Source organism: Gemmatimonas aurantiaca, assembly GCF_037190085.1.
In the GTDB taxonomy this organism is placed as follows: Bacteria; Gemmatimonadota; Gemmatimonadetes; order Gemmatimonadales; family Gemmatimonadaceae; genus Gemmatimonas; species Gemmatimonas aurantiaca_A.
Genome location: NZ_JBBCJO010000005.1, coordinates 634,387 through 1,048,040 on the forward strand (window position 1 = coordinate 634,387; position 413,654 = coordinate 1,048,040).

At 65.9% G+C, this 413,654-nt stretch carries 335 protein-coding genes, 5 tRNA genes and 1 other RNA gene (1 of these 341 running past the window's edge); 171 read left to right on the forward strand and 170 right to left on the reverse strand.

Going from position 1 to position 413,654, the window contains the following annotated elements; translation table 11 throughout:
* Positions 1 to 264: the 3' portion of a PH domain-containing protein gene (locus WG208_RS08560; RefSeq protein ID WP_337170919.1), read on the forward strand. The gene continues 228 nt to the left of window position 1, outside the view; the window shows 264 of its 492 coding nt (coding positions 229-492); its start codon lies beyond the left edge, outside the window; its stop codon occupies positions 262 to 264.
* An 84-nt stretch (positions 265 to 348) separates the two neighbouring features.
* Here WG208_RS08560 and WG208_RS08565 read toward each other — a convergent pair whose 3' ends face one another.
* Together WG208_RS08565 and WG208_RS08570 are read right to left on the reverse strand one after the other, a co-directional pair.
* On the reverse strand, positions 349 to 1,713 hold the full coding sequence (locus WG208_RS08565) for an ammonium transporter (protein ID WP_337170920.1): 1,365 nt from the start codon (positions 1,711 to 1,713) through the stop codon (positions 349 to 351).
* Positions 1,713 to 2,120 (reverse strand): P-II family nitrogen regulator, encoded by a 408-nt coding sequence (locus WG208_RS08570; RefSeq protein ID WP_337170921.1) that lies wholly within the window; start codon positions 2,118 to 2,120, stop codon positions 1,713 to 1,715. Before WG208_RS08570 ends, WG208_RS08565 begins: the two co-directional genes overlap by 1 nt.
* A gap of 341 nt (positions 2,121 to 2,461) precedes the next feature.
* Between WG208_RS08570 and WG208_RS08575 the strand changes: the two genes are divergently transcribed.
* Positions 2,462 to 3,745 (forward strand): hypothetical protein, encoded by a 1,284-nt coding sequence (locus tag WG208_RS08575; RefSeq protein WP_337170922.1) that lies wholly within the window; start codon positions 2,462 to 2,464, stop codon positions 3,743 to 3,745.
* Here WG208_RS08575 and WG208_RS08580 read toward each other — a convergent pair.
* Entirely contained in the window at positions 3,696 to 4,163 is a 468-nt protein-coding gene (locus WG208_RS08580) for an Rrf2 family transcriptional regulator (RefSeq protein WP_337170923.1), read from the reverse strand. The genes WG208_RS08575 and WG208_RS08580 overlap by 50 nt on opposite strands.
* Before the next feature lie 180 nt (positions 4,164 to 4,343).
* Here WG208_RS08580 and nosZ point away from each other — a divergent pair, with 180 nt between their 5' ends.
* The 7 genes from nosZ to WG208_RS08615 all read left to right on the forward strand — a co-directional run bounded on the left by nosZ (position 4,344) and on the right by WG208_RS08615 (position 11,269).
* Positions 4,344 to 6,431 (forward strand): Sec-dependent nitrous-oxide reductase, encoded by a 2,088-nt coding sequence (gene nosZ / locus WG208_RS08585; RefSeq protein WP_337170924.1) that lies wholly within the window; start codon positions 4,344 to 4,346, stop codon positions 6,429 to 6,431.
* A gap of 84 nt (positions 6,432 to 6,515) precedes the next feature.
* On the forward strand, positions 6,516 to 7,169 hold the full coding sequence (locus WG208_RS08590; RefSeq protein ID WP_337170925.1) for a hypothetical protein: 654 nt from the start codon (positions 6,516 to 6,518) through the stop codon (positions 7,167 to 7,169).
* Positions 7,166 to 7,663 carry a nitrous oxide reductase accessory protein NosL gene (locus WG208_RS08595; protein WP_337170926.1) on the forward strand — a complete coding sequence of 166 codons (498 nt, stop codon included), beginning with the start codon at positions 7,166 to 7,168 and terminating at the stop codon, positions 7,661 to 7,663. The genes WG208_RS08590 and WG208_RS08595 overlap by 4 nt, the downstream gene beginning before the upstream one ends.
* Positions 7,647 to 9,077: a nitrous oxide reductase family maturation protein NosD gene (locus tag WG208_RS08600; protein WP_337170927.1), complete on the forward strand. Its 1,431-nt coding sequence runs from the start codon at positions 7,647 to 7,649 to the stop codon at positions 9,075 to 9,077. The genes WG208_RS08595 and WG208_RS08600 overlap by 17 nt, the downstream gene beginning before the upstream one ends.
* Positions 9,074 to 9,856 (forward strand): ABC transporter ATP-binding protein, encoded by a 783-nt coding sequence (locus WG208_RS08605; RefSeq protein ID WP_337170928.1) that lies wholly within the window; start codon positions 9,074 to 9,076, stop codon positions 9,854 to 9,856. Before WG208_RS08600 ends, WG208_RS08605 begins: the two co-directional genes overlap by 4 nt.
* The gene (locus tag WG208_RS08610; RefSeq protein ID WP_337170929.1) at positions 9,853 to 10,710 is read left to right on the forward strand and encodes an ABC transporter permease subunit; all 858 of its coding nucleotides are present in this window, start codon (positions 9,853 to 9,855) and stop codon (positions 10,708 to 10,710) included. Before WG208_RS08605 ends, WG208_RS08610 begins: the two co-directional genes overlap by 4 nt.
* A 61-nt stretch (positions 10,711 to 10,771) precedes the next feature.
* Entirely contained in the window at positions 10,772 to 11,269 is a 498-nt protein-coding gene (locus WG208_RS08615) for a plastocyanin/azurin family copper-binding protein (protein WP_337170930.1), read from the forward strand.
* 105 nt (positions 11,270 to 11,374) lie between these two features.
* Here WG208_RS08615 and WG208_RS08620 read toward each other — a convergent pair whose 3' ends face one another.
* Complete coding sequence (locus WG208_RS08620; RefSeq protein WP_337170931.1) at positions 11,375 to 12,568, reverse strand: glycosyltransferase family 2 protein; 1,194 nt, start codon at positions 12,566 to 12,568, stop codon at positions 11,375 to 11,377.
* 145 nt (positions 12,569 to 12,713) lie between these two features.
* Between WG208_RS08620 and WG208_RS08625 the strand changes: the two genes are divergently transcribed.
* From WG208_RS08625 to ppsA, 5 genes are all read left to right on the forward strand, one after another.
* A complete protein-coding gene (locus tag WG208_RS08625) occupies positions 12,714 to 13,760 on the forward strand; it encodes a nitronate monooxygenase (RefSeq protein ID WP_337170932.1) in 1,047 nt (348 codons plus the stop codon).
* A 19-nt stretch (positions 13,761 to 13,779) separates the two neighbouring features.
* Complete coding sequence (locus WG208_RS08630; protein WP_337170933.1) at positions 13,780 to 16,263, forward strand: penicillin acylase family protein; 2,484 nt, start codon at positions 13,780 to 13,782, stop codon at positions 16,261 to 16,263.
* A 54-nt stretch (positions 16,264 to 16,317) separates the two neighbouring features.
* On the forward strand, positions 16,318 to 16,941 hold the full coding sequence (locus WG208_RS08635; protein ID WP_345786977.1) for a hypothetical protein: 624 nt from the start codon (positions 16,318 to 16,320) through the stop codon (positions 16,939 to 16,941).
* A 236-nt stretch (positions 16,942 to 17,177) separates the two neighbouring features.
* Complete coding sequence (locus WG208_RS08640; protein ID WP_337170935.1) at positions 17,178 to 17,942, forward strand: glucose 1-dehydrogenase; 765 nt, start codon at positions 17,178 to 17,180, stop codon at positions 17,940 to 17,942.
* Positions 17,939 to 20,344 (forward strand): phosphoenolpyruvate synthase, encoded by a 2,406-nt coding sequence (ppsA, locus tag WG208_RS08645; protein ID WP_337170936.1) that lies wholly within the window; start codon positions 17,939 to 17,941, stop codon positions 20,342 to 20,344. Before WG208_RS08640 ends, ppsA begins: the two co-directional genes overlap by 4 nt.
* 43 nt (positions 20,345 to 20,387) lie before the next feature.
* Here the strand turns inward: ppsA and WG208_RS08650 are convergent, their stop codons facing one another.
* The 3 genes from WG208_RS08650 to WG208_RS08660 form a co-directional block, all read right to left on the reverse strand.
* A complete protein-coding gene (locus WG208_RS08650; protein WP_337170937.1) occupies positions 20,388 to 22,649 on the reverse strand; it encodes a S9 family peptidase in 2,262 nt (753 codons plus the stop codon).
* Positions 22,650 to 23,231: 582 nt separating this feature from the next.
* Complete coding sequence (locus WG208_RS08655; protein WP_337170938.1) at positions 23,232 to 24,221, reverse strand: M20/M25/M40 family metallo-hydrolase; 990 nt, start codon at positions 24,219 to 24,221, stop codon at positions 23,232 to 23,234.
* Between the two features lie 248 nt (positions 24,222 to 24,469).
* Positions 24,470 to 25,756 carry a DUF4403 family protein gene (locus tag WG208_RS08660; protein WP_337170939.1) on the reverse strand — a complete coding sequence of 429 codons (1,287 nt, stop codon included), beginning with the start codon at positions 25,754 to 25,756 and terminating at the stop codon, positions 24,470 to 24,472.
* A 230-nt stretch (positions 25,757 to 25,986) separates the two neighbouring features.
* Between WG208_RS08660 and WG208_RS08665 the strand changes: the two genes are divergently transcribed.
* Positions 25,987 to 26,658 (forward strand): hypothetical protein, encoded by a 672-nt coding sequence (locus WG208_RS08665; protein WP_337170940.1) that lies wholly within the window; start codon positions 25,987 to 25,989, stop codon positions 26,656 to 26,658.
* Between the two features lie 30 nt (positions 26,659 to 26,688).
* Here WG208_RS08665 and WG208_RS08670 read toward each other — a convergent pair whose 3' ends face one another.
* The 3 genes from WG208_RS08670 to thrA are packed head-to-tail and all read right to left on the reverse strand — an operon-like array spanning position 26,689 to position 31,405.
* Positions 26,689 to 27,420 carry an SDR family NAD(P)-dependent oxidoreductase gene (locus WG208_RS08670; RefSeq protein ID WP_337170941.1) on the reverse strand — a complete coding sequence of 244 codons (732 nt, stop codon included), beginning with the start codon at positions 27,418 to 27,420 and terminating at the stop codon, positions 26,689 to 26,691.
* Complete coding sequence (gene thrC / locus WG208_RS08675) at positions 27,420 to 28,811, reverse strand: threonine synthase (RefSeq protein WP_337170942.1); 1,392 nt, start codon at positions 28,809 to 28,811, stop codon at positions 27,420 to 27,422. Before thrC ends, WG208_RS08670 begins: the two co-directional genes overlap by 1 nt.
* On the reverse strand, positions 28,808 to 31,405 hold the full coding sequence (thrA, locus tag WG208_RS08680) for a bifunctional aspartate kinase/homoserine dehydrogenase I (protein ID WP_337170943.1): 2,598 nt from the start codon (positions 31,403 to 31,405) through the stop codon (positions 28,808 to 28,810). Before thrA ends, thrC begins: the two co-directional genes overlap by 4 nt.
* 233 nt (positions 31,406 to 31,638) lie before the next feature.
* Here thrA and glgP point away from each other — a divergent pair, with 233 nt between their 5' ends.
* From glgP to WG208_RS08700, 4 genes are all read left to right on the forward strand, one after another.
* Positions 31,639 to 33,819, forward strand: coding sequence for an alpha-glucan family phosphorylase (gene glgP, locus WG208_RS08685; RefSeq protein WP_337170944.1), 2,181 nt, complete (start codon positions 31,639 to 31,641; stop codon positions 33,817 to 33,819).
* A 13-nt stretch (positions 33,820 to 33,832) separates the two neighbouring features.
* The gene (locus WG208_RS08690; protein ID WP_337170945.1) at positions 33,833 to 35,350 is read left to right on the forward strand and encodes a glycogen/starch synthase; all 1,518 of its coding nucleotides are present in this window, start codon (positions 33,833 to 33,835) and stop codon (positions 35,348 to 35,350) included.
* Positions 35,351 to 35,357: 7 nt separating this feature from the next.
* A complete protein-coding gene (locus WG208_RS08695) occupies positions 35,358 to 37,193 on the forward strand; it encodes a DUF3536 domain-containing protein (protein WP_337170946.1) in 1,836 nt (611 codons plus the stop codon).
* 85 nt (positions 37,194 to 37,278) lie between these two features.
* Positions 37,279 to 38,496, forward strand: coding sequence for a pyridoxal phosphate-dependent aminotransferase (locus WG208_RS08700; protein WP_345786978.1), 1,218 nt, complete (start codon positions 37,279 to 37,281; stop codon positions 38,494 to 38,496).
* 103 nt (positions 38,497 to 38,599) lie between these two features.
* Here the strand turns inward: WG208_RS08700 and WG208_RS08705 are convergent, their stop codons facing one another.
* The 4 genes from WG208_RS08705 to WG208_RS08720 are packed head-to-tail and all read right to left on the reverse strand — an operon-like array spanning position 38,600 to position 42,953.
* Complete coding sequence (locus WG208_RS08705) at positions 38,600 to 39,817, reverse strand: carboxylate-amine ligase (protein ID WP_337170948.1); 1,218 nt, start codon at positions 39,815 to 39,817, stop codon at positions 38,600 to 38,602.
* Positions 39,818 to 40,624 (reverse strand): gamma-glutamyl-gamma-aminobutyrate hydrolase family protein, encoded by an 807-nt coding sequence (locus WG208_RS08710; protein WP_337170949.1) that lies wholly within the window; start codon positions 40,622 to 40,624, stop codon positions 39,818 to 39,820.
* A complete protein-coding gene (locus tag WG208_RS08715; protein WP_337170950.1) occupies positions 40,624 to 41,988 on the reverse strand; it encodes a circularly permuted type 2 ATP-grasp protein in 1,365 nt (454 codons plus the stop codon). Before WG208_RS08715 ends, WG208_RS08710 begins: the two co-directional genes overlap by 1 nt.
* Positions 41,989 to 42,017: 29 nt before the next feature.
* Complete coding sequence (locus WG208_RS08720) at positions 42,018 to 42,953, reverse strand: hypothetical protein (RefSeq protein WP_337170951.1); 936 nt, start codon at positions 42,951 to 42,953, stop codon at positions 42,018 to 42,020.
* A gap of 473 nt (positions 42,954 to 43,426) precedes the next feature.
* Between WG208_RS08720 and WG208_RS08725 the strand changes: the two genes are divergently transcribed.
* On the forward strand, positions 43,427 to 43,819 hold the full coding sequence (locus tag WG208_RS08725) for a hypothetical protein (RefSeq protein ID WP_337170952.1): 393 nt from the start codon (positions 43,427 to 43,429) through the stop codon (positions 43,817 to 43,819).
* Here WG208_RS08725 and WG208_RS08730 read toward each other — a convergent pair.
* Positions 43,770 to 44,711 carry a hypothetical protein gene (locus WG208_RS08730; RefSeq protein ID WP_337170953.1) on the reverse strand — a complete coding sequence of 314 codons (942 nt, stop codon included), beginning with the start codon at positions 44,709 to 44,711 and terminating at the stop codon, positions 43,770 to 43,772. The two genes, WG208_RS08725 and WG208_RS08730, sit on opposite strands and share 50 nt — an antisense overlap.
* A 244-nt stretch (positions 44,712 to 44,955) precedes the next feature.
* Between WG208_RS08730 and WG208_RS08735 the strand changes: the two genes are divergently transcribed.
* Positions 44,956 to 45,363, forward strand: a complete 408-nt coding sequence (locus WG208_RS08735; RefSeq protein ID WP_337170954.1) for a hypothetical protein — start codon at positions 44,956 to 44,958, stop codon at positions 45,361 to 45,363.
* A gap of 7 nt (positions 45,364 to 45,370) precedes the next feature.
* Here WG208_RS08735 and WG208_RS08740 read toward each other — a convergent pair whose 3' ends face one another.
* Genes WG208_RS08740 through WG208_RS08750 form a run of 3 tightly spaced genes read right to left on the reverse strand, consistent with a single transcriptional unit; the run spans position 45,371 to position 51,939 of the window.
* Positions 45,371 to 47,665: a hypothetical protein gene (locus WG208_RS08740; protein WP_337170955.1), complete on the reverse strand. Its 2,295-nt coding sequence runs from the start codon at positions 47,663 to 47,665 to the stop codon at positions 45,371 to 45,373.
* Between the two features lie 45 nt (positions 47,666 to 47,710).
* Positions 47,711 to 49,627 (reverse strand): carboxypeptidase-like regulatory domain-containing protein, encoded by a 1,917-nt coding sequence (locus tag WG208_RS08745; RefSeq protein ID WP_337170956.1) that lies wholly within the window; start codon positions 49,625 to 49,627, stop codon positions 47,711 to 47,713.
* 20 nt (positions 49,628 to 49,647) lie between these two features.
* Positions 49,648 to 51,939: a S9 family peptidase gene (locus tag WG208_RS08750; protein WP_337170957.1), complete on the reverse strand. Its 2,292-nt coding sequence runs from the start codon at positions 51,937 to 51,939 to the stop codon at positions 49,648 to 49,650.
* Positions 51,940 to 52,043: 104 nt separating this feature from the next.
* Between WG208_RS08750 and WG208_RS08755 the strand changes: the two genes are divergently transcribed.
* A complete protein-coding gene (locus tag WG208_RS08755) occupies positions 52,044 to 53,222 on the forward strand; it encodes an alpha/beta hydrolase-fold protein (protein WP_337170958.1) in 1,179 nt (392 codons plus the stop codon).
* Here the strand turns inward: WG208_RS08755 and WG208_RS08760 are convergent.
* The 5 genes from WG208_RS08760 to WG208_RS08780 form a co-directional block, all read right to left on the reverse strand.
* Entirely contained in the window at positions 53,199 to 54,392 is a 1,194-nt protein-coding gene (locus tag WG208_RS08760; RefSeq protein WP_337170959.1) for a hypothetical protein, read from the reverse strand. The two genes, WG208_RS08755 and WG208_RS08760, sit on opposite strands and share 24 nt — an antisense overlap.
* Before the next feature lie 397 nt (positions 54,393 to 54,789).
* The gene (gene ilvD, locus WG208_RS08765) at positions 54,790 to 56,499 is read right to left on the reverse strand and encodes a dihydroxy-acid dehydratase (protein ID WP_337170960.1); all 1,710 of its coding nucleotides are present in this window, start codon (positions 56,497 to 56,499) and stop codon (positions 54,790 to 54,792) included.
* Between the two features lie 74 nt (positions 56,500 to 56,573).
* The gene (locus WG208_RS08770; RefSeq protein WP_337170961.1) at positions 56,574 to 57,233 is read right to left on the reverse strand and encodes a DUF1707 domain-containing protein; all 660 of its coding nucleotides are present in this window, start codon (positions 57,231 to 57,233) and stop codon (positions 56,574 to 56,576) included.
* 36 nt (positions 57,234 to 57,269) lie between these two features.
* Positions 57,270 to 59,111 (reverse strand): amidase, encoded by a 1,842-nt coding sequence (locus tag WG208_RS08775; RefSeq protein ID WP_337170962.1) that lies wholly within the window; start codon positions 59,109 to 59,111, stop codon positions 57,270 to 57,272.
* Positions 59,112 to 59,224: 113 nt separating this feature from the next.
* Complete coding sequence (locus tag WG208_RS08780; RefSeq protein WP_337170963.1) at positions 59,225 to 59,938, reverse strand: energy transducer TonB; 714 nt, start codon at positions 59,936 to 59,938, stop codon at positions 59,225 to 59,227.
* A gap of 222 nt (positions 59,939 to 60,160) precedes the next feature.
* On the opposite strand from WG208_RS08780, the gene WG208_RS08785 reads away from it, so the two are divergent.
* From WG208_RS08785 to WG208_RS08800, 4 genes are all read left to right on the forward strand, one after another.
* Positions 60,161 to 61,324, forward strand: coding sequence for a carboxypeptidase-like regulatory domain-containing protein (locus WG208_RS08785; RefSeq protein WP_337170964.1), 1,164 nt, complete (start codon positions 60,161 to 60,163; stop codon positions 61,322 to 61,324).
* Between the two features lie 145 nt (positions 61,325 to 61,469).
* Positions 61,470 to 63,128 carry a S8 family serine peptidase gene (locus WG208_RS08790; RefSeq protein WP_337170965.1) on the forward strand — a complete coding sequence of 553 codons (1,659 nt, stop codon included), beginning with the start codon at positions 61,470 to 61,472 and terminating at the stop codon, positions 63,126 to 63,128.
* Positions 63,129 to 63,173: 45 nt separating this feature from the next.
* Positions 63,174 to 64,409, forward strand: coding sequence for an NYN domain-containing protein (locus WG208_RS08795; RefSeq protein ID WP_337170966.1), 1,236 nt, complete (start codon positions 63,174 to 63,176; stop codon positions 64,407 to 64,409).
* A 236-nt stretch (positions 64,410 to 64,645) separates the two neighbouring features.
* The gene (locus tag WG208_RS08800; protein ID WP_337170967.1) at positions 64,646 to 65,116 is read left to right on the forward strand and encodes a hypothetical protein; all 471 of its coding nucleotides are present in this window, start codon (positions 64,646 to 64,648) and stop codon (positions 65,114 to 65,116) included.
* A gap of 76 nt (positions 65,117 to 65,192) precedes the next feature.
* Here the strand turns inward: WG208_RS08800 and WG208_RS08805 are convergent, their stop codons facing one another.
* Both WG208_RS08805 and WG208_RS08810 read right to left on the reverse strand, forming a co-directional pair.
* Positions 65,193 to 65,633 carry a cbb3-type cytochrome c oxidase subunit I gene (locus WG208_RS08805; protein WP_337170968.1) on the reverse strand — a complete coding sequence of 147 codons (441 nt, stop codon included), beginning with the start codon at positions 65,631 to 65,633 and terminating at the stop codon, positions 65,193 to 65,195.
* The gene (locus WG208_RS08810; protein ID WP_337170969.1) at positions 65,630 to 65,980 is read right to left on the reverse strand and encodes a DUF488 domain-containing protein; all 351 of its coding nucleotides are present in this window, start codon (positions 65,978 to 65,980) and stop codon (positions 65,630 to 65,632) included. The genes WG208_RS08805 and WG208_RS08810 overlap by 4 nt, the downstream gene beginning before the upstream one ends.
* A 227-nt stretch (positions 65,981 to 66,207) precedes the next feature.
* Here WG208_RS08810 and WG208_RS08815 point away from each other — a divergent pair, with 227 nt between their 5' ends.
* The 5 genes from WG208_RS08815 (at position 66,208) to WG208_RS08835 (ending at position 70,425) form a co-directional block, all read left to right on the forward strand.
* Positions 66,208 to 67,476, forward strand: a complete 1,269-nt coding sequence (locus WG208_RS08815) for a glycogen-binding domain-containing protein (RefSeq protein WP_337170970.1) — start codon at positions 66,208 to 66,210, stop codon at positions 67,474 to 67,476.
* Between the two features lie 69 nt (positions 67,477 to 67,545).
* Complete coding sequence (locus tag WG208_RS08820) at positions 67,546 to 68,088, forward strand: RNA polymerase sigma factor (protein WP_337170971.1); 543 nt, start codon at positions 67,546 to 67,548, stop codon at positions 68,086 to 68,088.
* Positions 68,072 to 68,662, forward strand: a complete 591-nt coding sequence (locus WG208_RS08825) for a hypothetical protein (protein WP_337170972.1) — start codon at positions 68,072 to 68,074, stop codon at positions 68,660 to 68,662. The genes WG208_RS08820 and WG208_RS08825 overlap by 17 nt, the downstream gene beginning before the upstream one ends.
* Positions 68,659 to 69,387: a hypothetical protein gene (locus WG208_RS08830; RefSeq protein WP_337170973.1), complete on the forward strand. Its 729-nt coding sequence runs from the start codon at positions 68,659 to 68,661 to the stop codon at positions 69,385 to 69,387. The genes WG208_RS08825 and WG208_RS08830 overlap by 4 nt, the downstream gene beginning before the upstream one ends.
* A 186-nt stretch (positions 69,388 to 69,573) precedes the next feature.
* A complete protein-coding gene (locus WG208_RS08835) occupies positions 69,574 to 70,425 on the forward strand; it encodes a hypothetical protein (protein ID WP_337170974.1) in 852 nt (283 codons plus the stop codon).
* Between the two features lie 84 nt (positions 70,426 to 70,509).
* On the opposite strand, the gene WG208_RS08840 is transcribed toward WG208_RS08835, so the two are convergent.
* Positions 70,510 to 70,989: a hypothetical protein gene (locus WG208_RS08840; RefSeq protein ID WP_337170975.1), complete on the reverse strand. Its 480-nt coding sequence runs from the start codon at positions 70,987 to 70,989 to the stop codon at positions 70,510 to 70,512.
* Between the two features lie 155 nt (positions 70,990 to 71,144).
* Here WG208_RS08840 and WG208_RS08845 point away from each other — a divergent pair, with 155 nt between their 5' ends.
* Positions 71,145 to 72,005, forward strand: a complete 861-nt coding sequence (locus WG208_RS08845) for an endonuclease (RefSeq protein WP_337170976.1) — start codon at positions 71,145 to 71,147, stop codon at positions 72,003 to 72,005.
* Between the two features lie 189 nt (positions 72,006 to 72,194).
* On the opposite strand, the gene WG208_RS08850 is transcribed toward WG208_RS08845, so the two are convergent.
* Genes WG208_RS08850 through WG208_RS08860 form a run of 3 tightly spaced genes read right to left on the reverse strand, consistent with a single transcriptional unit; the run spans position 72,195 to position 78,420 of the window.
* Complete coding sequence (locus WG208_RS08850) at positions 72,195 to 75,596, reverse strand: TonB-dependent receptor (RefSeq protein ID WP_337170977.1); 3,402 nt, start codon at positions 75,594 to 75,596, stop codon at positions 72,195 to 72,197.
* Positions 75,593 to 76,594, reverse strand: a complete 1,002-nt coding sequence (locus WG208_RS08855; RefSeq protein ID WP_337170978.1) for a hypothetical protein — start codon at positions 76,592 to 76,594, stop codon at positions 75,593 to 75,595. Before WG208_RS08855 ends, WG208_RS08850 begins: the two co-directional genes overlap by 4 nt.
* An 8-nt stretch (positions 76,595 to 76,602) precedes the next feature.
* The gene (locus WG208_RS08860; RefSeq protein ID WP_337170979.1) at positions 76,603 to 78,420 is read right to left on the reverse strand and encodes an SdrD B-like domain-containing protein; all 1,818 of its coding nucleotides are present in this window, start codon (positions 78,418 to 78,420) and stop codon (positions 76,603 to 76,605) included.
* 296 nt (positions 78,421 to 78,716) lie between these two features.
* Between WG208_RS08860 and WG208_RS08865 the strand changes: the two genes are divergently transcribed.
* Positions 78,717 to 81,179: a fused MFS/spermidine synthase gene (locus WG208_RS08865; protein WP_337170980.1), complete on the forward strand. Its 2,463-nt coding sequence runs from the start codon at positions 78,717 to 78,719 to the stop codon at positions 81,177 to 81,179.
* A gap of 75 nt (positions 81,180 to 81,254) precedes the next feature.
* On the opposite strand, the gene WG208_RS08870 is transcribed toward WG208_RS08865, so the two are convergent.
* The 18 genes from WG208_RS08870 to WG208_RS08955 all read right to left on the reverse strand — a co-directional run bounded on the left by WG208_RS08870 (position 81,255) and on the right by WG208_RS08955 (position 99,209).
* Positions 81,255 to 82,643, reverse strand: coding sequence for a serine hydrolase domain-containing protein (locus tag WG208_RS08870; RefSeq protein WP_337170981.1), 1,389 nt, complete (start codon positions 82,641 to 82,643; stop codon positions 81,255 to 81,257).
* A gap of 346 nt (positions 82,644 to 82,989) precedes the next feature.
* Positions 82,990 to 83,063: transfer RNA gene (locus tag WG208_RS08875), tRNA-Met, on the reverse strand.
* Positions 83,064 to 83,144: 81 nt separating this feature from the next.
* Positions 83,145 to 83,218: transfer RNA gene (locus tag WG208_RS08880), tRNA-Met, on the reverse strand.
* Positions 83,196 to 83,669: a septum formation initiator family protein gene (locus WG208_RS08885; RefSeq protein ID WP_337170982.1), complete on the reverse strand. Its 474-nt coding sequence runs from the start codon at positions 83,667 to 83,669 to the stop codon at positions 83,196 to 83,198. The genes WG208_RS08880 and WG208_RS08885 overlap by 23 nt, the downstream gene beginning before the upstream one ends.
* Positions 83,647 to 84,927 carry a phosphopyruvate hydratase gene (eno, locus tag WG208_RS08890; RefSeq protein ID WP_337170983.1) on the reverse strand — a complete coding sequence of 427 codons (1,281 nt, stop codon included), beginning with the start codon at positions 84,925 to 84,927 and terminating at the stop codon, positions 83,647 to 83,649. The genes WG208_RS08885 and eno overlap by 23 nt, the downstream gene beginning before the upstream one ends.
* Before the next feature lie 12 nt (positions 84,928 to 84,939).
* The gene (locus WG208_RS08895; RefSeq protein WP_337170984.1) at positions 84,940 to 85,728 is read right to left on the reverse strand and encodes a lysophospholipid acyltransferase family protein; all 789 of its coding nucleotides are present in this window, start codon (positions 85,726 to 85,728) and stop codon (positions 84,940 to 84,942) included.
* Between the two features lie 4 nt (positions 85,729 to 85,732).
* Positions 85,733 to 86,788 carry a thiamine-phosphate kinase gene (gene thiL / locus WG208_RS08900; RefSeq protein ID WP_337170985.1) on the reverse strand — a complete coding sequence of 352 codons (1,056 nt, stop codon included), beginning with the start codon at positions 86,786 to 86,788 and terminating at the stop codon, positions 85,733 to 85,735.
* On the reverse strand, positions 86,785 to 88,503 hold the full coding sequence (locus WG208_RS08905; RefSeq protein ID WP_337170986.1) for a hypothetical protein: 1,719 nt from the start codon (positions 88,501 to 88,503) through the stop codon (positions 86,785 to 86,787). Before WG208_RS08905 ends, thiL begins: the two co-directional genes overlap by 4 nt.
* A gap of 112 nt (positions 88,504 to 88,615) precedes the next feature.
* Positions 88,616 to 90,376: an NAD(P)H-hydrate dehydratase gene (locus tag WG208_RS08910; protein ID WP_337170987.1), complete on the reverse strand. Its 1,761-nt coding sequence runs from the start codon at positions 90,374 to 90,376 to the stop codon at positions 88,616 to 88,618.
* A 1-nt stretch (position 90,377) separates the two neighbouring features.
* Positions 90,378 to 90,761 (reverse strand): Minf_1886 family protein, encoded by a 384-nt coding sequence (locus tag WG208_RS08915; protein WP_337170988.1) that lies wholly within the window; start codon positions 90,759 to 90,761, stop codon positions 90,378 to 90,380.
* A gap of 141 nt (positions 90,762 to 90,902) precedes the next feature.
* The gene (gene glyA, locus WG208_RS08920; protein ID WP_337170989.1) at positions 90,903 to 92,201 is read right to left on the reverse strand and encodes a serine hydroxymethyltransferase; all 1,299 of its coding nucleotides are present in this window, start codon (positions 92,199 to 92,201) and stop codon (positions 90,903 to 90,905) included.
* Positions 92,198 to 92,689: a ribose 5-phosphate isomerase B gene (rpiB, locus tag WG208_RS08925; protein WP_345786979.1), complete on the reverse strand. Its 492-nt coding sequence runs from the start codon at positions 92,687 to 92,689 to the stop codon at positions 92,198 to 92,200. The genes glyA and rpiB overlap by 4 nt, the downstream gene beginning before the upstream one ends.
* A gap of 17 nt (positions 92,690 to 92,706) precedes the next feature.
* Positions 92,707 to 93,783 (reverse strand): Glu/Leu/Phe/Val dehydrogenase dimerization domain-containing protein, encoded by a 1,077-nt coding sequence (locus tag WG208_RS08930; RefSeq protein WP_337170991.1) that lies wholly within the window; start codon positions 93,781 to 93,783, stop codon positions 92,707 to 92,709.
* A 19-nt stretch (positions 93,784 to 93,802) separates the two neighbouring features.
* Positions 93,803 to 94,987 carry an acyl-CoA dehydrogenase gene (locus tag WG208_RS08935; protein ID WP_337170992.1) on the reverse strand — a complete coding sequence of 395 codons (1,185 nt, stop codon included), beginning with the start codon at positions 94,985 to 94,987 and terminating at the stop codon, positions 93,803 to 93,805.
* A gap of 68 nt (positions 94,988 to 95,055) precedes the next feature.
* A complete protein-coding gene (locus WG208_RS08940; RefSeq protein WP_337170993.1) occupies positions 95,056 to 95,934 on the reverse strand; it encodes a 3-hydroxybutyryl-CoA dehydrogenase in 879 nt (292 codons plus the stop codon).
* A gap of 6 nt (positions 95,935 to 95,940) precedes the next feature.
* Positions 95,941 to 96,933 (reverse strand): CPBP family intramembrane glutamic endopeptidase, encoded by a 993-nt coding sequence (locus WG208_RS08945; protein WP_337170994.1) that lies wholly within the window; start codon positions 96,931 to 96,933, stop codon positions 95,941 to 95,943.
* 7 nt (positions 96,934 to 96,940) lie between these two features.
* A complete protein-coding gene (locus WG208_RS08950; protein ID WP_337170995.1) occupies positions 96,941 to 98,152 on the reverse strand; it encodes an acetyl-CoA C-acetyltransferase in 1,212 nt (403 codons plus the stop codon).
* A gap of 190 nt (positions 98,153 to 98,342) precedes the next feature.
* Positions 98,343 to 99,209, reverse strand: coding sequence for a creatininase family protein (locus WG208_RS08955; protein WP_337170996.1), 867 nt, complete (start codon positions 99,207 to 99,209; stop codon positions 98,343 to 98,345).
* Positions 99,210 to 99,539: 330 nt separating this feature from the next.
* Here WG208_RS08955 and WG208_RS08960 point away from each other — a divergent pair, with 330 nt between their 5' ends.
* On the forward strand, positions 99,540 to 101,033 hold the full coding sequence (locus WG208_RS08960; protein ID WP_337170997.1) for a carboxypeptidase regulatory-like domain-containing protein: 1,494 nt from the start codon (positions 99,540 to 99,542) through the stop codon (positions 101,031 to 101,033).
* A 371-nt stretch (positions 101,034 to 101,404) separates the two neighbouring features.
* On the opposite strand, the gene WG208_RS08965 is transcribed toward WG208_RS08960, so the two are convergent.
* Positions 101,405 to 102,652 (reverse strand): sensor domain-containing diguanylate cyclase, encoded by a 1,248-nt coding sequence (locus WG208_RS08965; protein ID WP_337170998.1) that lies wholly within the window; start codon positions 102,650 to 102,652, stop codon positions 101,405 to 101,407.
* On the reverse strand, positions 102,649 to 104,679 hold the full coding sequence (gene thrS / locus WG208_RS08970) for a threonine--tRNA ligase (RefSeq protein WP_337171255.1): 2,031 nt from the start codon (positions 104,677 to 104,679) through the stop codon (positions 102,649 to 102,651). The genes WG208_RS08965 and thrS overlap by 4 nt, the downstream gene beginning before the upstream one ends.
* 198 nt (positions 104,680 to 104,877) lie before the next feature.
* Here thrS and WG208_RS08975 point away from each other — a divergent pair, with 198 nt between their 5' ends.
* The 8 genes from WG208_RS08975 (at position 104,878) to WG208_RS09010 (ending at position 115,559) form a co-directional block, all read left to right on the forward strand.
* A complete protein-coding gene (locus WG208_RS08975; protein WP_337170999.1) occupies positions 104,878 to 105,531 on the forward strand; it encodes a BON domain-containing protein in 654 nt (217 codons plus the stop codon).
* A 56-nt stretch (positions 105,532 to 105,587) separates the two neighbouring features.
* Positions 105,588 to 108,347 carry a valine--tRNA ligase gene (locus WG208_RS08980; RefSeq protein WP_337171000.1) on the forward strand — a complete coding sequence of 920 codons (2,760 nt, stop codon included), beginning with the start codon at positions 105,588 to 105,590 and terminating at the stop codon, positions 108,345 to 108,347.
* Positions 108,344 to 109,762: an Ig-like domain-containing protein gene (locus WG208_RS08985; RefSeq protein ID WP_337171001.1), complete on the forward strand. Its 1,419-nt coding sequence runs from the start codon at positions 108,344 to 108,346 to the stop codon at positions 109,760 to 109,762. The genes WG208_RS08980 and WG208_RS08985 overlap by 4 nt, the downstream gene beginning before the upstream one ends.
* 53 nt (positions 109,763 to 109,815) lie before the next feature.
* Complete coding sequence (locus tag WG208_RS08990; protein ID WP_337171002.1) at positions 109,816 to 110,406, forward strand: HAD-IIIA family hydrolase; 591 nt, start codon at positions 109,816 to 109,818, stop codon at positions 110,404 to 110,406.
* A gap of 30 nt (positions 110,407 to 110,436) precedes the next feature.
* Complete coding sequence (gene purN / locus WG208_RS08995) at positions 110,437 to 111,222, forward strand: phosphoribosylglycinamide formyltransferase (protein WP_337171003.1); 786 nt, start codon at positions 110,437 to 110,439, stop codon at positions 111,220 to 111,222.
* Positions 111,223 to 111,273: 51 nt separating this feature from the next.
* On the forward strand, positions 111,274 to 112,803 hold the full coding sequence (gene purH / locus WG208_RS09000; RefSeq protein ID WP_337171004.1) for a bifunctional phosphoribosylaminoimidazolecarboxamide formyltransferase/IMP cyclohydrolase: 1,530 nt from the start codon (positions 111,274 to 111,276) through the stop codon (positions 112,801 to 112,803).
* 78 nt (positions 112,804 to 112,881) lie between these two features.
* Complete coding sequence (locus tag WG208_RS09005) at positions 112,882 to 114,378, forward strand: serine/threonine-protein kinase (RefSeq protein WP_337171005.1); 1,497 nt, start codon at positions 112,882 to 112,884, stop codon at positions 114,376 to 114,378.
* Positions 114,379 to 114,380: 2 nt separating this feature from the next.
* A complete protein-coding gene (locus tag WG208_RS09010) occupies positions 114,381 to 115,559 on the forward strand; it encodes a hypothetical protein (RefSeq protein ID WP_337171006.1) in 1,179 nt (392 codons plus the stop codon).
* A gap of 18 nt (positions 115,560 to 115,577) precedes the next feature.
* Here WG208_RS09010 and WG208_RS09015 read toward each other — a convergent pair whose 3' ends face one another.
* Together WG208_RS09015 and WG208_RS09020 are read right to left on the reverse strand one after the other, a co-directional pair.
* Positions 115,578 to 115,994: a putative toxin-antitoxin system toxin component, PIN family gene (locus tag WG208_RS09015; RefSeq protein ID WP_337171007.1), complete on the reverse strand. Its 417-nt coding sequence runs from the start codon at positions 115,992 to 115,994 to the stop codon at positions 115,578 to 115,580.
* 14 nt (positions 115,995 to 116,008) lie between these two features.
* Complete coding sequence (locus WG208_RS09020; RefSeq protein ID WP_337171008.1) at positions 116,009 to 116,311, reverse strand: hypothetical protein; 303 nt, start codon at positions 116,309 to 116,311, stop codon at positions 116,009 to 116,011.
* A 227-nt stretch (positions 116,312 to 116,538) separates the two neighbouring features.
* Here WG208_RS09020 and WG208_RS09025 point away from each other — a divergent pair, with 227 nt between their 5' ends.
* The 3 genes from WG208_RS09025 to WG208_RS09035 are packed head-to-tail and all read left to right on the forward strand — an operon-like array spanning position 116,539 to position 121,269.
* Positions 116,539 to 118,875: a DUF2723 domain-containing protein gene (locus tag WG208_RS09025; protein ID WP_337171009.1), complete on the forward strand. Its 2,337-nt coding sequence runs from the start codon at positions 116,539 to 116,541 to the stop codon at positions 118,873 to 118,875.
* Positions 118,876 to 118,895: 20 nt separating this feature from the next.
* On the forward strand, positions 118,896 to 120,164 hold the full coding sequence (locus WG208_RS09030; protein WP_337171010.1) for an amidohydrolase family protein: 1,269 nt from the start codon (positions 118,896 to 118,898) through the stop codon (positions 120,162 to 120,164).
* A 4-nt stretch (positions 120,165 to 120,168) separates the two neighbouring features.
* Positions 120,169 to 121,269, forward strand: coding sequence for a 6-bladed beta-propeller (locus WG208_RS09035; RefSeq protein WP_337171011.1), 1,101 nt, complete (start codon positions 120,169 to 120,171; stop codon positions 121,267 to 121,269).
* Between the two features lie 60 nt (positions 121,270 to 121,329).
* Here the strand turns inward: WG208_RS09035 and WG208_RS09040 are convergent, their stop codons facing one another.
* Together WG208_RS09040 and WG208_RS09045 are read right to left on the reverse strand one after the other, a co-directional pair.
* The gene (locus tag WG208_RS09040; protein ID WP_337171012.1) at positions 121,330 to 122,094 is read right to left on the reverse strand and encodes a Bax inhibitor-1/YccA family protein; all 765 of its coding nucleotides are present in this window, start codon (positions 122,092 to 122,094) and stop codon (positions 121,330 to 121,332) included.
* Between the two features lie 50 nt (positions 122,095 to 122,144).
* Positions 122,145 to 123,152, reverse strand: a complete 1,008-nt coding sequence (locus WG208_RS09045) for a DUF1611 domain-containing protein (protein WP_337171013.1) — start codon at positions 123,150 to 123,152, stop codon at positions 122,145 to 122,147.
* A 61-nt stretch (positions 123,153 to 123,213) separates the two neighbouring features.
* Here WG208_RS09045 and WG208_RS09050 point away from each other — a divergent pair, with 61 nt between their 5' ends.
* Entirely contained in the window at positions 123,214 to 123,627 is a 414-nt protein-coding gene (locus WG208_RS09050) for a PaaI family thioesterase (protein WP_345786980.1), read from the forward strand.
* Between the two features lie 161 nt (positions 123,628 to 123,788).
* A tRNA-Ser gene (locus WG208_RS09055) sits at positions 123,789 to 123,875 on the forward strand.
* Positions 123,876 to 123,970: 95 nt separating this feature from the next.
* Here the strand turns inward: WG208_RS09055 and WG208_RS09060 are convergent.
* Positions 123,971 to 124,996, reverse strand: a complete 1,026-nt coding sequence (locus WG208_RS09060) for a pyridoxamine 5'-phosphate oxidase family protein (protein ID WP_337171015.1) — start codon at positions 124,994 to 124,996, stop codon at positions 123,971 to 123,973.
* 182 nt (positions 124,997 to 125,178) lie between these two features.
* Between WG208_RS09060 and WG208_RS09065 the strand changes: the two genes are divergently transcribed.
* From WG208_RS09065 to WG208_RS09075, 3 genes are all read left to right on the forward strand, one after another.
* Positions 125,179 to 126,663: a hypothetical protein gene (locus tag WG208_RS09065; protein WP_337171016.1), complete on the forward strand. Its 1,485-nt coding sequence runs from the start codon at positions 125,179 to 125,181 to the stop codon at positions 126,661 to 126,663.
* Between the two features lie 31 nt (positions 126,664 to 126,694).
* The gene (locus WG208_RS09070) at positions 126,695 to 127,807 is read left to right on the forward strand and encodes a hypothetical protein (protein WP_337171017.1); all 1,113 of its coding nucleotides are present in this window, start codon (positions 126,695 to 126,697) and stop codon (positions 127,805 to 127,807) included.
* A gap of 85 nt (positions 127,808 to 127,892) precedes the next feature.
* Complete coding sequence (locus tag WG208_RS09075; protein WP_337171018.1) at positions 127,893 to 129,632, forward strand: M28 family metallopeptidase; 1,740 nt, start codon at positions 127,893 to 127,895, stop codon at positions 129,630 to 129,632.
* Between the two features lie 84 nt (positions 129,633 to 129,716).
* Here the strand turns inward: WG208_RS09075 and dps are convergent, their stop codons facing one another.
* Entirely contained in the window at positions 129,717 to 130,223 is a 507-nt protein-coding gene (gene dps / locus WG208_RS09080) for a DNA starvation/stationary phase protection protein Dps (RefSeq protein WP_337171019.1), read from the reverse strand.
* Positions 130,224 to 130,389: 166 nt separating this feature from the next.
* Between dps and WG208_RS09085 the strand changes: the two genes are divergently transcribed.
* Together WG208_RS09085 and gltX are read left to right on the forward strand one after the other, a co-directional pair.
* Positions 130,390 to 130,479, forward strand: a tRNA-Ser gene (locus WG208_RS09085).
* A 78-nt stretch (positions 130,480 to 130,557) separates the two neighbouring features.
* The gene (gene gltX / locus WG208_RS09090) at positions 130,558 to 132,018 is read left to right on the forward strand and encodes a glutamate--tRNA ligase (RefSeq protein ID WP_337171020.1); all 1,461 of its coding nucleotides are present in this window, start codon (positions 130,558 to 130,560) and stop codon (positions 132,016 to 132,018) included.
* Positions 132,019 to 132,158: 140 nt separating this feature from the next.
* Here gltX and WG208_RS09095 read toward each other — a convergent pair whose 3' ends face one another.
* From WG208_RS09095 to trxA, 9 genes are all read right to left on the reverse strand, one after another.
* Positions 132,159 to 133,238 (reverse strand): hypothetical protein, encoded by a 1,080-nt coding sequence (locus WG208_RS09095; protein WP_337171021.1) that lies wholly within the window; start codon positions 133,236 to 133,238, stop codon positions 132,159 to 132,161.
* Between the two features lie 70 nt (positions 133,239 to 133,308).
* Positions 133,309 to 133,929, reverse strand: coding sequence for a fumarylacetoacetate hydrolase family protein (locus WG208_RS09100; RefSeq protein WP_337171022.1), 621 nt, complete (start codon positions 133,927 to 133,929; stop codon positions 133,309 to 133,311).
* 107 nt (positions 133,930 to 134,036) lie between these two features.
* Complete coding sequence (locus tag WG208_RS09105; RefSeq protein ID WP_337171023.1) at positions 134,037 to 136,520, reverse strand: helicase C-terminal domain-containing protein; 2,484 nt, start codon at positions 136,518 to 136,520, stop codon at positions 134,037 to 134,039.
* A 46-nt stretch (positions 136,521 to 136,566) separates the two neighbouring features.
* Positions 136,567 to 137,865 carry a hypothetical protein gene (locus tag WG208_RS09110; RefSeq protein WP_337171024.1) on the reverse strand — a complete coding sequence of 433 codons (1,299 nt, stop codon included), beginning with the start codon at positions 137,863 to 137,865 and terminating at the stop codon, positions 136,567 to 136,569.
* Positions 137,865 to 139,742, reverse strand: coding sequence for a hypothetical protein (locus tag WG208_RS09115; RefSeq protein WP_337171025.1), 1,878 nt, complete (start codon positions 139,740 to 139,742; stop codon positions 137,865 to 137,867). Before WG208_RS09115 ends, WG208_RS09110 begins: the two co-directional genes overlap by 1 nt.
* Positions 139,720 to 143,409 carry a hypothetical protein gene (locus tag WG208_RS09120; RefSeq protein WP_337171026.1) on the reverse strand — a complete coding sequence of 1,230 codons (3,690 nt, stop codon included), beginning with the start codon at positions 143,407 to 143,409 and terminating at the stop codon, positions 139,720 to 139,722. The genes WG208_RS09115 and WG208_RS09120 overlap by 23 nt, the downstream gene beginning before the upstream one ends.
* Complete coding sequence (locus WG208_RS09125; protein WP_337171027.1) at positions 143,406 to 144,098, reverse strand: DUF4159 domain-containing protein; 693 nt, start codon at positions 144,096 to 144,098, stop codon at positions 143,406 to 143,408. Before WG208_RS09125 ends, WG208_RS09120 begins: the two co-directional genes overlap by 4 nt.
* 11 nt (positions 144,099 to 144,109) lie before the next feature.
* Positions 144,110 to 144,955, reverse strand: a complete 846-nt coding sequence (gene rsmI, locus WG208_RS09130) for a 16S rRNA (cytidine(1402)-2'-O)-methyltransferase (protein ID WP_337171028.1) — start codon at positions 144,953 to 144,955, stop codon at positions 144,110 to 144,112.
* Between the two features lie 77 nt (positions 144,956 to 145,032).
* Positions 145,033 to 145,356, reverse strand: a complete 324-nt coding sequence (gene trxA / locus WG208_RS09135; protein ID WP_337171029.1) for a thioredoxin — start codon at positions 145,354 to 145,356, stop codon at positions 145,033 to 145,035.
* A gap of 114 nt (positions 145,357 to 145,470) precedes the next feature.
* Between trxA and mce the strand changes: the two genes are divergently transcribed.
* Complete coding sequence (mce, locus tag WG208_RS09140; RefSeq protein WP_337171030.1) at positions 145,471 to 145,881, forward strand: methylmalonyl-CoA epimerase; 411 nt, start codon at positions 145,471 to 145,473, stop codon at positions 145,879 to 145,881.
* A gap of 94 nt (positions 145,882 to 145,975) precedes the next feature.
* Here the strand turns inward: mce and WG208_RS09145 are convergent, their stop codons facing one another.
* The gene (locus WG208_RS09145) at positions 145,976 to 146,503 is read right to left on the reverse strand and encodes a hypothetical protein (RefSeq protein WP_337171031.1); all 528 of its coding nucleotides are present in this window, start codon (positions 146,501 to 146,503) and stop codon (positions 145,976 to 145,978) included.
* 121 nt (positions 146,504 to 146,624) lie between these two features.
* Here WG208_RS09145 and WG208_RS09150 point away from each other — a divergent pair, with 121 nt between their 5' ends.
* The 12 genes from WG208_RS09150 to WG208_RS09205 all read left to right on the forward strand — a co-directional run bounded on the left by WG208_RS09150 (position 146,625) and on the right by WG208_RS09205 (position 161,539).
* Complete coding sequence (locus WG208_RS09150) at positions 146,625 to 147,374, forward strand: pyridoxine 5'-phosphate synthase (RefSeq protein ID WP_337171032.1); 750 nt, start codon at positions 146,625 to 146,627, stop codon at positions 147,372 to 147,374.
* Between the two features lie 93 nt (positions 147,375 to 147,467).
* A complete protein-coding gene (locus WG208_RS09155; RefSeq protein ID WP_337171033.1) occupies positions 147,468 to 148,490 on the forward strand; it encodes a hypothetical protein in 1,023 nt (340 codons plus the stop codon).
* A gap of 22 nt (positions 148,491 to 148,512) precedes the next feature.
* On the forward strand, positions 148,513 to 149,532 hold the full coding sequence (locus WG208_RS09160; RefSeq protein WP_337171034.1) for a lysylphosphatidylglycerol synthase transmembrane domain-containing protein: 1,020 nt from the start codon (positions 148,513 to 148,515) through the stop codon (positions 149,530 to 149,532).
* Between the two features lie 38 nt (positions 149,533 to 149,570).
* The gene (locus WG208_RS09165; RefSeq protein ID WP_337171035.1) at positions 149,571 to 150,494 is read left to right on the forward strand and encodes a hypothetical protein; all 924 of its coding nucleotides are present in this window, start codon (positions 149,571 to 149,573) and stop codon (positions 150,492 to 150,494) included.
* Positions 150,495 to 150,596: 102 nt separating this feature from the next.
* On the forward strand, positions 150,597 to 151,589 hold the full coding sequence (locus tag WG208_RS09170; protein WP_337171036.1) for a threonine/serine dehydratase: 993 nt from the start codon (positions 150,597 to 150,599) through the stop codon (positions 151,587 to 151,589).
* Complete coding sequence (locus tag WG208_RS09175) at positions 151,589 to 152,464, forward strand: alpha/beta fold hydrolase (RefSeq protein WP_337171037.1); 876 nt, start codon at positions 151,589 to 151,591, stop codon at positions 152,462 to 152,464. The genes WG208_RS09170 and WG208_RS09175 overlap by 1 nt, the downstream gene beginning before the upstream one ends.
* Complete coding sequence (locus WG208_RS09180) at positions 152,461 to 153,366, forward strand: dienelactone hydrolase family protein (protein WP_337171038.1); 906 nt, start codon at positions 152,461 to 152,463, stop codon at positions 153,364 to 153,366. Before WG208_RS09175 ends, WG208_RS09180 begins: the two co-directional genes overlap by 4 nt.
* A gap of 17 nt (positions 153,367 to 153,383) precedes the next feature.
* Positions 153,384 to 155,033, forward strand: a complete 1,650-nt coding sequence (locus WG208_RS09185) for a TldD/PmbA family protein (RefSeq protein WP_337171039.1) — start codon at positions 153,384 to 153,386, stop codon at positions 155,031 to 155,033.
* Entirely contained in the window at positions 155,030 to 156,439 is a 1,410-nt protein-coding gene (locus WG208_RS09190; protein WP_337171040.1) for a TldD/PmbA family protein, read from the forward strand. Before WG208_RS09185 ends, WG208_RS09190 begins: the two co-directional genes overlap by 4 nt.
* Before the next feature lie 112 nt (positions 156,440 to 156,551).
* The gene (locus tag WG208_RS09195; RefSeq protein WP_337171041.1) at positions 156,552 to 156,977 is read left to right on the forward strand and encodes a hypothetical protein; all 426 of its coding nucleotides are present in this window, start codon (positions 156,552 to 156,554) and stop codon (positions 156,975 to 156,977) included.
* A 186-nt stretch (positions 156,978 to 157,163) separates the two neighbouring features.
* Positions 157,164 to 159,467: a TonB-dependent receptor gene (locus tag WG208_RS09200; protein ID WP_337171042.1), complete on the forward strand. Its 2,304-nt coding sequence runs from the start codon at positions 157,164 to 157,166 to the stop codon at positions 159,465 to 159,467.
* Between the two features lie 2 nt (positions 159,468 to 159,469).
* A complete protein-coding gene (locus tag WG208_RS09205) occupies positions 159,470 to 161,539 on the forward strand; it encodes a redoxin domain-containing protein (RefSeq protein WP_337171043.1) in 2,070 nt (689 codons plus the stop codon).
* A gap of 510 nt (positions 161,540 to 162,049) precedes the next feature.
* Here the strand turns inward: WG208_RS09205 and WG208_RS09210 are convergent.
* Positions 162,050 to 162,664, reverse strand: coding sequence for a YdeI/OmpD-associated family protein (locus tag WG208_RS09210; protein WP_337171044.1), 615 nt, complete (start codon positions 162,662 to 162,664; stop codon positions 162,050 to 162,052).
* A 35-nt stretch (positions 162,665 to 162,699) separates the two neighbouring features.
* Positions 162,700 to 163,554 carry an acyl-CoA thioesterase II gene (locus WG208_RS09215; protein ID WP_337171045.1) on the reverse strand — a complete coding sequence of 285 codons (855 nt, stop codon included), beginning with the start codon at positions 163,552 to 163,554 and terminating at the stop codon, positions 162,700 to 162,702.
* Positions 163,555 to 163,622: 68 nt separating this feature from the next.
* Here WG208_RS09215 and WG208_RS09220 point away from each other — a divergent pair, with 68 nt between their 5' ends.
* From WG208_RS09220 to WG208_RS09255, 8 genes are all read left to right on the forward strand, one after another.
* A complete protein-coding gene (locus WG208_RS09220) occupies positions 163,623 to 164,117 on the forward strand; it encodes a hypothetical protein (RefSeq protein WP_337171046.1) in 495 nt (164 codons plus the stop codon).
* Entirely contained in the window at positions 164,114 to 164,446 is a 333-nt protein-coding gene (locus tag WG208_RS09225) for a hypothetical protein (protein WP_337171047.1), read from the forward strand. The genes WG208_RS09220 and WG208_RS09225 overlap by 4 nt, the downstream gene beginning before the upstream one ends.
* Before the next feature lie 51 nt (positions 164,447 to 164,497).
* Complete coding sequence (locus WG208_RS09230; RefSeq protein ID WP_337171048.1) at positions 164,498 to 166,087, forward strand: SDR family oxidoreductase; 1,590 nt, start codon at positions 164,498 to 164,500, stop codon at positions 166,085 to 166,087.
* 166 nt (positions 166,088 to 166,253) lie between these two features.
* Positions 166,254 to 166,943: a hypothetical protein gene (locus WG208_RS09235; protein WP_337171049.1), complete on the forward strand. Its 690-nt coding sequence runs from the start codon at positions 166,254 to 166,256 to the stop codon at positions 166,941 to 166,943.
* A 117-nt stretch (positions 166,944 to 167,060) separates the two neighbouring features.
* Positions 167,061 to 169,802 (forward strand): prolyl oligopeptidase family serine peptidase, encoded by a 2,742-nt coding sequence (locus WG208_RS09240; protein ID WP_337171050.1) that lies wholly within the window; start codon positions 167,061 to 167,063, stop codon positions 169,800 to 169,802.
* Between the two features lie 81 nt (positions 169,803 to 169,883).
* Positions 169,884 to 170,477, forward strand: a complete 594-nt coding sequence (locus WG208_RS09245) for a YdeI/OmpD-associated family protein (protein WP_337171051.1) — start codon at positions 169,884 to 169,886, stop codon at positions 170,475 to 170,477.
* Positions 170,478 to 170,499: 22 nt separating this feature from the next.
* Positions 170,500 to 171,789, forward strand: a complete 1,290-nt coding sequence (locus WG208_RS09250; RefSeq protein WP_337171052.1) for a pyridoxal phosphate-dependent aminotransferase — start codon at positions 170,500 to 170,502, stop codon at positions 171,787 to 171,789.
* 135 nt (positions 171,790 to 171,924) lie between these two features.
* Positions 171,925 to 173,889: a TonB-dependent receptor gene (locus WG208_RS09255; RefSeq protein ID WP_337171053.1), complete on the forward strand. Its 1,965-nt coding sequence runs from the start codon at positions 171,925 to 171,927 to the stop codon at positions 173,887 to 173,889.
* Positions 173,890 to 173,911: 22 nt separating this feature from the next.
* Here WG208_RS09255 and WG208_RS09260 read toward each other — a convergent pair whose 3' ends face one another.
* Positions 173,912 to 174,340 carry a thioesterase family protein gene (locus WG208_RS09260; protein ID WP_337171054.1) on the reverse strand — a complete coding sequence of 143 codons (429 nt, stop codon included), beginning with the start codon at positions 174,338 to 174,340 and terminating at the stop codon, positions 173,912 to 173,914.
* Between the two features lie 98 nt (positions 174,341 to 174,438).
* Here WG208_RS09260 and WG208_RS09265 point away from each other — a divergent pair, with 98 nt between their 5' ends.
* Both WG208_RS09265 and WG208_RS09270 read left to right on the forward strand, forming a co-directional pair.
* Entirely contained in the window at positions 174,439 to 175,302 is an 864-nt protein-coding gene (locus WG208_RS09265; protein WP_337171055.1) for an ATPase, read from the forward strand.
* Between the two features lie 15 nt (positions 175,303 to 175,317).
* On the forward strand, positions 175,318 to 176,622 hold the full coding sequence (locus WG208_RS09270) for an MFS transporter (RefSeq protein WP_337171056.1): 1,305 nt from the start codon (positions 175,318 to 175,320) through the stop codon (positions 176,620 to 176,622).
* A 120-nt stretch (positions 176,623 to 176,742) separates the two neighbouring features.
* On the opposite strand, the gene WG208_RS09275 is transcribed toward WG208_RS09270, so the two are convergent.
* On the reverse strand, positions 176,743 to 178,269 hold the full coding sequence (locus tag WG208_RS09275) for a family 10 glycosylhydrolase (protein WP_337171057.1): 1,527 nt from the start codon (positions 178,267 to 178,269) through the stop codon (positions 176,743 to 176,745).
* A 94-nt stretch (positions 178,270 to 178,363) separates the two neighbouring features.
* Here WG208_RS09275 and WG208_RS09280 point away from each other — a divergent pair, with 94 nt between their 5' ends.
* The 5 genes from WG208_RS09280 to pth all read left to right on the forward strand — a co-directional run bounded on the left by WG208_RS09280 (position 178,364) and on the right by pth (position 182,085).
* On the forward strand, positions 178,364 to 179,269 hold the full coding sequence (locus WG208_RS09280; protein ID WP_337171058.1) for an ROK family protein: 906 nt from the start codon (positions 178,364 to 178,366) through the stop codon (positions 179,267 to 179,269).
* Positions 179,270 to 179,318: 49 nt separating this feature from the next.
* Positions 179,319 to 179,389: transfer RNA gene (locus WG208_RS09285), tRNA-Gln, on the forward strand.
* Positions 179,390 to 179,711: 322 nt separating this feature from the next.
* On the forward strand, positions 179,712 to 180,680 hold the full coding sequence (locus WG208_RS09290; protein ID WP_337171059.1) for a ribose-phosphate pyrophosphokinase: 969 nt from the start codon (positions 179,712 to 179,714) through the stop codon (positions 180,678 to 180,680).
* Positions 180,681 to 180,786: 106 nt separating this feature from the next.
* Entirely contained in the window at positions 180,787 to 181,419 is a 633-nt protein-coding gene (locus WG208_RS09295; protein WP_337171060.1) for a 50S ribosomal protein L25/general stress protein Ctc, read from the forward strand.
* Positions 181,420 to 181,461: 42 nt separating this feature from the next.
* Positions 181,462 to 182,085 carry an aminoacyl-tRNA hydrolase gene (pth, locus tag WG208_RS09300; RefSeq protein ID WP_337171061.1) on the forward strand — a complete coding sequence of 208 codons (624 nt, stop codon included), beginning with the start codon at positions 181,462 to 181,464 and terminating at the stop codon, positions 182,083 to 182,085.
* Between the two features lie 12 nt (positions 182,086 to 182,097).
* Here pth and WG208_RS09305 read toward each other — a convergent pair whose 3' ends face one another.
* The 4 genes from WG208_RS09305 to WG208_RS09320 all read right to left on the reverse strand — a co-directional run bounded on the left by WG208_RS09305 (position 182,098) and on the right by WG208_RS09320 (position 186,672).
* A complete protein-coding gene (locus tag WG208_RS09305) occupies positions 182,098 to 182,808 on the reverse strand; it encodes a hypothetical protein (RefSeq protein WP_337171062.1) in 711 nt (236 codons plus the stop codon).
* Between the two features lie 143 nt (positions 182,809 to 182,951).
* Positions 182,952 to 183,626, reverse strand: a complete 675-nt coding sequence (locus tag WG208_RS09310; RefSeq protein ID WP_337171063.1) for a MarR family transcriptional regulator — start codon at positions 183,624 to 183,626, stop codon at positions 182,952 to 182,954.
* Between the two features lie 91 nt (positions 183,627 to 183,717).
* Positions 183,718 to 184,827, reverse strand: a complete 1,110-nt coding sequence (locus WG208_RS09315) for a carboxypeptidase-like regulatory domain-containing protein (protein WP_337171064.1) — start codon at positions 184,825 to 184,827, stop codon at positions 183,718 to 183,720.
* 138 nt (positions 184,828 to 184,965) lie between these two features.
* On the reverse strand, positions 184,966 to 186,672 hold the full coding sequence (locus WG208_RS09320; protein WP_337171065.1) for a M20/M25/M40 family metallo-hydrolase: 1,707 nt from the start codon (positions 186,670 to 186,672) through the stop codon (positions 184,966 to 184,968).
* A gap of 48 nt (positions 186,673 to 186,720) precedes the next feature.
* Between WG208_RS09320 and WG208_RS09325 the strand changes: the two genes are divergently transcribed.
* The 10 genes from WG208_RS09325 (at position 186,721) to WG208_RS09370 (ending at position 198,601) form a co-directional block, all read left to right on the forward strand.
* Complete coding sequence (locus WG208_RS09325) at positions 186,721 to 187,992, forward strand: sialidase family protein (protein WP_337171066.1); 1,272 nt, start codon at positions 186,721 to 186,723, stop codon at positions 187,990 to 187,992.
* Positions 187,989 to 189,725 carry a M28 family peptidase gene (locus WG208_RS09330; RefSeq protein ID WP_337171067.1) on the forward strand — a complete coding sequence of 579 codons (1,737 nt, stop codon included), beginning with the start codon at positions 187,989 to 187,991 and terminating at the stop codon, positions 189,723 to 189,725. Before WG208_RS09325 ends, WG208_RS09330 begins: the two co-directional genes overlap by 4 nt.
* A 433-nt stretch (positions 189,726 to 190,158) precedes the next feature.
* Positions 190,159 to 191,259 carry a redox-regulated ATPase YchF gene (gene ychF / locus WG208_RS09335; protein ID WP_337171068.1) on the forward strand — a complete coding sequence of 367 codons (1,101 nt, stop codon included), beginning with the start codon at positions 190,159 to 190,161 and terminating at the stop codon, positions 191,257 to 191,259.
* A 128-nt stretch (positions 191,260 to 191,387) separates the two neighbouring features.
* Positions 191,388 to 192,182: a DUF3108 domain-containing protein gene (locus tag WG208_RS09340; RefSeq protein WP_337171069.1), complete on the forward strand. Its 795-nt coding sequence runs from the start codon at positions 191,388 to 191,390 to the stop codon at positions 192,180 to 192,182.
* A gap of 247 nt (positions 192,183 to 192,429) precedes the next feature.
* A complete protein-coding gene (gene rpsF, locus WG208_RS09345; protein ID WP_337171070.1) occupies positions 192,430 to 192,822 on the forward strand; it encodes a 30S ribosomal protein S6 in 393 nt (130 codons plus the stop codon).
* A gap of 3 nt (positions 192,823 to 192,825) precedes the next feature.
* Positions 192,826 to 193,047, forward strand: coding sequence for a 30S ribosomal protein S18 (gene rpsR / locus WG208_RS09350; protein WP_331048768.1), 222 nt, complete (start codon positions 192,826 to 192,828; stop codon positions 193,045 to 193,047).
* A gap of 2 nt (positions 193,048 to 193,049) precedes the next feature.
* On the forward strand, positions 193,050 to 194,201 hold the full coding sequence (locus WG208_RS09355) for a hypothetical protein (protein WP_337171071.1): 1,152 nt from the start codon (positions 193,050 to 193,052) through the stop codon (positions 194,199 to 194,201).
* A 57-nt stretch (positions 194,202 to 194,258) separates the two neighbouring features.
* Positions 194,259 to 194,702 (forward strand): 50S ribosomal protein L9, encoded by a 444-nt coding sequence (gene rplI / locus WG208_RS09360; protein WP_337171072.1) that lies wholly within the window; start codon positions 194,259 to 194,261, stop codon positions 194,700 to 194,702.
* A gap of 168 nt (positions 194,703 to 194,870) precedes the next feature.
* Positions 194,871 to 195,275, forward strand: a complete 405-nt coding sequence (rsfS, locus tag WG208_RS09365) for a ribosome silencing factor (protein ID WP_337171073.1) — start codon at positions 194,871 to 194,873, stop codon at positions 195,273 to 195,275.
* A 2-nt stretch (positions 195,276 to 195,277) separates the two neighbouring features.
* Positions 195,278 to 198,601 carry a DPP IV N-terminal domain-containing protein gene (locus WG208_RS09370; RefSeq protein WP_337171074.1) on the forward strand — a complete coding sequence of 1,108 codons (3,324 nt, stop codon included), beginning with the start codon at positions 195,278 to 195,280 and terminating at the stop codon, positions 198,599 to 198,601.
* A 54-nt stretch (positions 198,602 to 198,655) separates the two neighbouring features.
* Here WG208_RS09370 and WG208_RS09375 read toward each other — a convergent pair whose 3' ends face one another.
* Positions 198,656 to 201,325, reverse strand: a complete 2,670-nt coding sequence (locus WG208_RS09375) for a serine/threonine-protein kinase (protein WP_337171075.1) — start codon at positions 201,323 to 201,325, stop codon at positions 198,656 to 198,658.
* 201 nt (positions 201,326 to 201,526) lie between these two features.
* The gene (locus tag WG208_RS09380; RefSeq protein ID WP_337171076.1) at positions 201,527 to 202,105 is read right to left on the reverse strand and encodes a sigma-70 family RNA polymerase sigma factor; all 579 of its coding nucleotides are present in this window, start codon (positions 202,103 to 202,105) and stop codon (positions 201,527 to 201,529) included.
* A gap of 77 nt (positions 202,106 to 202,182) precedes the next feature.
* Between WG208_RS09380 and WG208_RS09385 the strand changes: the two genes are divergently transcribed.
* The 7 genes from WG208_RS09385 to WG208_RS09415 are packed head-to-tail and all read left to right on the forward strand — an operon-like array spanning position 202,183 to position 212,327.
* The gene (locus WG208_RS09385) at positions 202,183 to 203,709 is read left to right on the forward strand and encodes an SPOR domain-containing protein (protein ID WP_337171077.1); all 1,527 of its coding nucleotides are present in this window, start codon (positions 202,183 to 202,185) and stop codon (positions 203,707 to 203,709) included.
* Positions 203,706 to 205,103, forward strand: coding sequence for an SPOR domain-containing protein (locus WG208_RS09390; protein ID WP_337171078.1), 1,398 nt, complete (start codon positions 203,706 to 203,708; stop codon positions 205,101 to 205,103). The genes WG208_RS09385 and WG208_RS09390 overlap by 4 nt, the downstream gene beginning before the upstream one ends.
* Complete coding sequence (smc, locus tag WG208_RS09395; RefSeq protein WP_337171079.1) at positions 205,103 to 208,699, forward strand: chromosome segregation protein SMC; 3,597 nt, start codon at positions 205,103 to 205,105, stop codon at positions 208,697 to 208,699. The genes WG208_RS09390 and smc overlap by 1 nt, the downstream gene beginning before the upstream one ends.
* A complete protein-coding gene (locus WG208_RS09400) occupies positions 208,696 to 209,757 on the forward strand; it encodes a hypothetical protein (protein WP_337171080.1) in 1,062 nt (353 codons plus the stop codon). Before smc ends, WG208_RS09400 begins: the two co-directional genes overlap by 4 nt.
* Before the next feature lie 40 nt (positions 209,758 to 209,797).
* The gene (locus tag WG208_RS09405) at positions 209,798 to 210,556 is read left to right on the forward strand and encodes a ribonuclease Z (protein ID WP_337171081.1); all 759 of its coding nucleotides are present in this window, start codon (positions 209,798 to 209,800) and stop codon (positions 210,554 to 210,556) included.
* 9 nt (positions 210,557 to 210,565) lie between these two features.
* Positions 210,566 to 211,594 carry a 3-deoxy-7-phosphoheptulonate synthase gene (aroF, locus tag WG208_RS09410; RefSeq protein ID WP_337171082.1) on the forward strand — a complete coding sequence of 343 codons (1,029 nt, stop codon included), beginning with the start codon at positions 210,566 to 210,568 and terminating at the stop codon, positions 211,592 to 211,594.
* Between the two features lie 31 nt (positions 211,595 to 211,625).
* On the forward strand, positions 211,626 to 212,327 hold the full coding sequence (locus WG208_RS09415; protein ID WP_337171083.1) for an outer membrane lipoprotein carrier protein LolA: 702 nt from the start codon (positions 211,626 to 211,628) through the stop codon (positions 212,325 to 212,327).
* 6 nt (positions 212,328 to 212,333) lie between these two features.
* Here WG208_RS09415 and WG208_RS09420 read toward each other — a convergent pair whose 3' ends face one another.
* Entirely contained in the window at positions 212,334 to 213,185 is an 852-nt protein-coding gene (locus WG208_RS09420; RefSeq protein WP_337171084.1) for a carboxypeptidase regulatory-like domain-containing protein, read from the reverse strand.
* A gap of 396 nt (positions 213,186 to 213,581) precedes the next feature.
* Between WG208_RS09420 and WG208_RS09425 the strand changes: the two genes are divergently transcribed.
* A protein-coding gene (locus tag WG208_RS09425; RefSeq protein ID WP_337171085.1) for an IS3 family transposase occupies positions 213,582 to 214,693 on the forward strand; the annotation gives its coding sequence in 2 pieces (ribosomal slippage) (positions 213,582 to 213,843 and positions 213,843 to 214,693; 1,113 coding nt in all).
* Between the two features lie 38 nt (positions 214,694 to 214,731).
* Here the strand turns inward: WG208_RS09425 and WG208_RS09430 are convergent.
* From WG208_RS09430 to WG208_RS09445, 4 genes are all read right to left on the reverse strand, one after another.
* Positions 214,732 to 215,178: an IS3 family transposase gene (locus tag WG208_RS09430; protein ID WP_337171086.1), complete on the reverse strand. Its 447-nt coding sequence runs from the start codon at positions 215,176 to 215,178 to the stop codon at positions 214,732 to 214,734.
* On the reverse strand, positions 215,175 to 215,441 hold the full coding sequence (locus WG208_RS09435; RefSeq protein ID WP_337171087.1) for a transposase: 267 nt from the start codon (positions 215,439 to 215,441) through the stop codon (positions 215,175 to 215,177). Before WG208_RS09435 ends, WG208_RS09430 begins: the two co-directional genes overlap by 4 nt.
* A gap of 212 nt (positions 215,442 to 215,653) precedes the next feature.
* Positions 215,654 to 216,310, reverse strand: a complete 657-nt coding sequence (locus WG208_RS09440; protein ID WP_337171088.1) for a hypothetical protein — start codon at positions 216,308 to 216,310, stop codon at positions 215,654 to 215,656.
* Between the two features lie 123 nt (positions 216,311 to 216,433).
* Positions 216,434 to 217,507: a hypothetical protein gene (locus WG208_RS09445; protein WP_337171089.1), complete on the reverse strand. Its 1,074-nt coding sequence runs from the start codon at positions 217,505 to 217,507 to the stop codon at positions 216,434 to 216,436.
* A gap of 284 nt (positions 217,508 to 217,791) precedes the next feature.
* Here WG208_RS09445 and WG208_RS09450 point away from each other — a divergent pair, with 284 nt between their 5' ends.
* A complete protein-coding gene (locus WG208_RS09450) occupies positions 217,792 to 218,169 on the forward strand; it encodes a hypothetical protein (protein ID WP_337171090.1) in 378 nt (125 codons plus the stop codon).
* A gap of 438 nt (positions 218,170 to 218,607) precedes the next feature.
* Here WG208_RS09450 and WG208_RS09455 read toward each other — a convergent pair whose 3' ends face one another.
* The gene (locus tag WG208_RS09455; protein ID WP_337171091.1) at positions 218,608 to 219,015 is read right to left on the reverse strand and encodes a PIN domain-containing protein; all 408 of its coding nucleotides are present in this window, start codon (positions 219,013 to 219,015) and stop codon (positions 218,608 to 218,610) included.
* A gap of 68 nt (positions 219,016 to 219,083) precedes the next feature.
* Positions 219,084 to 219,383 carry a DUF6364 family protein gene (locus WG208_RS09460; protein ID WP_337171092.1) on the reverse strand — a complete coding sequence of 100 codons (300 nt, stop codon included), beginning with the start codon at positions 219,381 to 219,383 and terminating at the stop codon, positions 219,084 to 219,086.
* 138 nt (positions 219,384 to 219,521) lie between these two features.
* Here WG208_RS09460 and WG208_RS09465 point away from each other — a divergent pair, with 138 nt between their 5' ends.
* The gene (locus tag WG208_RS09465; protein WP_337171093.1) at positions 219,522 to 220,697 is read left to right on the forward strand and encodes a hypothetical protein; all 1,176 of its coding nucleotides are present in this window, start codon (positions 219,522 to 219,524) and stop codon (positions 220,695 to 220,697) included.
* A 373-nt stretch (positions 220,698 to 221,070) separates the two neighbouring features.
* Here the strand turns inward: WG208_RS09465 and WG208_RS09470 are convergent, their stop codons facing one another.
* The 6 genes from WG208_RS09470 to prfA form a co-directional block, all read right to left on the reverse strand.
* On the reverse strand, positions 221,071 to 222,672 hold the full coding sequence (locus WG208_RS09470; RefSeq protein WP_337171094.1) for a hypothetical protein: 1,602 nt from the start codon (positions 222,670 to 222,672) through the stop codon (positions 221,071 to 221,073).
* Positions 222,669 to 224,264, reverse strand: a complete 1,596-nt coding sequence (locus tag WG208_RS09475; protein ID WP_337171095.1) for a S41 family peptidase — start codon at positions 224,262 to 224,264, stop codon at positions 222,669 to 222,671. Before WG208_RS09475 ends, WG208_RS09470 begins: the two co-directional genes overlap by 4 nt.
* Positions 224,265 to 224,377: 113 nt before the next feature.
* The gene (gene tmk, locus WG208_RS09480) at positions 224,378 to 225,106 is read right to left on the reverse strand and encodes a dTMP kinase (RefSeq protein ID WP_337171096.1); all 729 of its coding nucleotides are present in this window, start codon (positions 225,104 to 225,106) and stop codon (positions 224,378 to 224,380) included.
* Positions 225,107 to 225,116: 10 nt separating this feature from the next.
* Entirely contained in the window at positions 225,117 to 225,467 is a 351-nt protein-coding gene (locus WG208_RS09485) for a YlbF family regulator (RefSeq protein WP_337171097.1), read from the reverse strand.
* 58 nt (positions 225,468 to 225,525) lie between these two features.
* Positions 225,526 to 226,479 (reverse strand): peptide chain release factor N(5)-glutamine methyltransferase, encoded by a 954-nt coding sequence (prmC, locus tag WG208_RS09490; RefSeq protein ID WP_337171098.1) that lies wholly within the window; start codon positions 226,477 to 226,479, stop codon positions 225,526 to 225,528.
* Positions 226,472 to 227,542: a peptide chain release factor 1 gene (gene prfA / locus WG208_RS09495; RefSeq protein WP_337171099.1), complete on the reverse strand. Its 1,071-nt coding sequence runs from the start codon at positions 227,540 to 227,542 to the stop codon at positions 226,472 to 226,474. The genes prmC and prfA overlap by 8 nt, the downstream gene beginning before the upstream one ends.
* 177 nt (positions 227,543 to 227,719) lie before the next feature.
* Between prfA and WG208_RS09500 the strand changes: the two genes are divergently transcribed.
* Together WG208_RS09500 and WG208_RS09505 are read left to right on the forward strand one after the other, a co-directional pair.
* Positions 227,720 to 228,424, forward strand: coding sequence for a Crp/Fnr family transcriptional regulator (locus tag WG208_RS09500; protein WP_337171100.1), 705 nt, complete (start codon positions 227,720 to 227,722; stop codon positions 228,422 to 228,424).
* Between the two features lie 80 nt (positions 228,425 to 228,504).
* Positions 228,505 to 229,452: an MBL fold metallo-hydrolase gene (locus WG208_RS09505; RefSeq protein ID WP_337171101.1), complete on the forward strand. Its 948-nt coding sequence runs from the start codon at positions 228,505 to 228,507 to the stop codon at positions 229,450 to 229,452.
* A gap of 84 nt (positions 229,453 to 229,536) precedes the next feature.
* Here WG208_RS09505 and WG208_RS09510 read toward each other — a convergent pair whose 3' ends face one another.
* The 20 genes from WG208_RS09510 to WG208_RS09605 all read right to left on the reverse strand — a co-directional run bounded on the left by WG208_RS09510 (position 229,537) and on the right by WG208_RS09605 (position 252,906).
* Complete coding sequence (locus WG208_RS09510) at positions 229,537 to 231,153, reverse strand: hydantoinase B/oxoprolinase family protein (RefSeq protein ID WP_337171102.1); 1,617 nt, start codon at positions 231,151 to 231,153, stop codon at positions 229,537 to 229,539.
* A complete protein-coding gene (locus WG208_RS09515) occupies positions 231,150 to 231,842 on the reverse strand; it encodes a uracil-DNA glycosylase family protein (protein WP_337171103.1) in 693 nt (230 codons plus the stop codon). Before WG208_RS09515 ends, WG208_RS09510 begins: the two co-directional genes overlap by 4 nt.
* Positions 231,839 to 233,827 carry a hydantoinase/oxoprolinase family protein gene (locus tag WG208_RS09520; protein WP_337171104.1) on the reverse strand — a complete coding sequence of 663 codons (1,989 nt, stop codon included), beginning with the start codon at positions 233,825 to 233,827 and terminating at the stop codon, positions 231,839 to 231,841. The genes WG208_RS09515 and WG208_RS09520 overlap by 4 nt, the downstream gene beginning before the upstream one ends.
* 4 nt (positions 233,828 to 233,831) lie before the next feature.
* On the reverse strand, positions 233,832 to 235,109 hold the full coding sequence (locus WG208_RS09525) for a DUF4105 domain-containing protein (RefSeq protein ID WP_337171105.1): 1,278 nt from the start codon (positions 235,107 to 235,109) through the stop codon (positions 233,832 to 233,834).
* Between the two features lie 5 nt (positions 235,110 to 235,114).
* Positions 235,115 to 236,119, reverse strand: a complete 1,005-nt coding sequence (locus tag WG208_RS09530) for a Gfo/Idh/MocA family oxidoreductase (protein ID WP_337171106.1) — start codon at positions 236,117 to 236,119, stop codon at positions 235,115 to 235,117.
* A 54-nt stretch (positions 236,120 to 236,173) separates the two neighbouring features.
* The gene (locus tag WG208_RS09535) at positions 236,174 to 237,577 is read right to left on the reverse strand and encodes a SpoIID/LytB domain-containing protein (protein WP_337171107.1); all 1,404 of its coding nucleotides are present in this window, start codon (positions 237,575 to 237,577) and stop codon (positions 236,174 to 236,176) included.
* Positions 237,578 to 237,585: 8 nt separating this feature from the next.
* Positions 237,586 to 239,001 (reverse strand): glutamate-1-semialdehyde 2,1-aminomutase, encoded by a 1,416-nt coding sequence (gene hemL, locus WG208_RS09540; RefSeq protein ID WP_337171108.1) that lies wholly within the window; start codon positions 238,999 to 239,001, stop codon positions 237,586 to 237,588.
* Positions 239,002 to 239,004: 3 nt separating this feature from the next.
* A complete protein-coding gene (rimO, locus tag WG208_RS09545; protein ID WP_337171109.1) occupies positions 239,005 to 240,426 on the reverse strand; it encodes a 30S ribosomal protein S12 methylthiotransferase RimO in 1,422 nt (473 codons plus the stop codon).
* 287 nt (positions 240,427 to 240,713) lie between these two features.
* Positions 240,714 to 241,049 carry a nuclear transport factor 2 family protein gene (locus WG208_RS09550; RefSeq protein WP_337171256.1) on the reverse strand — a complete coding sequence of 112 codons (336 nt, stop codon included), beginning with the start codon at positions 241,047 to 241,049 and terminating at the stop codon, positions 240,714 to 240,716.
* A gap of 53 nt (positions 241,050 to 241,102) precedes the next feature.
* On the reverse strand, positions 241,103 to 241,603 hold the full coding sequence (locus WG208_RS09555; RefSeq protein ID WP_337171110.1) for a YajQ family cyclic di-GMP-binding protein: 501 nt from the start codon (positions 241,601 to 241,603) through the stop codon (positions 241,103 to 241,105).
* A 9-nt stretch (positions 241,604 to 241,612) separates the two neighbouring features.
* A complete protein-coding gene (locus WG208_RS09560) occupies positions 241,613 to 242,473 on the reverse strand; it encodes an RNA polymerase sigma factor RpoD/SigA (protein WP_337171111.1) in 861 nt (286 codons plus the stop codon).
* A gap of 215 nt (positions 242,474 to 242,688) precedes the next feature.
* Positions 242,689 to 243,435, reverse strand: a complete 747-nt coding sequence (gene lepB / locus WG208_RS09565) for a signal peptidase I (protein WP_337171112.1) — start codon at positions 243,433 to 243,435, stop codon at positions 242,689 to 242,691.
* Between the two features lie 3 nt (positions 243,436 to 243,438).
* Positions 243,439 to 244,923 carry an aldehyde dehydrogenase family protein gene (locus WG208_RS09570; RefSeq protein WP_337171113.1) on the reverse strand — a complete coding sequence of 495 codons (1,485 nt, stop codon included), beginning with the start codon at positions 244,921 to 244,923 and terminating at the stop codon, positions 243,439 to 243,441.
* 167 nt (positions 244,924 to 245,090) lie between these two features.
* Positions 245,091 to 245,657 carry a hypothetical protein gene (locus tag WG208_RS09575; RefSeq protein ID WP_337171114.1) on the reverse strand — a complete coding sequence of 189 codons (567 nt, stop codon included), beginning with the start codon at positions 245,655 to 245,657 and terminating at the stop codon, positions 245,091 to 245,093.
* Positions 245,658 to 245,701: 44 nt separating this feature from the next.
* Positions 245,702 to 247,075, reverse strand: coding sequence for a sigma-54 dependent transcriptional regulator (locus tag WG208_RS09580; protein WP_337171115.1), 1,374 nt, complete (start codon positions 247,073 to 247,075; stop codon positions 245,702 to 245,704).
* The gene (locus WG208_RS09585; RefSeq protein WP_337171116.1) at positions 247,072 to 247,968 is read right to left on the reverse strand and encodes a hypothetical protein; all 897 of its coding nucleotides are present in this window, start codon (positions 247,966 to 247,968) and stop codon (positions 247,072 to 247,074) included. Before WG208_RS09585 ends, WG208_RS09580 begins: the two co-directional genes overlap by 4 nt.
* A 100-nt stretch (positions 247,969 to 248,068) precedes the next feature.
* Entirely contained in the window at positions 248,069 to 249,250 is a 1,182-nt protein-coding gene (locus tag WG208_RS09590; protein WP_337171117.1) for an ABC transporter permease, read from the reverse strand.
* Positions 249,247 to 250,491 carry an ABC transporter permease gene (locus WG208_RS09595; RefSeq protein ID WP_337171118.1) on the reverse strand — a complete coding sequence of 415 codons (1,245 nt, stop codon included), beginning with the start codon at positions 250,489 to 250,491 and terminating at the stop codon, positions 249,247 to 249,249. Before WG208_RS09595 ends, WG208_RS09590 begins: the two co-directional genes overlap by 4 nt.
* 31 nt (positions 250,492 to 250,522) lie before the next feature.
* On the reverse strand, positions 250,523 to 251,545 hold the full coding sequence (locus WG208_RS09600; RefSeq protein WP_337171119.1) for an efflux RND transporter periplasmic adaptor subunit: 1,023 nt from the start codon (positions 251,543 to 251,545) through the stop codon (positions 250,523 to 250,525).
* A complete protein-coding gene (locus WG208_RS09605; protein WP_337171120.1) occupies positions 251,542 to 252,906 on the reverse strand; it encodes a TolC family protein in 1,365 nt (454 codons plus the stop codon). Before WG208_RS09605 ends, WG208_RS09600 begins: the two co-directional genes overlap by 4 nt.
* Positions 252,907 to 253,232: 326 nt before the next feature.
* Between WG208_RS09605 and WG208_RS09610 the strand changes: the two genes are divergently transcribed.
* Positions 253,233 to 253,922 (forward strand): TetR/AcrR family transcriptional regulator, encoded by a 690-nt coding sequence (locus WG208_RS09610; protein WP_337171121.1) that lies wholly within the window; start codon positions 253,233 to 253,235, stop codon positions 253,920 to 253,922.
* A gap of 5 nt (positions 253,923 to 253,927) precedes the next feature.
* Here WG208_RS09610 and WG208_RS09615 read toward each other — a convergent pair whose 3' ends face one another.
* From WG208_RS09615 to WG208_RS09630, 4 genes are all read right to left on the reverse strand, one after another.
* Positions 253,928 to 255,505: a YifB family Mg chelatase-like AAA ATPase gene (locus WG208_RS09615; RefSeq protein ID WP_337171122.1), complete on the reverse strand. Its 1,578-nt coding sequence runs from the start codon at positions 255,503 to 255,505 to the stop codon at positions 253,928 to 253,930.
* A gap of 189 nt (positions 255,506 to 255,694) precedes the next feature.
* Positions 255,695 to 257,758: a S9 family peptidase gene (locus WG208_RS09620; protein WP_337171123.1), complete on the reverse strand. Its 2,064-nt coding sequence runs from the start codon at positions 257,756 to 257,758 to the stop codon at positions 255,695 to 255,697.
* Between the two features lie 199 nt (positions 257,759 to 257,957).
* Positions 257,958 to 259,607 carry a D-aminoacylase gene (locus WG208_RS09625; RefSeq protein ID WP_337171124.1) on the reverse strand — a complete coding sequence of 550 codons (1,650 nt, stop codon included), beginning with the start codon at positions 259,605 to 259,607 and terminating at the stop codon, positions 257,958 to 257,960.
* Positions 259,607 to 260,041 (reverse strand): FKBP-type peptidyl-prolyl cis-trans isomerase, encoded by a 435-nt coding sequence (locus WG208_RS09630; RefSeq protein ID WP_337171125.1) that lies wholly within the window; start codon positions 260,039 to 260,041, stop codon positions 259,607 to 259,609. Before WG208_RS09630 ends, WG208_RS09625 begins: the two co-directional genes overlap by 1 nt.
* A 313-nt stretch (positions 260,042 to 260,354) precedes the next feature.
* On the opposite strand from WG208_RS09630, the gene WG208_RS09635 reads away from it, so the two are divergent.
* The 3 genes from WG208_RS09635 (at position 260,355) to WG208_RS09645 (ending at position 263,227) form a co-directional block, all read left to right on the forward strand.
* Positions 260,355 to 261,647: a threonine/serine exporter family protein gene (locus WG208_RS09635; RefSeq protein WP_337171126.1), complete on the forward strand. Its 1,293-nt coding sequence runs from the start codon at positions 260,355 to 260,357 to the stop codon at positions 261,645 to 261,647.
* A gap of 84 nt (positions 261,648 to 261,731) precedes the next feature.
* Positions 261,732 to 262,553 carry a 4'-phosphopantetheinyl transferase superfamily protein gene (locus WG208_RS09640; RefSeq protein ID WP_337171127.1) on the forward strand — a complete coding sequence of 274 codons (822 nt, stop codon included), beginning with the start codon at positions 261,732 to 261,734 and terminating at the stop codon, positions 262,551 to 262,553.
* Between the two features lie 71 nt (positions 262,554 to 262,624).
* Positions 262,625 to 263,227, forward strand: a complete 603-nt coding sequence (locus WG208_RS09645; protein ID WP_337171128.1) for a hypothetical protein — start codon at positions 262,625 to 262,627, stop codon at positions 263,225 to 263,227.
* A 30-nt stretch (positions 263,228 to 263,257) separates the two neighbouring features.
* On the opposite strand, the gene WG208_RS09650 is transcribed toward WG208_RS09645, so the two are convergent.
* Positions 263,258 to 263,698: a vitamin K epoxide reductase family protein gene (locus WG208_RS09650; RefSeq protein ID WP_337171129.1), complete on the reverse strand. Its 441-nt coding sequence runs from the start codon at positions 263,696 to 263,698 to the stop codon at positions 263,258 to 263,260.
* A 187-nt stretch (positions 263,699 to 263,885) separates the two neighbouring features.
* On the opposite strand from WG208_RS09650, the gene WG208_RS09655 reads away from it, so the two are divergent.
* The 3 genes from WG208_RS09655 to WG208_RS09665 all read left to right on the forward strand — a co-directional run bounded on the left by WG208_RS09655 (position 263,886) and on the right by WG208_RS09665 (position 267,379).
* Positions 263,886 to 264,227 (forward strand): DUF485 domain-containing protein, encoded by a 342-nt coding sequence (locus tag WG208_RS09655; protein ID WP_337171130.1) that lies wholly within the window; start codon positions 263,886 to 263,888, stop codon positions 264,225 to 264,227.
* Positions 264,224 to 265,816 carry a sodium/solute symporter gene (locus WG208_RS09660; protein ID WP_337171131.1) on the forward strand — a complete coding sequence of 531 codons (1,593 nt, stop codon included), beginning with the start codon at positions 264,224 to 264,226 and terminating at the stop codon, positions 265,814 to 265,816. Before WG208_RS09655 ends, WG208_RS09660 begins: the two co-directional genes overlap by 4 nt.
* 315 nt (positions 265,817 to 266,131) lie before the next feature.
* Complete coding sequence (locus WG208_RS09665; RefSeq protein ID WP_337171132.1) at positions 266,132 to 267,379, forward strand: GGDEF domain-containing protein; 1,248 nt, start codon at positions 266,132 to 266,134, stop codon at positions 267,377 to 267,379.
* A 66-nt stretch (positions 267,380 to 267,445) separates the two neighbouring features.
* Here WG208_RS09665 and WG208_RS09670 read toward each other — a convergent pair whose 3' ends face one another.
* Together WG208_RS09670 and WG208_RS09675 are read right to left on the reverse strand one after the other, a co-directional pair.
* Positions 267,446 to 269,227: a serine/threonine-protein kinase gene (locus WG208_RS09670; RefSeq protein ID WP_337171133.1), complete on the reverse strand. Its 1,782-nt coding sequence runs from the start codon at positions 269,225 to 269,227 to the stop codon at positions 267,446 to 267,448.
* Between the two features lie 2 nt (positions 269,228 to 269,229).
* Positions 269,230 to 273,387 (reverse strand): ATP-binding protein, encoded by a 4,158-nt coding sequence (locus WG208_RS09675; RefSeq protein WP_337171134.1) that lies wholly within the window; start codon positions 273,385 to 273,387, stop codon positions 269,230 to 269,232.
* 71 nt (positions 273,388 to 273,458) lie between these two features.
* Between WG208_RS09675 and WG208_RS09680 the strand changes: the two genes are divergently transcribed.
* The 15 genes from WG208_RS09680 to WG208_RS09750 all read left to right on the forward strand — a co-directional run bounded on the left by WG208_RS09680 (position 273,459) and on the right by WG208_RS09750 (position 291,120).
* Positions 273,459 to 274,259: a hypothetical protein gene (locus WG208_RS09680; RefSeq protein WP_337171135.1), complete on the forward strand. Its 801-nt coding sequence runs from the start codon at positions 273,459 to 273,461 to the stop codon at positions 274,257 to 274,259.
* Positions 274,260 to 274,458: 199 nt separating this feature from the next.
* Positions 274,459 to 275,967 (forward strand): TolC family protein, encoded by a 1,509-nt coding sequence (locus WG208_RS09685; protein WP_337171136.1) that lies wholly within the window; start codon positions 274,459 to 274,461, stop codon positions 275,965 to 275,967.
* A gap of 12 nt (positions 275,968 to 275,979) precedes the next feature.
* Positions 275,980 to 277,266 carry an efflux RND transporter periplasmic adaptor subunit gene (locus WG208_RS09690; RefSeq protein ID WP_337171137.1) on the forward strand — a complete coding sequence of 429 codons (1,287 nt, stop codon included), beginning with the start codon at positions 275,980 to 275,982 and terminating at the stop codon, positions 277,264 to 277,266.
* Positions 277,267 to 277,388: 122 nt separating this feature from the next.
* Positions 277,389 to 278,066, forward strand: coding sequence for an ABC transporter ATP-binding protein (locus WG208_RS09695; RefSeq protein WP_345786981.1), 678 nt, complete (start codon positions 277,389 to 277,391; stop codon positions 278,064 to 278,066).
* Between the two features lie 37 nt (positions 278,067 to 278,103).
* Positions 278,104 to 279,351, forward strand: a complete 1,248-nt coding sequence (locus WG208_RS09700; protein WP_337171139.1) for an ABC transporter permease — start codon at positions 278,104 to 278,106, stop codon at positions 279,349 to 279,351.
* A 2-nt stretch (positions 279,352 to 279,353) separates the two neighbouring features.
* Entirely contained in the window at positions 279,354 to 280,607 is a 1,254-nt protein-coding gene (locus WG208_RS09705) for an ABC transporter permease (protein WP_337171140.1), read from the forward strand.
* A gap of 84 nt (positions 280,608 to 280,691) precedes the next feature.
* Positions 280,692 to 281,927, forward strand: a complete 1,236-nt coding sequence (locus WG208_RS09710) for an ABC transporter permease (RefSeq protein WP_337171141.1) — start codon at positions 280,692 to 280,694, stop codon at positions 281,925 to 281,927.
* A gap of 34 nt (positions 281,928 to 281,961) precedes the next feature.
* Positions 281,962 to 283,227, forward strand: a complete 1,266-nt coding sequence (locus WG208_RS09715) for an ABC transporter permease (RefSeq protein ID WP_337171142.1) — start codon at positions 281,962 to 281,964, stop codon at positions 283,225 to 283,227.
* A gap of 32 nt (positions 283,228 to 283,259) precedes the next feature.
* Entirely contained in the window at positions 283,260 to 284,504 is a 1,245-nt protein-coding gene (locus WG208_RS09720) for an ABC transporter permease (RefSeq protein ID WP_337171143.1), read from the forward strand.
* Complete coding sequence (locus tag WG208_RS09725; protein ID WP_337171144.1) at positions 284,501 to 285,727, forward strand: ABC transporter permease; 1,227 nt, start codon at positions 284,501 to 284,503, stop codon at positions 285,725 to 285,727. Before WG208_RS09720 ends, WG208_RS09725 begins: the two co-directional genes overlap by 4 nt.
* A 198-nt stretch (positions 285,728 to 285,925) precedes the next feature.
* A complete protein-coding gene (locus WG208_RS09730) occupies positions 285,926 to 287,434 on the forward strand; it encodes a methyl-accepting chemotaxis protein (protein WP_337171145.1) in 1,509 nt (502 codons plus the stop codon).
* Positions 287,435 to 287,615: 181 nt separating this feature from the next.
* A complete protein-coding gene (gene hemE / locus WG208_RS09735) occupies positions 287,616 to 288,671 on the forward strand; it encodes a uroporphyrinogen decarboxylase (RefSeq protein WP_337171146.1) in 1,056 nt (351 codons plus the stop codon).
* Complete coding sequence (gene hemF, locus WG208_RS09740) at positions 288,638 to 289,696, forward strand: oxygen-dependent coproporphyrinogen oxidase (protein WP_337171147.1); 1,059 nt, start codon at positions 288,638 to 288,640, stop codon at positions 289,694 to 289,696. Before hemE ends, hemF begins: the two co-directional genes overlap by 34 nt.
* Before the next feature lie 36 nt (positions 289,697 to 289,732).
* A complete protein-coding gene (bshB1, locus tag WG208_RS09745; RefSeq protein WP_337171148.1) occupies positions 289,733 to 290,464 on the forward strand; it encodes a bacillithiol biosynthesis deacetylase BshB1 in 732 nt (243 codons plus the stop codon).
* Between the two features lie 20 nt (positions 290,465 to 290,484).
* Positions 290,485 to 291,120 carry a cyclase family protein gene (locus WG208_RS09750; protein ID WP_337171149.1) on the forward strand — a complete coding sequence of 212 codons (636 nt, stop codon included), beginning with the start codon at positions 290,485 to 290,487 and terminating at the stop codon, positions 291,118 to 291,120.
* Between the two features lie 81 nt (positions 291,121 to 291,201).
* Here WG208_RS09750 and WG208_RS09755 read toward each other — a convergent pair whose 3' ends face one another.
* Entirely contained in the window at positions 291,202 to 292,317 is a 1,116-nt protein-coding gene (locus tag WG208_RS09755) for a hypothetical protein (protein ID WP_337171150.1), read from the reverse strand.
* Positions 292,318 to 292,382: 65 nt separating this feature from the next.
* Positions 292,383 to 293,438, reverse strand: a complete 1,056-nt coding sequence (locus WG208_RS09760) for a hypothetical protein (RefSeq protein WP_337171151.1) — start codon at positions 293,436 to 293,438, stop codon at positions 292,383 to 292,385.
* A gap of 105 nt (positions 293,439 to 293,543) precedes the next feature.
* Here WG208_RS09760 and WG208_RS09765 point away from each other — a divergent pair, with 105 nt between their 5' ends.
* Positions 293,544 to 294,737 (forward strand): cysteine desulfurase family protein, encoded by a 1,194-nt coding sequence (locus tag WG208_RS09765; protein WP_337171152.1) that lies wholly within the window; start codon positions 293,544 to 293,546, stop codon positions 294,735 to 294,737.
* A 2-nt stretch (positions 294,738 to 294,739) separates the two neighbouring features.
* Positions 294,740 to 295,891 (forward strand): tRNA 2-thiouridine(34) synthase MnmA, encoded by a 1,152-nt coding sequence (gene mnmA, locus WG208_RS09770; RefSeq protein ID WP_337171153.1) that lies wholly within the window; start codon positions 294,740 to 294,742, stop codon positions 295,889 to 295,891.
* Here the strand turns inward: mnmA and WG208_RS09775 are convergent.
* Positions 295,815 to 297,065: a dicarboxylate/amino acid:cation symporter gene (locus WG208_RS09775; RefSeq protein WP_337171154.1), complete on the reverse strand. Its 1,251-nt coding sequence runs from the start codon at positions 297,063 to 297,065 to the stop codon at positions 295,815 to 295,817. The genes mnmA and WG208_RS09775 overlap by 77 nt on opposite strands.
* A 514-nt stretch (positions 297,066 to 297,579) precedes the next feature.
* On the opposite strand from WG208_RS09775, the gene WG208_RS09780 reads away from it, so the two are divergent.
* The 7 genes from WG208_RS09780 to WG208_RS09810 all read left to right on the forward strand — a co-directional run bounded on the left by WG208_RS09780 (position 297,580) and on the right by WG208_RS09810 (position 308,961).
* Positions 297,580 to 298,980, forward strand: a complete 1,401-nt coding sequence (locus tag WG208_RS09780; RefSeq protein ID WP_337171155.1) for an efflux RND transporter periplasmic adaptor subunit — start codon at positions 297,580 to 297,582, stop codon at positions 298,978 to 298,980.
* Entirely contained in the window at positions 298,973 to 302,089 is a 3,117-nt protein-coding gene (locus tag WG208_RS09785) for a CusA/CzcA family heavy metal efflux RND transporter (protein ID WP_337171156.1), read from the forward strand. The genes WG208_RS09780 and WG208_RS09785 overlap by 8 nt, the downstream gene beginning before the upstream one ends.
* Complete coding sequence (locus WG208_RS09790) at positions 302,086 to 303,594, forward strand: efflux transporter outer membrane subunit (protein ID WP_337171157.1); 1,509 nt, start codon at positions 302,086 to 302,088, stop codon at positions 303,592 to 303,594. The genes WG208_RS09785 and WG208_RS09790 overlap by 4 nt, the downstream gene beginning before the upstream one ends.
* A 15-nt stretch (positions 303,595 to 303,609) precedes the next feature.
* Positions 303,610 to 306,384 (forward strand): magnesium-translocating P-type ATPase, encoded by a 2,775-nt coding sequence (gene mgtA / locus WG208_RS09795; protein WP_337171158.1) that lies wholly within the window; start codon positions 303,610 to 303,612, stop codon positions 306,382 to 306,384.
* 40 nt (positions 306,385 to 306,424) lie between these two features.
* Entirely contained in the window at positions 306,425 to 307,153 is a 729-nt protein-coding gene (locus WG208_RS09800; protein WP_337171159.1) for an MgtC/SapB family protein, read from the forward strand.
* 169 nt (positions 307,154 to 307,322) lie between these two features.
* Complete coding sequence (locus WG208_RS09805) at positions 307,323 to 308,321, forward strand: ATP-binding protein (protein WP_337171160.1); 999 nt, start codon at positions 307,323 to 307,325, stop codon at positions 308,319 to 308,321.
* Between the two features lie 13 nt (positions 308,322 to 308,334).
* A complete protein-coding gene (locus tag WG208_RS09810; RefSeq protein ID WP_345786982.1) occupies positions 308,335 to 308,961 on the forward strand; it encodes a response regulator transcription factor in 627 nt (208 codons plus the stop codon).
* A 14-nt stretch (positions 308,962 to 308,975) separates the two neighbouring features.
* On the opposite strand, the gene WG208_RS09815 is transcribed toward WG208_RS09810, so the two are convergent.
* The 4 genes from WG208_RS09815 to WG208_RS09830 form a co-directional block, all read right to left on the reverse strand.
* On the reverse strand, positions 308,976 to 309,503 hold the full coding sequence (locus WG208_RS09815) for a hypothetical protein (RefSeq protein ID WP_337171162.1): 528 nt from the start codon (positions 309,501 to 309,503) through the stop codon (positions 308,976 to 308,978).
* Between the two features lie 40 nt (positions 309,504 to 309,543).
* Positions 309,544 to 310,686, reverse strand: coding sequence for a J domain-containing protein (locus tag WG208_RS09820; protein ID WP_337171163.1), 1,143 nt, complete (start codon positions 310,684 to 310,686; stop codon positions 309,544 to 309,546).
* A 57-nt stretch (positions 310,687 to 310,743) separates the two neighbouring features.
* A complete protein-coding gene (locus tag WG208_RS09825; RefSeq protein WP_337171164.1) occupies positions 310,744 to 311,277 on the reverse strand; it encodes a nucleotide exchange factor GrpE in 534 nt (177 codons plus the stop codon).
* Positions 311,278 to 311,373: 96 nt separating this feature from the next.
* Positions 311,374 to 312,684 carry a competence/damage-inducible protein A gene (locus WG208_RS09830; RefSeq protein WP_337171165.1) on the reverse strand — a complete coding sequence of 437 codons (1,311 nt, stop codon included), beginning with the start codon at positions 312,682 to 312,684 and terminating at the stop codon, positions 311,374 to 311,376.
* Between the two features lie 250 nt (positions 312,685 to 312,934).
* Between WG208_RS09830 and WG208_RS09835 the strand changes: the two genes are divergently transcribed.
* Positions 312,935 to 315,121, forward strand: coding sequence for an EAL domain-containing protein (locus WG208_RS09835; protein WP_337171166.1), 2,187 nt, complete (start codon positions 312,935 to 312,937; stop codon positions 315,119 to 315,121).
* Positions 315,122 to 315,140: 19 nt separating this feature from the next.
* On the opposite strand, the gene WG208_RS09840 is transcribed toward WG208_RS09835, so the two are convergent.
* Both WG208_RS09840 and WG208_RS09845 read right to left on the reverse strand, forming a co-directional pair.
* Entirely contained in the window at positions 315,141 to 315,938 is a 798-nt protein-coding gene (locus WG208_RS09840) for a hypothetical protein (protein WP_337171167.1), read from the reverse strand.
* 96 nt (positions 315,939 to 316,034) lie between these two features.
* Entirely contained in the window at positions 316,035 to 316,514 is a 480-nt protein-coding gene (locus WG208_RS09845) for a MarR family transcriptional regulator (RefSeq protein WP_337171168.1), read from the reverse strand.
* A 163-nt stretch (positions 316,515 to 316,677) separates the two neighbouring features.
* On the opposite strand from WG208_RS09845, the gene WG208_RS09850 reads away from it, so the two are divergent.
* Positions 316,678 to 317,736, forward strand: coding sequence for a nitronate monooxygenase (locus WG208_RS09850; protein WP_337171169.1), 1,059 nt, complete (start codon positions 316,678 to 316,680; stop codon positions 317,734 to 317,736).
* A 24-nt stretch (positions 317,737 to 317,760) separates the two neighbouring features.
* On the opposite strand, the gene WG208_RS09855 is transcribed toward WG208_RS09850, so the two are convergent.
* From WG208_RS09855 to dnaX, 7 genes are all read right to left on the reverse strand, one after another.
* Complete coding sequence (locus WG208_RS09855) at positions 317,761 to 318,219, reverse strand: DUF6252 family protein (RefSeq protein WP_337171170.1); 459 nt, start codon at positions 318,217 to 318,219, stop codon at positions 317,761 to 317,763.
* 32 nt (positions 318,220 to 318,251) lie between these two features.
* Complete coding sequence (locus WG208_RS09860) at positions 318,252 to 318,941, reverse strand: CDP-alcohol phosphatidyltransferase family protein (RefSeq protein ID WP_337171171.1); 690 nt, start codon at positions 318,939 to 318,941, stop codon at positions 318,252 to 318,254.
* A gap of 83 nt (positions 318,942 to 319,024) precedes the next feature.
* Positions 319,025 to 319,702: an ADP-ribosylation factor-like protein gene (locus tag WG208_RS09865; RefSeq protein WP_337171172.1), complete on the reverse strand. Its 678-nt coding sequence runs from the start codon at positions 319,700 to 319,702 to the stop codon at positions 319,025 to 319,027.
* A 12-nt stretch (positions 319,703 to 319,714) separates the two neighbouring features.
* Entirely contained in the window at positions 319,715 to 320,203 is a 489-nt protein-coding gene (locus WG208_RS09870; protein WP_337171173.1) for a roadblock/LC7 domain-containing protein, read from the reverse strand.
* A 390-nt stretch (positions 320,204 to 320,593) separates the two neighbouring features.
* Entirely contained in the window at positions 320,594 to 321,205 is a 612-nt protein-coding gene (gene recR, locus WG208_RS09875) for a recombination mediator RecR (protein ID WP_337171174.1), read from the reverse strand.
* Positions 321,206 to 321,229: 24 nt separating this feature from the next.
* Positions 321,230 to 321,544 carry a YbaB/EbfC family nucleoid-associated protein gene (locus tag WG208_RS09880; protein ID WP_337171175.1) on the reverse strand — a complete coding sequence of 105 codons (315 nt, stop codon included), beginning with the start codon at positions 321,542 to 321,544 and terminating at the stop codon, positions 321,230 to 321,232.
* Between the two features lie 104 nt (positions 321,545 to 321,648).
* The gene (dnaX, locus tag WG208_RS09885) at positions 321,649 to 323,469 is read right to left on the reverse strand and encodes a DNA polymerase III subunit gamma/tau (protein ID WP_337171176.1); all 1,821 of its coding nucleotides are present in this window, start codon (positions 323,467 to 323,469) and stop codon (positions 321,649 to 321,651) included.
* A gap of 232 nt (positions 323,470 to 323,701) precedes the next feature.
* On the opposite strand from dnaX, the gene WG208_RS09890 reads away from it, so the two are divergent.
* Together WG208_RS09890 and WG208_RS09895 are read left to right on the forward strand one after the other, a co-directional pair.
* Complete coding sequence (locus WG208_RS09890) at positions 323,702 to 324,043, forward strand: hypothetical protein (protein ID WP_337171177.1); 342 nt, start codon at positions 323,702 to 323,704, stop codon at positions 324,041 to 324,043.
* Between the two features lie 116 nt (positions 324,044 to 324,159).
* Positions 324,160 to 324,384 (forward strand): hypothetical protein, encoded by a 225-nt coding sequence (locus WG208_RS09895; RefSeq protein ID WP_337171178.1) that lies wholly within the window; start codon positions 324,160 to 324,162, stop codon positions 324,382 to 324,384.
* Here the strand turns inward: WG208_RS09895 and WG208_RS09900 are convergent.
* The 11 genes from WG208_RS09900 to WG208_RS09950 all read right to left on the reverse strand — a co-directional run bounded on the left by WG208_RS09900 (position 324,376) and on the right by WG208_RS09950 (position 334,913).
* Positions 324,376 to 324,780 (reverse strand): hypothetical protein, encoded by a 405-nt coding sequence (locus tag WG208_RS09900; RefSeq protein WP_337171179.1) that lies wholly within the window; start codon positions 324,778 to 324,780, stop codon positions 324,376 to 324,378. The two genes, WG208_RS09895 and WG208_RS09900, sit on opposite strands and share 9 nt — an antisense overlap.
* Positions 324,781 to 324,894: 114 nt before the next feature.
* An RNA gene (gene ffs / locus WG208_RS09905) (signal recognition particle sRNA small type) lies at positions 324,895 to 324,991 on the reverse strand.
* Positions 324,992 to 325,421: 430 nt separating this feature from the next.
* A complete protein-coding gene (locus WG208_RS09910) occupies positions 325,422 to 326,456 on the reverse strand; it encodes a GntG family PLP-dependent aldolase (RefSeq protein ID WP_337171180.1) in 1,035 nt (344 codons plus the stop codon).
* A 34-nt stretch (positions 326,457 to 326,490) separates the two neighbouring features.
* On the reverse strand, positions 326,491 to 327,483 hold the full coding sequence (locus WG208_RS09915) for a YihY/virulence factor BrkB family protein (protein WP_337171181.1): 993 nt from the start codon (positions 327,481 to 327,483) through the stop codon (positions 326,491 to 326,493).
* Positions 327,431 to 327,925 (reverse strand): YtxH domain-containing protein, encoded by a 495-nt coding sequence (locus tag WG208_RS09920; protein WP_337171182.1) that lies wholly within the window; start codon positions 327,923 to 327,925, stop codon positions 327,431 to 327,433. The genes WG208_RS09915 and WG208_RS09920 overlap by 53 nt, the downstream gene beginning before the upstream one ends.
* A gap of 96 nt (positions 327,926 to 328,021) precedes the next feature.
* The gene (locus WG208_RS09925; protein WP_337171183.1) at positions 328,022 to 329,443 is read right to left on the reverse strand and encodes a class II fructose-bisphosphate aldolase; all 1,422 of its coding nucleotides are present in this window, start codon (positions 329,441 to 329,443) and stop codon (positions 328,022 to 328,024) included.
* Positions 329,444 to 329,599: 156 nt separating this feature from the next.
* Positions 329,600 to 330,988, reverse strand: coding sequence for a glucose-6-phosphate isomerase (locus WG208_RS09930; protein WP_337171184.1), 1,389 nt, complete (start codon positions 330,986 to 330,988; stop codon positions 329,600 to 329,602).
* Positions 330,985 to 331,824, reverse strand: a complete 840-nt coding sequence (locus tag WG208_RS09935) for an MBL fold metallo-hydrolase (protein ID WP_337171185.1) — start codon at positions 331,822 to 331,824, stop codon at positions 330,985 to 330,987. The genes WG208_RS09930 and WG208_RS09935 overlap by 4 nt, the downstream gene beginning before the upstream one ends.
* Before the next feature lie 14 nt (positions 331,825 to 331,838).
* Entirely contained in the window at positions 331,839 to 333,338 is a 1,500-nt protein-coding gene (gene pyk, locus WG208_RS09940) for a pyruvate kinase (RefSeq protein WP_337171186.1), read from the reverse strand.
* On the reverse strand, positions 333,338 to 334,462 hold the full coding sequence (gene tal, locus WG208_RS09945; protein ID WP_337171187.1) for a transaldolase: 1,125 nt from the start codon (positions 334,460 to 334,462) through the stop codon (positions 333,338 to 333,340). The genes pyk and tal overlap by 1 nt, the downstream gene beginning before the upstream one ends.
* A gap of 223 nt (positions 334,463 to 334,685) precedes the next feature.
* Entirely contained in the window at positions 334,686 to 334,913 is a 228-nt protein-coding gene (locus WG208_RS09950; RefSeq protein ID WP_337171188.1) for a hypothetical protein, read from the reverse strand.
* Between WG208_RS09950 and WG208_RS09955 the strand changes: the two genes are divergently transcribed.
* The 15 genes from WG208_RS09955 to WG208_RS10025 all read left to right on the forward strand — a co-directional run bounded on the left by WG208_RS09955 (position 334,897) and on the right by WG208_RS10025 (position 351,916).
* Positions 334,897 to 336,162 (forward strand): S41 family peptidase, encoded by a 1,266-nt coding sequence (locus WG208_RS09955; RefSeq protein WP_337171189.1) that lies wholly within the window; start codon positions 334,897 to 334,899, stop codon positions 336,160 to 336,162. The genes WG208_RS09950 and WG208_RS09955 overlap by 17 nt on opposite strands.
* 107 nt (positions 336,163 to 336,269) lie before the next feature.
* Positions 336,270 to 337,055: a hypothetical protein gene (locus WG208_RS09960; protein WP_337171190.1), complete on the forward strand. Its 786-nt coding sequence runs from the start codon at positions 336,270 to 336,272 to the stop codon at positions 337,053 to 337,055.
* A 129-nt stretch (positions 337,056 to 337,184) separates the two neighbouring features.
* Complete coding sequence (locus tag WG208_RS09965; RefSeq protein ID WP_337171191.1) at positions 337,185 to 337,757, forward strand: prepilin-type N-terminal cleavage/methylation domain-containing protein; 573 nt, start codon at positions 337,185 to 337,187, stop codon at positions 337,755 to 337,757.
* Complete coding sequence (locus WG208_RS09970) at positions 337,754 to 338,092, forward strand: hypothetical protein (RefSeq protein ID WP_337171192.1); 339 nt, start codon at positions 337,754 to 337,756, stop codon at positions 338,090 to 338,092. Before WG208_RS09965 ends, WG208_RS09970 begins: the two co-directional genes overlap by 4 nt.
* Complete coding sequence (locus WG208_RS09975; protein ID WP_337171193.1) at positions 338,089 to 338,751, forward strand: prepilin-type N-terminal cleavage/methylation domain-containing protein; 663 nt, start codon at positions 338,089 to 338,091, stop codon at positions 338,749 to 338,751. Before WG208_RS09970 ends, WG208_RS09975 begins: the two co-directional genes overlap by 4 nt.
* 7 nt (positions 338,752 to 338,758) lie before the next feature.
* Positions 338,759 to 339,550, forward strand: a complete 792-nt coding sequence (locus WG208_RS09980; protein WP_337171194.1) for a hypothetical protein — start codon at positions 338,759 to 338,761, stop codon at positions 339,548 to 339,550.
* Positions 339,547 to 340,749: a PilN domain-containing protein gene (locus WG208_RS09985; RefSeq protein WP_337171195.1), complete on the forward strand. Its 1,203-nt coding sequence runs from the start codon at positions 339,547 to 339,549 to the stop codon at positions 340,747 to 340,749. Before WG208_RS09980 ends, WG208_RS09985 begins: the two co-directional genes overlap by 4 nt.
* 11 nt (positions 340,750 to 340,760) lie before the next feature.
* Positions 340,761 to 341,318 carry a hypothetical protein gene (locus tag WG208_RS09990; protein WP_337171196.1) on the forward strand — a complete coding sequence of 186 codons (558 nt, stop codon included), beginning with the start codon at positions 340,761 to 340,763 and terminating at the stop codon, positions 341,316 to 341,318.
* Positions 341,318 to 341,905 (forward strand): hypothetical protein, encoded by a 588-nt coding sequence (locus WG208_RS09995; protein ID WP_337171197.1) that lies wholly within the window; start codon positions 341,318 to 341,320, stop codon positions 341,903 to 341,905. The genes WG208_RS09990 and WG208_RS09995 overlap by 1 nt, the downstream gene beginning before the upstream one ends.
* Positions 341,905 to 343,722, forward strand: coding sequence for a secretin N-terminal domain-containing protein (locus WG208_RS10000; protein ID WP_337171198.1), 1,818 nt, complete (start codon positions 341,905 to 341,907; stop codon positions 343,720 to 343,722). Before WG208_RS09995 ends, WG208_RS10000 begins: the two co-directional genes overlap by 1 nt.
* Positions 343,722 to 345,272, forward strand: coding sequence for a GspE/PulE family protein (locus WG208_RS10005; RefSeq protein WP_337171199.1), 1,551 nt, complete (start codon positions 343,722 to 343,724; stop codon positions 345,270 to 345,272). Before WG208_RS10000 ends, WG208_RS10005 begins: the two co-directional genes overlap by 1 nt.
* On the forward strand, positions 345,269 to 346,549 hold the full coding sequence (locus WG208_RS10010) for a type II secretion system F family protein (protein ID WP_337171200.1): 1,281 nt from the start codon (positions 345,269 to 345,271) through the stop codon (positions 346,547 to 346,549). The genes WG208_RS10005 and WG208_RS10010 overlap by 4 nt, the downstream gene beginning before the upstream one ends.
* Before the next feature lie 188 nt (positions 346,550 to 346,737).
* Entirely contained in the window at positions 346,738 to 348,342 is a 1,605-nt protein-coding gene (locus tag WG208_RS10015; protein WP_337171201.1) for a DUF1800 domain-containing protein, read from the forward strand.
* Positions 348,343 to 348,409: 67 nt separating this feature from the next.
* Entirely contained in the window at positions 348,410 to 349,720 is a 1,311-nt protein-coding gene (locus WG208_RS10020; RefSeq protein ID WP_337171202.1) for a DUF1501 domain-containing protein, read from the forward strand.
* A gap of 186 nt (positions 349,721 to 349,906) precedes the next feature.
* The gene (locus WG208_RS10025) at positions 349,907 to 351,916 is read left to right on the forward strand and encodes an Ig-like domain-containing protein (protein WP_337171203.1); all 2,010 of its coding nucleotides are present in this window, start codon (positions 349,907 to 349,909) and stop codon (positions 351,914 to 351,916) included.
* Between the two features lie 128 nt (positions 351,917 to 352,044).
* On the opposite strand, the gene WG208_RS10030 is transcribed toward WG208_RS10025, so the two are convergent.
* Positions 352,045 to 352,590 (reverse strand): YfiT family bacillithiol transferase, encoded by a 546-nt coding sequence (locus WG208_RS10030; RefSeq protein WP_337171204.1) that lies wholly within the window; start codon positions 352,588 to 352,590, stop codon positions 352,045 to 352,047.
* Between the two features lie 157 nt (positions 352,591 to 352,747).
* Between WG208_RS10030 and WG208_RS10035 the strand changes: the two genes are divergently transcribed.
* Genes WG208_RS10035 through WG208_RS10050 form a run of 4 tightly spaced genes read left to right on the forward strand, consistent with a single transcriptional unit; the run spans position 352,748 to position 357,113 of the window.
* Positions 352,748 to 353,515 (forward strand): DUF1080 domain-containing protein, encoded by a 768-nt coding sequence (locus WG208_RS10035; protein WP_337171205.1) that lies wholly within the window; start codon positions 352,748 to 352,750, stop codon positions 353,513 to 353,515.
* Complete coding sequence (locus WG208_RS10040) at positions 353,515 to 354,726, forward strand: nucleoside permease (RefSeq protein ID WP_337171206.1); 1,212 nt, start codon at positions 353,515 to 353,517, stop codon at positions 354,724 to 354,726. The genes WG208_RS10035 and WG208_RS10040 overlap by 1 nt, the downstream gene beginning before the upstream one ends.
* Before the next feature lie 42 nt (positions 354,727 to 354,768).
* The gene (locus WG208_RS10045; RefSeq protein ID WP_337171257.1) at positions 354,769 to 355,461 is read left to right on the forward strand and encodes a copper homeostasis protein CutC; all 693 of its coding nucleotides are present in this window, start codon (positions 354,769 to 354,771) and stop codon (positions 355,459 to 355,461) included.
* 5 nt (positions 355,462 to 355,466) lie between these two features.
* Positions 355,467 to 357,113 carry a beta-N-acetylhexosaminidase gene (locus tag WG208_RS10050; protein ID WP_337171207.1) on the forward strand — a complete coding sequence of 549 codons (1,647 nt, stop codon included), beginning with the start codon at positions 355,467 to 355,469 and terminating at the stop codon, positions 357,111 to 357,113.
* Positions 357,114 to 357,144: 31 nt separating this feature from the next.
* Here the strand turns inward: WG208_RS10050 and WG208_RS10055 are convergent, their stop codons facing one another.
* The 11 genes from WG208_RS10055 to WG208_RS10105 form a co-directional block, all read right to left on the reverse strand.
* On the reverse strand, positions 357,145 to 358,386 hold the full coding sequence (locus WG208_RS10055) for a Gfo/Idh/MocA family oxidoreductase (RefSeq protein WP_337171208.1): 1,242 nt from the start codon (positions 358,384 to 358,386) through the stop codon (positions 357,145 to 357,147).
* A 48-nt stretch (positions 358,387 to 358,434) separates the two neighbouring features.
* Positions 358,435 to 359,373 (reverse strand): MBL fold metallo-hydrolase, encoded by a 939-nt coding sequence (locus WG208_RS10060; RefSeq protein ID WP_337171209.1) that lies wholly within the window; start codon positions 359,371 to 359,373, stop codon positions 358,435 to 358,437.
* A 138-nt stretch (positions 359,374 to 359,511) separates the two neighbouring features.
* Entirely contained in the window at positions 359,512 to 360,876 is a 1,365-nt protein-coding gene (locus WG208_RS10065; RefSeq protein WP_337171210.1) for a M20/M25/M40 family metallo-hydrolase, read from the reverse strand.
* Between the two features lie 41 nt (positions 360,877 to 360,917).
* Positions 360,918 to 362,372: an amidohydrolase family protein gene (locus tag WG208_RS10070; protein WP_337171211.1), complete on the reverse strand. Its 1,455-nt coding sequence runs from the start codon at positions 362,370 to 362,372 to the stop codon at positions 360,918 to 360,920.
* Positions 362,369 to 362,968: a gluconate 2-dehydrogenase subunit 3 family protein gene (locus WG208_RS10075; RefSeq protein WP_337171212.1), complete on the reverse strand. Its 600-nt coding sequence runs from the start codon at positions 362,966 to 362,968 to the stop codon at positions 362,369 to 362,371. Before WG208_RS10075 ends, WG208_RS10070 begins: the two co-directional genes overlap by 4 nt.
* Positions 362,968 to 364,665, reverse strand: a complete 1,698-nt coding sequence (locus tag WG208_RS10080) for a GMC family oxidoreductase (protein WP_337171213.1) — start codon at positions 364,663 to 364,665, stop codon at positions 362,968 to 362,970. Before WG208_RS10080 ends, WG208_RS10075 begins: the two co-directional genes overlap by 1 nt.
* A 37-nt stretch (positions 364,666 to 364,702) precedes the next feature.
* A complete protein-coding gene (locus tag WG208_RS10085; RefSeq protein ID WP_337171214.1) occupies positions 364,703 to 365,614 on the reverse strand; it encodes a sugar phosphate isomerase/epimerase in 912 nt (303 codons plus the stop codon).
* A complete protein-coding gene (locus WG208_RS10090) occupies positions 365,611 to 366,108 on the reverse strand; it encodes a GNAT family N-acetyltransferase (protein ID WP_337171215.1) in 498 nt (165 codons plus the stop codon). The genes WG208_RS10085 and WG208_RS10090 overlap by 4 nt, the downstream gene beginning before the upstream one ends.
* Positions 366,105 to 367,247 (reverse strand): FAD-binding oxidoreductase, encoded by a 1,143-nt coding sequence (locus WG208_RS10095; RefSeq protein ID WP_337171216.1) that lies wholly within the window; start codon positions 367,245 to 367,247, stop codon positions 366,105 to 366,107. The genes WG208_RS10090 and WG208_RS10095 overlap by 4 nt, the downstream gene beginning before the upstream one ends.
* Before the next feature lie 46 nt (positions 367,248 to 367,293).
* Entirely contained in the window at positions 367,294 to 368,355 is a 1,062-nt protein-coding gene (locus WG208_RS10100; protein WP_337171217.1) for a S41 family peptidase, read from the reverse strand.
* A 191-nt stretch (positions 368,356 to 368,546) separates the two neighbouring features.
* Positions 368,547 to 369,047 (reverse strand): hypothetical protein, encoded by a 501-nt coding sequence (locus WG208_RS10105; RefSeq protein ID WP_337171218.1) that lies wholly within the window; start codon positions 369,045 to 369,047, stop codon positions 368,547 to 368,549.
* Between the two features lie 196 nt (positions 369,048 to 369,243).
* On the opposite strand from WG208_RS10105, the gene WG208_RS10110 reads away from it, so the two are divergent.
* Positions 369,244 to 371,949, forward strand: coding sequence for a prolyl oligopeptidase family serine peptidase (locus tag WG208_RS10110; RefSeq protein ID WP_337171219.1), 2,706 nt, complete (start codon positions 369,244 to 369,246; stop codon positions 371,947 to 371,949).
* Positions 371,950 to 372,056: 107 nt separating this feature from the next.
* Positions 372,057 to 372,623, forward strand: coding sequence for an acyloxyacyl hydrolase (locus WG208_RS10115; RefSeq protein WP_337171220.1), 567 nt, complete (start codon positions 372,057 to 372,059; stop codon positions 372,621 to 372,623).
* 230 nt (positions 372,624 to 372,853) lie between these two features.
* Here WG208_RS10115 and WG208_RS10120 read toward each other — a convergent pair whose 3' ends face one another.
* Positions 372,854 to 374,689, reverse strand: a complete 1,836-nt coding sequence (locus tag WG208_RS10120; protein WP_337171221.1) for a M28 family peptidase — start codon at positions 374,687 to 374,689, stop codon at positions 372,854 to 372,856.
* Positions 374,690 to 374,797: 108 nt separating this feature from the next.
* Between WG208_RS10120 and WG208_RS10125 the strand changes: the two genes are divergently transcribed.
* Together WG208_RS10125 and WG208_RS10130 are read left to right on the forward strand one after the other, a co-directional pair.
* Positions 374,798 to 376,750 (forward strand): peptidylprolyl isomerase, encoded by a 1,953-nt coding sequence (locus WG208_RS10125; RefSeq protein WP_337171222.1) that lies wholly within the window; start codon positions 374,798 to 374,800, stop codon positions 376,748 to 376,750.
* 104 nt (positions 376,751 to 376,854) lie between these two features.
* The gene (locus tag WG208_RS10130; RefSeq protein WP_337171223.1) at positions 376,855 to 379,740 is read left to right on the forward strand and encodes a gamma-glutamyltransferase; all 2,886 of its coding nucleotides are present in this window, start codon (positions 376,855 to 376,857) and stop codon (positions 379,738 to 379,740) included.
* Positions 379,741 to 379,872: 132 nt separating this feature from the next.
* On the opposite strand, the gene WG208_RS10135 is transcribed toward WG208_RS10130, so the two are convergent.
* On the reverse strand, positions 379,873 to 382,161 hold the full coding sequence (locus WG208_RS10135) for a prolyl oligopeptidase family serine peptidase (protein ID WP_337171224.1): 2,289 nt from the start codon (positions 382,159 to 382,161) through the stop codon (positions 379,873 to 379,875).
* 82 nt (positions 382,162 to 382,243) lie between these two features.
* Between WG208_RS10135 and WG208_RS10140 the strand changes: the two genes are divergently transcribed.
* Positions 382,244 to 383,395, forward strand: coding sequence for a hypothetical protein (locus WG208_RS10140; RefSeq protein ID WP_337171225.1), 1,152 nt, complete (start codon positions 382,244 to 382,246; stop codon positions 383,393 to 383,395).
* Positions 383,396 to 383,420: 25 nt separating this feature from the next.
* On the opposite strand, the gene WG208_RS10145 is transcribed toward WG208_RS10140, so the two are convergent.
* Entirely contained in the window at positions 383,421 to 385,259 is a 1,839-nt protein-coding gene (locus WG208_RS10145; RefSeq protein ID WP_337171226.1) for a CocE/NonD family hydrolase, read from the reverse strand.
* 60 nt (positions 385,260 to 385,319) lie between these two features.
* Entirely contained in the window at positions 385,320 to 386,249 is a 930-nt protein-coding gene (locus WG208_RS10150; RefSeq protein WP_337171227.1) for an endonuclease/exonuclease/phosphatase family protein, read from the reverse strand.
* A gap of 228 nt (positions 386,250 to 386,477) precedes the next feature.
* On the opposite strand from WG208_RS10150, the gene WG208_RS10155 reads away from it, so the two are divergent.
* From WG208_RS10155 to WG208_RS10165, 3 genes are read left to right on the forward strand one after another with little or no spacing between them, the layout of a single operon-like run.
* Positions 386,478 to 386,915 (forward strand): hypothetical protein, encoded by a 438-nt coding sequence (locus tag WG208_RS10155; protein ID WP_337171228.1) that lies wholly within the window; start codon positions 386,478 to 386,480, stop codon positions 386,913 to 386,915.
* A gap of 24 nt (positions 386,916 to 386,939) precedes the next feature.
* Positions 386,940 to 387,305: a VOC family protein gene (locus tag WG208_RS10160; RefSeq protein WP_337171229.1), complete on the forward strand. Its 366-nt coding sequence runs from the start codon at positions 386,940 to 386,942 to the stop codon at positions 387,303 to 387,305.
* A 56-nt stretch (positions 387,306 to 387,361) separates the two neighbouring features.
* Positions 387,362 to 387,847, forward strand: a complete 486-nt coding sequence (locus WG208_RS10165; RefSeq protein ID WP_337171230.1) for a VOC family protein — start codon at positions 387,362 to 387,364, stop codon at positions 387,845 to 387,847.
* A gap of 10 nt (positions 387,848 to 387,857) precedes the next feature.
* On the opposite strand, the gene WG208_RS10170 is transcribed toward WG208_RS10165, so the two are convergent.
* From WG208_RS10170 to paaG, 7 genes are read right to left on the reverse strand one after another with little or no spacing between them, the layout of a single operon-like run.
* The gene (locus WG208_RS10170) at positions 387,858 to 389,255 is read right to left on the reverse strand and encodes an MATE family efflux transporter (RefSeq protein WP_337171231.1); all 1,398 of its coding nucleotides are present in this window, start codon (positions 389,253 to 389,255) and stop codon (positions 387,858 to 387,860) included.
* A gap of 57 nt (positions 389,256 to 389,312) precedes the next feature.
* Positions 389,313 to 391,379, reverse strand: a complete 2,067-nt coding sequence (paaZ, locus tag WG208_RS10175; RefSeq protein ID WP_337171232.1) for a phenylacetic acid degradation bifunctional protein PaaZ — start codon at positions 391,377 to 391,379, stop codon at positions 389,313 to 389,315.
* Positions 391,379 to 391,990 carry a transferase hexapeptide repeat family protein gene (locus WG208_RS10180; protein WP_337171233.1) on the reverse strand — a complete coding sequence of 204 codons (612 nt, stop codon included), beginning with the start codon at positions 391,988 to 391,990 and terminating at the stop codon, positions 391,379 to 391,381. Before WG208_RS10180 ends, paaZ begins: the two co-directional genes overlap by 1 nt.
* Before the next feature lie 43 nt (positions 391,991 to 392,033).
* The gene (gene pcaF, locus WG208_RS10185; RefSeq protein ID WP_337171258.1) at positions 392,034 to 393,272 is read right to left on the reverse strand and encodes a 3-oxoadipyl-CoA thiolase; all 1,239 of its coding nucleotides are present in this window, start codon (positions 393,270 to 393,272) and stop codon (positions 392,034 to 392,036) included.
* Between the two features lie 32 nt (positions 393,273 to 393,304).
* Positions 393,305 to 393,784: a hotdog fold thioesterase gene (locus tag WG208_RS10190; protein ID WP_337171234.1), complete on the reverse strand. Its 480-nt coding sequence runs from the start codon at positions 393,782 to 393,784 to the stop codon at positions 393,305 to 393,307.
* Positions 393,781 to 394,992, reverse strand: a complete 1,212-nt coding sequence (locus WG208_RS10195) for a 3-hydroxyacyl-CoA dehydrogenase NAD-binding domain-containing protein (RefSeq protein WP_345786983.1) — start codon at positions 394,990 to 394,992, stop codon at positions 393,781 to 393,783. Before WG208_RS10195 ends, WG208_RS10190 begins: the two co-directional genes overlap by 4 nt.
* Before the next feature lie 15 nt (positions 394,993 to 395,007).
* Positions 395,008 to 395,805 carry a 2-(1,2-epoxy-1,2-dihydrophenyl)acetyl-CoA isomerase PaaG gene (gene paaG / locus WG208_RS10200; RefSeq protein ID WP_337171236.1) on the reverse strand — a complete coding sequence of 266 codons (798 nt, stop codon included), beginning with the start codon at positions 395,803 to 395,805 and terminating at the stop codon, positions 395,008 to 395,010.
* A gap of 215 nt (positions 395,806 to 396,020) precedes the next feature.
* Here paaG and WG208_RS10205 point away from each other — a divergent pair, with 215 nt between their 5' ends.
* Positions 396,021 to 398,156 carry a transketolase C-terminal domain-containing protein gene (locus WG208_RS10205; protein WP_337171237.1) on the forward strand — a complete coding sequence of 712 codons (2,136 nt, stop codon included), beginning with the start codon at positions 396,021 to 396,023 and terminating at the stop codon, positions 398,154 to 398,156.
* A gap of 256 nt (positions 398,157 to 398,412) precedes the next feature.
* The gene (locus WG208_RS10210) at positions 398,413 to 400,008 is read left to right on the forward strand and encodes an Ig-like domain-containing protein (RefSeq protein WP_337171238.1); all 1,596 of its coding nucleotides are present in this window, start codon (positions 398,413 to 398,415) and stop codon (positions 400,006 to 400,008) included.
* A 234-nt stretch (positions 400,009 to 400,242) separates the two neighbouring features.
* On the opposite strand, the gene WG208_RS10215 is transcribed toward WG208_RS10210, so the two are convergent.
* Positions 400,243 to 400,734 (reverse strand): polymorphic toxin type 46 domain-containing protein, encoded by a 492-nt coding sequence (locus WG208_RS10215; protein WP_337171239.1) that lies wholly within the window; start codon positions 400,732 to 400,734, stop codon positions 400,243 to 400,245.
* Positions 400,735 to 400,917: 183 nt separating this feature from the next.
* Between WG208_RS10215 and WG208_RS10220 the strand changes: the two genes are divergently transcribed.
* The 3 genes from WG208_RS10220 to WG208_RS10230 all read left to right on the forward strand — a co-directional run bounded on the left by WG208_RS10220 (position 400,918) and on the right by WG208_RS10230 (position 404,831).
* On the forward strand, positions 400,918 to 403,203 hold the full coding sequence (locus WG208_RS10220) for a protein kinase (protein ID WP_337171240.1): 2,286 nt from the start codon (positions 400,918 to 400,920) through the stop codon (positions 403,201 to 403,203).
* A 129-nt stretch (positions 403,204 to 403,332) separates the two neighbouring features.
* A complete protein-coding gene (locus WG208_RS10225) occupies positions 403,333 to 404,115 on the forward strand; it encodes an enoyl-CoA hydratase/isomerase family protein (protein WP_337171241.1) in 783 nt (260 codons plus the stop codon).
* A complete protein-coding gene (locus WG208_RS10230) occupies positions 404,115 to 404,831 on the forward strand; it encodes an alpha/beta hydrolase (RefSeq protein WP_337171242.1) in 717 nt (238 codons plus the stop codon). Before WG208_RS10225 ends, WG208_RS10230 begins: the two co-directional genes overlap by 1 nt.
* A gap of 25 nt (positions 404,832 to 404,856) precedes the next feature.
* Here WG208_RS10230 and WG208_RS10235 read toward each other — a convergent pair whose 3' ends face one another.
* Complete coding sequence (locus WG208_RS10235; RefSeq protein WP_337171243.1) at positions 404,857 to 405,882, reverse strand: putative sugar O-methyltransferase; 1,026 nt, start codon at positions 405,880 to 405,882, stop codon at positions 404,857 to 404,859.
* A 181-nt stretch (positions 405,883 to 406,063) separates the two neighbouring features.
* Between WG208_RS10235 and WG208_RS10240 the strand changes: the two genes are divergently transcribed.
* Positions 406,064 to 407,116: a zinc ribbon domain-containing protein gene (locus tag WG208_RS10240; RefSeq protein WP_337171244.1), complete on the forward strand. Its 1,053-nt coding sequence runs from the start codon at positions 406,064 to 406,066 to the stop codon at positions 407,114 to 407,116.
* A gap of 30 nt (positions 407,117 to 407,146) precedes the next feature.
* Here WG208_RS10240 and WG208_RS10245 read toward each other — a convergent pair whose 3' ends face one another.
* The 3 genes from WG208_RS10245 to WG208_RS10255 form a co-directional block, all read right to left on the reverse strand.
* A complete protein-coding gene (locus WG208_RS10245; protein ID WP_337171245.1) occupies positions 407,147 to 407,521 on the reverse strand; it encodes a hypothetical protein in 375 nt (124 codons plus the stop codon).
* Positions 407,522 to 407,587: 66 nt separating this feature from the next.
* Positions 407,588 to 409,498 (reverse strand): glycoside hydrolase family 3 N-terminal domain-containing protein, encoded by a 1,911-nt coding sequence (locus tag WG208_RS10250; RefSeq protein ID WP_337171246.1) that lies wholly within the window; start codon positions 409,496 to 409,498, stop codon positions 407,588 to 407,590.
* Between the two features lie 76 nt (positions 409,499 to 409,574).
* Entirely contained in the window at positions 409,575 to 411,509 is a 1,935-nt protein-coding gene (locus WG208_RS10255) for a Xaa-Pro dipeptidyl-peptidase (RefSeq protein WP_337171247.1), read from the reverse strand.
* A gap of 158 nt (positions 411,510 to 411,667) precedes the next feature.
* On the opposite strand from WG208_RS10255, the gene WG208_RS10260 reads away from it, so the two are divergent.
* A partial coding sequence (locus WG208_RS10260) for a sodium-translocating pyrophosphatase (protein WP_337171248.1) occupies positions 411,668 to 413,654 on the forward strand: 1,987 nt, incomplete at its 3' end.

Below are 413,654 nucleotides of genomic sequence, written 5' to 3' on the forward strand. Positions count from 1 at the left end.
GACATCGATTCCGTCGTACTCCGGCATGGGTTGAGCGGCCTGGGGAGGCGCCTCAATGGGGTCCAGACTGGCAATACCTACCTCGGGTGGTTCGAGATGGCGCCATTCGGGAAAGTGTCGTTGTTCGTGGACGCGCAACGCGAGCCTCTGGTGCAGGTGCACGCGAAGGATGGCGTGGTCGTGCTGTCGGCACCCGATAGTGCGAGTGCCGTTGCCTTGGCGCTTCGACTCCAAGGGGTCGCGAAAGTCGCGCCACTACAGTGATTGATGAGTGATGGATGAACAGAAGGCCGCGACGCCTGCCTTATCGGGCGACGCGGCCTCAGACACGAGGTGTTCACGAGACATTCACGCCGTGCGCGGCACCCGCGCCAGATCACTGGCCGTGATGACCACGCTGTCGCCGAGCGCCGTGCGCCGGCCCGTGAGATCACTGAGGTCACTGCCGTGATAGGCCTCCTCGCCGTGCTCGGCGATGTCGATGCCCTGCACTTCCGCTTCCACCGGTACCCGCAATGACATCACCATGCCGAGAACCTTGAGGATCACCACGCTCGCCACGGCCACGAATACGATCGTCGCCACGACGGCGAGCAACTGAATAGCCGCCAGCGACGGATTGCCCGCCAGCAGGCCATCCGCTCCATTCGGGTTGACGTCCTTCGAAGCGAAGACTCCCGTCAGCACGGCGCCCATGATGCCGGCCACGCCATGACAGGCAAATACGTCGAGCGTGTCGTCGATCCGCGTCTTCGGACGGAAGTGCAGTGCAAAAAACGAACATGGCGCCGCCAGCGCACCGATCGCGAGTCCGGCCAGAGGAGACACGAAACCGGCGGCCGGTGTGATGGCCACCAATCCCACCACCACACCGGTGGCGCCGCCCACGGCCGTGGCGCGGCCGCCGCGCAGGATTTCCAGCGCGATCCAGGTGATCAGTCCGGCCGCGGCCGCGGCATGGGTGCTCATGAGCGCGTTGGCGGCAATGCCATCGGCCGCGAGCGCCGAGCCGGCATTAAACCCGAACCAGCCGAACCACAGCATGCCGGCGCCGAGCAGTGCAAACGGCACATTGTGCGGCACCGTGGGCACACGCCGGAAATCGCGGCGCGGACCGAGCACGAGCGCCAGCACGACGGCAGTGACACCGGCGCTGATGTGTACCACCGTGCCGCCCGCAAAATCGAGCGCACCCAGCGACCGGAGCCAGCCTCCGTCGCCCCAGACCCAGTGCGCCAGCGGGTCGTAGATGCAGGTGGTCCAGATCACCCCGAACACCAGATACGCCACGAAGCGCATGCGATCGATCACGGCGCCGGAGAAGAGCGCCACCGTGATGCCGGCGAACATGCCCTGGAAGGCCGTGAAGAGGAGCTGCGGCAGTGCGGCGGCGTAGGTGGGATTGGGGGCCGCCGAGACACCGCGCAGACCGATCCATTCGAGACCGCCGATCCAGTGGGAACCGGGGCCGAATGCGAGGCTGTACCCGCAGAGCACCCACTGCACGGTCACCAGCGCCAGCGCCGCGAGACTCATGAGCATGGTGTTGAGCGCGCTCTTGCTGCGCACGAGTCCCCCGTAGAAGAACGCGAGTCCGGGCACCATGAAGGCCACCAGTGCGGTGCTCACCAGCACCCAGGCCGTATCGCCGGCCGAGATGGCCGGCACGGCCTCCCACACCAGGGGCAGGAGCGGCAGTGTGGAGAGCGGCATCAGCGGGCCTCTCCCGGCGTCCGCATCTCGAGCTGCGTCTGCCGCATGACTTCATCGGCGTTGACGGCGGTCAATGCGTCGTTGTCGCGTTCCCCCGTGCGGATGCGCACGGTCCGTTCGAGCGGCATCACGAAGATCTTGCCGTCGCCCACGTCGCCCGTGCGGGCCCCCGCGCAGATGGCCTCGATGGTGCGCTCGACGAACTCCTCCGAGCAGGCCATCTCGATGCGGACCTTCTCGTGAAATTCCAGGACCACGGATTCCCCGCGGTATTGCTGGACGACGTCCCGCTCACCGCCGTGTCCGCTCACACGGGAGAGCGTCATGCCGGTCACGCCCACCTGGAACAGGGCGCGTTTGACATCGGCCAGCTTTTCGGGGCGTATGACGGCGACGATCAGTTTCACGGGACGTGGGGGTTGTGCGCCTAAAGACGCGCATGTGCGGCACAAAGCACTAAGCGTTTTGCATATTTTCATTCATTTATCGCAAAAACAAGACTAATTAGTGCAAAACGAGCAGATATTTACGCACACTTCCTTGAGAATATTAGTTCTGCGAACATATACCGAACAAACACGGGACGCCACTCCGTCAGGATTTCTCCGACTACCTCATGCGCCTGTCGTTTCCATATTAGTGGAGTATTACATACCTCATTACATCCGACACACCGCGCGCCATGCACAGCCCCGGTCCCACTCCCCGTCCGCCGCTCCGACCACTGCCCCAGGCGGGAGGGCCGGCCATGGCGCCCCCGCTGGCACTGCCGGCGCTGCACTTTGCCGCCACACTCGGCTGGCTCGCCGTCGCCGCCCCGGTGCTGCTCATCGTCGGGCCCCGACTGGTGCGGGGCCTGGTGTTCGATCCGCTGGTCATCGTCTTCGTCCACATCGTCATGCTCGGCGCGATGGGGTCGGCCATCTTCGGCACCCTGCTCCAGTTCGTACCGGGAGGGCTCGGCGTCCCGCTCCGCAGCTTCCGCCTCGGCTATTGGGGCTTCTGGCTGTTTCAGATCGGCGTGCTGGCGCTGGTGACCGGCTTCTGGTGGTGGCAGGGCGCTCTGCAGGGCATCGGCTGGCTGTTCATCTTCGCGGCGGTCGGTGCTCATTCGCGCAACACACTCCGGGCGCGACGACACAGCGTCAACGGTCGCCTCGTGGCCACCTACGTCACCGTCGCCCATTCGGCCCTGGGATTCGGCATGGCCATCGCCGCGGCACGTATCGGCGAGACGCTGGGTTGGTGGCACGTCGATCGACTCTATCTGCTGGCTGCGCACGCGCTGTTGGGTGCCGTGGGATTCGGCACACTGTCCGCCATCGGCGTGGGCAGTCGGATGATCCCCACGTTTCTCTCGGCGCCGGGCGACGATCGCCGCCGGCTGGAGTGGCATCTCTGGCTCACCAGCATCGGACTCGCGGTATTCGCCCTGGGCGCGGTGCTCACCCAGCGTTGGTTGTTGCGGGCGGGCTCCGCCACGCTGCTCGTCAGCGGTGCGCTCGCCACATGGCTGCTGGCCTCATGGTTCCGGCGACGTCAGCGCTCCCTCGACGCACCACTGCGTCACGTGGCCCTGGCCGCCTGCGCCTTCGGGACGGCGGTGGTGATGGGCGTGATCATCTTCGTCGGCAGTCCGCTGTCGCTGCATCACTGGGCCGCGGCGCTGCTGGTACTGCTGCTGGGTTGGCTGATCATGCTGGTGATCGGCGTGATGTCGAAAATCCTGCCACACATCACCTTCCTGCACCTCGCGCCATCCCGGCCCCGTCTCAGGGCGATGGGATCGCCCAACAACCTGCTGCGCACCGATTGGCAGATCGTCGCCGCCAGCAGTCTGGCCGCCGGATGGATGCTGCTCGCGATGGGAGTGTGGATGCAGCAGCGGACGCTCGTCACCATCGGTGCCGCGTCGTGGAGCGTGGGCACCCTGGCCGTCGTGGCGAACTACCTGCGTCTGTTCGCTACGTGTCTTCCGCGGACTATGCCGGAGACGGCGGCGCCAGAGGCAGCGTCGGCATCGCGCGCATGAGCACCGTGAGCTGACGTCCCGGTCGCAGCGCATCGGCCAGCGAATACCCATCGAGCACGGCCAGAAACGCCGACAACGCCTCGTCGAGCATGCCGGCCAGGACGCAGGCCGGAGCAATGGGACAGGTGTTGTGCTCGGGGTCGAAACATTCCACCAGCGCGAGATTGTCCTCCATCCTGCGCACCAGGACTCCGAGCGCGATCGCCGTGGCCGGCATCGCGAGCCGTACGCCGCCATTGCGGCCCCGCACGGTTTCGACGTAGCCCAGTTCGGCGAGACGTTGCACGATCTTCACCAGATGCTCGTGCGACATGTTCATGCGCACGGCGATGGTGTGCACGGGAATGCATGCCTCCGGTTCGAGGCCCAGCACCATCAGGCACCGCAGCGCATTGTCGGTGAATCGCGTGAGTCGCATGAGAAAATGTACGGGGACGACAGAAACACGCCGTGTCAGGCAATCCCCTGAAATGTCCGGGAAATCACCGACTTCAATCTGGTATATGAAATCCGAGATTTTCCAGTGCACGGCCGGATCGATCATGACGGTCATCCGCGTTGTTCCGTGCCTCTCCATTACCTGCGGGGATCCGCACATATGTCTCTCTCTCACCGCACCGGATGGTTCGTCGCCACGGCAACCGTGGCCGCGACGCTCGCATACGGTTTCGCGTGCGCACCGGCCAGTCGTTCGACTGGCGCGATCGGCGCGGGTGACGCCGCCAGCAAGGTGTACGTCGCTCCCGGCTCTCACGACGAGTTCTACGCCTTCCTCTCCGGCGGCTTCAACGGACAGGTGGGTGTGTACGGCCTGCCCTCCGGCCGTCTGCTGAAGATCATCCCGGTCTTCTCGCAGTTCGCCGAGAATGGCTACGGCTACTCGGAAGAAACGAAGCCGATGCTGGAAACGACCTTCGGGAACATCCCGTGGGACGATCTGCACCATACCGCGCTGTCGCAGACCAACGGCGAAGACGACGGACGCTGGCTGTTCGTGAACGCCAACAACACGCCGCGTGTGGCGCGTGTGGATCTGACGACGTTCGAGACGTCCGAGATTCTGCAGATTCCGAACTCGGGTGGCAATCACGGCTCGCCGTTCATCACGTCGAACAGCGAATATGTGCTGGCCTCGACGCGTTTCTCGCTGCCCATCCCGCAGGCCGACGTACCGATCGCCGACTACGCGAAGAAGTTCAAGGGCACGATCTCCTTCGTGAAAGCCAACGAACCGGGCAAGATGGATGTGGCATTCCAGTTGCTCGTGCCGGGCTACAACTACGATCTCGCGCGCGCCGGCAAGGGCCCGTCGAAGGACTGGGTGTTCTTCACGTCGTACAACTCCGAGCAGGCGTACGAGAAGCTCGAAGTGAACGCCTCGAAGGCCGACAAGGACTTCATCGCGGCGATCAACTTCCGCACGCTCGAAGCCTGCGTGAAGAACGGCAAGGCCGAAACATGGCCGGCCGATTACATGCACAACGTGATGGACGACTTCTCGCGCATGGCGCAGGTGGAGCGCAAGCAGTCGGTGAAGGTGCTGACCCCCACGAGCTGCCCCGATGCGATCTACTTCCTGCCCACCCCGAAGTCGCCGCACGGCGCCGACGTGGATCCGACGGGTGAGTACATCGTGGCCGGTGGCAAGCTGGCGACGGTGATTCCGGTGCACTCGTTCACCAAGCTGCAGCAGGCGATCAAGGACAAGGCGTTCGAAACGACGATCGACGGCATTCCGGTGCTCAAGTACGAAGCCATCCTCGCCGGCGAGGTGAAGGATCCGGGTCTGGGCCCCCTGCACACGGAATTCGACGGCAAGGGCTATGCGTACACGTCGCTCTTCATCTCCAGCGAGATCGTGAAGTGGAAGCTGGGCACGTGGGAGATCGTCGACCGGGTGCCGACCTACTACTCGATCGGTCACCTCATGATTCCCGGTGGCGCGACCACCAAGCCCGCGGGCAAGTACGTCGTCGCGCTCAACAAGATCACGAAGGACCGCTATCTGCCGACGGGTCCGGAGCTCACGCAGTCCGCGCAGCTCTACGACATCTCGGGCGACAAGATGAAGTTGCTCCTCGACTTCCCGACCACGGGCGAACCGCACTACGGCAACGCCATCGAAGCGGCGAAGATCGAGAAGCAGCAGAAGAAGTTCTTCACGCTGGCCGAGAACCGGCATCCGCAGGTGACGAAGGCCGAGCGGGAAGCGGGTGTGAGCCGCAACGGCAAGGTGGTGCACGTGCGCATGGCGGCCATCCGCTCGCACTTCGCGCCCGACAACATCGAAGGCGTGCAGGTGGGTGACACGGTGCTCTTCCACGTCACCAACCTCGAGCAGGACTGGGATATCCCGCACGGCTTCGCGATCCAGGGGGCGACCACGTCCGAACTGCTGATCATGCCCGGTGAAACGCGCACGCTGCGCTGGGTGCCGAAGGCGATCGGCGTGTATCCGATGTACTGCACCGACTTCTGCTCGGCGCTGCATCAGGAGATGTCGGGCTACGTCCGCGTCTCGCCGGTGGGTTCGAGCGTGCCGCTCTCGGCGAACACGATCAAGGCCCAGGGTCAGGTTGCCCGTGCGGCGGCGCGTGGTGTGACGCTGCCGACCCCGCCGGGTGGTGTGGCTCCGGCTCCCGCGCCGGCGTCCGCCGGACACGCCCACGCGCCCAGCCCGCGCTGATCCTCTTCTCTGAACAAGCCTCGACGGGAGAACGGAGCCGGCGCTCCAGACACCGCGCTCCGTGCCTCCCCGGGGATTCCTCTCATGACTGCCTCACTTCGTGCCCGTTGGCTGCTGGTCGCATCCGCCGTGATGCTCGGCCTCGCTCTGCTCTTCCCGCTGTGGCGCATCTCCCTGATCGCGCCGCAGTACCCGGAAGGACTGGGCATGCACATCTGGGCACACACGGTTGCCGGTATCGGCCCGAATGATCTGCAAAACATCAACGGGCTCAATCACTACATCGGCATGAAGGTCATCGTCCCCGACAGCATTCCCGAACTGCGCATCATGCCCCCGGGCATCGTAGCGATGTGCGTGCTGGGTCTGCTGATCGCCTGGCGCGGCAGCCGCCGGCTGCTGCAACTGTGGGTGGTGGCCCTGGTGCTGGCGGCGCTGGTCGGACTCGCCGACTTCTACTGGTGGGAATACGACTACGGCCACAACCTCGATCTCGAGCACGCCCCGATCAAGGTGCCCGGGATGACCTATCAGCCTCCCCTCATCGGGAGCAAGAAGTTGCTCAACTTCACGGCCACGTCGTGGCCCGCGACCGGTGGTGTGCTCGCGATCGTCGCGGTGATGGCCGCGGTGGGCGCTGCGCTGATCACCGTGCGCGAGTCCCGGCCCGTGAACACGCAGGCCAGCAACGACGGGAACGCACGCGCCGACGCGTCGCTCCGCAAGGCGACGGTATGACCCGCCGTGACATGCTCACCCTTCTCGCGCTGGCGCTCGTCGCCGGCTGCAGCGATGACGCACCGCGCACACTCGTGCGCGGTGAGGACAGCTGCGCGTACTGTCGAATGACCATCGACGACGTTCGTTTCGGGGCCCTCGTGCTCACCGATCGGGGTCGGCTGCAGACCTTCGATTCGATCGAGTGTGCGGCGAGTTGGGTGGCCGCCCAGACACCCGCGCACGAACCGCGGGCCATCTGGGTGGCCAATTTCGCCGATCCCTCTCAATGGGTGGACGCCACACGGGCGGTCTACCTGCAGGGCAGCCGCCTGCGTTCTCCCATGGGCCGCGATCTCGTGGCGTTCGCGACCGACGCGGACCCCGAAGCATTGCAGCGCGCCCATGGAGGCACGGCAATCACCTGGCCCGGCATCCAGGCGCTGGTGGCGGTTCCGGCCAGTGCGCCGATCGGCACCTCCGGCAACGAGTCGCCCGATGCGCACTCACACTGAGATGCTGGGCGGTATGCGGGCCGAAGTGCGGCTCGATGCGCGAGGCCAGGTGCCACTCGGCGTGCCGTTGCTTGCCCGGGCCATCACGATGGCGCGTCAGCTGTTCATCATGATGCTGCTCGCATTGGGAGCCCTGTTCGTGCTCGCGCCGCATGTCGAGGCGCAGCAGGTTCGTGGCACCTCCGGCACCTCCGGCACCACGGGCACCATCGGCTCCATGGATACCGCGTGGGTGTCTCCTTCCCCGCGCCCCGGTGCTTTCACCCGCCTGGCCGACGCCGTTGCGCAGGTGCGTCGGTACGGCGTCGTGCGCGTGCTGCCGGGTGTCTATCGGGAACCCACCGTCGTGGTGCGCCAGCCGCTCACGTTGCTGGGGGACTCGGGTGCGGTGCTCGACGGTGAAGGAGAGCGGGAGTTGCTCGTGGTCGCGGCCGATTCGGTGACCGTGCGCGGGCTCACGTTCCGCAACACCGGGACCAGTCAGGCCACCGATCGCGCGGCCCTGCGCGTGGTGGAAGCCGCCGGATGTCTCATCGACGGCAATCGTTTCGAAGCCACGCTCTTCGGCATCTATCTGCAGCGGGCCAGCTACTGTCTCGTGCGCCGCAATCATCTGCGGGGACTCACCGGTTCACAGACGGTGACAGGCAACGGGTTGCACAGCTGGTCGAGTCACCATGTGGTCTTCGAGGAGAACGTCATCGAAGGCCATCGGGACGGCATCTACTTCGAATTCACCGTGGGCGGGGTGGCGCGGCGCAATGTGAGCGTGCACAGCCGCCGTTACGGTCTGCACTTCATGTTCTCCGATTCCTGCCTGTACGAAGGCAATGAATTCCGCGACAACGAGTCGGGGGTGGCGGTGATGTACGCCAAGGCGGTGCACATCAACGACAACCGCTTCGTGCACAACCGCGGCAGCGCGGCGTACGGGTTGCTGCTCAAGGAGATCAGCGACAGCGAGGTGCGGCGGAATCTCTTCATCGACAACTCGGTGGGCCTCCACATGGAGGGAGCCAACCGCAATCAGGTCACCGACAACGATTTCGTGCGGAATGGCTGGGCCGTGCGTGTGCTGGCCGACGCGCAGGACAATCTCCTCGAAGGCAACGGTTTCCAGGGGAATGTGTTCGACGTGGGCACCAACAGCCGCCGGAGCTACAGCACGTTTCGCGGCAACTGGTGGGACCGCTACCGCGGCTACGATCTGAACCGGGATGGCCGTGGCGATGTGCCGCACATGCCGGTCCGGCTCTTCGCCCTGCTGGTGGAGCAATCGCCGTCGGCACTGGTGCTCGTCCGTTCGCTGCTCGTCGATCTGCTCGATGTCGCCGAACGCGTGGTTCCCACGCTCACGCCGGCCGCGTTGCGTGACGAAGCGCCGCTCATGCACGCCCCCCGGAGACTGCCATGAACGGCAACGGTCTTTCACATTCGCCGTCTTCCTCGTCCACGCCGCTCGTTTCGGTGCGGGCGCTGCGCAAACAGTATGCGCGGCACACCGTGCTGCACGACATCACGCTCGATATCCATCGGGGCGCGGTGACAGCCGTCATCGGCCCCAACGGCGCGGGCAAGACCACCCTGAACAAGTCCATTCTCGGACTCGTGCGCCCCGACGGCGGCCACATCCTGTTCGATGGACAGGACACGGCCGGTCGCATCGATCACCGGGCGCGCATCGGCTACATGCCGCAACTCGCGCGGTACCCGGAGACGTTCACCGGTCGTGATGTCCTCGGCCTGCTCTCCGATCTGCGCGGCGATGCGACCGTGCGCGACACCGCGCTCGTCGACGCGTTCGAACTCGAACGGTTCCTCGATCAGCCGGCGCGGGCACTGAGCGGTGGCCAACGTCAGCGCATCAATGCGGCAGCGGCGTTTCTCTTCGCTCCCGATCTGCTGTTGCTGGACGAACCCACGGCGGGACTCGATCCGGTCGCCAGCGGCATTCTGAAGCGCGCCATCCGTCGCGCACGCGATGCCGGCCGCGCCGTCGTGATCACCTCGCACATCCTGAGTGAGCTGCAGGAGCTCGCCGATACGATCGTCTTCCTGCACGACGGCCGGGTGGCCTGGCACGGCGCCGTGTCGTCGCTGCTGGCGGACACCGGCGCGCCGTCACTCGAAGAAGCCATCGCCCATCTCATGCAGCGGGGAGCAGCACCCCTCGCCGAGCGAGTGTCCCCATGATTGCCGACCTGGTGCTCACCACATATCGCCCGACTTCCACCAGCGTGTCCGTCCCCCCGGCGCCCTCGGTCGTGTGGACCGTGCTGCGACAGGAATGGCGCAGCGTCCGCCGCAACCGCGGCGTCGTGCTCTTCACCATCGGCACGCTGCTCCTCACCGAAAGTGTCCTCCGGCTCACCGGGTCCGCCGAACGCGCGCTGGTCTCGCTGCTGAATCTGGTGCTGTTCGTCGTGCCGCTCGTCACGATGATGCTGGGCATCATCGGATGGCATGGCGCCCGCGAGTTCACCGAACTGCTGCTCACGCAGCCGGTGCGCCGCACGCGGCTCTTTCTCGCGTTGTATCTCGCGCAGGTGCTGCCACTCGCGGCCGGCTTTGCCGTGGGGGTGGCGTTCCCGCTGGTGTGGCATCGCACGCTCGACACGGCGGTGATGCCGCTGGCGCTGAGCACCATCGGCGGTGGCGTGGCCCTGACCTTCGTGTTCGGCGGTCTGGCCCTGCTGATCGGCATCCGCATCGACGACCGCCTGCGCAGCGTCGTGACCGGCCTGATGGTCTGGCTGCTGCTCAGCGTGGGATATGACGCGCTGGTCCTGCTGGTCTCCACCACCTTTGCCGACTACGCGCTGGAGCGTCCGATGCTCGCGCTGATGCTGGGCAATCCGGTGGATCTCGCCCGCTCCATCATCGTGCTGCACAGCGATACCGCTGCGCTCATGGGGTACACCGGCGCCGTCCTCAGCCGGTTCCTTGGCACGCCCCTGGGGACACTCTCGGCCGCGATCGGCCTGCTGCTCTGGATACTCATTCCGGCGCTGTTCGCCCGTCGCGCCTTCGACACCCGCGATTTCTGACGTCCGCTCCGCCGTTTCCACGACAGCGATTTCCATCAGATCCTTTCAGAGGCACTGCACCATGCGTCCGCTCCTTTCGACCTCCCCGCTCTCCATGACCCGCACCACGGTCCGCCGCGCCGGCGCTCTGCTCTTCACCTGTCTGTCGCTGGCCGCGTGCGGCGGCGACGGCGGCAACACCGCGGGCGGCAATGCCACGGGCGACGCCGGCACACCATCGGGCACGGCATCGGGCGCCACGTCTGCGCCCAAGCCGACCGGCAATTCGGTGACCATCGAGATGATCACCGACGACAGCGGCAACTACTTCAAGCCCAAGAGTGTCACGGTCAAGCCGGGCGATGTGCTCAAGTTCGTGCTGGTCACCGGCGTGCACAACGTACACTTCCTCCCCGACTCGAATGCCAACGCGGCCAACCTGCCGCCGATGTCGGCGTTCGCGCAGCTGCCCGGGCAGTCCATCGACATTCCCGTGACCATGGGCCCCGGCACGTACTACTTCCAGTGTGATCCGCATGCCATGCTCGGCATGGTGGGTCATGTGATCGTCGAGCCGTAAGCAGAACGCTGGCCGTGCCGATCGACGCAACGATCGGCACGGCCAGCGACAAATCGGACGACACATCGTCCGGCGTATCGACGGAGATCTCGATACGCCGGTCGATCACATCGTGACGTCGGAGGCCGGTGGATACCGACGTCCCCGCCAGGCCCTGGGCGTGCGCGCCATGCTCAGCGTGAGCCGATACGCCGCCGCGCCATCGGCCAGCCAGGAGCACCAATAGGCGATACCCCGTACCGCGTAGCTGCCACGCAGCGCGGACAGCATCGACAGCCGCACCAGCAGCGCCGTGCCATTGACCGTGAGGAGCGCGACCTGCAGCCAGTGGGGCATATCGGGCCAGGCGCTCGCGCCCCATGCATGTCCGCCGGTGCACAGGGCCATCAGCACGAGCACCGGCAATGGCAATGCCTGCACCAGCCACACGAGCAGCACGTCCATCCATCCACGGGTGCGCGACGTGGCGTCCTTGAGATCGAAGCTGCGCCCCCACTCGCGCCACATCTCACGCAGGCCGTCGTACGCGTGCACCTGGATGATGCGTGAGCCGTCCAGAAACCCCACCCGCGCGCCCTCCGCGGCAAGATGTCGCGCCAGCGTGACGTCGTCGCTGAACGAACCACGCGCGGCGGCATAGCCCCCATGCGCCTCGAGCACGGCACGGCGCACCAGAAAACACTGCCCGTTGGCGAGCACCCGGTCGGGAGGCTGCTCCGCACCGGCCGCGCCCGTGCGATACACCAGCGTCACCAGCATGGCCGGTTGCACGAAGCGTTCAGCCACGCGCTGTCCGGTGAATTGTGGGGAGAAGCTGGCGACATCGTAGCGTCCCTCTTCGGCCGCATCGATCACCGCACCCACGAGCCCGGGCGCGGGAATGGTGTCGGCGTCGATACCCAGGATCCAATCGCCCTGTGCGGCCCGCCGTCCCGTCTCGAGCGCCCACACCTTGCCCACCCACCCTGCCGGCAACGGATCGTCGGTGAGCAGTCGGATGCGGGCATCCCGACGTGCGGCCGCCTGCACCAGTTCACGTGTGCCGTCGTCGGACCGACTGTCCACCACCAGCACTTCGAGCAACGGACAGTCCTGCTGCATGAGTCCTTCGAGACAGGGCCCGATACGGCGCGCTTCATTGAGCGTGGCCACGATGACGCTGACGGTGGTGTCGATGCGCGGCATCGGACGCGGTGGCACCGGAGGCCGACGGTGCCGACCCGGTGCGAGGCGCGCCACCAGCACCATCAGCATCGCCGTCTGCACGATCATGAACACCACGGCCGCAGTCAGTATCACCGGCGACCCGGCAGAAGAGATCGGAGGCATGGCGGAAGGAGTGTCCGGAGCATGGTCGGAAGGTGGCGAGCCTGCGGATCCGGGGGTAGGCTCCTGCATGCGCCCACCTGCCCCTGCTTCCGCCTCCGCGGCCTGACGACGCCGGATGGATACCGCCCTCACGCGTCAGACGGGCATTCGTGTCCCGCTGATCTGCGGTCCGATGTATCCGTGCAGCAATCCGGAACTCGTGGCCGCCGTCAGCAAGGCCGGCGGGCTGGGCGTCGTGCAGCCCATCTCGCTCACCTACGTGCATGGGTGGGAATTCCGCGAAGGCCTGCGCCATATCCATGCGCTCAGCGGCGGTGCGCCCATCGGATTCAACGCGCTCATCGAGGCGTCCAGCAAGACCTATCACAACCGCATGGTGCGATGGGTGGAGACCGCGCTCGAAGAGGGCGTGCGGTTCTTCCTCACCTCTCTTGGCAACCCTCGCTGGGTGGCCGACCGGGTGCATGCGGCCGGCGGTGTGGTGTACCACGACATCACCGAGCGCAAATGGGCGCTCAAGGGACGTGATGGCGGCGTGGATGGCCTCGTCGCGGTGAACAATCGGGCCGGCGGACATGCGGGCTCGCGCGACCCACGCGCGCTGCTCGACGAGGTGGCCGATCTCGGCCTGCCCGTGGTGGCGGCCGGCGGTGTGGGTGAAGCGGCGCAGTTCTGTGCCCTGCTCGATATGGGCTACGTCGGCGTGCAACTCGGCACGCGTTTCATCGCCACGACCGAATGCAACGCCGATCCGCGCTACAAGCAGGCCATCGTGGATGCCTCGGCGCGAGATGTGGTGCTCACCGAGCGGTTGACCGGCGTGCCGGTGGCCGTTCTGCGCACGCCCTATGTCGAGAAGCTGGGCACCACGGTAGGTCCTCTTTCGCGGATGCTCTTCCGCGGTCGCCGTACGAAACACTGGATCCGCACCTGGTACGCATTACGATCGCTGCGTCAGCTCAAGCGATCGAGTATCGAAGGGGTGTCGCAGGACTACTGGCAGGCCGGTCGCAGTGTGGATGCCATTCACGACATCCGTCCGGCTGCCGAGATCGTCGATACGTTCGCCGCGGCCTGCAATGCACAGCATGCGACACAGCATGCGACACAGCATGCCGCGCAGCGTGCTGTGCCGCACAATGCACCGCACGCCGCTCCCTGACCTTTCTCCCCGTCTCACGATGCCGACTTCCCTCCCGCGGCGTCCCGCATTCCGTCTCGCGCTGACCACACTGCGTCTCGCGCTGGGTGTCGTGGCCGTATTGCCTGCATCGATCATGGCGCAGGCCACCGCCGCGGCCCCGCGGTCTGCTGCGCCGGCAAGAATGAACGCATCCCCGGGCTCACGCTTGACGCTGCGCGGACTTCGTGCCCCCGTCACGCTCACGCGCGACAGCGCCGGCATCGTACACATCGACGCGAAGAACGAACACGACCTGTTCTTCGCGCAAGGGTACAGCGCCGCCCGCGACCGCCTGTTCCAACTCGAGCTGTGGCGACGACAGGCCACGGGCACGATGGCCGAAGCACTGGGTCCGCGATGGGTCGCGCGTGATCGAGCGGCACGACTGCTCATGTACCGCGGCTCGATGGCCACCGAACTGGCGCACTATCATCCGCGTGGGGCGTCCATCATCCAGGCGTTCGTGGACGGTGTGAATGCGTACGTGGATCAGGTGCGACGTGACACCACGCTGATGCCTCCCGATCTCAAGGCGCTCGGCATCCAGCCGGGACGTTGGACTCCCGCCGTGGTGGTGTCGCGTCACAATGCTCTTGCCTCCAACGCCAAGGACGAACCCAGCAACGCGCGCGCCGTGCGTCTGCTCGGCGAGGAGGCCGTGCGCCGTCGCAAACGGTTCGAGCCGGAGAACGCACGGCTCGCGATCGACTCCGCGGTGGCGCGTCTGGTCGGTGCGGTGGCCGATGGTCCGATCTTCGCCGACTACGACGGTTCGCGCAGCACCCCATCGTTCCGCGCCGAGGAGGTGGCCACTTCATGGCGACGCAGCGGTCCGGCGGTCGAGACGCGCGACACCGAGGTGGAGCGGTGGGAGAGCAACAACTGGGTCATTGCCGGATCCCGTACGGCGAGCGGCAAACCCATCGTGGCCAACGATCCGCATCGCACCATTGCCGTGCCATCGCTGCGATACATGGTGCATCTCAAGGCCCCGGGCTGGGATGTCATCGGTGGCGGCGAACCGGCCATTCCGGGTGTGGCCATCGGGCACAACCGGCATGGCGCGTGGGGGCTCACCATCTTCGGCATCGACGCCGAGGATCTGTATGTGTACGAACTCGATCCGTCCAATGTGGGCGCGTACCGCTATGGCAACGGCTTCGAGCGCATGCGCACCATCGTGGATACCATCCGGGTACGCGGGGCCGCACCGGTGCCGGTGACGCTCGCATTCACGCGGCATGGACCGGTGTTGTACGTGGACAGTGTCCGACATCAGGCCGCGGCGTTGCGCGCGGCGTGGCTGGAACCGGGCAGTGCACCGTATCTGGCCAGTCTGCGTCTCGATCAGGCGCGCAACTGGACCGAAGCGCGTGCGGCGTTGTCCTACGCGCGCATGCCCGCGCTCAACTGGATCTGGGCCGACACCAGTGGCGCCATCGGCTGGCAGACGGCGGCCATCGCGCCCGTGCGTCCCAACTGGGACGGTCTCGTGCCGGTGCCGGGTGACGGACGTTTCGAATGGAAGGGATTCCTGCCCATTCCCGAGCTGCCGCACGAGAGTTCGCCGGCCCGTGGGTACGTGGGTACGGCCAATGCGTTCAACGTACCATCGTCGTATCCGCGTTTCGATGCGCTCGCGCGCACCTGGGCCGATCCGTTCCGGCGCGATCGTCTGCTCGAAGTGCTCGACACCACGCGCAAAGCCACCGTGGCCAGCAGTGGCGCGCTGCAGTACGACGAGATGTCCCTGCCCGCGCGGGCGCTCGTGCCTCTCCTGACGCCGCTCACGTTTGCCTCGCCCGCGGTGGCGGCGGCGCGTGACACGATGTTGCGGTGGAACCGGTTCATGAACGCCACCTCCCGCGGCGCGGCGCTCTACGCAGCCTGGGAACGGCGACTCTCGTCCATCACGGCCGAGGTGGCGGTGCCCCGTGCGGCCCGGTCTGTCATCCGCACGGTACCACTCGCCCGCACCGTGCAATGGCTCACACAGCCGGACTCACTGCTGGGCACCAATCCCGCCGCCACACGCGATTCCATTCTGCGGCATGCGTTCGAGGATGCCGTGTCCGACGTCACGCGGCGCTTCGGCACCGACATGACGACCTGGCGATACGGGGATCCAAAGTTCCACTTCGCGCGTATCAGTCACGTGCTCGATCCGCTCGTGCACGACTCGGTGCGTGCCCGGCTCTCTCCCGGGCCTCTGCCGCGCGGTGGGTATGCGAACACGCTGCACGCCACCGGTAACACCGACAATCAGGGGCATGGTGCGAGCCTGCGTGTGGTCATCGATCTGGCCGATTGGGACGCTGCCCGCGTCACCAATTCGCCGGGCCAGAGTGGTGATCCGCGCAGTCCGTTCTATGCCAACCTCTTTCCCCTGTGGGCCAGCGGGACGTTCGTGCCGCTGCCCTACAGTCCCGCCGCGATCGGCGCGTACACCGCCGAGGTCGTGCATCTCTCTCCGCAACGGTAGCCCCGAGGTTCAACCATGGTCCCGCTCCATCTTCCCATCGCCGTGCTTGGCGCCATGCTGTCCACCACGACGCCCGATCTGCCGGCGTTCCCCGCCCTGCAGCAGGACATGTCGTTCTTCATCACCAGTGTGGGCTCCGGTAACGGCGCCAATCTGGGTGGTATCGAAGGCGCCGACCGGCATTGCGCCACGCTCGCCGAAGCGGCGGGTGTGCGCGGCAAGACGTGGCACGCCTATCTGAGTCAGCAGGCCGTTGGTGGCAAGCCGGCCATCAATGCCCGCGATCGCATCGGCAAGGGGCCGTGGAAGAACGTGAAGGGTGTGGTGGTGGCAACGAGCGTGGATGATCTCCACAGCGACAACAACAAGTTGTCCAAGGAGAACAGCCTCACGGAAAAGGGCACCATGGTGAACGGACGGGGTGACACCCCCAACACGCACGACATCCTCACCGGTTCCACGCTGGATGGACGTGTCTCGACCGATGCCGGCGACAGCACATGCAGCAACTGGACGAGCAGCGCGGAGAGCGGCAGTGCTCTCCTGGGCCACCATGACCGACAGGGTGGTGGTGCGAATCCCACCTCGTGGAACTCGTCACATGCCTCACGCGGGTGTGGTCAGGAGAACCTGCGTGCGACGGGGGGAGCGGGACTGTTCTACTGTTTCGCGGTGTAGTGGGATGTCATCGGATGTAGTCACATGGCATAGCCACGGGACATTCACGGAGACCCGCGCGTAAGCACGCGCTTGCGTGGATCGTGTGCACGGCCTGGTGTCCAGCCTGCGCATTTGCCTGAGAAGCTGCAGTCGTATCGCCGCGGTACCGACAGGGAAATCCCGATGGTCGGTGCCGCGGCGGTTTCATATGCTGAAGTATGCTCTTGCCCCGAACATATCCTCTGGGAGGCGGAATGAGACTCGATGGAAAGGTCGTGGTCATCACCGGCGCGGCGTCCGGTATGGGACGTGCCATGGCGGAACGTTTCGCCCAGGAAGGGGCCCGGGTCATCGCGGGCGATCGCAATACCGAGCGGCTGCGCGAAGTGGCAGAGGCCGTACGCGCCACAGGCGGCCAGATCACCGCGGTCACCGGTGACATCGGTGATCGCGCCGATGCCGAGCGTCTCGTCGATACCGCCATCGTCGTGCATGGTCGCATCGACGTGCTCGTGAACAACGCCGGCATCATGGACTACATGGCGGGCGTGGGCGAACTCTCCGACGAGGTGTGGCAGCGCGTCTTGCGTGTGAATCTCGACGGGCCCATGTACACGAGCCGGCGCGCCGTGATCGCCATGCTCGCGCAGGGCGGTGGCTCCATCGTCAATCTCGCCTCGACGGCGGCATTGAGCGGGGGGGCGGCCGGTGCCGCCTACACCACCAGCAAACACGCGGTACTCGGGCTCACACGCAGCACGGCGTGGATGTACGCCATGCGCGGCATCCGCTGCAACGCCATCTGTCCCGGCGCCACAAAAACCAATATCGCCGAAAGCATGCCCGCCGATCGTCTCGAACCAACGGGCGCCGCGCGTGCCGGCGCGTTCGCGATGCTCATTCCGGCGCAGCTCGATGCCGCCGACATCGCCAACCTCGCGCTGTTCCTCGCGTCCGACGAGGCGCGCCATATCAACGGCGCCATCATCACCGCTGACGGCGGCTGGAAGGCGTTGTGACACCCCGCCCCGCTGACGAGCGACTGCTCGACTGGTTCGACGCGTTCACCCGCGATGATCTCGCGCTGGTCGGCGGAAAGAACGCTTCGCTCGGTGAGATGCTCGGTCACCTCGGCACGCTCGACATTCGCGTGCCCGACGGCTTTGCCATCACCACCGCCGCATTCCGGGCCTACGTCTCGTACAATGCGCTCGACGGGGTGCTTGCCGATCAGCTCGCGCATCTTGCCGGCGGAGCGCCGTTGGAGGACGTCGGTCAGCACATTCGCGATGCGTTCCTCGCTGGCAAACTTCCGGATGCACTCGCCGAAGACATTCGCGCATTCTATCGCGCACTGGCCGATCGCACCGGACAGTCGCTGCCCGCGGTGGCCGTGCGCAGTTCGGCCACCGCGGAAGATCTGCCCGATGCGAGTTTTGCCGGTCAGCAGGAGTCGTATCTCAACATCGTCGGAGAAGACGCGCTGCTCGACGCCGTGCGGCGCTGCTTCGCATCGCTGTACACCGATCGTGCCATCGCCTACCGCGAACACCACGGCATCGCTCATCGCGGCGTCGCACTGTCGGTTGGTGTGCAGCAGATGGTGCGCTCCGACATGGGTGCGGCCGGTGTGGCCTTCACGCTCGACACCGAAACGGGGTTTCCCTCGCTGGTACTCATCACCGGCGCGCTCGGACTCGGTGAGAACGTGGTGAAGGGGACGGTCAACCCCGACGAATGGCGCGTCTTCAAACCATTGCTCGACGACGAATCGCTCACGCCCATCCTCGATCGCACCATCGGGCTCAAACAGCTGCGCATGGTGTTCGCACCGGCGGGTGGCACGGTCAATGTGGAACCGCCGGCCGAGGAACGGGCACGTCCCTGTCTGAATGACGCGGACGTGCTGCAGTTGGCGCGTTGGTGCGTGCGCATCGAGCGGCACTACGCACGCCCCATGGACATCGAGTGGGCGCGTGATGGACTCACCGGCGAGTTGTACATCGTGCAGGCACGTCCGGAGACGGTGCGCGCGCGTGAACAGAGTGGCGATGTCAGCACCTTCACACTCGAAGGGACGGGTCCCGTGCTCGTGACCGGTGTGGCGGTGGGCAATCGTATCGCCAGTGGCCGGGTGTTCGTGCTGGACAGCATGCGCGACGCACACCGGTTCGAAGACGGCGGCATTCTCGTGGCACGGCAGACCGATCCCGACTGGGTGCCGGTCATGAAGCGTGCCGCGGCCATCGTCACCGACACCGGAGGACGCACCAGCCACGCGGCCATCGTGAGTCGTGAGCTGGGCATTGCCGCCATCGTGGGCGCGGCCGGCGCCACGCAGGCGCTCGATGGACACACCGTGACGGTGTCCTGCGCCGAGGGCCCCGAGGGCCGTGTGTACGATGGCGCCCTGCCCTTCCGCGAGACGCACACCGATCTCGCCGCCATGCCCGAGACGCGCACGGCCATCATGCTCAACGTGGCCGATCCGGCCATGGCCATGCGCTGGTGGCGCCTGCCGGTGCGTGGCATCGGACTGGCCCGTATCGAGTTCGTCATCGAACACATGGCCAGAGCGCATCCCATGGCGCTGCTCCACCCTGAACGTCTCTCGCCCGAAGAGCGCGCCGCCATTGCGCAACTCACGGCGGGCTACGACACGGCAGCCGATTTTTTCGTGGATCGTATGGCCGCGGGGATCGCCGGTATCGCCGCGTCGCAATGGCCGCATCCGGTCATCGTGCGTTTCAGCGATTTCAAGACCAACGAATACGCCGGACTGCTGGGCGGGCGCGTCTTCGAACCGCACGAAGAGAATCCGATGATCGGATTCCGGGGTGCGTCACGCTACTACGACGAACGGTATCGTGAGGGCTTCGGTCTCGAATGCCGGGCCATCCGCCGCGTGCGTGAACACATCGGCCTGCGCAACGTGGTGGTGATGATCCCCTTCTGCCGCACGCTCGAAGAGGCCGATCGGGTGCTCGCCGAGATGGCAGAGCATGGGCTGGTACGCGGTGAAGCGGGACTCGAGGTGTATGTGATGGCCGAGATTCCGAGCAACGTGCTGCTCGCGCGGGAATTCGGCGAACGGTTCGACGGATTCAGCATCGGCAGCAACGATCTGACGCAACTCACCCTGGGCGTGGACCGGGACAACGCGCTGCTGTCGCGATTGTTCGATGAGCGCAATCCCGCCGTGCTGCGCTCCATCACGCAGCTCATCGCCGACGCCCATGCCGTGGGCTGCAAGGTGGGCATCTGCGGTCAGGCGCCCAGCGATCATCCCGAATTCGCCGAACTGCTGGTCCGGGCCGGCATCGATTCGATCTCACTCAACCCCGACAGCGTGGTTCCGGTGCTGCATCGCGTGGCGGCGCTGGAAGCGGTACTGGAAAAGGAAGTGGCCGGCAGGGAGTGATTCCCCCGCCGGCCACATACCACATCAGTGAATCCCCGGTGCGTCAGTTCGCCATCGTGCCCGGCTGCACGCCCTGGAGCCAGTAGCCGAACCACTGCCGCAGACGACCGAGACGATCCACCAGCAGCCACGGCTCACCCGTGCGGCTCAGATCGTGATTGGAGCGCGGATACCGCACCAGCTCCACCGGCACCCCCTGCTTCTTGAGCGACATGAACCAGATCTCGGCGCTGCCCATCGGCGTGCGATGATCCTCTTCGCTCTGCACGATGAGCATCGGTGTCTTCACCTTGTTCACGTAGCGGATGGGCGAGAGGTCGTCGTACAGCTTCTGGTTGTCCCACGGCTTGCCGTAGAACTCGAACTCCGTCAGCCCCTGCGCATCGCTCGAACCGTACCAGTACGTCCAGTCGGTGATGGTGCGATCGGTTTCGATGGCTTTGAAGCGCGTGGTCTTGGTGGCCAGCCAGGTGGTCATAAAGCCGCCATAGGAACCACCGGTGGCACCCATCTTCGTGCTGTCCACGTCGGCGCGCACGGAGACGATGTCCACCGCCTTCATGAGATCCTGGTAGTCTTCCATGCCCCAGCGACCGCGCGTGCTGTACGTGAAGGCCGCGCCATACCCGCTCGATCCGCGCGGGTTCGTGAACAACACGAACATCCCCTGCGCCGCGAGGTTCTGGAATTCGTCGAACCAGCCTTCGCCGTACGACGAGTGCGGGCCGCCGTGGATGTAGATGACCATCGGATACTTCTTGCCCGACTCGTAGCCGTACGGCTTCATGAGCCAGCCTTCGATCTCCAGGTTGCCCACACTCTTGTAGGTGAAGCGTTCGGCATCGCTCCACACCACGTCGGCGTTGACGTCCTTGTTGAAGTTGGAGAGCTGACGCTCACCCGAGCCATCGGCGTTGGCGACGAACAGTTCGGTGGGCTTGTTCATCGACGTGGCCACGAAGGCCATGGTCTGTCCCTTGGCGTCGTAGCTCACGCCACGCAGCTGGCGACGGCCGCTCACCACTTCCGTGGGCGCCGCCTTACCGTTCATGTCGGCGCGCATCACCGCCGACCGTCCACCGATTTCGGCGGTGAACTGGATGCTGCCGTTCGGCAGCCAGTCGATGCTGCCGGGTTCGTACTGCCAGTTGCCCAGCAGCGCGCGCGGCGTGCCACCGGCCACGTCGACCACGTAGATGTTGGAGTTCTTCGTCCGCGCCGGACGGCCGATGAAGGCGATCTGCTTGCCATCGGGCGACCAGGTGATCTGCGACTCCGCGCCCATCCACTCGGTCAGCTTGCGCGGCGTGCCGCCGTTCGCGTCGATGATGTAGATGTCCGCATCGTTGCGCTCCGCTTCGTCGCGCACCTTGTTGTACGGCAGCTTGGCGATCGAATCACGCTCGAGATCGACCACCGAATCGGGACGCAGTCGCGCGTCGGCCGTGAACGCGATCCACTTGCCATCGGGCGAGACCACCGGGCCGCGATGCGAGTAGAACGTGCTGGTGATGACCTTCTTCGCCGTGTCGCCGAACGCCTGACGGGCGAGCTGCGTGGGACGCCAGGTGCGCGCCACCCGACGACCGGGCACGAAGCCCACGCCGTTGACCTTGTAGCTCATGTCCACGACATGACGGCCATCGAACCGCGCGGTGGCCGCCGGACGCGTGATGGCGTCGAACGGCGGACGCGCCATGGTCTGCATCTGCCCGAACGGATCGGGGCTGGGCGCCGTCGGAGCGGGCCGACCAGCATCGGTGAACACCGCGAACGCGGCGTTGTCGGGCAGGGACCCGTTCGGGTAGTCGCCCACCTGAATGGCTTCGCCGCTGGGCTGATCGAGACGGATGGCCCAGGTGTTGCCCGTGCCCCCGGCCCGCTGTGAGGTGAAGAACAGATACTTGCCGTCGGCCGACCAGCGGGGATTGCTGCTCTCGGTGCTGGGCGACGTCCACCGCTGGGGTTCTCCACCGGCCACGTCCACCACCCAGATTTCACTGTGCCGGCGGTTCTCGGCTTCGACCGGGCGTGTGACGGTCACCGCGACCCGCTTGCCGTCGGGAGACACGGCCGGCGTGCTGAGGGAGGCCACGCGATACCAGTCGCGCAGCATCATGGCGCGGGGGCCCTTGGGCAGCGGCGGCAGGGCATTGGCCGGGTTGGCCGGCGCCCCTCCACCACCGCCGGCGCCACCACCGCCACCTCCACGTCCGGGCGGTTGAGCGATCAGTGCGGCCGGGGCCACACAAGCCAGGAGGGCGAGCGCATACGGGGCGCGTCGCCAGTGGGCGGACACGTGCATAGGCAGATCCAGAAAAAGGTACAACGGGTGGGAGAAGCGTCCGGGCTACGCGACGGGAGTCCCCGACGTTGGGACCAGAGGCCGGAAGGGGGTCCCGGAAAGGTACCACCTGCGCAACCGTGTGACAGATCACGCTTTTGCTGCTTGCCCGGAGACGCGCTTCATCGTACCATATGCGCGATGCGGAGGAGCGTCCGCATTCCGTCGCGTAAGGCCGGGCTCGGCAGCCAGTCGAGGACTGTCCCCAAAGGGCGTGGAACGATCCGTCGGTACGGGACCCAAGACCTGTCGCCACGGCTGCTGTGCCCGTTGTTCAACCCTACATCGAGGAGGTGATCAATTGGCAGTCCCATCTGTCCAACCGGTCCGTTCACCAGGTGTCCGGGAAACCGCGACCTGAGAACAGCTTCTGATTCGTTGCAGATGTAGGGTCGGGGCCGAGGGTATGGCCCCATGCAACGGACCGTAAAAACAGACTTCCCCCGTACCGCTCGAGGGCCGAGCGTTGCGGGGGATCTGTGTTTCTGCAGGCTGATTTCCGGACCGACGGCAAACGAACGGGGCCTCGTCGGCAAGACGTCCTCAGTGGCGCCGCATCCCCGCAATCTGCTCCAGGGCGGCATCGGCGCGCTTCAGCAGACCGAACGCAAACTCCGTCGTCCCGCGGTAGAACGCCGGGTCCACCTTGTCGGCGTCATCGCCGGGTTTGTGATAGTCGGGGTGATCTTCGACGCCGAGATACAGGAACGGGATGCCCTTGGCGTGGAAGGCGGCGTGGTCGGAAGAGTTGGTCCAATCGTCGCCGGGCTTGAGATCGCGCGTGTCGTGCCCGAAGCGGATGGGCACGGCCGACGCCTTGGCGGCCGCGTCGGCCAGGGGCTTGAGACCGGGTGTATGGGACGTGCCCGAGACCCACAGGGCGCCGCCATCCTGCCGGGCCACCATGTCGAGATTGATGTTCAGCCCGATGCGATCGAGCGGAACCGGCGGCGCCGCCGCGAACGCTTTTGATCCCACCATCCCGCTCTCCTCGGCGTCAAAAAACGCCAGGATCACGTCGTGCTGCGGGCGCTCCTTCATCAACCGCTCGGCGATGGTCAGCAGCGCCACGCACCCGGACGCATCGTCGTCGGCGCCGTTGTAGATCTCGCCGTTGCGGACGCCCAGATGGTCGTAGTGCGCACTGAGCACGAGCACGGGGCCACTGCCCTTCGTGCCCGGAATACGCGCCACGATGTTGGCGCCCAGCGTATCGGGGCCTCCTCCGCGGGGGCGCAGGGCCACCGGCACCTCGTACGATGCGCCGGCGGGCTTCACGCCCATGGTGCTGAGTTCGGCGACGATCCACCGCCGGGCCTTGGCGGCCCCGGGCGATCCGGAGCGGCGGCCCTCCATGGAGTCGGCAGAGAGCGCCTGGAGGCGCTGCATCATGCGCGCGGTGGTCGGGTCGGCGAGGGGCTTGATTTGCGCGCCCGCTTCGCTGGCGGCGGGCCCTGTCAGTACGAACAGGAGGGCGCCGATCGCGCTGAGGCGGCCCAAACGGTTCTGAGAACTGCACCTGGGAAGTGTCATGACACGAATATTACGGGTGGGGTGTTTCACGTGGAAACATCAGGAAGCACAAGAAATGTGATTCCGAGAGTGCGGGATGGAGGCCGACTGGCGCGGTGCGGCTTCGGCTGAGGCTGGCGCGCGGGGACGCGACAGGGGGCAGGAGGGAGCTGGTCAGGGGGACGGAGACGGTCAGACTGACTGCCTGGGACCGGGTGCCCGGAACCCGGCTGCTCGCCCCCAAACCCACCCCCCATTACCCGAAACCCTCACTGCACCCACACCCCACTCTGCCCCGACAGAAACGCCTGCACGACGATGGCCGAGGGCGTGGTGCGGACGCTGAGAATCTGCACGTCGCGAACGCTGCTGCCCATCACCACGCCTGGTGCCAGCGTCCCGTTGAGCTTGAGCAGCAGTTCGGTCCGTACGGAATCGAGCTGCGCTCCCAGGGGCACCCGGCCGCCGCTCGTGGCCCGTCGGACGGCCCGGGCAACCAACGGGGTGGCCAGGGTGGCTTTGATCCGAGCCAGGCGGCCTCGGCTTTGCAACGTCCAATCGAGATCGTCGAGGCGAAGCTCGCGGGCGGCGGCATCCCAGCGGGGACGCGACACCAACGTCAGACGCCCGGTCAGCGCACCCGACACCGCGAGATCGACGAACAGGCTGTCCCCCGCCCCACGCAGCAGGACACTGTCCACTTTCACACTCTGGCGCGCGGTCTCCTCGGCCAGCTGCTCCAACGCCATGCGCTGGAGTTCGGCAAACGGCAGCTCCACCGACACCGGCACGCGGAAATCGGCAGCGCCTTCTCCCAGGGCGAGTACGGGAAGCGGTTTGTCGACGGTGGCGGGGCGGGCGCCGGCCAGGACCCGGGGGCGGGCGTAGAGCACCAGCGTGGTGGTGATGTTGCGTCCGGCGCCGACAAAAGGCGTGACCCGAACGGTCTGCGGATCGAGCAACAGCCACAGGGTGCCCGTGGAATCGAGCGGTGTGGGGGCCAGAAAGCTGCGCCAGAGGGAGTCGGCCAGGGGCCGGAAGTCGCCGGCCACGGGAATGGCGCTGTCGGCCTGGGCGGCAAAGGCGGCCAGCTGCTTGTCGATCACCGACTGCAGCGTGCGTGTGGCGTTGAGGCCAAGCGCCGTCACGAGACAGGGATCGCGCAGCGTGGCCACGAGACGCGTGTCCCGCGATCCGATCCGCCAGTCGCGCCGCCAGAAGAGTGCGGTGGTCATGTGCAGATCGGCACGCCGCATGGCTTCGGGTGCGTATCCACACCCGGCCACCCGGGCGCTGCCCAGTGTCCCCACGCGTGCGCGGTACGTGAGACGGGTGTCGATCTGCAGACGGTTCTCGGTGCCGCGGAGAATCAGCGAGTCCCGTCGGTACACGTACTGGTGACAGACCAGCCCCGCCGCGTTCGCGCAGCGCGCCTCGGAAAGGGAATCGCGCTCGGGAAACAGGGAGTCCAGCGAGGGACGCAGGGCCGAGAGCACGTACGTCACCCGCACCGGGATGACGGCCAGCGCGGCCGGGGGCGCTGGCGGTGAGGTCATGGACGATGCAGCCGACGAAGCACCGCGTGACGCGGTCGATGGCGTCGCCGGGGGCGAGGCGGTCGTGGGCACGGCCGCGGGCGTGGGGACGGGAGCGGCTGAAGGGTTTTTCGAGCAGGCGGCCATCAGCGCGACGATCATTGCGCGCGCTATGGCCGCCGCCGTGCTCAGACCGCTCCGCGCGTCCCGTCGCCCGCTCACGTCTCCCCTTCGCTCACTGAGTCGTCCCCATGTCCGCTCCTCTTCGGTGCCTGCGTCATCTGATGCTGGTACCCGTGTCCGCGTTGATGATCCTGACGATTCCCACGCAGGTCCAGGCCCAGATGGGGGGCGGCATGGGCGGTATGGGAGGCGGCGGTGGGATGGGAGGAGGCGGAATGGGCGGTGGTGGGATGGGGCGCGGCGGTCCGCCGGGTGGTGGGCGATCGGGCGGGAACCGCACCCCGGCCGCCATGGCCCGTGAGCGCATGAAGCAGACCGATCCGCTGGCCTTCCTGCTGGACAACAAGAAGGTGCTGGCGCTGACCAAAGCGCAGCAGGACACCTTCAAGCTCTACAAAAAGGAGCTGGAGGAGAAGCAGTCTCCGGTCTTCAAGGACCTGGAGAAGGTGACCGCCGACGAGACTGGTGCCGGCGGGGGCCGCAGTGGCTTCGGAGGTGGCGGTCGGGGGATGGGACGCGGGCGTGGTCAGATGCCATCGGACAGCACGGGGATGGAGGGCCGGGGCGGCCCCGGTGCATCGGACACGGTGCGGGCGCTCTTCTCACGTCTGGCCGATATCCAGGACGCCTATCGCGACCGGGCGCGGGCGAAGCTGGATTCGGTGCAGATCGTGCGCGCCGATTCCATCCAGAATGCGGCGCTGGAGAAGCAGCGGGAGAAGATGCGCGCGAGGGGTTGAGGGTTATGGAGGCCCAAAACCGCGCAGCTCTCACCACCCGCGTTCCGCGCCCGTCCAATCCACGAACGCTCCGCTCCGCTCCCGCGGCAGACGTTCGGCCTGCATGAGCAACCCGAGCGCCGCATCCTCGATGAGCACCGGCGCGCTCTCGTCGTCCGCCGACTCGGCGTAACGACCGGGATTGCCGAGGCACACCACGATGCGTTCTTCGCGCAGATCGTGCGCGAGGGCCCGGGTAAGCATGTGCAACGCGGCGGCACTGGCGCCGGTGGCGTAGTCGCCCCCGTCCCGCTTCGCCGACAACGATCCGCGTGTGGTGCTCACCACGAGCACACGCGCGCCGTCGCCATGGGCGAGCCAGGGCAAGAGCGTGCGGACCAGCAACAGCGGAGCCACCGCGTGGCGGCGGTAGTGCTCCACCAGACCCGTCCCCGACAACGTCGACAGTTCCTCGTCGCGGGCGAGTTGCGCTGAACGATCGTGCGCGCCCGGTTCGGCCGGCGCGACGACCAGCAGGTCGAGCGTTTCCGTCAGCCCCTCCAGCACCGGCACCGCATCTGCCACGCTCGAGGCATCGGCCGGATCGAGTGCGAGGAATTCGAGTCCGCCATACTGCGCGCGCAGATCGGCCAGCACCGGCACGCGGGCGGGATTGCGGCAGGCCGCATACACGGTGTCCCCGCGCATGAGACTCTGCCGCACCAGTTCGATGCCCAGCGGCCGGGATGCGCCGGTGATCAGTGTGCGCATCGGCTTGCGCATCAGTGTGCCGTCGACTGTCGCAGGATCGCTTCCACGGCCTGCACCGTCGGTTCGATCTCCACCGGCCGATTGGCGGCGGCAAAGTCCGTCCGTTCCTGATGTAGTTCGACGAGAATGCCGGGGTCCTTGAGCACATGGCCCGTGAGCACCGCCACCACGCGGTCGTGTGCACCGATCACGCCCTGCTGCACGAGCTGCCGCACCCCCGCCACGCTCGCCGCGCTCGCCGGCTCGCAGCCCACCCCCGACGCGTCGATCACGACCTTGGCGTCGATGATCTCGTCGTCGGTCACGGTGATCACCAGGCCATTCGTTTCGCGGATCGCGCGTACGGCGCGATCCCAGCTCGCCGGATCGCCGATACGGATGGCCGTCGCGATCGTCTCCGCCTGCACGGTGTGACGGGTCGCGAAGTGTTCGCGGAATCCCCACGCGAACGGAGCGGCACCAGCCGCCTGCACCGACACGATGCGTGGCAGCCGGGTGATGAGTCCCAGGGCATGGGCTTCGCGCAGCGCCTTGCCGAATGCGGCCGTGTTGCCAAGGTTGCCGGCGGGCAGCACGATGAAGTCGGGTGCGTTCCATTCGAGTTGCTGCAGCATCTCGAACACGATGGTCTTCTGCCCTTCCACCCGCCATGGATTGATGGAGTTGAGCAGATAGATCCCGAGTTCACGTGACGCCTGTTGCACGAGCCTGAGACAGGCGTCGAAATCGCCGCGCACGAGCAGGGTTCTGGCGCCGTAGGCCAGGGTCTGCGCCATCTTGCCCAGGGCCACCTTGCCGGCGGGCACGAACACCAACCCGGGAATGCCGGCCTGCGCCGCGTACGATGCCAGCGCCGCCGACGTGTTGCCGGTGGACGCACAGGCCACCGCCGTCGCGCCCGTGCGCACCGCCTGCGTGGTGCCCACCGTCATGCCGCGATCCTTGAACGAACCGGTGGGATTGTATCCCTCGTGCTTGATCAGCAAACCGTCGCAGCCCGTGAACGCATTCACACGTCCCCGCGCCATGAGCGGCGTGTTGCCTTCCGGGTGACTGGTGATCGCCGCACCCGCGCCGGGCATGACGAGCGATTCGAAACGCCACACACCCGACACATGCGTTCCGGATTGCGCACCGGGCGTGGCCGGTGAGAACAGTTGCGCGAGCGCCCCGCCCACGAGGGGCGCTCCCATCACATCCACCGGGACGCGGTGAATGATGGCCAGCAAACCGCCGCACTTGGGGCAGTCGGGCGCGGCATCGAGCGCCGGCAACTGATGCCCGCAGGCATCGCAGCGCTGCACGCTCTGCGCGCCGGCCGCCTCCGACGCGGACAGGAACACGGCATCATGGCCTTCAGCGGCCTCGTGACGGCCACCGGACGGATCGCGGTCGGGACTCATGCGGGTGTGAGCTGAAGGATGTCGTTGAGTACACCAGCCGCCGTGACCGCGGGTCCCGCACCAGGTCCGGTGATCACGAGCGGATGTTCCTTGTAACGCTTCGTGGTGAAGACGACCTGATTGTCGGTGCCGCGCAACCCCGCCAGCGGATGCGACGTGGGCACCGCCTGCAGTCCCACCGTCACCTTCGTGGGTGTGGCCCGCAACACGTAGCGCAGCACACGGTCCTGCTTCATCGCCGCGGCCTGACGAGCGGCCCACAGTTTGTCCTGGTCCGCCAGGGTGGCTTTGAACTTCGCCACCGGCAGGTGGCGATACGCGTCGGGCACCAGCGACTCCACCTTCACATCGGAAAGATCGCCCGTGAATCCGATCAGTCGCGCCAGAATGAGAGCCTTGCGCGCCACGTCCATGCCCGAGAGGTCGTCGCGCGGATCAGGCTCCGTGTACCCCCGTGCCATGGCATCACGCAGCGCCTCACTGAACGGTCGTCCCTTGCCGATCTCGGTGAGCAGGAACCCCAGCGTGCCCGAGGTGCAGCCTTCCACCCGCAGGACCTTGTCGCCGGTTTCCACGAGCTTGGCGTAACTGTCCATCACCGGCAGGCCCGCCCCCACCGTGGTCTCGTGCAGAATGCGCGTGCCATGCTTCCGCGCGAGTTCCCGCAACGCTTCCACTTCGGCGCGTGGTGCCGACAGCGGCTTCTTGTTGGCGAGCACGATGTCCATGTCGGCGCCGATCGCCTTGCGGATGGCGGCCAGCGTGTCGTCGGCGGTGACGTCCACCAGCACGGGCCTCGCGAGCGCATGCGCGGCGATCCATTGCACGGCATCGGGCGCCGAGGCACGACGGGCATGTTCCAGTGAGGTGAGCGGCTTGCCCGCCTCCTTGAGCGCGACCGCAGCGGCCAGTTGACGCGGAGACAGGCCGTCGGGTTCGAACACGAACCCGCTGCGATCGATGAGCCCCACGATGGTGGGCCGCACCCGACGCTTCGTGAGCGGCAGCATGCGCAGCAGTTCACGTCCGATCTGCCCCACACCCAGCAGCACCACATCGAGACGATCGTCGCGGCGTACACCGCCGCCACCGATCTTGTCGAGCTGGAATTCGTCGTGCACCGCGCGTGCGGCCGCTTCGGCATCCCGTTCGGCGATCACCACCGAGATGTTGAGCTCCGAGGAACCCTGCGCGATGGCCACGATGTTCACGCCGGCCTGCGACAGCGCCGTGAACATGCGCGACGCGATGCCGGGGGAACCGGCCATGCCAAGTCCCACGACGGCCAATGTGGCCATCTCGGTCTGCGCATCCATGCCTTCCAGTTCGCGTCGCGACAGCTCCACGGCGAAGGCCCGCTCGAGCGCGATCTTCGCGTCGTGTCCACGTTCGGAGGGCACGCACAGACAGATGGAGTGTTCCGACGACGCCTGCGAAATGAGCGTGACCGAGATGCCCGCCTGCTGCAGTGCGGCAAACGTGCGCGCGGCGATGCCCGGAACGCCCAGCATGCCATTGCCGGTCACCGTGATGAGCGCCTGCCCCCGCACGATGCTCAACGCCTTCACGGGATACCGTTGCAGCGTATGACGCACCGAGATTTCGGTGCCCGCCGCCTCGGGTTCGGCAAACGGGCGCACGAACACCGGCACGTGCACCCGCGTGAGCGGAATCAGCGCCCGCGGATGCAGCACCTTCGCACCGTAGTAGGCGAGTTCGGCGGCCTCCCGCACGTTGAGCTGCGGCACGATGCGCGCCGACGGCACCAGACGCGGATCGGTGGTCATGAGCCCGGGAACATCCTTCCAGAGCGTGATGCACTGCGCCTTGAGCGCGCGCCCCAGCACGGTGGCGGTCAGATCGCTGCCACCGCGGCCGAGGGTCACCAGCGCGCCTTCGTGACCACCACCCACGAAACCCGGCACCACCGGCACGATCCTGCGGCGCACCAGGGGCGTGAGCCGGGCCCGCACCAGCCGGTCGGTGGCGGAAAGATCAGGAAACGCGTTCCCGAACACGCCATCCGTCTGGATGATCTCGGCCGCCTCCACATACTGCGCCTTGCTCTTCCGCGCCAGCAGGCCGGCCACCACGATCCGGGCCGACAATTGTTCACCACGTGCCACGAGAAAATCGCGTGTGCGCGGCGTGAGTTCACGCAGACTGGCCACGCCGTGGGCGAGCGTGCGCAGTTCATCGAAAGCCGCGTCGAGCTCACGACCGAGTGCCGCCCGGGCGCGCTGATTGGGCAACACGCTGTCTCCCACCGCGCGATGCCGCGCGTGCAGGCGATCGATCGCCACATCCGCCGTCTTCACATCGCCATCACGCGCCGCCGCCGCAATCGCCAGCAGCGCATCGGTCACACCCGCCAGCGCCGACACGACGGTCACCACACGCGTCGGACGGGGCGTGAGAATCAGCGCGATCGCGTGCCGCACCGCCGCCGCGTCGGCCAGCGACGCCCCACCGAATTTGAAGACGTCGATGGCCGGTGAACGGCCGGGCGATCGACGGGACGACTGACGGGACGATGGACGACCGGATTGACGACCGGACTGACTGGCAGACCGGCTGGATGAACGTGCGGGCATGAGCAGGGGGTATCGGGCCACCGGCGACGCACATCGGCCGCATGACGTGGCCCGCGTGACGCTCGTCCGGGAAAGGGCATGTCCAAGCAGACACGCTCCATACTGTTTCGAGACTAGTTCGGACAGCTTCACCTGTCCACACCCACTGCCCACGGCATAACTTTCCTAGTGCATGCCCTGGTTCATGCCGATGACCATCGACGATGGCCTCCTGATCACCTGCCCCACCCGAGATGACCGTGCCCGTTGAAGGCTCCCAGAATCCGACTGTCCCCGCTCCGCTGCTCCTCCCCGTACGCCTGAACGGGCTCTCCCAGCTCGCGCAGAACCTCGCGTGGAGCTGGAATCGTGAAGCCCGGATGCTGTTCAAGGAGATCGACGACACCCTCTGGCAGGAGCTTCGGCACAATCCTCTTCTGTTGTTGCAACGGGTTCACCCGGAGCGGCTGGCCGCACTGGCCGAGGACACGCAGTTCTGCGCCCGGTACGACCGGGCCATGATGTGGCTGGGCGCCGAGCGCTCCGACGAACACACGTGGTACGCCCGCACGTTCCCCGAACTCCGCGGCCGTCCGGTGGCGTATTTCTGCGCCGAGTTCGGCATTCATAATTCGGTGCCGATCTATTCGGGCGGACTGGGCGTGCTGGCCGGCGACCATCTCAAGACGGCCTCCGACCTCGGGGTGCCGCTGGTGGCCGTGGGCATCCTGTATCGGAACGGGTACTTCGATCAGCACATCCGCGTGGATGGCTGGCAGGAAGACACCGACGCCCGCATCGATTTCAATTCGGTCCCCCTCACCCCGCTGCCCGGCCGCGACGGCGCGAAACACCTCGTCACGGTCAATACCTTCGGTCGGGATGTCCACATCCGGGTGTGGAAGATGCAGGTGGGCCGGGTACCGGTGTATCTGCTCGACTCGGATCTCGAGGAGAATCATCCGGACGACCGGCCCCTGTTGTCCAAGCTGTACTCGGGCGGCCCGGCGATGCGCCTGCGCCAGGAGTGGCTGCTGGGTGTGGGTGGCGTGCGGGCGCTTCGCGCGCTGGGCATCGCGCCGGCCGCATGGCATGCCAATGAAGGACATGCCGCGTTCATGATGGTCGAGCGGGTCCGTGAACTCTGTACCGAAGGGCTGGCCTACACCGACGCGGTCAAACGCGTACGCAACTGCAGCGTCTTCACCACGCACACGCCGGTGCCGGCAGGCCACGATCATTTTGCCACCCAGGACGTGTTGCGGTGCGCCGAGGGCGAGGCGACCTGGACGTCCATGGGCATCACGCCGGAAGCGTTTGCCCACATCGGCTATCACCCCGAATCGGGCAGCGGGGTGTTTCACATGACGTCGGCATCCATCCGTCTGTCGCGCCGGGTGAACGCCGTGTCGCGCCGTCACGGTATCGTGACACGCGAAATGAGTCGCTCGCTGTGGAACAACCGTCCGGCCGAACAGGTGCCCATTGGCCATGTCACCAACGGCGTGCATCTGGCCACGTGGATGGCCAATCCCGTCATGAAGCTGCTCGACAAGCACCTCGGGCTGGCATGGGGGTACAGCAACGATCCGGCATTGTGGGAACAGGTGCTGACACTGGAAGACGAAGAGCTGTGGTACACGCACACCCGTCTCAAGCACGCGCTGATGCGCCGCGTGCGCGAGGAAGCGCGCCGCGCGTTCGCGCAGGGGGGTCTCGAAGCCACACAGCTTGCGGGCGCCGGCACGCTACTCGATCCCCACGTGCTCACCATCGGCTTCGCGCGGCGTTTCGCGACCTACAAGCGCGCCGATCTCATCTTCCGCGATGTCGAGCGCCTGCGCGCACTGGTGACCAACTCGGCACGTCCGGTGCAGATCGTGTTCGCCGGCAAGGCGCATCCCGCCGACAATCCCGGCAAGCAGGTGCTGCAGAATGTCTACCACTTCACGCGCGACCCGCGCTTCGAAGGCCGCGTGGCGTTCATCGAAGACTACAGCATGCACCTCGCTCACCTCTTGGTGCAGGGTGTCGATCTGTGGCTCAATCTGCCGCGTGTCCCGCTCGAGGCCTCGGGAACCAGTGGCATGAAGGCCGCCCTCAACGGCGTGCCGCAACTCTCCACCATCGATGGGTGGTGGGAAGAGGGATACGAAGGCAGCAACGGCTGGGCCATCGAACCCGAAGTGGACAACGACGAAGGGTCGGGTACCGCGCGTCGCCTCTATGAGCTGCTCGAGCATGAAGTCGTGCCGCGTTTCTACGATCGAGACAAGAGCGAACTGCCGCGTCGCTGGTTGCTGATGATGAAACACGCCATCCGGGTCGCCGGACAGCAGTTCACGGCCCGTCGCATGGTGGAGCAGTACGCCCGCGGGTACTACGCACCGTCCATCCTCGGCGACGCGCTGCCGGACGATCCACCGACGGCATGAGGAGACCACGCTCATGAGCACCCGCGTCCATCTTCCCACGCCCGGCCTCGGCACGCCCATCGTTCTCGGCACCGGTCAGGCGAAACCCACCATCGTCCACCTCACCGCCGAATACAGTCCGTTCGCCCGGACCGGTGGACTGGCGGAAGCGGTCATGGGACTCGCGAACTTCCAGGTGCGCGCGGGGGCGGATGTGGTGGTGTTCATGCCGCTCTATCGCACCGTCCGCGATCATGCGCCCGATCTGGCACCGCTGGGCCGGGCCATCGGCGTGGATCTGGGCTTCCGCACCGAGGAGGTGCGCTTCTTCCGTGAAGTGCATCCGCCCAGAGGCCCCAAGGTGGTGTTCGTGGACATTCCGAGCGCGTTCGCGCGCGGAGGGATCTACGGCGAAGGCGGACGTGACTATGCGGACAATGCACGACGGTTCGCGTTGTTCTCGCGCGCCGTGCTCGATGCCATCCCACGACTGATCGTGGGACCGGTGCTGATTCATGCCCACGACTGGCACACGTCGCTGGCGCTGATGTACATGCGCAGCTACGAACACCTGCGTGAGCGGTATGCATCGACACCGACCGTGCTATCGGTGCACAACGCGGGATATCAGGGACACTTTCCGGCGTCGATGCTGAACGAATGCGGCATTCCGCCGGAGGTGTACGATTTCCACCACCTCGAGTGGTATGGTCGCATCAACTTCCTGAAGGGTGGTCTCACCTTCGCCGACATGGTGGTGACGGTGAGCCCGACGCACGCCCAGGAATTGCGGACGGCAGGCGGCGGGTTCGGCTTGCAGGATGTATTCCAGTGGCTGGGATCGCGTTTCACCGGCATCACCAACGGTATCGATCAATCGGTGTGGGATCCCTCCACCGACGACCAGATCACCGCGCGGTACACGATCGAGGATCCCGCCAACAAGGCCCGCTGCAAGGCCGCGCTGCAACGATCGTTCGGGCTGCCGCAGCGTCGGAAGACGCCGCTCTTCGGATTCACCGGACGCCTGGTGACGCAGAAGGGACTCGATCTGCTGCTCGGATCCCATCGTATCTGGACGCTCGACGCGCAGTTCGTGTTCCTCGGGGCGGGAGAGGCACGATACGAAAGAGCCCTGCTCGCGCTGGCGCAGGCCCGGCCGCGGCAGGTGGGTGTGCAACTCGATTTCACCGATCGGCTCGAACATCGCTTGATGGCCGGCGCCGACATCTTTCTCATGCCGTCGCAATACGAGCCCTGCGGTCTCACGCAGTTGCGCGCGCAGCGGTACGGCGCATTGCCGGTGGGGCGTCGGGTGGGTGGGATCGCCGACACCATCGAAGACGATGTCACGGGCCTCCTCTTCGACGAATTCACCACGGCGAGTTTCGACCACGGCATTTCGCGCGCGCTGGCCCGTTTCTCCGACCCTGCCGCATGGACGGCACGCATGCGAGCCGCGATGCGTCGCGATTTTGGATGGGAGCGCGCCGCCGAACGTTACGATGATGTCTATCGTCGGGCCACCGATCTCGCACGACGCCGCCGTTGAGGCACTCATGAACGCCTCGCCGAACGCACTCGCGAACACCCATTCGGTCATCGTGCATCAACACCTCTATCAGCCGCCGCGTGAGGATCCGTGGCTCGAGGTGATCGAGGCCGAACGATCGGCGGCCCCGGATCACGACTGGAACACCCGCATCACGCGCGAGTGTTATGCCCGACAGGCGCTGGCCGAAGCCTATCTGCTGGAGAGCGCGCGGGCGGCGCCGTCTCCGGCCGACCGTGATGCCAAAGTGGGACTCGCCCGTCTCGTGAATCTCTACGCGTGGTGCTCGTTCGATGTCGGCGCCACGTTGTGTGAATGGTTCGACAGCGAGGCGCCGCAGGTGCTTCAGGCCATGCAGGCGGGCGACGCGGCCAGCATCCGGCGGTGGGGATACGGCAACGCCATCGCCGCGCCGTATCATCATGTGATTCTCCCGCTCGCGTCCGCACGGGATCGCCGCACCGAGATCCGCTGGGGCATCCGCGATTTCACGCGACGCTTCGGCCGCGTCCCTGAGGGATTCTGGTTTCCCGAGTGCGCGGTGGACGAGGACACCCTCGATGCCGCCGCCGCCGAGGGCATCCGCTTCACCATTCTGGCGCCGTATCAGGTTCAGGGACACGATGGCAGCGGCATGCCGGTGCGCTGGCGTGGCGCGTCGGGGCGTGAGCTGATCATCGTCCCGTACGACGGAGCACTGGCGGGGGATGTGGCATTCGGTGGTCTGCTCGACGACGCACGCGCGCTGGCGTCCCGTCTCACGCCGCTTCAGGGCACCGAACTGTCCGATGCGCGCTGCACCACGCTGGCCACCGATGGTGAGACATTCGGTCATCATCATCGGGGCGGCGAGTCGACGCTGGCGGAAGCCATGTCGTTGATGGCGCGCCGCACCTCGTCGCACCTGACCAACGCTGCGTCGCTGGTGGCCGCGCAGGCGCCGCGACAGGACGTGACGCTGGTGTCTCCGTCAGCCTGGAGCTGCGCGCACGGGGTGGAGCGCTGGCGCAGCAACTGCGGATGCCGCATCGATGGCAGCCGGCCTCCCGCGCAGCAATGGCGTGGGCCGCTGCGGCGGGCCATGGAGCAGTTGGCAGAGCGTTGCCATGCGGTGTACGAGAGTGAAGGACAACTGCTGTTCCGCGACGATCCCTGGGACGTGCGCGATGCGTACGGCGAGATCGTGCCGTTCGACGGCGCGCCCATCACGGAGTTCGTGGACCGGGTCGTGCGCCCCGAAGCGTCCGAGGCCCAGCGTCAGCGCGCCCGCGAACTGCTCGAACTCACGCGGGCATCGCTGCGCACCTTCACGTCGTGTGCCTGGTTCTTCGACGACGTCGATCGGATCGAAGTGCGTCAGGTGCTGCGATATGCCGCACGCTGCGTCGAACTCTCGGGAGCCGCGGCGCGGCTCACCCCCGAGTTGCTGCACTGGCTCGGCGGCGCCACCAACGGCGCGCCCAATGCCGTCAGCGCCGCCGACGTGTTCGTTCGTGACGCCCTGCCCCACCGCGCCCCCACGCTGCGTGTGGGCGCCGCGCTGATCGCGCTTACCGCCGCCGGCGTCAAACGTGCCCGTTTCGGCGCGTTCGAAGGGGAGGTCGTGCCCGAACCCCACGACAGCTGGCGCATCCGGCTCACGCATCGACGCACGGGCAGCGCGATCACGTACGTGGGACAGATCTCGGGAACCGGCCCCGCGCTGGCCGTGACGATCGGCGAACCCGATGCCGATCCCGCCACCCACATGCGCCTGAAGATCCACGAGTTTCCCGAGCGCCTTGCCCATCTCCTGTTGCTCGACGATGCCACGGACGATGCGGCGCTGTTGAGCGAAGGATGACGTGTGGATGACTTGTGAATGACTTCACGAGACATTCCGCCGCATCACCACCATGCGGAACCAATTGAACCATGCGGACGGCACGATGCTGACGATCGACGAGAAATTCGCCCGGCTGGGCACCGACCACGCGCCGGGCCAGGAAGTGCGGCAGACGGCTGACGACTCCAACTTCCGCGGCGAGGTGCTGCCGGGAACGCCGGTCGATTTTTCTCATGGCGACGTGAACGACGACGCCTTTGCCCCGACACCCGGCGCGTTCGAGGAGTTCGTTGCCGGTGTGCATCGCGGCGGCTCCCAGGCGTACACGGAGTACCGGGGTGGCGGCGGGTTGCGCGAGATGGTCGCCGAACGCCTGACCGCGTTCACGGGCCATCCGGTGTCGGGAGCCGATGAACTGATCATCACACCGGGAACACAGGGCGCGCTGTTTCTCGCGCTCGGGGCTCTGGTCACGACGGGGGACCGCGTGGCCATCGTGCGTCCCGACTATTTCGCCAATCGCAAACTCGTCGAGTTTCTGGGTGGTGTCGTGGTGCCGGTGCGCATGGATCACCTCTCGTACACCGATCGCGCAGGCCTCGATCTCGGGCAGTTGGAAGACGCCTTCAAGTCCGGGGTGCGCACCTTCCTCTTCTCGAATCCCAACAATCCGGCGGGTGTGATCCATTCGCCCGACGAGATCGCCCGCATTGCCGCACTGGCCTCACAATACGGCGCCACGGTCATCGTCGACCAGTTGTATTCGCGCCTGCTGTACTCCGGCAACTCCTATACGCACCTGCGCGCGTCGTCCATCGATGCCGCGCAGGTGGTGACCATCATGGGGCCATCCAAGACGGAATCGTTGAGCGGATACCGGCTGGGTGTGGCCTTCGGTGCGTCACACCTCGTCGACCGGATGGAGAAGCTGCAGGCGATCGTGTCGCTCCGCGCGCCAGGGTATTCCCAGGCGGTGTTGCGCACCTGGTTCGCCGAGCCCGCCGGCTGGATGCAGGACCGCATCGTGAAGCACGAAGCGCTGCGAAACGAACTGCTGGCGGTGTTCGGCGCGGTTCCCGGTCTGCGCGTACGCACCCCGCAGGCGGGCAGCTATCTCTTTCCGCAGCTGCCCGCACTCGACATCCCGCTGCACGATTTTGTGCGGGCGCTCCGGGTGCAGGCCGGCGTCACCGTCACGCCGGGAACGGAATTCAGTCCGGATGCCACCAACAGCGTGCGACTCAATTTTTCGCAAAACCATCGGGCGGCCGTCGAAGCGGCCGGGCGTATCGGAGAGATGATCGCACGCTACCGGCGCTGACGCACGCGTAAGGCCTTCACGATAGATGCCGCGCTACAGGTGTGGACATCCTGACATCGGCGTCCACACCAAACGCGTCCCCCCCGAAACCCAATACCGTCGTTCAAGGTACCGTCTGCCCCCTCGCGGCCGACGACGGGATGGGGATTTCGGAGGACGGTGGCATCGCGCCGATGGGTGACGCGAAGCTTTCCAGCGGTGGTCCCAGCGTGGGCTCACAGACGCCTTCCGCCGTTTCGCGGATGAGCTGATCCACGACCGCCCGCAGGTCACCCGTGCGGGCATAGGTGGCCAGCTGTCGCTGCGCGCTCGACCCTTCCTCGAGAATGCGATAGGCGTATTCCACTTCCTTTCGCGTCCCCAGCTCGTCGAGCATGTCGTCGAGGAACCACTCGATCAGCTCGCGGATGAGCACCGACGTCGGCATCTCCTCCTTCTTGCCGAAGTCGATCAGCTTGCCGCCCAGGCCCCACCGCACCGCGCGCCACTTGTTCTCCTCGATGAGATCGGACGCGTACACCCGGAAGGTCATGTTGTCGCGGCGCAGTTTCCACATCTTCGCCACCACCGCCTGGAGGATGGCAGCGATGCACACCGCCTCGTCCACCCGGGTGTTCACATCGCACACGCGGAATTCGAGGGTGGGATAGAGATGGTGCGGGCGCACGTCCCACCACACCTTCGATCCGTCGGGGATGCTGCGGGTCTTCTGCAGCGTATCGACCAGGTCGGCGTAGTCACCCCAGCCATTGAGGATGCGGGGCACCCCCGTGCGGGGGAAATTCTTGAAGACGATACTGCGGTAGGAGTGCAGCCCCGTATTGCGGCCGAACCAGAACGGCGACGATGTGGACAGGCAGAGAATGTGAGGCAGGATGTATCGCACCGCGTTCAGACAGTCGATGCGGAACTCCTGATCTTCAATACCCACATGCACATGCGTGCCGAAGATGAGCAGGCGGTGCGCCAGGTCCTGCAGTTCGGCCTTCACGCCCAGGTATCGCTCCTTGGGCGTCATCTCCTGGTTCATCCAGTTGGAGAACGGATGCGTGCCCGCGGACGCGATGGTCAGTCCGTGCTGCCCGGCAGCCTTGATCACCAGTCCACGCAACTTCACCAACTCCGTGCGGAGTTCGGCGATGTTCCCGCACACCTTCGTGCCGATCTCCACCTGGCACTGGTGCAACTCCGCCTTGACGTCCGCCAACTGCGCATCATTCGACTGCACCAGGGCATCGAACCCCGGTGTCAGGTCACGCGTGACCGGATCGATGATCTGGTATTCTTCTTCGATCCCGACCGTCAGGCTCGGCGCTCGCATTCATCCCCCCACGCCCATGCGGGCCGTGTTGTTGGCGGTTGACCAGTCCACGGCAGCCTTGATGAAGCCCGCAAACAGATGACGGCTGTGCGGATCCGCCATCTCGAAGACCTCCGGATGCCACTGCACACCGACGAGGAATCCGTCCCCCGTCCCTTCGACTGCTTCGATCAGTCCATCGTCCGCGCGCGCCGACGCCACCAGATCACGACCGAGCTGCTTGATCCCCTGATGGTGCATACTATTCACGCCGCAGCGTGTGGATTCGAGCAATTGTGACAACCGTGTTTCCGGCACGACATCCACCTCGTGCGCGAGATGGTCACGCTCGAAACCCGCGGTGGGGAAATAATCGTGTTTGTTGAACGCGGAATTTTGTGATGCGAGATCCTGCCACATCGTGCCGCCCTGGGCCACGTTGATGATCTGCAGCCCCCGGCACAGCCCGAGCACCGGCTTGCCGTCTTCGATGGCCCAACGCACCAGTTGCAGCTCCACCCGGTCACGGGCCGGATCGAGATTGCCACATTCCGGCCGCACCGCCTCTCCATATTCGGCCGGATTGATGTCCACACCGCCTGGAATAAGCAGACCGTCGAGCCGTTCGTAGATCTCCCGCAACGTGGCCAGATCGTCGTCCAGCAGCGGAATCATCCACGGCACCGCGCCCACCATGGTCGCCGCCAGGAAGTAACGCTGGTTCATCACCCACGAGGACGGAAGCGCCGGCGGGATGCCGTCGATGGAATGCAGCGTCTGCGTGGTGAGCCCGATGGTCGGGCGGTAGGAACGGTACGACTGGGACATCAACGAGCCTCAACGAGAAAAGTCGGGACGTTCGAACCGCCGCCTGCCGTGACGTTGAGGAGCGGGTCCGTTGCGATGCGGGTGAGACATCCTGATACCACCGTCCCATTCGACAGGAACGGCGCGGTATCGAGCATCCGGTCACCGATATGTACCGCCCCGTCCACCATGGCCGGCCAGGGCTCACTCGGCACCTCCACCCGTTCCTGCACGATATACGGCTCTGCAAGTGCCGTTCGGATTGCCTGTTGCCAGGCGTCGTCATCGACGGTCCAGCCCAGCACGATGCCCTTGCCTCCGTATTCGTCGTTCGGCTTGAGCACCAGACGCTCCCGGTTCGCGGCGATGAAGGGCAGCAGATCGACGGCAGCCCCCGCATGCTCCGTGTGCCGCTCCTCCACCACCCGGGTCCACGGCACGTGACGCAGCACCGCCTCGCGTTCGGCCGCCGTGAGCAGCGTCGACTGTCGTTCATCACTTAAGACAGCAAGTGAGGCCTTCTTATGTAACAGCTTGCAACGGAACGGGTTGACCATGCACACCGCACCGTCTCTCACGGCCCGGACCACCGGCGACTCCAGCCCTTCCCGTGTCACCAGCTCGTCGATCAGCACCCGCTTGTAGATCATCGTGACGGGCCGACCGGCGACGGTCAGGCGCCCGTTGGCGTACTCCGCATCGCGGGGATCCCCGATGAACACGTCGATGCCCCGCGCCTGGAACTCCTGCTCGAACAGCACGAACTCGCTGTAGGTGGGGACGTCGCGCCAATCGAGAATCACCACCGAGGGTTTTTCCCGTTGCCCCCGCCACGCGTGGTAGGCCTCCAGCAGCGCGTCCACCACGCCCGCTCCGGCCGGGATCGGCAGCGGAATGTGCGTGCGGTTGAATGCCTGCATGACCGGCATCGCCAGAAAGGCCCGCGACAGCGCATCGTTGTACGCCGCGCCCGCCGGTGTCTCGGCGTTGTATTCCGTGAACTTGAGGCCTGCGCCGTCTTCACCGGCCGCAAAAAACGCATCGAGACGGGAGGTTGGGCTGGCCGCCGGAAAACCGGGATCGGCGTGGATGAGCTGCTCTTCCCAGGCCGTCAGTCCGAACTGCGCACGCAACGCCGAGTCGGCCATGGCCGCCGCCCGGACCTTGTCGAACGCGCTGCCGACCAACCCGCAGGCCCGGCAGATCAGCCGGTACTCTTCCAGCGTCAGGAATCTCGGCCGCAGCACGCTGCACAACGCCCGGTCGCCAAAAAACAGTCCCTGCTGCCTGAGCTGCTGTTCCAGCACGGCCGCCGACTCCTCGGCCAGCGCCGGCTGCCGGAGCAGATCGTGGTAGTGCTGATAGTGCGGCACAAATGTGGACATCTGCTCTCGCGAAGATTCGTGATTGGCCATCAGGGCGTGGGGGGCGCCGAGATGATCGGGCCGGCCGGCAGGGTGGGCCGCGGCGCGGTGGCCAGCTTGATCGCGAGATCGGCCATGTGCTCCACCACCCATTCGAAGTAGGAGGGAGTGAGCGAGTTGATATCCATGTCCGGTGCCGGATTCATGAAGTCGATGGCGTACGGGACACCGTCTTTCACGGCAAACTCCACCGTGTTCATGTCGTAACCCAGCGCCCGGCACAGGGTCAGCGCATCCTTCACGCAGCGCGCCTCGAGTTCGGCGCCCAGATACCCGGGATCGGGAATGTACCGGCGCTGGCGCGGATCGTAGGGCATGGGCAGGACATCCTCCCGCCCGAGCACCATGCAGCGCACATAGGCGTCCCACTGGATGAATTCCTGAACCACCATGGTCAGCAGGCCACTCTCGTTATAGTGGCGCAGCAACTCTTCCATGGACTCACAGACGTAGACATCCCGCCAGCCGCCGCCGTGCGCGTCCTTGAGGACGCAGGGGAATCCGATGTACTCGGCAACGCCCTTCCAGTCGAGCGGATAGGCGAGGTTGCGCAGCGATTCGGAGTGCGAGATGCCCGGGATGTAGTCCTTGTTGGGGAGCACCACCGTCTTGGGGTGCGCCACGCCATGCTGAATGGCCAGCGTGGCGTCGTAGAACTTGTCGTCCGCCGCCCACATGAAGGGATTGTTGACCACCGTGGTCCCCATCCGTGTGGCATGCTTGAGGAAGGTCCGATAGAAGCCGACCTCATGCGAAATGCGATCGATGATCAGGCTGTAGGGGACCTGCTGCGCCATGCGTGTGGCGTCGAGCTTGACATACTCGGCCGGCACGCCGGACTGGCGCTTGGCGACCGCATCGAGAAACGCAGGGGGGAAGGACCATTCCCGCCCGACCAGCAGGCCGATCCGTGGTTCGATGGACACGTCTCTACACCTCGCGTGAGTGGCTCGTGATGTCGGGAGAATGTGTTCATGTCACCGACTCCGCCATGGGCTCAGCGAACTATTTTCGCGCGCATGATCTGTCCCTGATCGTTCCATGATCCGTCACAGCCCAGGTCGCTTCTTCGAACCGGACAACCTGTGTCAGCAGACAAGCAAATATCAGTTTTGTGATAGACGTTGATGTGGACAACAGATGCCCTCACCCCCGCCTTATGCCGTCCATCACGAAGTAGGTTTTCAACATCACCATGGATCGCAGCCTGTGTCAGGATGGGCGGTTAGGCACTTATCCACATCGATTTCAACAGATATCTACAATACTGTCAATAACTTAGGATCAACCGGTCGTATTGCGTGGGCACGCGGATCGTCATAACATCCCCGCCCACTGATTTGTTGCCCCCTCTCCTGAAATCAGTGGCTCACATTCCTGGACCTCACGGAATTTTGCCATGAACGTGGTTGCCTGTGATGCACCGATCGGCATGATGGAGCCTGCACCCATCACAAGTCTTGCCATCCACATGGATTGGGACGGCCGTCGGTTGTCTGCGTTCTGGACCGCGGACGATGAGTATGTCGTGCGCGCGGAGCGGGATGCGGCGGTGAACTGGTACCGCATCGATGCGGAGATGCCGGCACCGGCGGGCGATGAAGAAAGCCGCCGGGCGCTGGGAGCGATGCTCGCCGACATCATTCCACTGGGTGGGGGACGCGTGGCGTTTCCGGTGGGCAGCACCGGTCGCCGGGTCTATCGCGTGTGGCGGTCGTCCAAAGGCGCGGGTGCCGGTCGGACTAGAATCCTGGGAGTTCGAGCTGCGCGGTCACGCCGCCTGCCAGCGTAACGCCGGCAGCCTGCAACCACGCCAGCAGCATATCCTGCCCATGATCGCCAGCCATGGCGGAGCGCGCCGCGCTCAGATGCAGCTTGAACTCAGCCGACACGTCGGGGAGCGTGCGTCGGAGCACCGCGACCGTGAGCAGCTCGGTGGCGTCCGCCAGATGACGAATGGCGAACTCCACCATGCGGGCGCGCAGCGCGGCCGCATTGAGGACCGGTCCGTCACCGGGCACATCGTGCTGGGCCCGGCGTTCGCGGAAGGCGGCCAGCCGGCTGCGGGTGGCCGTGAGCATGGGAAGCTCGTCCGTGGCGTGCTCGGGCAGGGCGGCCACGGGTGCGCCGAGCAGCCCCAGCCAGGCCATCCAGAGCATACCGCGGGCGTAAGGCTCCCACGGCTCGTGCTCGAGGCGGGCAGCGGTGCGCTTGACCACCTCGCTGACGTGGTGGCGAGCATCCCACCAGCGTACATAGCTCTCCGTCTGGCGGGAGATCAGTGCCAGCGCGCCCAGACGGAGCGCCCAGGTGACCGCCGACTCGCCGTCGTCGATGGGGGGACGGAGCGCGGCGGCACAACGGAAGGCCCGGGCCGCGCCCAGGGTCAGGACGGCCTGCGCCAGATCGCGTCCGGCACTGGGCACGGGCTGCAGCGCGGCTTCCAGCTGGCTCAGCGCGGCCAGTTCGTACGCGGTGCCGAGCAGGGCGAGCCCGTCGGAGATGGGCTCGCCCAGGCCGTCGCCGGGAAGCAGCGCGGCCGCGTCGGCTCGTTCGAGCAGCAGAGCCCGGCGTTCCGGGGGGATCGCGGCGACAGCCCAGTGCTCGTCGAGCGTGGTCCTGGCCAGTTCGGCCAGCTCGCGCGCCGCAAGGTCTCGGTCGGTCGCCGTAGTGAGGACGTGCATCCAGCCATCTCCAGTGGAGGGCTCGAACGGGGTCCCGCAGGAGGTCGTGCTGAGGATGACCCGGGCACTGCCGCGCCACCAACCTGGTCACCCCGACGAGGGCGATCGGTAAGCAGCACTACAGCTTGCGGTTAGCACGCGCCAACCGCATCCAGATCACTGTCGCATTTATGTAACATATCGGCATCTGTCAAGAGGACGGGCTTGGTCCCCTCTGCGGATGCCCGTTTCCGGAGAGTCAGGCGTGGGATTCGAGTCGTCGCAGATGGCGCGTCGCCGGTTGGCGGTACTGGCCGCCACCAACAGCAGGGTCCAGGAGGCGTTGGCCCCGTCGGGGTTCCCCGGCTTCGGTCCGTCGGAGGAAAAACCGCAGCCCACGCGCGGCGAACGCGACCGTGAGCGCACCACCGCGGCACCGTTTGCGTCGTCCGCGCTGGCCCGCCAGCTCGAGGATCTCGCGCGCGACATCGTCGCCACGCCCGGCGCCGGTGGTGCGCTCCTGGCGGCCTATGCGGCCCAGGCCCGCGCACTCACCATGGTGCTGGAAGCCGCGCGTCGTGCCAACGCCGAACCGCTGCCCGAAGCCGTCATGACGGCCGTGCAGGAGGCACTGGCTACGCCAACACCCATGCCGGGACTGCTGGCGGGCTGATCGGGAATCAGCGCTGCAGCGTCCAGATGGCAATCACCCCGCACCACAGATTCTCGCCCGTCGAGCCGAACTGCAGGGGAATGCGGGCGGGGCCGAGATAGACCTCCACGGCGTAGATGTCCGTGAGCGGGATCGCGTCCAGGCTCGTGTCGAGAGGTCGCAGCACATTGTCGACCATGACCCGGAGCACGCAGACCGTGCCCCCGGTCCCTTCCTGGAGCGAGGCGTTTCCTCCTCGACGCGAGACGGCCATCATGCCGCCGTCCCGTGACGTGACGTCGATGCCACGCACCGGACGCAGCAGGTCGGAGAGCAGCGAGGCGCGCTCCCGCTGGATATCGGCTCGCCGGATCGCGGCATTGGGAACGCCGCGGCGAATGCGCTCGTCGATCTCGGTCTGACGTGCTTCATTGCGGCGGGCCGTGGTCCGCAGCGTCTCGAGCATCCTGTTCGTGTTGCGGAGCTGCACGTCCACATCGTTCTCTCCTCCCGACAGCTGCAATCGACGGGAGACGGGTTCGAGACCGGCCTGTCGCACCAGGAGATCGACGGTGTCCGCCACCGTGGTCAGTCGCACGACGCCCTCCACGTCAGTCGTCATGAGCGTATCGCTCGTCGCGGTGGACAGAATCACCTCGGCGCCGTGGATGGGCGCGCCGGATCCATCGCGCACGCGCACCGCCAGCAGTGCCGACGAGGCGCCCCCGCCCCCCGCTGCTTCCGCCGCCGCGATCTCTACGGCCTGCTGAGCCTCGCGGGCGGCGCCGGCCAGCTGGCCGAGCGGCACGGTGAGCCGCACACTCTCATGCAGCGTCGATGGCGCAAGGCGCACCGTCGACATGATGCCGGTGCGACGCTCGATCACGGTGCCCACCTGCACCGGTGTTTCCAGGGGAATCGGACACAGCACGAATCGTCCGTCCACGGTGGTCCGGGTCTCGGCGCGGTCATCCCGGTATCCCAGGAGACTTCCGTCGGCCAGCACCACCCGCCAACTCGCGCGCACCGGCACACCGACCAGCGGTGCGCCGCTCGGACCGATGACGCGCCCGGAGATGGCGCCGCGTTCAGGAGCCCGCAGCCCGCCACAGCTGCCTTCGAGCAGACTCGACACCGCCTCGCGATCGGCCTGCTCCCGACTGGCCTGCTGCTGCTGGGCCCACAGACGTTCCGCCTCCTCGGCCCGCCGCGTCTCCGCGCTGTCCACGAACAGGACCGCCGAGGAGAGGCGTACATTCATCACCACGCCCCCGCTGACGTGCACCCGCTCGAGGCGCCGGAAACTCTGCTCCGGTGCCGCCTGCCGCGACAAGTCGGGACCGATGCGCGACTCGGAGGTCTGTGGCATGCGGATCTGCCAGTTGCGCACGAACCAGATCCCCGAGGTCGTCGTATCGAACGCCACAGTGCCGCCGATGCGTCCTTCCCGGTCTTCGGCGGTCGGTGGGTCGTAGTGGTAGACCACTTCGTGCAGCACCGTCGATCCCGGGCGCATCCAGATCGTGCCGCTGATATCGCGGACACGATCCCGCCGGATCACCGGGCGGAACTGGATGCCGAGTGCATCGGGGTGTGTGGAATCACCTTGAACCACCTGGAAGCAGTGCAGGTCGGAGAAATGCCGGGAAAGCAGGACATGGGCATCGGGCGCGTGATACGTGATGCTGTCACCTTCCGGCACGACGTAGCCGACACGGGCCAGCGAATCGATCGCGATGCTGACGAATGGGCTGGTGGACGCGCGGACTTCGATCGCGTTGGCTTCCACCCCGGCCTCACCTCCCTTCCGGTCTTCCAGGCGCCGGTATCGACGGTAGGTGGCTCTGGACTCGCCGTCAGGGGTCGTGGACACACTGGCCAGGAACGCCGTGCGAGCCTCCGCGAGCAGCTGCCCCACCAACGTCGTGCTGTCGGGCCGCCGGCGGCATCCACTCGACGCACGGACATCGAATCGGGCGAGTTGGATCGGCTGTTCGGAAACGACGATCGGTTCGGATATCGTCTCACCAGCCCCGATCCGGAAGGGCCCCCGCACGAGCGGACGCTGTCCCACCCGCAGGACGCGCACGCGATACACTCCGGCCCCGGGGGCCTGCAGCAGATAGTGTCCCGTCGCCGAGGTCGTACCACGGGCCAGAATCGTATCGCGGGACTCACCCAGCAGCAGCACGAGGGCACCGCCCACCGGAGCCCTGGAGCCTTCATGCGTGAGCGTGCCGCTCAGACGCTGCGCCTGCACGCCGGAGGCGAGAGACAGCAGGCACCCTGCGATCGACAGAGTCCGTACACGCCTGCCTGACATTGGCGAAAGGAGTCGTTGCATGGGAATGACCGATGGTGGCTCGCGTCAGTGCGAGCGTGTCCAGACAGCGATGAGACCGCACCAGAGATCATTGCGCATGCCGGCAAACTGCGGCGGAATGCGCCCGGGTGCGAACAATTCCACCGCGTAAACCTCCATCGGGGGAATGGCTTCGAGATCGTACTTCTCCGGCAGGAGGACATTGTCCAGCATCACGCGAAGAACACATTCCCGCAGGGGATCCAGCAGACTGGGCCGACTGCCGCGACTGGAGATCGGTACGTACGTGCCTTCCACGGTGGTGCCGATCGACACGCCCCGCATGCGCCGGATCATCTGCAGCAACGAGATCGGATTGACCTTGTCGATGTACTCGCGCCGCACGAAGTCGTTGGGCACGCCGTCGCGAATGCGCCTGTCGATCTCGGCCTCGCGCGCGCTCACCGGTCGCTCGGCCACGGTATGCACCCTGTCCAGCACGGTGCCCGTCGCCCGCATCTGCAGAGAGACCTCATTCTCTCCCGACGTCAGGAGCAGGAGATAGGTCTCGGCCTCGAACCCGACCTGGCGCACCTGCAGCTCGACCGTGTCCGGCGGCAGCGTCTCGAATCGCGCCGCGCCGAAAGCGTCCGTACGTCGCACGACTTCCGTGCCGCGGGTGAAGAGCGCCACTTCGGCATCGCGCGCGACACTGTCGTTGGCCGCGCGCACACGGACCGTCAGGCGCGCCATGGCAGCGGCGGCGGCCGTGCTGGTCGGCGCTGCGGTGCCGGCACCGAACGCCTGGATGGCTGCCTGACGGGCGGCCTGCACTTCCGTCTCGGCCTCGGCGAAGCGCAATGCCGCGCTGTCCACGAACAACGTCTGTCTCCCCACGCGCATGTCGAGCACATCACCGCCACTCACCACGATGCCGACCAATTCCTGGCTCACCCGCCCGGCCACCGGCCGGCGGCCCAGCACGGCGTTGAGGCGATGGAGCACCAGACGCGGCAGGCGCAGGGCGTAGGAACGCACGAACCAGGTGCCCGCCGAAGTGGTGGCAAATTCGACCATCCCGCCGATGCCGGCCTTCTCCTCGTCGCGGCTCACCGGGTCGTACTGGAATTCCACCACCCGCGGGACCGCGGAATCGGGACGCATCCAGATGGTGCCGCGGATGTCGACCACGCCACGTCTCCGCGCGATGGGCTTGAACGCGATCCCCATCGCGCCGGTGTTGCCACCCACACCTTCGACCACCTGGAAACAATGGGTCTCGAGGAAGTGCCTCGACAGCAGCACTTCCGCATCGGGGGCGCGGTACACCACGCTGTCGCCCTCGAGGACCACATAGCCCACGCGGGCCAGCGAATCGGGGGACAGGCTCATGAAGGGCCGGGCGCTGGCCCGTGTGACCGTGCTGCCCTGCTCTTCGCCAGCCGGTTCCCCGCGCAGATCCTCGGGACGCGTGTACAATCGATAGGAAGCACGTGGTTCACCGTCCGGAAGCGCCGACACGCTGGCCAGAAAGGCCGTACGGGCCTCAGTCAGCAGTTGCCCCGCCAGCGTGGCAGGGCCGGGATTGTTCCGGCAACGCGACTCGGCGCGCACATCGAATTGCGCCAGTTGCACGGGCATCTCGCTCACGACGATGCTCACATCGGTGGTCGTCATGGCGCCAACGGGCCATGGTCCCTGCACGATGGGGCGATGACCGATGCGCAGGACGCGAATCCGGTACGTGCCGGGAACCGGCGCCGTCAGCAGAAAGCGCCCACTGCCCGACGTCACCCCGCGCGCGAAGACGGAATCACCCGTCTCCTGCAGCAGCAGGACCACGGCGCCCGCGACAGGCGATCCCGAGACATCGCGGGTGACCGTGCCCGTGATACGCTGCGCACCGGCCGGCCGCGGGGCGACGAACGGCAGGACGCACGTCAGGACAAACAGCAGGACGCGCGCACGGGAGAGTGCACACACCCTGCGGCCCAGGCCGGCGCTCACGGTCCCTTGATCTCGACCTTCTGCTCGGACTTGGGATCCTCGAGCGTCTGCAGCACATCGCGCCAGGAAAACTTCTTGCCGGACCCCAACACCCAATAGTTCATCCATGCCATCTCCGCGGTGCTCTTGAGCAGACGGTTCCGCGCATCCGGAATGCCGTGTGATGCTCCGGGATACATGAACAGCTCGGTCGGCACCCCGACCCGCTTGAGTCCCATATGCAGTTCCACACTCTGCGGACTCGGTACGCGGGGATCCCCTTCCACGACATGGATCATCGTGGGGGTCTTCGCGTTGCGGATATAGCGGATCGGGGACTGCCGCCAGTACGCCTCGAAGTCGTCGTACGGCAACTTGTCTCCCAGATAATGCTGCCGGTTCCGCTGCATGTCACTCTGCGCGTACATCGAGATCCAGTTCGACGTGCCTGCACCGCTGGAGATGGCCTTGAAGCGATTGGTGTGGGTCAGGATCCAATTGCTCCAGTGCCCACCGGCGCTCCAGCCGAGCACCCCCATCCTGGTGCTGTCCACCAGGCCCTGTCCGATGAGCGCATCCACACCGGTCATGATGTCGTTGTAGCCCGGCGGGAAGTAGTTGCCCACGATGCCGACCTTGTGCGCCTCGCCGTAATTGGTGGAGCCCCGGTAGTTGGGCATCAGCACCACCCAGCCGGCGCCGGCGTACGTCTGCGCGCCATATCCTCCATTGAAGCTCAGCAGATCGGCTGCGGCCGGCCCGCCGTGGATAGCCACGAGCAGCGGATACTTCTTGCCCGCCTGGTATCCCACCGGCTTGATGAGCACACCGCCGACCTTCTTCCCATCCTTCGACGTCCAGGTGATCTCGCTGGTCTCGCCCAGCGCGATCTGCTCATGCACCCACGGATTCGCGTCCGTGAGCTGCACCCACGACGCACGGTTCCTGACCGCATCGAGCGAGGCCACGGTGAACAGCGCGGGCGGCGTGGTGGGATCCTGATAGTTGAGCAGGTACCGCTTGCTGTCTTCGTCGAACGACACATTGAGTACGCCATCCACATTCGTGAGCTGCGTGGTCTTCCCCGAAGCCACGTCGAGCGCGAAGAGCTGCGACGTCGCCTTGGCGCCCGTGCTGAAATAGATCGTGCGTCCATCGGGGGCCCAGAAGTTCACCGCATGATCGCCGTCGTAATCGCCGATCTTGCGGAACGGCTGTCCCCTGGCGCTCACGTCGCGGAGATAGACCCGACGGTTCTTCATGTTGAACCGCGTCATGTCGTCCGACGCCGAAAACGCGATCGTCTTCGAGTCGGGCGAGAAGCTCAGTGCGCTCTCGGCGTTCTCTTCGTTGTTGGTCAGACGTTCGACGCTGTTGTCCTGCGTGTCGAGCAGGTACACATCGGCGTAGATGCCTTCTTCGGTGACGTTCCGTTTGTAGCGGTCGTTCGGTGTGGCGTTGAAACCGATCCATCGTCCGTCGGGAGACACGGTGAAACCCGTGACCGCGAGATTCGGGTCTTTTGTCAGCCGGGTTTCCGAACGGGAGGCCAGATCGAAGGCCCAGAGTGAGGCCACCGGCATCTCCGCATTGCGCACGTCCACCGTGAACTTCTTGTCGCGGCGCGCCTTGTCATCGGCATCGACGCTGTCGGCCGTGCTGAAGTAGATGCGGCGCGAGTCCGGCGCGATGCGCCAGGTGCCGACACCCGTGGCGTGTTTCGTGAGCGGCGTGGGCGAGAGTGAATCGAGCGGTGCGCCCCCGGCGAGCGAAGCCACGGCCAGCGCATACAGCTGCTCCTCGTTGCTCTTGCCGCTGCGATAGATCAGCCACTGCCCGTCACGCGTGAACTCGAACGTGGACACGCCATCGCGGGCATTGGTGATACGACGCGCCTCGCCGCCGTCGGCCCGCATGAGGAAGAGCTGCTGCTGACTGGCCTGTCCCGTGGGCGCTTCCCGATTGGACAGGAAGACGAACCAGCCACCCGCCGGTGCCCAGCGCGGCTGCGATTCATTCTTCGCTGTCGTGAACGTGAGCTGCTTCGTGCTCGCCACGCCCCGGTCGGTTTCCACCAGGTAGATGTCACTCTGGCTGGTCGCCTCTTTCCAGTCTGGTGTGGACAGGGTGTACAACACCTGCCGACCATCCGGGGACACCTCGGCGCCCCCCACACTCCGGAGATACTGGGCATCCACCCAGGACATCGGACGCTTGCCCTGCGCCGACACGGTCGTGGCGCCAGCCAGCGCAGCCGCACACAGCAGAGTGCCCCAGGCTGCTGCGCGGGACAGGGGGGGTCGGGTCATCAGCTCGCCTCCGGTACGGGAAACATCATGAAACATTATTCTCTTTCCACCCTCCTTCACCCACAACCCGCGGCCCTCCCGTGAAGTCACTCCGGCTGCTGACGATGGTTCCGGTCGTAGCCCTGCTCGCGCTGTCGACGGCCCCGGCCCCCCTCGTGGCACAGTCGACCGCGCCCTCCTCCCGCATCCTGAAGATCTCCTCGGGGGCGCTGGGCGAGACACGTCTCGTGCACGTGCACCTGCCCGAAGGCTACGCCCTCGCGCATCAGCGCTATCCGGTCGTCGTACTGCTCGATGGACAGGTCCGGGCATTCAACGACATCACGCTCGCGTCCGCCGCCTACGATCTCACCGGCGAGCAGCATCCCATCGCCATGCGACCGCAGATCGTCGTGGCCGTGGAACAGGGCGACCGCGCCGACGATCTCGTCCGGCGACAGGACGCGTTTCTGCACTTTCTCACGGATGAGCTGCTGCCGCGCATCGACAGGGACTATCGCACGGTGCCCTTCCGCACGCTGATCGGGCATTCACTGGGCGGACGGTTTGCCCTGGGCGCACTGTGCCGCGCGCCGCGGGACTTCCCGGCCATCATCGCCATCAGCCCCTCGCTCGCGGATTCACTCGCCTCCGCCGTGGTCCGCTGTGTTCGTGAAGACACCGCGACCGCGCATCGCTTTCTGGCCTTGTCGGCCGGCACCCGCGAACCCCGTGCGCTCGCCAATGTCGAACGCCTGATCGCGGCGCTGCGCGACTCGATACCGCCGCACTGGCACATCACGCGCATCGACGCGCCGGGACTCGATCACACCGGCGCGCCACTGATCACCATCCCCCTGGGACTGCGCTTCATCTTCAGCGACAGCGCCTGGTTGTTTCCCGCAGCCATCGACGACAGCCTGTCGCGTCGACTCGGCGATGCCGACCGCCTGCTCGCGCGTAGCATTGCCGCACGCGATCGTGCGTTCGGCATGCCACGGGGCGCCAGTCTCGATGCGATGGCCACGGAATACGCCCGCGTCGTGCGCGCCTGGCTCTGGCATCGCAATGGTGAACGTGCGGTGGCCAGCGCCAGGCAACTCGTGGAACGTCACCCCGACACGATGCTCTCGCACACGTTGCTCATCGACGCGCTCGACGCCGCCGGTGATCAGACCGGCGCCCGCAAGGCCATCGAAAGTGCGCTCACCTGGTCCAACCGGGTCCCCTGGTTCGATGAGACACAGAAAGCGCGCTTTCAGGCGCAGATGCGGAAGGCCCTATCGGAGCGGATTCCCCGGTAACCTGGGTGTGGTCATGACGAGCGTGTCCACGGGATGCATATCAGCGAGTCGGACCGTACGCTGCGTCATGGTTCGATCGCCGTCGCCGACGGCGCGAATCATGACCGGTGTGTCGTACGGCAGCTCGCACAGTACGAACCGGCCATCACCCTGCGTCCTCGCCTCGCGCGCGCGATTCCGGAAGGTGAGCCGGTCGTCGGTACCCAGTCGGAAATCCGATCGCCATTCGGCGCGGATCAGCACATCGGCCAGCGCCGTTCCTTCCGCGTCGAGCAAACGACCTTCCACGACGCCGACCATCTGCACACTCAGATCGACCTGCGGTCCCGATATCGGTCCACACACCGGGTGTCGCACGGTGCGTCTGTTTGCCGCGCTCTCCCTCGTGGCCAACCTGCCCCGGTTCGCTTCACCGGCCAGTTGAGCGGTATCGGCAAAGAGCACCTCCCGACCCGCCACTTGCATGACCACGCCGCCGAAGACCTGCGTGCCGATCAGGTCGCGAACGATGCGTGCCGGTGCCGGCCTTCCAGAGAGGACAGGAGCCGTGCGGCGGATCCGGACGCGCGGCATGCGCAGCTCCCATTCCCTCACGAGCCATATACCGTCCGCCGTGCTCGCAAACCGCACCACGCCACCAACGCCCATCTGGCGCTCTTCGCGCGACGCCGGATCGAAGACGAATTCAACATCGTTGACCCGGAGATTGCCGGGGTCCATCCAGATCGTCCCGCTGATGTCCACCACGCCCGCAGGCCGATTCACCGGCCGGAACGCCACCCCCAGCATTCCCGACCGGGAGCCCGCGCCCTCGACCACGTGAAAGCAGTGACTTCGGGCAAACGACTCCGACAGCAGCACTTCTGCGTCGGGCCCGCGGTACGTGATGCTGTCCCCTTCGTCGACAACGTAGCCCACCTTCGCGATCGAATCAGGACTCAGGCTGGCAAACGGCCTGGCGGTTTGACGTTTCCGAAGCTCCGAGGTCGAGTCCCCTTCCAGCTGCCCACTGCGGTCGCGGTCATAGCGGAAGAACCGATATGTCGCCTGCCGCTCGCCATCCGCCGTGGAGGAGACACTCGACAGAAATGCGGTGCGGGCATCGCCAAGCAATTGTCCGGCCAGCGTGCGACTGTCCGGTTCCCGTCGACAGACGCCATCCGCACGCACATCGAAACGCGCCAGCGCACCGGTCGTGCGGGCAAGGCAATGCGAAGCACGCGGTGCTCCATCGCCTCCAGCGTGAAAGCGTCGACGACGTGTGGTTGCTGACCGATCTGCAGCACACGCACCAAGTACCGCCCGTTGCCGGGGGCGCGCAGCAGAAAGCGTCCGTCAGCCGACGTTCTCGCCCGAGCCACCACCTGTCCGGACGACTCGGCAATCAGCAGGGCGACCGCTCCCGCTATCCCCTTCCCATCCCTCTCGGCAACGACAGTACCGGCCACCGACTGTGCCATCACACGACCGAACGGTGCGCCAAGCCCCAGCAGCAAAACACACCACGCGCCTATCAGGCAACCGGACCGCTTCGACACGTGGGCCATCACCGCATCGCCGTTTGTGATCAGGTATCCGCGTACACGTGCGTTTCCGCCTGACCGCCGGGATGCACCACCGCGCCATACCGCGCCGGTCCCACCGTCTGCATGTAGCGCCACAAGGCACCACTCTGGAAGTCGTTCGTACGTGGTGTCCAGGCGGCGCGACGGGCCGCGAGTTCTTCGTCGCTGAGTCGCACCGACAACGTCCCCGCTCCGGCATCGATGTCGATGATGTCACCATCACGCAAGAGACCGATCGTGCCACCCACCGCGGCCTCGGGACCGACATGTCCGATGCACAACCCGCGCGTGGCACCCGAGAACCGTCCGTCGGTGATGAGAGCCACCGTCTCTCCCATCCCCTGTCCGTAGATCGCCGAGGTGGTGGACAGCATCTCGCGCATCCCCGGACCACCGGTCGGTCCTTCATAACGGATCACCAGTACGTCACCGGCCTCATAACGACGTTCCATCACGGCCGAGAAACAGGCCTCTTCGCTGTCGAAGACCCGGGCCGGCCCGCTGTGTTGCAGATGCTTGAGACCCGCCACTTTCACCACGGCGCCATCGGGCGCGAGGTTGCCCTGCAAACCCACCAGGCCGCCCGTGGGCGAGATTGCCTGCGATACCGGCATCACCACCTTCTGCCCGGTCGGGATCTCCACCTCGGCCAGATTCTCGGCCAGCGTCCGCCCCGTGACGGTGATGCAGTCGCCGTGCAGGAATCCACCATCGAGCAACGACTTGAGCACGACGCTCACCCCGCCGATATCGTGCACGTCCTTCGCGAGATACTTGCCGCCCGGCTTGAGATCGGCGATGAGGGGCGTGCGCTTGAAGACCTCCGCGACATCGAAGAGATCGAACGTGATGCCGGCCTCGTGCGCCAGCGCCGGCAGATGCAGCGTGGCATTGGTCGATCCTCCCGTGGCTGCCACCACAGCCGCGGCATTCTCCAGCGCCTTGCGCGTCACGATCTGCCGGGGCCGCAAGCCGCTGCGCAGCAGATCCATCACCACCATTCCCGCCCGCTCGGCAAACGCATCGCGCGATTCGTAGGTGGCCGGCGGGCTGGCCGATCCCGGCAATGCGAGACCGATGGCTTCGGAGACATAGGCCATGCTGTTGGCCGTGTACTGTCCACCGCACGCGCCGGCACCGGGACATGCGACCTTCTCCAGCGCGGTGAGCTCGTCGATGGAGATGCCGCCCGCCGCATAGGCGCCCACCGCTTCGAACACATCGAGCACCGTCACATCGCGCTCTTTGTAGCGCCCGGGCATGATCGAACCGCCGAAGAGAAACACCGACGGCACATCGAGACGCACCATCGCCAGCATGAGACCGGGCAGCGATTTGTCGCACCCCGCGATGCCCACCAGCGCGTCGTAACAATGCCCGCGCACGGTGAGCTCCACCGAATCGGCAATGATCTCGCGACTCACCAGTGAGGCCTTCATGCCCGCATGCCCCATGGCGATGCCGTCGGTCACGGTGATGGTGGTGAACTCACGCGGCGTGCCACCGCCGGCAATCACGCCGCGCTTCGCCACTTCAGCCTGTCGCTTGAGGGCGATGTTGCACGGCGCCGCTTCGTTCCAGCTCGATACCACTCCCACCAGCGGCCGCGCGATCTCCTCGGCGGTCAGTCCCATCGCGTAGTAGAAGGCCCGATGGGGTGCGCGTTCAGGACCGGATGTGGTATGACGACTGGGTAGCGAAGGAGTGGCCATCGGGGAGGGAACGGGAAGGGGGAAGGAGGGGAACGAAGCGCGGCGGTGGAGACGTGGAGAGGCGTGGTAGGACGTCAGCGCCCGTCACGCTTCCGGATACGTTCCGCACGCTCGAGCGCCTGCCGATAGCGCTTCTCACCCTTGCGACCACGATCCTTTCGACGGACGTCGACACCGGCCATGATGGCCAGTCCACTCACCCGCAACACCGGGGCATTCGGATCATCGGTGACACCGCCACCACGCACACTGAAGCCACCCATGAACGCCATGCCCACGATGTCTACGCGCACCCCATCGGGGACGATGATCTCCACCCCGCCCCAGAGCGAAAAAATCTCGATCTCCGTGATGCCGGGGCCCAGGCGCGCCTCGCGCAGATCGAGTTCTCCACCACCCAGCACGGCCATGACACGCAGGTGACGCGGAACGACCCACGGCCCCTGGCGCTGAAAGCCGCCCATGATCGCCATCGCGACGCCGCGCGCGGGCACCACGCCGGGCGACGCGACCCGCGTGGCGCCCGCCTCCATCGCCAGCGAACGCGTGGGATCGGCAGGGTCCACCAGCAACAGTTCCAGCTCCGCGATCGACTGCGCCCGGTACACCGAGGCGAGCCGATCGTCGAGCTGCTCCATCGTCAACCGATCGTTGGCGAATGCCGTGGACAGCAACTGCACCACCCGCTCACGGTGCGCATCCGGCACCGTGGCGGGCATATACGAATCGTACATGTCGTCCCGTGAGGGCGAAGTGATCGACGGAACCGGTCAGCCGAGTGCGGGCCGGCGGCGATGGAAGTCGGTGGCCTTCTGGAACTGGTGCGCCACCGAGAGGATGATGTCGTCGTTGTACAGATTGCCCGTGATCACCGCGCAGATGGGCTGCGGCTGATACGTCGGCGGCGGTGCGTTGTTGGCGTTGGCGCCGCCAGGACCACCGGGTCCACCGAAGCTGGGCACATCGAACTTGTACGGCAGCACCGCACACGGATGCCCCGTCTGCGCGTTGGGAGCGACGTCGGCCTGCGGGGCACCGATGAATCCATCGAGATCCTTCATGAACGCCCCCCATGCCTGCACCAGCAACAGACGCCGCCGCTGATTCTGCACGAACTCGAAACCGCGCGTGGTGCGTCCGCCTACGAAGCGCGGATTCCAGTCCGCCGCCGCCATCGGGTTGGGAGCATCGGGAGCGATCCCCGCCGGCCGGGCCGGTGGCGTATTGCCGAAAGGCGCGTTGTTGGACGTGCGCGCGGGCAGCGTGTCGAGATCGAGACCGAACTCCTTCGCCTTGCGCTGCACGAAGAAATCGAACGCCGCCGCATACTCCACATTGAGTCCCCCGCCCTGCATGCCGGCGACCGTTGGACGCGCCCCGATCTCACGCGGCACCATCCCCAGCGCCTTGAGCTGATCCACCAGTTCCTTCGGCGCGGCCGGGTCCACACCGATGCGCAACGTCGACAGCTTGATGGTGCGATCGAAATTGAACGGCGTGGTCACCGTCGATGAATCCTTCGGATCGACTCCATGCAGCACGTTGAACACCATCGCACAGTCCTCCGCCGTGCGGCACATCGGTCCCACGCGGTCCTGTGACCACGACAGCACCATGCCGCCATAGCGGCTCACGCGACCATACGTAGGGCGCAGTGCGCTCAGTCCATTGCGGATGGAAGGCGACACGATCGACCCCTGTGTCTCGGTGCCGATCGCAAAGGCCACGCAGCCCGCGGCCGTCGCCGAACCGGGGCCCGCCGACGAGCCGCTCGCGCCGATGTTGAGGTTCCACGGATTGTTGGTGCGACCGCCATACCACCAGTCGTTCTGCGCGTAGAGGCCCGTGGACAACTTGGCGAGCAACACCGCGCCGGCGTTGCGCAGACGCGTGACGATCTCCGCGTCGTAGTCGAACACCTGGTCCTTGAAGTCCGGCGATCCCCACGATGTGGGCACGCCCTTCGTCGCGAAGAGATCCTTGATGCCGTACGGCACACCGTGCAGCGGGCCACGATCCTTGCCGGCTTTGAGTTCGGCATCCATCGCGTCGGCCTCGGCGCGCGCCGAGGTCTCCATCAGCGTCACCACGCAATTGAGCTGCGGATTGAGACGCTTCAGGCGTTCGAGATAGATGTCGGTGATCTGCCGCGACGTGATGCGCCGCGCCTTGATGAGCGCGGAGATGCGATGGGCCGGCAGGAATGCGAGATCCTCGGGGCTGGTCGGGACCGTGCCCACCCAGCGCTCCACCGGGAACGTCGCGCGATTGAACACCGCCGCACCGCGCTGCCGGACCAGCTTCTCCATCAGCGCCCCGGTCCCCTCGGGATACGGCATGAACTGCAGGGCCGGCGCCTCCCCATTGCCAAGCGGCACGGGCGGCTGTTGCTGCACCGGCGGCTGGAACCCGGCCCAGAACGCACTCACATCGGCGAGCGCACCGCGGCCCTCGGCCGCTGCGACGGCAGGCGCACCGAAGGCACTGGCCGCAGCCGCGACCAGTGACCGGAACATGAACTGACGGCGATCGAGACCGGTCGTGGTCTCGTCATAGTCCATCGCCGCAAGTTCGGCTTCGGCCTGCGCCAGCACATCGAGAGGAGTATCCACGCGAAAGCTCCAACGGAGAGAGAACGGACGGGAACGCCAAGCGTTCCCAATATCTCCCGCTGTACACGATCGCGTGAGACGGCTGCCGATGCCGGCAGATGGTCAGTGCCGCGTCAATCCCCGCCGGGTGGGCGGATCCGGAAACCGAACGGCTGCTGCACGAGCTGGGAAACGCTGCGCCCACCCAGCGAGGCCGGCCGGTATTTCATGCGCGGCAGCGCGGTCTTCACGGCCATCACGAAATCGGGCTCGGCCGGCTCCAACAGCTTGAACGTGGTGGTGTCGGCGCGCCCCAGGCTGTCGACCACGAACTGCGCCAGCACCAGTCCCTCGATGTTCTTCTCGAGCATCCGCACGGGATAGTCCGGACCCGCCGCGCTGGGATCGAGCGCGGCCGCCGAATCGACTTCGATTTCAGTGAGCGGCCGCTCGGAAATCACTTCGGGCGCCGGCTCTTCCTCGAACCCGGCCTCTCCACCCATACTCGCGGCCACGGGCACCGAGCCATCGGGCTCGGGCACCTTGAATTCGCCAACCGACTGGATCGATTGCTGGCCCAGTCCCACATAGCTCAATCGCTCGGTGGACGGCGCCGGCGCGCTCTCCTTGGGGGGCGCGATGAACCGTGCCAGCGCATCGACGGCAGGCGGAGGCAATACCGTGGGCACCGCGGTCAGCACCGCAGTCAGGCCCACCAGGCCGGCGATCGATGCCACGCCCGCCAGTTGCCAGGGTTGCAGCAACCACGACGTGATACGACGCGCGGACTCGAGCAGAGTCAGTTTCACATGACGCCTGACGTGACGCCGTACCAGACGCGTGCGCATGCCATCCTCCAGGTCGCAAAGTCTGCGACAACAACACCGGTCGCGGCGCCCGGGTCACCATCCGCCACGATTTTTTCCTGTTGATCCTCTATCCCACTATCTCTGCATTCGGACGGCCGGAACGCAAGCTCGGCAACGCCACCCGTCCCAGAATTGCCGCGAATTGACCGTCGAGGATCCCGGGACTGGCGCAATTACTGGGAAACCAGTAGAAATGTCCCCATGATCCGCGCGATCCTCTGCCCTCTCCTGTGCCTCGCCAGCGTCGCCAGCGCTACCAGCATCCTGAGTGCACAGCAGGGTGCATCACAGGGCATTCTGCAGGGCACGCTGCAGGGCACCGTCCGCGCCGCCCCCACCGACGTGCCGCTGCCCTACGCCGTCATCACGATCCCTGCCCTCTCGATCGAACGGTTCTCGGGGGCCAATGGGCAGTTTCTCATCGGCAACATCGCGGCGGGCACGCACGAGGTGATCGTCCGCCGACTGGGCTTCGTCCCCGAACGGCGCACCGTCACCATCCTGCCGGCGCAGAGCACCGCACTCGACGTGCGCCTCGCGCAGGTGCCCGTCCGGCTGTCGCAAATGACCGTGCGCCCCGCCGAACCCTGCAGGAATCCGGGCATTCCCGACAGCGCGCGGTTCCCCGAAGTCGCCCAACTCGTGGGCCTGCTCCGTGAAAACGCCGATCGGTATCGGCTGCTCGTGAAGCAGTATCCCTTCACCTTCGTGCGGACGCGCGCGCTGGGTGTGCTGCGCGATCAGGAGTTTGTCATTCAGGAAGTGGAGAGCATGCAGGGGACCGGCGTGCCGCAGGGGGACTACCAGCCGGGTCGTGTGGTGAAATCGGAACGGCGACCGGGTGGCACCGACTACTCGATGTCGCTGCCCTCACTGCTCGATCTCGCCGACGAAGCCTTTGCGAAGAACCACTGTTTCCGGTATGCGGGGGCCTCGGTGCACGGGGACGAGACCTGGTTCCGTCTCGATGTCCGGGCCGCCGACCGCCTCTCGTCACCGGATGTGCACGGCGCGTTCTATCTCGACAGCGCCACGGCGCAACTGCGTCGCATGGAGGTCGAGATGAGTCGTCCCGACCGCCTACCCCGGTCCCTGCGCTCCATTCGCGGCGTGCAGGTGACCACGCGCTTCCTCGAAATCGCCCCCGGCGTGTCGCTCGTGGACAACGTGTGTGCGGTGAGCTGGCTCAAAGGCTCGGGACGCAATCTCCGGCACCCCATCGAACTGCAGCAGATCGTGCGATACGCGTTCTCGGCGCCGCCGCCCGACATCGAAGCCGCGGGCTCGCGGCCGGCGCCTCCCTGGAACGGAGTGGCCACCTTGCCGCGCGCGGAGTTGTCCTGCGTGGCCCCCGACGGGCTCTGACGCCGCGGGATTCGTCCCGGCATGCGCCACGGGATTCGCCACCGGCAGTGTCCATGGCTATCGTCCCTGAATAGTCAGTCGGTGGCTCCCAGCCCATGGGAGCCTTCTCCCGCGGACCTCGTCCCGGGACCATCCTTTGCATCCCATGCCGATGTCCCGTGCCATCATCGCGGCCATCGTGCTCAGCGCTTCGCTGAGCGCATGCGCCCGCTCTGCCACCTCCACGTCCCCCGCACCGCGTCCGGCGCCGAGTGGGCAGCCCACGCAGCCCGTGGTGCAGCCGCCCGTCACCGTGACACCCGAACCACCGGCCGCGGCGCAGGCGGACACTGCCCGTGCCGATTGGCACCGCCTCGACGCGGAGACGGACGGGGTGATCGGCGTGGGTTCGGAACGTGCCTTGCGCGAACTGCTCGCCGGCCGCACCCCGCAGCGCACCGTCGTCGTGGCCGTGATCGACGGCGGCGTGGACACCGTACATCGTTACCTCGCCCCGGTGCTCTGGAAGAACGAGCGGGAAGTGGCCGGCAATGGCCGCGACGACGACAACAACGGTTTTGTCGACGATGTGTTCGGATGGAATTTTCCGGTCACGGCCGATGGGGCACCCGTGCACCATGACACCTTCGAGGTGACACGACTGTACGCGGCGTGCGCTGGACGACCGGCGGGTGTCGGTCTGCAACGACCGGCGGCCGCGCGCTGCGATTCGGTGCGCACCGCGTATCGCGAACAGTCGCAGAAGGTGAACGGCACCCTCACGCAGATCCGGAACATCGAGCGGACGCTGACGCAGGTGAACGCCATCCTCGGCGAGGTGGCGGGTGCCGGGATGCTCACACGCGCACGCGTGGAAGCCATCAAGCCGGCCAACGCCATGCAGGAACAGGCCCGGAGCATCTGGCTGCAACTGGCCGACAACGGTCTCGATGCCGCCGCGATCGCCGAGGCCAAGGAAGCCTATGAATCCCAGGCGAAGTACGGACTCGACACCCTGTTCAATCCTCACGCGCCTGCCGGTGCGGCCGGCTCGCGTGATGTCATGGGTCCCGATGCCAAACACGGCACGCATGTCGCGGGCATCATCGGCGCCGTGCGAGGGGCGGGCAATCCCGTGCAGGGCATCGCGCCCGGTGTGCGTCTGATGACCGTGCGCGCCGTGCCCGATGGTGACGAGCGGGATGCCGATATCGCGCGCGCGGTGCGGTATGCCGTGGACAATGGGGCGCAGATCATCAACATGAGCTTCGGCAAATCGTGGTCGCCCCAGAAGGCCGCCGTGGACAGCGCCATGCGTTACGCCGCCGGCAAGGGCGTCCTGCTGGTGCATGCGGCGGGCAACGACGCCGAGAACAACGATGTGAGTCCCTCGTTCCCCACCAGTGTCGATCTCGCCGGCGCGCGCATTCCGACCTGGATCGAAGTGGGCGCGAGTTCCTGGAAAGGTCGGAACAAACTGGCCGCCGGTTTCTCCAACTACGGCAAGTCCCGCGTCGATCTGTTCGCGCCGGGCGAGGACATCCTGTCGACGGTGCCTGGCGGCGATGTGAAACGGGAGAGCGGAACCAGCATGGCCGCCCCGGTGGTATCGGGTGTGGCCGCGTTGCTGATGGCGCACTTCCCATCGCTCACGGCCTTGCAGGTGAAGGAGATTCTCCTGCAATCGGTGCGGACATTCCCGGGACAACTGGTGGACAAGCCCGGTGGTGATGGTCAGCGCGTTCCGTTCAGCGATCTGTCCGCCAGCGGCGGCATCGTCGACGCCTATGCCGCCGTGAAGCTGGCCCTGCAGCGCATTCAGTGAGAGCGATGCTGCGATACCCTATTGGAGGAGAGGCAGAGGAATTCGATGTCGACCAGAGCAATGCTGTTCATCGATGGAACGTGGCTGGCGGTCACCTCCAACCGCATGGCCGACCAGCGCGGGCTGCTGGGGCGGACCGGCGGACCGCTGGATTTCGGGGTGCTGCCTCGGCTGTGCGCCGCGCAGGTGGCGGCGCAGATGGAACCCGGCACCAGTCTCGATGTGGTCCGTACACACTATTTCGCATCGATCGCCACCAACTTCGATCCGATCGATGGCGACGCCGTGCAGCGCCGCAGCGATTTTTTCGACGCCCTTCGCCGGCATCACCGATATGAAGTGTACCGGTTCGAGACGGACTATCGCGGTGGACGGGTGCGCCGTGGGCCGCACGTGCCGGACTCGCCATTCGAGCCGCGCGAGAAGGCGGTCGATGTAGGGATGGCCACCGCGCTCCTCGAGATGGCGGCGTTGTCGGCCTACGACATCGCCATCGTGGTGTGTGGGGATCGTGATTTTGTTCCCGCGCTGCAGGCGGTGCGTCGACTCGGCAAGCGAGTGGCCATTCTGAGTGCCCACGGCAGTTGTGCCCGGGAATTCAGCGACGCGAACGACACTGCACACGTCCGGGATTTCGATACGCTGTGGCTCGATGAGCTCTGGCCGCAGCTGGTCTCACCATCGGCGCGCCCCGCCTTGCACATCGTGCCGGGCGCCGCGCCGCCAGCCGTTCGTGCCGAGCAGGCATCAGGCGCTGTGCCTCTGTCCGCACCTCTCTCCGCGCCGTTGCCCTTGTCGGAGACCGCCGACCAGGATGCCGATGCAGCCGTTTCAGGCGGAGATGTCGGGGCGGCAGTGACCGGACTCGATATCGCTGCCGAGCCGGTGCCGGAAGACGCCGGGACGCTGCCCACCGGTCTCGTGATCAAAGTGCACGAGCATGGATACGGGTTCATTCGTGGCGACGATGGCCTGGACTACTACTTCCGCGGCACCGACATGCGGGAACCCGGACAGTTTGCTCACCTCGAACGAAGGGGGACGCGGGTGCACTACACGGTGCACACGCCGGCCGATCGTGGCAGTGCCGGACGCGCCATCCATGTCGACGCCATCTCGGGGCTTTCGGAGCAGCCACTGCGCACGGTCCTGTCGGCCACACGTACCCGGCCGTCTCCCGTGATCGTCGAACAGCCCCCCTCCGCCCTGGATCTCCTGTGGGATCATGATCCCTGTGCGCCTCCGCCGTCGGCTGCGCGCACGGCGCTCGGCACGTACTGACCAGGCCCTTCCGCAGAATCTGAGGCGGGAACGAACTGCCGCACGGGCGGAAGCCTGTGCGGTAGCCAAGGGGCAGGAATGACCGCACGCCTGCCCCCTCGGGTGTGCGACAGATCGCCAACCTGCCGAAAATGTGTGTGCCAGCGCACCGGAATATCGGGCTGGACCTCGTACCTTCGATTGGTCTGCACCTTGCATTGACGTTGTCGGACCCTTCAGCCCGGACCGAGGCCCTCATGAAGATCAATTCGGGAAACACCTTCCCCTACGCCACCCGCTTGTCGGCATACAATGCGACCACCACCACCCGCGATGCCTCGTTCGCGAGTGCGCTGGCGTCCGCCGCCACCAGTACGCCCGATGTGTCATCTGTATCATCGGGCGACTTGCGGCGCGCCGATTTCACCGACATGACGCGGCAGGATCTGCGGGAGTGGGTCAATGCCCAGATCCGCAGCGGTCAGATGACCCTGGACGAGAGCACGCCGTTCGTGGGCATGACCATCGCGTTGCCGGTGAACGGCGACTTTGCTGCCGCCGAACGGGCGATGCGTGAGGATCGGGTGGATTTTCTCGCGCTGACGCGGGCTGGTATCGAAGGCGCATACTGGCGGCACGACGACCAGGCAGCCGCACGCCTCGAATCGGCGCTGCAGATCATGCAGCGGGCTCAGGGCAGGACCACCGGTATCGACACCCGCGTGTAACCGCGGTGCGCACGCGGGTGGCCCGGGCCGGGCGTGCTCCCTCCCCTTCCCGCGTGCTGCCGTCCGGTACGGACTTTCACGTGCGTCGTTCGCTCGCCGCGCCCGAGGAACGGATGCGCGTCCACATCGTGCCGAAAAAGAGCACCATCCCCAGCGCCTGCACCACGCCCGCGGCCACCAGCAGGCCGCGCCACATCACCGGCGCGTTGGCGGGCAATACCAGTTCCAACAGCACACGTGTGCCGGTGCCGAGCGCAATGGCCCACCAGGCGGCTGAGGCGAGTCCAGGACGGTAGACCTGATCGTCCTGCCGCGGCCGCGGAAACATCCACAGCGCCACGCCGGTGATCATGAGCATCACGAAACCCACCAGCAGCGCGTGCGTGTGCGCGCTGCGCACGCGTGGCGGCTGAAACGCGCCGAATTCACGCGCATACATCATCCAGATGCCGATCCCGAGGCCGATGATGAGAAAGGCGATCGCGGTACGGAGATAGCGGCGAACGAGCGGATTCATGCGGTGAGGAGGCGCTGCAGCACCACGGCTTGATTGTGCTCCGTGTCCTTTGCCCCGTACACCAGTGTCACGCTGTGTGTCGCGACCAGTTCACGCAATTCCTCGAGCGCGGGATTCTTGGCGAGTTCCGCCCGGTACCGTCGCTCGAATTCGCCCCATTTGGCCGGGTCGTGCGCAAACCACGTCCGCAGATCCGTCGACGGCGCCACGTCCTTGAGCCAGAGGTCGATGTGCGCCTCGGCCTTGCTGACCCCGCGCGGCCAGAGACGATCGACGAGCACCCGTTTGCCGTCTTCCGGCGACGGTGGGTCATACGCCCGTTTCAGCGCGACAGTATGCCTGGTCACGATGCACAATCCTTCCGGTGAGTGCCGGTCTGAAGGTATTCGCAAACTCGCCAGCGGCTCGGGAGATGTCGAGCGGCCCGGTGCCCCAATGGGGCCTCCCGGGCGGGCTCCCGACGCCCGGATGATCGACCGTGACCCGGCCCCGGAATCGGTGGGTATGAGGCCATGAGGTGGTCTGTCTCCGCGGTGCCTCTTCGAGTCGTCGCTTCCCTCCCTGAAACAACGTCATGCGAATTCTTCAGGTGACCTTCGTCGCCGGCATGCTGCCACTCGGCCTGTTGTCGTTTGGCCTGCCATCCGGTATCGCGGTGGCTCAACGCTCCCCGTTGTTCGGCACGACGGGACATTTCACCAGCGGCAACGGTCCCGCCTGTCATGCTCAATCCATGTTGACCACACAGGCACAATGGAGCGGGCTTTCGGCGACTGCCTTCTCCGCTCCCATTGCGCAGGCCACCCGATTCGGCACCACCACACCCATCGTCGCCCTGGCCGCACACTCCTCGGCGCAGCGGACATGGCAACTGGACGCGTCGGGTACCGTCGGACATGCGGAGAGCGACTGCCTGGCATTCTCCGGGCAGACCCGAGCCTTCGCCCGTCTGTCCCGCAGCCTGGGTCATGGCGGTATTGCCCTCTCCTATGGATACCGCAGCCTCTCGTCGCTCGATCCCTCGCGGGATCGCCAGGGACTCGGACTCGCCGTCTGGCAGCGTCTCCGTCGCGTGGGCATCTCCTTCGACATCCGTGCGCACGACCGCACCTCGTCGTTCAGTCGCGAAGTGGCCACGCCCATCATTGTCATCGACTCGTCGCCCGGCGGCAACCGGATCACCAGTGACACCACGTACCGGACCGTCACATCACAGATGATTCAGCGGGCCGTCGATCTGCGAACGGCCGTGCAGTTCCAGATCGGGCGCGTTCGTCTGGATCTTTCCGGCGGCGGTTCGACGAGTCGTCGCACACTTCCCGGTTCCGCTGTCGGTGGCGACACCATGCGGATGCAACCGGCCATTTCCCATTCTCGCCAGCTCTGGACACGCGCCAATGCGAGTGTGCCTCTCACGGGAGGACTGACCGTCACGGCCGGTGTCGCGGCGCTGCCCGCACAGCCCGCCCTGAACGCCTCGGTGCGCGGGGTCTATTCACTGGGCGTCAGTTTCTCCCGATGGCCGACCCATTCCGGTGATCGCACCCACACGCCGAACGACGCGACATCACTCGAGACGGTGCGTGACGACGCGACCCGGGTGCGCCTCCGGGTGAAGGTACCGCGGGCGTCGGAGGTGCGGGTCAGTGGCGAACCCACACGCTGGAGTCCCGTCTCCATGCAACGCGCGCCCGACGACTGGTGGGAAACGACACTGGCGGTCGGCCCCGGGCTCTATCGCATGAACATCAGCATCGATGGCGCCGCCTGGCGTCCGCCGCCGGATGTCCCCACGGCGCGCGACGAATTTGGCGGGCAGGTTGGACTGGTCACCGTGCGTTGACATCAGGATGATCACATGATGGAGTGGCGGTGACCTCGCTCGCGATCCGCGAGGTATAACGCATGACTCATGACCGACGCCGACCTCGCACGCAGCGCACTCGACGGGAATGCCCAGGCGTTCACGGAGCTGGCGCATCGGCATATGTCGGCGTGCCTGCGGTTTGCCACGCGCATGCTCGGCTCCCGCGAGGATGCGGAGGAAGCCACACAGGACACGCTGATCAGGGCCTATCGATCGCTGGCGGCGTTCGATGGGCGGACCGCTTTCCGCACCTGGATGTTCGCCATCCTCGTCAATCGCTGCCGCACGGCACTGCTCTCCCGCACGCGGCGCGCGCGCTGGGTGCAGACCGATCCGGACGTGGTGGACCGCACGGCCGTTCCATCGCACGGTCCGGACACCGAATTGCGCGTGGAGCTGGAGCGGGCACTCGAGACCCTGCCCGGCGAGCAACGGGAGGCCTTTCTGCTCAAGCACGTCGAACAACTGGAGTATGTCGAGATGGCGCGCATCACCGGCGTAGGCATCTCGGCGCTCAAGATGCGCGTGCAACGCGCGTGCACGAAGCTGCAGCAGCAACTCGAGGACTACGATGACACGGCCCGATAGCAACGAACACGATCCGCGGCTCCTGCAGGCCATCCGCGAGATGCAGCGGGAGGTGCCGGTGCGCGCCGAATGGCGCGAGGCGCTCGATCGTGAGTTGCTGCAACTCACCCCATCCGAGCCGACGCCACGGGGATGGAGTCGTCACTGGCAGATCCCGCGTCCGATGGCCATTGCCGCAGCTCTGGGCTTCATGATGGTTGGGGCGGTGTTGCGGGACGCGGCACACCTGTTCGGGCCTGCTCACCCCTACAGTGCGGAGCCCGTTGCGCGTGATGCCACGTCCCGCACGGTATCGCAGGTGTCCACGATCGGCGTGCGTTTTTCGGTCATGGCGCCTGGCGTGCAACGTGTCAGTCTGGTGGGAGACTTCAATGGCTGGAACGCCGATGCGACACCACTCGAAGTGGCCGCGGACGGCCAGACGTGGACCACCATGCTTCCACTTCCGGCAGGTCGTCACGCCTACGCGTTCGTGATCGATGGGCAGGTGGTCCGCGACCCGGCAGCGCCCGCCGAAGCCGAGGAGGATTTTGGTGTGCCCAACTCGCTGGTCCTGGTGAGCAGCAATCGATGACCCAATCGATGACCACGTTCATCCGGACCGGCGGACACTCGCGGAAATACCCGTATCGGTTCCTGCCACCTTCGCTTCGATACCTCACCGTGGCAATGGGACTCCTGGCAGGTGCGGTGCCGTTGCACGCCCAGGCGCGTCGGGATCCTCCGCCGGCCCCTTCATCGACGCAACCGTCTCCGCTCCTCAGACTGTCGCCGGCGACACGCACGGCGATCGATCTGCTCGTGGATTCGCTCACGGCCGAGCATCTGCCGGGTGATGTCCTGCGTGACAAGGTGGCCGAAGGTGTGCTCAAGGGCGCGGACGACGCCCGCATCCTGCTCGCGGTCCGATCGCTAGCGTCACGATTGCGTGATGGCCGGAGCCTCCTCGGTCCATCGGCAACGGAAGACGAACTGAAAGCCGCGGCCAGTGCGCTCTTCGTGGGCGTCGAGCCGCGGGACATCAGCCGGCTCGTCGAAGCACAACGCAAGCAGGGAACCGGCGAGTCTTCACTGACCATGTCGCTGACCATCGTGGCGGAACTCGCACTGCGACGAGTGCCGGCAGAACTCGCCGTGTCATCGATCGCATCACTGTTGCAGCGCGGCGCGCGCGATACGGATCTGCGTGCGTTCCGGATCACCATCGAGCGTGATCTGCAGCAGGGGAAACCGCCGCGCGATGCAATCACGTCGGGCGTGCGTGCGACATTGAACGGAATGGGTCGCACGCCGGAGTGAAGTGTCGGTGACCCGACGCGGTAACCGACAGGTATCACGCGCAGACGCCTCGAGGCGTGGATGTCCATGCACCGACATCCTCCGCGACATCCACAGCGCTGTCCGTCTGGCTCACCCGCTTCTCATTCGATCCTCGTCGGATCCCCACCCGGTCTTCCCGCGGTCTTCACGCGACAGGAGTCATTCATGTCCCGTTCTCTTCGCTGGTCCCTCTCACCTTCGCGCATGCCCGCGGTCGCGACCATTGCCGGCGCGATGATGACGTTGATGATGGTCTCGGCATGCTCGGACACGTCGCCAACGGCAAACGAGGAGACGCCGATGAACGTCGTGCTCTCCATCGACGACGTGAGCGGCCAATCCATCCTCGTCGATCCCCGCAACGCCACGTTGCAGGTCGGATACGGCGCCATCGTCGAAGCACGCATTCTCGATGCGGGTGGCAGTCCCATTCCGGGCGCGCGACCCGTATGGTCCACGTCCGACGCATCGATCGCGACGGTTTCCGCGCTGCCCGACTCCGGTTTGCGTCAGGACGGTTTGCGCGCGGCCGTGGCGGCCCGTGCCGCCGGCAGTGTGCTGATCATTGCATCACATGCGAACAAAGCCGACACCGCACGTTTCACGATCACATCCGTTCGCGTCGATTCCGGCAGTCAGGGTCCCGTCACACGCCCCGCACGATTCGATCTCGTCGCCCAGGTCCTGGGACGTGCCGCGACCTCGCCATCCTCACGGGATTCGTCGACCTGGACGCCCCCCGTCGTGGCCGGTGCCACGGTGCGGTTCGTGCAACTGCCGTCCATTGCGGGCGACACATTGCCCCCGACCGCACCGCCGGTCAGCGCGCCGACGCTGATCGCCACCGCGACGGCGGATGCCACGGGCATGGTCCACTTCAGCAACATGCCCGCGGCGCGCTTCCGCCTCGAAGTGGATCCGCCGAGCGCCAGTGCCTGGGCCGCACGTGTCGTCGAATACGGAGCACCGTATGCCAGTCCGCTGCGCCTCGATCTGCTGCTGTCCCCGAAGCCGTAGGCAAACGCAGCGAAGGTGAAAACGGATTCACACGGGCGGGCGATGCCATGCCTCCAGCATCCCGCCCGTGTCTCCCTGCGTGGCTCAACGAAACTGGTAATAGACAGACGTGACGGCCGGCGTCGGGCCGGGCGCGCGGACCCGCAGGAGGATCGTACCGCTGCTCCTGTACGCCGTGCGATACGATTCCTTGAGCGCAGTGAGATCGAATCGTTCCTGTGACCTCACCAGCATCCGACAGGCCTCTCCCCTGGCATCGTGAGCCAGTGAGAGCAGCACCTGCACCGGGAACGACTCCATGAACGGCCCTGTCTGCAGCAACGCCACCGCATGTGTGCCGCATCCGCCGTAGCTCAGGTGCAGATGCAGAATGTCGCCGACCACATAGGCACTGTCGATCGTGGCCGGATCGAAGCGATACCCACTCATCTCGCCACCGACCTGCACGGCGTTGATTCCGGTCTTGGGCTCATCGAATGTGGGCGCGCTGCACGCGGCGCTCAGCGCCAGGGCGACCAGAGAAACGCACGACGCTAGGGTCGGCAATCGCCAGGGATCACGCATGCTGCCTCCATCGGTCCGGGATCTGTCGAAACATACGACAACAGGCACGACAACAGATACAACCACAAATACAACAGCTGCCTGTGATGCGAGGTCACAGAAAATGTGATATGGAGCCTGTCACATCCAGCGTTCTTCGCTGCATCATTCCCGGCATGACACGGTCGATCCCCAATCGCACGCCGCGCGCCAGGATAGTCGTGGCGGGCAGCGTGGCACTGGCGCTCGTCGCCTGCGGCGGTGGCGGGAGCAGTACGACGGCACCACCGCCACCCAATACCTGCACCGCCACACCGCCCGCGGCGCAGATCAGCTACTACACGCCCGCGCAGGGCCGCTGCGGCACCGCCTTGCTCACCGCACTCCAGCAACTCGTGCGCGGTCAGCGCGTCCTGGGGTACACCTCGGCCCGCGATTCCCTCTACGCGTTCGTTGATCGGGGTTCACGCACGTGGATCGTCGACCTCTACACGGGACGTCAGGCCGCGGGCGTGACCACGCGGGCCACCGCCGCCCAGAACAGTATCAACACCGAACACACGTGGCCCCGCAGCCGCGGTGCCGAAGTCGACCCGGCACTCAGCGATCTGCATCATCTCTTCAGTTCCGACTCCGCCGCCAATGAGCGCCGTCAGAACTATCCCTACGGCCTCGTGCGTGGCACGGTGATCTGGACCGGCCCCGCCGCCGCCGGCGGTACCGAGACCAGCCGACTCGGTTACGCCAACGGATCGGGCGGACCGATCGTCTTCGAGCCCCGCGCCAGCGTGCGGGGTGATATCGCACGTGGGCTGCTGTACTTCTATCTGCGGTACAACACCGACCGCCCGAGTGGTTACAGTCTCCTCAACTTCGCGCAGGAGCGTGATCTGCTCATTGCCTGGGCCCGCGAAGATCCCGTCGATGCATGGGAACGTTCGCGCAACGACGCCGTGTTCCGGGCCCAGGGCAACCGCAATCCGTTCATCGACTGGCCGGAACTGCTCGATCTGCTGCCGACGTTGCCGCTGAGTTGAAGCACCGCAGCGGTCGTTCCGCCCCGTTGCATCCGCGTCCATCCGCGTCCATCCGCCCAATCCGCGTCTGCGGTTTTGCCGCTGTCGTCGTCCGTCCCGACGAACCCGCCGACACGCTGGGCTCCCAAAGAAAAAGGCGGGGCTCCAGAGGAGCCCCGCCCTTCCTACTTCGTCCATCACCAAGCGCCGTCAGAACGAGTACCGGACCCCCAGCTGCATGCTGAACTGCAGCAGCAGGTTCGTTCCGAGCGGCGTCTTGTTGCCGAAGAAATCGGTGAGGTTGTAGCGGATGGTCTCACCCGCCGTATCGTACGACGATGGCACCATCAGGTTGCGGCGGTTCGCCGACACCGACTGATACCGCCCCCACTTGGAGTTGAGGCCGTTCAGCACGTTGAAGAAGTCGACCGAGATTTCCGCGTTCTGACCCGCACGCGTGGGAATGCGGTTGCGCAACGACACATCGAGACGGTTGAACCAGGGCTGACGGCAGGTGTTGCGGGGAATGATCTGCCCCACATAGTCCCCCACACACTTGTTGTCGGCCAGATATCCACGATAGATCTCGCGCTGCGCCGCCACATACGTGGCCTGCTCCTGCGTTCCGGTGATGTTGGTCGGAATCGCCACCGGGAAATTCTCGGGCGCGAAGATGAACGGACGATCGTTGAACGTGACACCATCACCGTTCAGATCCCCGCCCTGCTCCGGGCCCCACGGCGTGCCGCTCTGCATGCGGAAGATGCCGCTCAGACGGAAGCCCAGCGGCAGCTTCGTGAAACCCGACAGGATGATCGTGTGATTGCGCACGAAACCCGACGGCCCCCATGCCTTGTCGGTGTCGCCGATACCGCCGATATCGTTCGGTCCCGACGCACCGATGCGCGTTTCCGTCCAGCCGGCAAACGACGTGCAGCACGAGAACGATCCGTTGTCCTCGGCCATGGTCCACGTGTAAGACGCCCGAATGGACGTTTCGCGCGCGAAACGATGATCGAGGTTGAACGTCAACGCCTGTGACCTGGCCCGACCATCGTAGTAGTTCTGGAACAGGTTGCCAAAATCGGTGTTGAGCAGGCGCTGATTGCCCGCCGCCGCTCCGGGCAGGAAGGACCCCGCCGGCACGTATACCGCCCGCCCACCCTCGTTCGCCAGCGCGAACAGCGGCTGGCGCAGGTTGGTGTTGCGGACCGTGTAGAGATTCGACGTGAGCGTGTAGAGGTAGTCGGCCGAGAAACGCGTCGCACGACCGAGTTCCCGCTCATAGCCGATGTTGGCGCGATACGTCTCCGGGATCTGGAAGTTCTGCGTCCAGAACGAGTATTCCGGAATGCCCCCGATGCCCGCGTTGCCCGCGCAGTTCATCGGATTGTTGTCGCCGCTGGCCGCCCAGTCGCGATAACCATTCACCGGCGGCGGCGCGTTGGCATCGCCCTCGGCCGCGCTGCCCGTGCAGGTGAGGTTCTGCAACGGGACGTCGGTGATGCCCACGTTCGAGCCGAGCACCGCCGGCAGACGCCCGTAGAAGAGACCGGCGCCTGCACGCCACACCTCACTCGCATCGCCCTTCCGGTCCCATGCCAGCGCCACACGCGGCGAGATGTTGTTCTTGTCGATCGGCGCGATACCGGTCTGGATCCCGAAGGCCCGTTCGGCGTCGATCACGCGACCCGGCGCATCACCGAAACGCGAGAGATCATAACGCAGACCGATCGTGGCGAGCAGACGCGACGTGACGCGCCACTGATCCTGCGCGTACACCGAGTATTCGTACGTGTCGAAGACGGCCCGTGGCACCTGTCCGTCGGAGCGCACGCTGCGCGTGTACTGCAATGGACGGTACTGCTCGAGTGCGGCGAGATTGTCGAACGTGTAGAAGCCGGAGCCCTGGTTCCAGAAATCGTTCTCGTAGTGCGAGAAGATGTTGTTGGTCCCGATCTTGAGCGTGTGCCGCCCGAGATCCAGCGTCGTGTTGTTCACGAGTTGGACCTTGTTTTCCACGAGGCTGTTGCGGAACGAGATGTTCTGTCCGCCCCAGGCATACGCGGTACCGGAGACCACGTTGTTCACGCGCAACTGCGGCTTGAGATCGTAGCCCACGCGCGGTCGGTCTTCGGCTGAATACTGGAAGCGGAAGACGTTCGACGCATGATCACCGAGCGCGCTGTTGAGTTCTCCCACCAGCGAGTTCGTGCGATTCTTGAACGCCTCCGTCTGCGAGAGGCCACCCTGGGCCGTGGCCGCGTAGGTCTCGTTGCTGTTGTCGTACCGGGACAGGTTGTTGCGCAACGACAGACGGTGCCGGTCGTTGATGTTCCAGTCGAGGCGGGCGAACAGCGTGAAGACATCGTTGCGGGTCGCGAACTCGTCGTACGCACCGGCCGGATTCTCGATGCCGTACCGATCACTCAGAATGCTGAAGAACCGTCCGAGCGAATCCGCGGTCAGGCGCGCCCGCTGCGCCTGGTTGCGCAGCGTGGCCGCCGCGCTCGTCGATCCGGCGGCGTCCGCCTGCGCGTCGAGGCTGGCGGCCTGACGCAACAGCGTGGCCGGACCGCTCGGCACGTATGGCTCACGACGACGCTGACCATCCGCCGACACCAGCCAGAACAGCTTGTCCTTCACCAGCGGACCTTCCGCCTGCAGCGCGAACTGCTGGACGTTGAAGTTGTTGACCTTCGTGCCATCGAAGTTCTTCGACGTCAGCGCATCGCCGCGATAGTTGGCATACGCCGTCGCCTTCCGGCGATTGGTGCCACCCTTGGAGATGATGTTGACGATACCGCCGGCATAGTTGCCGTACTCCACGTCGAAGCCGTTGGTGATGATCTGGAACTCCTTCACCGACTCGATCGAGAAGTTGAACGGGATACGACTGCCGCCCCGGTTTTCACCGAAAAAGCTGTTGTTCGCATCCACGCCGTCCATCTGCAGATTGGTCTGCGACGGACGAGCGCCGGCGATGGAGAACTGACCGCCGGTGGTCGTTTCCGGCGTGGGGCTCACGAGACCCGACAGATTGATGAAGTCGGTGAAATCGCGACCCAGGGTGGGCAGATTCTGAATCTCTTCCTGACCCACCGCCTGCTTCACCCCGCCATCCGCGACATCGACCTGCCGGGCGGCACTCACCTGCACCGCACCGAGCTGCGTGGCGGCATCGGTGAGCGAGAAGTTGAGCGCCGTGGCCGAGCCGACGGTCACCCGGATGTCGGTCTTCTCCTGCTGCTGGCTGCCGAGGCGGCGGACCATCACACGATACGTGCCCGATGGCAGCAGACGCACCACGTAGGCGCCGTCTTCGCCGGCCACGGCATTGCGTACCAGTCCCGTCTCCGTATTGGTGGCCGTGATCGTGGCCCCCGCCAGCGGCTTCCCGTCAGCACCCAGGACCGTGCCGCGGATGGAACCGGTGGTCTCCTGCGCCCCGAGCATGCCCGTCGCCGAAATGCCCCGCATCTCCGCGAACGCCGGCACGATGGACAGCACCGGTGCCACGGCACCGACGGCAACCGCAAGGACACCCATCCATGGCAGTGCGCGATGACTGAGGCGATGGCCGAAGCGATGATTGAATGAACCGAACTTCATGAACACGGAACCTCCGTCACATCGAACGCGCCACGCGGCTGGAGCTGCGTCGCATTGTTGAAGAAGCCCACGATACCGGTGATGTCGTAACAACGGCCGGTCACGAACCGGGTCGTCCCGATCGTCGTGGCCGCGTTGCCATCGAGGCGTACCTGCGCGGAGCCGCTGCCGTCATCCACGGGTGCATTGCCGCTGACGAAGGTCCCGACGCTCACCCGACGCACGGTCACCAGCCTGCCGACGTTGGCCGCCAGCGGATTGGTCGTGGCCGCCAGCTGCCCGGTCGTGACCTGCACCGGATCGGGCACGGGCGTGCCGCGCTTGATGTTGGGCGCGACGCGCGGGGTGGTGATCTGCAGCTGCGTGTTGAACGCGGCGACGATGCCCGTCACTTCGATACTGTCCCCTTCCTGCAATCCGAGGCTGGTCGGCACGCCGAACACCTGGATGCCAGTGGTGGCGTCCTGGATGAAGAGATTGTCGTTGGCCGCGCGATACCGACCTGGCTGCGCGGTGACCACACCGGCGACGGTGACGCTCGCGCCCACCGCCGCCTGCTTGGCGGCACTGATCCGGATCACGCATCCGAACTTGAGCGGCGTGGGCACGAACGTCGCCTCGTTGCGATACACACTCGGCGACGCGCCACACCAGACGAAGTTGCCGGCAATGATCGCCGAGCTGCGCACGACTTCGAGATCGTGCGTCCCCACGGGCACGACGAGTTCATAACGCCCGTTGGTGCCCGTGATCGCCGACCCGATCATCTGCGTGGTGCCACGCTGCAGCACCCGGATCGTCACTCCTGCCATGACCGAGTCGCCGGCCGTGGGGGTGTACACGTTGTTGTTGTCCCGGTCGAAGAAGAGGATTCCGGAAACGGTCCCCGTCGAGTCGAGCGGCGCCACCGGTTCCGGATCGTCGATGCAGGCCGCGAACGCGAGCGCGCCGGCACACACCGTCAGCATGCGGCGCAGGCGCGGGATGGTGAAAGACATGGGCGATTTCATGGTGTCACATCGCTGGCGAAGCGCGGCTTGATCTGCGCCGTGCCGTTGAATTGCGTGAGAATGCCGGTCACGGTGTACGTGGAACCGACCGTGAAGTTGGCGCGTGTCAGCCCCAGCAGCGGGCCACCCACGCGCACCTGCATCGGGGTCGTGCCCACCGTGCCGGTGACCGTGAACGCCGTGGCCGTGCCGGTTGCCACGCTGGTCACGGTGAAACCGGCCACGCGCACCAACTGTCCATCGCGTGCGAGAGACGCGGCTTCGGGACCGGTGAGTGTCACCGGCGCCACCACCGAACCGGTACCGGTGCGGGCAATGGCCGCGCTGCCCAGTTGCAACTGACCACTGAAGAGACTGCGGCTGCCCGTCACTTCCACCGTGTTGCCCAGCTTGAGCGTCGCACTGTCGGCGGTGGGCGCACTGAAGGCCGCGATGCCACCCGTGGCATCCTGCACCCAGATTTCCGAGTTGACGTTGTTGGTGCCGCTAGTGAACGCACCCGGTGGGGCGGTGATGCGTCCGGCGATCGTGTAGGTGGTGCCATTCACGCCCGACGCGCGCACCGTGCCGATGGGTGTGATCGCGGCGCCGAGTTCGAGATCGCCGGTATCACGGATCTTGAGTTGCGCCGTCGCGTTGAAGCGCGTGAGCACACCCGTGACGTTGTAGCGATTGCCGACGGTGAAGCTCTCACGGGAAAGTCCCGTCGCCACACCGGCAATACGCAATTGCAGCGTGTCGCCCGCGGCATCGGTGCCCAGCACGGTGAATGCCGCCCCGGTGCCGGTGGGCACCGAAACGATCGTGAGATTCGGCACCCGCACCAGCTGGCCGTCTCGCGTCAGCGCATTGGCCTGCGCCGCACTCTGCGCGACGGGCACCACCGGCGTTCCGGCACCGAGATTGCGCACGCGGGAGATGGTGATCTGCGACTGTGCACTGAACACACTGCGCGCACCCGTGATCTCCAGTCGATCGCCCAGGCGATACAGCGCGCTGTCGGCGTTGGGGATCGAAAACGCGGCGATACCGCCGGTGGCGTCCTGCACCCAGACTTCCGAATTGGCGCCAGACGCAAACGGACCGGGGCGTACCACGAGGTTACCCACCACGGCGACCGTGGTCCCCACGGCCCGTGCCCGCGCATCGGCAATCGGAATGATGAGCGCGCCGGTGAAGATGCCGTTCACCGTGGCGGTACCGCCCGCCGCCACCGTGACCTCACGCGACGCACCTGCCGCGTACGTGATGGTGGCCGGGTTCTCCAGCACCACCGTGTAGGCGCCCGGTGCGAGATACTGGAAGGCGAACAGCCCCTGCGCATCGGCCAGTACCGAATCGACACGCACGGCTCCCCGACGCAGCACCACCGCGAGTCCATCGCCCGGTGTATCGCCAGTGCCGAAAGACCCATTCCCGTCGTCGTCTCGGAAGATGCGTCCGCTGACCGTACCCGGAAGCCAGCCGTAACGGACATCCTCGGCGCGCACCTGCCCCGTGGCACTCACCGACACCCGCGGCGTGAGGGACGTCGTGAGAACGGTGCCAGCCGGAATTGCCGCCGACACCACCAGCGTGTACGCCCCCGGGGTCACCTGGGAGAATGTGGCCAGTCCACCGGCAGCCGATGTCGCCACCGCCGACGCGCCCTCGCCTGTGGTGGGGGCCAGCGTCAGTGCCACACCGGTCAGTCCGCTGTCGGCCGCCGTGTAGGTGCCGGAGTTGTCACGATCGATATAGACACGGATGGCCACGTCGGCGGCCTTGCCGGCCGGTGCGACCGCTTCGTCACAGGCAGTGATGCCGAGCGCCATGGCTCCGATGAGCGCCCAGGCACGGGGGATCCGTCGGGGTCCCTGGCAGCCGGAGGGATCTCCGGACCGGGACCGCGGACCTGCCAATGCGGGAGGAATGGGAACAGTCATACAGGGTGTGGAGAGAGCGACAAGGAACAACGTTTGAAACCACGCACGGGCAATATGCAGCAGGTTCCGCACGTTGGTACCGCTGGTTCTGTACCGAACAGTCATCAATCGGCCATCCTTCGAATGGCACCGATGGCTCGGCCGACCTCACTGTCCAGTGTGCTCTTCGTCCCACAATTTGCGGCATGACCGTTCCCACCGACTTCGATCGCCGCATCCGTCCGGCGCTTCCGTTCCTGCTGGTGCTCTTCGTTGGTAGTGGAGCGAGTGCCCTCATCTACGAAGTCGTCTGGTTCCAGCTCCTCGAGTTGGTGATCGGCTCCTCGGCCATCTCGCTGGGTGTGTTGCTCGCCACCTTCATGGGCGGCATGTGCCTGGGCAGTCTGGGATACCCCCGTCTCGCCGCAAGACTGGGCCGTCAGCACCCACTCCGGCGGTATGCCGCACTGGAAGTGGGCATCGGCGTCATCGGGCTGGCCGAACTGCTGCTGATTCCCACCATCGGCACGCTGTATTCCCCGGCGGTGGGCCATGGTGCGCTGGCGATCGCGTTGCGTGCCATCGTCGCCGGTCTCTGTCTGCTCCCGCCCACGATCCTCATGGGTGCCACGTTGCCCGCCATCGCGCGCTGGGTGGAGAGTTCGCCCCGCGGCATTGCCTGGCTGGGATTCTTCTACGGCGGCAACACGCTGGGCGCGGTGGTGGGTTCGCTGCTGGCCGGCTTCTATCTGCTGCGGCTGCACGATTCCACGGTGGCGACGTGGGTGGCGGCGGCCGGCAACCTGCTGGTCGCAGCGGTGGCAACGATGATCGCCGCGCGTACGCCGGGTGAACCATCGGCTGCGCGTTCCGCATCACCGGAGGTCGCGGACCGTTCGGATTCGGTGCCTGCCGCGCAGGACTTTGGCACCCGCAATTACATCTATGTCGCCATTGCGCTGAGCGGCGGTTGTGCGCTGGCCGCGGAAGTGGTGTGGACGCGTCTCCTGTCGCTGACGTTCGGCGCGAGCACGTACACGTTCTCCATGATCCTCGCCGTCATTCTCGCCGGCCTCGGACTCGGGAGTGCCGGAGGTGCGGCCCTCGCGGCACGCACCGATGCGGCGCAGGTCAATGCCCGAGCCCTGGCGCGTGTGCAGTTGCTCGCCGTACTCGGGATCGCCTGGGCTGCCGCAATCATCTATCTCGCATTGCCCAACTGGCCGGTGAATCCGAGTCTCGCCCCCAGTGCGTGGTACAACCTGCAATTCGATCTCTTCCGGTGCGCGGTGGCGGTCCTGCCCAGCGCCGTATTGTGGGGCGCGAGTTTTCCGCTGGCGCTGGCTGCCGTGGCCGTGCCCGGTGAAGACCCCGCCCGGCTGGTAGGACGGGTGTATGCGGCGAATACAGTCGGCGCGATTCTCGGCGCCGTCGTGTGCAGTCTGCTGCTGGTGCCCGGCATCGGGACCCGCAACACCCAGCGATTGCTCATGGCGCTTGCCGCGGTGGCCAGTGTGTTGGCCTATCTCACGGTGCGCGGGCGATCGTCATCACGCCCGGTTGGCCTGATCGTCGCACCGGTGCTGGCCGCGATACTCATCGTGCTCACACCGGCATTACCTGGCGAACTCGTGGCGCACGGTCGCTGGGCCGTCACCTGGCTAGGCAAATCCGAGATGCTCTATGTGGGAGAAGGCATGAACAGCTCGGTGGCCGTCACCCGACTGCTCAGCAACGACGCCATCCAGTTCCATGTGAGCGGCAAAGTGGAAGCATCGAGTCTCATGCAGGACATGCGCCTGCAGAAGATGCTGGCGCACATTCCGGCATTGGTGCACCCCAATCCGCAATCGGTGCTCGTGGTGGGGTTCGGTGCGGGGGTGACTGCCGGTTCGTTTCTCCCCTATCCCACGGTCACACGCCTGGTGGTGTGTGAACTCGAACCGCTCGTACCTCAGGTGGTCTCGACCTGGTTCACGAAGGAAAACAACAACGTGGTGAACGATCCGCGCACGCAGATCCATTTCGACGATGCGCGCAGCTTCGTGCTCACGGCCGATGAACAGTTCGACGTGATCACGAGCGATCCCATCAATCCATGGGTGAAAGGTGCGGCCACGCTGTACACACGGGAATACTTCCAGGCCGTGAAGAAGCTGCTCAAACCCGGCGGCGTGGTGACGCAGTGGGTGCCGTTGTACGAGAGCACGCCCGAAGCCGTGAAGAGCGAGATCGCGACCTTTTTCGAAGTGTTCCCGAACGGCACGATATGGGCCAACAACACGCCGGACGGCGGTTACGACCTCGTGTTGCTGGGCACGAGCGAACCCACCCGCATCGACCTCGGCGTCATGCAGATCCGCGCGGCGGATCCGGGATACGACCGCGTGCGGCAGTCGCTGGTGGAATCGAATTTCACGTCCCTAAGCAACCTGTTCTCCACCTATGCCGGCCGCGCGCAGGATCTGGCGCCCTATCTCGAGGGCGCGGAGATCAACACCGATCGCAGTCTGCGTCTGCAGTACCTTGCCGGATTGGCACTCAATCAGTACACCAACGTGGCCATCGCGCAGGAGCTGTTCCAGTTCCGGCGATTCCCCGACGGATTGTTCGGGGGCGACCCCATGTGGGAACAGCGGATGGCGTACGAGATGGGGTTGATGCGATAGGCCCGCGCTGTTTCTGCGCGGGGCTGTTGATTGTCGACGCGCTTCTGTCGATGACCGGTCGTGGTGTCGATCGCCTCAGGGCACCACGCGGGTGACCGTCGCGCTGTTGTTCCCCTGACGTCTCACGAAACTCGGCGCCGGTGTTCCCGGGGCGAACTCGTACTGTACCTCGTCGTTGTCGTCGCGGACGAAACGCTCGTTCCCGACGTGCTTGAGACCGAACGCCGGCTGTGGTCCCTGCCGCGCGCGCAGACGGCCGTTTTCCACGAAGATACGTGTGCGGCCGTTACCCGTGCCGTACTCTCCCACGAAACGCTCGAGCGCGGACGCCGCGATGGGAACGGTGGACAGATCCCTGATGCCCAGTGCCCGTCGCGCCACGAGACGCTCGACCTGAACCGCCGTGAGCGCGCTGGTGTTCGTCAGCACGACGGTGATCAGTGAATCGTCGGGATAGTGGTGCAGTTCGGAAATGAACCCGTTGATGCCGCCATTGTGGCTCACCTGGCGGTGTCCAGCCAGCACACCCATGCCCAGTCCGAAGCCATAGGTGATCGGCTTGCCGTCGTTCAGTGTTCCGGGCGTCGTCATCATCCGGTAGGAAGCCGCACTGACCACCTTGCCGCCCGCCAGCGCCTGGGTCCACGTCACGAGATCGCCTACCGTGGAGCACAACGAGCCCGCGGCATACGGCTGCGTCATGCTCAGCGGCTCGGCGTTGATGAACGACTTGCCATCGGGCGTCGGCACATATCCCTGCGCACGCCGCTTGATGAGCGGCGCCTGATCGCAGTACACCGTGTTCCGGAGCCCCAGCGGGGTGAAGAATTCGTCCTGCACATACTGGCCATACGACTTGCCACTCAGCTTCTCGATGATCGCGCCGAGCAGAAAGTAGCCCGAGTTGTTGTATCGATAGGCGTCACCGGGCTTGAAGTCGAACGGCTCGTTGGCGAACAGCGCCACCATCGTGTCCGGCGCCAGATCGAGACGCATCACACGCTCCCACCGGGGCCCCATGCTCGTGTAGTTCCGGATACCCGACGTGTGATTGAGGAGATGCCGCACCGTAACGCGGTTTCCCTGCGCCGGATATCCGGGCAGGAATTTCTGGATGGTGTCATCGAGTGTGAGCCGGCCCTGCTCCATCAGCCGCATGATGGCCGCACTCGTGAACTGCTTGGTGACCGAGCCGATGCGATAGACCGTCTGCGCCGTGGCCGGCACGTCATTCTCGAGATCCGCGAAGCCGTATCCTTTCAGAACGATCGGCTTGCCGTTCTTGACCACCGCCACCGAAACTCCCGCCGTGCGATGCTCGGCCACCGCCGCGTTGGCGACCGAGTCGGCATAGCGCACGATGGCCCGGGCATCCTGCGCGCCGGCGGCGGAAGGCGCGAATGCGGGCAGGACCAGCGCGCCAGCCAACAGCGCAATCACGGAGGCGTGACGCATGAGTCGCATGGGGATGGGGGTGGTTCGCAGTCTGAGGTGCCTGAAAATAATTGGATGCAGAATTGTATTCAATATTAGGTTTTTGCTTCACCCGCTAGTACGTCAGACGGAAGGAAATCCGCGATGCATGGAAACGCCATTTCGGCGGCTGAGGTCACTCACGTATCCCGCCACGGCTTCTGGCTGCTGTTGGTAGCGGTCCATTCGTGATCCGGCCGCCTTTCCTTTGATATCCGCCGAGCCGGACAATGCCTCTCCGGCATAGCGTCACATACAAAACGGCGGCGATCCTCGGGGATCGCCGCCGTTTTCATCTTCATACCGACCGTACCGTGAATACCACGACAACATGGCATAGCTGGGGAGAGACTCGAACTCTCGACCTCACGATTATGAGTCGTGCGCTCTAACCGGCTGAGCTACCCAGCCCCAGAACCCACACCGCACAAAACGTCCGCGCGGCTCTCCGGGACACAAACGGCCGGCCCTTGCGGACCGGCCGTTTGAACATGGCGGGGGCGGGATTTGAACCCGCGACCTTCGGGTTATGAGCCCGACGAGCTACCAGGCTGCTCCACCCCGCGGCAGTCTTGGGATATTAGCCACCGATCGCCCGGAGTCAACCCCGACGGGCTCATCCACACGCCCACGCCCGCCACGTGTGCTGTCGGTGCTGCGCACGCTGTCCGCACTCTTCAGGCGATAGAGGATCTCCTTCTCGCCCTTCACCATCCCGTACTCCTCGCGCGCCACCCGCTCGAGTCGCACCGGATCGGTGGTCATCGCCTTGAGCTCGGTCTTCAGCACGGCCACCGAATCGCGCAACTCTTCCAGTTCGGCTTCCAGTTCGGCTTTCCGATCTTTCTGCGTGAACAGATCGGAGGTGCCGTACTCACCCCCTTCCACGGCAAACGCGAGCACCGCGAGGGTGCCGACGCCCCACAGGAGGCGCCGGACCCACACGGAGCTCAACAACGACGACAGGCCACCGCCTTTCGTCGACCGGCCCGACTTAGATCCCGAAGATCGCGCCACCAGGATACTCCGCATAGCCTTCGAGCTGCTCTTCGATGCGCAGCAGCTGGTTGTACTTCGCGACACGATCACTGCGCGACGGCGCGCCGGTCTTGATCTGACCTGCCTGCGTGGCCACCGCGAGATCGGCGATGAACGTGTCTTCGGTCTCGCCGCTCCGATGCGAGATGATCGAGTTGTATCCCGCCGACTTCGCGAGTTCGATCGCTTCCAGTGTCTCCGTGAGCGTGCCGATCTGATTCACCTTGATCAGGATCGCATTCGCCACGTCGTTCTCGATGCCCTTGGCCAGAATCTCGCTGTTCGTGCAGAAGAGATCGTCGCCCACCAGCTGACAACGGTCGCCGATCTGCTCCGTCAGCAGCTTCCAGCCATCCCAGTCGTTCTCCGCCATGCCGTCTTCGATGGACACGATGGGATACTGCTCCAGCCACCCCCCATACAGTTCGGCCATGTCCTTCGCGCTGCGCGACGCCGCGCCGCTCTTCTTGAAGTGATACTGGCCGTTCTGGAACAGCTCACTGGCCGCCACATCCAGGGCGAGCGCGACGTCGTGACCGGGACGGAAGCCGGCCCCTTCGATGGCTTCGACGATGATCTTCAGCGCCTCTTCGTCGCTCGCGAGGTTGGGCGCAAAACCGCCTTCGTCGCCCACGCCGGTGGACAGCTTGCGCGCCACCAGCACCTTCTTGAGCTGATGAAACACCTGCGTGCCCATGCGCAGTCCTTCGGCAAACGAATCGGCACCCACCGGAATCACCATGAATTCCTGGAAGTCCACGGTGTTGGTTGCGTGCGCGCCGCCGTTGAGGATGTTCATCATGGGCACCGGCATCGTGCGGGCCATCGGGCCGCCCAGATACCGGTACACCGGCAGTCCCACCTCGAGCGCGGCTGCACGGGCCACCGCCATCGACACGCCCAGCATGGCGTTGGCGCCGAGACGTCCCTTGTTCTCGGTGCCGTCGAGGTCGAGCAGCGCACGATCCACCGCGATCTGGTCGGTGGCATCCATGCCTTCCAGCGCTTCGTTGATCTCGGTGTTGACGTTGTTCACGGCATTGAGCACGCCCTTGCCGAGGTATCGTGACGGATCACCATCACGCAGTTCCACGGCTTCACGCTCGCCGGTGCTCGCTCCGCTGGGCACCGCGGCCCGCCCGGCCGCTCCAGTCTCGAGAATGACGTCGACTTCCACCGTGGGGTTGCCGCGGGAGTCGAGAATTTCGCGGGCGGATACGGAAATGATGGGGGCCATGATGACGGGAAGTTATGAGTTCTGAGGACGGAGGGTATCGACTGCCGCGGACGTCGATCGTGCTTCGCGCGAAACGAGCGCGGGATTCACACCATACTGCTCGCGCAGGCACTCGGCCATGCGCTCACGCACACGCTCGCCGAGTGCGTCACGATCGTCGTAGGTGAGTCCCTCGGTGGGAATGGGTTCCAGCAGATGCACATGCACCGTCCCGGGCGACGCGCGGAACTCGCCACGGGGGTTCACTTCGATCGTGCCATGCACCACCACCGGCACGATCGGTGCACCCGATCCGATGGCGAGCACGAACGGCCCCTTCTTGAAAGGACGCAGGGCGTACGACACACCACGCGTCCCCTCGGGATACACCAGCACCGAACGTCCTTCGCGGATCTTCTGCGCGGCATCTTCATACGCACCGAACGCGGCCTTGCGGTTCTCGCGATCGATGTAGATGACCCCCACGGCGCGCGCCGCCGGCCCGAACAGCGGGATCTTCTCCAGTTCCCGCTTGGCAACGAATCCGTAGTGCGGCAGCACCTCGATCATCGCGGGAATGTCGAACCAGCTCACGTGATTCGCGATATACACGCGCGATCCGGACACCGGCCGATCCGCGCCATGCACCACGACCTTCACACCGGCCGCGCGCAACAGCCACCAGGCCCACCAACGCGGCGCCTTTTCGTAGACACTGTCCTTGCCCTGCGGCACACCCACCAGCCGCGCGAGCAGCACGATCGACCCGAACACGATCGTGCCGAGCAGCAGAGCCACGGTGGTGAGAGCAGTCCGGAACATTGTCTCAAAGTTCGCCCATCGGACGACCCTTTTCAACGACATCCACGACATCGACGAGCCCGTCGCCGAAATGATCATGTCCTCCGACGCGACCGTCGGTGCCGGCACCTTCCCCGTTCTCCCGCTCCGCCTCCACCCGCCCGATCACGGTGAGCGGAATACCACTCCGCTCGGGCCACACATGCTGCAACCGGTCCAGCGCCGCCGCGGGCAGCGTGACCAGCAGTTCGTATTCCTCGCCGCTCGCCAGCGCCTGCTCCGGCCGGATGCCTTCACCCAATGGCAGCAGCGTCGGATCGATGACGAGCCGTACACCGCTGGCCGCGGCAATGTGACGTGCGTCGGCCGCCAGGCCATCGGAGATGTCGAGCATGGCCGTGGCTCCGGCTTCGGCCAGCAGCATCCCCTCCACGAAACGTGGCTCGGGGTGCACAAAACGCCGATGTGCCCATTCCGATGGCGCCGTGCCCTGTAGCCATGACGTCAGCGCCTCGCCGGGGCCGCCCAGCGTTCCGGTGACGGCGATCAGATCGCCTGCCTGTGCTCCGGAACGGGGCACGGGGCGTGCCGCCGAACCGATGACGGTGAGTGTGATCCCGAATGCCGACCCGCGACTCAGATTGCCACCGACGATGCGGGCACCGGCCCGACGCACCTGGGTGCCGATGCCATCGGCCACGGCGCCCAGTGCCGCCCGCCAATCATCGGGCACCACGAACGCCACCAGGACATACTCGGCTCGCGCACCCATGGCCGCGAGATCGCTCAACGCCGCCGCCGCGGCACGGACGCCCACATCGAACGGGCTGAGCCATGCGCGACGGAAATGCACGCCTTCCACACACGCGTCGGTGGACACCACCCGCTGGCCATCGGTCGGTGCCAGCACCGCGGCATCATCGCCGATATCGGCGGCGAGATCACCCCATCGCGCCATCAGCATGCGAATGGTATCGAATTCGTGCCCTTCGCCCATGGCCTGATGCGATCGCATCGGCAGGAGTTCCTGCAACGGCACATGGGTCTCGCGATCTTCCGGCTGCGACATGTGGGTGTTCATGGCATCAATCCGTCGGACGTCCGTCGCAGTCGTACGAGGCCCTGCGGCGTGCCGAGCCACCACCACGATTCACCGGCCACGACATCCAACACCGGACCACTCACCTCGATCCCGCGCCGCAGCAAACGCGCGTGTCCGTCATGACGGGACACGAACAGCACGCCGTCGGCACCGGCCACCCACATGGTGCGTGCATCCACGCCGACACGCGTGACCGCACCCACCGGTCGCGGATCGAGTGCATCCAGCCGGAACGCCGCCCGCCCGCCACGTGGGGCGATCTGCAGCACCGCGTCGTCGGTGGCGGCCAGCAGCACGCTGTCACTCCACGCCAGTGCGCGCACGGGACGGCGCAGCGCCGGATCCCCATCGGCCGGACGCAGCAGCGTGCCCGCGGCCATCGGGTGTTCGACGGCCACGAGCCCGGCCTCGCTGCCAAGCCACAGGGTGTCACCCATCGACAGCAGCGCATGCACGGTCACGTTGTCGAGCCAGCGCGCTCCCACACCGCGGGATGGACCGGTCACCGAATCGGAGACGAACACCGCCCCGCGCGGTGTCCCGATCCATACGCCCTCATCGCGCGGCGCCACGGCGAGCACACGATTGTCCGGCAATCCATCGAACGTGGTCCACGCCCGCAGTTCATTGCGTCCATCGAGTTGCATGCGCACGAGTCCACGATCGGTGCCGATCCATGCCTTTGCGCCGCGGGTGGCCAGTGCGTGACTGCGCACACCAACCAGCGGCACATTGATGGTGCCATCGATCCAGCGGAACCGCTGCAGATCGTTGGCCACGAAACTCAGACCACCACGTGCACCGGCGCGATTGCCCGCGTTCATGGGAGAGAGCGTCTGCGTGGCGACACCGAGTCCCGCCGCCCACACCCCATCGGCCGCCGGCGCCAGCGCGCCCACGCCGGGGTCGATGAGCCCATACGGCAGTGCCGTGGCCTCGAGAAACGTGGGGTCGAACCGGAAGAGTCCCTCGCCGTCGGTGCCCAACCACAGTTCACTGCTGCGATCCGGTGACGCCGTTCCCGACAGCAGCGTCGCCGGCCGAAGGGCCCGGTCGGGCAGCTGATTGCGCAGGAAGATCTGCGGCTGCGTGCGCAACACCGGAAACTGACCGTACAGATCGGCCAGTTGTTTCGGCACGATCAGGGTCGACAGCGCCGGAGCACCCGAGAGTGGCGTCGTGATGCCCACCCGCGAGATGCGCAGGAACTGTCCACCACTGCGTACGATGACATCGCCGTTGCCACTGCGATCGAATGCGATGAAGTCGGGAACTCCCACCACCATCGTGCGCTGCAACTGTTCCGTGTCGGGACGATAGACCGACACCACCCCGGGTGCGCCGATCCACAGGGCATCCTCCGTGGGATCGCCGGCGAGCAATGTGATCTGCTGTTCGAAGAGGGCACCGTCGGGACCATCCCCCGGAGACAACGGCGGCAGCCAGCGATTGAACACCCGGTCGTAGACCGCCAATCCGCTCGTACCCGCGGCATACACATAGCGCCGGGAGACGGCCACCGCCGGAACCGATGTGAAGCTGCCCAGGCGCACCCGTTCATCACGCCGACCGTAGCCACCGAATGACGCGCCCGAGGTACCGTCGACACCACCGGCACCCCCTGTCGCGCAGGCGGCCATGGCGATCAGCAACGACGCATACGACGCATACGACGCATATGATGCCGTCTGCAAGACCGCATATGCTATCGCAGACCATGGCGCATGACGGATGGCATGGCGTGTCGCACGCACCACCGCGTGCCGTCGTCCTTCCCGCCTCATGAGATGCACTGACGTCCCCCCGTTACCGCAATGCCGGCGCCGGCAACTCCGCGATCACATATGGCGCCGTGACCGGAGGAATCGCCAGCGCGCGCCACACACCCGGAATGGCCGCCAGGAGATCGTCGAGCGTGCTCCCGCGCACGACACCGGCACGGGCGGTTGCCATTTCCGCCGCGCAACCATGCACCGACGCACCCACCACGGCCGCATCGTGCGCCGACATTCCCTGTGCGAGCAGTGTGGCAACGAGTCCGGTGAGACAGTCACCGCTGCCGCCCGTGGCCAGCAGAGCGGTGCCATGCGGGACCACCGTGGGCACGGACGTGTGCGGAGACGCCACGAGCGTGGGCGTGCCCTTGAGCAGGACGGTCACACCGGCGCGATGCACGAAGTCCTGCAGCAGCATCACGCGCTCATCCCAGGCGTCGGGCAGCGGTGCGCCCGTCAGGCGTGCGAACTCTCCAGGATGCGGCGTGCACACTGCCCGCGGCACATCGCGCAACCAGTGGGAAAGCAGAGTGGCCGAATCGATCCCCAGCGTCTGCGCCGCATCGGCGGCATGCCACAGGGCATCGGCGTCGAGCACCATCGGCCGCTCGCGGTGTCGTGCCAGCACGTGCTGCAGCACCAGCCCCGAGCGCCGCGAACGGCCGAGTCCCGGGCCGATCGCCACCGCATCCACCGTGATATCCTCGCGCATCGCACCCACCGGCGTGGCCTGATGCACCGCGCCTGACGCGGAAGACGGTCCATCGAGCGCGGGCCAGCGATGTGCCAGCGCGGCCTCACACAGTGCCTGCACGGCGCTCACACTCTGCGTATCCACCAGCGTGTGCACCACACCGGCTCCCGCCAGCAGCGCCGCGCGCGCGGCGAACACCACCGCACCGGCCATGCCCATCTCACCGCCCGCCACCAGCACCCGGCCGCGGCGCCCCTTGTGCGCGTTCCAATCGATGGGCGGCACACGGGCCGCAAGGTCGCTCACGCCAAGCCATCGCCAGGCCCGGTCGTCGTACGGGGCATCGTGCGTGGCATCGTGCGTTTCGTCGGACGCCCCGTCGTGCCCACTGGGGCGCTCGCCGCGGCCGACACGATCCGCATGCGCGCCCAGTCCGATATCCACCAGCACCACCCGCCCCGCGTGACCACGCTGCAACAGCACGCCGCGCTTGATCGTGCCATAACACACCGTGCAATCGGCTGGCACCGATCCGTCGGCAATGTCACCCGATGTGGCGTCGAGTCCGGTGGGAATATCGAGCGCGATTATCCGCGCGCCGTCGGCACGGAGACTGGCCATGACATCACAGGCGCCGCGCACGGATTCACGCAGGACACCCGCATGACCGGTGCCGAGCAGACCGTCCACCACCACACCCACACGGGCGGTGGCACGCATCGTCGGTGACGTCGATGCATCGCCCGTCATGCGTGCGGACAGGGAGACCGACATCAGAACCGTCATGGACACCACCCCGCGCTCCGGCACCAGCGCGGCCGCCCGACGGGCATCCCCCATGCGTGGGGGACCGTTCGCATACAGGCGCACGGCCACACCGGCCCGTGCCAGTTGAGCCGCCACCACGTAGGCATCGCCCCCGTTGTTGCCCACACCGGCAAAAATCGCCACGCCATCGGCGAGACGATCGGCGTACTCGCGCAGAATGAGCGACGCGGTGGCCGTACCGGCCTGCAGCATCAATCCAAAGGACGGCGTTCCGGCTTCGATGGCCGCACGATCGCGGGCCGCCGCTTCGGCGGCCGTGGTGACACGCAATTCAGACGTGCGCCGTACTCCAGGGATATTCGCGCTCGAACGATTCGGCAAAATCGAACACACCGAGAAAATCGTCGCGGGAGTCCTGCGGCTGACTGATGAGCAGTCCGAGATCGACCAGCGTGAAGACGATGTCACCGATATCGCTGGTGGAACGCACACCCCAGTGTTCAAGCACGAGACGGGCCATCACGCCGAAGCGCTGCATGGCCAGCTCCCGACAGGCGCAGGCGAGTTCCGGCCCGGTGATGTGCCGCCGCTCGGTGAGCCGCGTCTGACAGTGCTCGAGCGACGAGAGCACGAACAGATATGCACGTTCGTCGAACCGCTGCTCTCGCAGACGGATCTGGTCCATGATGCCTTCACGGAACGCCAGCTCGGTCACTCGGTCCTGCTCCCGGTATGAGGGTTGAGCCAGAAAATTTACCGATTCCGGGCGCGCACGGCTATACACCCATCAGCCGGCGCCCCCGGAAGCGTCAGAATCGTCATTTCCGACCGGCGATATCCGCCCCGCACACTCCCGTCAGACGGGCGAAACCGCCCGATACAGCGGGTAGCGGTCGGCCAGCGCCTTCACGTCGGCTTTCACTGCCGCGATCGTGGCGTCGTCCTCGGGCGCCGAAAGCACCCGGTCGATGAGTGCGGCAATCTGTCGCATGGCATCGGCGTCCATGCCGCGCGTCGTCACGGCCGGTGTGCCGATGCGGATACCACTCGTGACGAACGGCGACTGCGTTTCGCGCGGCACCGTGTTCTTGTTCACCGTGATGCCCGCGGCATCGAGCGCCTTCTCCGCCACCTTGCCCGTGAGCCCCTTGTTGCGAAGATCCACGAGCATGAGGTGATTGTCGGTGCCGCCGGACACGATGTGATATCCCCGCTCCACGAGGGCACCGGCCAGCACCTGCGCATTCGCCACCACCTGACGGCTGTAGTCGACGAATGCCGGGGTGAGCGCCTCGCCGAACGCGACCGCCTTGGCCGCGATCACATGCTCCAGCGGTCCGCCCTGCATGCCCGGGAACGTAGCCTTGTCGATGGCCTTCGCATGCTCCGCCTTGCAGAGAATGATGCCGCCACGCGGTCCGCGCAGCGTCTTGTGTGTCGTGCTCGTCACCACATCGGCGTACGGCACCGGCGACGGATACACCCCCGTGGCCGCAAGCCCCGCGAAGTGCGCCATGTCCACCATGAAGATCGCGCCCACTTCCTTCGCGATGTCGGCAAACGCCTGCCAGTCGATCACGCGGGAATACGCACTGTAGCCGGCAATGATCATCTTCGGCTTGTGCGCACGGGCCTGTGCCCGCATGTGATCGTAGTCGATCAGTCCTTCGTCGGTGACACCGTACGACACCGCATGATACAGCAGCCCCGAGAAGTTCACGGGCGAGCCGTGGGTGAGATGTCCACCCTGCGACAGATCCATGCCCAGAAACGTGTCCCCCGGCTTCAGGAACGCGAGGAAGACCGCCGCGTTGGCCGAGGCTCCGCTGTGCGCCTGCACATTGGCGTGCTCGGCGCCGAAGAGCTGCTTGAGCCGGTCGATCGCGAGTTGTTCGACTTTGTCGACCACTTCGCAGCCGCCGTAGTACCGCTTGCCCGGCAAGCCTTCGGCGTACTTGTTGGTCAACGGCGATCCCATCGCCTCCATCACCGCGGGCGATACGAAATTCTCGCTGGCAATCAGTTCGAGTCCATCGCTCTGCCGCTGGATTTCCTCCTCGATGAGGTGCGCGATCTCCGGATCAGCCGCGGTCAGCGCATCGCCTGGCGGCAGGCGATCCCACTGCGACCAGTGGGCGCTGGCTCCTGCACTCATGCCCCTCTCCCCGGGGAAGTCTCCCCGTGTTCGTTGGTCTGTTCGATCTTCGCCACCCGGCCTTCGTGACGGCCGCCTTCGAACGGCGTATCCAGCCAGGTGCGCAGAATCGCGATGGCATCTTCATCGGACACGAAACGGGCCGGCAGCACCAGCACGTTCGCATCGTTGTGTTTGCGTGCAAGCGCGGCGATCTCGGGACTCCACGAGACGGCCGCGCGCACACCCGGATACCGGTTGGCCACATAGGACATGCCCAATCCGGTGCCGCACAGCAGAACGCCACGCGCCACCACGCCGTCCGAAACCTGCTGTGACAGCGGGTGAGCATAGTCCGGATAGTCGGTGCTCGCCGTGCTGTGCGTGCCGATGTCGTCGACGGTGTAGCCCATCTCGGTCAGCACCGTGCGCAGGCGCTCCTTCAGCTCGAAACCGGCGTGATCGGACGCGATTGGAATGCGTTCACCCGGGTGTGCCACGTCCACCATAGTCGTCGATGCCCCGCTCAGGATTCCTTGTTGGGATACTGCGGCCATGTTCTGATCATACCGCGCACGGCTTGAATGCGCTGCTCCGCCACACGATCCGCCGCCTGATAGGTGGGGATGCTGGTGTCTTTCGCCATCCGGAAGACGCTGAGGACGGTCTCGTAGATCTCGTCGGCCTTGCGCAGCGCCCGGTCCCGGCTCCAGCCGGTCAGTTCGCTGTACACGTTGATCACCCCGCCGGCGTTGGCCACGTAGTCGGGCGCGTACAGGATGCCGCGCGCTTCGAGTTCGTCGCCATGACGATCCTCGAGCAACTGATTGTTGGCGGCCCCCGCCACGATCTCCACCTTGAGCTGCGGAATCGTGTCGTCGTTGATCACGCCACCCAGCGCACAGGGCGTGAAGATGTCCGCGTCGACGCCGTAGATATCGTTCAGCGCCACGGCCCGTGCACCGCACTCGTCCACCACACGCTGGATGCGCGCCGCGTCGATGTCCGTCACGACGAGCTGCGCGCCCGCGGCATGCAGTTCTTTGGACAGGTGGTATCCCACATGCCCCAGCCCCTGCAGCGCCACGGTGCGTCTTTCGAGCGAGTCGCTGCCCCAGCGCTGGAACGCCGAGGCTTCGATCGCCCGGAACACCCCATGCGCCGTCACACTCGACGGATCACCCGACTTGGAGCCGATACCGGCCACATGGGTGGTCTCCATGTGCACGAAGTCCATGTCCTCGACCGACGTGCCCACGTCCTCGGCGGTGACATACCGGCCACCGAGGGAATCGACGAAACGGCCGTGCGCGCGGAAGAGCATCTCCCGCTGCGGCGTCTTGTTGTCGCCGATGATCACCGCCTTGCCACCGCCCAGATTGAGGCCGGCAACGGCGTTCTTGTATGTCATGCCACGGGAAAGACGGAGCGCGTCGATGAACGCGGCTTCGTCGGTGGCATAGTTCCAGAAACGGGTCCCGCCGAGCGCAGGACCCAGAGTCGTGTCGTGAATGGCAATGATACCGCGGTACCCGGATGCCTTGTCATGGCAGAAGACGACCTGCTCATGACCCATCTCGGCGATGACTTCGAAATGATGCATAGGACCCACCTGCGGAGGATCAGTCTGGAAGTGATCCGTCGTTGGCAATGGCTGCAGCCAGGGTTTCACGCGCGATGACGACGCGCTGGATCTCCGAGGTGCCTTCGTAGATCTCGGTCACCTTCGCATCGCGCATGTGCCGCTCGACGGGGTAATCGGTCACGTAGCCGTAGCCGCCATGGATCTGCACGGCCTGGGTGGTGACCCACATGGCGGTCTCCGTTGCAAAGAGTTTCGCCATGCTGCTGAAGCGCGTGACTTTCTCGCCGCGCTCCTTCGCGGCCGCCGCCGTGTGCAACAGCGTGCGGGCAGCGGTGATGCGAGTCGCCATGTCCGCCAGCTTGAACTGGATGGCCTGGAACTCGCCGATATTCTTGCCGAACTGTTTGCGCTCGCCCACGTACCGGGTGCTGGCCTCGAGCGCCGCGCGGGCGATGCCGATGGCCTGCGACGCGATCCCGAGTCGTCCGTGATCGAGTGAACCGAGCGCATAGGTGAGCCCGCGACCGACCTCACCTACGAGCCGGTCGGCGGGCACACGACAGTTGTCGAGCACGATCTGCAGCGTCGGGGACGCGCGCAGGCCGAGCTTGTTCTCCTTCTTCGTGAGATGGAAGCCCGGCAGATCCGGCGTCAGGATGAACGTCGAGATCCCCTTGCTTCCCTTGCGGTCTTCGGGCGTATCGGTACGCGCCATGCAGAGCAGCACGCCGGCTTCGTTACCGTGCGACACCCACGCCTTGGTGCCATTGAGCACCCAGGCATCGCCGTCGCGCACCGCCTGCGTGCGCAGCGAGGCCGCGTCGGACCCCGCTTCGGGTTCGGAGAGACAGAACGCGCCGAGCAGTTCGCCCCGCGCCATCGGCGGCAGAAAGCGGGTACGCTGCTCCTCCGTGCCGAAGTTGAGGATCATCTGCGTGGGCAGCGAGTTGTGCACGCTGAGCAACACCGCCGCCGACGCATCACCCACCGCGATCTCTTCGAGCGCGAGCAGATAGCTCTGCGCATCGAGCCCCAGACCATCGTACTGCTCGGGGATCAGCATGCCGAAGAAACCCAGCGCCGCCATCTGCTCCACCATGCTGCGATCGAAGCGTGATTCACGATCGCGTTCGGCGGCCATGGGGACGAGTTCGCGCTGCGCATAGTCGCGCGCGAGGCGGCGGATTTCCTGCTGGGTTTCGTTGAAGTGGAGCAGCGACATGTTGAAGCTTGTTGAAGATTCCGGATGGATGCGGGAACTCGCGACAGACGAACGACTCTGTGCGGGACTCAGTACTGGTAGAAACCGCGGCCCGACTTGCGGCCGTACCAGCCGGCGGCGACGTACTTCCTGAGCAGCGGGCACGGACGGTACTTCGGATCGCCGAGTCCTTCGTGCAGCACTTCGAGAATCGCCAGACAGGTGTCGAGACCGATGAAGTCGGCCAGCGTGAGCGGCCCCATGGGATGGTTCATGCCGAGCTTCATCACCGTGTCGATGGCTTCGGGGGTGCCCACCCCTTCCATCACGCAGTAGATGGCCTCGTTGATCATGGGCATGAGAATGCGATTGGCCACGAAGCCCGGGAAGTCGTTCACCTCCACCGGCGTCTTGCCGAGCGCCTTCGACAGCGCCATGACCCGCTGCGTGGTGTCGTCACTCGTGGCCAGACCGCGGATCACTTCGACGAGCTGCATCACCGGCACCGGATTCATGAAGTGCATGCCGATGACGAGTTCCGGGCGCTTCGTGCGCGCGGCGATCTCGGTGATGGAGATGGAGCTGGTGTTGGTGGCGAGGATCGCACCGGCATCGGCCAGGCGATCGAGATCCTCGAAGATGCGGAACTTGAGATCGGTGCGTTCAGTGGCGGCTTCCACCACGATCTGCGCCCCCGCAACCGCATCGAGCGACGTGGCGGTCGCGACACGCCCCAGCGCGGCTTCCGCCAACGACGCTTCCAGCGCGCCCTTCTTCACCTGGCGATCGAGATTCTTCGCGATGGTATCGCGGCCGCGCGTCAGGGCATCGGCACTGACATCGATCATCGTGACCTGATGGCCACTCGTGGCAAAGACATGCGCGATGCCGTTGCCCATCTGACCCGCTCCGATCACCGCCGCGCGCTGCACGGCCCCCTGCTGGGATCCACCCGTCGACTCCGACATGCTGATTCAGCTCCTCACGAACGCAGATGATGTAGGTCCTGCCGCTGTAGGTCCTGCTGTAAGTCCTGCCGTCGTTCCTGCTGCAATTGTTTCCTCGTGGGCCCGGTGCGTCCCCCGCCTCCGCCACCCGAGCCAGGCACCACCGCCCAGCACGAGCGCGGCCATGAGGCCGCCCTCCGGTCCCCAACTTCCGCCGGACAACCATGCCGGTCCGTCCAGGACCGTCCGATACCCCGGCGCCGAAAACGGTTGTCCGCTGACGGCCACATGCAGCACGGCCGCCATGATCCAGTTCCACGCGAGATGCGCCAGCCATGCCGCCGGCACGCCCGCCTGTTCACGCAAACGCACCAGACACCAGCCGGCGAGCATCACGATCAGCGTCGTGCGCACGCCCGCACCGGGGTTCATGATATGCACCGCCCCGAACGCCACGCTCGATGCCCAGCGCGCCACCTGTGCGCCGGCCGCATCCCGCGCCACCGCATGCAGAAATCCGCGAAACGCCAGCTCCTCCCACAACGCAGCCGGCGCCAACAGCACCAGCAGCCGTACCGCCGCGCCTCCCCACGAATCGCCAACGGGGGCATCGGTCAACGCCGGCACCGCTTCGAAACGCAGCGCGCCCATCATCCAGAGTGGCACCACGGTGAGGCCAATGGCCGCCGTGCCCAGAGCAAGACCAAGCCCCAACCGTCGCCACTGCCATGTGGACGCGTCCAATCCCAGCCACGTCGCGATCCGGGGTTGCTCCCACGGCCTGACCCCGAACATCTCCGGCGTCCCGATCGGGGCGACGACATGGAAACCCGCCCAGCACCCACCCAGCACGCCGGCGAGCGTGGTCCAGGGATACAGTGGCACCGGTTCGCCGATCGTTCGCGACACCCACATCGCCAACGGCCCCGCGAGCGACTCCGTGATCCCCTGCACGAGGATCCAGCCCACGGCGAACGCCGCGAGTTGAACGAAGACGCGCGCGGGGCGCGATGTGGTCAACGATGACTCAGGAAACGCGTTCCACCGACAGCGCCACGGCATCACCGCCGCCGAGGCACAGTGTGGCGATGCCCGTGCGGGCATTCCGGTCGGCCAGCGCATGCAGCAGCGTGACGAGCACGCGTGTGCCGCTGGCGCCCAACGGATGTCCCAGTGCGATCGCGCCCCCATGCACGTTGACGCGGCTCGCGTCGACGCCGAGGCCGCGCGCATCGGCCAGCGACTGACTGGCGAACGCTTCGTTGGCTTCGATGAGATCGTAGTCGCCGATGGTGGTGCCCTGCTTGGCCATCAGATTCTTCACCGCCGTGATCGGGGCGAAGAACAAGTCGCGCGGATCGCCGGCGCCGGTGGCATAGCCGGTGATGCGGGCGAGGATCGGCAGGTTGTGTTCGCGGGCATACGCCTCGCTGGTCACGACCACCGCAGCGGCACCATCGTTGAGCGTGGAGGCATTGCCCGCCGTCACCGACAGCGCCGTGTTGTCGCCGCCCTTGCTCGGGAACGCCGGACGCAGCTTGCCCAGGGAATCGACCGTGGTGTCGGCGCGCGGTCCTTCGTCGGTGTCGACGATGGTCGGTCCCTTCTTGCCGGGAATTTCGACGGGGACGATTTCCGCCGTGAACTTGCCGGCCTGCTGCGCGGCGACGGCCTTCTGGTGGGATGCCGCCGCGAAGGCATCCTGATCCTCGCGCGAGATCTGGGCCTTGCTCGCCGTGTATTCGGCGTGGGTGCCCATGTGCACACCGTACGTGCCGCACCACAGGCCGTCCTTGATCATGCCGTCGACCATGGACTGATCGCCGATCTTCACCCCGCCGCGCATGCCGTACACGTAGTGCGGGGCGTTGCTCATGCTCTCCTGCCCCCCGGCGATGATGACCTGCGCGTCACCGGCCTTGATGGCCTGCGCGGCCAGCATCACGGCCTTGAGGCCGGAGCCGCACACCTTGTTCACCGTCAGCGCCGATGCCGTGGCGGGCACACCGGCTTTGAGCATGGCCTGACGCGCGGGCGCCTGTCCCGTGCCGCCCTGCAGCACGTGGCCCATGATCACTTCCTGCACGTCATTGGCGTCGACGCCGCTGCGTTGCAGAGCGGCCTTGATCGCGATGGCGCCGAGTTCGGGCGCGGACAGGGAGGCAAGGCCTCCAAGGTACCGTCCGACGGGGGTGCGGGCGGCACCAACGATCACAGGCTGACGGGAAAGGTCGGTCATGTCGGGGCTGGAGAAGTGGAACACCAGTGGGTCACCAGTGGAACAGCCTCAGAAATTAACTAATCGCGACGGCCGGGAGTGCCCGTGTCTCCCGCCGGCCCCGCTTCCGGCCGTGTCGCTTACAGAAACAGGGCGGTCATCGACCGCCCTGCTCCACTGGTCCCACTGCCTCCGTCCCCGACGTGGACGATCAGGAGCCCAGCAGGGCGCGGATCTGCCGGACGCCGTAGTCGACCTTCATGTCGAAGATCTTCTTGCCCAATTCCTTGGTGCTCTTCCGCGCGTCGCCGGTGATGCCGTTGTTCTTGCGCGGCACATTCGGATCGGGACGCTGGCCGCGCGGCAGAATGGGATCCCCTTCGGCGTTGGGCAGTTCCTTGAGCCGCACCCAGTCGGCGCCGCCAAGGTAGAGCATTTCCGATGTGTCGATGATGCTGGCGTGGCCGCCGCCGGAAAGTTTCTGCTCGTCGAGCCACTTGCTGAAGTCGTCGTTGGCCTTGCTGTACACTTCGTCGCAGTACACCACCTTGATGCCCTGGGCCGCGTACTTCTCGCTCAGCTTCTTCGCGACATCGACATAGGTGTTGGGCTGTCCGCCGCCATGGTCACCCATCAGCACGACGTTCCGGAAGCCCGTGGTGATGGCCTGCTCACTGATACGCTCGAGGATGGCCGCGAGCAGATCGGGGGTGAGCCCGATGGTCCCCGGCAGCGTGGCGCTGGCGTTGTTGGGCGTGTACGGAAGCACCGGCATCGCGATCGCATTCCCCAGCTTCAGCGCGATGGCCTTCACCGTGGCCTTGCCCATCAGATTGTGTCCGCCGTTCACGTTCTGCGGACCCCGCTGCTCGGTGCCGCCGGTGTAGAACAGCGCCGTCGTCTTGCCGCTGGCCAGGGCCTGCTTCACCTCGGGCCACGTCATCATCTCGAATTCGACGTTGGGTTCCTTCGACGCACGTTGGGCGTGCAACACCGCGGGCGTGCTCGTTACCGCAGTCGCCAGGACCGTGGAGAGGGCGAAGGCGTGACGGGCGAAGCGATGGGAGAGTTGGTGCATTGGATGATCGGGGCGCCTGGGTGGGAGAGGCGGGATCTGCGTGCCATACATGGCATGATCCAGTACGCACGAGCGGCGGGAGACCGTTGCGACCGATCTCCTTCTCCGCAATTCTTTGCCAGTCCGTGGCATGCGGAGCCGTTCCAGGGCGTGTCACGGGTGCCTGATGGCGGATCCGGGGCGTAAACTTCGGGTATGCGCCACCGTCGGTGTTTCCGGGTGGATCCGGCGAGAGGTTCGATCGCCGGCGCATCATTCGAGCTTCTCCGTCGAGTGTCTTGCACGGGTGCCATGCAGACGATCCAGATCAGACTTCTCCTCCGCGGCGCCGTGCGCGCCCTCATGACGGCCGCCCTGCTGACGCCGGTCGCCACGATCGACGCACAGGTGAAAAAACCGCCCGTTCCACCGAAAGAAACGCCGGTGGTGCCGCCCAAGCCGGTGATGCCGGCGCCGTCCGCCACCGCGCCACTCACGCGGGCCCTGGCCACGGTCAGTGGCCTGGTGTTCGACAGCCTCGCATTCGCGCCGCTGAGTGGGGCCACGGTGCAGTTCGTTTCGGCCAGCGATCCGTCCAGGATCCGTTCCGCCACCGCCGATTCGGCGGGCTATTACACCCTGGACTCCCTGCCGGTGGGGATCTATCTGGTGGGCCTCGTCCACAGTCAGATCGACCGTCTCGGGCTCGATGGTCTCGCCGTGCCGGTCAACATCGCGTCCAGCGGCAATGTGGAGCTGCCGCTCGGCCTCCCGTCGGCGCAGACCTACCGGGCCACCAAGTGCCGCGATCAGGGTCCGGGGATGCCGACGGGGCTGTTCGTCGGTCAGGTGCGTTCGGCGCGTGGCCAGTCGCTGGGCGGCCCGGCGCGGGTGCGCGTGCAGTACACGGAAACCAACGTGGGGCCCAGTGGCGTGGAACGCCGACGTCCATTGCGCACCACGGACGCGTCGCCCACCGGCGCCTTCGTCATCTGCGGACTGCCGCCCGACGCCATGCTCACCACCCGCGCCTACGCCGGCAACGATTCGAGCGGGGTGGTGGAACTGCAGGTGCCCACCAATGGTGTGCTGATCCGCGACATGTACATCGGTCAGGCGGAACGGGTGGTCGCCCGCAGCGGTGGCGCGTCGACCACGCTGCTGCGCGGTGACGGCAAACTGCGCGGCGTGGTGCGTGACACCGCCGGGCGGCCGCTCATGGGCGCCCGGCTATCGATGCCCGGCAATGGCGCGGAGGGTGCCGCCACCGGCGGTGGGCAATTCCAGCTCGACAGCCTGCCTGGCGGCACCTGGATGCTCGAGGCGCGCGCCGTCGGATTCCAGCCGCGCCGGGTAGCCGTGGACGTGGTCGACCACACGATCGCCATGACCGAAATCTCCCTCGACGCAGTCACACCCACGGTGGACACCGTGAAAGTGCAGGCCGACAAGTGGAGCGGTCAGATGGCGGCCTTCGAACAGCGCCGCAAACTCGGGTTCGGACACTTCTACGACGAGTCCTACCTCGAGCAGCGCAACGCGCGCACGATCGCCGATGTGCTGCGCTCCACCCCGGGCGTGAGCATCAACCCGGGTCAGAACAGCCGCGATCAGGTCACCATGCGCGGTACGACCGGCACGGGCAAGTGCATTCCCGCCCTGTTCGTGAACGGCGTGAACACGCCGGCCACCAACGGGGTGATCGACGACGTCGTGAACCAGACCGAAGTCCGCGCGATGGAAGTGTACACGGGCACCGGCAGCACCCCCATCGAATTCCAGACCCGCAACGGATGTGGGTCGATCGTGATCTGGACGGGAGCAAGGAGACAGCCGGCCAGATAGGTGGGGGCGGGGAACACGGGGGCTGGAACTACGGGGGCTGGACCTACGGGGGCTGGACCTACGGGAGCTGGACCCACGGGAGCTGGGGAAACGGGAGCTAGAAGAACGGAAGCTGGACCTACGGGACTGCGACCACGGGGGCTGGACCAACGGACTTGACGGAATTTCCCGTCGTCTGCCCGTGGTTCCAGCCCCCGTCGTACGGTGGTTCCCCGTAGGTCCAGCCCCCGTAGGTCCCAGCTCCCGTTTTTCCAGCTCCCGTAGGTCTAGCTCCCGTAGGTCTAGCTCCCGTTCTTCTAGCTCCCGTTCCCCCAGCCCCCGTAGTTCCAGCAACCGTAGTTCCTCCCAACCCGGCCCCCCACAGAGGACTCTCAGTCGTCGTACCCTACCACCAGGTTCCTTCCCGCTTGCCTCGCCCGTTCCACGGCCGTGCCGGCGGTGGACAGCAGACCATCCACGCTCGTGATCGATTCGGTCACGTCGGCCACGCCGATGGAGAGCGTCGCCCGCACGGCCTGGTAGTCGCCGCCGAACACATGACGCTGCATGCGTTCGCGGATACGCTCGGCCAGCACCAGACCGCCGCTCAGTTCCGTGCTCGGCAGCAGCACGGCAAACGCTTCGCCGCCCACACGACCCACCACGTCCGTGGTACGCGACTCCTGTCGTCCCACCCAGGCGATGGCGCGCAACCACTCGTTGCCGAACCCCTCGCCGTACTGCTCCACGAGTTCGCGGAAATGATCGGGGTCGATCAGCAGCATGGTGAGCGGCTGGCCGTAACGACGTGCGCGGGCCACTTCCGACTGCGCGACATCGAAGAAGGCCCGGCGCGCAAACACTCCCGTGAGGTAGTCGGTGTTGCTCGACGCGTCGTCGCGCAACTGCTCTTCGAGTTTGCGCCGCTCCGAGACATCGCGCGTGATCACCGAGAAGCCCACCGTCTCGCCGGACGCATCGCGCAGCGCCGTGACCACCGTGCTGGCCCAGAACGTCGTGCCGTCCTGACGCTGCCGGTGCCCCTCTTCTTCGCACCAGCCGTTGCGCGCCGCGAGTGAGAGCGTGTCGGTGAGGTACCCCTCGCCGGCCTGCTCCGGAGCCACCAGCGCCGTCATGCTCTGACCGATGATGCCCGACGCCGCCCACTGATGCACCCGTTCGGCGGCCACGCTCCAGCTGTCGATGAGCCCGTCACGATCGAGCGTGTAGAACGCATAGTCGTGCACCGCCTCTTCCACGGCGCGCTGCCGCTGCTCCAGACGCGACACCGCACCCCGTGCAGCGGCGAGCCCCGAGGCATCGGTGGCCACCGCGACGATCCGCCCGGTGGCCACTTTCACCAGCGACAGGAACACACCCAGCTGCTGGCCCGGCGCCAGCAGTTCCATGTTGTCCACCACCACACCGCGCGGGCCGTCGAATCCCCGCACCCGGGCCGCGAGATCCGGCGCCACGCCACTCAGCGCGGTGAACAGATCGTCGAGCGTCCCGGTGCGGGTGAAAGGCGTGAGCAACCGTCGCGCCGCCAGATTGGCCACCTCCACCGTACCGTCCTCGTCCACTTCGACGATGCCGACCGGTGAGAGCAGAAACAGATCGAGCAGCGCCTCCGGCGTCACGCCCCGGCCTCCGCCGTCGCACCGTTCGCGTCAGCCGTCGCGGCCGCATTCGCCGCGCCGCCCGACGCCGGCACGAGCGCCCGCGTGCGCACCTCGTCGAGCACCCGCGCGATGAACGCGTCCGTCGTGAGGATCTCCTGTTTCTTCCCCGCCCCGCGGGTGCGCAGCGCCACCGTGTTCTCGTCGGCTTCGCGCCGTCCGATGACACACATGTACGGGATCTTCTCCACTTCGCCTTCGCGCACCCGGTAGTTCAGCGTTTCGTTGCGCGCATCGAGCGTGGCCCGGATGCCCGCCGCCTTCATGCGATCCACCAGGGCCTGCGCGTGTGCGTTGAAGTCGATGGCGATCGGGATCACGCGCACCTGCTCCGGTGAGAGCCACACCGGAAACGCGCCCGCGAAGTGTTCGATCAGAATGGCGATGAACCGCTCGAACGATCCGCTCACCGCGCGGTGGATGACCACCGGACGATGCGGCGCGTTGTCCTCACCCGTGTAGGTGAGATCGAAACGCTCTGGTGCGTTGTAGTCCAGCTGGATCGTGCCGAGCTGCCAGGCGCGTCCGATGGAGTCGGTGACATCGAAGTCGATCTTGGGACCGTAGAACGCCCCGTCGCCCTCCTTCATCTCGTACGGACGCCCCGTGGCTTCGAGTGCGGCGCGCAATCCCGCCTCGGCACGATCCCACAACTCGTCACTGCCGATGCGCTGCTCCGGACGTGTGGCGAACTTGAGCTTCGCCGTGAGACCGAACGTGTCGTAGTGGCCGAGGATGAAGTCGAGAAGGAAGTGCACCTCGCTCGCGATCTGGTCTTCGCGCAGGAAGACATGGCAGTCGTCCTGGGAGAACTGACGCACGCGCGTGAGTCCCGACAACGCCCCAGAAATCTCGTTGCGGTGCAGCACATCGAACGTCACGTACCGCACCGGCAGTTCGCGGTACGAATGTTTGTGCGAGCCGAAGAGCACGTAGTGCGACGGGCAGTTCATCGGCTTGAGCGACATGTCGTGCTCCCCCGTCTCGTTGTCGAGCACGAGGAACATGTTCTCCTTGTACTTGCCCCAGTGCCCCGACTGCTCCCACAGCATCTTGTTGTACAGCAGGGGCGTCTTCACCTCCAGGAACGCCTCCTGCTGACGCTCGCGCACGAAGGCTTCGAGCGTGTTGTACAACGTCGTGCCCTTCGGCGTCCAGAACGCGGCGCCCGGCGCGTGCGGGAAGAGCTGGAACAGGCCCAGCGATTTCCCGAGCACCCGGTGATCGCGCTTCTTCGCCTCCTCGAGATTGTGCAGGTGCTGCTCGAGTTCGTCCTTCTTGAAGAAGGCCGTGGCGTAGATGCGCTGCAGCATCTGACGCTTCACGTCGCCGCGCCAGTACGCGCCCGCCGTGTTGAGCAGCTTGAAGTGCTTGAGATACGACGTGTCCGGCACGTGCGGACCGCGGCACAGATCGATGAACGGACCGTCGGTGTACGTGGAGATGATCTCGTCGGTGCCGTCGAAATCGGCCAGACGTTCCAGCTTGAGCGGATCGTCCACGAACAGCTTCTTCGCCTCTTCCACCGACACTTCCGCACGGACGAACGGATACTTCTCGGCCACGACCTTCTTCATCTCCGCCTCGAACGCCGCGAGATCCTCGGGCGTGAACGGCTTGTCGACTTCGAAGTCGTAGTAGAAGCCATCGTCGATGGCCGGACCGAACCCGATCTTCGCATCGGGGCGCAGGCGACGCACCGCCGTGGCCAGGATGTGCGCGCCCGAGTGGCGCAGCACGGCCAGCGCACGCGGGTCCTTGTCGGTGATGACCACGAACGCGCCCGACGTGCGCAGCGGCGTCATGAGGTCCTGCACCTCGCCATCCACGGCCACCGCCAGCGACGCCTGCAGCAGCCGGGTGCCGATCGTCGCCACCACGTCCCGCGCCAGGGTGCCGGCGGGCACCTCGCGCGTGGAACCATCGGGGAGCGTGAGGACAATCAGAGCGTTGTCGGCGGGCACTGCGGAGGACGGACCGGCGATCATCGGAACCAACGGAGTTGGGGACAGTGAGGGGGACAGCGAACATGCGGGCGCAGGGCGCGGATACCCGATCCGCCCACCCGGCGCGCTCCCTTCACGGGGACGCTGAAGTTATCCTTCGACAGCGAGTTACGCCAAGCTGGACACCGTCGTGCCAGACATGGACGAGACATGTGGCCGGAATCAGGAGACAGGTCCGAGATGCAGAATCGTCGCCGCCCCGAGCGGCAGGGAAAGACCGGCCGCATCGTGCTGGTCGCGCTGGGGGCCCTTGCCGGCCTCGCCATGGGCATGCTGCTCGCCGACAAGCTCGGTGGACTCGAGGCCATCGAGGGCAAACGCTCACGCCGCCGGCATCGCCAGAACGGCTGGCGCACCGATGGCCGGCGGTCCGAATCGTTCGATGAACTCCCCGACGACCATTCGGAACTCGCCCCCGAGTCCATCTCGCACCTGCATCTCACCGAGCACCTCGTCGACCAGGCGCCGCGGCGGGCGGAATCCCGGCGTGCCGGGTCCCGGCGCAGTGAATCCCGGAGCGGCCGGGGGCTCCGGAATTCGCTCTACCGCAGCACGCCGTATCTCTCGGAGACCGATGGGGCGCCGGATCCGGAATCGGCGCCGGTCGTGCCGCTCGACGAGCTCGAGGAGCGTGTGCTGGAGGCGTTCCAGAACGATCCCATGCTGGCGCACCGGGCCATCGACATCGGCGCCGTCTCGCCGGGAGAGATCGAGCTCACCGGCTGGGTCGCCGCACCGGCCGAGATCGACTACGCGCTCACCATTGCCCGTGGCGTGCCCGGCGTGGAGCAGGTGCTGAACTCCCTCACCGCCAACGCCGACGCCGTCGACTGAGTCGGCGACTCCCTCTCGACTGATCCGATCCCGTCGGGCGTGGTTATCTTTGATGGATGACCTCGCCCGACCCCAATTCGCTGCCCTCCACGTACGACGCGGCCTCCACCGAGGCCGCCTGGTACCCCCGCTGGACCGAGCACGGCGTCTTCACCGCCGACCCTGCCCGCGCCGCCACGCACGAGCCCTTCGTGATCGTGATTCCGCCGCCCAACGTGACGGCGGTGCTGCACATGGGGCACGGTCTCAACAACACCGTGCAGGATGTGCTCATCCGCTGGCGGCGCATGGCCGGCGACGAAGCGCTCTGGGTCCCCGGCACCGATCACGCCGGCATCGCCACCCAGAACGTCGTCGAGAAGCAGCTCGCGGCTGAAGGCCAGACCCGTTTCGATCTCGGACGCGACGCGTTCGTGCAGCGGGTGGCACAGTTCGTCGACAAGACCGGCGGCGAGATCCTCAATCAGCTCAAGTCCATCGGCGCCAGCGCCGACTGGACGCGCACGGCCTACACGTTCTCCCCCGAGCTCTCGCGCGCGGTGCGGGAAACGTTCGTGCGGCTGTTCGAAGACGGCCTGGTATACAAGGGTCATCGCGTGATCCACTGGTGCCCGCGCTGCGGCACCTCGCTGTCCGATGAAGAAGCCGAGTTCACCGAAACGAACGGCAAGCTCTATCACCTGCGGTATGCGCTGGCCGACGATCCCTCGCAGGGCATCGTCGTGGCCACTACGCGTCCCGAGACGATGCTGGGTGACGTGGCGGTGGCGGTCAATCCCGACGACGAACGCTATCAGGCGCTCATCGGCAAGGAAGTCGTGCTGCCGCTCAATGGCGTGCGCATCCCGATCATCGGCGACAGCTACACCGATCCGTCGTTCGGTTCGGGTGCGGTGAAGATCACACCGGCGCACGACCCCAACGACTTCGAAGTGGGCAAGCGCCACGGCCTCGCCATGCCGGTCATCATCGACGCCGAAGGCATCGTGCGTGAGGTGGACGGCGCCGCCGGCCGCGTGCCCGCCGAATTGAACGGCCTCGACCGGTTTGCCGCGCGCAAAGCCATCGTGGCGCTGCTCGAGGCGGCCGGTGCGCTGGTGAAGGTCGAGAACCATCAGCACAGTGTGCGTCACTGCTACCGCTGTGACACCGTCGTCGAACCGCGTCTCTCCGATCAGTGGTTCGTGCGCATGCAGCCGCTCGCCGACAAGGCCCTGGCCGCACTGCGCACCGGCGAGTTGCGCATTCTCCCCGAGCGATGGGAAGCGGTGTACGTCAACTGGCTGGAAGGCATTCGCGACTGGAACATCTCGCGTCAGATCTGGTGGGGACACCGCGTACCGGTGTGGTACTGCAACGCGGCCTGCGGACAGGGACCCATCGCTTCGCGCACCGATGTCACGGCCTGCCCGTCCTGTGGCGGCAGTGTGCGGCAGGACGAAGATGTGCTCGACACGTGGTTCTCGAGCTGGCTGTGGCCGTTCAGCACACTGGGCTGGCCCGACGACACGCCCGATCTGCGCGCGTTCTATCCGGGCGACGTGCTCGTCACCGCGCCCGAGATCCTGTTCTTCTGGGTCGCGCGCATGGTGATGAGCGGATGCTGGTTCATGGGCAAGGCCCCGTTCCACACGGTGTATCTGCACGGCACCGTGCGCGACATGCAGCACCGCAAGATGTCCAAGTCGCTGGGCAACGGCATCGATCCGCTCGACGTGGTCCGTCTCTATGGGGCCGATGCGCTGCGCTGGACCATGGTGGCCGGACTCGGACTCGGTGTGGACGTGATGCTGGACCCCACCGATCTCGAGAAGTCGTTCGCGCCCGGACGCAATTTCTGCACGAAGCTCTGGAACATCGGACGTTTCCTGCTCTCCCGCGTGGGCAGCGATCCGGTGGCATCGCTGACCACCCTCGATCCGGCCGTGCTCACGGCCGCCGATCACTGGATTCTGGAGCGGCTCGACGTGGCCATCGCCGACTGTGATGCCGCGCTCGGTCCGGCCCGTCCGGCCAATCTGACGACATGGACCGACGCCGAACGGTATCGCGGACTGCGGTTGTCGGAGTATGCCGAAGCCGCGCGCCGCTTCGTGTGGAACGAGCTCGCCGACTGGTATCTCGAGAGCATCAAGCCGCGCCTGGCGACACCGGGGCCCGATCGGGAAGTCGCCCGCGCCGTGCTGGCCCATGCGTTCGACGGCGCCCTGCGTCTCTTGCAACCCATCGTGCCGTTCATCACCGAAGAACTGTGGCAGAAATTGCCGCAGACACCGCCCAACGCCTTCATCGCGCAGGCGGCGTGGCCGGTGGCGCGCGGCCATGTCACCGGACAAGCCATTGGCAGTGGCGCGGTGTTCGAGCAGGCCCGCGAGGCCGTGCAGGCCATTCGCCAGGTGCGCGCCGAGTACAATGTGCAGCCCGGCGCCTGGGTGGACGTGGTGCTCGTCGCACCGGCCGCGGCGCAGGGCGGGCTGCGGGCGATGCTGGAGACCATCGGGTCGCTGGCGCGCGCCCGCGTCACCCTGGCCGATGTCAACCCGGGAGGCGCCTCGGCACAGGTGCTGCTCTCCGGGGGTATCGAAGTCGTCGTGCCGCTGGCCGGCATGATCGACCTCGACAAGGAGAAGCAGCGTTTGCAGACGGAGCTTTCGCAGTTGGAGAAGCAGCTCACGGCACTCGAAGGCCGACTGGCCAACGAAGGGTTCGTGGCCAAGGCCCCGCCGGCCGTGGTGGAAGCGGAACGGGCCAAGGCGGCCGATTGGCGCAGCCGCGCCGATCAGTTGCGCGGCAAGCTGCAGGCGCTGGGCGCGTGATCCGACGGTTATCCGCATTGGCGGTGGCGTTCGTGGCGGTGCTGGGCATCGGCGCCGCCTGCGCCAATCAGGCGGCGCCACCCGGCGGCCCGCCGGACAACGCCCCGCCACTCATCGTGCGCATCACACCCGACACCAATTCGGTGGGCGGTGTCCCCAAAACGGTGGAACTGCGTTTCGATGAAGTCATCGCCGAAGCACCACGGGGTGGTGGCACCAGTCTCGCGGACCTGGTCTTCATCAGTCCCAAGAGTGGCGATGCGCGGGTGAGCTGGGGACGGACCCGCATCACGATCCGGCCGTCGAAGGGGTGGAAACCCAACACGGTGTATTCGGTGCAGATCAAGCCGGGTATCCAGGATCTGCGCAACAACGGCATCGACTCCATCATCCGCATCGTGTTCTCCACGGGCGGCCCCATTCCCGACACGCGCATCAGCGGTGTGGCGTTCGACTGGTTCGCCGGCAAGGGCATGGCCAGCGCGGTGGTGGAAGCCGTGGCCAGCGACAGCACGGTGTATCAGGCCGTCTCCGATTCGGTGGGACGCTTCGAACTGCGCAACCTGCCGTCGGGGCCGTATCTGCTGCGTGCCTTTGCCGATCGCAACAACAACCGCGATCTCGATCCGCTCGAACTCTGGGACGCCACGCGCGTGACGCTCACCCGGGCCGCGAGCGCGGAGTTGTACGCGTTCACGCACGATACGGTGGGACTGCGCATCACCGAGGTGGCGGTGCAGGACACGAACCGCGTGCTCAAACTGGTCTTCGACAAGCCGTATCCCAACGACTTCCAGTTCGATCCCGAGATGATCGTCGTCACGCGCGCCGATTCCTCGCGTGTGCCGGTGCGAAGCGTGCAGACCGCCGTCCAGAAAGCGACGGCCGACTCCCTGGCGGCCAAACAGAAAGCCGACTCCATCGCCAGGGCCGCGGAAGCGAAGCTCGACACCAGTCAGGCGGCGCGCGCGAAGCGGGATTCCATCGCCCAGGAGCGTCGCCGCGACAGTGTGTTCGCGGCGCAGCGTGCCGCGCAGGAGCGCCAGCGTCAGGCGGCACAGACCGCGCGGGCGCGCGGCATCCGGCCGGCGCCCGTCGATACGACACCCCCACCCAAGATGTCGCGGCAGCGGGTGTACAACGAAATCTTCGTCACACTCGAGTCGCCTCTGCCCTGGCAATCGCAGTTCCGGGTGCAGACCGCCGAGGTGCGCAGTCTTTCGGGTACGGTGAAATCGCCGTCGCGCAACTTCGCCACACCACGGGCACCGCGCGTGGACAGCGCAGCCGCGAGACGGGATTCCGCGGCGCGTGATTCCGCTGCACGCAATTCCGGTGCGCGACGTGACAGTACCACACCACGTCCCCGGCCGGATACCGTGCAACATCTGCTGCCGCTCAGTCTGCGGCGATGAGCGGCACACAGAGAGGCACGCGAAGCGATACGCACAGCGATACGCATCACGATATGCACGGCGACACGCGCCCGGCGCTCTTCATCGACCGAGACGGTACGCTGATCGCCGACGCGCACTATCTGGCCGATGCGGAGCGCGTGGCCCTGCTCCCCGATGCCGTGGCCGCGGTGCGGCGCGCGAACGCCGCGGGGGTGCCGGTCGTGATCATCACCAATCAGTCGGGTATCGCCCGCGGACTCATCACCGAGGCCCAGTACGCGGCCGTGCGCGATCGCACGGTGACGCTGCTGGCCGCCGGTGGGGCCACGGTGCTGGCCACCTATCACTGCCCGCATGCCGCCACCACTCCGGCCTCGTGTGACTGCCGCAAGCCGGGACTTGGCATGTATCGACAGGCCGCGCGTGAACACCAGCTCGATCTCGCGCGGTCCGGTTATATCGGCGATCGCTGGCGAGACGTGCAGCCGGCGATCGCCGTCGGCGGTGTGGGCGTGCTCGTGCCGGGTATCGAAACGCCACCAGCCGATGTCGAAACCGCACGATCGTCATCCGAGCCGCGTGTATTCCTGGCCGACCGGTTGCTGGAAGCCATCACGATCGCGCTCGCGGCAATCGGACCCATTCCAGCGCGGCCCCTGTAGCAGACCCGTCGGAATCGATAGTTTGGGACCATGACCGCCGCCGCCGACTCCGCTTCGTCGACATTGTCTCCCCAGGAGTCCCCGCAGCGGTCGCCGACCCGCATCGCCGTACTCGCATCCGGCGGCGGCTCCAATCTGCAGGCGCTGATCGATCATTTTGCGGGCCCCGGCGCATCGGCGGGCACCATCGTCTACGTCGCCTCCGACAAGGCATCGGCGGGCGCGCTGGCCCGCGCCCGGCAGTCCGGCATCACCACCGGCGTGGTGCAGGTGCCCGCCGATGATGAAGCGCTCGTGGCGCAGTTGATGAATGCCGGCGCCGAACTGCTCGTCCTCGCGGGCTATCTCAAGCTCATTCCCGCCGCGGTCGTGCAGACGTTTCGCGGTCGTCTGCTCAACGTGCACCCGGCGCTGCTGCCCGCCTTCGGCGGTCCCGGCATGTATGGCCAGCGCATTCACGCGGCCGTGCTCGAACATGGCGCCACCGTGACCGGTGTGACCGTGCACTTCGTCGACGAGCACTACGATCGTGGTCCCATCGTCGCGCAGTGGCCCGTGCCCGTCCTGCCCGCCGATACGGTGGCGTCACTGGCCGCCCGTGTGCTGCGCATCGAACATCGTCTGCTGCCGCTCTGTGCCGCCGCCGTGGCATCGGGAGCGATCGTGCTCGGCGACGACAATCGTGTGCATGGACATCTGCCCGTGCCCGTGAACATGGCCACGCACGACTGGCGATTCAGCGTGGCCCCCGATGGAGCCGACGATGCATCCACGTCGGCCTTCGGAGCCGATCTGGCGCGACTCTTTCCGCGCTGATCGGCTCCCTATGTTTCGTTCCTTCTGAGATCTTCGACCGGATATTCATACATGCGCGCGCTGCTCTCCGTTTCCGACAAGTCGGGTCTGTTGCCCTTTGCCCAGGGTCTCGCGGCCCGGGGCGTGGAACTCGTGTCCACCGGGGGGACGGCGCGCATGCTGCGCGATGCCGGCCTCGCCGTGAAAGACGTGAGTGAACTCACCGGCTTCCCGGAAATGCTCGACGGACGCGTGAAGACGCTGCATCCCGTGGTGCATGGCGGTCTGCTCGCGCGTCGCGATCTCCCCGAGCACATGGACGCCATCGCCGCGCATGGTATCGGTCCGATCGATCTCGTGGTGGTGAATCTCTATCCGTTCCGCGAGACGGCCGCGAAGCCCGGTGTGCATCCGGACGAAGTCATCGAGAACATCGATATCGGCGGACCGTCGATGCTGCGTTCGGCCGCCAAGAACTTCACGTCCGTATGGGTGATCGTCGACCCGGCCGACTACGCCAGAGTGCTCGGTGTGATCGAAGCCGGCGGTGACGATCAGTCGCTGCGCAAACTGCTGGCCGAGAAAGTGTATGCGCACACGAGCGGATACGACGCGGCGATTGCGCAGTGGTTCGCGCAGCAGCGTGGTGAGCCGTTTCCCGATCGCTATCCGCTGGCGTTCGAGAAGCAGCAGACGCTGCGGTACGGCGAGAACCCGCAGCAGCGCGCGGCGTTCTACGTGGAGAAGCCCGGCACCGGACTCGGCGCGCTCGTGCAGAAGGGTGGCAAGGAGCTGTCGTTCAACAACCTGCTCGACCTCGAAGGCGCCCTGCTGGCCATCGAGCCGTTCGGCGATCAGCCCGCGTGTGCGATCATCAAACACACCACGCCATGCGGTCTCGCCACGGGCAACGATGCACTCGACGCGTATCGCAAGGCGCTGGCATGTGATCCGGTGAGTGCGTTCGGCAGCGTGATCGCCTTCTCGGTGCCGGTGGATATCGCCGCCGCGGAAGCCATCTCCAGTTTGTTCGTGGAGTGCATTGTAGCGCCCAAGTTCGCCGACGAAGCGGTGGAGATTCTCGGCCGCAAGAAGAATCTGCGGGTGCTCGAAGGCAAAGCCACCTGGCCGGCGGGGACGATGGATCTCAAGCGTGTGCGTGGTGGTCTGCTGGTGCAGGATCGCGCGCCCGCGCCATCGGAGCCCGCACAGTGGCAGGTGGTGTCGTCGCGCCAGCCCACGTTGCAGGAGCAGCGCGATCTGCTGTTCGCGTGGAAGTCGGTGGCCAGCGTGAAGTCCAACGCCATCGTGCTGGTGCGCGATGGTGCGACCATCGGCATCGGCGCCGGTCAGATGAGCCGGGTGGACGCGAGCTTCGTAGCCGTGCACAAAGCCACGACCATCGGCCACGCCACCGCCGGTTCCGCACTCGGCTCAGACGCCTTCTTCCCCTTCCGTGATGGCATCGATCAGGCCGCCGCCGCGGGTGTGACGGCCATCGTGCAGCCGGGCGGTTCCGTGCGCGACGCCGAGGTGATCGCCGCCGCGAACGAACATGGCATCGCGATGGTGTTCACGGGGGAGCGGTTGTTCCGGCATTGAGGCGGATACGCCATGAGATCGACTTCCCGTCGGTCATTCTCATGGCGCTCCTCCCCGCCAGCACGCACTTTCTCCGCCATGCCGCCCGCTGTCCCGCCCGCACCACCAATAGCCGACCCCCTGCGCGATTCCCTTGAACGCGCGGTCGCGGGCCGCTACACGGTGCTTCGCGAACTCGGTCGCGGCGGCATGGGTGCCGTGTACCTCGCGCAGGATCTCTCGCTCGACCGGCCCGTCGCCATCAAGGTGCTGCCGCCCGAACTGGCGGTGCAGCCCACCCTCCGCGAACGGTTCGTGCGCGAGGCGCGGCTGGCCGGATCGCTGTCGCATCCCAACATCATCCACGTGCATGCGGTCGAAGAGCGGGGCGATCTGCTCGCCATCGTCATGCAGTACGTGGACGGAGAAACGCTCGTCCAGCGCATCGCACGCACGGGACCGTACGATCCGCAGGACGTGGCCCGGCTCATGCAAGACATCGCCTGGGCGCTGGGTTATGCCCACGGCCGCGGTATCGTGCACCGCGACGTGAAGCCCGACAATCTCATCATCGAGCGCGGCACGGGACGCACGCTCATCATGGATTTTGGCATCGCGCGAAAGGAGCAGGCCACCTCGCTCACCGAAGTCGGCCAGTCCATCGGAACGCCCACGTACATGAGCCCCGAACAGGCCGCCGCCGAAGACGTGGATGGCCGGAGCGACGTGTATTCACTCGGCTGCGTGGGGTTCTTCGCCGCCACCGGTCGACCGCCGTTCGTGGCGCCGAGCGCACACAAGCTGCTCATGATGCACCTGACGGAGGCCGCGCCGTCCATCGGCTCCGTGCGCGCGGGATTCCCGGAGAAATTCGACGCCATTGTCTCGCGGTGCCTGGCCAAGGAGCGCGGCGAGCGGTTCACCACGGCGGAAGCCCTCGCCGAGGCCATCGGCGATCTGCAGTTGCGCACACGCGAAGTCGCCCCGTTGCTCCGGCTGTTCCATCAGCAAACCGCGCAGTCGCTGCAGGCGCTGCTGACGCTCGTCCTGCTGCTCGTCGCCTACTGGGCGGCCAGACCGCAGGCCGATCCTGCGCTGGATCTGCTCGTCAGCATCCTGTTTCTCACCGTGAGCATCACCGTGGTGATCCACGTGTTCGACCGGGTGCGTTATGCCGTGCGACGCGGGTTCACCGTGCAGGACGTGCAGACCGCGTTCACGGCCATCGGCGACGAGATCCGCACCGCGCGGGAACAGCTCATGAGCGATCCCGCGGAACGACGGCGCAATATCCGTCGCCGCTGGTTCGCCGCCATCGCCGGCTTCACCGGCGGCGCGAGCTGGCCGATCGCCCTGTGGTGGCTCAGTGAACAGGGGACCGGCGGTGTGCGGCGTTTCACGGGCACCGGCGCGCTCACGCTGATCCTGGGCACGGTCTGCGTGGGCATCTCGATCGCATTCTGGGCCACGCGGCCTGTGCGGGTGACCCTGGCGCAGCGGATCGAGGGGCACTTCTGGAGCAGCCGCCCTGGCCGCTGGATCTTTGCGCGGGCCGAGCGGCGATATGCACGGGAAGTATCGCGTCGGAAGGAATGACGATGCGCATTCGCCGTGCGTTCTTCGCCTGCTGGCCGGCGCTGTTGCTCATGGCCTGCCAGCGCGAGCGCACGTCATCGGAAACGGTTCGATCCACCATACCCACGTGGACGCTCGACACGCTCGCCGTTACCGACATCGATGCGCCGGCAGACAACTCCCCACATCCGATCGCGCACCTCGGTGGCATGGCGCGTCTGTCCGATGGACGGTTCGTGATCATGGACGTGGGAGCGAGCGAGGTGCGCATCGTCGATGTCGCGCGCCAGGTCACATCGATCACGGGTCGCCGTGGAGATGGTCCCGGCGAATTCCGATTTGCCCGAGACGTGGGCGTATGCACCGGCGATTCCATCGCGGTCTTTCAGGCAGGTCGTCTCTCCCTGCTCGATCCGAAAGGTGCATTCGCGCGAAGTGTCACGGTGCCACCTGCAGCGGGCACCAATGAAACGCCCATCGCGATCGACCGACAGGACTGTATGCGGTCGCTGTGGCTGCGCAGAAGTCCCCTGCCTCTCGATTCCACGGGTTGGCTTGGTCAGCAACACGAGTTGCTGTGGCGATCGGGAGCGGACACGCAACCGGTGGCGCGCTATGCAGGCCTCACGCGCTACCGTACGCAGGTGGACGGTCAACCGGCCATGCTCTCCATTCCGTGGTCGGGCAGTCCCGCGGTGGCCGTACACGATGGCGTCGTGGCTCTGAGTACGATGGGTGGAAGCACCGTGCGTTTCTTTGCAGGGACATCCGCGCCGCGCGACATCACATGGAATTTGCCATCCATGCACGTGACCACTGCCGATTTGCAACGGTACGACAGCACGCGCACGGCCTGGATCGCCGAAGAGCCACGATATGCCACGTCACTCGTGCCGTCGGTATCGCTGCCAGTCACTCCCACCGTGAAGCCGCCCATCGCCACCATGCTCATGGCGGAATCCGGGGACATCTGGGTGCGCGCCTACCCCACCGGCACCGATGGGCTCGATCAGGCTGCGCGCAGTCGCGGCCACACCGAACAGTGGCACGTCATGCGACCCGATACGGAGGCGCCCATCGCTGCGATCGCGATCCCGACGGCCTTCCGTCCGAAAATCGTCACCGCCGACACCGTCTTCGGCGTGTGGACCGACGACGATCGAGGGCAGATGGTGCGGGCGTTTCCGCTTCGGCATCGTTGAGTCATTCGGAAGTATTCGTCAGGGATACTTGGGCCGCCGCAAGCGATCCATGATCTGCCGGGGCGTCCGCGCCACTACTCCATACGGACGCGCGTCAATGAAATGTCTGATGTTGCCCGTGATGAGCACATCGGCACGCCCACTGATCGCGACCTCCACGAACGGAAGATCGTCGGGGTCCGGCAATGCGACGTGATGCGGCCGTGCGATCACAGGCTCGGCGATGGTATCGAGCACGTCCAACAGCATACGCCGTTCCTTCGCGTCAAATCCGAAAGAAGGTCGCGATGTGACCTCATCGTATTCCGCCATGATGCGGGAATCGATTAGCAGATGCAGATCGCCTCGAAGAATCGATTGCACCACTTCATCCGGAGCGCCACCGCCAGTCACCATGGCCGAGACGAGCACATTGGCGTCGAGCACCACACGCATGGATTGTCGCCGGTTCAGCGTTCCGTAGCCCGTCGCTCCTTTCGGGCGAGCGCGATTTCGGCATCGATCTGCGTGCGGCTCAGCCGGCTCGTTCCCTCGACACGGGACTTCGCCTGCAGACGCTGCAAGGCCAGCAGCGCCCGCCCCCGTTGCCATGCGGCCTTCACGGTCTCCACATCGCCATCGTCGACAGGAATGAGCAGTGCCTTCGCCTCGCCATCCGCGACGAGGGTGAGCGGTTCGCCCTCGGCGAGTCGCTCATAGACACGGCCGGGTGTGTTCCGGAGATCGCGATAGGTAACACTGCGAGAGGACATGGGACACATCGCTACATGATGGCTACAAAATGGCTACACAAGCAAAGATGGCGCCCCAGGACCCACCAGACAATCCCGCCGTTCTGTCCTCGATTCCCGAAGCGAGAACGACTGGCTGGGAAGGAGTCCGCTCCGGTTGTGCCCTCCCCTTCCCCCGGCGAACTTTCAGGATTGCCAAAGCCCGGGCCCGCCTCCGGTTCCGGGTGCCACACCCTCCGTCCTGGTTCATGAACGTCGCAGCCACCGCCACCCAGGCGACGGCCCGCACCACGAGCGCGCCGCGCTCCAGTGCCGCCGACCTCGACTACCGCCCGTCCTATCTGGCCGCCGCCATCGCGGGGCTGGTGACCTTCCTGCTCTACGTGGTCACCCTCGCCCCCACGACGTCCATGTGGGATACCAGCGAGTACATCGCCGCCGCCTACGTGCTCGGCCTGCCCCATCCTCCAGGCAATCCGTTCTTCGTGCTGATCGGCCGGGTGTTCAGCATCCTGCCCATCGCACCCACGGTGGCCATGCGCATCAACGTGCTGGCGGCGCTCTCCAGTGCCGTCTCGGCGGCGTTCTGGTTCCTCGTCACCGAACGCGTACTCGTGCAGTGGATGCCGCGCCGCTGGCAGCGCATCGTGGGTGGGTCGCTGGCCGTGCTCATCGGCGCCACGGCGTTCACGGTGTGGAACCAGTCCGTCGTCAATGAGAAGGTCTACACCGTCTCGCTCGTCGGCCTGGCCTTCATCTGCTGGCTCACCGTACGCTGGTGCGACGATCCCGAAGGCCCCGTGGCCGATCGTCTGCTGGTGCTGATCGCCTATCTCTGCGGCCTCGGATACACCAACCACATGGCCGGCATGCTGGCCGTGCCCGCCGTGGGTGTGGCGGTGCTCATCCGCCGTCCGCAGACGGTGCTCCGCTGGAAGCTGCTCGTGGCCTGCGCCGTGGCGCTCGGATTCGGCCTCACGCCGTTCGCCACGCAACCCATTCGCGCGGCGCATTTCCCCGCCATCAACGAAGGCGAACCCACGGGATGCGCCACCGAACTCAAGGCGGAGTGCACGTTCAGTCAGCTCACGTACGACCGCTTCATGTACAACTTCAATCGCGGTCAGTACGGCAAGCCCGAACTCGGTGAACGCCAGGCGCCGTTCACCGCGCAGCTCGGGATGTACTGGATGTACTTCAAGTGGCAGTGGCTGCGCGACGCCTACAACGAAAGCCCTGGCGCACAGAACGGTCTCGCCGTCTTCTACTTCATCCTCGTCCTGCTCGGTGGATGGATGCACTACAAGAAGGACCGACGAAGTTTCTGGTTCTTCGGCCCCCTGGTGTTCACGATGACCCTGGGGCTCATCTTCTATCTCAATTTCAAGTACGGGCATTCGCAGGCACCGGAGCTGGGGGACTCGGTCCCCCGTGAAGTGCGCGACCGTGACTACTTCTATCTCTGGAGTTTCTCGGCGCTCAGCGTGTGGGCCGCGTTGGGCATGTTCTATCTGTGGGAGACGGTCGCCACGCTTTTCGGCTCCGACGAAGTGCGTCTGGGCAAGGAGACCGTGCTGGAGCCGCGTCCGCGCAGCTTCGCTCTGGCCTCGCCGCTGCTCGCGGTGGCGTTCATCCCGCTCTTCGGCAACTGGACCCAGGCCTCGCGTGCCGGTCAGACCGACACAGGCGACTTCGCCCATGATCTGCTCAATTCGGTTGAGCCCTATGGCATCCTCATCACCGTGGGCGACAACGACACCTTCCCGCTGTGGTATGCGCAGGAAGTGGAAGGCATCCGCAAGGATGTCATCGTCGCCAACACCTCGCTGCTGAACACCGACTGGTACGTGAGACAGCTCATCCGTCGTCCGCCATCACCGTACGAAGCGGACAAGGGGCCGGCGCTCTATCGCAACATCACCGCGACGATGCCCACGGGTTCGCCGGTGAAGATGACGTTCGAAGAAGCCGACGCGCTGCCGCTGGCCATCCAGACGCCGCAGAACGCCGCGTTCGTCAAGGGGGAGATCGTCGCGCAACCGCGCACACCGCAGCTCATGAAGTCCGATCAGCTCGTCTACTTCATGATCCGTGACGCCTTCCCGCAGCGGCCCATCTACTTCAGCCGCACCGCGGGTGGCTACCCGTACGAACTCGGACTCGAACGGTATGTCGTCACGCAGGGCATGGCCAAGAAGCTCATGGACAAGCCCGTGGAGCCGTCACCGGACATCATGATGGTGCCGGGTGAAGGCATCATGGACGTGAAGCGCAGCTACGAGCTCTGGAACACGGTCTTCACCGCCAACAAGTCGCTCGCGAAGCGCAACGGGTGGGTGGACGATGCCTCGGTCGGCATTCCCGATCTCTACGTCATCAGCGGCATCACGCTGGCCGAAGCGCTCGCACAACTCGGACAGACGGCGCGCTCCGACTCGGTGTATCAGCAGTCCAAGGATATCGCCACGGCCATGCGCCGTGCACAGGTATTCGGCTTCGACCGTCAGCCTTCGCTTCCGGTGACACCGGGTGCGGACACGGCCGCGCAGCAGCTCCTGCTGCCGCCGGCCGGCGACAAGAAGTGACCCGGATCGGAGGAGTCTTCGTGCGTCGTTCACTGCCTTGCTCATTGCATCGCTCGCGTCCGCGTTCGCGTCCGCATTCGCTGCCTCGTTCACGCGACATCGTTGGTGGGGCGATGCTGACCGCCCTGGCGTTCCCGGCGCTGCTCGCCGCTCAGGGATTCCGTGGTGGCACGCAGATCAAACCGGGCGAGGAGTGCCCCGCCGGCATGACGGAAGTGCGCCCCCGTACCTGCCTCGCGCCCGAGAAACCGGCGCCGAGTATCGTGGACTATCGCCCCAAGTCCACGCTCAAGGTGCCGGGCGCGATGAACATGAAAGCGAAGTTTCCCGTGGTGGATTTTCACGGGCACCCGTCGGGGCAGCTGGGCAGTGTCGACGCCATCGAGCGCATGGGCCGGTCGCTCGACTCGCTCAACGTGCGCCTGATGATCGTCGCCAACAACGTGTCGGGTGAGCAGCTCACGCGTGGGGTGGAGCTGGTGAAGAACACGCCCACGATGAAGGACCGGGTGCGCTTCCTCACCGGTATCAACTTCAACGGGGTGGGCACGCCGGAGTGGGCGGCCAGAGCGGTGGCGCAGCTCGAAGCCGATGCGAAGGCGGGCGCCGTGGGGGTGGGTGAGATCAGCAAGAGCTTCGGACTCACGGTGAAAAAGGCCGATGGCTCGCGTCTCAAGCTCAACGACCCGGAACTCAAGCCGGTGTGGGAAGCCGCCGCGCGCCTCAAGCTGCCGGTGTTCGTGCACACGGCCGATCCACAGGAGTTCTTCCGCGAGGTCGACAACACCAACGAACGCTGGCTCGAGCTCTCGCTCTTTCCCGAACGCCGGTATCCGCAGGATCGGTATCCGAGCTTCGAGCAGCTCATGAATGAGCGGGACAGTCTCTTCCGCGCCAATCCGAAGACGACCTTCGTTACCGCGCATCTGGGCTGGCACGCCAACGATCTCGGTCGCCTGGGCAAGATGTTCGACGAGATGCCCAATCTGCTGGGCGAGATGGGCGCCGTGCTGTACGACATCGGTCGCCAGCCGCGCGCGGCGCACGACTTCTTCATCAAGTATCAGGATCGCCTGCTCTTCGGCAAGGACAGCTATCAGCCGGAAGAGTATCCGTACTACTGGCGGGTGTTCGAAACGCGGGATGACTATTTCGACTACTACCGCGACTACCACGCCTTCTGGAAGCTCTACGGCATCGACCTTCCCGATGAGGTGCTGAAGAAGATCTACTACAAGAACGCGTTGCGTATCATGCCGGCGATTCCAACGGCCGGGTGGCCGAAGTAAACGCATGAAACCGGCGTATCGAAGCATCACATCGCTCGCGGCGGCAGCGCTGCTGCTCGCCTGTGGAGCGGCGGAGGAGTCGGGAAGCACCACCGTGCGGAAGGGAGAGATCGTCCAGCTCCCGTCTCCCGTCGACATGCTGGATTCGGTGGTGCTCCGTGACAGCGCCAATGCGTTCATCGCCGAACCGGCGGGTGTGGCGATGAATGGCGCCGCGATCTACGTCACCGATGCCGGCTCCTCCAGCGTGTTGCAGTTCGATCGCGACGGCGGATTCGTCCGCCGCATCGGTCGGCGCGGACGGGGTCCCGGTGAGTTCTCGGCGCCCGGGGCCATGGCCACGATCGGCGACACGCTGCTGGTGGTCTCCGATGTGGGCACGGGGAGGATTTCCCTGTTCGACACCCGCACCGGTCAGCTCGTGCTGATCAAGCGGTTCCCCGGTGCGCCCTTCACGATCAGTGCCGTGGGTGACACGCTGCTGGGTGGCACATACGACGCCATGCAGATCAATTCGATGTTCCGGACCACGCTGAACGACAGCATCGGTCAGGTCATGGGGCCGGTGTCGCCCGACTACACGAATGGTCAGCGCGTCAGGTTTTCTTATCCGTTCTCCGCGGCCGCCCTGCATACCGGTGGTGCCATCGTGGCCATGGTCGGATCGCGCCGGATGTATCGCACGGATGCACAGGGTTCGGCCACGGATTCCATCGAGCTCGCATCACGGGTCAGGCGCGGGGTCCCGCAGGATCTCGAACGCGCATTGGCCGACGCCAGGGATCCGGCGAGTCAGATGCTGCTGGTCTCGATCCTCACGGCGCTGTCCCGCATCGATTCGTCGACGGCCATGGTGCATGTGGATTTCAGCCCGAGCGACCGGAGTGTGTCGGGCAAGGCGTATCTGTCGCTGGTCAACTGGCCGCTGCATGCGCAGTGTGTGGACGCGGAGATCCCGCTGGCGCCCGACACACGGCCGGTGTTTGCTTTCCGCAACGACACGCTGATCTCGGTGCAGAACGTGGTGACGGGCACGGATTCGCTCACGTCCTACACGCGCCTGCAACGGTTCCGGGTGCCGGCATGCGGGAGCGGTTCGCGCTGAGTGTTCCGGCGACCACGCCTGCACACAAACGACACGGCCTGCATCAGGGCATGACGCCCGTCAGTCGTTGTTGCGTCCCTGCAAACGCGAGAGCAGACGCAGCAGCTCGAGATAGAGCCAGATGAGCGTGACCAGCAGGCCGAACGCGCTGAACCACTCCATGGTCTTCGGCGCGCCCATGCGCACGCCCTCTTCGATGCGATCGAAGTCGAGCACGAGATTCAGCGCGGCCACACCGGCGATCACCAGATTGATCACGATGGCCAGGGTGCCATTGGACGTGAAGTACCCGATGTTCACACCGAAGAAGCCCAGCACCATCGAGCCCACATAGAAGAGCATGATGCCGACCATCGCACTGATCATCATGCGACGAAAACCGGCCGTGGCCCGGACCACCTTGAAGTGGTACAGCGCAAACACCCCGGCGGCCACGCCGATGGTGAGCAGCACCGCCTGCTGCGGCAGGCCGGCGAACCGGGCGTTGTACAGCGCCGAGATGGCGCCGAGCAGAATGCCTTCGAGTGCCGCGTAGATGGGCGCCGTATAAGGTGCCGTCTGCGGCTTGAACGTGGCGATGAGCGCCACGATGAATCCACCGATACCGCCCACCAGCATGGCCGGCATGACGAGATCGGTGCGCCCGGCCGCCACCTTCTGCCAGACCAGGGCCGCCGAGAAGCTGAGCACCGCCAGCAGGATGAGGGCTTTGGTGGCGGTCCCCGACACCGTCATGGTATCGGAGCGGGTACCGGCGATCGCGGAGTTGACGGTGGCACGGGTCGCATCGGCGAACCGGGCAAGCATCGGATTGTTGGAGCGCATGGCAGTGTTGAGAGGGACGGGACTGATGCGACCTCGGGGCCGCACCCAAATCATACACCAAGTAACCGGGAAACGATCAGATCCATGCCCCCGCGCAGGGGGTCGCAGACCGGGACGCCCATCTCCTGCTCCACCTGCGCCCGGTATCGCGCCCAGGCCCCGTCGTCCAGCGAGGAGGAATTGATACTCACCCCGGCCAGCCGCACGTTCCGGTTCGTCACGCGGGCGTTCACCAGGTACTGCTCGGCGGCCACGGGCAGTGGCGGAATGGGAAAGTCGGGGCGGTATTCGATGGTCTTGCGGGTGGGGTCATGGCACAGCACCAGAAAATCCGGCTGGGAGCCATGCAGCAGACCGAGCGTCACGCCGGCGTAGGCCGGGTGAAACAGCGACCCCTGCCCTTCGATCACATCCCAGTGATCGGGATCGTTGGCGGGCGACAACACTTCGGCCGCGCCGGCGATGAAATCGGCCACCACGGCGTCGATGGCGATGCCGCTGCCGGCGATCATGATGCCCGTCTGTCCGGTGGCGCGAAACGTGGCCTTCTGCCCCCGGGCCTCGAGGGCGCGGGTCAGGGCGAGGGCCGTGTACTTCTTGCCCAGCGCACAATCGGTCCCCACGGTGGCCACCCGCAGGCCCGGTCGCGGGAGGCCGGTGCCGGCGGGAAAGGTGGTATCGCTGTGACGGACATCGTGCAGCGTCACCCCATGGCGCGCCGCGGCCGCCACCAGCGAGGAAAACGACGTGAGCCGCGTATGCATGCCGCTCACGATATCCATGCCCGCCGCGATGGCGGCTTCGAGATCGGGCAACCAGCTGTCGGGGACCTTGCCCCCCACCGACGCGATGCCGATGACGAGACTGCCCGCGCCCTGCGCCGCCGCTTCGGCGGGCGAGCACCGCGGGAGTCCCACGCTCACCGCGGCGGTGGGAAGACTCCATTCGCCCACGACATCGGCGGGGCACCAGTCGCGCAGACCGCATGCGGTCTTGGCATCGGTGGGATGCTGCGCGTCCCCCAGATACAGCAGATACGGCTTGCGAAGTTGCGGCATGCCGAACGCTACGTCCCGACTGGGGATGCCGCCACCATCGGGCTCCGGATACTATCCGGACATGCCCGATCTCGCCGAACTGCAAGCCCGCGTCACGCGCGGACTTCCCGGTCTGCTCGGCATCCGCATCACGAAGCTGGTGCCGAATGCCCTGCACGCCGAACTCCCGTTGCGTCCCGATCTCATGGCCGTGAACGGCTATCTGCACGCCGGCACGGTGGTCTCGCTGGCCGATACGGCGGCGGGCTTCGGATGTGTCGCGCACTTGCCGGAGGGTGCCGAGAGTTTCACGACCATCGAACTCAAGACCAATCACATCGGCACCGCGCGTGACGGCACGGTGGCCTGCGTGGCGCGCCTCGTGCATGGCGGCCGCATGACGCAGGTGTGGGACGCCGAGGTGACCCATGTGGAGACCGGCAAGATCATCGCGCATTATCGGGCCACGCAGATGATTCTGTATCCGCGGGGATGACCGGAGGGTGAGGGCGCATCGATGTCCGATGCGCACGATGATGTGCGGGGACGTGCAGCGATGTACGGTATGTGCGGGATGTGCGGGCCACGGAAAGCGCTCCCGCTCCGGCCCGCGGCATTCTAGGTTTATCGGTATTGCCACCGACGGGTGGTGTATGAGGGGAGATGGTCGAGTGGTTTAAGGCTCCGGTCTTGAAAACCGGCGAACCGGCAACGGTTCCGTGGGTTCGAATCCCACTCTCCCCGCTTTCACGGACCCCTGATTCGCGAATCCCGCGGATCAGGGGTCTGTCACGTCATGGTTCGCTTCACCGCCTACATAGTTCCGGCGTACGTCGGTGTCAGTAGAGATTGTCCCGATAGTCCTTCTCGAGGCCCTTTCTGAAGAGAGCCTTCGCACCCGGCACGGCGAGCGCGGCACTCGCGAGTTTCGCCGCGAAACCACGCTCGCGATTCTGCTTGATGTGCTCCATGAACAACCTGGCCGGCTCGATCTCGTGCGTCTTGGTCGCAACCGGCCAGAGTCGGGCACGGGCGAGCGCGGCGCTGGTGTGCAGATCGAGGTGACTCGTCTCCACACGCACGGCGAGCAGCGGTGTCCGGTCCTGCACAACGAAGTGCGACCGCGCCGTTTCGTCGGTGGTGAGTTGCGCGATTCCCCGCAGAAACATCACCCGGTCGGAACCGGGAATCAGCACGGCGGCCGCGACATGCGGATGTGCGAGAATGTTGCGGAAGCTGTCGACGCGTCGATTGCCCGGCCGGTCCGCGAACCAGAAGGTGTCACCCTCGAGGCGAGCCATGCGGCCAGCGGGATCCCCTTTGGGACTCAGGTCCGCACGTCCTTCCGCATCGATCGTCGCCAGCGCGACGAAGCGGCTCGCGGCAATAAACGACGTTCGATCGACGGGTGCATCGACGATGGGAGCGGCCTCCCACCACTGCGAGCGGATGAGCGCCTTGGCACAATGGCCGTAACACTCATGAACGGCGACAACGATCTCATTCGCATCGGCACTCGTCACGCGACCGTTGACACGCAGTGTCTCCCCGAGACCGGGGATCAGAAACAGCGAACCGAATGCCATGCCGGCACGAATCGTGGCGGGACGATCGAGCAACGTCGCAGGCAGACACAATCGGTGTGCATCGGCACGTGCGAATCCGGCCGTACCGCCGCCGAGTGTCATATCGATACTCCATGCGTCCCCATAACCGGCGAACATCAACGGAGCCGCGGCGATCCAACGCAGGGCCCCTGCATCGAGATGATCGATGACCTTGAGGTGCATCGCGCCGGGCATCTTTCCAACGACCCGTTCCAGTGCCTCGACGTCGTCGATGCTGCTGCCGATCCTGTCCGTCATCGGAGTGTCCGCATGTCGTATAGCTTCCCGCCACGGCCCATGGGATCAAGTTGCGAGATGTACCTACGCTCACTTGCGGGTGCTGCACCGGTTGCATATTGGTAGAAATCGGATCCTTCACCCGGCGCATATCGGAAGCAGCTCCCGGCGCATCCGCACTCCCATTCTCCAATGAGTCCCGCATGACCCATTCCCCGCCATCGCACCGCTCCCGGTCTTCCCGGCGCGCCGCGCTTTTCATCGGCGCATTGCTGGCTGCCGCATCGGTGACGCCGTCGCTCAGCACACCGCTGGACGCACAATCGGCACCGGTCATCGAGACCTCCGTGCCGTTCGATTCGGCGGGGCGTATCACGACGATCACGCCCACACTGGCCGCCCGCCTCGGTCTTGCGGCGCCGGTGTGGCCCGTGACCGGCGCCTTCCGCGAAGCCCGCATCTACCGTGGCGACAACGGGACCATCGTGCTCGCCGTGCAGCGCATGGATGCCACCGTCGCACGTTTCACGCTCGACGAGACGGCCGTGAGCACCCTGCGTCGGGGCGTCGACGCAGGTCTGCTCGCCGTGGGGCGCAGTCAGGACCGGCTCGTGGGAGCGGCCACCGGTCTCGAGGTCTCGCAGCCGGCCGGCAACATCTTCGTGCGCAATCAGACGTTTCTCGGACTCGCGGCCTATGGGCCGGCGGCGGCCGCGATGCTCAGCGATCAGGGGGGTCCCTCGGCCGCCGGAGCGTACTTCCTGGCAGCGGGCGCCTCGTTTTTCGTGGCCGCGCGCACGGTCCGCAACCGCACGGTCACCCGCGCGCAGGCCCTGCGCTCGGCCCACGGCGGAACCCGCGGTGCCGTGGTGGGCCTGGGGATCGCTGCCATTGCCGACGCCGACGGAGCGCCGGCACGGGGCGCCGCCGTGCTCGCCGGCGCCATCGGCGGGACCGTGGCCGGTTATCTGCAGGCCCGTGGGCTCAGCGACGGTGAAGCCGCCAGTGCGGGGTTGTTCGCCGACCTCGGCGCCGTCACCACGGTCGGCATCGCGGCCGCGAGCGGCGTCTTCAAGGGCCGTACGGTGGAGGTTCGGGAGCAATATCCCGGTGGGGAGTACATCTACCAACGCACCGACAACAGCCTGCGGGGCCCAGGCAAAGCCGCGGTCGGCGCCGGCATCGGCGCGGGCATACTCGGATATGCGCTGGGTCCGCGGTATGCCCGGCTGGCGAGCTACAACGTCACCTCCGGCGATGCCAGTATGGTGATGACCACGGCGTTGCTCACGGCCGCCGGCTTCAGCGCCACGGCCAACAAGGGGAATGACCGGGCGGCCTACGGCGCGGCGACCGCCGGTCTCCTGGCCGGCGCGCTGCTGGCGGATCGCGTCTTCGTCCGTCAGGCCGACCGCAGCAATGCCGACGGCACACTGGCACAACTCGGCGGGCTGGCCGGCGGGCTCATGGGCGTGGGTGTGGCGGCCATGGCTGACGGCGAGCAGCGGGCCCTGCTCGGACTGGGAAGTGTGGGTGGTCTCCTGGGGCTGCTGGCCGCCGACCACCTCATCGCGCCTGCCGCCGACGCAGGACCATTGCGGGGGGTCCTGCAGCGTCAGTCGTCGGACGGCGATTCACGCTTCTCGCTGTCCGTGGGGCCGGTGACGTCGTTGCGCATCACGTTCTGACCGGACGGCCGCCACGGAGCTACCTTGGCGCATGATCACTGAAAAGGTCTCCGTTCGTCATCTCGCGTACACCCTGCGCGGCGTTGCCGGTCTCCTGCTGGCAGCCCTTCCGCTTCCCTTGCAGGCGCAGCGGGCCGCCGCTGGCAGCGCCCCCCGCATTACCGAGCAGCAGAGTGGCGTGACGCAGCTCATCCAGGCCGTCCACGCCACCAGCGCCAATGTGGTGTGGGCATCGGGCCCCGGCGGGACCGTGCTCCGCACGCTCGATGGCGGCGCGACGTGGCAACGCCGCATGACACCCGCCGGCGATTCGCTGCAGTTTCGGGACGTGCACGCGCTCAACGCCGATACGGCCTGGGTGCTGTCCATCGGCAACGGCCCCGCCTCGCGCATCTATCGCACCGTCGATGGGGGGACCACCTGGGCCCTGCAATTCATCAATCGCGACAGCACTGCGTTCTACGACTGCATGTCCTTCGGCACGCACGATCAGGGCATCGTCTTCGGTGATGCCACCGCCGATGGCACGCATATCCTGCGCACCACCAACGGGGGCAACACGTGGTCGCTGCTGTCACGTGATGTCGTCCCGGCGCCGCTGCCCAGTGAAGGTGCATTCGCTGCGAGCGGACTGTGCGTCATGCACGCCGATGCGCGCACCGTGTACATCGCCACAGGTGCCCCGGGAGCACGCCTCTTCAAGAGCACCGATGCCGGCGCGCATTGGACGGCCATGGAAACCCCGTTCGTGCGCGGCAAGGTGGCCGGATTGACCGGGCTGTCGTTCATCGGCACGCGCGGTGTGGCCGTGGCCGCGGACATCGATCGTCTGCGCACCGATACGTCCAGCAAGGTGGTGGGTCTCACCAATGACGGTGGACGCACCTGGTCACTCACCAATCGCCCGGCCCTGCCCGGCGCGCTCTCCGGCGTGACGCTCGTGCCCGGTGCGGACCGCGATGTCACCGACGTCATCGTGGCGGTGAGTTATGGCGGCGCTTCGTATACCACGTCAGCGGGTCGCGAATGGACCACCATCGCCAACGTGGTGACCACCGGCATCAGCGCTCACGACCGCACGGTGTGGATCGGCGGTGCCAACGGCCGGATCTGGCGACTCGATTTTCCCGCGCCGGCACGCTGATCACCCCACGCTGATCACCCCACGCTGATCGCCTCACGCTGCGCGCGTTTCCTGCTCCCGCCCTTCACACGAGCCCGCTCACACCATGTCTCCCGTTCGATCTCCGATGCGCTCGGCATGCGCTCCGTTGCTGCTGGGCATCGTCCTGAGCACCACACTCGCGGCGTGCGCCGGTGACTCCGGATCCGGTGCGTCCGCCAGCACCGATGCCCCATCCGATCCGGCGCTTGCCCCCGCCTACGCGGCGATCACGGTCGAGGGTCTGCTGGCGCACGTGAAAGCCCTCAGCGACGACTCGCTCGAAGGACGTGCACCGGCCACGCCCGGCGAAGAGAAGACGGTGCGCTACATCGAGCAGCAGTTCCGCGACCTCGGACTCACGGGCGGCATGCCCGATGGCTCGTTCATGCAGAACGTGACGCTGCTCGGCTTCACCGCACATCCGGAGATGTCGTTTCACATCGGATCGCGGGTGATTCCGTTCTCGTTCCCTTCCGACTACGTGGCCATCTCCCGACACGAACAACCGGTGGTCGATGTGAACGCCGAGATGGTGTTCGTGGGCTACGGGGTGGACGCGCCCGAATACGGATGGAACGACTACAAGAACGTCGACGTGAAGGGCAAGGTGCTCGTCATGCTGATCAACGATCCGGCCGTTCCGGACCCCGCGGACAGCACGAAGCTCGACAACGCCATGTTCAAGGGCAGCGCCATGACGTATTACGGGCGCTGGACCTACAAGTACGAAATCGCCTCGGCCAAGGGTGCGGCCGGTGCGATCATCATTCATGAGACGGGACCGGCCGGTTATCCGTACGAGGTGGTGAGCGGAAGCTGGTCGCGCGAGAACTTCGACATCAAAGCCCCTGATGGCAATGCGGGGCGCGTGAAGATCGAAGGCTGGATCACGCAACCGAAGGCCGAGGAGCTGTTCAAGGCGGTGGGCAAGGACTTCGCGACACTCAAAGCCGCCGCGCGTCGCAAGGACTTCACACCCGTTCCCCTCGGAGCGTCGGCGCGCATTCATCTGCGCAACGAAACGCGCACGGTACAGTCCCGCAACGTCGTGGCCACGCTGCCCGGTGCCGACGCGGCCCGACGTGACGAATACGTCATCTACTCGGCGCACTGGGATCACCTGGGACGCGACACCACGATTGCCGGCGACCAGATCTACAACGGTGCCCTCGATAACGCGTCGGGCATCGCGGAGCTGCTATCCATTGCGAAGGGCTTCACCGCGCTTGCCACGAAGCCTCCCCGTTCGGTGATGTTCGTGGCGCTCACGGCCGAAGAGAAAGGGCTGCTCGGTGCCCGCTACTTCGCCGCGCAGCCGCCGGTGCCACTCTCCAAGGTGCTCGCCAACATCAACATGGACGGGTTCAATCAGTGGGGACGCACGAAGGACCTCACGGTGATCGGCTATGGCAACAGCACACTCGATGACGTCCTCGCCGATGTCCTGCGTCCCGCGGGTCGCACCATTCAACCGGACCAGGAACCGGAGAAGGGTTTCTTCTATCGTTCCGATCATTTCGAGTTTGCCAAGCAGGGTGTGCCCGCGCTCTACACCGAGGCGGGCGTGCAATTCATCGGCAAGGACTCCACGTACGGCATGAGCAAACGCGAGGAGTACACGGCGCGTGACTATCACAAGCCCAGCGACGAGATCAAACCCGACTGGGATCTGAGCGGTGCGGTGGTGGATGCCCGGGCATTGCTCGACGTGGGCTATCGGGTACTGAACGCGTCGACCTGGCCCACCTGGAAGCCAGGCACCGAGTTCAAGGCCCGACGCGATTCTTCGTTGGCGGGGCACTGAGCGGCGACGCTCGCACCGTACGGTTGTTCCACAAACGACGACGGCCGCGCATCTGCGCGGCCGTCGTTTTTTCTGGTACCCGCTTCAGGACTGCTTCTCGAGATGCGCCTCGACGAACCAGAGCTGCTTGTCGGCTTCACCGGTGATGCGGGTGAGCAGGTCGGCGGTGATCGCGTCATCGGCATCGTCGGCGGCATTGATGTCTTCCCGCGCCGCGTTGGCGCAGGCCGCCAGTGCATCGGCCACGACCTGCACCCACTCCGTGGGCGTCTCGACATTCACCGGGCACTCCGGCAACTGGCTGCGTTCGGCGATCGTCTGCACCGAGCCCTCGGCCACACATCCCAGCTGCACCGCGCGCTCGGCGAGATCGTCGGACCATGTCACGGCCAGGGCGGCCACCTGATCGAACAACTCGTGCAACTGTTCGAAATGGATGCCCTTCACATTCCAGTGGGCATGCTTGGCCTGCCGTTCGAGATCGAGGAAATCGGCCAGGCGGTGGTTGAGCAATACCCCCATGGCGGACCGGGTCTCGACGGAAAGGTCGACGCGCGTGGGAAATGGGGGCTTCGATGCAGTCTTGGCCATGGGGACTCCGTATATGGTTCAGGGAAGGACGTGCGACCATTGCCTCGGTGGCATCTTGGTGACTACATTGCCGCTCCGGCGTTGTTCCACGGCCTCCGCGGGCGGTGTCGGCGAAGACTGCGTAACATGTTGTTCTGCAACGTGATAGGCGACTTCGTAGGGGTCTGGAGAGATGGCCGAGAGGCTGAAGGCACCGGTTTGCTAAACCGGCATACGGGGTCAACCTGTATCGCGGGTTCGAATCCCGCTCTCTCCGTTCCGCGGGCCCGCCGGATGACCGGCGGGCCCGCGTGTGTTTTATGGCACTTCCGACGACCACCGGTCGGTGACAGATATGGCGTCAGTGATTCCCGCATCGCGTCCGCGCGTCCGTTTCGCCCCCTCGCCCACGGGCTTCCTGCACGTCGGCGGAGCTCGCACAGCGCTCTTCAACTGGCTGTATGCGAAGAAGTTCGACGGCGACTTCCTCCTGCGCATCGAGGACACCGATCGTCAGCGCAGCACCGACGAGAGCACCCGCGCCATCTTCGAGGGGCTCGAATGGCTGGGGCTCACCTGGGACGAGGACGTCGTCTATCAGGGCGCGAACGTGCAGCGGCACCATGCCGACGCGCACCGGCTCCTGGAGTCGGGCGCGGCGTACCGCGACTTCACCCCCGCCGCGGAAATCGAGCGGCTGCGCGCCGAAGCCGAGGCGCGTGGTGAGGCCTTCCGTTTCGATCGGGCCCTGGCCGATCTGAGCGACGCGGAAATCGCCGAGCGGCTCGCCCGTCATGAGCCCTATGCGATCCGCTTTCGTGTGCCCGAGGGCACGACGGAGTGGGACGATCTCGTGCACGGGCGCATCGCGTTTCCGAACAAGGACATCGAAGATTTCGTGATCCTGCGCTCCGACGGCACGCCGGTGTATAACATGGCCGTCGTGTCCGACGACATCGCCATGGGGATCACGCTGGTCATGCGGGGCGACGATCACATCTCGAATACGCCCAAGCAGATCCTGCTGTACCGGGCGCTGAGCGCGACGGTGCCGCAGTTCGGGCATGTGCCGATGATTCATGGCACCGACGGCAAGAAGCTGTCGAAGCGTCATGGCGCGACGGCGGTTGGCGACTATCAGCATCAGGGATTGCTGCCGCAGGCGATGCTCAATTTCCTCGCGCTGCTGGGCTGGTCCACGGGCGACGATGTCGAAGTGATGACGCTGCCGCAGTTGATCGAAAAATTCCGCGTGGAAGGTCTGCAGAAGAAAGCCGCGGTGTTCGACACCAAGAAGCTGGAGTGGATGAACGGCCAGCATCTGGCGCTCATTCCCATCGACGAACTGGCGGCGCTGATGACGCCGCTGATGGAGAAGGCCGGCCTCGCCTCGGCGGACGATCTGCGGGCGCGTCACGAGTGGTTCTGCGGTGTGCTCGAACTGCTTCGCGTGCGCGCGCGGCTGCTCGACGAAATCGTGGATCAGGCGAAGCCGTTCTTCACGGAGTTCGTGGAGTACGACGCCGATGCCGTGAGCAAGCAGTGGCGCGACGCCGCGGCCACCGCGGATATCCTCGAGGCCACTCACGACCGCCTGGCCGCGGTCTCCACATGGGAGCCGGCCGCGATGGAGGAGGCGTTGCGCGCACTCGCCGAAGAGCGTGGAATCTCCGGCGGAAAGATCTTCCAGCCGCTGCGTGTGGCGCTGGTGGGGCTCACGGTGAGCCCGGGCATCTTCGACGTGCTGCAGTACGTCGGCCGGGAGCGCTCACTGGCGCGCATTGCCGCGGCGGTGCGGTATCTGAAGAACGGGTGATGGGTTTGGGGTTTGGGGTTGGGGGGTGAACAGCCGGGTCGTGGGTGACGGGTCGCGGGACCGCGTGCCGCGTCACCCGTGACCCACGACCCGGCTGTTCCACTCCAAACCCCAAACCCAGAACCCTGAACTGCGCAGCACTACCGATCGCTGCTCTTCTCCGAACTCTTGTCGGGTGTCTTCACCGGCGCGGCAATACTCGCACTCGGCGCGCGCAACCGTTCGCGCCGTTCGGTGTCACGACGCTTGTCCATCTCACGCACCACGCGTCGGAACTCGGCTTCACCCATCGTCCGTTCCGACATGCGCTGGATGTCTTCCCGCGATGCCGCGAGACGCCGATCGGCATCCATCCGCGACATGTTGCCGGACATGTTCGCGGCAGTGGCGGAATTGAGCGGCAGGAGCGCCAGCAAGGCGTTGGGGATCATGACCTTGCCCAGGCGGATGCCCTGCTGATCCCAGCCCCACTTGTTGCCGTCCTTGTCGGTTTTGGTCCAGTCACCGGGCGCCCGCCCGTAACGCCCCTGCGCACGGGCGAGTGAATCGAGCGAGTCGCGCGCGGCCATGATCGCGTTGGCCATGATGCTGTCCAGGCCATCGGCGCGATCGCCACGTGCCACGGCGCCGTTGCCCGCACCGCCGCTTCCACCGCCGCCGAATCCGCGCCATACCCGCGGATCCTCATACCCGGGGCGGACACCCCGGACATTGGGATCGAGCGCCCCGACGCCATTGCCCGGGGGCGCCCCACGCCCCGTGTCCCGCGGAGCCGAGGGTATCACGGGAATCGAGGGCGTACCGGCGGCCGGACCGGTGGGCTCCGGAGCCCGGGCCGGGGTCGGCGTGGCCGGCCGGGTGGTCGGCACCTGGGCGACAGGTCGGCGGGATTCGGGCGTCTCCACGTAGGTGAGCCGCTCTTCGCGCTGATCTTCCCGGTCGCCGAATTGCATCCACGACGGCAGACCATGACCGAAGGTGAGCCACTGCACGAGAACGGCCGCCACCAGCAGGTGGACACCGATCGCGATGGCCAACGCCTTGGGTGAACGTCGCTCCCGTTGCATACCTCCTGCCCGGGCCCGCGCGCTGATCCGTCCGGTTCTCTGCGCGCCTTCCTGCCCCTGCCTGGACGTACGCGCCTCCCCACCCGAGGGCACCGACTGGTGCGGCGGACCGCCACCATCGCGGGACGACTCAGGAGGGAGAGGCGGTGTCATCAAAGAAAGATACCCGGTTTTCCGCAGGGTGTGCCTGCGGAGAGCGGTGAGTCAGGAAATCGTGGAACGATCACGCGGTGCCGGCCACGACAGGGTTGGAGACCCGACTGATACCGACCAGCTCCACTTCGACCACGTCACCCGCGTTGATGCGCTTCGTCCCAGCAGGAGTGCCGGTGGCCACGAGATCACCCGCTTCGAGCGTGAGATACTGCGAGATGTACTGCAGCAGGAACGGGATCTTGAACACCATGTCCGAACCTCTGGCCCGCTGCGCCACCTCGCCGTTCACGCGGGTGATCAGTTCGATACTCTCGAGATCGTCGGGCACGGCGCCGGGCTCGCCCACGGGACAGAACGTGTCCATGCCCTTGGCCCGCGCCCATTGCCCGTCGCTTTTCTGCAGATCGCGCGCCGTGACGTCGTTGAGCGCCACGATGCCCCCGATGGCGGCACGCGCTTCCGCTTCCGATGTGGCCTTCGACAGCCGCGATCCCATCGCCACCGCGATCTCTCCCTCGAACTCGATGTGATCCGACACCGGATGCAGCACGATGGGTTGCCCCTCGCGGATGATCGACGACGGCGGCTTGAGGAAGAGCAAGGGCTGCTTGGGAACATCGTTGCCCATCTCACGGGCATGCTCCACGTAGTTGCGCCCTACGCAGACGATCTTGGTCGGAGCGGTCATGATTCCGGTGGACTCGGTTCGGAGGGGAATTCGTTTGTCGCGGGCGTTTGCGGGAAGTCCCGGATCCCGCAATGGCGATGCACGCCCGTGCGAATGTTACGCCAATTCTACCGCGCGCTCCGGTAGAACGCTGACACCTGAGCGCGAATGTCCCCCCATGCGCCGATCACGCGTTGTGCCGGTGGCAGGCCGTTGAGCAGCGCCCGCCCGTATCGTTTGGTCACCACGCGTGGATCGCTGAGTATCACGACGCCGGCATCGGTGGCCGTGCGAATGAGCCGGCCGAATCCCTGCTTGAGACGCAACGATGCGTGGGGCAGCATGTACTCCACGAAGGCGTTGCCACCACGCGCATCGATCGCCTCGCACTGTGCCGCCACCATGGGCTCCGTGGGCACCCGGAACGGCAGCTTTGCGATGAGCAGTCCGCGCAACGCATCACCCGGCACGTCGATGCCTTCCCAGAACGTGGCGGTGCCCAGCAGAATCGCACGCCCCGAGTCGCGGAACCGCTGCAGCAGCTGATCACGCGGCTCCTCGCCGTGCACCAGCAGCGGCCATCGTCCCGCGAGTCCGCGGCCACGCATCCATTCGGCCATGTCCCGCACATCCCGATGACTGGTGAACAGCGCGAAGATCCCACCGTCACTGGCCTGTGCCAGTTCGTGCAGATGGCGCGTGACGGCGGCAAAATGTTCTCGCGGCTGCTCGTTGGGGGCCGGCAGATCGGTGGGCACCACCAGCAACGCCTGTCGCGGATAGTCGAAGGGCGACGGAAAAATCGCGGAACGTACCGGCGCACTGCGCCCGGCCAGACCGAGCCGCCGCTCGAGAAACTGAAACCCTCCATCGGTGGAGAGCGTCGCACTGGTCACCACCGCGGTGTCCACGCGCCCGAACAGATCGTCGCGCAGCACCGGCGCGAGATCGAGCGGCACACAGTGCACGGCGAGATTGCGCTCGGTGACACCGGGCTTTCCCTGAAACTCCATCCACCGCACGACGGCCGGTCCGTCGGCTGGCGGTATGAGGCCTTTCATGAGTGCATCGCCCGCATTCTGCAGGCGACGCGTCACGCCACGGATCTCGCTGATCGTGGGACCGAGTTCCTCGGCGCGCGCCTGATCGCTCTCCAGGCGGAGTTGCACTTCGCCCAATCCCTGACTGATCGCGTCGATCTCGGTGAGCAACTCCTTGAGTGTGCCATCGATGCCATTGCGCCAGAGATCGTGTTCCTGGAAGGACTCGGTGAGTCGCATCACGGCACCGCCCTGCTGCTCCAGCACGGCCACGAGCAGTTCGAACAGCAACTGCGTGCGATCGCGCGCCGTCAGCACACTCGAGAACAGGCGCTCGCGCACCAGATCCATACTCGCCACGCTGAGCAGATCGTTCCGGCCCGACAACTTCGCCGCCAGCGTGGGCAACAATCCCTTGCCCCGTCGTTCGAGCCGATTGAAGAGACGCGCCAGCGCCCGTCGCGTGATGGAGCTGCCGAGGTGTGAACCCGCGGCTTCCTCGAGATGATGCCCTTCGTCGATCACGAGCCGTTTGTAGGCCGGCAACACGGCCGAGTCATCCCAGTTCTGCACCTGACGACGCACGGCCACATCGGAGAGCAAGAGGTGATGGTTCACCACCACCACGTCCGCGGCGGCGGCTTCCTTGCGCGCCTTGAACAGGAAGCAGTCGTTGTAGCGACTGCACTTGAGCCGTCCACACAGATCGGGTTCGGCGGACACCTCATCCCACACCTCGGCGCGCGGTGCGGTGGGGAGATCGGCCAGCGAACCGTCGGTGGTGCGTTTGGCCCACTCCACGATCGTCGTCACATCGTCGCTGACATTGTCATCGAAGAGTGCCGCGCCGGCACCCGTGGCCTGCTCGAGACGATGCAGGCACAGATAGTTTCGCCATCCCTTGAGCAGGGCGAACCGCACTTTCTGATCGGACAGCGCACGCTGCAGGAACGGCAGGTCCTTGGCCACGAGCTGCTCCTGCAACGTGATCGTCGCCGTGGACACCACCGTGCGTTCACCGTTGGCCTGCGCCCAGCGCAACGCGGGCACGAGATACCCCAGTGACTTGCCGACGCCCGTGCCGGCCTCGAGCAGCGCCACGCCGCCTTCGTTGAAGGTGGTGGTGACAGCCGTGGCCATCGCCCGTTGACTCGGGCGGTCTTCATATTCGCGCACACCGTACATGCCGCGCATGGCCTGCGCGACGAGACCATATGGTCCGAGCGTGACGTCGACGGCATCGGGGTCGACCGGGACTGGCTGTTTGCCACGCGGCACTTCCGTGACCACATAGACCCGCGTGGCCTGGTTATCGACGATGCCGAACCCCACGCCATTGCCGTGCAGGCGATACGCGACCTCCATGTCGGCATCGCTGGGCGTGAGTTCACCCGACGGATGGTTGTGCAACAGCAATTCACCGCGCGCCGCAACACCAGGCAGCGCCAGCACACTGCTCACGTCGCCCGCCGCCACCTTGCGGGCCGTATCGATATTGCCGTCGGCGTCCAGCGTGCAGACGAAGCAGACTTCGTTGCCGCCATGCAGACGGATGGTCGTGCGAATCGCCACGGCGACCTCCCGGGTCAACCGCGCTTCACCCATGGTCACGGCGGGATCACGTCTTGCGCGGCTTCTTCTTGGCGGCCGGGAAGAGGACGTTGTTGAGGATGAGACGATATCCCGGTGAATTGGGATGCAACGACAGATCCGTGGGCGCGCTGCCGATGGCATGCTGCGGGTCCTCGGGATCATGTCCGCCGAGGAACGTCCACGATCCCTTGCCGTAGTCGCCGTGCAGATACTTGGTCCACGGCGCCCCATCCTCCTGCGCGAGCACCGTCACGCCGGGCTTCACCACCGCGCGATTGAAGCTCGTGGTGACGCCGTAGAAGTCGGTGATGACCGTGCGATGATCCTGCACCAGCATCGTGGCCACCGGATCGAGCTTGGCACTGAACCCGAACAGCGAGAAGCTGCCCAGCGGTTGCCGGCGCGACGGCACGTTCACCTGATGTCCATCGATGTCGCTGAGTGCGTTCACGTACGGTGAAGGCTCGATGTGCGCCCCGGTGAAGGCCAGCGTGCGTGTCCAGTCGAGCTTCGCGTCGGCATCGGGCGCGATCGGGGTGCCGTCGGAAAACGGGCCGGCGATGTCCACCGCCCACGAGGCGATCGACAGATCGAGCGACTCGGTGGCGCCGCACATGGCGAAGAGAAAACCGCCACGATCGACGAAGCCGCGAATGCCGTCGGCCACGGCCTTCTTGAGTGCCGGCACATCGTTCTTGCCGAAACGACGACCGGTGGCGAGATCCTTCTCCCGCTGCGCGACGAACCAGGGCGCGTCGCGATAGGCGAGATAGAGCTTGTTGTACTGCCCCGTGAAATCTTCGTGATGCAGATGCACCCAGTCGTACTTGGAGAGTTCGCCCTTGAGCACATCGTCGTCCCACACCGAAGCGAAGTCGATGCCGGCGTACGTGAGGGCGAGCGTCACGGCATCGTCCCAGGGTGGCTGATCCACCGGGCGATAGATCGCGATGCGGGGCGCCCGTTCGAGCACCACCGCATCCATGTTGCCGCCGGCGATCTCCGCGCGCGCGGCCGCGACATCCGCATCCGTGAGGGGTTCGACCGTCACGCCATCGAGCGCCGCCCGTTTGCGCAGATCGGGTACGTCGGGCAGCAGGAACGCACCGCCGCGGTAGTTGAGCAACCACTCGGCTTTCTGGCCGTTCTTGAGCGCCTGATAGGTGACGCCGTAGGCCTTGAGGTGATTGCGCTGCCCGTCGTCCATGGGCACCAGCAGATGCTGCGCCCGCGCGTTGGACGTGCCGAGTACACTCAGCGTCAGTGCGAGCAGGAGATGTCCGGCCGCGCGCAGGGCGGCCCGACGGAACGAGAGCAACGACATCATGGAAATCTAGATGGAGAACGGGCAGGAATGGTCGTCGGAGCAGCCGCCTGTCCCGGCGGGACCTGTCCCTTCAAGCGTTCCAGTTCGCGACGTCCCTGCGGCGCCAGTGCACTGTCGGTGTAGTCCACGAGCATCTGTTCGAGCTTGGCGACGGCTCCCGCGCGATCGCCCGCGTCCCCCAGCGATCGTGCCCAGGCGAGCAACGCCTCCGGTGCTTCCGGACTCTTCGGATACTCCCGCACGATGCGGTCCCAGAGGGTCTGTGCGTTGCGAGGCGCCGACAGACGGGCCGCCTGCGCGAGCAGGGCGGGCGCCGCAGGTCCCACGGAGTCGGCCAGTTGCACGAATCCCCTGACCGCGGCCGCCGAATCCCGGCGGGCCATGGCCAGAAACGCCGACCCCAGGGCGGGAGATCGGTCCAGACGAATGCGGGCCAGGAGACCCAGAGCATCCACGAGTTCGGAGCGCTGCGAACCCGCACGCACCAACCGGCGCCGTGCTCCCGCGAGATCGCCTTCATACAGCGCGATCCAGCCCAGCATCTCGTCGTCCTCTTCGAGATCGGTGCCGGCCATCGCGGCGCGCGCACGCGGCAGATCGCCGGCGCGAAGCCATCCCATCACCAGCGGACGCGCCAACGCGGCCCGGGTGAGCGGATCGAGCGATTTACCCTGCCCGTCGAGCAGTTGCTGCGCATCGTGCATGCGCCCGAGCTCACCCAGGGCGGCAATCTCGAGACCAAGCAGGGCCTGCGCGCGGGTTTTGTCATCGGCCTTCGAGGGGCGCCGCACCAGCGCGAGGGCGCCGGCGGCATCCCCGCCGCGCAGCGCGGCGTCGACGGCGTGGCGCTGCGAGGCCAGGTCGCCGTTTCGCGCGAACAACGCGCTCCAGGCATCCCGCGCCACGAGCCACGAGCCGACCTGCTCCGCCCGTTCGGCAAATTCGCGCCAGGCAGCGGCGGTGGAGTCGTCGGGTGGCAGCGTGGCGAGCGCGGTCCAGGCGCGACGCGGCTCTCCCCATGCCGACTCGAGCGCGGCCAGCAGCCGCCGCGCCGGCAACAACGGAGGATCGGCAACGAGCACGGCGCGTACCGAATCGCGCGAAGCCGACGGCGTGCGCTGCAGGCCATAGAGTCCCGCCGTCTCGAGCCATGGCTGCGTGATCAGCGCATCACGATACGCCTGCGCCGCCGCTTCCCAGCGCCCCAGCGAGACATTGAGCTGCGCGGTCTCGCCGGTCAGCGCCGCATTGCGTCCCAGGAAACGCGTGGCGTCGGCCAGAACGGTGTCAGCCGCCAGCGAACGGCCGCGCTGCAACAGGAGCCGGGCGTACTCACGATACGGCGCCGGATCGCCGGGATTGGCCCGGCGCCACGCCAGAAAAGCGGCACGGGCTTCGTCGTCCCGCGCCAACCCCGACAACGTGCGAAGCTGCACCATGCGCGCGGTGGGATCGGTGGGACGGAACTGCAGAACACGCTCCACGACCGGCATGATGGAATCGAGTTGCCCCTGCTCCGCCATCACCCGCTCGAACCCGAGCATCGCCAATGCGATGCGATCCCCCTCGGTCGTGTTCACGGACAGTGCCTTCTGCAGCACCTCGCGATACCCGGCGGCGGCGCGCTTGAAGTCACCCTTGTCCTCGGCATCGAACGCGCGGGCCATGGCATCGGCGGTATCACCGGCGGTGAACGTGGTCGATGCCGTTCCCCCGCTCTGTGCGCGCAGCGGAGCCGCCGATATCGCCGGCTCCGCCATGCTGCAGCCCCCGATGATCAGGACGGCATGGACGAATGCGCTGATGCGCGGCGTGCGCGCCCGCACCTCTCCATGCCGGCCAGCCCCGACGTCATTGCGGTGCGCCACTGCCATTGAGCCGCCGGAAATATTCGATCACGATGCGCCGCTCCTCGGGGCCGAGTCCACGCAGCTCGTTCCAGGTGGGCGGTGCGAACTTGTTGGCCGCGCGTCCCGACTGCGGACCATCCACACGGCCGGACGATCCGTTGCCATTGGCGGCCTTCGCTTCACGCGGACCTTGATCGTCACGTTCGTCCTGTTCGAGGAACCGACCCGCGTCGAGCAGACGACGGTACAACTGCTGCTGCCGCGCGGCGACCGTCCCATCGAGACCGCTGCGTTCGAGCTGCTGCGCGAGGTTCTGCGCCTCCCTGGCCAGCGCATCCGTGCGACCGGTCTGATCGGCGTCCGCCACGTCCATGAGATCGCGGGCCACCGCGCGCTGCTGACGCGCGAGCACACGCGCCTGCTGCTGCGCCTGATCCCCCTTGGCGCCGCCCGGCATCATGTTGAGCCCCTGCATCTGACTGTTGAGCTGCCCCTGCTGCTGCGCGAGCTGCTTGAGCTGCTCCATCATCTCGGTGAATCCCGACGCCGACTGCGCGCCATTCACCCGCTCGCGATCACGCACGAGTGAACTGAGGGCCTGATTGAGCGCCTCCGACGCATCCTTCATGGCATTCTGCGTCTGCTCGTTGCCCCCCGGCTGGCCCTGCGATTGTTGCATGGATTGCGTGGCCTGCTGCACACGACGTTGCGCATCGCCCATGGCCTTCTGCGAACGTTGCGACAGCAGTGACGAGGTCCGCCCCGCCTGCTCGAGTCGCTCGGCGGCCTGCTGCACCCCCTGCTGCAACGCACTCTGTTCACCCTGCATTCCCTGTGCGCCCTGCGATCCGGCCTGCTGCATCCGCTGGGCGAGATCGGCCTGCTGACGCGCGAGTTGCATGGTCTCGTTGATGGACTGATCGAGCTGGTCGGAGAGTTGTCCCTTCCACTCGTTCACCTGCGCGTCACGGGCCGCCGCCAACTGCTGCGCCGCCTTGTCCATGGATTCGGCGGCCCGACGCGCCTGGTCGGCGGCGCCGGAATTGCCCTGCTGGCCGCCTTGCTGACCTTGCTGTCCCTGTTGGCCTTGTTGGCCCTGCTGTCCCTGCTGTTGCTGGCCCTGTTGACCGGCCTGGCCTTGCTGACCCTGTTGCCCTTGCTGCTGCTGGCCTTGTTGCCCCTGTTGTCCTTGTTGCTGTTGCCCCTGCTGCCCCTGTTGCTGCTGCCCCTGCTGTCGCTGTTGCTGCGCCTGCTGTTGCGCGGCCTTCTGCATCGCATCGGCCGCCTGGTTCACCATCGGCTGCGCCTCACGCGTCTTCGTTGCGCCCTCACGCGCGCCCGATTCCTGCAGCCGCTTGGCCAGCGACTCGACTTCCTTCTCGATCTCGCGCGTGCGATCGGCCAGCGCACGGGGATCCTGCGATTCACCGGCACGCGGTTCGCCACTGCGCTGTTCACCATTGCGCGGCTCGCCACTCTTCGGCTCACCACCCTTCTGCTCGCCGCTGCGCTGTTCTCCACCCTTCTGCTCACCGCTGCGCGGCTCACCGGCCCGCGGTTCTCCCTGCGGCCGCTTGCCGTCGAGCTGGTTGGCCAACTGCTGCTGGGCCTTGGCGAGATCGCGGGCATCGTCGCGCAGCGTCTGCATCGCCCCTTCCAGCGCCGCGCGCTTGAGCATCTCCGCGCTCTTCTCCAGCTGCTCGCGCATCTGCTTCTGCTGCTCCGAGAGCTGCTGCATGGACTGCTGCGCGTCGGTGCCGCTCAGACGATCGCTGCTGCGATTGAGCGCTTCGAGCTGCTTCTGCATCTCCGGCGTCATCGCATCACGCAGCATCTTCTGGATGTCGCGCATGCGTGACGCCAGCGCGGTGTCGAGCGCGTTGGCATTGCGCAGCCGCGACTCGAGTTCCTTGGCGTTCTGCCGCAGCGAATCCACCTTGGAGCCGAGCTGCTGCTGATCGCGCGCCAGTTGGCGGGCCTTCTCGGCCGCCGAGAAACTCATCGACTGGCTCTTCGCGCCATCGCTCTTCGAACCGCCGGACTGTTCACCCAGGTTGCCCTGCAGTTCGCGGCTGCGTGAAGCATCGTTCGTGTTCTGCTGCAGCCGGCGCTCCTGCTGGGCCAGTTGCTGGGCGCGCGCCGCCAGCGAATCGGCCAGTGCCCGCGCGATCGCCCGCTGTTCGGCGAGCGTGGGGACCCGCAGAATCACTTCCGCACTCTGGGCCTGCTGCCGCCACGGCGAATCGTCGATGGCCAAGGCGGTCACGTGCAGCTTGTCACCCGGTTCGAGCGCCCGGCCATCGAGCGTGATGGTGGCCCCGCCCTCGAACAGCGGCGATGCCGGCGAGGCGACATCGATGCGCTCGCGTGTCACGGCACCCGTGCCCGAGGCGGCTTCACGCCATACCTGCAACTGTACATGACCCACGCCGTGATCGTCGGACGCTTCCACGATCACCGGCACCGAACCGGTGGGTCCGATGGCGGTGTCGGTCACCGGCGCCACGATGCTCACCGCGGGCGCCATATCGGGGATCACAGTGAACGGCAGCGCATCGGGCAACTCGGGCGGCAACACCGCACCGTCGGCCCGTGGGGTGGCCGACGCGCCCCATGTCCACGGTCCATCACGATCGATGGGAAGGACGCCGCTGGCCGGCACGACACCATTGCCGGCATCGGCGGCGGCGCTGAGCCATACCGTGTCGCGCCCGTTGGTGAGAAACGCCTCGCGCGCACCGCCACGCAATCCCGCCTGCACATGCACACGCGTCCCGCGTGGCACCCGCAGTGGCGGTACCGGTTCCAGGGTTTCGTCGACGCGGCCGAGATAGGCCGGGTACTGCGCGCGCAACGCGACATCGCCGATCCAGCCGCGGTCTTCGACCACCAGCTGCGCCGACAGTTCGGGCGCACGTCCATCGTTCACGCGCACGAGCGTGCGTGCCCGCATCGGCCCCAGCGCGAGTGGCACGACACCCGACGCCGGCACCGACAGTGTCGTATCGCGCCACGCTTCCCCTTCGGCGCGTCGGGATACCGTGATCGCGCTGCGCCCCGACGCCACGATGCGCAACGTGACCGGCATGCCACGCGGCACGGAGGTGGGCAGGCGTTCGAACGACAAGGCCGGCAGCAGCGTGCCCGTCCAGGCCCGCACCGGATGCCGCACCGCGGCGAGACCGTCCGGCGCCACCCGCGAGGCCAGCAGCACCAGCAACATCGCCACGAGCGCCAGTCCACCGCCGATGAGCGCCTGCCGCGAGAACTGACGCGCCGCTCCGGGGGCCAGCGTGCCGGCCCTGAGGCGCGAGGCCACGTCCTGCGCCGCCCGCGCGCCCAGCGGGCCGCTGGCGGCCACTTCGAGCGCGCCACGCAACGACCCCGCGCGCAGCTGCTGTTCCTGCTCGATGGTGCCGGCCAGCGCTGGCACCGACAACGCCGATGCATGACGACGGCGGCGCCACTGCGCCAGCGCTCCCGCCCCACACAATGCAGCGAGCCAGCCCAGCACGGGCACGGCACGTGGCCACGTCATCCATCGGCCGTCACCAAGGGCCAGCACGAGCAGTGCCAGCACGGCCAGCAGCACCGCCACGGTGAGCAGCAGCACGCCGCTCGTGGCACGCCATTGCAGGGCGCGCTGCTCACCCGTCAGACGGGCATCGAGATTCAGAGCGGGCGCCGTCATGGCTGCACCCGGCTGGTGGTCGCATACGTGAACAGATTCACTCCCATGCGCAGCGCCTGTTCGTGCAGGGCGGGCGGATCGGGATACGTGCCGACATCCTCCCAGCCGTTCCCGAGATCGGCGGAGAAGGTGTAGTACACGGCCAGCCGGTTTCCGATGAAGATGCCGTAGCCCTTCGCGGGTTTGCCATCGTGCTCGTGCACCTTGGGCGGCCCGCTCGGGAAGTCGTACACGAGATGATAGATCGGGTGCGAATACGGCACCTCGACCAGCGGGCGATCGGGAAACACCCGCGCCATCTCGCGCCGGAACGTTTCGTCGAGTCCGTAGTTGTCGTCGGCGTGCAGGAAACCGCCGCGCGTGAGATACTCGCGCAGGCGTTTCACTTCGGTCTCGCTGAACTTCACGTCGCCGTGCCCCGTCATGTGCAGGAACGGGTAGTCGAACAGCGACGAATCGGTGAGCCGCACCCGCGCTTCCGTGCGCTCGATCGGCAACGAGGTGCGTTCGGCGATGGCCTGGATGAGATTCGGCAGACTGGACGGATTGCCGTACCAGTCCCCGCCACCCTCATACTGGAGACGGGCGATCGCCAGTCGACCCGGACCGCGCAGCGCCATCGTGCCCAGCGGCAGCAGCGCGCAGATCGCAAAGAGAGACCATCGGGCGAAGCGCTGCGTAGACCGCATGGGCGACCGGATCAGGTATCGTGAGCGAGACGGTAGGCGAGATTGCGACTGGCACCGTGTTCGTCCATGAGCATCCGCACGATGTCGCGAGGACGGAAGCCTTGCTCACGCAGGGCGCCGGCCACCGCGCGCAGTCCGTCTTCCGACGGTTCTGCCACTTCGGCACCGGCCAGGACCAACACGATTTCCCCACGTGGAGGAACCGCCTCGTAATACGCGGCGACCTCCGCGAGCGTTCCGCGGCGAATCTCTTCGAAATGTTTGGTCAGCTCCCGCGCAACCGCGACGTGACGCTGCCCACCGGTAATCTCCGCCACGGCACGCAACGTGTCCACCAAGCGATTCGGTGATTCGAACACCACGACGCTGTGCGGCAGACGTGCGGCCAGCGCCAGTTGATTCTCGCGATCCTTTCCTTTGCGGTCGAGAAAACCGAGCACCGTGAAGGGATGAGGCGCGAGTCCCGATGCCACGAGCGCGGCCAGTGTGGCCGAAGCGCCAGGCACGGGGACGATACGGATGCCGAGCGCCGCCGCGGTTTCCACCAGACGCGCACCGGGATCGGACACCAGCGGCGTGCCGGCATCACTGATCAGGGCCAGCGGTTCCCCGCCCTGCAGGCGCTCGATCAGGCGCGGGGTGACGCTGGCCTCGTTGTGCTCGTGCAGCGCCAGCGTGGGCGTACCGATGCCGTAGCGGTCGAGCAGCGGCCGCGCGTGGCGGGTGTCCTCACAGCAGATCGCGGCGGCCTGCTGCAGCACCGCAAGCGCCCGGAGGGTGATGTCCCCCAGATGACCAATGGGGGTGCTGACGATATGCAGCGCCCCCGGGATGACCGCCTCTGGCCAGAGCGCCACCGCCTGGGCGGTCAGGCCGGAGGCACGCTCGGATGGGCGTGTCTCCGACCCGACCACCTCGTCGGTGTGCGAACCGCTCAGACGTGCTCCTTGAACTTCGCTTCCAGGGCGGGACGCGGCACCGCGCCGACCACCTGGTCCACCAACTTGCCGTCCTTGAAGAACAGGATCGTGGGGATGGAGCGCACGTTGAAGCGCGCCGCCGTCCGCTGATTGTTGTCCACGTCGAGCTTGGCCACCTTGGCCTGACCGGCATAGTCCGTCGCGAGCTGCTCCACGATCGGGGCGATCATGCGGCAGGGCGCGCACCACGTCGCCCAGAAATCGACCACCGCGAGCCCCTGATGCTGCTCGATTTCGGTGGCAAAAGTATCGTCCTTCACTTCCACTGCGTTGGCCATCGTGTGCTCCATGAGGGTCACGGCGACCGACTCCCTCACCGGGGACCCGTTCCGCCCGCGCCCATCTGCAGGATTAGAATTCGGGACCTGTCATACCCGATCCCTCGACCGACCATGACCGAATCCGTTCGCCGCGGCACGCGCATCGCCCATATCGGCATTGCCGTCCGCGCTCTCGACGAGCTGCTTCCCTTCTACCGGGATGTGCTCGGCATGCCCGATGTACCCCTCGACGATGCCGACGGTGCCTCGATCGCGGGGCTGGCCGCCGGTGAATCCCTCGTGGAGTTGCTCGAAGCACAGTCCGAAGACACCCCGATCGGCAAGTACGTCGCCAAACGGGGGCCGGGCATTCATCACGTCTGTTTTGCGGTGGACGACCTCGACGGCACCCTTCAGAAATGCCGAGACGCCGGCCTCCGGCTCATCGACGAAACCCCGCGCATCGGCGCGGAAGGCAAGCGCATCGCCTTCCTGCATCCGAGTGCCACCGGGGGTGTGCTCGTCGAACTATCCGAATACTAGTCGGCGTGTCCAGCGGAGCCAGCCCGGTGGGTCCGGGCTGGCTGGCCGGCCGTCAGGAAATGGGGCCGGTCATTTCGTGGTCATTCAGGGTCTTTCAGCGACAGAAATCGCGCAGCTTGGCCACGTCCACGTCCTCCACCAGCCAGCGCCCGCCGGGCCCCTGCACCGTGGTGAACGTCGTACGCGCCCTGGTCTCGCCGCGTGCCAGTTCCAGCAGGTACTCCTGACGTCCGCCGGTCACCAGCCGCGGCCGGTCCTCGGCGTAGCTGTACCGGTCATGCTGGATGAGGCATTGCATGACGATGAGCCGCTTCTCCAGCTCGTCCCGCTTGAACTGATCGCGGGCCAACCCCTTGGCGTTACCCCACAGCGCCGACATCCCCTGCAGATCCTGGGCATTCACCGCCTTGAGGAAGGCATCGATCGCCCCCTTGCCGGTGGCGTTGCCGAACGTGGACGGATCGTCGCTGGTGACCACGGGTGTGGGCGCCGCACCGGGCAATGTCGTGCCGGATGAGACCACCTGCTTCGTGCAGGCGCCAAACAACAGCGTGGCGGCCACCGCACCGGAGCAGACACCATACCATGTGCTGCGCCAACCTTTCGATATCGGACCGGGCACCAGGGCCTCCTTTCGACCTGATGTAAGGCGTGAACGACTGCGTGCTGCTAACCTATTCGTACCACCGCAGGTGGTCACCTGAGGTGGTCACCCCACGGCGTTTCCGAGGCATACCCCACAGATGGCTCCACAGGCCCTTCGTTACCAGCGTCTCTACGTCAACATCGACCACGTGGCCACCGTGCGGCAGGCCCGCCGCGGCCAGGATCCCGATCCGGTGGCCGCCGCCCTGCTCTGCGAACAGGCCGGGGTCGATGGCATCACCGCCCACCTGCGGGAAGACCGTCGCCACATCCAGGACGACGACATCCACCGCCTGATGACGCAGGTGACCACGCTCCTCAACCTCGAGTGTGCCACTACTGACGACATGCTCTCGCTCGCCGAAACACTTCGGCCCGCGCAGGTGACACTGGTGCCCGAGCGCCGCGAGGAGATTACGACGGAGGGTGGACTGGACGTGGTCCGGCAGGAGGCCGTGTTGCGCGACGCCGTGGCACGGCTCCGGGCAGCCGGGATCCGCACCAGCCTGTTCATCGACCCCGATCACGATGCCGTCGCGGTGAGTGCGCGCATCGGAGCCGACGCCGTGGAACTGCACACCGGACAATACGCGCATGCCCCCCGGGACCCTGCCACGCTGCAGGCCCTGCGTCATGCCGCCGCGCAGGGTGCGGCGCTCGGCATCGCCGTGCACGCCGGCCATGGCCTGTCGGTGGCCAACGTGGGGCCGGTGGCGGCCATCCCCGAAATCGAAGAGCTCAACATCGGGCACGCCATCGTGGGACGCGCCATCTTTGTCGGCCTGGAAGCCGCGGTACGGGAAATCCGGAACGCCATGGACGAAGCGCGCGCCGCCGATCTCTTCTGAGCTCTTCCGACGACCGTCATTGCCACCCACGCTGGTGTTCTCTCTCCCGCGCCGACTTCCACCGACGCTGATCATTCCAGGAGTCCGTTCCGCATGAGTGCACCGCAGGCTCTCATCGAGTTCTTCCAGAAGGAAGCAACGGAGTATCTCGATCGGCTCGATCAACTCATGAGTGAGGCCGGTCAGGGTGCGGAGCACGCGCCCGATGCCGCGGCCCTGCTCGCGAGTGCCCGTGCGCTGCGGGGCAGCGCCACGATGACACGACTCGAAGGACTGCCCGATTTCACCTCCACGGTGGAACGCATCGCGACCGGCCTGCGCGACAACGAACTGCGCTGGGACCAGCGCCTGCATTTCGCGGTGCGCGGGGCGCTCGCCGAATTGCGGGCGTTGGTAGCCCGCGCGTCGCTCTGGAGCGATGCCGAGCAGCGGCGGTGTCGCACGCAGTCGGTGGCACTGGCCGCGGTCGCGGCGGGCTATCTGGCGACGAGCACCCCCGCCAACTCTCCGGCCTCGCAGGTGGTGCCCATTGCGCGGCTCTTCCCCGATGACGGGCAGCCGACGGTGCTGCAGCGCAATCCCAATCCGCCCATGACCCTGGCCCAGCGTTTCCGCGCGGATATCGCGGCCGCCGCCGATGGGGTGGCGCGCGAAGGCTCCGCGCTGTCGGCCAGCAACCCGGGCCCCTCTCAGCTCGCCCTCAGCGACGGTCTGCGTCGCACGTTGGTGGGGCTGGCCGATGTGGCCGAGAGTTATGGTGCGTCCAGTATCGCCACGCTGGCCACACGCATGGCGCGCGCACCGCTGGCCACCAACGCCGAGCGCGCGGGCGTGCAGTCCCTGGCGCAGTTGCTCATGAACCGCGAACTCACCGACCCGCAACTCGCGCAGCAGGTCAAGCAGGTGGGGCTCACCTGGGCAGGCTCACCGCCGCCGGAACCGGCCATCGTGCCCATCGAATCGCTGCTCTATCGTGGCCACTCGGCCGTCGCCCGGGCGCGTGAGGTGCGGGACCAGCTCGCGCGTCACTGGCAGCGGGGCACCACCGCCGTTCCCGAAGCCTATGCGCTGTTCGAGGAGCTCAGTGATCTGCTCGATCTGGCGGTGACCACGTGAGCCTGATGGGCCAGGTGTGCCGGTGAGCAGTTGGAAGACCTGGGTCGGGTTCGGCCTCAGCGCGTTGCTCCTGTGGTGGACGTTGCGTGGCGTGAACCTCGCCGACGTCTGGACGGTGCTCCGCACATCGAACGCTCTGCTGTTCGCGGCGTGCACGGTGGTCGCCACCTGCATCTTTCCGCTGCGCGCGCGTCGTTGGCGTCCCATTCTGGAACCGGTGGCGGGCCGCCTGCCCTTCGGGCCGCTGTGGCGCAGCACCGCCATCGGCATGATGATGAACAACGTCTTCCCCCTGCGGGCCGGCGAGTTCGGCCGTGCCTTCGCCCTCACCCGCGAAGTGCCACGTGTGGCACTCACCACCGCGCTGAGCTCCCTGGGTGTGGACCGGGTGTTCGATGCCCTGGTGTTGTTCGGCATGATGTTCGCCGCAATGCTCGATCCGCGATTCCCTGCCGGCGCGACCATCGCGGGGCAGTCCATTCCGCAGCTCGCGCGCGGCGGCCTCGTGTTCCTGCTGCTGCTGCTGGCGGTGTGTTATGCGGTGGTGCTGCAACCGGCGCGCATCGTGGCCTGGACCGGCGCCATTGCCCGCCGCGTCGTGCCCCGGTTCGCCGATGCCCTCGTGGGATTCGTGGAACTGGGCATCGGCGGACTGGCCGTGCTGCGCGACACGCGGCGTTTCCTGGCCGTCATGGCGTGGGCCATCGCACACTGGGCGGTGCACGCTCTCGGTCTGTATCTCGGGTTCATGGCTGTCGGCGTGGAGGTGCCCTTCAGTGCCGCCCTGTTCCTGCAGGGTGTGCTGGGCATCGGCGTGGCCATCCCGAGTTCACCGGGGTTCTTCGGCGTGTTCGAAGCTGCGGCCGTTGCCGGACTCGGTGTGTATGGCGTCCCCAAGGAACTCGCCATCAGTTGGGCACTGGGTTACCACCTGCTGAGTTTCATTCCCATCACGGTATTCGGGGCCGTGTACTTCGCGCGTCTTGGTCTCAGCTTCGGCAATGTGCGTCATGCGCAGGACACCGCCGCGGAGTCGGCGTGACAGGCATGACCGCCTCATGATTGCCGCATGATTGTCTCATGACGCCGGCGGCGCACACCGAACACGCCCACGCGAAGATCAATCTCCTGCTGCGCATCCTCGCGCGGGAGGCGAGCGGCTATCACGCCATCGAGACGCTGTTCCAGCGGCTCGCACTGCACGATGTGGTGCAGGTGTCGGTCAATCAGGGGCCGTCCACGCTGCACTGCGACGGGCCCGCCATGCCCATTGCCGGTCTCGGGGCCGCCACCGACAATCTGGCCTGGCGTGCAGCTGCGGCCTATGCGCGCACGGCGCCTTGGCTCGCATCGTGGCAGATCCACATCGAGAAACACATCCCGGTGGGCGGTGGGCTGGGCGGTGGCAGCGCCGACGCCGCGGCTGTGTTGCGTGCACTCGATGCACTGGCGCCCACACCGTTGGGTCTCGAACGTCTGCTCGACATTGCCGGCACCCTTGGCGCCGACGTGCCGTTTCTCACGGCCCCGGATGCGCTGGCGTGGGCCTGGGCGCGCGGGGATCGTCTGCTGGCGTTGCCGGCGCTCCCTCCAATGGCCGTGACGCTCGTGACATTTGCCCACGGGGTGAACACGGGAGCGGCGTACACCGCCGTGGCCGCCCAGCGCGCTAGCGGAGGGGCCGTGGCCACGACGGCGCCTCTCTCCGCTCGCCGCTATGGCGCATCGGCATTCATGTCATGGCAGGCAATCGCCGCCCTGACCGGAAACGACTTCGAGGACGTGGTGCCGGCGTTGCATGACGGGGTCGCGGCGGTGTTGCCCGCCGTGAAGCAGGTGGCGGAAGCGCTCCGCGCTGCCGGGCATCCCGCGGTGGGTCTGATGAGCGGCAGCGGTGCCACGTGTTTTGTGTTGCACCCTCCCGACGCGGAGATCACGATCCCGCTGCCCCCGGGGTCCCGGACCGTGCGCACGACGACCATTGCGGCGCCAACCGGCGACTGAAGGCTGCGGGGCGAAGAGAGGGCGGCACCTGAGTGCACTGGTGCGCTTCCCGGACATGACGCGGCGCTTGTCCCTCACCTGTCCGGAGAAGACATTCCACGAATGACATCGCCTGTGCTGGTTGCTCCCTCCATCGAGGACATTCGTGCGGCCGCCGCGCGAATCGCCCCCTATGCGGCCGTCACGCCGCTGCTCGAATCCCCGGCGCTCGACGCCGTCGCCGGTGGCCGGGTGCTGCTCAAGGCCGAAGTCCTGCAGCATACGGGATCCTTCAAACTGCGTGGCGCACTCAATCGACTGCTGCAACTCACGCCGGAAGAACGTACACGTGGCGTGGTGGCGTTTTCTTCCGGCAATCATGCCCAGGCCGTGGCCTACAGCGCGACCCTGCTCGGCATGACGTCGACCATCGTGATGCCGAAGGATGCCCCACCGCTCAAGATCGAACGCACCCGGGCGTTCGGTGCGGAGGTCGTGCTCTACGATCGCTACACCGAAGACCGCGTGGCCATCGGCGGTGCCATCGCCGCAAGAACCGGTGCCACCGTCGTTCCGCCATTCGAAGATCCGCACGTCGTGGCCGGCCAGGGCACGCTGGCGCTCGAAACGCTCGAGCAGGCGGCCGCGCGCGGAGCGACGCCCGATCGGCTGTATGTGAACTGTGGCGGTGGCGGCCTCACCGCCGGCTGCGCACTGGCCGCGGAGGCGCTCTCTCCGGAGACCGTCGTGCACCCGTGCGAACCGGAGGATTTCGACGATACCACCCGCTCGCTCGAACTCGGACATCGTGTAGCCAATGCACCGGGACACCGGTCCATCTGCGATGCCATCGTCACCGAAATCCCTGGGGAGTTCACCTTCTCCATCAATCAGCCGCGCGTGGGCGCGGGGTTGCGGGTCTCCGACGACGAAGTGCTGGCCGCCATCGCCTTCGCCGTGCGTGAACTCAAGCTGGTCGTGGAACCGGGCGGCGCGGCCGCACTGGCCGCTCTCCTTTCCGGTCGCCTCGACACCCGCGGGCGCACCACGCTCGTGGTGGTGACCGGTGGCAACATCGATCCTGCCATTCTCGCGCGCGCGATCGGAGTGGGATGATGGCGGTGTCCGTGCCCGGCGATTGGCCCTGGCCATCGAAGCAGCATGCGACAGCCGAGGGTGCGTTGCATTTCATCGACGTCGGCGTCGGTCCGCTGGTCGTCTTCGTGCACGGCACGCCCACCTGCAGCTACGAGTGGCGACATCAGATACAGGCCCTGCACGCGAGCCATCGCTGCGTGGCGATGGATCATCTGGGATTCGGCCGAAGTGAGCGGCCTTCCGGTGCGGCCTACACACCGGAAGCGCACGCGGTGCGTTTCCGGTCGTTCATGGACGCGCTGGCCCCCGCCGAACCGTTCACGCTCGTCGTGCACGACTTCGGCGGCCCCATCGCATTGGACTGGGCGCTCGATCATCCCGCGCGGATCGCCCGATTGATCGTCGTGAACAGCTGGATGTGGAGTTTCGAAGACGACCCGGTCATGTGGAAACGGGCACGCATGGCCGACGGGTGGCTGGTGCGCCAGCTGTACCGGCACGCCAATGCGTCGTTGCGGCTGTTGCTGCCGGCGGCCTATGGAGACAGACGCCGTATCGATCCCCACGCCCATCGGTACTACCAGTCGCTGTTTCCCGACGCCGAAAGTCGTGAGCAGGTACTCTTCACACTGGCGCGGTCTCTCACCCGCAGCAGCGCGTACTTTGCGCGGCTCTGGGATGGCCGGGCCCTGCTGCAGACCGTTCCCATGACCCTTCTCTGGGGAACGGCCGATCGCGCGTTCCCGGTGCCGGTGCTCGAACGTTGGCATGCGGCCTTCCCCCACGCGGATGTGCGCACATTCGAGGGGGTGGGCCACTGGCCGCACGAGGAGGCATCGGATGCCTTCACGACGTCGTTGCTGCACATTCTCCAACCGCGGATCCACGCATGAAGACCTTCCGCAACATTCTCCGCCTTCCCGCCGATCGGCTCGCAACCGCGACACCGTTCGCGGCTGCGCTGGCCTTCACGGCCTCGGCTCTGTTCTCCCTCACGCCGACCACCATGACCGCACAACAGCCCGACTATGCGGCCGCCATGCATGCGGCGCACGCGCACGAAACGCCGACCGCATCGGGCGCCGCGCTGATCGCGCCGCGTGTGCCCGTGACCGGTGACATGGTGCAATACGGCGTCGTCGATGGCGCGGCCGTGCGTGGATACCTCGCCCGTCCCAGTGGGGCGGCCAAGGCGGGACCGGCCATCGTCATGGTGCACGAATGGTGGGGCATCAACGACAACATCAAAGCTATGGCCGACCGGTATGCCGGCGAAGGCTACACCGTGCTCGCCGTCGATCTCTTCGGAGGACAGGTGGCCACCACCGCGGATGCCGCGATGAAGTTGTATCAGGCCGGCATGGCCGATATCGGAAAAGGCGAACGCAATGTCGCGGCCGCCGTCGACTATCTGCGCAAGAACGGCGCGACCTCGGTGGGCAGCGTGGGCTACTGCTTCGGCGGTCACTGGTCCCTGCGGACGGGGCTCGCGGGCGGCGCCAACGTCAACGCGGTGGTGATGTACTACGGCGCGCCGATCACCGACGCGCAGGGACTCTCACGCCTCCGGGCGCCGGTGCTTGGCCTCTTCGGCGGGAAGGACACCGGCATCCCGGTCGACAGCGTACGCGCCATGGAAGCACAGATGAAGAAGGCCGGCCGTACGGTGACGATTCACATCTACCCGAACGCCGGTCACGCCTTCGCGAATCCCTCGGGACAGTCGTACGACAAAGCCACGGCCGATGACGCGTGGACGCGCACGCTCGCGTTCTTCAAGGCCAACCTCAAGTAAGCCAGAGACGAACTGCCATGACCACACGTCGAGATTTCCTGCGCACCGGCGGCGTTGCCCTCGGTGGCCTGGCCCTCTCTCCCACGCTGCTGCCCGCACTGCCATCCACGCTGCCGGGCCATGCGTCGCTCTTTCCGCCCGCGGCGCCGCTTCCTCCGCTCTATACCGACCCGGCCACCCGCGAACTCATGATGGAAGCGCTCGACGCGGCCAAACGCGCCGGCGCATCCTGGGCCGATGTGCGCATCTCGCGCAATCGCAACAACAGCGTGCAGACACGCGAGAAGCAGGTCACCGACGTGGTGGATGTCGACACCATGGGCTGCGGCGTGCGGGTGCTCGTCGACGGGTGCTGGGGATTCGCCGCCACGCAGGAACTCACCAAGGCCGGTGTGGGTGGTGCCGCGCAGGAAGCCGTGGCGCTGGCCAAGGCCAATCGGATGGCCCGCGACCGTCGTGTCGAGCTGGCGCCCACGCCTGCCCACCCCGACGTGACCTGGCGATCGAGCTACACCATCGATCCGTTCACGATTGCCGTCGAGGAGAAGGCCGATCTCCTGCTGCGAGCCAACGCCGCCGCGCTCACGGTGACCAATGTGCGTTTCGTGAACTCCGGATTGTCGTTCGTGAAGGAAGAACGCAACTACGCCAACACCGAAGGCACCGTCACCACGCAGGACTATGTGCGCAGTTGGGTGACCATGAGTTGCACCGCCGTTGCGCCCGATCGCACGGGCACGGCCGTGCGCGGCCCGGAAGTGGTGCAGCCCGCCGGTCGCGGCTGGGAGTACGTGCTCGAAGCCGACATCGTGAACAATGCGAAGGTGTGGGCCGGGGAGGCCGCGGAGAAACTCACGGCCAGACCGGTCGAACCGGGACGTTACGATCTCATCCTGCATCCCTCGCAACTGTTCCTCACCATCCACGAGTCCATCGGGCACTCCACCGAACTCGATCGGGCCATGGGCTACGAAGCCAACTACGCGGGCACGAGTTTCATCTCGCCGCCGGAGAAGGTGCTGGGTTCACTCCGCCTCGGTCCGCCCATGATGAATGTCATCGGCAACCGCAGTGAGGTCGGCGCGCTGGCCACCATCGGCTACGACGACGACGGCGTGCAGCCGGAAGACTTCCACATCGTGAAGGACGGTGTGTTCGTCGACTACCAGACCACGCGCGAACAGGCACCCTGGCTGCGCAGTTGGTACGAGAAGAACGGCAAGCCGCTGCGCTCGCACGGCTGCGCCTACGCGCAGAGCTGGGCGGATGTCTCCTTCCAGCGCATGCCCAACGTGTCGCTCCAGCCCGGCGACAAGGACATCGGCTGGGACGATCTCATCGCCGCCACCGACAAGGGCATCGCCATGATCGGGCGCGCGTCGTACTCCATCGACCAGCAGCGTTACAACGCGCAGTTCGGCGCACAGCTCTGCTACGAAATCCGCAAGGGCAAGATCGTCGGGCAGGTGAAGGACGCGGCGTATCAGATGCGCACGCCCGATTTCTGGAACACGCTCGACATGCTCGGCGGCAAGAAGAGCTACATGCACGGCGGCACATTCAACGATGGCAAGGGACAGCCCGGTCAGGCGAATGCCGTCAGCCATGGCTGCCCACCTGCCCGCTTCCGCAACGCCAACATCATCAACACGGGACGCGACGTATGAGCCGCGGATTCGATATCGACGGCGCACCGAAGTCGCTCTTCGCGCCTGCCTCCTCCGAGAACCGTGCGCCCTCCGGCGTGCTCACGCGTGACGAGGCACAGGCGGTGGTGGAGCGCGCCGTCAAACTCTCCAAGGCCGACGCCGTGCGGGTTTCCGTGCAGAGCAGTCGCGAGACCAATCTGCGGTTCGCCGACAACCAGCTCTCCACCTCGGGCGTGACCACGAACACCACCATTCGCGTGCAGAGTGTCTTCGGCAAGCGGAAGGCCAGTGTCGTCACCAACGATCGCAGCGAGGAAGGCCTGCGTCGCGCCGTGCAACAGTCGGAAGCGCTGGCCAGACTCGCGCCGGAAGATCCCGAATACCTTGGCGAACTGCCGCCGCAGCAGTACACGACGATCAACGCGTGGTCCGATCGCACCGCCGATCTGACGGCCGAGGATCGCGCCAAGGCGGCGTTGTCCGCGCTGGCTCCGGCGCGCGCCGGCAAGGAACTCACTGTAGCCGGCTTCATCATCTGCAATGCCTCGGCTACGGCGATCGGTACCAACACCGGACTCTTTGCCTATCACCGCGGCACCAACGCCAACTACACGCTCACCGCGCGCACCAACGACGGCACCGGATCGGGGTGGGCGGGCGCCGAGGACAACGATTGGGCCCGCATCGACTATCAGGATGTGGCCAATCGCGCCATCGACAAAGCACGCCGTTCGCGCAATCCCGTCGCCATCGAACCGGGTCGGTACACCGTCATCTTCGAACCGGAAGCCGCGGCCAATCTCGTGGGACTGATGCGCAACGCCTTCCAGGCGCGCGCCGCCGACGAAGGTCGTTCGGCGTTCTCCAAGCCCGGCGGCACCAAGCTCGGGGAGAAGATCGTCGACGAGCGTATCACCATGTTCTCCGACCCCGCCGATCCACTCATGCTCGACTCCCCCTTCGACAACGAAGGGCTGCCGCGCTCGGCGCAGACCTGGATCAGGAACGGCGTGTTGAATCAGCTCGCCTACAATCGCTTCTGGGCCAACCGGCAGGGTAAGACTCCCACGGGCAATTCGGCCGGACTGCACATGGCCGACGGAACGGAAACGCTCGATTCGCTCATCGCCGGCACCACGCGCGGCGTGCTGGTGACGCGGCTCTTCTACCTGCGTCCGCTCGATCAGCGCACGCTGATGTACACGGGCCTCACGCGCGACGGCACCTTCCTCATCGAAAACGGCAAGGTCGTGCGCCCCATCAAGAACTTCCGTTTCAACGATTCGCCGCTGTTCATGCTCAACAATCTCGAAGGCATCGGGAAGAGCGTGCGCACCGCGGGCGGTGAAGGCGGTCCGGGCATCGTGATGCCTCCCATCAAGGTGCGCGACTTCAACTTCAGCAGCCTGTCGGACGCGGTATGAACCCGGAGCGGGACGTCCCATCCCTCGACGGACGAGTTGTGGGACGTCCCGCACACAGGCGAGGACCAGTGCCGATGGCACGGCGAGCGGAATTCCATTAGCCTGTATGGATATGCGGAAGTCGTCGATCGCCCGCTGGCTGGCGCTGTTCATGGGAGCATGGTTGTCGCTCGTGCAGAGCGACGCCGGGCTGTTCCATGCCTGCACCGTCGGGAGCAATCACGGCGCCCATGGTGCGATGCCGCAGGCGTCCCATCACCCGGCTTCACACGGAAACCAGGGTGGTCATGCAGATCACGGCAGCACCTCCAGGGGCGCGCCCCAGAGCAATGATCAGCAGAGCACGGATCAGGAGTGCCACTGCATCGGTCATTGCTGCGCCACCGTCGTTCCGTCATTGAACACGCCGGATGCCTATCCCATGGCATCCGTCATTCGTATTGCCGCCGTACTCCCCGGACGTGCATCGCATGACGTCATGGCGGAGTGGGTCGACTTCGTTCTTCCCTTTCCAACTGCCCCACCGGTTGTGGCCTGAGGATTCCGCTGTCCGCCCGTGATCATCGCGGGTGTGAGAGCCGTTCCTCACGCAGTGGCCACCAGGCAACGCCCATCCATCTGCTCACGGCAGATGCCCCCGCGTTGCCCTTCCATCAGCGCCGGTCTCGAGTCTGCTCTCCAGCGGATCACGGCGCGCGCGCTCCATACAACCGGTTCTCTACCCATGTTGCATTCGTCCACCCGGGCGAGGGCACTGTCCGGCGTCGTACTCGCTCTGACGCTCGTCACATCGCTGCCCACCCTGCTCCGCGCGCAACGCGCGGTGCCTGATTCCGCCGCGCAGGATTCCACCCGCAAGGCCCGCGCACTCAATCCGGTCGTCACCACGGCCACCCGCGATCAGCGGGAACTGCGCAAACTGCCGGTCTCCATCACGGTCATCGACACCAACACCCTGGGTCGCACCAGCACCGTCTCCCTGACCGAAGCGCTGCGCACCGTTCCCGGTGTCATCGCCGGCAATCTCTTCGGCGGCGACGATGTGCGTCTGTCCATTCGCGGCAGCGGCGCGCGCGGCGGCTTCGGCGTGCGCGGGGTCGGCCTGTTGCTCGACGGTGTCCCCATCACGGAGCCCGACGGCCAGACCCGTCTCGATCAGCTCGACCTGGGCGCGGCCCGGTCCATCGAGATCGTGCGAGGCCCCGGCAGCGCGATGTACGGTGGTGCGGCCTCGGGCGGTGTCGTGAACGTGATCACCCGCAGTGGCCGCGAGATGCAGGGGGTGTCGGTGCGCATGACGGGCGGCGGCTTCGGCTTCGACAGCGTCAACCTGCGCAAGGTCGACGTATCGGCCGGCGGCGCGCGCGGCGCATTCGATGGTTACCTGCAGGCCAGCAACACCGATCTCAAAGGCATGCGCGTGCAGAACAAGAACGACATGCAGCGCGCCAACGTCCGCCTGAACTGGACGCGGCAGGAGGATGGTCGCGCCGCTCCGGCCGCCACGGCCACGCGCATCGGTCTGGACGCGTCGTACAGCGACCTCGACATGCAGATTCCGGGATCGCTCACCGATGCGGGCTGGCGTGACGAACCCTGGACCGCCGATCCGCTCAACGTGACCGGTGCCTACGGACGGCGTGAACAGCGGTGGCGCTTCGGCGCCCGCGCCTCGCAGGGATTGGGCACACGCTTCGGCAGCCTCGACGCCTTCGCCTTCGGCACGGCCCGCACCATTCAGCATCCCATCTTCCGGTTCGTCGACCAGAACACGCATCGTGTGCAGGGCGGCGTGCGGCACGCCATCGGGTTCGGCTCCACCGATGCCGTCGCGGTGCGCCTCAACACCGGTCTCGACGTGGATCGCTGGTACGGCGACTCCCGTCAATGGACGAACGTGGCGGGCACGCAGGGTCGCGCCACACCATGCGTCAACGACCGGGTGGCCAACATCGTGCGCACCGAGTGCACGAACCAGTACGTGGTGCTGCCCAGCGTCGGGACGTACACCTCGGCCGACGTGACCCATGGCAAGCTCACCTTCACGGCCGGCGCACGTTACGACAAGGTCACCTTCGACATCGACGATCGGATCCGCCCCAACATGTCGGTGAAGCAGTCGTTCGATCAGGTGTCTCCGCGTGCGGCGGTGCGATATGACGTACGTCCGGGCGTGAGCGTGTACAGCAGTGTCGCCCGTGGCTTCGAAGTACCCACCAACAGTGAACTGACGGCGAGTCCCGACACGATTCGTGGTCTCAACACCGAGTTGCGTCCATCGTCGCTCGTGAACTACGAAGTGGGCGCCAAGGCACTGGTGGCCAGCCGCGTCCTGTTCGACGCCGCGATCTATCGCACCAACGTGACGGGTGAGTTCCTCTCGCGCACGGTGGTCATTCCCGGCGTGCAGTTCCCGCGCACGATCTACGAGAACGTGGGTCGCACGCGCCGCACGGGTCTCGAACTCAGCGCCACCACCCTCGTCGCACCGTGGATGGACGTGGTCACGTCGTACACGTACGCCCACTACGTGATGACGGAATTCCGCGGCACCGAGATCAACGCGCAGGGGCAGTCGGTCACCGTCGACTATGCCGGCAAGCTGATTCCCGGTGTCCCGCAGCATCGCGCGGCGGCTGAAGTGCGCCTGCGTCCGACCACGGCGCTCAATCTCACGGTGTGGGGCGAGGCACAGGGTGCGACGTACGTGGACAACGCCAACACGTCGCGTGGCACCATCTATACGCAGGTGACGCGGACGGGCGCCGCGCCACTCATCGTACCGGTGCCTTTCAGCGCCGTCCCGGGTTACGCCCTCGCGCACGCGACCATCTCCTGGCGTCTGCCCGAAGTGCACGGCGCGCGCACCGGCACGTCGCGCGCCGAGCTGTTCCTGAATGTCGAGAACCTGCTGGACAAGCGGTACGCGGCGGCACTGGCCACGAACTCGGGCAATGGCCGCTTCTACTATCCCGGCGCCGGTCGGTCGTTCAACGCCGGTGTCACGCTCAGCACCGGAGGACGCTGATCATGGATTCGCACATGCACTCGCTCCCGCATCCACGCCTGCGTTCGCAGCTGCATTCGAACCTGCGTTCGAACCTGCGTCGTCTGTCGTTCACGCTCATCCCCGCCGCGATGCTCGCGGCGGGGGCCTGCAGCGGTGATCGCTCCGCCAATGACACCGACGCGAAGGCCACCACCATCGCGTTCGACAGCGCGCACACCCTCTCGGCGGTGACGCAGGTCGGTGCCGCGCCCATTCTCGCGCTCGCGCCGGACGGGCGGCATGCCACGGCCTGGGTGTCGGCGCCCGGTGGTGGAACCGATGGCCGATTGCATGTGCTCGTGGCCCGCGATGGCGACACCACGCAGGTGCTGCGTGAACTCACCGATCCGCTTGGCCCCATCGAACCGCATGGCGAGGCCCCACCCAAACTGGCCTGGTCGTCGCGTGCCGGCGCATCGCCGACACTCGGCGCGCTGTACGTGGTCGGCAAGGTGGTGCCCGGCCGTCGGTTCCCGGCGAGTGCGCTGCGGTTCGTGCGCTCCGACGACGGCGGTGCCACCTGGAGCGCTCCCGTCACCGTGACCGACGATACCACGAAGGGCGTCGCAGACGGCGGGGACTTCGGGTCGCACAACTTTCACGCCCTGCACGCCGCGCCCGACGGCACGTTCTATGTGGCGTGGCTCGACGGCCGGGCCGGCAAGTCGGCCGTGTACATGACCCATTCCAGCGATGGCGGCGCTACATGGGCCACGAATGTGCGCGTGGTCCCGACGACATCGGCGCTCACCGAAGCATGCCCCTGCTGTCGCACCGCGATCGCCGCCGATGCGGATGGCACTGTGTATCTCTCGTGGCGCGCGGTGATCGCGGATACGTCGGCCGCTCCGGCTGCCGCCCCATCCGCCGGCGCGCCCTCCGCGACAGCGCCGGCAGGTGAAGCGCATATGCATGGCGCAGCGGCGACGACGCAGACCATTCGCGATATCGTGGTGGCGCGCAGCACGGATCACGGGGCCACCTGGAGTGAGCCCGTGCGTGTGCACGCCGACAACTGGATCTACGACGGCTGCCCGCATGCGGGTCCCTCGCTGGCAGTCGATGCATCGAAGCGTCTGCATGTGGCCTGGTGGACGGGCAAGCCCGGCGCGGCGGGCGTGTTCTACACACAATCCAGCGATCGTGGTGTGACGTTCGCGCCGGCCACCCCACTCGGTGTGGCCGAAGCATCGCAGCCGGCGCATGTGCAACTCGCCGTGGCCGGCACGAAGGCCAACACCACGGTGTTCGCGACATGGGACGATGGCACCAAACGGGTACCACAGGTGACGCTGCGTGTCTCACGCAATGGAGGAGCGTCCTTCGATTCCGCCACCACGGTGAGCGCGCCTGGTCGTTCGGCCACGTTCCCGGTGCTCATGGTCGATGACGCCGCGACGGCGCTCACGATTGCCTGGTCGGAACAGACGATGGAAGCCGCCTCCGCGGCGCCGGCCCGCCCGAACATGAAGGATCCCAACGCCACGATGCCGTTGCCCAGTGTGGGCAACACGCAGGTGATGGTGCGCCGGGCGAAGCTCGGTGGCACCGGCGCCGCGCAGACCGCATCGACCGACGATGCCTTCCGCCCGCTGCAGACCGGCGACCAGGCCCCGAGTTACGGTGTGCGCCTGGTGGCGGGTGCCCAGCAGGGCGATTCACTCCAGGTCGTCGAACCCGGACGGGTGACGCTGCTCAACGTGTGGGCCACCTGGTGCACGTCGTGCCGCGAGGAGATGGCGGACCTCGATGCGCTGTACTCCCGCTACCACGCGCAGGGACTGCGCGTGGTGGCCGTCAGCGTCGATCAGGGCGACGCCACCAAAGTGGTGCGCTTCACCACGCGCGAAAAACTCGCCATGTCCATCGGCCACGATCCCGCCGGCATCGTGCAGCGCACCTTCAGCGTGGTGGGCGTGCCTGAGACCTATCTGATCGACGGCAGCGGTCGCGTGCTCTGGAAGACTGCCGGCAACATCCATGGATCCCTCGATGGCGCGCGCACAGCCATCGAGCAGGCACTGGCCAGGCCGGTGGCGATGGTGCGGTGAAGAGGCCCAGATTGACACGGCTACGTGCAGATTCGTGTGGATTCCTTCTTACGAAACGAGGTGGCTATTGCGGTCGATAGAGCGTGTGGCGGGCATCTGCATGGGACTCCTGTTTCTGACTTCCATCACCGGGTGTGCTGCAGACTGTGTTGGCGTCAGTGTTCCGGGTTTCAATCTCGTGCTCGTCGATGCGACATCCAAACAGCCCATCACGGACAATGTGACGGCCACCGCTCGCTCCGGTGACAGGAGTTACCCCTTGGAGCTCTTCACAGGTGTCCAACCGCCGACGTTTTCTGGCGTGATCAGAGAAGGCGTATACCAGCTACATATCGAGGCAGAAGGATATCAGTCATTCGTGCGGGACAGCATGGAGTTGCGCCGCACCGGCCGCTGTCAGGAGCTCGAAAGAGTCTATCTGACAATTCCCCTTCAGCGACGCGCCTGACTCCGCATCATCCCAATCCATGATGGAAGTCTGGCGTGACGAGCAGTTCACTTGCATGATCGCTACGCCGGCCGCTTCTCGTACTTCCAGTTCTGGGACTTCCCCTCGGCGATCTGCTCCATCGCTTTCGCCAGTCGCCGTTCCCTCGTCTCCGGCTTCTTCGCCTCGGCGATCCACTCGCAGTACTCCCGCCGGTGCGATGGGCTCATGGCGTCGAACTTCGCCTTCACCGCGGGCTGACCGGACAGGGCTTTGCGCAATTCCGGCGGCACGGCGACGGCCGCACGCTGCGCTCCCTTTTTTGCCGCCGGACGGGCCATCTTCACGCCGGCTTCATTGAGCTGCATGGCCTTCCTGATGTAGCGCGTCAGCACAGTCTTGCTTGGCAGTTCTGCGATGCGCGTGACACGGCCGAACTGCCCCATGGCTTCATCGCTCATCTCGTCGCCGAGTACCTCACGCGCCAGCCAGAATCCGAAACTGCAATGCGCCTTGAATGACGCCATCGAACACAGGATGCCGCCGGCATAGTTGAAGTTCGGAAAGCCCCACTTGATCGACTCCTCCACGTCCGGGCACGCCGCATGCACGACGTCACGGATGTGCCGCAGAATCGGCTGCGCGAATTCGGCGGACTTTTTGATGTAGGCGTCGACTCGTGGATCGCGTGTACCCATGGAGCGCTCGTTGCGGAAGAGAGTGCGAAGATCGATCAGCGCAGCCGGAGCAGACCTTCCTGCGCGGTGGAAGCGACGAGCGTGCCGTCGCGCGAGAAGATCTGTCCACGCACAAAGCCGCGGGCGTTGGCGGCAGTCGGGCTGTCCATCACGTAGAGCAACCATTCGTCGGCCCGAAACGGACGATGCATCCACACCGTGTGGTCGAGCGACGCCACGAACACGCGCGGATCGCGATAGGCGATATCGTGCGGGGCGAGGGCCGTGGGGAGGAACCCGTAGTCGGATGCATACGCCAGAATGGCCTGATGCACGATCGGCTCGTCGGGCAGTCGTTCGACCACGCGGAACCAGAGAAAGCGATGCGGTTCCCGTGGACGGGTCCGTCCCGGGATGTGCGGTGAATCGGTCCGGATATCCAACGGCCGATCCTGAAGCAGCACCGCATGCAGTTCCGGCGAGAACGCATCCAACTGCGCGCGGATCAGATCCACCTCCGAGGGCATGTCTTCCGGCGGTGGCACATCGGGCATGGTGCTCTGATGATCCAGCCCCCGTTCCTCGGCATGAAAGGACGCCGAGAGATGGAAGATCGCCTCACCATGCTGAATGGCCGTGACACGCCGGCTGGTGAATGACCCGCCATCGCGGGGACGGTCCACGAAGAAGACGATGGGCGCTTTCAGATCGCCGGCGCGCAGGAAGTAGCCGTGTACCGAGTGCGCCTCGCGCGGCTCGTCGACCGTGCGGCGTGCGGCCATGAGGGCCTGGGCGAACACCTGTCCGCCATAGACGCGACCCGTACCGAGGTCCCGGTTCTGTCCGCGATAGATGTTCACCTCGAGCTTCTCGAGCTCGAGCAGGGCGAGAAAGTCTTTGACGACGCTCATGGCGGAAATATGTGTCAGGACCGGCCGGGGTGGTTGTGGGGGCCGCCCAACGGTCGTAGGCTCAGAGTATGCACCCTCGGCAACTGCGTCTCATTCTCGTCATCGTCGGCTGCGTCGCGGCGCTGCTCTGGTCGCAATTCCGCCCCCGCACCACCACCGGGCCGGCCGCGCCCGACGTATCCACGGCACCCGTCGTGGTACCGGAGCACGGGACACCGGCAACCGCCGCGCCCCCTGCCCGTGAAACACCGACTCCCAGCCGCTACGGAACGTACGGCTTCCGGTCTCCCGATCGTCTCGTGGACCATTTCGAAAAACACGGCGCCGAGTTCGGCGTCCGGTCCGCGGCCGACTACCTCGCGCTGGCGCAGGCCTTGCGCGATGCGCCTGTCAGCGATGACGTGCTGGAAGCCACACGGTCCTCCGACGGCGTGATTTCCCGCTATCGCCGCAGCACCGGCGCCTTCATCGCGTTCGATGCCGACGGCACCATTCGGACCTTCTTCAAACCCAACGACGGCGAGCGGTACTTCCGTCGACAGCTCACGAGGCGACCCCAATGACCTTGCCGTCGCCATCCCCCTCGCCCGTCGACGCGCGACTGACCCAATGGGGTCGCACGGTGGAAGACATCGAGCGCGGGTATCCGCTCACCTTCGACGACTATCTCAACGATCTCGATCTCCGGCGTACGCTCGACGAGGTAGAACTGACCGCGGAACAGGTCGGCCGATTGTCCGCATTCGACGATCGGTTCCGGCAGGCGAGTTATCCCGCAGGACGTTGCGTGTGGGGCGACGAGAACGCGCAGGCCGAAGGCTGGACGGCAGAGAGCCAGTGGTACTACTGGCGCCTGCCCACCACCCCCGGGCCGGCGTTCCTGGAGGACTGAGAACGGTCGGAGGGCTCATTGAGATGGCCGGCCCGGCTATATTGAAAGGCTATGGCTGAACGTGCCCCAACTCCGGAATTTTCTGACGCCACGCTGACCGCCCGGGTGGTGGCGGCGACGGAACTGCTCGAACAACTCGCCAACGATCGCGCGGGTCTGCTCGACATTCCGGATGAGGAACGCCGTCGGCTGCTCAAGGCCGCCGGTGAGGTCTCGCGCCCCGACGCGATTCTGCGCCGGCAGATGGTGAAGGCCACCAAGCGGCAGAAAAAAGCCGAGCGCACGCAGAAGATCCAGGACGCCGAAAGCCAGTTGCAGGAGACGGGCATCCGGCGCCTGCGTCGGCAGACGGTGTTCACCACGCCCAACTATCTGCCTCCCGGTTCCGACGCCCAGGAAACCGTGGAGGCCGACGGGTTCCGCGAGGCGCTCGAGCCGCAGCACTGTTACGTCTGCAAGCAGCAGTACACGGTCATTCATCACTTCTACGACCAGCTCTGCCCCTCGTGCGCGGAATTCAATTTCCGCAAACGCACCGAACTCGCCGATCTGTCCGGCCGGGTGGCCCTGCTCACCGGCGGTCGTGTGAAGATCGGCTATCAGGCAGGCATCAAGCTGCTGCGTGCCGGTGCACATCTCGTCGTCACCACGCGGTTTCCCCGCGATTCGGCGCAGCGTTACGCCGCCGAACCCGACTTCGAGCAGTGGGGGCACCGCCTCGAGATCTACGGCCTCGATCTGCGGCATACGCCCAGCGTGGAAGCGTTCTGTCATCACATGATGACCACGCACGACCGGCTCGACTTCATCGTGAACAATGCGTGTCAGACCGTCCGGCGTCCGCCCGACTTCTACAAGCACATGATGGATCTCGAGCGGGCCTCCCTGGGCGCGATGCCCGAGCAGGCACGCAAGCTGCTGGGCGCCTACGAGGGGGTGCGTGGGTATCACATGCTGCCCGAAGCCGGTGCCGCTGCGGAGGAGGAATCGCTGACCCCCGCCACGCTGCCCCGCGCCCTGGCCGAGGTGGCCGGTATCACACACGCCGCCGAGCTGTCGCAGGTGGCGCTGCTGGAGGAGGAGCATCGCAATCAGGCCCACCTGTTCCCTGAGGGCCGTCTGGATCAGGATCTGCAGCAGGTGGATCTGCGCGACCGCAATTCATGGCGGCTGCTCATGCACGAAGTGCCGAGTGTGGAACTGCTCGAAGTGCAGCTAGTGAACGCCATCGCCCCGTTCCTGCTCAATGCGCGTCTCAAGCCACTCATGATGCGCACCCCCGAGCGTGACAAGCACATCGTGAACGTGAGTGCGGTGGAAGGCCAGTTCTACCGCAAGTTCAAGACGACGCGGCACCCGCACACGAACATGGCCAAGGCCGCGCTCAACATGATGACGCGCACCTCGGCCGCCGACTACGTGAACGACGGCATCCACATGAATGCGGTGGACACCGGCTGGGTGACCGACGAGGATCCCGTGCACATTGCCGCGCGCAAGGTGGAAGAGCACCGGTTCCACCCCCCACTCGACATCGTGGACGGTGCCGCGCGCATCGTCGATCCGATCATCGACGGGATCAACACCGGCACGCATGTGTGGGGGAAGTTTCTCAAGGACTACACGCCGACGGACTGGTAGGGGTCCGTATCCTGAAAAACGTCAGGCCGGTCGGTTCGGCCGGTATACCCACACGATTGTCATTGTCTGCGATGCACTTCGATACGCCACGCCAGGGCCGTTCGTCCTGAGGTCGGGGAGGTGCCGGCTACGGTGCCGCTCCTCCCCCCAACCTCATATCACGACGATGTGGTATCTCCAGACGGCCGTTGAATCCCTGATCCTCCCCACCGATGCCGAGGGGCACACCACGTTGGCGGGGAACATCGCGCCATGGCACCATGTGGTGCGCTCGGGCAGTCATTCGGTGGAGGAACGGATCGCCATCGCTGCGGCGCCGGTACGCTGGACCATCTGGGCCTGGCAGCAGCGCGCACGACGGGTCCTGTTACCCGACGCTCTGGCCGCCAACCAGGCGTTGGCGCGCATGATGCGAGCGCAACCCTCGCGCGCCTGTGCATGGGCACACTTTCCGAAGCCGGGCAAGCGCAGATCCGACCAGACGATCGAAGTCGTCGTGGTCGTTCCACCCGATCATTTCAGCCGATACGAATCGCTGGTGCGGTTCGCGATGACGATGGCCAGTGGGTCTGTGGCGCTCACATTGCCGGTCCCCTCCGTGCCGGCTGTGTCAGGGAAAGAAGGCCACCCGACCCCCGACCCGCTCATCGGCCCCGCCAGCGAAGCCGTCATGGAGGGCATGGAGATGGTGGTGTCGCGTGCGAAGGGGCAGAAATTCGGTCGGGGAGACCTGCGCGCCGAACGACGGACGCCCGGGGAGGACACACGATCGCCCACCCTGTCGCCTGACGAAGACGACGACTGGCTGTTGTTTGCGGCCGCTCCTCCCGCGAAAGCGACACCGACGCCGGAATAGTCATGTGATCTGAGCGCCCTGCCAGCGCCGCTGGCCCCCGCGCCGCCGCCTTTGAACGCCATCCGGGACTCCGACGTAATTTCTTAGTCTGTTCCCCTCCCGTCCGGAGCCCCCTGCATGTCCGTGTTTTCCCCCAAGCTGACCGCACCGCTGGCCCTGCTGGCGGTGGCGCCGTTCGCGGCCGCCCCGCTCTCGGTGGCCACCGCCCAGAACGCCGCTCCCACCACCAGCGCCAGCCAGAGCGAAGCCGGCGGCTGGGATCCGCAGCGCGCCCTGCGCGCCGAGACGTACATCAAGCCACCCGCCAATATCGAGCGGATGGTGATGACGCCCCGCGTCGATATCTCGTTCACCAACCAGAGTCCCGACCGTCGCTGGTTCCTGCGCGCCACCGGCGCCGACCGCGGCGACATCAAAGCCTACGGCGCCCCGCATCTCTGGCTCGGCGGGCTCCAGGTGGACACCCGCGCCAATCGGGCGCGCAGTGTCACCACCAGCACCCGCACCGGGATCGACCTGGTCGACCCGCGCACCGGCACCACGCGCGCGCTGCAGGTTCCCGCCGGTGCCACGCTCAGTTCCCCGGTGTGGTCGCCCACCGGCACCCAGGTGGCATACATCGCCAACTTCCCCACGGCGAGCTACGCCTACATCGCCGATGTGGCCAGTGGCAAGTCCACACGACTGAGTGAACGTCCGCTGCTCGCCACGTTCGTCACCGATCTCGATTTTACCGGCGACGGCAAGTACGTCGTGGCCGTGCTCGCGCCCAGCCAGCGCGGGCCCGTGCCCACACATGGCGCGGATGGCGTCGAAGATGGTCCGCAGGTCCGTCTCACCGATTCCCGCGCCGTGCCGCAGCCTGTGCACTTCTCCCTGCTCAAGGACCCGCATGAGAAGGCCCAGCTCACCTACTACACCACCGGTCAGGTCGCGCTGATCGATGTACGCAGCAAGGCCGTGCGCAACATCGGCGCACCGACGACAGTACGCGACGTGAGCGCCTCACACGATGGGGCCTGGCTGCGCGTGACCCGCATGGTCGAGCCGTTCTCGTACCTCGTGCCCGTCAGCAACTTCGGCACGGTGCAGGAGCTGTGGGACGCGTCGGGCAAGGTGGTCTCGACGCTCACCCGCACGCCGCTGCGTGAAGCGCAGAACGCCGGTGGCTTCGGTGGCGGTGATGCGGTCGGCGCATCGGATACCACCAAGCGCAACCTGCAGTGGTATCCCATCGGCGCCGGCATTCTCTACATCAAGAACGTTCCCGGCGCCGCGGGCAGCACGCCGCCAGCCGGTGGACGGCCCGGCGGCCCCAACGCCGGTGGCGGTGGAGCGAATGGCGCCAATACCGACGGCCGTGGCCCCGGCATGGGAGCGAACGCACCCATTCGGGTGCAGGCCGCCAAGGGCGAGATCGTGCTGTGGCGCGCGCCGTTCGGACCGAACGACACCACCGTGCTCTATCAGGGTGGCCCGCAGCTCACCAACGTCGCGTTCAGCACCGACAGCAGCACGATGTTCGTGTCCGACAGTGGCGCGGTCATCGCGGTGCGTGTGAAGGATCCGGCGCAGCGCTACAATCTCGGCCGCAATGTACGTCTGCCTGCCGCGGGTGGCGGACCGTTCGGTGGCGGCGGCCCCGGTGGTGGCGCACAGAACACCGATTCCACGGCGGGTCAGCTCGTGGCCCGTCGGGTGGGTGGCACCAACTACGTCCTGCTTGGCAAGGACGGCAAGTCGGTGGCGCTCACCGGCACCCGTGCGCCGGGCGCCAACTGGTACAAGCAGGCGCCGCGCCCGTTCCTCGACCGCATGGACATCACCACGCGGTCGCGCACGCGGCTCATGGACAGCCCGACCGACGTGTTCGAGGACTTCGTCGCCGCGCTCGATGATGACGTGTCGCAGTTCATCGTGACCCGTGAATCGCGCACGACCATCCAGGATGCCTGGCTTCGCAGCGCCGGCAACACCGACGCGAAGCAGCTCACGAAGAACGTGGATGTGGGTCCCGAAGTGAGCGGCGCGATCACCAAGCGGTTCCAGGTCACGCGTCCGCGTGACGGCACGCGGTTCTGGGTCGACGTGCAGTTGCCGCGCGACTGGCGTCCGGGTCAGAAACTCCCTGGCATCATCTGGTTCTATCCGCGGGAGTATTCGAATCTCCAGGACTACGAGCGCTCGCGGTACAGCACCAACATCAACGCCTTCCCGGCCGTGCCGTCGGTGCGTCCACCGTCGGCCCAGTGGATGTTCGTGTCGCAGGGGTACGCGTACATCCAGCCCGACATTCCCATCTATGGGGATGCGGGGCGCATGAACGACAACTACACCCGCGATCTCAAGGAAGGACTCGATGCGGTGCTCGACGCCGTAGTGGACTCGGGCTTCGTCGACCGCGATCGCATGGGCATCGGTGGTCACAGCTACGGCGCCTTCAGCACGGTGAATGCGATGTCACTCATGCCGAACTTCAAGGCCGGCATCGCCGGCGACGGCATGTACAACCGGACGCTCACACCGTTCGGTTTCCAGAGCGAGCGCCGCAACTTCTACCAGGCGCAGGCCACGTACCTCGACATGTCGCCGTTCCTGCGCGCCGACAAGATCTCTGGCGCGCTGCTCCTGTATCACGCGATCGAAGACCAGAACACCGGCACCGATCCGATCAGCTCCACGCGCATGTTCGCGGCGCTGCAGGGCCTGGGCAAGAACGCCGCGCTCTACATGTATCCCTACGAGGATCACTCGGTGGCCACGTACGCCAGCGATCTCGACATGTGGGCACGGTGGATCGCGTGGATGGACACCTACGTGAAGAACGCCAAACCGGCGAGTGCGCCGATCGTTCCCTGAGTTCCTTCACAGACGGTTCCACGTGAACCTGGACACCACCGCAACGATGTCGCGAACGATTTCACGGACGATTTCACGAACGTGACCGCCAGGAAAACGACGAACAAACCTTCCCCAGCCGAGGCGATGTACTTCGCCTCGGCTGCGGAGTTTCGCCGGTGGCTGGAACGTCACCACGCCTCGAAGAGCGAATTGCTGGTGGGATTTCACAAGGTGGACAGCGGCCGACCCAGCATGTCGTGGACCGAATCGGTGCGCGAGGCCCTGTGTTTCGGCTGGATCGACGGGGTCCGCAAACGGGTCGACGAGCACCGCTACACGATCCGGTTTTCTCCCCGGAAACCGGGAAGCAGTTGGAGTGCGGTGAATCTGCGGCACATGGAAGAACTCATCGCCAGCGGCGCCGTGACCGAGGCGGGGTTGCGCGTCCATGCCACCCGGCGCGAAAACACGGTGGGGATCTACTCCTACGAGCAACGCCCTGCGGAGTTGCCCGAACCCTATGCCACGACCCTGCGTCGCGCGAAGAAGGCCCATGCGTTCTTTCACGCGCAACCACCGTCCTATCGGAAGGTGATGACGTGGTGGGTGATCAGCGCGAAGCGGGAAGAGACTCGCATCAAACGTCTGCAGACGCTCATCGCATCGTCGGCCCGGGGCGAACGCGTCCTCTGACGGCATTCGACTACATTGCGGAATGACTGACGCCACTGCATCGCTTGCTTCCGCACCAATCGCCCGCGTGCCGGGCTTCCGTCCCGTGCCGCGCACGGGTGTCATCTACGTCATGGATCGCGCGCGTGAACTCGGGTATGGCGCCGGTGCCGAAGGGTGGTGCAACCTGGGTCAGGGGCAACCCGAAACGGGGCCGTTGCCCGGTGCACCCTCCCGCCCGACCGACGTACGGATCGCGGCCGACGACTACGAGTATGCGCCGGTAGGCGGCATCGATGCACTGCGGCGTGCCGTCGCCAATCTGTACAACACCCGCTATCGGCAGGGGAAGGCATCGCAGTACGGCCCGGAAAACGTGTGCATCTGTGGCGGCGGCCGGTCTTCACTCACCCGCGTGGTCGCGTCGCTGGGCAATGTGAATCTCGGGCATGTTCTGCCCGACTACACGGCGTACGAAGAACTGCTGGAAATCTTCGGAACCTTCAGCGCGATTCCATTGCTGCTCGAGCCGGAGAGTGGTTATGCACTGTCCACGCGCGATCTGCGACGCGAGATCACCGGGCGCGGACTGGGGGCGCTGCTGTTGTCCAATCCCGCCAATCCCACGGGCCGTGTGCTGCGCGGCCGCGCACTCTCGGCGTGGGTGCAGGAAGCGCGCGATCTGCGCTGCACCCTCATTCTCGACGAATTCTATTCCCACTACCTGTGGGACGAGGGCCTGATAGAGGGAACGACCGTCAGCGCGGCCGAGTTCGTGGAGGACGTGAACAGCGATCCGGTGGTCATTCTCGACGGGCTCACCAAGGGATGGCGATGCCCGGGATGGCGGCTCAGCTGGATCGTCGGTCCGGCGGCAGTGATCGAGGCAGCGACGAGCGCCGGGAGTTTTCTGGATGGCGGCGGCAACCGTCCGCTGCAGGAAGCCGCCTGTGCGCTGGTCGATCCCGGGCATGCGCATCGCGAAGTGACGGCCATTCATCAGGCGTTTGCGCGCAAGCGGCGCATTCTGGTGGACGGCCTGCGTGCCGCGGGGCTCACGGTGGAGCACGAACCCGGAGGCGGTTTCTACGCCTGGGCGAGTGTCGCGTCCCTGCCGGCTCCGCTCAACGATGGCGAGACCTTTTTCGAAGCGGCACTCCGCGAGCGCGTGATCACGGTGCCCGGCATCTTCTTCGACATCAATCCCGGCAAACGGCGCGCCGATCATACATCGCGCTTCCGGCAGTACCTGCGGTTTTCGTTTGGCCCGGACGAAGTCTCGGTGAAGGAGGCGGTGGACCGACTGCAGCAGATGGTGAGCCGCCGGGCCTGAGAGGATCGGGAGAATGTCACGAAGGATCGCTGGATCGGGACGCCCCTCACGGGGCGTCTTTTTTGTCTACTTGCTTAAAATTTAGGCTTACCTAATATTAAATCTATGACAAAAACGATTCTCGTTTTCTCGACGATGTATGTCCCGAACCTGGCGTCGGCACAGCCTGCACGGCCGGACACGACGGGGCGTGATTCCACGGCCCGGGCGCTGCCCACCATGCAGGTCACGGCCTCGGCGGTGGCCACGGACGCGCGGCGGGTCGCACAACCCACGGCACAGCTGGGCGGGGCTGCCCTGCGACGCAGTCAGGGCGCCTCACTGGGAGAGACACTCGAACAGATTCCGGGAATCCGATCACTCTCCATGACCACGGGGATCGGCAAGCCCGTCATTCGTGGGCTCACCAACAACCGGGTGGTCACGCTGGCCAATGGGCAGCGCACGGAGACCCAGCAATGGGGGCACGATCACTCACCGAATGTGGAGAGTGCGGATGCCGAACGGCTGGAGATCGTGAAAGGTCCCGCGAGCGTGCTGTACGGCTCCGATGCGCTGGGTGGCGTGGTCAACGTGGTCAGGCGTGCGCTGCCGCGGGCCGAGGGAGAGGCCTGGCTGTTGCGTGGTCGTATGGCACTGGCCTGGAACTCGGCCAATCAGGCTCCTTCAGCCACCCTGGTGGGTGAAGGCGCGCGCGGAGCTTTTGGCTGGCGCCTGAGTGGCACCGGTCGACGGGCGCAGGACCTGCGCACACCAACGGGTCCCCTGTTCAACACCGGCAACGTCACGGGCTATCTCGAGGGCAATACCGGCTGGCATGGCACCGGGCGTGACATCGAGATCACCGGCTCGACGCGTGATGAAACCATCCGCATTGCCGACGATCCGGTCACGGCACCGGGCTATGACGGGCATCAACGCATCCGGACGCATCGCATCACGCTGGAAAGCAATCTCCGCGGCGACACGCAGCGCCTGCAACTGCAGGCGGGCTGGGAGGAAAACCGTCGCGCCGAGTTCGATGACGCCACCAGCGCCCAGGTGGCACTGGGGCTCGCGTCACGCACGTTCACGAGCTTCGCACACTGGCATCATGCGCCCTGGCAGGGCTTCACCGGCGTGGTGGGGACCGCGGCGCAACTCACGCAGTTCCGCACCTTCGGTCAGCACACGCTCATCCCCGACAGCCGGACGAGCGCCATCGGTCTCTACTTGCTCGAACAACGCACGATGGGAGACTGGTCGCTGTCCGCCGGCGCCCGGCACGACTGGCGCGCGCTGTCCACACCGGGCAATACCATTCTCGCGCTCGATCGCACCGCGCGGCAGTTCCGTGCCATGACCGGGACCGTGGGCGCGGTGTATCGCGCCGAGTCCCCACTGTCGCTGGCCCTGAACGTGGCGCGGGGCTTTCGCGCACCGAGTGCATCGGACCTGTTCGCCAACGGGTTTCACGAAGGCACACGCGCGTTCGAAATCGGCCGCTCCGACCTGCGTGTGGAATCGAGCCTCAACACCGACGTCGGACTGCGTTTGCGCACGAGCGCCGTCTCGGGTGAACTCACCGGTTACGTGAACCGCATCCGCGACTACATCTACCTGGCACCGGTGGGGCAACCCGGCCGCGCACTGGATTCGCTGCAGGTGCGTCAGGGGCATGCGCGTCTGGTGGGCGCCGAGGCCGCAGTGGCTGTGGCTATGGGCCGCAACGTCACGCTGCAGAGCACCGCCGATGCCGTTCACGCCAGCAACACCAGCGATGGCAGTGTCCTGCCCTTCGTCCCGCCCCTGCGTGTCACGTCGACCATGCGTTGGGAGGAGCGGACGCAAGGGCATATGCCTGGGCGCAGCCTGTCGCTGACAGCCGAATGGAACGCACGACAGACCCGGATCTTCCGCGACGATTTTGCCCCAGCGGCGTGGACGGCCGTGCACGCCAGCGCCGGCGTCAGCCGACTGACGCCGCGCGGGCTCCTCCACATCGATCTCAGCGTCCGGAATCTGCTCGACGCGCGCTACCGCGATTTCATGTCGCGCTACAAGGAGTTCGCCGACGCGGCCGGCCGAACGCTCGTGCTGCGCCTCTCGGCCGACCTCTGAGCAGCACGCTGGACCAGCACGCTCAGGCTGGATGCATGTACGCCTGAAAGAGCTCGATCATTTCAGGAGGGATACGTGTGATCCGACCCGTATCGCGCGACAGCAGGGTCCAGAGCGACCGGCCGCGGGCCAGTACGTGATCGTCGGTCACCCTGACGATTTCGGTATGACGTTCGAAGCGCCGCGAGTCGACCGCACCGATCCAGGTATGCGCGACGATGGTGTCGCCGAGCACCGCCTCGCGGCGATAGTCGATCTCGTGCCGTGTCGCCACCCAGCCATACTGCTGCTTCATCTCCGGGGAGGCGCTCACGTTCCAGTGCGCCAGGGCCACATCGAAGATCCAGCGCAGATACACCACGTTGTTGACATGGTCGTTGTCGTCGATATCGGCGGGAAGCACGGTGATCGGGATCTCGAAGACCTTCAGGCCATGCTTTGCAAAGGACATCGTGGTCTGACTGGGTGTGGCGGGGTGGCGGATCGGCCGGTGTGGCGGGACGGCACCGGGGGGTTGATGAGCGGTACGCGCCGACGGAATTTAGCACGATGCGATTCTCCTCGGGCCGCGCCTTCCTCGACCAACCGGCGCATGCGGTGACCTTCTTCGGCATGTCGGGGGTCGGCAAGACCACACTGGCCGGCCTGCTGCAGAAGCAGGACTGGTTCCAGTATTCGGTGGACTACCGGATCGGCACGCGCTACATGGGCGAGCACATCGTCGACAACTTCAAGCGCGAAGCGATGAAGGTGCCGTTCCTCCGGCAGCTCCTGCGATCGGATTCGATCTACATCCGCTCCAACATCTCGTTCGAGAATCTGAGCCCGCTGTCCACCTACCTCGGCAAGCCGGGCAACGAGACACTGGGCGGCATCCCGTACGAGGAGTACTGCCGGCGTCAGGCCCAGCATCGCCAGGCCGAGATCAGCGCGCTGCTCGACATCCCGGAGTTCGTCGAACGGGCCAGAGCCATCTACGGCTATACCCACTTCGTGTGTGATTCCGGTGGCAGTCTGTGCGAGGTGGTGGACGTGCACGATCCGCACGACCCGGTGCTGCAATGCCTCGCGCACAACACGGTGCTGGTGTATATCCGCGGCACCGCCGAGCATACACGCATGCTGGTGGACCGTTTCCGCCGGCACCCCAAGCCCATGTACTACAACCCGGTGTTCCTCGACACCAAGTGGCAGGAATACAAGACCCTGCGTGGCATCGACGACGACCGGACCGTCGATCCGGACGACTTTGCCGTGTGGGGATTCGAACAGTTGCTGGCCCACCGCACGCCGCTGTATGAAGCTATTGCCGAACGTCATGGTTACGTGATCGAGATGGAGGATGTCCCGTCACTGCGTACGGAGTCCGACATCCTCGGGCATCTTGCCCGCACGATCGACGCCGCCGCCTGAACCCTCCCCGCCCGTATGCACTCCACTCAGCGTCATGCGGGCGACCGGCGCCCGTCGCGTCTCCGATCCATCATCGGTGGTTCCATCGGCAATCTGGTGGAGTGGTACGATTGGTACGCCTACTCCGCGTTCTCGTTGTACTTCGCGAAGAGTTTCTTTCCGCCGGCCAATCAGACCGTCCAACTGCTCAATGCCGCGGCCGTGTTTGCCGTGGGGTTCTTCATGCGCCCCCTGGGCGGCTGGATCATGGGACGCTACGCCGATCGGCACGGACGGCGCGCCGCCCTGACCCTGTCGGTGCTGCTCATGTGCGGTGGATCGTTGCTCATCGCCGTCACACCCAGTTATGCGACCATCGGACTGCTCGCGCCAACCCTTCTGGTGCTGGCCCGCCTGCTGCAGGGACTCAGCGTGGGCGGCGAATACGGCGCGAGCGCGACGTATCTGAGCGAGATGGCGGGACAGCGCCATCGCGGATTCTGGTCGAGCTTTCAGTACGTGACGCTCATCGCGGGGCAACTGCTCGCACTCGCCGTGCTGCTGGTGTTGCAGCGCATGCTGACACCGGAACAGTTGCAGCAGTGGGGATGGCGCATTCCCTTCGTGATCGGCGCCATCTGTGCGGTGGTGGCCATCGGCATGCGCCGCTCGCTCGAGGAGACCGAGGACTACCAGCGTGATGCCGCCACCCGTACGCAGGGCTCGGCCGCCGCGACTCTCCGCGGTCTGCTGCAGCATCCACGCGCCGTGCTCACGGTGGTGGGACTCACCGCGGGTGGTACGGTGGCGTTCTACACCTTCACGACCTACGCCCAGAAGTTTCTGGTGAACACGGTGGGTTTCACGGCGCAGCAGGCCACGTTCATCAACGCGGTGACGCTGGCGGTCTATCTCTGCCTGCAGCCCATCGTGGGTGCCCTATCCGATCGGGTGGGCCGGCGGCCCGTGCTCACAAGCTTTGCCGTGGTGGGGACGCTGGGCACCGTGCCGCTCTTGCGGGCGCTCGAACACACGACATCCGTGTCGGGCGCGATCGGATTGCTGCTGCTCGCGCTCACCGCCGTGAGTGGGTACACGGCTATCAATGCGGTGGTGAAAGCCGAGCTCTTTCCGACGGGCATTCGCGCGCTCGGCGTGGGACTGCCATACGCGATCGCCGTCTCATTGTTCGGAGGGACCGCCGAGTATGTGGCGCTGTGGTTCAAGACCATCGGTCATGAACAGTGGTTCTACTGGTATGTGACGGCGTGTATCGCCGGGTCGCTCGTTGTGTATGTCACCATGCGGGAGAGCAGCAAGCTTGGGCACATGAGCGAGTGATGTTGTTCGTCTGACATCCTTCGTCGTTCTGACCAGCTTCTTCCTGCTTTCTATCATTCGGCCAGTGATAGGGAGCAGGAGGGAGCTGGTCAGGGGGACGGAGGATGTCAGACCAACCGCTCAAGGGCGCCAGGTGATGTCGCTGCTGGCAACACCAATCCGGTTGATGGCGGTCACGACGAGGCCTTCGACACCGGCAGCGGGAACATCCACCGATCGGGTCGATGCGGGCACCAGTCGTTGACGCCAGGTGCCGGAGGTGCGCCAGCGAACCAGCCACCAGTAGGCATCCGTGCCATTGGGTGTGATCGACACGGTCACCGCGCTGGTTCCCCGGGTCGCGGCAATGGCCGGCACCAGCGGCGCCGCGGCTTCGAGCCAGGTGGTGGCGGGTGGGATCGCGCCATTGGCATACAGTCCGCCTTTGAGCGACGTGACAAAGCCCCCACGGTCGTTCTTCACGCTGCTCGCGTTGTAGAGAATCGTACCGGTCGGGCCGCCGGCGGCGCTGGCCTGCTGTCTGGTGATGCCGATCTGTGTGGGGATCTCACTCGCGGCATAGGGCGCCGTGCTGCCATCGGCAATGCGATACGACGCCAGGCCGGGCCAGAGATGCCGGCGCATGATGTTCTGCTGTGTCCACCAGCCCAGCAGCGCGCCGTAGTTCTGGCCCACCGACGTGCTCGACCAGTACAACTGCGGCGCGAAATAGTCGGCCCATCCGCGCTGCATCCACAGCCGGGAATCGGCGTAGATGGACGCATACGCATCGAGCCCCGTGATACCGGCGGGATTGCCCGGGCGCCAGATACCGAAAGGGCTGATGCCCACACGAACCGTGCGTGAACGTTCGCGGACCGTGGTGTACAGGCGCTCCACGAAACGATTCACGTTGTCGCGTCGCCAGTCGCCGCGTGAAAGGGTCCCACCGCCGCTCTGATAGCGCGCGAACGCGACGCTGTCGGGGAAATCGCTGGTGCAGCCAGTCTCGGGATACGGATAGAAATAGTCGTCGATGTGCACCCCATCGATGTCGTAGCGCGTGAGCACATCCTGCACCACGGCGATGGCCTGATCGTGCGTCGCGGCCTCGCCCGGATCGAACCAGAGCTGCGAGCAGTACCGCCGCAGCAGGTCTGGACGCTTGCGACCAAAATGCGATTCGGCCAGCCGCGCCGTGTCGCTCGCGTTGCCCGCGCGGAAGGGATTGAACCAGGCATGCAGTTCGAGCCCACGGGCATGACTCTGTTCGACCGCGTACTGCAGGGGATCCCATCCCGGGTCCACTCCCTGGGTTCCACTGAAGGAGCGCATCCACGGCTCCAGCGACGACGGATAGAGTGCATCACCCGCCGCGCGGACATGGAGAATGACCGCATTGAGCCCCGCCTGCTGCGCGACGTCAAAAAGTGCCACCAGCTCCGCCTGCTGCTGCGGAATGGACAGCCCCGTGCGCGAGGGCCAGTCGATGTTGGCCACGGTCGCGATCCACATGCCGCGAAACTCGCGGCTGATGGCCGGCACGGTGAAGGGTGTGGTGGTCGTGGTATCCGGCGGATTGGGTGTCGGGGGCTTGGGTACCGGATCCGGCTGCGTGGGTGAGTCACCGCACGCGGCGGCGAACGCCGTGGCGAGCGCCAGCAACACCGTCGCGGCCCGGTGCGCGACGCCACGAGGAGAACCATGTGAAGACCGATGTGCCCCACTTGCTCCGGACGCGGCGGGGGGACAATGTCGCGGCATGCAGACGGACGTACGAATAGGCATTGACCTGGGCGGAACGAAGATCGAAGGGATCGTGCTGGGACCGGATGGCGCCGAACTCCTGCGGGAACGGGTCGCCACGCCCAGGAACTATCCGGAAACTCTGACCGCCGTCACATCACTTGTCCATCGACTCGAGGCCACGATTGTGCGCCGAGCCACGGTGGGCATCGGCATTCCCGGCGTCGTGATCCCCGGGACCGGACTGGTGAAGAACGCCAATTCCACCTGGCTCAACGGTCGTCCACTGGCCGCGGATCTGAGCACCGCCCTCGCGCGTCCCGTTCGCACGGAGAACGATGCGAACTGCTTTGCGCTGTCCGAAGCCGCCGATGGGGCGGCTGCCGGGGCCCGTGTGGTGTTCGGTGTGATCATGGGCACGGGCGTGGGCGGCGGCATCGTGATCGATGGACGGGTGCATGCGGGGCGCAATCTCATTGGCGGCGAATGGGGCCACAACGGACTGCCATGGACCACGGCCGACGAGGTGCCGGGACCAGAGTGCTACTGCGGCCGGCGCGGTTGCATCGAGAGCTGGATCTCGGGGCCGGCCATCGCCGCGGATCACGTGCGGGTGAGCGGTGAAACGCGGGACACGGCGGCGATCATGCAGGCCGCCGCTGCGGGTGACGTGCAGGCCGCCGCGACGCGCGCCCGGTGGATCGATCGCGCCGCACGCAGCCTCGCCACGGTCATCAATCTGCTCGACCCGGACGTGATCGTGCTGGGCGGCGGGTTGTCGAACGTGGAAGGCATGGTGGACGATATCGTCGCGCGTTTGCCGCAGTGGGTGTTCACGACGGAGCTGGCGACCCGCGTGGTGCGCCATCGGCATGGCGATTCGAGCGGCGTGCGCGGGGCGGCGTGGCTGTGGGGGAAGTGAGGGGTGGTTGTCCCTCTCGCTCTGTCGGACTAGGATTCCCCGCACTGCTGGCCCATCGTATAACGGCTATTACCCCGGCCTTTGGAGCCGGAGATCTTGGTTCGATTCCAAGTGGGCCTATCCGCCGTATCCACAAACACTTGTCCGCCCTTTCCGGTACCGGTCGGAGCGAACAGGCTGACAAAATGTGGCGCGAAATGTGGCATCGTCCACCTTCGCCGGTGCATCACACACAGTCGGGCCCGCCTGGTTGGAAACCGGGTCGGGCCCGATTATCTTGAAAGGCTGCCAACAATTGGGACGGAGACGCCGCGCCTGCACGGGTACCGGCGACACTCCGCCCCGTTTTTGGTGGTGTTGCAATGGCGTCCCCAGCGGCGCCCAGGTTCGTCGTCGATTCGTTGTTCGAGGCTCGTTTTCCCCCAACTCGCGTGAGACCCTCATGAGCGCCGCCACGGACGTTTCCGTCGCGTCCCCGAACCGGGGTTACAAGATCCTCTCCGGCACCGCCAATCAGCCGCTGGCCGAGGAGATTGCGCGCTCGCTCGGCACCGAGCTGTGCAAGGTCACCTGCACGCGGTTCGCCGATGGCGAAGTGTTCGTGCGCATCGACGAGAACATCCGCGGCCAGGATGTCTTCGTGGTGCAGCCCACGAATCCGCCCGGCGAGAACATGCTCGAACTGCTCCTGCTCATCGATGCCGCGCGTCGCGCGTCGGCCGCCCGCGTCACCGCGGTGCTGCCCTACACCGGCTATGCCCGCCAGGATCGCAAGGATCAGCCGCGCGTGGCGATCGGCGCCAAACTGATGGCCAATCTCATCGAGACCGCCGGCGCCAGTCGTGTGCTGGGTCTCGATTTTCATGCCCATCAGCTCCAGGGGTTCTTCGACGTTCCCGTCGACCACCTCTATGCGGCGCCGGTCTTCACGAACTACTTCCGCAGAAAGGGACTCAAGGACCTCGTGGTCGTCGCCCCCGACGTCGGCTCGGCCAAGATGGCGCGCGGTTTCGCCAAGCGACTCGATGCCACGTTCGCCATCATCGACAAGCGCCGTCCCAAGGCCAATGTCGCGGAAGTGATGAACGTCGTCGGTGAGGTGGAAGGTCGGGACTGTCTCGTCCCCGACGACATGATCGATACCGCGGGTACGGTCTCCGAGGCCGCGCGCGCGCTCAAGAATCTCGGCGCCAAGGACATCTACGTGTGTGCCACGCACGCCCTCTTCAGCGGCCCGGCCGTGGAGCGGTTGTCCAATGCGCCGATCAAGGAAGTGGTGGTCACCGATTCGATCAACCTGCCGCCGGAGCGCCGTTTCGACACGCTGCGCACACTGTCGGTGGGCGATCTGCTCGCGAAGGCCATCCGCTTCACCCACGCCGACCAGAGCGTGAGTGTGTTGTTCGAGTAGGTGCAGGTCAGTGCAATAGCAGGTGCAGGTGCAGGTGCAGGACGCAGTATCGGCCGGGACGACCAGATCCGGTTACTCCCGAACCACTTTCTTCCGAGGTAGTTCCATGGCAAACGTCACACTCAATGCATCTGCCCGTGCCGAAACCGGCAAGGGTGCGGCGCGCAAGATCCGTCAGGCCGGCAACATTCCGGCGGTCATCTATGGCCACGGCCGTGAGCCGCAGTCGCTCACGACCAACGCCCGCGAGACCGAACGTCTGATCAAGAGCATCGCCGTCAGCAGCACCGTCATCGAGCTCGTCATCGATGGCAAGACGTCGCGCACGCTGATCCGCGAGATCCAGCGCCACCCGTTCAAGCGCACCATCCTGCACATCGACTTCCAGGAGCTGGTGGCTGGTGAGACGGTGGCGGTGAAGTGCCCCATCGTGTACGTCGGCACGCCGGAAGGCGTGCGTCTCGAGGGCGGCATCCTCGATCAGATCATGCACGAGCTCTCCATCGAAGTGGATCCGGCCAACATCCCGAACCACATCGACGTGGACATCTCGGGCGTGAAGCTCGGCAAGTCGCTGCACGTGGCCGATCTCAAGCTGCCCGCCGGCATCAAGGTGCTGGACGACGCCGGCGCGACGGTGTGTGTGGTGCAGCCGCCCAAGGTGCACGAGGAAGCCCCGGCCGATGGCGCCGCCGAACCGGAGCTCATCCGCAAGCCGAAGCCGGAAGACACCAAGTAATTCCGGTCGCGTTTCATTCGCGGGGCGCGGAGTCCGTCCGGCATGGTCACCCCACGCTGGCGCATTCCGCGCCCCGCGCGTCTTCCTCTGCGTATGAAAGTCATCGTTGGACTGGGCAACCCGGGTCGTGAATACGAGGACACCCGCCACAATGTGGGATGGTGGCTGGTCGATCATCTCGCCGCCCACTGGCATTTCGATCCGTGGCGCAAGGACGGTGACGCCGTCTCCACGACCGGATTGGTGGGCACGAAGAAGGTCAAGCTGGTCAAGCCGCAGACGTACATGAATCTGAGCGGCGCCGTGTTGCGTCCCTATCTCAAACGCGAAGGGTGGACACCGGCGCAGGATCTGCTCGTGATCGTCGACGAAGTGGCCGTGCCCGTGGGCGAGTACCGTCTGCGCGCGGCGGGCAGCCCGGGCGGACACAATGGCCTCAAGAGCATCGAAGCACATCTCAAGACGGCCACCTATCCGCGATTGCGCATCGGCATCCGTCCTGTCGATGAACGGCGCCAGATCGGCGATCTGGCCGACTTCGTGCTGCGTGGCATGCCCCGCGACGAGCGGGAACTCGTCGATGCTCTGCTGCCGCGGCTCACGCAGGCCGTCGAGCTCTGGATCAGTGACGGCACCGAAAAGGCCGTGAGTACGATGGGGCGATAGTACCCCGGGCCGTCACCTGTCGGGACCGACCTTGCCCGGCAGTGACAGATTCCCCGATGCAACCTTGTAGACGTTGGTGACACACAGGAGCGGCGCATGCAGATTCGCATTGACGCGCAGCCCCGCCGTGACACCATCGAACGACGCCGTCGCGAGCGCGCCGATCTTTTCGAGCGGGATATGCACTTCGACGAGATCACCCGCGAGATCGGTCCGATAGTCGGGGCTGTCGATCAGCAACGGCACACCGGGCCATGTGTCCGGGAGCTTCGGCTTGGTCCCCTCGGGAATGTCCTTCACCTTGAGGCCACCCGGACATGCCGGATCTTCATTGAGCACCACCCAATGCGCATGCCAGCGATCACGGTTCGTGCCGCTGTTTGCCGCATCGTCGAAATCGGGGTGGAACGTCGCCGCCAGCGCGACAATGCCCTGATCGGGATCGAAGCCCGCATCGGACGAATTGAGCGATGTCGGCCATACGTACGCATACACCTCCGATCCCTCGAACTTGCCGGTGGCCCGCGGCGTCGTTTTGCCCGCGTCGGCGCGCACGCGTGTCCGGAAGATCGCATTCCCACCGCTGGTGACGATGCGCGTTTCGACGATATCGAACGACGCCAGAACGGTGTCGCTGCTGACGACCGTGATCCCGCGTGCGGTCGTGGTGTCTTTCGATGCCGTTTCCCGCATCGATGAATCGGCCGGTGCGCAGGCCGTCATGACCAGCATTCCTGCCAGAGCACTCCATGTGGAAGTGTTCCGGCGTACGTCCCGGCGGGTGATCGTGTGCATGTGAGTATGGGGCTCCCGGTGAGCGTTGATGTGAGCGTTCATGAGAAGGCCTCCTGATGTCCGCACGGATATCAGCGCAGAGGTTGGGCGTGGAGCATCGGCGATCGCTCCGCGAGCGACGTCCACGCGGTGTGTTGAACGACGGCATCGGCCGTCTCGTGTTCGCCGCAATCGAGCCGCAGATCGCGACTGCCGAAGGCGGCGTCCACGAACGCGCAGTGGTGGGGGTGGGCCGCGTCGGCATGGACGTGCGGGCGGAAATGACGGCAGGAGACACACATGCGCTGCACCGGAATGGCGCCCGAGGTCTGCAGTTGCCGGATGAGCGCGATCTGCGTGAGCAACAGCGCTTCCTGTGCGACCGATGGCAACGACGCGAGCGCGTCGCCGACCTGGGAGGCAGCGTGGGCGATCTCCTCGCCCACACGAACGCCCTCCGGCGTGGCCCGGATGATCACCGCGCGTTGATCGGCCGGATCGGCGGCGCGCCACACGAGACCTTTGCGGACGAGCGCATTCAGCGTATCGGTGATGCTCGCCGCCGAGATCGCGAGATGCGCGGCAATCTCTTTGGGTCGAAGTCCTGCTGGCCGGCCGGTCAGCAACGCCAGCACCTGCGCCTGCGTGGGATTCAGCCCCGCGTCACCCGAGGCCGCCCACAGATCGGCCCGTCCCACGAATGCGATACGGTCGAACCCCTCCCGGAGGCGGAGGAGAATCGGATCGGATTGTGACGCTGTGTCCATGGAGACATTATTTAGGAGTCCTAACTATTTGTCAAGAGTGAATCAATTGAGGGGGTCGCGCGAGGGACATAGGCGATGGTGCGGCCGGGTGCTATGTCCGGAGCCAGATCACGAGGCTCACGTAGCCACACTCGCGTGTGAATCCCAACTCATACCCCGTGGGCGTGAGAATCTGCCGATTGCCGCCGTTGGCGATGCTCGTCGGTCCGCGAGTACCGGGCCTGAACTTGACGTCCGGTCTCGACACTTCGACGAACTCGATGGCGCCGAGATCCACCGACACGAGTGGAACGGACCAGGTCCAGCCGTTGGCTTTCACCGTGACTTCACAGGCACCGGAGATTCCGGCGGTCTGCCACCGGCGGGCAAGTTGTGCCAGATCGGTGATCCCCATCTCATGCAATCCATCGCGGGTGTAGTACTGCGTGTTGATCGACTTGAGCCGGACCATACGCCGACCCAGTTCGAAGAGCTGCACAGCTTCGGCCGGATTGGGGGGAGCCTCGGCGGGCTCCATCCACACCGCGATCTGCCGGCCACTGTCCTTGGGCACAGTCACGCCGATGGCCTGACTGGCGAAGGAGTCCCGCTCGATCCGGATCATGTAGGCGGCGGCCTTGAGCGACAGATGGAAGCGTCCCTGCGCGTTGGTGGTCGTACGCTGGCCGCTGCCGACGACCATCACCCGGGCGCCGGCCAGCGGCCGGAGCGCCGTATCGGACACGACCCCCGAGAGGCCCCCACGCTCGGCCTGCGACACCACCGCGGCCAAGCGGGTCGTCACGGGCTCGAGCGGCAACGTGATCATGGACGTGAGAGGCGTGATCTGCACCCGCAGACTGGAAGGCAGATACCCGACACGACGCACGCCCAGGCCGTAGATGCCTACGGGCACCTGTTCCAGAAACGCCAGACCTGCGGCATTGGTGAGCAACCGACGCTCGAGCTCAACGACGAACACCTCCGCGTTGGCCAGCGGCTGATCCTGGTCATCGAGCACCTGGAAGATGACCCGCTCCACGATCGTGTCCTGCACCGGCGACACACCGCTCCTCACAATCGTGTCCTGCACGGGCGCGGCCGCGCGGTGGGCCTCTCCGTCAACGCCGTGCGCGGGCGCTGCCCGCAGACCTGCGGGCCACACCAACAGCATGGCCAGCAGGATCAGCGCGTATCGAACACACCAGGACAGTGCACACATGCAGAACGCCCTCCAATCGGGAGACATGCGGGCAAACATACCGCGGGCCTCGGATGGAGGGAGGATGAAGGGAGGCGCAGGTGGCCTGACGACAGCCGGACTCGCCTCCCACTCAGCCGAAACGCCCTGCTCGCTCCCCTACCGCAATCGCGGATTCGTCTGGCGCGGCGCCTTCTGACACGTGGGCCACGCGAATGCGCCACCACCACCAGGACCGGCACCCGCACCACCCTGCGGACGGATCTGTTCGGCGGTCGCCCGTTCCCGCGTGATGGTGCTCGCGTCGTTGGCCGCGAGATAGGCCAGCATCGCGGTCAACGTCGCATTGAAGCGCAGATCGTCGAACACGATCTTGTCGTACGTGTCGCGATTGGTGTGCCAGGTATAGCTGCCGTAGTCCCAGCTCACCCCACCCAGTCCGAACGCCGGCGCCCCATAGCAGGCGAAGCTGGCGTCATCACTGCCGCCACCGCTGGGTGAACCGGGAATGCGCGGCGTGATCGCTGCTGACATCTCGGTTGGCAATGCAGCCAGCCACTGACGCAGATGTTCGCCCGCGTTGGGCAGTCCACCGGCATTGACGCTCTGCACGCGTCCGGTGCCGTTGTCCTGATTGAACAGCGCCTGCAACCCCCGCACCACTTCCGGATGATCCTCGGTGAACGCGCGTGAGCCCACGAGGCCGTGCTCCTCGGCCGTCCAGTGTCCGATGAGAATGGTGCGCTTGGGCCTGGGATACACCGTCGACAGGATGCGCATGGCTTCCAGCATCGTGAGCGATCCGGTGCCGTTGTCGGTGGCCCCCGATCCGCCGTCGAACGAATCGAAATGTCCCGACAGCACCACGTATTCATCGGGCTTCTCGGTGCCGCGGATCATGCCGATGGTGTTGAAGATCGGCTGCTCACCCAGCAGATCGGCATCGAGATTGAGCCGCACCGTGGGCGCCTGCCGGTTCTCGGTGAGCCGGAAGACGAGTCCATAGTCTTCACAGGACAGACCGATGGCCGGCGCCTTCGTGTTGTAGCTCTCGAAGACATCGATGGTGCCCCACGCATTCTTCGGACGCGAAGTGATGACGCCCGCCACCCCACCTTCTTCGAGACGCATGCCCAGACTGCCGGTGCCCAGTGCGTTGGAATAGCCGGTGCCCCGCACACTGGTGCCGCCCCACTCGCGATTCACGTCGGCGCGCAGGCTGTCCATGCGCGCCTTCGAGGCCGGTGTGGCGTGCTGCTGCCAGTTGTCGGTGGGACGGCAGGTCGGCTGCGGCGCGGACACGAGCACGAACTTGCCCTTCGCCTGCGGCAACCATTTCACGAACTCGGTGCTGTCGGCAAAGCGGGGCAGGATCACCGTGGGTGCCGTGACATCCTTGCTCTTCGTGCCCGGGCTCCACGCCAGCATGGTGCCTTCGAGCGTGCGCTGACGCGGCGTGACGAGATCGATGTGCGAATGGCCACGACGCCAGCCGCGCCAGGTACCGATCTTTTCGTTGCGTCCCTCCACGCCCCACTGCTTGTAGAGCGACAGCAGCCAGTCGTTGGCCATCTTCTGGCGCGCGGTGCCCGTGAGACGCGGGCCGATGGAATCGAGCAGCACCTGCGCGAGACGCTGCACCTGCGAACTGTCCATTCCCTGTGCCCAGATGCGCCGGAGAGTGGCGTCGTTGGTGGGAAAGGTGGGGGTCTGCGCGCCGAGGGACGGGACGGCCGGGGCCTGGACCACGAGACCGAGGGCCAGGATCCCCAGCCAGGAACGCCTGATATGCCGGACACCGGGCGAGGAAGAACGCGATTTCATGAGGGAGAGCTTCAGGAAGCGCTGCAGGGAGGGAGGCGCCACGGTCGTGGCGGGTTGAGAACTGGCTGCCGGGAGCGGAGCTTTCGGATCATGACCCGCACACTCCGCCCCCCGCATCTCCTGATTCTACTGCCTGTCCTCCTCCTGTGCGCCCCGCTGGCGTGCACGTCGGGGAGCGATCAGGCAGGGACCGCCACCGCCACGTCGCTCGATCTCGGTGCGCCGGTCGACATGTCTTCACCCACGCTCGCCGGCAGCAACACGCCGCATCTCGCCGTCACGGCCGATCGCACACTGCTGCTGTCCTGGACCCAGCGCGGTGCGGATTCCACGACCTCCATCCGGATGGCCGCCTGGAAGGATTCCACCTGGGACTCCACGCGCACCATCGCCACCGCGCGTCCGTTCTTCGTGAACTGGGCCGACTTTCCCGTGATCACGGCGCTGGGCAATGGCGATGTCGCCGCGCACTGGCTGGAGCGGGAAGGTGGCAGCAAATACGCCTACGGCATCCGCGTGGTGCGTTCGAAGGACCAGGGACGGACCTGGGGCGCCGCGGTCACGCCGCACACCGACGGGCTGGCGGCGGAACATGGTTTCGTGTCGATGTGGGCTGAAGGAGCGGATCGCATCGGGCTGGTGTGGCTCGATGGTCGCAAGAGCGCCATGGCCGATTCGGCGCGAGAAATGACCATCCGGTCGGCGGCCATTGCGCCCGATGGCACACTCGAACGGGAATCGCTCATCGATGCACGAAGCTGCGACTGCTGCCAGACGGGGACCGCCCCCACCCGTGGCGGTCGCGTGATCGCCTACCGCGACCGCACGGCAGAAGAGATCCGCGACATCGTCGTGGTACGCGCCACCACAACGGGGTGGACGGAGCCGCAGAAGGTGCACGACGACGACTGGCACTATCCCGGATGTCCGGTGAACGGTCCACAGGTGGCGTCGCTGGGTGACACCGTGGCCGTCGCCTGGTACACCGCGGCACACGACACCGCGCGGGTCTATGTCGCCCGGTCGCTGGACGGTGGGGCAACGTTCGGGGCGCCCGTGCGGGTCGACGAAGGCAATCCGATCGGACGGGTCGACGTGTTGCTCGACGATCAGGCGCGCCCGGTGGTGGTGTGGCTCGAACAGCGGTCCCCCGAGCAGGCCGATGTCCTGGTCCGCCGCGTGGGACCCGACGGCACACGCGGGGTACCTCAGATCATCGCCAGCACCAGCGGCGCGCGGCAGAGCGGATTCCCGCGCATCGCGCGCCACGGTGATGCGCTCATTGCCGCGTACACGACGGTGACACCGACCATGACGGTGCGGATCGCGCGTGTTCCTCTTTCTCCAGCTTCCAAGCCATGATCCTGATCCGTTCCCGGGTCGCCGTTGCCCTGGGCCTTGCGCTCGGGTGTGCCCTGTTGGGTGTGGGGTCCGTGTTGCGGGCCCAGAGTCCTTCGGCCGGTGTGAACAGCACGCCCCTGCCGCTCAAGCACGATCCGAAGCCCACGTCGGCGGCCATCACGTCGCAGGATCTGATGACGCGTCTCTACATCTTCGCCGACGATTCGCTCGCCGGACGCGATGTGGGAACGGAAGGGCACGTGAAGGCCACCGACTACCTCGCACGCGAGGCCCAGCGCATCGGTCTCATGCCGGGCGGTGAGAACGGCACCTTCTTCCAGACGTTGCCGCTGAAAACGCGACGGGTCGATCGCATGTCGTCGTTCGTGGCCGGCGGCGCGTCGCTGGCCATCGGCTCCGAGTGGGCGATCGGTGGCAACAGCAGTCTCGATCTCGATGGCGTGGAGGTCATCTACGCGGGCGCCTTCGGTGAGACCAGCGCCGAATTGCCGGCCGACCAGGTGAAGGGTCGTGTGGTGGCCTATGCGCCCGAAGCGAGCAATGCGGCGCTGCTGCGGTCGCTCGAAGGTTCCGCGCTCACACCGGCCGGTGCCGCGGGTGTGCTGTTCCTGCTGCCACCACGCACGGCGGGCGTTCTGGCGTATGCGCTGCGTGGGGGTGCCCAACTCATCGATCCTTCGCTGCCGGCGGCGGAAGGCCGTCTGTTCGTCTCGGAGGCCGCGGCCGCGAAGCTGTTCCCCAAACCCGTGGCGCAGCTCGAACCCGGTGCACTCGGCGCCAAGCTCACGGTGAAGGCGCACGTGGACGTGTCGGATGCCACGTATCCGGCACGCAATGTCGTCGCGCTCCTGCCCGGCAGCGATGCGAAGCTGAAACAGCAGTATGTGGCGATCGGGGCACACAGCGATCACGTGGGCGTGGCCCCGCGCGCGGTCGATCACGACTCCCTGCTCATTTTCAATCGCCTCGTGCGCCCGGGTGGTGCGGAGGACGAAGGCAACATGGGCACACCGGCGCAGTTCGAGCAGATCAACGCGGAACTCGCCGACCTGCGCAAGACACGTCCCACCCGGCGCGATTCGATCTTCAATGGAGCCGACGACGATGGTTCGGGCTCGGTGGCCGTACTGGAGATCGCCGAATATCTCGCCTCCCTCAAGACAAAACCCAAGCGCAGCACGCTCTTCGTGTGGCACGCCGGCGAGGAAAAAGGCCTGTGGGGATCGGCCTACTTCACGGAGCATCCGACGGTGCCACGCGATTCCATCGTGGCGCAGCTCAACATGGACATGGTGGGTCGCGGGGCGGTCACCGATGTCACCGGCATGAGCAAGGACGGCCAGGAACTGCGCGGTGGTCCGGACTATCTGCAGCTCGTGGGTTCACGCCGGCTGTCGAGCGAACTCGGTGATCTGATCGAGCGCGTGAACAAGGATGGCAAGTACAACTTCGTGTTCGACTACGCGATGGATGCCAACGGACACCCGATGAACATCTACTGCCGCAGCGACCACTACGAATACGCCAAGTGGGGCATCCCGGTGACGTTCTTCACCACCGGCGGCCACTCGGCGTATCACCAGCTCACCGACGAGCCGCAGTACATCGACTACCCGCACATGCAGCGCGTGACCCGACTCGTGGCGGGCATCGCGCTCGAACTCGGCAATCTGCCCAATCGGCCGAAGGTGGACGGCGTGAGGATGGACCCGCACGGAGCGTGCGTGCAGTAGCGGATCAGATTTCCGGACGGGGTCAGAGGTGAGAGATCAGCCGGTCAGACCTGAGACGACGATCGAGTTGAGAGATCAGACAACAACGAAATCAGAAATCTGAGCGCTGGCGGTCGAGAGGGTCGTGTGCGCCACGGGCTTGCCGGCCCGGCGCCCGCAGGGTTCGGGGCGCGAAGCGCCCCGCAAAACGTCGAGGCCTCGCGTCCGTACCCACCCGCGGACGAAGTGCTCGGACCTCTGACCTCGTGGTTGTCTGATTTCTCAACTCGATCGCCGTCTCAGGTCTGACCGGCTGATCTCTGATTTCTGACCCCGTCTGAAGATCTGAGGCCAGAGGCCAGACCCCAGAGATCAGAGTCCAGCGCCTCCCCTGCTCCGATCCGCTAGATTCCTCCCGTTCGCATTTCTGATCTCTGCCTCAGCTCGCTCCTGGATGCTTCGCCTCGGTATCGTCGGCCTCCCGAATGTCGGCAAGTCGACCCTGTTCAACGCCCTCACCGCCGCCAAGGCGGAAGCGGCCAACTATCCATTCTGCACCGTCGAACCGAACGTTGGCATGGTGGAAGTGCCCGATCCGCGCATGGACCGCCTCGCGGAGATCGTGCAGCCGAAACGGACGGTGCCGGCCGTGGTGCAGTTCGTGGACATCGCCGGGCTGGTGAAGGGTGCGTCCCAGGGTGAAGGGCTGGGCAACAAGTTCCTGCAGAACATCCGCGAGACCGATGCGGTCGTGCATGTCATCCGCTGTTTCGCCGATGAAGACGTGACGCACGTCATGGGGCAGCCAGATCCCGCGCGCGACAAGGAAATCATCGAACTCGAGCTCGCACTGTCGGATCTCGCCACGGTGGAGAAGCGTCTCGACAAGGTGAAGCGCGCGGCCAAGGCGGCCGACAAGGAAGCGCTGGCCGAACTGCCGGCGCTCGAAGCCGCCAACGCGGCACTGTCGGAAGGCAAACCCCTCTGGCGCGCGGGACTCGACAAGGATGCGCTCGCAAAACTGTCGGGCATGCAGTTGCTGACGGCCAAGCCCGTGCTGTACGCCGCCAACGTCACCGACGAGGAGCTCTCGGGCGAAGAAGGCCCCTATCTCAAGGCGCTGCGGGCGGCCGTCGCGGAGAGCGGTGAACATGCGGAGATCGTCCCGTTCTCGGCCAAGATCGAGGCGGAGCTGGCCGAACTGCCCCCCGAGGAACGGGTGGAGTTCCTGGCGTCGCTGGGCATCGAGACGGCCGGCCTCGATCGACTCATCCGGGCCGGTTACCACCTGCTGGGCCTCGAGACGTACTTCACCGCGGGTGAGCAGGAAGTGCGGGCCTGGACCATCCACCGCGGCGACACCGCGCCGGTGGCGGCCGGCGTGATCCACACGGACTTCGAGAAGGGTTTCATTCGCGCCGAAACGGTGTCGTATCAGGACTTCTCCACGCTGGGCGGATGGAAGCCGGCGCGGGAAAAGGGCGCGGTCCGGTCGGAAGGCAAGGAGTACGTGGTGCAGGACGGCGACGTGTTGCTCTTCCGCTTCAACGTCTGATCCACGTCGGACTCACGTCGGCCTTACATCCGACCCACTGCGAGTTCACGTCCGACTCACCCCCAGCCGCGCGTCCCGCACCAGCACGTGCTTCGATCTTTTTCCCCTCTGGTGGGTATGTTGCGCACATGATCCGAATGTCGCCCGCGCCAGTGAAGGCGCTCGCAACCCTGCTGCTGGTCTGGTCATCTCTTGCGAGCACCCCATTGGCGGGGCAGAGCGTGAGCGGTGCAGCGTCGTCGCTCCCGCCGGGCGCGATGGCGGTGCCGTTTCAGATCGGCGAACGCCTCGAGTACGATGTCAAGTTCGGCTCGCTGAAGGTGGGCAGCGGCAGCATGGAAGTGCGCGAGATCACCGAAGTGCGTGGCCATCCCGTGTGGCACACGGTCTTCCAGATCAAGGGCGGCATCCCGCTGTATCGGGTGAACGACATGTACGAGTCGTGGTTCGATGTCTTCACGCTGAACTCCCTGCGGTACCACCAGGAGATCGACGAGGGGAGCTACGAGCGGAAGCGCCGCTACGAGATCTTCCCGGAGCGCGGGATGATGAAGGAAGGGGACCAGCCCGAAGAGCCCACCGTCGCGATGCCATTGGACGAGGGGTCGTTTCTGTATTTCGTGCGCACCCTGCCGCTGGAAGTGGGCAAGACCTACGAATTTTCCCGGTACTTCAAGGCCCAGGGCAACCCGGTCCGCATCCGGGTGCTACGGAGGGAAACAATTTCCGTCCCCGCCGGTTCGTTCAGCACGGTGGTGCTGCAGCCCACGTTCCAGACCAAGGGCATCTTCAGTCAGAACGGGAAGGCCGAGGTGTGGATCACCGACGACGAGCGCCGCATGATGGTGCAGATGAAGTCGAAATTGAGCTTCGGGTCATTGAATCTGTATCTGCGCAACACCACCGGGACCCGGGCTCCGTAGCCTCGGGCAAGCCCGTCCAGGGAAGCCCTGCCGGAAGGCCCGGCCCGCCCCCGCCGGTCCGGGCCTTTACCGCAGACCCCGAACCGAGTAGCCTTAAAGGCTCTAGAAACTTCAGTCGCTCTCTCGGCACCGTTGGTGCACCGGGTGAGTGGCTGCTGTCCGGTTGAAGTTCTCAACCCTCCGCCCGCGGCTCGGCACTGCGGGTGGCATACAGACCACTGGTCCAGACCACAGGGAGGATTGCCGAGTGGCAAAGCTCAAGATCCGTCGCAACCCCACGCGGCGGTACGAAGCCGTGTACATCTTCGACAGTGCGCTCGAAGACACGGTGATTGCGGAAAAGCTGGAGAAGCTGCAGTCCCTGCTCAACCTCGCGGAACCCGCGGAGATCGAGCACTGGGGCCGTCGTCAGCTCGCCTACAAGATCGGCCGTCACGAGACTGGCTACTACATCATCAGCCATTTCACGACGGTCCCCGCGACGCTTCCCGAGTTCGAGCGTGCGCTCAAGCTCGAGGAAGGCGTGGTGCGCTACCTGGTGACGCTGTACGAGCACGAGCTCGGCGCGCCCAAGCTGAGCGATGAAGAGCTCGCCTCGCGCCGCCGCGCGAGTGATGATGACGACGACGACGAGGAATAACCAATGCGCCGCCAGAAGAAGCCCTGCCCGATCACGGAAGCGGGGATCCGCTACGTGGATTACAAGGATGACCGCCTCCTCGCCCGTTTCATCACGGATTACGGCAAGATCCTGCCGAGCCGTCTGAGCGGCGTGGATGCCCGCCACCAGCGTCAGCTGTCGAAGGCGGTGAAGAAGGCGCGTTATCTCGCGCTGCTCCCGTACGTGAAGGGGCAGACGGGCTGAGTATGAACGGAGCGGTCGCGCCGGGTCTCGCCGCGACCGCTCCGCAGGAGCGTGGATGGCGATGGTTCGTGCTGGGATTGGTGCTGATGGTCGCCGCGACCGCCGCACCGGCCTGGCCGCCGACGCTGTCGCTCTTTGCCGGTGCGGTGCGGTTGCTCCTCCCCATGGAACAGTTCGCCCTGCTCGTGCTGGTGGCCATCGCCGCCTGTGCGACCGTGGGGTGGTGGTCCGGCGGGCGGTTGTTCCTCGCGCTGCTGTGGGTGGCGGCCGCGGCGTACGTGCTGTGGCGGGTTCCGCTGCCCCTCACCGGCTACGGAGCGTTCCTTCGTGGCTGGTCGGTGACGCTGGGGGCCGCCTTCGGGCTGGTCTGCCTGGCCTCGCCGGCTCGTCCGCTCCTCACCCGGGCACTGGGCGCCGTGGCGCTGGCAGGGGTCATCACCGTGACCGGATTCTCGGCACGGGCACTGGGTCCCACCGGCACCTTCGACGCACCGGCCCAGATGTTCTCCCGGGAGTATCAGCATCGCCTGGGGGAATCGCTCGAAACCTGGCGGGCCCGATCGGCTTCGGATGCCTGGCGTCGCTTCGCGCAACGCTTCCCGGAGGCGGTCGAGCGCACCAACCGGATGGAAGCGATGCTGGTGGCGCTGGTGGAACCTCTGCCGGCGTCTGCGGCGGTTGGTGGAGCGCGCCCGGGTCCCCTCGTGGGACTGGTGCCCGCCCTGCTGGCGCTCGAGTCGTTGCTGGCCCTGGCCCTGGGGTGGGCAGCCTATCATCGGCTGGCCCGCACGCGGATCGGTCCTCCGATCGGCGCCCTGCGGGACCTGCGCTTCAACGATCAGTGGGTGTGGGGGTTGGTGGTCGGTGTGACGCTGCTGCTGTTGCCCACGCTGGTGGAGTGGCGGCTGGCCGGCCTCAATCTGGTCTGCTTTTTCGGGACGTTGTATGCCCTGCGGGGCGCGGGTGTCCTGACGTGGTGGATCCCCGATCGGGCGGCCATCTGGTCGCTCCTCGCGTTGGTGTTGTTGGTTCCGATCCTGGGACCGGTGTGGGTCCTGATCGCGTTGCTCGCGGTCACCTTCACCCTCGGGCTCGGCGATACATGGCGGGACTTCCGGGCGGGTGCTCCGTCCAGTCGGCCATGGTCGTCCTGAGCTGGTCCTCCTGACGTTCTTCGCTGTTCTCTTTCACCGGTTCGACCCGGAGTTCCCATGGAAGTCATTCTCCGCAACGCCGTCGACAAGCTCGGACATCCTGGTGACATCGTCTCCGTGTCGCCGGGTTATGCCCGCAACTTTCTGATCCCTCGCGGCTTCGCCTACGAAGCCACGGCCGGCAACCGCAAGCGCATCGCGGCCGAAAAGAGCCGTCTCGAAGCCCTCGAGAACGAGCGCATCGCCGCCGCGCAGGGCATCGCCGACAAGCTGGCCGAAGTCTCGGTCACCTTCGCCGCCCGCGTGGGCGAAGAAGGCAAGCTGTTCGGCTCGGTCACCACGGCCGACATCGCCCACCAGCTCGAAGCCCAGGGCTTCAAGATCGAGAAGCGTCAGATCGAGCTGAACGAGCCCATCAAGGCACTCGGCGTCTACCGCGTGGGCATCCGTCTGCACGCGGACGTGCACCCCGAAATCAAGGTGTGGGTGATCAAGCAGTAAGCGCGATCACCGACGACCATGCGAGGGGAGTCCGGACACTGGACTCCCCTCGTTTTTTGTCCGAGCAGGACTTTGCGGGACGTCACCGCCGGCCGGCCCCTGTCCGAGATCGGGTCCGTACCGCAACCTTCATCGAGTCCGGCGGGTACCGATTCCGGTAGCCCTCCTTTGCCCTTCCCCATCGAGTACATGGCCGAACGCGCACCAAGCCCCGGAGAACCCATCGCCCTGCGTGCCGCCGCGCTGGCGAGCGAGCTCAAGGCCCACGACATCGTGGTCCTGGATCTCAGGGGAGTGACCGATATGACGGACTTTTTTGTTATCGCCTCCGGAACCTCCGACACCCATGTCCGGGCCATCGCCGAACATGTGCAGGCAGGGTTGAAGACCACTGGGGTGTCAACCAACATGACCGAAGGACTCACGCAGGGGCGGTGGGCATTGCTCGATTACGCCGACTGCGTGGTGCATGTCTTTCATCCGACGTTGCGTCAGTTCTACCAGCTCGAGCGGCTCTGGGGTGACGCCACGCCGGTTCCATTGGACAGGGAAATCACGCAGGGAGTCCGGTAATCATGGCGCTGGCGCAACGATGGACCCGGTTGAAGGCACGGTTGTCGATGGTGGCCACGCGAGTGGGCCTGTCCGCCATCGTCGCCACGGTGGCCGCGACATCGTTGGCCGCACCGGCAGCCGCCCAAGGGTATTTCGGGCAGAACCAGGTGCAATACGACCGGCTGCGCTGGCGCGTGATCGAGACGGAACACTTCCTCGTTCATTACTACCCCGAGATCGCCGATGTCGCGCCTGATGCGGCGCGCATGGCCGAACGGTCCTATGCGCGGTTGTCGCGGCTCATGTCGCACCAGTTCCGCGAGAAGAAGCCGATCCTGATCTTCGGTTCGTCGGGCGACTTCGCGCAGAGCAACGTCTTCGGTGACCTCGGTGAGGGCACCGGCGGTGTAACCGACCCGTTGCGGCAGCGCATGGCCCAGTTCTTCTCGGGCGACTGGGGCAGTTTCGAACACGTGCTCACGCACGAAATGGTGCACGTGTTCCAGTTCGACATCTTCTCGCGCGGTCGCGCCGGTGCCGGTCTGCAGAATCTGGCGATGGTGAATCCGCCGCTCTGGTTCATGGAAGGGTTGGCGGAGTATCTGTCCATCGGCCCGAAGCATCCCTGGACGGATGCGTGGGTGCGCGATGCCGTGATCAACAACGCGCTCCCCAGCATCTCGCAGATGACGGAGCGTCCCGACAAGTATTTCCCCTATCGCTACGGTCTCGGACTCTGGCAGTACGTCGGGTCCCGGTGGGGTGACGAGGCCATCGGCGAGATCATGAACGCGGTGCCGAGCCTCGGCATCGACCGGGCCTTCCGCCGTGAGCTGGGCGTGTCGCTCGAAGAGCTGAGCAACGAGTGGAAGCAGGCCATGCAGGCCAAGTACCTGCCCACCGTCGCCACGCTCGATCGTCCGCGCAGTTTCGCCGAGCCCCTCCTCACGCAGAACCGCACGGGCAGCATCGCCAACATGTTCGTGGCGCCCGCGCTGTCCAGCGACGGCAAGTACATCACGTACATCGGCTACGGCAGTCTGTTGCGCGGCGAAGTCTTCCCCGAGATGTATCTCGCCGACGCCACGACCGGCAAGCGCATCACGCGCCTCGTGAAGACCACCACCAACCCCGACTTCGAACAGCTGCGGTTCATCTATTCGCAGCCGTCGTTCTCGCCGGATGGACAGATGCTGGCCTTCACCGGTCAGCGCGGCGGCCGCGATGTGCTCTATCTCATGGACATGCGCTCCCGGAAGGTGGTGAAGCGCATCGATCTCGAACTCGATCAGGTGTTGAGTCCGAGCTTCTCGCCCGATGGCCGCAAGGTGGTGTTCAGCGGCATGCGGCACGGCAGCAGCGATCTCTACGTGGTGTCGCTGGACGCCCCGGGGTACACCCAGCTCATGAAGGACCAGTACGGCGATCTGATGCCGCAGTGGTCGCCCGACGGTAAGACGATCGCCTTCATCAGCGATCGGGGGCCGGACACCGATCTGGAGATTCTCAAGATCGGCGCCTGGAAGGTCGTGCTGTACGATGTCGAGACCCAGCAGATGACCATCCTGCCGAACCAGGGTGGTCGCGCGACCAATCCGCAGTGGGCGCCCGACGGCAAGTCCATCGCGTACGTGACCGACCGCACCGGCATCGCCAACATCTTCCTGTACGATCTCGAGGCCAAGGAGCACTACCAGCTCACGAATGTGGTGGGCGCGGTCACCGCGGTGGCGGAGCAATCGCCGTCCATTACCTGGGCGCGCAACGCGGACATGCTGGCCTTCGTGTATTACGAAAAGACCGATCACGCGATCTGGAAAATCCAGAACCCTCGCGCGCTCAAGAAGGCGCCGTACCGTGATCCGGTGGTGGTGGCCCAGAATGTCCCTGGTGCAGCCGCGCCGGGTGGTGCGGCACAACCCACGGCCACGCCCACACCCACGCGGCCGGTCGATCCCACGGCACACCTGCAGCGTGCCACCGTGCGGGACACGGCGGCGTCTCGGCAATCGTACTATCGCCCGAGCACGGGCAATGTGGCGCGGGTGTCGAGCGAGCTGCCCGCCTCCACGCTGTCACGACTCACCGATCAGGTGAGTGTCGAAGCGTTGATGGACAGCTTCGACTTCTATCTGCCAGACACGACCCGCTTCCGCGACACGCGGTACAAGGCGCGCCTCACACCGGAGTACATCGCGCAACCCAGTATCGGCTATCAGCAGAACGGCTGGGGCCAGGGTACGTACGGTGGCACCACGATCGTGTTGAGCGATCTGCTGGGCAACCGTCGTCTCGCACTGTCCGGTGCCATCAATGGCACGCTGGCCGATGCGCAGGCCTTCGTGGGCTACACCAGCCTCGGCCGCCGTCTGCAGTACACCACGGGTGTAATGCAGCAACCGATGTATCTGATCTCCAACTACTACCAGACGCCGGCGGAAGAAGAGGGGCAGTTCTATCAGACGCAGGAGATGTCCCGTCTGGTGTTCCGACAGGTATTCGCGGCCGGTCTCTATCCGCTGAACCGCTTCACGCGTTTCGAATTGGGCGCGCGTTTCCAGAACATCGATCAGCAGGCAGTGCCCTACACGCGTCTGGTCGACTACAACTACATGCAGGCGACGTACTGGGAGCGTGGGGACACCCGCAATGTGGCGTCGGCCAATACGGTGTCACCGTACGTGGCGTGGGTGACCGACAATTCGATGTTCGGGTACACGGGCCCCATCTCCGGGAAGCGCATCCGCGTGGAGTTCGAGCCCACCGTCGGTTCGTGGCAGTACAACGAGTTCCTCGCCGATGCCCGGTCGTACATTCCGATTCTCTTCAACTACATCACCTTCGCCACGCGGTTCACCACGAGCATGGCGATGGGGCGTGATGAACTCCGTTTCCCGAAGTGGATCGGCCGGCCGGATTTTGTGCGCGGATACAACCGCGAGGATATCGGGTACGTCAGTTGCTCCGGCCTGCCCTCGGACGATGGATCGAGTTGCAACGCCGAGGAGCTGATCGGCAGTCGTGTGGCCTTCGCCAACGCCGAACTGCGGTTCCCCATCATCCGGCGCTACGGCAACCGCACGGCGCTGCTGGGTGGATTCCCTCCCATCGACGGGTTGTTCTTCTACGATGCCGGCGTGGCCTGGTCGAAGGGGCAGAGCCTGGTGTTCTCGGCGCCGGACGACTACGACTTCACGAAGCAGCGCGCGCTGCTCAAGAGCTACGGGTTCGGCCTGCGCATGAACCTGTTCAACATCGCCATCATCCGCTGGGATTGGGCAAAGCCGGCCAGCCGACCGGGCGCCAAGGGGTTCGGCACGTGGTTCTTCGGAGCCAGCTACTGACGGACGTGTCCTGACCGTGATGACCGGGACGGCCTGCGATCCGTCACCGGTTCCTCAACGGTCGGGACAGCCGCGCCACTCTCCTCCGGGTGTGCACGGCGGCACATTGGCGCGGGGAGGATCGAGGCGCCGCACACTGTCCGCCAGCGCGATATTGCCCGCCCGCTCGTAGGCTTGTGCGAGCACGCGCCGGAGGCGCGGTCGCATGCTGCCAAGCTCCGGCGCCTGGTTCACTTCGTCGAGTCCATGATGCAGCGCGCTGATCGCGCCCGGCGCGTCACCCGACGCCAGGGCTGCCTGCCCTTCGAACAACCAGGCGTACGACATCACCATCGGTGACCGACTGGCGGCGAGTTCCGTGACCGTACGCCGTGATACCCGATGCGCGGCTGCCGTATCGCCACGGAGCAGCGCATCCTCGACGAACGTATTGCTGACGAGCAATCGCTCGGAGATGCGCAGAGGCGTCGCGGGCTCCATCAACTCGATGGCCCGTGCCGATTGAATACGTCGCTGTGCGGTGTCACCCGCCATCGCCGCCCAGTAGGCGTTGTTCCTCGCGATCACCGCCTCCAATCCGGGTGAGTCCTTGGGAAAATGACCGGCGTCGGCGGCAAATCGCTCCTGAAGGGGCCGTGCCTCATCGGTGCGGCCGAGCACCAGCAACGCTTCGAACTCCGCCGCGCGGGCGCTCATCTGCTCGTTGGTGTTGGTGAGTCCCAGCGAATCGGCCAACGCCAGCACGGCCCGCGCGCGCGTCAGGTAGTCGCGCGGATCCCGCGTGATCCAGCTCACGGCCAGCATGCGGATGGATTCGGCGCGCAGGGAAAGGATGCTGCGCCCTCCGCGCGCGCCGCTCCTCGAGGCGCGCAGGTGCTCCTCCCGCTTCGCCACGGCGGCCGCCAGCGAATCCGCGCGCCGGACCTGTCCCAGCGACATCGCCCGTGCCGCTTCGACCAGAGCGATGCGGGCATGCAGTTCGTGATTGGCCGGCAGATGCGTCACCGCTTCGCGTGCGTCCGCCAGGTGTTCATCGGCCGCATACGGACCATCGAGTTCGAGCCGCAGCGTCGCGCCCTCCAGACAGGCTCTCGCGTATTCCGCGCTGTGCCGGCCAAAACTTTCCGCCGCAAGCACGCGCGCCGAATCGAGCACCTGGCGCGCCAACACAAAACGCGACTGCGTCACGACGTTGGCCCCGATGGCCGTGTACAGCCGCGCGCGGATGCGGGCGTCGTCGGCGAGTTCGCGCGGCATCCGGACGAGAGCGCTGTCGAGCAGTTCGGCCAATGTGCCCGTGGTGGAGAGCCGCACGATGGGATCGTACGACGTGGCGTTCGTACCGGTAACGATTCCAGAGAGAAATGCCGAGGCCCGCTCGGCACGCGCCGCTTCCGCACGGGCCAGCAGCGCCTGTCGCCAGGCCACGATGCCGGTGCCGGTGATGATCGACAACACGATGAGTGCCGCGGCCGTGAATGCCCGCCGTCGCCGGACGAACGTGCGGATGCGATACGCCGTGCTGTCGGGCCGCGCCAGCACCCGATCCCGACGCAGGTAGCGCAGCACATCGTCGCTGAGCGCTGCGGCCCCGGGATAGCGCCGAGCAGGATCCCGTCGCAGCGCCATCAGGGCGATGGCATCGAGTTCACCACGCAACGCCGAAGCCAGGCGCGCACACGACACGTAGCCGCGGGCGGTGGCGGTTTCGGACGTGCCGGCCGCGGCAATCACGCTGGGCGCGCGTGGTTCGCGCTCCCGTACGGCGATCAGCTGCTCCGCCGGGGGCAATCCCTGCAAGGAGAGTGGTGGCGCACCACTCATCAGGGTGGTGAGCACGGCGCCGAGTGCGCAGACATCGGTCGCCGTGGACACGGCGTCACCGGTGACCTGCTCCGGCGCGGCATACGAGGCCGTGAACGGGGAGAGACCGGCACCGGTGAGTGTGCCCTCGACATCGTCGGCTTCGATCAGCTTCGCGACGCCGAAGTCGAGCAGCTTCACCACGCCATCGCGGGTGACGAGGATGTTCGTCGGTTTGAGATCGCGATGAATGACCAGCCGTTGATGCGCATGATGCACCGCGGCGCACACCTGCCGGAACAGATCGAGACGGGCGTTGATGGAGAGCATCTGACGATCGCACCACGCGTCGATGGGGGTGCCGTCGACGTACTCCATGGCCAGCCAGGGCATGCCATCGTCGGTGGCACCGCCGTCGATCAACTGCGCGATGTTGGGGTGCTGCAATTGTGCGAGGATCTGCCGTTCCGAACGAAAACGCTGAAGCAGCACCTCCGAATCCGCCCCTCGCCACAACGTCTTGATGGCCACCCGCTGCCGGAACGCATCGTCGGCCCGTTCAGCGAGATACACCGCGCCCATTCCCCCGCGGCCGATGAGTTGCAGCACCCGATACGCTCCCACGCGGCGCCCGACGAGGCTGGGAGCCGACGTCATCTCGGCGGCGTCCGCACCGTCGGACCAGGACGCGTCGGGCATGGTGAACCCGAGCAGTTCGTGCGCCGAATGATCGAGGCACCGATCCCGACGCCCCCCATCCGGCACCATCGCGGCCAGCATCGTCGCGAGTTCACGTCGCACACGCTCGGACGACGCAGTCGCGAGCAGACGCCGGCGGCCCTCCTCGTCCGTCGTCTCGCATTGCGCCCACAACGCCTTCAGTTCGGCCCATTCGGCCGGTGTCACGCGGTCGTCAGTCATCCCCGGGTGGTGCCTCCTGACGGAACACGCGCGGTGAGGGGCGCGGTCTTCTCACGCGACCCTCTGCAGAGTGCGTGTCTGTGCTGGCCCGTGTTGGGTCTGTACGTGCGCTGCATGTGTGACAACGGTCACGGGCTGCATTCCGGCGACCAGGCGATCCAAGGCGACAAGGCGACAAGGCGACGGCACCCCTGCCAGATCTCACATATCGCGCAACTGGACACGCAGCCAGGCCTTGGCCATGGCCCAGTCGCGTGACACGGTGGCGGGAGAGATCTCCAGCAGTTCGGCGATCTCCTCCAGGGAGAGGCCGACAAAAAAACGCAGCTCCACGATGCGGGCCTGCCGCGGATCCAGCCGTTCGAGCTGTTCGAGCGCCTCGTGCACGGCCAGCACGTCCTCCGCTCCACCGGCACCGACATCGTCGAGGGAGACCGTGTCGGCCGCCTCCAGAGGCACGACACGCTGCCGGTCCCGTCGTTCGGCCGAGGCCCGGCGGGCATAGTCGACCAGGACGCGCCGCATCATCTGCGCGGCGATGCCGAAGAAATGGGCGCGGTTCTTCCAGGGCGCCACCTGCCCCACCAGGCGCAGGTAGGCCTCGTGGACGAGCGCCGTCGGTTGCAGGGTATGGTCGCCCCGCTCGCGGCCCAGGTAGGCGCGGGCCAGGCCGTAGAGCTCGTCGTAGACCACCCGGCCCGCCTGATTGCGGGCGGCCTCGTCTCCGGCCTGGGCGGCCCGAAGCAGTTCGGTAAGCGGTGGTGTAGCGGGCGCGGGCATGACCCGCCGAATATGGTCACCGAATGGCTGCAGGACAGCCCCTCCCTCCACCGTCCCCGGTCGGGTACTTTACGCCGGTGCGCACGCTCTTCGCGTCGGCGCTCGTGCTCCTCGCGTGCGGTGTTGCCGGCGGCTGTGCCGATCGCTCGTCCCGCCCTTCCGGAGCCGGCGCCTCTCTCACGATTCCCGGTGGTCCGGATCCCATCGTCCTGCGGCTTGCCCGCGACGGTGGCACCCTGACGGCTGTCCGCTATCCGGAACTGGATTCCACCATCTGGCGGTCCACCTCGCGCGTGCCGCCCCTCGATCGTGTCATCGCCTTCGGCGGCGAAGACGGATACCTGGCGGCCATCGATACCGGCGGCAGCCCGGTCCGCATCGACCTGCGGCTGGGCACCGTGACCACGTCGCGCACCGACACCGTGCGCACGCTGGCATCGGCCGATGGCGGGGCGATCTATGCGCTGACCCGCGGTGGGGAAGTCACGCGGTACACCCCCAGCGGCAGTGACTGGAAGTTCCGCCCCGTACATCCGGTGGATGCGCTGTTCTCGCAGCCCGACGGCTCGGTCATCCTCGTCGGCGCCGAAGAGGGCCGCGTGACCGTGCGACGCCTGCGTCCTCCCAATCAGGCCCTCTCCGACAGCGTCTCGCTCAAGGTGCCGGGCAAACTCGCCGACATCCGGCGCACCATCGCCGCCACCGCCGGTTCCGTGGGCGACCGCGTGTTCTTCGCCGCGGACGAACGCGTGATTGCCATTCGCACCCGGGATCTTGGCACGGCGCTGAATGTGGATCTCGGGGATCCGGTCGACGCCATTGCGGCCACGCCCAGTGGCGATCGGCTGTTCGTGGCGCCGGCTGACGAATCCGTGCTGCGCATCGTCGACCGTTTCGAAGAAGGCGTGACGGGCCGCATCCGTCTGCCCTCGCCGGCCACGGCACTGCGCATGGATCCCATGGGACGCATGCTGCTGGCCCGTGGCACCGGCGACTCGGTGTATGTCGTGAGCCTGGGCAGCGACGCCGTGCTGGGCGTGCTCACCAGTGCCTGGCGCGGCGATCTGCCGCTCGTCATGGCCGATGGCTCCATCGCGATCACACGTGGCGACGATGTGGCGCTGGTGCATCCCCTCACGCTGGCCGACATGCGCACCGTCACCGGCGGTGCGAAGCAGTTCTGGCATACCCTGCGCTGGAACGGCCTGCGTCCACGCGCGGCGGGACTCGATCAGCCCGTACAGTTCCGCAACAGCGCACCGCGTGACACCGGTGGCGTGTCTGCCGCGGGCAACGATGCGGGTGGTGGCGCCCATCCGGACAGCAGCGCGCGCGCCGACTCCGCTGGCGCATCACCGCCCCCGCCTCCTGCACAACCATCGGCATTCACGGTGTCGTTTGCCGCGTTGCTCGACGAGCGTCAGGCGCGCGCGCTGGCCGGCCGCATTCGTATCGAAGGGCAGGTGCCGCGCATCACCACTGCCGATCGGGATGGGACGACGGTGTATCGGGTGGTGCTCGGCCCCTATCCGTCACGCGCCGAAGCCGAACGCATCGGCCGGATGTCCGGCCAGAACTATTGGATCTTCGAGGGATCCCCATGAGTGGCCCCGGATTCCTTCGGGACGACTGGGAAGCGGAAGGACGACGCCTCGCGCCGCTGCTGGACAGCGTGTGCGCCGTCGTGGTGGCGGCGAATGTGCCGGGTGTGGCCGCGCAGGCGGCCATCGGTATCGCCCGTATGCAGGGACAGCGGCGCCGGGTGGCCATCGCCGATCTGCTCGGTGAGTCGCCGGCGCTCGAAGCCCTGCTGACCGGCGACGATCCCCACGGGATCGCCGACAGTTTTCTCTATGGCGTGTCGCTCAACAAGATCGCGCGTCCCATGCGTGATGCGGACAATGTCTTCATCATGCCCAGCGGCACCGAGCCGGTGGACCATGGGGCGGTGTACGCCAACGATCGCTGGCGTCGTCTGGCCGCGGGATTCCATCAGGTCGGTGCACTGCTGATCGTGGTGGCACGTCCATCCGCAGAAGGGTTTGCCGAGCTGTGTGGCTACATGGGCGCGCTCATGCCGGTGGGTGACACGGTATTCCCCACCCCGCCGGGCATTCCGCTCATCGCGGCCCCGCCTCCGCCACCCCCGGCTCCCGAGCCCCCGCCGCCGCCCAAACGCGAGAGTGCGCGACGCGCCCGTGAAGCAGCGCAGCAGGACGAGGCCGGCCGACGCAATCGCATCATCGCACTGGTCCTCGTGCTGGGCGCGATCGCCATTGCCGTGGGAGCCATGTGGCCGCAGATGTTGAGTCGGCTGCCCGCGCCAGTGCTGGAACTGCTGAGACCCGGCACCACCGTGGACAGCACGGCGACGATCGTCCCTCCGACGCCGATGGACAGCGCGCCGCGTCCCGACTCCACGCGACCCGGTCAGACACCCGGCACCGACAGCGGGGGCCTCGTGTCCGACAGTCTGTCGGTACCAACCGCGCCGCCTTCGCCACCGCTCTCGGTCGACAACACGGCCGACAGCGCCGCGGCCGCGCGGTATGCGGTGTATTTCGCCACGGCCAACACACGGGCCGCCGCGATGCCCGATGCAAAAGTGCGCGCGCTCGAAGCAGTGGCCCTCTCGCCGGTGGTGGAGAGTGGTGAGCAGTGGTATCGCGTGACCGTGGGCGCCACGGCTTTCAGGCCGGAAGCCGAAGCGTTGCTCGCGCGATTGCGATCACAGAAAGTCATCGGCGCGGGGAGCATCGTCTCCGTGCCGTATGCATTGCGCCTCGAGACGCGGGTGACACCGGCGCTGGTGCCGACGCGTCTGGCGGCGTTGAGTACGCGTGGCATCATGGCCTATGCGCTGCGTCAGACCGACGGCAGCGTCTCGGTCTACACCGGCGCGTTCGAATCACCGACGCAGGCCTCGGCGCTTGCGGATTCCTTGCGCGCGGTCGGTGTGGCGCCCGTGCTGGCTTATCGAACCGGGAGAGGGTTCTAGTGCGTTTGACGAAGCTCGAAGTCCATGGCTTCAAGGCATTTGCCGATCATCTGGAGTTTGTGTTCGAACGTGGCGTGACCGCCATCGTCGGTCCCAACGGATCCGGCAAGTCGAACGTGTCCGACGCGGTGCGCTGGGTACTCGGCGAACAGCGCGCGCGTGCCATGCGTGGCGCCAAGATGGAAGACGTCATCTTCCATGGATCGTCGGCCCGCAAGCCGGTGAACATGGCGGAAGTCTCGCTGCACTTCGACAACACCGAAGGCGAACTGCCCATTCCATTCAAGGAAGTGGTGATCACGCGCCGGTTGTTGCGTTCGGGTGAGAGCGAGTATCTGCTCAACCGCGCGCCCTGTCGTCTGCGCGACATTCAGGATCTGGTGCGGGGCACGGGGCTGGGCGCGGACTCCGGCGTGGTCATCGAAAGCAAGATGATCGACGCGCTGTTGTCCGATCGCCCGGACGATCGCCGTGAACTGTTCGAGGAAGCGGCCGGCGTGGGTCTCTATCGCGACCGGCGCCGCAGTGCCGAGCGTCGTCTCGAGGAAACGACGGTCGACCTCGCGCGTCTCGACGATCTCATCGCCGAAGTGCAGAGCCAGGTGCGCTCGCTCGCCCGGCAGCGCCGTCGGGCCGAGCGACATGCCGAACTGACGGCGCGGCGTTTTCAGGTGGAGATCTCGCTGGCCACCCGCGAGATGGCCGCCTGGCGTGACGAACTCGAAGCGCTGGATGGTCGTCTCACCGAACTCCGTGGTGACGTGCCCGGCGCCGAGGAAGCGATCGCCGCCGCCGAATTGCAGCGGGAAGAAGCCCACATGGCCCGCTCCACGGCGGAGGCCAGTCGTCTCGAACTGGCGCGCCTGGCGGCCGAACAGCGCGAGAAGACGCAGAAGCTCGAACGTGAACTCGCCGTCTCCGAGGAGCGTCAGCGCAGCACCACCATGCGCCGGCAACGGGCGGAAGAAGAGCGCAAGGAGAACGAGGCGTTCGGCCGTCGTCTGCGCGAGGATCGGGAGCGGGCCGCGACGGACCGCACCACTCTCGAGCAGGAAGTGCGGGATGCCGGCGAGGCGCTGCAGGAACGACTCGCCGCCGAACAGACCGCGCGTGAAGGCGTGCAGCGTGAACGGTCCGTGCTCGATCAGCTGGAACGGCAGGTGCGGGAACATCGGGACCAGGCCCGCCGGCTGGAGCTCGACCGTGACGGCGCGTCGCGGGAACAGATGGAAACCGAACAGCGTCGTGACGCGCTCGATCTCGAGCGGCAGACGCTGGTGGATACGCTCGAAGCCATCGAACGGGAATTGCTCACCGCCCGTGAACAGGTGAGCATCTCGCAGGCGGCCGCGCAGGACGCGCTCGACGCGCTCGAAGGCGCGCGTCTGGCCGCCGCGACCGCACGCACGGCCGACGCCGAGTCGCGCAGTGCGCTCGCCAGTGCGGTCGAAGTGCGCACGCAACTGGAAGGCCGCATGAATGCGCTCGCCGCACTCGAGCGCGAGCGTGTGGGTCTGGCACCGTCCAGTGCCCGGCTGCTCAAGGAGCGGGCACGGTTCGGTGACGGCGCCATTCTCGGACCGCTCACCGACTTCGTCACCGCCGATGGCGAGGCCGCGCGACTCGTGGAGCGGTACCTCGGCGCCACCATGCACGCCATTGTCGTGCGCGACGCGGAAGCGGCCGCCGCGGTGCGTCGCTGGCACACCGAAACACAGCCCGGACCGCTGCTGCTGCTTCCGCTGGATGTCGTCACCGAGCTGGGCGCGGATGCAGGCACCGAGAGCGGTGCCCTGGCCGGCAGTGTGCAGGCCAGTGGCCCGACGTCGCGCTGGGTACGCGCGCTGCTCGGCAAGGTGCGTGCACTCGACAGCGGCGAGGCATTCGTCGACGAACATGGTGCGGTGTTCCTGCCCGGTACGGCCACCGGTCCCGGTCCGCTGCAGCGTCGTGCCGAACTCAATCGGCTCGAGTCCGATCTTGCCGCCGCCGATGCGCGGCGCGAAGAGGCCGCACTAACCGCCGAAGCCGCGCGGCTCGCGCTGGGCGAAGCGGAACGTGCGCAGCAGGCCGCCACGGAAGGTCATAACCGCGCGCAGCAGGAAGCGCGTCGCGCCACCGAAGTACGGCAGGAAGTGGAGCGTCGCCGCGAGCGCGCCGAGCGGGAACTGGCGCAGAGCAACACCCTCGCGGAACGGCTGGTGACGCGCTTGCAGGAGCTCGAGCAGCGCATGCAGCAGCTCGCGCAGCAGGCCGAGGCGTTGCATGCACGCGCCGGTGAAGCGGACAGCGATATCGATCAGGCGCGTGAAGCGCTGGCCGTCGCCGAACGGGAGCAGGAGCAGGCCCGCGAGGCGCGTGCGACCTGGCAGGTAGCGCAGGCCCAGGCACAGGCACGGTTGTCGGTGGCCATCGATCGCGAAAAGCGACTGTCGGAAGAAGACAGCACGGCCGCCGCGCGCCTGGAATCACTGGCCCGTGAGTTGTCGACCCTGTCGGATGCCGATCAGCATCTCGCGCAGCAGCTCGATGCCTGGCGCGCGGAACTCGATACGGAACGCAAGACGTTGGCCGACGCCGATGGCCGTCTCGCTGAAGCGGAGCGGGCCGTGGCGGCGGCAAATGCCGCGCTCGACACCTGTGAAACCGCACTCGACGAGGCACGCCGCCGCTCGAGCGCGCTCGGCGAACAGTTGCACGGTGCCCAGCTCCGGCATACGGAACTGTCGGGACGGCGTGAAGCCATCCGTCAACGTCTCGAAACCGAATGGCGTCGTTCGCTCGACGACCTGCTCGCAGGATTCGAGGAACTGGATGTTCCCACCGACGATCTGCGCGTGGAAGCCACGCAACTTCGCACGTCGCTCGATGAACTCGGACCGGTGAATCCGCTGGCCATCGAGGAACACGAAGAAGAGCAGCGTCGTCTCGAGTTCCTCACGGCGCAGCGCAACGATCTCGTCGCGGCCAAGCAATCGTTGCATCAGGCCATTCGCGAGATCGACAGCACGGCGCGCGAACTGTTCCTGGCCACGTTCGCGCAGGTACGCGAGAATTTCCGGCAGATCTTCCTGCGCATGTTCGGCGGCGGCGAGTGCGATCTGCGGCTGGAGAACCCCGATGCGCCGCTGGATTGCGACATCGAAATCCACGCGTCGCCGCGTGGCAAGAAGACGCAGCGCATCCATCTGCTTTCCAGCGGCGAACGCGCGCTGGTCGCGCTCTCCCTGCTCTTCGGCATCTTCCTCACCAAGCCGAGCCCCTTCTGTCTCATGGACGAAGTGGACGCGCCGCTCGACGATCAGAACATCGGTCGTTTCGTGAAGATGCTGAACGACTTCAAGTCACGCACGCAGTTCATCGTCATCACGCACAACCCGCGCACCACATCGGAGGCCGCCGATGCGGTGTACGGTGTGACCATGCAGGAACCGGGTGTGTCGTCGATCGTGAGCGTGCGATTGCGCAACGGGCCCGCGGTGGATGAAAGCGCCGGTCGTGTCGATCCCGCGGACGATCAGGTCGATGATCCGATTGCCGATCCGGTCGACGATCAGGTGGGCGATCCATCCGACGCGGAACCCTCGCCGGCATGAGATCGGCGTGGCGCCGGTGTATCACGACGGCCCTGCTGCTGCTTGCAGCAGGGCTTGTCGTTCCTGCGCTTTCGCCACGCACATTGCAGGCTCAGGGCGTGTTTCTGGAAGGGCCGTCGGAGACCCTGCTCTCTTCGGTCACACCGACGTTCAAACTGCTGGTTGCCGATCTCGGACCCGCCCGTCCGCTGCAGATCACGCTGCAGATTTCCACGACACCCGACTTCGTGGGCCTGGTACTCGACAGCACGTTCACGGCGATGGACACATCGCTCACCATTCAGGTGACACGACCGCTGCCGCCGCAGACCGTCGTGTTCTCACGTGTCCGTGTACGTGCGCTCGCGGGCTTCGTTTTCGAATCGGCCATTGTCGGCCCCAAGACCGTCCCGGCCTGGGTCACGCTGTTCAAACCGAACTCGCCGACTGGCGATGGTGACAGCACCCGTCGTCCATTGTTCGTCTGGTACAGTCCCCAGGTGGCGCCGGCCACCGGAGGCTGGCGGTACGATATCGAAATCCTGAGCAAAGCGACCGACCGCCCCGTCCTGGGCGTCAGTGGACTCCGGGACACGGTATTCCGGCCATCGTCGGATCTGCAGGCCAACACCTCGTACTACTGGACGGTGCGTGCCTGGCTGCCCACGGGCGGCTCGGTGAAAGTGACCAGCCTCGGCTCGCTCGTCATCACGGACCCGGCGCTGCCCACGACCACGTTGCTCTACCAGAATTTTCCCAATCCGTTTCCCTCGGTCACGTCCTTCAACACCTGCTTCTGGTTCGACGTGGGAGGAGCGGGTGCCGACATCACGCTGGACATTCTCGACCTGCGTGGCAACGTGGTGCGTCGCATCATCTCGTCCGATGATACCCCGCGCTTCGAAGCCGGCCGGTATGGCCGCGGACAACCGGGCGCGGAAAGCAACTGCGACGGCCGCTTCATCTGGGATGGCACGGCCAGCGACGGCCGGACGGTGGCGCCCGGTGTCTACATCGCGCGCTTCCGCGCCGACAAAGGCACACCGACCTTCCGTCGCATCGTGTTCCGCGGACGCTGACCGGGTCTCCTCATGAAACGCACGTCATGAAGCGCATGGCATGAAGCTCACGACCATCGGTACCGGCACGGCGGCCCCACACCCCACACGGGTGTCCGCGGCGCATCTCGTGGAGACGGCCGACACACGCCTCCTGCTCGATTGTGGCAGCGGCGCTGTGCATCGCATGGCACATCTCGGCGTGGCATGGCAGGACATCACGCATGTCGCGCTCACCCACTTCCACACCGACCATATCTCCGATCTGCCGCTGCTGGTGATGGGGTGGCGATGGGGACAGCTCCCGCCCCGCTCCCAGCCGGTGACCATCTACGGACCGGCCGGCACGGGCGCCCTGCTGGAACGGCTCGCCGCGGTGCACGGCGCGTGGCTGCTGGCGCCGGGTTTCCCCGTCACCGTTCGCGACATCGGCCCCGACGAAGTCATTCGATTGCCCGGCGGGGTGGAGCTGACCTGCCATCCGGTACCGCACACCCCGGAGAGCGTGGCATATTCAATCAGTGAGGGATCCCGGCGTCTCGTCTACACCGGTGACACCGGGGTGAGCGACACGCTCGGCGCATGGGCGCAGGATTGCGATCTGCTGCTGGCTGAATGCTCCCTGCCCGACACCATGGCCATTCGCGAACATCTCACGCCGCGACAGGTCGGGGAGTTGGCCGCGCAGGCCCGGGCACGCCGGCTCGTCCTCACGCACTTCTATCCGCCCGTCGAAGCCGTGGACATCGGCGCCGAAGTGGCGGAGCACTACGCCGGTCCCACGATCGTGGCCACCGACGGCTGGTCTACACATTTCTGAGGACGTGACATGCTGGTCGTGATGCAGCCCAACGCCTCTTCGTCCGAGATCGATCGGGTGTGCGAAGAGATTGCGCGTCAGGGCTTCAAGCCCCTCCCCATGCCGGGCGAAGTCCGCACGGCGATCGGTCTCCTTGGTGATGACGCCAAGGTGGATTGGTCATACATCGAGGGACTTCCCGGCGTCGCCAGCGTGCTCATCGTGCAGAAGCCCTATCGCCAGGCGTCGCGCGAATGGAAGGGCGAAAGCACCATCGTGGAGATCGCGCCGGGTGTACGGTTCGGCGGCGACGATGTGCCCGTGGTTTCTGGCCCGTGCTCGGTGGAGTCGGAGGAGCAGATCCTCACCGCGGCACGTCAGGTCCGTGCGGCCGGCGGCGCGGCGCTGCGTGGCGGGGCGTTCAAGCCACGTTCGTCGCCGTACGCCTTCCAGGGCCTGGGCAAGCAAGGATTGGAACTGCTCGCCCTCGCGCGTCGTGAAACGGGGCTCGCCATCGTCACTGAAGCGATGGACGAACGGGGCGCCGATCTCGTGGCCGAATATGCCGACTGCATTCAGATCGGCGCGCGCAACATGCAGAACTATTCGCTGCTGCGGTACGTGGGCACACTCGGCAAGCCGGTGATGCTCAAGCGCGGCATGGCGGCGACGATCAACGATCTGCTGCTGAGCGCGGAGTACGTGCTGGCCGAGGGCAATCCCAACGTGATCCTGTGCGAACGTGGTGTGCGCACGTTCGACAGCGCCACGCGCAATCTGTTCGATCTCACGGCCATTCCCGTGGTGCAGAAGTTCTCGCATCTGCCCATCGTCGCCGATCCGAGTCATGGCACGGGGCTGCGCGACAAGGTGATTCCGATGGCCCGCGCGGCGGTGGCGGCCGGCGCCGATGGGATTCTCGTGGAGATGCATCCGCAGCCCGACAAGGCGCTGTCGGACGGCGCGCAGTCGCTGTACCCCGAACAGTTCGCGGAACTCGTGGTGCAGTTGCGTGCGATCGCGACGGCCATCGGACGGTCCATCACCACGCTGCCCTGAACCCGCGCGTGCGGACGGGGTATCCTCTGCCATGTCGATGATGCCACAGTCCATTTCCGCATCGATCGTGACCGCCGTCACGGCCGCATTGTCGGCCACGGTGATCACGGTCGGTGCCGCGCAGGTGCAGGCGCAGAACCCGGCGGATGCGTCTTACGACCGGGTGGCCAAAGCCTGGGCGGGCACGCATACGTTGCGCGCCGATTTCGAACAGAAGATCAGCAATCCGCTGCTCGCCCGCACGGTGAACTCCAAAGGCGTGTTCCTGCAGGAGCGTCCGGGCAAGGTATCCATCACCTTCTCGCAGCCCGCGGGCGATCGTATCGTCGGCGACGGGAAATGGCTGTGGGTGTACCTGCCCAGCAGCGCCCCCGGTCAGGTGCTCAAGATGCCGGCCGACGCCGATGGGGCCGTAGTGGCCGATCTGTTGAGTCAGTTGCTCGACACACCGAAGCGGTCCTTCACCATCTCGGGCGGCGAGGTCGCACCGGTGGATGGACGTGACGCACGGCGTGTGCAGCTCGTGCCAAAAACCGCCGGCACCGTGCCGTTCCAGAAGGCCGTGCTCTGGCTCGACGACAAGGATCCTCGGCCGTTGCGCGTGCAGGTGATCGACGCGCAGGGTGTGGACCGGTCCATCACACTCACCTCGTGGACTCCCGGTGCGTCGATCGCCGCCGACGCGTTCCGCTTCACGGTGCCGAAGGGTGTGAAGGTGGCGGAGAGGCCATAGGTCGGCCTACCGTTTCCACACCACGTACCGACACGCATTCGCCGTCGGACCGCGATTGTCACGTCTGTCCTGTGTCCTGCGATCCGGACTGGCCGTCTCCAGCAATTCCACTTCGTTGGGATCGATGGTCCACAGCGGCGCCCAATCCGGACCGCCGTCTATGCGAGCGCAGGCATCGGGTGGCGGAGGCTCGGCCGTGAGGAACTGCACGATGCGACGCAGATCGGAACTGTTCAGTCGCTGGATATCCTGACGTCCGAATGTATTGAAGCGGAGACTGGCTTGTCGGAGAAGTCGCTGCTGGAGATCGAACAGTCTCGCCTGCCTCACGATTTCTTTCGGATCCCGTTCACGGATCGATCGAAGCCAGACGGTGACGGTGGTTCCTTCTGTCTGCAGCACATCCACACTGGCCAGATGACTGTAGTACTGCCGGTGCCCGATGCGGAGCACCTGCACCCCCGGCTTCGGCATCATCAGAAACTTCCCCGCCGAGTCGCTCCGGGCATACATCCCGGTTCCGAGCACCCGCACGTCCGCACCCTCCACCGGCGTTCCGTCGACGGCGGAATAGACATATCCGATGACTCCCCGCTGGCTCGCCGACGTGGTGATCGTCGGAAGGCGTTGTGTCGACAACGCCAGCGGCACTTCGAGGTTCTGCCGGAGTGTGGTCACTTCGACGCTGGTCGTCGCCTGGGCATAACCCAGTGCGCGCACCCGCAGCGTATATCTCGCCCCGATCGGCGCGGGAAGACGACATATGCCTTCCGCATCCGTTCGTACGTCCAGCGTGTCTTCCAGCCATGCGCAACCGGCGCCCGCCACGGCCATGCCCTGCGGATTCGTGACATGCACGGAAACAACGGCGCGCTCTGGTTGTAATCCGAGGATCGCAGCCATCGCTCCCAGGAACATCCATCTTAAATGCATGATCGCTCCGATGGTTTCCGAACTCCTCTGTTCCAAATATCCGATTTCAGATACCAAGCCCATCCATATCTTTCAGGGATTGCTAACGGTCTCAAGTATCAGCAGCCCCATCGCGCCTCTCGGGCGAGATACCCATCATAGTGAAAAACCGCCAAGTTCACCATTCAGCGTCGAGATATGGCCGGCGCAGAGTCAGTGAGAGCGTATGTTGTTAAGGCATATCTGGTCTGCACCCCGAATCCTGATCCAGCAGGACTCACAAAACGGCGGTAGCGTAGAGGCTGGCCCCACGCCCCCAGAGCGGGCGAAGGAGAACAGCGGATGCGGACCAGCAAGTACAGCCCGGAGCAGATCGCCCAGGCGCTCCGGCAGGCGGAGAGCGGCACGCCCATCGTGGAGATCTGCCGGAAACTCCAGGTGACGGAGCAGACGTTCTTTCGGTGGCGGAAGAAGTTCGGCGAGCTCGGGACACCGGAGATTCGCGAGCTCCGTCAGCTCCGGGACGAGAACCGGAAGCTCAAGCAGCTCGTCGCCGACTTGAGTCTCGACAAGACCATCCTGCAGGACTCCCTGCGAAAAAAATGGTGAGCCCAGCGCAGCGGCGGACGTGGGTGCGCTGGGTGCAGGAGGCCTATGCGGTGTCCGAGCGGGTCGCGTGCGATGCCGGTGGGGTGGCGCGGTCGAGCGTGCGCTATGCCAGCATCGCCGCCCCGCAGAAGCCGCTCCGGCAGCGGCTCCGCGAGCTCGCGCAGACCCGCGTCGCCTACGGCTATCGGCGCCTCCACGTGCTCCTGTGCCGGGAAGGCTGGTCGGTGAATCACAAGCGGGTCCAGCGGCTCTATCGCGACGAAGGGCTGACCCAGCAGCGCAAACGACCGAAGCGGCGGCGGAGTGCGGCGCCGCGCGTAGCGCGCCTCCTCCCCGGCGCCGCGAACGAGCGGTGGGCGATGGACTTCATCCACGATCAACTCGCCGATGGCACCGCGTTTCGTGTGCTGAGCATCGTCGATCTCTACACGCGCGAATGCGTCGGTCTCGTGCCGGCCATCCGGCTTCGCGCGGACGATGTGGTGGCCACGCTGAGTCGATTGCGCGACGAGCGCGGCATCCCCGCAGTCCTTCAGTGCGACAACGGCAGCGAGTTCACGTCGGTCACGCTCGATCACTGGTGCTACTGGAACCAGGTGCGCGTCGACTTCCGTCGGCCGGGCAAGCCAACTGACAACGCCACCATCGAGAGCTTCCACAACAGCTTTCGCCGTGAGTGCCTCACGCAGCACTACTTTATCGATATCACCGACGCCCAACAGCAGATCGCGCAGTACCGGTCCGAGTACAACAACGATCGGCCCCACAGCAGCTTAGGCCACGTGCCACCGGCCCACTTCCGGGCCGCCGTGGCGACCACCGCCAGCGTCTCCAGCTCCGCATAAAGTGAGTCGGGCTGGACCAGGTTTGGGGGCCAGACCAATCAACGAACGACTAACAGCGGCAATGGATCAGCAACTGGGGGCACGTCACGGCGACCACCGACGAGCGTGTCACTCACGAAGTCGATCCCCCACGTCTCGTTCGGCGCGAGCACCGACGGGCGCGGCACACGGGGGACCGCGAGGCGTTTGCGCGCTCGGGGGCGCACCGCCAGCCCTTCGAGGCGATACAGCCGCTCGACGCGCTGGTAATTCACACGCAGCCCCTCGCGGACCAGTCGCCAATGCAATCGTGGCACGCCCCACCGCGGATACTGCGCGGCGAGTGCACACAACCGCGCGCGCAGCGGCACGTCGGTCGCTGGGCGCGTCGGCCGGTAGCGCATCACGCTCCGCTCGAAGCCGAGCACGCGACACACGCGCCGCTCGCTCACGTCATGCCGCGCCGTCATCTGCGCGACCACGCTCCGGCGCTCTGGCGTGGTCATCGCCCTTTTCCCAGGACGTCCTTCAGGATCTGCAGATTGAGCGCTTGCTGCGCGACGAGCCGTTTCAAACGCGCATCCTCATCCTCGAGCGCGCGCAGCCGCTTCGCTTCACTCAGTTGCAGGTCACCGTACTTCTTCTTCCAGGCGTACAGCGTCGGCCGCGAGATGCCGTGGCGACGCATCAACTCCGCCACGCGCGCCCCGGCGGCGTGCTCCTGCAAGATCCCGATGATCTGTTCCGTCGTGAACCGTGAGGCCTTCATATCGATCCTCCATGCGCACTCAAGTGTGCGACTGGCGTGATCGACTGTCTAGTTCAAACTGGACCGAATGGAGGGGGGACCGTCAGCCCTCGTTCAGCGTCTCCGGGACGCATGGCAAATGGCGTCGATCGCCGCCGACGCGTTACGCTTCACGGTGCCGAAGGGTGTGAAGGTGGCGGAGCGGCCGTAGGGGCGGACCGGCTCGGCGCCAGTCAGATGCCGCCGGGGAGTGGACGTCCATCGGGGTACTCCATGACCGTGACCATCGCTGGCTTTCCCGGCTCGTACAGGCGCGCAACGGAGCCCATCATGTACCAGGCGCCGTTCCGGTATTCCTGAAAACTCGAGAGGATCATGCGCAGGTTTCCGTTGGTCTCCTTGACATTCACGGAGAACCGGCGCGTGCTGCCGATGGTTCTCTGAATGTGATAGCCACCGGACTTGGTGAGCTCATCGTACGGGAACTCCACGGCGTCCTGTGGCATCACCCGGGTCTTTACGCCGTTGGTGGTCGCCGCCTGCTGCCGTTTCAAGGTCTGCTGCTCGATCTGTGTCCCCACCAGGTCCTGTGCGAGGAACTTCCTGGCGGCCTTGATGTCCTCGGGTGACAGATTGACCATGCGAAAGTTCCGCACCGTGGTGTCGCGCGGGACACCCACGGGCATTTCGCTGGCTTGAATCAGCGTGAGTGAATCACCTTCACGCCGCCAGACGGTGGTTCGCGCTTTCGTTCCGGGTTGAGCGGCACCGGCGAGCACATGATCGTGCGCGAGTACCGGCGCGTCATGTCGCGGGGATATGTGAGGGGCATTCAGAATGAATCCGGCCGCTAGTATCAGCCATGATGTGAGGCCACTCTGCATCGGCATCGCATCTCCAGATGATCGAGGGGGGGAAGATATCGGCGGGCGAGCCTGTGCCCACCGATATCTGAGGAATCTAGAGGACGTACCTCGAGGAAGAATCATGTCCCGACGCTCAAGGACCTATGTCTACATCTCGTACCCACCATAACAGATCTCGAAAGATCCGACTCCAGTCCAGGTCAGGCCCCCGTCCGTCGTCACGAGGATGATCCAAAGCTCACACCACTTGTCGCCCTGCCACCCGCCGCCACCATACATGTTCGTCATGCGGTTGAGGCAGTTGAAGAGAGCCGTTTGCTTATCCTCGACGTCGTAGGTCGATTGGTCAAAATCGGCCCAGGCCTGAGGCAGGTCCCATAAGCAGGACGGACTGGGAACTTCGATGCACTCTATGGACTTGGCGAGCGCCAACGCGAACTTCCACTCCATGTACGCCGTTGCTTCCCACAAATCCCACCGCTCCGCAAAACAAGGGTCTTCGTCGATGGTGGCAGCATGTAACTTCGCGGGCAAAACGAAATCGACAACGGCCGCAAGCGCATCTCTGACCCCAGGACCTGCGATCGCTGCGGTAGCCAGTGAGTGATCGAGGGAATACTCACTGACCATAACCACCGTAGGCGCACCGGCGCTGTCATACATTTCGAGCGTCGTGGACGCCGTGCGCCACTCCTTGTTGGCTTGCACCTGCCGAATAACCTGGCGATAAACGGCGGTGCCCCGTTCCTCTCCAACCGTCGAAACGACACGGCTACCTTTGTGCGGGGTGCCTCCCGTCGCATAGATTGCGCGATCGCGAGCTGCATCGTAGGCGATGCGTTGCCTTTGGGGCGATTGGAACGTGACGCGTGCATTCGGATTGGCTCGCCGGACCATTTCGAGCGCGCTCGATAGCTGGAGCGCCAGCGTACCGGAAGTAGCAAGGGTCCGCCCACGTTGCCTCGCTTCAGGCGACAGATCCGTCTTGATGAAACTGGCCTTGTCGCCCGCGTGCCCTTGTGATGCCGAGACGAATGCCAACGTGTCGTGATCATACCGCCAGACGGAGATCCGAACGCTGCCGGACGGAAGGTCCGATACGCTCCTTCGGCCTTCTCCGACTCCGGGGCCCGCCATGTTCTCTCCTGATGAACAGGCGGCAATGACGACAGCGGTACCGACGGCGATGAAGCCGACGATCCTACGAATGATTCCAGACATCGACTACTCCTGGATATATGATGATGGACAACGACAAGGGATTGACATCAAGACTGCGGTGAAGCGGATACTTGCAACGGACTATGTCACTGGGCTTCCTTGATGAGGAAGCAGATCTTCACTTGCGCGCAACTATCCCACCTACGACTCGCAATGTCAATACACATCTTGTCCCTATGCCCAACTCAATATCCCATTTTCCAATAATTGGTTCACCCGTCTATTTCTGAACGTTGTGCTCTGGCGGATCCCCTCCCCGGGGTTATTCATTGGCCATGCTTCCAATGGCCATCCAACGTATTCTCGCTGTGGTGCACATCGTATTCGGTGCGGCGCTGCTCGCCATGAGCACGCTGCTGGCGATCGTCTCACGAGGCCAATCGGCCAGCATGCTGCCCGATTTCCTGGCGGCGCTCGCTGTTGGATATCTCGCGATCCATGGAGGTCGGTGGCTCTGGCGTGGTGAGCGTCGGGGCTTCACGCTGGCGGTGGCCGCCAACGCGCTGTGGCTTGGCCTTCTGTTCTATGCGCGACAGTATCAGCAAATGCCGTATACGAAACCGTTTCCGGTGGCGATCGTGATGCTGCTCGCGACGGTGGTGTGCTGGATCGTCGCGCGCCATGCTTCGGAAGAATTGGCGACGGATCGGGCGCGGGAGTAGACGGTCCTGTTGTCGGGCGGCGCACGGCGGGCTTTTTGGCGGGCCGCGGGTTTGAGGGGCGCCCTGCGGGCGCGATACCGGCAGGATGAACAGCAGGATACCTGCAGGATAGTCCTGTGCGGCGAGCAGGCGATGTCGCGTGGCGGACAGGTGGATTTTGAGTTGAACTGCGGGGAAACAACGGTTGTGAGGAGACCACACGACCGTTGTCCCGCAGTTCATTTCAAGAAAATCCAACTATCCCCCACGCGACGTCCTCATCGCCCACACTGGACCAATCCTGCTTTATCCGGCAGTTCATCCTGCCGGTATCGCCGCCGCAGGCGGCCCGATATCGCTCGTGAGTCACCCCAAAGCCGTCGCGCAACGCCCGACAGAGGACCGCCTATTCCCGCGCTTTGCCCCTCAACGATTCTTCCGGGGCGTGGCGCGCGGCGGCTATACCGCAAGGGCGGCCAGCACCTCGCGGGCTGTCAGTGTGCGCAGGCCTGCCCCCTTGAAATCGCGCTGGTTGCGGGTCACAACACAATGCGCCTCGATCTTGAAGGCAGCGACTGCCTGCAACGCGTCTTCGTAATCTTTCATTGCCAACGTCAGTGCCCGCTGAAAGTCGTTGGTATCCAAGGGCACGACATCGACAAGTCCGAGCAGATCGGCGACGCTCGCCGATGCGACACGCCGATTGCGCTCCCGTTCCACGATGTAGTGCACAGTACCGACGGCATGCGCTGCCACGAACCCCATACAGCGACCACGATACAGGGCATCGAAGAGCAGCGCAGCTTCCTGCCCCCACGGCGCTCTATCGAGCAGAAGATCGATCACAATGTTGGTATCGATCAGCACCCGTGGACGTTCCTCAGTCGAGGTGAGCGCCTGAGGATGCGCCCGCTCACGAACCCGACGGGCAGGCACTACCGGTGCGCTCCGTATTTCCGATACAGAAACTCGCGGCGATCTTCTGCCCCCTCACCAGCTCCCCGCGCCACACCAAGCAGCCGACGAACGGAAGGCGCCAGCCTGTCGAGTTCGTGGGAATCCCCGAAGACCGGCAGCGCCGTCAGCAGATCGTCAACCAGTTGCGAAATACTGGTGCCACGCTCGGCGGCCGCGCGCTCTGCATTTGCCAGCGCTTCAGGGGAAAGCGTGAGATTGGTGGGCCGTTTGGATGCACCAGGCGATGAAACCGGCGAGACAACGGTTTCGCGCACCATGCGTCCTCCCGGTTTGGCGGATCTGGCCATAGAATTCTCCATGCGCATGTTTGTTTACGAAAAATGCGCATATATCAGGCAACCCGCAACATCCCTCCGTCCTGGGATCAAGCTCCACTCCTTCTCCAGGCCTCCTGCATGATCCGTCTCTACACCTCACTGGTCGCCGGCATGGTCCTGGTGGGATGCACCGGCCCCGCATCCGACACCAACTCGGCAAACCGCATGTCGGGTGCCAACGCCATGTGGACCGTCGATACGACGCCACTGGTCGTGGTCGGTGACCAAGGCGCAGCCGATACCAACTCGCTGCTCATTCGGGATCTGACATTTCTGAACGCCGATGTCCTGGCCGTCACTGACGCCTCCACACAGCGTCTGCTGCTGATCGATAGCACGGGTATGGTCGCGGCCATGGGCCGGTCGGGAGATGGTCCTGCGGAATTCCGGGCGATTCACCGGGTCTTTGCCTGCCCCGGCGATACGATCATGACCTGGGACACCGCGCAGCGTCGCACATCGTACTGGACGCTCGCCGGTTCGTTTGTCCGCGCCTCGACGGTGCTGCACAGTCCAGGAAGAGCCAGCGAGGTGATCGGGGCGTCACCGGATTGCCAGTCACTGCTCTTCAGAACATGGGATCCGGCATCACGATCCCCACAACAGGCCACGCGTCTCCGGTCGGCGCTCGTGCGCATGGACGTCACGGGCGGCGCACTCGATACGCTCATGGTATATGGTGGCACACTCATCGAGCCCCTGCGCGGTGGCGCCGCCGCACAGTTCGGGCCGGTGTTGTTTGCCTCCATACCCGTGAGCGCGAGCATGGGCACGCGCATCCTGTTCGGCGATGGCGAACGCTCCGCACTGCAATGGCTCGATTGGTCAGGACGGCACACCGGCACGCTTTCCTGGACGGAGGAGCGTCAGGCGGTGCAGGCAAACGATGTGGCAAGAGTGACGCAGCACCGGGACAGCCTGCGGCATCTGCATCCCGATCAGGCGAAGTACATCCCCTCGATCGAGTCGCACACCATCGCCGATCGGTTGCCGCTGTACGATGCCGTCATCGCGGGCGACAACGGCGCCGTATGGGTGCGCCACTATCGTCTCACCGACGATGGACTCAACGCCGATGTCGACCCGCGTCCGGAACGCTGGCGCGTGTTCGACGCCGACGGTTCCTATCGCGGCGACGTGGACATGCCGCGCCGATTTTCACTCCGCGCCATTCGTGGAGGGCGGGCAGCCGGCACACACTTGGACAGCGACGACGTGCAGAGCATGCGGATGCACCGGATTCGTGCGAGGTGAGCGGCGGCTATCGGGAAGATCAGGGCAAGCCGTGGGTTTGATGGGCGCCCTGCGGGCGCGATACCGGCAGGATGAACAGCAGGATACCTGCAGGATAGTCCTGTGCGGCGAGCAGGCGATGTCGCGTGGCGGACAGGTGGATTTTTGAGTTGAACTGCGGGGAAACAACGGTTGTGAGGAGACCACACGACCGTTGTCCCGTAGTTCATTTCAAGAAAATCCAACTATCCCCCACGCGACGTCCTCATCGCCCACACTGGACCAATCCTGCTTTTATCCGGCAGTTCACCCTGCCGGTATCGCCGCCGCAGGCGGCCCCGGAACAGCCAGCGAGTCACCCCGAACTGGCCGCCCCGCGATCCACACCGACCAATCACCGCACCAAATCCGTCACCACGATGAGGTGATCGCTCACCCGCGCGAAGGTCTCGCGTGTCATCCCCAGCCGCGCGAGTACCCGATCGCTGAGGTCATCGGTGGTGAACACGAATCCTCCGCGCTGACGAAAGCCCCTGAAGAATGTGAAGTCCAACCGGCCTGGCGCGAACTGCGCCCCCAGGGCGCTCTTCCACGTGACCAGCGATTGTTCACCCAATCGTTCGGCATGACTCGCTGTCATGTCCGGCGCATCGAACAGCCCCTGGCTCAGCAGTCTCACCGAGCGATAGCTGCCCACCGGATTGAAATCGCCCGCAATCACCAGTGGGAATGCACCACGTCTCGCCTGCTCCGCTCGCACATACCGACGGATGGCCTGGGCCTGCAACACCCGCAGATTGTCGTGCACACTGCCGGCATATCCACCACTCTGCAGATCCAGTGGCACGAACATCACTTCCGTGCCGTTCATATCCACCCACGCGCCCACACTGGAGATCTGCGCGGCCTGCTCGATGTCGATGAGCCGATGACCGGCGGCAGGCGTGAGACGACGCAGACTGTCCAGCGCACCATCGACATAGTGCATGGACATCATGTCCTCCACCGGACGGATGGCATGCCCCCGTGTGGCCACGACCGTGCGCTGTCGTCCACCACTGCGCGCGAGCACGAACTGCCAGGGGCCGAGCGCACGCAGCGCCGGCAGGTCGAAGAATTGCCGCAGGAAATCGGGCGTCACCTGCTCGTGCACTTCGTCCAGCATCAACACATCGGGCATCACCGCCGCCAGCAGACGGGCATGCATCTCGGGCTTCCCGAACGATCCCTCGGAGACGTTCCACTGCGCCACACGCAATGTGCCGGCCACCGGCGCGGGAATCGTATCGCTGCGTGGTCGCGGTGTCGTCGCCACAGCGGTGCGCAGACGATACGAGACCGTGGACGATCGATGCACCACCGAATCCATCGTCACGAATACCGGCGTGATGGTGATGGCACCATCCAGATGACCGAGACGGCCCTGCGGCAATCGTGCGATGCGGAGTTCGAATCGATCGGACGCCCAGGTGGGCAGCGCCACCATGTCGAGGGCATAGGGCGAGAGAAACGCACCAAGGCCTCCCGCCGTGACCGGACGCAAGGCAAACCCCGCGCCGCGCGGGCCGGCCTGCACTTTGTCCAACCGCGAAAAATCCACGGCAAAATCCACGTCCGGCACACCGTACACTGTGTGCCCGGCTCCACCTGCAGGGCCGGTGTGAAACAGCAGGTGCAATGTGCCCGGCATGGCCTGCAGGTTCACACTGTCGCGAAATGCAAGCGACAGATACAGATAGTGCGGACTGTCCACTGCCCACATGGCCACGAGTGGCGAAGCATTCCCTCGCGGCAGGATGGGCGCCACGCGTTGCCAATCGGAGAACTCTCCGTCGAGCATCACCGGTTCTGTCAGTGACGCCGAAACGCCTCCCTCGCGCGACATTCCGGCATCACGCGCTTTGGCGTCACTCGCCTGGACACCATGCCTCGCGCAGGCCGCCGGAAGCATCAGCACGACGACCAGCATGGCAACCCGCACCATGGCACGGATCACGGTCGTACCGGCACCGTGACCGTCGGCTTCTCCAGGTTGCCGAACACATCGCGTGGAGTACGCGCCGCCTGCAGAATGCTCGCTGCCCGCTGCAGCGCGGCGTCGTCCTGCGTGCGGCGCAGAAATTCCGCTTCACTGCCGAAGGCCACACGGGTCATCTCGTATCCCAGCGAGCGTGACACCCACGGCGTCGCCGCATCGAACACCGCGCGCGGCGGCGCCACCTTGCGCCGTTCGAGTTCGGCATAGACCGAATTGAGCATCTCGATCGTGACCGGATCGCCTGGGGACTTGATAGTGCGACGCTCCAACTGTGCCTGGCGGGCCAGCGCATCCCGATAGGCGCCGAGGTTCTTGCCCATGGCCCGGGCCAGCGCCTGTACCGGCAGCGGCAACACGGTGTCGCCGACGATCACATCGGGCGTGATGCCACCACCACCGAACACCGTGCGGCCGGCATCGGTGCGGTACCGCGGCTTGATCGTGTCCGGCAGCGACACCAGGCCGGTATCCAGTTCGGGCTCGCCGTCGGCGTCCACCGACGGCGCGCGATTGATGCCGCGCCCGAGTGGCGTGTACCAGCGCGCAATGGTGAGACGCAACGCCCCGCCCGATGACAGCGGATACACGTTCTGTGCACTGCCCTTGCCGAAGCTCGTCATGCCCACCACGATGGCGCGGTCGTGATCCTGCAGCGCACCGGCCACGATCTCCGAGGCGCTCGCACTCGATCGGTCGAGCAGCACCGCCAGCGGCAGCGTGGGCCAGCGCTGCGGCATCGAATCGGTGTACGTCTGACTCGCCGAGCCCGGACGCCCGCGCAATTGCACGATGCTCTGTCCACGATCAAGGAACAACTCGGCCACCGCCACACCCTGTTCGAGCAGACCGCCGGGATTGCCCCGCAGATCCATCACCAGCGCACGGGCACCGAGATGCACGACCGAATCCACGGCCATCCGCAGTTCGTCGGCGGTCTGCGCGCTGAACACGTTCACATCGACATACCCCACACCGTTCGGCAGCAGCGCCACGCGCTGCACGGCGCGCAGATGCACCTTGTCGCGCACGATCGAAAACGGGATGTGCTGATCACCGCGCTCGACGAGAAAATTCACCGCCGTGCCCTGGGGTCCGCGCACCACCCGCGAGACTTCATCACGGGTCCAGCCACGCGTCGACTCCTTTCCGATCTGCACGATACGGTCGCCGGCCAGAATGCCCGCCCGTTCCGAGGGCCCGCCGTTGATGGGTTCGAGCACCACCGGCCAACCATCACGGATGTCGATCTGCAAGCCGATCCCCGCGTACGTGCCGCTGATCTGCTCGTTCAGACGCCGCAGGCGATCCTCGGCCAGGTACGTCGTGTACGGATCACCGAGTTCACGCAGCATGCCTGCCACGGCCTTGTCATACAGCTCATCGGCACCGAGAGAGTCCACGTAGCGCTGCGAGATCATCGCCGCGACCTGATCGAACAGGCGCGCTCCGCCCAGAGGCTCGCGTGACGGCTGTTCGGCGGCGGTGAGCTGTCGCCCGGCCCACCATGCGCCAAGCGAGAGCAACCCGACAAAAAACGTCGCGGCAGCCACGGCGCGAACGCGGCGGGGCTGCGTACGCGAGGGGGAGGGGGGCGTATCAGGAAGGATTTCCGGCATGTATCGATGTATCAGCGTATCGTCGGCGTATCGGGCAGCATATCGTGTCAGCGCGAATGCAGCAGTGCGGTGGCCGCGGCGGCGAAACGCGCGGGCCAACGCTGTACGAGAGCTTCGAGACATCGCACGGTGACGGCGTCGATGTCACCATGCGCGGGCACGGACACCACCGGGCCGATCTCCGGGTGGGCTTCCTGCCAGGCAGGCGACAACGCGGCCTCGAACGCATCACGCACACGTTCGTGGAACGGGGCATCCTCCTGTTCCATGCGATCGACGGGGCCGCGCGCCTGCATGCGATGCATCGCCATCTCGAGCGGCACGTTCAGCAGCAGGGTGAGGTCGGGCGCCCGGTCTCCGGTGGCCAGCGCATTCACACTGCGCAACGCATCCAGCGGCAATCCGCGTCCCGCACCCTGGTAGGCATACGTGGACAGCAGAAACCGATCGACCAGCACTACGGCACCACGCGCGAGTGCCGGCTCCACCACCTCGTGCACCAGCTGCGCGCGCGATGCGGCAAAGAGCAGCGCCTCCGTGGTGGGCATCAGCGACGACGTGGGATCGAGCAGCAGCGCCCGGATGGCATCGCCAGCCGACGTCCCACCCGGCTCCCGCACGGCCATCACATCGTGGCCCACCGCGCGCAGCGTGGACGCGAGACGATTCCACTGTGTCGTCTTTCCCACACCCTCACCACCCTCGAGCACCACGAAGAGTCCCCGCACCGACTCCACGGCGCCGTCCTGCTCCGTCTCCGGATCCACCGCTCTCATGCCGCAGCGTTCAGCCGAGGATGATCTGGCTGGTCGCACCCACGCGGATCCCGTCGGCGATCCACTGGTTCACCCGCAACATGAGCTTGTCGAAATTGTCCTGCGCCGAGATGGCCAGTTGGTAGGTGCTGTTGCGCTGCACCTGCTGAAAGAGCTCTTCCAACTGTTGCTGCATTTCGAGCGTCGGCTCTTCACCGCGGACGTCCATGGCCTGCGCGTCCTGCCGGATCTTCTCCATCTGCTGCAGGAGCGTCGTGGCTTCGCGATCGTTGTTGAGCGCGTCGCTCGAACGCTTGACGGCTTTGTATTCGTCGCTCTGGCCGATCATGCGGCCGAGTTCCTTCGCCTTGTCTTCCAGCATGAATCCGGCCTCCTGGCCGTGAATGAAATCGATGAGATATCTGAGATATCGATGAAGTTCAGGATCCGCGACGGGCGACGAGCACCCGCTCGCGACCACTCAGATCGGCGATCACCTGCACGGCCTCGAATCCGGACTGCTCCGCGAGGACCGCGGTCTGCCGCGCCCGCCGGGCATCGAGTTCGAGCACGATCCATCCGCCGGGTTCGAGGATGCGAGGCGCCCCGGAGAGCAACGCCTGATATCTCGCCATACCCTGCTCCGCGGCAAATAGCGCCACGGGAGGTTCCCAGTCGCGCACACTCGCCGGCAGAGCCCCGGCTTCGTCATACGCAATGTACGGCGGGTTGGAGACGAGCACACGGGCGTGCGCATTACCAAGCGGTGAATTCTCCGGCTGCGCCTCGTCGAACGGGGCGAGATCGGCGCCGGCCACGAACGCCACCGGCGCCGCCCCCGGATACGCCGCGGCCACACGGACCGCGTTCGCCCGCGCCACGTCCAGCGCGTCCGATGAAATATCCGTGGCGATGACCCGATCGAAGCGCCCCTCGCAGGCAAGGCTCAGGGCAATGGCGCCCGACCCGGTTCCGATGTCCACGGCAATGCCGCCGGGGCGGTCGGCCGTCACGCGCAGCGCTTCGCCCACGACCACCTCGGTCTCCGGTCGCGGGATCAGGACCCGCCGGTCCACCGCCAGCACGAGTTCCCGAAACGCCGCCGTGCCCACCGCGTACGCCAGCGGTTCACCGGCTCCACGCCGCGCCAGCGCGCGGTCCACGCGCGCCACGGCATCGTCCTCCAGTACGGCATCCTCCATCATCCGATGAACGAGCGCCGCCGGCGTGACACCCAGCACGGCCGACACGAGCCAGCGCGCCTCCTGCGATGGCGAAACGGTGGTCTCCTCGCGTTCCGCCAGTGCGGCCTGCGAGGTCGCCAGCGACTGCGTCAGTGACTGCGTCAGTGATGTCGTGACCCGGGCCAGCACTGCCCGCAACGACTCAGCCACTCAGCTTCTCTTCCGCGTTGGCCAGGGCCAGTGCATCGAGGAACGGACCGATATCGCCGTTCATGACACTGTCGATGTCGTACAGCGTGAGCCCGACCCGATGATCCGTCACCCGCCCCTGCGGGAAGTTGTAGGTGCGGATCTTCGCCGACCGATCGCCGGTGGAGACCTGCGACTTGCGCATGCGCGAACGTTCGGCCTCCTGCTCCGACAGACGCAGATCGAGCAGTCGCGCACGCAGTACGTCCATGGCCTTGGCCTTGTTCTGCAACTGTGACTTCTGATCCTGCTGCGACACCACGATGCCGGTGGGAATGTGCGTGATGCGCACTGCGGAGTCGGTGGTGTTCACGCTCTGCCCACCGGGCCCCGACGAACGGAACACGTCGATGCGCAGATCCTTCTCGTCGATGCGCATGTCCACCTCCTCGGCTTCCGGCAACACGGCCACCGTGGCCGCCGACGTGTGGATGCGCCCCTGGGATTCCGTGGCCGGTACACGTTGTACCCGATGAACACCTGATTCCCAGCGCAGAATGCCGAAGACGCCGTCGCCCGCCACCTTGAACACGGACTCCTTCACGCCACCCAGTGTCCCCTCCGACCAGGAGATCGGCTCGATGCGCCAGCCGCGCCGTTCGATGAACCGGGTATACATGCGCAGCAGGTCGCCGGCAAAAAGACCGGCCTCGTCCCCGCCCGTTCCCGCCCGGATTTCCACGATGGCCGGACGGTCGTCGAGCGGATCCCGCGGAATGAGCAGGGGCAACAGGGCCTTCTCCAGCCCCTCACGCTCCTCCTCCAGCCGGGTCACTTCGGCCCGGGCCTCGGCGGCAAAATCGGGATCGTCGCCGCCCGCGAGTTCGCGGGCTTCGGTCAGCTCCTGCTCGGCCTTCTGGAGTCGCGTCGCCTTGGCGACGACCTGGGCGAGGCGGTGGTGCTCACGACCAAGCTCGGCCAGACGGGGCGCATCCTTCGTCGTCTCCGGATCGGCGAGGAGCTGCTCCACTTCGGTGGCGCGTTGCAGCGCCTCGGCCATTCGGTCGTGAAGGTGATTCAGCATACTGGGATGGAATTCGTGATATCGGTCACGGCGGACCGACGGCCCCTGCGGTTAGGTATAAGTCGGTCGTTACCGACACCCCCTGTCGCGGATCCGTCTGCAGACTGCGGGTATCACAGAAAGATACACGACACGAGGTGATTACATATGGTGACCTTCGGCTCTCCCCCACTCCGTATGACGCCCCCCACCATGAGCGTCTCGCTCGAACGCATCACGGATTTCCTCTCCACGGTCCCGCTGTTCCGGGAGCTGGAGCGGTCGGCGGTGCGTGGCTTCGCCGAGGTGACACGTGAGCAGCGCTTTGCAAAAGGTGCGCTCATCGTCTCGGAGGGCGATGCGGGTGACGCCCTGTACGTCGTTCGCTCCGGTGAGGTGAAGGTCGTCCTGGTGGGTGACGACGGTCGCGAGGTGATCCTCCAGGTGCTCGGGGTGGGCGATCACTTCGGTGAACTGGCGCTCATCGACGGGCGTCCGCGCTCCGCCCACGTCGTGGCGACCCATGCTTCCAGCCTGCTGGTGCTGCGCCGTCCCGAATTCCGCCGCCAGGTGGAACAGAATCCCAAGGTGGCCTGGGAGCTGATGGTGGAGCTGTCGCGCCGGCTGCGTCAGGCAGACGGCACTATCGGCAGTCTGGTGCTGCTGGATGTCCCGGGCCGCGTAGCCAAGGTTCTGCTCGAACATGCGACACCGGGCGAACCGGCCTCGCTGGTCAAGCAGCTCACGCATCAGACCATCGCCCAGATGATCGGGGCCAGCCGGGAGACGGTGTCCCGCGCGATGTCGGAGTTCCAGGATCAGGAGATGATCATGGTGCAACGTCGCGTGGTGACCATCGTCAATCGCGCGGCGCTGGAAGCCAGGGCCCGCCCCCGCGCCTGACCGGCCGGGGCTGGGCCATGGGAATGCCATGGTCCCGGTGACCCCGCGTTCGTCCACCGTGGTTGTCCTCGCGCCTCGCGATGCCTGACTCCGCCTCTCCTTCCTCGTCATCGGCCGAAGACGGTCCGCGCGCGCGTGTGCGCTTCTGGGGCACACGCGGCACGTGTGCGTCTCCGGGACCGCGCACCGTCCGGTACGGGGGCAACACGCCCTGCGTGGAAGTGCGGGCCAATGGCGGGCCCACACTCGTGCTCGATGCGGGCACGGGTATCCGTGCCCTGGGACAGCACCTGCAGTCCCGGTTGAAAGCCACGCCGGTGCCGGACATGCCGGCGTCGAATCCCGGTCCACAGGACCAGGCGATCCATCTGTTCCTCACACACCGGCACGCGGACCATGTGATGGGGCTTCCCCACTTCGCGCCGCTGCATTCGCGTTCACGGAGTGTGCACGTGCGCTGCGGGGACGGCGATTGTCCGACGCTCACCCAGTTCGTGTCTTCGCTGGTGAGTCCACCGTTGTTTCCCTATGTGGACGGACTGGCCGGACAACTGCTGGTGCACGAGTGGCCCACGGGTGAGGTGAGCGTGGGGACATTCCGTGTGCATCGGTTCAACGCCAATCATCCCGGTGGTGCGGCCATCATTCGCGTCGACGATGCCACCGGACCGATCATGGCCTATGCGCCGGACAATGAACTGGCCCTGCACGCCACCCAGGCCGAGCATGTGGAATGGCTGGCGGGCCTGCGTGATTTCCTGAATGGCGTTCCGTTGCTCGTGCACGACGCGATGTACCGGCCGGACGAACTCACCCGTCACGCCGGGTGGGGGCATTCATCGGATATGGAAGCGGTGCAACTCGCCATGGACTGCGGCGTGCAGACACTGGCCCTCTTCCATCATCATCCGGATCGTGATGACGATGCGATCGAACGCATCGTGGACGAAGCGCGGCATCATCTGCTCGAACGGAAGTCGCCGCTGCGGACACTGGCCGCCTGGGAAGGGCTGACGCTCTCGGTGTAGCGCGTCGTGCGTCAATAGAGCATCAATAGGACGTCATACATGGCATACATTGGCACACATGCATGGCGCGTCACGCACAGCGCCTCATCCCCATCCACCGCCGCCCGGCGTCTCGATGGTGAGCACGTCTCCTGCCTGCATGGTCACGCGTGTTTTTGCGGGCAGCACGGTGTCGTTCAGCAGATTGCGTCCTGTGACTCCAGGTGCGCCGCCATGGGCGCCCGGTGGTGCGACCGTGCGCCGTTCGGTGAGCAGTGTGGCGGTACAGGGCACCATGGCCTGATAGCGACGGATCACGCCGTCGCCGCCACGATGTGTTCCGGCGCCACCGCTACCACGTCGTACCGCGTATTCCACCACCCGCAGCGGATACGCACGTTCGAGTGATTCGATGGGGGTGTTGCGCGTATTGCTCATGCCCACGTGCACGGCATCTGGCCCATCACCACGCCGACTCGCGCCCTGTCCTCCGCCCAGCGTTTCGTAGAAACTCCAGCCGGGTGCGCCGAGGGTGACGTTGTTCATGGTGCCCTGCCCCGCTGCCGGAATCACCAGATCGTGTACCCCGATCGATTCGGCCGCGGCCGCCAGCGCCGCGAAACACACATCGGTGAGGCGCTGGGAAAGTTCCACATTGCCCGCCGCCACGGCACTCGGTCGTTTGGCGTTCGCCACGCAGTCATCGGGAATGACGAGCGCCAGCGCGCGCGCCACGCCGTCGTTCACGGGCACGTCGTCGTCACACAGCACCCGCAGCACGAACACCGCCGCCGCGCGGGCCACGGCCGGTGGTGCGTTCACATTGCCGCGCACCGCCCCCGATGTGCCCGTGAGGTCGAGATGCAGCGTGCCATGAGCCACCGACGCCGCCACCACGACGGGAATGGGCGCTTCGCTCACCCCATCACTCTCCAGCACATCCTGTGCGGTGGCGTGCGCGCCTTCCAGCAGCGCGAGACGGGCCCGCACGCGCCGTTCGGTGTAGTCCAGCAGGGCATCGACCGCGGCGGAGAGCATGTCGGCGCCCATGCGTGCATGCAGTGCCTGCCATCCGAGGGTGCCGGCCGCACAGGCCGCGCGTTGTGCGCGCAGATCGCCCTCGCGTTCGCCCGGTGTCCGCACATTGGCCAGCACCAGACGCAGCACATCGGCCTGCGGCACACCCTGCACTTCGATGCGTACCGGCGGCACGATGAGGCCTTCCTGAAAGAGCTCCGTCGCCCCGAACGGCATGCTGCCCGGACTCATGCCGCCCACATCGGCATGATGCGCACGCACCGCGGCGTACCCGATGATCTGTTCCGGCGCTTCCGGATGCGCGATGACCTCCACCATCGTGAGGTCGGGGAGATGGGAACCACCATGCGCCGGATCGTTGAGCAGGAACACCTCGCCCGCCCGCGCGCCGGCGGCGCGTACCGCCGCCACCGATTCGGGCATCGCGCCCAGATGCACCGGAATGTGCGCCGCCTGCGCGACCATACGCCCTTCCGCATCGAACAGGGCACACGAGGCATCCCGACGCTCGCGGATATTGGGCGAGATGCTGCTGCGCTCGAGCAGCCCGCCCATCTCCTCGGCGAGCATGGCCACGCCCTGCGAGAAGACCGTGAGTTCGAGTGCGTCGAACTTCGTGCCGGATCTCCCGTCGAGTCCCGCATCGAACTTCGTGTCTGGCTTTGCATCGAACGACGTGTTCACGATGCATGCTCCGCGGATGGCGCGGGATACCCCGCCTCCAGCACCGCCTGCTGACACTGCTGCATCCACGCCTCCTGCAGATCGGCCAGCCGCGCGCCCTTGCCGCGGTTGGGCGCCATCGAGAGCAGTCCCTGCGCCGAGGGATGTGGCAACGCGCGACACACCAGACTGGCCGCGAGGAGCGGATAGCGCGTCAGACACGCCTCGATGGTGCGCGTCGCGACCTTGCCCAGCGTCACGACACCGCGCAGGTCGCGTTTCAGCAGCTTCGATATGTCGGCATGGAGACGCGCGAGATTGAGATCGTTCTCGAGTTCGGCGCGGGTGGGCGTACGGAACGTCATGCCATTGTCGGTGGGACAACGATCGAGGGCATTGCCCAGTGCCACGCCGTGGGGTTCCGGACGCAATCCGGCGGCGGCGAAACGCCCGCCATCCCATGGCATGCTGCGCAACGCGTCCGGCAGCGACATGGCGCCAAGTCTCACCAGTGCGGTGTACAGATGCTGCCCCGCGCCATCGCCGAAGAAGGGATATCCACTCTTGTCGGCCCCGCGCGGTCCCGGCGCTTCACCCACCAGCAACACATGAACCGGCCCCGTTTCCGGCACCAGCATGGGCACCGAGATCCCACGGATACGCGCCTGGGCCCGCGGAGTCGTTGCGCCCGCATCGGACGAATTGGTCACGCGTCCATCTCCAGCATCCATCCACCGATATCGAGTGGGCGGGCCGTCCATCCGCGGGCCACGAGCATCGTGGCATCCGGCAGACGGACCACGGCGTGCCCTCGCACGCGTGACGGCACGCCCTCGCTGGCACGTGTCCAGCGAATGGTGCGCGCCGTGCCGCTCAGGGTCGTCCGCAGACTGATGAATTCCACCACCCGATCGAGTGCGAAGCCGGTGCGTGCGACATGGCGCTCCACGAAACGCTGCGCCACACCCGTCACCGTGTCCGTTTCCGTCACCGGCACATCGAGTTCGTATCCCTGACCCACATAACGCGCCCGCAATGTCCAGCGCACGGTGAGATCGTGTGCATGCGAGTGCGAGTGCGAGTGCGAGTGCGACGAAGATGCCTCACCCGCTCCATTGCCCGCGTCCAATGTCCGCCGTGTCGTATCGAGCAGCGCCCGCAGCGCCTCGTCGGACCAGACATCGGCGGTGATCATGCAACTGGTGAGTGATTCGTGTCGTTCGGGTGCCATAGCGAGTCCCACGGCGCTCAACACACCCGCATACGGCGGCACGATCACCCGTCGCATGCCCAGACGTTCGGCCAGACCACAGGCATGCAACGGACCGCCACCGCCGAACGCGATGAGCGGAATGCCGCGCGGATCCACACCACGCTCCACCGACACCCGCCGCAACGCACGCGCCATCGTGGCGTCGGCGGTACCGATCACCGCCTCCGCCGCGCGCTCCACCGACACCCCCAGCGGCGCGGCGATGGTGCGCATCGCACGCACGGCCTCTTCGCGACTGATGTGCACTCCGCCACTCCATGCTTCCGCGGCGATCGTGCCCAGCATCACATGCGCGTCGGTGACGGTGGGGCGTTCCCCGCCACGGGCATACGCCGCAGGCCCGGGCAACGCACCGGCACTCTCAGGGCCCGCGCGCAACGCGCCGCCATCGTCGAGCCACGCGATGCTGCCGCCGCCCGCGGCCACCGCTTCCACCAGCACACGGGGCAACGCGATCGGCACACCGGCCACCGCGCCGCCCCGCTCGACGAGTGGCTCGCCGTCTTCGATGAGCCCCACGTCGGCGCTGGTGCCGCCGATATCGATGGTGAGTGCCCGCGGGATTCCCAGCGCCCGCGCCACAGCGGCGGCACCGGTCACTCCGCCCGCCGGGCCGGACAACGCCAGCGCCCCCGCATGCACCGCGGCGACATCGGCCGTGAGTGTGCCACCAGCCGATGTCATCACACGGGGCGCCGGATATCCCCGCTCGGTCAGACGATGGGTCAGTCCGGACAGATAACGTCGCACCACGGGCCGCGCATACGCTTCGGCCACGGTCGTGGCCATGCGTTCGTACTCGCGGATCTCCGGCAGCACCTCATGGCTGGTGATGACATCGACCGTGAGTCCGCGGCGTGTGATCTCCTCCCGCAGCGCCTCGGCCAGTCGCCGCTCGTGTATGGGCTCGGCGTACGCGTGCAGCAACGTGATCGCGACGGTCTCGGGTTCCAGCGCGAGCACTGACGATACCACCTGCGTCACCGTTGCCTCGCTCAACGCCTGCACCACGCCTTCCGGTGCGATACGTTCGGCCACTCCCACCACGCACTCACGAGACACCAATGGCAGGGGATGGTGACGCGAAAGATCGTACAACGCGGCGCGTTCCTGCCGGCGCAGTTCGAGCAGGTCGGTGAAGCCCTGTGTCGCACAGGCCACCACACGCGCGCCCCGACGTTCCAGCAGAAGATTCGTGACGACGGTCGTGCCATGCGCAATGCTGTCGATCTGTTCCGCGCGCACCTCTGCGGCCATCAGCGCATCGAGCACCCCCTGCGCACGATCGCCGGGGACACTCAGCACCTTGCTGGTGACCACGGTGCCGTCGTCGTGCAATGCCGCCAGATCGGTGAAGGTGCCCCCAACATCGATCCCGACGGCCATCGACTCATGCATCGACCCGCGGACCATCTCACCCATCGTATCAGTTCCGGCCGGCGCGCGACAATGCAGACGGCACGGCGGGCGCGATCAGGGCCAGCATCAGGTGCACCGGCAGCACCACCAGCATCACCACCATGCTGCCCTGCGCGAACATCGGCACATGCAGGAGCACCATGGCCAGTACGGCGAACACGGCGATGATGCGCGCCAGTGCCACTGCGGCGCGCCCCACACGGGACGCATTGGTGCGCCAGGGCCAGCACGCCGCGGCCACCAGCAGCAGCGGATTGAGCGCGAGCAACGAGAGGTTGCTGCCCATATACGGCGCGTGTTTGGTGACGGTGGCCGCCAACAGCAGCGCCGTGCCAAGCACGCCGCCCACCGCATACCACGTCACGCCGAGCACGGAAAGCAGCGTGCCGCCGGCCACACCGCGCACCAGAAACAACACCGCGGCAAACCCGAGTCCCAGCAGCGCCGCCGCCAGGAGACGTGTGGGAGCGACATCCGGCAGCGGTGTGCGTTGCGCCGTGAAGATGACGGAATCGCTGCGGACCAGTCGATCGCCGCCCGCCGAGACCGACGCCAGGTGATGCGCCAGACGCTCGGGGAGAAACGACTCGCCCCAGGCATCGAGATGCGCGTCGGCGTTGCGGCCCAGTGCAATCTCGATGCCCGCATAGACCGGAAGGTCACTGGCCGTGATGCGCGCCGTTTCATCGCGCCAGGTGTGATGGCCTTCGGTGGTGGAGAAGGCGGTCTTCAGCGTGCCACCCAGTACCCAGTCGAGCGCATCCCGCACGCGGGTGGAGCAGTTGTCGCGATAGTAGTCGTACCGGTAGTACTTGTTCTGTTCCTGCGCATTCCAGGCCAGGAAGTCGTACAGCGCGCCGCGCTGGGTGGGCGTCAGTGCGAGCACCTGACGCCGGATCGTGCGATCCTCGCCGCGATAGGCCGCATTGAACTGATCGGTGCGATAACCGGCCATCCAGTACTTCGTGTCGCCGGTGAGAAAGCGGCCGAGGAAGTTCGGTTGATTGAAATCGAACATGCCCCAGTTGAACGCGACATCTTCGCCGGTGACGCTGTCGCGCATGGCCAGTGCAATGTGTCCGAATCGCTCGAACACGGCATCACCGGGGCCGTAGGTGTAGACCGTGAATTCGAGCGATTCGCCCCGCGTCGCGCGCGCGCTGTCGAGGGTGGCCGACGCGCCCGGTGGTGGGGGCGGCGGTGTGGCGGGCACATTGTCGACCGGCCCTGCTCCACAGCCCATCAGTCCCACCACGAATGCCACGAGAACAGACCGCGTGCGCATCGACGTCAGAAACGGATCTCCTTCCCATCGTCGGCGGCCTTGTAGATGGCGTCGACGATGCGCTGCAGGCGGACCTGTTCCGTGGGCGGTTCGTACTGCACCTCGCCACGGATCATGGCGAGGAAGTGCGCGATCTCCGCGCGATAGCTCTGCAGGAACGGGCTTTCGCGCGAAGCCGCTCCCGACGGCGACACATCGACGGCGCGTCCGTTGAGTTCCTTGGTGACCCGCAGCGGCGCCAGTCGGGCCGATCCCCGCGTGGCGTGCACCTCGAACCACCAGCGATCCTCGTCGCCCACACAGGCCCACGCCAGATCCATGATCAGCACGAGTCCGTTCTCGCATTCGAGGAACACCTGCATCGCATCCTCGACCGCGCCGGCGGCGCGCCCGCGGCGCATGCTCGACGTGACGCGCACCGGCGTGGGTTCATCGGCCAGCCACAGCGCGAGATCGAGCAGCGGAAAGCCCTGCTCGAGAAACACGCCACCACCCGATTCCGCACGGCGATTGCGCCAGCCATCGGCGTTGCGCCGCACCTGCAGCGAGCCGGTGCGGATGGACGTCACCTGTCCGAGTTCCGCGTTGCGGATGAACTGATCGAGCGCCTGCACATCGGCCCGGAAGCGATGGTTGTGTCCAACCGCCAGCACCCGGTCGGCGCGCTGCGCCGCGGCGATGCACCGCTCCACACCACGTGGCGTGAGCGCGAGCGGACGTTCGCAGAGCACATGCAGTTTCTGCCGCAGCGCACTCAGCACATGCGGCTCGTGAAGATGATTGGGCGTGGCGATGACGACCGCGTCGAGTTCGTCGCTGTCGAGCAGCTCTTCGAAATCCGTGAAGACATCGGGCACGCCGAACCGATCGGCCAGCGCCCGCGCCTTCGCGCCATCGTTGTCACACAGCGCGACGAGCGAAGCACCGCGCAGCTTGGACAGAACCGGGATGTGCGTCAGCTGGGCGATCGCGCCCGTTCCGACCACGGCGATGCGAACGCCGTCCTTCATTCAGCCTCCAGGGGTGTCGATGCGTCCGATCGGGTGCCGACCACCGGCAGTCGATCAGTCCGCGAAGCCGACGACTGTCCCCGGATAGTAGTGGCGCAGGATGGCGCGGGCATCGATGCCGGCCCGTGCCCGGCCGATCGCTCCCCACTGACACATCCCCACCCCGTGGCCATTGCCAGCACCGCGCAACGTGACAGCGGTGAGCTGCCCACGGGTACGCGATTCGCGGTCCACGGAAAAATACGTGCTGGCCAGAATCGCGCCACGCGCATCGCTCAGAACCGCACGGATATCACGCGCGGGGACCGTCACCGTCCCGCGGTCCGTATGCAGCACCAGGGTGGCCGCACGACCGGACGGCGTGCGGGTGCCCACTTCGAGGCCTTGCACGGCCGCCGGACGGGGGTCCCGCGCACCGGCCGTCTGCAGGGCCCGCCGCACCACCTCACGCAGCCGCGAGGCGTCGAATTCCGCTTCCCAGTGATTCCGTGGCGACAGATCGCAGTACGCGCGCCCCGTGCGCGGATCGATATCGTCCACCGGCTGCAGATAAGGCTCGTCACGCACATCCCGCCAGGCTTCACGCGGGCCGGCCGTGCGTCCGCCGCACGAGGAAAAATACGGCGCATCCACGATGAGTCCGCCATACCGCAGCACCAGCCCCGCCGTGGCGTCGATGGCCTGATTCACGACCGGATGTTCCACGTCCATGCCGGCATAGACCTGATGCTGCACACTGCCGGTCATGTGCCAGCCACGGGCCGGCTGCTGCGCTCCGTCGGTGGGGACGCGCATGTAGCTGTAGCTGCGTGCCGCGATGGTCTGCGCCTCGATGGCCGCCAGATCCCCCGCCTGCCGCGTCCCGATCTCGATGGGCACGACCCCACGCAGATAGTCTTCGATCGGCACGCGGTTCACGACGAGAATGCCGGTGTCGGTGGGGGTGAAGATGAGCTCCCCACGATATCGCCGGTTGCCGAACCGCAGATGACTCTCTCCCGCCGCCGGACGGGCCACGAACGGCCCTTCACGCCACGGCGTGGCATCGTTGCCTTCGCCCGCGATGCGCAGCAGCCCGCCGCGCTGCTCCACCCGCCAGGGCTCACCGCCACTGCCACGCACGAGCGACGCACGCCCGCCCTGCTCCTCGATGACCCAGGCACCGGTGGCCGTCACCGCCGGTGCCGCGGCCTTTCCGTCGATCGCAATGAGCGCCAGACGGTCCCGATCGAGACGTCCCGATGCTTCACCCCGCACCAACGGCGCGTGACTGCCGGTCGGCGCGGGATTGGCCGGTGCCGATGGCCCTGCGGGTGCTGCCGGTCCTGCCGGCGACTGACGCGGGGCACACGCCACGGCGACTGCCATCGCGACGACCATTCCACCGAATGCGGTGGGCGCCAGCCATGGCATGACCGGTCGCGAACGACGGGGAGTGGCGGGCGATGGGGCGGACATGCGTGAAATTATTTCGTGCCGGGGGGCGATGATGCGCCCGACGAGGCTGTGGACGCAGCGTTCGACGCAGCGTTCGACGCGACATTCGACGCGACATTCGATGATTCGCTCGGCGCTTCATTCAACGCCTCACCCAGCGCCTCGTCGAGTCGTGACAGGGTCTCGCCGATTTCCGCCGGCCCGTGCGCCGACGACATGAACGCCGCCTCGAACGCCGACGGCGCCAGACTCACGCCGCGTCGACGGGCGGCGTGGAAGAAACGCCGGAACAGTGCCACGTCCGACTGCTTCGCGTCCTCGAAACTCCGCACGTCGCCGTCGCGGAAGAAGAAGCCCCACATGGAGCCCACGTGACGCGCGGACAGTGGCACCCCATGACGCGCGGCGATTGTGCGCAGGCCTTCCACGAGCGCGGCCGTCTGCTGCGTGATCCCGTCGTGCACCGAGCGGGTGAGCGCGCCCAGTGTGGCGGTGCCCGCGGCCATGGCCAACGGATTGCCGGACAACGTGCCCGCCTGATATACCGGCCCCGTTGGCGCGATGTGCTCCATGATGGTGCGGGAACCGCCGTACGCGGCCACGGGCAGACCACCACCGATCACTTTGCCCAGGGCGGTGAGATCGGGCGTCACGCCGAAGTACTCGGCGGCGCCCCCGAATGCGATACGGAATCCGGTCATGACTTCGTCAAAGACGAGCAACGCCCCCGTTTCGTCAGCGATCCGCCGCAGCCCCTGAATGAAGCCCGGCGCCGGCTCGATGAAGCCGCTGTTGCCGACGATGGGTTCGAGCATGATGGCCGCGAGCGGCACCTCACGCGCGATGCGCTCCACCGCCTCGAGGTCGTTGAAGGCACAGGTCAACGTGAGGCGGGCTAACCCCTCGGGCACACCCGGCGAATCGGGGAGTCCCAGTGTGGCCACACCGCTGCCGGCCCGGACGAGAAAGCTGTCGCCGTGCCCATGATAACAGCCGTCGAACTTGAGGAGATGTTCCCGCTTCGTGACGGCACGCGCCAGACGGGCAATGCTCATCGTGGCTTCGGTGCCGCTCGACGTGAACCGCACCATTTCGAGATGCGGCATGCGATCGGCAATCGCATCGGCCAGCACCACTTCACGCTCGGTGGGCATGCCGAAGCTCGTGCCGTCCTGCATGGCGCGCGCCACGGCCTCGAGCACCACGTCCGGCGCGTGACCGAGCACCAGCGGCCCCCACGACAGCACGTAGTCGATGTAGGCATTGCCGTCCACGTCCCATACCCGCGCGCCCTTGCCACGCGCGGCCACGAATGGCTCTCCCCCCACCCCACGAAACGCCCGCACCGGGGAATTCACGCCCCCCGGAAAACGGGTGCGCGCCCGCGCCATGATCTCGGCGGAGCGCGCATGGGGCACCTGCGGATGATGCGACATCTCGGTCATGAATCAGCGTCCAAAGCTGCCCGCGGTGCCCCCATTCACTCCCACCAGGGGAAGCTGCCGCGAAGGTTTGACGAGCGTGGCCGAGGCGGGTGCGTCCACCACCCCCCGCAGCGTGGCGGCAAAATCATAGTCGTCGACCACGTGGTCGACCTGCACGTCGACGAAGGCGCCGGGAACGATGCGCGTGCTTCGCAATGCGTCCGGCACGGTGACATGCATCAGCCCATCGATGTCGTCGGCCTGCCAGGGCGCCCGGGCCACCCACACGTCCGGAGCATCCCCGCGACGTTCGACGAGCACCCGCGCATCGCGACCGAGGAATCGTTCGTACCGCTCGGCGGTGATGGCGCGCTGCAACTCCTCGATGTGTTCCTTGCGTTCCTGCTTGATGGAGTCGGCCACGTCGTCGTCCATGGCCCATGCGCGTGTGCCTTCCTGCGGCGAGTAGGTGAAGACGCCCACCCGATCGAACTGCATCTCCTCGAGGAAATCGCAGAGGATGGCAAAATCGTCTTCGGTCTCGCCGGGAAAGCCCACGATGACACTGGTGCGCACGGCCAGATCCGGCACGATCTCGCGATAGCGTGCCAGACGCTCACGGATGGTCTTCTGTCGTTCCGGTCGGCGCATGCGCGCCAGTACGGCATCGCTGCCATGCTGCATGGGCGTATCGAGCCAGCGCACGATGCGCGGGTTCGCCGCGATCACTTCCAGCAATCGCGGCGTGATGCCGGTGCTGTAGAGATACATGTTCCGGATCCACGGGATGCTCGTCTCACGCACCAGCGCTTCGAGCAACTCGGGCAGCGCGTTGCCGTCGCGGCGATCGCGTCCGTAGTGCGCCAGATCCTGCGCCACGAGATTGATCTCCCGCGCGCCCTGTGCTTCCAGCAACTGCGCCTCACGCACGAGTTCCTCGAGCGCGAACGAGCGATGTTTGCCGCGCATGAGCGGGATGGCGCAGAACGCACAGCCGTGATCGCAGCCTTCGGAGATCTTGAGGTAGCGCACATGCGCGACGTCGCCGCTGAAGAGGCGCACGCCGGGGTGTTCCACCAGCGACCCGCCGATGAGTCCCCGCTCCACGAGTTCGGGCAGCAGCCGATCGGTTTCGGAGTTGCCCAGGAAGACATCCACCTCGGGCAGCGCCTCGAGGAGTTCGTCCTTGTGACGCTCCACCATGCAACCGATGGCGAAGACGGCCTTGCAGCTTCCCTCGTCCTTGAGGCGCGCGGCCTCCACGATGGCCTCGATGGACTCGGCCTTGGCCGCGTCGATGAAGCCGCAGGTGTTCACGACCACCACATCGGCGTCACGCAGATCCTGCACCGGCTCGGCGCCATGGGCGACCAGGTCGGCCAGATACCGCTCGGAGTCCACCGTGTTTTTGTCGCACCCGAGGGTGACCAGACCGAATTTGAGCATCCCTGAATGATAATGGAATCGGGGCGGTATCACCCCAGGTCCGGCAACCTCCTCCCTGACCAGCTCCGCCCTGCTTCCTCACCCGTGGTTCCCGGGATCATCCGTGCAGATATGGAGCGGAGCTCCACGATTGCGAGGGTGATTCAGCCCCTGCCCCTGGGCCTCTGTGAGGCGGGGCGAGGCGGCGAGACTCGGGCCGGACATCCAGCCTGGAGAAAGAACCGGGAGTCTGAAGGGCGCCCTGCGGGCGCGATACCTGCACGATGAACTGCCGGATACCGGCAGGATCAGTTCGAGCCTTCCCGATAACTCTCCCGTACGATTCGCCACCCATGTGGCGTGAACACCCATTCCGCCGAATAGTGTCCACGCTGCTCATGGACGCGGCCTTTGGCCGTCCAGCGCCCCACCCAATGCCCATACTCGCTGGCGCGCAGGGGCCCGTCGTGCACGATCACCCGCTCGGCCGTGCGCACATAGCCTCCGAACCCCGGCTCCGCCATCTGCATCGCGAAGGCGTCACGGTTTGCGATACGACCGCGCAGAATCGGGCCACCGGCAACCGCGACTTCGATATCCTCATGCATGAACGACGCGGTCCGCTCCGCATCGTGCGCGGCGATGGCTTCGTTCGACTGCTGCCGCAGTGCGCGGATGTCCGCGGCGTGATCGCGCGTCAGCGGTAATTCCCGAACTGCAACTCCACCCCGTAGTCGCCCTTGCGCAGCAGCGTGATCGCCTCCTGCAGCGCATCCTTGTCGGGGCTCGACACGCGGACCTGATCGCCCTGGATGCTGGCCGTGACTTTCTTGAGCTTCGCTTCCTTGATGGCCGCGCTCACCTTCTTCGCGGTGTCGCTGTCGAGCGCCATCTTGAGTTTGATGTCACGACGCATGATCTCGCCGCCGCCGGGCTTGAGATCGGTGACCTCGAGATTCTTCACCGGCACACCACGCTTGACCAGCTTGCCGCGCAGCACGTCCAGCAGCGCCTCGGCGCGCATCTCCCCCTCGGCTTCGAGCTTGATGAGATTCTCGGCGCGCTTAAAATCGATGAGCACCTCCGATCCCTTGAAATCGAAACGCTGCGCCACTTCCTTCTGCGCCTGATTGACCGCGTTGTCGACTTCCTGCAGGTCACACCCGGTGGTGACGTCAAACGAATACGTCGATGCCATGACTGCCTGTTACCCCAGAAAACTTTCGAGTGATTTGGAACGGGAGACATGGCGCAGTCGCGACAACGCCTTCTCCTTGATCTGCCGGACGCGTTCACGCGTGATGCCGAGCAGTGAGCCGATCTCTTCGAGGGTCATCGGATCGGATCCGTCGATGCCGAAGTAGAGACGCAGGATTCGCGCCTCACGCTCCTTGAGGCTGCCCAGCGACTCTTCGATGGCCTCGGTGAGCGCCTTGTCGAAGGTCTGGTCCTCGGGCGTGGGGTGCATCGTGTCCGGCAGGTAATCCAGCAGCCGGTTGTCCTCGCCGGGCGTGAGCGGCGCGTCGAGCGACAGATGCACCTGGGAGATGGACATGGTCTTGGCCACCTCCTCCTCGGTGATGTCCATGCCGTCGGCGATCTCGGCGTGCGTGGCTTCACGCCCCAGTTCCTGCAGCAGCGCGTTGGCCCGCTTGCCGATGCGGTGCAGCGTGCCGGCCCGATTGAGCGGCACCCGCACGATGCGCGACTGTTCCGCGAGCGCCTGCAGGATGGCCTGGCGGATCCACCAGACCGCGTAGGAGATGAACTTGATCCCCTTGGTTTCGTCGAACTTGTGTGCCGCGCGAATGAGGCCGAGGTTGCCTTCGTTGATCAGGTCGGACAGCGACACGCCCTGATTCTGATATTTCTTGGCGACGGAGACGACGAAGCGCAGATTGGACCGCACCAGTTTGTCGAGGGCTTCCTGATCCCCTTGGCGAATGCGTCGGGCCAGTTCGGCCTCTTCTTCCCTCGAGATCAGCGGATAGGCGCTGATGTCACGCAGATACTGGTCGAGAGACCCTTCGTCGTACGACGCTTTCTTCTTCGGGGGAATGACCGCCATGGCGAACGGGCTCGAAGCGCTGGTAGATCGTGCGGGCACCGCGCGGGAGGGGATACGCGGTGGTCCTCCTGAACAACACATCTGCGACAACCGGGTCGATCCGCACCGACCGACACGCCGGCGTCATGCCACGATTTTCGTACGATCCGCAGCACGATTAAGGGTGAACTAGCACGGTATCGTTCGTCAACGCATCCCGCGAAAAATCGCGAAAGTCATCGCACGACGGCGCCGAGTCGTGGCCAGCGGATGCGGGTGAGCCACGGGGCGCGTGCGGTCGAATCCGGCTCGAAGCTGAAGTACACGATCCAGGGGGAGCCGCGCAGCAGTGAGTCGGGCACGAATCCCCAGGCACGGCTGTCGAGCGAGTTGTCGCGATTGTCGCCCAGGACGAAGTAATGGTGCGGGGGTACGACCAATGGCCCCCAGTCGTTGCGCGGGGCTTCATCCTGCAGTTCGCTGATCATCCCGCGCAGGGCCCATGTTTCCCGTTGCGGGGCTCCGTTGCGCAGCAGCACACCGGCCGCCATCGCGACCGTGTCGCCGGGAAGCCCCACGAGCCGTTTCACGAACGCCACGTCCGGATCGACGGGCCAGTCGAAGACGACCAGATCATTGCGCTGCGGAGCACGGAGTGCCGGCAGGCGCTGACGCCAGATGGGCACTTCGGCGCCATACACCAGTTTGTTGACCAGCAGGAAATCCCCCGGCAGCAGGGTGCGCTCCATGCTGCGGCTGGGAATGCGATACGCTTCGACGACGAAGGTGCGCAGGACCAGCGCCAGCACGCCCGCGATGATCAGGAGACGCCACAGGCCACCGCGCTCACGACGCACGCCGGGCGGCGGCAAAGCGCCGCCGCGGCGACCATGTGTCCACCGGGAGAACCACCATCCGCCACGCCGCGATCGATTCGCGGCGCGGAGGGCGTCCTCCCGTCGCCGGAAGTCGACGGGAGTCACTGCTCAATAATTGTCGATCTGCGCCCGCTGGAGCGCACCCGAGTAGTCCACGTAGCCGACCTTCGTCTCCGAATAGAACTCGTAGACTTCCCACCCACCTTCCCGGTGACCGTTGCCGGTCTCCTTCACGCCGCCGAACGGCAGATGCGCCTCGGCGCCGATGGTGGGCGCGTTGATGTAGGTGATGCCGTTGTCGAGATCCTGCAGCGCGCGGAAGGCGACGTTCACGTTACCCGTGTACACGGAGCTCGAGAGTCCGTAGCGCACCCCGTTGTTCACCGAGAAGGCTTCGTCCACCGATTCCACGCGAATGACGGACAACACGGGACCGAAGATCTCCTCCTGGTCAAGGCGCGAGCCGGCCGTGACGCCCGTGAAAATCGTGGGCTGGAAGAAGAATCCCTTGTCGAGTGCGCCGCCGGTGGCGCGTTCACCGCCGCACACGAGCGTGGCGCCCTGTTCCCGACCGATGCGTATATACCGCTCGACTTTTTCCCGTGCGGCTTCGTTGACGAGCGGGCCGACATCGGTGCCGGCGACACGTCCGTCGCCCAGACGCAGCGCACGCGCGCGGTCGGCCAGTCGCGCGACAAAGGCATCGTGAATGCCCGCCTGCAGCACGAGACGGCTGGTGGCCGTGCAGCGCTGTCCCGTGGTCCCGAATGCGCCCCAGAGCACGCCATCGAGCGCGAGATCGAGATCGGCGTCGTCGAACACGATCTGCGCGTTCTTGCCGCCCATTTCGAGCGACAGGCGCTTGTGCATGCGCCCGCACGTCTCGCCCACGAAACGGCCCGTTTCCGTGCTGCCGGTGAAGGAGATGACCGGCACCTGCGGATGCTCCACCAGCGCTTTGCCCACCACTTCACCCATGCCGTGCACGAGCTGGATGACTTCCGGCGGCAATCCGGCCTCCAGCAGGATCTCCACCAGCACCGTCGCGGTGTGGGGCACGTCCTCGGCCGGCTTGAGGATGACGGCATTGCCACACAGCAGCGCCGGGAACGCCTTCCACGTGGGAATGGCCAACGGGAAGTTGAACGGGGTGATGAGACCGCACACCCCGATCGGGCGGCGCATGCTCATCGCCCACTTGTTGGCGAGTTCGCTGGGCACGGTGTGACCGAACAGTCGACGACCTTCGGTGGCCGCATAGTACGCCGTATCGATGCCTTCCTGCACATCGCCGCGCGTCTCGGCGAGCGGCTTGCCCATCTCGCGCGTCATGATGTCGGCCAGCTCCTCCTTGCGCGCCGCGAGCAGATCGCCCACACGACGCAGCACATCACCACGTGCCGGCGGCGGTGTCCGCTTCCATCGCTCGAAACCGCGCCGCGCACTGGCGACAGCCGCTTCCACATCGGCCACGCCGGACGCCGGGAAACGACCGATCAGATCGTCCTGGTCGGCAGGATTGCGATTCTCGAAATACGCATCGGTCGACGGCGCCACCCACTGGCCGCCGATGAAATTCCTGAAGGTAGACATTGGGGAAAGATAGTCGCGCGGAGTGGGTTGGAAGAACAGCGTTTCCGGGTTCTGGGTTTACGGTTTGGCGTGGAACACCCGGGTTGTGGGTCGCGAGTCCCATGTCACGGGACCCATCACCCGGCTTTTCACCCCCAACCCCACACCCCCCACAACCCGGAACTGCCCTACAGCGGTGTCGTCGGCTGCGTCGAATCGGTGGTTGGCGACGTGAGTGACGCGCCCTCGCACGACCATGTCGCGGCGCGCGCTTCCGTCGGCACCGCATATCCCACCCGCGGGAGCACTTCCCGCGCACCGAGTCCGATCCCCCATACGGTCACGAGCAGCGAAGCCACATGCGCGAGTCCGAGACGATGCCGCCATGTACCCACCGCGCTCCATATGCCCAGCAGTGCCACGCCACCGGTGGCGGCGGTGAAGCCGATGAGTGGCGTGCCGCACCGCGCCGGCCAGGGCCAGAACATGAGTCCCGCCGCCGCTCCCACCGCCACGATGACTTTGAGCCAGGCGACCCAACTGCGTCCCGCGGACACCGTCGCGGCCGGAGCCGGCGCAGCGCCGCCGGCGGGGAGGGCGCGCGTCTGCGTTGCACGCGTCACACCACCGGCCGCTCCCTGCGCCCCCGCACCCGGCCCACCGGCGCCCTGCGACGTGGCAAGGAGCTGCTCGTCCGAGATGGAGGCGAGTTGTTTGTCGATCTTCGCGAGTTCGGCGTCCCAGTTCTTGGACATGTGATTGGACGGGTGGCGCAGCGTGGGAAATGCGGGTGAAAAAGTCAGCCCGGCAGGCTCTCTCGTGTCAGAGCATAACGCTCGATCTTCTTGTAGAGATTCGAGCGCGGCATGTCCAGAGCCCGCGCGGTCTCCGACACGTTCCAGTCGAACGCCCGCAACTTGGCCTGCAGAAAGGCCCGCTCGGCGGCCTGCTTGAACTCTTCGAACGTGGCACAGTCGAGCAGATTGCCCAGACCCGACGGTTCCGCCGTACGGCGCCCCACGAGACGCTCCACGTCGGCCGCGCTGATGGAGGCCGCACTGGCCAGAATCACCAGACGCTCCATCGTGTTGCGCAGCTCGCGGACGTTGCCGGGCCAGTCGAGCTCGGACAATCGCTGCAGCGCCTCGTCGGTGATCGAGCGCGCCGGGAGACCGTCACGCTCGGCGAATTGCTGCAGGAAGTGCCGCACCAGCAGGGAAATATCCTCGCGGCGCTCCCGCAACGCCGGCACCGTGATCGGCACCACATTCAGCCGATAGTAGAGATCCTCGCGGAAGCGTCCGGCGGCGATCTCATCTTCCAGATTCTTGTTGGTGGCCGCCAGCACCCGCACATCCACCTGCACGGGTTTGTTTCCACCGATGCGGGTCACCACACCGTCCTGCAACACGCGCAGCACCTTGGCCTGCGCGCTCTGCGACATATCGCCGATCTCGTCGAGAAACAGCGTGCCGCCATGGGCCTGTTCGAACTTGCCGGCGCGGTCGCTGATGGCGCCGGTGAACGACCCCTTCATGTGTCCGAACAATTCGCTTTCGATGAGTTCGCTGGGGATGGCCGCGCAATTCACTTCGATGAACGGCTTGCGCGCCCGTGGCGAACCCCGGTGAATGGCCCGCGCGACCAGTTCCTTGCCCGTGCCGTTCTCGCCGGTGATCAACACCCGCGCCGGTGTACCGGCCACCCGCTCGATGCGCTCGAGCAGGGAGCGGATGCCGAACGAACGTCCCACGATCTCATAGCGCGACTCGATGGTCTCGCGCAGCCGCTCGTTTTCCTCGCTGAGCTGCCGATTGGCGAAGGCATTGCGCAGCAGGACGAGCACACGATCGGTGTCGAGCGGCTTCTCGAGAATGTCGTATGCCCCGAGTTGTGTAGCCTCCACCGCCGTCTGAATGGTGGCGTGCCCGCTGATCATCACGACCGTGGCGTTGGGATCGGCCTGCCGCAGACGCTTGAGCACCTCGAGGCCATCGAGCCCGGCCATCTTCACATCGAGAAACACCAGTTGCGGCCGGAAGCTGTCGTAGAGGGCGATGCCCTCGGTCCCGCCACTCGCCGTCCGGACGTCGAACCCTTCGTATTCGAGAAGCTGGCCCAGGGCCTGTCGGATGCCGGGTTCGTCGTCGATGACGAGAATGCGTCGGGTCATGGTGTGGGTTTCGTGGAAGCGGATCCCGGGGCGGGAGTCGCACGATAGAGCGTGAGCTTGCCATTCACGACGCGCACGTCGCTCACGGAAGCAGGCAACGGTATCGGCAGACCATCGTCGGCGAGGCCGGCAAGGTCGATGTCGTTGCCACGATCTGCTGTGGTACCCGCGGAGGTCCCCGTCCGTTCGCGTCGGGCGCGAAGACGGTGCTCACCCTGCTGCCGCAGCGTGCGCACCAATGGCGGGATGAAACGCGGCGGAACATCGACCCCCTTGAGACGCAACTCACGCACCCGGAACTGGGCCACGCCAGGACGCACCGGTTCGACGGGGCCGGCAATGAACAGCGTATCGGTGCCATCGAGCACCCCCCCCAGCACCGTGCCCAACGCGCCCGTGCCCGCGACATCGCGCAGGGACACCACGGCGCGCACGAGCAACTGCTCGCCGTCGAGGGCGAGTTGCACCGACTGCGCGGACGGCGGCAACTGTTGCATCAGCGGTGCCAGCACGCCGGCGATCTGCGAAGCCGACAGCGACACATACGCGGGGCCATTGCGACTCCGCAGCGGCGCGAGCACACGATCGAGTGCCGCCGCGCGACTGGCCGAGGAACCCGACGCAGACGATGGGGACGCGGACGGTTCCGACGCCGTGGCGCCGGCAATGGTGACCCACCCCAACGTGCGATCGCGGGCTTCACGGGCCTTCCGGCGTCGCTCGGCTTCCTCCGAGGCGATGCGCGGCCCGTCGTTGCTGTCGTAGCGCTCACTGGCACGCGCCGCCACATCGGTGACGCGGTCCGCCGCGCCCGACGCCGCTCGCGAAAGCACCGATGGCAGACGATCGCCATAGAGCCAGTATCCGACGGCGCCCCCGGCCACGAGGATCACCGCACAGCCGATTCGTGTGAGACAGCCCAAAGCGCAGGGGTTGAGGTGCCCCGCAAGCTACGACGGAAGCCCTCCCAATGACAGCTCCGCGCCTTGCGCGCTACCGATCGGACACGACGTCCCCGACGGGGATACGCGGGTCGGACGCACCCCGGCGACCTCGCGCCACCAGTCCCCAGGCCACGAGCAGATACACGGCGCTCAATCCCCAGAGCGCGAGCCACGACGCACGGACGTCGGCCAACGACGCCCCCATCTGCACCACCCGCTGCGCCCCCGCAATCGCCTGCGTACTCGGCAACAGCTGCGCGAGCGCACGAATCCACACCGGCATGGCTTCCGCCGGGAAGGAGAACCCCGATATGAAGATCGCCGGCAGACTGGAGAACATCAGCGCCTGCAGCGCCGACTCCGCGGTGAGAAACAGACGCGAGAGCGCGAGGCCCAGCATCGCCGTCGCCACCAGGAAAGGCAGCAGAAACAGCATCAGTGCGGGCAACGCCCCGGTATGAGGCAGTCCATACAGCCGATAGGCGATGAAGTACGAGAGCACCACCTGCACCAGATAGATCCCCACGTAAACCAGGGCACGGCCCAGCACACGCGTGAGCCCATCGTCACGCGACAGGATCTCCGTCGACCGTTCGCGCCGACCGCCGGCCAGCGTGCCGATGCCGATCAGCATCGTCTGCTGCAGCACGAGAATGAGGACCGCGGGCACATTCGCATTGCCATACCCCCCCACGGGGTTGTACAACGTCCTCACCACGAGCGGCAGCGGATCGCGCGCCTGTCGAGCCGACGCGGCATCGAACCCGCTCGCCTGCAGGCGTCGCAGCTCGACACCGGCGGAAAACGTGCCGATGGCAGCCGATGCACCGGTGGCGATCTGACTGTACACGGAGAAGTAGCTGGCATCGCCGTACACACCGACGATCACCCGCTCTCCCCGCTGCACATGTCGTTCGAATTCGCTCGGGATGACCACCGCGCCATGCACGATACCTGCCCGTACACGCTCCTCGGCCTCCCTTTCGCTCCCCACGATCTCGTGCACACGCACCTGTTCGGCGGCATCGATCATGCGCGTCACCTGCCGGCTCATCGCCGAACGATCGAGATCGACCACCACGATGCCGATATCACGCGCCACCTGATACAGGAAAGGAATGGGATAGACCAACGCATAGAGCACCGAGGCCGCGATCAGCACAGCCGATGCGCCCCGGTCCCGCCGGATGGCACGCCATTCCTGACGCGCCCAGTACCAGATGCCTGTCATGTTCGCCCCCAGCACTGCGGATCACGCAGCGCCCGCCGCAGCGGTCTCACAGCGAGCAATGCCGGAACGGCCACGAACGCCATCAGCGTCGCTGCCAGTGGCGCCGACTGGCGCACGCTGGCCCCCACGATGACCTGCTGGGTCTGCAGTTCGAGATAGTGGGAGAGCGGCAGCACCACCGACCAGAGCTGCCCGGCCACCGGCATCGCAAATCGCGGAAACGAGACGCCGGCCACCGCGAATGCGGGCCCGGCAATGAACCCCGACGCACTCGTGGCGACACGGAGATTCGACGTGAGCGCCACCAGCAACACGCCCAGCGCCTGATACGCCATCACCAGCAACAGCATCGCGGCGTGCAACAACGGGCGATTGCCCGCCATCGGCAGATCGAGCGACCGGAGCGCCACCTCCAGCATCACGCTGCCCAGCAGGGCATACCACAGGGTGTACGGCAACAGCTTGCCGATCACGGCGATGCCGGCCCGGCCTCCCGCCGCGGCCAGCCATTGTGCCGCCGTGGACTGCTTCAACTCGACGCCCACGACATGCACCGCCATCACCAGCACGAACACGTGCAACAGCGTGGGAATCAGCGCGAGGAAGAGATAGGCCGCGTAGTCGAGCGCCGGATTGTAGAGCGGATGCAGTTGCGTGCGAACCGGTTCCGCCGCGACCAGCGCGGTCGACGGCGCTGCGCCCCGCGCCACCCGTCGACCCACCTCGATCTGCGCGGAGACGGTGCCGACGGCCATCCGCACATCGCGCGTGATCGTGCTGGCCGGCAGCAGCCACTGTCCATTCGTGTACAGCAGGATCGGCGTGCCCTGCGCGCGTGCGGTCTGCTGCTCGAGTCCCGCCGGGATCACCACCACGGCGTAAGCTTCACCGCGCTGCAGGACCTGCTCCACATTGCCGATGGCCGACGTCCGGGACACGACACGCACCGATGCCGTGGCATCGATCGCGCGGACGACGCGGCGGGAAAGCGCGCTGCCATCGGCATCCATCACCACCACGGGCAGGTCGCGAGCCACATGACTGCCGAAGATCGCACGCAGTACGCCCCAACCGATCACTGGCAGAATCAGCAACAGCAGCGGGTAAAGCCGTCGCGCCCGTAGGCGATGCAGCTCCCGCCGTGCCACGGCCGTCACGCCGGTGTCGCGGCGTGAGAATCCCGTCGACGTCGCGCCATCGGCATCCCCGTTGATGGTGGCGCTGCCTGTCGTGCCACTCACGCGACGTCTCCCGTTGACGTGTACACGCGCATCAACGCGACGAGGCTCCCATGAGCTGCGCCGCCGGCAGCAGCACCGTCATGCCGGGACGGAGACCCGGCACCGTCTCCACCGGACGCGCACGCACTTCGAACGTACGCAGATCGAATCCACCGGCTTCACCCGTGGAACGCCACGTCGCGTAGTCGCCAACGGGAGCGATGTAGCTCACACGCAGGGACACCGCTTTGCCTCCCAGCGCGGGAACGGTGACATGCAGCGTGGAGTCCTTGCCGATCCCCGCCAGTCGATCCTCGCGCAGGTTGAAGGTGACCCAGGCGTCGCGCAGATCGGAGATGGTCAGAATCGGCAGCCCCGCCGAGACGATTTCCCCGGGTTCGACCGTGCGTTGTGAGATCTCGCCACCGATGGGTGCGACCACATGGGTTTCCGACTGATACGCCCGCACCTCCGCACGACCACCCTGCGCCTGCCGCACGACGGCTTCGGCTGCCGTGCGGTCCTCCGATCGCGCGCCAGACATGACGAGATCGAACTGCGCCCGCGCGGCCTGCGTGGCCAGACGCGCCGCGTTCAACTGCGTCTGGGCTTCATCGCGTCGCTGTGTGGCGATCACCCCTTCGACGAAGAGTTGCTGCACCCGCGCGTACGTGGTCACCGCGAGACTCTCGGCCTGCGCCGCCCGTTCCCAGTTCGCGCGGGCCATGGTGACTTCCTGCGACCGCGCACCGCTGCGCGCCTTCGCTTCCTGCGCGCGGGCGGCGGCGATCTGTGCATCCGTCTGCTGCGCCTTGGCATCGAGTTCGGGGCTATGCAGCACCACCACCAGTTGGCCCGCTTCGACGGTATCGCCCTCACGTGCCAGCAGGGAATCCACCCGCCCGGGGATCTTGGCGGCCACGTTGACCCGCCGCACTTCCACCTGCCCCTGCAGCACTTCGGGCGCCGGTCGGGTCGCCCACCATCCCACCACGCCGGCGAGCACCACCAGGACGCCGACCAGCGCCCCCATCGCCCATCCCCGTCCGGACCGACTTTCCGTGTTTCGATTCATCGCGCACGCTCCGCATTGATGTATTCGGGCAACCGCGAGGGTTGCCCGATGGATTCGAGAAGCGCCGCCAGCGAGACATCGGCATCATGCAGCGCCTTGAACATGCCCAACTGCACGCGAGCCAACGCCTGCTCCGCGTCCACCACGTCCAGCGACGTCGCCAGACCGGCCGCGAACGCGAGTTGTTGTGCCCGGAGACTCTCTTCCGCCAGCGTCCGTGTGGCTTCGAGAGACGTCAGTTGGATCCTGGCCTGTTCGACCTGGCGATATCGCTGCTCCACCAGCAGCTCGATATCGCGCTGCGCACGGATGCGCAGCAATTCGACCTGCCGCGCCTGTGCCCGCGCGCCTGCGAGACGCGCGAATCGCTGGCCACCCTGAAAGAGCGGGAGACTGAGCTGCACTCCCGCCGCCCACACAGGCTGCGTGATCGTCAGATCGTGCGTGTAGAGCTCCCGCTGTGCGAACAGGCCCAACGAGGGGAGAAACTCTCCGCGCGTGGCATCGATGCCCTGCCGGGCCCGCGCCTGCTCCGAAGCGAGACGGGCGAGTATGGGATTCCGGTCCCGTGCGGCGGTCTTGAACGAATCGACAGGGGCAAGCGGGGGCACCTTGAAGAGCGGCGTCTCCGGCATGATCTCCACGTCCATCGCCAGTGTGGCCGCGAGCGCCAGTCGCGCCAGCTGCTCGTCGCTTTCCGCCTGCTGCACATCGCGGTCCGCCTCGGCCAGCGCCACTTCCGCTCGCAGCCGTTCGGCGCGGGCGATCTGGCCGTTGCGTTCGAGACTCCGGGCTCGCTCCACATGACGCCCCAGACTCTCCCGGCTCGCCTGTCGCGTGGCCCGGTTCTGGATGGCGAGTTGCAGCCCGAAATATCGCTGTGCCAGCTCGGTGGCCACCTCGCCGACCATGGATCGCTGTCCCGCTTCGGCGGCGGTGACAGCCGCATCGGCCGCCCGCACGCCCGCCCGCAACCGCCCGCCGGTGAACACCGGCATCGTGGCGCTCAGGCCGGCGTTGTTGAACGCCTGGCGCTGGATACGAGCCTGGAACGGCGGGATCGCGGTCGATGGCACACCCGGGTGCAACCCGAGCATCACCTGCCGGATCGGGTCGAGATCGATCACGATCTCGTCGTTGATACGTGTGGTGCGTCCGGTGAGCGTGACGTCAGGAAACCGCCGCCCCTGCGCGACCCGACGATCCGATCGCGCGCGGTCCACAGCCGCATCCGCGGCCAGAATGCGCTCGTTGCGCCCCTCGGCCAACGACAACGCCTCAGCGAAGCTCAGCGTGCGCTCTGCCCCCTGACCTGCGGTCTCTCTGAAAGGCGCGACCACGCCGCCGATCAGCAACGCCATCACGCCGTACCGGGTCGCCGTGCCCGGTCGATCAATCGATTCGACGTTCCGCTGGAGGAGACGTCCTGGCTTCGGGTTCCCACCTGATTGAATTCTCATCTCTCGATTCTCTCCTCTGATCACATCGGAGCAAGCTCAACACTGTCTGCCGGCGGTCACGATGTATTTGATGAATCTTTGTTCAATTAAATGACAATTGAACGAGAAGTCAATAATTGGCATATTCGAGGAATATGCCCTCATCACGACGACCGGCCGAATCGAAGCGCCGGAAGGCCTCGCCCACGCCAACGCCCAGGGCGGCAGCGACAGCATCCGGAGACGACTTGGAATCGGAACGTGTTGCCGGTCTTCCCGGAGCGGGTCCACGCTGGCAGCGTCGGAAAACGGAGCGTCCGCAGGAGATCCTGAGTGCGGCGCGCGATCTGTTTCTGCAGCAGGGATTCCGCGAGACGCGCATGATCGATGTCGCCCGGCATGCCGGCGTGCGTCCGGGCACGCTGTACGTGTATTACCGGAACAAGGAAGCGCTGCTGGAGGCCGTGGTGAAAGAAGCGGTGGCGCCGGCCATCGCCTTTGCGGAGCAGCGCTTGCAGGGGCGTCACGACAGCGCAGCCGCCTTGCTGAAGGAGCTCATGCTCGGATGGTGGCACGAGTTCGGCGCGACGCCCGCGAGTGGCGTCTTGTGGCTGATGGTCGCCGAGGCCGCGCACTTTCCCGAGATGGCCCAGCTCCTCGTCGAGGAGATCCAGGTGCGGGCTCGACGTATCTGCATGACCGTGCTGAAGCGGGGGATGGCGTCGGGCGAGTTCCGGCGGATCGACGCCGAGCAGGTGGCATTGGTGTTGATGGCCCCATTGACGTGGGCCTCGGTGCACCGTGCATCGCTGGCTCCGTTCGACCCCGGCTTCAGCGACCTGCCCCGGTATCTGGAGACCCACCTCGATATCGTGCTGTACGGGTTGTTCGCGCAGCCTTCACGGGCCGGGGCGAAAGCCGCTCACGGCGGTGTCTGATGCGGTCATCCCGTGACGGTGTCTGATGCGGTCACCTCGTGGCCGTGGTACGTGGCGCGATAGCGCAGGGCTTCGGCCAGGTGCTGTCGGGTCACGACATCCGTGTCATCGAGATCCGCAACGGTCCGGGCGACCCGCAGCACGCGGTGGTAGGCACGCGCCGAGAGTGTGAGGCGATCGGCGGCGCGTACGAGAAGGGCGCGGGCATCGGGTTCGAGCCGGGAGGCGGGAGCGATGAGGCGGGAAGGCGCGGACGCGTTGGTGAAAGGGGTGGCGCCCGTGTGCGAGGGCGACGGGAGGTGTGCGTAGCGCAGTCGTTGTCGTTCGCGGGCGGCGATCACCCGTTGGCGTATGGTCGCCGAACATTCCGGCGCGGGCTGCAGGGACAGGGTTTCGGGTGGCACACGCCGCACGTGCACATGCAGATCGATGCGGTCGGCCAATGGACCGGAAAGCCGTGCGCGATGGCGTTCGAGTTCGGCGACGGAGCAGCGGCATGATCTGTCTTCCGATCCCGCATAGCCGCACAGGCACGGATTGCTGGCGGCAACCAGGGCAAAGCGCGAGGGGAATCGTACCGCGCGGGCGGCTCGTGCTACCACCACGGCGCCGTCTTCGAGAGGCTGACGCAGGGCCTCGAGCGTGTGCCGCGGAAAGAGCGACAACTCGTCGAGGAACAGTACGCCGTGGTGAGCGAGACTGACCTCACCGGGCCTGGGCCAGCTGCCGCCTCCGATGAGGCCGGCCTGACTCACCGAATGATGTGGCGCGCGGAACGGACGACCGAGATCGATGGCGGCCTGTTCGTCCGGCCCGAGCATTCCGGCCACGGAGTGAATGGCCAGCACTTCCAGTGCCTCCTGGTCATCGAGGGGAGGCAGGATACCCGGCATGCGTCTGGCGAGCATGGTTTTGCCGGCACCGGGTGGACCTTGCAAGAGGAGGTTGTGCGCGCCGGCGGCGGCTATCTCGACAGCACGGACGGCCAGTGCCTGGCCCATCACATCGCCCAGGTCCGGCGTCCCGACCGACCGGACACTGGAGCGGCGGATGCGGATATCGCTGCGCGCCGTGCCATCGCGCAGGGCGGCCACCAATTCGGCCAATGTGCGTGGCCCCATCGCCCGGGCGCCCGGTACACGCAGCGCTTCCTGCAGATTGTCGGGCGGCACGATGAGCAGGGCGTCACTGGTCGCAGCCACATGCCGCGCCACAGCCAACACCCCGCGCACCGGCCGGAGTTGTCCATCGAGTCCCAGTTCACCGATCGCGCACGTGGTGGCCAGCACATCGGCCGGCAGTTGGCCGCTCGCCGCCAGCACGGCGAGCGCGATGGGCAGATCGAACGCGGTGCCTTGCTTCTGCACATCCCCAGGCGTGAGCGACACCGTCACGCGCCGGCTGGGTACCGCGAACCCGCTGTTCACCAATGCCGCATGCACGCGGTCGCGGCTTTCCTTCACGGCCGTTGCTGCCAATCCGACGAGCGTCCATTGAGGTAGCCCGTTGGCTACATGCACCTCGACCAGAATATCGAGGGCATCGATGCCAAGTACGGCGGCGGAGGGAGCGGCGGCCAGCATGGAGCGACGATAGCATGCTCCGACCGGACGTGTGTCATCGAAAATACGCGTGCATGGCGAAAAACACGCGGAAGATCCGGAAACGCTTCGGAACATCGGAAGGGAATGAATGCCCTGAAACACCGAGAATCGGAAATACAAAAGGGCCGGCGCAACACGCCGGCCCTTCGACAACCGCGTCGGAAACATCTACATCGCGGTCTTCTGTCCCGTTCCCAGCGTGTACCGCTCGATCCACTCGTATTCGCGCTTCATGCGATCGAGCTGATGGTAGTACTCGGCGAATCCGTGCCCTTCACGCGGATAGAACACCAGCTCCGTGGTCTTGCCACGATCCTTGAGGGCCCGGTAGAACTCCATGGGCTGGCCGATGGGCACACGCTCGTCGTTGCTGCCGTGCAGAATGAGCAACGGTGTCGTGATGCGATCGCTGTAGGAGATACCGGAGCGCTCGAGGAATTTGCGAATGCTCGGGTTCACGATGGAACCATCGTACTGCGGCTGTCCGAAGAAGGTGTTGATGTAACCCGGAATGTCCGTCGTACCGGCCATCGACAGCAGCGAAGGCAGACCAGCGCCCATCATGGCCGCCTTGAACCGGCCGGTCTGCGACACGACCCAACTGGTCATGTAGCCACCATAGCTCCAGCCTTCGAACGCCATGCGGGTGGAATCGGCAATGCCGCGCTTGATGAGTTCATCCACACCGGTCATGATGTCGCGATAGTCGCCACCACCCCAGTCGCCGGTGTTGGCGCGCATCCACCACTCACCGTATCCCGTGGAACCGCGCGGATTGGGATAGAGCACGGCCCATCCCCGTGCCGCCCAGGTCTGCCCGGGATCGGTGCCGAGTCGGAAGCCATTGGTGTGTGCACTGGTCGGACCACCGTGCGCGGACACCACGAGCGGCACCTTGGCCCCTTCCTGATAGCCCACGGGCAGCAGCAGGACACCTTCCACTTCGCGGCCGTCCTTGCTCTTCCACGTCATGACGCGCTGCGCACCAAGCGAACGTTCGGCAATCCACGGATTCGTGTTGGTCAGGCGCTTCGGCGTTCCCGCGAACCCGTCCTGCACGTACACCTCGGCCGGCCACTCCGGCGTGTTGAGCACGAACGCGATGCGGCTGCCGTCCTTGCTGGGCGAGAGACCGGCGACCAGCAGGTCCTTCGTCCGCTTCGTGTACTGCTTGCTGGCGAGATCGTAGGAATACACGGACTGGTAGACCCGGTCACTGGCCGTGAACCAGAGCTCCCTGCCATCGGGTGACCAGCGCACCGCGCCCGCGCTCACATCGAAATCGGGACGGGCGTGATTGGTCAGCGTGCGGGTCGCGAGATCGAACGTGGTCACACGCCCATTGCGCAGCGTCCGTGGCGGGATACCGTCTTTGTGCGGCGCGAACTCGTGCGGAATCATGGTGAACGCGAGCAGCTTGCCGTCGGGCGAGAACTGCGGCGCGGTCTCGGCGTCGCCACCGGTGGTGATGCGATCGAGCTGCTTCGAGGCGATGTCCACGACATAGGCATCGTGGCGTTCATCACGAATGAGCGTGGTGGGGCCGGCCAGGAACGCCAGACGCGCGCCATCGGGCGACCAGCTCGGTGCGCCGTTCACGGTGAAGTTGCCCGAGGTCACACGCGAAGCCGAACCCGTCGTGGCGTCGACCACCCAGATGTGACTCAGACGGAACTCGCCTTCGTACACCTGTGAATCATCGCGACGACGACGCTTCGCTTCCGCTTCGCGGGACAGGGTGTCGGTGGTCAACACCGCGATCTTCGAACCATCGGGCGACCAGGCGTAGCCGGACACCCCATCCTTCAGCGTCGTCAACTGCCGCGCTTCCCCACCCTGCGCGGGCAACAGCCAGATCTGTGGACGCGGGGCATCGTCGCCGGTGCCCGTACCGCGGGCCGCGACGAAGGCGATCGTGTTGCCGTCGGGCGACCATGCGGGCTGCGACTCCCCCCGTTCGCCATAGGTGAGCTGCCGCGCGTCACCACCGGTCGCAGGCACCATGAAGACATGCGAGCGACGCTCGTGACGATCGCCGAGTGCAGTATCGCCGCGCGCATTGGGATGTTCCCAGCCCGAGACCGTGTACAGGACCCGGGAGCCATCGGGTGAGAGCGCGACACTGCCGACCGCCTTGAGGCGCATCACATCGGAATCGTCGAGACCGCGACGCTGCGCGGTGGCGGTGTTCGGCAACAGCAGTGCCAACCCGAGGGCGGACGCCGGTGCCATCAGCCGGCCCACGACGGGCCGGCGAAAACGTGAAACAGGAGCCATGAGAATGACCGGTGGGAGAGACCGGAAGGCCGGTGGGACCGACGAGGTGCCGGCGGGACAAACGGTCGCCTGGCGCGACCAACCTCTAATTATTGGCTCTCACGGCACGTTATGTCTACGTGGCGGCTGTCCAAGAGAATGCTCTGGCTCGCCATCACCGCGAACTACCGTGCCGCACCACCCGCCCCGCCCGCACGCCGGTGGGTTTACCGTCCTGCACCGACACCGTGCCGTTCACGATGACCGTCTCGATGCCCACGGGATACTGGTGCGGCTCCGTGAAGGTCGACTGGTCCTTCACCGTCGCGGCGTCGAACACCACCACATCGGCATACGCACCCACCCGCAGCACGCCACGATCGTTCAGGCCGAGCCGCTGCGCGGGCATCTGCGTCATCTTGTGCACCGCGGTCTCGAGTGACAGCAACCGCTGTGTGCGCACGTACTCGCCAAGCACCCGCGGGAACGTACCGTAGGCGCGGGGATGCGGATGTCCGTCGCCCGGCTGCGAAAGACGTCCGTCGCTGGCAATCATGGTCTGCGGATGCACCATGATGCGGCGCACGTCCTGCTCGTCGAGCACATGGTAGATCGCGTTGCCGCCGCCCTTCAGCATGGCTTCGAGCACCAGTTGCGCGCCCTGCTCGGGCGTGGGCTCACGTTTTTCGCGCAACGCCCAGTCCTTGAGTGTCTTGCCTTCCAGCGAACGATCCCAGGTCACGCGGGAGAACTGCACCCGCGCGAGATCGCCGCCGCCACGGTCATTGAGAATGTTGTCGACGATACCGCGCAGAATGCTGTCCCTGAGCGCGGGCACCGCGAGGCGCTTGCGGAACTCGGCGTTACCGCCGGCCATCGCCCAACTCGGCACCAGCACGCCGATGCCGGTGTGGGTGGCCGTGTAGGGATACTGATCGATCATCACATCGGTGCCGGCTTTGCGCGCGCTGTCGACCATCGCCAGCGTGATCACGCTCTTGCCCCACATCTGCTGACCCACCGCCTTGTGATGCGTGAGCACCACGGGGATCTTCGCGCGCCGTCCGATTTCCAGCGCTTCCCCCACGCCATCGAGCAGGCCGATGCCTTCCTTGCGCAGATGCGAGGTGTAGATGCCGCCGCTGTCGCTCGCGGCCTGCGCCAGCGCGACCACTTCGTCGATGTTGGAGTAGGTGCCGGGCAGATAGAGCAGCCCGGTGCTCAGACCGAATGCGCCCTGCCCCATCGCCGCCGCCACCAGCTGCCGCATGCGCGTGAGTTCGTCGGCGCGCGGCGCTCGGGCCTCCATGCCCATGACCCGGCGGCGAATGTCGTTGTGGCCCACCAGATAGGCCACATTGATGCCCGGCTTCACGCTCGTCACCGAATCGAGATACGGACCGAGCGGCAATGGCGAGCCGCCATCCGGACCGCCCAGCGCAAGTGTCACGCCCTGCCGAAGCGCACTCTCCATGAGCGGCAGTTGCAGCAGCGGTTCGAGATGCGCATGAAGATCGATGAAGCCGGGTGAGACCACCCGGCCCCGCGCTTCGACGATCCGTTTCGCCCGCGCGCGTGGCAGCGAGGCCCCCAGCGCCACGATCCGGTCTCCGCGCACGCCCACGTCCAACACCCGCGCCGCGCTGCCCGTGCCATCGATGACCGACCCGCCCACGATGAGCAGATCGAACGAATCCGCGGGCTGGGCATGCACCGCCGACGGACGAACCCGCAGGTCCTCCCCGTCGACCGGTGATGTCCGCAGGGCGACGGACGTCGCCAGCGGAAGCGCCACGAAGGCGACGAGCAGCGTGCGCGCCGGCATCAACGCACCGCGATCAGTTCCACGTCGAAGACGAGCGTGGAATTGGGTGGGATCGCGCCCGACCCGGCGCGACCGTAGCCGAGCGACGAGCCGATCACGAGTTTGCGCTTGCCACCGGCCTTCATGCCCACGAGCCCCTGATCCCAGCCACTGATGACCCAGCCGGTGCCCAGCGTGAAGGTGAGCAACGCGCCACCCACGTTGGAGTCGAATCGCGTGCCATTGATCAACCAGCCAGTGTAGCGCACATCGATGGAACGACCCGCGATCGCTTCCGATCCGGTGCCCACGGTCAGGTCCTGGTAGTACAGGTTGTCATTCTTCTTCGTCATCTGGGCGATGTTGACCCCGAGTGACGAGGCGTAGACTTCGACCGCCGGATTGGAAGGAATGTCCGGTGTCGAATCGGAGTTGCAACCGGCAGCGAGGAGCATGGCGCCGACCAACGGCGCCACTCGGCGAGCAAACGTACGGAACATGTCGGAAACGGTGAATCTGCGGCGCAAAGGGCGCCGTACCGTCGCGCAGCGGACCGGATTCTCCGGCGTCCCACGCGCGACACGTGCATGAAATACCGCAATGTGAAAGATACCGTCACGGCGACGGATCCACAGTGCGGCTGTCCGCACACATCACGGACGCTTTTCCGACACGGCAGACGGGGCGCACCCGACGTTTCCGCATCGTCCCGCGATCGTTTCGTCCACGAGGTTGCGTGATGACAGCGGCGCACGTACGCTCCGCACCATGACCGACGGGACCGCCAGCCTGGATCTGCCACTCTTCGAGAAGGAGCCCACCAAGGAGCGGGCCGCAGCCGCGAGTCACTTCATCCTGGAACTCGCGCGCGCCCTGCATCAACATGGAACGCCCGCCCATCGCCTCGAGGCGGCGCTCTCCGCGGCGGCCAGGCAACTGGGCCTGCAGACGAACTTCTTCACCACCCCCACCAGCATCATGATGGGCGTGGGCTCGGTCGACGCCCAACAGGTCCATCTACTGCGGGTCGAACCCGGCGAGACGAATCTCGGACATCTCGCCACCCTCGGCGAGATCACCCGGCAGGTCGTCGACCGGGAGATCTCACCGCGCGAGGGGCTGGTGCGCATCAACGCGCTCGACCGCGAACCGCCGATCTACGCGGCATGGTTGCAACCCGTGGCGTTCGTGCTGTCGTCGGCCGCCGTGGCGTGTTTCCTGAAAGTGCGAACCGGCGATGTGCTGGTGGCAGCCCTCCTGGGGCTGCTCACCGCCCTGGTGGCCACCGTCCTGGGCCGACGGGAGAGCACGCGCCATGTGACCGAGCCGACCGCCGCGTTCGTGGTGACCACCGTCGCCTTCGCGCTGGATGCACTCCTGCGCACCAGTTCGGGCTATCTCACATCGCTCGCCGGCCTCGTGATCATGCTGCCCGGCCTCACGTTCACGGTGGCACTCACGGAACTGTCCACGCGTCACCTGTCTTCGGGCACCGCGAGATTGAGTGGCGCCCTCGTGACATTTCTGGGGCTGGGCTTCGGCATCGCGCTGGGTGTCAAGACCGGGTCGGCACTGGGGCGCGACCTGAGCCACTGGCTGCCGATGCTCGCCGACATTTCATCGCGCGCGCCGCTGCCAGCGTGGAGCGAGTGGCTCGCGCTGCTCGTTGCCCCGCTGGCGTTCATGGTGCTGCTCAAGGCTCAGCCCCGCGATGCCGCGCCCATCGTCATCGCCTGTGCAGCGGCCTATCTCACGTCCAAGTTCGCCGGCGCCCGCATGGGCGAGGAACTCGGCGCCTTTCTCGGCGCGATGGTCGTCAGCGCGGGCAGCAATCTCTTCGCGCGCATGAAACACCGCGTGGCGATGGTGACGCAGGTGCCGGGACTGCTCATTCTCGTTCCGGGGTCCATCGGCCTGCGATCGGTGACCTCGCTGCTGGGCCAGGAAGTGGAGACCGGCATTGCCACGGCGTTCCGTCTGGCGATCATCGGCATCTCGCTCGCCGCCGGGTTGCTGGCGGGCAACGTGGTCACACGGGCGGCCAATCGCGTGCGCATCTGAAGGAGGCCTGAAGGAGACCTGGAGGACCGTCTGAATAACGGTCTCAAAGACCAGCGGTTTCCAGCCGTCGCTCTATCTTTCGTCATGCGCCACACCGATCGTGCTCCGTCTCCGTCGCTGCAACTGGCACGCGCGCCGCTCCTGACGCATCTGGGCGGCAGTGTACTGCGCAGCGAACCCGTGAAGGATGCCCTGCGCGGAGACACCGGAATCCAGGCGCTGGTGGAGGCCGGGCGACTCCACGCCGATGAAGCCGCCCTGGCCCGGGCACTGCCGGAGAGCCGACGGGGCACCTTCGTGGCCGGACGCCTCGCGCTGCGTGATGCGCTGCGTGAGGTAATGGGAGAAAGTGGGAATGACGGGCCCCGCAGCACGGCGGATCTCTCCATTCTGCGCAACGACCGAGGCGCGCCGGCTCTGCCCCACACGGTATCGGGTTCGATCACCCACAAGGCATCGCTGGCACTGGCCGTGATGGCGCCGAGGCCGGCGGGGCCCAATGACCGGTTGCAATTCGTGGGAGTGGATCTCGAACATCGCCCCACACCAGCCGATCTCGGGCGTCCCAGCATTGCCCGACGCATCCTCACGGCGCGGGAACTCCAGTCGCTGCAGGATCGCCGGGAAGACGCCCTGGTGGAACGGGAGGCCGTCCTGGTGCACTTCGCGATCAAGGAGGCCGTCTACAAGGCCATCGATCCGTTCGTGCACCGCTACGTGCGTTTCACCGAGGTCGAACTCGCACTCCGCGAGACGGGCGCCACATCCGGCGCCATGTCCGTGACGCTGCTCCTCCCCGAACTCGCCGGCACCGACATCGAGGTGCGCGCGCAGTGGCATCTGGATGACGACTGGATCGTCGCCACGGCTTTCAGCACGCGCTCCCCGGCAGACGGATCGGGCTGACCGGGGCGCTCCGGAGAGGAGCGGCGGCGGCTGGCGACACCGAATCACGATGTCCGGTGTATCTTTCAGTCATGCGTGGCATTCCCCGCTTCGGCAATCTCGTTCTCGCACTCGTGGTGCTCACCTGCGTCACGCTCGTCGCCCGCCGGGCGACGGCGGAACGGCGCGCGGAGCAGACGGGCGCGAGTCTCCTGCGGGACCATGGAGTCGTGGCCGGCACCGACACGGCACCGGAGAGCGCGCCCCGTCTCCAGGATGCGCTCGGCACCGTGAAGGTGAAGGATCTGCAGGGCAACACGGTGCCGCTGCTGACGCCCGATCAGCCGGCGATCATCATGATCAGTTCCCGGACCTGTCCCTGGTGCAAGAAGTCGCTCAAGGACATCGGGACACTGTCACAGGGACGGCCGTTGCCGCGTCTGACCGTGCTCACGCTCGAGGGCGCGTCCGAAGGGGTACCGATGCTCGCACAGGAGAAGATCACCGGCGCCCATCTCGTGGGCCCCGTGGGCAGCGCGGAACAGGTGGTGCTCACCTTCCGCTCTGCCGGCACGCCCACGTTCATCGCCGTCGACCGCAATGGACGGGTGGTGCGTACGATGCCGGGCTATCCGATCTTCGAAGAGATGAAGCACTGGCACGCCGTCATGCTCGGCGAGACCGAAGTTCCCTGAAACGCGCCGGCGGCATCGCACCGCCGGATGTCACGTTTCCGCAGCGAGACGCCGCACGCGGCGGGCATCACGAATCACCAGAATGGCGAACAGGGTGATCGTCACCGCCGACACGGCGCACCAGGGGCAGAAGCCCTTCAGCACGATGAATTCGCCGTACTTGAGCCGGAGCGTGAAGAGCACCGCCGGCCAGACGAGCAGTTGCAACAACTGATTGGGCCAGCGGGCGTCCTCGAACTGGGCGAGTGATCCCACGACCGCCACGAGGAAGATCAGCAGATACCCCACCGTTCCGATGAGCGCGACATCCACACCCAGGAACCATCCATAGCGGCTGCCCTGCACATACGCACATCCACCGGCGCCCGAGCAGGCGAGTGACCCGGTGAGTCCGAGCTTCCAGAGATGCAGATACAGCGCCACCATCGCATTCATGAGGGCAGCGACGGCGATGAACTTGCGAATGCTCACGGGCGAATGCTCACGAAGGACTCACGGTGGATCCGGGGAAGACTCATCAGCGATGGCAGATCGGTGGCGACGGCCTGACCGGCCCCCGCCCCTATCGCATAAGATCACCTCCCCGTACCTTCGCGCGCCATGACGTCCGCGTTTCAGGTTCCACGTCCGGACTGCGCCGCCCTGCGTCCCTCCTGCCATGCCATCGCCCGATCTTTCTGAAGCGACCAGACGCATCGCCGCCCAGCGCCGCCGAGTGGCCCTGTTGCTCACCACGGCCATGGTGGTCGTCTACTTCGGCTTCATCCTGCTCGTGGCGTTCGATCCGGCGCTCCTCGGACGACTGCTGACCGACGGTCTGTCGCTGGGCATCCTGCTCGGCGCGCTCGTGATCGTGACGGCCTGGTTGCTGACCTGGGTGTACGTGTCCTGGGCCAACCGGGTGTACGACCCGGCCCTGCACGCCCTTCGGGAGCAGCATCGGGAGCAGGATCGCACGCAGCATCGCGCGGGCGCTGCGGATGGAGGCACGACGCGATGAGGACATTTTCTGCGGCACTCCTCCAGGCGGCAGCGGCAAATGCGGGCGCATCGGCGACTCCGCGGTTCGGCACACCGGATCCGGTCGCGATCGCGTTTTTCGGCATCTTCATCGCCATCACGCTGGGCATCACCTGGTGGGCCGCGCGCCGGACCCGCACGGCCGAACACTTCTATGCCGCGGGCCGTTCGGTGACCGCGGGACAGAACGGCTTCGCGCTCGCCGGTGACTACATGAGCGCAGCGTCCTTTCTGGGCATTGCCGGCCTGGTGTCCACGAGTGGATTCGATGGACTGATCTACTCCACGGGCTGGCTGGTGGGATGGCCCATCGTGCTCTTCCTCATCGCCGAACCGCTGCGGAATCTCGGACGTTACACGTTTGCGGACGTGGTGGCGGCCCGTCTCGATCCCGTGCCGGTCCGCATCAGCGCCGCGTACGGGACGCTGGCCACGATCGCGTTCTATCTCATCGCGCAGATGGTGGGCGCGGGCAGTCTCATTCGTCTGCTGTTCGGCATTCCGTACGAAACCGCCGTGATCATCGTCGGACTGGCGATGATGGCCTACGTGCTCTTCGGCGGCATGCTCGCCACGACATGGGTGCAGATCGTCAAAGCCGTGCTGCTGCTCGGTGGGGCCGCCCTGCTGGCCACACTGGTGCTGGCGCGTTTCGATTTCGATCCGCGCGCATTGTTTGCGGCGGCCGCGGCACAGCATGGGGAACGTGTACTGTCACCGGGTTCGCTCGTCTCCAATCCGTTCGACGCGGTATCGCTCGGGCTGGCGTTGATGTTCGGTACGGCAGGACTGCCACACATCCTCATGCGCTTCTACACCGTGCCCGATGCGGGCGCGGCGCGCCGCTCGGTGTTCATCGCCACGGGACTCATCGGGTTGTTCTACCTGATGACGTTCGTGCTGGGGTTCGGCGCGATGGTGCTGGTGACACCTGAGGTGATCAAGTCCATCGACGCCGGCGGCAACATGGCGGCGCCGATGCTGGCCGAGTTGCTGGGCGGGCGGGCGTTCCTGGGCTTCATCGCCGCGGTGGCTTTCGCCACGATTCTGGCGGTCGTGGCGGGGCTCGCGCTGTCGGGAGCCGCCGCCATCTCACACGATCTCTGGTCGAGTGTCATACGACGCGGGCATCCGCGTCCGGGCGAAGAACTCCGGGTGGCGCGCCTCGCCACGATCGTACTGGCGCTCGTGGCCATCGCCCTCGGTGTGGCCTTCAAAGGCCAGAACGTGGCCTTCATGGTGGGCCTGGCATTCGCCATTGCGGCGAGCGCGAACTTCCCCGCGCTCGTGTTGAGTGTGTTCTGGCGACGCACGAGCACGGCCGGCGCGACGGCCAGCATGGTCGTCGGCACGACGGCCACACTGGTGCTGATCGTGCTGTCACCCGCCGTGCAGGTGGACCTGCTGCACAAGAGTGCCGCCATCTTCCCGCTCAAGAACCCGGCCTTGGTGACCATCCCTCTGGCGTTTCTCACCGGGATCGTGGTGTCACTGCTCACGCCCGACCGCTCGTCGATGGAGCGCCATGCCGCCCTGGAAACGCGGATGCTGCTGGGTGAGCAGCCGTAGCGAGGAGACGACGAGGGCGGCCATTTTTTCCGTGCGGCACGACATCTAAGCTCGGCAGTAAGGCCCTTTCGTCCCCACGCGTGATCACGACGGCCGATTGCGGTCCGGACCAAAAGGGACTGCTCTGTCGGGCGCATCCAATGCTTTGTAAAACAACGACTTGACAGACTTTTCCACACTGGAATTCCGTGGTTGACGGGGCGTCTCCCGGTCATGGCATGGCTGTTGCTAATCGGGGACATGCCGTGCGGATGCTCCAAACGGCGAGGGATCGGCAACACCCGCCGGCTCTTCTTCACCCCGCCCACGCCATCCATGCTCGACCGCATCGTCCTGCGGGCCACGTTCTGGGGAACGCTCTCCCTGATCTCCGCCGCCATCCTCTTCGGGTCCGTCGAATCCCTGACGGTTCCCAGCTTCGTCAGCACGGCACCATTTCTTGGCGCGCTGTCGTTGCTGATGGCCATCGGAGGGTGGCATCTGCTGCATCGGGAACTGCTGCATCGCATGCAGGACGACGTGGCGCTGCGCGATCGCATGCGTCGCCTGCAGGAAGCCATGCACGGCAACATGGACGGCATGTTCCTGCTGCGGGCGATACGCGATACCGATGGCGAGTTGACCGACTTCGAAATCACCGATGTCAATGGCAGTGGGTCCGTCCTGCTGTATGGTGGTCGCCGCGAACTGGTCGGCCGGCGTCTGCGCCGTGACCTCCCTGCACCGCTCGGGGCTTCCCTCTTCGAGCGATACGCCGACGCCCTCGTGATGCACACGCCGCTCATCGAAGAGACCCGGGTGAACCGTCGACTGGTGGCGGCCAGTTGGCTGCTGCATCAGGCCATTCCCACATCGGATGGTCTGGCCGTCACTTTGCGTGACATCTCGGCGCAGAAGCGCGAGGAACGTCGGTTGCGGCGCGCCTCCCTCGTGGACGATCTCACGCGTCTGTACAACCGGCGCGGGTTCATGGCGCTCGCGGAACAGCAACTGCGTATCGCGCGACGTCAGGGCAAGGACGCGGTCGTGATGTACGCGGACATGGATGATTTCAAGCAGATCAACGATACCCATGGGCACGCGGTGGGCGATCGGGTGCTGGCCGCCGTGGGCAGACTGCTGCAGGACACCGTGCGTGACTGCGATGTCGTGGGACGACTGGGCGGTGATGAATTCACCGTGCTGGCGCTCGATGCGGATGGCGCGGGCGCGCGGGCCATTCAGCGACGTGTGGACGAGCGGCTGTCCGTTCTCAATGCCTCGGGTGCGTTTCCGGTTCCCGTCGGACTCACGGTGGGCTTCACGCGTGTTCGCCCGACGGATACCGCCGGGATTTCCGAACTGCTCGCCCGGGCCGATCAGTTGCTGTATCAGCGCAAGCGTCGGCGTCGTCTCACGAGGATGAGTGGTGAGACCGCACCCGCCATGCCGGCCAACGTGCCGACGCGTGTGCCGGCCAGCGTGGCCGCCGTGGCCCGCGCCACGGTGCTGTCCTTGCCGGTGGCTTCGTCGGGAAGCCCGTCCACGTTCACACCCGGTGCGCAAACGCCCCACGTGGCGTGACACTCAGGCGTGACACTCAGGCGTAACGCGCAGGTGCAACGGCCATGCTACGCATGGGTATTGCGCCTACCAGTCCTGCACGGGCTCCCGCTCCTCGTCGTCGCCGATCCCTTCCAGCAGGCGTCGCCACCACGGCCGTTGATCCTCCGCCCGGCGGATACTGCGCACCACCTGCCGCCACGCCGCGCGCATCTCCTCGGCGTCCTCGAACCGATCCTCCACCCGCTGCGCGAGTCCGCGCGCGAGCCACGCCGCCAGTTCGTCGGGAAATCCTTCCTCACGCAACTGATCGGACATACCGTCCGACAACTGCCGCGCCAGCACGGTCGCCGCGGGACCATCCCCGAACGGCGGCCGACCCGTGAGCACGAAGTACACGATGCTGGCCAGCGCGTAACAATCGGTGGCCGGTCCCTGCGCTTCCCCCAGCAGTTGTTCCGGCGCGGCAAACGACGGCGTGCCTGATGTGCCCACTTTCTCGTCGCCCAGTGCGTAGGCAATGCCGAAGTCGCCAATGCGCCAGCGACGGTAGCGATCGATGAGAATGTTTTCGGGTTTGAGATCGCGATGGATGATGCCGCTGGTGTGCGCGGCATGCAGCGCCTCGAGCACTTCATCCACCTGCGGCGCGATCTCCTCGAACGAACGGGGACCGCGCCGGGACACGAGATCGGCCACCGAGCCACCTTCGGCGAGTTCCATGGTGTACCACACCACACCGCCACGGCTGTCGCTCTCGTAGATCGGCACGATGGCCGCATGGGCCAGTTGCGCGGCGAGCCGGGCTTCGCGACGGAAGCGGGCCACGGCCACATCGTCCCGGGCGATGTGCGGATGCAGCACCTTGATGGCCACTTCCCGCGACAACGACAGATCGCGCGCGCGCCAGACACTGCCGAACATGCCCTGCCCCAGCGGCGAGAGAATTTCGTAGTCGTCCGCCGTCACCCACCGCAGTCGGGCCTCGGGTGAATCGAGTTCCTTCGGCAGTTCGTCGTCTTCCGGTTCGATGATGACCGGCCGTACCGACACATGACGATCGAGTTCCCGCAGCATGGTCGCAATGCTGGGATACCGCTGCGCCGGATCGGGCATCAGTGCGCGCTCGAGCACCGTGGCGAGCGCCTGCGGACAGTCGGGACGCAGCAGCGCGATCGGCGGCACATCGTGTTCGGGCGCCGTCTCTCCCGTGAGCATCATGAACATCATCGCCGCGAGCTGCCATTGATCGGACAGCGCGGTCGGCCGCCAGACGCCCGGCTCCCACTCCGGCGCCCACGGAGTGAGGGCGGCATCGGGAATGAGTCCGGCGGGACGCTGATCGCGCGGCAGTACCCACTCCCATCCGAGCAGCCACAGCCGGCCGCCCGGCGTGAGCCAGATCGTACTGGGAGACACCGCGCCATGTGCCGCCGCGGTGTCGTGCAGATAGGCGAGCGTGCTGGCCGCTTCACGCAGCACCTGCAGGGCGAACGGAATGGCTTCCGTGCCCAGACGCGAGACGCGCGAATACACGGTTTCACCACTGATCCAGCGCCGCAGGTATCCGGGGCCCCGGCGACTCTCGGCGTACGAGGCCCAGTAGTGATACGTCGTCGGGATCGACGGATGATTGCGATGCGCCAGCGCACGGGCTTCGTTCCGGAGCCAGTCCCCATGCTCAGGATCGAGTGCGCTGACCAGTGAGAGCGAGCGCCCCAGCGCGTCGACCACTTCCTGGTAGTGGCGGTACTCACGCTGCACCCCTTCGTCTCCCCACGACCATCCCGGCGGCAATGTCCACGACGCCAGATGCGGCGGCGGACACGCCGTGGGCGTGTAGTCGTGACTCGGAGAAATCGGGGTCATGCTCAAGAGTAATGCGGCAGCCCGCGTCCCGCCTCGGGACCATCATTGGCCCGACGCAGCACGATGTGCACGGTGGTGCCGGTCCCGGGCGTGCTGGCGATACCGATCGTCCCGCCCCACCCCTCGATCAGGCGGCGGCTGATGGCGAGCCCCAGGCCACTGCCGCTGGTACGGGTCGAAAAATGCGGTTCGAACACCCGCGGCAGCGTGTCGGCGGCAATTCCCACACCGTCGTCCACCACATCGATGGCCAACCCGTCGGCGCGCCCTTCCCGCCAGGCCTCGAGCACACCCGGAGCATTGCATGGCGACAGACGCACCGTCACGGTGCCCGCCTGCGCCAGTCGTGCGTTCTCGAGCAGGTTGATCAGCACTTCGCGGAGTTCATCACGCAGCGCGAGCGCGAGTGTGTCCCCGTTCAGCCGCGGATCGATCTCCACGATCCATTGCACGGTCCCCTGCACCGTCTCCCGCCGCTCTTCATCGCCCAGCCGCTCGAGCGCGACTACGTCACGCACCACCTGCGCCACGTCCACCGACACCGCCGGTGTACGGTCCTCGGGTGCGGTTCCATACCGACTGAATGCGCGTGCGATCTCGTCGAGATGATCGATCTCGGCGAGCACCCGACCGACATTGGTATCGAGGATCTGTCCAAAATCGCTGCGACCGTCACGATAGGCGCGCCGCAGATGCTGCACGCCCAGGCGGATGGGCGTGAGCGGATTCTTGATCTCGTGCGCGACCTGCCGGGCCATCTCACCCCACGCGAGCACGCGCTGTGCCGACGCGAGTTCGGTGATGTCGTCGAGCGTGAGCACCGCACCGGTGGGCAGCCTGGTGAGACGTGCGCGCAGTTGCCGTCCGGGCAGGGTCAGGTCGAACGCGTCTTCCTCGGCGTCGCCCACGAGGAACCGGCGCGCCCGTGCGACCAGATCGTCGAAGAGGCGCGGCAGTTGCCACAACGACGCACGTCCCGTGGACAGCGTGACGCCCAGCATGGTCTCCGCGCGCGGATTGGCCAGAATGATGTCGCCATTGTCGACGATGGCGAGCACCCCCGAGGCCACGTGCTGCAGGACGGCGGCCGTGCGTCGCTGCGCGGCTTCGAGCGCTGCGCGACTGGTCGCGAGATCCTGCGCCATGCGCCCGAACGCGCGATACACCGGTGCGAATTCGGTGGCCGGCGCAGTGCCGAGCATGGGGGCATCACGTCCGGCAGCCACCGCCAGGGCGGCCTCGCGCAGGACACCCACGGGACGGGCCAGCGAACGGGCCGCGATCCCGCTGGACCACACCGCCGCGAGTGCTCCGAGCATGGTGGCAAAGAGCAGCAGGACGCCGAGATCCTCGCGGCGGGCATCGAGCGCGAACTCGTCACCGCGCGCCGGCGTGGCCAGCATGGCGTCGTCGCGCACGGGTTCGTCGAGGCGTCCCACGCGACGATACCCGACCAGCGTGCTGACCGGACCCACGGTGATGCGCCGGGTCGTGAAGAGATCCTCCCCCGCGATCGCTTCGTCCGTGAACGTGACCGGCGTGAGGCGCCCCAACGGCGCCAGCGCATCGAGCAGCGAATCGCTGGCGGTGGTGAGCATCCCGCGCTGATACAGAAAGAGCGGGGCGCCGGTGCTGGACGGCACGGTGCCGAGCATGCGCTGTTCCTGCTCGGTGGACGCCACACGCAGGGTTTCGCGCAACAGCAGTTCACGCGCGGCGCGATCATCGTCCTGCAGGCGGTACCACGCCCACAACGCAAAAATGGCCGCCGGCGCGATGAAGAACATGAGCAGCGCTCCGGACAGGCGCACCCGATACGACCGGGACCAGCGTACCCGACGCACCCGCAGCCAGCGTCCGAGTGCGCCATCGGCCAGCGCGGTGGCGGTCCACAGCAGCATCACCACGCCGACGTCCACGAGCACGAGCAGGGCGCCACGCGGCACGAGCGCATCGAGTCCGCGCAATTCGACCTCCACGTGCACGCCACGTACACCCGACGCATCACCCGCCACGCCATCGCCGTGCATGGATTCGGCGCGGCGGCGCCAGCTCAGGGCGCGCGGGACACTGTCGCCGGCATTGGGCACGGTGAACTCCAGCCGATACGGCGGCGCATTGCCCACGGCGCCCGTCACACCGGTGAACGCCGCGAAGGGATCGACCGGCAGCAATCGGGTGCGCGGTGGCACCGCGATCGTGGTCACGATGCCATCGGGCGCGGGCACCGCCGCCATCAGGAGCGTCGTCGGTCCATCGTCCACGAAGCGCAATTCGAGCGCGTTGCTCTGCCGCGCGAGCTGGGCGAGATACGCCTGGGCGCCCAACGTATCGTTGACCGGCGCCAGTTCGAGTACGGACACCGCACTGTCGGGATACTCGGGACTCCATCGTGCGAGACGGGCGGGATAGCCCGCGAGTGCGAGTTCACTGGCGGCGTACCGGCGCAGCAACGCATCGCTGCGTTGCACCGGACGGGTCTCGTCGCGCAGCGCCGTCGAAAACCGTTCCAGCAACCGCAGGGCATTGTCATCGACCGCCGCGATGCGTTCGAGATCGTGCTGCGCGAGCGCGAGACGGGCCCGCACGGTGGCGCCCCACGTGAGGGTGGCCGCGCCCGTCCCGGCCACGACGGCCGCCGCGACCACCTGCGACAACCCGCGTCGGGTGATGGCCAGCGTCGCGATGGCCAGAATCCACAGCGCCGGATACCACGCCGGCCACGCACCGGGGGCGTCCCACAACACCGGCGCGAGCACACCGCTCATCGCCGCGATCATGGGTGCCACGGTGGCCGGCAATCCACGGCGGGTCCCCAGGACGGCACGCCCCGCGGTGGCGCCGGCCAGCAGAATGGCCGCGCCCACGAGCGCCAGCGCCAGTTGCCAGGCAATCCACAAGCCGAATCCGGCGCCACTCACGGGCAGGGCAATCCCCCGCGCCAGATCGCGCAGCAGAAACGGTCCACCGACTGCCAGCGCGATCACCAGACTGATAGACAGGAAGCGCGAATACCGACCTTCACGGGCCCGCAGCGCGAACAGCAGCACCGCGAGCACGAGAGCCGCCGTGATGAGCAGGGCCGCCACCGTCGCCGTGAGCGATCCCCCCATGGGCGCGAAATAGCTGGCCGGGTCGAACAGCGGCGACACATTCGACAGCCCGGTGAGTGGTGTCATGGAAACGCCCGCCAGCACGGCGATGGCCGCGGCCATGCGTTCCGGAGTGCCCGCCGGACGACGCCAGGCGATGACGAGAATGCCGATCATGGCGATCGCCAGCGCCACACTCGTGCGCGACCGCGCCTGCTGCTCGTATCGCAAGCGCGTTTCACCTTCCGTGAACGTCGTGGCCCGCACGCGGGCGAGCCGACGGGGCCCGTCGGGCACCACGACGACGGTGGTTCCCGCTTCCACGTGCACACTGTCCGGACTCTCGACGATGGTGTGCGCCACATCGAAGCCACCCGGCAAGGTCTTGAGCAGCGGCCGCGCGAACCGGTCCGCCGGCGGCGCCGACGACACCAGCGCCAGCGACACGACCTCCACGTTCCCATCGGCCGAGCGCGCACGGGCCACGAGCGATGTGTGAAAGGCCCCGTCGATCAATCGCACACCTGGCACATCGGTGGCCGGAAATTCGGTGTGCGCCTGCCCCGCCCGCGCCACCAGTACACCCTGGTGGTAAACCAGCAGCGCCGACTCCACGCCCCGCGGCAGCGGTGGACTGAGGGTGCGCACCCGTCTCTCGCGGGCTTCCCCTCCCAGCGAGGAATCGGCGGCGAGTTGTTGCGTCACGTCCCGCAGGACGGTGGCCACGTCGGTGAGACTCGCCGCCACCCGCTGCGCCCGGGACTCGCGTTCCGCCGCCGACCACCCCGCCCAGTTCTTCCGGAGCGCCACCAGGGTGGCGGTGTCACTCGACGCGATCAGCACGGCCGTGGCCAGCGCCGCCACACTCAGCACCGCCACCGTACGGGGCGCGCGCACGCCGGACACCAACCATCCGGCCCAGGCGGTCAGCAGCGCGGCGATGCCCAGCCGCAACCAGCCGGGATCCTGTTGCCAGTAAGCCAGGGCCACCAACGCGCCGGCCGCCGCCGAGACCCAGGCAACGGGCCAGCGATCGGTGGGTGTGGCGAGCGGAAGCCGGGGACGCATCGCCCCACAATACCCCGGAGGCGCGTCAGTGGCGAAGGGGGTGCCCGATTCTCTTCGATTATCTTTCAGGGATGCCGACCATCCGCGTCCCGCGCCGCAGCAGCCTCCCCGGCGTCAGGATCGGCGTGCTGCGGCGGATCATTCCCCTGCTGCCCCTGCTCCATCTGCTGGCCCCGGCCACGGGCCGCGGACAGACGGGCGCCGCGTCCTCACTTGAGACGCCTCAGCGAGCGACCCCACAGCGACTCGACGAAGGCAGTTTCACGATCCTGCTGCGTGGGCAGCGGGTGGGCCGCGAACAGTTCTCCGTCCAGCAACTCGCGGGCGCGGATGGCGCGGTGTTCGAACTGCGCGCCGAGTCCGCGCAGGGAGACCGCCGCACGGCGATGCGGCTGGAGGCCGATTCGGCCGGCACGCCGGTCCGGTACTCCCTGGAGGAGCGAGAGGGCGCGGAGCAGACGCTGCGCCTGGGCGGGCAGCGTATCCGCGGACGGTTCACGACGCTCGCCCGCAGCGTGAATGGCGAAGCGGCCCGCGAATACCTGCTCCGACCGGGCGCGCTGGTCGTCGAGGACGAGGGCCTCGTGCAGCACGCCCTCCTCGTGCGGATGCCGCTCCGGGTGCCGGGGGAAGCGGCCACCCGTCCCAGTCTCACGCCGGCCGCCAACAGTCAGGGCGCAGTCCACATCGTGCTGGAAGCCACCGCCGACACCGTCACCATTGCCGGCGCCCGCCGGATCGCGCAACGCTGGCGGGTGGTGACCGCATCCAGCGAGATCCGGATGGTGTGGGCCGACCCCGAGGGGCGGCTGCTGCGCATCACGATCCCGTCCCGGGGACTGGAAGCCCGACGGGACGATGTGCCGAGATGAGAGGCATGGCAAACCATGGAGTCATTCGGTGTTTCTTATGGCTTGGTGTGGGTGGGCTTGTTTCTCACGTAACGTGAGGGACTAGCCTCAAGTCCATGGCCGCTCCAGCTGTCAGTCCCAGGAATGCAAAAGTCCTGAAACAAACCCTTCATGTGGGGCGTAGGCCCCCCTGTCCATCTCCCTCCCCCAGCTTGTCCCCATGAAGATTCCCGTGAATTCTCACGTGTTCGTCCGGACCGTCGTGCTGGCCCTCGGTCTGGCAGGCGCCGTGATGCCCTCGGTGGCGTCGGCCCAGCCGGCTGCCTCCACGGGGGCGATCCTGACCCTGACCGACGCCCTCGCGCTGGCGCGCCGGAACAATCCGGATCTGCAGAAGTCGCTCAATGCGCGCCGGACGGCGGCGGCCAACGCCCGTGCGGCCACCGGTGCCCTCCTGCCCAGTCTCTCGACGAGCTTCGGCGGCGGCTATCGTGAAGGCCGTCAGACGTTCTTCCAGGGTCAGGGCTTCGGCTCCACGAACGACCAGCTCTCCACCGACGTCGGCGCATCGGCCCAGATGAACTTCTCCATGGCCTCGCTGAATGACCGTCGGGCGGTCAAAGCCAGTCAGGAGGCCACCGAATTCGATATCCAGGCCGCCGAGCAGGCGCTGCGCAACAACGTGACGATGCAGTACCTGACCGCGCTGCAGCAGCAGGCCCGCGCGCAGTTGCAGGACACGCTGCTGGTCACCACCGAGGCGCAGCTGCAACTGGCCCAGGCCCGCCTGCAGGTGGGCTCCGGCACCCAGCTCGATGTGCAGCGTGCCGAAGTGACGCATGGGCAACAGCGGGTGGCGGCGCTCAACGCGCGCAATCAGACGGCCATCGAAATCGTGCGGCTCTATCAGATCCTCGGGATGCCGGCCGTGCTCGAAACGCGGCTCGATCCCACCCTGCCGCCGACGCCCACGCTGGATCTGCAACAGGTCCTCGACAACGCCCGGCGGGACAACCCCATGCTCGACGCGGCACGCACACGCGAGTCGGGCGCGCGTCGTTCGGTGGCGTCCGCCCGGAGCGCCTACATCCCGTCGCTGTCTCTCTCGGCCAGTCTGTCGGGCTTCACGAACCGGTACACCAACACCGACGTGCTCATCCAGCAGGGACAGGCCGGCGTGCTGTCCCAGCGGAGCTCCTGCATCCGCAGCGAGGAGGTGCGCGCAAAGCTCGGACTCGACAACAATCTCGGCGCCTGCCAGGCGCTGGCCTTCTCGCCGGCCGATGAACAGGCCATCCGCGATTCGCAGGGCAAGTACCCTTTCGACTTCACGCGCAACCCCTACAGCCTCTCGGCCTCGTTCTCGTTGCCGATCTTCAACGGGTTCCGGCGTGAGCAGCAGATCGAGCAGGCCAGCGTGCAGCAGCGCAATGCGCAGCACGACGTACGCCTCCAGGAACTGCGCATCTCGGCCGACGTGACGGCCGCCTACCTGCAGCTCAACAACGCGCAGCAGACGGTGGCCCTGCAGGAAGAGAATGTGCGGACGGCGCGCACGGCGCTCTCGCTCGCGCAGGAACGGTATCGGGTCGGCGCCATCAGCATCGTCGACCTCGTGCAGGCGCGCGGCGACTACGAGCGCGCGGAAACCGATCGCATCACCGCTGTCTACGACGTGCAACGGGCCTTCGCGGCACTCGAAAACGCCGTCGGTCGCCCCCTTCGCTAACAGAGATCAGTCATGACCAAGACCGTGAAGTACGGCATCGGCGGCGCTGTCGTCGTCGCTGTGGCCGCCCTGGCCTTCGTCGCCGCCAAGAAGAACAACACCAAGCCGGTGGAAGTGCGCACCGAGGCGGTGGAAGCGCGGGATCTCGTGGCGTCGGTGACCGCCAGTGGACAGATCCAGCCCCGCACCAAGGTCAACGTCTCCGCCGACGTGACCGGCAAGATCGTGCGCCTGTCGGTGAAGGAAGGCGATATCGTCAAGAAGGGACAGTTCCTGCTGCAGATCGACCCCGAGCAGCCCACGGCGGCGTTGCAGCGGGCCGAAGCGGCGCAGGCCTCCTCCAAGGCGCAGGCGGCGCAGGCCCGCGCCAATCTGATCCAGGCCGAACGCAACTACGAACGGTCGCTCAAGATCAAGCAGCAGACCCCGAGCCTCGTCAGCGACGAACAGATCGAGCAGCTCAAGACGCAGATGGAAGTGAACAAGGCACTGGCGGAGGCGGCCAACTACTCGGTCGAACAGGCCGTGGCCTCGGTGCGTGATGCCCGTCAGGCGCTCAACCGCACCACCATCGTGGCGCCGATGAGCGGCAAGGTGACGCGTCTCAATGTCGAAGAGGGCGAAACGGCGATCATGGGCACCCTGAACAAGGATGCCGCCACGCTGCTCACGATCTCCGACATGAGCGTGCTCGAAACCAAGGTGAAGGTGGACGAGACCGACGTGGCCCGCATCAGCGTCGGCGATTCGGCGCTCATCCAGATCGACGCGTTCCCCGACACCACCTTCGTGGGCCGCGTGGTGGAGATCTCGAACAGCTCCGTCACCAAGACCGCCTCGACGAACACCGGCGACCAGGCCATCGATTACGAAGTGCGCGTACAGCTCGTGAATCCGCCAGGTGAAACCCGTCCGGATTTCTCGGCCACCGCGAAGATCGTCACGGCCACGCGGACCAAGGCGCTCAGCATTCCCATCATCGCGCTCACGGTGCGGGAGAACGAAAGCCTGCCCAGCGGCGACTCGGCCGTGGCCGTCGGTCGCCAGCCCACGAAGGAAGTGGGCAAGCGGGACGTGGAAGGCGTGTTCATCGTCGGCGCGGACAACAAGGTGACCTTCCGGCCGGTGAAGGTGGGCATTGCGGGTGAACGTCACTTCGAAGTGCTCGATGGCCTCAAGGCCGGCGAGACGATCGTGGCGGGCACGTATCAGGCCATCCGTGAACTCAAGGACGGAGCACTGATCAAGGTCAACAAGCCGGACCCGAAGAAGACGCCGGCCAACGGAGCCAAGTCGTGACCTCTTCCGACGAAGTCGGCCTCAGTACGACCGGCGAACGACGCGCGGTCGTCGCGGCCCCGGGGGCAACTCCGGGGCAGGATTGGGTCATCGTCACGCGGCAGCTCACACGGCAGTACGACATGGGCGGGGAAATCGTGCGCGCACTGCGCGGGGTCGATCTCGCCATCCGCCGCAACGAATACGTCGCCATCATGGGACCGTCGGGGTCGGGCAAGTCCACGCTCATGAACCTCATCGGCTGCCTCGACACGCCCAACGACGGCGAATACTGGCTGAACGGCATGCTCGTCTCCACGATGAGCGACGACCAGCTCGCCCGCGTGCGCAACAAGGAGATCGGGTTCGTCTTCCAGACGTTCAACCTCCTGCCCCGCGCTTCGGCGCTGCAGAACGTCGAACTGCCGCTCGTGTACGCCGGCGTGTCGGCGGAAGAACGCAAGAAACGCGCGACGGAGGCCCTCGAGCGTGTGCAGCTCGGTCAGCGCATGCACCATCGGCCCAACGAGCTCTCGGGCGGTCAGCGTCAGCGTGTGGCCATCGCGCGGGCGCTCGTCAACCGCCCGTCCATCCTGCTGGCCGACGAACCGACCGGCAATCTCGACTCGCAGACGTCGGAAGAGATCATGCGGGTCTTCGAAGAACTGTCCAGCGAGGGCCAGACCGTCGTGATGGTAACGCACGAGCCCGATATTGCCTCGCATGCGCGTCGTGTCGTCGTGCTGCGTGACGGGGTCATCGCCAGCGACGAGCGTCGTCACCAGTTCGTCGAACGGGTCGGCATGTCCGTCGCCCACTGAATTTCCGTTTCCCTCTTCAGTCCTTCACCGAACTCCCGTGCCGTTTTTCGACGCCATTCGCCTGGCACTGACCACGATCCGCACCCAGAAGCTCAAGAGCGCGTTCACGCTGCTCGGGGTGTGCATCGGCGTCATGTTCCTCATCTCGGTCGTGTCGATCGTGGAGGGCATGGGGCGCTACATGGAGGACGACCTGGTCGGCAAGCTGATCGGGGTCAATACGTTCGAGCTGCGCAACCGCCCCAACATCAACATCGGCGATGTCGACCAGGCCACGTGGGACGAGTACCGCAAGCGGCCGCGCCTCGAGATCACCGATGTCGAGCCGGTGACGTCGGCGCTTCCCGCCGATACCAAGTGGTATTTCATCAGCGACGGGCAGGTGTACGTGTCGTCGTCCTCCAGCGGCAAGCCGCGTCGGGTGCAGGTGAGCGCGGTGGACGGCGCGTACTTCGACATGAAGAAGCTGGGGGTGAGTTCGGGACGTGTGCTCAGCGAGCAGGAGCTGGCCCGCGGCGAGAAAGCCGTGGTTCTTGGTGCCGACGCCGCCAAGCGGTTGTTCCCGAGTCTCGATCCGATCGACCGCGAGATCAAGATCGGCGGCGTGCCGTTCCGGGTCGTGGGCATCGCCGAGACGCAGGGGCAGATCTTCGGCATGTCGATGGACAACTTCCTGGTCACGAGCTGGCGCTCCCCGGCGCGACGGTTCCTCAACAGCCGCCCCAACATCGTCGACGCCGTGGCCATCCAGTCCCCCAGCGATCCGGCGATGAAGGAAACCATGGAGACCGTGCGCGCGGTGATGCGGGCGCAGCGCCATCTCCGACCCAATCAGAAGGACAACTTCGCGCTGCAGACCGCCGATTCGGCACTGGAGTTCTGGAACAAGATCAAGGGTTACCTGGTCATGGCGGGCATCGCGCTTCCGGCCATCGGGCTCGTGGTCGGCGCCATCGTGATCATGAACATCATGCTGGTGGCGGTGGCCGAGCGGACCCGTGAGATCGGGATCCGCAAAGCCCTCGGCGCCAAACGGCGGGACATTCTGCTGCAGTTCCTCATCGAAGCCAGCACCCTGGGTACCGTGGGTTCGGCCATCGGCGTGGGCCTGGGCATCGGACTGGCGAAGTTCATCTCGCTGGTCTCTCCGCTGCCGGCCAGTGTCGCGCCGTGGTCCATCGTGGCGGGTGTGGCGCTCGGCGCCGGTGTCGGTATCATCTCGGGCGTGTATCCGGCCAGCCGGGCCTCGCGCCTCGATCCCATCGCCGCACTCAGGCAGGAGTGACGATGTCCGCGCTCAGCACCCGTCTCTCCGCGGTTTCCGAAGGGGTCCGCATCGCCATCGACGCCGTGCGCGCCAACAAGGTGCGCGCCGGTCTCACGATTCTGGGCATCGCCGTGGGCGTTTTTGTGGTGGTGGCCATCTCGGCCGCCATCCACGGCATCAACCAGTCGGTGGCCAAGGACTTCGCCAGCACCGGTCCGACGACGTTTTTCATCTCCCGCTATCCCATCGTCTTCGAAGCGTGCGATGGATCGGACGAGACCTGCAAGTGGTTGCGCAATCCGCCGCTCCGGCCCAACGAGATCGAGACCCTGCGTCGGCTCTCCACCGTGGAGGCCGTGGGGGAGCGTCTCGACTGGGGGGCGAAGGTGAAGTACCGCGATCGCGAACTGTCGAGCGCGCCGATCGAAGGGTATTCGGCCGAGTGGACCGCGATCAGCGCGCCGGAGGTTTATCCCGGACGGGCATTCACGGTGGCCGAGGCGCGCACGGGAGCCCGCGTGGCGGTGATCACCACCCTCATGGCCGAACGGCTGTTCAATGAATCCGATCCGATCGGCAAGACCATCCTGATGAACAGCGTGCCGTTCGAAGTCATCGGGGTCTACAAGGACAACAGCAGCTTCCTCTCCGGCGGGGAACGTCCGAAGGCAGTGGTACCGGTGCAGGCGTTGATCCGCTATCTGGGTGCGCGGGCGAGCAATGTGGGACTGTCGGTGAAACCCAGAAGCGAAGTCTCCCGTGATGAAGTCATCGACGATGTCACGGCGGCCCTGCGTGGCGCGCGCGGGACCCGGCCCTCCGAGGAATCGAGTTTCGCGATCATCACGCAGGACAAGCTCTTCGAGACGTACAACTCCATCTTCGGGATGTTCTTCCTGGTGATGATTGCGCTCTCCGGAGTCGGTCTCATCGTCGGTGGTGTGGGGGTGGTGGCGATCATGATGATCTCGGTGACCGAACGGACGCGCGAGATCGGTGTTCGCAAGGCGCTCGGGGCAACCCGGGCCACGATCCTCTGGCAATTTCTCGTCGAAGCGGCGACGCTGACGGGAATCGGAGGCGCCATCGGGTTGTTCGTGGGCTGGCTCGCTGCCCTGCTCATTCGCAGCTTCACGCCGATCGAAGCAAGTATCCCACCGGCAGCCGTTTTTGCGGCCCTGGGCGCCAGCTGCGTCACGGGCATCATCTTCGGCATGCTTCCCGCGAGCCGCGCGGCCAAACTCGATCCAGTCGAAGCGCTCCGCTACGAGTAGGCGGCCATAGCGAACGACGAGTCGGATCCGGGTAACGGCATCGACTCGTCGGACACTCCGCCCATTCAACAGGGGACATCGCGGATGGCTTTTCTCGAAGCCGTCCGGCTGGCGCTCGCCACGATCCGCGTGCAGAAGCTGAAGAGCTTCTTCACCCTCATCGGTGTCACGATCGGCGTGATGTTTCTCATCGCCGTCGTCTCGATCGTGGAAGGCATGAGCCGGTACGTGGAGAACGATTTTGCCGGCAAGCTGTTCGGCGTGAACACCTTCACGCTGCGCCGGTGGAACGACTTCAACACCGACGACAATCTCGACTGGCGCGAGATCCAGCGTCGTCCGCGTCTGTATCCGCAGGATGCCGCCCTGGTGCGCACCGTGCTGCCGCCCGGCAGTCTGTCGGCCATCGCCAGCGAGACCTTCCTGTCGGCGAACTCGCCGTACAACCGTCCGCGCCAGGTGCAGGCGGTGGCCACCGAGGCGTCGTACTTCACCATCAAGAAGTTCAATCTCGAACGCGGTCGCGCCTTCGGCCCACAGGAAGTGAACATCGGCGCGCGGGTGATCGTGATCGGGGTGGAGGTCGCGGAGCACTTCTTCAAGGGGCTCGATCCGCTGGGACGCGAACTGCGGATTCATGGCACCCCCTACGAAGTGATCGGCGTGATCGAAAAACAGGGGACGGTGTTCGGCTTCTCGCTCGACCGACTGGCCATCGCGCCGTACACCAGTCCACTGCAGCGCGCCATCCGGCCGCGGGGCGATATCGAATCGATGGTGGTCCAGGCGCCATCGGCGTTGCTCGTCACCGACGGTATGGACGCGGCGCGTGAGGTGCTGCGGGCCGCGCGACGCCTGCCCCCCGGCAAGAGCGACGACTTCGCGCTCGAGACACAGGACGAGGCCCTCGCCTTCTTCGACGGTATCAAGTCCAAGATGGTGGTGTTCGGGACGGCACTGCCGGCCATCGGTCTCGTGGTGGGAGCCATGGTCATCATGAACATCATGCTCGTGGCGGTGGCCGAACGCACGCGGGAAATCGGCGTGCGCAAGGCGCTGGGCGCGCGGCGACGCGACATCATGTCGCAGTTCCTCGTGGAATCGGCCACCCTCAGTCTCGTCGGTGCCGCGGTGGGTATCGGTCTCGGCGTGGCGCTCGCGGCCACGATTGCCTCGTTGACCCCGTTGCCGGCCGCCGTGGCGCCCTGGTCGATCGTGGCCGCACTCGTGGTGGGCGCCGGCGTGGGCATCGCGGCCGGCATCTATCCCGCCAGCCGCGCCGCCCGCCTCGATCCCATCGCCGCGTTACGGCAGGAATAGGCCAGGGACAGAACAAACCGTCACCGGAACAGTCATGCGATTCTTCGATCGTATCCTGCTCGCCCTCGAAGGCATCGGCATTGCCCTCGATGCGATCCGCGCCAACAAGGTCCGCGCCGGCCTCACCATTGCCGGCGTGGGAGTGGGGGTGTTCGTGGTCGTGGCCATGGGGGCCACGGTGCATGGCATCCGGCAGAGTTTTCAGTCGGATCTCGACGAGTTCGGGGCCACGTCGTTCCAGGTGCGTCGACGCGGCATCGGCTTCAATGCCTGCGACGGCACCGACGACACCTGCCCCGACCGGCGCAATCCGGCCATCACCCTCGACGAGTGGGCGGCCATCCGCGACATGCCCGATGTGGAAGCGGCCACCGCATGGCTTTCCGGTCAGACCAGCTTCGACTACAAGGATCGCCACGTCACCAACGTGGGCTACGACGCACAGAGCACCGACTGGCTCAAGACCGACGTGGCGGACCTCTCGCCCGGCCGCAGCTTTTCCCGTGCCGAGCACGATGGCGCGGCGCAGGTGGTGATCATCAACGATACGCTCAAGAACCGACTGTTCGGCGATTCCGATCCGATCGGCAAACAGATCGCGGTGGAGGGGAAGCAGTTCACGGTCATCGGGGTGTTTCACACCAAAGCCGGGTTCCTCAAGTCGATGGACGGCCGGGGACCGGACAAACCCCGCGCCATCCTGCCGATGATGACCGCCTATCGTCATCTCGATGTCTGGCGGCGTGGTCTGCTCATCATGGTGAAGCCGCGCGTCGGCGTGGAGCAGGCCGTGGTCATGGACGCGGTGACCGAGATGCTGCGGGGCCGGCGCGGACTCAAACCGGCGCAGCCGAACAACTTCGCACTGGTGGCGCAGGATCGCATGCTGGAGACATTCGACCAGCTCTTTGGCGCGATCTTCATGGTGGGTCTCGCGCTCTCCGCCGTCGGGCTGCTGGTGGGCGGCGTGGGCGTGGTGGCCATCATGATGATCTCGGTCACCGAACGCACGCGCGAAATCGGTGTGCGCAAGGCCCTTGGAGCGACACGCGTGACCATCCTCTGGCAGTTTCTGGTGGAAGCGGCCACTCTGACGTCGATCGGTGCATCGACCGGGCTCATGGTCGGTGCGGTCCTGGCCTGGGTCGTGCGCACGAACACGTCCATCCCGGCGTCCATTCCCGGATCGGCCATTGCCACGGCCATCCTCGCCAGCATCGCGACCGGTGTGGTGTTCGGCATGCTTCCCGCGCTGCGCGCCTCGCGCCTCGATCCGGTGGAGGCATTGCGATACGAGTAGTGAGAGCATCCCGGCGAGGCTAGAATGTGGCCATGCGGTTTTCCGACGTGGTCCTGATGGCCCTCGGGCAGTTGCGCGCCAACAAACTGCGCACGGCATTCACCCTGCTGGGCATCGTGGTGTCGGTGGGATTCCTGGTGGCGGTCGTGGCCATCATCCAGGGCATGAATGCCTACGTGAAGGAGAACATCGCCGATGCGATGATCGGCATGAACACCTTCCAGGTGCGTCGACTGCCGCTCAGCCTCGGTCTCTTCACCGACGACGAGTTCCGCCTGCTGTACCGCCGGCCGCGGATCGACGAACGGGATGCCGCCGCCGTGCGGGAGGCACTGCCGGATGCACTGGCCATCAGCCTGCAGTCGGGATGGCCCACGCCGCAGGCCGATATGATCTGGCGGGACCGCACACTGGGCAACGTGCTGATCTACGGTGTGACGGCGCCGTATCAGGAGGTGCAGGACTATCGCTTCACGGCCGGACGTCCGCTCTCGGACATCGACGTCCGGGAACGACGTCATGTGATCGTGATCGGAGCCGAAGTCGCCCAGAAGCTCTTTGGCGGTGGAATCGCCATCGACCGCGACGTGCGCCTCGCCGGTCAGCGCTTCACCGTGATCGGCGTGGTGGCCCGCAAGGGACAGGTGCTGGGGCAGTCCTTCGACGGATTTGCCATCATGCCCATCACGGTGTTCGAGACGTTGTACGGACGCCGTCAGACAACCACCATCTCGGTCAAGATGCGCGAAGCCGCGCAGATCGGCCCGGCCATGGTCCGTGCGCAGGAAGCCATGCGTGTCGTGCGTCGCCTGCGTCCCGCCGATCGCGACAACTTCGACGTGGGTACGGCCGACGCTCTCGTGGATTTCTGGAAACAGCTCACCAGCGTGTTGTTCGCGGTGGTACCGGCGGTCGTCGCCATCGGCGTGCTCGTCGGAGGCATCGTGATCATGAACATCATGCTCATGGCGGTCACCGAACGCACGCACGAGATCGGGATCCGGAAAGCCGTCGGCGCCACCGCGGCCGATGTACGACGGCAATTTCTCGTGGAGTCGATCACGATGGCCATGTGCGGCGGAGCCCTGGGCGTGACCTCCGGCTGGCTGCTGGCGTTGCTGATCGCCACCGTATCTCCCCTCCCCGCTCGCGTGAGCGCGTGGAGCGTGGCGCTGGCGCTCGTACTGGGCGCCAGCATCGGCGTGATCTTCGGCGTGTATCCCGCCTCGCGCGCCGCCCGTCTCGATCCCATCACCGCGATGCGGGCCGAGACGTGACGGAAAACATCCGCATTGCCTTCGACGCGCTGCGGGTGAGCAAGTTGCGGTCCGCGCTCACCATTCTCGGCGTCGTGATCGGCGTGGCCACGGTGATGGCGATGGCGGCGATCGTGCAGGGCATCCGCGATCAGATCGTCACCACGATCGAAGTGGCGGGTCCGACGACGTTCTACGTGCTGAAGAAGTTCTCCCAGACGCCGCTCAACCCGGACAACCTGCCCCGCGATGTGCGGATCCGCCCCGATCTCGCCGAAGCCGAAGCGGAGCGGATCCGCGAACTTCCGGAAATTGCCTACGCCTCCCTCTGGGCGCAGACCCCGGCCCGCTTCGAAGTGTCCGGTGTGCGCACACAACCCATGCCCGTCTTCGGTGCCGACGATGGGTTCATGCGCATTCAGGGTGGCGAACTCCTCGAGGGGCGATGGTTCACACGCGCCGAATTGCAGAACGCGGCCGCCGTGGTCGTGCTGGAGGACAAGGCCGCCCGGCGGCTCTTCGGCCGCGAGGGGACCCTCGATCGACTGGTGCAGATCGGTGGACGTCCCCTCACGGTCATCGGCATCTGGAGTGAACCCGGCAATATCTTCGCGCCGGCCGGACAGTCGACTGGAGCGGTCGTGCCATTTCGTCTCATGGATCGGCAGTTCCCGATCGATCGCACGAATGCCCTCTGGATTCCGGTGAAACCGCGCGCTGGCGTGTCGGTGGCGGACGCACAGGGCGCCGTCACCATGGCACTGCGCGAGATGCGCCGCCTGCGCCCCGCTGACGGGAACACGTTCGACCTCATCACCCAGGACCAGATCCTCGACACGTTCAACAGCATGACCGGGGTGTTCTTCCTGGTGATGATGGTGCTGTCGGGTGTGGCGCTCCTGGTCGGCGGCATCGGCGTGATGGCGATCATGACCGTGTCGGTGACCAGTCGCACCAGGGAGATCGGGGTACGCAAGGCTCTCGGGGCCACCCGGCGGGACATCCTGCTGCAGTTCCTCGTGGAAGCCGCCACGCTCACCGGCATCGGTGGCATGCTGGGCATTGTCGTGGGCCTGCTCTTCGGGCGTCTCGTGTCCCTCGCCATGAACATCGATGCCCCCGTCCCTCTCACCCTCACCCTCGTCGCGGTCATCGTTTCGATCGCCATCGGCATCATCTTCGGCATGATCCCGGCGCGCCGTGCTGCGCATCTCGATCCCATCACGGCGTTGCGCCACGAATGATCCGTGCACGGTGGGGATCCGTATTCACCGACAGGTGAGCAGGTGGTCATCGAGAGGCCGGATACGGGGCAGAAGTCGGGGAAATCCCGACACGCGTTACGTCCTCCAATACCGATAAGTCAGGATAGTATCGCGAGCGGATCTTCCTCCCGATGTCGGGAGCCATACAGTATCGCGAGTGACCTCAATCCCATCCCAATGTCCTGGTTTCGTTCTGCGGCCCCGAAGAATGCCGAGCGCAGCTATCCCCTCGGGCGTATTGATGTGACGGATCCCGAGGTGCTCCAGCGTCTCGCCTTTCTGAAACTGACCAATGCCGATCTCGGCGTGGTACAAGCGTGGGAACCGGTCTGTCGCGCGGCATGCAATGCGATGATCGACGACTTCTATGCGCACATCGCCGGTACGAAAGCCACGCAGGCCATTCTCGACCGACACACGTCGGTGGATCGTCAACGACCGCTGATCACCCGCTACCTGCTGGCCATGTTCGGCGGGGTCGTGGACGATGCCTATGTCGCGTACCGGCAACTCGTGGGCCAGGTGCACGAGCGCATCGATCTCGATTCGAACTGGTATGTGGCGATGTACGAAGTCATCCGCGAGCATATGTTCGCGGCCGTGCAGAACGGGGGCGCCACACCGGCGGAGCTGAGCCGTTTCCAGCGGGCCTTCGATCGACTGCTGCAGGTCGATATCGCCATCGTCATCACCGCGCTCACCAACGCCCGCCAGGAACGGATCGAAGCGATCCTCAAGGGCGAAGCGATGCGTTTCCTGGACGACATCAGTGGCGCCCTGGCCCGCCTGGCCCAGGGCGACCTCACGGTCCGCCTGGACGGCACCTACACCGGTCGCAACACCGAAGTGCAGGAGCACTTCAATTCGGCGCTCGCGGAATTGCAGTCGGCCATGCAGATCGTGCATCGCTCCGTCAACGAGATCCTGGGCACGTCGACTGCGCTGAGCGATGCCAGCACGTCGCTCAGCGATGGGGCATCGCATCAGGCGGCTTCGCTCGAGGAAGTGGCCGCCAGCCTGCAGGAGCTCACGAGCATGACGCAAACCAGCGCGTCCCATGCGCGGGAAGGACGGGGCCTGGCGGAACAATCGCGGAAGACGGCGGCCGAGGGCGAACTGGTCATGCAGCAACTGGCGGAGGCCATGACGCGGATCAAGTCCAGTGCGGATGCCACCGCGCGCATCGTGAAGACCATCGACGAGATCGCCTTCCAGACCAATCTGCTCGCACTCAACGCCGCGGTGGAGGCGGCACGTGCGGGAGACGCCGGGCGCGGGTTTGCCGTGGTGGCCGAAGAAGTGCGCGGTCTGGCCCTGCGCAGCGCGGAAGCGGCGCGCAACACGACATCCCTCATCGAAGAGTCGGTTTCGAGCACCACGGCGGGGGTGCGCCTCAACGAAACCGTCCTGGCCACACTGTCGGAGATCGTGCGGCAGGCCGATCGGGTACGCGATGTGATGTCCGACGTCGCGGCCGCGGCCGGTCAGCAACAGGACGGCGTGGAGCAGATCGCGCTGGCCGTCGATCAGATCAATGCCGTCACGCAGAACGTCGCCGCGAACGCGGAGGAAGGCAGTGCCGCCAGCATGGAACTGCGCGAACAGGCGGTGATGCTCGGGCGGGCCGCCGAGCGTTTTCAGGCCGAGCCTGTCACATCGAACTTCCGCCCCCGGCGGATTGCCTAGGCTCACCGCGCAGGTGCATGGTCAGGTGCATGGTGCGGGCATGTCGGCTGGCCCTCCGTAGAGATCCGGAGGATGCCGCCGCCGTGTCGTCCTGTAGGTTCCATGCAGACCGAGGCTCCCGTCCGCCCGATGGGAGCCTCGGCGTTTCACGACCTCCCTGCGTGCCCCGACGAACGATCTGATGAACGATCTGCTGCTCCGTGCCCTGCGCCGCGAAACGGTTTCGCGTCCGCCCGTCTGGATGATGCGCCAGGCTGGACGCTATCTGCCGGAATACCGTGCCGTCCGTGCGAAGTCCGACTTCCTGACCATGTGTCGCACACCGGAACTGGCCGTGGAGGTGACGCTGCAACCGGTGGATCTGATCGGCGTCGATGCCGCCATCATCTTCAGCGACATCCTGGTCATCCCCGAGGCCATGGGCATGCACCTGACGCTCGACGAAGGCATCGGTCCGCAGTTCCCCACGCCGTTGCGGGAACCGGCCGACGTGGAACGTCTGCGCACCGTCGTGCCCGAAGAGCGTCTCGACTACATGCTCGCCGCGCTGCGCATGGCGCGCCGCGCGCTCGATGGTCGGGTGCCCCTCATCGGTTTTGCCGGTGCCCCGTGGACCCTGGCCGCCTACATGGTGGAAGGGCGCGGCACCAAGCAGTTCGCGGTGGCCAAGCGCATGCTGTTCGAGCAGCCGGCCATGGCGCACGCGCTGCTCGACCGACTCGCCGTGGCGGTGGGTGATTTTCTCGTCGCGCAGGTGAGCGCGGGCGCGCAGGTGGTGCAACTGTTCGATTCGTGGGCCGGTGCGCTGGCGCCCGACGAGTTCCGCGCCTTCGGGCTGCCGTATCTCGCCAGAGCCGCGCGCCGCGCGCGTGAAGCCGGTGCGCCGGTCATCGTGTTTGCACCCGGCGCCGGCTGGGCGCTGGATGAAATCGCCGCGGCCACCGGCGCCGATGCGATCGGCGTCGACTGGCACACCGCACCAGCGGCCGCGCGCCGGCAGCTCGCACCCTTCCCTGTCGCCATGCAGGGCAATCTCGATCCGTGTGCGTTGTATGCCGCGCCCTCGGAGATCCGTGCGCGCACCCAGGCGATGATCCGGCAGTTCGGTCCCACCGGGCACATCGTCAACCTGGGGCACGGGATTCTCCCCGATGTGCCCCCGGCGCACGCGCGTGCCTTCGTGGACGCGGTGAAGGAGTGGGAATGGACACCGGAGCGCGTGGCGGCATGCCGGTGAATGACATGTCCGGGAACGGCATGTCGATGAACGGCGAGCTGACGGCGGCGAATGAACATCGGGCTGAACACCGTGATGACCGTCGTGATGCACGTCATGCCGCCATCGCCACGCGCATGGAGACGTTGCACGACGAACTGACCGCATTCTTCACCAGGCTCGATGGGGGCGGCACGTTCTGCGAGGATCGTTGGGAGCGACCCGGCGGAGGTGGTGGTGTGGCCCGCGTGCTCAGTGACGGCACGACCTTCGAGAAAGCGGGCATCAACCGTTCCGTCGTGATGGGCGTGCTCCCCGAGGCCGCGGCCCAGCGACTGGGTGGAGTGGGCGCGGGATCCGGTGCGGGCACCACACAATTCTTCGCCACGGGGGTGAGTCTCGTCGTGCATCCCCGCAGCCCGATGGTGCCCACCGTGCATCTCAACGTGCGGTACTTCGAGCTCAGCGACAAACAGGGCGCGCTCACCGACCGCTGGTATGGCGGCGGTACGGATCTCACGCCGTTCTATCCCCATGAAGATGATCCGCGCACCTTTCATCGGGCCCTCGCCCACATGTGCCGTCGGCATCACCCGGACTTCTATCCGGAATACACACGCTGGTGCGACCGGTATTTCGTGAATACTCATCGCGGAAACGAACCGCGCGGTGTGGGTGGCATCTTCTTCGATCATCTGCGGCCGGACGATCCGCGTCATGGCCTCGGTGATGCCGACCTGCAGGCCTTCATCACCGATGTCGCACGGGTGCTCACGGCCGCGTATGAACCCATCGTGGAACGCCGGCGGAATGCACCCTACGGGGAAGCGGAACGCACCTTCCAGCTCGTACGGCGTGGGCGGTATGTGGAGTTCAATCTCGTACACGATCGGGGCACCACATTCGGCCTGCAGACCGATGCCCGCGTGGAGAGTGTGCTCATGAGTCTGCCCCCGCTCGCCGCGTGGCAGTATGCCCCTCAGTATCAGCCGGATTCTTTCGAGGCGCGTCTCATTGCCATGCTCGCCCCGCGCGACTGGCTCTGAACTTCCGCCCTCCAGCGCGGCGGCGTACGTTCCGGCATGTCTTCTGTCATGTCGCTGGACCTGTTGGCGGTTGCTCCGCACCGTGACGACGCGGAGCTGACCTGTGGTGGAACGCTCATCAAAGCCGTCGACGCCGGTCATCGGGTCGGCATCCTCGATCTCACCCAGGGTGAGATGGGGACGAAGGGGTCCGCGGAGCTCCGCGCCGCCGAAGCCGCGGCGTCCGCACAGGTGATGGGCATTCATGTCCGCGAGAATCTGGGACTTCCCGACGCGGGCATCACCAACGACGATCACACGCGGGCCCGGCTCGTGCAGGTGCTGCGCGCGCTGCGGCCGCGCATCGTGATCGCCCCGGCCCTGCGTGGACGTCATCCGGATCATCGACGCACCACCGAACTGGTGCGCGACGCCTGCTTTCTGAGCGGACTCGCCAAATACGCACCGGGCGATCATCCGGCGTTCCGTCCGCTCAAGCTGCTGCATGTCATCGCCTACCGCGAAGACTATGTGAAACCCACGTTCGTGGTGGACATCTCGGCGCAGTTCGAACGTAAACTCGACGCCATCAAGTGCTTCGGTTCACAGTTCGACGCGACGACACAGGCCGGCGAAGTGTACCCCAATGGCGAACCGCTCTACGACATCGTGCGGCATCATGCCGCGCACTATGGTTCGCTGATCCGCTCGCGGTACGGTGAGCCGTTCTTCACCGAAGAAACCATGCGCGTGGACGATGTGACCACGCTCGACGTGTCCACGTTCTGAATCGCTCTGAATCGCCTGCCATGTGGCACGACATCTCGATTCCCCTCGGCGCGACCACGCCGGAATGGCCCGGTGATCATCCCTTCACCTGCGGATGGACGATGCGCCGCGAGGACGGTGAGAGTGTGAATCTGGCGGCCGTCACCACCTCGCTGCACGTGGGCACACACGCCGACGCACCGGTGCATGTACATTCGGCGTGGCCCGCATCGGATGCACTCGAACTGGGCGCATTCGTGGGAGACGCCATCGTCCTGCAACTGCCCGTCACGCATCCCATCGACGCCGACATCGATCGGGCATTGCTCGAACAGTTGCTCGGCGCACATGCGGCCACGCGCCTGCTCATGCGCACGGGATACAGCATTGCCGCCGGCCGGTTTCCCGACGATTGGCCCGCGCTCACTCCGGATGCCGCACACTGGCTGGTGGATCGTGGCGTGAAGCTCTGGGGTGTGGACGCGCCCAGTGTGGACCGGCGGAACAGCAAGACTCTGGATGTCCATCACGCCCTGCTGGGGCGCGGCACGTTCGTGCTCGAGAATCTCGATCTCGCCGACATCCCGGTTGGACACTACGAACTCATTGCACCACCACTGGCCGTGATCGGCGCCGATGCCGCGCCTGTGCGGGCGTTGCTGCGGACCAGGAACTGACGCGGCCTACCGACGCGATCTACCGGCGTCGCCAGATCACGATGACACCACCAAGGGCCTCATTCGCCCTTGTTTCTCAGATCATCCCTTCCCGCCCGCGCCTCTCCCGCCTGCCCGTTGCACAATGACCGCAAACCGTTGCATCACATTCTGCGGCACGATGAGGCTGTCGGCAATCACCGCCACCTCTTCCGCATCCGCCCAGGCGCGTTCCAGCGCGGCCAGCTCCCCTTCCATGGCCTGCCGTTCGCTCTCTTCGTTGACGGCCATCTCGAGCGCGAGACGCGCCGCGTGGGGAAGCACATTCACCGCACCGGTATCGCCGTAGCTCGATCGTGCCGCCCACGCACGCACCTGTGCCGCCGCCCACACCGGGTATGACGAGGGACCGCCGGCCTCTTCCATCAGCTTCACGCCGTCGGCGATCACATGTCCTCGTGCGCCACCCAGATTCGCCCGCGGCATCGCCCAGCGCAGCGTGCTCATGGCATCGGCGCCGTACAATTGCAGACGCCCCTGTTCGTTCTTGCCCTCACCCGACCAGTTCCAGCCCGTCCGGAATACGGAGGACGGCACCGGGCGCGTGTCGTCGGCGCTTCGCTGCAACGCATAGCCGATATCGATGCCCCACCCCAACTGCGTGTCGCTGATCAGGCGCGGCATGCCGAATGGCATATACCGTCCGCCATCGGGGAGAGGCAACACGGTCATCGATTGCTGCGCGTGCCGCAGGAGTGCCGCCGACATGAGAATGTTGAGCACCGGCACGGCGGCCGCGATCCCGATGCCCAGTGCCGCACCGCCAAGGCCCATGGCCCCCACTCCCGCCACCGCACCGGCACCCAGCAGCACCGCGCGTCGACGCCGCCGTCCGAATTGATCACCGTAACGCCAGGCCGCCATCTCGGGACGCTGTGGCTCACCGATGCGCACCAGCTCCGTACCATCGGGCAGACGCGCGAGACCGATGTGATCGGTGCTCACCCGCACGGTCGTCCCGCGGAAGGCGCGTTCACACTGCTCGATGGCCTCCCATCGTTCCTCGAACGGCGTGAGGTTCCAGCGTTCGCATCCGCGGCACACGATCCAGAGACGCCCCCGTGCGGCATCGAACGCCAGACGCCGGCCTACCGGCATCGCCTCGATCACGGCATTCGCATCGAGTGGCCGCAGACAGTGCATGCAGATGCGATACATGAGTCAGCGCATCGGTCGGCGCATGGCCCGGCCGACGCCCGGGCGCATCGCCACCACACACCGCTTCATCGCGACGACCGCCGCAACTCCTCGAGTCGCGATTCGATCGCCGCCGGGGTGAACATGTCGTCGGCGATCTTCGCGATCTCCTCCGCTTCACGCCAGGCCTGCTCCAGCAGTTGCAGTTCCCCTTCCATCGCGCGCCGCTCACTCTCTTCGTGCACGGCCATCTCGATGGCCAGACGCTGCTCGATGGGCAGCGAATGCAATGTGCCCGGCAGCTTCCGGATCTGAGAACGCTTGCCCCGTGCGCCCCACACTTCGTCACCCTGGCGGCGGCCCGATCGCTGCTGGGCCTGCAACAGCACTCCCATGGGCGATCCGGAGTCTTCCAACAGTTGCACCGCGCCCTGCACCTTGGCCGACGAACCACCGAACCGGTTCACCGTGGGCATGAGCCGCGCGGCGATGCGCATCGCGTCGTCACCCGTCAACAATGACGTGCCGCCGACATGTTCGAATCGCAACTGCAGCGGGGCATCGGGGCCCGCATGTTCGAGCGCACTCATGCGCGCATGCCGACGCTGCACATCCACCAGCGCACCGTCGGGCAGCCGCACCTTGCCGATGGACTTGTTCTGCCGGCCGTGAATGAGCGTCTCCCACAGCCCGCCGTTGGCATACACGCCCGCAAAGCTGCCGGCCGACGCGCCGAGTGCCATCACCCCGCCGATGATGGCCGTGGCGCTGCCCACGACAGCGCCGGTGATCAGCAGCTGCCGCTTGCGCCGCCGTCCGAACTGGTCGCCGTAGCGCCACGCCGCCATCTCGGGGCGCTGCGGTTCCCCGATGCGGATGATGTCGACCCCTTCACGCAGGCGGGCCAGTCCCACGTTGTCGGTACTGACCCGGAGACGGGAATCCCGGAACCGGCGCTCCATGGCCTCGATGGCTTCCCATCGCTCGTCGAGGGGCGACAGGTTCCAGCGGGCGCAATTCCGGCACACCACCCAGAGGCGCCCACGCCGCCCATCGAAGGCCAGCCGCGACCCCACGGGAAAGGGTTCGAAGGCCTCATTGCGACCCAGATCGGCCGTACAGTGGATGCAGGTGGTGAACATGGCCCGGGAACCGTGCCGGAGACGGGGTGAACGGAGACCCATCGGACCGCGCGACCTGGGGCACCATGGGTGCACCTCACCGCCCGGTACCCCTAATTTACGAGGATGACCCAACCCGTGTACCTCGACCACGCCGCGACCACGCCAGTGCGCGACGAGGTCATGGCCGCCATGGCGCCGTTTTTCGGCCCCCGCTTCGGGAATCCCAGCAGTGTGCATCGCTGGGGACGCGAGGCCCGCGTCGCGCTGGACGAGGCGCGTGAGCGGCTCGCCACCTGCCTCGGCGCACATCCCGACGAGATCTGCTTCACTTCCGGTGGTACCGAAGGCGACAATTTCGCCATTCTCGGTGCCTGGCGGACGCAGCGCGCCACGGGACGCACGGCAGCCATCACGACGCCCATCGAGCACAAGGCCGTCCTGGCGGCCGTGCATCAGGTGGCCTGCGAGGGCGGTGAGGAACGCATCGTCCGCGTGAGCGGTGATGGGCTGGTCGACATCGACCACTTCCGGACCCTGCTGGACGATCGTGTGGCCATCGCCAGCGTGATGTGGGTCAACAACGAGGTCGGCGTCATGCAGGACATCCCGACGCTCGCCGCGGAGGTGAAGCGGACGGGTGCGCTCTTCCACACCGACGCCGTGCAGGCCTTCGGCAAGGTGACGGTGGATGCGCGGCAGACGCCCTTCGACCTGCTCACGCTCTCCGGCCACAAGCTTGGCGCTCCCAAGGGCATCGGTGCGCTGTACATCCGCCGCGAGACGGCACTCGCGCCGCTCTTTCACGGTGGATCGCAGGACCGCGGTCGTCGGCCCGGCACGGAAAACGTGGCCTTTGCCGTGGGGCTGGCCACGGCGGCCGAACTGATGATCGCCGAACACACCGCGGAAGGTCGCCGACTCGGCGCGCTGCGGGACCGTTTCGAAGCGATGCTCCGCGCGCGCGTGCCCGACGTGATTTTTCATGGGGAGAAGGCGCCACGGGCGCCACACATCAGCAATCTCGCCATCCCCGGCACCGACAGTGAATCGATGCTGATGGCGCTCGATCTGCGCGGCATCGCCTGCAGTGCGGGCTCGGCGTGTCAGAGCGGCAGCGTGTCCGCATCGCACGTGCTCACGGCCATGGGCATTCCATCAGCGCAGGCCAATGCCGCGCTGCGTCTGTCGTTCGGCGCGCTCAGCACCGACGCCTGCGTGGATCGCACCGTCGACGTGATTGCATCGCTCGCGGAAAAGGCACGCGGTGGGGCAGCGCCGGTTGCCGGCGGGCAAACCTTCGCCGTCGTCGATTTCTGACCATGCACACGCTTCCGCCCAGGGGCGATCGTGTGCTCGTGGCCATGAGCGGCGGTGTGGACTCGTCGGTGGCTGCGGCCCTGCTCATGGAGCACGGCTGCGATGTGGTGGGCGTGACGATGAAGCTGCACGGTGACGGCGCCGATGTTCCCGACCGTCCCTGCTGTTCACTCGACGCCACCAGCGATGCGCGGCGCGTCTGTGAGAAGCTCGGCATTCCGCACTATGTCACGAATCTCGTCGATCACTTCGGACACGATGTGCTCGAGGATTTTGTGCAGGAATACGCCCGTGGACGCACGCCCATTCCCTGCGTGCGCTGCAACACCTTCACGAAATTCCGCGATCTGCTGCACAAGGCCGATGCCATCGACGCGCCCTGGCTGGCCACGGGTCACTACGCGCGCATCGGACGTCGGAACGGTCAGGCGGTGATGGTGCGCGGGCTCGATGCGGCGAAAGATCAGAGTTACTTCCTCTGGGGCATCGATCGACCGGTGCTCGACCGTCTCGTATTGCCCATCGGCGCACAGACCAAGGCCGAGACACGCGAGATCGCGCGGCGATTCGGCCTGCGCACGGCGGAGAAGATCGAGAGTCAGGACATCTGCTTCGTGCCCGATGGGGATCATGTGCGTGTGATCGCCGAACATCTCGGTGACGACACCCCCGCCCTGCAGCCCGGCCCCCTGCAACTCGCCTCGGGTGAGGTGATCGGCGAGCATCAGGGATTCGCGCGGTTCACCGTGGGACAGCGCAAGGGGCTGCCCGGCGGATTCGCGGAGCCGATGTTCGTCGTGGAGATCGTGCCCGAACGGCGCGCGGTGGTGATCGGTCCACGTGAAGCGCTGCTGGGCCGCGGCCTGGAGGCGCGTGAACTCAACTGGCTCGCCGAGGCACCGGGTGTTGGCGATCAGGTGCAGGTGCAGGTGCGCAATCGTGCCCGTCCGTCACCGGCGACCATCGTGGCTCTCGACGACACGGGCATCGAACTCGCCCTCGACGAACCCATCCAGGCCATCTCGCCCGGACAGTCGCTCGTGATCTACGACAATGAAGTCGTGCTCGGCGGCGGCGTCATCGAACGCGGGATGCGGACGGCACCGTCATCACGGCCACGAACATATCTGCCGTTACATTCAAGAGCGTCTTGAACATGTCGGGCAGTGTGTCGAGCGCGATCATGATCCCGATCCCCTCCACCGGCAGCCCGATACTGGTGTAGAGCGGCACCTGCAGCAGCATGCCGCCGCTGGGGATGCCCGGCGTGCTGAAGTTGAGGACCACACTCGACGCGGCCACCAGCAGCAGACTGCTCGTCGGCAGATCGATGCCGTACAACTTGGCCACGAACAGCGCACCCACCGGCCAGTAGATCGCACTGGTCAGTTTGAAGACACTGGCACACAACGGCAGCACGAACCCGGTGGCCGTGGGCGGCAGGCCGAGTACGTCAGTGGCGCCTTTCACCATGGCGGGCAATGACGCGAGTGAACTGCGCGACCCCATGCCCACCACCTGCGATGGCACCAGCGCGCGCGCGAAGGCCCGCAACGGCACCCGCCGATTCACCGCGATCATCGCATAGATGGCGATCGTGGCCACCAGATGCAGCACGATGATCACCATGATGTAAAAGCCGATCGCGCTCAGTGCCGATGCACCCAGCTTCTGTCCGAGCACGGTAGCCAGCGCAAAGATGCCCAGCCAGCCGATGGCGAGCATCCAGCGCACCACCACCAGCATCGTGTCGCCCATGCCCCGGAAGAACTCGAGCTGCGCGCGTCGTGGTCCTTCGTCCACACGACCGAGCGCGAACGCATAGAGCAATGTGAACAGGACGACCGGCAACAGTGTGCCATCGGCCGCGGCCTTGATGGGATTGAGCGGAATGAGACTCAGCACCCAGGTGCGCAGCGACAGCGCATCCGAAGGCGGAATGTCGATCGTGGCCGTGGCACGCAGCCGGTCGGTGGCTGCGGGATCGAGTTGCAGCGTTTGAAACCACAGCGGTGAAACGAAGGCCGAGAACGCGGCGCAGGCGACGAGCAGCACCAGCATCCAGCCGAATGCCCGCGCGCCCACCCGTCCGGTGATCGAGAGATCGCCACCCCCGGCCACACCCACAATCAGCAGCGGCACGACCAGCGGAATCACCGTCATGCGCACGGCATTGATCCAGCCCGTGCCGATGATGTCGAGCACGCCAAGCAGCGATGTCGTGGCGGACGATGGCGTGGCTTCGCGTGACAGCAGCATGCCCAGCATCAGGCCGAGCACGAGCCCCAGCGTCACCTGCACGCCCTGGGATCGCAGGGGGGATCCCAATGGGGATCCCGGTGGCGAGCGACGGGCGTTCGGTTCGGACGCTGGAGCGTTGGAGGGCGGGGCGGCAACCATAGCCCGCGAACCTACACGCCGTGCAGGTCTCGCGCGAGACGTCAGTCGACCGGCCGCTTCGTCAGGAGGGTGCCTGGGATGTGTCGTCCACAACGATCCTCCACAACGATCCTCCACAAAAGACAAGGGAGGCGGCGCATACGTTGGTATATCCCGGCAATGCTCATGTGCACCCGCAATGGCCTAGTCGCTGCAGCCGCAGTCAAGCTCCTTTCGTCATCGGGTCGGTAGCCTTGGCCGGGACGTTCGCGGTGCTGTAGTCGCCAGCTCATCTCAAAGTGGCGAAGCGGGCGTTGATCCGGTGCGGCGCCCCAGCGGCAAGTCCACAGGGACCCGATCAACTCGACATATCCAGTGACCTAACGCATCCAGCGTTCAACCGTACGCGCGGTCTGCCCGGCCGATGAAGAGCCTGCGCGACCGGCGTACTGGAGGAGGCCTCATGCTGCTCTACTTCGACCGTTCTCGTGGCGCCCTGCAGCGTGCCCTGCGAGCAGCCATTGCTGCACATCGCCCAAGCGCACTTCGTACCGCGGTCGCCGCGCAGGGTCATCGGGCGTGCGCCAAGGCACTTGCCGGCCTGTCGAGCCGGGTGATTGCAGATGCGCTCTCCATGCTCGCCGCGCCCGATCGAGCCGGAGTCCTGACCCACCTGCCGCGCGCGACACGCAAGCGACTGTCCCGGGTCGACAGTGTTGGCGACGGAGCGTCGTCCATCGCAAGGATGACGGCATCCCCCTTGGTGGGCATCGCGTGCGTTGGCTTGATGTTGGCTGGCTGCGATGCGAACCGGCCGGACGAAGCACTGCGCTTGGCGGAAACGGCCGGCGTTCAACGCGAGGGCACAGCCGTCATCGTGCTCCCGGCATCGCCCCTGCGTCAGAAACTGGAGGTTGGTGGTGTCGAGCAGGAAGCGTTTGCCCTGACCATCGACGCGCCAGGCGTCATCGAACCCATGCCCGAGAAGCTGGTGAAGATCACGCCACCACTGGCTGGACGCATCGTCCGCCTGCATAGACGGCTCGGCGATGCCGTGAGACCGGGTGATGCTCTGGCTACGTTCGATGCTCCCGACCTTGGTACGGCGTACAACGACCTCGTCAAGGCACAGGCAACACTCCAGCAAGCGCGCGCGGAATTCGCCCGCCAGAACGAGCTGCTGAGCGAAGACATTGCGTCGCGAAAGGACTTCGAGGCTGCGCACCTCGCCCAGTCGGCCGCAGAGAGTGACGCACGAGCGGCAGTGGACCGGCTGGCGCAACTCGGTGCCGACCCGCACGCCGCCTCCCATCGGGAGTACGTCCTGCGTTCACCCCTCGCAGGACGTGTGATCGAGATGGAAGGCTCCCAGGGCGGATTCTGGAACGACAACACCGCCTCGATCATGACCGTCGCGGACCTCTCGACCATCTGGCTTTCCGCAAGTATTGCGGAGAAAGACCTGGCGCAGGTTTTTGTCGGCCAGATGGCGCGCATCGTTCCGAACGCCTACGCCGACCGCGAATTCCGCGGCACGGTGCAGTACATCGATGATTTGCTCGATCCCGACACGCGAACGGTGAGAGTTCGCGTGGCCATCGACAACCCCAAAGGCCTATTCAAGCCGGGGATGTTCGCTCGCGTGAGTCTTTCGGGAGCCACGCGTCAGGCGCTACTCGTACCCGCCTCGGCGCTGTTGCAAAACGGCCTGTACACGCGCGTCTTCGTCGAACGGGAACCATTTCGCTACGAGTCCCGCGTCGTCGGTGTGGGCGCTTCGGCCGGTGATCGTGTCGAGGTGCTGTCAGGTCTGAAGGTCGGCGAGCGCATCGTGACCAGGAACGCGGTGCTGCTCAATGATTAGCAACATCATCACCACCTGCTTCCAGCGCCGCGGTATCATCTGGCTCGTCTTCACCTTCGTCACGCTGTACGGCGTCTGGAGCTGGAAGCAGCTTCCGGTCGAGGCCTACCCGGACCTCGCCGATGTCACCTCGCAGATCGTCACCCAGGTTCCCGGTCTCGGTGCCGAGGAAGTCGAACAGCAGATCACCATTCCTTTGGAGCGGGCGCTGCTCGGTACCCCGGGGATGCACGTCCTGCGCACGCGCAGTCTGTTCGCCCTGTCTCTGGTGACCGTCGTCTTCGAGGACGGCACGGACGGCTACTTCGCGCGCCAACGTCTCCAGGAAAAGCTGGGAGACGTATCCCTGCCCTATGGAGCAGTGCCGGGACTCGACCCGTACACGTCGCCCACCGGAGAAATCTATCGCTACACGCTGGAGTCGCCGACCCGCAATCTGCGCGAGTTGTCCGAACTGCAATTCTGGACGGTCATTCCGCGTCTGAAGAAAGTGCCGGGTGTCGTCGATGTCACCAACTTCGGTGGCCTCACGACACAGTTCACGCTGGAACTCGATCCGGCGCGACTACGCCAGTACGATCTCGCACTGAAGGAAGTCAGGGACGCGATCAATGACAACAATGCCAGTGGCGGTGGCAGCGTCGTGGATCGTGGTGAACAAAGCTACGTCGTTCGCGGCGTCGGCCTGCTTCGCTCGCTCGAAGACATGGGCAATGTCGTGGTCAAGACCAAGGGCGGTGTACCGGTACTGGTGAAGGACCTGGGCGTGCTGACCTACGGCAACGTCGAACGCCGCGGCATTCTCGGCAAGGACGACGATCCGGACACCATCGAAGGCATCGTGTTGTTGCTCAGGGAGCACAACCCGTCGCATGCGCTTGCCGGTATCCACGAGGCGGTGCGCGACCTCAACGACAATCTGCTGCCCGGGGATGTGAAGCTCGTCCCTTTCCTGGACCGCACCACACTCATCGACGCCACCCTGCGCACGGTGGGCTTCACGCTCGCCGAAGGCATGATGCTGGTCAGCCTGGTGCTGCTGCTGTTCCTCGGCAGCCCGCGCGCGGCGGCGATCGTCGCGCTGACGATTCCGCTGTCATTGCTGATCGCGTTCATCTTCATGCACCACTTCAAGATACCGGCGAACCTGCTGTCGCTTGGCGCGATCGACTTCGGCATCCTGGTCGATGGCGCCGTGGTGCTGGTCGAGAACATTCTGCGCCGACGGGAGGAGAACGAAGATCGCCCCCTGCAGGGGCGGGATGCGATCCAGGCGACACTCCAGGTGGCCCGCCCCATCCTTTTCGGCATGGGCGTCATCATCTGCGCCTACCTGCCGTTATTCGCCTTCGAGCGTATCGAATACAAGTTGTTCTCGCCGATGGCCTACGCGGTCGGGGCGGCGCTGATCGGCGCATTGATCGTGGCGCTGACCCTGACTCCCGCGTTGGCGTGGCTGGCCTTCCGCAAGCCGCGTCGCGTGTTTCACAACCCCGCTATCGACGCATTGTCGGTGCACTATGCCGCCTTTCTGGAGCGCACGGTGGGCCGGACGCGCTGGCTGATCGCCACATGTATCGGCGCCGCCCTGGCGCTCGGGGTGTTGTTCTCGACCATCGGGCGCGATTTCCTGCCTTACCTCGATGAAGGATCTCTGTGGCTTCAGGTGCAGATGCCGCCAGGCATCACGCTGGACAAAGCATCGGAGATGGCCAGCGAACTGCGGCGCGTGACGCTGGAATTCCCCGAGGTTTCCTACATGGTGACCCAGACCGGCCGCAACGACGACGGCACCGACTACTGGACACCTTCGCATATCGAGGCCAGCGTCGGCCTGCACCCGTACAAGGAATGGAAATCGGGGCTGACCAAGCAGCAACTGATCGCCAGGATGTCCGAGCGTTACGCGCAGATGCCGGGCTATCAGATCGGCTTCATGCAGCCGCTGATCGACGGCGTGCAGGACAAGCTGTCCGGTGCGCACAGCGACTTGACCGTGAAGGTCTTCGGCGACGACCTCGCCGAGGTCCGGGCTGTCGCCAACCGATTGGCCGAGATCCTCAAGGCCGTACCCGGCTCCGCCGACGTCGCGGTGGATGTCGAGCCGCCTCTGCCGAATCTGAAGATCGAGCTGGATCGAGCCGCCGCCGCGCGCCGCGGAATCAATGCCACCGATGTTGCGGACCTGATAGCGACCGGTATTGGCGGGACGCCGATTGGTCAGCTCCATATCGACGAAAGGAGCTACGACATGACCGTGCGCTTTCCGCCGAAAGACCGCGCCAGCCCGGACGCGATCGGCAATCTGACACTCCGATCACCAACGGGCGAGTGGATTCCACTCTCGGACGTGGCTCACATCGGCACGGTGACCGGCGAAAGCGTGATCGTCCGTGAAATGACTCAGCGCAACATCATCGTGCGCCTCAACGTACGTGGCCGGGATCTGGCGAGTTTTCTGGTCGATGCCCAGGCCGCTGTCGCCGGCGACGCTCACCACGACGCGAGCCGCATTCACATTCAGTGGGGCGGACAGTTCGAGAACCTGGAGCGCGCGGAGGCGCGACTGGCGCTGATCCTGCCAATGACCCTGGGGATCATGCTCCTGCTGCTGTTTGGCGAGTTCCGCAATCTGCATCAGCCGTTGCTGGTACTCGCGATGGTCCCGCTCGCGATGATCGGCGGTCTCGCGGCGCTGCATCTGCGCGACATGACACTCAATGTGTCGAGCGCGGTCGGGTTCATCGCGCTGTTTGGCGTGGCGGTGCTGAACGGCGTGCTGATGATCGCGCAGATCAACCGTCTGCGGCATGAAGAAGGCAAAGACCTGCGCGATGCCGTGCTGGAAGGCACTCGCAGCCGCATGCGGCCCGTTCTGATGACTGCGACCGTGGCCGCGCTTGGCTTGACGCCGGCCATGCTGGCCACCGGCCTTGGCAGCGACGTACAGCGACCACTGGCCACAGTGGTGGTGGGCGGACTGGTGACGGCCACCACGATGACGCTGGTGCTCCTGCCTTCGCTCTACCACCTGATCGAAGCGCACATGGCACGCCGTCAGGCGTTGCGCCCGGCGTCGCCCGGATTCGAACACGGAGCCTTTGCATGAACAACATCCTGCGCCTCATCGGATCCGCCCTGTTTCTCGCTATGGGCGGCTGCGCGGCAGGACCCAATTTTCAACAGCCACTGGTCTCGGCACCGCAGTCCTATGTCCCGACCCCGTTGCCGTCCGGGACGGCTTCCGCGCCCGGCATCGGCGGTGCTGCACAGCGGTTCGTGCAAGGACAGGAAGTTCAAGCGCAATGGTGGACTGTCTTCGGGTCGCCAGCGCTCAACGAGCTGGTGATGGCAGCTCTCCAGGCCAATCCCGATCTACAGGCGGCGGAAGCCGCCTTGCGCGCCGCACGGTCAACGGTCGCAGCCCAGCGGGGCGCGTACTGGCCTGGCGTCGATGCCGGTGTGAACACCAACCGGGAGAAGGTGGCGGGCCCCGTCAGTGGACCACTGGACGATGGCGACGTGAAGCTCTACACGCTGCACACCGCGCAACTCAGCATCGGGTACGTGCCCGATGTCTTCGGTGCGAACAGGCGCCAGGTCGAAGCACTCTCTGCGGAAGCGGACGTACAGCGCTTTCAGCGGGAAGCGGTCTATATGACCTTGGTCTCCAACGTCGTTGGTGCGGCGATCGAGGAAGCCAACCTGCGCGGCCAGATCGCCGCGACCCGCGACCTCATCAGTCTCTCGGCGCGGCTGCTAGATGTCACTCGGCGGCAGTACAACGCGGGCCAGGTCGGCGGTGTCGATGTCGTCGCACAGGAAGCCGCGCTGGCCAGGGTGCAAGTCACGCTGCCGCCCTTGGAGAAGCAGCTTGCCGAGCAGCGCAATCTCCTGGCGACGCTGATCGGCCGGTTGCCCGGCGAAGGGGTGCCTCAGCGGTTCGAGTTGGCATCACTTTCGCTGCCGGAGGAACTGCCACTCAGTTTGTCATCCCGCCTGGTCGAGCAACGTCCCGACATTCGGGCGGCGGAGGCGCAACTGCATGTCGCCAGCGCCCTGGTGGGTGTGGCGGCCGCCGCGCGGCTGCCCAGCTTCACGTTGACGGCCAGTCTGGGGCGTTCGTCGCTCGATTTCTCACAGATGCTTCGCAACGGCGGGGCCTTCTGGACCGTGGGTGCCGATCTGTTCCAGCCGGTGTTCCGCGGTCGGATGTTGCGGCTTCGGCAGCGAGCGGCTGAAGCCGCCTTCGATCAAGCCGCTGCGCAGTATCGCAGCACCGTGCTGACGGCCTTCCAGAACACGGCTGACGCATTGCAGGCGATCGTCAGTGACGCAGAAACCTTGCGCGCCGCCAGCGCCGCGGAGGCCGCCGCGCGGAGGAGCCTGACGATGACGCAGAGGTCGCGCGAGCTGGGTGCTGCCAGTCAGGTGGAGCTGATCGTTGCGCAACAGAACTACCAGGAGGCCGCAACGGCCCTGGTTCAAGCGCAAGCCAATCGTTTCACGAGCACCGTTGCCCTCTTTCATGCTCTGGGAGGCGGCTGGTGGCATTCGCGCAGTGAAACCGATGCCGTTCCAACCGCGGGCGACCAATCGCTCCGGCTTCACTAGCACGAGTACGCCTCCATGAACTTCCTCGATGGCATCCTGCGGAATCTGTTCAGCGGCTTTCTCACGCGACGGCGTGCGAATCGTCATTTCAGGCGCCAGGCCATTCTCGACACTTTGCGTAAGCTCGGAGCCGGGGAAAACCGTACCGCACTCGAACACGTCTCCCGGGACATGCGCCGCGTTGCGACCGACGATATGGCCACCGCGATCGTCCGCATGTCCTCCCACGAAGAAGGTCTGACCGATGCCGAGGCGGACGCCCGACGGAATCGCTTCGGTCCGAATGAAGTGGAGCACGAAAAGCCACTGCCCTGGTGGACCCACCTGTGGCACTGCTACAAGAACCCGTTCAATCTGCTGCTGACGCTGCTGGCATTCATCTCCTTCCTGACCGACGACATGGAAGCGACCGTGGTGATCGGTACGATGGTGGTGCTGAGCACGTTCATCCGTTTCGTGCAGGAAAGTCGCTCCAATCGGGCCGCCGAACGGCTCAAGGCGATGGTGAGCAATACCGCGTCGGTCATTCGACGCCGCACCGACGCGGAAGCCGCCGGAATGACCAGGGAATTGCGATCACGGCGTTCTGCGGCGCATGTCGAACTGCCGATACGCGAACTGGTTCCGGGGGATCACGTCGTACTGTCGGCGGGTGACATGATCCCGGCTGATTGCCGCCTGTTGACCGCCAAAGACTTGTTTGTCTCACAGGCGGCCATGACCGGGGAGTCGCTGCCGGTAGAGAAGTTCGCGTCGATGGACCGGCCTTTCGACACGGTGTTTGATGCGCCCAACCTGGTCTTCATGGGCACCAACGTCATTTCCGGTTCGGCCACGGCTCTGGTGGTCGCGACCGGAAATCGCACGTACTTCGGTGCGTTGTCCGCGCGCGTGACGGCCACGGACCGGACGACGACGGCATTCCAGGCAGGCGTCAACAGCGTGAGCTGGCTCCTGATCCGCTTCGCCCTGGTCATGGCCCCGGTGGTGCTGCTCATCAACGGCTTCACCAAAGGGGACTGGCCGGAGGCGTTCCTCTTTGCGCTGTCCGTCGCTGTCGGACTCACGCCCGAAATGCTGCCGATGATCGTCACCTCGACGCTGGCCAAGGGCGCGGTGATGCTCTCACGCAAGAAAGTCATCGTGAAGCGCCTCGATGCGATCCAGAACTTCGGCGCGATGGACGTACTGTGCACGGACAAGACCGGCACGCTCACCCAGGACAAGATCGCGCTGGAGCGACATACCGACGCATTCGGGACGCCCTCGGACGACGTGCTGCGCCATGCGTACCTGAACAGTTACTACCAGACCGGCCTGAAGAATCTGCTCGACCACGCGGTACTCGAGCACGTGGAGCTGCAAAGCGAGCTGCGGCTCTCGCAGGACTACCGGAAGGTCGATGAGATCCCCTTCGATTTCAATCGGCGCCGGATGTCGGTCGTGGTCTCGGAGCGAGACGACCATCACGAACTGATCTGCAAGGGCGCGGTCGATGAGATGCTCGCCGTCTGCAGTCAGGTCCGCATCGAAAGCCCGGAGGGGCCGAAACACGTACCGCTCGACGACGAGTTGCTGGCCCGCGTACGCCAGGTCACACGAGACCTGAATGGGCAGGGTCTGCGCATCGTTGCGGTCGCGATGAAGGAACGACCGGCTACACAATCGGTGTACTCGGTTGCCGATGAGACCGACTTGACGCTGGTGGGCTACATCGCCTTCCTCGATCCGCCCAAGGAGTCGTCCGAGCCGGCGCTGCGTGCGCTCGCGGAACATGGTGTGCAGGTCAAGGTGCTGACCGGCGACAGCGAACTCATTGCCGCGCACGCCTGTGGGCGGGTGGGGCTGGGATACGATGGCATCCTGCTGGGCTCGAAAGTCGAGCACATGAGCGATACGGAGCTGGCAAGCGCCGTCGAGTCGCCCGTGATCTTTGCCCGTCTCACGCCGCACCACAAGGAACGCATCGTGCACACCCTGCGGACGAACGGGCATGTCGTGGGTTTCATGGGTGACGGCATCAACGACGCGCCGGCGTTGCGGGCGGCAGACATTGGCATCTCGGTGGATTCCGGCGTGGACATCGCCAAGGAGGCGGCCGACATCATTCTGCTCGAGAAGAGCCTGATGGTGTTGGAGGAAGGCGTGCTCGAGGGCCGCAGGACCTTCAGCAACATGCTCAAGTACATCCGCATGACCGCCAGCTCCAACTTCGGCAATGTCTTCTCCGTGCTCGTGGGCAGCGCGTTCCTGCCGTTCCTGCCGATGCTGCCGCTGCAGTTGCTCGTCCAGAACCTGCTGTACGACATCTCGCAGACGGCCATCCCCTTCGACAATGTCGACAAGGAGCTGATCCAGAAGCCCCTGAAATGGAATCCGGGTGGTATCGGGCGCTTCATGGTCTTCTTTGGTCCGATCAGTTCGATCTTCGACATCGCCACCTATGCGCTGATGTGGTACGTGTTCTCGGCCAACACGGTGGGCAAGCAGGCACTGTTCCAATCCGGCTGGTTCGTTGTCGGGTTGCTGACGCAGACACTGATCGTGCACATGATCCGCACGCCAAAGCTGCCGTTCATCGAGAGCCGCGCGGCGTGGCCGTTGATGGCCATGACCCTGGCCATCATGGCCATCGGTGTCTTCCTGCCGATGAGCCCACTCGCGGAGCACTTCAAACTGCAGGCACTCCCGCGATCCTACTTTCCGTGGTTGGTGGGCATTCTGCTGGGCTATGCCATGCTCACCACAGCGATGAAGCGGATCTACATCCGCAAGTTCGGCTGGCAGTGAATCACCCAGCCTGCCCCGACAGCCCAGGAGCCACGAGCTGATGGACAGCCTCCACTTCCGCAGCGTGAGCGCATTGGCGCCCATGTTCGTCAATCTCTCGACCGCCTTTGTTCTCGGAGCGCTGATCGGTATCGAGCGGCAGGTCCGACAGCGCACGGCGGGGCTCCGCACGAATACCCTAGTGGCCGTCGGGGCGGCCATCTTCGTATCGCTGGGCGCCCGGCTGTTCGAGATGAACGGCGGGTCACAGACTCCGATTCATATCGTGGCCTACGTCGTCTCCGGCATCGGCTTCATCGGCGCCGGTGCCATCATGAAGGAAGGCGCGAGCATCTCCGGATTGAACACGGCGGCGACGCTATGGGGGTCCGGCGCGGTGGGGGCCTGTGCCGGTGCCGGGCTGTTGGGGGAAGCCGGACTCGCATCCTTGTTCGTGCTCGCGAGCAATACCCTGCTGCGCCCGGTGGTGAATCGCATCAATCGCCGTCCCTTTCGCGAGGAGACAGGCGAGGCCACCTATATGGTCATCGTCATTTGCTCATGCGACCTTCAGTCCGATATCCGGGAAAAGGTGGCCGAGATTCTGGAGGATGCCAGCTACCCCGCTCGCCAGATCGACGATCATCCGTTCGGCGACGAGAGCGTGGAAATCGAGTTCACCTTGTACGCCACCGCTGTGCAGGCGGAAGAACTCGATCTCGTGATGAAGCAGGCAGAGGACATTCCCGGCGTGCAGCAGATATTCTGGAATGCCAGCGACGAAAGCTGAGAGGGCCGTCCGCATATGGCCAGAACCGGGGTCGCCGTGATAGCCTATCCCCGATGGACGTACCCCTGGCGCCAGTCTCTCGGAGCTTCAAGCGATCACCAGGTACCTTATGCAGACGGATCAAACGCAAACGTCACCGCGGGTCCATCGCCTCCTGAGATTTGTTCTCATGGGGTTCGTCATGGCGGGCATTTTCGCAGCCGACACGGCCACGAGCTACGAGGTCGCGGCAGCGGTGTTCTATGCGGTAGTCATCATGACGGCAGCGAGCGGGTTGAGTCGTCGCGCGCTGATCGTATTGACCGCCATCTGCATCGCGATAACCGTGCTCAGCTTCGGTATCACCCCGCATGGTGACTACCGCGCAGGTCTGATCAACACCGGCATCAGCATCGCGGCCATCGTGCTGACGACCTATCTCATCCTGAAGATGGAAACCGCGACAGCGTCGGCACACGACGCGCAGGCGCAGCTCATGCGTATCACGCGCGTCAAGAGCCTGGAAGGACTGACGACATCCATTGCACACGAAGTCAATCAACCGTTGGCCGCCATCGTCACGAGCGGGAATGCCTGTCAACGCTGGCTTGCACAGGATCCGCCGAATCTGGACAAGGCACGCCAGGCCCTCGATCGAATCCTGAGCGACGCGGGCCGCGCCAGCAACATCATCGCGCGCGTGCGGAGCCTCACCAGGGGAGAGCCACCCCACACAGGCGAATTCGAGTTCAACAAAGCCATCCTGGAAGTCGTCTCGCTCTCGCAGAGCGAGATGGAACGCAACGACATTCTGCTGATGACGAATCTCAGCCCTGATCTGCCTCCGGCCGTGGCGGATCGGGTCCAGGTACAGCAGGTCGTCGGCAACCTCATGCTGAATGCGATCGAGGCGATGGCCTCGACCGCGACGTCCAGGCGCAGCATTCGGATCGCGTCAGAACTCAAGGACGGCCTGATTCTGCTGTCCGTCTACGACCGTGGCATCGGTCTTCCCGCCGGCGTGTACGAGCATCTGTTCGAGGCCTTCTGGACGACGAAAGAGGAAGGCATCGGGGTCGGCCTGAGCATCAGCCGCGCAATCATCGAAGCCAACGGTGGGCAGATATGGGCGGAGCCGATCAAAGAAGGCGGCGCAGTTTTTCGGTTCAGTGTCCCCACGACACGATAGAGGCAGACACATGATGGCCAAATCGACAGCAGACCCATCGAGCCCCGTCGTCTACGTGATCGACGACGATCATTCCGTGCGCGCCGCGCTCGAGGACCTGTTCGCCTCAGTGGGGCTGAGGGTTCGAACCTTTGGTTCGACCCGGGAGTTTCTGGCGCACGAGAGGGAGGACGCGCCGGGATGCCTGGTGCTGGATGTCCGCATGCCGGGTCAGAGCGGCATGGACTTTCATCGCCAGATGGTTGCGTTGAAGATCGGGCTTCCCGTGGTGTTCATTACAGGCCATGGCGACATCCCGATGGGCGTCGAGGCGATGAAGAACGGTGCGATCGAGTTCCTTGCGAAACCGTTCCGTGACCAGAATCTGCTGGACGCCATTCAGCACGGCATCGAGAAGAATCGGGCGCAACGACGAGAGGAGGACGCCGCCGCCGAGTTGCAAGCCAGGTGGATGTCCCTGACGCCGGGCGAACAGGATGTCACGCGCCTGGTCGTGCGTGGGCTGCTCAACAAGCAGATCGCGGCACAGTTGGATCTCAGTGAAATCACCGTCAAGGTCCGCCGCAGCCATGCCATGCGCAAGATGCAAGCGCAATCGCTGGCCGATCTGGTGAGAATCATCGAGAAGGTGAGAATGTAGGGCCAGTCACGCCCTCAGAAACCGAACCCCGCCGACCACACGATGAGACCACGCCCCTGCGTCGTGCCCGGCGCGTCGGCACCCAGGCGACGATACACGCCGATCTCGCCCCCGAGACCGAGCACGGGCCAGATGTGCACGGAGCCGCCCACGTAGGTGCGTTTGGCCAGTGCCCCCATGGGGTCATTGAACGTGCGCAACACGCCGCCCGTCACGGCCATGCCACTGCCGAATGGTCCCAGCGAACTGGCGAGCCCGGTGGAGAATCCAGCACCGCCGAAACCGATCTTGGCGGCGCCGAGGAAACAGAGATCGTGTGAGGTGGACTCGTGCACCAAGCCCATGCCGTACGAGAGCGCCCATTTGAGGGGCGCCCCATACGTGATGCCGCCCATGCACTGTTCGAACTGCCACGAGGAGTCGGACGCATCGCGATGGGCCTCGTCGGTCCGGGGGTCGGCTTGTGCGCGCGCGACGACCGGCATGACGCCGCCCACGCACAACAGTGCCACCAGAGGCAGTTTTCCCAGGGCCATCCGCATCGGCACCCCTCCTCGAATCCCGCGCGGTGTGCGCACGGGCTCAGTACTTGAGACCACTCGCCTCGGCAAAATCCCGCATCGCCTTCTCCTGTGCTTCGTTGAGCGTGTCCGGCACGGTGATGGTGACTTCGACCAGCATGTCTCCCTTCTTGCCGTCCTTCTCCACGCCCTGCCCCGAGATCTTGAAACGCTTGCCCGCCGAGGTGCCGGCGGGGATACGGAGCGCCACCTTCTTGCCATCGAGTGTGCGCACGCTGATACGCGACCCCAGCGTGGCCTGCGCCACGTTGATGGGCACCGTGGCGATCAGATCCAGTCCATCACGCTTGTAGAAACGATCGGGCAGCACATCGAACGTGATGACGAGATCCCCCGCCTGTCCACCGGACGCGCCCTTGCCGCCCTGCCCACGAAGCCGGACCTTGTGCCCCGACTCCGCGCCGGCCGGCACGGTGATCAGCACCTTGCGACGCACGCGCGCTTCCCCTGTACCCCGACAGGCCGGGCAACGTTCGCTGGGAACACTGCCGCGTCCCATGCACACCGGGCATGGACGATTGACGGCGAAACTTCCCTGGCCGAACGAGATCACCCCACGCCCGCCACATTCACCGCAGGGCTTGAGCTGGGCACCGGGCGCAGCGCCACTGCCATGGCACATCGCGCACTCTTCGTTGACCTCGATCTCCACGGGGACCTTGCCCCCCGTCGCCGCGACACGGAATGGCACCTCGACCGTCTGTTCGACCGTCTGTCCGCGCTCCGGCCCTTTGTTGCGTCCGCGCGCGGCTCCCCCGCCGAACATCGAGGAGAAGAGATCCCCGAGTCCGCCGATTCCACCGACATCAAAATCGGTGAACGTGCCGGCGCCGGCCTGTCCGGGCCCGGTTCCGCCGAACCCGCCGGGCCGCGACGACGATCGGGCCCCGCCCTGACTGAAGCCGCCCACCCCGCCGAAAGCGCCCAGTCGGCGCATGTCGTCGTATTGCTTCCGCTTCTCGGCGTCACCGATGACGTTGTAGGCCTCGGAGATCTCCTTGAAACGCTCGGCGGCCTTGGGATCGTTCTGGTTCGCGTCGGGATGATACTGCTTCGCGAGCCGCCGGTACTGCTTCTTGACCTCGTCGGCGGTTGCATTCGACGAGACCCCGAGAACCGCGTAGTAGTCAGTGCCGTTGGCCATGTATGACGAAAGTCGTGACGACGAGCGTCGTGACGGGGATCGTGACGACGTCGGTGATCAGGCGCCTGTCCACTGCTTGACCACCACACGCGCCGGGCGCAGAACGTGCCCGTTGATGACATAACCCGCCTGGAAGCACATGGCCACCATGCCGTCTTCTTCGGGGCCTGCCGCGGGCGTCGTGCTCACCGCTTCGTGCAGTGCCGGGTCGAACGGATGGTTCGTGGGATCGACTACTTCGAACCCATGACCGGCGAGCGACTTGAACAACTTCTTCTCCACCAGGCCGACCCCCTCCACCACGGTCTTCGCGTCCACCGTGGCCGGGTCGACGTTGGCGAACCGGTTGAGATCGTCCAGTGCGTCGAGAATACCGCGCACGAGGTCGCCCTGGGCCCGCCAGCCCGCTTCCTGCCGTTCCTTCACGGCCCGGCGGCGGAAATTCTCGAACTCGGCGGCCAGCCGCAGATACTTGTCCTTCGCCTCGTCGAGCTCGCGCTGGCGATCGTCGACGGGATCGGCCGACGCCGACGCGTCGGTGAGGGGGGACTCGAGAGGCGCCTCCGGCGCCGTCGCGTTGGGATCAGTCATGGCAAATGTGTCGACAGTGCATGCGGGCACTACGGAAGTGCCCGCGCAAAGGTTCCTGCGTTACCCTGCAAGATAGCAGGCATGCGATGTCGGAGGTCAGGGCGTCTGGGGCCCCGTCTCCGTTCCCTGCGCCGTCCACCCGTTCTCACCGTCTTCCACGGTCCGGGTCAGCATCAGCCGCAGCCGGTCGAGGGCGAGCTGCGCGGCCCGATAGCGGATCTCTGCCCGGTTGCCCGGCAACAGGGCACGAACGGCGCGGACCTCCCCTTCGAGATCGATCGCCACCCACACGGTACCCACCGGCTTTTCCAGCGTGCCACCGTCCGGTCCGGCGATACCCGTGATGCCGATCCCGACGCCGGTGCCAAAACGCTGCCGGACACCGGTGGCCATCGCCAGCGCCACCTCCCGACTCACCGCCCCGTGTGTGTCGATGGCCTCAGCCGGTACACCGAGCTCACGAATCTTCACGTCGTTCGCGTACGCGATCACACCGCCCTGCACCGACCGGCTCGACCCCGGAATGGCTGTCAGACGCTGCCCCAGCATCCCGCCCGTGCAGCTCTCGGCCACCGCGATGGTCAGATTGCGGGCTGCGCACTCGGCCAGCATCAGTGCCGCAAGGTCGTCGTCACCTTCGCCATAGATGAAGCGGTCCACCTTCCCGCGGATGCGTGCCGCGGCCGCGTCGAGCGTGGCTTCCGCTTCCCGGGCCGGCAACACCCACGACGTCAGACGCAGATCGACCCCATCGTTGCCGGGCAGAAATGCCAGCGGCAGACCATTCACGCCGCGTGCCAGATCGCCCAGCCGGTCCGCGAGCGCCGACTCCGCGATGTTCGCCGTGCGCAGCGTGCGACTGCGGATGACGGGACCGTCGTTCGGCAAACGGTCCCGCAACCGCGGAATGAGCGTGTCGGCCAGCATGCCTCGCAATTCGCGCGGCACGCCCGGAAACATCGCCACCCATCGTCCACGTCCGTCTTCGAGCCAGATGCCCGGCGCGGACCCATGCCGATTGGGAAGAATGGTACACCCCTCCGGCACCAGCGCCTGCTGGCGGTTGCTCACCGGCAGCGCATGACCGAACCGCCTGCGCCAGCGCTCCTCGAGACCGGCCAGAATGTCGGCGTCCATCACCATGCCCTTGCCGAAGATCGAGGCGATGGCCGGCTTCGTCATGTCATCCGCGGTGGGGCCGAGTCCGCCCGTGGTGATCACGGCCCCCGTGCGATCGAGCGCTTCCCGCACGGCCGCCGCGATCGCATCGGCATCATCGCCACATGTTGCGCGGCGTACGATGCGCACGCCAAGTGATGCCAACTCCCGCGCGATATGTGCCGCATTGGTATCGATGGTGAAGCCGAGCAGCAGTTCGTCGCCGATGGTGACGATTTCGATGTGCATGGGAGGATCTATGACGGTCGGACGTGGAGAATCGGATGAGGGCGATCGGCATCGTCACGCGTCCCCGTCACAACGTGGTTGCGCAAGCGATGGCAGAATCGTCACCTACCGGTCTGATTGACGAGAGGACGACACGAGCTGCACGCAGCACCTGCGTCCGTCACCGGATCGGAACGTATTGGTACGACGGGCACGCAGTCGTTCGTCTGTCGGTCGCTAGTGGATGTGGTTGTTGCCGGAGGAGACCCGCATGAGATGCCCCACGAAGGCCATTGACGAAACCGCCCGTCTGCAGGCGATCACGGAATATGCGCTCGATTCCGGACGGGTGGAGACGTTGGACTCCATCGTCGACATGGCGGCCCGCATGTTCGACTGCCCCGTCGCCGCGGTGAACATCATCGGCGACGAGTCGGTCCGCCTGATCTCCAGCCTCGGGATCGATACGTACGATCCGGGGCGGGATGTCTCGTTCTGTGCCCACACCATTCTGCAGGACGATGTGATGGTGATCGAGGACGCCACGCTCGACGTGCGTTTCCACGACAACCCCCTCGTCTCCGGCGGCATGATCCGCTTCTATGCGGGAACACCGCTGCGCACACCGGCGGGCCAGGTGCTGGGCGCGCTGTGTGTGATCGACAACGAGCCGCATGCCGCGTTTCCCCACGCCGATCAGGTGCGGCTGCAAGCCATGGCCGCCATGGTGATGGACAAGCTGGAGTTGCGTCGGCTGCAGACCGCCGTGGCAAGTCCACGCAATCGTTTCGAGGCCGCCGCCACGGCCTCCCCCAACGCCATCCTGTGTTTCGACGCGGACGGCCGGATCACCGAGTGGAATCCGGCCGCCTCCACCATCTTCGATCATCAGGCCTCCGCCATCGTCGGCCACTCCATCGAACGACTCGTCGCCGAGGAGGACCGCCCCAAGGTCCGCGCGGGCATCGAGCGGGTGCTGGCCGGTGCGGTGCCGACCGGGGAATCGACCCTGATGACCGGGCTCCGGGCGAGCGGCGAGCACTTCGCGGCCGAGATTTTCTGGACGCGATGGTTCGAAGGGGATCAGATGCAGTTCGCGGCCATCGTGCTCGACATCTCGGCCAAACGCAGTGAGCACGATGCGCTCCACCATTTTGCCAACTACGATGCACTGACGGGGCTGCCGAACCATCTGCCACTCCGTCGCGCGATCAACGGGGCCATTGCGGACGGGGCGCCTCTCTCTCTCATCGTGGCCGATCTCGATGGCTTCGCCGATATCAGCACGACGTTGGGGCATGCCGCCGGTGACACCGCGTTGGCCACCGTCTCCGATCGCCTCGTGCGGGCGCTCCCCGATCGGGTGACGCTCTACAGCATCGGCACCGGGGAATTTGCGGCGCTGCTTGCCGGCCCCTGCGACCATTGCCGCATGGAGAGCGTGACACAGACCATCCGGACCACCATTGCCCGGCCGCTCGTCGTGAATGGTCAGGAAGTGCGCCTCACGGGCAACTGCGGGCTGGCCTTTCTGCCGGAACACGCCGTCTCGTTCGAGGACCTCGTGAGTGCCGCCAGACTCGCGCTGTTTCGCGCCCGGATCGTGGGACGGGGCGGCAGTTTCGTTTTCGAGCCGGGTCTGCGTTCCCAGGCGGAAGCGCGACGCATGCACGAAGCCGAACTGCATCGTGCGTTCGAGCGCCAGGAGTTCGCCTTGTTCTATCAGCCGCAGTTCCATCTGAAGAGCAATGCCCTGGTGGGCGCCGAGGCACTCATCCGATGGAAGCACCCGGAGCGCGGCTGGTTGTCACCGGCCGCGTTTCTGCCCGCCCTGGAGAACGGCCCCCTCGTCGTGCCCACCGGTCGGTGGATTCTCGAAACCGCGTGTGCGCAGGCAGCCGAATGGCGCCGCACGCACCCCGACTTCCGCATGAGTGTGAATCTGTTCGCCGCACAACTGCGGTCCGGCGATCTGCCGGGCATCGTACAGACGGTGCTGCAGACCCATGACCTGCCGGCCGCGGCCCTGGAACTCGAGATCACCGAGAATATCGCGCTCGAAGGCAATCGCTGTGTCGCTCAGCAACTGGAGGAGCTGCGACGTCTCGGCATCCAGTTGTCGTTCGACGACTTCGGCACCGGCTTCGCCTCCCTCACGATGTTGCGCGACTACCCGGTGACGCACATCAAGATCGACAAGAGCTTCACGCAGGTGGTGCAGACCTCCGACAAGGACCGGGCCATCGTGATGGCGCTCATCGCCCTCGCGCGCGATCTCGAACTACGGGTCACCGCCGAGGGCATCGAGAGTCGCGCCGAACGCGATTTCCTGAAGCTGCTGGGTTGTGAGAAGGGGCAAGGGTACTTCTTCGGTCGACCTGTTCCCGCCGACCTGTTCGCCGAACAGTTCTTCGTGGACGAGACCGTCCTGCGGCGGCCGGCCGCTATGGCCAGTTGATCCGTGCGCAGCCCCGGCATCAGGTCCTCGCTGGGGCGTTGGAACGCGTCAGACCGATGAGATAGGTGACCGGCAGCGGCCCGCCGCCCGATTCTCCTGCCCGCCATTCATAGCGCGTGTGTTGCACACCGGCGCGCTGAGCGATGTCGTCGAGTTCCGCGGGGGTATACGTCCGCAAGCATGAGACGAGGCCGTCCCACAATACGGTCAACGGGATGAGCGGAATGAGATAGGTGAACAGCAGGCGTGACCACCGGAACGGCCGGATGGCCGGCGTGAACAGCAGCACCAGGATTGGCGTGAGGCAGGTGATCAGCAGTGCCTTGACACTGCGATGCGTGGCTTCCAACGCCGCGAACGGCTCGCCGGCCTGCTCGGCATCCCGCAACATCGCGACGATCTCGTCCTCTTCGAAATGATGCAACGCCGAGAACATGGTGCGCACGCCGCGGAGATCGGCCGGCACCCGCCGCGCATCCACCGCGCGCCGCTCCCCCTGCACCCGTCCGGGCATGTCGTGTGCCGCCCGCGCGAACGCCTCGAGATTCGGATGCCAGTCGGTGAGCGTGATCGTGGGGGCCACACCTTCGGCGGCAAGCGCCGGGAGGAGTGACTGCCATGGGCCTCCGCCACCGGCCGCGAGATCGACGATGTCGTTCCGCCCCGTGCGATGCAGCAACCCGGCCAGGTGCGGCACCGCCGGTCCGTACGCATTGCCCACCGTGATGGCGTGCCGGAGATAGTCGGTCACCCCGTCGCGAACGACGCGGGGACACCAGGACTGATCGGCGATTTCGAAGAGATGACGGCGACGCATGAGGGATGGGGTGAGTATGTCCAATGTTCTGATGTTTCTGAATAATCAGAAATATATGACCACTCTATTCCCATCACCACCCGCTGCCTGACGGGATCACCGCGGGCGCCGCGCTCCGGGCCAGGCGCCCGCCATCTCGGCGAGCCAGTTCGCGGCATATCCGAAGAACCGCTCCAGCGGGAGCAGTCGCTGGGCAGCGGGTTTGAGCGTCGCCGGCAAGGCCGTGCGACATCCCTGCACCAGATCCCGCATCCGGGTCGCGCGCACCACGCTGGCCTGCAGCATGGGCACGAAGGGGTCGTCGTGCAGCCGGAACCGATCGGTGCGTTCGCCGGGAAGCCGCGTGCGATGCACCACGCCGAGCGACTCCAGAATCCGCACGGTGGTACTCACGTTGCTGCGACTGATCTGCAGCCGCTCGGCGAGTTCCTCGGCCGTGAGCGGTCCTCCTTCCACGAAGAAGACCCCGAGCATCCGGCCGGCGGGGCGTGGCAGCCCCTCCGGTTCCATCATCGCACTGAAGTGGTCGAGGAAGTCCTGGATGGCGGGATGATCGGTGGCATGCCTGGCGTGCATATCACGGGAAACTATCGCGTCCCTGAGTCGCCGTCACCGATATTGCGTGATATCGACGGATGCCGACCGATATCGCGTGATCCCATTGTGATGCCTCGAGCCCCATGGAGATCGCCTGGAGATCGCCTGAACACCGCTGCCTCATTCTTCCGGAGACTGTGCCATGCGCGCGGCCACACTGCATCACCTGTTCGACTCCCGCCTGCCCATCATCCAGGCGCCGATGGCTGGTGTGCAGGGGGCTGCGCTGGCGGTGGCCACGACAAACGCCGGTGGGCTGGGTTCGCTCCCCTGCGCGACGCTGGCACCCACGGCCATGGAGACGGAACTCACGCACGTCACGCGGGATGTGCACGGGCCGGTGAACGTCAACTTCTTCTGCCACGCACCACCCGTTTCCGACGAATCGCGCGAGGACGCGTGGCGTGCGGCGTTGGCCCCGTACTTCGAAGAGTTCGGTGTCGATCCACAGCAGATTCCGCGGGGACCGGGTCGGGTCCCCTTCAATCACGACGTGGCCGATGCGCTGGAGCCCTTCCGGCCCGCGGTGGTCAGTTTTCATTTCGGTCTGCCGGCGCCGGCATTGCTCGAACGCGTGCGCGGATGGGGCGCGAAGATCCTGTCCACCGCCACCACGGTCGATGAAGCACGTTGGCTCGAAGCCCGTGGCGTGAGCGGCATCATCGCGCAGGGACTCGAAGCCGGTGGGCATCGCGGCATGTTTCTGTCCGACGATCTCTGCGGCCAGTCGGGGACTTTTGCCCTGCTGCCCCAGGTGGTGCGGGCGGTGCGCGTGCCGGTCATCGCGGCGGGCGGGATCGCCGACTCCCGCGGTGTGGTCGCGGCCGTGGCGCTCGGAGCAGCGGGTGTGCAGGTGGGGACGTCGTATCTGCTGTGCCCCGAAGTGCACACCACGCCCCTACATCGCCGTGCATTGCGTGACGAAAGCCGCACCGCGCTCACCGCAGTGACCAACCTGCTCACCGGCCGGCCCGCGCGGGGAATGTTCAATCGCGTGATGCGTGAACTGGGCCCGATGAGCCCCCTCGCGCCGGCCTTCCCCCTCGCCACGGCGGCCATCACCGCACTGCGTGCCGCCGCGGAGAGGGAACAGCGTGATGATTTCTCGTCACTCTGGGCCGGTCAGAACACCACCGGGTGTCGCGAGGTGCCGGCGGCAGAGATCACGCAGGCCCTGATGGACGGTGTTGCCCTCGGATGAGGGCACCCGGACTCGGAACGCCACTCAGAACTTCACGTCGAAGCTGCCGGCCGTCACGGCCTTGTTGCCCGCCGCGCCCGTATTGGTGGAGGGAATGGCGGTGAAGGAGAACGTTCCCACCGCGCGGTTGGCGGTGAGGGTGGTGATGACGACACTCCCCGAGCCGCCCACCATGCTGGTGACCCACGCCTTGGTGCCTTCCGTATACGTGATCGTGTGAGCACCGGTGCCGGTACCCACCGGGATGGTGCCCGCGGCCGTGACATTGACCAGTGAGAAGTTCAACTGACGGGAGTTGCCGCTGACCGCGCCGAACGCGAGGACGTTGCCGGCGCGTGTCGCCTGGACGGCGAGATCGGCTGAGAAGGCCGTCCCATCGATCGTTGCGGTCACTCCACCGGAACTCTTCGGTCCCGTCGACGAGTTGCCGTCACCACCGCACGCCATCGCCAACACCAATGCCGCGAGTACCAATCGCTTCACGCCATGCTCCGGGAAGAAAGGAAAAGATGCGCTCAGGCGAGCCGCATCACCTGCGGCCCATACCGCCGCAGATACAACCACAGGCTATACAACGTGAGGGCCACCGCGCCCAGCATGCTGGTGATGCCCACGAATCCATTGAACCACGCAAAGGCCTGCCACGCCGAGTCGTTCTGCCACCCTTCGCGCACCGCGAGCGTCAGCGCGAAGAACCAGAAATAGGCCGCCCCCAGCCAGATACTCTGGAACGTGGTCTTCCACTTGGCCGGACCGATGGCCGAGATCACGAGACCGCGCCGCGCGGCAATCTGCCGGAACACCGTCATGAACGCCTCGCGCCCCAGGACCACCAATACGATCCAGAGCGGCAGCGACACATGCCCGAACGGCGTCGCAAAGAGAAACGGCGAGGCGTCGGCACTGCCGCTGGCGACATACGCCGCATCGGACACGATGAACTGCGGATGCCGCTGCAGGAAATACATCGGCACCAGCGTGGCCACGAGCAGCAGCTTGTCGGCCAACGGGTCGAGCAGACGCCCGAGGTCGGTGACGAGATTGCGCTGCCGCGCGAGATGGCCGTCCCAGTAGTCGGTGATGGCCGCGACGAGGAACAGCACGAACGCCACGAGGCGGGCCGTCCACGACGTGGTGAACGGCAGCCACGCAATCAGAGGCGTCAGAGCGATGCGGCCGACGGTGATCGCGTTGGGAAGGTTCACGTGCGCGGGAGTAGCGGGAGGCAGGACAACATCCGGAGGACGGTGCCCGCGTCACGCGCCGCCGTTCCGCGCCGGCGGAAGGGTCAGGCGAGTGTCTTGAGCACCAGCTTGGAGACGGCCTTCAGCGTATCGAAGACCCCATCCCCGGTGACCGCAACAGCTTCGAAGTACGGCACACGCTCCACCCACTCGCCGGTGGGCAACTGGCTCACCAGGTACTCACCGGGGCGGAACGGATCGGCCATCGGACGCATCCGCGTGGGATCCGTGACTTCCCAGCCCGGGTTGAGCATGGTCTGCAGCTCGGCCAGCGACGCCGCGTTGGGAAGATCGCGCTTGTTGTACTGGATGACGAACGGCATCCGGGTGAGATCATACCCATACGCCGCCATGTTGTCATACAGGTTCTGCATGGACTCGAGATTGGCTTCTGCCCGCTCGGCCTGCGAGTCGGCGACGAACACCACTCCATCCACTCCCTTCAAGATGAGCTTTCGACTCGCATTGTAGTAGACCTGCCCGGGCACCGTGTAGAGGTGAAATCGGGTGCGGAAGCCACGGATCGTGCCCAGATCGACCGGCAGGAAGTCGAAAAAGAGCGTGCGCTCGGTCTCGGTGGCCAGCGAAATGAGCTTGCCCCGGGTGTTGGGCAACACCTTGCCGTACACGTACTCGAGGTTGGTGGTCTTGCCGCCCAGCCCGGGTCCGTAGAAGACGATTTTGCAGTTGATCTCGCGGGACGCGTAGTTGATCATCGACATCGCAGCGCGTCCTTACTGAAAGAGCCGGTCGATCTCGTCTTCCGCGCCGGCCAGGAAGCCCGGGGGCGCCGCCTCGGCCGCGCTGCCGCGGGCAAAGACGCCTTCGAAGATGCGGGTCAGCTCGTCGACCGCACTCTTCATGCGGAGCCGGACCAGTCCCAGTGTGGTGCGATTGTCGAACAGCACCACCAGAATGACGCGCCGCGCGATGTCGGCCAGATACATCGATTCCCGCTCGCCCTGGTGGAAGAGGACGTTGAAGTCGCTCTCTCCGATCAGACGGGCCAGCTGGTCATTGGCGCTGAAATCGGCCGCCGTGAGGGTCGCGAAGGCCGTGGCGTCGAAATTGGGGGGCTCGCCCACCGTCGCGACGAGCTGACCGCTCCGGTCGACGAGCAGTGCGCAGCGCGCCTTGGCGTCGTACAGGAACCGCTGGAGCGTGATCGTGATGGCCCCGAAGTCGTCCTCGGTGAACGACCAGGTGGCGGCGCCGATGGGCATGAACGATGATGGCGAAAGGCTCGGACGGTGGGCCGGTCTCCGGTGATCGACCGCGTGACCTTCCGCACGATCGTATCACACCGCCGGCACCACGGGGGCCGCTGAGCCCCCGCTAAGAACGTAACAGCCGCTCCGTGCGCCGCAGAACCCTCTGAGCCCGGCGTCGCAGCAACGGATGCGACTCCCAGGCCAGATAGTCCCGGAGTAGCCGCGCACTATCAACGCTCGGGTGGGCGCGAAGGTAACCGAGTGCCGCCAATCGCTTGCGGGGAGCGGCATGAAACAGCGACCGACGGTGCCGATGCAGCTGTACGCTCCACCCCAGCACCCCCACCGCCGCCCCGATGGCCACGCTGGCCAGCACCCATCCAATCGTTCTGGAACGCCGCATCACATCTCCCGCCGGGCCGCGAGCGCCTGAGCGATCGTCACACCATCGGCATATTCGAGGTCTCCACCCACGGGCAGACCGCGGGCGATCCGGGTAACCCGGATGGCTCCGCCGTCCACCAGGCTCCGACTCATTCCGGTCAACTGGCGCTGGACATACAGCGCGGTGGCTTCGCCTTCCAGCGACGGATTGGTGGCCAGGATCACTTCCCGTACCCCGTCCGGCTCGAGACGGGCCAACAGCGCGGCCACGGTCAGATCCTCAGGGCCCACGCCGTCCAGCGGCGAAAGCCGCCCGCCCAACACGTGGTACAGCCCCCGGAACTCCCCGGCGCGCTCGATCGACGCGATGTCGCTGGCCTGCTCCACCACACAGAGCGTGGTCGGATCGCGACGCGGATCGGTGCACAGCGCACACAGCGGGGATTCGGTGAGGTTGTGGCACCGCTCGCAGGGACGCACCCGTTCGGTGAGCGCGACGAGCGCCTCCGCCAGCTTCCGGCTCTGCGACGACGGCTGACGCAACAGATGGTACGTCAGCCGCAGTGCCGTTTTGCGTCCGATTCCCGGAAGCCGGGCGAGTTCGTTGGTGAGTTCGTCGATGACCGACATGGCAACCCGGAGGACGGCCGTTCGTCAGAACGGCAGCTTGAACGGGAGGTCGATCCCGCCGGTCACTTTCTGCAACTCCATCTGCATGGCGTCGGCGGCCTTCTTCTGCGCTTCGGCCACGGCCACGACGATGAGATCCTCGAGCATTTCGAGATCGGCCGGATTGACGACGGTCGGATCGAGCTTGATGCGCTTGAGCTGCATCTTGCCGTCGACATCGGCCGTGACCATGCCGCCACCAGCCAACGCGGTGAAGGTGCGCTGCGACATCTCGTCCTGCATCGTCTGCATGCGCGCCTGCATGTCCTTGAACTGGCCCAGCATCTTGAAGAGATCCATTGAGGACTGCGGTTATGGGTTGTGGGGAGTGAGTCCGGGGGGAACTGCGGGTGTGGGTTTGGGGGCGTGGGTTCGGGAGGAACCCCGGAGCCCGGCCGGCCCGCTCAGTCCAGCAGTTCCAAGTCGAGCGCCTTGACGGCCGCGTCGAGCAGCGCGTTCCGCGAGGCGATCTGCTCGGTGCGCTGCCGCTGCACATCGTGCGCGGTCATGCGCACAGTGGTATCACGCGACGGCGCGGCGGCGGCCGGGGTGTGCGGTTTGAGGACGAGGGCCGTGAGACCGTCGAACATGCCCTGCACGGCGGCCAGCACATCGGCCCGCGATTTTTCGACGGCCTGCGCGAAAGTGTCGTCGAGCGGGTCATACCCCAGCGTGAGCGTCCCGTTCGGGGCGATCGTCATGGGAATGAGGCGCTCCACGGCCTGGGCGAGCATGCCCCGTCCGTTCTGCCGCAGCGTATCGGCCACATCCCGCCAGCGCGCGCCCACCCGGTCGATATCCGGCGGCGGCCCTGAGGGGGCCCGTGGCGGCGCGCTGCGGGCGGCTTCCTGCGCGGCCGCCGCCGCATCGGCGACCTGCTGCGTGGCGGGGCGTGGGGTGGGGATGGGTGGCGCGCTCGGCGCCGATGCCGGTGTTCGTGGCGGTGTTGCCGTCTGGGCCGTCGCTGAGGGCACGGTCGGCGGCGGCGTCACGAACGACGAGGCCGCCGGCGCCATCGCGTACGCGGGAGCCACGCGGGTTTCATGCGCCGCCCGCCGCGGCGGATCCTCGCGGCCGCCGCTGCCGAACCCCTGCAGCACTTCCTGCAACTCGATGGTGCGATCGAGCAGCGCGAACCGCACGAGCAATGTCTCCAGCAACAACTGTGGCTGACCACTGCGCCGGTACATGGGCTCGAGTTCGAGCAGCGCGTGCAGCATGCGCAGCAGATCGTTCGCCGCCAGACGTCCTTTGCGCTCGGCGAGCGCGGCGCGCATGCGCTCCGGCAACTCGGGCGGCACGCCGCCCAGTTCGATGGCGAGTTGCGCCCGCAGCAGATCGCCGAGCCCCGAGAGCACCAGCACAAAATCGACGCCGGCATCGGCCAGACGCTGCACGGCCGAAAACACCTCGGCGGCGCGCCGGTCGGCGACCATGTCGAGCAGCGCGAGATACTCGTCGTCGGGAATGAGGCCGAGCGCGGTCTGCACGCGCTCCGCCGTGACCGCGGCACTCTCCCCCAGGGACAACACCTGGTCGGTGAGTGACAGCGCGTCACGCAGTCCGCCATCGGCAGCGCGAGCGATCATGGCCAGCGCATCCATCTCGAAGGCCACCTGCTCTTCGGTGAGCACGGCCGCGAGACGTTCACGGATCTCCGCCGGCCCGATGCGCTTGAGATCGAACCGCTGGAGTCGCGAGAGCACCGGTGCGGCAGCCTGCGCGATCTTCTGCGGTTCGGTGGTGGCGAAAACGAACACCACACGCGGCGGCGGTTCCTCGAGCACTTTCAGCAGCGCGTTCCACGCCTCGCGCGTGAGCATGTGCGCTTCGTCGACGATGTAGACCTTGTAGCGATCATCGCCGGACGGGGCATACATGGCACGTTCCCGCAGTTCGCGCGCGTCATCGACACCACGATTGGACGCGGCATCGATCTCGACCACGTCGAGCGAGGCCGATCCGCTCCAGATGCGCTGGCAGCTGGCGCACTGTCCGCAGGGTTCGCCCTGCAGTTCGGGCTCGCCGCGCCGCTCGCAATTGAGCGCCATGGCCAGCACGCGCGCGAGCGTGGTCTTGCCGGTGCCGCGGGGACCGCACAGCAGGTAACCGTGCGCCACGCGCCCGCGGGCAATGGCCCCCTTGAGCGTATTGGCCACATGGTCCTGCACCGCGACCGTGGCGAAGTTGCGCGGGCGATACTTGCGGGCGAGAGCGAGCGACATGCGGGCAATCTAGCGGGCCGACCGATTCCCGGGACGGCCTTGACTGGACGGGAACGCGTCCAGGAATGCGACCCACGGGATCCCCCGAAAGTGGACGGGGTAGGCCTGTCTCGGAAACATCTACCGATATAAGTCCGTCAGCATGGGTTTCGCCTACGGACGGTGTTCCCCACGAAGGCTACGACATCCGGCACGCTGGACAGGTATTTCCTCAGCGCTAGATTCGCCCATTATGAGCCAGCCGAAGCGACGAAAAGGTGCCCAGAAAAGGGTACGGGTCACGATCGACGCCAATCGAACAGGTTCCGGGATGGTGAGTGTTCAGTTCGGTGGCGTGACGGTCCAGACGGACCCGGTGCAACCATCTGTGCTCGCACAAAATGTGGCCAGCGGCCGTGAGGCACTGAGGCGTGCCGCCCGCGGCATACCCAAGATCGGTGTCCATATTGCCAGGATGCCCGATGTCCCGTTGTTCCGTGTCGATCCCCACCACCCCGATCGCGTGATTCGGCAGATGGGCGACAAAATTGAATCGGGTGTTTTCATGAACGGCCGCTTCAAAGTCGAGCCGTGAAATCCCTGGGGCAGGCGCTCGATACGCTGCTCCAGGCTCAAAGCGCGTCAAACAAGCCCTTGGCGGTTATCCTGGCTGGTCACAATGGCTCAGGGAAATCCACCATGTGGTACTAGTTGCTCGCCAACACCCTGCAGATCCCACTGATCAACGCCGATCGGATGATGATGTCCATCCTCCCGGAGACGGGGCTGGAGCATCCGCTTCCCGAATGGGCGAGATCTCTGCGCGACAGTCACACCGACTGGATGCAGGTGGCACAAAATGGCGTCAGTGCTTTCGTGGCCCAGGCGCTGTCTAAAGGCGTGCCCTTTGCCATGGAGACCGTATTTTCACACTGACTGCAACGGCCCGATGGCACGATCGAATCCAAAGCCGATCTGATCGTGCAGATGCAGCAGCAGGGTTACTTCGTGATCCTGATGTTCGTGGGGTTGAGCAGCGCCCAACTCTCGATCGGACGAGTGAGTACACGCGTGGCCAAGGGTGGTCATGCCGTGGACGTCACCAAGCTCGAAAATCGTTTTCCACGAACGCAACGAGCGGTGCGACGAGCGTCTTCGATTGCGGACGCCACCATCTTCGTCGACAACAGCCGGAGCGAAGCCGAAGCCTTCACGGTTTGCCGAATCCAGATCGGACACACACAGGTATTCGATCTGCGACGCGATCAGTCGCCACCTGAGATCGAAAGGTGGATGAATCAGGCATGCCCGGATGCACGCTGCGGTGATCACACATCGCGCACGTCAGCGCAGGGGCAAGCCTGAGCGAGGCGATCTCGTGCGCGACCATTGGACAAACAAAAGCGCGCGGAAGACCGGCTCGTGAGAGCGGCTTACCGCGCGCAGTGCTCCGGGCCTGACGAAGCGACGCCAGACTCCACGTGCCGCTGCTACCTTCGGGGTCCTGACGGGGTTGGCGGGCTGGTGCCCTCCGGGACCCGGAGCGAATGCAAGATAGCGAGAGGAACGGTGGGGGCAAAGGGCGCGTCTGGTATCTGGCGTTTGGCCTCTGGAGTCCGACCCTCTTGCCTCAGATCTTCAGACAGGGTCAGAAGTCAGAAATCAGGAGGTCAGAACTGAGACGGCGATCGAATGATGAGAGATCAGACAACCACGAGGTCAGAAATCTGAGCACTGGCGGTCGAGGGGGCCGTGCGCGCCACAGGCCTCGCTGGCCGGACCTGCGGCCCGGGTCCCCCGGGGCGCAAAGCGCCCCGCAGAAACGCCAAGCTCTCGCGTCAGAATCCACCAGCGACCGAAGTGCTCAGACCTCTGATTTCGTGGTTGTCTGATTTCTCATTCCTCTATATCCGTCTCAGTTCTGACCGGCTGATCTCTGACCTCTGACCCCGTCTGAAAGTCTGACCCGCCCCTCAGCCGCAGACTTCCTCGAGTGCCTGCCGTAGTTGCCGCGCCGCCAGAACCACCGCTCCAACCGGCGCATCGAGATGAGTGACTGCGCGCACCCGCCGGTCGTGCCAGATGCTGATGCGCACGCCCAGCTCGGCGGCGCGGGCCACTACATCGGCGGCGCGCGGGACCGGCAGGTCGATCATGACGATGTTCGTGTCCGGCGGCACCACCGTGGCGCCGCCGGCGCCGTCCACGATGGCCGCCAGTTCGCGCGCGGCCGCGTGATCGTCGGCGAGCCGGTCGACATGATGCTCCAGCGCATACAGGGCTGCGGCGGTGAGCACCCCGCTCTGTCGCATGCCACCGCCGAGCCGCTTGCGCACACGATGCGCCTTCGCGATGAGATCCGCCGGGCCGGCCAGGCAGGCACCCACCGGAGCGCCAAGGCCCTTCGAGAACGACACCATCACGGTGTCGGCGCAGGCCGCGAAATCGGCGAGCGACGTGCCAGTGGCCACGGAGGCGTTCCAGAGACGCGCGCCGTCGAGATGCACCGGCAATGCCGCATGGCGCGCAACGGCCTGCAGCGCCTGCATGTCCGCCAGCGTCGTGATCGCGCCACCGGCACCATTGTGGGTGTTCTCGAGACACACCAGCGATGCCTCGGGCGCGTGCATGGAGGGTGACCGGAGCGACGCCCGCAGGTCGTCGGCCACCATCACGCTCGTCGTGCCGCGCACCGGACGGATCTGCACCCCGCACAACGCCGCCGCGCCCGCGATCTCCCAGTGCACGATGTGCGCATCGGCATCGATCAGGATCTCGGTGCCCGGGGTGGTGTGCACCCACACCGCGGCCTGGTTGGCCATCGTGCCGCTGGGGAAAAACAGCGCCCGCTCCTTCCCCAATCGTTCGGCCACCATGGCTTCGAGGCGCATCGTCGTGGGGTCGCCCTCCAGCACATCGTCGCCCACGTCGGCATCGGCGATGGCGCGACGCATCGCCGCGGTGGGGCGGGTGACCGTATCACTGCGCAGATCGAGCATGTCGGGCATGACGGACTTCAGCGACGAAAGAAAGAGAGGAGGATCAGGCGCGGGGCTTCGGCGATGAACGATTCACCGCAGGAGTGCCCTTCCCCTTGGCAGCGGTCGTCGGCACCCGCGGAGGTTCCGCCAGCCGCGCGAGTTCGCGCTGGCGCAGATCGTAGGCCTGCGCCACCTCTCCGCCGATGAGAAAGAGAAACGCCGCATAATACGTCCAGAACACCACGGCCACGATGGCTGCGATGGTACCGGTGTAGAGCGAACTCGGATCGGCGTTGCGCACCAGGATCGCGAACAAATGCCGCGCCAGTTCGAACAGCACCGCGGCCGTCGCGCCACCCACAAAAGCCACCCGCACCGACGGACGCCGCCGCGGCAATCCGCGGTACAACGCGTAGAACAGGCCGAACACCAGCAGCACGGCCAGCATCCGACCCACGACATACGTGAGACTGCCCATCGCCGATTCGCGCAGCCCCACCTCGCGCAGCAGGGTCAGTCCGCGCGTGGTGGCCAGATCGAGATACGCGCTGAACACCACGTACACGACCACCGCCATCGTCGCCACCACCGTGGCCAGCAGGTCGAAGAGCTTGCCGACGACGATGCTGCGATCGGTATCGTCGAAAATGAGCGAGAGCACGCTGCGCAGCGAACCGAAGAGGCGCGTGGAGAACCACGCGAAGCCGATGGCCGAATACAGCGTGACGGCGCCTCGGGTTTCCAGCACATCGGTGATCACGCCGCGCAGCAGCGCGTCGGCGGCATTCGAACCGTTGGGAAGCAATTGCGCGACCAGCGCGGTGACCGTATCCGCGGCCTCCGCCGGCTGATTGCCCAGCAGAAACGACAGGCCCGTGATGAGCAGCAGGACGAACGGCACCAGCGCGAGCAGGATGTTGAACGCCAATCCGCCCGCGAGGAATGGGACATTGTCCGCCGCGCTCTGATTCCACACGCGGCGGACGATATCCCACCAGCTCTCAGCCTTCTGCCGCAGTCCCGTCAGCAGACTGATCCGTCTGGGGGGCCACATCGTCGGCGTGACGCCGGACTCGGTCGCTGTAGGCACGGCGGCCATCACTGTAGGCCCGCTTGGTATCCGCGACGGCCTGTTCGAGGTCGGCCCGCGCCTGTGCGGCGGCCTCCCGACCGGCATCCACGGCCTCGTTCACCGCATCGACGCGCGTCTGCACGGCCGAGCGCGCCCGGGCTACCCGGTCGTCGACGGCGGACCGTCCACGTTCCACCGAATCGGCCACGCGTTCACCCAGATCGTCGGTGATCTCACGCACACGACGGCCTGCGCGTCGCGCTTCACGGGAAAGACGCTCACGCGTTTCCTGCCCACTCGCGGGAGCGAACAGCAGCGCAGCACCGGCACCGATCGCGAGTCCGAGCAGCAGCATCCCGATGCCGTTGCCGCTTTCATCGCGCTCGATGACCACTACGCGATCATCGTCATAGCCACGGGCCATGTTGAAATACCTCCAGGTGATGACGGCAGCGCCGACAGTCCGGGGTGGACACCGACCCAGTCGCCGGCGCCCACGTCCCGTACTGCGTACCTGACGTCAGTCCGAAAGATCCGCGTCGTCCGGGGCCGCGACCACCGTCGAGGCACCATCGGGGAGCGGGCGATGCAACTCGGGAGCCTTCACGAACTGCTCGACGTACTGCCGGGTACCACCAATCCCGAGTTGGGTGAACAGGAACGTGAACTTCGCGTCGTAGGCCGCACCAAGGGCTCCACGTACGTCGGCCGGCAAGGACCACAACTGCTTCTTGAACGGCCCGATCGCTTTCTTGCGCGTCTTGTAGTAGAACTGCTCGTTGCTGTCCTTCTCCTTGCGCTCGTCCTTCGCGTTCACATCGAGCCACGCATAGATCTCGTCCCGGAGCGACGCCGGAATGTGATCGTACATGATGTTCTGGAAATTCGTGGCCAGATGGATCTCGGCCGTTTCCACGCGCGGGAAGTTGTTGAACGCCGTATCGGGCAGCGTGGAGGCTCCGTGCTGCACGGCACCGGCCATGTGGTACTTGTCGCGGGCCATCTTCGACAGCGTTTCCAGCGTGTCGAGATCGAGCGCTACCTCGGCGATCGATCCATCGGACAGCACGATGCCCCCGTGCGACGTGCCCGATTGCACGGAGATCTTCGAAAGCCCAGCCGTCCCGGGCGCCTGGGCGGCCAGCGTGCGGTTGAAGCCTTCCATGAACGCTTCGAGTTCGGCCGGGGTGCTGTTCTCGGTGCCCACTTCGCCGATCTCGCCACCCACGGAGATGGTCACGCCCTTCGGCTCGGCGTCACGTACGAAGCGCGTGATGTCGACGCACACCTCGTAGTTGAGACGCTGCTGTTCGTCGAGCGTGGCCTTGGAGAGATCCACCAGCGTGGACGTGTCCACGTCGATGTTGTAGAAGCCCGCGGCCACCGCTTCGGTGACCAGCGCCTTCACCGCATTCACTTCGGTCACCGGATCGACGGCGTACTTCTTGTGGTTGACCTGGAAATGGTCGCCCTGGATGAACACCGGCCCGCGGAATCCTTCACGCAGCGCCGCGGCCAGCATCACCGACACGTATTCGGCAGGACGCTGTTCGGTGTACGCGATCTCCGACCGCGCGATCTCGAGGATGAAGGCGCCGGCCTCCATCTTGTTGGCCGTGCGGAAGATCGCCCGCGCCGTGTCGTAGGCGAGTGCGCGCACGTTGATGGCCGGCACGGTGAACCCGCCGCACTTGCCTTCGCCCCGCGCGATATAGAGATCGTGGATGGAGGCCGCCCGCACACCCACGGCCTGGCCGATCTCCCAGATCAGCCAGCGGGCGTAGCTCCGCTCACCTTCGGACGCACCGAAGACCGCCTGGTGGACCAGCGCATCGAGGTGCGCGCTCTGCAGCGCCGCGGCGTCCCGCACCTGCACGCGGCCGTCGGCCACGCTCACGGCGCCGCCGAACAGCGAAGCCGAAGAAGTCGTCGAATCGGACATGGAGATGTTCAAACGTCCTGCCCGGTACGGACCAGGCGGTGTCAGGGTGAAAGCGGGAGGCGGTCACGAATGCCGGAGCAGGTCCGACGTCCAAGACCACCACAACTCCGGAAACATCCCACCGGATGAAGCCGCGCGGCAAGGTCCGACGCGACGTTACATGCGCCAGCGGGGGTCCGGCTTGGGAAGTGCATCCCATTCCACACGGGCGGCATCGCTGCCCGCACGGCCGAGCATCGCATAGGCAAACTGCTTGCCCAGTTCCACGCCGGGCTGATTGAACGCATCGACCCTGTACAGCGCACCGGCGTAGGCGGTGGCCAGTTCGAACGTCTGCATCAGTGCGCCCATGTGCCAGGCGTCCACCGCATCGACGTGCAGTGTGGCATTGAAACGCCCCCGCGCCGCCAGTGCGCCGGCGGTGGCGCGCTGTTCGATATCGATGAGCTCTCCGAGCGTGTGTCCGCCGAGATAGCCCAGCTCGGGGATGTCCCCGTGACGCGCCGGAATGCGGCCTTCGTCCTCCCGACCGCGCACGGCGATGAAGGTGACCGTCTTGTCCTGTGGCCCTTCCATGAACAACTGCACCTGGGAGTGCTGATCGGTCGCCCCCAGTGCGGGCAGCGGCGTGGGGCCCACCGACGTGCCATCGGGCAGGATCTTGCCCAGGGACTCGGCCCAGAGCTGCACGAACCACAGCGCGAGATCCCGGAGCGGATCGGCATACGGCATGAGCACCTGGATGCGGCGGCCGTGACGCGTATCCGCCAGCCACTGCAGCACGGCGAAGGCGCCGGGGAGATTGCGCGTGAGGTCCTCACCTTCGGCCAGCAGGGTGACGTGCGCCGCACCGCCCAGCAGGGCCCGCACATCGATGCCCATGATGGCCGCGGGGAGAATGCCCACCGGAGAGAACACCGAGAACCGTCCACCCACATTGGGCGGAATGTCGAGCGTGGTGATGCCTTCGGCGCGCGCGATGCGGCGCAGCGCCCCCACTTCGGGATCGGTCACGAACACCAGATGCGCCCGGGCCTGTTCCTCGCCGAGTGCCTGCGCCAGCACCTCACGCACGATGAGATACTGGGCCATCGTTTCCACCGTCCCCCCCGACTTCGACACCACGAGCACCCGGGTGCGCGCCAGGTCGAGACGGGCCAGCGTGGCCGCGATGGTGGCCGGGTCGACATTGTCGAGCACGTGCAATCGCGGATGGCCATGGCGTTGCGCGGCGGTCAGCGCGTTCCATTGCGGAGCGCAGAGTGCCGTGCGCAGCGCGATGGGTCCCAGCGCCGACCCGCCAATGCCCAGCAGCAGCACGTCGTCGAAACGGCCGCGCGTATCCTGCGCCACGTCGACACTGGCCCGCAGCAGCGTCTCGTTGGTGGGGAGGCTCAGAAAGCCCAGCTGGTCCTGCTTCGCCATCACCTGCCGATGTGCCGCGCGAAAGGCCTCCGCGGCATCGGTCCATTCCGGCGCGGTGATTCCGGCGCCACTCGGCAGAGCGCCGGCCATCATGTTCGTGAAGTCGAGCGAGAGCGTCATGATCGGGCGCGTTCGGGCAGGTCCACCACCAGGCCGTCATGAGCCGGCGCGATGCCGGCCGGCAGCTCGGCGACGAGTGCTGCGTGAAAGTTGTCGTGCGTCAGATGCGTGAAGTACGTGCGTTCCGCGCCCACCCGCCGGGCCATGGCAATGGCCTCGTCGATGGACAGATGTGACGGATGCGCGTGACGCAGCAGGGCGTTCAGCACGAGCACCCGCACCCCTGCCAATGCCTCGAGCGCGTCCGGTGGCAACGTCTTGGCGTCGGTGACATATCCGATGTCTCCGATACGATACGCCGTGACCGAAGCGCGGCCATGGGGTACGGAGAACGGCAGCACGCGAACCCCCTGCACCTCGAAGGGCACACCGGAGGTGACGGGCACTGGACGCCCCTGCGGGCGGGTGGTTCCCGGTGATGGACGATGGTGTTCATCCACCACGTACGGGAAACGTGTGGCCAGCGTGGCCAGCGTGGCGGCCTCCCCGTACAGCGGCAGTGGCGTGGGGCGATGAATGGTGATCGCCCGCAGATCGTCGATGCCGTGAATGTGGTCGGCATGTTCGTGCGTGTAGAGCACGGCATCGACCGACGCGATGCCCGCCGCCACCAGTTGCAGACGGAGCTCCGGTGGCGTGTCGATGAGCAATCGCACGGGCGTCTGCGGAGTTCCGTGCGGATTCTCATGCAGGTTCCCGTGCGGGGCGTCGATTTCGATGACGGCCCCGCAGCGGGATCGTTTGTCGCGCGGATCGGGCGAATGGCATACCGCACAGCCGCACCCGATCTGTGGCACGCCGAAACTCGTGCCGGTTCCCAGGAAGATGAGTCGCATCCCGGGAGTGGTGGTCAAACCGTTTCGACCTTGAGCAGGTTGGTGGTTCCCGGCACGTCGAACGGCACGCCGGCAGTCACCAGCACGCGGTCACCCTTGGTGACCAGGTTGAGGTCGAGCGCTTCACGCAGCGCCATGGCCACCATGTGGTCGTAGCCACGCGCGGTGGGCACGAGTCGGGGCACCACGCCCCACACCAGGGCGAGCTGACGGCAGACGCGCGGCTCGTCGGTGAGCGTGAGAATGGGCACGCTGGGCCGGTGCGAGGCGACGATGCGCGCCGTGAACCCGCTCTTGGTGAACACGATCACCAGTGGAGCGTCGAGCATGCGCACGGCGGCCACCGTGGCGGCCGCGATCGCTTCCTCGGTGTTCACGCCGGCCATCACGCGGCGTTCGTACTTGCGCGGATGAATGGCCGCCGGATGGATCTCGATTTCCTTGATGATGCGGCGCATCGCCTCGACGGCGAGACGCGGATAATGTCCCGCGGCCGTCTCCGCCGACAGCATCACGGCGTCGGTCCCGTCGAGGATGGCGTTGGCCACGTCGCTGGCCTCGGCGCGCGTGGGGCGTGGATTGTCGATCATCGACTCCAGCATCTGCGTGGCGGTGATGACCGGACGTCCCATGCGATTGGCCGTCGCGATGATGTGCTTCTGCGCGATGGGGACTTCCTCGAAGGGCAGCTCCACGCCGAGATCACCGCGGGCGACCATGACGGCGTCCGTCGCACGCATGATCTCCTCGATGTTCTCGAGCGCCACGTCCTTCTCGATCTTCGCCACGATGAGCATGGTGCGCGGGATCAGCGCCCGCAGCTCCTCGATATCCTGCGCCCGACGCACGAAACTCAGCGCGATCATGTCGAGCTCGTGCGCCACGGCAAAGGCCAGATCGGCCTTGTCCTTCTCGGTGAGCGAGGGCGCCGACACGGCGATGCCGGGCAGGTTCATGCCCTTGTTGCTCGTGAGTGTGCCGCCGTGCACGACGGTGGCCCAGACCCGCGGATTCTCCACGCGCGTCACGACCAGTTCGAACAGACCGTCGTTGATGAGCACACGGTTGCCCGGATTCACGTCGTGGCAGAGGTCCGCATACGTGATGGGGATCTCGTCGCCGCTGGCGAGCGCTTCGGGCACGAGGACCACTTCGCCCCCCACCTCGAGTTCACGCGGCGCCGGCAGCACGCCGATGCGGATGCGCGGGCCCTGCAGGTCCGCGAGAATCGCCACCGGACGTCCCGCCGCGGCCGACACTTCGCGCACCGCCTTGATGGTGCGCTCGTGGATCTCGTGCGTGCCGTGCGAAAAGTTGATGCGGGCCACGTCGAGCCCCGCATCGACGAGCGCACGGATGCCCTCGGGGGAATTGCTCGACGGGCCGAGCGTTCCGACGATCTTGGTGCGCGGCACGTACGGTCGCTGAATCGTGTTCGTCACTTCGGGCACGGGTGCATCCACGGCGGCGCGCTCCGGACCGGTGCGCGGAATGGTCATGGGCTCGATGGGCATCAGTGACTCCCCACCAGCGTGGCGCGTTTGCGCCCGAGGCCCGCGAGGAGCGTCACGAACGACTGTTCGAACGACGCCAGTCCCTCCGCCAGCAGGGTGTCCGTCACCGCCTGCAGCGAGATGCCCTGGGCTTCGAGCGCGGCCAGGGCGCGCTCGGCGTCGGCGACGTGCTCGGTGACCGACTGCCGCACTTCCCCATGATCCCGGAAGGCTTCGAGGGTGGCCGGCGGCAGCGTGTTGACCGTGTCGGGGCCGATGAGCTCTTCCACGTAGATCACGTCGCGATACGCGGGATTCTTGGTGCTCGTGCTGGCCCAGAGCGGCCGCTGCACGCGGGCGCCCAGCGTCGACAGCGCTTCCCAGCGCGCGCCGGAGAACGACGCCTGGAAGAGCCGGTAGGCCAGCTTCGCATTGGCGATCGCCGCCTTCCCCTGCAGGGCGAGCAGCGCCGCATCGTCGTTCGCCGCCGCGGCCTTCGTGGCCAGTTGTTTGTCGATGGCGGAGTCGACGCGGCTCACGAAGAAGCTCGCCACCGAGGCCACGTTGTGCACCGGCAGGCCCGCCGCCGCGCGCGCCTCGAGTCCGGCCAGGTAGGCTTCGATGACCCGGGCATGCGCTTCGATGGAAAAGAGCAGCGTGACATTCACGTTGATGCCGTCGGCGATCAGCGTGCGGATGGCTTCGGCACCTTCGACCGTGCCGGGCACCTTGATCATCAGGTTCGGACGGTCGACGATGGCCCACAGACGACGGGCTTCCGCCACCGTGCCGGCCGCATCGCGCGCCAGATCGGGCGAGACTTCCAGCGAGACGTATCCATCCACGGCCGCGGTCGTCTCATAGACACCGCGGAAGGCATCGCAGGCGTCCCGCACATCGGTGGTGGCCAGCACGAAGAACGCGTCACGGTCGTCGAGCGACGGCTCGACCGTCGCCAGCTGTGCATCGTACGCCGCCCCTTCGGCCAGGGCCTTCTCGAAAATCGTCGGATTGGAGGTCATCCCCGTGAGGGCATCCTCGGCGATCCGGCGGGTCAGGTCTCCGTTGGAGAGCATGACGCGGTCGATGTAGTCCAGCCAGAGTGACTGGCCGGCGGCGTGCAGCGCGTGAAGACGTTTGGACATGACAGGGAAAAAGGCGACGGTCGGTTACGGCACAACCATGCATCCTAATGGGCTGCACGATCCCCGGTCGAGAGCGTGACGACCCGTTACTGAAACAGGACCGGAATCTTTCAATCTACAACAACCCGCCCGCTCATCCGACCGGACGAATCCCCGGAACCCGACTACACTTGAAGACCATGGAGCTTCGGGACACCTTCGCGTTTCACGTGCGGCCGCAGAGTCAGCCGATGTCCCCGTGGGCGAAAGTGCGGGCAGTTACGTGGGCGATCGTCGGCGCGACGGTCATGAGCGCCTGCGCCTCGTCCGGAAGGCCGGCCGCGAGCACCGGGGACACCCGGCCGGCAAGCTCATTGGCGGCTGAGGCGACGCCGGCCGCGTGCGGGACGGTAACCCCGACCGTCACCCGCCGTGACGAGGCGGCGGAGACGCCGGTGGCCACGTTCGACACGGCATGGAGCATCATCCGGCGCACCCACTGGGACACCACCTACAACGGCGTGAACTGGCTGGCCCTGCGCGATGAACTCCGTCCCCGGGCCGCCGCGGCCCGCACGCGGGGAGAGCTGCGTGCGGTGCTCTCGGACATGGTCGGCCGTCTTCGCCAATCCCACTTCGCGGTGATTCCGCAGGAACTCGCCGACGGAGTGTCCGGTGGAAACGACAGCGGCGAGCCCACGCGCGGAGGAGGAGGATGGCTGGGTGTCACCTACCGCTATCTGGACGGCGCGATGGTGCTGACGGCCGTGGACAGCGGCGGGCCCGCCGGGCGGGCCGGCGCACGCGCGGGCTGGACACTGGAGGCGATCGGGGGTTGCCCGCTGTCGGGACGCCTGGCCGGGCTCCGGCTGACGGGAAATTCCGACCCGCGATCCGACCAGCGGCAGGTGGCCCTGAGCGCCTGGCAGACCACCACCCGGCTGCTGGACGCCGCTCCAGGCGATACCCTGTCCGTGACGTTCCGGGCGCCGGACGGACGGCGCCTTTCGCCCACACTCACCCTGGGCGAACCGCCGGGCGTGATCACGAAGTTCGGCAATCTGCCCCCCATGGTCGCGCATCTCACGTGGCATCGGGTCCGGCAGGACGGCCGCACCATCGGGGTCATCCGGTTCAACACCTGGATGCCGGTGCTGAGTTCCCTGTTCGACGCGGCCATCGATTCGCTCCGGACGGCGGACGCCATCGTGCTCGACGTGCGTGGCAACCTGGGCGGCGTGGGCGGGATGTCCATGGGCGTGGCCGGTCACTTCGTGGACACGGTGCTCGCACTGGGCACCATGCATCAGCGAGGGGTGACGCTGCGCATGGTGACCAATCCGCGGCGCGTGGACACCCGGGCGCAGCCGGTGCGACCCTTTGCCGGTCCCCTGGCAATCGTGGTGGACGAACTGTCCGCCAGCACCACGGAGATCTTCGCGGGCGGGCTGCAGGCGCTGGGCCGGGCCACGGTCTTCGGGTCGCAGACCGCGGGACAGGCCCTGCCCTCGGTCCCGGAGCGACTGCCCAATGGGGATATCCTGTATCACGCCATCGCCGACTTCATCGGTGCCAGCGGTCGCCCGGTGGAGGGCGATGGGGTTCGCCCCGATCATGTGACGCCACCCACAGTTCGGGCGTTGGTTGAAGGGCAGGATCCGGCGCTGCAGGCCGCGCTGATCTGGGCGGCCCGTCAGACCGGGCGCCCGCCCGTTCCCTGAACCGCCCTGAACCGCATGAACGTCGGCGTGAAGCGCATGTCGGTTCCTGTGCCTCGTCACCGGTTGTCACGTCATCTCTGCTGGAGCATCCCCTGATGCGGATTCCCATGCGCCGTTTCCGTGGCGCGTCCTCGCTGCCGAACGTGGCGCGTACCCTGGCCGCGGCGTTCGTCGTGACCGTCGCGTGGCCTGCCCTGCTGCCGGCCCAACCGCTTCCGTCGGCGGCCGATCTCATCGCCCGGCACATCACGGCCATCGGCGGCGGCGAGGCGTTCAAATCGCTCACCTCCATCCGTCAGGTCGGCGTGATGGAGATGCCGTCGATGGGCTTGTCCGCGCAGGCCGAGAACATCTCGGCCGCGCCGAACAAGATGGCCATGAAAGCCAGCATCGCCGGGGTCGGCGAGATCGTGTCCGGCACGAATGGCGAAGTGGCCTGGCAACTGAACCCGCTGCAGGGGCCGCGTCTGCTGGAAGCGCAGGAGCTGACCGATGCCCGGGAAGCCGCGGATTTTTACGGCAATCTGCTGTTCGCGGCCGATCGATTCTCCAAGATGGAGACCGTGGGCGTCACCGACTTTGCCGGCGAGAAGGCGTATCGGGTGAAGCTCACGCGCAAGGCGACGGGCAAGGAAAGCACGCAGTACTTCTCGACCACCAGCGGCTTGCTCATCGGCTCCGAAGCCACGCAGGAATCGGCCATGGGTTCGACGACCATGACGATGGTGCTCACGGATTACAAGGATTTTGGCGGGCGCAAGTTCCCCACCCGGAGCGAGGCCATGGTGGGGCCCAACAAGATCGTGCTGACCATCCGCGACGTGTCAGTGAACGATGTGCCGGACGCGGCCTTCGCCGTGCCCGATGCCGTGAAGTCGCTCATCAGGAAGTAACAGACCGTCGAATAGAGACCGGCTGGAGACGGGCGCGGCGACCACGATGCGTCGCGCCCGCGACGGTGTTACATCGCGGGACTTCAGCAGGACACCGGCGCGACTTCCCGGGAGGATTTGTTGACTTCCGTGGTCACGATCCGAGATTGTGCGGATGTGCCCCGCACGCCGCCCGCGCTCTGTGATTTCGCGCACATTCATCGACTCGCCTCCCCGCGATCGTTCCGCGTGCGATCGTTCCGCACGCGGCGCGGCTATACGCTCGTGGAGTTGCTGGTCGTGATGACGATCATCGGCATCGGCGCCACCTTGGCCACGGTGGCCTGGTGGCCGCGCGGCCGCGGCGAGGATCGTGACGACGCCCGCGCCGCGGTGCGTTCGGCCGGGGACGTGGTGAGTCTGGGGCGAAGACTGGCGGCCGCCCGTGGCGAGCGACTGCTCGTGCACATGAACGACGCGGGACGTTGGACGGTGCGCAGTCGACGCGCCTCCACCACACAGGACGCCGCGGCGGTCGTGCTGGCGGACGGACAGATCGTGGGTACACCGGATACGGAACACGCGACGGCGTGGCCGCGCGCCTTCACACTGGAGATCGACCCACTGGGCACCTGCCTTCCCGTCGACGCGACGGCACGTGATGCCCCCTTCGATCCCACGCGATGCCGGTGGCTGGATGACACAGCCGGAATGCGCCCATGACGCTGCTCGAAGCGTTGCTCGCGACGGTGATTCTGGCCGTGGTCGCCGTGGCCTGCCTCGAAGGCACTCATGGTGCCGCCGACCTCCAGCATCGTGCCGCAGCCGTGAACGCCGCGTTGTCCCGTGCGGAGTCGGCATTGGAACAGGCACGGGAGCCCTTCGCGCCACCCGTGAGCGGGGTTCATGCAGAAGGCGGCGCCCAGGTGCATCGCATGGGGTACACGCGGTTCCCCGATGCCCGCGTGGAACGGGTGAGCGTGGAAGTGCGGGATGCCGACGGACGCCTGGTGCGTCTCACCCGTCTGGTGGAGCAACGCCCGGGGACGGTGCGATGAATCGCCGGTCGGGTTTCACCTTGCTGGAGGTGGCGATTGCGCTCTCACTCACGGCCATGGCCGCGGGGGTCGCCGCCGGTGCACTCTGGGCGGCGCGGCGCACCAGTGAAGTGCAATCCCGTTTCGCCACGGAGGAGGCCACCGGGATGCGCTGGCGCGCCCTGTTGACGGATATGCTGCGTCATGCGCCGTCGGCCGAACGCGTGAACGAACCGCTGCTCACTCTGCGCGAGACGGAATACGGACCCGAACTCCGCTTTCTTTCGCAGGGGGTGGTGGAGCCCTTCGGCACAGGGGCCATCTGGGCCGTCGTGGTGCGTGAGGACAGGCTCGGCGTGTTGCTGGAAGCAGAACCATTGGGGATCCCGTCAGCGACGATGCCCGACGGGACACACACACCCGCGCTGCTGGCCCGTGTCCCCGCTTCCGGTGCGCTGCAGATCGAACTGCTGGAAGCGGCGGTGGGTGGCGCCGGTGTCCGCAACGGTGTGGACAACAACGCACGCTGGCGCACCGACTGGCCCCTGGCGCAGATGCGGCCATCGGCCATCACCATCCGGTGGCAGGATCGTCGGACGGGTGATCCTGTCGTCGATCGTGCGGCCTCGCCTTTTGTGCTGCATCTGGATGCGTTCGTGGGCGCAGGTGTGGATCGGTGACAAATCCATGACGAGGTCCATCCCCCGCACACGACGCGGCACGGCGCTGCTGGCCACGCTGTTTGCCGTCACTCTGTTGGCCACCGTGACGGCCATGGCCAGTCGTGGAGCACGCAGCACGGCATCGTTGACGGCCAACCGTCGCGCGCAGACGGTGGCACGCCTGATGGCGGAGAGCGGCGTCATCGCCGCACGGGCGCACATCGAATCGCTCCTGCGGCATGCCGGTGATCCCGACGCTTTGCAGGAAAACGTCGACAGCGATTTCGATCGTCTGCTCACCGCGGTATCGACCTCCAACGCGCCCGTGATCGCCGATTCGCTCGACGATGGTGCATTTGCCGCCACGGTCGTGAACGCCAGCGCGCGTCTCGATATCAACACCGCCGGCCGCGAGGGATTGGAAACACTCTTCCGTACGGTCCTGGACGCCGGCACGGCGCAGCGCATCGCATCGCGTCTCGACGCCCGGGTGCGCGGAAACGATCGTGGTGAGGCCGTACGGCACCCCTTCGAATCGCTCGACGAAGTGGAGGCCTTCCTCGGCAACGATGCGCGCTGGCTTGCGCCGGTGGCCGAACAGCTCACGGTGGATGGTGACGGCACGATCGACCGGCGACATGCGCCCAGGTCGGTGCTCGCCGCGGCCGCCGGCTCCCTCAGCGATCGACCCACACGGCTCGTGATCGTTGCGCGAGGCTGGCAGCGCGATGCGTTGCTGTCGCGCGAGATCCAGGCGGTCTTTGCCGTGCAGGGCACCGAACTGCGCCTCGTCCGCTGGCGGGAGATGAGCCGATGAGCCGCCGCGCGGTCCTCGTCCTCGAATCGCATCGGGTGCAGGTGGTGCACGATGCCGGTGCACGATCCACACATGAAGTGTCTTGGAACCCCGACGCCCCCGCCGATATCGTCGAGGCGGTGCGTGATATCCTGACCCAATCGGGAGGTGTGCCGCGGGAACTGACGCTGATCGTGGGTCTCGGGTTCCTTGAACCGGTGCGTCACGACCTGCCATCGGTGCCGGCGTCCGTGCGGCATCGGATGCTGCGGGCCGATCGCGATCGGTTTTTCGTGTGTGAGGGTGATGTCGCCACCGCGCTGGACGGTGACTGGGCCTGTGCCACGGACGCCGCGCGCCTGCGTCGCTGGTGGGACGCATTCGAACGGATCGCGCCCATTCATGCGGTGCTGGCATTGCCCAGCGCCGTGCGAATGGCGGGACTTGTCGGCACCTGGCGGACGGAGGCAGGTCGCGACGAAGGCGGGTTGGTCGTCGTGGATGGCAACGGGCTGGCGGAGATTCGCCGGAGCCGTTTGGCGTCGACTCACCCGGCATCGACCGGAGGTCATCGTGCAGCCCGCGCTGCGGATGCGCTCCCTGCTCCACTCGATGTGCAGGCCCTGGCGCGCATCATTGCCGGCCGTTCGAACATCCCCGCGGCCGATCAGCTGCTCGACACCACGCTCGGCTTGCGACTCGAACGTCGTGAACGTCGTCGCCTCTGGCGTTCGGCGCTGCTCGCCGCCGTCGCGCTGCTGGCACTGGGCTGGGCCGCGAATCAGCGGCAGACACGCACACTGATCGCGCTGGAGGCCGAGCAGGCACGATTGGAAACCGCCGGAGCACCGCCGCGCGCCGCGCAGCAGCGTCTGTTCAGAGCGCTCGACGAACGACGTATCCTCGACGCCTCCGCGCGGGCTGCCCACGCCGCCGATGCCCCCATGGCCGTGCTGGCCAGGCTTGGCACGCTCATTCCCGCGGACGCGTTTGTTCAGCGACTCGAGTGGGATGGCACGCGCTGGCGCATCGACGGCAGTGCCATCAATGCCTCCCGTCTCGTGCCATTGCTCGACGCGGACTCCGTGATCGACGATGTGCAATCGTTGGCACCGAGCACACGGTTTCTCGATGCGGGGCGGGCGAGGAGTTCGTTCGCCATCGGATTTCGTGTGGCGGGAGATGCGACGAGTAACGTGAGCGGAAGCGCCGCGCCATGAAGCGTACCGTCATGAATCGTCCCGTCGCGGCGGGAGACCGGCGGGTCATCACCGGTGCCCTGACCGTGCTGCTGTTGGCGATACTCCTGAGTTATGGCGTTGTGCCGGCCGTTCGCCAGTGGCGCGAACGGGCGCAGCATATCGACAACGCGCGGGAACGCATCGCCGCACTCCGCGGTCTGCTTGAACAGGCGCCGGCACTCGACTCCGCGGCGACTCACGAAGAGCGGTTGTTGGCGGGCAGCCCACGACGCGCGCTCCATGCCGCATCGCCGGCACTGGCAGCCAACGCCCTGCAGGCCCTGCTGCAGGATGCCGGCGAAGGCGCGGGCATGGTGGTCACGCGCGTGGATGTCTCGTCGGTTCTCGACAGCACCGGCGCCACGGGAGGCACGCTGGCCGCCTATGGTGACATTCGTGGTGTGGCCACGTTGTTGCACACGCTGACCATGGGGCCGCGGGTGGTGTTGCCGACATCGCTGACGGTGCAGCAGAACAGTGCCCTGCGCGGAGCACCGGATGTCGTGCAGGTGGTGGTGGGTGTGAAAGCGCCGGTGGTGATCGACTGATGCGCCGCCTGCTCCCCACTCTTCTCGATACGTTGGCAGCCGTGTTCGTGATCGTGGCACTGCTGTTGGCGGTGCTGCCTCTTTCCACAGAAGTTCCGGCCGCGCATCACGAGTTGCCCCGCGAGTCTGCCATCGCCACCCCTGCGGCACTCACCCGTACGAACAATGCCGACGATCAACCCACACGCATCGTCGCCGCCAATCTCTTCAGTGCATCGCGCCGCGCGCCGCGCACGGCCTTCGTAGCTCCCGGCCAGGACTACGGTGCGCCGGCATCCTTTGTTGGCGACACGGATGCGACCGCGGAGTCGACCAGCGCGCCCGAGGTGGTCCTGGAAGGGATCGTGACACATGAAGGGCGTGCGCTGGCGCTGATCCGCGTCGCTTCCTCTTCCTCCTCTGGCGAGGAGCCTGCCACCGAATCATCCCCCTCGTCCCCGCGCCTGCTCGGTGTCGGCGAGCGGATAGGCAATTTTCGTGTACGTACCATCGGCAGTGATCACGTCGTGCTGACGTCAGGCAGCGGGGTCCGCACCCTGCGACTGCATCGGCCACTCTCATCCGACTCCAGCGCCCAGCGCCCGTGATGCATCTTTCCCGCGTGCATGTCAGACCGATCGTCGCCGCGTTGGTCGTGATCAGCGCCGCTGCCGGTCTCCCCCGCTCGCTCGCGGCGCAACGCGCCACGAATGACTCCGCAACCAACGCGCGACGCGGAGGGCCGGGCAACTCGCTCGACTTCGCCAACGCGCGACTGGCCGATGTCATTCGTACGCTGGCGACGATGCTGGGGCGTACGGTGATTCTGAGTGAGATCCCCGATGTCCGGCTCACGCTGGCCACGCCGTCCGCCGTGAGCACCGCGGAACTCGAACGGGTATTGGAGTCGGTATTGGAAGCGCATGGTCTCATGCTGGTGCCGAGTGGTTCGGTGGCGCAGGTCGTGCCGAACGACAAGGCTCCCATGACGGGCGCACTGCGCACGGGATTCGTCTTCCCCGATCCACCGCCGCTCGGACTCGTGTCACAGCTGGTGCCGCTGCAATCCATCCGCGCCGACGAGGGAGCCGACGCGCTCCGCGCAGTGCTGGCCAAGGGTGCACGCGTGGAAATCGTGGCCCGATCCAATGCTCTGCTCATCGTCGATCGCGGCGCCAACATGGTGCGCTATCTCGATCTGCTGCGCACCCTCGACGGCACACCCAGTGGCGAGGCTGGTCTTCGCACGTATGTCGTGAATCTCAAGTACGCCGCGGCCGACGAGATGGCATCGGCCATCGGTTCCCTGTTCGGCGTGCAGGTGGCGAATGCGGCCGGCACCTCGCTCGCCGACCGTTCCCTCTCACGCGCGCTCGACACCTTCCGCAATCGCGAACAGGACACCTTCCGTGCCCGCGCCCTGACGGGCAACACCGGTGCGGGGAATCCCCCCTCCGCGTCGGGTGGCGCCACCGCCGCACGTGACTCGGCGGCAGGCCTGCTCGTGGGCCGGACCACCGTGGTGGCGAACGTGCCCACCAATTCTCTCGTGATCCGGACGGCGCCTCCCAACTTCCCCATGTTGCGGGAAACCATCGACGCGCTCGACACCCGTCCCACGCAGGTGCTGTTCGAAGTGACGATCGCCGAGATCGTGCTGGGGCGGGGGTTCGAATTCGGCATCGACTGGGCCGCCGTGAACCGGGGCGGCGATGTGCAGGCACAGTTCGGCAATCCGGAGATTCCCGATACCGGGTCCACGTCGGCACTGCTGCGGGTCGTGCGTCTCGATGGCACCGGTGTGCGGGCCCTGCTGCGCACGATCGCCTCGAAGAGCGAAGTGCAGGTGCTGTCCACGCCGGAGATCATGGCAGCCAACAACCGCGAAGCCTCGATTCTCGTGGGCAGCAAAGTGCCGTTCATCTCGTCCACCCGCCTTGGCAACGACATCTCCATCGACCGGGCCGTGCAGTACCAGGATGTGGGGACGAAGCTGTCCATCATCCCCACCATCAACGACGACGGTTACATCAGCGTGCAATTGCTGCAGGAAGTGAGTTCGCTCACCCCGCAGACCGTCGCCGCCGCTCTCAGTGCGCCGGTGATCTCCACGCGCGAAGCGAGCACCCGCGCGGTCCTGCGTGACGGGCAGACCGCCGTCATCGCCGGTCTGATCGGCGAATCGCGGCAGACGCTCGATCAGGGACTGCCGGTGCTCAAGGACATCCCCTTCCTCGGCGCCCTCTTCAAGCGGCAATCCACCACGCGTCAGCGCACGGAGCTGGCGATCTTCGTCACGCCCTATGTCGTGCGCTCCGATGCGGACGCCGACTCCGTGCGGGAACGCGTCCGTGAGCGCATGGAACGCCGGTCGCCGGGTGCGCTCGACGATACTCCAGTGACCCGTCGGCCACCGCCGCGCTGATGGTGGACGTTCCGGTGTCCGAAGCGCGGGACCTGCGTGTGGCGGCCGGTGGCCCGCTGGCGCATCGGTTTCCCGTGCGATGGCTGGATGAACATGCCGTGCTGCCCATCGACCTGCAGCAGGGCCGCGCGCGTGTGGCCGCCACGGGCGCTCTGCCGACGACGGTGCGGGACGCACTCGAGCGACGGCTCGAAGCCGATGTCGATCTCGTGATACACGACGCGACGGAGATCCGCGCGGCACTGCTCGCCGCGCCGCGGGTTTCCGACACGTCGAACGAGACGCTGCCGGAGCCAGACGCGGCAGAGGATCTGCGCGCCATGGCGAGTCGCGAACCCGTCGTGCAGGTGGTGAATGCGCTGTTTGCCGAAGCGGCGCGCGCGGGTGCGAGCGACCTGCATCTCGAAAGCACCGCCGACGGATTGCGCGTGCGCATGCGGCTCGACGGTGTGCTGCACGACATGCAGCGTCTGGGACCCGAGTTCCGGGCCGCGGTGATCTCGCGTCTCAAAGTGCTGGCCGAGCTGGACATCGCCGAGCGACGTCTGCCGCAGGACGGACGCCTGCGCATCCGCGCGGGTGAACAGTTTCTCGACGTGCGGGTGTCCACCCTGCCCGCGCTGCACGGCGAGAGTGTGGTCCTGCGTCTGCTCGACGGCGGTGATGACGGAGGGAGTGAAAGTGGTGCGCCCCGCTCGCTGGAAAGCCTCGGCCTGCACGAGAGTATTCTCACGCCCTGGCGTGCATTGGTGAGCCGTCAGACGGGTCTGTTGCTCGTGTCGGGCCCCACCGGTTCGGGCAAGACCACCACATTGCACGCCTCGCTGCGCGAGCGCAGCACGGCGGATGTGAAAGTCGTGTCGGTGGAAGACCCGGTGGAATACCGCCTCGAAGGGGTGGTGCAGTTGCCGACGAACACCCGCGGCGGGTTCGGATTCGCGCAGGCGCTGAGAGCCATCCTCAGGCACGACCCCGACGTGATCCTCGTGGGAGAGATGCGCGATGCGGAGACCGCGGAGATCGCCGTGCGGGCCGCGCTCACCGGCCATCTGGTTCTGAGCACGGTGCATACCACCGATGCCGTCGGCGCGGTCGTGCGCCTGCTGGACATGGGCATTCCGCCCTACCTGCTCGCCGGCACGTTGCAGGGCGTGCTGGCGCAACGACTGGTCCGCCGCACCTGTTCCGCATGCGGACAGTGGCGCGCCGCACGCGACGACGAACAGCGGGCGTTCACGTCGGTGCCGTTCACGTCGGTGCCGTTGGCGCGGATCCGTGAAGGCGTGGGCTGTGCACACTGCGCGCGCTCGGGATTCCGGGGCCGCCTGGCCATCGCCGAACTGCTGGTGGTGTCCGACGCCATGCGCGACGCCATGGCTCACGGCGCCGGCCTGCGTGCTCTGCGTGATCTCGCACGCGATGCCGGCACCCGTTCCCTGTTCGAGGACGGACATCGCGCGGTGGTGGAGGGGATGACCACGCCGTCCGAGATATTGCGCGTGACGGGTCCCACATCGCGCGCGGGAGCCATCCCGCTGGACGACGCGTGAGTCCGTCACATCGATGGCACTATCGCGCGGCCCATGCGGACGGACGCGAAGTGACCGGTGAGTTGTCGGCGTCCACGGCGCAGGATGCGTTGACACAACTCCGCACGGCGTCTCTGTGGGTGATCCATCTCGAACCGCACGACGACACTGCCCGCTCGGATCCCTCATCGGGGTTGTCGGCGGCGTCGCTCGACACGCGGGAGCACTCGCGTACACTCTGGACGCCGTCGTCATGGTGGGCACGCCTCAGTGGGCAACAGGCCGAGTCCCTGGCGGTCCTCGTGCGAGGCATCGCCACCCTGCTCTCGGCGGGCGTTCCCATCGACAAGACGCTCCAGCACGCGTCCACCACCGCTCCCGAGCCGTGGCGTGCGCCCTTGAGCCGTGTACGCAACGCCGTGCGTGACGGACAGCCCCTGTCGGCGGCGTGCAGTGCGGAAGCGGCGCTCCCCCCGATGATGGGCCCGACCATCGCGGCCGCCGAGGCCACCGGAACCCTGCCGACCGCCTTCGTATCGCTGGCGGACTATCTCGAGCGCAACGCCGATTTGCAGGGACGTATCCGCGCGGCGCTGACCTATCCGGTGTTGCTGGCACTCTCGTCGGCGATGGCCACGCTCGTCATCGTGTTCGTGGTGGTGCCACGATTCTCCGCCCTGCTGGTCGACGCCGGCGCGGATCTGCCGTTCAGCACCCGTCTGCTGGTGGGTGTGAGTGCGATCCTGAGTCGCTGGTGGTGGCTCTGGCTGGGCGCGATCGTGAGCGCGCCCGTACTGTTTCGGCAGTGGGTGCGATCACCGGAAGGGCGGCGGCGGTGGCACACCTGGCGGTTCGGTATGCCCGTGTGGGGCAACGCGGAGTGGCATCTCGACAGCGCCCGGTATCTGCGAACGCTGGCACTCGCACTCACCTCGGGGGTCAGCGTGTTGCGCGCGATGGCGTTGGCCCGCCACACGGTGGAGAACGGGGCGTTCGCGGAACGACTGGAGCCCGTGGAAGCGCGCGTGCGTGATGGGCGCCCGCTCGGGGAAGCCATGGGTGACCTGTTGCCGGCGTTGCCCCGTCAGCTACTGGAGGCCGGCGAGGCGGCCGGCGCGCTGGCCCCCCTGGCTGAACGCGCCGCCGCGGCAGCGGAAACCGAAGCGCAGCGCACGATCGCCCGTGTGGTCACACTGATCGAACCCCTGCTGATTCTCGGACTTGGCGGGCTCGTCGGTTTTGTCGCACTCGCGCTGCTGCAGGCCATCTACGGGTTGAACGCCGGCGGACTCCCATAGCGCGTCGTGAGCGCACGATGTGACGGCATCGGCCACGCCCGTCGCTGCCAGGCGAGGGATATCGCGGTATTTACGCACTGTGTGTGTGATCTCACATTGTGATCATACGCAACGCGTTGAGGATGTGTACACTTGATCGTCGATATCACGATCTCCGCGCCCAACGTCCCCACGTAACCGGCCACGCCATGGCATCGAGCGACACCGAGGCACTTTCGGAAATCTCTCCGAACGACCGTGAACCCGGATATGAATCCGGAAGCGAATCCGGCAGCGGATCCGATGGCCACTCCGCGGTGGCCGACCGTCGACGTTTTTTTGCGCTCGGTGCATCGGCGGCCGCTGGATTGGCCATCGGTCGTCAGCTGCAAGCTCAGCGGCCAGTGGGCAGACCCACGCCGCTGCCCGCGGGCACGAGCGCGGGACAGGATCCCTCCGCCCAATGGAAGGATCCACTCCTCCGACTCGTACGCCGGGTGACGATGGGCCTCGCGCCCGCGGACGTGGCGCTGGCCCGGCAGCTGGGCTACAACGGGTATCTCGAGTATCAGCTCCGTCCGGCCAGCATGGACGATGCGGCGCTCGAAAGCACGATCGCCTCGCGGTTGCCCATGACGCAGATGACCGCCGATCTGCTGCGCACCGCCGATGGTGGCGAAGTGGTGGCACAACTCGCCGATGCGGCCTGGTATCGCGCGGCCTTCGCGAAGGCGCAATTGCGTGAACGCATGATCGACTTCTGGACCGATCATTTCACGATCAGCATCAACAAGGTCGGCTTTCTCAAGATGGCCGACGACCGGGAAGTGATCCGCCCTCACGCACTGGGCAAATTTTCCGACCTGCTGCGCGCATCGGCGCACAGTGGGGCGATGCTGTACTATCTCGACCAGAATACCAGCCGCACGCCCACGCCGAACCAGAACTATGCGCGTGAGATCATGGAGCTCCACACCATGGGTGTGGATGGCGGCTACACCCAGACGGACGTCGCGGAGCTCTCGCGCATTCTGACCGGCTGGAGCATGACCAACACCGGCGCGTTCCGCTTCATCCGCTCCTATCACGATCGCAACGCGAAGACCTTCCTGGGACGCAGCTTTCCGGCCATGGCCACCACCGCCACCGACGCCCAGATGCAGAGCGAAGGGGACGCGGCCATCGACATGCTGCTGCAGCATCCGAGCACGGCCCGGTACATCGCGTGGAAGATGGCGCGTTGGCTGCTGGCCTATGAACCGCCCGTGTCGGTCGTGGAAGCCACGGCAGCCACCTTCACACGGACCGGCGGCGACATCCCGTCGATGATCCGCACGATTCTCGCCAGCAGGAACCTCCTGGCGGCGCCGGCGAAGTACAAACGCCCGTTTCACTATGCCGTGTCCGCATTGCGCGCGTTGGGCACCGACACGGTGAGCGTGCAGAACATCCGGTCCGTGCGCACGCGCGCCGATCAGATGGGCATGCCGCTGTTCCAGTGGGAGCAACCCAACGGGTACCCCGATCGCATCGACTGGTGGAGCGGCCTGGTGATCACGCGCTGGTCGTATGCCCAGGCGCTCTCCGTGCAGAACAGCGCGACGGCCACACGCGTCGACTCCATGCTCTTCCGTGCACCCGACAACGCCGACGGCGTAGTGGCGCAGATCGGCTCACGTTTCTTCGCCGGCGAGATGCCGGTCAGTCTGCGCACCGCGTTGCTCACCTATCTCAAGGGTGGCACGTACAACGACACCCGCGTGCGCGAGACGCTGTCCCTGGCGCTCTCCGCCCAGGAGTTCCAGTGGTATTGATCTTGGTACTGATCTTGGTACCGATCGCCCTCCCGTCACCGTCACTTCCCGTCTGCGCCGCATACCCATGACCGACCATCAGCACGACCCGGGATGTCAGGAGTACCATTCGCTCGCGCGCCGGGATTTTCTCACGTTGGCGGGCGGCGTGGGCATCAGCGCGCTGCTGCCGGCCTGGCTGCCCAAGGTGGTGCTCGCCCAGTCCGCGAACTCTTCGCGTGATGTGATCGTCTCGATTTTCCTGAGCGGTGGCACCGATGGCATGTCGCTGGTCGTGCCATTCGGTGATCCCGACTACTACACCGGGCGACCCACGCTGGCCATCCCCCGCCCCGACGCCGCCGGCACGGGCGCCAGGGCCGTGGCGTTGGACAATTTTTTCGGCTTCTCGCCCGGCATGGCCCCGCTCATGCCGGCCTATCAGGCCGGCGATCTGCTGGTCGTGCATGCCACCGGATCGGTGGACACCTCACGTTCCCACTTCGACGCCCAGCGCTACATCGAAGTGGGCAAACCGCAGGACCCCCGCGTGACCGGCGGTTGGCTCGGCCGCCATCTGGCCACGGTGACGCCGCTGCGCAGTGAGGCACCGCTGCGTGCCCTGGGGCTGACGTCGGGACTTCCGCAGACGCTCGTGGGCGGACCGAAGACGTTGCCGATCCCCAATCCCGCCAACTTCACCATCGGCGGCAGTGGCTCCACCTCCGCCGCTCGCACACAATGGCTGGCGCAGAACTATGCCCCCGCCATCGATCCCGTTGCCGACAACGCGCTCGATTCGACCAACACCATCGCGTTGCTGCAGCGCATCAATTTCTCCGGATACGCACCCACCAATGGCGCCGCATATCCGACCTCCGGCTTCGGACAGGCCCTGCGCTCTGCCGCGGCGCTCATCAAAGCGGACGTGGGTGTGGAAGCGGTGCACGCCTTCAATGGCGGGTGGGACACGCATGCCACGCAGGGTCCACTCGCCGACCTGGACGGCGGGTTCATGCACAACAAGATGCTCGACCTGTCACGCGCGCTGGCGGCGTTCCACGCCGATGTCATTCAGGGAACCACGTCGTACGGCGTGACCGTGGTGATCATTTCGGAGTTCGGTCGCAACGCACGGGAGAACGGCACACGGGGCACCGATCACGGCCGCGGCAACGTGGCCTTCGCGATGGGTCGCAAGATCGCCGGCGGACGTGTGCTCACGAACGGCTGGCCGGGACTCGCCCGCGAGAATCTCGAAGCGGGCCAGGACCTGCGTGTCACACTCGATCACCGCGACATGCTGGCGGAGATCGTGCAGAACCGTCTGGGGAATCCCAATCTGTCGGTGGTGTTCCCCGATTTCACTCCACGATTCAGAGGGGTGACGAAGGTGTGAGCGAAGTCCTGAAAGGCCGGCGGATGATCCCTGCACGTCGTGCGTGAGACGTTGCGGGGACCGCCCCCCGGCAATCAGGTTCCGTCAATGTCCGTCTTCGATACTTTGTGGCATCTGATCAGAGCGACACGCGCCAATCGGTCGCCGTTCCCGTCGCGGCCGGCGATCCGCTCCGCGAATCTGCCTGTGACGCTATCGGTGATCCTGGTGGGGCTGCTCGCCGCTTGCAAGGACACGCTGTCCCCGGTGCCGGACCCGACACCATCCGGCATCGTGTCGCTCACCGTGAATCCGGCGTCCGTTGCTCTCCAGGCCGGACAGGAACAGGCGCTCGTGGTCGAAGCGCGCGACAGTCTCGGTCAGGTCATTGCCAGGCCCGCCCTCACCTGGCGCGTTCTCGAGCCGACCGTGGCCACCATCGACGCCAATCTGGTGGTCCGTGCCATCGCTCCGGGCACCGCCCAGGTGCTCATCTCCACCAGAGACGACGGTAAAGTCGCCGTCACGGTACCGATCACGGTCACCGCGGCCACACCCAGCCTCCAGCAATGGCAGGCCACGCGCGCGGGCGTCACCGATGTCACCTTCCTCGGCATCTGGGACGATGAGAACGGCACCACCTACGCCGCCGGACAGAACGGCGGTCTGCTGCGTTCGCGTCATGACGGTCCGTGGGAGCTGATTCCACTGGGCACGACGGAAACGATCGTGGGAGTGTGGGGCGCATCGCCCACCGACATCTGGCTGGTGGGCACCGGCGGTCTCATCCTGCGCGGCGATGGCACCACGTTCCGGCGCATCACGTCGAACGTGACCGGTGCGCTGCTGGAAGTGTGGGGCCTCTCCGCCAACGAGGTGTACATCGTGGGCGACCGCGGCACGATTCTGTACTGGAACGGTTCGACGCTGCAGTCGCAGGTGAGCGGGGTGAACGACGAGCTGTGGGGCATCTGGGGCACCGGCAGTGATGCACTCTACGCCGTCGGCAACAACGGCGCGCTGTTGCAGTACGACGGCACGGCCTGGCGTCGTATGCGCTCCCCCGACGGCATGCCGTATTTCGACGTCTGGGGCACCAGCGCGACGAATGTTTTCGCGGTGGGTGTGAACGGCACGATCGTGCGATACGACGGCATCGGATGGTCGAACATGGCCACACCGGGAACCGCCAATCTGTTCGCGATCAGGGGACGTGCGTTCAACGACGTGTATGCGGTGGGCAACAACGGCGCCACCTATTACTTCGACGGCACCACGTGGCGGGCCTTGAGCATCGGCAACGGGCAGAATCTGCGCGCCATCACCCGGCGCGGGAACGACGATCTGCGCATCGCCGGCTGGTATGGCACCATCGTGCGACTGCGCGGACCCGGTCTGGTGGCCACGGCCACCACCGAGCTCACCGACCCCCCACTGCTGTCCACCTGGGGTGCGGCCGGCGGGGGCATGTTCGCCGTGGGACTCGGCGGCACGGTGTTCCGTCGTCAGGGCCAGTCGTGGGCCCTGGAAGCGGTGCCGGAGGCGCATGATCTCTACGGCATCAGCGGTAACAGCGCCGCCGACATCGTCGCGGTGGGCGATACCGGATCCATCCTGCGCTACAATGGCGCCACATGGCGACGCGACCCCCCGCCCACCCTGTTCGTCCTGCGCGCGATCTGGAGCGGCGGTGGACAACACATCATCGTCGGCGAGCGCGGCACCATTCTGCGTTCGAACGGCGCGGGCTGGAGTCCGCAGGCCAGCGGCACCCAACGTTTTCTGCGCGCGGTGTGGGGCAGCGATCCGGCGGATGTATTTGCCGTGGGCGATTCCGGCACCATCGTGCATTACGATGGTGGACGCTGGACGCCGATGTCCGTCCCCACGAACAGCCGCCTCCGGGCCGTCTGGGGCACCGGTCGCAACGATGTGTTTGCCGTGGGGGATTCAGGAACGGCGCTGCGGTACGACGGCGTGGCGTGGCGGGCGCTGCCCCGCGCCACACCGCGTGATCTGCGCGGTCTCTGGGGGCGCGGTCCCACCGAAGTGTATGCGGCGGGCGACAGCGGGACGGTGCTGCGCTACGATGGCAATACCTGGCGCACGCTCACCACGCCGATGCGGCACATTCTGTACGCGCTCTTCGGGGTTCCGGGTGAGTCGTCCGTGGCGGCCGTAGGGGACGGCGGGCGAATCTGGGAGGGGAGACCCTGAGGGAGCGAGTTTCGGGTGGTGGGTTTGCGGTTTGGGGGTGAAACTGCCGGTTTCGGGTGACGGATCACGCGTCCCGGGACCGGTTACCCACGACCCGGCTGTTCACCCCCAAACCCGGAACCCCCCACTCAGGACTGCGCGGTTCCCCGCCGCGCCCGCACGATGTGCTCCACATGATGATCCCCATGCCACGCATACAGCGCGAGCAATTGATCGATCGTCATGCGGCCGTTCTCCGGATGGTACAGCGCGCGTTCGAACTGCCGGTCGGTCATCCCGTTCATCGTCGCCACCCAGCGTTCGTGTACGGCCGTGAGCATCGCCAGTGACACCTGCGGCGACACGGTGCGCACGTCGGCCAGCTCCACCCACGCATCCTGATCGTACGGTTTGATCGTGGGCTCGTGTTCGGTGAGCGCGAGCTTGAGACGCACGTACGCATTGAGATGACTGTCCGCCACATGATGCACGAGTTGACGGATGGTCCATCCTTCGGGACGATAGGGAGCATCGTACTGTGCCTCGCCGAGACCCTCCAGCGCGACGGCGAGTTTGTGTGGCAGCGCGGTGATACGCGCCACATGCGCGGCCCGCTCCTCGGCGGTGAAGGTGTCCCGACGCTCGAAGCGGCCGATGGGAAAGCGCTGCCCATCGGTGATGGGGGCGGAGGCCATGGAGGGGCCCGCATCGCGAGAGGATCCTGAGGCAGCAGTCATCTGGTGTAACCTGCCGCCCCGTCTTCCGCACGGCCAGTATGCGGCATAGCATAGGGCGTTCAGACCGGGCGCTCAGACGCCTCCCGTCCCGCCTTCCCACTGCCAGACACGGCTGATGCTCCCTCGCCCCCTGCTGCTTACCCCCGCCGTGTTGTTCATCGCCTGCGGCGGGGCCAAATCCACCGGCGGTGAGACGGCCGCCACCCTTCGTGGTGCCATCGGTGGTGCACGTCCTGCCGCTGCGGGTGCCGCCACCACGGCCGTGCAGACCACACCCGCCGCCGCGGGATGGATATCCCTCTTCGATGGCCAGACCATCACCGGCTGGCACAACTACAAGACACCGGGTGCTCCCGTCGTCGGGTGGAGCGCCATCAACGGAGAACTCGTGCGTACCGGCGCGGGCGGTGATCTCACCACCGACAGACAATACGCCAACTTCGAACTCGAGCTGGAATGGAAGGTCGAGCCGGGCGGCAACAGCGGCATCATCTATCGCATCGATCCATCGTCGGACGTCTCCTACACGAGTGGACCGGAGATGCAGATCCTCGATGACACGAAACACCCCGACGGCAAGAACCCGCTCACCTCGGCCGGTGCCAACTACGCGCTGCATCCCGCCACACCCGGTATCGTGAAGCCCGTGGGCGAATGGAACGCCGTGCGCCTTCTCGTCAACGGCAACCACGTCGAACACTGGCTCAACGGCACGAAGATGGTGGAGTACGAACTTGGCTCTCCAGACTGGGAGACACGACGTCAGGCCAGCAAGTTCGCCACCTGGGCCGGCTATGGGCGGGCCCCGCGCGGCTACATCGCGCTGCAGGATCACGGTGATCGCGTCTATTTCCGCAACATCCGCATCCGGGAGCTGCCGTGATGGGAACGCGCAGTCGTCTCTCGCTCATGATGTTCCTGCAGTACTTCGTCTGGGGTTCGTGGTTCGTGACCATGGGGACCTACCTCGGACAGACCCGCGGCTTCTCCGATGCCAACATCGGCGCCGCCTATGGCGCGACGGCCATTGCCGCGGTGATCTCCCCGTTTTTCATCGGCATCGTGGCCGACCGGTTTTTCGCCAGTGAAAAACTGCTCGCCATCCTGCATCTGCTGGGCGCGGGATTGATGTACCTGATGGCGCAACAGACCACCTGGCCGGGCTTCTACGCGCTGCTGCTGGGCTACGCGTTCTGTTACATGCCCACCCTGTCGCTCACCAATTCCATCTCGTTTCATCACATCACCGATGCCGGGCGGGATTTTCCCATCGTGCGCGTGCTCGGCACCATCGGCTGGATCGTGGCCGGCATCATCGTGGGCAAGGTGCTCAAGGCCGACGCGCTCAACACGCCCATGATGCTCTCCGCCGGCGGATCGGTGATCCTCGGACTGTACGCGCTCATGCTGCCCAAGACGCCGCCCAAGGCCGCCGGGGCGCCGTTCAGCATGCGTGATGCCTTCGGACTCGATGCCCTGCAGCTGCTGCGCCATCGGGACTTCACGATCTTCGTCCTGGGATCGTTCTTTCTCTGCATTCCGCTGCAGTTCTACTACGCTTTCGCCAATCCGTATCTGAACGAAATCGGGGCGCCGGAGCCGGCGTTCATTCAGACGTTCGGGCAGATGAGCGAAATCGGCTTCATGCTGCTCCTGCCGCTGGCGCTGCGTTCCCTGGGCATCAAGTGGATCATGCTGGTGGGCATGCTCGCCTGGGCGCTGCGGTATCTGGCCTTCGGATACGGCGCCAGCGGACCGGTGATGCCGCTCGTGTACCTCGGCATTCTGCTGCATGGTGTGTGTTACGACTTCTTCTTCGTGGCGGGACAGATCTACACCGATGAACGGGCCGGTCCGAAAATCCGTGCGGCCGCGCAGGGTTTCCTCAACCTCGTGACGAACGGCGTGGGGTACTTCGTGGGCGCGGCGGTATCGGGCAGCGTGGTGGGCCGGTATGCCATCGACACAGGAGACGGCACGGTGAAACACGACTGGCTCCATGTCTGGCAGTTCGCCGCGTACTTCGCGTTGGCGGTATTCGTGGTGTTCCTGTGGCGTTTCCGCCCCGCACCGGCCGAACGCAGCACGACCTGAGCGGCCACCCGAATCACCCTACGCATGATCACGCCCGTCGACATGGCGCAATCCACGGACAGACCGTCATCGCGCCCGGTCCTCGTCGAAGCTTGTTGTGACTCCGTACCCACGGCCATGTCCGCCGTGGAGTACGGCGCCGATCGCATCGAACTGTGTGGCCCGGGCGACGGAGGCACCACACCGTCGGCCGGGCTGATGACGCGCTGCCGGGACGCGGTTCAGGTACCGATTCATGTGATGATCCGCCCGCACACACATGGCTTCGTGTACGATCACGAAGACCTGACGGTGATGGTGCGGGACATCGAAGTGGCCCGGGCGCTCGGCATGGAAGGTGTGGTCCTGGGGCCGTTGCAGGTGGATCACCGCATCCACCGGGAACAGCTCCGGCAACTGGTCGAGGCCGCGGGTCCCATGCGGGTGGCCTTCCACCGCGCCTTCGATCGCACACCCGACCCCATCGCGGCCCTGCACGAATTGATCGACGCCAACGTGCAGCTCGTGCTCACCGCCGGTCATGCGCCAACGGCCCTGGAAGGGGCGGCCATGCTGCGCACCCTGCGCGCCCATGCCGGCGACCGTCTCGTCATCCTCGCCGGTGGTGGCGTGCGTGGTGACAATGTGACGAGCCTCGTCGAACGCACCGGTCTCTCCGAAGTGCACGCCCGTTCCACCGATCCCACCATCGTGCGCGATGTCGTTCTCGCGCTCGAAAAACGACCTCGGGAGTAGCCGCCATGTCGGTGATGACCTCGTGCACCGCCGCGGCATTTGCGGGTGCGTTGCTGGCGGGCGTCTGCATGGCGCAGACCACGCCAGTCGATGCCGGATACTCGATCATTCCGCGGCCATCCTCACTCACCGCGCAGGCCGGTGAATTCACGCTGACGGCAAATACCGCGATCCATGCCGCGCCCGCATTTCGCGCGGTAGCGCATCGCTTCGCACGCGATATCGCCGATCCCCTTGGTGCCGATCTCGCCGTCACCACCAGCAGCAGCACCGGCACGGCAACCCAGCGCGGCATTCACCTGCGCCAGCGTGCCTCGTTGCCGGCGGAGGGATATCAGCTCGACGTCACACCGGCGCGCATCGTCATCCACGCCAGCACACCGGCCGGGGCGTTCTACGCGCTCGAAACCGTCAAACAACTGCTGCCTCCGGCCATCTACCGAAAAGCTCCACTGCCGGGCACGCGATGGACCGTTCCCACCGTCACCATCGAAGACACGCCACGATTCGGCTGGCGGGGCGCGCACCTCGATGTCGCGCGGCACTTCATGCCCAAGGAGTTCGTCCGCAAGTACATCGATCTGCTCGCCCGCCACAAATTCAACCGCTTCCATTGGCATCTCACCGACGATCAGGGATGGCGCATCGCCATTCAGAAGTACCCGCTGCTCACCGAAGTGGCGTCGTGCCGCGATGGCACCTTGGTCGGTCCCTATGTCACCGATCCGGCCCGTCAGGTGTTCGACGGAAAACGGCACTGCGGTTTCTACACGCAGGACGATGTCCGTGAAATCGTGGCCTATGCGCGCGAACGCATGATCACGGTCGTCCCGGAAATCGAGATGCCGGGCCATGTGCAGGCGGCCATCACGGCCTATCCGTATCTGGCGGCTCGCACCGACACCATGCCGGGCGTGCTGAAGCTGTGGGGTGTGAGTCCGTTCATTCTCACGCCCTCCGACAGTGCCGTGCAGTTCATGCAGGATGTGCTGCGTGAAGTGCTGACGCTCTTTCCATCACCGTGGATTCATGTGGGCGGCGACGAAGCCCCCAAGGACCAATGGAAAGCCAGCCCCGCCATTCAGGCGCGCATCCGGTCCGTGGGTGTCAAGGACGAGCACGAGATGCAGAGCTGGTTCATCCGTCAGATGGACACGTTTCTCACGGCACAGGGCCGTCGCCTCATCGGCTGGGATGAGATCCTCGAAGGTGGCCTCGCCGAGAACGCCACGGTGATGAGCTGGCGTGGTACGACGGGTGGCATCGCCGCCGCGCGCTCCGGCCATGACGTCGTCATGGCACCGAACAGTCATACCTATTTCGATTACTATCAGTCGCGTGACCGCGCCAACGAACCACTGGCCATCGGTGGATTCCTGCCCATCGACACCGTCTACGCCTTCGAGCCCGTCCCCGCCGAACTGACTTCCGACCAGGCCAAACACATCCTCGGTGCGCAGGCGCAGCTCTGGACCGAGTACATCCCCACGCCCCGGCATGCCGAGTACATGGCGTATCCGCGGCTCACCGCACTGTCCGAGGTGTTGTGGACCAGCAAACAGCGCCGGGACTTCGCCGATTTCTCACGGCGACTCCCGGCGCATCTGCTCAGACTGGACGCCCTCGATGTGAACTACCGGCCGCCGCGATGATCGCTCGGCCGGCACAGCAACCGCGACTATCCTAGGAGCGCGGATTCCACGTCCCCTGCGCCACCTGCGGCACGAACCGGTCCACGCCCTTCTCGCTGTAGTCGAGTGTCTTTCCGAGCTCCGCGCTCTTGTACGCGTGCATGAGCACCCGTACCACGTCGAGTCCATCGTGGAACGTGAGCAGCGGCTTCTCCTTGCCGAGGAACGCGCGCACGAAGTGGCGGTCTTCGGCTTCGTAACCGTACGCGATGGCCTCGTTCACCACCACGGGCATCTGACCGATCTCGGCGTTCTGTTTCTCCACGAGATCCTCGCCCACCTTGCCACGCACGGCGCGTGAGAAGAAGAGATCGAGTCCGCTCTCGAGGGTGTTCCAGCGCATCGAGTATTCGGGACCCAGCAGCTCCGCGCTGAGTCGCAGTCCCGGCCCGACGAAGCTCCAGCTCGTGGTGGCCTCGCCGATCGCGATATGACCCTCCGGTGTTTCGAACTCGATGGTGACGCTGGCAAAGTCTTCGCTCGGCGTCTTCGCGTAGTCCACGCCGCTCGATTTCTTCAACTGGGCCGCGTATTCCTTGCGCGACCACTTGAGTGACGCGATGCGTCCCGTCACGCGCTTCACGGCCAACGACGACAACGGCTTTCCCGGCGGCACGAGTAGCTGGCGCACGACCAGCGCCGAATGGCACATCATGTCGTTGAGCACCCCGCCGCCCTGCTGCGCGCCATTCCAGAACCACGGCGCATGCGGTCCACTGTGCTCCTCGGCGGCCCGTGCCAGATACGGCGCGCCCGTGGAAGCCGCGCCACGACGCCACAGCAGATCGTGACCCACCGACACCTGTGGCGAAAAATACTGGTTCTCGAGATAGCCGTGCATGATGCCCGCGCCTTCCACGAGCTTGATCACCTGCTTCGCCTCGGCCACAGTGCGCGCGAGTGGCTTCTCGCAGGCGATGCCCTTGAGCGTGCCTCTCCCCGATTTCACGGCATCACAGATCTCTTCGACGTTCTCGATGCGTGCCTGGTTCGGCCCGTTGAGCCAGATCGCATCGATGGCCGGATCGGCCACCATGTCGCCGATGCTCTTGTACGCCTTCGCCTCTCCGATATCGAGCTCGCGGGCATAGCGGGCCGCGGACGTGGCGTTCTTCTGATTGGGGCTCCACACGCCGAGCACGTCGGCATCACGCACGAACCGCAGCCCCTGCATGTGGAAGCGGGCGTTGAACCCCGAGCCGACGAAGCCGATACCGAGTCGATTGGTGGACATGAGGTGCGGGAAGGGTGGTCAGGTGGGAGGCGCAGAAATTTCCCGAAACTACCATACGGACAGATCAGCGGCGATGGTCACGGGCCCGCGAAAACCACCACGTCTCACACCGGCCAGCAGTTCGGCATCGCTGCCTCCCATGCGCACGATATGGGAGAGCACTACATGTTTCACGCCGGCCGCGACCGCCAGCGCGCCGACTTCGCGGTCGCTGGTGTGCACCGATCGCATGTAGGCGGGCCATTCTTCTCCGCCGGGACGGTCTTCGGGTTTGAGACGGACCTCGGGATAGGTCTCGTGCACGAGCACATCCGCGCCCTGTGCGGCGGCCTGCAAGTCGGCGCTGGGGCCGGTATCACCCGACAGCACGATACGTCGTGCCGGCGTGGTGATCACATAGGCAAGCGCGGTGGCCCATCCGCCATGAGGCACACGCACGGCCGTGACGACGAGCCCGGCACTGTCGTACACCACGCCGCCAGTGATCTCGCGCACCGCCGCGCCCGGTGTGCGTGGCAACCGCTCCTGCCCGCCGACACGCACCTCGACATCTTCACTCCACGCCTCCACGATGCGTTCCGCCATGCGCCCGGTTCCCGGCGGTCCCATCACAGGCTGCGGAGCCCGACGCCCCATCACCCACGAGGTGAGCAACACATCGGGCAGCCCCAATGTGTGATCGGAATGCAGGTGCGTGAGAAACACCTGCGTGAATCCATCGATGGGCAGACCGGCCGCCGCCACCCGGCGCATCACACCGGCGCCGGCATCGAATAGCAACACCCGATCCCCATACACGAACGCATACGCCGGCCCGGCACGCTCGGGATCGGGGACAGGCATGCCCGACCCCAACACGATCAGACATCCGGCGGCGCGTTGCGCCGAGTTGCACAGTTGTCCGGTCGTGAAACGCCGCTGCGCGTCGGCTCGACTCCATGGTGCCAGGAGCACCAACCACAGCAGCAGCACCGCACCGTGGCGCATGCCGTCAGCTCCGGATTTCGCGCTGCCGTTCACGTTCCACGAGCCACCGCCGGAGTATTTTGCGCGACGATGACCTGGGAGTGGCCTCGAAGGATTCCACGGACCGTACCTTCCCGGGAGTGGTGAGAGGAACGATGGTCAGGGTCGGCTCGCAATCGCACGCACGAGCCGTTCGGTGTATTGCGCCATGTCCGTCAGCGCCGTTGCCGGAAGGCGCTCATCGTTGCCATGCATGCGCGCCAGATCGTCTTCGGGCACGAAGAGGCCAGCCACACCGAACGTGGGAATGTTCCTGTTGCGGGAGTAGACCCCATCGGTCGCACCGGTCTCCATGAAGGGCACGAGGGGCACCGTGCCGAATCGCGGTCCGAGTGCGTCCGCCAGCACCGACTCCAGCCACACCGGCATGGCGGATGCCGGACTCGGTGTGAGTGGCATGTCCACACGCAACGTGATGCTGCTGTCGGCAATGACCTGCGTGATGCTGCGCAACACTGCCGCCTCCGTCTCACCGGGCAGCACGCGGCAATTGACATTGGCTGTGGCTTCGGCGGGAATGGCGTTGGGCGCGGTTCCCGCGCGCAGGATCGTCGTGATGCACGTGGTGCGAAGTCGCGCCGCGGTCGGTGGATCGGCCAGCAGGACCTGCAACGCCTCGGCGTCATCGGGCCTGGCAGCAACGGCCTGCATGGCCTTTCCCAGAGCTCCCGGAGTATTCGGCCCCGCCCGCTCGAGAAACATTCGCACGAACGGGGAAACCACCACCGGAAAGCGGTGCGTGGCAAGCCGCGTCACGGCTGCCGCCAGATGATCGATGGGCGAGAGACCGACCGGGACCGAACTGTGCCCGCCAGGCCCCTTCGCCACCAGCATGATGTCGAGATAGGCTTTCTCCGCGCCCTGCACGGCGAACGTGGTCAGCTTGCCGTCGCGCATGTCACCGCCGCCGGCATCGAGGTTGATGACCACATCCGACCGCACCAATTCGGGGCGATGCTCGTACAGCCATTCCACTCCGTTCTCCACGCCCGATTCCTCACCGGCGGTGAGCGTGAGAATCAGGTCGTGCGTGGGGATCACACCGCTGCGACGCGCCACGAGAAACGCCGCCACCGCGGCTGCGGCAGGCCCTTTGTCATCGAGCACACCGCGACCATACAGATAGCCGTCGCGTTCGACGAGACGGAAGGGGTCGGTGGTCCAACCGGCGCGCTCGACTTCCACCACATCGAGATGAGCATTGAACAGAATCGGCGATGCCGATGAGCGGCCCCGCCAGCGCACGACGAGGTTTTGCGTCCGCGCACCGGCTCCCGCGACGACGACATCGGCTGAGGGCCACCCCGCCGCACGGAAGCGCGCCGCGAGTGTGCGCACCAGCGGCGTAGTACTGCCCGCGTCCGCGGTGGTATTGGTCGCCACCATCTCGGCGAGCACACGCTTCGCGAGCACCTCGGCAGGCTGGGCACATGCGACGCGGCCGGCAGCGACAACGCCGATCATGAGCCCCGCGATCATCGGGAACGCCCTGCCGCGGCGTGGCATCACCAGAGCCCTGCCTTGCCCCGCACCGATTCGATGAGCGCCTTGGGATCGAAGCCCACGCCCTGCCTGAACACCAACTCCACGTTGCGGATGGCCGTGATGTCCTGCGCCGGATTGCCGCCCAGCACGACGAGATCGGCCAGTTTGCCAATCGCCAGCGAGCCGGTCACATCGCCACGACCGAGATACGTGGCGCCGTTCAACGTGGAAATGCGAATGGCCTCCAACGGCGTGAATCCCGCCTCCACCAGCAATTCCACCGCGCGCTGATTGGAGAATCCAGGCACCAGCCCACCACCGCCGGTCGGATCGGTGCCGACGATCACCGTACCGCCGGCCTTCGCGAAGGCGCGCTCCATGGCCATGCCCTTGGGGAATGCCCTGAGATACGGAGACTGACTGTTGCGCTGCGTGCTCTCGTACCGCCGCTGATAGTCCTCGCGCAGTTGCGGCAGCAGCACATCGAGACCGCGGGGCAACGGACGTCCTGGCGTGAATGTCTCGAAAATGGTCAGTGTGCTCGTGACGGCGACCTTGCGATCGATCAGGTACTTGAACAACGCCTGCACATCGGAGCTCGCCGGATCGAGTTCGGCCATCGTGTTCTGTGCCGCGCCGCCACGTCCGACGCAGGTATCGGGCTTCTTGTTGGGCACGAAGTCGTTCATGGCGAAGAACGCATGTTCGAGATCGTCGATCCCCGCGTCCGCCGCTTCACGATAGGTCACCGAACACAGATGCCCCGTGATCTTGAGACCGCGCCTGTGCGCCGCATCGGCCGCCACCTTCAACGCGGCCCGCGAGATGTTCATGTACGCCTTGAACGACGTGGCCCCGAGATCGGCCCAGTATTCCACCAGCTTGCGCGCATCGCTCGTGTCGCGAAGGATCTGTACCTGATTGAAGCCCATGCCCGGCCCCTCCAGATACGGCGCGGTCGCGTCGATCCACGGGCCGGGCTTGTCACCGCGTGCGATGGACTGCCCCACGAGAATCTCGGAGATGCCGTTCATGTTGCCGCCGGTGCGCATGCTGGTGACACCGCCGGCGAGATACAACCGCGTGAAACTCTCCGTGAGATTGGCGTACGTGCCCGCCCCCACCGGGTAGTACAGATGTTCATGAACCATCACGAGGCCGGGAATCACGGTCTTCCCGGCGAGATCCATGCGCAGCGCACCATCGGGAACGGGTGTATTCGCAGTCGGCCCCATGGCCGCGATACGACCGTCCCGCACGATCAGCGTCTGCCCCTCGCGGGGAGCGGCGCCGGTCCCGTCGATGAGCCGGACATTCGTGAGGGCCACCACCGGCGTGTCCACACGCACGTACGAGCGTGTGGCGGGTCCGATCGGGGCACGCTGCGCCGCGATCGCATCGGCCGCCACGTGAGTCGCGAGCAGTGTAGTCATGCTCAGGGCCATACCCCACACGAACGCACGTCCGGACATCATGCGCCTCCCAGCGCCTTGGTGTTCGCCGGGGCCGGACAGCCTTTCCAGAATGCCTGCGGCACATTGCCCATGTAGCCGATGTCCTTCACCCCGATACGACTGGTGAAAAAGCCACCGGCGCAGAGATCGCGGAACGCATTGAAGAAACGGACGCCAGCCTGATGTTCGGGTTTGGCCTTCGCGGGCCAGGCAATGTCATCGACGATCGCCACCCGCTGCGCCGCGGTGATGTCGGGGAACGGCTTGCCGAAACGCGTGCGGGATTCGGCATTCAGCCAGCCCAGCCCATCGCGCATGCGGGTCTGATTGCCGGTGTACGTGAGCATCACGAAATCCATGAACTCCGGCACACCGGCGTCGGTGGCGCTGCCGGATCTGGCATCGCGCGGAATCACGATGTCCGCCAGCACCCGCACCGTACGCCACTCCAGCGGCTGGAAGAACTTCGGCGTGAAGGCCGTCTTCGGTTGCGCCTGTTCCAGCGACTCCATCACGGCGTGGGTGTGGAGCGCCGCATCGGCCACCTCGCTGTGCGACAGCGCCCACGCGCCCATGGGCATGGTCGCCAGCAGCTTCATCATCTCGCGACGTTCCATCAGAGAGCCCCCACCTTGCGCTGCGCGGTGATGTACTCGGACGCGCGCATCGACAGCGCGAGAATGGTCCAGGTGGGATTCTTGTCGCACTGCGACACGAACGGTCCGCCGTCCGCCACGAAGAGATTCCTGCAGTCCCACGCCTGACAATTGCTGTTGAGTGCCGATGTCTTCGCATCGCTGCCCATGCGCACGGTGCCCAGTTCGTGAATGATCGTCCCGCCCGTGCTGATGCCGTACCCCTGCTCCTTCGTGGGCATGGGATTGAACACCGTTCCTCCCATCTCGGCGATGAGCGCGCGGAACGTCTCCTGCATGTGTTTCACCTGGTTGTACTCGTAGTCCGTCCACTGCCAGTGGAACCGCAGCACCGGAATGCCCCACTGGTCGCGGCGTTCCGGATCGATCTCGGCGTACGACTTCTCGTTCGGGATCATCTCCCCGCGTCCCGAGAAGCCGATCGTGGTGCCCCAGTACTTGCGGTAGCTCTCCTTGAGCGACGCACCATACCCACCGCCATCGGGATACCGCTGGATGCCGCCCATGAATCCATAGCTCGGCATACCGTATCCTCCCCACACTTCGATGTGATACCCGCGGGGGAAATCGAGCTTCCTGTTGTCCACCCACCACGGCATGTAGATGTGCCCACCGCCCACACCATCGCAGTTGTGTCGCGGCATGCCTTCGAGAGCGGGGATATACCCGGCCACGTCGGTGCCGGTGGAGTCGGTGATGTAACGTCCGACGACGCCGCTCGAATTGCCGATCCCGTTGGGAAACCGCGAGGACTTCGAGTTGAGCATGATGCGGCTCGATTCGAGACTCGATGCGGCCAGGACCACCACCTTCGCGCGCACGTGTTCGTCGCGACCGGTCTTCTTGTCGATATAACTCACACCCGTGGCGAGTCCGGCATCGTTCACCGTGACTTCACGCGCCATGGCGTTGCTCAGGATCGTGAGCCGTCCGGTCTTCTGCGCCGGAAACAGCAGCACATTGGGCGCCGTGAAGTTGGAGTTGGTCATGCAGCCACGATTGCACTGCCCGCAATAGTGGCAGGGGGCGCGCATGCCGAGCGGCTTGGTGATGATGGAAAGACGCGCGGGAATGCAGGTGACATTCAGCTTCTTCGACGCGCGCTGCACGAGTTTTTCGTAACACCGCGGTTCCGGCGGCGGCATGAACTCGCCATCGGGGTGATTGTCGAGCCCTTCCCTGCTGCCGAAGATGCCGACCAGTCGATCGACCCGATCGTAGTACGGTTTGAGGTCGTCGTATCCGATCGGCCAGTCGTCGCCGAGTCCGTCGTGAGACTTCGCCTTGAAATCGCGCGGCCCGAACCGCAGGGAGATGCGCCCCCAGTGATTGGTCCGACCACCCAACATGCGACCGCGCCACCAGCGAAAGCTCTGCGAACCCTCCGCCACCGTATACGGTTCACCGGGAATGTCCCAGCCGCCAAGGCACGCATCGTGTTCCCCGAACTGCCGCTCCGGCGTGCTCCCCCCGCGCCGCGCCGTATCGTACGGCATCTTGAGCATCGAGGAGTCCTTGGTATTGTCCCACCAGGGGCCGGCTTCGAGCAGCACGACCCGCGCGCCTTGCCGCGTCAGCTCATGGGCCGCCATGGCGCCACCGGCGCCGGAGCCCACAATGCACACATCGTACTCGGGACGCCGCGGCTGGATCTGCATTGGATGAAGTGGGGGAATGCGGTGAGGAAAGGACGGCTCACAACGCCTTGAGCGCCGCGGCGCTGGCGGTGATCGAAGCGATCGGATCGGTCGGGTTGTCGTGCTCGATGAACCAGTGCGAGAGGCCGCTGTTGCGCCCTTTCGCAAGAATGCTGCGGAAATCGATCGTGCCGGCCCCCACGTCGGTCATCCGACGTTCTGGCGGCGGTCCTGCATCTTTCATGTGACATGCCACGACACGGCCCGGCCAGCGCCCGATGATCGCCAACGGATCCTGCCCGGCCTTCACCGCCCAGTAGATATCGAGCTCCAACTTGACCGCATTCGGATCGGTCTGGGTGGTCATGACTTCGTAGCCCGTGGTGCCGTCGATCGGCGTGAATTCGTAGTCGTGGTTGTGATACGCCAGCGACAACCCCGCCGCCTTCGCGCGCGCTCCACCCGTGTTCAACCGCTCTGCCAGACGCTGCCAGTTGGCCCGCGAGCCGCGATACTCGGCCGTCACCGACGGCACGACCACAAGACGATGCCCCATCGCGTTGGCCCGATCGAAAATCGCCCCCCAGCCCTCGTCGGTTGCTGGCAGCGCTTCATGGGTCGCGGGCGCGGTGAGTCCATGCCGCCCGAGCAACGCCCGCCACCACGCCGCATCCTTGTCGTAGTAGCCCGCAAATTCCAACTCCGTGATGCCGGCCCGCGCGACAGCGGCGATAGTCCCTTCGAGATCTTTCGCCAGCAGACTGCGCACCGTGTAGAGCTGCAATCCGATGCGCTCGATGCGCGCCCGCGATGGCGTCACACCGGCACCGGTGGCTGCCGCCAGGGAAGGCCACAGCGACGCTCCTGCACCACCGGCAAGGCCTCCGGCCAGCAGACGCAACGCCGCGCGTCGCGATACGATCGACGCGTGTTCGTGTTCGTGCCCGTGCTCGTGTTTCGGTTCGTTCATGCTTCCGGTCCTCCCGCGGCCAACTGCGTGAGCGCATCACCCGCGACGCGATAGACGGTCCATTCGTCCTGCGGGCGCGCGCCGAGTTTTTCGTAGAAGCCGATCGCATCGACGTTCCAGTCGAGCACCGACCACTCGAGTCGTCCACACCGGCGTTCCATCGCCAGGGCAGCCAGTCGTACGAGCAGCGCCTTGCCGATCCCACGCCCCCGGAATGCCGGCGGGACAAAGAGATCTTCGAGATAGATCCCCGGTCGCGCAAGGAACGTGGAGAAATTGTGGAAGAACAGGGCGAAACCGGCGACCGCGCCTTCCCATTCGGCAATGATCACCTCGGCATAAGGCCGCTCTCCGAACAGCGCGTCCCGCAGCAGATCGTCGGTTGCGATGCACTCGTGCCGGAGCCGTTCGTAGTCGGCCAGCCCCTCGATGAGTTCGCGGATGGTGGACACGTCCTGCGCCGTGGCCGGACGAATGTGCAACGATGTGGTCATGATTCCGTTCTCCGGTTTTCCCCGAGCAAGGTGCGCACGGCAAAAAAATCGCCATCGAGCGCCGCACCGACCACCGCGCGTGCAGCCAGTGCGCCGATCACGTTGCCGGTCCCCGAATAGCCACCCAGCGCCCACACGCCCTCGCGCACCTGTTCCACGATGGGCAGTCCCGTATCCGTGTAACCGGCACAAGCGGCCCAGCGATGCGTGACGGGTGCCGCAACACCGATATGCGAACGCAGGAAATCTTCGAGCATGCCCTGCACCGGTTCGGTGGGAATCGCATCGGTGCTCCACTCGCTCTCGCCCGCCCGATCGCGAAATCCGCCCAACGCCACCGAGCCATCGGGTAATTGCTGCCAGTACTCGTAGCCCTCACGATAGTACATGGGACAGGGAATCCGGCATTCGGTGGTGGGTGCCGTGGCCAGCATCTGCAGGCGTGCCGTCCGTACCCGACCGATGAGTTCGGGTAGCAACAACTCGAGACGGCCATCCACCGCCACGAATACCCGCGCACAATGCACCACACCATGTGGCGTGATCACGCGCGTGCCGACGATCTCCTGTACCGGCGTGCGCGCGAAGAGCCGCGCTCCTTCGGCACGGGCCTGCACTGCCATGGCGCGGCAGCGCGCCAACGGATTGAACGAGGCATCCGCGGGCAGAAACAGGCCGACGCCGAGTGCGTCTTCGATCCATTCGCAGGCCAACCCGTCGGCCCGCATGGCTTCGAGCTGCGCCCGACAGTCGTCGAGTTCCCACTCGTCGGCCGCGAGACGACGTGAGCCCGTGAAGCGCACTGTGCCCGGCGCGGCGGCAGCGATACGCGGCAACTCGGCCAGCGTCGCCGCATGGATGGCCCGCGCGCGCTCCCGCCCATGCTTGCGCACGGCATCGTGATAGAAGTCATAGGCACCGGCCAGCAGGAAACCGCCATTGCGGCCGGCCGCGCCAGCGCCCACGTCACCCGCGTCGATCCCGATCACCCGTTCGTCGCGACGCAGCAACTCCTCGATGATGGTCAGGCCCGTACCACCGAGGCCGATCACGCAGGAATCGGCGCTGACATCGCCCGTCAACGCGGAAAGTGGCGTCCACTGACCATCGTCCCAAACCGGGACATTCGACTGGCTCATGCGGCGTGCGGGTCGAGGAAAAAGAACGCCCGGACCCGAAACGCCTTCAGCGGCGGTCGTGTCCGTCCTGCAGCCTGGAATCCGGTTTGGAGTCCTGCTTGGGATCCTGCTGCTTCGGGTCCTGCCGGCTCGGCGGCTCCGCCGCTCCGGCCGGCGCGATACGGTACACTCCAGTCCGCTCTCCTAGCAATCCGACCGCGGCATCGATCAGGGGATCCCGGGCGGAATCATATCCCTCGGGGTCCCAGGTCATGGCCAGATGCGGAGCCACCCCCCGCCCCTCGATGGGCTGCCGGTCGGGGCCATACTCGAGCCACCGCGGCACCGTGAATCGCCAGCCATTCCCCAGAGCGAAGGTGGCGGGATTTCCCGAAGCGCCGCCGGTGGTATCCCCGATGACGGTGACCTGGGGAAGCGTGCGCATCGCCGCCACGAAACTCTCGGTGGCACTGAGTCCACCCCGGCCCGCGATGAGCACCACCGGGCGCGTGAACTGCCACGGCCCCCGCGGCGCGAGCGTACGCGCGAGCGGCATCTCCACGTCGGTCACGCGGGGATCGGTCCGGATCTCCACGTAGGAGGCCGGAAACGAGCGGCGTGTGAAGCGACCGGCAAACGCCAGCGCGGTGCCATCGTTGCCGCCCGCATTCGTTCGCACGTCGATGATGAGTCCCTGCGCATCCCGCGCACGAAGCAATGCCGCATCCAGGGCGTCGATGTCCACCGGCGCCTTCCAGGTGCCGATGTACAGGTAGGCATACCCCGCCACCATCCCTTCGCCGATTTCGTTGCGTTTGATGATGCTCGCTTCGCGCATGGCCGCTTCCCATCGCGCCCGATCGAAATTCGCCAGGGTATTGGTGCGATAGGTGGGCACGACCTGACCACGCGGATCGACGAGCCACACGTGGCGATCCTGCAAGGGCGCGAGCATCTCGATCAGCACCGCAATCAGCTCGTCCTGGGTGCGCACGCGCAAGGCGCGTGCCCGGTATGTGTCGCGCTGGGCACGCCAATCGACACGCTTGTAGGCGAACGACGGATAGACGGCGTCGAATCGCGCCCACAACGTATCGAACTGCTCGATGAAGGCCGTCCGCGGCGCCACATTCGGCGCGACTGGTCGGGCGAGTGGGGAGGGGCGCCCACATCCTGAAGCGAGCGCAATACCCGCCAGTGCCAGCGCGGTCCGGAACCGCCCTGCGCATTGCATACCAGAACGATGCAGATCGGACCGCGCAGGGTCCAGTCCGCCGGGACGAATCGCGGTGAATTATCGCCCGGCGTCCAGCCTCACAGTCACCCCGCCGCCGATGGGCTGGCCAGTTCGGTGGCCACCTGCCGCGCCAGTACCGCCAAATCCGGCGAGTGCTGGACGGCTTGGTAGTAGAGCCGCTGAAACGCATCGCCTTCGGAGTCCGCCTGCAACAGGACACGCGACCGGTCGAAGAGCGCCACCGCTTCTCCGGCCCCGAGGGGCTGCTTCTTGTCGGCCAGGCGCTCGTCGATCAACAGGACGAGTTGAGCCATGGGGCGCAGCCAGTCGAACCAGGGGTCGTTGATCACCAACTGCAGAAACGCGCTGTTGTTGGGAATGCGCCCCTTCACTTTCTCATAGCGGTCGCGCTCGACATTGAGCAGCGCCCGGTGCACCCGCAGCAGATTGTCCCGTACCCGGTCCAGGCGCTGACGCTGCTCCGGCGTGGCGGGGATCGCATCCACCGTAGCCGGAGCAGGCGTCTGCTCCGCCGAGAGTTTGGACGGTGTGTCGGACGTGTCGTGAGAGGTGGGATCGGACATGGGAATCGAGCGGGTGGTGGCGGGGGTCGGACCATCGACGAGGTTGAAATCTACTGGCATCTCCCACCCCGCCAACCGCAAGCACCCGCCCCATCGCGTTGCATCTGGACAAGCGTTTCGGGAAGGCGTTGGATTAGGGAAACGCGGGACTTTTCCGCCCAGTCGCCTTTTCCCCGTAGTCGAGGTCTCCCCGTTCATGCGCTCTCTCCTCACGAACGTCGCCGGTGTACGCTCGGGAGCGTTGCCGCTGACGCTTGCCCGCACCGTCTTCGCAGTGTCCGTTTCCGGACTGCTCACGGTCCCGGCTCTGCTGAGGGCGCAGAATCGGGCCGGCAATGCGGCCACCTCGTCTCCGACGTCCCGTGCGGCAGACCCGCTCACCGACGAAGGGTACATCACGCCGCCGGAGGCGATCGCGAGACTCGTCACCGCGCTGCGGGAGTCGAATGTCGCCTACACGACGCCGAGCCCGGGCGGTCGGAAGTACTTCGCGCGCACGGTGAGCGATGGATTGCCCACGCTCAAGTACGTGGGCAAAGCGCATCACAATCTCGGAGGCCTGCAGATCGATCAGGCCGGCAACCGGGAGCGCGCGCTCACCATGCGCAGCGCCGCCGGCCTCGAACTCTTCGAATGGGAAACGGGCCGCAAGATCGCCGTGGCGCTGCCGGCGGGAGCACGGACTGCACCGCCGGTGTGGTCGCCCGACGGATCGAAGATCGCGTTCTTTGCCTTGTTCGACGATGCCACGCAGCTCTATGTCGCCGACGCGGCCACCGGCAAGACCACACCCGTATCGGGGCGCAATGTCCTCGCGACGACGGTGACGGCACCGGTGTGGAGCGCCGACGGTCAGTCGGTGGTGGTGGTCCTCACACCCGATGGCCGTGGCCCCGAACCCAAAGAGCCAGCACTCGCCACGGGTCCGATGGTGCGCATGAACGAAGGCGGCAAGCTCAAGACACGCACGTATGCCGATCTGGTGATGACGCCTTATGAGAAGGATCTGGTGGCGTATCACATCACGGGACAGTTGGCGCTCGTCAACGTGAAGACGCGGGCCGTGAAGAAGATCGGCGCGCCGGGCATGATCCGCGCGCTCGATCCCTCGCCGGACGGGCGGTACTTCCGGGTAACCTACCTGGAGAAGCCGTTTTCGTATGTCCTGCCGGTATCGTCGTTCGGCACGCGCGAGGTGATCGTGGATGGCACGGGCGCGATCGTGCGGGAGATCGTGCACAAGCCGCTCCGTGAAGCAGACGATCCCGTCAGTCCGGCCGATCCGATGAACGCCAATCGGGCGCAGGGCGATCGGGTGCCGGTGGACACCAGCAAACGCAACATCGCCTGGCATCCTCGTGGAGGACTCATCTACGCGCAGGTGGCGCCGGCCAACGGGAATGCGAACCGCTCCGCGGGAGCGGCAGACGCCGGGGGCCGTTCCGACAGCGCCGGTGCGCGTCGGCAGGATCGCATCATGCACTGGAAGGCCCCGTTCGAAGCCAATGGCGCGACGGCGCTCTATCAGACCGCCAATCGCATCACGGCGGCACGCTTCAACGATGCGGGTACCATTCTCTTCGTCACCGAAACGGGAACCGGCGGCTCGTTCGAACAGGCCATCTTCCTCGACGAGAACAACGCGAAGTTCACCGTCATCGCTCCGCGGCCGCGTGGTCGGGGTGATAGCGCGGCGGCGCCCACGCCACCGGGCGGCGGTTTTGGACGCGGCAATGCCGGCGCGCTCGTGTCGCGGCCTGGCAGCAAGGGGGACGCGGTGATCGTCGTCTCCACTGATGGCAAGTCGGTATTCACCGTAGGCAACCCGGCGGATACGGCGCGCTCGCCCAAGACCTACGTGGAGAAGATCGAGATCCGTACGGGGAATCGCACGCGCATCTACGAAAGTGCCGGCGATGTGCTCGAGACCATCTCGGCGCCGCTGGACGACGACTTCACCCGCGCGATCGTACAGCGTGAATCGCCCACACTGGTTCCGCAGTCGTTCGTGCTGACGCTCGCCTCGAAGGAAGCGAAGCAGCTCACGAACAACGTCGATGTGATGCCGGAGATCAGCAAGGCGGTGAAGAAGACCGTGGTCGCTCGCCGCGCCGACGGTTACAGCTTCAACGTGAAGGTGACGCTGCCGGCCGACTATCGGGACGGCACCCGGCTACCGGCGATGTTCTGGTTCTATCCACGCGAGTACGACAACCAGGCGGCCTACGACCGCTCGCTCACACAGAGTACGGCGGCCGACCGGCGGTATCCATCCTTCGGTCCACGCTCGTTGCAGTTCCTGGTGACGCAGGGTTACGCCGTCGTGGAGCCCGACGCGCCGATCTTCGCGAGCGAAGGCCAGCTTCCCAACGACAACTATGTCGTCGATCTGCGCAACAATCTCGCGGCGGTCATCGACGCACTCGATACCCTGCAGATCATCGACCGACAGCGCCTCGGCCTGGGCGGCCACAGCTACGGGGCGTTCAGCACGGTGAACGCCATGGTGCACACCCCGTTCTTCAAGGCAGGTATTGCCGGAGACGGTGCGTACAACCGAACGCTGACGCCCAACGGCTTCCAGAGCGAACGTCGAGATCTCTGGCAGGGCCGGCAGACGTATCTCGAGATGTCGCCCATGCTCTACGCCGACCGGCTCAACGGTGCGCTGCTCATGTATCACAGCACCGAAGACCAGAACGTAGGGACCGATCCGATCAACTCCACGCGTCTCTATCACGCACTCATGGGACTCGGCAAGACCACCTCGCTGTACATGTACCCGTACGAGGATCACGGTCCGATCGCCAGGGAAACCGTGCTCGATCAGTGGGCACGGTGGGTGGCCTGGCTGGACAAGTACGTGAAGAATGCGGGTCAGAAGAAAAACACCGCCATGTGATGCGCCACGATTCCCCGATGCGCACCCTCCTGCTCGTTCTCGCCACGGCACTGCTCCCATCTACCGGGGCAGCGCAGTGGCTGCGTTCAGCGCCGGCAAGAGTCGACTTGGCTTTCTCCGACGCGGTCGCGTTGCGAACGGCGTCGCACAATGAGGTGGTCGAGGGGGATTTGCGGACGGTGTCCGTGCAGGTCACGCGGGCGGTGTTCCGTACCCACTGGCACGATCGTCCGCTGACACTGTCGTGGTTAGCCGAGGCGTTGCCGGTGATGCTGATGAAGTCAGGCGCACCACCCAATCGGGTTCCCACGACGGAGACCGATCGCGAGGAAGCGCTTGATCCGGCGCGCATGGCTCGCTATCAGGTTCGGAATGTGTATGGCTTCGGCCTCGCTCCATTCGGGGCCGAGGCCGAAGTGCCGATGACGGGCGCACTGCAACTGCTGGTGAACACGACCGCGGGCGGTGCATGGTTCAACAAGGTCGTGCCGTACGGACGTGCCACGCAGGCCAATTTCACCGTCGCGCCGGGCGTGGCGCTGCAGATGCCCTTCGGCGGGTCACACGCATTGGCCGTGGGGTATGCGCTGCATCATCTGTCGAACGCGAGTTTCGGCGATGCGAACCCGGGACTGAATTCGCATCTGGTCACGCTGCGATTGCGAGCGCGGTGATGGCGGCTTTCCTGCATGGAAGGCGGCCGCACGTTTGAAAGGCGCCCTGCGGGCGCGATACCGGCAGGATCAACAACAGGATACCAGCAGGATGACTCCACCGGCGCTCGATGTCCTCGCTGCACACTGGGAGCAATCCTGCCGGTATCCTGTTGTTGATCCTGCCGGTATCGCCGCCGCAGGCGGCCCCTGAACCGTCAGTGAGTCACCCAATAGGCTGTGAACCCGTACTACGGCACGATGTTCTTCGGCTTCGCCGGCTTCGTGCCATTCAGCCGTGGGCGCGGACCATTGGCCACGTCCACCGTCAGATCTCTGATGTAGTTCGTGATACGCGCATAGTGCGGATAATCGATGAACTCGGCTTCGTCGCTCCGCTGATGGTAGTCCCCGTGCAGTCCCGTGAAGAAGAAGGCGATCGGGATACCCTGCATGGCGTAGTTGTAGTGATCGCTGCGGGCGTAGATGTTGTTGTACCCCGCCCACGCAATGGGATCGTCGAATCGGTAGTCGAACGCCAGCGGTTTCGTCTGCTTTTTGTTCACCGCCTGCACCTGCTCGCCAAGATCCTTCGAGTCGAACCACGACCCCACCACGCCCAGATAGTCGGGACTTCCGCCCGGCAGGTCCTCCGCCCGGCCACGTCCGATCATGTCGATGTTGAGCTGCGCCACGATACTGTCGATGGGGACCGTGGGGTTGCGCACGAAATATGCCGAGCCGAGCAGACCGGCTTCTTCGCCGGCGTGCCAGATGAAGATGGTCGAACGCTTCGGCTTGACCGGCATCGCCTGAATGGCTTCGGCAATCTCCAGCACCGCCATCGACCCCGATCCATCGTCGTCGGCCCCGTTGTTGATGGAGTCGATACGCGCCTTGGGATGAATGCGACGGATGCTGTCCATGTTCACTTTGATGGACGCCAGCTGTGCCGGTCCGAGCCCGGCCATGTCGTTCGCCATCTGCAACTTGATGCGTGCGTCGTTGAACGCCTTCAGGGAATCCTTGTCCACCGGAGTGGCGAAGCCCACGTGATCGTTGTGCGCGCCGATCGCCACATACTGGTGCTTGAGCCTGGGATCGCTGCCCGGAATGATGGCGATGACGTTGCGCGCCCATTCCGTGGGAAGCTCCACGAAATCCAGCGACGCCGAAACCGTGCCACCCTTCGCACCCGGCGAGAGCCCGTCGACACTCGCACCATGAAAGAGCCGCGAGGCCGCGTCGCGGGTGAGACGAATCGTCGCCGCGGGCTGCAGCATCGCGAGTTGCTGCTTGAGCAGCGCAAGGGAATCCACCGGACCGGCGCCATCGGGCGCACCCGGAGCACCGGGACGCGGTGCACGCGGCGGTGCGATCTGCGAGGCCATGGTGGGTTCATTGATCGCCATACGCTGCGGCATGGCGAGCGCATCGAGATCGACCGTGGCCACCGCCACGGCATCGGCGAAACGACCGGCCGCCGGAGCGAACCCCGGACGCATGGCAAAGGCCTGCCCCTGCGGCGCACGAGCCCCGCCGGGCGCCGGCAGCAGCACCACGAACTTGCCCGCTGCCGCCGACGACGGGATCTGCGTACTCGTGTCGCCCTGAATGCCGCCGTACACCACCTCGGCATCGACGATGAAACGGGGCGCACGCTGCCCGGGGACCGCCACAAAATCGGTGTTCCATTGCAGCGGGTTTCCGTCCACCGTCAGACGTGAATGATCGGTGAACTTGCGCACATGGAACGGCAGATTCTGGAAGTACGTGCCATTGTCGCCGGCCGGCGCGAGTCCAAGCCGCTTCACCTCGGCGGCGATGTAGTCGGTGCCCTTCTTGTTGCCCACCCGCCCCACCTGACGCCCCTGCATGGAGTCGTCGGCGAACTGGTAGAGGCGGATCTGCAGGTCGCGCACGTCGATGGCCGCCTTGGTGGGGGCCGGCGTCACACGCGAGGGATTGCCGTAGCGGTTCACACCCTGCGCTTCGAGCGCGGCGGTTGGAACCAGTGAGGACACCACGAACGACACAAGCATTGCACCGGTGCTCACAAAAGGCCACCGGGAGCGGACGGACCGCATGGGTTCTCCGGGAGTGATGTTGCGGAAGGCGGGATCCCTGCAAGTTACGACATGCGGCGCAGGTCCGCATATTCGGACAGTCATTCTCACTCTCGCCTGCGTTTCGCCATGTGGCCTTTTGTTCTCGCGTTGTTCCAGGTTGCCGGTGGCCCATCCGGTGGCGCCGTCGGCACCACCACCGCACAACCGACTCCCACCTCCTCTGCCATCACGGTCCATGACGTGCTGCTGGCCGAGTATCGCCGGGAGCTGGGCGGTCCGGCACTGAAGGCGGTCTTTCTCACCAGAGACACCGTACTGCATCGCTACGCCGCGCGTGCCGTGGGGCGTCTCCGGGACGTGCAGTTCTCGTTCCTGCTGGACAGTGCCATCAGCTCGCCGGCGCTGTCGGTGCGGCGCGAAGCGGCACGTGCCATCGGTCTGGTGGGCCCGGCCACTCTGCTCCGCAAGAACGGGCCCTTGGCCGATATCGCCGATGCGGAGCTGCGGGCACTCAGTTACGAATCGTACGGTCGGATCGGCACACCGGGCGACGAGACGGAGCGGATCGTGGTGGCCGGATTGCGCGACCCTTCGGTGATCGTGCGCCGCGGCGCGGCACGGGGGGTGGAAGCACTGGCCAGACGCAACGGCCGGACACGCCGTATGAGCAACAATGCCCTGACCGGCATCGTCAGTGCATGGCAGGCCGATCCCGACGCCGAATTCCGCGCCACGCTGCTCATGGCGCTGAACACGGCGGGACACCGCGATTCGAGCACGGTGCGCGCCGCTCTGCGGGACACCAGTGCCGATGTGCGACGTCTGGGCGTGGTGCTCGGTCGGGTCTGGATCGACGACACGGTGCCGGCCGTACGCTGGCAGGCCCTGCGTGTGGCGGGAACCTGCGAACAGGCCGCCGCGTCGATCGCCGATCGCAACGAACATGTCGCGCTGCTCGCCTTCGACATACTCGGCGAGAAGAAATGCGACAAGGCGCTCCTGATGCCGCATGTACGAGCGCAGACGTCCTGGCACCGACAGGCGCACGCCACCATCGCCCTGGCCCGTACGGCTCCCACCGATGCCACCGAACCCGTTCGTGCGCTTGCCCGCTCGCGGGTCTGGCAGGCGCGCGCCTGGGCCGCGGAGGGCGCGAAGCTCACGGGTGATTCGGCGCTGCTGGAAACGCTCTCGCGTGACGCCGAACCCAATGTCGCGGCCGCGGCGACCGTGACGGCCGACCAGGCATTGCGCGCGCTTTCGCGTGACCACGCGGGACTGCTGCTCAAGGCCGCCACGGTGTTGCGCGAGAAGCAGCTCAAGGCAGCGAACCTCACGCCCGAAGCCGTCATCGACAGACTGATCGGCACCTTCGATCGGATCAGTCGCACGCAGTCGGTTGCCTGGCGCGATCCGCGCATCGCCCTGCTCAAGACCATCGGCTTCTATCCCTATCCCCAATACTTCGGCTGGGTGGCGGCCCGCCTCCAGGATCGGGATCCGGGTGTGGCCAATGAGGCCGCCGATATTCTCAAGCAGGGATTGCTGGAGCGACGGGCATTGACGCTGTACTACGATCCGCCGGCCTTTCCCGGCGCGTCGGCGTTGGCATCACTCTCGGGCGCGACGGCCACGATCCGCATGCGCGGCAAAGGCATCATTCGCATCCGTCTCCTGCCCGACGACGCGCCAGCCACCGTGCACACCTTCGTCACACTCGCCGAACGGGGTGCCTACAACGGCAAGACCCTGCACCGCGTAGTGCCCAATTTTGTGCTGCAGGGCGGCAGCCCGGGCGCGGACGAATACGATCCCGTCACGAACTTCTTCATGCGTGACGAAGTGGGCGGCAGACATCGCCGCGGCACCTTCGGCATCTCCACGCGCGGTCCCGACACCGGCGATGGACAACTCTTCATCAATCTCGTCGACAACGTGCGTCTCGACATGGACTATACCGTGTTCGCCGAAACCATTTCCGGACTCGATGTCATCGACCGGGTACAGGAAGGTGATGTGATCGAATCGATCGTGATTCAGCGGGCGACGGGGAGCCGCCCGCGCACCGGAGGCCGCTGATGCGTTTGCCGAGGCATTCACACCCCTTTCGTCGTCTCGCGAGCCGCGTCCGTACGATGACCGCGCCGGTGACGGTGCTTGCGGTCCTGCTGGGAGGGCCTTTCATGCCGTCAGCCGCTCCCGCGCAGACGGCACCAGCGCAGACGTCGTCGACGACAGACCCGGTGCCGCTTCGCCGCCCTGCCCTGTCACGCCTGCGGACTCTCGCGTTCGAGCGCGAAGGGCATATCCATCTCCGCTTTGCCGACGGCAGCACGATGCCCGTGACATCGGGGAGCGCGTATCATCGTGATCCATCATTTGCCCCCGGCGCTTCCGGCTCACCGGCGGCGCTCTACTACGCCAGTGATTCCGCCGGGAACTACGACATCTGGAAGGTGCCGCTCGACGACCGGGATCGGCCCAGCGGTGCGCCCGTGCGCCTCACGACGATGCGCGCGCAGGATGTCTCTCCCAGTGTTTCCACCACGGGACAGGTGGTGTTCCAGCGCGGCCTGGGTGGTGATGCGCGGATATGGGTACGCGAAGCGGATGGCCGCGAACGTCGTCTCACGTCGCAGGAGCGCATCGAACGACGTCCCCGCTTTTCCGCCGATGGCAAGCGCGTGGCGTTGATCGCGCTCACGGAGACGAGCCGCAAGGTGGTGGTGGTGCAGATCGATGGCGGCGCGGAATCGACCCTCACGACCGATGCGTCGATCGAAGACATCGCCTGGGGCCGCGACAATCAGCTGGCGGTTTCGTTGCGCACCGGTGTGGTGGTGGTGCCTGCCACGGGCACCACCTATCAGAATCTGGTGTCGCGCAACCACGGAGATATCGACTGGTCGGTGGATGGCTCGACCATCACGATCGCCGAGCAGCGCGATGTCTCGGTGAGTTACAACGGCGATCCCGATCGTGGAGTCGATCGCACGGCGCATGAACGTCAGAGCCTGGTGGCCACCGGTCCGCTGCCCGGAATTTTTCAGGTGCCCGCTCCGCGCGCCGTTGACGCCGACCGTGCAACCGTGGCGGTCGATGTCGTGGCAGATCGGGCCGCGCTGAATACCGCTGCGTTCGACCGGGTGTGGGAACGCAGCGACCGCCTCTACTTCAGCGATACGCTGACCGGGGCCACCGCAGCGGCACGCCGGAGCTGGCGTGCAGTGCGCGACCGGCTGCGACCGGCAGCCATTGCCGCGGCCACCGACAGCGCCTTGCAGACCGTCATCCATGATGCGCTGCGTCAACGACCCGCCTTGCGTCGGGAAGCGACCGGCAAGGCCGCGGTGTCGAGCGCGCATCCGACGGCCACGGCCGCCGGTCTCGAGATGTTCCGCCAGGGCGGAAACGTCATCGATGCCGCCGTCGCCGTGAGTTTTGCACTGGGCGTGGTGGAACCCGACGCCAGTGGCATCGGCGGGTATGGCGAGATGGTCATCGCCCTCACGGGACAACAGCCCACGCTCATCGAATTCATGAGCCGTGTACCGGAGGATGCGGGGCTCGACAACAAATCCCTGCTGGTGAATGGACGCTATCCCAGCGACGGACCTGTGCTCGTGAACGTGCCGGGTACGGTGGCCGGCATGCATCTCGCCTGGCAGCGCTACGGCAGCCGGAAACTCACCTGGGCACAGTTGCTCGCGCCGGCCATTCGCGCGGCACGCGACGGGTACATCGTGAGTGATGGTCTCGCCACCACGCTCGCCACCGAACGCGAGCACTTCGCCAAGTACGAGGGCAGTCGCGCGCTCTTCTTCCGTGACGGGAAGCCGCTCGTGGCCGGCGATACGCTCCGCAACCCCGATCTGGCCTGGGTGCTCGAACAGATCGCCGCCGGTGGCGCCGATGGCTTCTACAAAGGCGACGTGGCGGAACGCTGGGTGAAAGATCTGCACGCCAAAGGCAACGCCATGAAGACGAGCGATCTGGCGCGGTATTTTGCCAATGAACGTGAACCGGTCTGCGGCACCTACCGGCAGTATCGTCTCTGCTCGGGTTCTCCACCGGTGAGCGGGGGCGCGGATCTGGTGGCCCGTCTCAATCTGCTCGAACAGTATCCGGCGCCCAAACGCTACAGCGACGACGCGGGCACACTGCACGCCGCGTTGTCGGCCTGGTTCCTCACGCCTTCGTCACGGGGCAAGATCGCCGATCCCGCCCTCTGGCCCATCGACGTGGCATCCATCGTCGCCAAGGACAGTGCACGGGTGCGCTGGCAGTGTTTCGACACCGAACGCGCGCTCACACCACAGAGCACCCGTGGAGATACCCTGGCCTGTCTCAAGGCGCGGTCGGCAAACACCACGGTGCCGGCAGCGGCGGCACCGCCTTCATCGGAATCGGCATCGTTCGCGTCGGCATCGTCGCCGTGCGGCGAGGATCACGCCACGGAAATGGACGTCTGTCATGCCGCGGGCACGACGGCTTTCACCGTGGCCGATGCCGACGGCAATGTCGTCGCGGTCACGCAGACACTCGGCACCTGGGGCGGGAATTTTTATGTCACACCCGGTCTCGGTTTTCTCAGCAATGACAAACTGACGAGTTACGGCACCGATCCCACGCAGTACGGCTCGCGCCTGCCGTTCGCGCGCCATGGCAGCACGCTGGCACCCACCATCGCCTTCAAAGGCAACCGCCCGGTGTTTGCCGTGAGTGCCGCCGGTAATGCCTGGATCACGTCGGCCGTGTACCAGACGCTGCTCGGCGCACTCGACTACAACCTCGGCCCTCAAGCGGCGCTCGAATTGCCGCGCTTCCTGCCGGGCGGTGGTGGCGGCCCGCCGGGCGCAGGCGGTGGCAATCGCTACACCATTCAGCTCGAAGACGGCTTTGCGCCGCAGGTCGTGAACCGTCTCCGGTCACTCGGCTACGATCTGTCATTCGTATCGGCACGCGGAGAACTGCGTGAAGGGTACGGCGCCGCCATCCGCATCGATGGCAAGAGCGTGACCGCAGGCGCCGATCCGAGGCGCGCGGGAGAGGCAGGAGCGGTGAAGTAAGGCGGGGTTGCGGGTCGTGGGCTTGGTGTTTGGAGTGAAACAGCCGAGTGGCGGGTCACGGGTCGCGAGCAACACGCGACCCATATCCTGCAACCCGGCTGTTCACCCCCAAACCCACGTCCCCACAACCTGCTACCGCTGTTTGTCCCAGACGAATCGCTTCAAGAACACCCCCATCCGGTCGAACGTATCGATCCAGTTTGCGTGGATCATCGATTCGTGGAGGTCGTCGGGCACGACGATCAGTTCGTGGTAGATGTTCCGCGCGCGCAGCAGTTGCACCAGCCCCACCGTCTGCGCGAAGTCCACGTTGCGATCATCGTCGCCGTGCACCAGGAACACCGGCGACTTCCATCCATCGATCGCCCCAACGGCCGATGAACGGAATGCCAGGTTCGTGGAATCGATGACATTGCCGTAGAGGTGCACACCCGCGAGATCCACGCCGGCAACGAAGATGTCGCTGTTGCGGGCGAGTGCCTGCGACGTGAGCAGTCCGCCATACGAAAGGCCCCAGATGCCGATACGGGACGGATCGACATCGGCGCGTGCCTGCAGGTACTTCGCGCCCGCCACGACGTCCTGATATTCGGAGTTGCCGCGTCCCTGCGTGTTGGGCGCATCGCGGAAGCTCTTGCCGTAACCCACACCGCTCCGGTAGTTGATGCTCAACACGACATAGCCCTGATCGGCAAGCCACTGGTTCACCGCGTACGACCAGTGATAGAACTGCATGTAGTGGTAGGCCGGCAGCATCTGACGCCGCGGACCGCCGTGCACGAACACGATGGCGGGTCGTTTCTCGCCAGCCTTGAGATCCCTGGGCAGGAACAGCGTATTGCTGATCTCGAGTCCATCGGCCGCTTTTGTCTTCACCACTTCCGGTATCACGTGTGCCGCCGTGGGGAACGACTTCGCCAGCGTGGGGAAGATGATGCGCGGTTCACCGCCGCCCGCGGGCACGAGCGCCACCGACGCCGGGATTTTTGCGCCGAAGTACAGCACGGCGATCTGCTTGCCCGATGCGAGCGGCTGCGGATATGTCTCCACGCCATCACCCACCGACAACCGACGTGGAGTGCCACCGGCCACCGGCACCGACCAGATGTGCCGTCGTTCGATGTCTTCGGCATTCGTGGTGTAGATCAGCGACTTGCCGCCATCGCGGGTGAAAGCCACTGATGTCGCATCCTCGATGAGACCATCGGTCGTGGTGAGGCGAACCGGCTGGCCACCCTGCGCCGGAATCGCATACCAGCGCTCCCACTCGTCCTTCGGCACGTTCACCGGGAAGGCGATGCGATCGTCTGCCCAGACCATGTTGTTCAGCGACGTGAATACGCTGTCGCCCGGTGCGTTGTGCCACACCTCTCGTGCCTTACCTGCGGTGGGATCGGCGATCATGAGCTTGAGCGTGTGCCCACCTTCGAAAGCCGAGGAATAGAAACCGGGCGACCGACGCATGTTCTGCCGCGCACTGTCCGGACGCTGCGCCTGTGCAGCCTGTCCACCGAATCCACCGCCACCACAGCCGCCCGAAGGATTGCCCGCCGGCATCGGAGCGAGCGCGTTGGCCGCGGCGCCGGCGGGGTTGCCGATACCACCCAGCCCGCGTTGCGTCTGATTGCCGAAGGGCACACCCGGTCGACGGGAGAAGGCCAGCGACTTGCCATCCGGTGACCACGCCGGCCCTCCGTCACAATCGACACTGGGGGAGACATAGGTCACCGAACGTTTCGCGACATCGTAGACTGCTACGAGCGCATGATTCTCGCGATCGCTCACGAAGGCGATCTTCGAGCCGTCGGGCGACCAGCGCGGCGTGCCGTTGCGCCCCCAGGCTCTGATCAGCGGCGTGGCTCCGGTGTCCATCGGCGTGAGCGGCACACCCGGCGTACGCGCCACACGTGCCCGATAGATCTGCCCATCACGCGTGAAGAGCACCCAGCGACCGTCGGGAGACAATTCAGGCGCCGCGCCTTCCGCCACGCGCCATGGGGTGCCCCCATTGGCCCTCACGGCCCAGATGGCACGCTCCGCACCGCGGGGATCGTGTGACGGGTTGGCCACCCAGCCATACCGATTGGGCGCCGACCCTCGCACGAAGACGATCATCGATCCATCGTCGGAGATGCGTACGTCGGTGAGATCGGTGCCGTCGTCGGTGAGAAAGTTGGTGGCACGCACCGGTTTGAAATCCGGCGCGGCTGCCGTGTAGACATTGCGCAGTCCCTGATCGTAGACCATCCAGGCGATACGATCGGCTTTGCGGGCCGACACCAGCGTGAGCGGCGACGCCGGCGAGAGCCATGGACCGATGCTCGGGACCGTCGTGGTCGATTGCGCGTGGACGATGGATGCGATCAGCGCCGGGATCGCCAGTGCCACCAGCCGGCGGGATAACGGAGGGAGTATGGACATGAGCGAGGAGGTGGGGAGATGGCCCAAGCTATAGCTTGAGATCGATCCCCGCTGCCTGAATTCCGTCCGAGAGGTGTCGCCCATGCCCATCGCCGCCCTGTGGCCGCTGCTTCTGACCGTGACGCTGGCCTGTACCCGTCCGGCCGAAACACCGGCCCGTCGGGACGACACCTCGGCGGTGGCGGCAGAGAAGCCGGCTCGGCAGGACAGTCTCACGACCGCCGAATTCGCGGCGCTCTCGGCCCGGCTCAGTGATACCGGTGGTTACTTCGACACCGACAATCTCATCTCCAACGAACCCAGCCTGCTGCATGTGCTTTCCGATCTCGACCGGATGCATGTACGGGGTGGTGCGTATGTCGGCGTCGGTCCCGATCAGAACTTCAATTACATCGCCCGCATCGCGCCGCGTATCGCGTTCGTGATGGACATCCGACGCGACAATCTGCTGCAACATCTGCTATTCAAGGCCCTTTTTGCGGAGGCGCGCAATCGTGTCGAGTATCTGGCACACTGGCTCGGCCGTCCCGTGCCGGCAGACGTATCATCGTGGGATGCACGACCGGTCGATTCGCTGGTAGCCTGGGCTGTGCGCACACCGTCCACGCCCGTCAGCGCACAGTCGGCAGTGGACGCCGTGCGGCGCCGCGTGCGCACGTTCGGTATCCCTCTTTCGGCTGCCGATCTTGCCACGATCGAACGGTTCCACCGCGCGTTCATCGCCGAAGGTGTGGCCCTGCGCTTCACCAGCCATGGCCGTGCCCCGCAGCCCTACTATCCCACGCTCGCGCAACTGCTCACCGAGCGGGATCGCGAAGGCACACAGTCGGGGTACCTCGCCACTGAAGAGGCCTTCCGCGTGGTGCAATCGCTCGAACGGCGCAATCTCGTGATTCCGGTGGTCAGCGACCTCGCCGGCGCCAAAGGGCTCCCTGTGCTCGCCACCGTATTGCGCGAGCGCGGTGATTCGGTGAGCGCATTCTACACCTCGAACGTGGAAGACTACCTCATCCGGGATGGGCGATTTCCCACGTTCGTCCGTTCACTGGCCGCGCTGCCCAGGCAGACCAATGCGATGATCATCCGCAGCTGGTTCGGCGGCGCCGGTTCGCATCCCCGTTCGGTGCCCGGGTACCACACCACCCAACTCGCCGAACCCATCGTCGATCTCGTGGGCGATCCGTCGGTGGCTGCCGTGCGGAGTTACCGGCAACTGGTGATGCGGCTGCGGTGAACTGGTGTGGCTCCCGCCACACGATTCACCGGATCACCGGCAGTTCGATACGCGAAGCCTGCGCCCTGGTGTGATACACCCGCTGTGTGGCCGCACGGAAATCCGACGGGGCCGCGTTGTAGATGTCCACGAACGTCTGGGGATTGCGATCGACGAGTGGGAACCAACTGCTCTGGACATGCACCATGATCCGATGCCCCTTCCGGAACGTGTGCAGCACATCGTCGGAGTTGAACGCGACCAACTCGACCTTGTCCGGCGTGAAGGGCTCCGGACGTGAGTAGCTGTTCCGGAACTTGCCGCGCATCACATCGCCCCGCACCATCTCCTGAAAGCCCCTGGGCTCACCCGGCCCCGCACCGGGGTGCACGTCGATCAGCTTCACGACCCAATCACTGTCCGTTCCGCTCGTCGAAACGAACAGCGATGAACGCATCGATCCCGCCACGGTGATGTCTTCGGTCAAGGGATCGCTCACATACACGAGCACATCGGGACGTGTCGAGCTGAACCGCTGATCGCGCGCCATGTAGTCCGGATTCATGTCCGTCGAACGCTGCGCCATGAATGGCACCGGATCGGCAGGATCGCTGCGGTATTCACGATACGCCGGCGACACGGAGGCTGGTGGCGCCGAAAAGGACAGCGTGCCGCCCGCGCGCAGATAGAGCGATCGTGTCGTCGCGCCTTTTGGCGGCCAGGCGTCGAACGTCCTCCAGCGATTCACCCCCGTCTCGAAGGCGGTCGCGTTGGCCAGCGCGATACTGCCGTTGCCGTAGAGATAGGACTCGAAGAACGAATACTCGATCGTGTCCCGGAAGAAGCTGCCCGTGTTCATGCCGAATGTGAGATCGCCCACCGCGTCGCCTGCGCCCCGACGCCACTGACCATGCGACCACGGGCCCAGTACGATCCTGTTCCGCGTTGCCGGACTCTGGCGCGCGATGGCAGCATGGACCTGCAACGCCCCATGGAGATTGTTGGCATCGTACCATCCACCCACGGCCAGTACCGCCGGCTGCACATTGCGGAGCTTCGGCGCAAGCCGGCGGGCCTCCCAGAAGTCATCCAGTGTTCCATGTGCCATCATGTCATTCCAGAAGGGCGCTGTTCCCTTCATGTAAAGACGGTCGGCGTTCGAAAGTGGGCCCATCTCGAGAAAGAATCGGTACCCGTCATCCGTGGGAAACGTGAAACGCGGCGGTGGCGTGGTGCCAGGAGCCGGACGGGCCCGCCCGGCGGTGGTGAAGAAGTTGAACGCGCTGGTCAGGAAGAAGGCGCCATGGTGATGCACGTCGTCGCCCATGAACCAGTCTGCCTGCGGCGCCTGTGGTGAGGCCGCCCTGAGCGCCGGATGGGCATCGACGAGTGACGCACCGGCGAAGTATCCCGGATAGGAGGTGCCCCAGATGCCGACACGTCCGTTGTTGTGTGGGATGTTCCTGATCAGCCACTCGATCGTGTCGTAGGCATCAGTGCTCTCATCGGTCTGCCGCGCACCCGCCATGCCTCGCCATGGAGTCATGTGCACGAACTCGCCCTCGGACATCGATCGTCCGCGCACGTCCTGATACACGAAGATGAATCCCCGATCGAGAAACCGGGGCGAGATCATGCGTAGCGCGGGATTGTACCCCGTGGCGCCATACGGCCCCACGCCGTACGGTGTGCGCGAAAGCATGATCGCGTACTGCTGCCCGGTGTCGCGAGGCGCGTAGACGGACGTGAAGAGGTGTGTCCCATCCCGCATGGAGATGCGATGCTCCGTCTTCACATAACGGCTTTCGATCGCCGAGTTGTCCTGCGCGCCCGCGTCGGGCGCGATCGTGAGCAGGAATGCGATGGACGCGAAAACGGCTTTCATGGCAGCCATGGGTGGGGGTTCACGGCGGTACGACACCCTTGATACAGAGAGCCGGGTGAATCAGCGGGCACAGGGAAGCACGGACGCCAGCACCGGAAGATGATCGGAGAGAAACCGTCCATCCCACCGATCGGTCAGCACCCCATGACGCAGCACCCGTACGCCATCACTCACGAACACGAAATCGATGCGACGTCCCTCCTCGATCTCCCGGAACGCATTCCAGGTGGAGAAGGGGCCATAGTGCGTGGTGGCACTCACGTGCATCGCGTCGTGCAAGGGACGCGATCCATCGGGCAACTCGCCGCGTGTCAGCGCGAGATAGGCCGGATGGGACGGATCGGCATTGAAATCTCCGGTCATGGTCAGAGGACGGCCATCGGCCAGTGCGCCGAGTCGACGCCGGATGAGCCGTGCGCTCTCCACGCGCGCGCTGTCCCCCACGTGATCGAAGTGGGTGTTCACATGCAGCCAGATGCATCCCGTCTGTCGATCGCGGAAACGCGCCCAGGTCGCGATACGTTCGAGCGCCGCGTCCCAGCCACGGCTGCCCACCACTTCCGGTGTGGGCGATAGCCAGAACGTTCCGCTCTCGAGCGCGGTCAGACGCAGTGTGTCGTACAGGATGGCACTGAACTCACCGCGCTCCGCGCCATCCGTACGTCCGACACCCACCCGGCGATATCCGGGCAACAGCACGTCGAGTTCGCGCAGCATGGGCGCCAATGCTTCCTGTACACCGATCACGTGCGGGCCGTGGAAACGCATGGCACCGGCCACACGATCGCGGCGGTATGGCCAGGCATTGGGTCCGTCCGCGGGATTGTCGTAACGGAGGTTGAACGACATGATCGTGATCGGCTCGGGCCGGAGCGTCGTTGCCGGTCCCGGAGCCGCACCATTCGTGTGCGTCCGTCCACCGGATGCGTGACAGGCCGTGGTGGCAAGAGCGAGTGTCAGCAGCAACCACGACCGGTGCGCGCGCGGCACAGGATTCGGTCGGAGGCTGCGACGAACAGAGACGGATGAGGACACGGGATCAGGGTGGGGGAGCCCCAATAGTCGTCGTCGGTGAGGGTTTGCGCGACCTTGCGCGACATCTTGCGACATCCTGCCGCATCCCATGACATCGGCAGCACCCACGGTCGCGGGCCGGCGACGAGTGGACCATCCTGAAGATTGGCAGAGACGAGGCGGCCCCGCAGATTTCCGGATGTCATGAATCCCACCGCCACTACCATGAACGGCCTGGCGTCCGTGCTGCTATTCTCGGCCGTGGCCGTGCTTTTCGGCTGGAGCTTCCGGCGGGTCGCCACACGCGGAAGCGCCACGGCGCAGGCCGGCGCGTGGCTGGGTGGCGCGGCGATCGTCGCCGGACTCATGACGATGCGGGTTCGTCAGATGCAGACGGTGCTCGGACTCTCACCCGAACAGCAATCGTCGTTGCCGGTCTTTTGGTGGATCTTTCCCATGTGGGTGGTCGCGCTCGGCGCCGTGGTTCTACTCATCCGTCGCGATATCCGGAACCTCGCACCTCAATCCATTGTCCGTACTACCGGACGGATTCTGGGAATCTTCTGGCTGGGCACACTGGTCTACCTGATCGCATTCGCGATACTCGACGTCACGCCGAGCCTGATTCCGATCACAAGGTGACCGTATTTTCACGATGAGGGTACCATGATTCTCGGACTTCGGACGGTCATCTATCCCGTGCACGATCTGCCGGCAGGCAAAGAGTGGTATGCCCAGGTGCTCGGCCTGCAAGCGTATTTCGACGAACCGTTCTACGTGGGTTTCAACGTGGGCGGGTTCGAACTGGGGCTCATCCCCGATGGACAGGCTGGCACGGTGGGTCCCCAACCGTTGTGGGGTGTCTCCGACGCCGATGCATCGTTCGCGCGCCTGATCGAGCTGGGAGCCACGTCGCTGGAGCCGGTCACCGAGGTGGGCGGTGGGATCAAAGTGGCGGCGGTGCTCGACCCGTTCGGCAACCGATTCGGGATCATCGAGAACCCACACTTCGATCGGTCAAGCATCAGGTGACGTGTGGATGGGCCGATGGACGCCACAACCGGCACAACATTTTCGCGGAGACACCCATGAGCAACCCTGCCAAGAATACGGTCTGCGTGTGGTACGACAACGGTGCCGAAGAAGCGGCACGGTTTTACGCTCAGACCTTTCCGGATTCATCCGTGGGCGCGGTGCATCGGGCGCCCGGTGACTTTCCGTCGGGAAAGCAGGGAGACGTGCTGACGGTCGAGTTCACGGTCATGGGTATCCCATGCATCGGACTCAATGGAGGTCCGGCGTTCAAGCACACCGAGGCCTTCTCGTTTCAGGTCGCGACCGTCGATCAGGAAGAAACCGATCGCTACTGGAACGCGATCGTTGGTAGCGGTGGTGAGGAGAGCATGTGCGGTTGGTGCAGGGACAGATGGGGCGTGTCCTGGCAGATCACGCCGATTGCCCTCACCCGGGCGGTCGTCGATCCCGATCGTGCGGTGGCCAAGCGGGTGTTCGAAGCCATGATGACGATGAAGAAGATCGATATCGCGGCCATCGAAGCCGCACGACGGGGCTGACAGCGGGCGGCTACCGGCCCAGCCCCAACTGGATCGCCCGCCACCGCCCCTGCTCGAATCGCCAGGCGCTCAACACACATCGCAGCGCATGCCCCATCACGATCGCCAACCAGATGTGATGGGGTTGGAGCTGCCCCATCGATTCCATGATGGTGAGAAAACCGATGGGCAGCGCGAACTGCGAAACGAGCGTGATATACAGCGGACTCCTGGTGTCACCGGTGCCCTGCAATCCGCCGGTGAATGTGAGCGCCACGGTGATGAACAGACCCGACACACTCAGGTATGCGAGCAACTCGCGGCCGATGCGCACGACGTCGGGTTCGGTCATGCCGAAGATGCTCAGCAGGAACTGCGGAATGAGCAAGAACGTCACCCCGACCGCCGCGGCGATGGAGAGTCCGATCTTCGCCGCATGACGCACGGCCAGGCGGCTGCGTTCGGGGTGGCCTGCCCCGAGGTTCTGGCCGGCCACGGCCGCCGCGGCGCCCATGAGCCCCACCGACGTCCAGGTCACCAGCGAGAACAACTGGGTGTATCCCACCACATACGCCGCCTGCGCTTCCGCACTGTTGGCCGTGGAACCGATGAAGCGCAGCAGCATCACCCCCGCCACGTTCATCGCGATGCCCTGCAGGCCCGTGGGCAAGCCGAAGCGGAACAACGCCCGGATGATCTCCCAGTCGGGCTTCCACGACATGCCGCGGAAATCGATCACCCATGCGCCGCTGAACAACTTCATGATCGCGTAGATCGCCACCAGTCCGCTGGAGATCATCACGCCCGCCGCTGCACCCGCCGTGCCCATGGCGGGAATCGGTCCCGCGCCGCGGATGAGCAACACATTGAACACCACATTGCCGATGGTGAGGGCGATGCCGAGCCGCATGGGTGTGCGTGAATCACCCGCCGCCCGCAGCGCCCCACCCAGCATGAAGAACATCATCATGCCGAATCCGAACACGAACATGATGCGAAGAAACGGCAGCGCTTCGGCCTGCACCGTGGGCGATGCATGCACGAGCCCCAGCAGTGTCGGCGCCAGGACATATCCCACCGGTGCGAGCACACCGACACTCAGTCCCAATGCCAACAGGAACGCCTGCGACGCCGCACGGTTCACGCCCGCATGATCGCCCGCTCCCGCAAATCGGGCCACCAGCACCGCCATCCCACTGAACAGCGACGAGATGAACACCATCACCACCAGAAACACCTGGTAGCCCACCCCCATCGCGGCGTTGCCCGCAAACCCCACGAGATGACCGACCAGTGCGTGATCGATCATCCCCTGGGCTCCGGCAATCACGTTCTGCACCACCGATGGCCACGCCATCTTCCACACCGCGGGACCAATGGGTCCTTCGACGATCGAACGGTCGATGGAGCGCGGGGACGACGTGGCCATTGTCAGGAGGCAAGAGAGGGAGTCAGTTCAACACGGATGACAGGGCATGCAGGTCCCTCAGGATACCTGCGCAGGGGCCTTGACGTCACCACGCGCCACCAGCGTCAGGATCGAGTAGACCGCGACCGCCTCGTCGTTCTGGTTGAACACCTCCACGTCCCACTCCACCACACCCTGCGGGATGGTGCCTTCGGGCACGTCCTTGGCCGTCTTCTGCTTCACGGTCAGACGCACATGAATGGTGTCACCGGGATACACGGGCTTCGTGAAACGCAGTTTCTCGAGACCGTAGTTGGCGAGCACCGGACCGAGGTCGGGATCGACGAACAGACCGGCCGCCGCCGACACCACGAAGTACCCGTGCGCCACCCGTCCTTCGAACACGCCGTTGCTGCGCGCATGCTCGTCGTTCATGTGCGCATAGAACGTATCGCCGCTCAATGCCGCGAACGCTTCCACATCGGCCAGCGTGATCTGACGCGACTTCGTGATGATCGTATCGCCCACCTGCAACTGATCGAACGTCTTCCGGAACGGATGCACCGTGTCCTTCACTTCCTCGGCGCCCTTCGTCCATTCGCGCGTGATGGCGGTGAGCATGCTCGGACTTCCCTGCAACGCCACCCGCTGCAGATAGTGCGTCACCCCGCGCGCACCGCCCATTTCCTCGCCACCACCGGCACGCCCCGGGCCGCCATGCACGAGATTCGGCAACGGGGAGCCATGCCCGGTGCTCTCCTTCGCACTGGAGCGATCGAGCACCAGCAGACGACCGTGGTACGGTGCCACGCCCAGCACCACCTTCTGCGCCACCGCCGGATCGGCCGTCACCAGTGAACCCACGAGCGAGCCGCGCCCCAGACGCGCGAGTTGCACGGCTTCATCGAGCGTCCGGTACGGCATCACGGTGTTCACCGGTCCGAACGCTTCGATATCGTGCGGTTCGAGACGGGTGAGCGGATCGGCGCAGTACAGCAGTTCGGGCGAATAGAACGCGCCTTTGCTACGATCGGCGCCCACCACCGCGAAGTCGTCATTGCCGTACACACGCTCGGCTGCGGCACGGATGCGGGCCGCGCTCTCACCCACCGAACGCACCTGACTGGCCGATGCGAGCGGTCCCATGCGCACACCCTCCGCCGTCGGACTGCCGATGGTGGTGCTGGCCAACCGCTTCGACACCGCCTTGATCACCTCTTCCTCGAGTCCGCTGGGCACGATCGTGCGACGGATGGCCGTACACTTCTGACCGGCCTTGGTGGTCATCTCGCGCACCACCTCCTTCACGAACAGATCGAACTCCTCGGTGCCCGGCGTGGCATCGGGGCCAAGAATGCAGCAGTTGAGCGAATCGGCCTCCATGTTGAAGCGCACGGAGTTGGCCACGATCGACTTGCTCTGACGCAGCTTCTGGCCGGTGGACGCCGAACCGGTGAAAGCCACCACGTCCTGCTCTTCCACGTGTTCGAGCAGATCGCGCGCATCGCCGCAGATGAGCTGCAGGGCGCCTTCCGGAAACTCGCCCGTCTCGATGATCGCCCGGAACACCGCTTCGGTGAGATGACTGCCCGTGGTGGACGGCTTCACGATGCAGGGCACACCGGCCACCAGCGCCGGCGCCAGCTTCTCGAGCATGCCCCACACGGGGAAGTTGAAGGCATTGATGTGTACCCCCGCGCCTTCGAGCGGCACCAGAATGTGCCGCCCCACGAAGGTCCCGCCCTTCGACAGCGGTTCGGTGGGCCCTTCCACATGGAAGCGCTCGTTCGTGAATTCACGACGCCCACGGCTGGCATAGGCGAAGAACGTGCCGATACCGCCCTCGATGTCGACCCACGAATCGGTGCGTGTGGCACCGGTCATGTACGACAGGGGATAGAACTCTTCCTTGCGCGCCATGAGCGCCTGGGCCACGCGCTTGAGACGCACCGCCCGTTCATGGAACGTGAGGTCGCGCAGCCGGGGACCGCCCGCCGTCCGGGCATAGTTCAGCATCGCCCTGAAATCGAGTCCATGACTCGACGCATCGCCGATCTTCTCGCCGGTCACCGCATCGATCAGATCCGTGCGCGGGCCCGTGCCCGTGACCCACTCGCCAAGGGCGTAGTTCTGCACCGTCAACATCAACCGTATTCCTCGCGTGAGCGCTGGGTGTCCTGCCAGTTCTTGAGCATCGCCATCTGGTTCGGCCGGTCGGCGGGCAGGCTGCGCAACGGTTCCACCTCGCGCCACGATGCCCGCATGGCCGCCGGCAACTGCTGATACAGCGCCGTGCCTTCGGTTTTCCATGCCAGCATCTCGTCGCTGACATCCTTCACGATCCGGGCCGGGTTGCCGACCACCACCTTGCGCGGTGGAATCTCCATGCCGGTGGGCACGAAGCAGAGCGCGCCGAGGATGCAGCCGCTCCCCACCACCGCATTGTCCATCACCACGGCGTTCATGCCCACGAGGGCGTTCGCGCCGATGCGTGCACCGTGCACGACGGCGCCGTGTCCGATGTGCGCCGAGGCTTCGAGCGTCACGACCACGCCGGGGAACATGTGCACCGTGCAGTTCTCCTGCACATTGCAACCGTCCTCGATCACGATGCCGCCCCAGTCGCCCCGAATCGCGGCCCCCGGGCCGACGTACACATCCTTGCCGATGATCACATTGCCCGTGACCGTCGCCTGCGGATGAATGAACGCCGATTCGTCGATGACCGGGATGAATCCGTCGAACGCGTAGATCATGAATGTCTCGTACAACCGTGCATGGAGAGTATCGGAGAGCGCATCACGCGCGCTCGAGCACCATGGCGAAGCCTTGGCCCACGCCGATGCACATGGTGCACAGCGCATACCGTCCGCCGCTGATCTGCAACTGCCGTGCAGCCGACAACGCGATGCGCGCCCCGCTCATGCCGAGCGGATGGCCAAGGGCGATCGCACCACCGTTCGGATTCACCCGCGGATCGTCATCGGCGATGCCGAGTTCGCGTACACACGCGAGCGATTGCGCCGCGAAAGCCTCGTTCAGCTCGATCACATCCATCTGATCGAGTGTGAGGCCGGCCCGTTCGAGCACGAGGCGCGTGGACGGCACCGGCCCCATGCCCATGATACGCGGTTCCACACCCGCCGCGGCCGACGCGACCACGCGGGCGATGGGGGTGAATCCGTGTGTCTTCACTCCCCGATCCGATGCCAGCAGCAACGCTGCCCCACCGTCATTGAGCCCGCTGGAGTTGCCGGCCGTGACACTGCCCTGCCCATCGTGGCGGAAGGCCGGCTTGAGGCGGGCCAATGTCTCCATGGTGGTGTCGGGACGCAGAAATTCATCGTCCCGCACCACGACCGGATCGCCCTTCTTCTGCGGAATCGACACCGGCGCGATTTCCTGCGCGAATCGTCCGCTGCTGCGTGCCGCGGCGGCTTTCTGCTGCGAGCGCACGGCAAACGCGTCCTGGTCGGCACGTGTGACACCGTACTGGCTGGCCACGTTCTCCGCCGTCTCGCCCATGCTGTCGGTGCCGTGCATGGCCTTCATGCGCGGATTCACGAAGCGCCATCCCAGACTGGTGTCGAACAGCTGCACGTCGCGCGCGAACGGCGTGCTGCCCTTGGACAGCACAAAAGGCGCGCGGGTCATGCTCTCCACGCCCCCGGCGATGTACACATCACCCTCACCGGCACGGATGGCACGCGCCGCGGAGGCGATCGCATTGAGTCCCGACGCACAGAGGCGGTTCACCGTCTCTCCCGGCACCGTCACCGGCAGGCCGGCCAGCAGCGCCGACATGCGCGCCACGTTGCGATTGTCCTCGCCGGCCTGGTTGGCGCAGCCGAGAATGACATCGACGATCGCGCTCGTGTCGAAACCAGGATTGGCCTGCTGCACGCGGGTCACGAGTGCGCCGATCACGTGCGCGCCGAGATCGTCGGCCCGCACGGCACTCAACGCACCACCGAGATTTCCGACGGGGGTACGCACCCCATCGACGATCCACGCTCCCTGAAGTCCTTCACTCTGCATCGTGTACCCTGATCCGAAGTTCCGGTGATGACTCACCTGGATGATTCACCTGAGGACTCACCCGATGGTTCCCGTGACACTGCCTGCGACACCACCGGCGATATCACATGCGGGCGCGTCGTGCGATACACCGTGCCGCGAAAATACCCCACCGCCACATCGTCCTGATTGGTGACCGTCACCTCGCAGAACGCGAGGCGGTTGGTCGTGCTCTGCTCGACCGCCGCGGCCGTGAGCACATCACCCGGACGCACGGCCACCGGGAAGCTGATGCTGCAGTCCACCGCCACGCTGAGCATCCCACGGGCGTTGGTGGCAAACGCGAATGCGCTGTCGGCGAACGCGAACAACACCCCGCCGTGCAAGGTGCCGAATCCGTTCACCATGTCGGCCCGCACCGGCATGCGGATGACCGAACGTCCCACGGCCGCTTCGAGCACCTCGGCGCCCATCCACTGCGAGAAGGCGTCGTGTTCCATGAGATGCTGCACCACGGCCGCCGCATCGCTCACGAATCCCGCCGCGCATCGGAGGAAGACGGAGACGGAGACCCGGACAGCGGAGTTCCCGCGGCCACCGCACGCCGGAGGCGCACGCTGGCCCGGTACCGCATGTCACCGCTCTCCCGATACAACGCATCGAGTCGCGCGAGCACCGTCGCCGCGCCGATGGCGTCACCCCACGCGAGCAGGCCACGGGGATAATTCACCCCGGTGGTCATGGCCAGTTCCACGTCCTCCGGCGTGCCGAGCTGCAGATGCACAAAATCCACGGCCTCGTTCACCAGCATGGCCAGCACACGATCGACGATGGCCTGACCGAGCGCCGCATCTTCGGTGGGCGCGGGCTTCGTCGCACCGTCACGGTGATCGTAGAAGCCACGCCCCGTTTTTTTGCCCAGCCATCCGGCTTCGACGAGACGCTGCTGCTGCAGACTGGGCCGATAGCGCGGGTCCTGAAACATGCCATCGTACACCGAACGGGTGACGGCGAAATTCACGTCGAGCCCGATGAAATCCATGAGTTCGAACGGTCCCATGCGGAATCCACCGATCGTGCGCAGCGCCCAGTCGATCGTGGCGGCATCGGCAATGCCCTCTTCGCGGATGCGCAGCGCTTCGCCGTAAAACGGACGGGCCACCCGGTTGACCAGAAAGCCCGGAGTATCGGCCGCCATCACGGTGACCTTCTTCCACGACGTGACCAGCGCACGTGCGGCCGCAGCCACCGACCTGTCGGTGGTGATGGCCGGAATGATCTCCACCAGCGGCATGACCGGCGCCGGATTGAAGAAATGCACGCCCACCACGCGATGGCTGCCACGACAGGCGCCGGCAATGGCCGCGATCGACAGCGACGATGTGTTGCTGGCGAGGATGGTGTCGTCGGCCACCACGGTTTCGAGGGCGCGGAAGAGTTCCTGCTTCACGGCCAACTGCTCGACGATGGCTTCGATGACGATGCCACAATCGGCGAACGCCGCGAGTTGTGCGGTCTCCACACCTTCCACGTACGTGAAACGCCCCAGCACCGCATCGCCGGCCTCGCGCGTGAGCCGACCTTTCTCCACGTCACGCGCGATGGCCTTCTCGTGTCCCGCACGCGCGCGCGGCAACGCGGCGGCAAACGCATCGGCGAGCACCACCTCGTGGCCGAACATCGCCGCCACCTGCGCGATGCCCGCACCCATGGCGCCCGCACCCACCACACCCACTTTCATCAGCGCCATCGCGAATCAGGCCCCGCGATAGACTGGCGCGCGCTTCTCAAGAAACGCCCGGACCCCTTCTTCGTAGTCGGCCGTGCGTCCCGCTTCGTGCATGGCCTGTGCTTCCACGTCGAGCTGCGCGTCGAGATCGTTGCCGAACGACGCATTCATCGCCCGTTTGGTGAGCCCGAACCCGCGCGTCGCCTGCGTGGCCAGCTGTTTCGCCAGCTTCTGCACGGTGTCCATCAGGTCGGCCCTGGGCGCCACATCCCAGATGAGTCCCCATGCTTTGGCCTGTGCCGCGCCCATCTTCTCGGCGAGAAAGAACATGCCCGTGGCCCGCTGCACCCCCACCAGACGCGGCACGAAGAACGTACCGCTGGTGTCGGGGATGAGGCCCAGCTTGGCGAAGCTCTCCACAAAACTCGCCTCCTCCGCTGCGATCGTGATGTCGCACGCGAACGCCAGGTTCGCGCCCGCACCGGCGGCGATGCCATTCACCGCGCACAACACCGGCTTCTCCAGCGAACGGATCGCCCGGATGACCGGGTTGTAGCAGATCTTCACGATCTCACCGATGTCCGGCATCGGTCCCCCATCCTGCGGCAGCGCCTCCGCGAGGTCCTGACCGGCGCAGAACCCGCGTCCCGCGCCCGTAAGGACCACTGCACGCACCGTCGGATCGTCCGCGGCCCGACGCAGCGCATCCTGCAGCGCGAACGCCATTTCGCGATTGAAGCTGTTGAGAACATCGGGGCGGTTCAGCGTCAGCGTGAGGACGCCATCCGCCTGTTCAACGAGGAGAGAAGAGGAGGAAGCAGACATCCGCGAAAGGTAGCATGCGACCATATCCGCTGCTGGTTGCCGTCGGATACGATTCACGTCCGGAGCCCCACCCGTCGTCCCACATTGCGTGACACGCATCGGGGGGCGCATCGCGGGATGCGTGCAGCGTGACACACGGGAACTCCCCGATTTCCCGGGCGCGAATGCCTGTGCAAACTCCCGATTCGGCGGCGCATCGGGCAAATTATCAGGCTATGCCTGCCAAGACTGCTGCACGACCCGCCGCGCGAAGCGCGAAGCCCATCACCGTGACACCGCGCGCCGGATTCGACTGGCGCCGGATCGCGTACCATACGCTGGTCTCGCGCGCGCTCGACGATGTCGAAGAAACCACGAATCGCAATCGCACGAGTGTGCCGCGTGAACATCTGGTGCTCTACCAGTTCTCCGCGCGCGGTCATGACATGGCGCAGGTCATCCTCGGCTCGCTGCTGCAGGGGCCGCACGACGGCGCGGGTGCGTATTACCGCTCCCGTCCGCTGCTGCTGTCGCTGGGTCTGAGCATCGCCGATGCGTTCGGCAGCCCCCTCGGCCGTGCCGGGGGGTTCAGCGATGGCCGCGATATCGGCGTCGTCTGCAACCTGGCCAGCCCCGAGCGATGCACCGTGCTGCCGATGGCCGGTGACGTGGGTTCGCAGTACACCCCCGCGGCCGGCTGGGCGCAGAGCATCCTCTATCATCGCGACACGCTGAAGGATGGCTCGTACGCCACGAGCATGAGCGTCGCCCTCGGCGGTGATGCCTCGGTGGCGACCAGTGGATTCTGGGCCGCGCTCACCATGGCGACCACGCTCAGGTTGCCGATGTTGTTCTACATCGAGGACAACAACCTCGGCATCAGCGTGCGCGGTGACATGCAGACACCGGGCGCGGACATCGCGAAGAACCTCGCGTCCTTCGGCAATCTCTTCATCCGCAACGGCAGCGGCATCGATCCGCACGAAGCCGCAGGCCTGCTCGAGGAAGCCGTCAATCACATCCGGAGCGGCAAGGGGCCTGCCCTGGTGCGGCTCACCGTCCCCCGGCTGTCGAGTCATTCGGGTCCGGACAATCAGAAGGGTTACCGCACCGAGGACGAAATTGCGGTCGATGTGGGGCGGGACCCATTGCCACGACTGCGCGACTATCTCGTGCCCTCACTACTCAGCGAAAGCGAGTGGGCCGACCTGGAAGCCGAAGTGGCGCGCGATGTGCAAGCGGGCCTCGACGCGGCGCGAGCGCGTCCGATGCCGGATCCGGCCACCGTGGCGCTGCATGTGTACGCCGAACCGGCCTTCGACGGACAGGCCATGGGCGGACTCACGCCAGACGAGCGCGCGGCGCTGCCTGGAACGGAAACGCCATCGGACGACGGGGAACTGCTGCGCTTCGCCGAGGCGGTGCGTCGGACCCTGCGGCGGGAACTGGCCGTGAACCCCAAAGTGGTGGTGTTCGGCGAAGACGTGGGCCGGAAGGGCGGCGTGCACCTCGTCACCGAAGGGCTGCAGAAGCAATTCGGTGCCGAGCGTGTCTTCGACACCAGTCTGAGTGAGGAAGGCATCATCGGGCGGGCGGTCGGCATGGCGGTGAGCGGACTCATGCCGGTGGCCGAGATCCAGTTCCGCAAATACGCCGATCCGGCCACGGAGCAGCTCAACAACTGCGGCACGATGCGCTGGCGCACGGCCAACCAGTTCGCGGCGCCGATCGTGGTGCGCATGCCGGGCGGTTTTGGCAAGGATGTGGGCGACCCCTGGCATTCGCTGAGCGACGAAGTGCGGTTTGCGCACGCCTACGGCTGGCAGGTGGCAATTCCGTCCAATGCCGCCGACGCGGTAGGGTTGCTTCGCACCGCCATGCGCAGCCCCAACCCCACCATCTACTTCGAGCATCGTTCGCTGCTCATGACGGGCGACGGCAGCGCCCGGTACCCGGGGGACGACTACGTCATTCCATTCGGCAAGGCGCGCCTGGTGCAGGCCGGCACCGACCTCACGCTGGTCTCCTGGGGAGCCATGGTGCACCGCTGCGTGGAAGCGATGGCGGGGCTGGAGGGCCGGGTGGAACTGCTCGATCTCAGGACCATCGCGCCCTGGGACCGTGAGGCCGTGCTTTCCTCGGTCAGAAAGACCGGTCGGTGCCTGATCGTGCACGAAGACAATCTGTCGGCCGGGTTTGGCGCCGAGATCGCGGGCACGCTGGCGCAGGACGCGTTCTGGTTCCTGGATGCCCCTATCGAGCGCCTGGCTCCCCGGGATATCCCGGTCCCCTATCACCCGGACCTTCTGGCGGAGGTGGTTCCCACGCCGGAGCGCATCCGGGCCTCCATCGACGCTCTGCTGGTTGCCTGACGCCTTTCCGAACCCTATTGGGCACTCCGGGGTATGACCGCCACCCGGGCGGGCGATTTGTGAACGGCCTCACCCTTGGTGGGGCCGTTTTTGTGCCGGATGGGTGATGTTGGGCACAATATGTCTCTCAGGTGATATATCGCACAGAAAGGCGTGGGCTTACTTTTGTCCCAGTCCATTCGTCCGGTTCGTACCTGACGGAGGGACACGGGTAGTGTCTGGACCCGTCATAATCTGCTCATAACCAGAGGTTTCCATGAAGACAAAGCTGGTCGGAATCTCGCTGCTGGCCGCTATTGCAGCGGTACCGACGGCCCATGCTCAGGGCCTTGGCGAACGTATTGAAGTCGGCGTGTTCGGGCAGTACACCAAGCTCGACGCGGACCTGCGGATGAAGCGGGACGTCTTCGGCGGCGGTGGCCGCATCGGGATGTCCATTTACAAGTGGCTTGGTGTCGAGGGCGACATCAACCTCGGCAAGACCGAAGCCACCCGCAATCCATTCGAGAAGATCACCTATCGGCCGTTCCGGGCCCTGGGTACGCTGACGGTTCCCGTCACGTCGTCCAAGAAGACGTCGCTCATCCTTGGCGTTGGCTATCTGAACTCGGTGTTCGCGAATCGGGCCACGGCCAACGAATACGAAGACGGCTTCGCGACCCAGCTCGGCGTCAAGATCTGCGGCAGCGGCAAGTGGGGCACCCGGATCGACGGGCTGTGGGACTTCAACCCGTCGCCCAACGAACAGCCGCTCGATGGCACGTCCAGCAACGGTTCCCTGCGTGTCGGTGTGACGTACGCGCTGCGTGGTGCCTGCGCCGGAGAGGGTGAGACGTTCGATTGGGCACTGCGTATCGACCCGGCGAGCGCCACGGTGAACCGCGGCACGGACCGTCAGTTCGCGCTCAGCGCGGCGGACGCGAAGAGCCGTCCGATCGAGCTCCGCAACGTGCAGAACCTCACCTGCTCGTCGAGCGATGCCTCGGTCGCCACGGTGGACAACACCGGCAAGGTGACGGCGGTGAAGGCCGGTACGGCCACGATCACCTGCCGCGGCACGGTGAAGAAGCTGGATCGGACCGCGTCGTCGACCGTGACGGTGCCGGCGCCGGATTGGAACCTGACGCTGTCGCCGAGCAGTGGCTCGACGGATGTGGGCAAGACGCTGTCGTTCACGTCGCGTGCGGTGGATGCGGACAACGCCGATCTGGGCGCGGTGACGTGGTCGTCGGCCAACCCGTCGATCGCCTCGGTGAACAACGGCACGGTGACGTGCAACGCGGCCGGCACGACGACCATCACGGTCTCGAAGACGGCCTACGGCACGACGAAGACGCAGCAGGCGACGGTGGAGTGCAAGGCTCTGCCCGCGGCCCGCGTGGCGTTCGACACGACGCTGTTCAGCTTCGATAAGGCGGTGGTGCTGAAGGCGGGCAACGACACGCTCAAGGTCATCGTCGACGTGATGAAGCGGAACCCGAACATCCGCATCTCGATCGAAGGCCACACCGACTGGTACGGCTCGGAGTCGTACAACAACAAGCTGGCCAAGTCGCGTGCGGAAGCGGTGTACAACCAGCTGATGAAGGTGGCCGGTGCCGACGCCGCGTCCCTCCGCGGTCGTGTGGTGTGGTCGAGCTTCGGCGAGCAGTGCATCCTGGTGCGCAACGGCGATACGGAGCAGGAACCGCCGCCGGCGCGTCGTCCGCGGGTGTCGGCCGCGAACCGTCAGGCGCAGGCGGCCAACCGCCGCGTCGAGATCTGGCAGTTGCTCGATGGACAGGGCGCCCCGACGAGCTGCCGCTCGGAAGGTGAGCGCGCGGGCCGTCGGAGCTTCGGGGATCTGAAGTAAGCGATCCTGCTGACAGAACCGGCCCCGGAGCGTTGCTCCGGGGCCGGTTTTGTTTTGGGGCGGATGCGGGTCGTGTCACACAAGCGGTGGCGGTGCTTGAACTCGCCAGGGATTTATTGCTTGCGCGCGCAGGTGCGTAGTGCGGTCCTGTTGGATGAGTGCGTGCCGCGCACACACGGGCGGCTCCCGTATTGATCGGGGAGAAGGCTATCCCGATCACAATGGATCACAACGTCACGCAATGAACCGGAGGTACCGATTCATGTTCGGAATCAGGTACTGCAATCCCCCGCCACTCGCCAGGACCTTTCGATCGATGATGGACCACATGTCGGCCGCAGGCCCGCAGGTCGACTCCAGTACCTCCCCTTCGGGAACCGTGACCAGGACCTCGTATCGATACAGTGTCTTGGGCAGGACTTTCGGAGACGTCCGCAGGTTTCCCGAGGAGGAAACGCCCAGTCGCTCCATGGGAATTCCGGCCCTGGTGAAGTACGAGGCCCGGTACGGTGAAACCCGCGGGTCCTTGAAACCCACGAGCTGCGTTCCCACCGGCAGAGACGGAACACTGACAGGTCGGGAGAAATCGATGCACCGTATCTCACTCAGGATCCGGTCCGGACGCGTTGGATAGTGCTGCTGCAGAAACGTGCGTGCCGTTCGGACACGACCCTGGACTTCCTGCGATTTGTGGGCCCACTGGGCAAGCCAAGTGTTCAAGTCCATCGCCTCTTCCCTCTGATGACCAGCGTACCGGAAACATGAAGGACCGCCGGAACGATCTCGTTGACAAGTAGGCGACGGGCGTGAGTGCCTGCAAGGCGACGAACGGCGGATGCCAACAGGCAGAGGCCCGGAAAGCGCGGTAAGTTCGGGCACTCCCGCCCCCCTTTCGCCCCCGTTCGAACGATGATCTCCCCCACGGCCCCGGCTTCACCCGCCACGAGCAGCGACCCGCTGCTCGAACGACTGCGCCTGTCGACAGCGGGTACGTACGACATCGCCGGCGAACTCGGACGGGGAGGCATGGCGGTGGTGTATCTCGCGCACGATCTCAAGCTGGATCGGCGTGTGGCCATCAAGGTGATGGATCCGCGGTTGAGTCTCACACCGGGTATGTCCGATCGTTTCCTGCTCGAGGCACGCATCGCGGCGCGGCTGCAGCACCCGAACATCATCGTCGTGCACGACATCCAGCAGGATCACGAGCTCTCGTATTTCGTGATGAGCTTCGTGGAAGGCATGGCCGCCGATCACCTGTGTCAGCAGGCCACGCCTGTGGCCATCGACGATGTCCGGTGGATCGTGGCCGGTGCCGCGCGCGCACTGGCCCACGCGCACGCCGAAGGCATCGTCCATCGCGACATCAAGCCGGCCAACATTCTGGTGAATGTGAAGGGCGATGTGATCCTGACCGACTTCGGGATCGCCAAGGCCCTCGGCGGCACATCGCTCACGCAAACGGGCACGCAGGTAGGCACCCCGTCGTACATGAGCCCCGAGCAGTTCACCGAGAAACCGGTGGGGCCGCCGTCGGATCAGTACTCGCTCGGCGTGACGGCGTATGTGCTACTCACGGGCAGATTGCCGTTCAGCGGAGAGTTGTACCAGCTCATTCTCGCACACAGCAACCAGGTCCCAACGCCTGTGCGCGAACTCCGCCCCGATTGTCCGGCGTTTCTTGCCGATGCCGTCATGCGCATGCTGGAGAAGGAACCGGCGCAGCGTTGGCCGTCGCTGCACGATCTGGCTGACGCAGTGTCGGAGTCGCTGCCGGCCAACGGCGGACGCGCCCTGGCGGCTGCGGCGCGTCTGGTGCAACAACAGCGTGCACAGGAAGTCCCCGCACTGATGGCACTCACGCCGGTGAGCCCGGTGCCGGCAGGGCGCTCGCCCTCCACTCCGCCGCCGTCAACGCCGGTGCCCGCCCCTCCGCCGGCACCGGTGATCGCGGCGCTACGACTGGACGCCAACAGTTTCGATGCGGAAGTCGGGGCCTCGTTCACGCTGCCGTTGCACGCGTTCGACGCGAATGGTGCGCCCGTGTCCACCACCGGACTGGACGTGCTGCTCGATCGGCCTGACGCCATCGCGGTGGATGTCGGATCGTGGCTGGTGGAGCCGCGACTGCCTGGTGACACCAGACTGATCGTGGCACCGCGTCATGCCTTCGCGTCAGGCGGAACGCCAGCCATTCGTGCGAGTTGTGTCATTCGTGTTCGCGCGGCGTCGACGGTGGCCGCGCCCGAGGCAGCAACGCCTGTTACGCCCCAGGCGGCGCCCCAGGCAGCAACGCCGGTTGCGCCACCCTCACCACGAAGGACAAAGCCCGTCATGCTGATCGCCGGCGGACTGGCGGCGGCAGCACTGGCATTCATCGTATACCGCCAGAGCGCCGGCACACCGGACGCCGCAGGCACCAGCGCCGCGACGGAAACCACGGTGGCCCAGCCCACCACATCATTGCCCACCACTCCAGCGACAGACACCCCGGACAGCACGGTGGTGATGTCATCGATCGATGCATCGCGCGCCGGCACCACCGCAGCCGATACCCCATCGGCTCCGCCCTCAGCGCGCGCCATGGCATCCGGGACGCCGTCGAATCGCCCGGCGCCATCCGTATCGGCGCCCAACACACAGAAGGGTGGTGCGTCGCCCGGTGCCGATCGGTCCACCAGAAGTGCTTCGCGAACGGCTGTTCCGACCGAATCTCAGAACAGCCCGGGCGCGCGTATCGAGCCCGATGCTGCGACCGCACGCGCCTCGGCCTATGCAGAACCTGAAGTCGCACGGTCCGCGCCCACCGCGCCGCCGCCGACACCATCCGAGCCCACGACTGCGAACACCACGCCACCCGTCGGTGAGGCACCACGATTGCCGTCCGCCGCCGAGATGCGTCAGGCAGCTTCAGACCTGTTCAATGCGCTGCGCGCCACGAAGGGTGCCTCCGTCCGGGAGATCGCGAATTTCTTTCGCGATGGCGACGATCATCGTATGGCGATGGTGGGCACCGTGAAGATCATGGAAGGTCGCACCACCAGTCGCGCGCAGTTCGAGTTGCAGGTCTCCAAGCGCGACTTCTCGGGGCGACAGGCCGTGGGCATCGCGTTGGTCACGTTCTTCGCCGAGCGTCGCGACGGGCAGGTCGTCCCCGCTCTCGAATCCGTCGGCCCCATCTCGCGCGTGCGTTGAGCCTGCGCCAAGCGTGCGTTGAGCGTGCGTTGAGCGTGCACCGGGAAGTGGCCGATCCCGATGTCGGTCCGGGCGTCGTTCGATGCGCCACCCCGAGGAGTTCCCGATGCCGTCCGCTATCTTTTCATCATGACTCTCTCCCCCTCCCCCACCAACTCCGCGGACGGTTACGTCCGCACCGACCTCGCCAACGGCATCGGGCGCATCGAGTTCTTCCACCCCAAGAGCAACTCCCTTCCGGGTGTGCTGCTGCGTGAACTCGCCGCCACGGTCACCCGGGTGAGCCAGGACCCCGCCGTGCGCGTGATCGTGCTGCAAAGCGGCGGCACCGGCCCCTTCTGCGCGGGTGCATCGTTCGACGAACTCGCCTCGCTGTCGGAACCCGCACAGGGACAGCAGTTCTTCAGCGGCTTCGCGGGCGTGATCCTCGCCATGATCCGCGCGCCGCAGTTCGTCATCACACGCGTGCACGGCAAGGCCGCGGGCGGCGCGGTGGGCCTCATCTCGGCGTCCGACTTCAGCATGGCCGTGCGTACGGCGTCGGCCAAACTGAGTGAACTGGCCGTGGGCATCGGTCCCTTCGTGGTGGGGCCGGTGATCGAGAAGAAGCTCGGACTCGCGTCGTTCAGCCAGATGGCGGTGGACGCCGACTGGCGCGATGCCGCCTGGTGTGAACGTCGCGGGCTCTATGCCCGTCTCTACGACGATGTCGCGGCGCTCGATGCAGGAGTGGATCAGCTCGCGGCCACACTCGCACGCTCCAATCCCGATGCCATGGCGCAGATGAAGCAGGTGTTCTGGGCCGGCACGGAACAATGGGATGCGATGCTCGCCGAACGCGCGCACATGAGTGGCACCCTCGCGCTCTCACCGTTCACCCGGCAGGCCATCGCGGCCTTCAAGGGCAAGTGATGGCGCGGCCCTCGGTGCTGGTGGTGCACGGGGCCCTGGGCAGTGCGCAGCAGATGCAGCCCCTGGTGGACGCTCTGATGGCCTCGGGTCGGTTCACGTCGGCCCGCGCCATCGAGCTGCCGGGACATGGACACACGCCGCTCGATGAAGGGAAATCGTTCGGCATGGACACATTCGCCGACACCCTCGCCGGTACCGCGGTGGCGATGCGGGAGGACACGGGACATCTGCCCGTGGTCTTCGGTTACTCCATGGGCGGATACGCGGCCATGCTGCTGGCGTCGCGTAAGGCCGGTGTGATCGGCCCACTCGTGACGCTCGGAACGATGGTGCGCTGGACGCCGGCCATCGCCGAGCAGGCGGCGGCGCGGCTCGATCCGGCGGTGATTGCTGCCAAGGTACCGGCTTTCGCCGACACACTGGCAGCGCGTCACGAGGGAGCTGGCGGCTGGGAGCGCATGATGCAGCGCACGGCGACACTCCTGCGCGAGTTGGGCGATGCGCCGCCTCTCACGCACGCGGCATTTGGTACGATTCGGAGCCCTGTCCACCTGCTTGTCGGCGAGAAGGACGACAGCGTGACGCTGGGTGATTGCGAAGAGGTGGCGGCACTGATGCCCAACGCCCGCGCGTCACTGCTGCCTGGGGTTCCGCATCCCATCGAGCGGGTGCCCCTCGCGTCCATCGTGGATCTGGTCACCGAACTGGCGCACTGAACGCGCGGCGATGCGCAGACCGTGGCTACTGTCCCGGTTTGCGCACGCTCCGCAGTGTCTGAACCGCCACGTGCGAAGGATCGGTGGGAATCGTGCTCGCATACGCCACATCGATGATGCGGTTGCCGGCACCGAAGTGGCCCACTTCCTTGCGCAGGATATGCGTGGAGTTGTCCGGGGTCCATGACCGCGGGGTACGATGCCGCGCCAGCGTGCGCCAGGAGGTGGGGAAGTTCCAGTCGCCGACGAATACGAAATCGCGGGAGTTCGCGATGTAGGCGATGCCATGATCGGCAATCACCAGATCGAACCACGAGAGATAGTAGTCGACGCGCTCCTGGGTCATCTCCTGGAAGCTCTCGATGTTCATGACGACATCGAATCGCGCCGTCCCGAGGTGAGCAAGCTCCCAGGTCGGAATGAAGTACACATCGTAACTGCCGGGCTGGTATTCGTCGCCCCGCGCGAAGCTGCCGAATGTGAGTTCGGGAAATGCACCCCGGAGATACGCTTCGGCCGACACCAGGGAGATCGGCACCGCATCGAGCATCACGTATTCGATCTTGCCGGGAAAGAGACGCAGCAACATCTCTGGCACGCGGCCCCACCCGCCGCCGATCTCGACGATGCGGAACTTCGATCCGCTCGTGTCGCCCATGAAGGCCGTCAGTTCGAGCACGTCCATCACGCTGTACAGATCGGCGACCAGCCAGTTGTGCTGATAGATGTGATCGATGAAGTCGCCGTCGACGAGGCCGAGATGATCGATGGCCTTCAGATACCGGATCAGCTGAGCGATGAAGTCGCCCTGCCCCGTGACGGTGCGCGCTTCTTCCGGCGTGGAGCGGACGGGCAGGCGTCCCCAACCGACCCAGGCATGCACCATATCGCCCAACGTATGCAGATGCCCCGTCTGGAACGACCATTGTGGTCCCGGGCCCGTCAAGCCGGCAACGGCCGCCTGCGGTTCGAGATGATCGAGCAGGGCACGATCGAGAGGCTGATCCCAGCGCGACTCGGTCCAGCGGGGCAGCAAGGAGATGAGGCTCATGCGCGTAGACGAAAGGGGGCGAAAGAGGGAATTATCAGGAGGCGTCGAGCAGGACGCCAGAGGATACCCTTGAGACAATCGCCCGGCCGCGCCTTCCGACGGGCCGAGAGTGAGGTGCAATTTCCTCCGACGACGATTTCCTGCGGCCCCGAGTCGCGAATCCTCCTGCTCTGAACGTGCCATGTTTGGATCCTTTCGTGTTCCCGAGCGGCTCTTTGCCATCGCGATGTGGGCGGTCTCGATCATCTTCGCCGGTTTCCTCATCGGACTGGGCGGCAAGATCGTCGCGGAATTGCCGGGCGTCGAACAGGGGCTGAGTCTTCCCGAGTTCATCGATCCCGCCAAGCTGGTGCCGCTGCATGCCACGCGGGATTCGCTGCTGCAGGTGGAACGCAGTACGCGGGACGAGCGTGATCGCGCGTCGCAGCAGCATGCGGTGGCCCGCAACGCCTACACGTCGCAGCGCGAGAGCTTCGACGCCTGGGTCGCGACACGCCGGGCCACCACCGATCCGGCGCAGGATCCGGAAGTCCTGAGCCGCACACGCGCGCTCGACACGCTCAAGTCGACCGAGCGTGAAGCCGAGGCGCGGGTCGAGAAGCTGGACGAGACACTGCTGGCCATCACGCAGGCGCAGGAGGCGAATCGCGAAGCGGAGGTGGACCTCGAGATCGCCGCGCGCGGGAGCTTCGAGCGTGCACGATTCACGCAGGAACTCAAGGTGTTCGGCATCCGTCTCGCGCTCACGTTACCATTGCTGCTGATCGCCGGATGGCTGGTCGCGCGCAAACGCCGGAGCGAATACTGGCCGTTGCTGCGCGGGTTCGTGCTGTTTGCCGTATTCGCGTTTTTCGTGGAACTGGTGCCGTTCCTGCCCAGCTATGGCGGCTACGTGCGCTACGCCGTGGGGATCATCGCCTCTGGTGTGGCGGGTGTGTACATCATCCGCGCGATGCGCCGCTACCTCGCCCAGCGTCAACGTGTGGAGCAGCAGACCGAAGCCGAGCGACGCCGCGCCCTGCCCTACGAAGAAGCCCTCAAGCGCATCGACGCAGGGGTGTGCCCGGGATGTGAACGGCGCATTGCCACGGGCCCCAACGGCCCCGCCAACTTCTGCGTGCACTGCGGACTGCGCCTCTTCGATCAGTGTGGCGGCTGTCACACCCGCAAGAACGCGTTCTATCCGTATTGCCCGTCATGCGGCGTGCCCGCCGGGTCGGCGGACGCCGCATGACCGTGATGAACGCGCGGCCTGCCTGACCGGCTACTTGCGACGTTCGCCGGTGAACGTCGCGCCGCCCTGACCGGCAAAGTCCACGTCACCCTTCACATGATCGTCGTCGATGATCGTGCCGGTGAACGTGAGTGTGGTGCCGCCGCTGGTGTTCACGGCAAACGTGAAGCTTTTATCCTTCACGGTGCCCTTGAACGGCAACGCGCCCATGCGCGACGATTCGTACGTGCCGCTGATGGAATCGCCCTGCTGCTTCATGGTGACCGTGGGCGTGCCCGTGCCGTTCTCGGTGGTCACGGCGTAGGTCCATGTGCCGGTGAGGTTGGTGGCGAGCACCATCGCCGACGCAACCGTCGCCGAAATCGTGAGTGACGTGACGACGAACGCGGAACGTGAAAAGTTCATGAGAAGTGGTGAGGGGAGTACGATGTGAGTACCATGTGAGTACGGCCGATGCGTGACAGGTGGCGATCAGCGCCGCAATCCCGTCCCGAATGCCGCCACGCCCGGAATCGTGATCGGCAGCTGTCCGGTGATCGGGGTCTTGCCGAGCAGCGCCTGTCCCGCGGCGCGCTGCGACATGGTCCAGGGGCTCCAGGCGATGAGATGCACGTCGGTCAGCGGCAACCCCTGTGCGAGGTACGGGTTGTTGAAACTCACCAGCACCACACGTGTGCTCGCGGCCTTGAGTCCGTTGAGCAACTCCGGAAGCCCCGCAGTGGGTTTCATGTTGGCGGTGTTCGTGGCCGCGCCGATGTAACTCGACACGATCACCATGTCCGCACCCCGGGCGATCGCCAGCGCGTTCTCGACGGACGCCGGCAGAATGGTCGGATCGGGGCTCACCCGATACCCCCCGGTGTTGCCCGCGGCCGCACCGGCCGTGGCCTCGGCCACCACTTCGGGCGTGAGTGTGAGTGAAAGCAGCTGCGGGTACTGCGCCCGCAACTCGGCGTCGAGTCCACGTCCGGCCGCGATGTCCACCCGCGACGAGACCGTGATGCTCACCACCCGCGCGGTGCGCGGCATCCTGAACGGCACCAGTGACAGCGAGTCGCGCACCAGCGTGATGGATTTCTGTGCGGCCATCCGCGCCGGCTCGAGATTGGCCTGTGTGCCGACGTGCGCGCGGATGCCTTCCACCGACACGAGGCGCTCGCGATGCAGACCGAATTCGTGCTTGGCCATCAGCAGCTTGCGCACCGACTGGTTCAGACGGGCTTCGGTGACGCGTCCCGACGCAACCGCGTCCACGACGGCCTGAATGGATGCACGGGCGTCGGTGGGCATGAGCAGCACGTCGTTGCCCGCCTCCACGGCGCGCAGCGTGGCTTCCTGCATCGTGAGGCTGCCCATCACACCGTTCATGTCGAGCGCATCGGTGACCAGCAGTCCTTCGAAGTGCATGTCACGCCGCAGCAGATCGACCATCACGGCGCGACTGAGCGTGGCCGCGGTGTGCGTGGAGTCGAGCGCGGGCAGATCACCATGGAAGGTCATCATGCCGCGCAGACCCGCGTCGATGGCCGCCCGGAAAGGACGCAGCTCCACGCTGTCGAGACGTGCACGCGACACATTCACGCGCGACAGTTCGAGGTGCGAATTCTGCTCCGTGTCGCCGTGACCGGGAAAATGTTTGCCCGTGGCGAGCATCCCGTTCTCCTGCAGACCGCGCACCAGCGCCGCTCCCAGGCGCGCGACCAGCGCGGGATCTTCGCCGAACGACCGTCCACTGATGACGGGGTTCTTCGGATTGTTGTTGACGTCGAGCACCGGCGCGAACGCCATGTGGATGCCCATGGCACGACCTTCCACGGCCGTCACGCGTCCCATCTCGTAAGCCAGCTTCTCGTCGCGGGTGGCGCCGATGCCCATCTGATACGGGAAGGACGTGGCGCCGCCCAGTTCGATGGCATTGGGCAGGAACCATCCGCCACGCGCCCGGAACGCCGCGCCGGTTTCGAGATCCGCCCCCACCAGCAGCGGCAGCTTCGCCGCGCGCTGCAGGGCATTCACCTTGAGCACGATGTCGGCCGGTCCGCCCACCGAGATGATGATGCCGCCGAGTTCGAGCTCCCGCACCTGTCGTTCGATGGCGACATAGGCCGGCGCATCGACGGGGGTGTAGTCGCCGAGTGCCCACACCCACACCATCTGGGCCGCCTTCTGCCGCACCGAGAGCGTGGCGAGCACGGAGTCGGCCCAGCGTCCGTCCTCGCGCTGACTGGCCGCGGTGGGACGCGCCACCGACGCGGGCACGGGTTCGGCGATCGGACCCATGGATCCCGACGCACTCGAGGACGTCGTACCACCCGTCGCGCAGGCCGTGGCATGGCTCGCGAGCAGCAGCGCGGACACGGAAACCGACCAGCGTCGCTTCATGGGAAATTTCCGGCGTGTGAATGAGCGTGTGAATGCGATGAATGACATGACAGGCGAGACGAAGGGCTCGATGTGGCTACTGGATAGCGCGCTGCAGTGCGGGCAGCCCGCCCACGATGGGCAGCGAAAGCGCACTGCCATCGAGATCGAGCGTGAGCACCGTGCCCGGCGAGGGCCAGAGCGTGAAGTCGCGATCGCTGGACATGATCATGAGTCCGATGCGCTTGCCGGCCGGTACGATCTGATCGTCGGGTTCGAGATCGAACGACACGGTCACGAATTCGCCGGGCTTCAGTGGTTCGGACACCCGCAACGACTTTGCGTTCTGCGGATCGGCCCAGCCACGGGTGATGATCCCCGCATTGCCGTTGTTCGCCGCCGCACCGGCATTGGCGCCACCGGGCGGCGCGGGCCAGGGCAGTTCCACCAGCCACACCGACAGATTCGCGGCCGGTTTGCTGGACGACAATCGCAGCGTCACGCGAGCCGTGCCCGAGATATGCACAGGCTGCGTGAGGGTCGGCGTGGCGAACATCAGCCGATTGGGTGACGACGCCGCGGCGGCAAGCACGGCGCCGCTCTTGTCCACATCATCGGTGATCGTTTCCCGTCCCTGCCCACCCAGTGCGGTGAAAGCCAGGACCCCAACGGCACGTCCACCATTCCCCGGATACAACATCACCGGTGCGGCGGCCGGATTGGGATAGTCATCATACGGTGTGGGCGTCTGCCGATTGGCGCCTTCCCGCACCACAAACGCGCGCGGATCCTTTTCCACCCCGTTCTGCACACCGAGCAGGTACCGCGTGAACCAGCGGTTCATCATGGCCATCGGCGGCTCGCCGCCATGTCCGCCCTGATGGAAGTACATCTGCACCGGTACGTGATTGGCGCGGACGGCTTCGGCCATGAGCACCGTGTGCGACGGCATCACGTTCCAGTCGTTGAAGCCGTGGGCAGTCAACATCGCGGCGCGGATGCCTTTGGCCTGCGACAGATAGTCGCGGTTGATCCAGAAGTCGCTCAGGTCCCCGGTGCGGCGATCGATGCCTTTCCGCAGCACCGCGTCCCGCACCCGCTCGTTGCAGATGGCGCGCGTGGCCGGATTGCCACTCTGGACGTAGTCGTACAACACGTCCACGTCCTCGCCCTGATAACCGCCCGGCGCACGCACCAGGCCGTTGGAGCGGTAATAGCGATAGTAGGAATTGTTGGGGGAGACGGGGATGATGGCTTCGAGACCGGCCACGCCCGTGGTGGCCACCGCCACCGGCAGCGTGCCATTGAAGGAGGTCCCGATCATCCCCACCTTGCCCGTGGACCAGGTGGCGACCACCTGTTCCTGGCCGTCGACGGTGGTGTACCCCTTCGCACGACCGTTCAGCCAATCCACCACGGCCTTGGGCGCCAGCGATTCGTTCATGCCCCCGATGGTGACACATCCCTGGCTCAGCCCGGTCCCCGGGGACTCCGAGTGCACGACCGCGAACCCACGCGGGACCCAGGTGCGCACCTGCGAGGCGGAGATGCGGGTCCGGTTGGGATTGAATGGCACGCCCTTGCCCAGATTCCGCGGCGGAGGGTCGTCGCCCAGTTCCTGCTTCACGGGCCAGAAGACGTCGTCATTGCCCAGGGTCCCCGCGAAGTAGGGACTGGTCTCGTAGACCACCGGCACCTGGAGGCCGCTGGTGGTGGCGCCGGGTCGGGTCACGTCCACATGGACACGGTCGGGTTTGCCGTCGAAGTCCGAATCGAACTCCGTCTCCACCCAGAGGTGCTCGCGCACCCAGAGGGTCGTGTCGGCAAACGCCGGTGTGATCTGCGACTGCCCCTCGGCGATGGTGTACTGGGGCGGCAGTGCCGGGTAGGTGGTGGGATTTGCCCGTCCCGAGGGACCAGAGGGTCCGGGCGCGGGGCCTCCCGCGGGCCGGCAGGCGGCCAGGAGGGCGAGCAGTGACAGGGTGAACATGCGCATGCGCTGGAAGCTGCGGCGGAATCCGGGAGGGGACAAGCGCGCCGGGATCCGTATGGGATCCTGTACGGGAGGCGGAAAACACTGGCATCAGCCTGCTTTATCGGTGATCTTCCCCAGGCTGCCCCCCAATCGGCGCCCTGCGTGGGCCCCGGCGGGGGCCTCGGACGACACAATTCCCCTCCACGGAACTCTACGTGCTCGAGCAGTACGCCCTCATTCTCGCGCTCGTCTGCGCCGGCATTGCCATTGTGTATGGCATCGTGTCCGCGCGGTGGATCATTGCCCAACCCGCAGGCAATGAACGCATGCAGCAGATCGCCGGCGCGATCCAGGAAGGCGCTGACGCCTACCTGAAGCGTCAGTACCGCACCATCGCCATTGTCGGTGTGGTGCTCTTCCTCGCCGTGGGCCTCGGCCTCGGCAGCTGGATGACCGCGATCGGCTTCGCGATCGGCGCGATCCTCTCGGGTGTGGCCGGTTTCATCGGCATGTTCGTCTCGGTGCGCGCGAATTCGCGCACGGCGCAGGCGGCCACGAGTGGTCTGAACGCGGCGCTCAACATCAGCTTCAAGGGCGGCGCCATCACCGGCATGCTGGTCGTCGGACTCGGCCTGCTGGGCGTGGCCGGCTTCTACCTGGTGGTGATCGGCAATGGCAGCGGGGAAGACGCGATCAAGCACGCGCTCGAGCCGATGGTCGGTCTCGCGTTCGGCTCGTCGCTCATCTCCATCTTCGCGCGTCTGGGCGGCGGCATCTTCACGAAGGGCGCCGACGTCGGCGCCGACCTCGTGGGCAAGGTCGAAGCCGGCATTCCCGAGGACGATCCGCGCAACCCCGCCGTGATCGCCGACAACGTCGGTGACAACGTGGGTGACTGCGCCGGCATGGCGGCCGACCTGTTCGAGACGTACGCCGTGACCGTGATCGCCGCGATGCTGGTGGCCGGTCTCAGCTTCTCCACCTACGGCAACACCGGTGTGCTCTATCCGCTGGTGCTGGGCGCGGTGTCCATTCCCGCGTCCATCGTCGGCACGTTCTTCGTGCGTGTCTCGCCGGGTGGGAAAATCATGTCGGCGCTGTATCGCGGTCTGATCGTGTCGGGCGTGCTGGCGGCGATCGCGTTCTTCGCCGTGACGTCGATCATGTTCCCCGCCGATCAGTCCACACCGCTGTTCGTTTGCGCCATGATCGGCCTCGCGCTCACCGCGGCGCTGGTGGTGATCACCGAGTACTACACGGCCACCGAATACGGCCCCGTGCAGCAGATCGCCAAGGCATCGGAAACGGGTCACGGCACCAACGTGATCGCCGGTCTCGCGGTGTCGATGCGTTCCACCGCCGCCCCGGTGCTCGTGGTGGCGGCGGCCATCTACGGCTGCTATCAGATCGCGGGCCTGTACGGCGTGGCCATTGCCGCCACGTCCATGCTGTCCATGGCCGGCATGATCGTCGCGCTCGACGCGTACGGCCCCATCACCGACAACGCCGGTGGCATCGCCGAGATGAGCCACCTGGGTCCGGACATCCGCAAGATCACCGACGCGCTCGACGCGGTGGGCAACACCACCAAGGCCGTCACCAAGGGCTTCGCCATCGGCTCCGCGGTCATCGCCGCGGTCGCCCTGTTCGCGAGCTACATCGAGATCTCGGTCGGTGAGCTCGTGCCGTTCGAGCAGATCCGGGCGGCGATCCAGGAACCGGCGGGCATCTTCGCCCTGCCCGAGGCCCAGATCAACGTCGCCGACCCGCAGGTGTTCATCGGTCTGCTGATCGGCGGCTCGATCGCCTTCCTCTTCTCGGCGCTCGCGATCCGGGCGGTGAGCCGCACGGCGGCGACCGTCGTGCAGGAGGTGCGCAAGCAGTTCGCCGACGGCGGGATCATGGCCGGGACCAAGAAGCCCGACTACGGCCCGGTCATCGACATCTGCACCGCGGCGTCGCTGCGGGAGCTCGCCACCCCGGCGCTGCTCGCCGTCCTCACGCCGCTGATCATCGGCTTCGGCATCGGCTACATGGCCCTCGGCGCGTTCCTCGCCGCGGTCATCCTCACCGGGCAGCTCATGGCCAACTACCTGAGCAACGCCGGTGGTGCGTGGGACAACGCGAAGAAGTACATCGAGGACGGCCACGAGGGCGGCAAGGGCTCGGAGGCCCACAAGGCCGCGGTCATCGGCGACACCG

Coding starts and splice junctions, on each gene's coding strand:
- WG208_RS08565 (WP_337170920.1), bottom strand. CDS start 1,713: ATGCCGCTCTCCACACTGCCGCTCCTGCCCCTGGTGTGGGAGGCCGTG.
- WG208_RS08575 (WP_337170922.1), top strand. CDS start 2,462: ATGGCGCCCCCGCTGGCACTGCCGGCGCTGCACTTTGCCGCCACACTC.
- WG208_RS08580 (WP_337170923.1), bottom strand. CDS start 4,163: ATGCGACTCACGCGATTCACCGACAATGCGCTGCGGTGCCTGATGGTG.
- nosZ (WP_337170924.1), top strand. CDS start 4,344: ATGTCTCTCTCTCACCGCACCGGATGGTTCGTCGCCACGGCAACCGTG.
- WG208_RS08590 (WP_337170925.1), top strand. CDS start 6,516: ATGACTGCCTCACTTCGTGCCCGTTGGCTGCTGGTCGCATCCGCCGTG.
- WG208_RS08595 (WP_337170926.1), top strand. CDS start 7,166: ATGACCCGCCGTGACATGCTCACCCTTCTCGCGCTGGCGCTCGTCGCC.
- WG208_RS08600 (WP_337170927.1), top strand. CDS start 7,647: ATGCGCACTCACACTGAGATGCTGGGCGGTATGCGGGCCGAAGTGCGG.
- WG208_RS08605 (WP_337170928.1), top strand. CDS start 9,074: ATGAACGGCAACGGTCTTTCACATTCGCCGTCTTCCTCGTCCACGCCG.
- WG208_RS08610 (WP_337170929.1), top strand. CDS start 9,853: ATGATTGCCGACCTGGTGCTCACCACATATCGCCCGACTTCCACCAGC.
- WG208_RS08615 (WP_337170930.1), top strand. CDS start 10,772: ATGCGTCCGCTCCTTTCGACCTCCCCGCTCTCCATGACCCGCACCACG.
- WG208_RS08625 (WP_337170932.1), top strand. CDS start 12,714: ATGGATACCGCCCTCACGCGTCAGACGGGCATTCGTGTCCCGCTGATC.
- WG208_RS08630 (WP_337170933.1), top strand. CDS start 13,780: ATGCCGACTTCCCTCCCGCGGCGTCCCGCATTCCGTCTCGCGCTGACC.
- WG208_RS08635 (WP_345786977.1), top strand. CDS start 16,318: ATGCTGTCCACCACGACGCCCGATCTGCCGGCGTTCCCCGCCCTGCAG.
- WG208_RS08640 (WP_337170935.1), top strand. CDS start 17,178: ATGAGACTCGATGGAAAGGTCGTGGTCATCACCGGCGCGGCGTCCGGT.
- WG208_RS08650 (WP_337170937.1), bottom strand. CDS start 22,649: ATGCACGTGTCCGCCCACTGGCGACGCGCCCCGTATGCGCTCGCCCTC.
- WG208_RS08655 (WP_337170938.1), bottom strand. CDS start 24,221: ATGACACTTCCCAGGTGCAGTTCTCAGAACCGTTTGGGCCGCCTCAGC.
- WG208_RS08660 (WP_337170939.1), bottom strand. CDS start 25,756: ATGACCTCACCGCCAGCGCCCCCGGCCGCGCTGGCCGTCATCCCGGTG.
- WG208_RS08665 (WP_337170940.1), top strand. CDS start 25,987: ATGTCCGCTCCTCTTCGGTGCCTGCGTCATCTGATGCTGGTACCCGTG.
- WG208_RS08670 (WP_337170941.1), bottom strand. CDS start 27,420: ATGCGCAAGCCGATGCGCACACTGATCACCGGCGCATCCCGGCCGCTG.
- thrC (WP_337170942.1), bottom strand. CDS start 28,811: ATGAGTCCCGACCGCGATCCGTCCGGTGGCCGTCACGAGGCCGCTGAA.
- thrA (WP_337170943.1), bottom strand. CDS start 31,405: ATGCCCGCACGTTCATCCAGCCGGTCTGCCAGTCAGTCCGGTCGTCAA.
- glgP (WP_337170944.1), top strand. CDS start 31,639: ATGACCGTGCCCGTTGAAGGCTCCCAGAATCCGACTGTCCCCGCTCCG.
- WG208_RS08690 (WP_337170945.1), top strand. CDS start 33,833: ATGAGCACCCGCGTCCATCTTCCCACGCCCGGCCTCGGCACGCCCATC.
- WG208_RS08695 (WP_337170946.1), top strand. CDS start 35,358: ATGAACGCCTCGCCGAACGCACTCGCGAACACCCATTCGGTCATCGTG.
- WG208_RS08700 (WP_345786978.1), top strand. CDS start 37,279: ATGCTGACGATCGACGAGAAATTCGCCCGGCTGGGCACCGACCACGCG.
- WG208_RS08705 (WP_337170948.1), bottom strand. CDS start 39,817: ATGCGAGCGCCGAGCCTGACGGTCGGGATCGAAGAAGAATACCAGATC.
- WG208_RS08710 (WP_337170949.1), bottom strand. CDS start 40,624: ATGTCCCAGTCGTACCGTTCCTACCGCCCGACCATCGGGCTCACCACG.
- WG208_RS08715 (WP_337170950.1), bottom strand. CDS start 41,988: ATGTCCACATTTGTGCCGCACTATCAGCACTACCACGATCTGCTCCGG.
- WG208_RS08725 (WP_337170952.1), top strand. CDS start 43,427: ATGAACGTGGTTGCCTGTGATGCACCGATCGGCATGATGGAGCCTGCA.
- WG208_RS08730 (WP_337170953.1), bottom strand. CDS start 44,711: ATGCACGTCCTCACTACGGCGACCGACCGAGACCTTGCGGCGCGCGAG.
- WG208_RS08740 (WP_337170955.1), bottom strand. CDS start 47,665: ATGTCAGGCAGGCGTGTACGGACTCTGTCGATCGCAGGGTGCCTGCTG.
- WG208_RS08750 (WP_337170957.1), bottom strand. CDS start 51,939: ATGACCCGACCCCCCCTGTCCCGCGCAGCAGCCTGGGGCACTCTGCTG.
- WG208_RS08755 (WP_337170958.1), top strand. CDS start 52,044: ATGGTTCCGGTCGTAGCCCTGCTCGCGCTGTCGACGGCCCCGGCCCCC.
- ilvD (WP_337170960.1), bottom strand. CDS start 56,499: ATGGCCACTCCTTCGCTACCCAGTCGTCATACCACATCCGGTCCTGAA.
- WG208_RS08770 (WP_337170961.1), bottom strand. CDS start 57,233: ATGTACGATTCGTATATGCCCGCCACGGTGCCGGATGCGCACCGTGAG.
- WG208_RS08780 (WP_337170963.1), bottom strand. CDS start 59,938: ATGCGCACGCGTCTGGTACGGCGTCACGTCAGGCGTCATGTGAAACTG.
- WG208_RS08785 (WP_337170964.1), top strand. CDS start 60,161: ATGATCCGCGCGATCCTCTGCCCTCTCCTGTGCCTCGCCAGCGTCGCC.
- WG208_RS08790 (WP_337170965.1), top strand. CDS start 61,470: ATGCCGATGTCCCGTGCCATCATCGCGGCCATCGTGCTCAGCGCTTCG.
- WG208_RS08795 (WP_337170966.1), top strand. CDS start 63,174: ATGTCGACCAGAGCAATGCTGTTCATCGATGGAACGTGGCTGGCGGTC.
- WG208_RS08800 (WP_337170967.1), top strand. CDS start 64,646: ATGAAGATCAATTCGGGAAACACCTTCCCCTACGCCACCCGCTTGTCG.
- WG208_RS08805 (WP_337170968.1), bottom strand. CDS start 65,633: ATGAATCCGCTCGTTCGCCGCTATCTCCGTACCGCGATCGCCTTTCTC.
- WG208_RS08815 (WP_337170970.1), top strand. CDS start 66,208: ATGCGAATTCTTCAGGTGACCTTCGTCGCCGGCATGCTGCCACTCGGC.
- WG208_RS08820 (WP_337170971.1), top strand. CDS start 67,546: ATGACCGACGCCGACCTCGCACGCAGCGCACTCGACGGGAATGCCCAG.
- WG208_RS08825 (WP_337170972.1), top strand. CDS start 68,072: ATGACACGGCCCGATAGCAACGAACACGATCCGCGGCTCCTGCAGGCC.
- WG208_RS08830 (WP_337170973.1), top strand. CDS start 68,659: ATGACCCAATCGATGACCACGTTCATCCGGACCGGCGGACACTCGCGG.
- WG208_RS08835 (WP_337170974.1), top strand. CDS start 69,574: ATGTCCCGTTCTCTTCGCTGGTCCCTCTCACCTTCGCGCATGCCCGCG.
- WG208_RS08840 (WP_337170975.1), bottom strand. CDS start 70,989: ATGCGTGATCCCTGGCGATTGCCGACCCTAGCGTCGTGCGTTTCTCTG.
- WG208_RS08845 (WP_337170976.1), top strand. CDS start 71,145: ATGACACGGTCGATCCCCAATCGCACGCCGCGCGCCAGGATAGTCGTG.
- WG208_RS08850 (WP_337170977.1), bottom strand. CDS start 75,596: ATGAAGTTCGGTTCATTCAATCATCGCTTCGGCCATCGCCTCAGTCAT.
- WG208_RS08855 (WP_337170978.1), bottom strand. CDS start 76,594: ATGTCTTTCACCATCCCGCGCCTGCGCCGCATGCTGACGGTGTGTGCC.
- WG208_RS08860 (WP_337170979.1), bottom strand. CDS start 78,420: ATGGCGCTCGGCATCACTGCCTGTGACGAAGCGGTCGCACCGGCCGGC.
- WG208_RS08865 (WP_337170980.1), top strand. CDS start 78,717: ATGACCGTTCCCACCGACTTCGATCGCCGCATCCGTCCGGCGCTTCCG.
- WG208_RS08870 (WP_337170981.1), bottom strand. CDS start 82,643: ATGCGACTCATGCGTCACGCCTCCGTGATTGCGCTGTTGGCTGGCGCG.
- eno (WP_337170983.1), bottom strand. CDS start 84,927: ATGGCCCCCATCATTTCCGTATCCGCCCGCGAAATTCTCGACTCCCGC.
- WG208_RS08895 (WP_337170984.1), bottom strand. CDS start 85,728: ATGTTCCGGACTGCTCTCACCACCGTGGCTCTGCTGCTCGGCACGATC.
- thiL (WP_337170985.1), bottom strand. CDS start 86,788: ATGAACACCCACATGTCGCAGCCGGAAGATCGCGAGACCCATGTGCCG.
- glyA (WP_337170989.1), bottom strand. CDS start 92,201: ATGAGTGCAGGAGCCAGCGCCCACTGGTCGCAGTGGGATCGCCTGCCG.
- rpiB (WP_345786979.1), bottom strand. CDS start 92,689: ATGGTGGACGTGGCACACCCGGGTGAACGCATTCCAATCGCGTCCGAT.
- WG208_RS08930 (WP_337170991.1), bottom strand. CDS start 93,783: ATGCATCATTTCGAAGTCATCGCCGAGATGGGTCATGAGCAGGTCGTC.
- WG208_RS08935 (WP_337170992.1), bottom strand. CDS start 94,987: ATGTCGCTGCTCCACTTCAACGAAACCCAGCAGGAAATCCGCCGCCTC.
- WG208_RS08940 (WP_337170993.1), bottom strand. CDS start 95,934: ATGTCGGAGTCGACGGGTGGATCCCAGCAGGGGGCCGTGCAGCGCGCG.
- WG208_RS08950 (WP_337170995.1), bottom strand. CDS start 98,152: ATGACCGACCTTTCCCGTCAGCCTGTGATCGTTGGTGCCGCCCGCACC.
- WG208_RS08955 (WP_337170996.1), bottom strand. CDS start 99,209: ATGCACCAACTCTCCCATCGCTTCGCCCGTCACGCCTTCGCCCTCTCC.
- thrS (WP_337171255.1), bottom strand. CDS start 104,679: ATGATCGCCGGTCCGTCCTCCGCAGTGCCCGCCGACAACGCTCTGATT.
- WG208_RS08975 (WP_337170999.1), top strand. CDS start 104,878: ATGCAGAATCGTCGCCGCCCCGAGCGGCAGGGAAAGACCGGCCGCATC.
- WG208_RS08980 (WP_337171000.1), top strand. CDS start 105,588: ATGACCTCGCCCGACCCCAATTCGCTGCCCTCCACGTACGACGCGGCC.
- WG208_RS08990 (WP_337171002.1), top strand. CDS start 109,816: ATGCACGGCGACACGCGCCCGGCGCTCTTCATCGACCGAGACGGTACG.
- purN (WP_337171003.1), top strand. CDS start 110,437: ATGACCGCCGCCGCCGACTCCGCTTCGTCGACATTGTCTCCCCAGGAG.
- purH (WP_337171004.1), top strand. CDS start 111,274: ATGCGCGCGCTGCTCTCCGTTTCCGACAAGTCGGGTCTGTTGCCCTTT.
- WG208_RS09005 (WP_337171005.1), top strand. CDS start 112,882: ATGCCGCCCGCTGTCCCGCCCGCACCACCAATAGCCGACCCCCTGCGC.
- WG208_RS09010 (WP_337171006.1), top strand. CDS start 114,381: ATGCGCATTCGCCGTGCGTTCTTCGCCTGCTGGCCGGCGCTGTTGCTC.
- WG208_RS09015 (WP_337171007.1), bottom strand. CDS start 115,994: ATGCGTGTGGTGCTCGACGCCAATGTGCTCGTCTCGGCCATGGTGACT.
- WG208_RS09020 (WP_337171008.1), bottom strand. CDS start 116,311: ATGTCCTCTCGCAGTGTTACCTATCGCGATCTCCGGAACACACCCGGC.
- WG208_RS09025 (WP_337171009.1), top strand. CDS start 116,539: ATGAACGTCGCAGCCACCGCCACCCAGGCGACGGCCCGCACCACGAGC.
- WG208_RS09035 (WP_337171011.1), top strand. CDS start 120,169: ATGAAACCGGCGTATCGAAGCATCACATCGCTCGCGGCGGCAGCGCTG.
- WG208_RS09040 (WP_337171012.1), bottom strand. CDS start 122,094: ATGCGCTCCAACAATCCGATGCTTGCCCGGTTCGCCGATGCGACCCGT.
- WG208_RS09045 (WP_337171013.1), bottom strand. CDS start 123,152: ATGCCGCAACTTCGCAAGCCGTATCTGCTGTATCTGGGGGACGCGCAG.
- WG208_RS09050 (WP_345786980.1), top strand. CDS start 123,214: ATGCCCGATCTCGCCGAACTGCAAGCCCGCGTCACGCGCGGACTTCCC.
- WG208_RS09060 (WP_337171015.1), bottom strand. CDS start 124,996: ATGACGGACAGGATCGGCAGCAGCATCGACGACGTCGAGGCACTGGAA.
- WG208_RS09065 (WP_337171016.1), top strand. CDS start 125,179: ATGACCCATTCCCCGCCATCGCACCGCTCCCGGTCTTCCCGGCGCGCC.
- WG208_RS09070 (WP_337171017.1), top strand. CDS start 126,695: ATGATCACTGAAAAGGTCTCCGTTCGTCATCTCGCGTACACCCTGCGC.
- WG208_RS09075 (WP_337171018.1), top strand. CDS start 127,893: ATGTCTCCCGTTCGATCTCCGATGCGCTCGGCATGCGCTCCGTTGCTG.
- dps (WP_337171019.1), bottom strand. CDS start 130,223: ATGGCCAAGACTGCATCGAAGCCCCCATTTCCCACGCGCGTCGACCTT.
- gltX (WP_337171020.1), top strand. CDS start 130,558: ATGGCGTCAGTGATTCCCGCATCGCGTCCGCGCGTCCGTTTCGCCCCC.
- WG208_RS09095 (WP_337171021.1), bottom strand. CDS start 133,238: ATGACACCGCCTCTCCCTCCTGAGTCGTCCCGCGATGGTGGCGGTCCG.
- WG208_RS09100 (WP_337171022.1), bottom strand. CDS start 133,929: ATGACCGCTCCGACCAAGATCGTCTGCGTAGGGCGCAACTACGTGGAG.
- WG208_RS09110 (WP_337171024.1), bottom strand. CDS start 137,865: ATGTCGTTGCTCTCGTTCCGTCGGGCCGCCCTGCGCGCGGCCGGACAT.
- WG208_RS09115 (WP_337171025.1), bottom strand. CDS start 139,742: ATGGCAGTGGCGCACCGCAATGACGTCGGGGCTGGCCGGCATGGAGAG.
- WG208_RS09120 (WP_337171026.1), bottom strand. CDS start 143,409: ATGACGGCGCCCGCTCTGAATCTCGATGCCCGTCTGACGGGTGAGCAG.
- WG208_RS09125 (WP_337171027.1), bottom strand. CDS start 144,098: ATGCGGTCTACGCAGCGCTTCGCCCGATGGTCTCTCTTTGCGATCTGC.
- trxA (WP_337171029.1), bottom strand. CDS start 145,356: ATGGCCAACGCAGTGGAAGTGAAGGACGATACTTTTGCCACCGAAATC.
- mce (WP_337171030.1), top strand. CDS start 145,471: ATGACCGAATCCGTTCGCCGCGGCACGCGCATCGCCCATATCGGCATT.
- WG208_RS09150 (WP_337171032.1), top strand. CDS start 146,625: ATGGCTCCACAGGCCCTTCGTTACCAGCGTCTCTACGTCAACATCGAC.
- WG208_RS09155 (WP_337171033.1), top strand. CDS start 147,468: ATGAGTGCACCGCAGGCTCTCATCGAGTTCTTCCAGAAGGAAGCAACG.
- WG208_RS09165 (WP_337171035.1), top strand. CDS start 149,571: ATGACGCCGGCGGCGCACACCGAACACGCCCACGCGAAGATCAATCTC.
- WG208_RS09170 (WP_337171036.1), top strand. CDS start 150,597: ATGACATCGCCTGTGCTGGTTGCTCCCTCCATCGAGGACATTCGTGCG.
- WG208_RS09175 (WP_337171037.1), top strand. CDS start 151,589: ATGGCGGTGTCCGTGCCCGGCGATTGGCCCTGGCCATCGAAGCAGCAT.
- WG208_RS09180 (WP_337171038.1), top strand. CDS start 152,461: ATGAAGACCTTCCGCAACATTCTCCGCCTTCCCGCCGATCGGCTCGCA.
- WG208_RS09185 (WP_337171039.1), top strand. CDS start 153,384: ATGACCACACGTCGAGATTTCCTGCGCACCGGCGGCGTTGCCCTCGGT.
- WG208_RS09190 (WP_337171040.1), top strand. CDS start 155,030: ATGAGCCGCGGATTCGATATCGACGGCGCACCGAAGTCGCTCTTCGCG.
- WG208_RS09195 (WP_337171041.1), top strand. CDS start 156,552: ATGCGGAAGTCGTCGATCGCCCGCTGGCTGGCGCTGTTCATGGGAGCA.
- WG208_RS09200 (WP_337171042.1), top strand. CDS start 157,164: ATGTTGCATTCGTCCACCCGGGCGAGGGCACTGTCCGGCGTCGTACTC.
- WG208_RS09205 (WP_337171043.1), top strand. CDS start 159,470: ATGGATTCGCACATGCACTCGCTCCCGCATCCACGCCTGCGTTCGCAG.
- WG208_RS09210 (WP_337171044.1), bottom strand. CDS start 162,664: ATGGGTACACGCGATCCACGAGTCGACGCCTACATCAAAAAGTCCGCC.
- WG208_RS09215 (WP_337171045.1), bottom strand. CDS start 163,554: ATGAGCGTCGTCAAAGACTTTCTCGCCCTGCTCGAGCTCGAGAAGCTC.
- WG208_RS09220 (WP_337171046.1), top strand. CDS start 163,623: ATGCACCCTCGGCAACTGCGTCTCATTCTCGTCATCGTCGGCTGCGTC.
- WG208_RS09225 (WP_337171047.1), top strand. CDS start 164,114: ATGACCTTGCCGTCGCCATCCCCCTCGCCCGTCGACGCGCGACTGACC.
- WG208_RS09230 (WP_337171048.1), top strand. CDS start 164,498: ATGGCTGAACGTGCCCCAACTCCGGAATTTTCTGACGCCACGCTGACC.
- WG208_RS09235 (WP_337171049.1), top strand. CDS start 166,254: ATGTGGTATCTCCAGACGGCCGTTGAATCCCTGATCCTCCCCACCGAT.
- WG208_RS09240 (WP_337171050.1), top strand. CDS start 167,061: ATGTCCGTGTTTTCCCCCAAGCTGACCGCACCGCTGGCCCTGCTGGCG.
- WG208_RS09250 (WP_337171052.1), top strand. CDS start 170,500: ATGACTGACGCCACTGCATCGCTTGCTTCCGCACCAATCGCCCGCGTG.
- WG208_RS09255 (WP_337171053.1), top strand. CDS start 171,925: ATGTATGTCCCGAACCTGGCGTCGGCACAGCCTGCACGGCCGGACACG.
- WG208_RS09260 (WP_337171054.1), bottom strand. CDS start 174,340: ATGTCCTTTGCAAAGCATGGCCTGAAGGTCTTCGAGATCCCGATCACC.
- WG208_RS09265 (WP_337171055.1), top strand. CDS start 174,439: ATGCGATTCTCCTCGGGCCGCGCCTTCCTCGACCAACCGGCGCATGCG.
- WG208_RS09270 (WP_337171056.1), top strand. CDS start 175,318: ATGCACTCCACTCAGCGTCATGCGGGCGACCGGCGCCCGTCGCGTCTC.
- WG208_RS09280 (WP_337171058.1), top strand. CDS start 178,364: ATGCAGACGGACGTACGAATAGGCATTGACCTGGGCGGAACGAAGATC.
- WG208_RS09290 (WP_337171059.1), top strand. CDS start 179,712: ATGAGCGCCGCCACGGACGTTTCCGTCGCGTCCCCGAACCGGGGTTAC.
- WG208_RS09295 (WP_337171060.1), top strand. CDS start 180,787: ATGGCAAACGTCACACTCAATGCATCTGCCCGTGCCGAAACCGGCAAG.
- pth (WP_337171061.1), top strand. CDS start 181,462: ATGGTCACCCCACGCTGGCGCATTCCGCGCCCCGCGCGTCTTCCTCTG.
- WG208_RS09305 (WP_337171062.1), bottom strand. CDS start 182,808: ATGACGGCCTGCGCACCGGCCGATTCATCGATGCGGGAAACGGCATCG.
- WG208_RS09310 (WP_337171063.1), bottom strand. CDS start 183,626: ATGGACACAGCGTCACAATCCGATCCGATTCTCCTCCGCCTCCGGGAG.
- WG208_RS09315 (WP_337171064.1), bottom strand. CDS start 184,827: ATGTGTGCACTGTCCTGGTGTGTTCGATACGCGCTGATCCTGCTGGCC.
- WG208_RS09325 (WP_337171066.1), top strand. CDS start 186,721: ATGACCCGCACACTCCGCCCCCCGCATCTCCTGATTCTACTGCCTGTC.
- WG208_RS09330 (WP_337171067.1), top strand. CDS start 187,989: ATGATCCTGATCCGTTCCCGGGTCGCCGTTGCCCTGGGCCTTGCGCTC.
- ychF (WP_337171068.1), top strand. CDS start 190,159: ATGCTTCGCCTCGGTATCGTCGGCCTCCCGAATGTCGGCAAGTCGACC.
- WG208_RS09340 (WP_337171069.1), top strand. CDS start 191,388: ATGATCCGAATGTCGCCCGCGCCAGTGAAGGCGCTCGCAACCCTGCTG.
- rpsR (WP_331048768.1), top strand. CDS start 192,826: ATGCGCCGCCAGAAGAAGCCCTGCCCGATCACGGAAGCGGGGATCCGC.
- WG208_RS09355 (WP_337171071.1), top strand. CDS start 193,050: ATGAACGGAGCGGTCGCGCCGGGTCTCGCCGCGACCGCTCCGCAGGAG.
- rplI (WP_337171072.1), top strand. CDS start 194,259: ATGGAAGTCATTCTCCGCAACGCCGTCGACAAGCTCGGACATCCTGGT.
- WG208_RS09370 (WP_337171074.1), top strand. CDS start 195,278: ATGGCGCTGGCGCAACGATGGACCCGGTTGAAGGCACGGTTGTCGATG.
- WG208_RS09375 (WP_337171075.1), bottom strand. CDS start 201,325: ATGACTGACGACCGCGTGACACCGGCCGAATGGGCCGAACTGAAGGCG.
- WG208_RS09380 (WP_337171076.1), bottom strand. CDS start 202,105: ATGCCCGCGCCCGCTACACCACCGCTTACCGAACTGCTTCGGGCCGCC.
- WG208_RS09390 (WP_337171078.1), top strand. CDS start 203,706: ATGAGTGGCCCCGGATTCCTTCGGGACGACTGGGAAGCGGAAGGACGA.
- WG208_RS09400 (WP_337171080.1), top strand. CDS start 208,696: ATGAGATCGGCGTGGCGCCGGTGTATCACGACGGCCCTGCTGCTGCTT.
- WG208_RS09405 (WP_337171081.1), top strand. CDS start 209,798: ATGAAGCTCACGACCATCGGTACCGGCACGGCGGCCCCACACCCCACA.
- aroF (WP_337171082.1), top strand. CDS start 210,566: ATGCTGGTCGTGATGCAGCCCAACGCCTCTTCGTCCGAGATCGATCGG.
- WG208_RS09415 (WP_337171083.1), top strand. CDS start 211,626: ATGTCGATGATGCCACAGTCCATTTCCGCATCGATCGTGACCGCCGTC.
- WG208_RS09430 (WP_337171086.1), bottom strand. CDS start 215,178: ATGACCACGCCAGAGCGCCGGAGCGTGGTCGCGCAGATGACGGCGCGG.
- WG208_RS09435 (WP_337171087.1), bottom strand. CDS start 215,441: ATGAAGGCCTCACGGTTCACGACGGAACAGATCATCGGGATCTTGCAG.
- WG208_RS09440 (WP_337171088.1), bottom strand. CDS start 216,310: ATGCCGATGCAGAGTGGCCTCACATCATGGCTGATACTAGCGGCCGGA.
- WG208_RS09445 (WP_337171089.1), bottom strand. CDS start 217,507: ATGTCTGGAATCATTCGTAGGATCGTCGGCTTCATCGCCGTCGGTACC.
- WG208_RS09450 (WP_337171090.1), top strand. CDS start 217,792: ATGGCCATCCAACGTATTCTCGCTGTGGTGCACATCGTATTCGGTGCG.
- WG208_RS09460 (WP_337171092.1), bottom strand. CDS start 219,383: ATGGTGCGCGAAACCGTTGTCTCGCCGGTTTCATCGCCTGGTGCATCC.
- WG208_RS09465 (WP_337171093.1), top strand. CDS start 219,522: ATGATCCGTCTCTACACCTCACTGGTCGCCGGCATGGTCCTGGTGGGA.
- tmk (WP_337171096.1), bottom strand. CDS start 225,106: ATGAGAGCGGTGGATCCGGAGACGGAGCAGGACGGCGCCGTGGAGTCG.
- WG208_RS09485 (WP_337171097.1), bottom strand. CDS start 225,467: ATGCTGGAAGACAAGGCGAAGGAACTCGGCCGCATGATCGGCCAGAGC.
- prfA (WP_337171099.1), bottom strand. CDS start 227,542: ATGCTGAATCACCTTCACGACCGAATGGCCGAGGCGCTGCAACGCGCC.
- WG208_RS09500 (WP_337171100.1), top strand. CDS start 227,720: ATGACGCCCCCCACCATGAGCGTCTCGCTCGAACGCATCACGGATTTC.
- WG208_RS09505 (WP_337171101.1), top strand. CDS start 228,505: ATGCCTGACTCCGCCTCTCCTTCCTCGTCATCGGCCGAAGACGGTCCG.
- WG208_RS09520 (WP_337171104.1), bottom strand. CDS start 233,827: ATGGGTGAGATGGTCCGCGGGTCGATGCATGAGTCGATGGCCGTCGGG.
- WG208_RS09525 (WP_337171105.1), bottom strand. CDS start 235,109: ATGCGCACGCGGTCTGTTCTCGTGGCATTCGTGGTGGGACTGATGGGC.
- WG208_RS09530 (WP_337171106.1), bottom strand. CDS start 236,119: ATGAAGGACGGCGTTCGCATCGCCGTGGTCGGAACGGGCGCGATCGCC.
- WG208_RS09535 (WP_337171107.1), bottom strand. CDS start 237,577: ATGTCCGCCCCATCGCCCGCCACTCCCCGTCGTTCGCGACCGGTCATG.
- hemL (WP_337171108.1), bottom strand. CDS start 239,001: ATGACCGAGATGTCGCATCATCCGCAGGTGCCCCATGCGCGCTCCGCC.
- rimO (WP_337171109.1), bottom strand. CDS start 240,426: ATGCTCAAATTCGGTCTGGTCACCCTCGGGTGCGACAAAAACACGGTG.
- WG208_RS09555 (WP_337171110.1), bottom strand. CDS start 241,603: ATGGCATCGACGTATTCGTTTGACGTCACCACCGGGTGTGACCTGCAG.
- WG208_RS09560 (WP_337171111.1), bottom strand. CDS start 242,473: ATGGCGGTCATTCCCCCGAAGAAGAAAGCGTCGTACGACGAAGGGTCT.
- WG208_RS09570 (WP_337171113.1), bottom strand. CDS start 244,923: ATGTCTACCTTCAGGAATTTCATCGGCGGCCAGTGGGTGGCGCCGTCG.
- WG208_RS09575 (WP_337171114.1), bottom strand. CDS start 245,657: ATGTCCAAGAACTGGGACGCCGAACTCGCGAAGATCGACAAACAACTC.
- WG208_RS09580 (WP_337171115.1), bottom strand. CDS start 247,075: ATGACCCGACGCATTCTCGTCATCGACGACGAACCCGGCATCCGACAG.
- WG208_RS09590 (WP_337171117.1), bottom strand. CDS start 249,250: ATGACAGGCATCTGGTACTGGGCGCGTCAGGAATGGCGTGCCATCCGG.
- WG208_RS09600 (WP_337171119.1), bottom strand. CDS start 251,545: ATGAATCGAAACACGGAAAGTCGGTCCGGACGGGGATGGGCGATGGGG.
- WG208_RS09605 (WP_337171120.1), bottom strand. CDS start 252,906: ATGGCGTTGCTGATCGGCGGCGTGGTCGCGCCTTTCAGAGAGACCGCA.
- WG208_RS09615 (WP_337171122.1), bottom strand. CDS start 255,505: ATGCTGGCCGCCGCTCCCTCCGCCGCCGTACTTGGCATCGATGCCCTC.
- WG208_RS09620 (WP_337171123.1), bottom strand. CDS start 257,758: ATGGCACCGGCGTCCGCCCTCGGGTTGGCACTGCTGTTGCCGAACACC.
- WG208_RS09625 (WP_337171124.1), bottom strand. CDS start 259,607: ATGCCGGCGCGCACGCTGCTCGTCGCCTTCGTGGCGCTTCCGCTGGCG.
- WG208_RS09630 (WP_337171125.1), bottom strand. CDS start 260,041: ATGCTCCTCGCTGCCGGTTGCAACTCCGATTCGACACCGGACATTCCT.
- WG208_RS09635 (WP_337171126.1), top strand. CDS start 260,355: ATGACCGACGGGACCGCCAGCCTGGATCTGCCACTCTTCGAGAAGGAG.
- WG208_RS09640 (WP_337171127.1), top strand. CDS start 261,732: ATGCGCCACACCGATCGTGCTCCGTCTCCGTCGCTGCAACTGGCACGC.
- WG208_RS09645 (WP_337171128.1), top strand. CDS start 262,625: ATGCGTGGCATTCCCCGCTTCGGCAATCTCGTTCTCGCACTCGTGGTG.
- WG208_RS09655 (WP_337171130.1), top strand. CDS start 263,886: ATGCCATCGCCCGATCTTTCTGAAGCGACCAGACGCATCGCCGCCCAG.
- WG208_RS09660 (WP_337171131.1), top strand. CDS start 264,224: ATGAGGACATTTTCTGCGGCACTCCTCCAGGCGGCAGCGGCAAATGCG.
- WG208_RS09665 (WP_337171132.1), top strand. CDS start 266,132: ATGCTCGACCGCATCGTCCTGCGGGCCACGTTCTGGGGAACGCTCTCC.
- WG208_RS09670 (WP_337171133.1), bottom strand. CDS start 269,227: ATGACCCCGATTTCTCCGAGTCACGACTACACGCCCACGGCGTGTCCG.
- WG208_RS09675 (WP_337171134.1), bottom strand. CDS start 273,387: ATGCGTCCCCGGCTTCCGCTCGCCACACCCACCGATCGCTGGCCCGTT.
- WG208_RS09680 (WP_337171135.1), top strand. CDS start 273,459: ATGCCGACCATCCGCGTCCCGCGCCGCAGCAGCCTCCCCGGCGTCAGG.
- WG208_RS09685 (WP_337171136.1), top strand. CDS start 274,459: ATGAAGATTCCCGTGAATTCTCACGTGTTCGTCCGGACCGTCGTGCTG.
- WG208_RS09690 (WP_337171137.1), top strand. CDS start 275,980: ATGACCAAGACCGTGAAGTACGGCATCGGCGGCGCTGTCGTCGTCGCT.
- WG208_RS09695 (WP_345786981.1), top strand. CDS start 277,389: ATGGGCGGGGAAATCGTGCGCGCACTGCGCGGGGTCGATCTCGCCATC.
- WG208_RS09705 (WP_337171140.1), top strand. CDS start 279,354: ATGTCCGCGCTCAGCACCCGTCTCTCCGCGGTTTCCGAAGGGGTCCGC.
- WG208_RS09710 (WP_337171141.1), top strand. CDS start 280,692: ATGGCTTTTCTCGAAGCCGTCCGGCTGGCGCTCGCCACGATCCGCGTG.
- WG208_RS09715 (WP_337171142.1), top strand. CDS start 281,962: ATGCGATTCTTCGATCGTATCCTGCTCGCCCTCGAAGGCATCGGCATT.
- WG208_RS09720 (WP_337171143.1), top strand. CDS start 283,260: ATGCGGTTTTCCGACGTGGTCCTGATGGCCCTCGGGCAGTTGCGCGCC.
- WG208_RS09730 (WP_337171145.1), top strand. CDS start 285,926: ATGTCCTGGTTTCGTTCTGCGGCCCCGAAGAATGCCGAGCGCAGCTAT.
- hemE (WP_337171146.1), top strand. CDS start 287,616: ATGAACGATCTGCTGCTCCGTGCCCTGCGCCGCGAAACGGTTTCGCGT.
- hemF (WP_337171147.1), top strand. CDS start 288,638: ATGGACACCGGAGCGCGTGGCGGCATGCCGGTGAATGACATGTCCGGG.
- bshB1 (WP_337171148.1), top strand. CDS start 289,733: ATGTCTTCTGTCATGTCGCTGGACCTGTTGGCGGTTGCTCCGCACCGT.
- WG208_RS09750 (WP_337171149.1), top strand. CDS start 290,485: ATGTGGCACGACATCTCGATTCCCCTCGGCGCGACCACGCCGGAATGG.
- WG208_RS09755 (WP_337171150.1), bottom strand. CDS start 292,317: ATGTATCGCATCTGCATGCACTGTCTGCGGCCACTCGATGCGAATGCC.
- WG208_RS09760 (WP_337171151.1), bottom strand. CDS start 293,438: ATGTTCACCACCTGCATCCACTGTACGGCCGATCTGGGTCGCAATGAG.
- WG208_RS09765 (WP_337171152.1), top strand. CDS start 293,544: ATGACCCAACCCGTGTACCTCGACCACGCCGCGACCACGCCAGTGCGC.
- mnmA (WP_337171153.1), top strand. CDS start 294,740: ATGCACACGCTTCCGCCCAGGGGCGATCGTGTGCTCGTGGCCATGAGC.
- WG208_RS09780 (WP_337171155.1), top strand. CDS start 297,580: ATGCTGCTCTACTTCGACCGTTCTCGTGGCGCCCTGCAGCGTGCCCTG.
- WG208_RS09785 (WP_337171156.1), top strand. CDS start 298,973: ATGATTAGCAACATCATCACCACCTGCTTCCAGCGCCGCGGTATCATC.
- WG208_RS09790 (WP_337171157.1), top strand. CDS start 302,086: ATGAACAACATCCTGCGCCTCATCGGATCCGCCCTGTTTCTCGCTATG.
- mgtA (WP_337171158.1), top strand. CDS start 303,610: ATGAACTTCCTCGATGGCATCCTGCGGAATCTGTTCAGCGGCTTTCTC.
- WG208_RS09800 (WP_337171159.1), top strand. CDS start 306,425: ATGGACAGCCTCCACTTCCGCAGCGTGAGCGCATTGGCGCCCATGTTC.
- WG208_RS09805 (WP_337171160.1), top strand. CDS start 307,323: ATGGGGTTCGTCATGGCGGGCATTTTCGCAGCCGACACGGCCACGAGC.
- WG208_RS09810 (WP_345786982.1), top strand. CDS start 308,335: ATGGCCAAATCGACAGCAGACCCATCGAGCCCCGTCGTCTACGTGATC.
- WG208_RS09815 (WP_337171162.1), bottom strand. CDS start 309,503: ATGCGGATGGCCCTGGGAAAACTGCCTCTGGTGGCACTGTTGTGCGTG.
- WG208_RS09820 (WP_337171163.1), bottom strand. CDS start 310,686: ATGGCCAACGGCACTGACTACTACGCGGTTCTCGGGGTCTCGTCGAAT.
- WG208_RS09825 (WP_337171164.1), bottom strand. CDS start 311,277: ATGACTGATCCCAACGCGACGGCGCCGGAGGCGCCTCTCGAGTCCCCC.
- WG208_RS09830 (WP_337171165.1), bottom strand. CDS start 312,684: ATGCACATCGAAATCGTCACCATCGGCGACGAACTGCTGCTCGGCTTC.
- WG208_RS09835 (WP_337171166.1), top strand. CDS start 312,935: ATGAGATGCCCCACGAAGGCCATTGACGAAACCGCCCGTCTGCAGGCG.
- WG208_RS09840 (WP_337171167.1), bottom strand. CDS start 315,938: ATGCGTCGCCGTCATCTCTTCGAAATCGCCGATCAGTCCTGGTGTCCC.
- WG208_RS09845 (WP_337171168.1), bottom strand. CDS start 316,514: ATGCACGCCAGGCATGCCACCGATCATCCCGCCATCCAGGACTTCCTC.
- WG208_RS09850 (WP_337171169.1), top strand. CDS start 316,678: ATGCGCGCGGCCACACTGCATCACCTGTTCGACTCCCGCCTGCCCATC.
- WG208_RS09865 (WP_337171172.1), bottom strand. CDS start 319,702: ATGTCGATGATCAACTACGCGTCCCGCGAGATCAACTGCAAAATCGTC.
- WG208_RS09870 (WP_337171173.1), bottom strand. CDS start 320,203: ATGCCCATCGGCGCCGCCACCTGGTCGTTCACCGAGGACGACTTCGGG.
- recR (WP_337171174.1), bottom strand. CDS start 321,205: ATGTCGGTCATCGACGAACTCACCAACGAACTCGCCCGGCTTCCGGGA.
- WG208_RS09880 (WP_337171175.1), bottom strand. CDS start 321,544: ATGGATCTCTTCAAGATGCTGGGCCAGTTCAAGGACATGCAGGCGCGC.
- dnaX (WP_337171176.1), bottom strand. CDS start 323,469: ATGTCGCTCGCTCTCGCCCGCAAGTATCGCCCGCGCAACTTCGCCACG.
- WG208_RS09890 (WP_337171177.1), top strand. CDS start 323,702: ATGAGCCAGCCGAAGCGACGAAAAGGTGCCCAGAAAAGGGTACGGGTC.
- WG208_RS09910 (WP_337171180.1), bottom strand. CDS start 326,456: ATGCCCGACATGCTCGATCTGCGCAGTGATACGGTCACCCGCCCCACC.
- WG208_RS09915 (WP_337171181.1), bottom strand. CDS start 327,483: ATGTGGCCCCCCAGACGGATCAGTCTGCTGACGGGACTGCGGCAGAAG.
- WG208_RS09920 (WP_337171182.1), bottom strand. CDS start 327,925: ATGGCCCGTGGCTATGACGATGATCGCGTAGTGGTCATCGAGCGCGAT.
- WG208_RS09925 (WP_337171183.1), bottom strand. CDS start 329,443: ATGTCCGATTCGACGACTTCTTCGGCTTCGCTGTTCGGCGGCGCCGTG.
- WG208_RS09930 (WP_337171184.1), bottom strand. CDS start 330,988: ATGACGCTCTCGCTCGACTTCACGAACATGATGGCCGGCGCTCTGCCG.
- WG208_RS09935 (WP_337171185.1), bottom strand. CDS start 331,824: ATGCGACTCATCTTCCTGGGAACCGGCACGAGTTTCGGCGTGCCACAG.
- pyk (WP_337171186.1), bottom strand. CDS start 333,338: ATGCCCATCGAGCCCATGACCATTCCGCGCACCGGTCCGGAGCGCGCC.
- tal (WP_337171187.1), bottom strand. CDS start 334,462: ATGTCCAAACGTCTTCACGCGCTGCACGCCGCCGGCCAGTCACTCTGG.
- WG208_RS09960 (WP_337171190.1), top strand. CDS start 336,270: ATGCGCCGTTTCCGTGGCGCGTCCTCGCTGCCGAACGTGGCGCGTACC.
- WG208_RS09970 (WP_337171192.1), top strand. CDS start 337,754: ATGACGCTGCTCGAAGCGTTGCTCGCGACGGTGATTCTGGCCGTGGTC.
- WG208_RS09975 (WP_337171193.1), top strand. CDS start 338,089: ATGAATCGCCGGTCGGGTTTCACCTTGCTGGAGGTGGCGATTGCGCTC.
- WG208_RS09980 (WP_337171194.1), top strand. CDS start 338,759: ATGACGAGGTCCATCCCCCGCACACGACGCGGCACGGCGCTGCTGGCC.
- WG208_RS09985 (WP_337171195.1), top strand. CDS start 339,547: ATGAGCCGCCGCGCGGTCCTCGTCCTCGAATCGCATCGGGTGCAGGTG.
- WG208_RS09990 (WP_337171196.1), top strand. CDS start 340,761: ATGAATCGTCCCGTCGCGGCGGGAGACCGGCGGGTCATCACCGGTGCC.
- WG208_RS09995 (WP_337171197.1), top strand. CDS start 341,318: ATGCGCCGCCTGCTCCCCACTCTTCTCGATACGTTGGCAGCCGTGTTC.
- WG208_RS10000 (WP_337171198.1), top strand. CDS start 341,905: ATGCATCTTTCCCGCGTGCATGTCAGACCGATCGTCGCCGCGTTGGTC.
- WG208_RS10005 (WP_337171199.1), top strand. CDS start 343,722: ATGGTGGACGTTCCGGTGTCCGAAGCGCGGGACCTGCGTGTGGCGGCC.
- WG208_RS10015 (WP_337171201.1), top strand. CDS start 346,738: ATGGCATCGAGCGACACCGAGGCACTTTCGGAAATCTCTCCGAACGAC.
- WG208_RS10020 (WP_337171202.1), top strand. CDS start 348,410: ATGACCGACCATCAGCACGACCCGGGATGTCAGGAGTACCATTCGCTC.
- WG208_RS10030 (WP_337171204.1), bottom strand. CDS start 352,590: ATGGCCTCCGCCCCCATCACCGATGGGCAGCGCTTTCCCATCGGCCGC.
- WG208_RS10035 (WP_337171205.1), top strand. CDS start 352,748: ATGCTCCCTCGCCCCCTGCTGCTTACCCCCGCCGTGTTGTTCATCGCC.
- WG208_RS10040 (WP_337171206.1), top strand. CDS start 353,515: ATGGGAACGCGCAGTCGTCTCTCGCTCATGATGTTCCTGCAGTACTTC.
- WG208_RS10045 (WP_337171257.1), top strand. CDS start 354,769: ATGGCGCAATCCACGGACAGACCGTCATCGCGCCCGGTCCTCGTCGAA.
- WG208_RS10050 (WP_337171207.1), top strand. CDS start 355,467: ATGTCGGTGATGACCTCGTGCACCGCCGCGGCATTTGCGGGTGCGTTG.
- WG208_RS10055 (WP_337171208.1), bottom strand. CDS start 358,386: ATGTCCACCAATCGACTCGGTATCGGCTTCGTCGGCTCGGGGTTCAAC.
- WG208_RS10060 (WP_337171209.1), bottom strand. CDS start 359,373: ATGCGCCACGGTGCGGTGCTGCTGCTGTGGTTGGTGCTCCTGGCACCA.
- WG208_RS10065 (WP_337171210.1), bottom strand. CDS start 360,876: ATGATCGGCGTTGTCGCTGCCGGCCGCGTCGCATGTGCCCAGCCTGCC.
- WG208_RS10070 (WP_337171211.1), bottom strand. CDS start 362,372: ATGATGTCCGGACGTGCGTTCGTGTGGGGTATGGCCCTGAGCATGACT.
- WG208_RS10075 (WP_337171212.1), bottom strand. CDS start 362,968: ATGGAACGTCGCGAGATGATGAAGCTGCTGGCGACCATGCCCATGGGC.
- WG208_RS10080 (WP_337171213.1), bottom strand. CDS start 364,665: ATGCAGATCCAGCCGCGGCGTCCCGAGTACGATGTGTGCATTGTGGGC.
- WG208_RS10085 (WP_337171214.1), bottom strand. CDS start 365,614: ATGAACGAACCGAAACACGAGCACGGGCACGAACACGAACACGCGTCG.
- WG208_RS10090 (WP_337171215.1), bottom strand. CDS start 366,108: ATGACCACATCGTTGCACATTCGTCCGGCCACGGCGCAGGACGTGTCC.
- WG208_RS10095 (WP_337171216.1), bottom strand. CDS start 367,247: ATGAGCCAGTCGAATGTCCCGGTTTGGGACGATGGTCAGTGGACGCCA.
- WG208_RS10105 (WP_337171218.1), bottom strand. CDS start 369,047: ATGTCCGATCCCACCTCTCACGACACGTCCGACACACCGTCCAAACTC.
- WG208_RS10110 (WP_337171219.1), top strand. CDS start 369,244: ATGCGCTCTCTCCTCACGAACGTCGCCGGTGTACGCTCGGGAGCGTTG.
- WG208_RS10120 (WP_337171221.1), bottom strand. CDS start 374,689: ATGCGGTCCGTCCGCTCCCGGTGGCCTTTTGTGAGCACCGGTGCAATG.
- WG208_RS10125 (WP_337171222.1), top strand. CDS start 374,798: ATGTGGCCTTTTGTTCTCGCGTTGTTCCAGGTTGCCGGTGGCCCATCC.
- WG208_RS10130 (WP_337171223.1), top strand. CDS start 376,855: ATGCCGTCAGCCGCTCCCGCGCAGACGGCACCAGCGCAGACGTCGTCG.
- WG208_RS10135 (WP_337171224.1), bottom strand. CDS start 382,161: ATGTCCATACTCCCTCCGTTATCCCGCCGGCTGGTGGCACTGGCGATC.
- WG208_RS10140 (WP_337171225.1), top strand. CDS start 382,244: ATGCCCATCGCCGCCCTGTGGCCGCTGCTTCTGACCGTGACGCTGGCC.
- WG208_RS10145 (WP_337171226.1), bottom strand. CDS start 385,259: ATGAAAGCCGTTTTCGCGTCCATCGCATTCCTGCTCACGATCGCGCCC.
- WG208_RS10155 (WP_337171228.1), top strand. CDS start 386,478: ATGAATCCCACCGCCACTACCATGAACGGCCTGGCGTCCGTGCTGCTA.
- WG208_RS10160 (WP_337171229.1), top strand. CDS start 386,940: ATGATTCTCGGACTTCGGACGGTCATCTATCCCGTGCACGATCTGCCG.
- WG208_RS10165 (WP_337171230.1), top strand. CDS start 387,362: ATGAGCAACCCTGCCAAGAATACGGTCTGCGTGTGGTACGACAACGGT.
- WG208_RS10170 (WP_337171231.1), bottom strand. CDS start 389,255: ATGGCCACGTCGTCCCCGCGCTCCATCGACCGTTCGATCGTCGAAGGA.
- paaZ (WP_337171232.1), bottom strand. CDS start 391,379: ATGTTGACGGTGCAGAACTACGCCCTTGGCGAGTGGGTCACGGGCACG.
- WG208_RS10180 (WP_337171233.1), bottom strand. CDS start 391,990: ATGATCTACGCGTTCGACGGATTCATCCCGGTCATCGACGAATCGGCG.
- pcaF (WP_337171258.1), bottom strand. CDS start 393,272: ATGCAGAGTGAAGGACTTCAGGGAGCGTGGATCGTCGATGGGGTGCGT.
- WG208_RS10195 (WP_345786983.1), bottom strand. CDS start 394,992: ATGAAAGTGGGTGTGGTGGGTGCGGGCGCCATGGGTGCGGGCATCGCG.
- paaG (WP_337171236.1), bottom strand. CDS start 395,805: ATGTCTGCTTCCTCCTCTTCTCTCCTCGTTGAACAGGCGGATGGCGTC.
- WG208_RS10205 (WP_337171237.1), top strand. CDS start 396,021: ATGCCTGCCAAGACTGCTGCACGACCCGCCGCGCGAAGCGCGAAGCCC.
- WG208_RS10210 (WP_337171238.1), top strand. CDS start 398,413: ATGAAGACAAAGCTGGTCGGAATCTCGCTGCTGGCCGCTATTGCAGCG.
- WG208_RS10215 (WP_337171239.1), bottom strand. CDS start 400,734: ATGGACTTGAACACTTGGCTTGCCCAGTGGGCCCACAAATCGCAGGAA.
- WG208_RS10220 (WP_337171240.1), top strand. CDS start 400,918: ATGATCTCCCCCACGGCCCCGGCTTCACCCGCCACGAGCAGCGACCCG.
- WG208_RS10225 (WP_337171241.1), top strand. CDS start 403,333: ATGACTCTCTCCCCCTCCCCCACCAACTCCGCGGACGGTTACGTCCGC.
- WG208_RS10230 (WP_337171242.1), top strand. CDS start 404,115: ATGGCGCGGCCCTCGGTGCTGGTGGTGCACGGGGCCCTGGGCAGTGCG.
- WG208_RS10235 (WP_337171243.1), bottom strand. CDS start 405,882: ATGAGCCTCATCTCCTTGCTGCCCCGCTGGACCGAGTCGCGCTGGGAT.
- WG208_RS10240 (WP_337171244.1), top strand. CDS start 406,064: ATGTTTGGATCCTTTCGTGTTCCCGAGCGGCTCTTTGCCATCGCGATG.
- WG208_RS10245 (WP_337171245.1), bottom strand. CDS start 407,521: ATGAACTTTTCACGTTCCGCGTTCGTCGTCACGTCACTCACGATTTCG.
- WG208_RS10250 (WP_337171246.1), bottom strand. CDS start 409,498: ATGAAGCGACGCTGGTCGGTTTCCGTGTCCGCGCTGCTGCTCGCGAGC.